At 66.6% G+C, this 418558-nt stretch carries 336 protein-coding genes, 11 tRNA genes, 3 other RNA genes, 3 pseudogenes and 1 other annotated feature; of the genes and pseudogenes, 164 read left to right on the top strand and 189 right to left on the bottom strand.

The window, feature by feature from the left end:
• The first annotated feature begins 374 nt into the window (after positions 1-374).
• The 5 genes from flgA to LL964_RS01745 all read left to right on the top strand — a co-directional run bounded on the left by flgA (position 375) and on the right by LL964_RS01745 (position 3397).
• Positions 375-1019, top strand: a complete 645-nt coding sequence (flgA, locus tag LL964_RS01765; protein WP_104587149.1) for a flagellar basal body P-ring formation chaperone FlgA — start codon at positions 375-377, stop codon at positions 1017-1019.
• 66 nt (positions 1020-1085) lie between these two features.
• Positions 1086-1397 (top strand): flagellar biosynthesis anti-sigma factor FlgM, encoded by a 312-nt coding sequence (gene flgM, locus LL964_RS01760; RefSeq protein WP_039403903.1) that lies wholly within the window; start codon positions 1086-1088, stop codon positions 1395-1397.
• A 15-nt stretch (positions 1398-1412) separates the two neighbouring features.
• Positions 1413-1745 (top strand): flagellar protein FlgN, encoded by a 333-nt coding sequence (locus LL964_RS01755; RefSeq protein ID WP_104587148.1) that lies wholly within the window; start codon positions 1413-1415, stop codon positions 1743-1745.
• A gap of 89 nt (positions 1746-1834) precedes the next feature.
• Positions 1835-1909, top strand: a non-coding RNA gene (locus LL964_RS01750) — sX9 sRNA.
• A 261-nt stretch (positions 1910-2170) separates the two neighbouring features.
• Entirely contained in the window at positions 2171-3397 is a 1227-nt protein-coding gene (locus LL964_RS01745) for an ATP-binding protein (RefSeq protein WP_104587147.1), read from the top strand.
• A gap of 111 nt (positions 3398-3508) precedes the next feature.
• On the opposite strand, the gene LL964_RS01740 is transcribed toward LL964_RS01745, so the two are convergent.
• Together LL964_RS01740 and LL964_RS01735 are read right to left on the bottom strand one after the other, a co-directional pair.
• On the bottom strand, positions 3509-5230 hold the full coding sequence (locus tag LL964_RS01740; protein WP_104587146.1) for an EAL domain-containing protein: 1722 nt from the start codon (positions 5228-5230) through the stop codon (positions 3509-3511).
• A gap of 3 nt (positions 5231-5233) precedes the next feature.
• The gene (locus tag LL964_RS01735) at positions 5234-7366 is read right to left on the bottom strand and encodes a sensor histidine kinase (RefSeq protein WP_167395305.1); all 2133 of its coding nucleotides are present in this window, start codon (positions 7364-7366) and stop codon (positions 5234-5236) included.
• Positions 7367-7485: 119 nt separating this feature from the next.
• On the opposite strand from LL964_RS01735, the gene LL964_RS01730 reads away from it, so the two are divergent.
• Positions 7486-10272, top strand: a complete 2787-nt coding sequence (locus LL964_RS01730) for a bifunctional diguanylate cyclase/phosphodiesterase (protein WP_208621425.1) — start codon at positions 7486-7488, stop codon at positions 10270-10272.
• Between the two features lie 1244 nt (positions 10273-11516).
• On the opposite strand, the gene LL964_RS01725 is transcribed toward LL964_RS01730, so the two are convergent.
• The 5 genes from LL964_RS01725 to LL964_RS01705 form a co-directional block, all read right to left on the bottom strand.
• A complete protein-coding gene (locus LL964_RS01725; RefSeq protein ID WP_104587191.1) occupies positions 11517-11822 on the bottom strand; it encodes a hypothetical protein in 306 nt (101 codons plus the stop codon).
• A gap of 84 nt (positions 11823-11906) precedes the next feature.
• The gene (locus LL964_RS01720) at positions 11907-13097 is read right to left on the bottom strand and encodes a methyl-accepting chemotaxis protein (protein WP_104587144.1); all 1191 of its coding nucleotides are present in this window, start codon (positions 13095-13097) and stop codon (positions 11907-11909) included.
• A gap of 147 nt (positions 13098-13244) precedes the next feature.
• Positions 13245-13859 (bottom strand): high frequency lysogenization protein HflD, encoded by a 615-nt coding sequence (gene hflD / locus LL964_RS01715; protein ID WP_104587143.1) that lies wholly within the window; start codon positions 13857-13859, stop codon positions 13245-13247.
• The gene (gene mnmA, locus LL964_RS01710; RefSeq protein WP_104587142.1) at positions 13859-14992 is read right to left on the bottom strand and encodes a tRNA 2-thiouridine(34) synthase MnmA; all 1134 of its coding nucleotides are present in this window, start codon (positions 14990-14992) and stop codon (positions 13859-13861) included. Before mnmA ends, hflD begins: the two co-directional genes overlap by 1 nt.
• Positions 14989-15447: an NUDIX hydrolase gene (locus LL964_RS01705; RefSeq protein WP_104587141.1), complete on the bottom strand. Its 459-nt coding sequence runs from the start codon at positions 15445-15447 to the stop codon at positions 14989-14991. The genes mnmA and LL964_RS01705 overlap by 4 nt, the downstream gene beginning before the upstream one ends.
• A gap of 253 nt (positions 15448-15700) precedes the next feature.
• Between LL964_RS01705 and clpS the strand changes: the two genes are divergently transcribed.
• Positions 15701-16021 (top strand): ATP-dependent Clp protease adapter ClpS, encoded by a 321-nt coding sequence (gene clpS / locus LL964_RS01700; RefSeq protein WP_029219836.1) that lies wholly within the window; start codon positions 15701-15703, stop codon positions 16019-16021.
• A 141-nt stretch (positions 16022-16162) separates the two neighbouring features.
• Positions 16163-18445, top strand: a complete 2283-nt coding sequence (clpA, locus tag LL964_RS01695) for an ATP-dependent Clp protease ATP-binding subunit ClpA (protein ID WP_104587140.1) — start codon at positions 16163-16165, stop codon at positions 18443-18445.
• Between the two features lie 150 nt (positions 18446-18595).
• Here the strand turns inward: clpA and infA are convergent, their stop codons facing one another.
• From infA to trxB, 4 genes are all read right to left on the bottom strand, one after another.
• A complete protein-coding gene (gene infA / locus LL964_RS01690) occupies positions 18596-18814 on the bottom strand; it encodes a translation initiation factor IF-1 (protein WP_002813418.1) in 219 nt (72 codons plus the stop codon).
• An 80-nt stretch (positions 18815-18894) separates the two neighbouring features.
• Positions 18895-19644 (bottom strand): leucyl/phenylalanyl-tRNA--protein transferase, encoded by a 750-nt coding sequence (gene aat / locus LL964_RS01685; RefSeq protein WP_104587139.1) that lies wholly within the window; start codon positions 19642-19644, stop codon positions 18895-18897.
• An 88-nt stretch (positions 19645-19732) separates the two neighbouring features.
• On the bottom strand, positions 19733-20851 hold the full coding sequence (locus tag LL964_RS01680; protein ID WP_104587138.1) for a GNAT family N-acetyltransferase: 1119 nt from the start codon (positions 20849-20851) through the stop codon (positions 19733-19735).
• Positions 20852-20908: 57 nt separating this feature from the next.
• Complete coding sequence (gene trxB / locus LL964_RS01675) at positions 20909-21877, bottom strand: thioredoxin-disulfide reductase (RefSeq protein WP_104587137.1); 969 nt, start codon at positions 21875-21877, stop codon at positions 20909-20911.
• Between the two features lie 284 nt (positions 21878-22161).
• On the opposite strand from trxB, the gene LL964_RS01670 reads away from it, so the two are divergent.
• From LL964_RS01670 to crcB, 5 genes are all read left to right on the top strand, one after another.
• Positions 22162-24516 carry a DNA translocase FtsK gene (locus LL964_RS01670; protein WP_104587136.1) on the top strand — a complete coding sequence of 785 codons (2355 nt, stop codon included), beginning with the start codon at positions 22162-22164 and terminating at the stop codon, positions 24514-24516.
• 271 nt (positions 24517-24787) lie between these two features.
• Entirely contained in the window at positions 24788-26713 is a 1926-nt protein-coding gene (locus tag LL964_RS01665) for a DUF3857 domain-containing transglutaminase family protein (protein ID WP_104587135.1), read from the top strand.
• 62 nt (positions 26714-26775) lie between these two features.
• Positions 26776-27447 carry an outer membrane lipoprotein periplasmic chaperone LolA gene (gene lolA, locus LL964_RS01660; protein ID WP_167395303.1) on the top strand — a complete coding sequence of 224 codons (672 nt, stop codon included), beginning with the start codon at positions 26776-26778 and terminating at the stop codon, positions 27445-27447.
• Between the two features lie 159 nt (positions 27448-27606).
• Positions 27607-28896 (top strand): replication-associated recombination protein A, encoded by a 1290-nt coding sequence (locus LL964_RS01655; RefSeq protein ID WP_267190318.1) that lies wholly within the window; start codon positions 27607-27609, stop codon positions 28894-28896.
• A 184-nt stretch (positions 28897-29080) separates the two neighbouring features.
• Positions 29081-29482, top strand: coding sequence for a fluoride efflux transporter CrcB (gene crcB / locus LL964_RS01650; protein ID WP_104587133.1), 402 nt, complete (start codon positions 29081-29083; stop codon positions 29480-29482).
• A gap of 337 nt (positions 29483-29819) precedes the next feature.
• Here crcB and LL964_RS01645 read toward each other — a convergent pair whose 3' ends face one another.
• From LL964_RS01645 to LL964_RS01635, 3 genes are all read right to left on the bottom strand, one after another.
• Complete coding sequence (locus LL964_RS01645) at positions 29820-31025, bottom strand: acetyl-CoA C-acyltransferase (protein WP_104587132.1); 1206 nt, start codon at positions 31023-31025, stop codon at positions 29820-29822.
• Between the two features lie 146 nt (positions 31026-31171).
• Positions 31172-33544 (bottom strand): 3-hydroxyacyl-CoA dehydrogenase/enoyl-CoA hydratase family protein, encoded by a 2373-nt coding sequence (locus tag LL964_RS01640; protein WP_104587131.1) that lies wholly within the window; start codon positions 33542-33544, stop codon positions 31172-31174.
• Positions 33545-33569: 25 nt separating this feature from the next.
• The gene (locus LL964_RS01635; protein WP_104587130.1) at positions 33570-34202 is read right to left on the bottom strand and encodes a TetR/AcrR family transcriptional regulator; all 633 of its coding nucleotides are present in this window, start codon (positions 34200-34202) and stop codon (positions 33570-33572) included.
• Positions 34203-34420: 218 nt separating this feature from the next.
• Between LL964_RS01635 and ndk the strand changes: the two genes are divergently transcribed.
• From ndk to LL964_RS01595, 8 genes are all read left to right on the top strand, one after another.
• Positions 34421-34846 carry a nucleoside-diphosphate kinase gene (ndk, locus tag LL964_RS01630; protein ID WP_002812972.1) on the top strand — a complete coding sequence of 142 codons (426 nt, stop codon included), beginning with the start codon at positions 34421-34423 and terminating at the stop codon, positions 34844-34846.
• Positions 34847-34864: 18 nt separating this feature from the next.
• On the top strand, positions 34865-36070 hold the full coding sequence (gene rlmN, locus LL964_RS01625; protein WP_104587129.1) for a dual-specificity RNA methyltransferase RlmN: 1206 nt from the start codon (positions 34865-34867) through the stop codon (positions 36068-36070).
• A 10-nt stretch (positions 36071-36080) separates the two neighbouring features.
• A complete protein-coding gene (gene pilW, locus LL964_RS01620; RefSeq protein ID WP_104587128.1) occupies positions 36081-36869 on the top strand; it encodes a type IV pilus biogenesis/stability protein PilW in 789 nt (262 codons plus the stop codon).
• Positions 36866-37723 (top strand): helix-turn-helix domain-containing protein, encoded by an 858-nt coding sequence (locus tag LL964_RS01615; RefSeq protein ID WP_104587127.1) that lies wholly within the window; start codon positions 36866-36868, stop codon positions 37721-37723. Before pilW ends, LL964_RS01615 begins: the two co-directional genes overlap by 4 nt.
• A gap of 71 nt (positions 37724-37794) precedes the next feature.
• Positions 37795-38433, top strand: a complete 639-nt coding sequence (locus LL964_RS01610; RefSeq protein ID WP_104587126.1) for a YfgM family protein — start codon at positions 37795-37797, stop codon at positions 38431-38433.
• Complete coding sequence (gene bamB / locus LL964_RS01605) at positions 38433-39650, top strand: outer membrane protein assembly factor BamB (RefSeq protein ID WP_167395302.1); 1218 nt, start codon at positions 38433-38435, stop codon at positions 39648-39650. The genes LL964_RS01610 and bamB overlap by 1 nt, the downstream gene beginning before the upstream one ends.
• A 10-nt stretch (positions 39651-39660) precedes the next feature.
• Positions 39661-41058: a ribosome biogenesis GTPase Der gene (gene der / locus LL964_RS01600; protein ID WP_104587124.1), complete on the top strand. Its 1398-nt coding sequence runs from the start codon at positions 39661-39663 to the stop codon at positions 41056-41058.
• Between the two features lie 149 nt (positions 41059-41207).
• Positions 41208-42428 (top strand): molybdopterin molybdotransferase MoeA, encoded by a 1221-nt coding sequence (locus LL964_RS01595; protein ID WP_104587123.1) that lies wholly within the window; start codon positions 41208-41210, stop codon positions 42426-42428.
• A gap of 60 nt (positions 42429-42488) precedes the next feature.
• On the opposite strand, the gene moeB is transcribed toward LL964_RS01595, so the two are convergent.
• A complete protein-coding gene (moeB, locus tag LL964_RS01590) occupies positions 42489-43691 on the bottom strand; it encodes a molybdopterin-synthase adenylyltransferase MoeB (protein ID WP_104587122.1) in 1203 nt (400 codons plus the stop codon).
• 214 nt (positions 43692-43905) lie between these two features.
• On the opposite strand from moeB, the gene LL964_RS01585 reads away from it, so the two are divergent.
• A complete protein-coding gene (locus LL964_RS01585; protein WP_104587121.1) occupies positions 43906-44478 on the top strand; it encodes a DUF4142 domain-containing protein in 573 nt (190 codons plus the stop codon).
• A 307-nt stretch (positions 44479-44785) separates the two neighbouring features.
• Here LL964_RS01585 and LL964_RS01580 read toward each other — a convergent pair whose 3' ends face one another.
• Entirely contained in the window at positions 44786-45538 is a 753-nt protein-coding gene (locus LL964_RS01580; protein WP_228329362.1) for an OBAP family protein, read from the bottom strand.
• Positions 45539-45693: 155 nt separating this feature from the next.
• On the opposite strand from LL964_RS01580, the gene xth reads away from it, so the two are divergent.
• Positions 45694-46701: an exodeoxyribonuclease III gene (xth, locus tag LL964_RS01575; protein WP_104587188.1), complete on the top strand. Its 1008-nt coding sequence runs from the start codon at positions 45694-45696 to the stop codon at positions 46699-46701.
• 164 nt (positions 46702-46865) lie between these two features.
• On the opposite strand, the gene LL964_RS01570 is transcribed toward xth, so the two are convergent.
• Positions 46866-47141, bottom strand: coding sequence for a hypothetical protein (locus tag LL964_RS01570; protein ID WP_104587187.1), 276 nt, complete (start codon positions 47139-47141; stop codon positions 46866-46868).
• Positions 47142-47327: 186 nt separating this feature from the next.
• On the opposite strand from LL964_RS01570, the gene LL964_RS01565 reads away from it, so the two are divergent.
• The 3 genes from LL964_RS01565 to LL964_RS01555 are packed head-to-tail and all read left to right on the top strand — an operon-like array spanning position 47328 to position 49499.
• Entirely contained in the window at positions 47328-48578 is a 1251-nt protein-coding gene (locus LL964_RS01565) for a molybdopterin molybdotransferase MoeA (RefSeq protein WP_104587120.1), read from the top strand.
• Positions 48575-49153, top strand: coding sequence for a molybdenum cofactor guanylyltransferase (locus LL964_RS01560; protein WP_228329361.1), 579 nt, complete (start codon positions 48575-48577; stop codon positions 49151-49153). Before LL964_RS01565 ends, LL964_RS01560 begins: the two co-directional genes overlap by 4 nt.
• A complete protein-coding gene (locus LL964_RS01555) occupies positions 49137-49499 on the top strand; it encodes a hypothetical protein (protein ID WP_104587118.1) in 363 nt (120 codons plus the stop codon). The genes LL964_RS01560 and LL964_RS01555 overlap by 17 nt, the downstream gene beginning before the upstream one ends.
• Before the next feature lie 114 nt (positions 49500-49613).
• Here the strand turns inward: LL964_RS01555 and LL964_RS01550 are convergent, their stop codons facing one another.
• Positions 49614-50618: an NAD(P)-dependent oxidoreductase gene (locus LL964_RS01550; protein ID WP_104587117.1), complete on the bottom strand. Its 1005-nt coding sequence runs from the start codon at positions 50616-50618 to the stop codon at positions 49614-49616.
• Positions 50619-50699: 81 nt separating this feature from the next.
• Here LL964_RS01550 and LL964_RS01545 point away from each other — a divergent pair, with 81 nt between their 5' ends.
• The 10 genes from LL964_RS01545 (at position 50700) to LL964_RS01500 (ending at position 63594) form a co-directional block, all read left to right on the top strand.
• Positions 50700-51272 carry an ANTAR domain-containing response regulator gene (locus tag LL964_RS01545; protein ID WP_104587116.1) on the top strand — a complete coding sequence of 191 codons (573 nt, stop codon included), beginning with the start codon at positions 50700-50702 and terminating at the stop codon, positions 51270-51272.
• Between the two features lie 4 nt (positions 51273-51276).
• On the top strand, positions 51277-52350 hold the full coding sequence (locus LL964_RS01540) for a CmpA/NrtA family ABC transporter substrate-binding protein (protein ID WP_104587115.1): 1074 nt from the start codon (positions 51277-51279) through the stop codon (positions 52348-52350).
• A gap of 551 nt (positions 52351-52901) precedes the next feature.
• Positions 52902-54071 carry a nitrate/nitrite transporter gene (locus LL964_RS01535; protein ID WP_208621431.1) on the top strand — a complete coding sequence of 390 codons (1170 nt, stop codon included), beginning with the start codon at positions 52902-52904 and terminating at the stop codon, positions 54069-54071.
• Positions 54072-54129: 58 nt separating this feature from the next.
• Positions 54130-56547 (top strand): nitrite reductase large subunit NirB, encoded by a 2418-nt coding sequence (gene nirB / locus LL964_RS01530; protein WP_230429240.1) that lies wholly within the window; start codon positions 54130-54132, stop codon positions 56545-56547.
• Positions 56544-56909, top strand: coding sequence for a nitrite reductase small subunit NirD (gene nirD / locus LL964_RS01525; protein WP_167395301.1), 366 nt, complete (start codon positions 56544-56546; stop codon positions 56907-56909). Before nirB ends, nirD begins: the two co-directional genes overlap by 4 nt.
• A complete protein-coding gene (locus LL964_RS01520; RefSeq protein ID WP_167395300.1) occupies positions 56906-59704 on the top strand; it encodes a nitrate reductase in 2799 nt (932 codons plus the stop codon). Before nirD ends, LL964_RS01520 begins: the two co-directional genes overlap by 4 nt.
• Before the next feature lie 65 nt (positions 59705-59769).
• A complete protein-coding gene (gene cobA / locus LL964_RS01515; RefSeq protein WP_208621430.1) occupies positions 59770-60516 on the top strand; it encodes a uroporphyrinogen-III C-methyltransferase in 747 nt (248 codons plus the stop codon).
• Between the two features lie 568 nt (positions 60517-61084).
• A complete protein-coding gene (locus tag LL964_RS01510) occupies positions 61085-61342 on the top strand; it encodes a KGG domain-containing protein (RefSeq protein WP_104587111.1) in 258 nt (85 codons plus the stop codon).
• A 708-nt stretch (positions 61343-62050) separates the two neighbouring features.
• Positions 62051-62560, top strand: coding sequence for a ferritin-like domain-containing protein (locus LL964_RS01505; protein WP_104587109.1), 510 nt, complete (start codon positions 62051-62053; stop codon positions 62558-62560).
• Positions 62561-62667: 107 nt separating this feature from the next.
• A complete protein-coding gene (locus LL964_RS01500; RefSeq protein WP_104587184.1) occupies positions 62668-63594 on the top strand; it encodes a M14 family metallopeptidase in 927 nt (308 codons plus the stop codon).
• 156 nt (positions 63595-63750) lie between these two features.
• Here LL964_RS01500 and LL964_RS01495 read toward each other — a convergent pair whose 3' ends face one another.
• Positions 63751-65562 carry an EAL domain-containing protein gene (locus LL964_RS01495; RefSeq protein WP_104587183.1) on the bottom strand — a complete coding sequence of 604 codons (1812 nt, stop codon included), beginning with the start codon at positions 65560-65562 and terminating at the stop codon, positions 63751-63753.
• Positions 65563-66249: 687 nt separating this feature from the next.
• On the opposite strand from LL964_RS01495, the gene LL964_RS01490 reads away from it, so the two are divergent.
• Entirely contained in the window at positions 66250-76443 is a 10194-nt protein-coding gene (locus LL964_RS01490) for an autotransporter-associated beta strand repeat-containing protein (RefSeq protein ID WP_104587108.1), read from the top strand.
• A gap of 117 nt (positions 76444-76560) precedes the next feature.
• Here the strand turns inward: LL964_RS01490 and LL964_RS01485 are convergent, their stop codons facing one another.
• From LL964_RS01485 to LL964_RS01475, 3 genes are all read right to left on the bottom strand, one after another.
• Entirely contained in the window at positions 76561-79338 is a 2778-nt protein-coding gene (locus LL964_RS01485; protein WP_104587107.1) for a S8 family peptidase, read from the bottom strand.
• A gap of 1036 nt (positions 79339-80374) precedes the next feature.
• Positions 80375-81826: an ArnT family glycosyltransferase gene (locus tag LL964_RS01480; RefSeq protein WP_208621424.1), complete on the bottom strand. Its 1452-nt coding sequence runs from the start codon at positions 81824-81826 to the stop codon at positions 80375-80377.
• An 11-nt stretch (positions 81827-81837) separates the two neighbouring features.
• Positions 81838-82785 carry a glycosyltransferase family 2 protein gene (locus LL964_RS01475; RefSeq protein ID WP_228329360.1) on the bottom strand — a complete coding sequence of 316 codons (948 nt, stop codon included), beginning with the start codon at positions 82783-82785 and terminating at the stop codon, positions 81838-81840.
• 205 nt (positions 82786-82990) lie between these two features.
• Between LL964_RS01475 and LL964_RS01470 the strand changes: the two genes are divergently transcribed.
• The 3 genes from LL964_RS01470 to LL964_RS01460 all read left to right on the top strand — a co-directional run bounded on the left by LL964_RS01470 (position 82991) and on the right by LL964_RS01460 (position 86041).
• Positions 82991-83782 (top strand): response regulator transcription factor, encoded by a 792-nt coding sequence (locus LL964_RS01470; RefSeq protein WP_228329359.1) that lies wholly within the window; start codon positions 82991-82993, stop codon positions 83780-83782.
• A 523-nt stretch (positions 83783-84305) separates the two neighbouring features.
• Complete coding sequence (locus LL964_RS01465) at positions 84306-84719, top strand: hypothetical protein (RefSeq protein WP_104587182.1); 414 nt, start codon at positions 84306-84308, stop codon at positions 84717-84719.
• Positions 84716-86041, top strand: a complete 1326-nt coding sequence (locus tag LL964_RS01460) for a PQQ-dependent sugar dehydrogenase (protein ID WP_104587103.1) — start codon at positions 84716-84718, stop codon at positions 86039-86041. The genes LL964_RS01465 and LL964_RS01460 overlap by 4 nt, the downstream gene beginning before the upstream one ends.
• A gap of 209 nt (positions 86042-86250) precedes the next feature.
• On the opposite strand, the gene LL964_RS01455 is transcribed toward LL964_RS01460, so the two are convergent.
• From LL964_RS01455 to LL964_RS01435, 5 genes are all read right to left on the bottom strand, one after another.
• A complete protein-coding gene (locus LL964_RS01455) occupies positions 86251-87705 on the bottom strand; it encodes an amidase (RefSeq protein ID WP_104587102.1) in 1455 nt (484 codons plus the stop codon).
• 7 nt (positions 87706-87712) lie between these two features.
• Positions 87713-88954, bottom strand: a complete 1242-nt coding sequence (locus tag LL964_RS01450; protein WP_104587181.1) for an MFS transporter — start codon at positions 88952-88954, stop codon at positions 87713-87715.
• A 221-nt stretch (positions 88955-89175) separates the two neighbouring features.
• Positions 89176-90144, bottom strand: coding sequence for a helix-turn-helix domain-containing protein (locus tag LL964_RS01445; protein ID WP_208621423.1), 969 nt, complete (start codon positions 90142-90144; stop codon positions 89176-89178).
• Positions 90145-90391: 247 nt separating this feature from the next.
• Positions 90392-90667, bottom strand: a complete 276-nt coding sequence (locus tag LL964_RS01440; protein ID WP_104587100.1) for a hypothetical protein — start codon at positions 90665-90667, stop codon at positions 90392-90394.
• Positions 90668-90796: 129 nt separating this feature from the next.
• Positions 90797-91222, bottom strand: coding sequence for a YqaA family protein (locus LL964_RS01435; RefSeq protein WP_104587099.1), 426 nt, complete (start codon positions 91220-91222; stop codon positions 90797-90799).
• 405 nt (positions 91223-91627) lie between these two features.
• Between LL964_RS01435 and LL964_RS01430 the strand changes: the two genes are divergently transcribed.
• Positions 91628-92221, top strand: a complete 594-nt coding sequence (locus tag LL964_RS01430; protein WP_208621429.1) for a DUF1349 domain-containing protein — start codon at positions 91628-91630, stop codon at positions 92219-92221.
• Positions 92222-92333: 112 nt separating this feature from the next.
• Here LL964_RS01430 and LL964_RS01425 read toward each other — a convergent pair whose 3' ends face one another.
• The gene (locus tag LL964_RS01425) at positions 92334-93488 is read right to left on the bottom strand and encodes an acetyltransferase domain-containing protein (RefSeq protein ID WP_228329358.1); all 1155 of its coding nucleotides are present in this window, start codon (positions 93486-93488) and stop codon (positions 92334-92336) included.
• A 524-nt stretch (positions 93489-94012) separates the two neighbouring features.
• On the opposite strand from LL964_RS01425, the gene LL964_RS01420 reads away from it, so the two are divergent.
• Complete coding sequence (locus LL964_RS01420; protein WP_208621422.1) at positions 94013-95680, top strand: ABC transporter ATP-binding protein; 1668 nt, start codon at positions 94013-94015, stop codon at positions 95678-95680.
• Between the two features lie 122 nt (positions 95681-95802).
• Here LL964_RS01420 and LL964_RS01415 read toward each other — a convergent pair whose 3' ends face one another.
• The gene (locus LL964_RS01415; RefSeq protein ID WP_104587094.1) at positions 95803-96729 is read right to left on the bottom strand and encodes a hypothetical protein; all 927 of its coding nucleotides are present in this window, start codon (positions 96727-96729) and stop codon (positions 95803-95805) included.
• Positions 96730-96964: 235 nt separating this feature from the next.
• On the opposite strand from LL964_RS01415, the gene LL964_RS01410 reads away from it, so the two are divergent.
• The 3 genes from LL964_RS01410 (at position 96965) to LL964_RS01400 (ending at position 99759) form a co-directional block, all read left to right on the top strand.
• A complete protein-coding gene (locus tag LL964_RS01410) occupies positions 96965-97120 on the top strand; it encodes a hypothetical protein (protein WP_167395273.1) in 156 nt (51 codons plus the stop codon).
• 74 nt (positions 97121-97194) lie between these two features.
• Positions 97195-97896, top strand: a complete 702-nt coding sequence (locus tag LL964_RS01405; protein ID WP_104587180.1) for a lasso peptide biosynthesis B2 protein — start codon at positions 97195-97197, stop codon at positions 97894-97896.
• Positions 97897-97908: 12 nt separating this feature from the next.
• On the top strand, positions 97909-99759 hold the full coding sequence (locus LL964_RS01400; protein WP_104587093.1) for an asparagine synthase-related protein: 1851 nt from the start codon (positions 97909-97911) through the stop codon (positions 99757-99759).
• On the opposite strand, the gene LL964_RS01395 is transcribed toward LL964_RS01400, so the two are convergent.
• The 5 genes from LL964_RS01395 to LL964_RS01375 all read right to left on the bottom strand — a co-directional run bounded on the left by LL964_RS01395 (position 99756) and on the right by LL964_RS01375 (position 106980).
• Positions 99756-100466 carry an ABC transporter ATP-binding protein gene (locus LL964_RS01395; protein ID WP_104587092.1) on the bottom strand — a complete coding sequence of 237 codons (711 nt, stop codon included), beginning with the start codon at positions 100464-100466 and terminating at the stop codon, positions 99756-99758. The genes LL964_RS01400 and LL964_RS01395 overlap by 4 nt on opposite strands.
• A 10-nt stretch (positions 100467-100476) precedes the next feature.
• Entirely contained in the window at positions 100477-101835 is a 1359-nt protein-coding gene (locus LL964_RS01390) for a DUF3526 domain-containing protein (protein ID WP_104587091.1), read from the bottom strand.
• The gene (locus LL964_RS01385; protein ID WP_228329357.1) at positions 101832-103301 is read right to left on the bottom strand and encodes a DUF3526 domain-containing protein; all 1470 of its coding nucleotides are present in this window, start codon (positions 103299-103301) and stop codon (positions 101832-101834) included. Before LL964_RS01385 ends, LL964_RS01390 begins: the two co-directional genes overlap by 4 nt.
• A gap of 19 nt (positions 103302-103320) precedes the next feature.
• A complete protein-coding gene (locus LL964_RS01380; protein WP_228329356.1) occupies positions 103321-105594 on the bottom strand; it encodes a TonB-dependent receptor plug domain-containing protein in 2274 nt (757 codons plus the stop codon).
• A gap of 360 nt (positions 105595-105954) precedes the next feature.
• A complete protein-coding gene (locus tag LL964_RS01375; protein ID WP_146092359.1) occupies positions 105955-106980 on the bottom strand; it encodes an alpha/beta hydrolase in 1026 nt (341 codons plus the stop codon).
• 109 nt (positions 106981-107089) lie between these two features.
• Here LL964_RS01375 and LL964_RS01370 point away from each other — a divergent pair, with 109 nt between their 5' ends.
• Positions 107090-107920 (top strand): AraC family transcriptional regulator, encoded by an 831-nt coding sequence (locus tag LL964_RS01370; protein WP_104587088.1) that lies wholly within the window; start codon positions 107090-107092, stop codon positions 107918-107920.
• Here LL964_RS01370 and LL964_RS01365 read toward each other — a convergent pair.
• From LL964_RS01365 to LL964_RS01350, 4 genes are all read right to left on the bottom strand, one after another.
• Positions 107908-109194, bottom strand: a complete 1287-nt coding sequence (locus LL964_RS01365) for an acyltransferase family protein (RefSeq protein WP_104587087.1) — start codon at positions 109192-109194, stop codon at positions 107908-107910. The two genes, LL964_RS01370 and LL964_RS01365, sit on opposite strands and share 13 nt — an antisense overlap.
• A 226-nt stretch (positions 109195-109420) precedes the next feature.
• Positions 109421-110209: a histidinol-phosphatase gene (gene hisN / locus LL964_RS01360; protein WP_104587086.1), complete on the bottom strand. Its 789-nt coding sequence runs from the start codon at positions 110207-110209 to the stop codon at positions 109421-109423.
• A gap of 10 nt (positions 110210-110219) precedes the next feature.
• Positions 110220-111350, bottom strand: a complete 1131-nt coding sequence (locus LL964_RS01355) for an MFS transporter (RefSeq protein WP_104587178.1) — start codon at positions 111348-111350, stop codon at positions 110220-110222.
• 38 nt (positions 111351-111388) lie between these two features.
• Positions 111389-112165, bottom strand: a complete 777-nt coding sequence (locus LL964_RS01350; protein WP_104587085.1) for a DeoR/GlpR family DNA-binding transcription regulator — start codon at positions 112163-112165, stop codon at positions 111389-111391.
• A 200-nt stretch (positions 112166-112365) separates the two neighbouring features.
• Here LL964_RS01350 and LL964_RS01345 point away from each other — a divergent pair, with 200 nt between their 5' ends.
• Both LL964_RS01345 and LL964_RS01340 read left to right on the top strand, forming a co-directional pair.
• The gene (locus LL964_RS01345) at positions 112366-112926 is read left to right on the top strand and encodes a LacI family DNA-binding transcriptional regulator (protein WP_146092358.1); all 561 of its coding nucleotides are present in this window, start codon (positions 112366-112368) and stop codon (positions 112924-112926) included.
• 47 nt (positions 112927-112973) lie between these two features.
• Positions 112974-114190 (top strand): IS3 family transposase gene (locus LL964_RS01340; protein WP_425478152.1). Its coding sequence is split into 2 segments (ribosomal slippage): positions 112974-113262 and positions 113262-114190, totalling 1218 coding nucleotides; the frame shifts between segments, so codons are not numbered across the junction.
• Positions 113252-113368 (top strand) — a sequence feature (AL1L pseudoknot). (Overlaps the previous gene by 117 nt.)
• A gap of 396 nt (positions 114191-114586) precedes the next feature.
• Here LL964_RS01340 and LL964_RS01335 read toward each other — a convergent pair.
• From LL964_RS01335 to LL964_RS01320, 4 genes are all read right to left on the bottom strand, one after another.
• Complete coding sequence (locus tag LL964_RS01335; protein WP_167395299.1) at positions 114587-115204, bottom strand: SMI1/KNR4 family protein; 618 nt, start codon at positions 115202-115204, stop codon at positions 114587-114589.
• Positions 115205-115318: 114 nt separating this feature from the next.
• Positions 115319-115969 carry a TraX family protein gene (locus tag LL964_RS01330; RefSeq protein ID WP_104587081.1) on the bottom strand — a complete coding sequence of 217 codons (651 nt, stop codon included), beginning with the start codon at positions 115967-115969 and terminating at the stop codon, positions 115319-115321.
• A gap of 112 nt (positions 115970-116081) precedes the next feature.
• A complete protein-coding gene (locus tag LL964_RS01325; protein WP_104587080.1) occupies positions 116082-117911 on the bottom strand; it encodes a transmembrane repetitive protein in 1830 nt (609 codons plus the stop codon).
• A 13-nt stretch (positions 117912-117924) separates the two neighbouring features.
• Positions 117925-118524, bottom strand: a complete 600-nt coding sequence (locus LL964_RS01320) for an NfuA family Fe-S biogenesis protein (protein ID WP_104587079.1) — start codon at positions 118522-118524, stop codon at positions 117925-117927.
• Positions 118525-118612: 88 nt separating this feature from the next.
• Here LL964_RS01320 and LL964_RS01315 point away from each other — a divergent pair, with 88 nt between their 5' ends.
• From LL964_RS01315 to zupT, 3 genes are all read left to right on the top strand, one after another.
• On the top strand, positions 118613-118969 hold the full coding sequence (locus tag LL964_RS01315) for a 4a-hydroxytetrahydrobiopterin dehydratase (protein ID WP_104587078.1): 357 nt from the start codon (positions 118613-118615) through the stop codon (positions 118967-118969).
• Positions 118966-119388 (top strand): energy transducer TonB, encoded by a 423-nt coding sequence (locus tag LL964_RS01310; RefSeq protein WP_104587077.1) that lies wholly within the window; start codon positions 118966-118968, stop codon positions 119386-119388. The genes LL964_RS01315 and LL964_RS01310 overlap by 4 nt, the downstream gene beginning before the upstream one ends.
• Positions 119389-119636: 248 nt before the next feature.
• Complete coding sequence (gene zupT / locus LL964_RS01305; protein ID WP_104587076.1) at positions 119637-120455, top strand: zinc transporter ZupT; 819 nt, start codon at positions 119637-119639, stop codon at positions 120453-120455.
• 111 nt (positions 120456-120566) lie between these two features.
• Here zupT and LL964_RS01300 read toward each other — a convergent pair whose 3' ends face one another.
• The gene (locus tag LL964_RS01300; RefSeq protein ID WP_104587075.1) at positions 120567-121553 is read right to left on the bottom strand and encodes an RluA family pseudouridine synthase; all 987 of its coding nucleotides are present in this window, start codon (positions 121551-121553) and stop codon (positions 120567-120569) included.
• A 413-nt stretch (positions 121554-121966) separates the two neighbouring features.
• Here LL964_RS01300 and LL964_RS01295 point away from each other — a divergent pair, with 413 nt between their 5' ends.
• Positions 121967-125644 (top strand): ribonuclease E/G, encoded by a 3678-nt coding sequence (locus LL964_RS01295; RefSeq protein ID WP_104587074.1) that lies wholly within the window; start codon positions 121967-121969, stop codon positions 125642-125644.
• A 409-nt stretch (positions 125645-126053) separates the two neighbouring features.
• Complete coding sequence (locus tag LL964_RS01290; RefSeq protein WP_167395298.1) at positions 126054-127619, top strand: DUF1963 domain-containing protein; 1566 nt, start codon at positions 126054-126056, stop codon at positions 127617-127619.
• Positions 127620-127729: 110 nt separating this feature from the next.
• Here LL964_RS01290 and LL964_RS01285 read toward each other — a convergent pair whose 3' ends face one another.
• The 3 genes from LL964_RS01285 to LL964_RS01275 all read right to left on the bottom strand — a co-directional run bounded on the left by LL964_RS01285 (position 127730) and on the right by LL964_RS01275 (position 129880).
• On the bottom strand, positions 127730-128377 hold the full coding sequence (locus LL964_RS01285; protein WP_003489223.1) for a response regulator: 648 nt from the start codon (positions 128375-128377) through the stop codon (positions 127730-127732).
• Positions 128378-128586: 209 nt separating this feature from the next.
• The gene (locus LL964_RS01280) at positions 128587-129348 is read right to left on the bottom strand and encodes a sulfurtransferase (RefSeq protein ID WP_104587072.1); all 762 of its coding nucleotides are present in this window, start codon (positions 129346-129348) and stop codon (positions 128587-128589) included.
• 166 nt (positions 129349-129514) lie between these two features.
• Positions 129515-129880 (bottom strand): DUF6164 family protein, encoded by a 366-nt coding sequence (locus LL964_RS01275; protein WP_104587071.1) that lies wholly within the window; start codon positions 129878-129880, stop codon positions 129515-129517.
• Positions 129881-129939: 59 nt separating this feature from the next.
• Between LL964_RS01275 and LL964_RS01270 the strand changes: the two genes are divergently transcribed.
• Together LL964_RS01270 and LL964_RS01265 are read left to right on the top strand one after the other, a co-directional pair.
• Positions 129940-130371: an FKBP-type peptidyl-prolyl cis-trans isomerase gene (locus LL964_RS01270; protein WP_167395297.1), complete on the top strand. Its 432-nt coding sequence runs from the start codon at positions 129940-129942 to the stop codon at positions 130369-130371.
• An 11-nt stretch (positions 130372-130382) separates the two neighbouring features.
• A complete protein-coding gene (locus LL964_RS01265) occupies positions 130383-131645 on the top strand; it encodes a TIGR03862 family flavoprotein (RefSeq protein ID WP_104587070.1) in 1263 nt (420 codons plus the stop codon).
• Here the strand turns inward: LL964_RS01265 and LL964_RS01260 are convergent.
• Complete coding sequence (locus LL964_RS01260) at positions 131629-132921, bottom strand: nucleotide sugar dehydrogenase (protein WP_104587069.1); 1293 nt, start codon at positions 132919-132921, stop codon at positions 131629-131631. The genes LL964_RS01265 and LL964_RS01260 overlap by 17 nt on opposite strands.
• Positions 132922-133062: 141 nt before the next feature.
• On the opposite strand from LL964_RS01260, the gene LL964_RS01255 reads away from it, so the two are divergent.
• A tRNA-Leu gene (locus LL964_RS01255) sits at positions 133063-133146 on the top strand.
• A 568-nt stretch (positions 133147-133714) separates the two neighbouring features.
• On the opposite strand, the gene LL964_RS01250 is transcribed toward LL964_RS01255, so the two are convergent.
• From LL964_RS01250 to kdsB, 8 genes are all read right to left on the bottom strand, one after another.
• Positions 133715-133790, bottom strand: a tRNA-Gly gene (locus LL964_RS01250).
• An 80-nt stretch (positions 133791-133870) separates the two neighbouring features.
• Positions 133871-133944 (bottom strand) — tRNA-Cys (locus LL964_RS01245).
• A 36-nt stretch (positions 133945-133980) separates the two neighbouring features.
• Positions 133981-134056, bottom strand: a tRNA-Gly gene (locus tag LL964_RS01240).
• Positions 134057-134092: 36 nt separating this feature from the next.
• A complete protein-coding gene (gene pgsA / locus LL964_RS01235; RefSeq protein WP_104587068.1) occupies positions 134093-134725 on the bottom strand; it encodes a CDP-diacylglycerol--glycerol-3-phosphate 3-phosphatidyltransferase in 633 nt (210 codons plus the stop codon).
• A complete protein-coding gene (uvrC, locus tag LL964_RS01230) occupies positions 134725-136581 on the bottom strand; it encodes an excinuclease ABC subunit UvrC (RefSeq protein ID WP_104587067.1) in 1857 nt (618 codons plus the stop codon). Before uvrC ends, pgsA begins: the two co-directional genes overlap by 1 nt.
• Positions 136578-137996 (bottom strand): hypothetical protein, encoded by a 1419-nt coding sequence (locus LL964_RS01225; protein WP_167395296.1) that lies wholly within the window; start codon positions 137994-137996, stop codon positions 136578-136580. The genes uvrC and LL964_RS01225 overlap by 4 nt, the downstream gene beginning before the upstream one ends.
• A 23-nt stretch (positions 137997-138019) precedes the next feature.
• Positions 138020-138484 (bottom strand): low molecular weight protein-tyrosine-phosphatase, encoded by a 465-nt coding sequence (locus LL964_RS01220; protein WP_104587065.1) that lies wholly within the window; start codon positions 138482-138484, stop codon positions 138020-138022.
• Complete coding sequence (kdsB, locus tag LL964_RS01215; RefSeq protein ID WP_208621421.1) at positions 138481-139245, bottom strand: 3-deoxy-manno-octulosonate cytidylyltransferase; 765 nt, start codon at positions 139243-139245, stop codon at positions 138481-138483. Before kdsB ends, LL964_RS01220 begins: the two co-directional genes overlap by 4 nt.
• 146 nt (positions 139246-139391) lie before the next feature.
• Here kdsB and LL964_RS01210 point away from each other — a divergent pair, with 146 nt between their 5' ends.
• Positions 139392-141521, top strand: a complete 2130-nt coding sequence (locus LL964_RS01210; RefSeq protein ID WP_104587063.1) for a TonB-dependent siderophore receptor — start codon at positions 139392-139394, stop codon at positions 141519-141521.
• A 121-nt stretch (positions 141522-141642) separates the two neighbouring features.
• Here LL964_RS01210 and lpxK read toward each other — a convergent pair whose 3' ends face one another.
• The 5 genes and pseudogenes from lpxK to LL964_RS01185 form a co-directional block, all read right to left on the bottom strand.
• Entirely contained in the window at positions 141643-142674 is a 1032-nt protein-coding gene (gene lpxK / locus LL964_RS01205; protein WP_104587062.1) for a tetraacyldisaccharide 4'-kinase, read from the bottom strand.
• A complete protein-coding gene (msbA, locus tag LL964_RS01200; protein WP_104587061.1) occupies positions 142671-144440 on the bottom strand; it encodes a lipid A export permease/ATP-binding protein MsbA in 1770 nt (589 codons plus the stop codon). Before msbA ends, lpxK begins: the two co-directional genes overlap by 4 nt.
• Entirely contained in the window at positions 144437-144892 is a 456-nt protein-coding gene (locus LL964_RS01195) for an ExbD/TolR family protein (protein ID WP_104587060.1), read from the bottom strand. The genes msbA and LL964_RS01195 overlap by 4 nt, the downstream gene beginning before the upstream one ends.
• Positions 144893-144895: 3 nt before the next feature.
• Positions 144896-145522 (bottom strand): MotA/TolQ/ExbB proton channel family protein, encoded by a 627-nt coding sequence (locus tag LL964_RS01190; protein ID WP_267190311.1) that lies wholly within the window; start codon positions 145520-145522, stop codon positions 144896-144898.
• Positions 145410-147956 (bottom strand): annotated as a pseudogene (locus LL964_RS01185) (DNA internalization-related competence protein ComEC/Rec2). The gene LL964_RS01190 and the pseudogene LL964_RS01185 overlap by 113 nt, the downstream one beginning before the upstream one ends.
• A 411-nt stretch (positions 147957-148367) precedes the next feature.
• Between LL964_RS01185 and LL964_RS01180 the strand changes: the two are divergent.
• Positions 148368-149432, top strand: a complete 1065-nt coding sequence (locus tag LL964_RS01180) for an SDR family oxidoreductase (protein WP_104587057.1) — start codon at positions 148368-148370, stop codon at positions 149430-149432.
• A 350-nt stretch (positions 149433-149782) separates the two neighbouring features.
• On the opposite strand, the gene lolD is transcribed toward LL964_RS01180, so the two are convergent.
• The 9 genes from lolD to LL964_RS01135 all read right to left on the bottom strand — a co-directional run bounded on the left by lolD (position 149783) and on the right by LL964_RS01135 (position 156399).
• Positions 149783-150493, bottom strand: coding sequence for a lipoprotein-releasing ABC transporter ATP-binding protein LolD (gene lolD, locus LL964_RS01175; RefSeq protein WP_167395295.1), 711 nt, complete (start codon positions 150491-150493; stop codon positions 149783-149785).
• A 37-nt stretch (positions 150494-150530) separates the two neighbouring features.
• Positions 150531-151772 carry a lipoprotein-releasing ABC transporter permease subunit gene (locus LL964_RS01170; RefSeq protein WP_104587056.1) on the bottom strand — a complete coding sequence of 414 codons (1242 nt, stop codon included), beginning with the start codon at positions 151770-151772 and terminating at the stop codon, positions 150531-150533.
• A 23-nt stretch (positions 151773-151795) separates the two neighbouring features.
• A complete protein-coding gene (locus LL964_RS01165; RefSeq protein ID WP_104587055.1) occupies positions 151796-152248 on the bottom strand; it encodes a hypothetical protein in 453 nt (150 codons plus the stop codon).
• Positions 152199-152447: an FAD assembly factor SdhE gene (locus LL964_RS01160; RefSeq protein ID WP_104587054.1), complete on the bottom strand. Its 249-nt coding sequence runs from the start codon at positions 152445-152447 to the stop codon at positions 152199-152201. The genes LL964_RS01165 and LL964_RS01160 overlap by 50 nt, the downstream gene beginning before the upstream one ends.
• A 110-nt stretch (positions 152448-152557) precedes the next feature.
• The gene (locus LL964_RS01155) at positions 152558-153340 is read right to left on the bottom strand and encodes a succinate dehydrogenase iron-sulfur subunit (RefSeq protein WP_104587053.1); all 783 of its coding nucleotides are present in this window, start codon (positions 153338-153340) and stop codon (positions 152558-152560) included.
• 232 nt (positions 153341-153572) lie between these two features.
• The gene (sdhA, locus tag LL964_RS01150) at positions 153573-155363 is read right to left on the bottom strand and encodes a succinate dehydrogenase flavoprotein subunit (protein WP_104587052.1); all 1791 of its coding nucleotides are present in this window, start codon (positions 155361-155363) and stop codon (positions 153573-153575) included.
• A gap of 30 nt (positions 155364-155393) precedes the next feature.
• A complete protein-coding gene (gene sdhD / locus LL964_RS01145; RefSeq protein ID WP_104587051.1) occupies positions 155394-155780 on the bottom strand; it encodes a succinate dehydrogenase, hydrophobic membrane anchor protein in 387 nt (128 codons plus the stop codon).
• Positions 155777-156172: a succinate dehydrogenase, cytochrome b556 subunit gene (gene sdhC, locus LL964_RS01140; RefSeq protein ID WP_104587050.1), complete on the bottom strand. Its 396-nt coding sequence runs from the start codon at positions 156170-156172 to the stop codon at positions 155777-155779. Before sdhC ends, sdhD begins: the two co-directional genes overlap by 4 nt.
• Positions 156173-156228: 56 nt before the next feature.
• Positions 156229-156399 (bottom strand): DUF1674 domain-containing protein, encoded by a 171-nt coding sequence (locus LL964_RS01135; RefSeq protein WP_104587049.1) that lies wholly within the window; start codon positions 156397-156399, stop codon positions 156229-156231.
• Positions 156400-156438: 39 nt separating this feature from the next.
• On the opposite strand from LL964_RS01135, the gene ygfZ reads away from it, so the two are divergent.
• Complete coding sequence (ygfZ, locus tag LL964_RS01130; RefSeq protein WP_104587048.1) at positions 156439-157311, top strand: CAF17-like 4Fe-4S cluster assembly/insertion protein YgfZ; 873 nt, start codon at positions 156439-156441, stop codon at positions 157309-157311.
• On the opposite strand, the gene LL964_RS01125 is transcribed toward ygfZ, so the two are convergent.
• On the bottom strand, positions 157308-158396 hold the full coding sequence (locus LL964_RS01125; RefSeq protein ID WP_104587047.1) for an ABC transporter ATP-binding protein: 1089 nt from the start codon (positions 158394-158396) through the stop codon (positions 157308-157310). The two genes, ygfZ and LL964_RS01125, sit on opposite strands and share 4 nt — an antisense overlap.
• A 419-nt stretch (positions 158397-158815) precedes the next feature.
• Here LL964_RS01125 and zwf point away from each other — a divergent pair, with 419 nt between their 5' ends.
• From zwf to LL964_RS01095, 6 genes are all read left to right on the top strand, one after another.
• Positions 158816-160246 (top strand): glucose-6-phosphate dehydrogenase, encoded by a 1431-nt coding sequence (gene zwf, locus LL964_RS01120; protein WP_104587046.1) that lies wholly within the window; start codon positions 158816-158818, stop codon positions 160244-160246.
• Entirely contained in the window at positions 160243-161250 is a 1008-nt protein-coding gene (glk, locus tag LL964_RS01115) for a glucokinase (RefSeq protein ID WP_104587045.1), read from the top strand. Before zwf ends, glk begins: the two co-directional genes overlap by 4 nt.
• Positions 161247-161966: a 6-phosphogluconolactonase gene (gene pgl / locus LL964_RS01110; protein WP_104587044.1), complete on the top strand. Its 720-nt coding sequence runs from the start codon at positions 161247-161249 to the stop codon at positions 161964-161966. The genes glk and pgl overlap by 4 nt, the downstream gene beginning before the upstream one ends.
• 147 nt (positions 161967-162113) lie before the next feature.
• On the top strand, positions 162114-164030 hold the full coding sequence (gene edd / locus LL964_RS01105; protein WP_104587043.1) for a phosphogluconate dehydratase: 1917 nt from the start codon (positions 162114-162116) through the stop codon (positions 164028-164030).
• Between the two features lie 51 nt (positions 164031-164081).
• Entirely contained in the window at positions 164082-164741 is a 660-nt protein-coding gene (locus LL964_RS01100; RefSeq protein ID WP_104587042.1) for a bifunctional 4-hydroxy-2-oxoglutarate aldolase/2-dehydro-3-deoxy-phosphogluconate aldolase, read from the top strand.
• 28 nt (positions 164742-164769) lie between these two features.
• On the top strand, positions 164770-165087 hold the full coding sequence (locus LL964_RS01095) for a hypothetical protein (RefSeq protein ID WP_167395294.1): 318 nt from the start codon (positions 164770-164772) through the stop codon (positions 165085-165087).
• A gap of 196 nt (positions 165088-165283) precedes the next feature.
• Here the strand turns inward: LL964_RS01095 and LL964_RS01090 are convergent, their stop codons facing one another.
• From LL964_RS01090 to LL964_RS01080, 3 genes are read right to left on the bottom strand one after another with little or no spacing between them, the layout of a single operon-like run.
• Entirely contained in the window at positions 165284-168370 is a 3087-nt protein-coding gene (locus LL964_RS01090) for an efflux RND transporter permease subunit (RefSeq protein WP_104587041.1), read from the bottom strand.
• Positions 168367-171879, bottom strand: coding sequence for an efflux RND transporter permease subunit (locus LL964_RS01085; RefSeq protein ID WP_104587040.1), 3513 nt, complete (start codon positions 171877-171879; stop codon positions 168367-168369). The genes LL964_RS01090 and LL964_RS01085 overlap by 4 nt, the downstream gene beginning before the upstream one ends.
• Positions 171876-173009 (bottom strand): efflux RND transporter periplasmic adaptor subunit, encoded by a 1134-nt coding sequence (locus tag LL964_RS01080; RefSeq protein ID WP_167395293.1) that lies wholly within the window; start codon positions 173007-173009, stop codon positions 171876-171878. The genes LL964_RS01085 and LL964_RS01080 overlap by 4 nt, the downstream gene beginning before the upstream one ends.
• A 204-nt stretch (positions 173010-173213) precedes the next feature.
• On the opposite strand from LL964_RS01080, the gene LL964_RS01075 reads away from it, so the two are divergent.
• The 6 genes from LL964_RS01075 to LL964_RS01050 all read left to right on the top strand — a co-directional run bounded on the left by LL964_RS01075 (position 173214) and on the right by LL964_RS01050 (position 175136).
• On the top strand, positions 173214-173624 hold the full coding sequence (locus LL964_RS01075) for a c-type cytochrome (RefSeq protein ID WP_104587039.1): 411 nt from the start codon (positions 173214-173216) through the stop codon (positions 173622-173624).
• A gap of 8 nt (positions 173625-173632) precedes the next feature.
• Entirely contained in the window at positions 173633-174094 is a 462-nt protein-coding gene (locus LL964_RS01070) for a c-type cytochrome (RefSeq protein WP_167395292.1), read from the top strand.
• 103 nt (positions 174095-174197) lie between these two features.
• Positions 174198-174273: transfer RNA gene (locus tag LL964_RS01065), tRNA-Ala, on the top strand.
• A gap of 47 nt (positions 174274-174320) precedes the next feature.
• A tRNA-Glu gene (locus LL964_RS01060) sits at positions 174321-174396 on the top strand.
• Between the two features lie 541 nt (positions 174397-174937).
• Positions 174938-175013, top strand: a tRNA-Ala gene (locus LL964_RS01055).
• 47 nt (positions 175014-175060) lie between these two features.
• Positions 175061-175136: transfer RNA gene (locus LL964_RS01050), tRNA-Glu, on the top strand.
• A 176-nt stretch (positions 175137-175312) separates the two neighbouring features.
• On the opposite strand, the gene LL964_RS01045 is transcribed toward LL964_RS01050, so the two are convergent.
• On the bottom strand, positions 175313-175489 hold the full coding sequence (locus tag LL964_RS01045; RefSeq protein ID WP_104587037.1) for a hypothetical protein: 177 nt from the start codon (positions 175487-175489) through the stop codon (positions 175313-175315).
• Between the two features lie 298 nt (positions 175490-175787).
• A tRNA-Leu gene (locus LL964_RS01040) sits at positions 175788-175874 on the bottom strand.
• 139 nt (positions 175875-176013) lie between these two features.
• Between LL964_RS01040 and LL964_RS01035 the strand changes: the two genes are divergently transcribed.
• Together LL964_RS01035 and LL964_RS01030 are read left to right on the top strand one after the other, a co-directional pair.
• A complete protein-coding gene (locus tag LL964_RS01035) occupies positions 176014-176394 on the top strand; it encodes a response regulator (RefSeq protein WP_146092357.1) in 381 nt (126 codons plus the stop codon).
• Between the two features lie 62 nt (positions 176395-176456).
• A complete protein-coding gene (locus tag LL964_RS01030) occupies positions 176457-180212 on the top strand; it encodes a PAS domain S-box protein (RefSeq protein WP_208621420.1) in 3756 nt (1251 codons plus the stop codon).
• 281 nt (positions 180213-180493) lie between these two features.
• On the opposite strand, the gene LL964_RS01025 is transcribed toward LL964_RS01030, so the two are convergent.
• Complete coding sequence (locus LL964_RS01025; RefSeq protein WP_104587036.1) at positions 180494-182851, bottom strand: Tex family protein; 2358 nt, start codon at positions 182849-182851, stop codon at positions 180494-180496.
• Between the two features lie 103 nt (positions 182852-182954).
• A complete protein-coding gene (locus LL964_RS01020) occupies positions 182955-183182 on the bottom strand; it encodes a hypothetical protein (RefSeq protein ID WP_104587035.1) in 228 nt (75 codons plus the stop codon).
• Positions 183183-183371: 189 nt separating this feature from the next.
• On the opposite strand from LL964_RS01020, the gene LL964_RS01015 reads away from it, so the two are divergent.
• Entirely contained in the window at positions 183372-184583 is a 1212-nt protein-coding gene (locus tag LL964_RS01015; RefSeq protein ID WP_104587034.1) for an NAD(P)/FAD-dependent oxidoreductase, read from the top strand.
• 186 nt (positions 184584-184769) lie between these two features.
• On the opposite strand, the gene LL964_RS01010 is transcribed toward LL964_RS01015, so the two are convergent.
• The 5 genes from LL964_RS01010 to LL964_RS00990 form a co-directional block, all read right to left on the bottom strand.
• Entirely contained in the window at positions 184770-185255 is a 486-nt protein-coding gene (locus LL964_RS01010; RefSeq protein WP_104587033.1) for a hypothetical protein, read from the bottom strand.
• On the bottom strand, positions 185225-185422 hold the full coding sequence (locus LL964_RS01005) for a PspC domain-containing protein (protein ID WP_104587032.1): 198 nt from the start codon (positions 185420-185422) through the stop codon (positions 185225-185227). The genes LL964_RS01010 and LL964_RS01005 overlap by 31 nt, the downstream gene beginning before the upstream one ends.
• 101 nt (positions 185423-185523) lie before the next feature.
• Entirely contained in the window at positions 185524-186600 is a 1077-nt protein-coding gene (locus LL964_RS01000; protein WP_104587031.1) for a class III poly(R)-hydroxyalkanoic acid synthase subunit PhaC, read from the bottom strand.
• On the bottom strand, positions 186597-187745 hold the full coding sequence (phaE, locus tag LL964_RS00995; RefSeq protein WP_104587030.1) for a class III poly(R)-hydroxyalkanoic acid synthase subunit PhaE: 1149 nt from the start codon (positions 187743-187745) through the stop codon (positions 186597-186599). Before phaE ends, LL964_RS01000 begins: the two co-directional genes overlap by 4 nt.
• 58 nt (positions 187746-187803) lie before the next feature.
• On the bottom strand, positions 187804-188466 hold the full coding sequence (locus tag LL964_RS00990) for a CDP-alcohol phosphatidyltransferase family protein (protein ID WP_208621428.1): 663 nt from the start codon (positions 188464-188466) through the stop codon (positions 187804-187806).
• Positions 188467-188549: 83 nt separating this feature from the next.
• On the opposite strand from LL964_RS00990, the gene LL964_RS00985 reads away from it, so the two are divergent.
• Positions 188550-189308, top strand: coding sequence for a 3-hydroxybutyrate dehydrogenase (locus LL964_RS00985; RefSeq protein ID WP_104587029.1), 759 nt, complete (start codon positions 188550-188552; stop codon positions 189306-189308).
• A 195-nt stretch (positions 189309-189503) separates the two neighbouring features.
• On the opposite strand, the gene LL964_RS00980 is transcribed toward LL964_RS00985, so the two are convergent.
• The 3 genes from LL964_RS00980 to ppsR all read right to left on the bottom strand — a co-directional run bounded on the left by LL964_RS00980 (position 189504) and on the right by ppsR (position 191716).
• Positions 189504-189992 carry an NUDIX hydrolase gene (locus LL964_RS00980; RefSeq protein ID WP_104587028.1) on the bottom strand — a complete coding sequence of 163 codons (489 nt, stop codon included), beginning with the start codon at positions 189990-189992 and terminating at the stop codon, positions 189504-189506.
• A gap of 200 nt (positions 189993-190192) precedes the next feature.
• Positions 190193-190702 (bottom strand): DUF1249 domain-containing protein, encoded by a 510-nt coding sequence (locus LL964_RS00975; RefSeq protein WP_104587027.1) that lies wholly within the window; start codon positions 190700-190702, stop codon positions 190193-190195.
• Positions 190703-190894: 192 nt separating this feature from the next.
• Positions 190895-191716: a posphoenolpyruvate synthetase regulatory kinase/phosphorylase PpsR gene (ppsR, locus tag LL964_RS00970; protein ID WP_104587170.1), complete on the bottom strand. Its 822-nt coding sequence runs from the start codon at positions 191714-191716 to the stop codon at positions 190895-190897.
• A 142-nt stretch (positions 191717-191858) separates the two neighbouring features.
• On the opposite strand from ppsR, the gene ppsA reads away from it, so the two are divergent.
• A complete protein-coding gene (gene ppsA, locus LL964_RS00965) occupies positions 191859-194252 on the top strand; it encodes a phosphoenolpyruvate synthase (protein WP_104587026.1) in 2394 nt (797 codons plus the stop codon).
• Positions 194252-195208 carry a mechanosensitive ion channel family protein gene (locus tag LL964_RS00960; RefSeq protein WP_104587025.1) on the top strand — a complete coding sequence of 319 codons (957 nt, stop codon included), beginning with the start codon at positions 194252-194254 and terminating at the stop codon, positions 195206-195208. The genes ppsA and LL964_RS00960 overlap by 1 nt, the downstream gene beginning before the upstream one ends.
• Positions 195209-195378: 170 nt before the next feature.
• On the opposite strand, the gene orn is transcribed toward LL964_RS00960, so the two are convergent.
• From orn to mntR, 3 genes are all read right to left on the bottom strand, one after another.
• Positions 195379-195963 (bottom strand): oligoribonuclease, encoded by a 585-nt coding sequence (gene orn / locus LL964_RS00955; protein WP_104587024.1) that lies wholly within the window; start codon positions 195961-195963, stop codon positions 195379-195381.
• A gap of 72 nt (positions 195964-196035) precedes the next feature.
• Positions 196036-196491, bottom strand: a complete 456-nt coding sequence (gene tadA, locus LL964_RS00950; protein WP_104587169.1) for a tRNA adenosine(34) deaminase TadA — start codon at positions 196489-196491, stop codon at positions 196036-196038.
• 56 nt (positions 196492-196547) lie between these two features.
• Complete coding sequence (gene mntR, locus LL964_RS00945; protein WP_104587023.1) at positions 196548-197015, bottom strand: manganese-binding transcriptional regulator MntR; 468 nt, start codon at positions 197013-197015, stop codon at positions 196548-196550.
• A gap of 142 nt (positions 197016-197157) precedes the next feature.
• Between mntR and LL964_RS00940 the strand changes: the two genes are divergently transcribed.
• Both LL964_RS00940 and LL964_RS00935 read left to right on the top strand, forming a co-directional pair.
• Positions 197158-198492, top strand: coding sequence for an Nramp family divalent metal transporter (locus tag LL964_RS00940; RefSeq protein ID WP_104587022.1), 1335 nt, complete (start codon positions 197158-197160; stop codon positions 198490-198492).
• A gap of 500 nt (positions 198493-198992) precedes the next feature.
• Entirely contained in the window at positions 198993-199817 is an 825-nt protein-coding gene (locus tag LL964_RS00935) for an alpha/beta fold hydrolase (protein ID WP_104587168.1), read from the top strand.
• A gap of 283 nt (positions 199818-200100) precedes the next feature.
• Here the strand turns inward: LL964_RS00935 and LL964_RS00930 are convergent, their stop codons facing one another.
• The 6 genes from LL964_RS00930 to LL964_RS00905 form a co-directional block, all read right to left on the bottom strand.
• The gene (locus LL964_RS00930; protein ID WP_104587021.1) at positions 200101-200259 is read right to left on the bottom strand and encodes a DUF1427 family protein; all 159 of its coding nucleotides are present in this window, start codon (positions 200257-200259) and stop codon (positions 200101-200103) included.
• A complete protein-coding gene (locus tag LL964_RS00925; protein WP_104587167.1) occupies positions 200256-200486 on the bottom strand; it encodes a DUF1427 family protein in 231 nt (76 codons plus the stop codon). The genes LL964_RS00930 and LL964_RS00925 overlap by 4 nt, the downstream gene beginning before the upstream one ends.
• Positions 200487-200488: 2 nt before the next feature.
• Positions 200489-202123 (bottom strand): MFS transporter, encoded by a 1635-nt coding sequence (locus LL964_RS00920; protein WP_104587020.1) that lies wholly within the window; start codon positions 202121-202123, stop codon positions 200489-200491.
• An 82-nt stretch (positions 202124-202205) separates the two neighbouring features.
• Positions 202206-204047: an amidohydrolase gene (locus tag LL964_RS00915; RefSeq protein WP_208621419.1), complete on the bottom strand. Its 1842-nt coding sequence runs from the start codon at positions 204045-204047 to the stop codon at positions 202206-202208.
• Between the two features lie 211 nt (positions 204048-204258).
• Positions 204259-204915, bottom strand: coding sequence for a hydrolase (locus tag LL964_RS00910; protein WP_104587018.1), 657 nt, complete (start codon positions 204913-204915; stop codon positions 204259-204261).
• A complete protein-coding gene (locus tag LL964_RS00905) occupies positions 204912-205337 on the bottom strand; it encodes a helix-turn-helix transcriptional regulator (protein ID WP_104587166.1) in 426 nt (141 codons plus the stop codon). Before LL964_RS00905 ends, LL964_RS00910 begins: the two co-directional genes overlap by 4 nt.
• Before the next feature lie 461 nt (positions 205338-205798).
• Between LL964_RS00905 and LL964_RS00900 the strand changes: the two genes are divergently transcribed.
• The 4 genes from LL964_RS00900 (at position 205799) to LL964_RS00885 (ending at position 211760) form a co-directional block, all read left to right on the top strand.
• The gene (locus LL964_RS00900) at positions 205799-208903 is read left to right on the top strand and encodes a sensor histidine kinase (RefSeq protein ID WP_104587165.1); all 3105 of its coding nucleotides are present in this window, start codon (positions 205799-205801) and stop codon (positions 208901-208903) included.
• Positions 208896-209537: a response regulator gene (locus LL964_RS00895; protein WP_104587017.1), complete on the top strand. Its 642-nt coding sequence runs from the start codon at positions 208896-208898 to the stop codon at positions 209535-209537. The genes LL964_RS00900 and LL964_RS00895 overlap by 8 nt, the downstream gene beginning before the upstream one ends.
• Before the next feature lie 409 nt (positions 209538-209946).
• Entirely contained in the window at positions 209947-211074 is a 1128-nt protein-coding gene (locus tag LL964_RS00890) for a Cache 3/Cache 2 fusion domain-containing protein (protein WP_104587016.1), read from the top strand.
• Positions 211075-211118: 44 nt separating this feature from the next.
• The gene (locus tag LL964_RS00885) at positions 211119-211760 is read left to right on the top strand and encodes a DUF8082 domain-containing protein (RefSeq protein ID WP_104587015.1); all 642 of its coding nucleotides are present in this window, start codon (positions 211119-211121) and stop codon (positions 211758-211760) included.
• A 214-nt stretch (positions 211761-211974) separates the two neighbouring features.
• Here LL964_RS00885 and LL964_RS00880 read toward each other — a convergent pair whose 3' ends face one another.
• Entirely contained in the window at positions 211975-212334 is a 360-nt protein-coding gene (locus LL964_RS00880) for a Rap1a/Tai family immunity protein (protein WP_167395290.1), read from the bottom strand.
• Positions 212335-212761: 427 nt separating this feature from the next.
• Here LL964_RS00880 and LL964_RS00875 point away from each other — a divergent pair.
• From LL964_RS00875 to LL964_RS00865, 3 genes are all read left to right on the top strand, one after another.
• Positions 212762-212838: non-coding RNA, sX9 sRNA (locus LL964_RS00875), on the top strand.
• Positions 212839-212919: 81 nt separating this feature from the next.
• The gene (locus tag LL964_RS00870; protein ID WP_228318039.1) at positions 212920-213690 is read left to right on the top strand and encodes a TetR/AcrR family transcriptional regulator; all 771 of its coding nucleotides are present in this window, start codon (positions 212920-212922) and stop codon (positions 213688-213690) included.
• A gap of 219 nt (positions 213691-213909) precedes the next feature.
• A complete protein-coding gene (locus LL964_RS00865; protein ID WP_104587013.1) occupies positions 213910-214833 on the top strand; it encodes an NADP-dependent oxidoreductase in 924 nt (307 codons plus the stop codon).
• A 177-nt stretch (positions 214834-215010) separates the two neighbouring features.
• Here LL964_RS00865 and guaA read toward each other — a convergent pair whose 3' ends face one another.
• The 3 genes from guaA to folD form a co-directional block, all read right to left on the bottom strand.
• Entirely contained in the window at positions 215011-216576 is a 1566-nt protein-coding gene (gene guaA / locus LL964_RS00860) for a glutamine-hydrolyzing GMP synthase (RefSeq protein ID WP_104587012.1), read from the bottom strand.
• A gap of 126 nt (positions 216577-216702) precedes the next feature.
• Positions 216703-218160, bottom strand: coding sequence for an IMP dehydrogenase (guaB, locus tag LL964_RS00855; RefSeq protein ID WP_104587011.1), 1458 nt, complete (start codon positions 218158-218160; stop codon positions 216703-216705).
• Between the two features lie 237 nt (positions 218161-218397).
• Positions 218398-219309 carry a bifunctional methylenetetrahydrofolate dehydrogenase/methenyltetrahydrofolate cyclohydrolase FolD gene (gene folD / locus LL964_RS00850; protein WP_104587010.1) on the bottom strand — a complete coding sequence of 304 codons (912 nt, stop codon included), beginning with the start codon at positions 219307-219309 and terminating at the stop codon, positions 218398-218400.
• A gap of 49 nt (positions 219310-219358) precedes the next feature.
• On the opposite strand from folD, the gene LL964_RS00845 reads away from it, so the two are divergent.
• A complete protein-coding gene (locus LL964_RS00845) occupies positions 219359-219691 on the top strand; it encodes a DUF1244 domain-containing protein (RefSeq protein WP_104587009.1) in 333 nt (110 codons plus the stop codon).
• A 104-nt stretch (positions 219692-219795) separates the two neighbouring features.
• Here the strand turns inward: LL964_RS00845 and LL964_RS00840 are convergent, their stop codons facing one another.
• The 9 genes from LL964_RS00840 to cmk all read right to left on the bottom strand — a co-directional run bounded on the left by LL964_RS00840 (position 219796) and on the right by cmk (position 230335).
• Positions 219796-221643 carry a monovalent cation:proton antiporter-2 (CPA2) family protein gene (locus LL964_RS00840; protein ID WP_104587008.1) on the bottom strand — a complete coding sequence of 616 codons (1848 nt, stop codon included), beginning with the start codon at positions 221641-221643 and terminating at the stop codon, positions 219796-219798.
• Between the two features lie 171 nt (positions 221644-221814).
• Complete coding sequence (gene galU, locus LL964_RS00835) at positions 221815-222708, bottom strand: UTP--glucose-1-phosphate uridylyltransferase GalU (RefSeq protein ID WP_104587007.1); 894 nt, start codon at positions 222706-222708, stop codon at positions 221815-221817.
• Entirely contained in the window at positions 222708-224615 is a 1908-nt protein-coding gene (locus LL964_RS00830) for a polysaccharide biosynthesis protein (RefSeq protein WP_167395289.1), read from the bottom strand. Before LL964_RS00830 ends, galU begins: the two co-directional genes overlap by 1 nt.
• A gap of 13 nt (positions 224616-224628) precedes the next feature.
• Positions 224629-225603, bottom strand: coding sequence for an MraY family glycosyltransferase (locus LL964_RS00825; protein WP_104587006.1), 975 nt, complete (start codon positions 225601-225603; stop codon positions 224629-224631).
• A gap of 223 nt (positions 225604-225826) precedes the next feature.
• Positions 225827-227005 (bottom strand): lipopolysaccharide assembly protein LapB, encoded by a 1179-nt coding sequence (lapB, locus tag LL964_RS00820; RefSeq protein ID WP_104587005.1) that lies wholly within the window; start codon positions 227003-227005, stop codon positions 225827-225829.
• A gap of 6 nt (positions 227006-227011) precedes the next feature.
• A complete protein-coding gene (locus LL964_RS00815; protein WP_104587004.1) occupies positions 227012-227317 on the bottom strand; it encodes a lipopolysaccharide assembly protein LapA domain-containing protein in 306 nt (101 codons plus the stop codon).
• 67 nt (positions 227318-227384) lie between these two features.
• The gene (locus tag LL964_RS00810) at positions 227385-227696 is read right to left on the bottom strand and encodes an integration host factor subunit beta (RefSeq protein ID WP_104587003.1); all 312 of its coding nucleotides are present in this window, start codon (positions 227694-227696) and stop codon (positions 227385-227387) included.
• Positions 227697-227783: 87 nt separating this feature from the next.
• Positions 227784-229469: a 30S ribosomal protein S1 gene (rpsA, locus tag LL964_RS00805; RefSeq protein WP_104544102.1), complete on the bottom strand. Its 1686-nt coding sequence runs from the start codon at positions 229467-229469 to the stop codon at positions 227784-227786.
• Between the two features lie 182 nt (positions 229470-229651).
• Positions 229652-230335, bottom strand: a complete 684-nt coding sequence (gene cmk, locus LL964_RS00800; protein ID WP_104587002.1) for a (d)CMP kinase — start codon at positions 230333-230335, stop codon at positions 229652-229654.
• Positions 230336-230509: 174 nt separating this feature from the next.
• On the opposite strand from cmk, the gene ykgO reads away from it, so the two are divergent.
• The 6 genes from ykgO to LL964_RS00770 all read left to right on the top strand — a co-directional run bounded on the left by ykgO (position 230510) and on the right by LL964_RS00770 (position 235151).
• A complete protein-coding gene (gene ykgO / locus LL964_RS00795; RefSeq protein WP_005913193.1) occupies positions 230510-230635 on the top strand; it encodes a type B 50S ribosomal protein L36 in 126 nt (41 codons plus the stop codon).
• Positions 230636-230844: 209 nt separating this feature from the next.
• Entirely contained in the window at positions 230845-231186 is a 342-nt protein-coding gene (locus LL964_RS00790) for a hypothetical protein (RefSeq protein WP_104587001.1), read from the top strand.
• A 213-nt stretch (positions 231187-231399) separates the two neighbouring features.
• Complete coding sequence (locus LL964_RS00785) at positions 231400-232434, top strand: agmatine deiminase family protein (protein WP_167395288.1); 1035 nt, start codon at positions 231400-231402, stop codon at positions 232432-232434.
• A 75-nt stretch (positions 232435-232509) separates the two neighbouring features.
• Positions 232510-233394 (top strand): carbon-nitrogen hydrolase, encoded by an 885-nt coding sequence (locus LL964_RS00780; protein ID WP_104587000.1) that lies wholly within the window; start codon positions 232510-232512, stop codon positions 233392-233394.
• 4 nt (positions 233395-233398) lie between these two features.
• Positions 233399-233926: a GNAT family N-acetyltransferase gene (locus LL964_RS00775; RefSeq protein WP_104586999.1), complete on the top strand. Its 528-nt coding sequence runs from the start codon at positions 233399-233401 to the stop codon at positions 233924-233926.
• Positions 233919-235151 (top strand): TraB/GumN family protein, encoded by a 1233-nt coding sequence (locus LL964_RS00770; RefSeq protein WP_104586998.1) that lies wholly within the window; start codon positions 233919-233921, stop codon positions 235149-235151. Before LL964_RS00775 ends, LL964_RS00770 begins: the two co-directional genes overlap by 8 nt.
• A gap of 109 nt (positions 235152-235260) precedes the next feature.
• Here the strand turns inward: LL964_RS00770 and LL964_RS00765 are convergent, their stop codons facing one another.
• From LL964_RS00765 to LL964_RS00725, 9 genes are all read right to left on the bottom strand, one after another.
• Positions 235261-236055 (bottom strand): endonuclease/exonuclease/phosphatase family protein, encoded by a 795-nt coding sequence (locus tag LL964_RS00765; RefSeq protein WP_228329354.1) that lies wholly within the window; start codon positions 236053-236055, stop codon positions 235261-235263.
• Between the two features lie 164 nt (positions 236056-236219).
• On the bottom strand, positions 236220-239354 hold the full coding sequence (locus LL964_RS00760; protein WP_167395287.1) for a discoidin domain-containing protein: 3135 nt from the start codon (positions 239352-239354) through the stop codon (positions 236220-236222).
• 26 nt (positions 239355-239380) lie between these two features.
• On the bottom strand, positions 239381-240217 hold the full coding sequence (locus LL964_RS00755) for a carbohydrate ABC transporter permease (RefSeq protein WP_104586995.1): 837 nt from the start codon (positions 240215-240217) through the stop codon (positions 239381-239383).
• Positions 240214-241098 carry a carbohydrate ABC transporter permease gene (locus LL964_RS00750; protein WP_104586994.1) on the bottom strand — a complete coding sequence of 295 codons (885 nt, stop codon included), beginning with the start codon at positions 241096-241098 and terminating at the stop codon, positions 240214-240216. Before LL964_RS00750 ends, LL964_RS00755 begins: the two co-directional genes overlap by 4 nt.
• A complete protein-coding gene (locus LL964_RS00745; RefSeq protein ID WP_104586993.1) occupies positions 241095-242423 on the bottom strand; it encodes a sugar ABC transporter substrate-binding protein in 1329 nt (442 codons plus the stop codon). The genes LL964_RS00750 and LL964_RS00745 overlap by 4 nt, the downstream gene beginning before the upstream one ends.
• Before the next feature lie 3 nt (positions 242424-242426).
• Complete coding sequence (locus LL964_RS00740) at positions 242427-244064, bottom strand: glucoamylase family protein (protein WP_104586992.1); 1638 nt, start codon at positions 244062-244064, stop codon at positions 242427-242429.
• A gap of 428 nt (positions 244065-244492) precedes the next feature.
• On the bottom strand, positions 244493-245521 hold the full coding sequence (locus LL964_RS00735; protein ID WP_104586991.1) for a LacI family DNA-binding transcriptional regulator: 1029 nt from the start codon (positions 245519-245521) through the stop codon (positions 244493-244495).
• 384 nt (positions 245522-245905) lie between these two features.
• The gene (locus LL964_RS00730) at positions 245906-246175 is read right to left on the bottom strand and encodes a BolA family protein (RefSeq protein WP_104586990.1); all 270 of its coding nucleotides are present in this window, start codon (positions 246173-246175) and stop codon (positions 245906-245908) included.
• Positions 246172-246471 carry a YciI family protein gene (locus LL964_RS00725; RefSeq protein ID WP_104587161.1) on the bottom strand — a complete coding sequence of 100 codons (300 nt, stop codon included), beginning with the start codon at positions 246469-246471 and terminating at the stop codon, positions 246172-246174. Before LL964_RS00725 ends, LL964_RS00730 begins: the two co-directional genes overlap by 4 nt.
• Positions 246472-246839: 368 nt before the next feature.
• On the opposite strand from LL964_RS00725, the gene LL964_RS00720 reads away from it, so the two are divergent.
• The 3 genes from LL964_RS00720 to LL964_RS00710 are packed head-to-tail and all read left to right on the top strand — an operon-like array spanning position 246840 to position 250486.
• Positions 246840-247745, top strand: a complete 906-nt coding sequence (locus LL964_RS00720; RefSeq protein WP_104586989.1) for a segregation and condensation protein A — start codon at positions 246840-246842, stop codon at positions 247743-247745.
• The gene (scpB, locus tag LL964_RS00715) at positions 247723-248904 is read left to right on the top strand and encodes an SMC-Scp complex subunit ScpB (RefSeq protein WP_228329353.1); all 1182 of its coding nucleotides are present in this window, start codon (positions 247723-247725) and stop codon (positions 248902-248904) included. The genes LL964_RS00720 and scpB overlap by 23 nt, the downstream gene beginning before the upstream one ends.
• Positions 248897-250486 carry a pseudouridine synthase gene (locus LL964_RS00710; protein WP_104586987.1) on the top strand — a complete coding sequence of 530 codons (1590 nt, stop codon included), beginning with the start codon at positions 248897-248899 and terminating at the stop codon, positions 250484-250486. The genes scpB and LL964_RS00710 overlap by 8 nt, the downstream gene beginning before the upstream one ends.
• A gap of 218 nt (positions 250487-250704) precedes the next feature.
• On the opposite strand, the gene LL964_RS00705 is transcribed toward LL964_RS00710, so the two are convergent.
• Positions 250705-251142 (bottom strand): hypothetical protein, encoded by a 438-nt coding sequence (locus LL964_RS00705; RefSeq protein ID WP_104586986.1) that lies wholly within the window; start codon positions 251140-251142, stop codon positions 250705-250707.
• Positions 251143-251305: 163 nt separating this feature from the next.
• Between LL964_RS00705 and LL964_RS00700 the strand changes: the two genes are divergently transcribed.
• Positions 251306-252076, top strand: a complete 771-nt coding sequence (locus LL964_RS00700; RefSeq protein WP_104587160.1) for a glutaminyl-peptide cyclotransferase — start codon at positions 251306-251308, stop codon at positions 252074-252076.
• Positions 252077-252197: 121 nt separating this feature from the next.
• Here LL964_RS00700 and LL964_RS00695 read toward each other — a convergent pair whose 3' ends face one another.
• Positions 252198-252998, bottom strand: a complete 801-nt coding sequence (locus LL964_RS00695; protein WP_104586985.1) for an amidohydrolase — start codon at positions 252996-252998, stop codon at positions 252198-252200.
• A gap of 146 nt (positions 252999-253144) precedes the next feature.
• Complete coding sequence (locus tag LL964_RS00690; RefSeq protein WP_104586984.1) at positions 253145-254293, bottom strand: pyridoxal phosphate-dependent aminotransferase; 1149 nt, start codon at positions 254291-254293, stop codon at positions 253145-253147.
• A gap of 244 nt (positions 254294-254537) precedes the next feature.
• Here LL964_RS00690 and ccmA point away from each other — a divergent pair, with 244 nt between their 5' ends.
• From ccmA to LL964_RS00635, 11 genes are all read left to right on the top strand, one after another.
• A complete protein-coding gene (ccmA, locus tag LL964_RS00685) occupies positions 254538-255182 on the top strand; it encodes a heme ABC exporter ATP-binding protein CcmA (protein ID WP_104586983.1) in 645 nt (214 codons plus the stop codon).
• Positions 255179-255874: a heme exporter protein CcmB gene (ccmB, locus tag LL964_RS00680; RefSeq protein WP_104586982.1), complete on the top strand. Its 696-nt coding sequence runs from the start codon at positions 255179-255181 to the stop codon at positions 255872-255874. The genes ccmA and ccmB overlap by 4 nt, the downstream gene beginning before the upstream one ends.
• A gap of 112 nt (positions 255875-255986) precedes the next feature.
• Entirely contained in the window at positions 255987-256739 is a 753-nt protein-coding gene (locus LL964_RS00675) for a heme ABC transporter permease (RefSeq protein ID WP_104586981.1), read from the top strand.
• Entirely contained in the window at positions 256736-256906 is a 171-nt protein-coding gene (locus LL964_RS00670) for a heme exporter protein CcmD (RefSeq protein ID WP_104540234.1), read from the top strand. Before LL964_RS00675 ends, LL964_RS00670 begins: the two co-directional genes overlap by 4 nt.
• A complete protein-coding gene (gene ccmE, locus LL964_RS00665; RefSeq protein ID WP_104586980.1) occupies positions 256903-257352 on the top strand; it encodes a cytochrome c maturation protein CcmE in 450 nt (149 codons plus the stop codon). The genes LL964_RS00670 and ccmE overlap by 4 nt, the downstream gene beginning before the upstream one ends.
• Positions 257353-257637: 285 nt before the next feature.
• The gene (locus tag LL964_RS00660; RefSeq protein ID WP_104586979.1) at positions 257638-259575 is read left to right on the top strand and encodes a heme lyase CcmF/NrfE family subunit; all 1938 of its coding nucleotides are present in this window, start codon (positions 257638-257640) and stop codon (positions 259573-259575) included.
• Entirely contained in the window at positions 259568-260170 is a 603-nt protein-coding gene (locus LL964_RS00655) for a DsbE family thiol:disulfide interchange protein (RefSeq protein ID WP_104586978.1), read from the top strand. The genes LL964_RS00660 and LL964_RS00655 overlap by 8 nt, the downstream gene beginning before the upstream one ends.
• The gene (locus tag LL964_RS00650) at positions 260167-260601 is read left to right on the top strand and encodes a cytochrome c-type biogenesis protein (RefSeq protein WP_167395286.1); all 435 of its coding nucleotides are present in this window, start codon (positions 260167-260169) and stop codon (positions 260599-260601) included. The genes LL964_RS00655 and LL964_RS00650 overlap by 4 nt, the downstream gene beginning before the upstream one ends.
• A complete protein-coding gene (locus tag LL964_RS00645; protein ID WP_167395285.1) occupies positions 260601-261614 on the top strand; it encodes a tetratricopeptide repeat protein in 1014 nt (337 codons plus the stop codon). The genes LL964_RS00650 and LL964_RS00645 overlap by 1 nt, the downstream gene beginning before the upstream one ends.
• A gap of 132 nt (positions 261615-261746) precedes the next feature.
• On the top strand, positions 261747-262949 hold the full coding sequence (metX, locus tag LL964_RS00640) for a homoserine O-acetyltransferase MetX (protein WP_104586976.1): 1203 nt from the start codon (positions 261747-261749) through the stop codon (positions 262947-262949).
• 173 nt (positions 262950-263122) lie between these two features.
• The gene (locus LL964_RS00635; protein ID WP_228329352.1) at positions 263123-263389 is read left to right on the top strand and encodes a DUF1294 domain-containing protein; all 267 of its coding nucleotides are present in this window, start codon (positions 263123-263125) and stop codon (positions 263387-263389) included.
• A gap of 50 nt (positions 263390-263439) precedes the next feature.
• Here the strand turns inward: LL964_RS00635 and cydC are convergent, their stop codons facing one another.
• A complete protein-coding gene (gene cydC / locus LL964_RS00630; protein WP_104586974.1) occupies positions 263440-265116 on the bottom strand; it encodes a thiol reductant ABC exporter subunit CydC in 1677 nt (558 codons plus the stop codon).
• Positions 265113-266825, bottom strand: coding sequence for a thiol reductant ABC exporter subunit CydD (gene cydD / locus LL964_RS00625; RefSeq protein ID WP_146092355.1), 1713 nt, complete (start codon positions 266823-266825; stop codon positions 265113-265115). The genes cydC and cydD overlap by 4 nt, the downstream gene beginning before the upstream one ends.
• 177 nt (positions 266826-267002) lie before the next feature.
• On the opposite strand from cydD, the gene LL964_RS00620 reads away from it, so the two are divergent.
• The 5 genes from LL964_RS00620 (at position 267003) to LL964_RS00600 (ending at position 271440) form a co-directional block, all read left to right on the top strand.
• Positions 267003-268601 carry a cytochrome ubiquinol oxidase subunit I gene (locus tag LL964_RS00620; RefSeq protein ID WP_104586972.1) on the top strand — a complete coding sequence of 533 codons (1599 nt, stop codon included), beginning with the start codon at positions 267003-267005 and terminating at the stop codon, positions 268599-268601.
• Positions 268602-268617: 16 nt separating this feature from the next.
• Positions 268618-269769, top strand: a complete 1152-nt coding sequence (gene cydB / locus LL964_RS00615; RefSeq protein ID WP_104586971.1) for a cytochrome d ubiquinol oxidase subunit II — start codon at positions 268618-268620, stop codon at positions 269767-269769.
• 73 nt (positions 269770-269842) lie between these two features.
• Positions 269843-269953 (top strand): cytochrome bd-I oxidase subunit CydX, encoded by a 111-nt coding sequence (cydX, locus tag LL964_RS00610; RefSeq protein ID WP_104586970.1) that lies wholly within the window; start codon positions 269843-269845, stop codon positions 269951-269953.
• A gap of 60 nt (positions 269954-270013) precedes the next feature.
• Positions 270014-270090: transfer RNA gene (locus tag LL964_RS00605), tRNA-Pro, on the top strand.
• A gap of 123 nt (positions 270091-270213) precedes the next feature.
• On the top strand, positions 270214-271440 hold the full coding sequence (locus LL964_RS00600) for a CynX/NimT family MFS transporter (RefSeq protein ID WP_167395307.1): 1227 nt from the start codon (positions 270214-270216) through the stop codon (positions 271438-271440).
• On the opposite strand, the gene LL964_RS00595 is transcribed toward LL964_RS00600, so the two are convergent.
• Positions 271421-273337 (bottom strand): CocE/NonD family hydrolase, encoded by a 1917-nt coding sequence (locus LL964_RS00595; protein WP_104586968.1) that lies wholly within the window; start codon positions 273335-273337, stop codon positions 271421-271423. The two genes, LL964_RS00600 and LL964_RS00595, sit on opposite strands and share 20 nt — an antisense overlap.
• Before the next feature lie 319 nt (positions 273338-273656).
• Between LL964_RS00595 and LL964_RS00590 the strand changes: the two are divergent.
• Positions 273657-276055 (top strand): annotated as a pseudogene (locus LL964_RS00590) (glycosyl hydrolase family 95 catalytic domain-containing protein).
• A 216-nt stretch (positions 276056-276271) separates the two neighbouring features.
• Here the strand turns inward: LL964_RS00590 and LL964_RS00585 are convergent.
• The 11 genes from LL964_RS00585 to LL964_RS00535 form a co-directional block, all read right to left on the bottom strand.
• Positions 276272-277516 carry a glutamate-5-semialdehyde dehydrogenase gene (locus LL964_RS00585; RefSeq protein ID WP_104586967.1) on the bottom strand — a complete coding sequence of 415 codons (1245 nt, stop codon included), beginning with the start codon at positions 277514-277516 and terminating at the stop codon, positions 276272-276274.
• 159 nt (positions 277517-277675) lie between these two features.
• Positions 277676-278833 (bottom strand): glutamate 5-kinase, encoded by a 1158-nt coding sequence (proB, locus tag LL964_RS00580; RefSeq protein WP_104586966.1) that lies wholly within the window; start codon positions 278831-278833, stop codon positions 277676-277678.
• Positions 278834-278844: 11 nt separating this feature from the next.
• The gene (locus LL964_RS00575) at positions 278845-279105 is read right to left on the bottom strand and encodes a YciI family protein (RefSeq protein ID WP_104586965.1); all 261 of its coding nucleotides are present in this window, start codon (positions 279103-279105) and stop codon (positions 278845-278847) included.
• Between the two features lie 37 nt (positions 279106-279142).
• Positions 279143-280438, bottom strand: a complete 1296-nt coding sequence (locus tag LL964_RS00570) for an argininosuccinate lyase (protein ID WP_104586964.1) — start codon at positions 280436-280438, stop codon at positions 279143-279145.
• Positions 280439-280547: 109 nt separating this feature from the next.
• On the bottom strand, positions 280548-281501 hold the full coding sequence (gene argC / locus LL964_RS00565) for an N-acetyl-gamma-glutamyl-phosphate reductase (RefSeq protein WP_104586963.1): 954 nt from the start codon (positions 281499-281501) through the stop codon (positions 280548-280550).
• Positions 281498-282109, bottom strand: coding sequence for a GNAT family N-acetyltransferase (locus LL964_RS00560; protein ID WP_104586962.1), 612 nt, complete (start codon positions 282107-282109; stop codon positions 281498-281500). Before LL964_RS00560 ends, argC begins: the two co-directional genes overlap by 4 nt.
• Before the next feature lie 4 nt (positions 282110-282113).
• Positions 282114-283457 (bottom strand): acetylglutamate kinase, encoded by a 1344-nt coding sequence (locus LL964_RS00555; protein WP_104586961.1) that lies wholly within the window; start codon positions 283455-283457, stop codon positions 282114-282116.
• Positions 283458-283506: 49 nt separating this feature from the next.
• Positions 283507-284607 (bottom strand): acetylornithine deacetylase, encoded by a 1101-nt coding sequence (locus LL964_RS00550; protein WP_104586960.1) that lies wholly within the window; start codon positions 284605-284607, stop codon positions 283507-283509.
• Positions 284608-284832: 225 nt separating this feature from the next.
• Positions 284833-286074, bottom strand: a complete 1242-nt coding sequence (locus LL964_RS00545; protein ID WP_104586959.1) for an argininosuccinate synthase — start codon at positions 286072-286074, stop codon at positions 284833-284835.
• Between the two features lie 108 nt (positions 286075-286182).
• Positions 286183-287196, bottom strand: coding sequence for an N-acetylornithine carbamoyltransferase (locus LL964_RS00540; RefSeq protein WP_104586958.1), 1014 nt, complete (start codon positions 287194-287196; stop codon positions 286183-286185).
• A 309-nt stretch (positions 287197-287505) separates the two neighbouring features.
• Positions 287506-288018 (bottom strand): hypothetical protein, encoded by a 513-nt coding sequence (locus tag LL964_RS00535; protein ID WP_104586957.1) that lies wholly within the window; start codon positions 288016-288018, stop codon positions 287506-287508.
• A gap of 155 nt (positions 288019-288173) precedes the next feature.
• Between LL964_RS00535 and cysS the strand changes: the two genes are divergently transcribed.
• The 3 genes from cysS to LL964_RS00520 all read left to right on the top strand — a co-directional run bounded on the left by cysS (position 288174) and on the right by LL964_RS00520 (position 291762).
• The gene (cysS, locus tag LL964_RS00530) at positions 288174-289589 is read left to right on the top strand and encodes a cysteine--tRNA ligase (protein ID WP_167395284.1); all 1416 of its coding nucleotides are present in this window, start codon (positions 288174-288176) and stop codon (positions 289587-289589) included.
• Between the two features lie 488 nt (positions 289590-290077).
• Complete coding sequence (locus tag LL964_RS00525; RefSeq protein WP_104586954.1) at positions 290078-290515, top strand: SufE family protein; 438 nt, start codon at positions 290078-290080, stop codon at positions 290513-290515.
• On the top strand, positions 290512-291762 hold the full coding sequence (locus tag LL964_RS00520) for an MFS transporter (protein ID WP_104586953.1): 1251 nt from the start codon (positions 290512-290514) through the stop codon (positions 291760-291762). Before LL964_RS00525 ends, LL964_RS00520 begins: the two co-directional genes overlap by 4 nt.
• A 239-nt stretch (positions 291763-292001) precedes the next feature.
• Here the strand turns inward: LL964_RS00520 and dksA are convergent, their stop codons facing one another.
• On the bottom strand, positions 292002-293072 hold the full coding sequence (gene dksA / locus LL964_RS20090; RefSeq protein WP_104586952.1) for an RNA polymerase-binding protein DksA: 1071 nt from the start codon (positions 293070-293072) through the stop codon (positions 292002-292004).
• A gap of 84 nt (positions 293073-293156) precedes the next feature.
• Here dksA and yidD point away from each other — a divergent pair, with 84 nt between their 5' ends.
• The 6 genes from yidD to eutC all read left to right on the top strand — a co-directional run bounded on the left by yidD (position 293157) and on the right by eutC (position 299771).
• Entirely contained in the window at positions 293157-293456 is a 300-nt protein-coding gene (gene yidD / locus LL964_RS00510; protein ID WP_167395283.1) for a membrane protein insertion efficiency factor YidD, read from the top strand.
• On the top strand, positions 293453-294802 hold the full coding sequence (locus LL964_RS00505) for a dihydroorotase (protein WP_104586951.1): 1350 nt from the start codon (positions 293453-293455) through the stop codon (positions 294800-294802). The genes yidD and LL964_RS00505 overlap by 4 nt, the downstream gene beginning before the upstream one ends.
• The gene (locus LL964_RS00500) at positions 294802-295641 is read left to right on the top strand and encodes a M23 family metallopeptidase (protein ID WP_167395282.1); all 840 of its coding nucleotides are present in this window, start codon (positions 294802-294804) and stop codon (positions 295639-295641) included. Before LL964_RS00505 ends, LL964_RS00500 begins: the two co-directional genes overlap by 1 nt.
• A 538-nt stretch (positions 295642-296179) precedes the next feature.
• A complete protein-coding gene (gene eat, locus LL964_RS00495; protein ID WP_104586949.1) occupies positions 296180-297544 on the top strand; it encodes an ethanolamine permease in 1365 nt (454 codons plus the stop codon).
• Positions 297541-298953 carry an ethanolamine ammonia-lyase subunit EutB gene (locus LL964_RS00490; RefSeq protein WP_104586948.1) on the top strand — a complete coding sequence of 471 codons (1413 nt, stop codon included), beginning with the start codon at positions 297541-297543 and terminating at the stop codon, positions 298951-298953. Before eat ends, LL964_RS00490 begins: the two co-directional genes overlap by 4 nt.
• Complete coding sequence (eutC, locus tag LL964_RS00485; RefSeq protein WP_104586947.1) at positions 298950-299771, top strand: ethanolamine ammonia-lyase subunit EutC; 822 nt, start codon at positions 298950-298952, stop codon at positions 299769-299771. Before LL964_RS00490 ends, eutC begins: the two co-directional genes overlap by 4 nt.
• Before the next feature lie 137 nt (positions 299772-299908).
• On the opposite strand, the gene LL964_RS00480 is transcribed toward eutC, so the two are convergent.
• The 8 genes from LL964_RS00480 to efp form a co-directional block, all read right to left on the bottom strand.
• Positions 299909-300184 carry a hypothetical protein gene (locus tag LL964_RS00480; protein ID WP_104586946.1) on the bottom strand — a complete coding sequence of 92 codons (276 nt, stop codon included), beginning with the start codon at positions 300182-300184 and terminating at the stop codon, positions 299909-299911.
• A 150-nt stretch (positions 300185-300334) separates the two neighbouring features.
• Positions 300335-300838, bottom strand: coding sequence for a pyridoxamine 5'-phosphate oxidase family protein (locus LL964_RS00475; protein WP_208621426.1), 504 nt, complete (start codon positions 300836-300838; stop codon positions 300335-300337).
• A 274-nt stretch (positions 300839-301112) separates the two neighbouring features.
• The gene (locus LL964_RS00470) at positions 301113-301802 is read right to left on the bottom strand and encodes a squalene/phytoene synthase family protein (RefSeq protein WP_104586944.1); all 690 of its coding nucleotides are present in this window, start codon (positions 301800-301802) and stop codon (positions 301113-301115) included.
• A 28-nt stretch (positions 301803-301830) separates the two neighbouring features.
• Positions 301831-302496, bottom strand: coding sequence for a phosphoglycolate phosphatase (locus LL964_RS00465; protein ID WP_104586943.1), 666 nt, complete (start codon positions 302494-302496; stop codon positions 301831-301833).
• Positions 302497-302608: 112 nt separating this feature from the next.
• Positions 302609-303328, bottom strand: a complete 720-nt coding sequence (gene ubiG, locus LL964_RS00460; protein WP_104587156.1) for a bifunctional 2-polyprenyl-6-hydroxyphenol methylase/3-demethylubiquinol 3-O-methyltransferase UbiG — start codon at positions 303326-303328, stop codon at positions 302609-302611.
• A 29-nt stretch (positions 303329-303357) separates the two neighbouring features.
• A complete protein-coding gene (locus LL964_RS00455; protein ID WP_167395281.1) occupies positions 303358-304695 on the bottom strand; it encodes a TRZ/ATZ family hydrolase in 1338 nt (445 codons plus the stop codon).
• An 18-nt stretch (positions 304696-304713) separates the two neighbouring features.
• Complete coding sequence (locus tag LL964_RS00450) at positions 304714-305547, bottom strand: PA3715 family protein (RefSeq protein ID WP_484606988.1); 834 nt, start codon at positions 305545-305547, stop codon at positions 304714-304716.
• 3 nt (positions 305548-305550) lie between these two features.
• The gene (gene efp / locus LL964_RS00445; protein ID WP_104586941.1) at positions 305551-306117 is read right to left on the bottom strand and encodes an elongation factor P; all 567 of its coding nucleotides are present in this window, start codon (positions 306115-306117) and stop codon (positions 305551-305553) included.
• 100 nt (positions 306118-306217) lie between these two features.
• On the opposite strand from efp, the gene epmB reads away from it, so the two are divergent.
• On the top strand, positions 306218-307246 hold the full coding sequence (gene epmB / locus LL964_RS00440) for an EF-P beta-lysylation protein EpmB (protein WP_104586940.1): 1029 nt from the start codon (positions 306218-306220) through the stop codon (positions 307244-307246).
• A 246-nt stretch (positions 307247-307492) separates the two neighbouring features.
• Here the strand turns inward: epmB and LL964_RS00435 are convergent, their stop codons facing one another.
• From LL964_RS00435 to LL964_RS00425, 3 genes are read right to left on the bottom strand one after another with little or no spacing between them, the layout of a single operon-like run.
• Positions 307493-309610, bottom strand: coding sequence for a putative bifunctional diguanylate cyclase/phosphodiesterase (locus LL964_RS00435; protein ID WP_104586939.1), 2118 nt, complete (start codon positions 309608-309610; stop codon positions 307493-307495).
• Positions 309607-310536: a phosphate/phosphite/phosphonate ABC transporter substrate-binding protein gene (locus tag LL964_RS00430; RefSeq protein ID WP_167395280.1), complete on the bottom strand. Its 930-nt coding sequence runs from the start codon at positions 310534-310536 to the stop codon at positions 309607-309609. The genes LL964_RS00435 and LL964_RS00430 overlap by 4 nt, the downstream gene beginning before the upstream one ends.
• Positions 310537-310587: 51 nt before the next feature.
• Positions 310588-311352 (bottom strand): RNA methyltransferase, encoded by a 765-nt coding sequence (locus LL964_RS00425; protein WP_104586937.1) that lies wholly within the window; start codon positions 311350-311352, stop codon positions 310588-310590.
• 117 nt (positions 311353-311469) lie between these two features.
• Here LL964_RS00425 and LL964_RS00420 point away from each other — a divergent pair, with 117 nt between their 5' ends.
• Positions 311470-312303 (top strand): inositol monophosphatase family protein, encoded by an 834-nt coding sequence (locus tag LL964_RS00420; RefSeq protein ID WP_104586936.1) that lies wholly within the window; start codon positions 311470-311472, stop codon positions 312301-312303.
• 393 nt (positions 312304-312696) lie between these two features.
• On the opposite strand, the gene LL964_RS00415 is transcribed toward LL964_RS00420, so the two are convergent.
• A complete protein-coding gene (locus tag LL964_RS00415; protein ID WP_104586935.1) occupies positions 312697-313308 on the bottom strand; it encodes a superoxide dismutase in 612 nt (203 codons plus the stop codon).
• A 257-nt stretch (positions 313309-313565) separates the two neighbouring features.
• On the opposite strand from LL964_RS00415, the gene LL964_RS00410 reads away from it, so the two are divergent.
• Entirely contained in the window at positions 313566-314006 is a 441-nt protein-coding gene (locus LL964_RS00410) for a guanyl-specific ribonuclease (protein ID WP_104586934.1), read from the top strand.
• A complete protein-coding gene (locus LL964_RS00405; protein ID WP_104586933.1) occupies positions 314003-314428 on the top strand; it encodes a barstar family protein in 426 nt (141 codons plus the stop codon). The genes LL964_RS00410 and LL964_RS00405 overlap by 4 nt, the downstream gene beginning before the upstream one ends.
• Before the next feature lie 86 nt (positions 314429-314514).
• On the opposite strand, the gene LL964_RS00400 is transcribed toward LL964_RS00405, so the two are convergent.
• The gene (locus LL964_RS00400) at positions 314515-316407 is read right to left on the bottom strand and encodes an ATP-binding cassette domain-containing protein (RefSeq protein ID WP_104586932.1); all 1893 of its coding nucleotides are present in this window, start codon (positions 316405-316407) and stop codon (positions 314515-314517) included.
• Positions 316408-316510: 103 nt separating this feature from the next.
• On the opposite strand from LL964_RS00400, the gene dbpA reads away from it, so the two are divergent.
• Positions 316511-317887 (top strand): ATP-dependent RNA helicase DbpA, encoded by a 1377-nt coding sequence (gene dbpA, locus LL964_RS00395; protein ID WP_104586931.1) that lies wholly within the window; start codon positions 316511-316513, stop codon positions 317885-317887.
• A 28-nt stretch (positions 317888-317915) separates the two neighbouring features.
• On the opposite strand, the gene LL964_RS00390 is transcribed toward dbpA, so the two are convergent.
• Positions 317916-318476, bottom strand: a complete 561-nt coding sequence (locus LL964_RS00390; protein WP_104586930.1) for an adenine phosphoribosyltransferase — start codon at positions 318474-318476, stop codon at positions 317916-317918.
• 94 nt (positions 318477-318570) lie between these two features.
• Positions 318571-320127 (bottom strand): protein adenylyltransferase SelO, encoded by a 1557-nt coding sequence (locus tag LL964_RS00385; protein WP_104586929.1) that lies wholly within the window; start codon positions 320125-320127, stop codon positions 318571-318573.
• Positions 320128-320361: 234 nt separating this feature from the next.
• Here LL964_RS00385 and LL964_RS00380 point away from each other — a divergent pair, with 234 nt between their 5' ends.
• On the top strand, positions 320362-321237 hold the full coding sequence (locus LL964_RS00380) for an alpha/beta hydrolase (protein ID WP_104586928.1): 876 nt from the start codon (positions 320362-320364) through the stop codon (positions 321235-321237).
• Between the two features lie 145 nt (positions 321238-321382).
• Here the strand turns inward: LL964_RS00380 and LL964_RS00375 are convergent, their stop codons facing one another.
• Both LL964_RS00375 and LL964_RS00370 read right to left on the bottom strand, forming a co-directional pair.
• Complete coding sequence (locus LL964_RS00375) at positions 321383-322081, bottom strand: glutathione S-transferase (RefSeq protein ID WP_104586927.1); 699 nt, start codon at positions 322079-322081, stop codon at positions 321383-321385.
• Positions 322082-322432: 351 nt separating this feature from the next.
• Positions 322433-322642 carry a cold-shock protein gene (locus LL964_RS00370; protein ID WP_006451993.1) on the bottom strand — a complete coding sequence of 70 codons (210 nt, stop codon included), beginning with the start codon at positions 322640-322642 and terminating at the stop codon, positions 322433-322435.
• 492 nt (positions 322643-323134) lie between these two features.
• Between LL964_RS00370 and LL964_RS00365 the strand changes: the two genes are divergently transcribed.
• The 3 genes from LL964_RS00365 (at position 323135) to LL964_RS00355 (ending at position 327226) form a co-directional block, all read left to right on the top strand.
• Complete coding sequence (locus tag LL964_RS00365; RefSeq protein ID WP_104586926.1) at positions 323135-323683, top strand: YaeQ family protein; 549 nt, start codon at positions 323135-323137, stop codon at positions 323681-323683.
• Complete coding sequence (locus LL964_RS00360; protein ID WP_104586925.1) at positions 323680-324861, top strand: BaiN/RdsA family NAD(P)/FAD-dependent oxidoreductase; 1182 nt, start codon at positions 323680-323682, stop codon at positions 324859-324861. The genes LL964_RS00365 and LL964_RS00360 overlap by 4 nt, the downstream gene beginning before the upstream one ends.
• A gap of 295 nt (positions 324862-325156) precedes the next feature.
• The gene (locus LL964_RS00355; protein ID WP_104586924.1) at positions 325157-327226 is read left to right on the top strand and encodes an EAL domain-containing protein; all 2070 of its coding nucleotides are present in this window, start codon (positions 325157-325159) and stop codon (positions 327224-327226) included.
• A gap of 84 nt (positions 327227-327310) precedes the next feature.
• Here LL964_RS00355 and htpX read toward each other — a convergent pair whose 3' ends face one another.
• A complete protein-coding gene (gene htpX, locus LL964_RS00350; protein WP_104586923.1) occupies positions 327311-328189 on the bottom strand; it encodes a protease HtpX in 879 nt (292 codons plus the stop codon).
• Between the two features lie 99 nt (positions 328190-328288).
• On the opposite strand from htpX, the gene gluQRS reads away from it, so the two are divergent.
• The 3 genes from gluQRS to phaR all read left to right on the top strand — a co-directional run bounded on the left by gluQRS (position 328289) and on the right by phaR (position 330747).
• Positions 328289-329188 carry a tRNA glutamyl-Q(34) synthetase GluQRS gene (gene gluQRS / locus LL964_RS00345; protein WP_104586922.1) on the top strand — a complete coding sequence of 300 codons (900 nt, stop codon included), beginning with the start codon at positions 328289-328291 and terminating at the stop codon, positions 329186-329188.
• Positions 329189-329272: 84 nt separating this feature from the next.
• Positions 329273-330013: a beta-ketoacyl-ACP reductase gene (gene phbB / locus LL964_RS00340; RefSeq protein WP_104586921.1), complete on the top strand. Its 741-nt coding sequence runs from the start codon at positions 329273-329275 to the stop codon at positions 330011-330013.
• Positions 330014-330171: 158 nt separating this feature from the next.
• Complete coding sequence (gene phaR / locus LL964_RS00335) at positions 330172-330747, top strand: polyhydroxyalkanoate synthesis repressor PhaR (protein WP_104586920.1); 576 nt, start codon at positions 330172-330174, stop codon at positions 330745-330747.
• Positions 330748-330790: 43 nt separating this feature from the next.
• Here the strand turns inward: phaR and LL964_RS00330 are convergent, their stop codons facing one another.
• The 6 genes from LL964_RS00330 to LL964_RS00305 form a co-directional block, all read right to left on the bottom strand.
• Positions 330791-331768 (bottom strand): TraB/GumN family protein, encoded by a 978-nt coding sequence (locus tag LL964_RS00330; protein ID WP_104586919.1) that lies wholly within the window; start codon positions 331766-331768, stop codon positions 330791-330793.
• A gap of 18 nt (positions 331769-331786) precedes the next feature.
• The gene (locus LL964_RS00325) at positions 331787-332722 is read right to left on the bottom strand and encodes a DUF1684 domain-containing protein (protein WP_146092354.1); all 936 of its coding nucleotides are present in this window, start codon (positions 332720-332722) and stop codon (positions 331787-331789) included.
• Positions 332722-334590 (bottom strand): DNA mismatch repair endonuclease MutL, encoded by a 1869-nt coding sequence (gene mutL / locus LL964_RS00320; RefSeq protein WP_104586918.1) that lies wholly within the window; start codon positions 334588-334590, stop codon positions 332722-332724. Before mutL ends, LL964_RS00325 begins: the two co-directional genes overlap by 1 nt.
• A 138-nt stretch (positions 334591-334728) precedes the next feature.
• Positions 334729-336417 (bottom strand): N-acetylmuramoyl-L-alanine amidase, encoded by a 1689-nt coding sequence (locus LL964_RS00315; RefSeq protein WP_208621417.1) that lies wholly within the window; start codon positions 336415-336417, stop codon positions 334729-334731.
• Between the two features lie 70 nt (positions 336418-336487).
• Entirely contained in the window at positions 336488-336988 is a 501-nt protein-coding gene (gene tsaE / locus LL964_RS00310) for a tRNA (adenosine(37)-N6)-threonylcarbamoyltransferase complex ATPase subunit type 1 TsaE (RefSeq protein WP_104586916.1), read from the bottom strand.
• A complete protein-coding gene (locus tag LL964_RS00305; RefSeq protein ID WP_104586915.1) occupies positions 336985-338472 on the bottom strand; it encodes an NAD(P)H-hydrate dehydratase in 1488 nt (495 codons plus the stop codon). The genes tsaE and LL964_RS00305 overlap by 4 nt, the downstream gene beginning before the upstream one ends.
• Positions 338473-338496: 24 nt before the next feature.
• Between LL964_RS00305 and queG the strand changes: the two genes are divergently transcribed.
• Both queG and xseA read left to right on the top strand, forming a co-directional pair.
• On the top strand, positions 338497-339564 hold the full coding sequence (queG, locus tag LL964_RS00300) for a tRNA epoxyqueuosine(34) reductase QueG (RefSeq protein WP_104586914.1): 1068 nt from the start codon (positions 338497-338499) through the stop codon (positions 339562-339564).
• A 104-nt stretch (positions 339565-339668) separates the two neighbouring features.
• Complete coding sequence (gene xseA / locus LL964_RS00295; RefSeq protein WP_104586913.1) at positions 339669-341006, top strand: exodeoxyribonuclease VII large subunit; 1338 nt, start codon at positions 339669-339671, stop codon at positions 341004-341006.
• 104 nt (positions 341007-341110) lie between these two features.
• Here the strand turns inward: xseA and LL964_RS00290 are convergent, their stop codons facing one another.
• The gene (locus tag LL964_RS00290; RefSeq protein WP_104586912.1) at positions 341111-342358 is read right to left on the bottom strand and encodes a virulence factor family protein; all 1248 of its coding nucleotides are present in this window, start codon (positions 342356-342358) and stop codon (positions 341111-341113) included.
• Between the two features lie 250 nt (positions 342359-342608).
• Positions 342609-344465 carry a formylglycine-generating enzyme family protein gene (locus tag LL964_RS00285; RefSeq protein WP_146092353.1) on the bottom strand — a complete coding sequence of 619 codons (1857 nt, stop codon included), beginning with the start codon at positions 344463-344465 and terminating at the stop codon, positions 342609-342611.
• Between the two features lie 98 nt (positions 344466-344563).
• Here LL964_RS00285 and rnd point away from each other — a divergent pair, with 98 nt between their 5' ends.
• On the top strand, positions 344564-345658 hold the full coding sequence (gene rnd, locus LL964_RS00280; protein WP_104586911.1) for a ribonuclease D: 1095 nt from the start codon (positions 344564-344566) through the stop codon (positions 345656-345658).
• A 57-nt stretch (positions 345659-345715) separates the two neighbouring features.
• On the opposite strand, the gene ligD is transcribed toward rnd, so the two are convergent.
• Complete coding sequence (gene ligD, locus LL964_RS00275) at positions 345716-348274, bottom strand: DNA ligase D (protein ID WP_104586910.1); 2559 nt, start codon at positions 348272-348274, stop codon at positions 345716-345718.
• A gap of 382 nt (positions 348275-348656) precedes the next feature.
• On the opposite strand from ligD, the gene LL964_RS00270 reads away from it, so the two are divergent.
• From LL964_RS00270 to LL964_RS00255, 4 genes are all read left to right on the top strand, one after another.
• Positions 348657-349058: an H-NS histone family protein gene (locus LL964_RS00270; protein WP_104586909.1), complete on the top strand. Its 402-nt coding sequence runs from the start codon at positions 348657-348659 to the stop codon at positions 349056-349058.
• Positions 349059-349145: 87 nt separating this feature from the next.
• Positions 349146-349221, top strand: a tRNA-Ala gene (locus LL964_RS00265).
• 174 nt (positions 349222-349395) lie between these two features.
• Entirely contained in the window at positions 349396-349572 is a 177-nt protein-coding gene (locus tag LL964_RS00260; RefSeq protein ID WP_167395279.1) for a hypothetical protein, read from the top strand.
• A 194-nt stretch (positions 349573-349766) separates the two neighbouring features.
• Positions 349767-350852 (top strand): GGDEF domain-containing protein, encoded by a 1086-nt coding sequence (locus tag LL964_RS00255; protein WP_104586908.1) that lies wholly within the window; start codon positions 349767-349769, stop codon positions 350850-350852.
• 276 nt (positions 350853-351128) lie between these two features.
• On the opposite strand, the gene LL964_RS00250 is transcribed toward LL964_RS00255, so the two are convergent.
• Both LL964_RS00250 and LL964_RS00245 read right to left on the bottom strand, forming a co-directional pair.
• Complete coding sequence (locus LL964_RS00250; RefSeq protein ID WP_104586907.1) at positions 351129-351638, bottom strand: chemotaxis protein CheW; 510 nt, start codon at positions 351636-351638, stop codon at positions 351129-351131.
• A gap of 10 nt (positions 351639-351648) precedes the next feature.
• Positions 351649-353307 carry a methyl-accepting chemotaxis protein gene (locus LL964_RS00245; protein ID WP_104586906.1) on the bottom strand — a complete coding sequence of 553 codons (1659 nt, stop codon included), beginning with the start codon at positions 353305-353307 and terminating at the stop codon, positions 351649-351651.
• A gap of 296 nt (positions 353308-353603) precedes the next feature.
• Between LL964_RS00245 and LL964_RS00240 the strand changes: the two genes are divergently transcribed.
• Positions 353604-354224 (top strand): DNA-3-methyladenine glycosylase, encoded by a 621-nt coding sequence (locus LL964_RS00240; protein WP_104586905.1) that lies wholly within the window; start codon positions 353604-353606, stop codon positions 354222-354224.
• On the opposite strand, the gene LL964_RS00235 is transcribed toward LL964_RS00240, so the two are convergent.
• The gene (locus tag LL964_RS00235; protein ID WP_104586904.1) at positions 354164-358558 is read right to left on the bottom strand and encodes a DEAD/DEAH box helicase; all 4395 of its coding nucleotides are present in this window, start codon (positions 358556-358558) and stop codon (positions 354164-354166) included. The genes LL964_RS00240 and LL964_RS00235 overlap by 61 nt on opposite strands.
• A gap of 464 nt (positions 358559-359022) precedes the next feature.
• Between LL964_RS00235 and LL964_RS00230 the strand changes: the two genes are divergently transcribed.
• Positions 359023-359388, top strand: a complete 366-nt coding sequence (locus LL964_RS00230; RefSeq protein ID WP_104586903.1) for a DUF3301 domain-containing protein — start codon at positions 359023-359025, stop codon at positions 359386-359388.
• A 169-nt stretch (positions 359389-359557) separates the two neighbouring features.
• On the opposite strand, the gene LL964_RS00225 is transcribed toward LL964_RS00230, so the two are convergent.
• From LL964_RS00225 to LL964_RS00190, 8 genes are all read right to left on the bottom strand, one after another.
• Positions 359558-359890, bottom strand: coding sequence for a hypothetical protein (locus LL964_RS00225; protein WP_104586902.1), 333 nt, complete (start codon positions 359888-359890; stop codon positions 359558-359560).
• 22 nt (positions 359891-359912) lie between these two features.
• Positions 359913-360353, bottom strand: a complete 441-nt coding sequence (locus LL964_RS00220) for a ClpXP protease specificity-enhancing factor (protein ID WP_104586901.1) — start codon at positions 360351-360353, stop codon at positions 359913-359915.
• Positions 360354-360431: 78 nt separating this feature from the next.
• Positions 360432-361067 (bottom strand): glutathione S-transferase N-terminal domain-containing protein, encoded by a 636-nt coding sequence (locus tag LL964_RS00215; RefSeq protein ID WP_104586900.1) that lies wholly within the window; start codon positions 361065-361067, stop codon positions 360432-360434.
• Positions 361068-361720: 653 nt separating this feature from the next.
• Positions 361721-362479, bottom strand: a complete 759-nt coding sequence (locus tag LL964_RS00210) for a cytochrome c1 (RefSeq protein ID WP_167395278.1) — start codon at positions 362477-362479, stop codon at positions 361721-361723.
• Entirely contained in the window at positions 362472-363731 is a 1260-nt protein-coding gene (locus LL964_RS00205; protein WP_104586898.1) for a cytochrome b, read from the bottom strand. The genes LL964_RS00210 and LL964_RS00205 overlap by 8 nt, the downstream gene beginning before the upstream one ends.
• A complete protein-coding gene (petA, locus tag LL964_RS00200) occupies positions 363731-364375 on the bottom strand; it encodes a ubiquinol-cytochrome c reductase iron-sulfur subunit (protein WP_104586897.1) in 645 nt (214 codons plus the stop codon). Before petA ends, LL964_RS00205 begins: the two co-directional genes overlap by 1 nt.
• Before the next feature lie 350 nt (positions 364376-364725).
• Positions 364726-365709: a lytic transglycosylase domain-containing protein gene (locus tag LL964_RS00195; RefSeq protein ID WP_104586896.1), complete on the bottom strand. Its 984-nt coding sequence runs from the start codon at positions 365707-365709 to the stop codon at positions 364726-364728.
• A gap of 48 nt (positions 365710-365757) precedes the next feature.
• Complete coding sequence (locus LL964_RS00190) at positions 365758-366723, bottom strand: helix-turn-helix transcriptional regulator (RefSeq protein ID WP_104586895.1); 966 nt, start codon at positions 366721-366723, stop codon at positions 365758-365760.
• 100 nt (positions 366724-366823) lie between these two features.
• Between LL964_RS00190 and LL964_RS00185 the strand changes: the two genes are divergently transcribed.
• The 9 genes from LL964_RS00185 to LL964_RS00145 all read left to right on the top strand — a co-directional run bounded on the left by LL964_RS00185 (position 366824) and on the right by LL964_RS00145 (position 376048).
• Positions 366824-367465 (top strand): glutathione S-transferase family protein, encoded by a 642-nt coding sequence (locus LL964_RS00185; protein WP_104587153.1) that lies wholly within the window; start codon positions 366824-366826, stop codon positions 367463-367465.
• A 40-nt stretch (positions 367466-367505) separates the two neighbouring features.
• Positions 367506-368960: a tRNA (N6-isopentenyl adenosine(37)-C2)-methylthiotransferase MiaB gene (miaB, locus tag LL964_RS00180; protein WP_104586894.1), complete on the top strand. Its 1455-nt coding sequence runs from the start codon at positions 367506-367508 to the stop codon at positions 368958-368960.
• Positions 368961-369658: 698 nt separating this feature from the next.
• Entirely contained in the window at positions 369659-370645 is a 987-nt protein-coding gene (locus LL964_RS00175; RefSeq protein WP_104586893.1) for a PhoH family protein, read from the top strand.
• Between the two features lie 410 nt (positions 370646-371055).
• Positions 371056-371718, top strand: a complete 663-nt coding sequence (locus LL964_RS00170) for a hypothetical protein (RefSeq protein ID WP_104586892.1) — start codon at positions 371056-371058, stop codon at positions 371716-371718.
• Positions 371719-371773: 55 nt separating this feature from the next.
• A complete protein-coding gene (gene ybeY, locus LL964_RS00165) occupies positions 371774-372259 on the top strand; it encodes an rRNA maturation RNase YbeY (protein WP_104586891.1) in 486 nt (161 codons plus the stop codon).
• Positions 372259-372777, top strand: a complete 519-nt coding sequence (locus tag LL964_RS00160; protein WP_104586890.1) for a hypothetical protein — start codon at positions 372259-372261, stop codon at positions 372775-372777. Before ybeY ends, LL964_RS00160 begins: the two co-directional genes overlap by 1 nt.
• Before the next feature lie 96 nt (positions 372778-372873).
• Positions 372874-373752: a CorC family transporter gene (locus LL964_RS00155; protein WP_104586889.1), complete on the top strand. Its 879-nt coding sequence runs from the start codon at positions 372874-372876 to the stop codon at positions 373750-373752.
• Positions 373749-375032 (top strand): lipoprotein N-acyltransferase Lnb domain-containing protein, encoded by a 1284-nt coding sequence (locus tag LL964_RS00150; RefSeq protein WP_104586888.1) that lies wholly within the window; start codon positions 373749-373751, stop codon positions 375030-375032. Before LL964_RS00155 ends, LL964_RS00150 begins: the two co-directional genes overlap by 4 nt.
• A 14-nt stretch (positions 375033-375046) precedes the next feature.
• A complete protein-coding gene (locus LL964_RS00145) occupies positions 375047-376048 on the top strand; it encodes a magnesium and cobalt transport protein CorA (protein WP_104586887.1) in 1002 nt (333 codons plus the stop codon).
• A gap of 279 nt (positions 376049-376327) precedes the next feature.
• Here LL964_RS00145 and LL964_RS00140 read toward each other — a convergent pair whose 3' ends face one another.
• Positions 376328-377719, bottom strand: coding sequence for an NAD-dependent succinate-semialdehyde dehydrogenase (locus LL964_RS00140; protein ID WP_425478149.1), 1392 nt, complete (start codon positions 377717-377719; stop codon positions 376328-376330).
• Positions 377720-377955: 236 nt separating this feature from the next.
• Here LL964_RS00140 and LL964_RS00135 point away from each other — a divergent pair, with 236 nt between their 5' ends.
• On the top strand, positions 377956-378366 hold the full coding sequence (locus tag LL964_RS00135) for a hypothetical protein (RefSeq protein ID WP_167395277.1): 411 nt from the start codon (positions 377956-377958) through the stop codon (positions 378364-378366).
• A 153-nt stretch (positions 378367-378519) separates the two neighbouring features.
• Here the strand turns inward: LL964_RS00135 and LL964_RS00130 are convergent, their stop codons facing one another.
• The 9 genes from LL964_RS00130 to LL964_RS00090 form a co-directional block, all read right to left on the bottom strand.
• Complete coding sequence (locus LL964_RS00130) at positions 378520-379368, bottom strand: ABC transporter permease subunit (protein WP_104586886.1); 849 nt, start codon at positions 379366-379368, stop codon at positions 378520-378522.
• On the bottom strand, positions 379365-380276 hold the full coding sequence (locus LL964_RS00125; RefSeq protein ID WP_104586885.1) for an ABC transporter permease subunit: 912 nt from the start codon (positions 380274-380276) through the stop codon (positions 379365-379367). Before LL964_RS00125 ends, LL964_RS00130 begins: the two co-directional genes overlap by 4 nt.
• Positions 380268-380343, bottom strand: a non-coding RNA gene (locus LL964_RS00120) — sX9 sRNA. Before LL964_RS00120 ends, LL964_RS00125 begins: the two co-directional genes overlap by 9 nt.
• Before the next feature lie 61 nt (positions 380344-380404).
• Positions 380405-381535, bottom strand: a complete 1131-nt coding sequence (locus tag LL964_RS00115; RefSeq protein WP_104586884.1) for an ABC transporter ATP-binding protein — start codon at positions 381533-381535, stop codon at positions 380405-380407.
• 172 nt (positions 381536-381707) lie between these two features.
• Positions 381708-383198, bottom strand: coding sequence for an efflux transporter outer membrane subunit (locus LL964_RS00110; protein ID WP_167395276.1), 1491 nt, complete (start codon positions 383196-383198; stop codon positions 381708-381710).
• 4 nt (positions 383199-383202) lie between these two features.
• A complete protein-coding gene (locus LL964_RS00105; protein ID WP_104586882.1) occupies positions 383203-384789 on the bottom strand; it encodes an MDR family MFS transporter in 1587 nt (528 codons plus the stop codon).
• A complete protein-coding gene (locus LL964_RS00100) occupies positions 384786-385976 on the bottom strand; it encodes an HlyD family secretion protein (RefSeq protein ID WP_104586881.1) in 1191 nt (396 codons plus the stop codon). The genes LL964_RS00105 and LL964_RS00100 overlap by 4 nt, the downstream gene beginning before the upstream one ends.
• Before the next feature lie 322 nt (positions 385977-386298).
• Complete coding sequence (locus tag LL964_RS00095) at positions 386299-387414, bottom strand: polyamine ABC transporter substrate-binding protein (RefSeq protein WP_104586880.1); 1116 nt, start codon at positions 387412-387414, stop codon at positions 386299-386301.
• Between the two features lie 451 nt (positions 387415-387865).
• Complete coding sequence (locus tag LL964_RS00090; RefSeq protein WP_104586879.1) at positions 387866-389251, bottom strand: glutamine synthetase family protein; 1386 nt, start codon at positions 389249-389251, stop codon at positions 387866-387868.
• 385 nt (positions 389252-389636) lie between these two features.
• On the opposite strand from LL964_RS00090, the gene LL964_RS00085 reads away from it, so the two are divergent.
• The 3 genes from LL964_RS00085 (at position 389637) to LL964_RS00075 (ending at position 393723) form a co-directional block, all read left to right on the top strand.
• A complete protein-coding gene (locus LL964_RS00085) occupies positions 389637-391016 on the top strand; it encodes a glutamine synthetase family protein (protein ID WP_104586878.1) in 1380 nt (459 codons plus the stop codon).
• A complete protein-coding gene (locus LL964_RS00080; protein WP_104586877.1) occupies positions 391016-392326 on the top strand; it encodes an NAD(P)/FAD-dependent oxidoreductase in 1311 nt (436 codons plus the stop codon). The genes LL964_RS00085 and LL964_RS00080 overlap by 1 nt, the downstream gene beginning before the upstream one ends.
• A gap of 98 nt (positions 392327-392424) precedes the next feature.
• A complete protein-coding gene (locus tag LL964_RS00075) occupies positions 392425-393723 on the top strand; it encodes a diguanylate cyclase (protein ID WP_167395275.1) in 1299 nt (432 codons plus the stop codon).
• Between the two features lie 168 nt (positions 393724-393891).
• Here the strand turns inward: LL964_RS00075 and LL964_RS00070 are convergent, their stop codons facing one another.
• The 5 genes from LL964_RS00070 to LL964_RS00050 all read right to left on the bottom strand — a co-directional run bounded on the left by LL964_RS00070 (position 393892) and on the right by LL964_RS00050 (position 400994).
• Complete coding sequence (locus LL964_RS00070; RefSeq protein ID WP_104586876.1) at positions 393892-395172, bottom strand: MFS transporter; 1281 nt, start codon at positions 395170-395172, stop codon at positions 393892-393894.
• Positions 395173-395849: 677 nt separating this feature from the next.
• A complete protein-coding gene (locus tag LL964_RS00065) occupies positions 395850-396128 on the bottom strand; it encodes a hypothetical protein (protein WP_167395274.1) in 279 nt (92 codons plus the stop codon).
• On the bottom strand, positions 396118-398466 hold the full coding sequence (locus LL964_RS00060) for an FdhF/YdeP family oxidoreductase (RefSeq protein ID WP_104586874.1): 2349 nt from the start codon (positions 398464-398466) through the stop codon (positions 396118-396120). Before LL964_RS00060 ends, LL964_RS00065 begins: the two co-directional genes overlap by 11 nt.
• A complete protein-coding gene (fdhD, locus tag LL964_RS00055; protein ID WP_104586873.1) occupies positions 398463-399308 on the bottom strand; it encodes a formate dehydrogenase accessory sulfurtransferase FdhD in 846 nt (281 codons plus the stop codon). Before fdhD ends, LL964_RS00060 begins: the two co-directional genes overlap by 4 nt.
• Positions 399309-399314: 6 nt before the next feature.
• Positions 399315-400994, bottom strand: a complete 1680-nt coding sequence (locus LL964_RS00050) for an OFA family MFS transporter (protein WP_104586872.1) — start codon at positions 400992-400994, stop codon at positions 399315-399317.
• A gap of 367 nt (positions 400995-401361) precedes the next feature.
• Here LL964_RS00050 and aptA point away from each other — a divergent pair, with 367 nt between their 5' ends.
• The 7 genes from aptA (at position 401362) to LL964_RS00015 (ending at position 415347) form a co-directional block, all read left to right on the top strand.
• Complete coding sequence (gene aptA / locus LL964_RS00045; RefSeq protein ID WP_104586871.1) at positions 401362-402714, top strand: omega-aminotransferase AptA; 1353 nt, start codon at positions 401362-401364, stop codon at positions 402712-402714.
• Positions 402715-402957: 243 nt separating this feature from the next.
• Positions 402958-403830 carry a plasmid replication/partition related protein gene (locus LL964_RS00040; RefSeq protein ID WP_104586870.1) on the top strand — a complete coding sequence of 291 codons (873 nt, stop codon included), beginning with the start codon at positions 402958-402960 and terminating at the stop codon, positions 403828-403830.
• 198 nt (positions 403831-404028) lie between these two features.
• Positions 404029-405333 carry a DUF445 domain-containing protein gene (locus LL964_RS00035; RefSeq protein WP_104586869.1) on the top strand — a complete coding sequence of 435 codons (1305 nt, stop codon included), beginning with the start codon at positions 404029-404031 and terminating at the stop codon, positions 405331-405333.
• 145 nt (positions 405334-405478) lie between these two features.
• Positions 405479-409573, top strand: a complete 4095-nt coding sequence (locus tag LL964_RS00030; protein ID WP_104586868.1) for a CHASE domain-containing hybrid sensor histidine kinase/response regulator — start codon at positions 405479-405481, stop codon at positions 409571-409573.
• Between the two features lie 36 nt (positions 409574-409609).
• On the top strand, positions 409610-410602 hold the full coding sequence (locus LL964_RS00025; protein WP_104586867.1) for an HD-GYP domain-containing protein: 993 nt from the start codon (positions 409610-409612) through the stop codon (positions 410600-410602).
• Positions 410603-411331: 729 nt separating this feature from the next.
• Positions 411332-412759, top strand: a complete 1428-nt coding sequence (locus LL964_RS00020) for an MFS transporter (RefSeq protein WP_104586866.1) — start codon at positions 411332-411334, stop codon at positions 412757-412759.
• Positions 412760-413103: 344 nt separating this feature from the next.
• Positions 413104-415347 carry a methyl-accepting chemotaxis protein gene (locus tag LL964_RS00015; protein WP_104586865.1) on the top strand — a complete coding sequence of 748 codons (2244 nt, stop codon included), beginning with the start codon at positions 413104-413106 and terminating at the stop codon, positions 415345-415347.
• Positions 415348-415775: 428 nt separating this feature from the next.
• Here LL964_RS00015 and LL964_RS00010 read toward each other — a convergent pair whose 3' ends face one another.
• Complete coding sequence (locus tag LL964_RS00010; protein ID WP_228329350.1) at positions 415776-416399, bottom strand: hypothetical protein; 624 nt, start codon at positions 416397-416399, stop codon at positions 415776-415778.
• A 40-nt stretch (positions 416400-416439) separates the two neighbouring features.
• Positions 416440-418558: pseudogene (locus LL964_RS00005) on the bottom strand (hypothetical protein); the annotation flags it as partial.

Here is a 418558-nt window from a genome sequence, read left to right as displayed (position 1 = left end):
GCCCCATGCCAGCCTCGGACACCAACCTCCCATCTCCAGGATCCACATCACACTGAACAACGTGGTGGGTTTACACAGCTAGAGGCGTGATGAGCGAGTCGGTGAGACCGATTCGGCTGCTTCCAAGCCTCGGAGACAGTTGATCGTCTCGGTGACAGTTGATCGTATAGATACGGTAGGAAAGGGCCTCGACAGCGGATCAATGAATCACCGGCCAAGCCGCCGTTACGAATCTCGAACTCCGACTCCCCAATCCCGGAATGAATCACCGGCCAAGCCGCTCTTACGAATCCCCAATCCCGACTCCCCAATCCCCCCAAAAAACAGGCACGCCGCTTGCATTGTCTGTCCCGTCTTCCTCCGGATCTGGTCCCATGCGCCTGCTTCTGCTTGTCATCCTGTTGGCTGCCGCTCCGGCCTGGGCCCAGAGCTATCAGTCCGTCGATTCCATCCGTGCTGCGGCGCTGGCCACGGTCGGCCCGGATGCCGAGGCCGAGGCCACGCTCGATCCGGGCCTGCGCATGCCGGCCTGCCCGATCGCGCTGCAGGCGCAGCCCACCGGTACCAATACGGTGGAGGTGGCCTGTCCGCAGCCGGCCGGCTGGCGCCTGTTCGTGCCGCTGAAGGTGCGTCGCAACCAGGACGTACTGGTGCTGCGCCGCGGCATCAGCGCTGGAGAAACCATTTCGCTGGCCGATATCAGCATCGAGAAGCGCGACGCCGCGCGGATCGTCGGTGCAGTGCTGGCCGACCCGGTGGCTGCGGTCGGCAAGAGCGCCCGGCGCATCCTGCCGGCGGGCTCGCTGCTCTCCGCCAACGATCTGGTGACCCAGCGGCTGGTCCGCCGCGGCGACACCGTGCCGCTGGTGGCGCGCAACGGTGGCCTGGAAGTGCGCATGAGCGGTCGCGCCCTGTCCGATGCCGGCGAGAACGAGCGCGTTTCGGTGGAAAATTCCTCCTCGCGACGGGTGGTGCAGGGGATCGTCGAAGCGAGCGGAACCGTTGTGGTCTCCAGGTAGAAATTCTCTATAAAGTTTTTTTTCTGGGTGCCGTTATCCCCTACGACCTGTAGAGGAGTTCCTGACATGACCCAGAAAATCGAAGGCAATCTACCGACCGCTGCCACCCTTCGTACCGCGGCCACCAGCAGCAAGATCGCCTCGGCCGGCGAAGATCGCGCGTCCCCGGTTGCCGCCACACCGCCTACCGACAGCGTCAAGCTGACCGGCGAGGCCACCAACCTGCAGAACCTGCAGCGCGAGCTTTCGCAGTCCTCGGCGATCGACACCGGTCGCGTCCAGGCAGTGAAGGAAGCCTTGCAGAACGGCAGCTACTCCATCAACCCGGATGCCATCGCCAGCCGCATGATGGATCTGAATCAGCAACTGGCGGGTTGATCCCAGCCTGAAAGGATGAACGTGAACGAGTTCCTGCAACGTCTCAGCGATGCGCTGGCCGGCGAACGCCAGGCATTACTCGAGAACGACATCGATGGGTTGATGCGACATACGCAAGACAAGCTGTCGGCACTGCGCGCGCTGGAAGCGGCGATGCCCGAGGGCGAGGAAGACCGCCTGCGCGAGCTGGCCGAAGCCAACCGTGCCAATGGCGCGCTGCTGGCACGCCGCCGCCGGGAAGTGAACTGGGCACTGCGGCACCTGGGGCGCACCGAAAGCGCGCCGTCGTACGATGCCAAGGGCCAATCCAGCGTCGTGCGCGGTGGGCGCTCACTGGCCGTCGCCTGAGCACCGGGGCGCAGTGCGCCCGTGCTTTCTAGCGGCCCAACAGAACGACTGCGCTCATCGCCGGGCGGGCGCCGGTGCGCGGAGTCGGCACGTATCACTCGTACACTCCGGCTGCTCCGCGGCGTCCACGCCCACCTGACGACTGCTCGCTACGTCCGGTAGCCGCTCTTGGCCATCCCAGGCACGCTGCATGAAGGCCTGTCCGCATCCGGCCCGATGGAGCGTCGCGGCTGCACAGATGACGGCCCCTGGGAGCCGGTATGACCCCGTTACGGAGCCGTCACCGTAGAGCCCGGCACGCGCTGGATGTGCCTGGCGAGTAGCGGTGGAACCGCGCTGCAGTGGCAGCCATCTACGACCAAGGGGCGATATGGCGCCTTGCTGGTTCGGCGTATATTGAGCCGTCCTCGCCGCAGCCTCGTCCCGTGACCGCCAAGTTCTTCCTCAATCAAGCATTGCTGCCGTCTTCGACCACGCTACGCGCCTTCGGCGACCAGATGCTGGAGGGCGTGCTGCTGTTTCGCGCCGACGGGCAACTGATCCTGGCCAACGCCATCGCGCGGCAGAGCCTGTGCAAGGAGGATCCCACCGACGACCGCAACCTGGGCGAGCGCATCTCGCAGGTGCTGCCCTCGGATGCGCTCAACCAGGCGCGCAGCAAAGGAAGCTGGACCGGCAGCCTGCCGGTGGCCGACCGTGTTGTCATCGCCCATCTGTACTACAACGAAGAGCAGGGTGTAGGCCACTTCCTGGCGTTGTTCCACAACATCGAAGGCCAGCAGGATTACGAACGCGAGCTGCAACAGCGCCATGCGGAGCTGCGTCAGGCCTATATGCGTCTGAACGGCGCACAGGACAAACTGCTGCAGTCCGAGAAAATGGCCTCCATCGGCCAGTTGGCGGCAGGCGTTGCCCACGAGATCAATAACCCGATCGGTTACGTGCACTCCAACCTCGGCAGCCTGCAGGAATACCTGCGCAGCCTGTTCACCCTGATCGAAGCCTACGAGCGCGCGTTGCAGGCGCCCGATCCGAAGGCGCTGATTCCTGAGATCGACGAGATCCGCAACCGGGCCGACATCGACTTCATCAGCCGCGATCTGCCGCAACTGATGTCCGAGTCGCGCGAAGGCATCGAGCGGGTGACCCGCATCGTGCGCGACCTCAAGGACTTCTCGTACTCGGACCGCTCCGAGTCGTGGAAGATGGTCGACCTGCACGCCGGTCTCGAATCCACCATCAACATCATCTGGAACGAGCTCAAGTACAAGGTCACCCTGGAACGCAACTACGCCGACCTGCCGCTGGTGGAGTGTCTGCCGTCCGAGCTCAACCAGGTGTACATGAACATGCTGCTCAACGCCGGCCAGGCCATCGCCGAGCGCGGCACGATCACCGTCACCACCGGCCGCGACGAGGCCGAGAACGTGTGGATCCAGTTCCAGGACAGTGGCGCCGGCATCGCGCCGGATCTGTTGCAGCGCATCTTCGATCCGTTCTTCACCACCAAGCCGGTGGGCAGCGGTACCGGCCTGGGCCTGTCGATCTCCTACGGCATCATCAACAAGCATCACGGCCGCATCGACGTGGAAAGCGTCCCGGGGCAGGGCGCCAGCTTCCGCATCGTGCTACCGATCCGGCAGCCGAAGTAGCGCTGACGCGCTGGGATTGGGGATTGGGGATTGGGGATTCGTTGAGGAGCTGGGATTCGGCAGTCGGGATTCGTCAAAGCCAAGCTCTTGCGAATCCCGAATCCCGAATCCCTATTCCCGGCCGTTACGCAGCTCGTCATGCGTGCGGAATGCCTGGCGGATGTGCTCGCGCAGTTCGTCGTCGTTCCAGGGCTTGGTCAGGAAGCGGTAGATCGCGCCGCGGTTGATCGCTTCGGTGACAGTGGCCAGATCGGTGTAGCCGGACAGCACCAGACGCACGGTATCGGGGTAGAGCATCTTGACCCGGCCCAGGAACTCGGTACCGCTCATGTCGCTCATGCGCTGGTCGGAGAGGATCACCTGCACATCGTTGGTGGCCAGCAGGTCGAAGGCGTCGCGCACGTTGCCAGCCGCCAGGATCCGGTAGCCGTCGCGACGGAACAAGCGTACCAGCGAGCGCAGCACGTTTTCCTCGTCGTCCAGCAGCAACAGCGTACGGTCGGGGCGGCTCTCGGCGAACGATTCCGGGCGCAGGTAGCGCCGGCGCAACGCCATGCCGGCCGACTCGGCTGACATCGGTTCGCCGAACAGGTAGCCCTGGAAGATGTCGCAGTCGTTGCGGCGCAGAAAGCCCAGCTGTGCCTGCGATTCCACGCCATTGGCAATGACCGTCATACCGAGCTGGTGGCCCATGGCGATGATTGCGCGTGCGATCGCCGCCTCGCGGCTGCCGGCCGGCGCGCTCTTGATGAAGCTGCGGTCGATCTTCAGCCGGTCCACCGGGTAGCGCACCAACGCGCTGAGGCTGGAGTCGCCGGTGCCGAAGTTGTCCAGGCTCAGGCTGATGCCTTCATTGCGCAGGTTGGCCATCGTCTCGTGGACGAAGTTGACGTTGTTGGTCAACGCGCTTTCGTTGATCTCCAGCGTGACGAACTGTGCCGGCACGCCAGCGGTCTGCAGCATCGCCATCACTTCGTTGAAGAAGCCCGGGCGCAGCAGCTGCAGTGTGGACACATTGACCGCGATGCTGAAATCGTCGAAGCCCTGGTCGCGCCACAGCCGCGCCTGGCGCACCGCGTTCTGCAGCACCCATTCGCCGATCTGCACGATCACGCCCAGGCGCTCGGCGGTGCGCATGAAGCGCTCCGGCACCAGCATGCCCAGGGTCGGCGACTGCCAGCGCAGCAGCGCTTCCATGCCGACGATGCGGCCATCGCGCGCGCTCACCAGCGGCTGGTAGCGCAGGCGCAATTCGCCATGCGGAATGGCGTCGACGATCTGTCGCGCGATGATGCTCTCGCTGTGTGCGTTGGTGGCGGAGTTGCGCGTGTACAGCCGCACCGTGTTGCCGCCTTCGCGCGCGGCCTGGTAGCTGGCTTCCTCGGCGTAGTCGAGCAGGGTGGACAGCGAGGTCGAGTGTTCCGGGCACAGGCTGATACCGACCTTGCCGGTCATGAACAAGGTGTACGGCAGCACCGACAGCGGCAGCTCCAGTTGCTGGCGGATCTCTTCGGCGAAATCCTCCGGCAACGGCGTGTCGTCGCGGCGCACCGCCACGATCACCATCTCGTCGCTGCCGTGGCGCCACAGCCGGCCGCGCGTCCCCAGGAATTCCTGCAGCCGGCGCGCGGCCAGGGTCAGCGCCTGATCGCCGACCTCGCCACTCATGTTCTCGTTGATCGAGGCGAAATGGTCGATATCGACGTGGAAGATCATCAATGGCGCGCCGCCGGAAGCGGCCGCGTCCACCAGGTGCAACAGCTCGGGGTTACCCGCGCCCAGCCGGGTCGGCTTGACGATTTCCAGTCCGGGCGGGATCACAGGGTTCCACATGACTCAATGTCCACCATCTTCGTGGACGGACTCGCCGACCGGGTGATAGGGCAGGCGCAACGTCACGCGCGTGCCTGCTCCGGGAGCCGATTCTATCGCGAGCGCCCCACCGACGGTTTGCGCACGCTCACGCATCACGATCAGCCCCAGTCCGCGCGGGCCTTCGGGCTCGAAGCCATCGCCATCGTCGCTGACTTCCAGGGCGAAACTTTCGCTATCGATCGAATGCAGGCGCATGCGCACTTCGCCTGCGCAGGCATGGCGCAGCGCATTGGTCAGGCTTTCCTGCGCGATCCGGAAACAGGCCTGTTCGATCTCGCTGCCGGGGCGCACTTCCAGCGCCTGGATATCCAGCTCCAGCCGCACCTGCGAGGCCCGGAACAGCATCGACGCCTGCCAGCGCAATGCCGCTTCCAGGCCCAGCGCATCCAGTTGCGGCGGGCGCAACAGCATCGACAGGTTGCGCAACTTGGTCACCGTGCTGTCGGCCAGCGACACGACTTCCAGCAGGTCTTCGCGGCGCGCCTCCGGATCGGCTTCGTCCAGCGCCGCATGTGCGGACAGCTTCATCGCAGTGATCGCCTGGCCGATGTCGTCGTGCAGGTCGCGCGAAATGGCGCGGCGCTCGTCCTCCTGCAGCGAAAACAGCCGCTTGGCCATCGCCTGCAGTTCGGCGTTGCTCTCGGCCAGCGCGTCGCGCATGCGTTCGGGTTCGCTCAGATCGCGCACCACCAGCAGCTTGCAGCTCCGTCCGCCATAACGGATATCGCCGGCCGATAGGCCCGCATAGAAGGTGCTGCCGTCGCGCCGCCGCATCGCCCGTGCACTGGACACCGGCTCGTTGCGGTCGCTGCCGGCGCGCAGGTAGTCGCGCACCAGCGGCAGGTCGTTGTCGCTGACCAGGGTCTGCAGCGGTTCGCCCAGAATGGTCTCGCCCTGGAATCCGAACTGGATCGAGCCGGCCGCATTGGCATACATCACGTGTTCGTCGGCCAGGATCAGCACCCCGTCCGGCAACACCCGTACCAGCTCACGAAACTGTTCTTCGCGCTCGCGCAACAGGCGGCGCGACTGTTCGCGCTCGCTCACGTCCTGCAGGGTGCCGTGCACATACCGCGCGCCGCCGGGGGCAGTCACGCTCTCGGCACGCAGGTGCACGGTGCGCGGTTGCGAATCGCCGCCGGTCAACGGCAGCAGCACGTCGATCTGCACCTCGCCGCCGGTGCACATGTCCTCGATCATGCGTTCGATCCGGGTCTGGGTGGCGGTATCGGAGGCGGTCAGCAGCTCTTCCAGCCGATGCTCGCGCCGATGCATCGGCACGCTGCGTCCCAGCAGGCGGTACACCGCCGGCGAATAGCGACCGAGGCCGGTTTCCCGATCCAGCTGCCACGAGCCCAGCCGTGCGATGCCCTGTGCTTCTTCCAGTCGCTCCAGTGCTTCGTCGCGCAGGTGTTGCGCCTGCCGCTCCTCGCTACGGTCCACGGTGACCACCAGCCGGGCAGGGCCGCTGGACAGGTGCAGCTGGTTGCTACGCACTTCCACGTGCCGTGGACCGTTGCGCGTCAGCAGGTCTTCGTTCAAGACGCAGGTGGTGTCGCCCTTGCCGCGGATCTGCGTGATGATCTCTTCCAGCCGGTCGCCATCGGCATTGGGCCAGATGGCCTGCAAGGTCTGCTGCAGGAACTCGTCGCGTTCCCAGCCGAAGAACTCCAGCGCCGCCGGGTTGGCATCGAGGATGCGCATGGTCGCCAGGTCGTAGATGAAGGCCGGGCTGGGCAGCGCCAGGAACTTGGCTTTCAGCAGCGCTTCGGACTGCGCCAGTTGCGCATGTTCGTCCACGATCTTGGTCGCGAAGCGGCGCAGGACCAGATGGATGGCAATGCTCGACAGCAGCAGGAAGCTGGCATCGGACCAGCGTTCCGGGGTAGCGGCCCCGGCCAGGCTGAGCAGCCGGTTGCCCACCAGCAACCAGGCCACTCCGACCAGCAGGTACAGCCCGGTGAGGGTCCACAACCCTTGATTCAGGCGCTCGGCCAGGCGCAGGCAGGACACGGGAGGGGACGAAAACGCGGGCGCGGCGACAGGTTGGTGCATGGGTCCGCGAACGACCTTTGGAGCGGGCGATGGAACCATCTTAGCCGTAACTCGGTCCGGTTCGGTCGTACCGGAAACGGACGCCTCAACTAATCCGCCGAACGGCCGTTATCCATTGCGACCCCGAGCCAGGGGGCGATCCTTCGGAGTGTTCCAGAGTGGACTCAGGCGTCATTGCAAGCATGCTCCAGCACCCGCTGACCTCAGCGGTGGTGCTGTTGGATGCGCATGGCCAGCCCCTGGCGGCCAACCGTGTTGCGCAGTCGCTCGGGCTGCCGGCAACCCTTGCGGCATATGCCGAGGTGCTGGACAGCAGTCGCGCCCAGGTGGCGGCCGGCGGCGGCATGGCCGCCTGCGTCCTGCCCGGAACCGGCGGCGGGCGGCTGGAAGGCTGGCTGCGCGCGGTCTGCGACGAGCATGGCCAGGTGATGGCATTCACCTTGAGCATTCCCGAACCGCTGGGCGCCGATGGCACCAGTCGCTGGGAAATCGGACTGGACAGCGCCGACCATGGGTTGTGGGACTGGGATATCCCGGCCGACGTGGTGTACCGCTCCGAACGCTGGACCCGCATGCTCGGTTACTCCGAGCAACCGCTGCCGAACAATCTCACCGCATTGTCCGGGCTGATCCATCCCGACGATCATGCGCACGTCAGCGCCGCGGTGCAGGCGCATCTGGAGGGCCACACCGATACCTACGTGGCCGAATTCCGCCTGCGTCAGCACGATGGCCAATGGCGCTGGATTCTCGATCGCGGCCGCGTCGTCTCGCGCACCGCCGATGGCCGTCCATTGCGCATGGTCGGCACCCATACCGACGTGCATCATCACAAGCTGCTCGAACAGCAACTACGCGAACAACAGGCCCAGCTCGAAGAAGCCCAGCGCATCGCCAGCATGGGCAGCTGGAGCTGGGATGCGTTGAAGGACCAGCTGTGGGTCTCGCCGGATTTCCTGCAGCAGCTCGGGATCGCCGGGCTGCGCCTGCACGGCATCCGCGACCTGCTGCGTCTGCTTGCCCGCACTTCGCTTGCGCAGCTGCGCAGTGCCTGGCGCAAGATCAAGCACGAAGGCCTGCCGGTGCATTTCGAACTGGAGGTCAACGGCCTGCTGGGCGTCAACCCGCATCATCTGCGGGTGTGGGCGCAGCCGGTGTTCGACGGCGACGGCAGCATGGTACGCGTCCTTGGCCAGTTGCAGAACGTGACCGAGCAACGCCAGACCGATGCCTTGATCCGTTGGCGGACCGAGTTGCTCAACCGCGTCTCCGCGCTGGGCAAGATCGGCGGCTGCGAAATCGAAGTCGATACCCGCCGCATGCAGTGGACCGAGGAGTGCTACCGCATCCACGGTCTGCGCAAGGAGACCATCACCCTGGAACAGGCGCTTGCGCTGTACACCCAGGATTCGCGTGACGCTTTCGAAGCGGCACTGTTGCGCATTTCCGACGGCGGCCTGCCCGAGCAACTGGAGCTGTGCTTCTATCGCAATTCCGGCCAGCGTATCTGGGTGCAGGTATTGATCGAACTGGATCGTCGCGAAGGCCTGCCGCCACGCTTCGTGGCGCTGTTCCGCGACGTGACCCGCGAGCGCGAAGCCAACGAGCGCATCGAGTTGCTGGCGCATTACGACCGCCTGACCGGCCTGCCCAACCGCTTCCTGTTGCGCGAGCAGGCCGAGAACGCCATCCGCGAAGCGCATGAGCGCGGCCAGGTGCTGGCGATGCTGCTGGTGGATCTGGACGGTTTCAAGAGCATCAACGACTCCTTCGGCCACGCCACCGGCGACACCTTGCTCAAGCTGGCCTCCACGCGCCTGCACCAGCATCTGCGCAACAGCGATTTGTTCGGCCGCTTCAGCGACGACGAATTCATCGTGTTGTTGCGCGACCTGTCCGAGCCGGAAGATGCCGGTCACGTGGCGCGCAAGCTGATCAGCGCGCTGGGCGAACCGCTGCGCAAGGATCATGTCACCCTCAAGCTCGGTGCCAGCATCGGCATCGCCCTGCAGGGCGAGGGCCTGTCCGACTTCGACAGCCTGCTGCGCGCCGCCGATGCGGCGATGTACGCGGCCAAGGAATCGGGCCGCAACACCTTCCATTACTACAGCCAGGACGTGCTGATGCGGGCGCAGCGGCGCCTGGAACTGGAGCACGCGCTGCAAGGCGCGCTCGAGCGCGAAGAATTCACCCTGGTCTACCAGCCGCTGGTCAATACCGTTGGCGATACCTCGCCGGCGATCGAAGCGTTGATGCGCTGGAATCGCCCAGGCCACGGGCTGTGCAGCCCGGCCGAGTTCATTCCCATCGCCGAGGAATGCGGCGAGATCGTGCGACTCGGCGAATGGGCCATCGGCGAGGCCTGTCGCCAGGCCGTCGTCTGGGACCGCGCCGGACTCAATTTCAGCCGTATCGCCGTCAACGTCTCGGCGGTGCAATTGCGCGAGCGCGGTTTCGCCGAGCGCGTGCTGGAGATCTGCCGCGACAACGGCTGGCCGCCATCGCGGCTGGAGCTGGAGCTGACCGAATCGGCCCTGATCCGCGACTCCGACTCGCTGCGCCGCTGCTTCGAACTGTTCGAGCAGAATGGCGTCTTGCTGGCAGTGGACGACTTCGGCACCGGCTTTTCGAACCTGCATTATCTCAATCGGTTTCCGGTGCAGCGCCTCAAGATCGACCGCAGTTTCGTGCAGGGCATGCTCGACGATGCCAACACGGCCGAGGTCACCCAGGCCATCGTGCATCTGGGCCACGCCCTGGGCATGCAGGTGGTCGCCGAGGGCGTGGAAACCGTGCAGGAAGATGCCTTGCTGCGCCAGCAGGGCTGCGATGAGATCCAGGGCTATTTCTACTCGCGCCCGCTATCGCCGCGCGATATGGCGCAATGGCTGCGCGAGGCCGAGGCCGGCATGCGGCTGGGCGCACGGTTGGTGATTGCCGGCTGACGGCTGATGCCACCGCTGACAGCCTGTCGGCGGTGGTGGGCCCGATCTGGGCGGCGGCTTGGGCTATCGTCGATATGCACGCCCTTTAATCAATTCGATGGGCAATGGCAACCGTCCGAGGCAGGTGGTGAGGTCGCTATGGATGGGCGTCGTAACGCTTCATTCGTCTGCGAGGGCCGATAGCGGCCAAGCCAAACGTTTGCGCCAGCTCTTGGAGGCGCTGCCAGGACCAACCTGCACCAGGGTCCTGCCGCCCACGGAGCGAGCGAACCGGGCGCTCCTGCGCGAAAAACGCAGGTCGGGTTGTCCGGAAAAATCGCCCGCTGCACGCGATCCGTCGACTGACAGCACGACGTCTTGATCCCGGGAGAAGACAAGAGCGGACACGTATCGATCTCCCACGCCGACGAGTTCCACTGCAGCGACCAGCGAGCTCCTATCAGCTGGCCAGCGTCTTCGTTTGTCGAGTAGGGGCCGAGGATGCACACAGGACCCCATTGTCCGGTCATTGCTTCGCCAGATCGACCTGTGTCGTCAGTCCGGCTTGGATTGCCGAGCGCGCGTGTCGCGCCTGGCAAGCGACCAGCACCATGACGCAGACGAAGGTTGTGTTGTCAGCCTGCGCGTGGAGCGGCGCCTCGTCACCCGTCAAGGATTGGATCGAGCGGCTTGTCGGCTGCCTGCAAGCGCGGATTGCAGGCGTGTCAAACGCGCGTCCCGGTATGTCTCGCCAGATGGCTCAGGCGGGTGCGCCCCAGCTGGGGTGACCGAGCACCAGGGTGGGGTGCTCGTTCGCGGTGGCGCCAACGTAGGTAGATAGATCGATCATTTCCGGTCAGATGCAGCAGAAGCGTTGCTTCGCGAGAGACCGACTCCTATCCGATCGGGCATCATCGGCAGAACCTCAGCATCGCATCTGGTCCAGGCAGTCGCTACGCGCATCCTGGATTCGTGTGAGAGGCCTCGAGTGGTCACCGCCGAAATGGCGTCATATCGTGCGCGACACAGGTGTGCCGTATTGACGCTGCGGACCAGCAGTCCATGAATTGGATGCGATGCGTAGGCCGACCACTCGCTGTGGCCGTTTGCGCGGATGTGGAGGTGGACAGGGCAGGGCGATAACCGACTGCACTCGCTCGTCACGGTCGCGGTGCCGCTCCGCTGGTGGAGGTGGTGGAATCTGAGATCGGGCAGTCCAACAACACGGCGGGGCGCCTGCCGAGGCACGCCCCGCCGCTATCGCGTCAGCGCGCGGATGCGCTGACGGCATCGCCATCCAGGCCCAGGTCCCAGGCCACGGTTGCGAACAACAACGCGTCTTCGCTGCAATCGCGGCGCGGATTGATCAGCGCCTTGACTTCCTCGCGGGCGGCGAGTTCCAGCCGTTCCAGCGCGGCCGGCAGCCGCACCCGCCGCAGCAGCGGCTTGGCGGCGTCGCTTTGCGCGATGCGTTCGGCATGCGCGGCGGCCAAGGCGGCGGACTGCAGCGCGGCGGCGGGGGCTGCATCGATGCGCTGATCAGCACCGGTGGGCGAGGCAAGCAACGTCATAACGGACACCAGGTCGGTACGGAACGACAAATCCCCGGCGCGCCGGGGAATGTCGGGATCAGAAGTCGCGCGGCGGCATCGGTCTCAGAACAGCTCGACCGTGCCGGCACCCATGCCCTGCTGCGCCACCGGCTTGTGCGGCGGGCGTTCCCACTCCACGCGCATGTCGCGCAGGCGGTTGGACACCTTTTGCAGCGCGGCGACCAGGTCGCTGTCGTACACGCCGCCATTGCGGTGCAACAGTTCCTGCAGCGCCACCGCCTCGCGGTTGATCGCGGTCAGGCGATCCAGATGGGTGTGGATGCCGCTCAGCGTCTGCGTGGCGATATCTTCGAACTGCAGCGCGCGGACCGCTTCGGCCACGCTGCCGTCGATGGCGCGGGCGCATTCGGAGATTTCGCGCATGCCATCGCCCAACGAGGCGTTGATCTGGGCGACATTCTCCAGCATGGCGGCCGATTCATGGCGCGCCTCGCGGGAGCGGTCCATGTGGCGCGAGGCCAACTGCGAGACCGTCTCGCGCACCTTGGCGATCGATTCCTTGGAGCTGTGCGCCAGCTTGCGGATCTGCTCGTTGAAGGTGGTGGAGCGCTCGGACAGGTTGCGCACCTCGTCGGCAACCACCGCGAAGCCACGACCGGCTTCGCCGGCACGTGCTGCTTCGATGGCGGCGTTCAAGGCCAGCAGGTTGGTCTGGTCGGCGATCGACTTGACGTCTTCCAGCAGCGCGAAGATGCCATCCAGGTGCTGGGCCATCTCGTCGATATGGTGCACGGTGTTGGAGCTCTGGCCGCTCACCTGTTCCAGGGCCTCCACCAACTGCTCCATGCGGGAGCTGGCGTGCTGGGCGAAGCGGGCAACGTCGACGCCGGCGCTGCCGTCGTCACCAGCACGGTCGACGATGCGGGCCAGGGCCTGGCTCTGCTGGCGCGACTTGCGGTTCATCGCTTCGAAGCTGCCACCCAGACCCGAAACGGCCTGGCGGATCAGTTCGCGGGCACGCTCGACTTCCGAGCGCGAACCGTCGACTTCGTTGCTGACGAAGGTACGCAGTTCGTTGAGCAGTTGGTCCTGCTCGCGCAGGATGCGGGCCTGGTCCGGATTGCGCCGGAACTGGGAATACGTCACCCAGGCAGCGAAACCCAACCAGCTGAGGGTCATGGTCGCCAGGATCGCCCAGCGCACCGAAGCGGGCCAGTCGAATCCGACAGCGAAGGGGAACAGCAAGGTCAGAGCCAGAGGAGCGGCTAGACGGATGAGTGGACGTGAATACATGGGCGTTCTCGGCAGAGTCACGGTTGCTGTATCGGCCGTCCCCCCGGTGTCTTTAGCGACGATCGCCACATCGTCTCGCGCATGCCTCGGTCAGTGGCAGGCGCTGGCGCCTGCTGTGGGCGCTTTTTCCCTGCGTATGGGCGCCACTCAACGCAGCGCCCGATCCACCGCCTCGCTCATTGCACGCTTGGCGAACAGGAAGTCCCACAGGCTGCCGCCCATCTGCCGCCACAACACCGCCGAGCGCACCGCCGCCAGCAACAGCGCGCGGATCTCCGCGACCACCCCGGCCTGGCCCAGGTAATGCGGGTTGCCCTGCACCATGACCTTGGGGCGCAGATGGCTGATCGTCTGCGCATACAGCCCGCCCAGCGAGCTCAACACATCCGGATGCGCGCTGTCGCCCAGGTGTTGTGCCTGACGCGCCGCTGCATCGATTCCGCTGGAGACCGTGGCCACGGTCGCGTTGTCGCGCACGAAGCGGCGCTCCAGTTGCAACACCGCCAGCGCCAGCCGCGGCAACACCTCGTCCTGGCCCTGGTTGCGAAAGTAGTTGTGCAGCAGGCGCAGGCCGGGCGCCAGGGCCGCGGTCGAGCCGTACACCGCCTCCGGCGAGGCCGCATCGACCCGGAACACGCTGTCCATGGCGGTGCGCACCGTGGCCGCCTCCGAATGCCCGGTCTCGGCGATCCGCCGTACCTGCTGCAGGGCCTGGGCAACGCCGGCCAGCGCCAGCACACGGTGATCCATGGAAACACTCATCAAGCCACACCCTCAGGGGAAAAAGATCCTGCCAGTTGCCGTTCCAGCGGCGCATCGGTGGCGGCAATGACCGCGCCACCCAGGCATTGCTCGCCGTCGTACAACACCAGCGACTGCCCGGGCGTCACCGCCCGCTGCGGCCGCTCGAAACGCACCTGCAAGCTGCCATCGTCGCGTACCTCCACCGTGCACGGCTCGTCCGGCTGGCGGTAACGCGTCTGCGCAGTGCAGCCGAAGCTGCGCGCCGGTGGTGCACCGGTCACCCAGTGGGCTTGCTCGGACTGCAGCCAGCGCGACTGCAGCAGCGGGCTGTCGCGGTCCTGGTCCACATACAGCACGTTGCTGGCCACGTCCTTGCCCACCACGTACCACGGCGCCGCCGCGCGGCCGCGCACGCCGCCGATGTTCAGCCCCTCGCGCTGGCCCAGGGTGAAGTAGAACACCCCGGGGTGCTCGGCGATGCGCTGCCCCTGCGGGTCGCGGATTTCGCCGCTACGCGCAGGCAGGTAGCGGCCCAGGAACTCGCGGAAGTCGCGCTCGCCGATGAAGCAGATGCCGGTGGAATCCTTTTTGGCATGGGTCGGCAGGCCGGCATCCTGGGCAATGCGGCGCAGCGCGCTCTTCTCCAGTTCGCCGATCGGAAACAGCGTTGCGGCCAGTTGGGCCTGCCCGAGCTGGTGCAGGAAGTAGCTCTGGTCCTTGCTGCGGTCGGCGCCGCGCAGCAGGCGCCAGCGTCCACCGGCGTAGGTGACCCGGGCGTAGTGACCGGTGGCGATGCGTTCGGCGCCCAGCGCCTGGGCCGCTTCCAGGAAGTGCTTGAACTTGACCTCGCGGTTGCACAGCACATCCGGGTTCGGCGTCCGCCCGGCCGCGTACTCGGCCAGGAAGTGCTCGAACACGCCGCTCCAGTATTCGCCAGAGAAATCACGGAAATGGAAGGGGATGCCCAGCATCCCGCAGACCGCGACCGCGTCGCGGCGGTCGTCTTCGGCGCGGCAGTCGCCGCTGCCGTCGTCGGCCCAGTTCTGCATGAACAAGCCGGCGATCGACTCGCCCTGCTGCGCCAGTTGCCAGGCCGCCACCGATGAATCCACGCCACCGGAGACGCCAACCACGATGCGAGGGGTGCTCATGCGACGTGCCGCACCAAGGCCAGCGGGTGACGCTGCCCGGCCAGGTAATCGGCCACCACGTCCCACACCAGCGGGCTGCGCAGACGCTCGCTGGCGGCGTGCAGTTCTTCCGGCGCCATCCACAGCGCCCGCACCACGCCGGTGTCCAGACTGCGCTCGGGGTGGTGGACGAGCGCATCGGCCGCAAACGCGAAACGCAGGTAGCACTGGCCGGTTGGCGCCAGCCACTGGTAGCTGCCGATGAAGTGGGTCAGCCGCACATCCCAACCGGTCTCTTCCAGGGTCTCGCGCACGGCGGCCTCCTGCAGGCTCTCGTCCGGCTCCAGGTGGCCGGCCGGCTGGTTCAGCAGCAGGCGGCCGCCGATACGTTCTTCGACCTGCAGGAAACGGCCCTCGCGCGCCACCACGGTGGCGACGGTGACATCGGGATGCCAGCGGTGCTGTTGGGCCTTCATCGCCAAGCTCGCTCGTCGGGCAGGTCGCCCCGCGCAGCGCAGGGTATCCGGGCGCTACTGCGGCAGGGGCGGGCGGTACCGCTCCGGAAGCAGCGCGCCGCGCCGGTAAGCGGTCTGGTCGTGGTCGACAGCGCCACCGTCGGCGCGGTCAGGAAATCGGTCATCGAGGGCCAGCGGGAAAATTGGAAGCAAATTGTGCGGGCCGCGGCGCGAATCGTCCAATGCTCGCGGCGTTGAACCGTATAATGCCCGGATGCCTCGCAAGACCTCACACGAACACGATCACGGCCTGACGGTCGAAGCCAGCAAACCTGAAGTGGCGCCACCGCCACGCTATCAGGTGTTGCTGCTGAACGACGACTACACCCCGATGGACTTCGTGGTGACTGTGCTGCAGCAGTTCTTCAACCTCGATCTGGAGCGCGCGACTCAAGTCATGCTGCACGTCCATACCCGCGGACGTGGGGTGTGCGGGGTCTACAGCCGCGAAGTGGCCGAGTCGAAAGTGGCGCAGGTCAACGAATTCTCGCGCATGAACCAGCATCCGCTGCTGTGCACGATGGAGCAGAGCTGACCGCTGGGCGGATCGTTCCAGCAGCGCAACAGTGTGACCGTAATCGCGTGCTAACGCCGTCTGAACATGGCTATCCGATAGGGTTGTGGAAAATCCCGACAAAAGCCGCATATTGTTGGCAACAGCCGTTCGGAGTGACCAATGTTCAGCAAAGACCTAGAGCAAACCATCGGCCAGTGCTACAAGCGGGCACGCGAGGCGCGTCACGAGTTCATGACCGTCGAGCACCTGCTGCTCTCGCTGCTGGACAACCCCTCCGCACAGGCCGTGCTCAAGGCCTGCGGAGCCGATCAGCTGCGTCTGCACAACGATCTCGAACAGGCCATCGAGGCCTCGGTCTCGCGCCTGGCCGAAGACGACGGCCGCGACACCCAGCCGACCCTGGGATTCCAGCGGGTGCTGCAGCGCGCGGTGTACCACGTGCAGTCGTCGGGCAAGAAGGAAGTCACCGGTGCCAATGTGCTGGTGGCGATCTTCGGCGAAAAGGATTCGCACGCCGTGTACTTCCTGAATCAGCAGGACATCACCCGGCTGGATATCGTCAACTACCTGTCCCACGGCATCGCCAAGCTCGGTGAGGACGGCGAGCAGCCGTCCGCGTCCGACGGCGAACCCAAGAGCGAGGGCGGCGAGGGCGAGGGCAAGGGCGATGCCCTGGCCGAGTACGCCACCAATCTCAACGAGCAGGCGCGCAGCGGCAAGATCGATCCGCTGGTGGGGCGTGCCGACGAGATCGAGCGCACCATCCAGGTCCTGTGCCGCCGCCGCAAGAACAACCCGCTGTACGTGGGCGAAGCCGGTGTGGGCAAGACCGCGATCGCCGAAGGCCTGGCCAAGCGCATCGTCGATGCCGACGTGCCGGAGGTATTGGCCGATGCGGTGATCTTCTCGCTCGACCTGGGCGCACTGGTGGCCGGTACCAAGTACCGCGGCGACTTCGAGAAGCGCCTCAAGGGCGTGCTGACCGCGTTGAAGAAGGTGCCCAATGCGGTGCTGTTCATCGACGAAATCCACACCATCATCGGCGCCGGTTCGGCATCGGGCGGCACCATGGATGCCTCCAACCTGATCAAGCCGGCGCTGGCGTCGGGCGAGCTGCGTTGCATCGGCTCCACCACGTTCCAGGAGTACCGCGGCATCTTCGAGAAGGACCGCGCCCTGGCGCGCCGGTTCCAGAAGATCGACATCGTCGAACCGACCGTGGGCGAGACCTTCGAAATCCTGCAGGGTCTCAAGCCCAAGTACGAGGCGCACCACGGCGTCACCTACGCCGACGATGCGTTGCAGGCGGCGGTCGATCTGTCGGTCAAGCACATCGGCGACCGCCTGCTGCCTGACAAGGCCATCGACGTGATCGACGAGGCCGGTGCGCGCCAGCGCCTGTTGCCGGAGGGCAAGCGCAAGGAGTTGATCGACATCGAGGAGATCGAGACCATCGTCGCCAAGATGGCGCGGATTCCTGCCAAGCAGGTCAGCGCGACCGACAAGGACGTGCTGCAGCATCTGGAGCGCAACCTGAAGATGGTGATCTTCGGCCAGAACCCGGCGATCGAGACCCTGGCCGGCTCCATCAAGCTGGCGCGCTCGGGTCTGGCCAATCCGGAAAAGCCGATCGGCAACTTCCTGTTCGCCGGCCCGACCGGCGTCGGCAAGACCGAAGTGACCAAGCAGTTGGCCTTGCAGCTCGGCATCGAGCTGGTGCGCTTCGACATGTCCGAGTACATGGAAGCGCATTCGATCAGCCGCCTGATCGGTGCACCTCCGGGCTACGTCGGCTTCGATCAGGGCGGCCTGCTGACCGAGAAGATCGTAAAGACGCCGCACTGCGTGCTGCTGCTGGACGAGGTTGAAAAGGCGCATCCGGACATCTTCAACATCCTGTTGCAGGTCATGGATCGCGGCATCCTCACCGACACCAACGGACGCGAGGCCAACTTCAAGAACGTGATCCTGGTGATGACCACCAATGCCGGTGCCACCCAGGCGTCGCGTCGGTCGATCGGCTTCACCAAGCAGGATCACTCCACCGATGCGATGGAGTCGATCCGTCGCGGGTTCACCCCGGAGTTCCGCAACCGTCTGGATGCCATCGTGCAGTTCCAGCCGCTGGGCTTCGACCACATCCTGCGCGTGGTGGACAAGTTCATCATCGAGCTGGAAATGCTGCTGCAGGAAAAGCACGTGTCGCTGTCGGCCACGCCAACCGCGCGCGACTGGCTGGCCCAGCATGGTTTCGATCCGCTGATGGGCGCCCGCCCGATGTCGCGGGTGATCCAGGAGAAGATCAAGCGCCCACTCGCCGACGAGCTGCTGTTCGGCAAGTTGGTGGAAGGCGGTCGCGTCAACATCGACGTCAAAGATGGCGAACTGGTGGTGGAGTCGCATCCGGAGCCGGAGCGGCTGCTGCCGGCGACGGTCGACTGATCGCCGCGCTGGATCTTTTACAGCTCGCCTGTCTGAAAAGCCGCTCAAACGAGCGGCTTTTTTGTGTCTGCCTGCACGGGCCGCGCAAGACAAATCGCGGGCACGACAAAAAGCGGCCATAGGCCGCCTTGCGTCTCAGCACCGAACCGCTTACTTCATGCGGTAGGTAATACGGCCCTTGGTGAGGTCGTACGGCGTCATTTCGACCTTGACCCGGTCGCCGGTCAGGATGCGGATGTAGTTCTTGCGCATGCGGCCGGAGATGTGGGCGATGATCTCGTGCCCATTTTCCAGCTTGACCCGGAACGTGGTGTTGGGAAGCGTCTCGCTGACGCTGCCTTCGAACTCAATGGAATCGTCTTTCGACATGTAATCCTGTGCAATCACGGCTGGCCCGGCAGGGCCGTAAGGGACGGCATTTTACGCGCCATCTCCCCGTGGCGCAAATTTTATGTTAAGCGAGCCTCACAAAGCTCACGCGCCGGGAGCTCGCCGTATTGCGCCGCCCAGCTGCCCGCCGGCTCCGGCTGGGCGACCTGATGCTGCACGCGCTGCAGGAAGTCCGCACGTGCCAGACGTTCGGCTCCCAGGCTCAGCAGGTGCGGGTTTTCCACCTGCGCATCGAGCAGCGGCCACCCGCGGGCATGCAGGTGGGCGGCCAACGCGGCCAGCGCCACCTTGGAGCCGCCGCTCACCGCGCTGAACATGCTTTCGCCAAAGAACATCCGGCCGATCGCCACGCCATAGATGCCGCCCACCAGGCGCGCGCCGTCGAATACTTCCATCGAATGCGCATGTCCAAGACGGTGCAGCCGCAGGTAAGCCCGCTGCATGGCGAGGGTGATCCAGGTGCCATCCTGGCCGGCGCGCGGAATCGCCGCGCAGGCGGTGATCACCTGCTCGAACGCAGTGTCGGCGCGGACGGTCCAGGTACTGTTGCGCAGCTGACGCCTGAAGCGCGAGGACAGCCGCACGCCGTCGGTACGGAACACCATGCGCGGGTCCGGGCTCCACCACAGGATCGGCTGGCCATCGGAAAACCACGGGAAGACGCCGTGCGCATAAGCATTGAGCAGTCGGGGTGCCGACAGATCGCCACCGACCGCCAGCAGGCCGTCGGGTTCGCGCAGCGCCTGCTCGGCGGGCGGAAACGGCGCCGCGGGATCGGCGGCGAGCAGGAAGGGGATAGGGCGCGACATGGGATGAGTGTAAAGCCCTGTCCGCAGCTCGCGGCTGCGGGGGCGTCTTTGCCCAGCGCCCGCGATATCTTTGAGCTACCGCGTGAGGTCAATCGCGGAACGGGCTGTGTTCGGCCAGCTCGCGGGCGTGCTGGGCCACCGCCAGGCGCTCGTCCGCGCACCACTGCGCCAAAGGGGCGCGAAAATCCGGATCGGCGATCCAGTGGCGGCTACGCACCAGGCTGGGCAGGAAGCCGCGGGCGATCTTGTGCTGGCCCTGCGCGCCGGGCTCGAAACGGCGCAGCCCCTGTTGCAGACAGTACTCCAGCCCTTGGTAGTAGCAAGTCTCGAAGTGCAGGCCGGGCAGGGCCTGGCCGCCCCAGTAGCGCCCGTACAAGGTCTCCTGACCGCGCAGACACAGCGCGCCGGCGATGGGCCGGCCATCGAGGTCGGCCAGGAACATCACCAACTGGCGCGGCATGGCCGTCGCCAGATGCTGCAGGAACTGCGGCGTCAGCGCCGGCGAGTTGCCGTATTCGTTGAAGGTCTTGAGATAGAAGCCATACATCGCCGCCAGATCGTCCTGGCTGGCTTCGTCGCCGTGAACCACACGCATCCGGATCCCGGCACGCTGCACCTTGGCGCGCTCCTGGCGGATGTTCTTGCGCCGTTTATGGTCCATCGCAGCGAGGAATGCCTCGAAGTCGGTCCAGCCGGCGTCGTTGTGCCAGTGGTACTGCAGGTCGTTGCGTTCCAGCCAGTCGGCATCGAAGGCGTCGTCTTCCTCGGCCCGGTGGAAGTTCACGTGCGCCGAGGACAGGCCGCTACGCTCCACCAGCGCGCGCATCGCCGCCAGCAGGTGGGGGCGCCACCTGGGTTCTCCCAGCAGGCGTGGCCCGGTCACGGGCGAGTAGGGCACCCCACACAGCCACTTGGGGAAGTACTCCTGCCCGTAACGCGCATACGCATGCGCCCAGGCGTGGTCGAAGACGAATTCGCCGTGCGAGTTGTTCTTCAGATAGCCCGGCGCCGCGGCGACCAGGGTGTCGCCCTCCCACAGCGTCAGGTGCAGCGGGCTCCAGCCCCAGTCCGGGCGCAGGCAGCCTTCGCGCTCAAGGCCTTGCAGAAACGCGTCGCTGACGAAGGGGTGCGTGCCATCGTGCAGCGCATCCCAGGCGCCGGCCGGCAGTTCGTCCAGGCGGCGGCACCAGCGGGCGGTGGCGCTCATGCGTTGGGTCCGTGGGACATGCCGACCGCGCAGCGCGGCCGGCGGTCGGCAGCCATCTCAGACGCCCTTGTCGAGGTAGCGCTCGGCATCCAGGGCGGCCATGCAGCCGAAGCCGGCCGAGGTGATCGCCTGGCGGTAATGCTGGTCGGCGACGTCGCCGGCGGCGAACACGCCGGCCACCGAGGTTTCGGTCGCCGCGCCGTTGAGGCCCGAGCGGATCTCCAGGTAGCCGTTGTTCATGGCCAGCTGGCCATCGAACAACTGCGTGTTGGGGTGATGACCGATGGCCACGAAGAAGCCGTGCGCATCGATGTCGCGGGTGCTGCCGTCGAGGGTGGATTTGACTCGCACGCCGGTCACGCCGGCATCGTTGCCCAATACCTCGTCCACCGCGTGGTGCCAGACCGTCTCGATCTTGCCGGCGGCGACCTTGGCGAACAGCTTGTCCTGCATGATCTTCTCCGCGCGCAGGGTGTCGCGGCGGTGCACCAGGTAGACCTTGCGGGCGATGTTGGACAGGTACAGCGCTTCTTCCACGGCCGTGTTGCCGCCGCCGACCACCACCACGTCCTGGTCCTTGTAGAAGAACCCGTCGCAGGTGGCGCAGGCGGACACGCCACGCCCCTTGAAGGCTTCTTCGGTGGGGATGCCCAGGTACTTGGCAGTAGCGCCGGTGGCGATGATGAGTGCGTCGCAGGTGTATTCGGCGCTGTCGCCGATCAGCCGGAACGGCCGCTGCGACAGGTCGGCGGTGTGGATGTGGTCGAAGACGACCTCGGTCTCGAAGCGCTCTGCGTGCGCCTGCATGCGGGTCATCAGGTCCGGGCCCATCAGGCCATGCGGGTCGCCCGGCCAGTTGTCCACTTCGGTGGTGGTCATCAGCTGGCCGCCTTGCTGCAGCCCGGTGATGACCACCGGCTTGAGATTGGCGCGGGCGGCATACACCGCGGCGGTCCAGCCGGCCGGGCCGGAACCCAGGATCAGCAGGCGGGAATGCTTGGCGGAACTGGCAGAAGAGGCGCTCATGTATACTCGCGATCTAGGAATTGATGGGGTTGGCGCAGGTCGATCGCGCCCCCGTGGCGGCATAGAGTGGCGGTCCCCACCCGGTGAATCAAGGCGGCGCGATGGAACTGCTTGAACCGCAGATGGCATGGTTGCCCCACCTTGCGTGTCCGACGCCGCCTTGCGCGGCGTTTTTCGTTGGCGGCGACGTGCCGCGGCAACCGCTGCTCGTCCGACTGCTGTAACCGCAGCCGCAGTCGTTTATTATCAAACACTAACAGCATTTTTCTAAGGTCTGGCTACAGGTGGCAAAGCAGGTTCCCGAACGCAGCAAGCCCGCAGAGGGCAAAGCCTCGCCGCGCAAGACGGCGGCGGCTGACAACCCGCGCCGGCAGAAGCTCTGGCGCGATCTGGCATTGATCGCGGTGGCGCCGCTGCTGCTGTACCTGCTGGCCAGCCTGTTCACCTATTCGGCCACCGATCCGGGCTGGTCGCGTACCGGCAATCTGGTCGCGCCGATCCACAACATGGGCGGCCGCTTCGGCGCCATGGCGGCGGACGTGCTGCTGCAGCTGTTCGGTTACGTGGCGTTCCTGCTGCCGGTGATCCTGGGCGCGGTGGCCTGGATCGCGCTGATCGGCGATCGCGAGGAGCAGAGCCAGAGCGATCTCGGCCCTGCGCTGCGGCTGGTCGGCATGGTGGGCTTCCTGATCTCCTCGACCGGCTTTCTGCACCTTCGCCTGTTTCATGGCGAGGTTGCCGAGGCTGGCGGCATCCTCGGCAAGCTGGTCAGCGGCTCGCTCAGTTCCGGCTTCGGCGCCCTGGGCGCGAACCTGTTCGTGGTGGTGCTGCTGCTGGTGTCGGTCACGCTGGCCACCGGTCTGTCGTGGTTCGCGGTGATGGAGCGCATCGGCAAGTGGGTACTGGCGCTGGGGCCGCTGCTGCAGCGCAAGACCCACCAGGCCAGCGAATGGCAGCAGACCCGGGTGATGCGCGAGGAGCGCGAAGAGGTGCGCAAGGTCGATGCGGTCAAGCAGGCCAAGCGCGAGCCGGTGAAGATCGAGCCGCCACCGGCACCGGTGGTGGAAAAGAGCGAGCGCGCCAAGCGCGACACCCAGATCCCGATGTTCCAGGGCGTCAGCACCGACGGTTCGGACCTGCCGCCGTTGGCGCTGCTGGACGACCCCAAACCGCAGGCCAAGGGCTATTCGGAAGAAACCCTGGAAACGCTGTCGCGGCAGATCGAATTCAAGCTCAAGGATTTCCGCATCGAGGCGCAGGTGGTCGGGGCCTATCCGGGCCCGGTGATCACCCGCTTCGAAATCGAGCCGGCGCCGGGCATCAAGGTCAGCCAGATCAGCTCGCTGGACAAGGACATCGCGCGCGGGCTGTCGGTCAAGTCGGTGCGTGTGGTCGATGTCATCCCGGGCAAGTCGGTGATCGGCCTGGAGATCCCGAATGTCACCCGCGAGATGATCTTCCTGTCTGAGCTGCTGCGTTCCAAGGAATACGACAAGTCGGCCAGCCCGCTGACGCTGGCGCTGGGCAAGGACATCGCCGGCCGCCCGACGGTGGCCGATCTGGCGCGCATGCCGCACCTGCTGGTGGCCGGTACCACTGGCTCGGGCAAGTCGGTAGCCGTCAATGCGATGGTGTTGAGCCTGCTGTTCAAGGCATCGCACAAGGAACTGCGGATGCTGATGATCGACCCGAAGATGCTCGAGCTGAGCGTCTACCAGGGTATTCCGCATTTGCTGGCGCCGGTGGTCACCGACATGAAGGAGGCCGCCAACGGCCTGCGCTGGTGCGTGGCCGAGATGGAGCGCCGCTACAAGCTGATGAGTGCGGTGGGCGTGCGCAACCTGGCCGGCTTCAACAAGAAGGTCAAGGACGCCATCGATGCCGGCCAGCCGCTGATGGACCCGCTGTTCAAGCCCAACCCGGAACTGGGCGAGGCGCCGCGGCCGCTGGAAACGCTGCCGTTCATCGTGATCTTCATCGACGAATTCGCCGACATGATGATGATCGTCGGCAAGAAGGTCGAAGAACTCATCGCGCGGCTGGCACAGAAGGCGCGTGCGGCAGGCATCCACCTGATCCTGGCCACCCAGCGGCCGTCGGTGGACGTGATCACCGGTTTGATCAAGGCCAACATCCCGACCCGCGTGGCGTTCCAGGTCAGCTCCAAGATCGATTCGCGCACCATCCTGGACCAGTCCGGCGCCGAGGCGCTGCTGGGCAACGGCGACATGCTGTACCTGCCGCCGGGCACGGCGCTGCCGGACCGCGTGCACGGCGCCTTCGTCAGCGACGAGGAAGTGCACCGCGTGGTCGAGCACCTCAAGGCCAGCGGGCCGGTGTCCTATGTCGAAGGCGTGCTGGACGAAGTGCAGACCATGGGCGATGGCACCGTGGTCGGCGCCACCGGCCTGCCGGAAAGCAGCGGCGGCGGCGGCGACGAGTCGGACCCGTTGTACGACGAGGCCCTACGCATCGTCACCGAGACCCGGCGCGCGTCGATTTCCGGCGTGCAGCGGCGCTTGAAGATCGGCTACAACCGCGCCGCGCGCCTGATCGAAGCGATGGAGGCGGCCGGCGTGGTCAGCCCGCCCGAGCACAACGGCGACCGCAGCGTACTGGCGCCACCGCCGCCGAAGTAGGCGGCGCGACGCTGGCGATCCGCACGCCCGCGGCGTGCGCGGTTCGCAGCCGGTTCGCGCGGTTGCACGCTCCTGGCCGGCGAGGCGTTCGGCCTTGTCGGCCGAGTGCGGGATATCCGCTGCGACGGGAACGCCCGACGACGCGCGCCGGCATCGGAAGGGGGGCCGGGCGCATCGATGCGCCGTTGTTGGAAGTCCATGCCTGTCATTGCCGGACGCAACGGCTACCCTGTCGGGCAAGCGCCGCTCCGGCTCATCCCGATCGAGACCCATGTTGCATCGACCTTTGTTGTTGCTCGCGCTGTTGTTCTGTGTGCCGCCGCTGGCCAAGGCCCAGCAGCAGGTCGCGCCTGCCGGGGCCGCAGCGCGCCCACAGGCCGACACCAACTACAGTTTCGTGCGCTATCGCGCCGATTACGAGGTGCGCGCCGACGCCAGCAGCGTGGAGACCGACGAATACGAGATCCTGCTCAAGACCAAATCGGCGGTGGAGCAGTTCAGCCAGGTGCGGCTGAGTTATAGCGAGAAAATGGAGACCCTCGAGGTGCTGGCGGCCTACACCGTCACTGCCGAAGGGCTGCGCCAGGACGTGGCGAGCGACAAGATCTACACCCAGGAAAGCTATTCCAGCGCCTCGGCGGCGATGTATGCCGACCGCAAGGTCAAGGTGGTGGTGTTCCCGAACCTGGCACCGGGCGCGCGCATCGTCTACCGCGTGCGACGGGCGCAGAACACCCCGTATTTCCCCGGTTATTTCAGCCTGTGGGAGACCTTCAGCGTGTTCGCGCAGTACGACGATGCAGTGGTCACCCTGGTGGCGCCGAAGTCGTTGCCGATGCATCTGTCGGTGCGCGGGCTGCAGGGCGGCAGCAAACCGGTGGTGCGGGGCGACCAGGCGCGCTGGGAATGGCACTATCGACGCAGCGCGCCGATGAAGAACCAGAACTGGAGCGCGGCGACCTGGGAGTTCAGCCCGACCCTGATGGCCAGCACCTTCGACAGCTGGTCGCAGATGGGCCTGGCCTACCATGTCAAGGGCGGGCGCGCCGCCGCGGTCACGCCGGCGATCCAGGCCCTGGCCGACCAGGTGACCGACGGCCTCGAAGACCCACGCGCACAGGCGGCTGCCCTGTATCACTGGGTGGCGCGCAACATCCGCTATGTGGCGGTGTACCTGGGCAATGGCGGGCTGGAGCCCAACAGTGCCGACAGTATCCTGACCAACCACTACGGTGACTGCAAGGATCACACGGTGATCCTGGAGGCGCTGCTGGCTGCCAAGGGCATTGCCAGCACGCCGGTGCTGATCGGCGCCGAAGGCGGGCCGACCCTGCCGCCGATTCCGGTGCTGGGACGCTTCAACCACGCCATCACCTACATTCCGGCCTTCGATCTCTATCTCGATTCGACCAATCCCTACGCGCGTTTCGGTCAACTGCCGGCCAGCGACCTCGGTGCGCCCGTGGTGCATACCCGCGACGGCAAGCTCACCTACACGCCGCCCAACGACCGCAAGGTCAATCGCTATGTTGCGCGCACCGAATATCGCTTCACTCCGCAGGGCGGCTTGCACGGGCTGACCACCCTGGACAGCGGGCAGACCGGGGAAGTGGGCCTGCGTGCGATGTTCGTGCAGCTCAATGCACAGAACCGCAATCGCATCGAGGAGTCCATCATTGCCCAATCCGGCTTCGTGGGGACCGGCGATCTGCTGATCCAGGGCGACCCGCTGAACCTGGGGGCGCCATTCAATTACCGCTACAGCTTCAAGGCCGACGACGCGGTGGATTTCTCGGTGGTCGGCGGCATGACCCTGCCGGACATGCCCGGCGCCGAGTCCACGCGGGCGATCTATACCACCACCTCTGCCGAAGACAATCTGACGCCGTTCTACTGCAACGACAGCGTGCGTGAGGAAACCTACGTGGTGAGCTTCCCGGACACGGTGCCCATTATCGCGATCCCGCGCAGCAGCCGCTTCCGGAACGCCGCCGGCGAATACGCGGTGGAGTGGACGCGGCAGGGGCAGACGGTCACCGCCGTGCATCGGCTGCAACGCGCGGCCATCCGCGGCCCGCAAGCGCTTTGCCAGCCGCAGGACTACCGCGCATTCCGCGAGCTCTACCAGCAGGTGCGGCGCGGCTTTCGCGGTCAGATCGTCTACGGCGATCTGGGCAAGGTGCAAACGGCGCAATGAAGAGACAGGCGGCCATCCCGATGCATGAACGCCTGCATGCGACAGCGCTCGCCCATTCATCCATGAAGGATCAGAATTGGCGCAGTCCTTTCTGGAAGACCGCGATGCATCGCCAGCTCCGTTACGCCATCCTCGCCACCGCCCTGTTCGCCGGCACCGCAGTCGCCGGCGCACGTCAGGAGCTGGATACCTTCACCCGTGGGCTGAAGGGATTGGACGGCCAGTTCAACCAGCAGGTCAGCGATGCCAATGGCCGGGTCAAGGAGCGCTCCAGTGGGCGGGTGGCGTTGTCGGCGCCACGCCTGTTCCGGTGGGAGTATGCCAAGCCGTACCGGCAGCTGATCGTGGCCGATGGCCGGAAGGTCTGGGTGTTCGATCCCGACCTGGAGCAGGTGACCGTGCGCGCGCAGGGCAGCGAGGAGCAGAACAGCCCGCTGGTCGCGCTGATCGACCCGGCACGCCTGGACAAGCAATACGATGTCAGCGAGGAAGCCGCGCCGCGCGACGGGCTGCAATGGCTGTCGCTGACGCCCAAGGTCGATACCGAGGCCAGCTTCCAGATGGCCTCGCTGGGTTTTGGCAAGGACGGCCTGGCCAGGATGGAAGTGGTGGATGCGGTGGGGCAGCGCACCGCGATCAGCTTCAGCGGCTGGAAGCGCAATCCGGCATTCGCGGCGGATACCTTCCGTTACACGCCGGGCAAGGGTGTGGACGTGGTCGGCGACGCGCAATAAGCCATTGCTTGCAGCAAGCGTGCAGCCAACGGCCTCGTTCGCAGAAGGCCGCTGGCGGACGCGATACAATGGCACGTGGCACGAACCAAGCCCCCCATCGCTCCCGAAACCGATCTGCTCAGCGTAGATGCGGAGCATCTGCGTCCGCTGGCCGAGCGCATGCGTCCACGCACGCTGGACGAGATGGTGGGGCAGAAGCGGCTGCTGACGCCGCAGAGCGCGCTGCGCCGCGCGGTGGAGTCCGGGCGGGTGCATTCGATGATCCTGTGGGGCCCGCCCGGGTGCGGCAAGACCACCCTGGCGCTATTGCTCGCCCAGTATGCCGATGCCGAATTCAAGGCCATCTCTGCGGTGCTGTCCGGGCTGCCCGACGTGCGGCAGGTGCTGGCCGAGGCCGCGCAGCGGTTCGCCGGCGGTCGCCGCACCGTGCTGTTCGTCGACGAGGTGCACCGCTTCAACAAGGCGCAGCAGGATGCCTTCCTGCCGCATATCGAGCGCGGCACCATCCTGTTCGTCGGTGCCACCACTGAAAATCCATCGTTCGAGTTGAATTCCGCGTTGCTGTCGCGTTGCCGCGTGCACGTGCTGGAATCGGTCTCGCCGCAGGACATCGTCGAAGCGCTCCAGCGTGCCTTGCACGACCACGAGCGCGGGCTGGGTCAGGAACCCCTTCGGGTCTCGGACGCCTCGCTGCTGGAAATCGCCAGCGCTGCCGACGGCGACGTGCGGCGTGCACTGACCCTGCTGGAGATCGCCGCCGAACTGGCGACCGGCGAGGGCGGGGAGATCACTCCGCAGACCCTGCTGCAGGTGCTGGCCGATCGCACCCGCCGCTTCGACAAGAGCGGCGAGCAGTTCTACGACCAGATCTCGGCATTGCACAAATCCGTACGCAGTTCCAATCCGGACGCGGCGCTGTACTGGTTGACGCGCATGCTCGACGGCGGCTGCGATCCAGCTTACCTGGCGCGGCGGCTGACCCGCATGGCGATCGAAGACATAGGCTTGGCCGACCCGCGCGCACAAAGCATGGCGCTGGAGGCCTGGGACATCTATGAACGGCTGGGCAGCCCGGAGGGCGAACTGGCGTTCGCGCAACTGGTGCTGTACCTGGCAAGCACCGCCAAATCCAATGCGGGCTACGCTGCCTTCAACCAGGCCAAGGCCGAGGTGCGTGCCACCGGCACGCAGGAGGTGCCAATGCACCTGCGCAACGCGCCGACCAAGCTGATGAAGACGCTGGGCTACGGCCAGGATTACCAGTACGACCACGATGCCGAGGATGGCATCGCGTTGGACCAGACCGGTTTCCCGGACGCGATGGGCGAGCAGGTCTATTACCACCCGGTGCCGCGAGGGCTGGAAATCAAGCTCAAGGAAAAGCTCGATCGCTTGCGCGAGGCGCGAGCACAGGCGCGGGCCGACAAGGCACGCAAACCCATCGCATGATCGGCAGGCCAGCGGATGCCATTACTTCTAGAATCGCGCGCATCTGCATGCCGACGATGCCTGCGACCAGTCGTGTCGGTGCGGCTGGTGCATGCTCCGGTCCCGTGTCTGGATCCAGGATGATGCTGCCGAGGTCGCAACGCGTTTCTTTCAGCATTCCAATGGCCGATAGCGGAGCGCAGGCATGAATGCCCCGGTGTGGTGGCAGCAATTGTTATTGGCGATGGCCGGTGGCGCGTTGGGATCCGGGCTGCGTTTTGCGATCGGCGCCTCGCTGTTGCAGCGCTTCGGAACGGGGTTCCCGTGGGGCACGCTGGCGGTCAACCTGCTCGGGTCCTTCGTCGCAGGGGTCTTGCTGGTCTGGCTGGATGCCCGCGGGCCAGCGAGCTGGCCGCTGCGGGCACTGCTGATCGTGGGCGTGATCGGCGGGTTGACCACATTTTCATCGTTGATGATGGAGTGCCTGGTCTTCGCCCGCAGCGATCGCTCCATGCTGATCGGCATCTATCTGGCCGTGACGTTGGTGGCTGGGCTGGCCCTGGTATTTGCCGGCGCGCGTGCCGGGCACTGGCTGGTTGCGCGGTAGGTCATCGTCCTCCGGCGGTCGCCGGGAGCTGCAATCTGCGTGTAGCGATGTCCTGCCGCGCCGGGACGTGCGCGACGGTTGTTCCGGGATTTCCACGTGCAATCGCAGCAGCACCGATACCGACGTGGTGCTGCCTTGGATGGCAGCGATCAGATGGGTGCATCGCCGACTTGTGGGGGGTGTCCCAGGCCATGCGAGCTCACGTGTGTGTCGCAGCCAGCCAGCGCCGGCCGTTTCCCAGGCCTGTGAATGGCAGAAGGCGTGCTTTCGCACGCCCCCGTCGACGACCTGGATGCATGGCGGGACCGGCACGGCGGCCGATCCTGCATTGGGTGACTCACAGGGCTTCGATGATCCCTGCCGCGCCCATGCCGGTGCCGATGCACATGGTGACCATGCCGTACTTCTGCTGGCGGCGGCGCAGGCCGTGCACCAGGGTGGCGGCACGGATCGCGCCGGTCGCGCCCAGCGGGTGGCCCAGCGCAATCGCGCCGCCCAGTGGATTGACCTTGGACGGATCCAGCTCGCTGTCGCGGATCACCGCCAGCGCCTGGGCGGCAAAGGCTTCGTTGAGTTCGATCCAGTCCAGCTGGTCCTTGCTCAGGCCGGCTTGCTTGAGCGCCTTGGGAATCGCCGCGATCGGACCGATGCCCATCACTTCCGGGCGCACGCCGGCGACCGAGAAGCTGACGAACCGCGCCAGCGGGGTCAGGCCGTAATCCTTGATCGCTTGCTCGGAGGCCAGCAACACTGCACCGGCGCCATCGCTCATCTGCGAGGAATTGCCGGCAGTGACGCTGCCGCCGAACTGGCCGTTGCGGAACACCGGGCGCAGCTTGGCCAGGCCTTCGAGCGAGCTGTCCGGACGTGGACCTTCGTCGGTATCGACCAGGCGCTTGCGCAGCGCGATCGCATTGCCGGCCAGGTCCGGCTGATGCGAGAGGATTTCGTACGGGGTGATCTCGTCGCGGAACTCGCCAGCGGCGATCGCGGCGATCGCCTTCTGGTGCGAGGCCAGCGCGAAGGCATCCTGATCCTCGCGCGACACCTTCCACTCCTCGGCCACCTTCTCGGCGGTGATGCCCATGCCGTAGGCAATGGCGACATGGTCGTCGGCGAATACGCTCGGCGACATCGCAACCTTGTTGCCCATCATCGGCACCATCGACATCGACTCGGTACCGCCGGCCAGCATCAGGTCGGCATTGCCCAGACGGATCTGGTCGGCGGCCATCGCCACCGCCTGGATACCGGACGAACAGAAGCGGTTGATGGTCTGGCCGGCGACCGAGTTCGGCAGGCCGGCCAGCAGCACGCCGATGCGCGCCACGTTCATGCCTTGCTCGCCTTCGGGCATGGCGCAACCGATGATGGCATCGTCGATGCGTGAGGGATCGATGCCCGGCGCCTGCGCGACGACGGCGCGCAGCACATGCGCGAGCATGTCGTCGGGACGGGTATTGCGGAACACGCCCTTGGGCGCCTTGCCGACCGGGGTACGGGTGGCGGCGACGATGTAGGCTTCTTGGATCTGTCGGGTCATGGGATGGGTCTCGAATGGCTGGGAGAGTGCTTGTTCGGGGCCCGGGGCCCGGGGCCCGGGACCCGGGACCCGGAAGGTCAAAAGCGCCCAGTAGCGGCTCTTGCCTTTCCGGGTCCCGGGTCCCGAGTCCCGGGTCCCGGCTTCAATCAATTCCTGAGTGGCTTGCCGGTCTTGAGCATGTGCCCGATGCGCGCCTGGGTCTTTTCCTGCTGGGCCAGCTCGACGAAGTGCTTGCGCTCGAGCTTGAGCAGCCACTCTTCGTCCACCAGTGCGCCGCGATCGACTTCGCCACCGCAGACCACCGTGGCGATACGGCTGGCGATCTCGTAGTCGTACTCGCTGATGAAGCGGCCTTCCAGCATGTTGACCAGCAGCATCTTGAAGGTGGCGATGCCGACGTCGCCGGCCACCTGGATGCGGCGTGCCGGCAGCGGGGCACGGTAGCCGCCCTCGGCCAGTGCGCGCGCCTCGGCCTTGGCGATGTGCAGGCTCTCGTAGCTGTTGAACACCACCTTGTCGGTGGCGCGCAGCAGGCCCAGTTCCTTGGCGTTGACGGCCGAGTTGGAGACCTTGGCCATCGCCACGGTCTCGAAGGTCTTCTTCAGTTCGGCGAACACGTCGCCGCCCGGGCCCGCAGCGACCGAGGCGCGCACCGCGATCTCCTTCAGGCCGCCGCCGGCCGGCAGCAGGCCGACCCCGGCTTCGACCAGGCCGATGTAGCTTTCCAGCGAGGCCACGGTCTTGGCGCTGTGCATCTGGAACTCGCAACCGCCGCCCAGCGCCAGGCCGCGCACGGCAGAGATCACCGGCACCTGCGAATACTTGATGCGCTGGCTGGTGGCCTGGAAGTTGGCCACCAGCGCCTCGAACGCATCGACCTTGCCGGCCTGCAGCAGGCCCAGCGCGCCGGCCAGATCGGCGCCGGCGGAGAAGGGTTCCTTCTGCTGCCAGATCACCAGGCCGGCGAAGTCCTTCTCGGCGCGGCCGACCACTTCCTGCAAGCCGTCGAGCACATGGTCGGAAACGGTGTTCATCTTGGTCTTGAAGCTGACCACCGCGACGTCGTCGCCGTCATGCCACATGCGCACGCCGTCGTTCTCGAACACGGTTTCGCCCAGCGAGAACTTCTCGCCGAGCAGCGGGTCCGGAAAGCGCTGGCGCTTGTACACCGGCAATGCCGAGCGCGGCAGCTTGGCATCACGCGCCGGGCTGTACGACCCTTCTGCGCCATGCACGCCGTCGCGGCCATCGAACACCCAGTTCGGCAGCGGCGCGCTGCTCATGCTCTTGCCGTTGGAGATGTCTTCGGCGATCCACTGCGCCACCTGCTTCCAGCCGGCGGCCTGCCAGGTCTCGAACGGGCCGAGCGACCAGCCGTAGCCCCAGCGAATCGCCAGGTCCACGTCGCGCGCGGTCTCGGCGATATCGGCCAGGTGGTAGGCGCTGTAGTGGAACAGATCGCGGAACGTGGCCCAGAGGAACTGCGCCTGCGGGTGCTGGCTCTCGCGCAGCTTGGCGAACTTCTCGGCCGGATTCTTGATCTTGAGGATCTCGACCACTTCCGGCGCAGCCGCCCGGTCAGCCGGACGGTAGTCCTGCTTCTCCAGATCCAGCACCACGATGTCCTTGCCGACCTTGCGGAAGATGCCGGCGCCGACCTTCTGGCCCAGCGCGCCCTTGGCGATCAATGCGTCCAGCCACTTCGGCGCCTTGAAATACTGATGCCACGGGTCGTCGGGCAGGGTGTCGCCCATGGTCTTGATGACATGCGCCATGGTGTCCAGGCCGACCACGTCGGAGGTACGGTAGGTCGCCGACTTCGGGCGGCCTACCAACGGGCCGGTCAGGCCGTCCACTTCATCGAAGCCGAGCCCGAACTCCTGCGTGTGGTGGATGGTCGACAGGATCGAGAACACGCCGATACGGTTGCCGATGAAGTTCGGAGTGTCCTTCGCATACACCACGCCCTTGCCGAGCGTGGTCACCAGGAACGCTTCCAGCCCTTCCAGCACGGCCTTGTCGGTGCCCTTGGCCGGAATCAGCTCGGCCAGGTGCATGTAGCGCGGTGGGTTGAAGAAGTGCACGCCGCAAAAACGGTGGCGCAACTGCTCGGGCAGCACGTCGGAGAGCTTGTTGATGCCCAGGCCCGAGGTGTTGGAGGCCAGTACCGCATGCTCGGACACGAACGGGGCAATCTTCTTGTAGAGGTCCTGCTTCCAGTCCATCCGCTCGGCGATCGCCTCGATGATCAGGTCGCAGTCGCGCAGCTGTTCCAGACCGCTCTCGTAGTTGGCGGGCGTGATCGCCTCGGCCAGCGCCTTGCTGGCCAGCGGGGCAGGGCTGAGCTTGCCCAGGTTGGCGATGGCCTTGAGCACGATGCCGTCGGCCGGGCCGTCCTTGGCAGGCAGGTCGAACAGGACGGTGTCGACACCGGCATTGGTGAGGTGCGCGGCGATCTGCGCGCCCATGACGCCGGCACCGAGCACGGCGGCGCGACGGACTAGCAACGGATTGGACATAGCGATTGGCCTCTTGGTGGAACGTTTACGGTGTGGAATGAACGCGGAAGCCGGGCTCCGCGAAACGAATGAGTTCGCGCGCCGCACGCGCACGATGGTCGGCCTCGCTGACGCCGGGCGGACGCTTGATCAGGCCGAAGTCGGCCATGGCGTAGGTCAGTGCGCCGGCCAGGAAGTCCAGCCGCCAATACAGCTCTTCCTTGCTCAGGCCCGGCACGCAGGCGGCGATGGCCTTGCCGAACTCGCGCAGCACGTGGCCGTAGTGGTCGGACAGGAACTTGCGCAGGTTGTCGTTCTTCTCGGCGTAGGCGCGGGCGATCACGCGCACGAAGGCGCCCCCGTTCTGGCGGTCCTGGGCCATCGCCAGGGCCGGCTCGACAAATGCCGCCAGCACCGCGGTGAGTTCACCGGGCTGCGATTTCCTGGCCGCTTCCAGCTGCTGCAGCCGCGCGGCGGTCATCTCGTCCATGCGCCGCCGGAACACCTCGTTGACCAGATTCTCCTTGGAGCCGAAGTGGTAGTTCACCGCGGCGATGTTGACGTCGGCCTGGGTGGTGAGCTGGCGCAGCGAGGTGCCGGCAAATCCGTGCTGGGCGAACAGCTCCTCGGCCGCACCGAGAATGCGGTCCTTGGTGGAAAAGTGGGCTGGCTTGGGCATGCGTCCGGAAAGCGCTCAATCAAACGATTGTTTGAGTCTACGGGGTCTATCACAGCCAGGTCATGCGGCGCCGCAGCACGATTCAGGGGGCGGTGTGCAAACGGATCGGCAACCAGATAGAATTGACCATCGCAAAGAAGCCTAAGCCCGCGTTTTGACGCGGGTTTTTTTCATGATAACCTCGGGCCTTCAGTGGCCCGCCCAACGGAGAACTTCCCATGGCGCTGGAGCGCACCCTGTCCATCATCAAGCCCGACGCGGTCGCCAAGAACGTGATCGGCGAAATCTACAGCCGCTTCGAGAAGGCCGGCCTGAAGGTCGTGGCCGCCAAGTACAAGCAGCTGTCGCGCCGTGAGGCCGAGGGCTTCTATGCCGTGCACCGCGAGCGTCCGTTCTTCAACGCGCTGGTCGAGTTCATGATCTCCGGCCCGGTGATGATCCAGGCGCTGGAAGGCGAGAACGCCGTTGCCGCGCACCGCGATCTGCTGGGTGCCACCAATCCGAAGGACGCCGCGCCGGGCACCATCCGTGCCGATTTCGCCGATTCGATCGATGCCAATGCCGCCCACGGCTCGGATTCGGTCGAGAACGCAGCCAACGAAGTCGCGTACTTCTTTGCCGCCACCGAAGTGGTCTCGCGCTGAGGCCGAGAGAGTCGAATCGTGAATGAGGTCGTGATCCCCTCCGTGCTGCAGGATGTTCCTGTTCCCGCAGCGCCGGTGCGCAAGCAGAACCTGCTCGACCTCGATCGCGAGGGACTGGAGCGCTTCTTCGCCGAGACGCTTGGCGAAGCGCGTTACCGTGCCCATCAGGTGATGAAGTGGATCCACCACCGCTACGTCACCGATTTCGACCAGATGACCGACCTCGGCAAGGCGCTGCGTGCCAAGCTGCACCAGCATGCCGAGGTGCTGGTCCCGAACGTCGTGTTCGACAAGCCGTCCGCCGATGGCACCCACAAGTGGCTGCTGGCCATGGGCACCGACGGCAAGAACGCCATCGAGACTGTCTATATCCCCGACAAGGGCCGCGGCACCTTGTGCGTGTCGTCCCAGGTCGGCTGCGGCCTGAACTGTACGTTCTGTTCCACTGCCACCCAGGGCTTCAACCGCAATCTGACCACGGCCGAGATCATCGGGCAGGTGTGGGTGGCGGCGCGGCACCTGGGCAACGTGCCGCACCAGCAGCGCCGTCTCACCAATGTGGTGATGATGGGCATGGGCGAGCCGCTGATGAATTTCGACAACGTCGTGCGCGCGATGAGCGTGATGCGCGACGATCTGGGCTATGGCCTGGCCAGCAAGCGGGTGACGCTGTCGACCTCCGGCCTGGTGCCGATGATCGACCGGCTCTCCACCGAAAGCGATGTCTCGCTCGCGGTGTCCCTGCACGCTGCCAACGACACCTTGCGCGAGAGCCTGGTGCCGTTGAACAAGAAGTACCCGATCGCCGAGTTGATGGAATCGTGCGCGCGCTATCTGCGCGGCAGCAAGAAGCGCGACTCGGTCACTTTCGAATACACCTTGATGAAGGGCATCAACGATCAGCCGGAGCATGCTCGCCAGTTGGCCAGGTTGATGCGGCAGTTCGACAATGCCGTGCAGTCCAAGGACGCCGGCAAGGTGAATCTGATTCCGTTCAATCCGTTCCCCGGTACGCGTTACGAGCGCTCCGGCGAGACCGAGATCCGTGCATTCCAGAAGATCCTGCTCGATGCGCAGGTGCTGACGATGGTGCGCCGTACCCGCGGTGACGACATCGATGCGGCATGCGGGCAGCTCAAGGGGCAGGTCATGGACCGCACCCGTCGTCAGGCGGAGTTCCGCCGCACATTGGAAGGGCAGGCCGATCGAGATGCGGCAGCGTGAACTTGCGGTAATGGCAGCCGTGGCGATCGCGCTGGGCGCGGTCGGCTGCGGTGGGCGCAATGCGAAGGCCGGCTCGGCCAAAAGCATCGAGGAAGCGGCGCCGGTGTATTCGTTTCGCGATGGCAAGGCCACAAAGAACCGGATTGCCGTGCAGGAAAAGTTGGGCCTTGCCAGCAATCGGATGCAGACAGGTGATTACGCCGGCGCTGAAGAGCAGCTTCGGGCAGCGCTGAAGAAAGATCCGCAGTCGGTGGACGCCCTCGGCATGTTGGCCCTGATCCAGGGCGGCAGGGGAGATGTGGCTGGCGCTGGCGCTTCTTATCGAAGGGCTGCGGAATTGGCTCCCCAGCGCGGTGACGTTCTCAATAACTACGGTGCCTGGTTATGCGCCAACGGTTCGCCTGCCGAATCGCTGACCTGGTTCGATCGCGCATTGGCCGACAGGTCCTATGCGTCACCGGCGTCTGCGCTCGGAAATGCCGGCGGTTGCGCGTTGAAGGCAGGCCAGACCGAGCGCGCGATCGGCGATCTGCGCAAGGCCCTGGACATCGATCCGAGCAACCCCTACGCACTCGAGTCGATGGCGCGCCTGGAAGCGGGGCGACGCAATTTTTTCGAAGCACGCGCCTTCGTCGAGCGCAGGCTGGCGGCTGCACCGGCAACGGCATCCGTGTTACAACTCGCCATTCAGATTGAGCAAGGGCTGGGCGACAAGGTTGCTGCCAGCCGTTACCAACAGCGGTTGGTCAAGGAATTTCCTGACGCAGCGACCGCTAACCCCGGGGCCAATGCATTGTGATCAGTGATTCCAATCCGAACCCTTTCGAGCAGGAGAAGGGCTGCGGACAGCATTTGCGCGATGCGCGCGAAGCGGCCGGTCTGAGCCTGGACGATGTCGCGGGCAAGCTGCGCATGCCGGCGCACGTGGTGCGCTCGCTGGAACAGGAAGACTGGCAGCGCCTGGGCGCGCCGGTTTTCGTGCGCGGGCAGTTGCGCAGCTATGCGCGCCTGCTGCACGTGGATCTGGAGCCGTTGTTGCGGCAGGCGACCATCGCGCCGGTCGAACCGGTGAAGCTGGTCAGCCATACCCATACCCCGCGCGCGCGCCGGCTCGTCGAAAGCACCGCGCGCAAGGCGATGTACGTGGTCATCACCGGGGTGTTCGCGGTGCCGGTGTGGTATGCCACGCGCTCGCATCTGGATGGCCAGGCGCCGAGTACGGTGTCGCTGGACAGCATGCCCGAGGCGGCCAGGACCACTTCGAAGCCCGATGCGTCAGCCCGGCCTGCGGCCGCGCCACGTGAGCCGGCGGCGCCTTATATCGCCTCGATGACGCCGGTACCGCGCACCACCCCGGCGGCCGAACAGGCGCCGGCGGCTGCGCAGGCCGGCAGCCTGTCGCTCAGTTTCGAGGGCGATAGCTGGGTGCAGATCCTGGCGCCCGATGGCAGCCCGGTCGAGAAAGCCTTGATCCGTGCCGGCGAGCGACGCAGCTATGCGCCGGGCCAGGTCGGTCGTATCGTGCTGGGTAACGCGTCGGCGGTACAGGTTCAGCAAGGCGGCAGTATCGTCGACGTCAAACCGTTCCAGCGCGCGAACGTGGCACGTTTTGCGGTATCCTCCGACGGCTCCGTGGTGCCTGCTTCCGAGTAGAAGCGGACTGCGGTTTTTCATTTTTCCCTTTTGATGTTCCGCGCCTTCGGGATGACGGAGCGAGAGTACGCATGGCGATCGACGATCTGCTGGACGAACACGAACAAGGCGAACGCGTTCGTTCCTGGTTGAGAAAGAATGGCGCTGGGCTGATGGGCGGTGTGCTGCTCGGTTTGGCACTGATCCTGGGCTGGCAGTGGTGGCAGAAGCGCGCCAATACCGAGTTGGTCGAGGCCAACGCGCGCTACGAGGCGGTGGTGAAGTCGATCCAGGCCAAGGATCTGGACAAGGCCGCCAAGGACATCGTGGCGCTGGACGATGGCAAGGGTGGCATCTACGCCGAGCTCGCAGCGTTGCGGCTGGCCAAGGCCCAGGTGGACGCCGGCAAGAACGCCGAAGCGATCAAGACCCTGCGTGAGGTGCCGGCCGAAGGCGAACTCAAGCAGATCGTGCAGCAGCGTCTGGCGCGCGTACTGATCGAAAGCGGCAAGCCGGAAGATGCGATCAAGCTGCTGGCCGAGAGCCAGGATCATGCGAGTCTGGAAATCCGCGCCGATGCGCTGGTGGTACAGGGCAAGCCCGACCAGGCGCGTGCGCTGTATGCCAAGGCGCTGACTACGGTAGACGTGGCGTCGCCGCAGCGCCGGCTGCTGGAAACCAAGTTGATGGATGTGGGCGGCAAGGTGCCCGATCCGGCGGAGCAGATGTGATGAAGCAGGTCGATATGTACAAGCGCGTGGCGTTGCTTGCCCTGATGGGCGTGTCGTTGGCTGGCTGCAGCACCGTCAAGGGCTGGTTCGCCGGGAAGGATGCGGCGGCCAAGAAGGCGCAGGAACCTGCGGAATTGGTGGATTTCGAGCCATCGGTCAAGGTCGACAAGCTCTGGTCCACCGGCGTGGGCAAGGGCGAGGGGCGCATCGGTGTGCGTCAGCGCCCGGCGGTGGCCGATGGCAAGGTGTATGCGGCGGCGATCAGCGGCGGGGTGCAGGCGCTGGACCTGCAGACCGGCAAGCGTGTGTGGGAATACGCGCCCAAGAAGGAAGAGCGTAACGATCGCAAGTTCAAGCAACGCCTGTCCGGCGGCCCCGGTGTGGGCGAAGGCCTGGTGGTGATCGGCAGCCTGTCCGGCGACGTGATCGCCTTGAACCAGGCCGATGGCACCGAGAAGTGGCGCGCCAAGGTACCGAACGAGGTGATCGCCGCGCCGGCGATCGCGCAGAACCTGGTGCTGGTACGCAGTAACGACGGCCGCGTGACCGCATTCGATGCGGCCACCGGCGAACGCCGCTGGTTCCATGCCGAGGAAGGCCCGACCCTGTCGGTGCGCGGCAATGCGCCGATCGTGACCGGCCCGGGTGTGGTGTTCGTCGGCAACGACAGCGGCACCCTGAGCGCGCTCGCCCTGCAGGATGGTCGACCGCTGTGGGACCAGGCCATCGGCGTGCCGGAAGGCCGTACCGAGCTGGAGCGCATGTCCGATGTGGACGGCGCGCCGGTGCTGGATGGCACCACCCTGTACGCGACCAGCTTCAAGAACGAAACCCTTGCGCTGGAAGGCCCGAGCGGACGCCCGTTGTGGAGCCGCGACCATGGCGGTCCCGGTGGCCCGGGCGTGTCGTCCGGCAACGTGGTGGTGGCCGACAATGCCGGCACCGTCTGGGGCCTGGACAAGGCCAGCGGTGCGGCCATGTGGTCGCAGGCTGCGCTGGCCCGTCGCTCGCTGACCGGCGTGGCCATCCAGGGCGACTATGCCGTGGTCGGCGATTACAAGGGGTACCTGCACTGGCTGAAGCTCAGTGACGGTGCACTGGCCGCGCGCGCTCGCGCTGGACGCGACACGCTGCTGGCGCAGCCGGTGGTCGTGGATGGCATTCTGCTGGTACAAAACACCGACGGCGACCTCACCGCCTTCCGGTTGGCACAATAAGGATCTTGCGATGCTGCCCCTGGTCGCCCTGGTTGGACGGCCCAATGTCGGCAAGTCCACCATCTTCAACGCGCTGACGCGCACCCGTGACGCGCTGGTCCACGACCAGCCCGGCGTCACCCGCGACCGCAACTACGGGGTCTGCCGTCTCGACGCGCAGCAGCCCTTCATCGTCGTCGACACCGGCGGCATCGCTGGCGAAGAAGAAGGCCTGGCCGGCGCCACCGCGCGCCAGGCGCGTGCGGCCGCTGGCGAAGCGGATCTGGTGCTGTTCGTGGTCGATGGCCGCGAAGGCGCCTCTGCGCTCGATGACGAAATCCTGGCGTGGCTGCGCAAGCTTGCCCGCCCGACCGTGCTGGTGATCAACAAGATCGACGGCACCGACGAAGAAACCGTGCGTTCGGAATTCGCGCGCTATGGTTTTTCCGATGTGGTGGCATTGTCTGCCGCGCATCGGCAGGGCATCGACGAACTGCTCGAGGAAGTCGGTGCGCGCCTGCCGGAAGAGGGGTCCGGAGAGCTGCTGGACAACGACCCGGCGCGCGTGCGCATCGCCTTCGTCGGTCGGCCGAACGTGGGCAAATCGACGTTGGTGAATCGCCTGTTGGGCGAGGAGCGCATGATCGCCTCCGAGGTGCCAGGCACCACCCGCGATTCGATCGCGGTGGACCTGGAGCGCGACGATCGCCAGTATCGCCTGATCGATACCGCCGGCCTGCGCCGCCGCGGCAAGGTCGAAGAGGCGGTCGAAAAGTTCAGTGCGTTCAAGACGCTGCAGGCGATCGAGCAATGCCAGGTGGCGGTGCTGATGCTGGATGCGACCGAAGGGGTGACCGATCAGGACGCGACGATCCTGGGCGCGATCCTGGATGCCGGCCGTGCGCTGGTGGTGGCGATCAACAAGTGGGATGGGCAGAGCGATTATCAGCGTGCGCAGGCCGAAGACCTGTTGTCGCGCAAGCTGGGCTTCGTGAACTGGGCCGAGGCGGTGCGGATCTCTGCATTGCATGGCTCGGGCATGCGCGAATTGTTCCAGGCCATCCATCGCGCGCATGCATCGGCCAACCACGAGTTCAGCACCAGCGAAGTGAACCAGGCGCTGGAAATCGCCTACGAGACCAATCCTCCGCCAAGCATTCGCGGCCATGTCTCCAAGCTGCGTTATGTACATCCGGGTGGCGCGAACCCGCCGACCTTCATCGTGCATGGCACGCGCCTGAAGGTGTTGCCGGAGTCGTACAAGCGCTATCTGGAAAACTTCTTCCGCAAGCGTTTCAAGCTGGTCGGCACGCCGGTGCGCTTCATTTTCCGCGAAGGCGCCAACCCCTACGAAGGCAAGAAGAATCCGCTGACCGATCGGCAGATCGCGCGCAAGCGACGCCTGATGCGGCACGTCAAGGGGAAGTAAGGCCGGCAGATCTTGCGCAATGCGCGTGCGCGAGCTACAAACACGCCAGGTGCGTGTGCGTGGATCCTCGCAAGCTCTGGTCCAGGTGCGCGCTGCGCGTTGCAGCGTTGGCCGGCGGTGCAGATCGGCACGCTGGTATCCTTCGCGGCATGACCGACTATCCCAGCCGTATCGCCTATGCGCAGGCGTTGCAGATCCTGCACACCGTGGCCGGCGCCAGCCGTCCGCCTGACGAAAGCATTGCCACTGCACGTGCCGATGGGCGCATCAGTGCCGCTGACCTGATCGCGCCGCTGTCGCTGCCTCCGTTCGCCAATAGCGCGATGGACGGCTTCGCATTGCGGCATGCGGATCTGCTCGAGGCGCAAACGCGTCTGACCCTGGTCGGCGAACAGTTTGCCGGCGAGCGCTGGGATGGCACGCTGGGCCAGGGTCAATGCCTGCGTATCACCACCGGCGCGCCGCTCCCGGCTGGCGCCGATACTGTGGTGCCCAAGGAAGACACGGAACAGCGCGATGGGACGGTGGTGATCCGTTCTGCGCCGAGCGCCGGTGCAGCGGTGCGGCTGGCCGGCAGCGACGTGCGGGCCGGCGATCTGGTGATCCAGGCCGGGCAGGTACTCACCCCGGCACGCATCGGGCTGGCTGCCGCGCTCGGCTTGTCGCGGCTGACGGTCGCGCCGCGGCCCACCATTGCGGTGCTGGCCACCGGCGACGAGCTGGTCGAGCCTGGCATGCCGCTGGGCCCGGGGCAGATCTACAACAGCAACCGCGACATGCTGATGGCGCAATTGCGCGCCTTGGGCTACGCGCCGACGGCGTGGCCGACCTTGCCCGATGATCCCCAGCGCATCCGCAGCATGCTGGAAGATGCGGCGGCGGCCTTCGACGTGGTGATCACCTGCGGCGGTGTGTCCGCAGGGGAGAAGGATTATCTGCCGCGATTGATCGGCGAGCTCGGCCGGATCCACTTCTGGCGCGTGCGCATGCGTCCAGGCATGCCGGCGGTGCTCGGGCAGATCGGTCGCTGTCTGGTGCTGGGATTGCCGGGCAATCCGGTTTCGGTCCTGGCAACGCTGATCGCCTACGGCGTGCCGTTGCTGGATGGGCTGCAGGGCCGGAGCGAGCCGCGGCCGCTGTGGCATGCGGCGTTGGCCAGTCCTTGGGACAAACGCCACGAGCGCCTTGAATTTCTGCGGGGACGGCTGGAGTGCGGCTCCGACGGTCGCCTCAGCGCGCTGCCGCATCGCGGCGATGCCTCGCATCTGTTGCGCGGCGCGGCAGACAGTAATGCACTGATCGTCTTGCCCGAACAGGCGCGTCGCTTTGAAGCCGGTGAGATCGTGCGGGTGATTCCTTACGCGTTGTGAGCATATGCGCTCGAGACGGCGGTGCTTGCATGCGATGCAGCACCGCCGCGATGCGCGGCTTCAATCGACCGCGCCAGCGCAAAATGCCGCATAGTCCGGATAGCCAGCGAAGTGCGCGCTGGGTGCGCAGGCCGGGCAGTGCGGATCCGGCCGCAGGCGGATCTCGCGAAAACGCATCGCCAGCGCGTCGAAACTGAGCAGACGCCCGGCCAGAGTCTCGCCGACGCCGAGCAGCAGCTTGACTGTTTCGGTGGCCTGCAGCAGACCGATGACGCCGGGCAGCACGCCGAGCACGCCGGCCTCGGCGCAACTGGGAGCGAACTCGGGCGGCGGTGGCTCCGGGAACAGGCAGCGATAGCAGGGGGCCTCGCCACGCTTGCGGCCAGCGTCGAAGACGCTCAGCTGACCCTCGAACTGTTGCACCGCCCCGTACACCAGCGGCTTGCCGAGATGGACACAAGCGTCGTTGAGCAGGTAGCGGGCTGCGAAGTTGTCGGCCCCGTCGACCACCACATCCACGTCCCGCAACAACTGTTCCACATTGTCGCTGGTCACGCGGCACTGCACCGCTTCGATTTGCACGCGTGGGTTGAGCGCAGCCAGTCGCTGCGCCGCCGAATCGACCTTGGCCAGGCCGATGCTGGCGTCGGTGTGCAGGATCTGGCGCTGCAGATTGCTGCGGTCCACCACATCGTCGTCGGCGATCCGCAGGTGACCGACCCCCGCGGCTGCCAGGTAGAACGCGGCGGGCGAGCCGAGGCCGCCCGCACCGACCAGCAGGACGCGCGCGCCTGCCAGGCGCTGCTGTCCTTCGGCGCCGACTTGTGGCAAGCGCAGGTGTCGCGAATAACGCTCCAGAAAATCCGCCTCGTCCGTTGGCATCGCGGGGCGCACCAGCGGCAAGCCGTCGCGCCGCCATGCGGTGGTGCCGCCAAGCACCGACCGCACACGTGCATACCCTTGTGCGCGCAGCGATGCCACAAGTCGCGCGGAACGTTTGCCGCTTTGACAGATCAGCAGCACTTCGCGTTCGGGGTCTGGCAGATGCCGTGCGGGCGCAGTTTCCAGATCCGCCTGCGCAACGGCCAGCGCGCCTTCGGCCTGGCCGTCGACGCGTTCGTGCGGATGGCGAATGTCGATCAGCACGGCACCGCGCAGGGCGCGATCACGGGCATCGGCGGGTGCAAGCTCATCGGTCATGCGGCTATTGTCGCGCAAAGCCTCGGGCCGATGGCGATCGGCTGTGTTGCATCGGACAGGCATCTGCGCCTTATGGCCTCTCAGACACGCGTCTCTCACGCAGATGGATCGTGACCTCTTCGCCCATAGCGGTCTCGGCAACGCAGCGATGTGTTCGGCGCGGACACTCGTTGCGCTTCGCAGCAGTACTTCTTCGCCATCTGTCCACATGGACACGACAGCTGAGTCACGCAGCGGTGGCCAGCATCGGCGCACCACATCCGACCGGAGAAGATGCATGAAAGCCACATCCCCTTTGTTGATGACGCTCGCCCTGTCTGCCGCACTGGCGGTGAGCGCGCAGGCGCAGACATCCACGCAACCGGGCAACGCTTCGGCGGGAGCCATGCAGGCTGCGGCGCCCAGCGCGAGCGAGAAGCAGGCCCTGGGCGTGCTGAGCGCGATCAACACCAGCGAGATCAACGCGGCCAACCTGGCGTTGAAGAAGCAGACGACCGGCGCTGTGCGCGAGTACGCCACACGCATGCTCAGGGAGCATACCGAGAACAACCAGAAGATCGCCAAATGGTCGCCGGACCCCTCTGCAGCGGATGCCAAGCTGCAGATGAGCAAGGGCAAGGCCGAATTGACTCAACTGGAGAAGCTCGACGGCGAGCAATTCCAGGCGGCCTACATCAAGGCCATGGTCAAGGATCACAGTGATGCGTTGGATGCGCTGGACAGGAAGCTGATTCCGGCCGCGCGGACAGCGCAGGTTGCCGACCACTTGAAGACCACGCGTGGTCATGTCGCCGATCATCTGGCGGCGGCCAAGGCTTTGCAAACCGGCGGCAACGCGGCGGCCAGGTAAACTGCAGGCGCGACAAGACGGGGGAGGCACCGTCACCGATCGGGTGGCGGTGTTTGCGCAGGTGATGTAGACAATCCCTGCTGTTTCGTTGCGATCGGGCCAGCTGCAGATGCGGCCGATCTTTCGCACGCAAAGGACAGGCTGCTTCGCTGAAGCGACCGGCGGGCTGATCCATGAGGGCCGGATCTGTCTGCAGGAACGCGCAGGACGCAGCGACCTCACATGGTGTTGGTTGGTCGCAGCGCTACGCCGTCACTGCGATGGACCATACCCGCGCGGTCGCCGCGTCGTTACTGCTTGCAGCGCCTCATTGCGCTGCCTCAGCGTCAACGACACCGGGAATGGGTTTGCGATTAGGGAAATGGCGTCGCAAGGCATCGACGCCCTGCTGCGGTTTTGCGAGTTCGGTGAGGTCTGTGCGGTTTGCACGACGTTCTGCAGTGGAAACGGCAGCCGCCTTGTCGCGTCGTTCGATCAGTGGCTGCTGGATCTCGCCGTCGCGATTGAAAGACCATGCCAGCATCGGTTCGCCCAGGGGCAATGTGTCGCCCGGCGCCGTTCCCTTCTGCGAATGCCAGGTGTGCCACGTCTTGCCGTAACTGTTCATCTTGCTGCGCATGAGTTCCTTTTCCGCCAGCAAGGGAAGATTGGGCGCGGACAACTGGCCCGAGAGTATTTCGCCATTGTGCGGGTGCCAGAACCTGCGCTCGTGTTCCGGCAACTGCGCGAACAGCGTTTCGGAAATGATGTATTCGATGCCGGTCAGGTTCGCGTCGTCGGTATTGCCGTCATAGAGCGCGCACTGGGAAAGATCCTGGTTCACCTGATGACAGTAATGGTGGGCTTCCATCTGCTCGTTCGGTGCCTCCTTCATGGGATGAAAGCCGACCAGATAGATATCGAGTTTGCCGACCGGGCCGTTGGATTGCAGCACCTTGGCGCCGGCTTCCAGAACATCGGTCTTGGCGGTTTCTTCAGCGCCGGGAGGCGTGACCGGCGACGGAGTGCGCGAACATGCGGCGCATAGCGCCAGGGGCAGCAGCAAGCTGGACGGGTGCATGGGATCTTCTTCCTGATGACGATCCCTCAGACTATGGATGCATGGAGTCGGCGGCATGTGAGTACGCCGCCGCTGCATGCAGCTTCACTTCGCTTGAGCATGGCGTTCATGCTGCTGCCACGATGCTCGTCATCCACGTCAACTTCCATCCCTTCATGTCCGTCGCATCCCGCAGGATTGCCACCTACAACGTCAACGGCATCGGCAGCCGCCTGCCGCATCTACTGGAATGGTTGCGGCGCGAGCAGCCGGACATCGTGGGTCTGCAGGAGCTCAAGTGCACCCAGGACGCATTTCCGGAACAGGCGATCCGCGAGGCGGGTTACGGGGTGATCTGGCACGGCCAGCGTTCCTGGAACGGGGTGGCGCTGCTGGCGCGCGGCGCCGAGCCGATCGAGATCCGCCGCGGCCTGCCGTGGGACCCAGCCGATGCACAGAGTCGGTATCTGGAGGCTGCCATCCACGGAATCGTGGTGGGCTGCCTGTATCTCCCCAACGGCAATCCGCAGCCAGGGCCGAAGTTCGACTACAAGTTGAAGTGGTTCCAGCGTCTGCTGCGGCATGCCAAGACGTTGGTGGATCTGCCGCACCTGGCGATCTTGATCGGCGATTTCAACGTGGTGCCCACCGACGCGCAGATCTACGACCCGAAAGGCTGGCGCAGGGATGCGCTGCTGCAACCGGAAAGCCGCGCCTGCTACGCGCAGCTACTGGCGCAGGGCTGGGTCGATGCCTTGCAGGCCATTCATGGCGATGCACCGGTGTATACGTTCTGGGATTATTTTCGCCAGCATTTCGCGCGCGATCGTGGCCTGCGCATCGACCATCTGCTGCTCAACCGCGCACTGGCGCCCGGGCTGCGCGATGCGGGAGTGGACAAATGGGTGCGGGCCTTGGAGAAGGCCAGCGATCACGCGCCGACCTGGGTCCAGCTCCAGCTGCCCGCGACCGATGCGCCGCCGGCATCGGCTGGATCGCGCAAGCGTGCAGGCGTCAAACCCGCCGCGCCAAGGCGCGCCTCAGGCGGACCAGCGAAAACGGGTGTTTCGTCCGCGCGCAGCCACCGTGCCACCGCGCCCAAGCAGGGGCAGGAGCCACCATCGGCGGGCAAAACCGCGGCGCCCAGGCCGCCGGCGCGACGAGCGACTCGCAAGAGCGATTGACCGCATGTCGCAGCGCTCGGCCGGCGTGTGGACGGCGCATAGCGAGCGGAGCGGACGTGTAATACCTGAAGATTCGGGGCCTGGCGTGACGACTGCGCAGTCGGCCTGTAGTCGCGCGGTCGGGCACGCGGAGGCGGGACACACGTCCGCGCCATGCGCTGTGCTCAAGCCTGTGCACCTTGCCGCTTGCGCTTGATGCGTTGCAAGACATAGCCGGTGATGCCGGTGGCCAGGATCAATCCATTGCTGACCACGAACACCGCATTGCCCACCAGCGCGCTGTAGAGAATGAACAACAGCGAGGCGGTGATCTGGCCGATGAACAACCAGCGCGAGACGCCGTGGCCCTGATCGCTGCACCACTGTTTGTAGATCTGCCGGATCAGGGTGGCGATAAGCACGGCGCTGGCGAGCCAGCCGACGCTGTCGACAAAATTCATGAACAAAAGCGAAGAGGGCGACATCCGTACTGTGCCGGGCACGCTGTGGGCGGCGCGTTCGAGCAATGTCTAGCGGTACGCATCGCTCCAGTCGTGCGTACGCGCTGCGACCGGTTCGATATCCGCTACGGGGATGGCCGGGTATCCTAGCCGGGTGATCCACCCAACCCGGCCATTGCCCTGCCCATGATCAGCTATGCCGAGGCGCTTGTGTGCCTGCACCAGCAGGTGGTGCCGCTCGCCAGCGAGTGGGTGGACAGCGCCGATGCGCAGGGCCGTGTGCTGGCGCAGACCCTGCTGAGCCCGGATGCGCTACCGCCGTTCGACAACAGTGCGATGGATGGGGTGGCGCTGGCCACTGGCGGACATGGTGCGGCGGCAGGGAGCGAGCATCGCATCGCCGGCAGCCTGGCCGCAGGCGAGGACGCGGTGCATGCGGCCGGGTCGGCGTGGGAGATCATGACGGGAGCCGCTCTGCCGGCAGCCGCCGATGCGGTGGTGCCGATCGAGCAGGTCGAGATCCTGGCGCAGCACGACGCACGCCTTGGCCGTATTCGGCTGCGCGCGGATGCGCGCGCCGGCCAGCACATCCGCCGCCGGGGTGAGGACGTGGCCGTCGACGCTCCAGTGATCGCAGCCGGTACCGTGCTGCGCGGGGCGCATGCCCTGCTGCTGGCAGCGCTGGGCTGCGCGCGCGTGGAGGTGGTGCGGCAGCCACGTGTGGCGCTGATCGCCACCGGTCGCGAGCTGGTCGGCGAGCCCGCGCAGCCGCTGCAGCCTGGGCAGATCCGCGATGGCACCAGTGCCTATCTGGTCGGCCAGCTACGTGCGGCCGGTGCACGAGCGGTATGGCAGGGGCGGGTGGGCGACGAGGTGGCGGCATTCGATGCCGCCCTGGCCCAGGCGCGCGGGTCCGGCGCGGAGCTGATCCTCAGCACCGGCGCGGTCTCGCGTGGCCGCTACGACTTCATCCCCGATGCGCTGGCCCGCCACGGTGCGCAGCTGCTGTTCCATAAGGTGGCGGTGCGGCCAGGCAAGCCGATACTGCTGGCGCGGCTGCCCGATGGCGTGTTGTATGTCGGCCTGCCCGGCAATCCGATGGCGAGCGCTGCCGGGCTGCGGTTTTTCGTCGAGCCGATGTTGCGCGGACTGCTCGGCATGCCACCGGAGCAGGGTCTGCCGGTGGTCCTGCAGACACCGTTGCAGGCACGGCCGATCTGGCGGCAACACCTGCGTGCGCGCCTGCTGTGCGACGGCGCTGGCCAGTTGTCGGTGCAGGTCCTGCCGCAGCAGGAATCGTTCCGCGTGGCGCCGTTGCTGCAGGCCAATGCGTGGGTGGTGCTGGAGCCGCAGCCGGACGCTGCCGCCCCCAGCACGCGGGCCCAGGTATACGGCCTGGGCCATCTGCATCCAGCCGCGCCGGCGTTCGAGCCTTGACGCCGGGCCCGTCCGCGCCTGTCTGGACCGGGGTGGTATTGGCCGGCGGGCAGTCCTCGCGCATGGGGCGCGACAAGGCCATGCTGCCCTGGCATGGGCAACCGCTGCTTGCGCATATGCAGGCGCTGCTGCGCGATGCCGGGGCGCAGCGGGTGCTGATCAGCGGCGACCGCCCCGGCTACTCCGGCATCGCCGACGTGCAGCCAGACCTGGGGCCACTGGGCGGCCTTGCCAGCGTCATCGCGCAGCTGGGTGATGCGACCACGCTGGTGGTGGTGCCGGTGGACATGCCGCTCTTGTCCACGCCGCTGATCGAGCGCTTGCTGGCGCCTGTGCGACAGCGCTGTGTCGTGTTCGACGAGCAGATGCTGCCGATGCGGCTGTGCATCGATGCCGCCGTGCGTGAAGCATTGGCGGCGTTGATGGAAGGAGCGGCCTCGGCACGCTCGTTGCGTGGACTGCAGCGAACACTGCATTGCCATCGCGTGGCTGTCACCGCCAGCGAACGCGCCGCGTTCGTCAATTGCAATACGCCCGAGCAGTGGAGTCAGCTCATTCATGAAAATCCAGATTGAAGGTCAGCATCTGCGGTTCCGCATCGACGAAGCCGAACTGGCCACGCTGCTGGCCGGGCAGAGCGTGGATAACCTCAGCCGGCTGCCCAGCGGGCAGGGCGCACGGCTGGTGCGGCACACGGTGAGCCTGACCGGCGGCCATGCGGCCTGCAACTGTGCCACCGACCATTGGCAACTGTCGGTGCCGCGCGACGCGCTGGAAGCGCATGCGCGACGCCTGCCCAGCCGCGACGGCCTGCGCTTCAGTTTCGATGCGGGCGCCGGACATGCCGAACACATGGCGCTGCAGGTGACCTTCGATATCGATGTGCGCGACAGTGCACGCAAGCGCCTGGCGAAGGAGTGACCAGGCGGTACGCATCGCCTTGGCACGCCCGGCGGTCCGAAGTGTCGGACGGTACGCAGGCGCCGCTGCGCTCGGCGCTCATTGCCTGAGCTCAGGCTCCCGTGGTCGATGTCCTTATGGCGCCGGCCGCTTGCGGCGTTCCTGATGGATGCCCGGCACGCGTTCGCAGGCCAGTCCGTGGGCCCGCAGTGCGGCTGTGATCGAGGCTGCGCTGGTATCGTCGTAGCCGGTGCCGCTGCGCAGCGCGACCACGTGCAGCCCTTCGCCTGCCAGCTCCAGCAGCAGTGCCTGTTGTAGCGCCGAATCCTGCGGCAGGGCACGGCGGGAAGCGTCGCGGCGCGCGAGTTCGAGCACGGCATCGGGAATGTCGGCAGCGACCAGTAGCACGTCGGCCAGATTCATCGCACGCAGCGCTTTTAGCGTGAGCAAGCCCGGATCGCCCGGGCCGGTGCCGACCAGCTGCACGCTGCCGCGCGCCGGCACCGCGCCGGCATCGTCCAGCGCGGCGTCGAACGCGGCTTCCGCAGCGGCATCCTCGCCGGCCTGCAGCAGCAGTGGCACCCGCCCATCGATCACGCCGTCGAACCAGCGCCGGCGGCGGTTCATGTCCGGGAGCTGGCTGCGGATGCGCTCGCGATGGCGGGCGAACAGGCCGGCGAGGCGACCCACCGAGGCGTCCAGCTCGCGCTCCAGCCGCTCGCGCAGGCGACGTGCCAGCATCGGGGCTGCTCCCGCCGACGAAATGGCGATCACCAGCGGGTCGCGGTCCACGATCGCCGGCACCTGGTAGGTCGACAGTTCGGCATCGTCCACCACGTTGACCAGACGCTGACGCGCGCCCGCAGCAGCGGCGACGCGCTGGTTCAAATCGGTGTCGTCGGTGGCCGCGACCACCAGCCACACCGTGTCGATCCAGGCTGGGTCGAAGGCACCGCTCAGCCGCGCGAAGCGCCCGGCCTGCATCAACTCCTCCAGCTCGGGCGAGAGGGCATGCGCATGCAGACGAATCTGCGCACTGGCCTTGAGCAAGGCCAGCACCTTGCGCGTGGCGACCTCGCCGCCGCCGATCACCAGCACGGCGCGTCCCTGCAGGTTTGCGAACAACGGGAACAACGGCATGGCCCACTCCGAAAGATGACTCGCGCCGACTGCATGTTGCATGGCAACATCGGCTCACGTCCACACGCCTCGCCACCGCCAATGCGTGTTCTGCTGGTCAACGATACCGAAAAGCCGATCGGCGAACTGCGCCAGGCGCTGACGCGCGCCGGTTACACGGTGCTCGACGATGTGGCGTCGGTCGGTGCGTTGCTGCACGCGGTGCAGAGCCAGCAGCCGGATGTGGTGGTGATCGACGTGGATTCGCCTTCGCGCGACACCCTGGAACAGTTGTCGATGCTGCACACGCATGCGCCGCGCCCGGTGGTGATGTTTTCCGGCGACGGCGACGATGCGCTGATCCATGCGGCCGTCGGTGCAGGCGTCACTGCCTATGTGGTGGACGGCCTGTCGCCGACGCGGCTGGCGCCGATCGTGCAGGTGGCGCTGGCCCGCTTCGCGCAGGAGAGCAGTATGCGCAAGCGCCTGGACGAGGTGCAGCAGGCCCTGCAGGACCGCAAGCAGATCGACCGCGCCAAGGGGCTGCTGATGGAAAAACGCGGCCTCAGCGAGGCCGATGCGTATGCCGCGCTGCGCCAGCAGGCGATGAAGCAGGGCGTCAAACTGGCCGAGGTGGCGCGACGCATCGTGGCCATGGCCGAATTGCTGGGATGAACCGATGAGCCAAGCCGAACTTTCCACGTTGCGCGTGGCCTACATGCCGCTGATCGATTGCGCGCCCCTGGTGGCCGCGCAGCGGCTGGGGCTGGACCGCGCACATGGCCTGCAGCTGGATCTGCGGCGGCAGGCCTCGTGGGCCGGCGTGCGCGATCGGCTGCTCGCCGGCGAGGTGGATGCAGCGCACGCGCTGGCCAGCCTGGTGTACGCGATCGAGCTGGGCATCGCCGGGCCGCAATGCCCGATGGCCTTGCTGATGACGCTCAACCACAATGGCCAGGCGATCACCGTGGCCCCGGCACTGGCGCAGGCATTGGCCGACGGGCAGGCATTGCCGAAGGCGTTGGCCGGACTGGGCCGGCGCGCGGTGTTCGCGCAGACCTTCCCCACCGGCACGCACGCGTTATGGCTGTATTACTGGCTGGCCGCGCGCGGGGTGGACCCGATGCGCGATGTCGACGTCCTCACGATTCCGCCACCGCAAATGCCCACGGCCCTGGGCAGCGGGCTGGTGGATGGCTACTGCTCGGGCGAGCCGTGGGCGGCGGTGGCGCAGGCGCAGGGTGTCGGAGTGCGGCTGATTCGCAGCGGCGAGTTGTGGCCGGGGCATCCGGAAAAGGTACTGGCCTGCCGGCGCGAGTTCGCGGCCCTGCAACCGGAAGCGGCGCAGCGGCTGACCGCGTGCGTGCTGGAGGCCTGCCGCTGGCTGGAGGCGGCACAGGACCACCGCGCGCAGTGCGCGCAGTGGCTGTCCGAGCCGCAGCATATCGGGGTCTCGGCCACCCATCTGCTCACTTGCCTGGACGCGGTTACCGATGCCTGCAACGGCGACGCGACGGCGCTGGCTTTCCATCGCGATGGAACGGTGAACATGCCGTGGCTGTCCGATGGAGAGTGGTTCCTGAGCCAGTTCCAGCGGTGGGGATGGCATGACGTCCAGGACGAGGACATGGCGCGGCTGCGGGAGATCCATCGCACGGACAGCTACCGCAGTGCCGCAGCGTGGCTGGGGATAGCGGTGCCGGATGGCGATCGCCGTCGCAATCGGCTTTTCGATCTACGCTTGGGCGATTGACGGGCTTTGATCCGTTGCTGTGGCGTAGCGTGTCCGATCCGCTATGTCCGCGTTTCGGATCCTTGCGCCGCGTGGTGTCCTCGCCGCGTGCGGGACGCTGTGGCGGCATGGATGCCGCCACGCAGCCTGCAGGGATGGATTCACGGCGTGTCCCGCATGCGGTGAGGGCACCGCGCGCGCCAGGCTTGCCGGCTTGCGCACGGTATTGGTGCATCGCTGCACGAAAGCCGGGAGCGGTCGGGTGTGGCAACGGACGCCGGCCGGCCACAGGCAAGACATGCCTGTAATGAAAACACCATTTTTCAACGACTTGCGCGTGCGTGACGGCCAGGTGAGCGAGTTGGCACGTTGATTGCGTAGCAGTTGGCTGCGGGCGCAACGGCGTGCCCGCAACAACATGCAAGACGGTGCTGCAGATCAACGGCGATCTGTGTGCATCCAGGACAACGGCGTCCTTCCGGCTTTACCGGAGGGGCGCCTTTTTTTTGGCTATCGCATCCGAAGAGGTCTCCATGCAGCGTTCGTTCTGGCGATCCGGGCATACGCCCACCTTGTTCGCATCCTTCCTGTATTTCGACCTGAGCTTCATGGTGTGGTACCTGCTGGGTCCGTTGCAGGTACCGATCGCGCAGTCGCTTGGCCTGGATACGCAGCAGCGTGCCCTGATGGTGGCGGTGCCGATCCTGTGCGGCGCCGTGCTGCGTCTGGTACTGGGCATGTTCGCCGATCGCATCGGCGCCAAGCGCGCCGGCATGGTCGCGCAGCTCGCGGTGATCGCTGCGCTGTTCGGCGCCTGGCAACTGGGCGTGCACAGCATGGGACAGGTGCTGCTGCTGGGCGTGCTGCTCGGTATTGCGGGCGCCTCGTTTGCGGTGGCCTTGCCGCTGGCATCGCGCTGGTATCCGCCCGAGCATCAGGGCACCGCGATGGGCATTGCCGGTGCAGGCAATTCCGGCACGGTGCTGGCGGCGTTGTTCGCACCGATGCTGGCGGCCGCCTTCGGTTATCAGGACGTGTTCGGGCTGGCATGCATCCCGTTGGTGCTGACGCTGATCGTGTTCGCGACCATCGCCAAAGAGGCGCCCACGCCGGTCGCACGCAAGCAATGGTCCGATTACGGACGGGTGTTGGTGGGCAACCGCGATGCGTGGCGCTTCATGTTCTTCTATGCCATCACCTTCGGCGGCTTCTCCGGCTTCGCCAGCGCCTTGCCGGGCTACTTCCACGATCAGTTCGGCTTCGACGCGCGTACCGCCGGCTGGGCGACGGCGGCCTGCGTGCTGGCCGGCTCGGTCATGCGCCCGCTGGGCGGCGTGATCGCCGACCGTGTCGGCGGCACGCGTGCCCTGCTGACGGTGTACCTGCTGGTGGCCTCGCTGGTGGGCATCGCCGGCTTCGGCGCGGGCGGTGCCACGATCACGCTGGCGCTGTTCGTCCTGACCCTGCTGTGCCTGGGCGCCGGCAACGGCGCGGTGTTCCAGCTCGTGCCGCAACGCTTCGGGCAGGACATCGGCGTGATGACCGGCCTGATCGGCATGGCCGGCGGCATCGGCGGTTTCGCGCTGGCGGCCGGGCTGGGCGTGCTCAAGCAGCACACCGGCAGCTATGCGTTGGGCATGTGGCTGTTCTCCGCATTCGCGCTTGGCGGCTGGGGCCTGCTGGCCGGCGTCAAGACCCAGTGGCGCAGCGAATGGTCCACCGCCGGCGCGGCGCGCGTCTGACATGTCGACAGGAATCCAGGCAATGAAGCAACCCAGACTCGTCGTCATCGGCAATGGCATGGCCGGCATCCGCACCGTGGAAGAGCTGCTCAAGCTGATGCCGGGCATGTACCACATCACCGTGTTCGGCGCCGAGCCACACCCCAACTACAACCGCATCCTGTTGTCGCCGGTGCTGGCCGGCGAGCAGGAGTTCGACGACATCGTGTTGAACCCGCTGCAGTGGTACCGCGACAACGGCATCCATCTGCATTTGAACACCGAAGTCACCCGCATCGATCGTGTGCGCCGCCGGGTGATCGCCGCCGACGGGACCGAGGCCGAATACGACCGGCTGCTGATCGCCACCGGCTCGGTGCCGTTCGTGTTGCCGATTCCGGGCAACGATCTGAAGGGCGTGATCGGATACCGCGATATCCAGGACACCCGCACCATGATCGACACTGCGCGCAGCAAGCGGCATGCGGTGGTGATCGGCGGCGGGCTGCTGGGCCTGGAAGCGGCCAACGGCCTGAAAGTGCGTGGCATGGACGTGACCGTGGTGCACCTGGCCGGCTGGCTGCTGGAACGCCAGCTCGATCCGGTGGCCGGCAACCTGTTGCAGCAGGCGCTGCGCGCGCGTGGGCTGGAATTCCGTCTGAACACCGCCACCAGCGCTCTGCTCGGCAATGCGCAGGGCGAGGTGGTCGGGGTGAAGTTCGCCGATGGCAGCGAGATCCCGGCCGACCTGGTGGTCATGGCAGCCGGTATCCGCCCCAATACGCGGCTGGCCGAAGAGGCCGGCATCCATTGCTCGCGCGGCATCGTGGTCAACGACAGCCTGCAGAGCTTCGACCCGCGCGTGTACGCAGTGGGCGAGTGCGCAAACCATCGTGGTATCGCCTACGGCCTGGTGGCGCCGTTGTTCGAGCAGGCCAAGGTCTGCGCGAACCATCTGGCGCAGTTCGGCATCGGCATCTATCGCGGCTCGGTGGCCTCGACCAAGCTCAAGGTCACCGGCATCGATCTGTTCTCGGCTGGCGATTTCATGGGCGGCGACGGCTGCGAGGAGATCGTGCTGTCCGATCCCGCCGGCGGCGTCTACAAGAAGCTGGTGATCCGCGACGACGTGCTGGTGGGGGCCTGCCTGTATGGCGACACCGGCGATGGCGGCTGGTACTTCAAGCTGCTCAAGGACGGCACACCGATCCAGGCGCAGCGCGATCAGCTGATCTTCGGCGAAAGCGCGTTGGGCGATGCCGGCACCGGTGGCCAGGATCGCGCCAGCGTGATGGCCGACAGCGACGAAGTCTGCGGCTGCAACGGCGTGTGCAAGGGCACGATTGTCAGGGCGATCAGCGAGCAGGGTCTGTTCACCGTCGACGAGGTGAAGAAGCACACCAAGGCTGCCAGTTCCTGCGGTTCGTGCACCGGGCTGGTCGAGCAGATCCTGATGAACTGCCTGGGCTCCAACTTCCAGGAAACCCCCAAGACCAAGGCGGTGTGCGCCTGTACCGACCTGAGCCATGGCGAGGTGCGTCGCGCCATCCGCGAGCACAAGCTGCTGACCCATGCGCAGGCCTACGCCTTCATGGAATGGCGCACGCCCAACGGCTGCGCCACCTGCCGACCGGCGATCAATTACTACATGCTCTCGACCTGGCCACATGAAGCCATCGACGACCCGCAGTCGCGTTTCATCAACGAACGCGCGCACGCCAACATCCAGAAAGACGGCACCTTCTCGGTGATTCCGCAGATGAAGGGCGGGGTCACCAATGCCGGCGAGCTGCGCCGCATCGCCGACGTGGCCGACAAGTACGCGGTGCCGATGGTCAAGGTCACCGGAGGGCAGCGCATCGATCTGCTCGGGGTCAAGAAGGAGGATCTGGTGGACGTGTGGCGCGACCTGGGCATGCCCTCCGGCCACGCCTACGGCAAGTCCATCCGCACGGTGAAGACCTGCGTGGGCAGCGAGTTCTGCCGCTTCGGCACGCAGAACAGCACGCAGATGGGCATCGACCTGGAGACCATGCTGGCCAATATGTGGAGCCCGCACAAGGTGAAGCTGGCGGTGTCCGGTTGCCCGCGCAACTGCGCCGAGTCCGGCATCAAGGACGTGGGCATCATCGCAGTGGATTCGGGCTGGGAGCTGCACGTCGGCGGCAACGGCGGCATCAAGACCGAGGTGGCGCGTTTCCTTGTGAAGGTGAGCACGCCCGAGGAAGTGCGCGAATACACCGGTGCGTTCCTGCAGCTGTACCGCGAGCAGGCCTATTACCTGGATCGCACCGTGCACTACATCGCGCGGGTGGGGCTGGATTACATCCGTGCCCAGGTGGTCGACGATGCGGCCAACCGGCGTGCGCTGTACGAGCGCCTGCTGTATTCGCTGGAGGGTCTGGTCGATCCGTGGAAGGCGCGCATTGCCGGAGAGCGTCGGCAGGAATATCAACCGCTGCGGATCGCAGCGCCTGCCGCAACGGTGGAGGGATGAGCATGCACGACAATGCGTGGGTACATGTGTGCGCGCTGCAGGAATTGCCGACGCTGGGCGCACGCGTGCTGGAAGTCGATGGCCTGCCGCCGATCGCCATCTTCCGCACTGCCAGCGATCAGGTGTTCGCATTGCGCGACCGTTGCCCGCACAAGGGCGGGCCGCTGTCGCAAGGTATCGTGGCCGGCGACACGGTGACCTGCCCGCTGCATGGCTGGGCGATCGGCCTGCAGAGCGGGCAGGCCTGCGCGCCGGACGTGGGGTGCGCTCCGCGCTATCCGGTGAAAGTGGAGAGCGGTGCGGTGTGGATCGTGTTGCAGCCGGTGCAGGCGCCGGAGGCCGTCGCCGAGCCCGCGGCATGAGCGAGGGCCTGTCGTCTCCATCCCCGCAGACCGTTGCGCAAGCGTCCGTGGCGTCGCCGATGCACCGCATCACGCGTTCGACCTGCTGCTACTGCGGGGTCGGCTGCGGTGTGCTGATCCACAGCGAGCACGACGACGCGGGCGAGCGCATCGTCGGCATCGAAGGCGATCCGCAGCATCCGGCCAACTGTGGGCGCCTGTGCAGCAAGGGGCTGGCGCTGCCGCAGACGACCACCAGCACGCAGGGGCGGGTACTCGCACCGGAACTGCGCCGACACCGACAGGCGCCCCGTGCGCCGGTGAGCTGGGAGCAGGCGTTCGCTCATGTGACCAACAAACTGGCGGCCATCGTCCAGGAGCATGGGCCCGATGCGGTGGCGTTCTACCTCTCCGGCCAGTTGCTGACCGAGGACTACTACGTCTTCAACAAACTGGCCAAGGGGCTGCTCGGCACCAACAACATCGACACCAACTCGCGGCTGTGCATGTCCAGCGCGGTCACCGGCTACAAGCTGGCGCTGGGCGCCGATGGCCCGCCCACCTGCTACGAAGATCTGGAGCTGGCGCAGACGGTGCTGTTCGCCGGCAGCAACATGGCGTATGCGCATCCGGTGTTGTTCCGACGCCTGGAAGCGGCACGCGCGCGCAACCCCGAGCTCCGCTGGATCGTGATCGATCCGCGTCGCACCGATACCGCAGCCATGGCCGACCTGCACCTGGCGATCGAACCCGGGACCGACGTCGCCCTGTTCAACGGCATGCTGCATCACCTGATCTGGGAGGGTCTGGTGGATGCGCGTTTCGTTGCGGCGCATACCGAGGACTTCGACGACCTCAAGCGAATGCTGCGCGAATACACCCCGCGCATGAGCGCCGAGATCTGCGGTATCTCGCATGAGGACCTGGTGCAGGCGGCCGAGTGGTTCGGACGCAGCCCGGCGGCATTGTCGTTGTATTGCATGGGCCTGAATCAGTCTGCGCACGGCACCGACAAGAATCTGGCCCTGATCAATCTGCATCTGGCCACCGGGCAGATCGGCAAACCCGGTGCGGGGCCGTTCTCGTTGACCGGCCAACCCAACGCGATGGGTGGGCGCGAAGTGGGCGGCATGGCGACGATGCTGGCCGCGCACCGCGAGATCGGCAACGCCGGGCATCGTGCGGAAGTGGAGGCGCTATGGGGCGTACCGGCGGGGCGCATCAGCGACACCCCGGGCACGCCGGCCGTGCAGTTGTTCGAACGTCTGCGCGCCGGCACGCTGAAAGCGGTGTGGATCGTGTGCACCAATCCCGTGCATTCGATGCCGGATATCGCCGGCGTGCGCGCGGCCCTGGAGCAGGCCGAACTGGTGATCGTGCAGGACGCGTTTGCCGGCACCGACACCGTGCCGTATGCCGATGTGCTGCTGCCCGCCGCCAGCTGGGGCGAAAAGGACGGCACCGTGACCAACTCCGAGCGCCGCATCACTCGCGTGCGCAAGGCAGTGGAGCCGCCAGGCCAGGCGCGTGCGGATTGGTGGATCGCCCGCGAGGTGGCGCGTGGGTTGGAAGCCAGATTGCAACCGGGCACAGCGGGCGGGCTATTCGCTTTCGAGACCACCGCGCAGGTCTTCGACGAGCACCGCGCGTTGACGGTGGGCCGGGATCTGGATATCGGCGGCCTGGATTACGCCGTGCTGGACCACGGCCCGCAGCACTGGCCGTTTCCGGCAGGCAGCACGCAGGGGCAGGCGCGGCGCTATGCCGATGGCGTGTTCGCCACCGCCAACGGACGCGCGCGCTTCCACGCCACCGCGTATCGCAAGGTGGCCGAGGCGACCTCGGCGCGCTTTCCGATGCGGCTGCTGACCGGTCGTCTGCGCGATCAGTGGCATGGCATGTCGCGCAGCGGGCGAGTGGCGGCCGCGTTCGCGCACAGCCCGGAACCGAGCTTGCGCATGCATCCGGACGATGCGGCGCGGCGCGGGCTGGTGGCCGGCGACCTGGTGCAGGTCGCCAGCAAGCGCGGCGCCCTGGTGCTGCCGCTGGAGCTGTCCGACGAACTGCGCTCGGGTACGGTGTTTGCGGCGATGCACTGGAGCGGGCAGACGCTCTCCAGTGGCGGCATCAATGAGGTGAGCACGCCGGCAGTGGACGCGCGCTCGCAGCAACCCGAGCTCAAGCACGCGGCCGTGCGGGTGGAGAAGGCGGCGTTCGGCTGGCACCTGCTGGCCGCCCGGCGCGGCGACGCGCTGGCCCTGCAACAGGCGCTGCAACCGCTGTTGCGCGCATGCGGCTATGCCAGCCTGCGCCTGCATGCCGAGCCATTGCCAGACGCCGCCGGGCAGTGGGCGGTGTTGCACGCGGCCTGCGAACGTGCGCCCGATGCAGCGTGGATCGATCGCCTGGTCGCCGCGCTGCAGCTGCCGGCCGGCGCCGATGTGCTGGAGTATCGCGATCTGCGCCGCGGGCTGATGCGCCGTGTCGGTTGGCGAACGCAGGATGGGCAGAGCCATATCGACGGCCTGTTGCTCACTGCCGCCCAGCCCAGCGATGCCAATCACGCGCTGCTGACCACCGCACTGACCGGCAATCCGTGGCGTGGTGCGCGGCTGGCGGTATTCGCGCAGGCACCCAGCGTGCCCAGCGACCCCATCGTCTGCACCTGCATGAATGTCGCGGCTTCGGCGATCCATGCGGCCATCGACGACGGCGCCGATGTGGCGCAGCTCAAGCACCGTCTGGGCTGCGGCACCGTGTGTGGCTCCTGCGTTCCGCAACTCACCCGGCTATGCCGCCAACCTCGGCTGGCCTGATGCCCCATCTTCCTCCACACACTGCGAGATCCTTCATGTCCGTCACACCTTCCTGCGCGCGTGATGTGGTGTTGTTGTCCGCCGGCCCTGGCGATCTGGAACTGCTCACCATCAAGGCGGTCAAGGCGCTGGCGTCGGCGCAGGTCCTCCTGCTCGACGATCTGGCCAACCCCGAGATCGTGGAGCTGGCACCGCAGGCGCGCGTGATCCGCGTGGGCAAGCGCGGCGGCTGCCGCTCCACGCCGCAGGAGTTCATCTGCCGCCTGATGCGGCGTTACGCCCTGCAGGGGCTGCGTGTGGTGCGGGTCAAGGGCGGCGACGCGCTGTTGTTCGGTCGCGCCGGCGAAGAGATCGATTTCCTGCGCCGAGCCGGCGTTGGTGTGCAGGTGATCAACGGCGTCAGTGCGGCATTCGCCGCTGCCGCTGCGCTGGAAGTCTCGTTGACCCATCGCAGCCACTGCCATGGCATCACCTTCGTCACTGCGCATACGCACGACCATGGCGAGCCTAATTGGGGGGCGTTGGCCGCCAGTGGCACCACGCTGGGCATCTATATGGGGCTGCGCCGTGCAGAGGCGTTGGCAGCGGCCTTGCTGGCGCACCTGCCGGCCAGCACGCCGGCCGCCATCGTGCAGGCGGCCACACGTGCGGAACAGCAACGCCGGCTCACCACGCTGGGCGAGCTGGGCGCCACCGCAGCGACGCTGCCCGCGGGCCTGCCCACCTTGCTGCTGGTGGGCGGCGCGCTGGGCGAAGCGTCGATGGCGTGCGACGATCGCGGCGTTGCGCTGCTGCAGCACGCGATCGGCTGATCCGTCGCGCAAGATCACATCATCTGCGGGCCGGCAATCGCCGATGGCCTTGCCCGCAGAGCTCTGCCGGCGTCACGCACAGGTGGCCACGAACCAGGCGCGGGCAGGGCAGCTGCCTTGGCGTCGCTGCAGGCCGGCACACGTGAGCATGTCGCTCCGCTCCCGCATGGGAGCGCAGTGCGGTGCGCCCCACAGCAGTCCACACAGTGCACGACGGATGCCAATCCTTGTGTCGGCGCTGCACAGAGGGGCAATCCGCTCCACGCGCACGCATCCATCTGCATCCGCATGCACGCCGGACCCAGCGCCGATCCGGCGAGCAATGCAGCCGGTGGAGGGCAACGCGTGCCGTCCGGCTGCCGTCAGCGCCACGGCGTGGTAGCGCTAACCGTCCACGCCGCAATCCAGCTGCGCGTGTGTCAGGTGTGCAAGATTTGCGCAGCGAGCGCAGCGGTTTCTTCCTGCATCGGAGCGGTGTGCACCGCCCAGCCTGGTTTTGCGGGTTGGCACGATAGTTGCGGTAAGCCTCTTACCCAATGACGTACCCGATGTATCGAGAGGAGGCACAGTGGAAGACGGACAAAACAGTACCCGTAGCCGGCGCGGTTTTGCAGCATTGGATCCGGAGAAGCGCCGCATCCTGGCCAGCAGCGGTGGCAAGGCAGCGCATGCCAGCGGCAATGCGCACGAATTCACCAGCGACGAAGCACGCGAGGCAGGCCGCAAAGGCGGGCAGGCGGTCAGTCGCGATCGCGATCACATGTCGCGTATCGGGAGCAAGGGTGGCCGCTCCAAGCAGGCCAAGCCGCAGGAAGAATCCGCCTGATGAAGAACCGGCACGCTGCGGCGTGCCGGTTCTCTCAAGGGTCGCAGGATCGGCGGTCGGGCTCCAGCAGAGCGTCTGCGAGCGAAAATCATGTCGGTAAGCAATCGATTGCAAAATGAAGTATCAGGTAATCAAATATTCGCGCATGGGCGCCGTGAGCGGGCTGTAACTGGTTGATGTCTCGGTGCAAATAGGCGCGAGTGAAAAATTTGCAAGCCTGCCGGAGGAACGACATCGATTGCAGTAAAAATTTGCACTCGGCGCTGGCGAGCCTATCCCGCATCGGCAAATCCTGCATCCGCCTCGGCGATGCCGCTGAAACAGCTGGCAGGACCGCTGCGCTGGCGCCAAAGCGGGCGCGGCAGATGCCCTGAACCGTTAGGGACCGTATGTGCGCTCCGGTCCCCAGCGCACCCTCTTCGCACCTCACGCTTGCCCGCTGCGCCCGTCCGCAGGTTGGAAAGATGTGTCGTATCGGCGGGCAGCATGAACAGCTGATGGCACCAACGCGCGCGCCGGTGTGGCGATGAGGCTGGCGTGGTTCGCGTGCAGTGCAAGGCAAGCGCGCCACCGTGCCCCGGGAGAGGTCTGTATGGGCTGGCGATCTCGAGAGCAGGGCGCGACATGCCGTTCACTGGATGCAGCCGCGTCTTTCATGCGGGGGGCTCCAGGCTGAAATTCCGTCATCACTCTCACTGGAGCGCCCACATGGCAGAGCCGAACGAAAATCTGATGGACTGGTTGCGCGATGCGCATGCAATGGAGCAGCAGGCCGAGCAGATGCTCAAGGCCCAGGCCGCGCGTATCGAGCATTATCCGCAGCTCAAGGCGCGCATCGAGCAGCATCTGGAGGAAACGCTGGGACAGCAACGCCTGGTCGAGTCGTGCATCGAGCGCCTGGGAGGGTCGCCGTCCGTGGTCAAGGATGCCATGGGCAAGATGGCCGCATTCGGGCAGGCGATGGGCGGCATGGCTGCGTCCGACGAGATCATCAAGGGCGCGATGGCCGGATATGTGTTCGAGAATCTCGAGATCGCCACCTATACCGCGTTGCTGGGCGCGGCCAGGACTGTCGGCGATGTCCAGACCCAGCAGGTCTGCGAGCAGATCCTGCCGCAGGAGCAAGCGATGGCCGACTGGTTGCTGGCCCATCTGCCCGAGCTTACCGAAGAGTTCCTGGTGCGCGATGCCACCCCGGGCGTGACAGCAAAGAAGTAAGGCGCCTCGATTGTCCTGGCAGTTGCATGGCCCCGCATTGCGGGGCCTTTTTGCGCCAGCGCCTCTTGCCCTTACCCTTGCGCTTCCATCAGCAACGCGGTTCGGCCATGACAATCCAACAGACCTATCCGATCGGCACCCCCGGGCGCCCCTGGGAAGAGGCCGAGCGCAGCGCCTGGCGCGCGCGCCAGCTGCCCAGGCGTAGCTATGCGATCGATGTCGAACAGCCCATTGCCGCATTGGCCGCGCGCTATGACTGTGAGCAATACGGCACGATCGTCTCGGCGACCGACCGCTACCGGCTGCTGGCGCTACGCAGTGCCATGTGGAATGCCGCGCTGCCATGCGCACTGGTCACCGGTGGCGTGCATGGGTACGAAACCAGTGGTGTGCAGGGGGCGCTGCAATTCCTCCAACAGCGTGGCGCGGACTATGCCGGCAGGATCAATCTGCTGGTGGCACCTTGCGTCAATCCCTGGGGATACGAGCGCGTCCAGCGCTGGAATGCCGAGGCGGTGGATCCGAACCGCGCGTTCGGCCCGCATAGCCCGGCGGCGGAGTCGGCGGCGCTGATGCAACTGGTCGCTGCAACGCCGGGGCGAATGCTGGTGCACATCGACCTGCATGAAACCACCGACAGCGACGAAAGCGAGTTCCGCCCAGCGCTGGCCGCGCGCGACGGCGTGGCATTCGTGCCGGGCAGCATTCCCGACGGGTTCTATCTGGTGGGCGACAGCGAGGATCCGCAACCGGAGTTCCAGCAGGCGGTGATCGCGGCGGTGGCAAAGATCACGCACATCGCGCCACCCGATGCGCAGGGCCAGATCATCGGCGCGCCGGTGGCAGCTCACGGCGTCATCCATTACCCGGTCCGACGGTTGGGCCTGTGCGCTGGCGTCACCGACGCCCGCTACCGCACCACCACCGAGGTTTATCCGGATAGCCCCAAGGCCACGCCCGCGCAGTGCAATGCAGCGCAGGTGGCCGCGATCTGCGCTGCGCTGGATCACGCATTGGCGCAGCCGGGCGGTTGAGCGTCGTCTCGGCGACGGGTGTCCATGAATTTGTCCAGGGCGGGGCGCACTCACGTCCGGTCGGTCACCGCAGGCAGATCCGCAGTGACCGTGGAGGAGGTGCGTCGACTGCATCGACCGCATCGACGGCAGCGGGGCTTCATTGCGGCAGTGACATCAGGGCAGGCGCCCCTGCGCAGTGGCCTGGCGCACATAGTCGGCCACCAGGTGCGCCTCCATCGGTCTGGACAGCAGATAGCCCTGCGCTTCGTCGCAGCCCCAGCCACGGAGCAGGGCGATCTCGTCGGCATGCTCAACGCCCTCGGCCACGGTGCGATAGCCCAACGCGCTCGCCAACCGCACGACCGCCTCTGCGCGCGTCTGCATGCCGGATTTGTTGGCAATCCCGGTCACCAGCGAGCGATCCAGCTTGAGGACGTTGACCGGCAATTCGGTGAGGTAGCCGAAGTTGCTGTAGCCGGTCCCGAAGTCGTCGATGGCCACGCTGACGCCGGCCTCGCGCAGTGCACGCAGGCGCGGAACCGCTTCGACGTTGCTGCGCAGCCAGCGGCCCTCGGTGATTTCCAGTTCGATCCGCGCGGTGGGGATCTCCAGCTCCCTGCAGCGGTTGATCACGTCCGCAGCCAGATTGATGTTGCCGAAGTCGCGCGAGGACAGGTTGATCGAAATCGAGAATTCCAGCCCCTGTGCGCGCCACTGCGCCAATTGCTGCAGCGCCTTCTCGATCACCCAGGTGGTGACCGTGCACATCAGCGCGGTCTTCTCGAACAGGGGGATGAACTCGTCCGGGCCGATCGGCCCAAGGCTGGCGTGCTGCCACCGCAGCAAGGCTTCGAAGCCGGTGACCGACAGGTCCGCCAGGTGGATGCGTGGCTGAAACACCAGGCGAAACTCACCCGCCCTCAACGCGCTTTCGGCGTCCAGCGCCAGTCGATAGGAGCGTTGGATGGCATCGTCGTGCGATGCGCTGTACCAGCACACGATGGCGTGGTTGTTGATGGCATCGCCGAGCGCGACCAATCCCTTGCGCATGACGTCGTTGGTATCGGGCCGCTGCGGAGCGAAACGCACCACGCCGGCGTGGAAGGTCAGCGACATCGGTACCCCGGCGGCGTCCACTGGCTTGTGCAGCATGTCGCGCAGATCCAGCAGCAGGTCTTCCATCTCGTCGGGCGCGGAATTGAGCAGGAAGAATGCGAACCGCATCGGCGCCACGTGATACACCGTCGCCTTGCCGCGCAGCGCACGGGTCAGCACGTAGCTGGCATGCCGGATCAATTCTTCCAGCGGCTGCATGCCGAGCGCCTGACGCGCTTCGTTGGCGGCCTGGGTATCGTAGACCTCGATGAAGGCCGCGATGGTGGGTACGTGATGGCTGCCCATGGCCAGCGCATCCAGATCCGACTGCAACTGACGCGCGTTGAACAGGCCGCTATGCGGCTCGCGGCGGCCCGCCCCGAACTGCAGTTCCAGCTGTGCGGCAGCCACGTTGGCGAACATACGCAACTGTTGGTGCTCCTGGCTGGCCAGACGGCGCTCGCGCGTGTCGATCACGCACAGGGTGCCGCAGATTCCGGTTTGTGGCGCGCCGACCGGCACGCAGGCGATAAAGCGCGCCGGCAGCCCGGGAAAGGCCGCGTCACCCAGCTGGATCGATGCCAGTACCTCGTGTTCGATCAACTCGGAAATGCCAGCGGCCGAGGTCGACGCTGGCGGACAGACGGCGATGGCTCGCTCGACATGGTCCGGGTCGATGCCGCGGGCAGCGAGCACGCGCATCCGGCCGCCTTCGGTGATGGTGAGTGCGGCGGCGGGGGCGACCAGCGCATGACACAGCAAGCGGGCGATCTGCTCCAGCGGTTCCATGCCGCCCAAGTCGATCGGGACTCCCGACCAGTCGGACTGGCGTTCCTGCATGTTGTCTCCCGAGGCCGGCGTCATGTCGTCAGATTCCGTGTCGATGATCACGCACTGCACGCGTACTAGAAACATATCCGGGTCGTCGACAGGTGACGAAGCGGCGTTCGGAGCACGCAGACAGGATAATCGCTGGACGAAATTTTTGCGTGCGAACAAGCGGACTCTACGAACCAGAGTATATCGCCCACTGGATATACCAATCGGCTATCGCCGGCGCGTCACCGATGTGGCGAAATCGAATTGGTCTTACCCAATAAGCGAGCGCATCCGGACCGACAATGGGTGCCGCCTGATCGTGCAGGCCAGGCCTGGCAGGAGAGTGGTTCGCCTGGCTGTCAGGATAATCAGTGGCATGAGGCGGCACGGCGACAATGAGCGAAGCGGCATTCCTCTTCAGGCCGCCAATTGTCCAAAAAGAACTGTTATTTCAAGCATCCTCTACGATTGACGAATACCGGACGCTGCAATTCGTCGCATCGGCGGGCGCGAGCGGACGAATAGACAGATCGGCCCGGAATGGCGTGCATCTTTATAGTTAGTGATATTAATCACAGTTTCATTCATATCGATTCGATTATTAATTCTTCACCGTTTAACTGCGATTGGTATTAAAGCTCTTCCGTTGCCAAGGCGACAGAAGCGGGTTTTTGTCGCCGATAAACTCCATCTCACTCCATTGCCAACACGGGCGAGCGCAACCGTGGATTGCGCGTTCCCGTCACAGGGGGAATCAGAATGAATCGTGCATTTGCGCTGGTCTGGAACGCTGCCATCGGCAATTGGGTAGTGACGCATGAATTGGTGCGGCGGCGCCGCAAATCCGGCGCCACCCGCAGGGCATTGCCGCAACTGATGATCCTGGCAGCCGGGGCGGCGGCTCCCGCACTGGCCTGGGGGGCCTGTACGCCGGCGCTACCGGCAGCAGGGGCGACCGTGACCTGCACCGGGCTCGCGGGCGTCAGCAACAGCTTCGCCAGCAACGCGAATAATCTCACTGTCAATGTGGCGTCCGGCACGCAGATGACAGCCGGGCTGCTGGGCGGTACCAGCATCGCGCTCACCGGGACCAACGCCACCCTCAACAACAGCGGCACCATCGATCCATCGATCCTTGGCCTGCTGTCGGTGCTGGGCACCGGCGTCACCATGGGCAATGCCGGTTCCACCACGGTCACCGCGAACAATCTGGCCAGCGGCTCCATCTACGGCACCGGTGGCCTGCTCGGCGCCAATCTGCTCAATCTCGACGGCATGGCACTGGGCATGACCTCGGCCAGCAACGGCACCGTGCAGATCAACAATGCCGGCCTGATCAGCAGCAGGCCGCTGTTGAATCTGTCGGTGCTGGGCGCAGACACGCCGGTGATCGCGGTCAGCGGCGGCGGCACGGTCAATGCGGTCAATACCGGCACCATCGAAGGTCGGGTTGCGTTCCAGAGTTCGGCCGCGGGCAATACCTTCATCAATAGCGGCACCATCACCGGTAGCGTGTCGATGGGGGTGGGCAGCACCAATACCTTCACTGCAGTCACCGGTAGCAGCGTCAACAGCGGCGGCGGGCTCGCGCTGGAGTTGCTCGGCCCCGGTGGATTGCTGAGCTTTGCGCGCACCGGAGTCGTGGATGGCGGTGCGGGCGGAAGCAATACGCTGCTGCTGCAGAACTCCGCTAGCGGCACCGGCAGCGGGAGTGCGGGCACCGGCACGCTGAGTACCGATCAGTACATCAACTTCGGCACGTTACGCGTCAACAGCGGCACCTGGTCGCTTGCCGGCGCCAGCAATTTCGGCAGCAGTGCGCTCAATGGCGGCGTCTTGCGCACCGCGACCCCCGCGCAGCTGGGATCTGCGATCTCCGCCAATGGTGGGGCGCTGGAGGCCACTGCCGCCGGTCTGACCCTGGCCCCGAGCGGCGGCATCACGCTGGGGGCAGGCGGATTGACGGTGCAGGGCACCAATGGCCTGACCATCGGCAGCACCATCACCGGTGCAGGCGGTTTGGTCAAGAGTGGAACCGGGGGGCTGACCCTGACCGGCACCAATGGCTTCAGTGGCGGGGTCACGCTGGGTGGCGGTACCGTGACAGCAGACAACAGCGCCGCGCTGGGCACGGGCACGGTGACCGCTGCCGGCGGCAGCTTGCTGGCCAGTGCCGCAGTGAACCTGCCGAATGCCTTCGTGCTCAACAGCGCACTCAGTGTCGGGGGATCCAATGCGGTACGGCTCGGCGGCGCGATCAGCGGGAGCGGGGCGCTGACCAAGGTCGGCACCGGCATGCTCACCCTGGGGGGCGCCAATACCTATCTCGGTGGCACCGTGCTCGGCGCCGGCACCACCATGCTCGAGAGCAGCGCCGCGCTCGGTACGGGGACGGTGACCGCTGCCGGCGGCGCGCTGGATAACGCCGCTCCGCTGTCGCTGGGCAATGCGTTCGCATTGACCAATCCCCTCGGTGTCGGTGCGAGCGGCAACGCACTCAGCCTGACCGGAACGCTTTCCGGTGCCGGCGGCCTCACCAAGACCGGCACCGGTGTGCTGACATTGACCGGCAACAACACCTACCTGGGTGGCACGACGCTGGCGGCAGGGACCCTGGAGCTGGGCAGCAATGTCGCGTTGGGCAGCGGCGCGCTCAACGTCACCGGCGCAGCCAACCTCAGCAGCAGTGCGCCACTGGTACTGGGCAACGCCATCACGTTGTCGGCGCCGCTGAACTGGACCGGCACGCAGGCCATGACCCTGGCGGGCACCATCGATGGCAACGGCGCGCTGCTCAAGAGCGGGGCAGGCGATCTCACCCTGAGCAATAGCAACGCCTACACCGGCGGGACGACGTTGACCGCCGGACGCCTGGTGGTCGGTTCCAGCTCTGCGTTGGGTACCGGCACCCTGACCGCCAGCGGCGGTATCCTCGATGCGAATGCGGCAACCAGCGTGGGCAATACGCTGGCGCTCACCGGTACGCTGGGCGTGGGCAGCAATGGCACCGCGCTGACTCTGGCCGGCACCATCGCCGGGACAGGCGGTTTGAACAAGCTCGGCACCGGCACGCTTGCATTGACCGGCTTGAACACCTACGCCGGCGGCACCACGCTCACTGCCGGCACCTTGCAGGTCGCCACCGGTGCCGCGCTCGGTAGCGGCGGATTGACCGTCACCGGCAATGCCAATCTGCAGGCGTCTGCACCTACCACCTTGAGCAATGCGATCGCAGTGAACAGCGGCGCATTGACGCTCGATGGCGCGCAGGCACTGACGCTGAGCGGGGCGATCGGCGGCGCAGGCAGCCTGGTCAAGTCCGGCAGCGGCGATCTCACGCTCAGCGGCAACAACCTGTTCGGCGGAGGCACCACCCTGAGTGCCGGCAAGCTCAACATCGCCAGCGATACCGCGCTCGGCACCGGCGCGCTCAGCGCCGCTGCCGGCACCACGCTGGACACGCTTGCGGTGAGCACGCTCGCCAATGCGATCGCGTTGACCGGCCTGGTCAACATCGGTGGCAGCGCCGCATTGGCCCTCACCGGCGACATCGCCGGTGCCGGCGGCCTGGACAAGCTCGGTGCCGCCAGCCTGACCCTGAGCGGCAACAACAGTTATGCAGGCGGCACGCGGCTGAGCGCGGGCAGTCTGGTACTGGGAAGCGATACCGCGTTGGGAAGCGGCACCCTGACCGCTGCCGGCGGGCTGCTCGACACCACCGCCACGCGTACCCTCGCCAACGATGTCGTGCTGGCCGCGGACCTGCAACTGGGCGGCAGCCAGGACCTCGCACTGACCGGTCTGATCGGCGGAAGCGCCGGCCTGGTCAAGAACGGCGGCGCGGCCTTGACGCTGACCGGCGCCAATACCTTCGCCGGCGGCGTGGATCTCAATGCCGGTGCCTTGCTGGTCGGCAGCGGCACGGCCTTGGGCAGCGGCGTGTTGACCGCCGCCGATGGCACGCAGCTGCAGGCCACCGCCGCCACCACGCTGGGCAACGATGTCGTGCTGAATGGTGCGCTATCGCTGACCGGCAGCAACGCACTCGATCTCACCGGCAGCGTCGGCGGAACCGGCAGCCTGATCAAACAAGGGGCCGGTGCGTTGACCCTGTCCGGCAACAATCTCTACAGCGGCGGCACGTCGTTGAATGCGGGCGCCTTGATCGTCGGCAGCAATACGGCGCTCGGCACCGGGGCGCTCATCGCTGCCGGCGGCACCCAACTCAGCGCCGCGATCGCCGCGAGCTTGCAGAACGCAGTGACGCTCGGCGGGGCGTTGTCCATCGATGGCCAGGATCTGGCGCTCAACGGCGTCATCGACGGCGCCGGAAGCCTGATCAAGAACGGAGCGCAGACGCTCACCCTCAACGGCAGCAACACCTGGTCCGGTGGCCTGCAGCTGCAGGCCGGCACCGTAGTGGTCGGCAGCGACACCGCCCTGGGCACCGGCACGCTGACTGCTGCGGGAGGCACGGCGCTGGATGCCACCACTGCAGTGACCTTGGACAACGCACTCACGCTGACCGGAGCATTGACGCTGCCCGGCACGCAGGACCTCGCACTGGGCGGCGTCATCAGCGGCGCCGGCAGTCTCGACAAGCAAGGGGCTGCCACGCTGACCCTGGGCAATGCCAATACCTTCGACGGCGGCGTGACTCTGGATGGCGGACGCCTGGTGCTCGGCAATGCGACGGCAATGGGAACGGGCGCACTCGCGGTCGATGGCGCAGCCGAGCTGGAGACCACGGCCGCGCTTGGCGTCGCCAATACGCTGCAGTTGAACAGCCAGCTCACCCTGGTCGGCAGCAACGATCTGGCGTTGAACGGCGCGATCGGTGGCAGCGGTAGCCTGGTCAAGACCGGCACCGCCACGCTGTCACTCAACGCAGGCAACAGTTACAGCGGCGGCACCACACTCGCTGCCGGCACGATCGCGGTCGGGGCCGATGCTGCGCTCGGCACCGGTACGCTGTCGGTGACCGGTGACTCGACCCTGAGCAATGCGATCGCCGTGGCGTTGGGCAATGGCATCGACCTGGGAGCCGCGCTCACCGTGGACAACGCGGCGGACATGCTGGCAAGCGGCAGCATCGGCGGCGTGGGCGCGCTGACCAAGACCGGCCTGGGTACCTTGACGCTGACCGGGAGCAACACCTACACCGGCCCGCTGGCGATCCAGGGCGGAACCCTGGTCGCCAGTACCGCGGCGGCGCTGGGCGCTCCCGGTACCGTGGATGTCGCGGCGGGCGCCACCTTGGACCTGAGCAGCGGAGGGCTGATCGGTGCGCTCACGGGCGCCGGCAGCGTCGACACCGCTGCCGGGGCGGCCCTGCAACTGGGCGGCGGCGATTTCGCCGGTGCACTGGGAGGCGGCGGCGCGCTCGACAAGATCGGCACCGGCACGCTGCGCCTGCTCGGCACCAGCGCGATCGGCGGCGGCACGCAGGTAAGCGGCGGCACCCTGGATGTCGTCGGCAGCCTGGGCACCAGCGCAGTGAACGTTGCGCTGGGCGGCACCCTCACCGGTAGCGGTAGCAACGGGAGCATCGCCAGCGGCGTCACCATCGGCGATGGGGGGCGGCTGGCGTTGACCAGCGGCAGCTCGCTCAGTGTCGCCGGGCTGACCCTGGCACCGGGCGCATCGCTGGACGTGGCGCTCGCTGCGCCCAGCGCCACCCGGCTGCTCGCGGTCAATGGCGACCTGACCCTGGACGGGACGCTCAACATCACCGATATCGGCGGCTTCGGAACCGGCGTCTATCGGCTGATGGACTACACCGGCGCGCTGACCGACAACGGCGTGCTGTTCGGCATCATTCCCGGCAGCATCGACATCAGCCAGCTGGCGCTGCAGACCGCGATCGGCCAGCAGATCAATCTGGTGGTCACCGCACCGGGCAGCATCGTGCAGTTCTGGGACGGCGTGCAGACCACCGCCAACGGCAGTGTCGACGGTGGCGCTGGCACATGGGGTGCGGCGACCAACTGGACCAGCCAGGATGGTTCGACCAACAGCACCTGGCAAGGCGATTTCGCGGTGTTCTCCGGCACCGCCGGCAGCGTGGGCGTGCAGGGCACGCAGAATGTCGGCGGCCTGCAGTTCGTCAGCGATGGCTATCAGCTCACCGATGCCGGCGGCGGTGCGCTGGCGGTGAGCGCACCGCTCACGGCGGTGCGTGTGGATCCCGGCGCCAACGCCGCGATCGATGTCGCCATCACCGGAACCGGCGGCCTGCAGAAGCTCGACACCGGCACCCTGCGGCTCGGCGCGGCCAACACCTATGCCGGCGGCACTGCGCTCAGCGCCGGCAGCCTGATCCTCGGCGATGCGCAGGCGTTGGGCAGCGGCGCGCTGACCGCCGCTACCGGCACCGCGCTCGACAGCACGCAGGCGTTGGCGGTCGGCAATGCCGTGGTGCTCGATGGCGCATTGAGCGTGCTCGGCAGCAACGACCTGGGCCTGTCCGGATCCATCGGCGGGACGGGTAGTCTGATCAAGAACGGCGCCGCCACGCTCACCCTGGATGGCAACAACAGCTATGCCGGCGGCAGCGTGTTGAACGCCGGCACCCTGGCGCTGGGCAGCAATACGGCCCTGGGCACCGGCAGCCTGTCGGTGCTGGGCGATGCCAGCTTGAGCAACGCGATCGCGTTGGCGCTGGGCAACAGCATCGATCTCGGTGCGGCGCTGAACATCGCCAGCGCTGCGGATCTGACCCTGACCGGCACGCTCAGTGGCGCCGGTGCGCTGACCAAGACCGGGGCCGGCGGCCTGACCCTGGCCGGTGCCAATACCTTCAGTGGTCCGGTGTCGGTGCAGGCCGGCGTGCTCGCCACGTCGGCCACCGGCACACTGGGCAGCGCCAGCACGGTGGAGGTGGCCGCCGGTGCCGGGCTGTCGCTGGGCAGCGATACGAGTCTGAGCGCAGTGACCGGGCCAGGCACTGTCGCGATCGGCGCCGGCACTACGCTGCAGCTCGGTGGCGACAACAGCGATCGCAGCTTCGCCGGCAGCTTCAGCGACGCGGGCGATCTGGAAAAGCTGGGCAGCGGCACCTTGCAATTGACCGGCACCAGCACGCTGGGCGGCAGCACCCGGATCATCGGTGGCACGCTGGACGTGGATGGCACGCTGGCCAGTGCTGGCGGCCTGAGCGTTGGAGCGGGCGGCACCCTGAGCGGTGGCGGGGTGGTCGATGCCGCTGTCGCCGTCAACGATGGCGGACGCCTGGTGGTGAGCAGCGGCGCGTTGCTGACCACCGGCAGCCTGAGCATGGCGCCCAATGCCACACTCGACGCCTTCCTGGGCATTCCCGGCCAGACCGGGGTGCTGGCGGTCAACGGCGATCTGACCCTGGACGGCACGCTCAACATCACCGATATCGGCGGGTTCGGTAGCGGCGTCTACCGCCTGATCGACTACAGCGGCGCCCTGACCGACAACGGCCTGGGATTCGGCACGCTTCCCGGCAGCGTGGACCCGTCCCAGCTGAGCCTGCAGACCGCGCTGGCCCAGCAGGTCAACGTGGTGGTGCTCTCGCCCGGCAGTAACGTGCAGTTCTGGGATGGTGCGCAGACCGTTGCCAATGGCGGCATCGATGGCGGCAGCGGGACATGGACGGCGGGGGGAACCAACTGGACATCGATCGACGGTGCGACCAACAGCGATTGGCAGAGTGGGTTCGCGGTCTTCGGCGGCACTGCCGGCACTGTCGATGTGCAGGGCACCCAGAGCATCGTCGGCATGCAGTTCCTCACCGATGGCTACGTCCTGAACGGTGCCGGCGCGCTGAGCGCCGATGCCGCCAACACCATCATCCGCGTCGACCCCGGCGTCACCGGCACCCTCGATGTCGCCATCACCGGCACCGGCGGCCTGCAGAAGCTCGATACCGGGACGCTGATACTCGGTGCCGCCAATACCTATGCCGGCGGCACGGCGCTGGGGGGCGGCAGCCTGATCCTCGGCGATGCGCAGGCGCTCGGCAGCGGCACGCTGACCGCCGCCGCCGGCACCGCGCTCGACAGCACGCAGGCGTTGGCGGTCGGCAACGCCGTGGTGCTCGACGGTGCAATGACCGCGCTGGGCAGCAACGACCTGAGCCTGTCCGGCCCCATCAGCGGGACGGGCAGTCTGATCAAGAACGGCGCCGCCACGCTCGCGCTTGGCGGTACCAACAGCTACACCGGAGGGACCGTGCTTGGCGATGGCACGCTGCTGGTCGGCAGCGACAGCGCGCTGGGGACTGGCGCCTTGTCGGTGACCGGCGATGCGGTCCTCAGCAATGCGATCGCCACGGTCCTCGGTAACGCGGTTACGCTGGGCGCCACGCTCAGCGTGGCGACGCCCGCAGCGATGACGCTGACTGGCGACATCGGCGGCAGCGGTGCGCTGCTCAAGACCGACACCGGCACCCTGACGCTGACAGGTACCAACAACTACACCGGCGGCACTACGGTCGATGCCGGCACCCTGGTGGGCGATAGCGCGAGCCTGCAAGGCGCCATCGTCGATAACGCCACGCTGGTGTTCGATCAGGCGAGTGCTGGCGTGTTCACCGGTTCGATCACCGGCACCGGCAGCCTCGTGAAGGACGGCGCAGGCGCCTTGCTGCTCGATGGCGCCAATGGCTATACCGGCGGTACCAGCATCGTGGCCGGCAGCCTGATCGGCGATACCAGCAGTCTGCAGGGTGGCATCGTCAACAACGCCGCGCTGGTGTTCGACCAGGCGAGCGGCGGTGTGTACGCGGGCACGATCAGCGGCACCGGCACACTGGAAAAGAGCGGGGCCGGCGCACTGCAACTGACCGGCGCCAACAGCTATACCGGCGGTACCCTGGTCAGCGCCGGCAGCCTGATCGGCGACACCAGCAGCCTGCAAGGCGACGTGGTGGACAATGCCACGCTGGTCTTCGACCAGGCCGGGGATGGCACCTTCGCTGGCACCATCAGCGGCGTCGGCAACGTCGTGAAGCAGGGCGGCGGCGTGCTGACATTGGTCGGCGCCAACAGCTACAGCGGCGGCACTACGCTCGCCGCCGGCACCTTGCAAGGCAGCACCACAAGCCTGCAGGGCAATATCCTCAACAATGCCGTGCTGGTATTCGACCAGGCCGGAGATGGAACATTCGCCGGCAACATCGCCGGCAGCGGTGCACTGCTCAAGACCGGCACCGGTGCGGTCACGCTGGCTGGCGTCAACACGTATCTTGGCGGCACCACCATCGCCGCCGGCAACCTGATCGGCAACACCGGCAGCCTGCAGGGCGACATCACCAACAACGCCACGCTGACCTTTCTGCAGACCACCAACGGCACCTATTCCGGCCAGCTGTTCGGCGTCGGAAGTCTCGTCAAGGATGGGCTGGGCACCTTGTTGCTCACCGCCAACAGCAGCGGCTTCAGCGGGCCGACCGAGGTCAATGCGGGCACCTTGAGCATCGGCAATGCGGCCAATCCGGGCGCCGCGCTCGGCGGGCCGGTCACGGTGGGGCCGGGCGGCACGCTCACCGGCGGCGGCACCATCGGCAGCCTGAATCTCTCCGGTGGCAGCCTGCTGATCGGCGGCAGCAACGGCACGCTCAACGTCGGTGGCGATGCCACCATCGGCAACGGCTCCACCCTGCAGGTGACGCCGGGAGCGGGCGGAGAGGTGACACCGTTGACGGTCGGTGGCGCAGCGGTCGTCGCGCCCGGCAGTACCCTGCAGGTGGTACGCGGTGCCGAATGGCCGCTGTTCACCGAGGTTCCGGTGATCAATGCCGCCGGTGGGGCGAGTGGGCAATTCAGCAACGTCGTATCCGACTACGCCTTCCTCGAACCGAACCTCGAAACCCGCGCCACCGGTCTGTCGATCTGGTTGGGGCGCAATACCGTGGCGATGATCGATACGGTGACCACGCCCAACCAGCAGGCCGCGGCATCGGCCGTGGAGGGCCTGCCCACCACCAGCCCGGTGTATCAATCGGTGGTCCGCCTGCCCGACGATCCGGCGGCGATCGTCACCGCCTTCGCCTCGCTGTCGGGCGAAAGCCACGCCAGCACCGCCACCGCACTGCTGGACAGCCGCTTTCTCGCCGGCGGTGTCGGCAACCATTTGCGCGGCGACAGCCAGGATGCCCGGATCGGCGACACCACGGTGTGGATCGCCGGGCGCAGCCTGCCCAACCGTGTCGATGGCGATGCCGCTACGCAGTCGGTGCGCCGCCAGGACAATGGCCTCATGGCCGGCGCCGAACGTCGCATCGGCGAACGCAGCACGATCGGTGTGGCGCTGGGCAATCAGGACATCGAGAGCTGGTCGCGGGAGTGGGGCGATCGCGCCGAGATCGATGGCACGCATGTCGGCGTCTATGGGCAGTTCGCCTGGTCGGCGTTCTCGCTGCAGGCCACCGTGGACTACGCCGACTACGAGGTGGAAAGCGCGCGTCGCGTCCTGCTGCCTGGCGTGCTCGAAGAACGGCTTGTCGGCGACTACGATGCCACCGCGGTGACTGCATCGCTGGAGGCATCCTGGCAGTGGCGCAGCGGCGATGCGGTCTACAGCCCGTTCCTGGCTGCCGACTACACCCGGCTGAAGACCGATGGCTTCAGCGAACGTGGCGGAATCGCCGGACTCTCGGTCCGGGGCGCCACCGACGAATTCGTCACCGGCACCCTGGGCGTGCGCGGGCGCTGGGCGTTGAGCCAACCGGCATCCCTGTACGCGTCGCTGGGCTGGCGGCACGCCTTCGGGGATCGTGCCGTGCAGCGATCGGCGGGCTTCATCGGCACGCAGGCGCAGTTCGCGGTGCAGAGCGTCACCCTGGCCGAAAATGCGGCAGTCGGCGAGCTGGGGCTCAGCCTGATCACTTCGCCCAACAGCCGCATGTCGCTGTCCGTGCAGGGGCTCAACGGCGATGGCCAGACCGCCTATGGCGGGCAGCTGACCTGGGGCTGGAGCTTCTGAGCGCCGGCTACGCCCTGCAACGCGCAAGCCCCGGCATGCCGGGGCTTGCGCTTGCTCGATTCGCCGCGCGTCAGTGAGGTCGCGGCTCAATTGCTGCGGTCCGCCGCCGCGGTGCGGTCAGAACTGCCAGCGCAGGCCGAGGTTGGCGTTGATGCTGTCCGCGTCCGAACGGGCGCGTTCGGCACCGACGTTGCCATACACCGAAAACGCCGCATTGATCTGGTAGCGCACCCCGACCGAGGCGCGCAGCGCCTGCTTGGCGACAGGCTCGCCGGCCACGTTGAAGCGGGCCTCCGGCAATCCGGTGAACCAGGCGGTGAAGTCGGTGGACGGGTTACCCAACAGCGAGCGGTACGCCAGCAGGCCATCGAAATCCCACTGGCCGCGGGTCAGCTGGCCGCGTACGCCCGCTTCGACGTATCCGGCGCGCAGGGTATCGCGGCCGGCGCTCAGTCCCAGGCCGGTGCGCGAGGTTTCCCCGAACGCGTCCTGGGTCTGGCTGACCACCCCGGCGGCGAGAAACGGCGACAGGCCTGCCTGCGGCATCAGACCGACTTCGGCGCGCAGCGACCAGTGGGTGTCGTGGCGGCGATTCTGCAGCCGTTCGCCGATGCTGCCCGCCTGCACATTGCGTTCGGTCTCCACATCGCTCATGCCGTACGAGCCGATGCCCGAAACGTAGGCCTGGCCGAGCGGTTGGTAGACATACGCGCTCATCGCATAGCGGTCCGCACGCAGGCGGCTGGCGGAGGCATCGATCTGCGCACGATCCTGGCCCGCGGTCACCGCCGCACCGACGATGGTGCCGGCGCCGCCCACCGGCAGATCCGCGCCAACGGTGGTGGCCTGCTGGGTGTAGTCGGCGGCGGCAAATCCGCTGCGGGTCAGGTCGCCATCCAGGTAGCTCCCCTGCATCCAGGTGGTCAGCGAGGTGGTGTCGGCGAGATAGGGCAGGCGATCGGCAGCGACCCGCGCGTCGTTGAGCGCGGACTGGAAGCCCAGCGTGCGTTCGATGCCATGCACCTGGCCGGCCAGGGTCGGCAGCGATGCGGCCACCTGTGCGTCGGAAGCGCCGATCAACGCACCGGTGGCGGTGATCAGCCCACCCAGGTTGTCGGTGTCGCCGGCGGCCACGCGGGTATCCAGTGCCTTGACCAGCGCATCGGCTTGCTTGGCGCCATTGACCACCGCCTGCGGCGCACCTGCCGCCTGCGCGCTGGCGGCGGAGGCATTGCGGGTCAGCGTGGCGGTCACCGAGGTGGGCGCGTAGCTGAGCGCAGCGGTCCAGAAGAAATTGTTGGCGTACTGCACGCGATCGAACGTGCCCAGCAGGGTTCCGGCGGTGACGATCCGTTCGCTGCCGCCGACGCTGTAGCCTGCCGCTTCGGGCAGCAACAGCAGGTTGCCCTTCAGACTGGCCTGGCCGGTCACGGTCAGCCCCTTGCCCAGTTCGATGGCCGTGGTACCGGTGGAATTGACCAGGCTATAGCCGCCGTTGATCACGCCGCCGCGCGATTCGAACGTGGCGGAGTTGAGCACGATCACGTCCGAGCGCAGGCTGCCGCTCAGCGACAGCACACCGTCGCTGACGCTGGTGCCGCCGCTGTAGGTGTTGCTGCCGCTCAGGGTGAGCCGGCCGGCACCGTTCTTGGTGAGCCCGCCGGGACCGGAGATGGCATTGCTGAAGGTGCTGTCGTAGCCGGCACCGACATTGGCCGCCCAGTTGCTGGCGAACTGCGCCGGCCCCTTGATCGCCTTGGCCGCATTGACCAGGCCCCAGCCGTACAACACATCCACGCCGGGGGCGCCCAGATCGGTAGCGGTGGTCAGCAAGGTCTGCTGCAGGTTGGAGGCGCTCATCCAGGGGTAGACGCCCAGCACCTGCGCCGCAACGCCGCTGACGGCCGCAGTGGAGAACGAAGTGCCGGCGACCTGGCCTTGCAGTTCGGTGCCGGCCAGCGCCGGCGCGGTGAAGCTGCCCGGCGCCACCAGGCACCACTGCGCGGCCGCGCCGCAATGATTGGAATAGCTGGTCAGACCCGCCGGGTTGCCTGCGCTGTCGACGTTGATTGCGCCCACTGCCAGCCAGTTGTTGCGCACGCTGGTCTCCTGGACCGGCGTGGCCGCCGGGTAGGCCGCCTCGTCCGCGCCGGCGTTGCCGGTGGCGGCCACGATCAGTGCGTCGGCCTGGACCAGCGGCGTCAGCGCGAAACGCCAGGCCAGGGCCGCATTCGCGCTGCCGGCGGCGTCGGCATACGATGCCCCGATCGACAGGTTGGCGATACGCGTGCCGGCAGCGGCCAGGTCCACCGCGGCGCGGCGCGTCTGCTGGGTACCGCAGGAATTTTCGGCGCAGATGCGCGCATACAACAGGTCGGCATCCGGCGCGATGCCGCCGGCGAAGCCCTCCTGGTCCGAACCTACCACCAGCGCAGAGATCACCGTCCCGTGGCCACGCAACGCGTTGGAGGAAGACTCTGGCGTTCCGGGGCTGGCGGTGTAGTCGGTGAAGCCATCGACCTTGCCGCTGAGCGGGGCGTAGCTTGCGTAGAGATTGTCGTCGAGGACCGCCACCTTGACACCCTGGCCCTTGGCGCCGGCCTGCTGCGCCAGATCGGCATTGATCGGAACCAGCAGATTGCTGCCCACGCCCTGATAGCGGGCGGGCGCCGGAGCCGGAGTCGGCGTGGTCCTGGGCAGAGGATCGGAGGTGGTCCCCGGCGTGGTGGGCGTCGTCGGGGGCGGCGTGGTGGGAGTGCTGGGAGCCGTCGGCGCCGGCCCGATCACGGTGCTCTGCGGCGGATCGTTACGCACATTGCCGCCACCACCGCCGCCACCGCAGGCGGTCAGGACGAGGCAGGAAGCGATGGTGGTTGCAAGAAGCGAGCGATTCATGGGCAGGTGATTCCGTTGATCAGGCGCACAGCGCTGGTTCGCGCAATGGGTCCCGGCATCGGCGGCGCGCCGTCCGGGCATTGGATGTCGTTGGTACGTGCGTCGACAGCGGCAGATCCGTCCCCTCGGACTGCCTCGGCTTGGCAACGTTATTGAACGCCGCCAGGTGTCGATCGCTTGCGGAATGTTTAACGGCACTGTCGCTCGACTCTGAAATATGAATGGACAGTTGTTATTCAGAGAGTTTCATGCACCGATAGGGCGTTTCGATTTAATCGATCATCAATCTCAATAAACGTTATTCAGCGATATCGCGTGTGAGTGAAAGAACAGCCGAACTCAAGCGGTATGCATCACTTTTTCGAACGGGCGGCTATCCTAAATGCGACGAAGCCCACATCACATAGGGGATTGCGTAGGCGATGTCGGTGCATTTCCGACAGCAGTCCGTGAAGTCCAGTTAGCTCTTCTGACAAGCTCTACCGGCCATCCGCTGCCGTTCGCCGGACGTTCGAAGTAGAGGGCGGAGATGATGTAGATAACAGTGGCGTACCGAAGGGGCACTGATTGACGGCAGCGTGCCTGGCTGTGCCGAATTCCTCGCTTGAGGCATGCTAATTGATATAAACGGGCATGGCCCTCTCATGAAATATATCGGGCCACGTTTTTAATATATTCGATGAGTATCGAATGCAGATCTTGATTTATATGCAAACGAAAACATGCTGGAATTCGTCGGAAATAGTCCAGTGGTGATTCTTGCCCGATGCTGCAGCCCGATCCGCCCACGTCGACGGCAAGGCTCGCGGGCGGGAGCGTAGTGGTCTCGTGCCGAGGCACCGTCACCCATCCGACGGCGCTGCGGCCCCGCCGCGAGCCCGGTGAAGGGAGGTCACGTCGCTTCAGAAGCGCATGGCAGCGGCGCCCGATGACTGCTTATGTGCGGCCTATCCGACGCAGCTGGGGGCGGGCACGGCAGTGATCACCGGCTCGCGATCCGCTGACCAGCCTGCCTGCGCCAGGCAGCGCCTTGGCCTCAGGACGGCGGCGGTATCGTCCACCCGCTGGCGCCGGCGCTCTTGCGCAGCAGCAGGTAATCGTCGCGGTGGGGCCCGTCGACCAGCCCCAGCCGAGCGCGTAGCTGCGCGGGTAGGTGCACGAAGGCCGACCGCCGCATCACCACATAGCACACTGGGGTGCGGTCGAGATGGCGCTGCAATGCCTCCACATCATGCAGCTCGATCGCCGCGCCACCGGAATAGAACTGCGCCGAAGCTGGGCGTTGGCGGAAATAGACCAGCCCCACCTGGGTGCGCAGGTCGGCCTGGTAGGCAGCCATGACCCCCTTCTGCGACTTGGTGTCTGCCTGGGGGGCCAGCGCGAGCACCGCGAACAGCACCAGGGTCGGCGCGACCATCGCCAGCGCTTCGGGAACGCCAGCGCATGGTCGCCGCAGGCGTTGGCGCCATATCTCGGCGGTGAGCAGGCCGAAGCCGACCACCCCCGGCAGGACATAGGTGGGGAGGATGTTGCCAGCCAGGGTGAAGAACGCAGCAGGGGCCAGCATCCAGCACAGCAGATACAGCGTCCAGCCATCGCCAGCGTTGAAGGGCGTGAGCGGCAGGGTCGCCTTGCGCCGCAGGAGTTGCCACAGCAGCCACGGCGACCAGGGCAGGGTGGCGGCGAGGGCGTACAGCCAGATGGTTCCGCGCGCGAACGCATGTGCCGATCCGTACCGATCCCCCGTCCATCCGCTGACGGTGGACCGGTAAACATGCTCGCCCAGCAGGAAGTAATGCAAGAATCCCGGCGTCTGGCGCTCCGCCGCCCAGTACCAGGGCAGCACCAGCGCAGCGGTCAGCAGCAGGCCGCCCCGCCACGGCAGGCGCTCGCGCAGTTGCCGGACGCGGCCGGTGAGCAGGGCCCAGCCGAGGATCGGCGCGAGCGTCAGTACGGTGGCCACCGGGCCCTTGGCCAGCAGGCCGATCGCCAGGCCGAGAAAGAACAGGTAGCCCCAGCGGCCGGATCCTCCGGTGAGCGTCAGCCAGCAGGCAACCATCGCAAGCGTGGTTCCCGCCACCATGGCCGGATCGGTCATGACCCCGCCGGCACTCACCAACATCAGCACGCAGCTCGCAACCACCAGGCTTGCGCGCAGCCCATGGTCCGCGCCGTGCCGCCTCGCCGCGACCAGATAGGCCAGCCAGCAGATCAGCACCCCCATCAGCAACGACGGCAGACGCGCCGCGAACTCGGTGACGCCGAGCAGCCGGTAGGAGATCGCCGTCAACCAGACCGACAGCGGCGGCTTACCCCAGAACGGCACGCCGTAATCGATCTGCGGAACGATCCACTGACCGGTTTCGAGCATTTTTCTGGCCATCTCGCCGTAGCGTGCTTCGGTGGTATCGGTCAATGGATACATACCCAGCGTCAGCAGGCGGATCAGCAACGTGGCCGCCAATGCTGCATACAGGCGTTGGCGCATGCCCGGCCACCTCATGGTGCCGCCCTTCCATCCGCTGCACGCCCACTGGCCTGGGTCGGGTGGAACTCGCTGACCAGATACAGCGGCCGATGCTTGGTTTCGATGAACATCCGGCCGAGGTACTCACCGAGAACGCCAAGGCACAACAGCTGCGCGCCGCCCAGCAGCATCAACGCCACCATCAGGCTCGGATAGCCATGCACGGTATCGCCGAGCAGCAGTGTCTTGATGACGACCACGCCTGCGTAAACGAATGCCAACAGCGCGCACAGCACACCGGCATAGCTGGCCACTTTCAACGGCGCGATGGTGAAGGACGTAATGCCTTCGGGCGCGAAGTTCCACAGCCGCCAATAATTCCACTTGCTGTGTCCGGCATGGCGGGGCGCGCGCCGGTAAGTGATCTGCAGCTTCGGATACCCGATCCACGCATACAGCCCTTTCGTGAAACGGTTGCACTCGCCGAGCTGGCGCATGCTGTCGATTGCACGGCGACTGAGCAACCGAAAATCGCCGACGTCGGGACTGATCGGCACCGTGCTCAGCCGCCCGATCACGCGATAGAACAGGTGCGCCGTGCCGCGTTTGAGTGCGGTCTCGCCGTCGCGCACGCTGCGCTTCATCTCCACCTGATCGTAGCCTTGTCGCCACGCCGCCACCATCTGCCCGATCAGCTCCGGCGGATCCTGCAGATCGGCATCGATGATCACCACGGCATCGCCACGGACATGATCCAGGCCAGCCGCCATCGCGATCTCCTTGCCGAAATTGCGGCTCAGCGTCAGCACGCCGACCCGAGGATCCTCGCGACCGAGCTGCCTCAGAATGCTGGCGCTGCCATCGCCGCTGCCATCGTCGACATACAACAGCTCCACTTCCAGCCCGAGCGACTGCACGGCATGGCGCAATCGTTGGTGAAAAACGAGCAGACCGTCCTGCTCGTCATGGACCGGAATCAAGACTGATAACAGGGCCGCTGACCGCGGTGGCGGCAGACCATCGCCAGGAATGTCTCCGGGTTGCGCTGAAAGCCCGGGAATGCACTGCGAATCGAACGGCCGTGCGGAAGTTTGCGAGGAAAATTGAGAAAGCCGCGAAGCGGGATCCGGCATCGGTGAGCGCATTGATAGTACATAGGGAGCCGAAAAAACGGCGACCTCGACAGTGTCCGAAACAGCCGGTAAGCAGTTCTCGGCCAGCTCTCAGGCTGGTGTTAAGCCATGCCTCCCATACACGGATTCCTGTTGCACGCTTCTGCCTATGTCCTGCATGAAGGTTCTCATTGTTGAAGATCAACCCGACATCGCCGCCAATATCTGGGATTTCCTGGAATACCGTGGCTACCAGGTGGACCATGCCGCAGACGGCCTGGCCGCACTGGCGCATGCCACGCGCCATCGTTTCGATGTCATCGTGCTCGACCTGGGCCTGCCCCGGCTCAATGGCCTGGATCTATGCCGGCGCATGCGCCAGGCCGGATGCGCCACACCGGTGCTGATGCTCACCGCACGCGACACCTTGGACGAAAAACTTCGCGGATTTGCCGAAGGTGCCGACGACTACATGGTCAAACCTTTCGACCTGGAGGAGCTCGAAGCCCGCGTCCGGGTGCTGCATCGGGCCAGGCAGGTAGGCACGCAACGCGAACTCATCGCAGGACCGTTGCGCTTCGACTGCGATGCGATGCTGGCAAGCCGCGAAGGCAAACGCGTGGCGCTGACGCGCGCCCAGGCACGCATTCTGGAGACCTTGATGCGGCGCTCGCCAGGCGTCGTGCATCAGCAGCACCTCATCGAATGCGTCTGGCCGCATCGGGGGGGCGATGCCGCGGCGCTGCATACCCATGTCTACGAGTTACGCAATCTTGTCGACAAGCCGTTCCGGGAGCGGCTGATCCAGAACGTGCATGGCGTCGGATACCGTTTGCTGGCGAAGGCTGATGACACCTGTGCGTGACCTACGCAGTGGCCGCGAAACTCGGCGACACCGGGCGGCCCCGTTGCTGCGGCGACAGGCTGATCGGTCTATCGGCGGGCCTGCCGTCCCGGCTGGGAGCGGTCAGCAAGACCGTGCGGGCAGGTCCCGGGCTGGTGCGGACGGCGTGTAGGACCGCGATGTATGGGTGTTACATGGCGACTGCGGGTATCGGCCGCGCCCGTTTGGCAGCCGCGAACGGGTTCTGTCAGCCGTTCTGGAACTGCGCATCACCGGGGGCGGATGGATATGGGTGGGCATGTCGTCTTTCGAAGGCGAGCGAGGCGATCCACCAAGCGTGTTCATGACCGGTCTGCTCGGTGTGGCAAACCTGCAGATCGCGTTCCTGGATGAAATGTCGACATGCCGCCAAGCAATGTCGCCGCTCGATCTGCCTTCCGGTTGCCGGCGCTGGCTTCGCGTGATCCAGAGCCATCCGCACTCCCGTCACGTGCAAGCTGCCAGCATCGGCCGCGTGTTTCGCCATCGATGTACCGAGTTCGCCATGACTGCATCCGTTCCGACCCGCGTCTGGGTCATTCATCCATTGCATGCCGCCGTACTCGGCGGCATGTGGCCATTGTTCCTCGGCGCACTGGCAAGCGATTACGCTTACTGGAGCAGCTATCAGATCCAGTGGAGCAACTTCGCCTCCTGGCTGCTGGTCGGCGCAATGGTGCTGACCACGCTCGCACTGGTGTGTGCGCTGGTCGGGCTGGCGCGCGGCAGCCGCAATGTGATCTACCTGATCGCGCTGGTCGCCACCTGGGTGGCAGGTTTCTTCGACGCCCTGCATCACGCACGCGACGCCTGGGCGATCATGCCTGCGGCCCTGACCCTGTCGGCGATTGCAACGCTGTTCGCGCTGGTTGCCACCTGGGCCGGGCTGTCCGGCCTGCGTGTCGGGGGTGCACGATGAATCGCTATCTGCAGATGATCAGCCTGTCGACGCTGGCCGTGGCGCTTGCCGCGTGCACCAGGGCGCCGGACCTCGATCAGCTCGGTGCCACGCCGGAGCTGCCCGCACCCGAACGCGGCGTGCTGCCGGACATGACCATCGCCGAGCCAACGGCGTGGGGCGAGCGCACGCCGAGCGTGCCGGCGGGTTACCGCATCACCGCCATTGCCCGCGATCTGGGCATCCCACGCCAGACCCTGGTATTGCCCAACGGCGACATCCTGGTCGCCGAAGGCCGCGGCGGATCGGCGCCCAAGCTCAAGCCCAAGGACATCATCGCCGGTCCCATCAAGGCCAAGGGCACCACCCAGGTCAAGAGCGGCAATCGCCTGACATTGCTGCGTGATGCCGACGGCGACGGCACCTACGAACTGAAAACCGTGTTCGCCGACAAGCTCAACGCGCCTTATGGGCTCGCCTTGGTCGGCAACGCGCTCTACGTGGCCAACCAGGATGCGCTGGTGCGCTTTGCCTATCGCGAAGGCCAGACCAAGGCCGATGGTGCGCCGAGCAAGGTCACCGATCTGCCGTCGGCCATCAATCACCACTGGACCAAGGCACTCACCGCCAGTGCCGATGGCCGTTACCTGTACGTCGGCATCGGCTCCAACAGCAACATCACCGAACGTGGCATGGTTGCCGAAGTGGACCGCGCACAGGTCTGGCAGGTGGATGCGGCCACTGGCGCGCACAAGGCTTACGCCACCGGACTGCGCAATCCCACTGCTTTGACCATCCAGCCGGGAACCGGGGCGCTATGGGCCGTGGTCAACGAACGCGACGAGATCGGCCCGAACCTGGTGCCCGATTACCTGACCTCGGTACGCGAAGGCGGGTTCTACGGGTGGCCATACAGCTACTGGGGCAAGCATGTGGACACGCGAGTGATGCCGCAGGATCCGGCCAAGGTTGCCTCGGCGATCACGCCGGACTATGCGCTGGGCTCGCACGTGGCGGCGTTGGGCGTTGCGTTCTCGTCGGCGGCAATGGGCGCAACCTTCGCCGACGGGGTGTTCGTCGGCGAACACGGCAGCTGGAACCGCAATCCGCAGGTCGGTTACAAGGTGGTGTTCGTGCCGTTCCGCGACGGCCGGCCGGCTGGCGCGCCGGTGGACTTCGTCTCCGGCTTCCTGGGAGAAGATGGCAAGACCCGCGGCCGCCCGGTGGGAGTGACCGTGGATCCGCGCGGCGCGCTGATCGTGGCCGACGACCTGGCCAACATCATCTGGCGGGTGACACCGGAGGCGGCAGCTGCCGCGACCGCAGCGCAGTCCGCTCGCTGAAGCACGCGCCCCCATAGGGAAACAAGGCCCAGCGGGGGCGCTGCATGCAATGCGGCCCTCTCGCTCCCACCGCTGGATGCGCTGCTTCACGCACTGTCTGGGGGGGCGACGTTCACTGCGGTGCGGCCGCCTGCATTTGCTCGTTCGTCCCGGGGACGACGGCACCACGCCGGCATCCGCGGCACAGGCGGTTACCGAGCGCTTGGTGCTCAACGGCGTGCGGCATTGGCGTTGAGCGCGGGAACGCGCGCGGCCCAGGGGTGCGCGCGCTCCAGCTGCGCGGCCAGGGCCAGCAGCGTGGTTTCCTCGCCGAAGCGCGCAGCGAAGTGCGCGCCGATCGGCAGCCCGGCAGGGCTCCAGTACAGCGGTACCGACATCGCCGGCTGACCACTCGCGTTGAACAACGCGGTGAACGGGCAATAGCTGTGGAAGTCCTCGATCAGCTGCGCGAAGGTGATGGTCTCATCGAACGCATCCAGCGATCCCAGTCGCGGCGGTTCGCGGGTGAGGGCGGGGGTGAGGATCAGGTCGTAATGCACCAGCATGGATGCCAGCCGGCGGCCCAGCGCATGGATCGCGGCGACTGCCGCGGCATAGCGCGCACCGCTGGCCTGGCCCTTTTCGCGCAGGATCACACGGGTGCGCGGCTCCAGTTCGGCGTCGGCGATCGGCGCACCGCGTAGCTGCCCCAGCATGTCCAGGTAGCTGCGCGTACTCGGTCCGATGATGTCGAACAGCTGATCCAGCAGAGCCGGCAGATCTACCGGCAGCCGTGCCGGCTCGACGTGATGGCCAAGACGGCTGCACAGCTCGGCCGAATGGCGTACGGCTGCCAATGCGTGTGGCCCGGTCGGCCAGGGAGCCAGGTGTTCGACCAAGGCAATGCGCAGCGGACCGGGATCGCGTTCGACCGCCGCCAGGAACGGCGCCTGTTGCGTCGGCGCGGCGTAGGGCGCGCCGAGATCGGCCCCCGCCGTGGCATCCAGCAGCGCGGCGCTGTCGCGCACCGAGCGGGTGATCGCATGATCGATGCTCATGCCCGCCCAACCTTCACCGATCAGCGGCCCGCACGGCATCCGGCCACGGCTGGGTTTGAGCCCGAACACGCCGCAACACGAGGCCGGCACCCGCAGCGAGCCGCCGCCATCGTTGCCGTGTGCGAACGGCACCGCCCGCGCGGCCACCAGCGCTGCCGCACCGCCGCTGGAGCCGCCGGCGCTGCGCGTGATGTCCCACGGGTTGGCGGTTGCGCCGAAGCGCGTGGACTCGGTGGTGTAGGAGGTTCCGAACTCCGGCGAGGTGGTGGTGCCGAGGAACACGCAGCCGGCGCGGCGCAGTCGCGCCACCACTTCGCAATCCAGGTCGGCGCGGGCTTCGCCCTGCGCCAGCGAGCCGTTAGCCATGCGCGCTCCGCGCAGCGGCGAGAACAGATCCTTGATCAAGGTCGGCACCCCCGCCAGCGCGCCCTGGGTCGCTGCCGGCAGGCGGGCGGCGGCGCGCGCCTGCTCGTAGAGCGTCTCGGCGACCGCGTTCAGTGCGCCCACGCGTTCAAGGCGCGCGATCGCGGCGTCGGCCAGTTCCAGCGGCCGGATTTCCCCGCGTCTGACCAACGCTGCCAACGCCACGCCGTCGTGGCTGTCCAACAGTGCATCGATGTCGTGCATCACGCCGTTACCTCGCTTGCGAATCGGTGGAAAATACAGACGCCCGGTGGCGCAGCGACGCCACCGTCCACAGCACGGCGATCGCAAACGCGGCAGCGGCAGCAAGCCGGATCGCGCCGTGCAGACCGTCGCCTGCCGGCACCAGCGCGGCGATCAGCAGCGGGCTGGCGAATTGACCCAGATACAGGCTGGAGGTGAATCCACCCATGCCGCGGCCACGCACCCGTCGCGGCAGTGCGTTCATGACCGGCGTCATCGCATTGGGAACCAGCAAGCCTGCGCCAAGGCCATGCACGCCGACCGCCACCAGCACCTGCGCATAGGTCTGCGCGCCGGCCAACAGCCACAGCCCCAGTGCGAGCAGCGCCAGCAGCGCGGCATTGGTTGCAGGAATTCCGAGCAGGCGACGCAGCAGCGGCCACAGCAGCGAGCCGCCCAGTGTGGTCAGCAACCCGAGTCCGGCAGACAGGCCGATCAGCGTGCTCGAACTCACTCCCAAACCGACCAGCAGCGCTGGCGTCTGCACCGGCACGATGAAGCTGAGCAGCATGCCGAAGAACACCAGCAGGTAGCCGACCACCAGGGTCGAAGCGTCGACCGTTGCGTCCGCGTCCATTGCTGCCGGCGGCGCATGGCGCGCTGCCGGTTCCCACAGCACCCGCAGCATCGCCGGCACCAGCAGTAGCGGAAGCAGGTAGAGGTAGAACGGCGTGCGCCATCCGTACTCGCCCAGCACCCCGCCGACGACGAAGAACAGCGAGCCGATCAGCGCGATGCAGATCACCTGCAGATTGATGTAGCGAAGCCTGCGCTCGCCGTGCCAGTAATCGGCGATCAGGGTGGTGCAGCAGGTCATCACCGCCGCTTCGGCACAGCCGAACAACAGCCGTGCCCCGACGATGCTGCTCAGCTCAGACAGCAACGCCGGCAAGACGCCGAGCAGTGCATAGGCCAGCGTGGCCAGCACCAGCAGCCCCTTGCGTCCAAGGCGATCGGCCAACCCGCCGGCAACCGGTGCGAACACCGCGATCGCCAGCGCCGGCCCGGTGATCACCAACGGCACCAGCAGGTTGGCCTGTGGATCGACAGGACCGAACTCGGCGCCCAGCTTGGGCAGCACGGGCGCGATCATCGCCGCGCCCACCACGGTCAGGCTGCTGCCGAGCAGCAGTACCGCCCCCTGTGTACGGCCAGCCTGACGTAGCGGGTTTCCGACGCGGTCGGTGGAATTCGCACTGGAGGTCGTCATGATTGGCCGCCCGCAGGGCGCTTGCCGTGCGCGCGGCAAACGGCGCTGCGAGGCAGCGCAGGCGCACGCAGCGAAGGTGCGGAACCACAACCGTGCTGGGACATTGGTGATTTCTCGCGTCGGAACGACCGCTCCAACCTATGCGAAACCCGTCCCGCGCCGTTATCCAGAATCGGCAATTTCCCGCGCCGCGCGTGGTCGCCGGTGCGGGAGGCGGGGCGTCACCGCAGCGGCAGTCCCAGCGCTTGCCGCCGCGTCTGCGAGGGGCTCTGGCCGAACAGTTGCCGGTACTCGCCCGCGAACCGGCTCGGATGCCAGAAGCCCCAGGCTGCCGCAATGTCCTGCACCGTGCGGCCCGGCCCCTCGCTGGCCAGCGCCCGGCGCACCTGGTTCAGGCGCAGGGCACGCAGGTAGGCCACCGGAGTGATGCCGATGCTGTTCTGGAAGCAGTACTGCAGCTTGCGACGGCTGGCCCCGACGTGCCTGCAAAGCTCCAATATCGTCGGCGCGTGTTCGGCATGCGCCAACGCATACTCGCGTGCGCGGTCGACCAGCCGCTTGCTGGCGCTGGGGTGCAACGGCGCGCCTGCAGCGGGATCGAGCAAGTCCAGCACCACCTGCAGCAGACGGTCGCGCATGCTGCGCCGAACCACCGCATGCGTGTTCATCGCTGCAGACAGCGCCTGCGTATCGAACAGGTCCTGGCTGACCGCCAGCAATGGCTGCAGGGTAGCTGGACACCGCCGATGCAGGGTGAGGGTGCGCAGCCCCCGGCGGTCGCGCTGTTCTTCCAGCAAGTCGTCCACCAGCGTCCGTTCGATCGCAAGCACCAACACCTCCACCTGGGCGGGCGTGTGCAGTTCGGGCAATCCATGGTCTGGCGTCACCAGCAGGCAGGGATCCTGGTGACAGTGGCCTTCGCAATACATCCGCATGTCGCTGCCACGCAGCGGCAGGCTGACCACCAAGGCACCGGGCCAGGCCTCGCCGCGCTTGCGCATGGCCCGATTGGCGCGGTCGCGGATCACCTGCAGCCCTTCGAACTGCAGCGTATCCAGATGGCCGGCGAAGCATCCGTCGCTGGTCTGATCGTAGCGGAGCTGCCAGCCCGGCAGGGCGAGGGCGTGCGCCTCCACCGAGGGGGTGCTGATGCGCTGGATCATGGCAACAGAAACGGAACTGGCTGACATGGCAGGTCCCGGATGAACGAAGATCGCCAGGCGCTGTCGGCACCAAGCGACCGGGCAGCGACCTCGACAGTCGCTACTGTTGCACGAAGAGGCCGCGTCTGCGCACCGCAGTGCAGCAAGGCAGGATGCCGCTGCCGCACGCGCAAAGGGATCTACAGGTGATCTTTCCAATACTGGAAAGCCCCGCAATGCGGGGCTTGGGTGAGCGATCCGCTCACAGGGACAACACCACGTCTCACCGGCCGGATCAGGGTAGATCGCACTTGATCTTGGCGTCCACGTAATAGGGCTTGGGCACATCCGGATTGGTGCTGGTCTTTTCGAACACCACCTCGAACGACGCCATGTCCACCTTGCCCTGACGGCTTTGGCAGGCCTCCTGCAGCTTTTTCTTGACCGCGGCGATGCCGGCATCGCGGTTGGCGCCATCGGCGCTGTTGGTCAGATTGGCCACCTCTGCGAATGCCGACGGGCTCAGTCCGAGCAGGCATCCGACAAGCACCGCGCTGTGCAACTTCTTCATACGATCTCCTTCGCAATATCCTTGAATGCAGTGACGTCCAGCGCGCAGCGCGCAGGCTGCACGCGCCGCCAGCATAGGCATGCCACGTTAAGACGTCGTGCGGGCAGGGGCTCGCCCACGCAGCCCGGCTCACTGCGTCAGGCGCAGCGTTGCCCAGGCAAGCACGGCGTAGCGGCCGGTCTTGGCGACCGCCACCAGTGGCACGAACACCCGCAAGGGCTCGCGAATCACGCCGGCAGCCAACGTCAGCGGATCGCCGACGATCGGCATCCAGCTGAGCAGCAACGACCACCTGCCGTACTTGCCGTACCACCGCTGGGCGCGTTGCAAGGCACGCGGCGAGGCGGGAAACCAACGCCGCTGCTGGAAGCGCAGCGCCTGACGACCGATCCACCAGTTGATCAACGACCCCAGTACGTTGCCCAGGCTTGCGACCAGCACCAGCCCGACGACCGAACCTCCGCTCGCGACCAGGGCGACCAGCGCCGCTTCGGACTGCGCAGGCAGCAGGGTGGCGGCGATCAGCGAGAGCGCGAACAGCCAGAAGTAGTTCAAGCAGCCGCCTTGCGTCCTGACGGGCGAGACGTCTGCGACCGATCGGCTGGCCTCACGGCAAGGCCAGCTGCGTCACCGCGCTGCCTACGTGTCTGCTGCCGTTGCGCACCTGCGACCGATGGATGCTCTTTGCTTCGCCGAGGGCATCGTTCGATGGGATCTCTCCGATCCGGAGCCTGCCGTTCATCTGTCTTCGCGCGCGTCTTGATCGGGTTCGATGATAATGGAGACGTGACGCATCCATCGGCACCGATGGACAGACCGGCGCAGCGCTTCGGATAAGGGCGACAGCGCCACCAGGCCAGGTCTCGACGAGGAGCACGCATGATAGCTGCTGCAGGACAACCGCCCGACGCCGAGCGTGGGCCGACCACTGGCGGTGACGAACGGGGTACGGGCTGCGGCATGCAGCCCGGTAGCGCCTGGCAAGACGGCCGCTGGCACAACGAGCCGAGGATCCATCGCATCCTGGATGGCGATGTGCTCGAGGTCGTCACCGACGAAGGCAGCGATTTCTGGCGCGAAACCCACTATGGCTTCACGCGCGACAGCGGGCATTTTCTTGGCATGACGGCCACGGCCGGCTTCACCTGCCAGTTGCGCATCCGCGGCAGCTTCGATCGGCTCTACGACCAGGCCGGCCTGATGATTCGCATCGATGAGCGCCGCTGGATCAAGGCGGGAATCGAATTCAGCGATGGGCGCGCGATGCTCGGCAGCGTCCTTACCGACGGCAGGTCCGACTGGGCGAGTGGCCCATACGAGGCCGATCCGTCGGACTTCTGGTTGCGCGCCACGCTCGAACATGGCGTGCTGCGGCTGCAGGCGTCCAACGACGGCAAGCACTGGCCGCTGGTACGACTGTGCCCGTTTCCGACTGCCACACGTTATCTGGTCGGCCCGATGACCTGCACCCCGGAACGGCAGGGATTGACGGTCCGTTTCTCCGACTGGACGCTGGGCCCGGTGCTGGGCAAGGAGCTTCACGACCTGTCGTGAGTGCACCACGTCGCCTTTGCGCACATGCTGCGCAAAGGCGTGCGGATCATCGACGCATCTGCATGCTCCGGCGCGCGCAGCAAGGCGCCACGCGCATTGCCTTGTCCGACGCTCAGAAGTAGCGCAGCCAGGCCAGGTCGCGTCTGCGCGCCTTCAGACGCGCGAAGGCGCGGGTAGGCAGATACAGCACCAGGACCAGCATCGCTGCGGTCAGCCACAACATGCCGACACTGTCCATGCCGTAGTAGCGACCGTGATTGGTGCCGAACGCGGCCACCGCAGCCAGGTACATGAGCTTCAACACATACAGGTGCAGCACGTAGAAGAACATCGGCGCGGCGCCGAAGTCGATGACGGGCGTCAGCATGCGCGCGACGCCTGGTGCCTCGTAGGCGCGCAGCAACAGCAGGCCGATGCCCACGGTGAACAGCACGAACAGCAACGAAGGCGGGTATTTGGTGAGGTTGAAGAAGCTCATCACTGCGGTGAGCGCGTCGGCATCGTGCTGCCAGGGTGCATCGCCGTAGACATTGATCACGCGCAACGCCACGAATGCCGCGAGCATGCTCCAACCGGCGCGGACCAGCCGCCGGCGGCGTTGCGCGGGTGTGGTGTCGCGGCCGAACCAGGGGCCAAGCACATAGCCCAGCGCGATGATGCCGATCCAGGGCAATACCGGATACGAGCTTCGCACCGGAATGCCGCCCAGCTCGAACCAGCTGCGGTCGTGCAGGATCGCCCACAACACGTGGAATGCGGTGCCGTCGGTGGCGGTGATGCCGTCGAGCAGATTGTGGCCGGCGATGATGACCACCGCGACCGCCGCCAGGGCCGCGCGCGGTAGCCACAACAGCAGCGACAAGGCCAGCATGCTCACCCCGATCGCCCAGATCACCTGCAGATAGAACACGGTGGGCGGCACCTGGAAATTCCACCCGATATTGACCACGGTCATTTCCAGCACGATCAGGAACAAGCCGCGCTTGAACAGGAACAGGCTGGTGGCCTTGCGCGGATCGGACTGGCGGCTGCCATACAGCCATGCCGACAGGCCGGTGAGCAGCACGAACACAGGGGCGCAGAGATGCGCCAGCACCCGCGACACGAACAACCCGGGTTCGACCTGATCCAGATCGACCGGATCGGCCAGTTGGCGATGCAGGTAGAACGTGTCGCGCACATGGTCCAGCAGCATGATCAGGATCACCGTTCCGCGCAGGGCGTCGATGGAGGTCAGACGTGTGGCAGTGACGGAATTGGAAGACATCGATACCCCTTGCGGCGATGTCATAACATAACAGAGTGACCTAAGCGGCGGCCAGCAGCACTGCGGCGTGCAGGCCGGCACGCGTGCTGGACGCACCTGCGGTGCGCGTGTCGCAGGTCGCGGGCGAGGTCGCCGAATTCCTGGGCGGCGACTGATACCCGGCAGGGTGCGGCGCCGTCTGCACTGGATCCGTGGGCACATCCTGGTATCGTTATAAAATAACATTGACAGGGTTCGCGAGATGCGTCATCACGAGTGCGTTTTGCACCGCCGTTCCGCGCAGGCCGCGCCGGTCGGCGGTGTCAAGCCGCGAGCACGGCAGCACAGCCATTGGTTCGATCGAGCCGGCGCGCGCGCCGGGCAGGGCTCTGCATCACGCGATGGCGGTGCCCGCACGGGGCGACTGGCCTATCTCCGGGGCTGCGAACGCTGCAGTAGCGCCCGCCCTGCGAAGCCGCAGGGCGGACGTGCGGCCTTGAATCCGCGCGGCGCACTGCAGCGCTTCTTCGTCGATGGCCGCATGCATGCAATCCCCCGTCGCTGAGATCGTGCTCGCCTACCTCCGGTCCGAGCGATGGGCGCTGGCGCGCGTCGTCGCTGTGGTGCTGGTGGCCAGCGTCGCGACCGTGGCTGCGCCCTACCTGTTCTCGCGCCTGATCGATCGCCTGCCGCAAGCCGGAGCGCCGGCCCTGGCCTGGGCCTTCGTGGCCTATGCAGGATTGCTCGGACTGGGGTCGGCATTGCAGCAGACGGTGCAGTACCTGTCCTTCATGCGTTCGGAGAATCTCGGTTTCATCGCAAGCACGCGCTATTTCGCAGCGATCCTCAGAAAGACCAGCGCGTTCTTCGTCGAGCACAATCCGGCCGAGATCCAGGCGGCCGGCGAAAAAGGGCGTAGCGGGCTGAAGATCCTGGTGCAGCTGGCACTGGTCGCCTTCATCCCCGGCGTCGTGCAGATCCTGCTGAGCCTGCTCACGCTGGGCGCGCTGATCGATCTCCAGCTGGTCGTCGTGGTGGCGACATATGGCGCGGCGGCCATCGGTCTGTCGACACTGGCCACCCGACGCGCGCGTGTCCATCTGGAGGCGGCCACCGCCGCCGGGCAGGCGAACGCCCGCTTCGTCGGCAACGCGATGAACGCCATGGAGACGCTACGCCAGTTCGGCAGTCACGCATGGATGACCCAGCGCTTCGAGCAGCGGGCGCAGGTGGTCCGCGACAGCTGGCGTGCCTATGTACTGCAGCGTCTGGGCTATATCGCCATGCTCGGCGCCGGCCTGGCGATCCAGTTCTCCATCACCTTCGTGCTGCTGCTCCCACGCTACCAGGCCGGCGCGATCAGCATCGGGGACCTGGTGCTGTTCAACCTGTTGCTGCTGCAGCTCAATACGCCGTTCGAAGCACTCGCGCGCGCCATCGACGATGTCGCGCGAGCGCGCGCGATGCTGGTCCCGCTGGTGGCGCTCTGGAACGCGCCGGAGGAGTCGCGTGTGCATCATGCGTCGCGATTGGTGCCAGGCGCCGGGCGGATCGTATTCGATCGTGTCAGCCACCATTACGACAACGGCCGCGGCGTTGCCGACGTGAGCTTCTGCGCGGAGCGGGGCGGCATCACCTTTGTGACCGGCGAAACCGGTGCGGGAAAATCCACCCTGTTCAAACTGGCGTTGAAGAGCCTCGAGCCGGAGAGCGGCCGTATCCTTGTCGACGGGACCGATATCGCGGGCATCGATCGTGCCGACTGGCACGCGCTGGTGGCGCACGTTCCGCAGGATGTGGTCCTGCTCAACGAAACCCTGGCAGACAACATCCTGCTCGGCCGCGCGCGCGACGACGCACGCCTGCGCGCGGCAGCGGCCAAGGCGGCCATCCTGCCGCTCCTCGACGCGCTGCCGCAGGGTCTGGAGACCGTGGTCGGCGAGCGTGGCCTGAAACTGTCCGGTGGCGAACGCCAGCGCATTGCGATCGCGCGGGCGTTGTATGGAGATCCGGCGATTCTGCTGCTGGACGAGGCCAGCTCCGCGCTGGACGAGACGACCCAGCGCGAGGTGATGGCGCACGTCCGGATGCTGGCACACGAGGTGACCGTGCTTGCCATCACCCACCGGCAGACCGGCATCGCCGCGACCGACCGGGTGATCACACTGCCGGGCCATCGGAGTACGTCATGTGTGCCGCTCGGTGTGGTCTGAGCGACGGCCGGCATCGGCATTGTGCAAACAGCGCGGCTGCGCCGTGTTACTGCCATGACGACACGCGCGTTGCCTGGATCGGCCCGGTAGTACAGGCGCATGCCGGCGGCGGCCGCCGCAAGCTAGACCGCAGGAACAGTGGTCCTCTTCAGATCCAGCTTGGCGCGCAGCACATAGTTCTTCCTGATCGTCTGAACCACCTGCGTCAGGCGTGGATCGTGATAGTCCTTGAACAGTGGCGGCCTGGCTGCACGCAGATAGAAATCCCGGTCCTGCTTCACCGCAGCCGGCAGCAGGATCTCGGACGTATCGCGGTCGCTGGCGTCGGTCACCAGACAGGGGATGTAGCGGAAGCCGAGCGAGCGCAACAGATAGGCACGATGAGAGCCGTTGGTCAGGATCAGCCGCTTGCCGACTCGCGTGGCGCTGATCACGTTGTCGCTGAAGCCCAGGTAGATCACGATGGCGTGGCTGGCCGCGCCGAACGGCGCGTAATCGGTCACGGCGGATGGATCGAGCACCGCGACATCGAGAAAGCGCAGATCGTTGGAGCTGGAGGCGAATGCGTAGTCGCCGTCCGCCTGCGCGTAGTGCACCGGCGGCTGCGCCTGCGCACCCTGGCAGGCAGCGAGCGTCATGACGTCGCTTTCGCTGGGTGTGGTGCCGAGGCGCTCCTCGAGTGTCTGGAGATGGCGCAGGTTGATGGAGTCCTGGAAGATGATCAGGCGATCCACTTCCACCATGCACCAGGCGCGCGGCACCGCGCTGGTGATTCGATGCATCGAAGGCTGTCGCAACGCCGCCGCACCCAACGCAGACAAGTCTTCCGGCAACTCCTGCATGCCGACCTCATCGGCGAGCCCGGCTTCGTCGTCGGCGAGCATCGACGCCACGGCTCTTGCCTCACGCCAACGCGCCAGCAGCACGGACTCGTCCACGTGGCCGGGAGGGCAGCGCTCGCGAACGAAGCGAATCAGTTTCGATAATGGAAACAGCCCACGCAGTAGCAGCGTGTGGTCGAACGCATCGTCGCTGTCTTGAACACCCATTGCTTCTCCTGTGCGTCGTCGGATCGATGGACGTGACGTTTCGCGGGCGACATGCGCGTTCCGTGATCAGAATCACGCAGATACTCCAGCGACTGGAAGTAAAAACGCCACATTCGCAATTGTTACCTTGTAACATTCGCTTGCCGCACACGCAATTCGCGATGACGCTTGTGGCGGCTGCCCGAACGCGTCCAACGACGTTGGACGCGCTACTGACTGACCAAAGGAGATGTGCATGAACGAGTTGATCGAGCTTGGGCTGGTAGAAGATTCCATCCAGCAGGATCAGGATGGCGGCGGTCTCATCGAACTTGGCACCGTGGTGTCCGAAACCAGGGCGCATAGTCACGGCACCTTGTGGGATGGCATCTTCCCGACGACCTCGCCGTAACCGCGCTGATCGATGCCAATGGCGGTGCATGCCCTGCATGCACCGCTTCTCCCGCAACCGGAACCGCCATGGGCATGATGGAGCCGTCACCGCCGTATCTGCTGTCCAGACATGCGCACCTGTGCGTCGCCGGCGGCGTGGTTGTGCTGCTGGATGTTGCCACCGGGACCTATCTGTCGATCGGCAGGCAGCAGGCGGCGACGCTGGGCCGCCACGTCCTGGGCTGGCCGATGCAGGCCGACGATCCGGCCATTCCCCCGATCCTGCAAACCTTGCTCGATCGCGGTCTGATCACCCGCGATCCGCTGCAGGGCAAGCCTGCCATCACGCCCGCCCTGGCATTGCCCGGCCGCTGGATGCGCGAGGGCGAGCCGCGTGGGTGTCCACGCATCACCCAGCGCGACCTGCGCAGATTCGCGGTCGCGGTCGCCGTTGCCGCCATCGGCAAGAAGTGCGCACCACTCAGTGTCATCGTGGCAAGGGCCCGGCGTCGAGCCGCACGCAGACCAGCGCAGCCGCCTGCAGTGCACCAGCTGGCCTCGCTGGTTCGCATCTTCGATTGGTTACGCCCGCTCGCCTTCAAGAAGACCGACGAATGCTTTCTGTACTGCTTCGCCTTGAGCGAGTTCCTGGCCAGCTACGGGTTTTTCCCCTCGTGGGTATTCGCCGTGCGCACCGCACCATTCGCTGCGCATTGCTGGCTGCAGCATGACGACTACGTGCTGACCGACATTCCATTCAACGTGCGCCGGATGGTTCCCATCCTGGTGCTGTGACGCGGGCTGCCCATGTATCGCTATCTCGCCGTGTTCTGGAACGCGCAGTCGCCTGCATCGGTGGAGGACGCCGTGCAGATCACCGCCCGCATCGCTTCGGTGTTGCCGGACGCCACCTGCGCCCTGCGCGAGGACGACGCGGCGATCTATTGCCAGACCGACGATCCCGGCTTCTTCGAATGCACGCGCGCGGATCGGCTGGTGATCATGGGCAAGATCTTCACCAAAACCTTTGCGGCAGGGGAGGTCCCGGCCAAGGCCAGCTTCGACGCGGCAGCTGCGCAGACGGCGGGTCACAGCCAGGGCGCACATCTGGTGCGGCACTACTGGGGCCGCTACGTCGCCTTTTGCCACGATGCATCCTCGCGCAGCTGGTGCGTGGTCCGTGACCCGACAGCAGAGCTTCCCTGCTTCATCACGGTGGTCGGGTCGGTCACCCTGGTGTTCTCCAGCATGCAGGATTGCCTGGCGCTGCAGCTCAGGAACTTCTCGCTCGATTGGTCCTACCTGGCCGGTTCGCTGCTGTTTCCGTTTCGCGAGATGCGCCAGACCGGCTTCGAAGATGTAGCCTCGCTCGAAGGTGGCGAAGGCATCACGATCCGCGATGGCCGGCCTGGGACACGGCACTGTCACTGGGATGTGGTCAGGCAGGCCGTGGAGGATCCGATCACCGACTTGAACGAAGCGGTACGACTGGCGCGATCGACCCTGCTGGGGTGCATCGGTGCCCTGGCCGGTGAGCATGCGCAGATACAGCTGCAGCTCTCCGGCGGCCTGGATTCATCGATCATTCTCGCCGGCCTGCTGCAGGCTCCCTCCGGCCCGCAGGTGCAGTGTGTCCATCACTACGATTCGGGCATCGGCGCCGACGAGAGGGACTTCGCGTGGATGGCGGTCGCCGGCGCCAGCGCAGCGTCCGGGCGCAGTTGCGAGTTCATCCAGTACCAGCGGGCACCGCACTGCGCGCTGGAGGAGATCATGGCCTTTCCGGTCACGGCGCGGCCGGCGCATTGCTCGGGCCATCTGCTGCACCGGCGCACCCGTCGGGCCGGTGATCCTCAGCAGGAGCCGGTGCAGTTCACCGGAGTCGGCGGCGATGCGGTCTTCATGCGCTTCAAGGGCAATGCAGCGGCCATCGACTACGCCTGGCGGCGTGGAATCGATCGCCAGTTCCTGCGCGTGGCATTCGAGACGGCCCAGTCGGGCGATTCGCTCTACGGCGTGATCAAGGATGCGCTGCTGCATGGCGTCCTGAAGCAACCGGTGCGCATCAACGAGAACTGGGGCAACCCGTGCGAATGGGTGAAGGTGGATGCCGGCGCGCATGTCACTCCGCAGCCGGCGTGGATGCGCCACGCCATCGCCCAGGGGCTGCGCGTGTCGCCGCACAAGATGGCGCACATCGGCAGGATGGTGTTCCCGGTCAGCGTGCTGGACCCGTTCGAGGGCGCAGGGCAATGCCATCGGGTGTCGCCGATCAGCGCGCAGCCGGTGGTGGAACTGTTCGCCCGTCTTCCGATCCACTTGCTCATGGCCGATGCCGAGGATCGGACGGTTGCGCGCCGCGCATTCGAGGGCCTGCTCCCGCACGCGGTGCTGTCGCGCAAGGTGAAGTGCTATCTGGACGATCACTCCGTGGCCGTCACCCGGCACCACCGGGACTTCATCAGCGGCCTGCTGGTCGGCGGGCGGCTGGCCGAGCGCGGATTGATCGACAGCGCGCTGGCCCGCGCCGGGATCGGCCGCGTCAGCCCGGACCATTCGTTGCAGGCGTTGGGAATCTTCGGGCCTCAGCTCAACATCGAGGCCTGGTTGCGGCGCTGGTCGGCGAGCGCGCTCGGCACCGGCGCCATCGCCGCCTAACGGTGTCGGCTCATCTCCTCCAGATAGAGGTCTTCCAGGTCGTTGGCGGTGATGCTGGCGGCCTTCAAGGTCCGCCGTAGCCGGCCGGCCTGCATCAGGCCGATGGTGGTGGCGACTTCGCGCGCACGGAACAGGTCATGGGTCGCCATCAGGATCGCTGTGCCGCGATCGCGCTGGCGCAGCAACAGGTCGTGGAATTCGGCAGAGGCCTCCGGATCCAGGCCCGAGGTCGGTTCGTCCAGCAGCAGGGCCTTGGCCTGTTTCACGATGGCCAGTGCGATGCCCACTTTCTGACGCATTCCCTTCGAGTAGTGGCCAACGCGGCGATCGAACGCGTCGGCCTGCAATCCTGCCGCCTGCAGCGCCTCGCGCAGGCGCGCGGGCGAACGCGCTTCCACGTTCGCCAATCGCGCGAAGTAGTCGAGATTCTCGTAGCCGGTCAGCTCTTCGTACAGGGCGACCGTCTCGGGGATGTAGAGCAGCCGGCGCCGTACCGCATGGGGGTGGTGCTGCGCGTCGAGCCCGTCCACTTCCGCCGAGCCCGAGGTTGGCGCCATGAAGCCGAGGAACAGTTTGATCGTGGTCGATTTACCTGCGCCGTTGGCGCCCAGCAGGCAATAGATTTCTCCTGGCGCCACCGTGAAACTCACATCGTCCAATGCCCGATGCATGCCGTGGTGCTTGGTCAACGTCTTTGCGCAAAGCATGCACAGATCCTCATGGTGTTGTCGCTTGGTTCCGCATGGCGCGGGCGGCGACCAGCAGCAGCCCGGTGGCAGCGAGCAGTGCGGCCAGATCGGCCAGCACGCCGGTGCCGAACACGCTGTCGGTTTCCCGGAACACGAAGCGCGGAAGGCCGTCGTATTCGGCCAGCGTCTGGATGGCATCGCGCTCCAGATACGTCTGGTGCAGCCGTCGGCGCTGTTGCCGGAACAGGGCGACCTGATCCTGGAAGGCGAGGGCACGGTCGGCGTCCGTGCCGGCCAGGCGGTCCAGCGCATCCTGCGCAGCGACCGATGGCAGCAGGAAGCGCACACGGTCCATCACGCGGCGGCGTGCATCCCGCGCCTGCCGGTGCTCGGCGAGCAGGGGCGCCAGCTGCCGATCGGCGGCGACCAGCTCGGCGTAGCTCTGGCGCAACTGATCGGGAATGGCAGGCGCAGGCGAGCGCACCGGTGCCGGAATGACCGCCCGCTGCAGCCGTTGCCGCTCGGCGATCTGTGTCATGTGCGCCTTCACGTCGGTGGAAAAGCGCAGCTCCGAAGGTGCAGGCGAGAGCAGGTCGATGCCGGCCAGCGTGAGCGACGGCGCCATGACCACCAGCGACAGCCAGATCGCGCCGGCGGCAACCGCCGCGTCGGTGGAGCGTCGCGCGCGCAGGCCGATGACCAGCGCCACCGCCAGCCAGAAGCCGCCGTAACTCAGGACGATCAAGCTCAGACAAAGCAGTCCGGCGGGGTCGCGCGCGCCGGCCCACGCCGCGACCGCTACCAGGATCGCCGTCGCCGGCAGCAGCACGACCACCCCGCGCGCCAGTGCCTTGACCACGATCAACCCGCCCACGGCGATCGGCTGCGCCATCACCATCGCCGCGATACCGCGCTCGCGCTCGCGCGACCACAGGTCGTAGCTGGCCGCGAGCAGGATCAACGGCAGCAGGAAGACCACCACGAAGGCCAGGTCGAAGCGCCCGGCTGCGCGCGCGGTCGGGCTGCCGATATCCGCCCAGAGGCGCTTGAACAGTGCGGTCGCATCGCCCAGCGCCACCACGTCGGCGGTGAACGGATACGCGTCGGCCTGGCCGATCGATACCGCCGTCATCGGCGCCGGGGGCAATACAGGCTGCACGCGCGGCAGGACCGAGGGCGCCTTGCCGACGAAGCTGCGCGCACGCGCCTGCATCTGCTGCTCTTCGGCGGCGAGCAGGCCGATGGCGCCCGTGCGCTGGCCGACCCACTGGCTGCCGTTCCAAGCGGCATAGGTCGCAAGCGCGGCAAGCAGAAGCAACAGGCCCACCACTGCGCGATCGCGCAGCAGGCGGCGCATTTCATAGCCTGCGACCGCGATGCTGCTCATGCCCGCAGTTCCAGACGTGATGCGCAGAGGCGTGTCAGCACAATGCCAAGCAGCGCCCAGCCCAGCAGAATCGCCAGATTGGGAGCCTGCGCAGCGGCGGTGGCGACCCGCGTCGGCGCTTGCGGCGCGTAGGAGATCGAGCGGGTGAGCGTGGCGATATCGGCAAGGTGATACTGCTCGCCCGGCGGCGGCTTATGCGTTTTGACCTCGTGGTTCAGCGCCTGGATCAGCCGGTAGCGGTAATCCTCCACGCCACGCAGATAGGCCAGATGGGCGGCGTAATCGGTGCCGGCAAAGGCGCGCGACCAGGGTTGCAATGCCAGGGTCGGCGAGATGGCGGCGAAGGCGCGCTGCACGCGCTCCTGCTGTCGATAGGCCGCATGCAGGCGTTCGAAATGCCGCGCATAGGTCTGGGTGGAATTGTCCTCGCCGAACTCCAGGGCGACGCCGCGGAAGTTCAGCGGCAGGTCCGCGACGTCGTCGACCCGATAGCGGGCCAGCAGTTCGGCCTTGAGCGACGCCAGCCGCTCATCGGCCGGATCATGGCCGTCGACGCCGCTTTCCGCCTCTTCGGTGACCGCTGCGCGGAACGCCGGGGCGGAGGGCGTGGGCACCAGGCTTTCGGCCACTGCCGGCGCCACGCGGGGGGCGAGCAGGGTCGCCACCACCCACATCCCCAGCAGCAGCACCAGCGAGGTGCGCGCCGAGCGACACAGCCCGGAAACGCCAATGGTCAACGTGCAGAAGGTCAGCAGGTAGAGTAGGTAAGCGCCTGCGATGGCCAGCAGGGCCACCAGCTCCGCCGCGCCTGCGCCCTGCACGAACAACGCCGGAACACTGGCGCCGAACAGCGCGAGCGCGAACATGCCGGCCACTGCCGCCAGTGCGAGCACGCGTCCGCCGACCAGGGCGGTGGGCGCGCCACCGGCGGCAAGCTCCTGACGCAGTCGCTCGCGTGCGAGCTCGCCGGACATGCTCGAGAAGCCGGCAAGGATGAGCAGCAACGGCGCGACCACCTGCAGCGCCCAGGCAGCCGAGAAGCCTCCGAAGCTGCTGAGCGCGGTGCCTTCCTCGATCGGCCGGTGGCGGGCCGGGTTCTGCGCATGTCCTTCGATGAACACCGAGGTGCCGACCACCTCCGACACGCCCGGATCGAAGCTCGCCAGCGGTTGCACCGGCGCAGGGATGGCGCGGCCGACGTGCGCGGCCGCATGCGGATCGATCCGGCCCTGGCCGTCCCACAGGCGCGCCTCCTGCTCGGCGACCGCCTGCCGTTCCTGCGCCTGGGCGGACAGGCGCACGGCGCTGGTACCGAGCGAGGTCGCCGCGAGCAACAGCAGCGCCAGCGCCAGCCACACCACCCGCCGCTCGCGCCATAGCAGGATGAGCTGGGTGGCGGCGACGGCGCGCAGCTGGGAGCGCGCGGGCTGGTCCATTATGTCGCGCGCAAGACGGGCAGCGGCCACGGCAGCGTCCTCGGTGAGTTCACCACTGATGGGTCAGGGTCATGGACACCAAACGCCCCAGTGCGGTGGCGTTGGTGGGATCGAACCCGCTGTTGATGCCGTTGACGACGAACGGCGGATCGCGATCTAAGAGGTTCTGCACATTGAAGGCCAGGCGCGTGCCGTCCTGCGATGGCGACGCATGCGCGAAGCGGTACCCGATGTTCAGATCCAGCGTGGTCCAGGAGGCGACATGCGGGTCGGATCGGTTCGCCGGATCGCGATAGTGGTCGGCATAGTTGACGAACAGGCCGCCCGACAGCTGACGTCGGGTCGCCACCAGCCCGCTGCGGAGCTTCAGATCGATCGGCAGATACACCGCATTGAACGCATCGACCTGGGGTGCGGAGCGGCTGATGCGGCGTGTGGAGTCGATGATGTACTGCCCGGCAAGGCTGAGCGCGAACTGGGTCTGCCCGACATCGAAGGCATAGGACGCATCCAGATCGACACCGCGCTGCGAGGTGGCCGCGTTGTTGCGGAAGCGGTTGTCGAGGATGACCTCGGTACTGCTTTCGTCGGTTCCGGGCGCGAGCGCGAACGGGCCGACCCGCGAGACGAATACACCCAGCCCGGCGACGCCGATCTGGCGGGCGCTGCGGATCTGCTCGGGCGTCGGCGCAAACGTCAGGATGTCCGCGTAAGCGGCAGTCGGGCCCAGGAACAGCGAAGGAAAACTGCCTGCGAATCCGCTATCGATACGGTCTTCGTACCTGATGCGGTAGTAGCTGGCATCGATCTTCAGCCCCGGCACCGCTGCCGGCGCGAACGCGATGCCGCCGGTCCAGGTCCGGGCGCGCTCGGGGCCCAGATCGGGATTGCCGTTGGCCAGCATCATCAGCACGGTCCGTCCGCCGGGTGCGTTCGGATTGGGAATGCGCGCCACCACGGCGGTGTTGTTCGGCTGCATGTCCTGGTACACCGGCGCCCGATACGAGCGTCCGTAGGTGCCGCGCAGGGTCAGCCCGTCGGTGGCCTGCCACAGCAGGCCGAACTTGGGGTTGAGGGTGGAGCCGAAGTCGCTGTAGTCGTCGTAGCGTGCGGCCGCCGTCAGCGACAACAGGCGCAGGCCTGGCAGTTCCTTCAGCAGCGGCACGTTCAGTTCGCCGAACACCGAGCCGATGTCGCGGTGCACATCGAACGGCCTCTCCAGCCCGCGGTAGTCGAAGAAATCGTAGCCGTCGCGCCGGAGGCTGCCGCCCAGCGCGATCCGCGCGGCGCCTGCGGGCAGGGTGGCCAGCTCGCCATCTGCGATCAGCTCCAGGTAGCGCGTTTCCGAGCGCATATCGGTGGGGCGCGCCGTGATCGCCGACGTCGCCGAGATCGTGGTGCGCTCGTAGCGCACCGTGTTCCTGCCGTAGCCGCCGTTCAAGCGTGCCTGCCATTGCCGCGGCAGGTCCAGGGTGAGCCCGGCGAACAGATCGAACTGCCGCGTCTGCGGGAACAGGCGGGTTTCGTCTGCGGTGCCGGAAATGGTGGTGTCCATGTCGCGCCTGGCGAAGGAGCCGGTCACGGTGAGCGTCAGCGCCTGGCTCAGTTGCTGGGCGCCATCGACGTACACACTGTGTCGCCTGGAGCCCGGGTACAGATCGTAGGGGGCGACGGTGACATTCTTCGAAAAATCCCTGTCGCTCGCCGCCAGGTTGTCCTGCTTGAGGAATTCGTAGCTGGCCAGCAGGTGGCCCCCGTCCCAGGCCCAACCGCCGGCTTGCGATGCCTGGTACTCGTTCATGCCGCCGGCGGTGGTCGTGCCTGCACGAATGGCGGTCTCGTATCCGGTGAAATCGCGCCGCAGGATGATGTTCACCACGCCACCGACCGCGTCCGCGCCATAGATGGCGGAGGCGCCGTCGGTCAGGATCTCCACGCGCTCCACCGCACTCAGCGGGATCAGCGAGATATCGACGTACTGATAGCGGTTGGACGAGGCCACGCGGTGACCGTTGACCAGCGTCAGCGTGGTGCCGGTGCCCAGGCCGCGCAGGTTGATCGACGTGCCCTGCCCGAAGTTGCTTCCGGTGTCGCGGTCCAGCCCGAGATTGGCGACATTGGCCCCATTGGCGCCACCACCGAAGTTCTGCGGAAGTTTTTCGAAGAATTGCTGCAAGGTCGACACGCCGGTGCGCTCGATGGCCTGCTTCTCGAAGACGATGACCGGCGAGGCGCCGCCCGCTGCCGTCTCGCGGATGTGGCTGCCGGTGACGAGTACCGGCGCGAGCAGCGGTGCGGCGCTTTCGGCCCGAGGATCTTGCACGTCTGCGCTGCTGGCAGCTGGCGTCTGCTGCGCCAGCGCCGGCCAGCTGCCGGCCAGGACCGCGATGCTGCTCGCAGCCAGTAGTGCGGGTGGTCTGAGGATGGAAAGTGTGTTCTTCATCGGCCAGCGGTGTGTTGGGCACGCCATGTCGCGGCGCCGCAGGATGCGACGCCGAATGTGTTACTAAGTAACCCCTTGTTGTTATCGTATAACAAATTTGCGACAAGTCACAATCCGCGCATCCGAACGCAACGGACGGCGAAAGGGCGGCACAGGCCCGGTGCCGAGCTGCCCCCGCAACGCCGGCAGCGACCGCCGGGACAACCGGCGGTCGCTGAGGGGTTCGCAGCGGACGCGCGCTTAGCGCAGATGCTCGCGCAGTCCATCGCCGGCCTGGCCGATGGCATCGCGCACCGCCGGCACGTCGCGCAGCGCGTTGAGCAGGCCGTAATCGTGGATCAATCCGTTGTAGCGGGTCACCGTCACCTCCACGCCGGCTTGATCCAGCTTGCGGCCGAAGGCTTCGCCCTCGTCGCGCAGCACATCCAGTTCGGCGGTCTGGATCTGAGTCGGCGGCAGACCTGCCAGTTGGGCGGGAGTGGCGCGCAGCGGCGAGGCGGTGATCTCGGCGCGCTCCTTGGGGTCGGTGGTGTAGTTGTCCCAGAACCAGGTCATCATGTTGCGGCTGAGGAAATAGCCATTCTGGTAACGCTGGTAGGAACCGTTGTCGAAACTGGCGTCCGTCACCGGCCACAGCATCAGGTTGTAGCGCAGTGCAGGGGTGCCGGCCGCTTTGGCCTGCAGGGCCACTGCCGCGACCATATTGCCGCCGACGCTGTTGCCGGCCAGCGCCAGGCGTTTGCCGTCCACACCGATCTCCCCGCCATACTCGGCAACCCAGCGGGTTGCTGCATAGGCCTGGCGGATGGCAACCGGATAGCGCGCTTCCGGCGACGGCGTGTAGTCCACATAGACGGCCGCGGCGCCGGATGCGTTGACCAGATCGCGGATCAGTCGTTCGTGAGTGGGGAAGTCGCCCAACACCCAGCCACCGCCATGGAAGTACATGAAGGCCGGCAACACCTTGCCGGTGGTATGGGACGGCCGCACGATCACCAGATTCAATGGTTTGCCATCGGCCTGGATGGTCTTGCGACTGACCTCGGCCGCGGGCAGGGGCGCGTTGGCCTGGGCATCGACCAGCACCTGCCGTGCCTGTGCGGGACTCAATTGCTCGATCGGCTTGCCGCCACCGCTGTTGACGGCCTTGAGGAAGTCGGCAACCGGGCGCAGGGGGGCCGGCTGCTCGCTCGGCACGGCGGCCACTGCGGTACCGATCGATGCGGCCAGGATGGTCGCGGCGGCAAGGGCGAGGGGGGTGTGCATGGGAAGCTCCTGAGGAATGCCGGCCGGCGCCGGCGACAGGAGCCACTTTGCGCGCGAGAGCGATACGATAGGCAGCAAATAGTCCGTAAAACTTATCTTAGAGTCCAGAATGGTCGACCGCCTTGCCGCCTTGCTCAATCACTTCTCGGTCAGCGCCGAGGTTTTCCATGCCGGCGCGCTGTGCGGTATCAACCAGCTCGACGGTGGCGAACGGGGGCAACTGCATCTGATCCGCGAGGGCGCGGTGGCGGTCCATAACGGCGATGGCAGCCGCCTGCAGATCGACTGCCCCAGTCTGCTGCTGTACCCGCGGGCGCTGCCGCATCGGTTCGACACCGATCCGCAGCGTGGCGCGGATTTCGCCTGCGCGCACCTGAGCTTCGGCGGCGGCGCGTCCAACCCGTTGGTGCGTGCGCTACCGGCATGCATCTGCCTGCCGCTGGACGCGCTGCGCCAGGGTGCTGCGCTGGTGCATGCATTGTTCGAGGAAGCGTTCGCCCAGCACTGTGGACGCCAGGCGGTGCTCAACCGGCTGTTCGAAGTCGTGCTGGTGCATGTGATACGCGAACTGATGGAACAGGGCCACGCCGATAGCGGCATGCTGGCAGGCATGGCCGATGCGCGCCTGCGGCTGGCCCTGGTCGGCATCCACGACGCGCCCGCGTATCCGTGGTCGCTGGACACGCTGGCCGCCAAGGCCGGCATGTCGCGCAGCGCCTTCGCCCGCGGCTTTCACGACACGGTGGGCTGCACCCCGGGCCAGTACCTGCAGGAATGGCGCATCGCTCTGGTGCAACGCGGCCTGCGCCAGGGCAGGCCGCTGAAGCAGCTCGCCCACGACGTGGGCTACGCCAGCGAGGCCGCACTGTCGCGAGCATTCAAGGCGCAGGTGGGGCAGTCACCGCGCGCGTGGCGGGGTGCCGTCGATCATGACGCATGACAAGGCAGGTCGACGCGTGCAGCAGCGCGCACTCCGGTCGACGCGTGCCTGTCCCGAGCATCCGCTCCGGTTCCTGCGAGACAAGTGCGGGCGTTGCCCTGCACGCGGGCATGTTGCCGGCGCGCGCGCCCATGTACACGCGAATGGCCGCTAACGCTTTCGGGCCAGCCAGCGTTTGCGGAGCCTCGCGCGGACCGGCTCGTCGAAGCATCGCAGGATGACCAAGCGAAAACCACCATCACCACGAAGGTCGCAACGCCTGCCGCCATGGCCGCAGGCGGAGATGGTTTCTGGCTGACGGTGTAGTTGAGAAACACGAAGGCCGTGGGAAAGTGGGTGATGTAGAGCGGATACGAGATCCGACCGAACCAGTGCGCCATCCGCGCACGCCAACCTGCCGGTTCGGAATGAATGCCCAGCACCAGGATGAGCGGGAACATCACCGACACGCAGAACAGATCGTAGAGGGCATTGAGCTTGATGCCGCCCGCCTCGCCGAGGGACGGAAAGCAGAACAGGCCGGTCATGACGATGGACAACGGAACCAGACCCAGGCGCATGCGCGCAAGCCTGTGCTGCACCCGATAGATGAGCAGGCCCACGGTAAATGGATATGCGAGTCGCAGCGGCGCCCCCCACAGATTGTCCCAGCCATAGCCGATGTCCAGGGAGCCGGCGGTCAGCGCTCCGCCAGCCAGGGCCACCCATGCGACCGACGCCACGATGCACAGGGCACGCACGGACAGGAAACGAAGCACCAAGGCGTAGGCGATGTTGGCGATGTATTCCTGAAGCAGCGACCACGACGGGCTATTGATCGGATGGGTGTCATGCCAGCGGTTGTCGAGGATCGGAGCAGGCAGCACCAGCAGGCACATGGCGAATGCAGCCAATACCAGGGCCAGCGGGCTGGATTGGCTGGTACCGGCGAACGGGTCGAACAGATAGCTCGACACGCCAAGCACGGCTCCCGCCACCACCAGGGGATGCAGGCGGATCAGGCGAGCCACGAAGAACTGGCGGGTGCTCATGGTGGCCCACCGATCGTCGTAGGCGTAACCGATCACGAAGCCGGAGAGTGCGAAGAAGAAATCCACCGCAAGATACGCATGCGGAAGGATCAGCTTGTCATGCGCGAACGCAACGCCGATCCCCTGGATATGAAACAGCACGACCAGCAGTGCGGCGGTCCCGCGAAGGCCATCGAGAACATCGAAATGGGTCTTGCCGCCGTCCGTACGTTGCAGCGGTGATGGCGTGTGCGGTCGGTTCATGTGCGCTCGATGCGATCCGTCGGAGTCCGGTCTTGCCGGAGCCGGGCTAACCTAGGGAGGTTTATCGATAAACTCAAGAACGCGACAGCGGCGTATCGTCTACGTAGCAGGCGTGGTCGCACTCGGGAACGCCATGCATGTGGCAGGCCGGACGGGCGATCGATGTGCAGCGACGAGCGCATGCGTGCCAGCCGGCCGCATGCGCTCGTCGAGAGTTTCGGCCCGCTTAGCGCAGCGTCTTCAGCGCCATGTCGTGCAGGGCAGGGCTGCCGGATATCAGTACCGGGCCTCCTACTTCGGGCCGGCCGCCATCCACACGCGTGACCACTCCGCCGGCCCTTTCGATGATGGGAATGAGCGCCACGATGTCATAGGCCTGCAACGACGGCTCCAGCGCGATGTCGATATGACCTGCAGCCACCATGACCATGGCGTAGCACTCCCCGCCATATCGCGTCATGCGGACCTGGTCCTTCAGGCGGTCGAATCCCGCAGCCAGCGCGCCGTGGTAGCCCTGCGGGCTGGTCGTATGCAGAATCGCTTCGTTCAGCGCAACCTGCCGCGTGTGCAGACGCTCGACCGCTGATCCGCGCCGGTGCCAGGCGGCATCGGCGTCGGCCCAGAACCGCTCGCCGGTGAACGGCTGGCTCATCATGCCGCGCACCGCCACGCCTCCATGTGTCAGGCCGATGAGCGATCCCCAGACCGGGATGCCGCAGAGATAGGGCTTGGTGCCGTCGATCGGATCCAGCACCCAGCAGTAGTCGCTCTCGCCTTCGGCGCCATACTCTTCGCCGAGGATGGCATGGTCGGGAAAGCGCTCCCTGATCAGGGCTCGCATCGCCGCTTCGGCGCTGCGATCGGCATCGGTGACCGGGTCGAACCGGTCGCCCTCCTTGTATTTGGTGTCTACGCCGATCGGCCTGCGGAACCGCGGCAGCGTCTGCGCATCCGCAAGGTCTGCAAGGCGATGCAGGAAGTCGCTCTCCGGGTCTTCGATTCGATGGGTCTGCATGATCGCCTCCTCAGACCTTGAGCCAGCGGGTGGACGCGGCGACGCCGATCAGCAGAACAGCCACTCCCATGAATGCGCCGATCAAGCCGATGCCATGGGCCGCGAAGCCGATCAGTGCGGGACCGGCCAGGACGCCGGCATAGCCCAGCGTGGTGACCGCGGTGATCGCAATGCTCTCCGGCATGCGCTGCTGATTGCCGGCCAGGGAGAACAACGCCGGCACGATGTTCGCGCAGCCCAATCCGAGCAGGACATAGCCAGCCAGCGAGACCTGCCACGGTGTTACCCAGGTCAGGACCACGAAGCCCACGCTCGCCAGCAAGGCGCCCACCACGATGGAGCGAATGCGTCCCAGCGATTCGACCACCGAATCGCCGAACAGCCTGGTCACCGTCATGGTCAGCGCGAAGGTGACATAGCCCAGGCCCGCCATGGCCGGCTTGACCTCGCGGACATCGGCCAGGAACACCGCGCTCCAGTCCAGCATCGCACCTTCTGCCAGGAACACGACAAACGCCAGGATGCCCAGGAACAGCACGATCCCCTTGGGCCAGGCGAGCAGTGGGCCGTCCTGATGCAGGGCCTCGCCACGCCAATGCCTGAGCGAGAGCACCGCGATCGCCGCCATCGCGACGATGCCCGCCAGCGACGCCGCCATCGGGCCGATCTGCGCAGACAGCAACGCGGTCATGGCGGCGGCGCCGATGAATCCGCCAATGCTGAAGAAGGCATGGAAACCGGACATCATCGCCCGATTGGCCTCGCGCTCCACCACCACGGCCTGCATGTTCATGGTGCAGTCCATCGCGCCCACGCCGGCGCCGAAGACGAACAGTGCGCCACCGAGCAGCCAGGGATTGGCGGTCAAGGCCAGCAGTGGGAGGCTGACGCAAATGATCGCGGTCGTCGCGATCATCACGCTCCGGCAGCCGAAGCGTGCGGCCAGTGCGCCGGAGACGGGCATGGCAATGAGCGAGCCTGCTCCCAGGCACAGCAGGATCAGGCCGAGGACACCGTCCTCGACACCGGTTCGGGTCTTGGCGAATGGAACCAGGACCGCCCAGATGGCGGTGGCGAATCCTGGAATGAAGAATGCGGCGCGTGTGGCGTGCTGCTGCGCGCGGGCGCTGGAGGTAGGCATCGTGGACATAGGGGTAACCGTTGATGAAGTTGAAAGTGTCAGCGCGGCAAGCGGTGGACGGCGACGCCTGCGCTGGCAAAGGCGTGGAGATGCGTGTCGGAGACGCCTGCGGTGACCACCAGATCGTCGATTTCGGCCAGCGCCGCCACATGGTGATTGGCTTCGGTACCGACCTTCTCGGCCGAGGCGGCCACGATGACGCGTGAGCTGTTGGCCACCACCAGCCGCTTCAGGGCTGCCTCTTCGACATCGGTGGCCCAGACGCCGGTGGTTGAATCCAGCGCGCAAGCGCCGGGGACACAGACGTCCATGCGCAGGCGTTGCAACTGCGACAACGCCTCCGCGCCGAGGATCCCGCCCGCTTCGGGAGCGAAGAGGCCGCCGATCAGCTGCACGCGGACCCCGCGGCGCTGGCCGGCGGCAATGGCGATCTGCGGAGAATTGGTGATGACGACGAGGTTCTGTTGTTCGGGCAGGCACTGGGCGGCAAGCAGGTTCGTCGTGCCTGCATCGAGAAACACGCTCTGCCCCGGTTGCAGCAGTGCGCAGATGCCGGAGGCCAGGTCCGCCTTGCCGGCAACGCTCTGCTGCGCACGATCGTTGAAGCTGGCCACCTCGACTGCCGCTTTCACGGCGCCGCCGTAGACGCGCTTGCACAGACCGCGGCTGGCCAGTTCGCGCAGGTCGCGGCGGATGGAGTCCTCGGAAACGCCGAAGCGCGCCGCCAGATCGCTGGAGGAGACCCGGCCCTGCTCGCGAAGCAATGCCAGGACGGTCTGGACGCGTTCTGCGGGAAAACGGTTGTCGTCGGTCATGAGGCACCACTAAGCGAGATCGTGCAGTATCATGCATAATCGTGCACAATAGTGCATGAGCGTGCACTCAACCGCAGTCGGACGCTGGCCACGCATCGGCGTGGGCCAGCGTGTCCAATGGAGGGAGGCACATCACCCACCGAGATCTCGCCGTGCCCATCCGACGTTCTGGCGCTCGTCCGCCGATCACGCTACGAACCGTGGCCGAGCGGGCCGGCGTCTCCCCCATGACAGTCTCCAACGTGATCAATGGCCGCGGAAAGGTGAGCGCCCAGACGCACGCGCGGGTCAAGGAAGCCATCAGGCTGACCGGTTATGTGCCGAACATCGCGGCGCGCCGCCTGGCAGGCGCGGCAGGCACCCGGCTCGGACTTGTCTACTCGGACATCCGATCCCCGTTCCTGAGCGAGGTGTTGCTCACCACGCTCGCCAGCGCTACCGCGATCGGGGCGCAGTTGGTGGTCAGGGAAGGGCAACTGCCGAACCGGGATCACGCCGAGCAGCTGGTCATGGAGCTCATCGACGCGGGGGCCGAAGGCTTGCTCCTGGTGCCTCCCTACGCAGAACTGCTCGCCGAATCGGACTATTTCCAACGTCTCGGCGTTCCGGCCGTGGCGATCGCCGGTGCCACGCCACTGGCGGGCATGCAGACCATCCGGATCGACAACCAACTGGCCGCCGACCAGTTGACCAGCCACCTGATCCAGCGCGGCCATCGACAGATCGCCTTCATCGCCGGGCCGATGGACCATGGTGACTGAACCGCCCCGGGATTCCTTGAGGCTCCAACTCTTGAGAGGATGGAGTGATGACCAAGCCAGTGAAGTATTCCCCGGAAGTCCGGGAGCGCGCGGTGCGGATGGTGCTGGAACACCAGGACACGCACAGTTCGCAGTGGGCGGCGATCGAGTCGATTGCCGGGAAGATCGGGTGTACAGCCCAGACGCTGCGCAACTGGGTACGTCGTGCCGAGCGTGACCAGGGGCTGCGTCCGGGCTTGACGACGGACGAGCGAGTGCGGATGAAGGCGCTGGAGCGGGAGGTGCGCGAGCTGCGGCAGGCCAATGAGATCCTGCGCAAGGCATCGGCGTATTTCGCCCAGGCGGAGCTCGACCGCCGCTTCAAGCCATGACCGGGTTCGTCGCAGAGCATCGCGATGCCCACGGAGTGGAGCCGATCTGCCGGGTTCTGGAGATCGCTCCGTCGACGTACTACAGCCACGCTGCCCGGGAGGCGCATCCGCAGGCGCGTGCGGACCGCTGGTGGCGGGATCAGGCACTGGAGGCGCAGGTTCGCCGGGTGTGGGACGAGAACCGCCAGGTCTACGGCGTGCGCAAGGTCTGGAAGCAGTTGCTGCGTGAAGGCTGGCAGGTGGCGCGATGCACGGTGGAGCGGTTGATGCGCCGGCTGGGCCTGCGGGGCGTCATCCGCGGCAAGGTGGTGAAGACCACGCACAGCGACAAGGCGCAGCCGTGCCCGCTGGACCGGGTGAATCGGCAGTTCCAGGCAGAGCGACCGAATGCACTGTGGGTGAGCGACTTCACCTACGTCTCGACCTGGCAGGGCATGGTGTACGTGGCGTTTGTGATCGATGTGTACGCGCGGCGGATCGTGGGCTGGAAGGCCTCTACATCGATGACGACGGACTTTGTGCTCGATGCCTTGGAGCAGGCCCTGCACGCCCGACAGAGGGATGGGGAGCTGATCCACCACTCCGATAGGGGATCGCAGTACGTGAGCATCCGCTACAGCGAACGACTGGCCGAGGCTGGGGTCGAGCCGTCGGTGGGCAGCGTGGGCGACAGCTACGACAATGCGCTGGCCGAGACGATCAACGGACTGTACAAGGCCGAGGTAATCCACCGCAGATCGTGGCGCAATCGCGAGCAGGTGGAACTGGCCACCCTGGACTGGGTGCACTGGTACAACCATGAGCGACTGCTGGGACCGATCGGGCACATCCCGCCAGCGGAAGCCGAAGCGGCTTACTATCGGCAACAAACCGGTCAGGTCGAGGCGGCCTGACTCAAACCAAGCGACCTCCAAAAAAGTCGGGGCGGTTCAAAGCCCGTGACAGGCAGCGGCAAGCAAGGATGCCAACCCAGAGTGCGAGACGGGGAAAACCAAGCACTCATTCCACGCCACGTATCAATAACCGCAGAGAGTTCTGTCGTCGAATTTGGGGCAGCTTGCCGGTAGCTCTCTGAAAAAGAGGCAATTTGTTGGAGGTCTATCGAGATTGGGGCATTTGTCGGTGCCAGTTGGGGCATATGCTGGCTGCCAGTGGGGCGATTCAGTGTCGGCAATCACGAGGTAAGCCAGAGCCATAGCCAGCGCGCCCGCGATTTCAGCGCCTGCCGGGCACGATTTCGCATAATGTATATTATGTCAGAATCGGCACGGGGTCATGCCTTACCCCGGTCAACCCATCACCCGTTCCACATAGGCCCAAGTCGACGAGCTGTACCAGTTCACGATGTCGATCTCGCGGGTTGCCTGCAACCACTGCACGCCGTCATCCAGTGCATCGGCTGACAGCGTGTACTTGCCGGCCGCCAGGTCGTCCTCGAACTGACGGACAAACACGCGCATCGACGGTGCCAGTAACAATGCGACAGCATGCTCGCTGTCGAGGAAAACAATCTGCCCGCGGGTGCCGTCTGCAGTTGGGATCAGGTCGATACACAAATGGCATCGGGCGAAATCGGTGCCGATGACCACGCGCTGCTTTCCGAGCGTCATCACCGGCTGGATTCCCGCATCTGCAAATCGTGCTGCTACGGGTTCGTCGGCCTGGTCGCTTTCCACGGTGTCGAGCACTTCATCCACGCTCATGAAGGACAATGCGCACGCGAAGTTGGCCGTTGCATCCGGGTCGAGTCCGGCGCTTTCGCGATACAGCTCAGTCAGATCGGGGGGTAACGATTGGCCAAGTGCCGATTCAAGGGCGGCGAGTTGCGCGTCGCTGGCCGGTGGCAGTAGCGCGTTGGCGATATCGGGCGCAATGTGATGCAGCCGTGCGCGAACTCCTTCCAGCACTGTGTCGCTCCTTCGTTCTTTCCGGTTGACGAGTGTAGCGCGCCGTCGGCAGCGGCTTCCTTCGGCCAGTCGTGTCAGGTTCGAGGCGTCTCAGCCCGTCGTCTTGTTTCCCGCTCAAAACACCGCGTAAGCCAGCAGGACCAGCACCAGCAGATGTCCGACGTAGTACAGATAGAACGCCCTGCGCGAACGTGGGATCGGCATGCGCAAGGCTGCGCATGCCAGTAACGGCAGCGCCAGCAAGGCCCAACTGTTTTCGTTGACGAAGTACAGCGAGGCCACCGGCAAGACGAGCAGCAGCAGCGCCGATACGGGGCGAGACAGCCGCCATTGCCATGGATTGCGCCAGAACACCCACCCGCCCAGTACGATGGCCAGACCGCTCCACTGGTACTCCACGGCCGCCGGCGCCAGCAACGCGCATGCCGCAAGACAGATCCAGCGGCGCCGCTCGATGGCCAGAATGCATACCGCTGCCAGCGCAAACGCCAGCAGTACGTTGAGCGGGAACACGCGCTGGAACGCGATTGCCGCGACGGGTGCGGCGATGACGCCCCATACAAACAGCCGCTTGATCGACTTCTCCACATCCGCGTTGGGCTGGGCCAGGTTGTACGCCAGCACCAGTGCGAACAACGGAAACGCCACCCGCCCCAGTTCTGCGACTACTGGGACGTAGCCGATCGCCAGAACCTTCCGCACGTGGTCGCCGGTCATGAAGACGGCGGCCAGCCACTTCAGGAATTCACGGCCGCCGCTGGTCACTAACGCACCCCGCTCTGCCTGGACAATGCGCGCCGGCATCCGCATGCCGGCGGGTGCGCCGCGCGCCCCACTCCACCACGGCATGGCCGCGGGTCATCACCGTGCCGCGCGATCATTCGCCTGCACTGCGCACCGCGCCATTGTTCTCCTGCAGCTCGCGTTTGAACGGCACGTCCGGCGGAGGCCTGGCGGTGGCCGGCTGCTCGTTGAGATTGGGGTCGCTGAGGCCGCAGCCGCCGCCGAATTGCAGCAGCGACACCACGCAGCTGATCTTGGTGGTCGTGCCGGGGATCGGGATCTCGATCTTCTTCAGGCCGCGGCGTACCCACTCCTGCAACAGTGACTGATTCGGCATCCAGTACTTGTCCAGCGAGGTCGGCGTGTAGCCATACGGCGGGCGCTTGAGCCAGGTGCCTCCCTGGGCGATCTGATCACGCGTCCAGGTGTCGGTTTCGCTGCCCGGCGGCCCGCGATCACCCGCGCCGCTGCCAGTGTCGCCGGTGCCGGCGACCCGCACGCTGCCATCGCTGTTGAACACGCCCGCGCGTTGGCTGTCGGCGCCGCCAGGATCGCCGCGCCGGTTACGGTCGGCCTTGCTCCAGTCGTCGGCATTGGCCGCGACATCCCAGCCACCGCTGCGGTCGGCCGGTTGCGGACCGGCCTTGCTACCGGCAACAGCAGAGGGCGATGCCGATGTAGCCGCGTTGCCGGCTGGGGCGGGTGTGGGCGGTGTGGTCTGCGGCTGTTGCGTTGCCGTGGCGGCTGGCGACGGCTGCACGGCCGGCGCGTTCGCAGCCGTCGGCGACGGTTCCGGCCTGGGTGGCGCCGTGGGTGTTGGCGATGCCGGTGGCGTGGTCGGCGTCGGTGTCGATTCCGGCACGTTGGGAAGTTCGGCGGCGCGCACGGCAAGCTCGGGCATCCGCACGCTCGGGACGATCTGGCGCTGCCGGATGACCGGTGCGGCGAGCTGCGGCCGGTCCGGCACCACGATCTCGCGTTCGCGCACGGCCGGCGCGTTGGCGGATCGCACCGCGACCGCAGGCGCGGGGCGCTGCAGTTCGCGCAGCGCCGGCCGCTCGGTCACGGTCTGGATGTCGCGTTCCCGCACCTGGACCTGCGATGCGGTCGGCGCCACCGGACGCGGCGCTACGCTGATGCTCGGCGGCGGTGGCACCACGAAATCGGTGGTGGCGATCGGGGTCTCGGTCACTTGCAGCGGCGATTCGATCGTCACCGACGGCACCTGCACCACCACCTGCGGCACCTGCGGCACCTGTGGCGACTGAGGTTCGCGGGCAGCAGCGACCGCCGGCTCAGCTGCAGTCTCCTGCGGCTGCATCGTGTCAGCGGCCTCGACGGACTCGGCTGCTTCCGGCGGTACCGACGGCGGCACTGCGGTTTGCGCCGGATTTCCGCTGACTTCGGCCACAGGGGCCGCAGGCGCCGCGGTTGCATCGCCAGCAGCCGACTGTGCAGTTGCAGAGGGATTTCCCTGCCCTCCCCCCTGCTCGGCTGCACCATCGCCGATGAAGGTCATGCGCACCCGCGCCTGTTCGCCCTGCTCTGCATCCTTGGGCGCCCAGCGCACAGCCACCACCCAGATCAGCAAGGCGATGAAGCCCAGATGGATCAACAGGCTGCCGACCATCGCGAGCCAGTGCTGCCGGCGCTGGTCAGCCGGTCGTGGCTCCCAGTGTTGCCACCACAGACTGCGGAACGCCTGGAAAGGCGTGAACGCCAGCATGCTGCCAACGCCCGACGTGGCCGATCCACGCGCCAACAGCACGTCCATCACGTGGTCGTCGTTGAACGGCGCGGCAGCGCTGTCGCGGCTGCGCATCCAGGTCGCCCAGCCGTAGGGCAAGCCGGTACGCGGATCCAGAATGAGCCTACCCGGCATGCGCGCGCGCAGCGCCTGCAGCAGATCGGCAGCCGTCGTCACCGGTGGTGCGGGATCAGGCCGCGCTGTCGCGCGGAATGTAAGGAGCGTCGCCGGTCGCGTGATCGGTCGCATCGCGTACCGCAGTCACCCCCGGTACGCGCCCCATCAAGGTCTTCTCGATGCCCTGCTTGAGCGTGACATCGGCCATGCCGCAGCCGTGGCAACCGCCACCAAAGCGCAGCAGCACCACGCCATCGGCGGAGACTTCCTGCACGGCCACACGGCCACCATGCGAGGCGAGCTGCGGGTTGACCTCGTTCTCGACCACCCAACGTACGCGCTCCACCATCGATGCCGATTCGGCAGGTGCTTCGCCCTTGATCTTGGGCGCCTTGATGGTCAGCTGCTGGTTGCCGGTGGACTGGGTGACGTAGTCGATCTCGGCGCCGTCCACCCACGGCACGCTTGCGGCCACCACATACAAGGTGAAGCCGTCGCAGTCGATCGCCCATTCGTCGCCAATGAGATCGGCGGGCTCTGCGAACTCCAGCCTGGCATCGGCGCGCGGGGTCCCCGGGTCCACCGCGCTCAGGCGAACGCCCATGCCGGGCACGCCCTCGCGTTCGATGAGCTTGCGGAAATAGGTCTGGGCTTTGTCGGATATCTGGATCATGCGGGTTATTCTAGCGCTCAATGCGCCCTCGCTCATGGAACACCGTGATCCTGGCGGGGCGCCGTCCGCCCACCCCTGCGAGACCGCCATGACCGATCTGATCCCCCTGGAGCAGGCCCACTGCCTCCCCCGCAAGGGCATCGACCATAAACTGGGCGAAGCGCGCCTGGCCGAACTGCTGCCGCAGGTGCCCGGCTGGGAGCTGGCCGAGGCCGGCATGGCGCTCACGCGCACGTTCCGCTTCGCTGATTATTACCGCACCCTGGCCTTCGTGAATGCGCTGGCCTGGATTGCCCACCGCGAAGACCACCATCCGGATCTGGGTGTGCATTACGACCGGGTCGTGGTGCGCTATTCCACCCACGACGTGGGCGGACTTAGCGAGAACGACTTCATCTGTGCCGCCAAGGCGGCGCAACTCTACGATCAGGGAGTCACTGCATGAGTATGTCTCGCGCCGCCCTCGCCGGCCTGGCCCTGGCGGCCGGCCTGACCGGCTGCGGCAAGTCCTCGCAACAGCCGGCAGCGCCCACGGTGCCCGCCACCGAGCTGGCCGCGCTGAAGACCCCGCCACCGGAATACGCTCCCGAGCTGGCCTGCGCCGGCGTCGGCGGTACCAGCGTGCTGCGCGTGGTGATCGGGACCGAGGGCAAGCCCACCGACGTATCGGTGACCCAGAGCAGCGGCCAGCCGGTGTTGGACGAAGCCGCCCAGAAGCGCGTGCGCGAATGGCAGTTCAAGCCGGCCACCCGCAATGGTCAGGCGGTGCCGCAGACCATCCAGGTCCCGGTGGCGTTCAAACCGCCGGTGCCACGTCCGGACGAGTGTTTCGCCATCGAAGAGCGGGCGCGCCGCGGCGGTTGAGCGCGGTCGCACGCATCGGCATGTCCGACTGACATGCACACACGCACGCCGTTGCCTGGCGTGCATCTGTTCCCGTGCCACGGGGTCCGAAGCTTGTGGCGCGCTTGCACCGGCCAGCTGCCTTCCGAAGCCGTCGGCCCGCGACCACGCGTTCGTCATTGCCGCATTGCCATTCTGCAGCGCCGCCTCGCCTGCGCCTGACGCTGGCCTTGCAGGAGAGCGCTCCATCTTCGAGGTCATCGCGTCGCATGCTTGAGGTGTCGTCACATAATGTCTGGATCGCGCTGGCGGTCACCCTGGCCGCGGGTCTGGCCACCGGCCTGGGCAGCCTCATGGTGGTGTTCGCCAGGAAGCCCAACCCGCGCCTGCTGGCGTTCGGGCTGGCCTTTGCTGGCGGCGCGATGGTGTACGTGTCGTTGTCGGAAATCCTCAACAAGTCGATCGCCGCGTTTTCCAACGCTTATAACGACACCCTGGGTTTCACCTTCGGCACCCTGACCTTCCTGGCCGGCATGCTGCTGATCATGATGATCGACCGCCTGGTGCCCAATCCGCACCAGAGCCTGTCCACCGACGATCCGCAATTCCGCGACGACAACCGCGCCTACATTCGGCGCGTTGGGCTGATGACCGCCATCGCGATCACCGCGCACAATTTTCCGGAAGGGCTGGCGACCTTCTTCGCGACACTGGAAAGCCCCGCCGTGGGCATGCCACTGGCGTTCGCCATCGCCATCCACAACATTCCCGAAGGCATCGCCATCGCGGTACCGGTGTACTTCGCCACGCGCAACAAGCTCTATGCCTTCGGCGCCAGTCTGCTGAGCGGGCTGGCCGAACCGATCGGTGCCGGCATCGGCTACCTGGCGTTGGCAGATGTCCTGTCGGACGCGGTGTTCGGCACCGTGTTCGGGTTGATCTCCGGGGTGATGGTGTTCCTGGCGCTGGACGAGTTGTTGCCGGCAGCCAAGCGCTACGCAAAAGGCCACGAGACCGTCTACGGCCTGGTATCGGGCATGGGGACACTGGCCATCAGCCTGGTGTTGTTCCGTTTCGCGGCGCCCTGAGGCGCTCGTTCGGGGGCGAAACGGATGGCCGGCACGGCCGGACGAGCAGGTTGGCACGGCGTCGCTCCGTGCCGTGCGTTGGGCAGCGTAGCGCCCCCCTTCGAAGCTGCCTCAGCGCCCCAGGCGATCCAGGGCGTCCGCCAGTTCGGGGGCCAACGGGGCGCTCAGCACATAGGGCGTCTTGCCGGCGTCGAGCGCGAATTCCAGCGATGCGGCATGCAGGAACAGCCGCTTCAGGCCGAGTTGTTCGCGCAGGCGTTTGTTGACCTCGGTTTCGCCATATTTGTCGTCGCCGGCGACCGGGTGACCCAGGTGCTGGGCGTGTACGCGGATCTGGTGGGTGCGTCCGGTTTCGATGCGCACTTCGCAATACGAGTGCCCGCCACGCCGCTCCAGCAACCTGAAGTGGCTCAACGACGGTTTGCCGATCGCGTTCACCTGTACATGCCGTTCGCCGCCCTGGCGCAGGCCGATATGCAATGGCGCATCGACCGTCATCACCCCGTCCGGCATGCGTCCGACCAGCAAGGTCAGGTAGCGCTTGGTGATGCCGCGTCCGTCGACACGGTCGTCCTCGCGCATCAGCGCCTGCAGTTCGGTCAATGCCGAGCGCTTCTTGGCCACGATCAGCAGGCCGGACGTGTCGCGGTCGAGCCGGTGCACCAGCTCCAGGCTCTGGTTCGGGCGGAGCGCGCGCAGGGTTTCGATCGCGCCGAAACTGATCCCGCTGCCGCCATGGCTGGCCACACCGGAGGGCTTGTTCAGCGCCAGCAGGCGGGCGTCCTCGAACACGATCGCCGCTTCCAGCCGGGCCAGGAATGCGGGCGGCGGCGCGGCCTTGTCGCCCTCCTCGCCCATGCGCACGGGTGGAATCCGCACTTCCTCGCCGCCCTCGAGCTTGCGCTCGGCCTTGGCCCGCCCGCCGTTCACGCGCACCTGGCCGCTGCGCACCAGCTTGTAGATCAGGCTGCGCGGCGCGCCCTTGAGCTGGCCGAGCAGGAAATTGTCCAGCCGCTGTCCGGCACGGTCCTCCGGAACTTTGAGAATGCGCACGCCCACACGGTCGGCGGGTGGCTTGGGGGGCTGGGGGTCGGTCATCCGGCTATTTATTCTGTTACACTCGGCGGGCGAGATAAGGGTTTGATTTCGTTGGAAGTTGATTGGCCAGAAGCCTGACTTCCGATGATCCCGGCACAGTGCGCGACCACCGCCCCCGGGGCGGCCATGTTAGCGGCTCACCGGCCTGCCCGGCCATCGCCAGCGGCCCTGGGGCCGTTGCGTTGAACATGTCCCGTGCGCGGCCCCGGCATTGTCCGGACGCAGCTGCCGGCCCTGAAACACCTAAAAACTTTAAAGACAAGCGCTCCCGCGGCCTGCCGTGGTGTTGCAGCGCTGGAAACCCTAGCCAGGCCTGTCCGCGCGTTGCGCGAAAGGTCGGCGACCTGTTCCAGAGGCGAAACGTCACGGCGTTCCGCGCGGTAGAGCGCGCGAGGAACGCAACAATGAAGCGAATGCTGATCAACGCAACGCAGGCCGAAGAGCTGCGCGTGGCGATTGTGGACGGCCAGACCCTGTACGACATCGACATCGAACAGCCGTCCAAGGAACAGAAGAAGTCCAACATCTACAAGGGCCGCATCACCCGGCTCGAGCCCTCGCTGGAAGCGGCGTTCGTGGACTATGGCGCCGAGCGCCATGGCTTCCTGCCGCTGAAGGAGATCTCCCGCGATTACTTCCAGGCCGGCGTCGACCACAACAAGTCGACCATCCGCGAGCTGCTGCGCGAAGGCCAGGAAATCGTGGTGCAGGTCGACAAGGAAGAGCGCGGCAACAAGGGCGCCGCCCTGACCACGTTCATTTCCTTGGCCGGTCGCTACATGGTGCTGATGCCCAATTCGCCGAGCGCCGGTGGCGTCTCGCGCCGGATCGAAGGCGAAGACCGCGCCGCGCTGAAGGAAGCGCTGGACAAGCTCGATATTCCCGACGACATGGGCGTGATCATCCGCACCGCCGGTGTGGGCCGTGACGCCGAAGAACTGCAGTGGGATCTGGATTACCTGCTGCAGACCTGGAAGGCGATCGCCGAAGCGGCGCTGAGCAAGCCGGCTGCGTTCCTGATCTACCAGGAGTCGCGGCTGATCATCCGCGCCCTGCGCGACTACCTGCGTGCCGACGTCGGCGAGATCCTGGTCGATACGCCGGAGCTGTTTGCAGACGCCCAGGAATTCATGAAGCAGGTGATGCCGCAGAGCCTGCGCAAGCTCAAGCACTACACCGACGACATCCCGCTGTTCAACCGCTTCCAGATCGAATCGCAGATCGAAGGCGCCTACGAGCGCAACGTGCGCCTGCCGTCGGGCGGCTCGATCGTGGTCGACCAGACCGAAGCCCTGACCGCCATCGACGTGAACTCCTCGCGCGCCACCAAGGGCAGCGACATCGAGGAAACCGCGTTCCAGACCAACCTGGAAGCGGCCGAGGAAGTCGCGCGCCAGCTGCGCCTGCGCGACCTGGGCGGCCTGGTGGTGATCGACTTCATCGACATGTCCTCGTCCAAGCACCAGCGCGAGGTCGAGAACAAGCTGCAGAACGCGCTCAGGTACGACCGTGCACGCGTGCAGCTGGGCCGCATCTCGCGCTTCGGCCTGATGGAAATGAGCCGCCAGCGCCTGCGGCCGAGCCTGGGCGAATCCAGCCAGATCGTGTGCCCGCGCTGCGACGGCCATGGCCGCATGCGCAGCGTCGAATCGCTGTCGCTGTCGATCATCCGCGTTGCCGAAGAGCATGCGATGAAGGAGAACACCGGGCAGGTGCTGGTGCAGGCCCCGGTGGAGATTGCCAATTACCTGCTCAACGAAAAGCGCGGCGCGCTGCGCGAGATCGAGCAGCGTCATGAGTCGCCGATCATCATCGTGGCCGACGAGCAGTTGCACACTCCGCACTACGAAGTCACGCGCCTGCGCGAGAACGAACTGGGCGAAGACAGCGGCAGGCCGAGCTACCAGCGCGGCACCCCGCGCAAGCTGCCGGTGCATGCCCTGACCAAGGCGCAATTGAACATCCCCGCCGCCCCGGCGGTGACCTCGATCAAGCCTAGCCAGCCCGCGCCAGTGCGCGAGGAAGCACCCGCCCCGGTTGCACCGGTTGCAGCGCCGGCACCGGTGGTGGCCGTGCCGGTTCCGGCCCCGGTCACCGGCGTGGTCGGTTGGCTGAAGCGCATCTTCGGCGGCGTCGAGCCGGTCGCTCCTGCGCCCGAGTCGACCCCACGCCCGCGCCAGAACGATGCCGGCCGCACGCACCGCAATGAGCGCGGTGAGCGTGGCGGTCAGCGCCGCGACGGCCGTGATGCCCGTAACGGCGGCCAGAACCGCGGCAATGGCGGCAACGGCAACGGCAATGGCGCCAATAAGGAGCGTCGCGACGAGCGCCGCCAGCCGGCCAGCGGCCAGGGCGCGCAGAGCGGCGCCCAGGCACAGCAGCCGGTGCAGGCGCCCAAGCCGCCGCGCAACGACGCGCAGGCGCCGAAGCAGCAGCCACAGCAGCAGCCCAAGCCCAAGTCGCAGAACCCGGCTCCGCGCCCACCGCGTGCGCCTGCCCAGCAGGAGGGTGCGTCGTCCGAACGTTCGCCGCGTCCGGCACGCCAGGACGAAGGCACGGCGACTGCGCAGACCGCCACCTCGACTGCCGCACCGGCAACGACATCGGGCGTGGCGGCTGCCATCACCGAGGCCGCTGCACCGATCAACCCGCAGGGCAATGCCAATGCGGCGCCCCCGGCGCATCCGGTCGAGGTGGTGGCGAGCGAGTCCACCACCGACCGCGGCACCGACGCGAACGCGGCTGCCCCAGCCCAGGACGCCGCCGGAGACGATGCGGCCAACGGCGAAGGCGGAAGCCGTCGTCGTCGCGGCCGCCGCGGTGGACGTCGCCGTCGTCGCGGCGCCGGTGCCAATGGTGAAGGCGGCAGCGGCGTCGATGGTCTGGAAGCAGAGGACCTGGACGGCGATACCGACAACGAGCTCGATGGCGACAGCGAAGCGGACGATGCCGGCACCCAGGCCCATGCCTCGGCCGCGCCGCGCGCCGGCCAGCCGGAGTTCGACTTCGATGACGATGCACCGACACCTGCCGTGCGCAAGCCCGAGCCTGCCGCTCAGGCAGCGGCCAAGCCGCGCCCGGTGCCCAAGGAACGTGCAGAGCCGCAAGCCGGCAGCAATCCGGCTTCGACCACCGCGCCGGTATCCGATGCCGCGCCGGCCCCGCAGCCGCCAGCGGTGGCACCGGTTGCCGCAGCTGAGGTCGAGCGCGAGCGTCCTGCTGCTGCGGCCGGTGCCACGGATGCAACGGATGCAACGGATGCAACGGCCAAGCCTGCGCCTGCTGCAACGCCGCCGGCGGCTGTCAAGGCAGACCTTGCAACGCAGGCCGTGGAACAGCGCCCGGCTCCAGTCGCCCCGCAGGCCTCTGCTGCGCCCGCACCGGTTGCCGCACCGGCACCTGTGACTGCGCCTGCCAACCCGGTATCCGCTGCGGCACCTGCAGTGACCTCCGGCACCGCAGCAGCGGCACCAGTGGCGACCGCTTCAGCAACGTCGGCGCCGACTGCCGCAACGCCGGCACCAGCCGACGCTGTTGCAAGCACCCGGCAGCAATCCTCGGCGAGTGCCGCTGCGCCTGCAGCCGACTACGCCACCGCATCCGGGGCCGTCACGCAGGAGCGCACCGCTTCGGCGAGCGAGGCAACGCCTGCGGCGCAATCGACGCCGACGCACGCTGTCGCCACGACGCCTGCTGCCGATCTGGCACCTGCGGCAGCGACGCCCGCCGCGCAGGCTGCAGTGGTCACGGTGAATGCGCCGCACGCCCAGCCGTCTGCTCCACAGGCACCGTCGGCCGAGGTGGCCCTCACCTCCACCTCGACGGTCGCACAGGCCGGCTCCCCGGCAGACGCCGCCCCGGCGCGCAAGCCCTACGCACCGGTGCAGACCACCCTGCTCGATGCGTTGAGCCCGAGCGATGCTGCAACACCTGCCTCCTCCGCCAGCGATACCCCGGCAGTGCAGGCGTCGGCGGCTGACAAGCCCAAGCCGACGGTGGTGGTGTCCGAAGCGGTGAAGCCTGGTGCCCCAGCGCCGGACGCCGACAAGACGCAGGATGACGACAGCAACAAGCCGCGTGGCGATCACTGATCCTCACGCAATCGATCCGGCTGGCCTGTGACGTCGCAGGCCAGGTCAGCATCAGACACAGCGGCCTTCGGGCCGCTGTGTTTTTATGTGACCCATGCGGACGAGTGCACTGCGACCACGCTGGCTGAGCTCCCGCCAGGCACCTGGTCGCCACAGTTCTCATCAGAACGCTGGACCCGGGCGCATCGTGCGGGCGGTCGAGAGAATCCCTTCCGTCCGAACACCTGCTGTAACCACCAGAACTTGCCGACGCGCGCCGGCCAACGTCGCAACAGGGGCATTGCAGCTGGCGTGCGTGATCACGCGCAGTGCCAAGGCGACACATCGACGTTTGGCGGACACCGCTATCATTCGGCGCAGCATGCGCCCGGCCTTCGACACGCGGGCGCGTTCCAACCGGAGAACAGCGATGATGCAACGCGTTGAGACAGCCGAGTTTTCCATCGAAGCCGATCCGATCTTCGACGGCACACGCGTGTCGGGTGGCTCGATCAGCCTGCGCCATGCGCAGCAGGGCACGTTCTCACCGCAGATCAGCGTGTGGACGGCCGCTGCTGAGCGCAAGGCATCGCTGCGGGCCTGGCTGACCAGATTGACGCGCGACGACGACCCGGTCATCGAACGCAAGCCGGTCACCTTCGCCGGAATGAAAGGCGAGATGATCAAACTCAAGGGGCGCCTCGAGGATTGGGAAACGCAGGAAGGACGCGATTGGTATCGCCTGCGGGTCGTGCTGGTCGCGCCCGATGGCAGCACCTGGTATCACGCTACCGCGATGACGAGCGAGGCCGATCTTGCAGCAATCGAAGCAGACTTCATGCGTGTGCTCGGCTCCCTCCAGGTGAAGCTGCAGGGCGATGCGGCCAACCAGGAGCGAACCGCCAGCGATGCCGAGCAGGCGGCGGTGCTGTCTGAGATCAGAGATGCGATGGACCGAGCCGCTGAGGCGCAATCGACCCGCGAACAGGCATTGGCGCGCACCATCGATGCCACGTCCCCCCACACATCCGTCGCCGATGTTCAGACACGCTTCGACGCAGCCATCGCCATGCATGGCCTGGATGGCAAGCGTGAGATCCTGCGCCAGATCGTCGTGCCCTCGGTGTCCCTCACCGAACGCGACGTTGCGGAGACGGACGTGGTCGGCATCAGCCGAATCGGCGGTGGGCCTGATCTTGCCCAGGGACAGGACTGGCCCCGCGATGCCAGCGGCCTTTATTTGAACTTTCTGGCACAGATCGAGTTGTCCGACGTGCCGGAGCGCGCAGAAGTCCTTCCGGAGGCGGGACTGCTGGCATTTTTTACCGGATCGGATTACTCCGATTGGCGTGTCGTGTTCACCCCGCCCGGAACCGCACTGGTGGCCCATGCGCTACCCGACGATGCGATCGACATCACCGAAGCGGCGACGTGCATGGTGGTCTGGGATGGTGAGCGACAGCGCTTCGTTGCCAACGGCGCCAGTGTCGAGCGGATGTCGGTCGAAACCGACGAACACGGACGCCTGCAATTCCAGCGCGACGGCCAGACCGTGATGGTATTCGCCTCCGAGTATGAGATCAGTCGATCGGCACGAGCCTTGCGGCTGGAACGATCGCTCAGTGACCCCCTGCATCTTGCCGGCAGCGGCAATCCGGACATCGACGCGGCCGTGGGCAGCGATGAGCTATTCGATTTCGCGCTGACGCTGGCGGAAAGCTTCAAGATCGGCGATGGTCCACAGCATCAGATGTTCGGGGTATGCGGCATCCGCGACTGGCACAGCATCCAGACGCTGGCCGCCGACCATGCGGCCAGGCAAGGCTGGACGGACATCGCGGCACCCGACGGCTGGTTTGTCCTGCTCAAGCTGGCCTCTGGCGGCGGTGCGGACTTCAACTTTTCCGACCATGGCGATTACCTCTTCCTGGCTCACCGTCAGGACGCCGCGAGAGGGGACTTTTCGCGTGTCTATGCCTTGGTGGAATCCAGTTGATGCCACTGATGGCCGGCGAGCGCACTGAGGCTGCAGACAATGGCCATCTCGTCGCGTGTTTCACTGCTGTCGCGGCGGGCTGCCTGCAGGCAGCGACGCAAGGCGTCGACTTACAGGACCCTGGAGGGGTCGGTCAGGCCATACTGATTGGCAAGCCGCGCCAGCGCGATATTGTCCTGGATGCCGACCTTCTCGAACAGCCGCGCCTTGTGCGTATTGATGGTCTTGGCGCTGAGGTTCAACCGCTTGGCGATGTCTTCCTGGCGCAGGCCCTGGGTCAATAGCAAGGCAACCTCGAGCTCGCGTGGCGACAATGCGTCGAATGGCGAGCCGCCACCCTCCAGATTGGACAGCGCCAGATTCTGCGCGATCGTATTGCCCAGGTAGCGCCGCCCCAATGCCACCTCACGCACGGCACGCAGCAGTTCGTGCGCGTCGCCGCCCTTGCCCACATAGCCTGAGGCACCTGCTTCGAGCAGACGCTTGGGCAGCGGGCCATCTTCCAGTACCGACACGATGATGACGCGCGTGCCGTAGTCGCCCTTGACGATGCGCTCGGTGATTTCCAGACCGCTCACGCCGGGCAGATGCAGATCGCACAACACGATATCGGGCTTGAGCTGGCGGATCTGCGGCAATGCCGCTTCGCCGCTTTCCGCCTCGCCTACCACATCGACGTCCACTTCCTTGGACAGGATCATCTTCATGCCGGTGCGCACGAGTGCATGATCGTCGATCAGAAAAACTCTGATGGTCATCCTTGTTGTCCTCGCTGTGCGGCTGGCTGATGCAGCCTAGCTCCGTGAATAATTCAGGGCAAGCTTGATGCGACGTATTACGCAAGAGTTAGAGCGGTAGACGCGCGTTCTGCGGGCGGCAACACGTGTTTGCCTGCATCGTGGCCGTGTGTTCGCAGGATGCACGCGCACGTATTGCAGGCCATATCGGGCAACGCAGTCGCGCCTGGTCAGATTTTCACTGGTTCGGTGGTCCGCGCACCGTCCACCAACGGGCGTAACTCGGGATCGAGCGCGACACGCTCGTCGAACACGAAGCAACGGCCGTCGTAGCCCTCGCCACCGACTTCTTCGAAGTAGCCCAGAATCCCGCCCTCCAGCTGCAGCACATTGTCCATGCCATCGGCCTGCATCCAGACGGCCGCCTTTTCACAGCGGATGCCGCCAGTGCAGAAGCTCACTACCGTGGCGTCGGTCAGTGCCGCGCGGTGCGACTCCAGTGCGGCAGGCAGGTCGGTGAACTTGTCGATCGGCAAGGTCAAGGCGCCACGAAACGTGCCATAGGCCACTTCCTGCGCATTGCGCGTGTCCAGCAGCACCAGCGGGCGCCCCTGGTCGTCCTGCCCATTGCGCAACCACTGCCGCAGCACCGCAGGCGTGACCGCGGGCGCACGGCCCTGCAGCGGCGAGGCACTGTCGCGGCGGAAGCTGATGATCTCAGGTTTCACCTTGACCTTGAGCCGTAAAAACGGCTGCTGCGCGCTCTGGCTGTACTTGATGCGCATCTGTGCAAAGCGCGGGTCGGCCTGCAGCCACCCATAGAACGCCTGGACCTGGTCGGCGTGGCCAGCCAGAAACAGGTTGATACCCTCCTCCGCCACCAGCACCGACCCTTTCAACTCCTGCTGCCGTGCCTGCGCCAGCACGCTGTCGGCCAGTTGCTGCGGGCCGTGAATGGGGACGAATTGGTAGGCCGCGGTATTGGTAATCATGCGGCCATTTTAAAGCGCCTGCCCCCGGGTAGCGAGCGCTTGCCAGGTTCGTCGCTCCAGGCAGACCTGATCGTGACCAAGGTAGAACGTTGCTGCAGGCCATTGCGCACCCAAGTGCGCTACTCAGTGATCGACTCCCGCGCTGACGGACGCTGCCCGGCAGCAGTCAGCCGCGCAGCAACAGGAACGGCAGCAGCACCAGGGATGCGACGGTCAGCATGCCCAGCAATGTGGCGATCACGAATACCGGCCGCCTGCGCAGCAACGCCCCGAAGGTCTCCGCGGTGCCGGCGGCGATGGCTTCCTGGCGCTGTGCACGCGCGATCGCGCCGCGCTGGGCCTGGTAGGCCTCGAGTACGACCTTGGCCCGTGCATAATCGGCGTCGTTGCTGAGCCAGATGCCACCTGCGGAAATGCCCCAATTGCTGGGGCGCGTTTCGTAGACCTGGACAAGGTGTTCGCGCAGCAGCGCCCGCACCTCGTCGGCCTCGTCGTCGGGAACGTTGCGCAGGTTGAGCAGCAGCTTGGCCATGGGAGGATGATAACGGGAGCCAGATGCGATAATGCGCGTCTTCCTTCACGGACACTCTCATGCGCCTAGTGCTCACGCTCTGTGCCGCCCTGCTGCTCGCTGGCTGTGCGCCCGCCCTGCCGCCTTCCGGCGGAACCATCGCCCGTTTCGATCAGATCGACCGCACCGTGGGCACCGGCGCGGAAGCCACGCCTGGTGCGCTGGTGACGGTGCACTACACCGGCTGGCTCTACGACGAAAAAGCCGCCGACAGGCACGGCAAGAAATTCGACAGTTCGCTCGATCGCGCCGAGCCGTTCCAGTTCGTGCTTGGTGGCCGCCAGGTCATCCGCGGCTGGGACGAGGGGGTCGCCGGGATGCGGGTGGGCGGCAAGCGCACCTTGATGGTTCCGCCGGAGTACGGTTACGGCAACAACGGCGCGGGCGGCGTGATACCGCCTGGCGCATCGCTGGTGTTCGATGTGGAACTGCTCGGCGTGCAGCCGCGCTGAGTGATCGAGCGATGACGGATGCGAGCAGACCGCGGCTTGCGGTGATTGGCGGCGGCCCGGCAGGCCTGATGGCTGCAGAAACCGCGTGCGCCGCAGGGATAGCGGTGGATCTCTACGAAGCCAAGGGCTCGGTGGGACGTAAATTCCTGATCGCCGGCAAGGGCGGGCTGAATCTCACCCACTCCGACCCGATGCCGCTGTTTGCACAGCGCTATCGGGAGCGCGCGCCCGCAGCAGCGGCCTGGTTGCAGGATTTCGACGCCGACGCGCTGCGTGCATGGGCGCGCGAGCTGGGTGTGGACACCTATGTTGGCAGTTCCGGGCGGGTGTTCCCCTTGGATCGCAAGGCCGCGCCGCTGTTGCGCGGCTGGGTCCGCCGACTCAAGGAACAAGGTGTCGCCTTTCATGTGCAGCACCGCTGGCTTGGATGGAGCGATGACGGCGCATTGCGATTTGCCACGCCTGCGGGCGATACCGAACGCCAGGCCGATGCCACGGTGCTGGCGCTTGGCGGCGGCAGTTGGCCGCAGCTCGGCTCCGACGGTGCCTGGCAGACGATGTTGCAGCAGCACGGCATCGCCGTTCGCCCGCTGGTACCGGCCAATTGCGGATTCGATATCGACTGGAGTGCGCATTTCTCGCAACGGCATGCAGGCGCGCCGCTCAAACCGGTGGTCGCGCATTGGCGTGACAGCACCGGCACGCAGCACGCACTGCAAGGCGAATGCGTGATCACCGCGACCGGCATCGAGGGCAGCCTGATCTACGCCATCGCCGCGGAACTGCGCGCGCAGATCGATGCGCACGGCATGGCCGAGCTTGTACTGGACCTGGTACCCGGGCGTTCGCTGGAACGCATCGGCAGCGAGCTGGCGATGCCGCGCAAGGGGCGCAGTTTCAGCGAACACCTGCGGCGCCAGGTCGGGATCGAGGGCGTCAAGGCCGCGCTCATCTACGAACTGCTCGGCAAGCAGGCCGGGGACGATCCGGCCCTGGTCGCCCGCACGCTCAAGCAGTTGCCGCTACGTCTCTTGCGGCCGCGCCCGCTTGCCGAAGCGATCAGCTCAGCCGGTGGCGTGGCCCTGGAAGCGCTGGACGCGCGGTTGATGGCGCTGGCACGGCCTGGGGTGTTCTGCGCCGGCGAAATGCTCGATTGGGAAGCACCGACCGGCGGCTACCTGCTGACCGCCTGCTTTGCCAGCGGCCGCCGCGCCGCACTCGGCGCGGCCGATTGGCTGGCGCTACGGCACGCCGGCGCTACAGCCGGTCGCTGACGGCCGCACGCGGCCACACCGACTTGACGTCGTAGACCACCGCATCCGGCTTGCCCAGTGCTGCGATACGCGTGGCGTCATAGTCACGATACTGCGCGTGCGCCACCGCCAGCACGACCGCATCATAGGCTCCCTCGTCGGGGCCCTCGCACAACTGCACTCCGGCATGCTGCAGCGCCTCCGCAGGATCGGCCCACGGGTCGCAGGTATCGACTCGCATACCGGCTGCCTGCAACAGCTGCACCAGCTCCAGTGCCCGACTGTTGCGCAGGTCCGGGCAGTTCTCCTTGAAGGTGGCGCCCAGCACCAGCACCCTCGCCTGCGCGAGTGCGACGCCGCGGGTGGCAAGCATGCCGCAGACGCGCTCGGCCACGTGCCGGCCAACGCGGTTGTTGACCTGGCGTGCGGTGTGGATCAGGTCCGGGTGGTAGCCCATGCTCTCGGACTTGTGCAGCAGATAATACGGGTCCACCCCGATGCAGTGCCCACCGACCAGGCCAGGGCGAAACGGCAGGAAATTCCACTTGGTGCCTGCCGCTTCCAACACGTCGAGCGTATCGATCCCCAGCTTGTCGAAGATCAGCGCCAGCTCGTTGACCAACGCGATGTTCACGTCGCGCTGGATGTTTTCCACCACTTTGGCCGCTTCGGCCACCCGCATCGACGGCGCACGCCAGGTGCCGGCGGTGATGATGGCCGCATACAGCGCATCGACCGCATCGGCCGCCTGCGGCGTGGAACCGGAAGTGATCTTGCGGATGTCGCGCAAGCGACGCTGGCGATCGCCAGGGTTGACCCGTTCCGGGCTGTAGCCGCAGAAGAAGTCGTGGTTGAAATGCAATCCGGACGCCGCTTCGAGCAGCGGCACGCACACTTCCTCGGTGGTGCCCGGGTACACCGTCGATTCGTAGATCACCAGATCGCCAGGCTTGAGCGCGGCGGCGATCAGGCTGGTGGCGCTGCGCAAGGGCTCCAGATCCGGCTGCTCGAAGCTGTCGATGGGTGTCGGCACGGTGACCACGAAGATCCCGCACTCTGCCAGGTCCGCAGCGTTCGAGCTGTAGCGCAACCGCGTTGCGGCCGCCAGCTCGGCATCGTCCAGTTCCAGTGTGGCGTCATGGCCATCGCGTAGTTGTGCAACACGCTGGGCATCGATATCGAAGCCCAGCGTGTCACGTTGTTCGCCAAAGGCCACCGCGAGCGGCAGGCCGACATACCCGAGCCCGATCACGGCGATTCGGGCCTGCTGCGCTTGAAAAAGGGGATTGCCGGACATGCAGTTCCTTGGACTCGTGCGCGTTCGGTTGCCGCGCAGGGATGCGGCGGCAGCATAGCGCACGCGGCTAGGTGCCGGCGACGGGACACATCTGCGGACGACCATTCACAATCGACGCGCAATCAGGCACGCTATCGCCATGCCCGGGTGGCGAAATTGGTAGACGCAAGGGACTTAAAATCCCTCAGCCGCAAGGCTATGCGGGTTCGACCCCCGCCCCGGGCACACCTCATCGAAGCGCAGGTCTGCTGCTGAAGCAGATGACTGGAGCTATCGTCGCCTGATTGCAGACCGAGGTGCGTCTCGCGACCGTTAGACGCGATTTGATGTCTTTATCTTGCGCACAGCGTTCTGGCTGCTGGCGCCGCGCTCATGCAGACCAAGGCAGTCGTACGCACCGTGCGGGTTGTGTCATCTACCCCCGGCCCCACTTTGCGGCCATCGACGCTACGCCGATAAGCGCGGGCACCAACCCAACGGCATTTGCGGCCGATCGATGCAGAAGCCGGCAGCCCGCATTTCCCAAGTGCTGGCTGCGCTGAAGCCGGGATCGCAGGCCGATGTACTTGGAGGGATGACCTATGTGCTTATGCACGCAGCATGATGGAGCGCAGCGTCGACGCGACGCGTCCGCATGCAAGCCTGCGACTCCATCTAGGCAAATGCCGACCGAGCCACGGCTCAAAAATGCTTGCCGAAGCGCATCCAACCAATACCGGTAGCGGTACGCATCCCAGGCACGAAAGTACAAATAAAAAACCCTGGATATCGGCTGATATCCAGGGTTCGAATTTGGAGCGGGAAACGAGACTCGAACTCGCGACCTCAACCTTGGCAAGGTTGCGCTCTACCAACTGAGCTATTCCCGCGTGGAGCGAAATTGTACAGCTTGTCACTTCGTCGCGCTAGCCCCGTCATCGCTGACGATGAGAACACTGCGGGGGCGATGTGGAGGCCTGGGCCGGAATTGAACCGGCGTACGCGGATTTGCAGTCCGCTGCATAACCACTCTACCACCAGGCCGAAACATCCAAACCAGGCATCCTGCCTGCTGAAACTTGGAGCGGGAAACGAGACTCGAACTCGCGACCTCAACCTTGGCAAGGTTGCGCTCTACCAACTGAGCTATTCCCGCTTGGGAGGCGAAATTCTACAGCGAACAGCATAGCTGTCAACTGTTGCTTTCGATTTTCTTCGCCTTGTTGCTGATCGCCGCCTTCTCGTCGGCGCGCAGGCTTGGCCATGCCGCCTGCAGGTACTGGAATCCGGACCACAGCGTCAGCAGCGCGGCGATGGCCAGCGTCCAGTAGCCGGCACGGAAGATCAGGCTGCCCAGCCAGATTTCGTGTGTCGGCATCTGCCCGGGTGTGACCGAGTACAACAGACAAAGCAACGCCACCATCTGCGCGGTGGTCTTGATCTTGCCGATCAGCGCCACGCGCACCTTGGCGCGCTGCCCGATCTCGGCCATCCATTCGCGCAGTGCGGAGACGGCGATCTCGCGTCCCACGATGACCGCTGCCCAGAACGCCATCCACGGCGTCGGGTGGCCTTGCACGATCAGAAACAACGCCACCGTCACCATCAGCTTGTCGGCGACCGGATCCAGGAAGGCGCCAAACGCCGAATACTGGTGATAGCGTCGCGCGACCCAGCCGTCCAGCCAGTCGGTGATGGCCGCAAGCGCGAACACGCCAGCGGATGCAAAATTGGTCCAGGTATACGGCAGGTAGAACACCACGACCAACACCGGGATCATCACGATCCTCAGCAATGTCAGCCACGTGGGGATGGTCAACTTCATTACGGGCTCGACTCGCCTGGCACATCGGGAAGCGCCAGCCCGTGCAGGTTAGCGTAGATTCGCGCGGCGAGTGCAGCATTGACGCCATCCACCCGTGCGATCTCGGCTTCGCCGGCGGCCTTGAGACCGACCAGACCGCCGAAATGCTTGAGCAGGCTGGCCCGACGCCGCGGCCCGATCCCGGGGATATCCTCGAGCTTGCTGGTCATGCGCGCCTTCTGCCTGCGCCCACGGTGGCCGGTGATCGCGAAGCGATGCGCCTCGTCGCGCACCTGCTGGATGAATTGCAGTGCTGGCGATGCGGCGCCCGGCCGCAGTTCGCGGCCATCGGCCATGATCAGCGCCTCGTGCCCTGCCCTGCGCTCTTCGCCTTTGGCAACGCCGACCAGCAACACGTTCTCCACCCCCAGATCGGCCAGCGCAGCCTGCGCCTGCGCCAGCTGACCGGCACCACCGTCGATCAACAGCACGTCCGGCAGCACGCCGTTCTCCTCCACGGCGCGGCGGAAGCGCCGCTCGATCGCCTGGCGCATCGCAGCGTAATCGTCGCCGGGCGTGATGCCGGAGATATTGAAGCGCCGGTACTGACCGCGCACTGGCCCGCTGGCATCGAACACCACGCACGAGGCCACGGTGGCCTCGCCCATGGTATGGCTGATGTCGAAGCACTCCACGCGCTTGACCGGTTCGGCCAGCCCGAGCATCTCGCGCAGCGCTTCGCTGCGCGCATGCTGCGCACTCTGACTGGTGAGTTCGGTCACCAGGGTCAGCTGCGCGTTGCGGGTCGCCAGCAGCAGATAGCCGGCGCGCTCACCGCGCACGTTCCATTTCAGCGCCACCCTGTGCTCGGCTGCGGCGCTGAGCGCGGCCTCGATCAGCTCCGCGTCGGGAATCTCGCGATCGAGCAGGATCTCGCGTGGCGGCGAATGTTCGGCGTAGTACTGCGACACGAAGGCGGCGAGGATCTCGTCGGCACTGTCTTCGCCATTGGTCTTGGGAAAGAACGAGCGCGTGCCCAGATTGCGACCGTCGCGAAAACTCAGCAGCAGCACGCAGGCCTGGCTGGATTGGGTGGCGCAGGCCAGCACGTCCAGATCCGCGGCGCGGCCATCCACATACTGACGGTTCTGCATGCTGCGCAACGACGACAACAGATCGCGCAGGCGCGCAGCCCGCTCGAACTCCAGTGCTTCGCTGGCCTGCTGCATCGAATGCATGATCTCTTCGCCGAGCTGGTCGCTCTTGCCCTCGAGAAACATGGTGGCGCGACGCACCGATTCGGCATAGTCCGGTGCGGCGACCAGGCCGACGCAGGGGCCGCTGCATCGGCCGATCTGGTACTGCAGGCAGGGTCGGGAGCGATTGCGAAACACGCTGTCCTCGCAGCTGCGCAACTTGAACAGCTTGTGCATCAGGCTCAACGTCTCACGTACCCCGGTCACACCTGTATACGGGCCGAAGTAGCGCCCCGGCACCGCGCGGGGACCACGATGCAACGCGATCCGCGGCCAGTCTTCGCGCGTCAGCAACACGTACGGGTAACTCTTGTCGTCGCGAAGGGACACGTTGTAGCGTGGCGACAGCGACTTGATCAGCTGGTTTTCCAGCAGCAATGCCTCGGCTTCGCTGCGGGTCACGGTGACGTCCATGCGCGCGACCTGCGACAACATGGAGGTCAGTCGCGCGTTCTTCGGCGTCCCGTTGAAATAGCTACCTACCCGCTTACGCAAGGCACCGGCCTTGCCCACGTACAGCAGCGTGTCGTCTGCCGCGTACATGCGGTAGACGCCCGGCGCGGTACTCAGCTGTGCGGCAAACGCCTTTCCATCGAAATCGGCTTTGGGCCTTGCGCTCATTCGTCTATCGCAACATCACTCAGCGCGCCGCTCGCCAGGTCGTAACGCAGGACAGCATGCGCATCGGTTTCGGAAATCCACACCGCGCCAGCCGTGACCGCCAATCCGGCCGGACCATGCAGGCGGCGCGGCAACTGGACCGTGGTCAACTCGCCGCCCCCCAAGCGCAGGCAACGCAAGCGCCCGTTGCCGGTATCGGCGATCCACAGCAGCGGCGAATCGGCTGCCAGTGCGATGGCCTGCGGGAATTGCAACTGCGCCGTGCCGCGCGGCCCGTCCTGCTCGCCGAACTGCCACAGGCCCTGCCCGCCGACCAGGGTCTGTACCAGATCGCCCCGTAGCTGCATGGTGCGGATCGACGAGCCCAGGCCATCGCAAACGTAGGCGACCTGCTGCACCGCCGCCAATCCTGCCGGCTGCGCGAAAGCAGCCAGATGGCCGCTACCATCGCGCATTTCAAGTGCGCCGGTGCCGGCACGCGCACGCAATGCGGCGCGCCCCAGGTCATAGCTCCAGATGCGGTTATCGCCGGCCATGGCGATCAACACCTGGTTGTCGGCGATGGCCAGCCCTTGCGGATAGTTCAGCGGGGAGGCGCCAGCGAACGCGACCGGTCCTTCCGACGGCTCGCCCGGACGACCGGTGCCGCACAGGGTATCCACCTGGCCGCTGCGCAGGTTGATGCGGCGTAACGCATGGTTGCCGGTATCGGCGACGTACAGCTGGTCGCGCTCCAGCGCCAGGCCTTGCGGACGCCGGAATGCGGCTTCGCCGATGCCGCCATCGATCAGATCGGCATTGCCATGGCCGAACTGCCGCAGCACCCGCCCGCCGTGGGTGCATTCGAGCACACGGTGGTGGCCGGTGTCTGCCACGTACAGGCGATCCTCGGTGGCCGCCAGCCCGGTCGGGAAACGCAGCGGCAGACGCGGTTCGGGTTCGCGCTCGGGCACACCCTGCAGGTCGGCATCGGAGGGTTGTTGCTGGCCTTCGCACAAGGTGGCCAGCGCCCGGTCCAGGTCGCTGGTGACGCCTACCAGGCGCTGGCGTTCGCGGCCATGCGCATCCAGCAGCACCAGGGTGGGCCAGGAATCGATACCGAAACGGCGCCAGGTCTCCCAGTCGCGGTCGAGCAGGATCGGCGCGCTGACGCCATGTCCGCGCAACTGTTTGAGCGAGCGCTGCGGCAGGCGTTCGCTATCGAAACGCGGCACCTGCACCACGATCACCTGCAGCCGCCCGGGGCTGCGGGCCTGCCACTGCGCCAGTTCGGCCAGGCGCTCGGCACACCACACCGAGCTGGCATTGACGAACGCCAGCACCAGGGCACGCCCGCGATGCTCCTGCAAGGTGGAGGGCCTGGCGTTGAGCCAGGTGGGAAATTCCGGCAGTTCCTGGGTGAGCTGGGCAGTCATGAAGGGATTATGCCCAAGCGCGATCAGCCACGGGTGAGTGTGGCCACGGTCTGGCGCGCGGCGGTATCGACCAGTTGCCAGACATCCTCGAAATCCGCGGCACCGCCGGTGTACGGGTCGGGGATGTGTTCACCCGCCTCCACGCCTGCCCACGGTAGCCAGAGCGCGACCTTGTCGCGCAGCGTGGCAGGTGCCAGCCGCTGCAGATCGCGCAGGTTGCTTGCGTCTGCGCACAGCAGCCAGTCGTAATGGTCGAAGTCTTCGCGCAGCACCTGACGGACACGCAAACCGGAGATATCGACGCAGTGCCCGCGTGCGCAGCGAATGGCGCGCGGGTCCGGTGGTTCGCCGGCATGCCAATCGCCGGTGCCGGCCGAATCGACTTCGACACGACGCGTCAACCGCGCCTCCTCCAGTCGGGCGCGCAAGGCGCCCTCGCCCATCGGCGAGCGGCAGATATTGCCCAGACAGACGATCAGCAGCTTCATGCCGACGCCGTGCGTGCCTGGGCGCGCGCCAGATCGTCGGCAGTGTCGATGCCCGGCGGAAACTGCTCCGGCGTCAGTGCCACGGCGATGCGATGCCCCGCTTCCATCGCACGCAATTGTTCCAGCGATTCGATGCGCTCCAGCACGCCTGGCGACATGGCGGCAAACTGCTGCAGGAAGCCGGCGCGATATGCGTAGATGCCGATATGCCGCAGCCACTGGCCTTCCTCCGGCAGCTGGTCGCGCTGGCTGGCGAAGCTGTCGCGATGCCAGGGAATCGGCGCCCGGCTGAAATACAGGGCATCGCCGCCTGCCGTGCGAACCAGCTTCACCACATTGGGATCGAACAGGTCGTGCGCGCTTTCCACGGCGGCGGCCAGTGTGGCCATGTCGGCGCCGGAACGCAGCAACAGCTCGGCCACGGCGCGAATGCCTGCGGCCGGCGCGAACGGCTCGTCGCCCTGCAGGTTCACGACACAGGTGTCGGCAGCCCAGCCGGCAATGCGCGCGCATTCGGCGAGGCGATCGGTCCCGGAGACATGCGCGGCGCCGGTCATTGCCACGCGGACGTCGGCCAGCCCCTGAATGGCGTCGGCGACCCGGGAGTCGTCGGTGGCCACCCAGACCTGGCTGGCACCGGCAGCCAGGGCACGTTCGGCCACATGCCGGATCATCGGCTTGCCGTCGATCATGCACAGGGGTTTACCCGGCAAACGGGTGGAAGCGTAACGCGCTGGCACGGCGACCACGAAGGGGGGCATGTCGGCCGATGGTTGGAGCGATGCCGGATCCACGGATGCGCCTGTTTGCATTTTGTCCGCCTTTTTGAGAATAATTCTTATTCGTAGCTGCCAGTGTCGTCGCTCGACCGCCGACAGCCCCGCTATCTCCCCATTCTAACGACCCCATGAACGCCGAACTCTTGCTCCCGCAGCGCGTTGCGCTGCGCCCCCTGGCCGTCGCGCTGCTGCTCTGCCTTTCTCTCGTCAGCACTGCGCACGCCGACGACGGTGCCGACGCCAGCAACGCCCGCACCCTCGATGCGGTCACCGTGCAGGCCGAACGCGCAGACGGCTACACGGTACGTCGTAGCGATACCGCGACCCGGCTCGCGTTGACGCCACTGGAAACCCCACAATCGGTCAGCAGCGTGTCGCGCCAGCAGATGGACGACTTCGCCCTGAACAACGCCAACGACGTGCTCGCGCTGGCCGCGGGCGTCAATGTCGAACGGGTCGAGACCGATCGCACCTACTACACCGCACGCGGCTTCGACATCCTCAACTTCCAGGTCGATGGTCTGGGGCTGCCATTCACCACCGGCCTGGGCGAAGGGGACGTGGATACGGCGCTGTACCAGCGCATCGACGTGCTGCGTGGTGCCAATGGCCTGCTGTCGTCCACCGGCAACCCGTCGGCGACGGTCAATTTCGTACGCAAGCGCCCGACCGATGCGCTGACCGGTGCGGTGGTTCTCAGCGGCGGGTCGTGGTCGACTTACCGGGTGGACGCCGACGTGTCCGGGCCGCTCACCGATTCCGGCAACGTGCGTGGCCGCGTGGTCGGCGCCTGGCAGGAGGGCGACAGCTACCTGGACCGCTATTCGCTCGACAAGAAGGTGTTCTACGGCGTTCTCGAAGCGGATCTGACCGCCAGCACGCTGCTGACGCTCGGTGCCAGCTACCAGGACAACACGCCGCGCGGCGGGATGTGGGGAGCGCTGCCGCTCTATTACACCGACGGCAGCCCGGCGCGCTACGACCGCTCGACCAGTACCTCGGCCGACTGGAGCGGCTGGACCAGCACCGATACGCGGGCGTTCCTGGAAGTGCAACAGGCGCTCGGCGGCGACTGGACGCTGAAGGGCTCGCTGAACTATCGCCGCTTCGATACCGAAGGCGACCTGTTCTACGTCTATGGCCAGCCCGACCGCCAGACCGGGCTCGGTCTGCTCGCCTATCCGTCCTTCTACAGCAGCCAGGATCGGCAGAAGTTCGCCGACGTCTACGTGTCCGGCACCTTCGCGCTGGGCGGCAGGCGCCACGACCTGGTGGCCGGCGTGAACTGGGCCAAGGTCGACACCGCACAGCTGTCGCTGTACGGCCGCGGCATCGGCACTGCGCTGCCACAGCTGGAAGACTGGACCGGCGCCTATCCCAAGCCACCGTTCGATGCGGGCACCGATGGCGCCAATTTCGACATGACGCGGCGCACCGCCTACGCCACCGCACGCTGGAGCCTGGGCGAGCAACTCACGCTGATCACCGGCATCAACCAGACGCAGGTGGAAAGCAACGGCGCCAGCTACGGTGTGCAGCACCGCTACGACACCGACAAGACCCTGCCCTTCGTCGGCGCGGTGTATGCGTTCGCTCCCGATTACGCGATGTATGCCAGCTATGCGGAGATCTTCAATCCGCAAACCCAGCTGGATCGCAACCTCCAGATACTGGCCCCGATCACCGGCAGCAATGCCGAGCTCGGCATCAAGGGCCAATGGCTGGACGGCCGGATCAATGCGGCCTTCGCCCTGTTCCGCGCCAAGCAGGACAACACTGCAGAGGGCGACGGCAGCGTGGGTACCTTGCTGGTCTATCGGGGCATCGATGCCACCTCGACCGGCTACGAGGCCGAAGTGGCCGGGCAATTGAGCGCGGCATGGCAGCTGAGCGGCAGCTACACCCAGCTCGGCCTGAAGGACGACAGTGGCCAGAACGTGCGCACCTATGTGCCGCGGCGCATCGCCAAGCTCGCCACCACCTACCGCGTGCCGGGCATCGATCGACTCAAGGTGGGGGTGAATGTGCGCTGGCAGGATGCCATCGCGCGCGTGCAGGACAGCGGCCCCGGCGTAATCCGTCAGCCGAGCTACGCGCTGGTCGGCGCAATGGCCGGCTACGACGTCACGCCACAGTTCAGCGCCACGCTCAACGTCAACAACCTCACCGACCGCCGCTACATCAACAGCCTGTACTGGGATCAGGGCTACGCCGGCGCAGGCCGCAACTGGTGGCTGTCGCTGAACTATCGGTTCTGATCGGCGCGCCACTGCGCTCGGCGAGCCGCAAAGGGACGCTGAGCGCGCCTGGCCATGCAGGGCATTGCTTGCCGAATGCGCCGGTGCCGGCGCCCTGCCCCAGTGGGGCCCGACGCGCCGGCTAATCGGCGTGCCGGCTGGCCAGCGTATCCAGACGATCCAGCAGACTCACCCAGAACGCGGCTGGCAGCCCGGCCTTGAGCGGCACGCTGTACAGCCACTCGTCGGCGAATGGACGGCATTTCACCGCATCCTTCTCGGTCATCAACACAGGCAGGCGGCTACCGAAGCTGAAATCCTTGGCCGTGTACACATGATGATCGGGGAAGGCATGCGGTACCACGCCGATGCCCCGGGCGCGCAGCATGGCGAAGAAGCGTTCCGGATGTGCAATGCCGGCGACCGCATGCACGCGTTGACCGGCCAGGACACTCAGCGGTCGCGCGCGCTTGCCGTCCATCGGCTGCACGCTGTCGATGCTCAGGTGCATCTGCCATTCGCCGAAACCGGCAGCGTCGGCCGGCGGGACTGCATCGCTGGCCTGGCCGAGATTGACGACCCGGAAGTCGCACTCATGCGCCCGCGTGGCCGGTTCGCGCAGCGGGCCGGCAGGCAGCAGGCGGCCGTTGCCGTAGCGGCGCTGGCCATCGACCACTTCGATCTCGACATCGCGTGCCAGCCGATAGTGCTGCAGCCCGTCGTCACAGACGACGATGTCGCACCCCGCCTCGACCAGCGCCTTGGCGGCCGCAACGCGGTCACTGTCCACGCGTACGCGTGCCCCTGTCTTCCATGCGATCAGCACCGGCTCGTCGCCACCGAGTGCGACCGGCGTGTCGGCATCGACCCAACGCGCAGTGCCGGCGTCGTCGCGGCCGTAGCCCCGACTGGCCACACCTGGCGTCCAGCCTGCTTCCTGCAGCTTGGACACCAGCGCAATGGTGAGCGGCGTCTTGCCGGTACCACCGGCGGTGACGTTGCCGACCACGATCACCGGAACCGGCACGCCATGGCGCTTGCGCCAGCCGCGCCGGTACAACCCGCGCCGCAACGCGATCGCAGCGCCGTAGACCGGCGCCAGCAGGCGCGCCGGCAACGGGATCGGCGTGCTGTCGTACCAATACCCCGGTGTGCGGGTGCCGCGCTTGCTCATGCCTGCCGTTCGCGAAACTGCATGCCGTGCAGGTGCGAATACAGTCCGCCCTGCGCCAGCAATTCGGTGTGTGTGCCACGCTCGACGATGCGGCCCTGGTCCATCACCAGCACCTGATCGGCATGCTCGATGGTGGACAGACGATGCGCGATCACCAAGGTGGTGCGGTCGGGCATCAGTTTGTGCAGGGCGTCCTGCACCAGACGCTCGGATTCGTTGTCCAACGCGGCGGTCGCCTCGTCCAGGATGAGGATCGGCGCATCCTTCAGCATGGCGCGCGCGATCGCCAGACGCTGCCGCTGGCCACCGGACAATCGCCCGCCCTTGGTTCCCACGTGCGACTGCAGGCCCTCCGGCAACTGCTCGACGAATTCCATTGCGTTGGCACCGTGGATGGCGCGCTCCAGTCGACCGGCCTCGACGCTGCGCATCTCGCCGTAGGCGACATTGTCGGCGATGCTGCCGTCGAACAGCATCACCTGCTGCCCGACCAGGGCGATCTGGCGGCGCAGATCGGCCAGCGAATACGCCTGCAGCGGTTGGCCGTCGAGCAGGATTTGCCCGGATTCGGCTTCGTAGAAACGGGGAATCAACTTGATCAGGCTGGATTTTCCGCTACCGGAACGCCCGACGATCGCAGTCACCGTGCCGGGCTGGGCGACGAAGCTGACATCGGCCAGTGCTGGATTCACCTGCTCCGGATAGCGCGCGGTCACGCCGCGGAACTCGATCAGGCCCTTGGCGCGCGTCAATGGCAGTGTGCCCTGATCCGGCTCGTTCGGGCTGTCCAGCACCGAGAACAGGCGTTCGGCCGAGGCCAGGCCGCGCTGCACCATGTTCTGCACGTTGGTGAGCTGCTTGAGGCCGGGAATGATCGTCAGCATCGAGGTCATCAGCACCACGAAGTCGCCCGCGGTCAGGCGCCCAGCCGCTGCCTGCGTTCCGGCCACGAACAACAATGCCGACAAGCCGATCGCGCCGATCATCTGCACCGTTGCAGTTGATAGCCCGCGGGTGGATTCGACCTTCATTGCCAGGCGCAGATTGCGATCGGCCAGTGCGCCGTAGCGCTCCATTTCGGTCTGCTGCGCGCCGTAGATCTTGACTTCCTGGTGGCTGGACAAGGTCTGGTCGGCGGCCTGCAACAGCTGCGCACCGCTTTCCTGGATGCTGTGGCTGATACGTCGATAACGCCGCGCCACCTTGTCCATCACCCAGGCCAGTACCGGCGCCAGCACCACGATGGTCAAGGTCACCTGCCAGCTGTGCCAGAGCATCAGCGCCAGGGCGCCGATCACCTGCAAGGATTGCTGGATCATCACCTTGACCGCATCCACCGCCGCCTGCGCCACCTGGTCCGAGTCCGAACCCAGGCGCACCAGCATCGAGGGTACCGGCTCGGCGTCGAAGCGCGATCCGGGCAGGCGCAGATACTTGGCCATCACCTTGATGCGCAGATCGCGCGCGATGCTGCGCGCCGACTTGCCCATCGCCATGTCGGTGATGTAGCCGGCGGCGCCGCGGACCACGAACAACAGGATGATCTGTACCGGCAACCAGTTGCTGACCGCAGAGTTCTTGTAGATGAAGGTCTCGTCGGTGATCGGCTTCATCAACGCCAGGAAGCCGGTGGTACCGGCCGCCTCGATCAAGGCGGCAATCAACGCGACCACCAGCAACAGCCGGTAGGGCTTGGCGAAGGCCAGCAGGCGACGGTACGTGCGCCAGGACGAGACTGGCGCCGGGCGGTCGTTGGGATTGGTCACTGGCGGGTTCCGTTCCTGCTGGTCGTACCGGTAGCGCCGGGCTGCGGCGCAGTGGCGATGGCAATGCGCCGGAAGCCAAGCTGGCCCAATGCATCCTGCGCAGTCACCACGGCCTGGTAAGGCGTGCGCGCATCGGCCCGCATCAACACGGTCTGTTCGCGATCGTCGCCGGCGATCTGGGCGATGGTCTGCTTCAGCGAGTCCACATCCGCGCGCAGCACCTCTTGATCGTTGATGAAGTAATGCCCGTCTGCATTGACCAGCACACTCAGCGAGCGCGGCGGCGCGCTGGTGTTCTGATCGCTGGCGGTCGGCAACTGCAGTTGCAACGTGGAGCGTGCGTCGAAGGTCGTGGTCACCACGAAGAAGATGATGAGCACGAGAATGACGTCGATCAATGGCACCAGGTCGATATGCGGCTCGTCCTGGCTTCGGTCACTGCCGATACGCATCCGTCAGCCCTTCGCCGCGGCAGGTCTGGCGCCAGCCGCGCTCGGCACCGCGGCCGGTGCCACGCGGCCATCCATCGTATCCAGCAACAGCGTGGCTTCCTGTTCCATTTCGATGACGTAGCCGGCGATGCGCCCTTTGAAGAAACGGTGCGCCATCAGTGCCGGCACCGCGATGATCATGCCGGTGGCGGTGCACACCAGTGCCTTGCCGATGCCGCCGGCCAGCTGATTCACGTCGCCCACGCCATGGTCGAGGATGCCCAGGAACATCTGGATCATGCCGACCACGGTACCCAGCAGGCCGAGCAGCGGACCGGCCGAGGCGATCGTGCCTAACGCATTCAGGTACCGCTCCATGCGATGGACCACATGGCGGCCGGTGTCTTCGATCCGTTCGCGAACCAGATCGCGCGGACGGCCGCGCACATCCAGCGCCGCCGCCAGCAGCGCGCCCAACGGCGAATTGCGGCGCAGCGACTCGATATGGGGGGGGTCGAGCTTGCCGCGCGCCGCCCAGTTACGCACTTCTTCCCCCAGGCCTGGAGGCGTTACTTCGTTGCGGCGCAAGGTCCACAGACGTTCCAGCACGATCGCCAACGCGATCACGCCCAACAACAGCAACGGCACCATCGGCCAACCGCCCGCCTTGACCAGCTCCAACACGATTCGATTCCTCCGGCGACGTGGCCGCCTATTCGCTGGCCGCTAGGATAACAGCCGACCGCCGCCGTTCTGCAGCGTCCCACAGCCGCGGCTGCCAACGCCGTCGTTCGCGCACCTGCAGGCCGTCGGCGCCCAGCCACACCCGCAGCGCGCCGGAGTCGGCAGTATTGAGCACTTCGGCACCACTTTCCCGCCAGCGCCGTACCACCTGCGCGCGCGGGTGCCCGAAGCGGTTGCCATACCCCGCAGACACCAGCGCAAGCCGCGCACCGGTGGCGGCGATGAAGGCCGGATGCGAACCGTCGGCGCTGCCATGGTGCGGCACCACCACCAGATCCGCCCGTACTCCTGCGCCTGCGTCGCGCAGCAGGCGATGTTCGACAAGCTCGTCAATGTCGCCCGGCAGCAACGCGCTGCCGTGCCGGGTTGCGACCCGCAGCACGCAGCTGGACTGGTTGCGCAAATAGGGGAAGCGAGGGCTGGGATGCAGCAAGGAAAAGTGCACACCGTCCCATTCCCACTGCTGGCCGGCCTGGCAGCGGGTGGCCACATCCACTGGCGCTCCGGCGGGCGCCGCGGTCGTGGCGACTGGCATTCCGGCGCGCACCGCGGCGTACCCGCCGGCATGATCGGCATCGGCGTGACTGAGGATCAGCGCGTCCAGCCCACGTACGCCGAGTGCGTGCAATGCCGGCAGGACCACGCGCTCGCCGGCATCGAAGCCGTCGCGTACCGCCGGGCCGGTATCCAATAGCAGCGCGTGCCGCTGCGTGCGCACCAGCACAGCCAGGCCCTGGCCGACATCGAACACGTGCAGGTCAGCCTCCCCTGCGGCGGGTAATTCGCGATCCGGCCACAGCAAGGGGAGCCACAGCATGATCGCCAGCATCTTGCCCGGCGTGCCGCGCGGCAGCAGTAGCCAGAATGCCCCCAGCAAGGCCGCGAGCAACGCGATCGCGGTAGATTCGGGCACCCACCAAAGCGCCGCCGGGGTCCGCCCCAGCCAGACAAAGCCGGGCCAGGTCAGCTCGAAGCACCAGCCCGCCAGCCGCCATGCCCAGGTGCCGGCACCCAGGTAAAGCGCTTCGAGCGCGGTTCCCAGCAGGCATAAGGGCACCACGACACAGGTCCACCATGGAATGGCGACCAGATTGGCCAGCGGACCGATCAACGACGCTTGGCCGAACAGACTGACGGTCAGCGGCAACAGACCGACCGTGGCGACTGCCTGCGCAGAAACAAATCCCCGCACGACGGCACGGTCGTCCGGGGGCAGACACCATACCAGCCAGGCGACACCGGCAAAGCTCAGCCAGAAGCCTGCCACCATTACGCTCAATGGGTCCCAACCCAGCACCGCCATCAGGGCCAGCGCGAGGATCTGGGCCGTCGTGGCGCGTCTTCGCAACACCCGCGCCGCCGCGACCACCGCAATCATCAGCACCGTTCGCACCGTGGGCAGGGCCAGACCTGCCAACACCGCATAGGCCATTGCGCCGATCGCCGCGGCGATCGCGGCAGCATGCAGGCGCGGCATGGTGGTCCCCAGACCCGGCTGCCAGCGCCACAGCGCCGTCACCAGCAGCGCGAAGAAGGCGGCCACCAATCCGACATGGAAACCCGAGATTGCGATCAGATGACTGAGCCCGGTGGCACGCAGCGTTGCCCATGCCGCATCATCCAGCCCACGCGTATCGCCCAGCGCCAGCGCCCGCAAGTACGGGGCCGACGGCCCTGGCACCTGCGCAGCGATGCGCAACGACATCCGGTCACGCCAGGCATCCACGCCGCGCGGCGCAGCGAGTTGACGCGCGGCGACCGGGTCGCGCACGGCGCCGGTTGCCGCCAGGCGTTGCGCCAGCGCCTGGCGTTCGGCATCGAAGCCGCCCGGGTTGCGCAAGCCGCGTGGTGCACGCAGCTTGAGCGGCAACTGCCAGCTCGATCCGGCCCGCAGCGCGGCGCGTGGCCCGATCCGCTCGGCGCCGAATGGGTCGTACCACGCCAGTTGCAACAGCTTTCCGCGCAATGCAGGCGGCTGCTTCCGATCGTCGTCGACGTGCAGCTGAAAACGGGTGCGCCGCGGCTCGACGATCGGCAATCCGACGACCGAACCGCTGACGCTGACAGTACGCCCTTCATCGGCAGGCTGCAGTTGCGCCTGCAACACAGCGACGGCATGCCAGCCGGTGAATCCAAAGCCCAACACGGCCGTCGCCGCCGCTAGCCCCCACCTGCTCCACCCTGGACGTTTCCACAGAATGGCTCCCACGGCGAACCCGGCGATCAGCATGCAGGCCACGTAGATCCCACGCGACGCGGCCGCTGGAGACCACGCGCACGCCACGACGCCGAGCAGGAATGCCGCCGCGACGGGCACGGCGGTGATGCGCGGCAGCGCCATGACCGCTGGGGTTGCTTGCCTATCGCCTGTCGCCACCGTGATCGCCCTCGCTTCGCCAGACCACGTTAGGCTGGACGAGCGAACTGCAACAGCCCAGACGATCGCTTGCGCCTGTAGGAAGATGCCCGTCTCGGCCGTGGCGGTTTGCCGCACGCGCGCGGCACAGGCGCATCGCTGGACACGCTGTCGCCGCAGCGCCAACGGCGGTCGGGGATGCGGTCTGTGCGGGCAACCGCTGCGCAGCGACGGCTGGCGTCGCCACGCCCGGAGCGCAGGTCGCGTGTCGCCAACGCATTGCCACCCTGCGCCGTGGCGCGAGAAAGCATCCAGCCAAGGACTGACTCACGCTTTGTTCGCCTCGATTTCATGGCGTTGCGGCTATGGTCGCCACTGTTTCGAGGAGTCCCCCCAATGCGGAAAGGTATTGCACTGATCGTCGGCGTAACCGGCATCTCCGGTTACAACCTCGCCAACGTGCTGGTGGCCGATGGCTGGACCGTCTACGGCCTCGCGCGGCGCCCCTTACCGCAGGATGGCGTCATCCCCGTGGCTGCCGATCTGCTCGATACAGAAGCCACCCACACTGCGCTGCGCGACCTGCCGATCACCCATGTGTTCTTCTGCACCTGGACACGTCGCGATACCGAGCGCGAGAACGTCGAAGCCAACGGTGCGATGATGCGCCATCTATGTGATGCCTTGAGCCATGCGCCACTGCAACACATGGCTCTGGTCACCGGCACCAAGCACTACCTGGGCGCGTTCGAGAACTACGGTAGCGGCAAGGCCGAAACGCCGTTCCGCGAGAGCGAGCCGCGCCAGCCGGGCGAAAACTTCTACTACACGCTCGAGGACCTGCTGTTCGCGCACGCCGAGCGGCATGGCTTCGGCTGGAGCGTGCATCGCTCGCACACCATGATCGGCATTGCCAACGGCAGCAATGCGATGAACATGGGCGTGACCCTGGCTGTCTATGCATCTCTGTGCAAGCACACCGGTCAGCCGTTCGTGTTTCCCGGCTCACAGGCGCAATGGAACAGTCTTACCGATCTCACCGATGCGGGGCTGCTCGGCCGCCAACTGGCCTGGGCAGGCCTGAATCCCGCAGCGCGTAATCAGGCCTTCAATACGGTCAACGGCGACGTGTTCCGCTGGCGTTGGATGTGGGGCGAAATCGCGCAGTTCTTCGATCTCGAGGCGGCGCCCTGCCCTGAGACACCGCAGCCGCTGGAAGCACGCCTGACCGACACCGCACCTGCGCTGTGGGCCGAATTGGCTGCCAAACATGCGCTGGTGGAGACCGACGTCGATCGCCTGGCTTCGTGGTGGCATACCGACGCAGATCTGGGTCGCGAGATCGAGTGCGTCAACGACATGACCAAGAGCCGCGAACTGGGCTTTACAGGCTTCTACGACAGTCGCGCTTCGTTTCTGGAGTTGTTCACCCGTTTGCGTGCGTTGCGCATCATCCCCTGAGTGCACGGCGGCTCGGCGCAGCAGGTCATCGCAGGCCTGTGCCGATGCCGTCATGCAAGTGCCTGCCCGCTGACATCGCAGATCCGGACGGAAGCTGTGATTACGCGAATCGTGTTGCCGCAGACCGGCGACAGGCTTGGCGACGCTGGGAAGTCAATGAACGTTGGCCGCCGCGCTTGCTCGCCCCACGAGCACGGCCGCAAGTGGCCGAGGACGTGCGGTGCAATGGTCGTATCCACGACACCGGCGTCCACCGGAGTGGCGCCGTGTCGGGTAGAAGACAGCGATTCGCGCTGCGAACGAAACTCTTCATCGAAACGGCACCGGACGAGCCGATGCTGTCGCAGCAGCTACACCGCCGAAGGCGCCAGCTCGCGCAACCTGCCCTGGTGCAACTCCAGCACCCGATCCAGCCGACGCGCCAGGCTGCGGTCGTGGGTCACCAATACCAGACTGGTGCGCTGGGCGCGGTTGAGTTCCAGCATCAGCTCGAACACCGTGCCTGCGGTCTTGTCGTCGAGATTGCCGGTGGGCTCGTCTCCGAGGACACAACCCGGACGATTCACCAAGGCGCGCGCCACCGCGCAGCGCTGGCGCTCGCCGCCGGACAGCTCGCCAGGCTTGTGCTCGATGCGGTGCCCAAGCCCTACCGATTCCAGCAGCTGCAGCGCCTGCCCGCGCGCCACCGCCACGTCCTTGCCCGCCAGCAGCACCGGCATCATCACGTTCTCCAACGCGGTGAACTCGGGCAACAGATGGTGGAACTGGTAGACGAATCCCAGCGCCTGGTTACGCAATTTGCCGCGCTGGCCGTCCGACAGCGCGGACATGCGCTCGCCGGCCACGTACACCTCGCCGGAGGTCGGAACATCCAGCCCGCCCAGCAGGTGCAGCAAGGTGCTCTTGCCCGCTCCCGAGGCGCCGACGATCGCCACGGTCTCGCCAGTCGCCACCGCCAGATCCAGGCCGTCGAACACCGGCGTGCGCATCTTTCCCTCGGCGTAGGTCTTGCCCAACGCCTCGGCGCGAATCACCAGGTCGGCTTGGTTCGACTGTTGCATTCCCGATTCCCGATTCCCGATTCCCGCTTCCCGGATCTCATTCATAACGCAACGCCTCCGCCGGCTGGGTGCGTGAGGCGCGCCACGCCGGGTACAGGGTCGCCAGGAAACTCATGACCAACGCGACCACGGTGATGATCACCACGTCCTGCGTCTGCATGTCGGTCGGCAGGCCAGTGATGTAGTACACATCCTCGGGCAGCAGCTTCACGTTGAAGACCGTTTCGATCACGCCGAGGATGCGCTCGAGATTGAGCGTCAGCACGATGCCGCCGATCACGCCCATGATGGTGCCCATGAAGCCGATCAACGAGCCCTGCACCATGAACACCTGCATCACGCCGCCGGGCGAAAGGCCGAGCGTGCGCAGGATCGCGATATCGGCCTGCTTGTCGGTCACCAGCATCACCTGCGAGGACACCAGATTGAACGCGCCCATCGCCACGATCAGCGACAGCAGGATGCCCATCACGGTCTTTTCCATCTTCAACGAGTGATAGAGATTGGCGTTTTCCTGGGTCCAGTCGCTGACGCGGTACGGGCCGTGCAGATTGAGCGCCAGGTCGCGTGCAACGTTCCAGGCCTGATCCATGTCGTGCAGGCGCAGCCGCACGCCGGTCACGCCGTCCATGCGCAGCACCCGGGCCAAATCCTGCATGTTCACCACTGCCAGGCCGCGGTCGATCTCGTTGTAGCCGGCCTCGAAGATGCCGCTGACGGTGAAGCGCTTGAGCCGCGGCATTGCCCCCAACGGCGTGGCCTGGGTATCGCTGAGCAGCACCACGATGCCGTCGCCGACATCCACGCCCAGCCATAGCGCCAGCTCCTTGCCGATCACGATGTTGTAGGAGCCCGGAGTCAGGCTGTCGACCGACCCCTGTTGCATCTTCTTGGCCAGCACCGACACCTTGGCTTCCTCGGACGGAATCACGCCGCGCACGATGGCAGGCTGCTTGCGCGGTCCCTGCAGCAGCGATTCGGTCTCGATATAGGGTGCCGCGCCGGCGACACGCGGGTCGGCCATGGCGACCTCGACCGCGTGCTGCCAGTCGCGCATCGGCGCACCTTCGGCGCTGACGGTGGCGTGCGCGGCCATCTGCAGCAAGCGGTCGCGGATCTCCTTCTGGAAACCGCTCATCACCGCCAGCGTGGTGATCAGTACGGTCACGCCCAGGGCGATCCCCAGGATCGATGCCATCGAGATGAACGAGATGAAGCCATTGCGCCGCTTGGCACGCAGATAGCGCAGGCCGATGGCAACCGGGATAGGTTTGAACATGCGGTTCAACCGGAAAAGGGACGCTATGGTGCCACTTGCGGCGCCCGGGACGAAATCGCGTGCGCCTGTGCGGCCAGACGCAGTTCACGTCGCTGCGTTGACGAAAGCGTATCCGGCCAGAAATGCAGGCGAATGCGGCGGTTGCCACGGCCTTGCCAGGACACGACGGCGATCGGCCCGCGCCAGCGCACCTGCAGATCCTCCATACGCTCGCCGTCGACACTGGCCGCGGCGTCGGCCCATGGCACCACCACTTGACGGACCGGCGAACGCAACAACTGCGTGAGCGACCGAAACGCCAGCAGCACCGCGACGCCTGACAACACCAGTCTTCCCCAGATCGGCGCACCGCAGCCCCACACCGCGCACTGGGCCAGCAGCGCCATCAGCAGCAGCGCGCAGGCAAGCCCGCGCGAGGGACGCCATTCAAGCCGGCATGGCGCGAATATCGGCGATGAGTGCGGCGTTGTCGGCATTCGGGCAGGCCTCGTATCCCATGAACCACCGCCACAACTTATCGTCTTCGCAATCCAGCAACTGTAGGAAAACCGCGCGCTCTGCCGCCGGCGCTTGCGCCCAGCGCCTGTCCAGATACCTGCCGAACAATTGATCCAGCTCGCGCATGCCGCGCCGGCAACGCCAGCGCAATTTCTTCAGCAGCGTGTCTTCGTCCATCTCTTTCTCCACCCGCCCTGCGGCGGACCAAAACGACAGCGGCACCGAGCCTGGAGGCCGGTGCCGCTGCAAACTCCATCCCGCCAGGGCGGGACCGCACCGCCTTGCGATCAGGCGCGACGCGCCATCATCAGCTTCTTGATCTCGGCAATCGCCAGCGCCGGGTTCAGCCCCTTCGGGCAGGTCCGAGCGCAGTTCATGATGGTGTGGCAGCGGTAGAGCTTGAACGGGTCTTCCAGATCGTCCAGGCGTGCGCCGGTGTCCTCGTCGCGCGAATCGATGATCCAGCGATAGGCCTGCAACAGGATCGCCGGGCCCAGGTAGCGCTCGCCGTTCCACCAATAGCTCGGGCAGCTGGTCGAGCAGCAGGCGCACAGGATGCACTCGTACAGGCCGTCGAGCTTCTTGCGGTCTTCCGGCGACTGCAGGCGCTCGCGATCCGGCGGCGGTGGGGTCTGGGTGCGGATCCACGGCTTGATCGACGCGTATTGCGCGTAGAAATGCGTCAGGTCCGGCACCAGGTCCTTGATCACATCCATGTGCGGCAACGGATAGATCGGCACCTCGGCCTTGCCGCAGGCCGCGATCGCCTTGGTGCACGCCAGCGTATTGGTGCCGTCGATGTTCATCGCGCACGAGCCGCAGATGCCTTCGCGGCAGGAGCGGCGGAAGGTCAGGGTCGGGTCGATCTCGTTCTTGATCTTGATCAACGCGTCCAGGACCATCGGGCCGCATTTGTCCAGGTCGATCTCGTAGCTGTCGGTGCGCGGATTGGCATCCACGTCCGGGTCCCAGCGATACACCTTGAAGGTGCGCGTGTTCTTGGCGCCTTGTGCAGGGTAATGCTTGCCCTTGCCGATCTTGGAATTCTTGGGGAGGGTGAACTCTGCCATAGCTGCTCTCGTTGGCTCAGGCGACGCGCGGCGCGAGCGAAAACCGCACCGTGCGCATGGAATTGAAGACGATGGAGGCCACCGCCGAGACAGTGGCACGGCGTCCGGCCACTGGCCGGCGCCGCACCTGCGTCAGGCTGACGCCACACCCCGGATCCGCACGACCGACTTGCGCAGAGCGCCTGATCGGAGGGTATGGGAAAGGAGCAGGCTCAGCCATCGGCATCGACGATCAGTACACGCGCGGCTTCGGCGGGACCACATCCACGTCCTTGCTCAACGTGTACATATGGACCGGGCGATAGTCGAAATCGCAGGTGCCCTTGTCGTCCACGGTGACCAGCGTGTGCTTCTGCCAGTTGACGTCGTCGCGGTCGGGGAAGTCCTCGTGCGCATGCGCGCCGCGACTTTCCTTGCGCTGCTCGGCCGAATTGATCGTCGCCACCGCATTGAGCAGCAGATTGTTCAATTCGTAGGTCTCGATCAGATCCGAGTTCCACACCAGCGAGCGATCCGACACCTTGACGTCTTCGAAGGTGGCGAAGATCTGCGCCATCTTGTCCACGCCTTCCTTCAGCGTCTTGCTGGTGCGGAACACCGCTGCGTCCGACTGCATGGTGCGCTGCATGTTGTCGCGGATCACCGCCGTCGGCGTGGAGCCATTGGCGTGGCGCAGCTTGTCCAGCAGGCCCAGCGCCTTATCGCAGGCATCGGAGGGCAGCGGCTTGTGCGGCTGGTTGGTCTTGATGGTCTCGGCACAGCGGTTGGCCACCGCACGCCCGAACACCACCAGGTCCAGCAGCGAATTGGAGCCCAGGCGGTTGGCGCCGTGCACCGATACGCAGGCCGCTTCGCCGATGGCGTACAGGCCGGGCACCACCGCATCCGGATTGTCGCCCTGCTTGCGCACCACTTCGCCATGGTAATTGGTCGGGATGCCGCCCATGTTGTAGTGCACCGTCGGCAATACCGGAATCGGCTGCTTGGCCACGTCCACGCCGGCGAAGATGTGCGCGCTCTCGGCGATGCCGGGCAGCTTGTCGTTGATCACTTCCGGGCCCAGGTGGGTCAGGTCGAGCAGGATGTGATCCTTGTGCTCGCCGACGCCGCGACCTTCGCGGATCTCGATGGTCATCGAACGCGACACCACGTCGCGCGAGGCCAGATCCTTGTAGTGCGGTGCATAGCGCTCCATGAAGCGCTCGCCGTTGCTGTTGCGCAGGATGCCGCCTTCGCCGCGCACGCCTTCGGTGATCAGGCAGCCCGCACCGTAGATACCGGTGGGATGGAACTGCACGAATTCCATGTCCTGCATCGGCAGGCCGGCACGCATCACCAGGCCGCCGCCGTCGCCGGTACAGGTATGGGCGGAGGTGGCGCTGAAATAGGCGCGTCCGTAGCCGCCGGTCGCCAGCACCACGCCGTGGGCGCGGAACAGGTGCAGCGAGCCTTCGGCCATGTCCAGCGCGAGCACGCCGCGGCAAACACCCTCTTCGTCGAAGATCAGGTCGAGCGCGAAGTACTCGATCATGAAACGCGCGTTGTGCGCCAGCGACTGCTGATAGAGCGTGTGCAGCATGGCGTGGCCGGTACGGTCGGCCGCCGCGCAGGTGCGCTGCGCGGACGGGCCCTCGCCGTACTTGGTGGTCATGCCGCCGAACGGGCGCTGATAGATCTTGCCTTCTTCGGTGCGCGAAAACGGCACGCCGTAGTGTTCGAGCTCGATGATGGCCGGAATCGCTTCGCGGCACATGTACTCGATGGCGTCCTGGTCGCCCAGCCAATCCGAGCCCTTGATGGTGTCGTAGAAGTGATAGCGCCAGTCATCCTCGCCCATGTTGCCGAGCGCGGCGGAAATACCGCCCTGTGCGGCCACGGTGTGCGAACGGGTCGGAAAGACCTTGGTCAGGCAGACCGTCTGCAGGCCTTTCTGGGCCAGGCCGAAGGTCGCGCGCAGGCCGGCACCGCCGGCACCAACCACGACCATGTCGTACTTGTGTTCTGTGATCTTGTAAGCGGACATCGAATTATGGATTCCTGTTGGATCGCTAGCTCAGGCAATGCCCAGCGCGATACGCGCCACGGCAAACACGCTGACAATGGCGCCTAGCACGGCGACGAAGCGCACGAGTGTCTGCGCCGCAAGAGCGAGCAGCGAGTTGTGCACGTAATCTTCCAGCACCACCTGCATGCCGAGCTGCGCATGCCAGAACGAGGCGATCAGGAAGCCAACCAGCAGGATCGCATTCCAGGGCTTGGCGACCGCGGCGCTGGCGGCAGCGTGATCGGCACCGATCAGACTCAGCACGAAGATCAGGAACCAGATCGACAGCGGCACCAGCGCGGTTGCGGTCAGGCGCTGGATCACGAAGTGTTCGGTACCGGTCTTGGCGGCACCCAGCCCACGCACGTTCTTCAACGGGGTACGGTAGCGGTTCATACGGCACCTCCAGCCAACAGCACATAGGCCCAGATGGCCGCAGTCAGCACCAGGCTCAGAATGACCGACAGCCACCCCAGGGTGACGAAGGCGCGCACCGCGAAGGCCTGGCCGAAGTCCTGCAGAATATGGCGCAAGCCACCGAACAGGTGGAATGCGAAGCACCAGGTCCAGCCGAACAGAAGTACCTGGCCATACCAGGCGCCGGCATGCTCGCGGAAGCAGTTCCAGTGATCGGGGCCAAGCATCAGGGTGAGCAGGGCGGCGGCAATCGCCAGAGCACCGATGGACAGCACAATACCGGTGGCCCGATTCAGGATCGAGGTCACCATCTGTATCTGCCAGCGATACACCTGGAGATGCGGGGAGAGAGGACGTTCGCGGATCGCCATTCGCTGGGCTCGTTATCTCGGCTGGGCGGCACTAGGCCGCTGTGGCTAAAAGCTGCTCAAAAATCGATGCAGCGTCCATTTTTTTCCCAGTCGCCGTAGCGCGTTGGCTCAGGGCCGTCGCGCCCACCAATCTCCTTGGGCAGGGGCCGCTTCTCGGGAATCTGCTCCTGAGAAGAAGGCTGCGTCTCGGAATCCTGCGCTGGGGTGGGGGTTGGATGGCCTATCATAGTGGTCTCACAACGTTGCGATTTTAGTCCTCCCCTTCCATGGCTGACAACCTGAATCTTATTCCGCAGGGTTTTGGCTCGCTACACGAAATGCAATACGTCCGATTGATCGGACCGGATGCAGCGGCGTTTGCGCATGCCCAATTCTCCAACGACGTGCAGGCGCTGGCGGTCGGGCACTGGCAATGGACGACGTGGTTGACGGCGAAGGGGCGCGTGATCGCCATCTTCGCACTCCTGCGCGAGAGCGACACGCAGTTGCTGATGCTGCTGCCCGACGGCAACGCGGCCGAGATCGCCGCACAGCTGGGGCGGTTCGTGTTTCGACGCAAGCTCACCGTCGCGGTTGCCAGGCCGTTGGCCTACGGCGGTTTCGAAGCACCGCGCCATGCCAGCGGCGCACGCGCCACCATCGAAGCGCGGCACATCGAGCTGGATTTGGGCAGTACCGCCCTGCCCCGCACCTTGTTGTTGCTGGACGACCAGGCATTGAACGCATCTATCGTGAGGCCGGCCATCGATGCTGAATGGCGCCATACCGATCTGCGCCTTGGACTGGTGAGGCTACCGGAGTCACAGCGCGAGCAATGGACGCCGCAACAGCTGGCGCTCGATCGCCTGCAGGCTTACAGCGTCAAGAAAGGCTGCTATCCCGGCCAGGAGATCGTGGCGCGCACGCACTTCCTCGGCAAGGCCAAGCGCACCCTGCAGTTGCTTCAGACCGACGGCAACGCCGAGGCCGGCGATGCCGTCGCACTGGATGGCGCCGCCCTCGGTACGGTGGTCAGTGTTGCCGCCGAGCTTGCGCTGGCCGTGCTGCCGCTGGATGCGGTGCCGGCGGCCGACGCCACCCTGCTGGCGGGCGCGCATGCTGCGCACCCGCTCGACATCATGCGGGGGCTGGAGCGCTAGGCCGGCTGCAACCGCTGACCGCTGGCGGGATCGAAGAAATGCAAGGCATCGCTGCGCAGTGCCAGGCGCAGCGGCTGGCCCACTGCCGGCAGCGGCTGCGGTGCGACCCGGATCACCAGCGGCTGCCCGCCACGGTCGAGATTGAGGAAGATTTCGTTGCCGACCGGCTCGATGACCTCGATACGCGCGTCGAATCCGGCCACCGGATCGCTGGAGGGCTGTAGATGTTCTGGCCGCACACCGACGATCACCTCACGCCCGACCCACTGGCGATCGATCCGCGCGGCACCCAGCGGCACTCGCCAGCCATCGGCCAGCTCCAGGTGCACGCCCTCGTGTTCCTCCAGCCTGCCTTGCAGGACGTTCATCGCCGGGCTGCCGAGGAAGCCGGCCACGAACAGATTGGCCGGGCGCTCGTACAGCGCCATCGGGCTGTCGATCTGCTGGATCACGCCGTCCTTGAGCACCACGATGCGCTGCCCCAGCGTCATCGCTTCGACCTGATCGTGGGTGACGTAGATCATGGTGGTGCCGAGCTTGCGGTGCAGTTGGGCGATCTCGGTGCGCACGCTGTGGCGCAGTTTTGCGTCGAGGTTGGAGAGCGGCTCGTCGAGCAGGAACACCGACGACTCACGCACCATCGCCCGGCCCAGCGCCACGCGCTGGCGCTGCCCGCCAGACATCGCCTTGGGCAGCTTGTCCAGCATCGGCGTCAATCCCAGCAACTCGGCGGCGTTGCTGACCCGCTCGGCGATGACCTGCTTGGGGTGACCACGCAGCTTGAGTCCGAAGGCCAGATTCTCGGCCACGGTCATGTGCGGGTACAGCGCATAACTCTGGAACACCATGGCGATATCGCGATCCTTGGGCGCGACATCGTTGACCACGCGTTCGCCGATCTTCAGCGTACCGGCGCTGATGTCCTCGAGGCCGGCGATCATGCGCAGCAGGGTCGACTTGCCGCAGCCGGACGGACCGACCAGGACCATCAACTCGCCATCGGCGACCTCGAAGCTCGCCCCCTGCACGGCCACCTGACCATTGTCGTAGACCTTGCGGACACCTTCCAACTGCACTTTCGCCATCGTTCGGCCTCAACACTCATGTATGCGCCCTGCCCTCGGCCCTCCCGATGGCAATGACGACCGACCCGCCCGCAAGGAACTCTCCCTGCAAACGAATGCATTGGTTTATTCTGACATGTAATCGTTTTCACATGGCAACATCGGGATCGGAGCCATCATGCCGCAACCGCGCCATGCCACGGTGAGCGACCGCGTCGATTGCCGCACAGTGCCGACATTCCGCCACGCCCGTGCAGGTATGTCGCAGATGCGCTAACCGCTGGCCGCCAGTTGCTGCAACAATCGGAGGTTGTGCGTCAGCCTCCATCCCGCTGTGCGCACCCATGTGTCGCCCAGGAACAGACTACCGACCGCCGGCTGCCCGGCGCCCCTCCGCCAAGCCGTTGATAACGATGTCCCCAGAATCTGAAACTCGGTCCATGCACAACACCCTGATCCTGTTCGGCGCCACCGGCGATCTTGCCCAGCGCTATCTGTTTCCCTCCTTGTTGCGTCTGTTCGTCGATGGGCTGTTGCCCGACGACTTCCGTGTGCGTGCGCTGGCGCTGTCGCCGCACGACACGGAGGCCTTCCGCGAGGTCCTGCGCCCGCGCCTGACCGATGCACTGCCGATCGCCACGCCCGAACAGATCCAGGCCCTGCTGCAGCGGATCGACTACCGCTCGGTAGACCTGCGCAACGCCGAGTCGGTGGCAGATGCGGTGCGTGAACTGGCCAGCCGCCGGATCGTGAGCTATCTGGCCATTCCTCCGGGCCTGTACATCAGCACCTGCCAGGGCCTGGCGCTGGGCGGGGCGCTGGCGGCACCGCATCGGCTGATGCTGGAGAAACCGATCGGCCACGATTCGGACAGTGCCCGCGAGATCCTGCAGTCGATCGGCGCGCTGATCGACGAAGACCGCGTGTTCCGCCTGGATCATTACCTGGGCAAGGCCGCGGTGCAGAACCTGGTGGCGTTGCGCTTCGGAAACACGCTGCTGGAGGCGGTATGGAACCGCACCTACATCGAGTCGGTGCAGATCCTGGTGGCCGAAAGCGAAGGCGTGGACGGGCGCGATGCCTACTACGCCCGCTCCGGCGCGCTGCGCGACATGGTGCAGAGCCATATCCTGCAGCTGCTGTGCCTGGTGGCGATGGAGCCGCCGGCCTCGCTGGAAGCCGACCGCATCCGCGACGAGAAGGTCAAGGTGCTGCGCGCGCTGCGCCCGATGACCGCCGAGCATGCCGCCCACGACAGCGTGCGCGGCCGGTATACCGCCGGCAGCATCAATGGCCAGCCGGCCCAGGCCTACCAGCCGCCGGAAGGCAGCGACGTGGAGACCTTCGTTGCGGTCACCGCGCATATCGACAACTGGCGCTGGGCAGGCGTGCCGTTCCACCTGTGCACCGGCAAGCGCCTGGCCGAGCGTTCCACCCGCATCGTGGTCACGCTCAAGCCGGTGACCCACTGGTTGTTCGAGCGCCCGGATCGCCAGACCGCAGTGCCCAACCGTCTCACCTTCCAGTTGCAGCCGCAGGAGAACATCGAGCTGGGCCTGATGAGCAGCCTGGCCGGCCCGGAATGGGGCGCGATCGAACTGCAGCCGCTGGAGCTGGAATTGTCGGTGCCGACCGGGCTGCACCGCCGCATCGCTTATGAACGCCTGTTCGTGGATGCCTTCAACGGCAACCCGGCGCTGTTCGTGCGCGACGACGAGGTCAAGGCCGCCTGGGCGTGGATCGACAGCGTCAGCGATGCCTGGAAGAGCGCGGCGCTGCCGCTGCAGCCCTATCCCGCCGGCAGCTGGGGGCCGGAATCCGCCACCCCGTTCCTGCCTCCAGCCACCGACGCACAGGGAAACAACGCATGACCGCTCTCTCCAAGCCGGTGCTGGTCGCCGATATCGGCGGAACCAATGCGCGCTTCGCGCTGGCCGATGTCAATGCCTCGGTGCCGCTGCTGGACGATACTTCGCGCGAGTTCGCGGTCGTGGAATTCGCCTCGCTCGGCGAAGCGGCACGTCACTACCTGGACCAGATCGGCGTGCAGGCCACCCAGGGCGTGTTCGCGGTCGCCGGCCGGGTGGACGGCGACGAGGCACGCATCACCAATCATCCCTGGGTGATCTCGCGCACGCGTACCGCCAGCATGCTCGGCTTCAGCACCTTGCACCTGATCAACGACTTCGCGGCGCAGGCCATGGCGATCAGCCTGCTGCGCCCGCAGGACGTGGTTCAAGTGGGCGGTGCCAGTTGGCGGCCGGCGCCCATCGACCAGCCGCGCAACTATGGCGTGATCGGGCCGGGCACCGGCCTGGGCGTGGGTGGCCTGATCATCCGCAACGGGCGCTGTTTTCCGCTGGAAACCGAAGGCGGCCATGTCAGCTTTCCGCCGGGCACGCCGGAGGAGATTCGCATCCTGGAAATCCTGTCCGAACAGTTCGGTCGGGTGTCCAACGAACGACTGATCTGCGGCCCGGGCCTGGTCAACATCCACCGTGCGCTCAGCGAAATCGGCGGCGTCGATCCCGGCCCGCTGCAGCCCAAGGACATCACCGCGCGTGCAGCCGCCGGCGATCCACGCGCGGCGCGCACCATCGACCTGTTCTGCGCCATTTTCGGCGCGATCGCCGGCGACATGGTGCTGATGCAGGGCGCATGGGACGGAGTCTTCCTCACCGGCGGCCTGGTCCCCAAGGTGCTGGATTCGCTGCAGCATTCCGGCTTCCGTCAACGCTTCGAGCACAAGGGGCGGTTCTCCGCGATCATGTCGCGCGTGCCGTCGCTGGCGGTGATGCATCCACATGCCGGCCTGCTCGGCGCGGCGGCCTACGCGGTGGACGCGCAGCGCCAGCACTCTGGAGCGCAGCGATGAGCCTGTCGAACGACCCACGCATCACGCTGGTGCGTTACGAAGATCCGGCCGAGTGGACCGAGGCGGTGGCCAGTACGATGGCCGATCTGCTGGAGCAGGAGATCTCCCGCCGCGGCCAGGCGCGCATGCTGCTGTCCGGCGGCACCACGCCTGCACCGGTTTACGAATCCCTGGCGCACCGCCCACTGGACTGGTCGCGGGTGGAAGTCGGCCTGGTCGACGAACGCTGGCTGTCGCCGCAGGACAAGGACAGCAACGCGTGGCTGGTCAATCACAGCTTCCTGACCCACGCGCCTGCGGCGACCTTCATTCCGCTGGTGCGTCCTGGCAAGCAACTGCCCGAGTGCGTGCACACGGCCAACCTGCAGGCCACGCACGCCGAGCCCGCCTGTCTGGCCGTCCTTGGCATGGGCGGCGATGGGCACACCGCCTCGTTGTTTCCCGGGGCCACCGATCTGCCCAAGGCCCTGGCCAGCCCGCAGCCGTATGCCGCACTGGACGCCACCGGTTGCCCGGGCGCCAACCAGTGGCCGTTACGCATCACCTTGACCCCTTCCGGGCTGGCGCCGATCCCCAACCGCCTGTTGCTGCTGCGCGGCAAGCAGAAGCTCGAGATGCTGCAGGCGGCGCTGGCCGGCGAAGCGATCGACGAGTACCCGATTCGCGTGGCCTTGCAGCAGCCCGGGCCACGGCTGCGTGTGCACTGGTGTGCTTGAATGCGAGTCCCTCGCAAAAGCCCGCTCATCCTTGTGCAGGGATTTCAAGCGTGCGAGCCCCTCGCAAAAGCCCGCACATCCATGCGCGGATGTTTGAACTACGAAACAGTGTGATTTCTTCCCCCCGTTTCTCATAGCCGGTAGCCAATGAGCCTGCATCCGAACATCCAAGCTGTCACCGACCGTATCCGCAAGCGCAGCGCGCCCTCGCGCGCGGCCTATCTGGCCGGCATTGACGCCGCCCTGCGCGAGGGTCCGTTCCGTAGCCGGTTGAGCTGCGGAAATCTCGCACACGGCTTTGCGGCCTCCGAGCCCACCGACAAATCGCGCCTGCGCGGCGCGGCCACGCCCAACCTGGGCATCATCACCGCCTACAACGACATGCTGTCGGCACACCAGCCGTTCGAGCACTACCCGCAGCTGATCCGCGACACCGCGCGTGCGCTTGGCGCCACGGCGCAGGTGGCCGGTGGCGTGCCGGCGATGTGCGACGGCGTGACCCAGGGCCGCGCCGGCATGGAGCTGTCGCTGTTCTCGCGCGACAACATCGCCCAGGCCGCGGCGATCGGCCTCAGCCACGACATGTTCGACAGCGTGGTGTACCTGGGCGTGTGCGACAAGATCGTGCCCGGCCTGCTGATCGGCGCGCTGGCATTCGGGCACCTGCCTGCGATCTTCATGCCGGCCGGCCCGATGACGCCCGGCATCCCGAACAAGCAGAAGGCCGAAGTCCGCGAGCGCTACGCCGCAGGCGAAGCCACCCGTGCCGAGCTGCTGGAAGCCGAATCGGCGTCCTACCACTCGCCCGGTACCTGCACCTTCTACGGCACCGCCAATTCCAACCAGGTGTTGCTCGAAGCGATGGGCGTGCAGTTGCCCGGTGCCTCGTTCGTCAACCCGGAGCAGCCGCTGCGCGATGCGCTGACCCGCGAGGGCACCGCGCGTGCGCTGGCGATCTCGGCACTGGGCCAGGATTTCCGCCCGTTCGGCCGGCTGATCGACGAGCGCGCCATCGTCAACGCAGTGGTCGCGTTGATGGCCACCGGTGGTTCGACCAATCACACCATCCACTGGATCGCGGTGGCGCGCGCGGCCGGCATCGTGCTGACCTGGGACGATATGGACCTGATCTCGCAGACCGTACCGCTGCTGACCCGCGTCTATCCGAATGGCGAGGCCGACGTGAACCGCTTCCAGGCCGCCGGTGGCACGGCCTTCGTGTTCCGCGAACTGATGGACGCCGGCTACATGCACGACGACCTGCCGACCGTGGCCGAAGGCGGCATGCGCGCCTATGTCGACGAGCCGCGCCTGCAGGACGGCAAGGTAGTTTATGTGCCGGGCACCGCGACCACCGCCGACGACAGCGTCGCGCGCCCGGTCAGCGATGCGTTCGAATCCCAGGGCGGCCTGCGCCTGTTGCGCGGCAATCTGGGCCGTTCGCTGATCAAGCTGTCGGCAGTCAAGCCGCAGCATCGCAGGATCGAAGCGCCGGCGGTGGTGATCGACACCCCCCAGGTGCTCAACAAGCTGCATGCGGCCGGCGTGCTGCCGCACGATTTCGTGGTGGTGCTGCGCTACCAGGGCCCGCGGGCCAATGGCATGCCGGAGCTGCATTCGATGGCGCCGCTGCTGGGCCTGCTGCAGAACCAGGGCCGTCGCGTGGCACTGGTCACCGACGGCCGCCTGTCCGGCGCCTCGGGCAAGTTTCCGGCTGCGATCCATCTCACGCCCGAAGCTGCGCGCGGTGGCCCGATCGGCCGTGTGCGCGAAGGCGACATCGTGCGACTGGACGGCGAAGCGGGCACGCTGGAAGTCCTGGTCTCGGCGGAAGAATGGGCCTCGCGCGAGGTCGCGCCGAACACCGCCGTGGCCGGTAACGACCTGGGCCGCAACCTGTTCGGCATCAACCGCCAGGTCGTCGGTCCGGCCGACCAGGGTGCGATCTCCATTTCCTGCGGCCCGACCCATCCGGACGGCGCACTGTGGAGCTACGACGCCGAATACGAACTGGGCGCCGACGCCGCTGCCGCTGCTGCACCACACGAGTCCAAGGACGCCTGACCCCTTCCCTCTGCGCGGCCGCTTCGGCGGCCGCCGTCTAATGGAGCTGCAATGACGATTGCCCAGACCCAGAACACCGCCGAACAGCTGCTGCGCGACGCCGGCATCCTGCCGGTGGTCACCGTCGACACGCTGGACCAGGCACGTCGCGTCGCCGACGCGCTACTGGAAGGCGGCCTTCCCGCCATCGAGCTGACCTTGCGCACGCCGGTGGCGATCGATGCGCTGGCCATGCTCAAGCGTGAATTGCCCAACATCGTGATCGGTGCGGGCACGGTGCTGAGCGAATTGCAGCTGCGCCAGTCGGTGGATGCAGGTGCGGACTTCCTGGTCACTCCCGGCACGCCCGCCCCGCTGGCGCGCCTGCTGGCCGATGCGCCGATTCCGGCCGTGCCCGGCGCCGCCACGCCGACCGAGCTGCTCACCCTGATGGGGCTGGGTTTCCGCGTATGCAAGCTGTTCCCGGCCACTGCCGTGGGCGGCCTGCAGATGCTCAAGGGCCTGGCCGGCCCGCTGTCCGAACTCAAGCTCTGCCCCACCGGTGGCATCAGCGAAGCCAATGCCGCCGAGTTCCTGTCGCAGCCGAATGTGGTCTGCATCGGCGGTTCGTGGATGGTGCCCAAGGATTGGCTGGCCCAGGGTCAGTGGGACAAGGTCAAGGAAAGCTCGGCCAAGGCGGCGGCGATCGTGCGGCAGGTGCGGGCGGGCTGATGTGCTGGGCGCTTTGGTCGGCGACCTGATGACCTATGTGGTTGGATGTGCTCGTCAGAAAGGACGTGTTGATTCTTTCAACAAGGTTTGGACACCAAGTGCTGATGCGTGGGAGTTGCCGCTCCAACTCTCGATTGCAAAGCTGACAAAGATCCTTCAAAGCGTCGCTGGCTACGCGACTGTTGTTAGAAGCGATGGCGATGACAAACCGAAGCGGCAGCGTGGCCGGGGATTGGCGGAGAGCGGCACAGGGATGTGCCGCGACGGCGCGTCAGACAGGATGTCTGCCGCGCCGAAGAGCCGATGCCCGGCCGCGCTGCCGCCGCTCGCCGAAGCCATTGGCTGACAGGCAGGTGCTTCGGTCCTTGTACCAGCCGCAGACACCGTACCCTCACCCCAACCCCGCTCCGCGCCCCGGGCCGCGCTAACGGCGGGTGCTCCAAGGCACGCGCGCCAGTGGCGCGGACGCTGTGCCTTCTCGCCCCCAGGGGAGAAGGGCTTGAGATGTGCGTGACGTTGTCGAGTCCCGCTAGGTGCGTTGCTCAGGACTCCAACGCAGCGCTCGACGGCACCGCCTTCGGCAGCCCCCGCGCGCGCCGCACCAGCGCAGCAGCACCGCTGCTCATGTCGTCGAGGATCGCGTAGATCGTCGGCAGGAACAGCAGGCTCACCACGGTCGAAAAGGCCAGGCCGCCGGCAATGGCACGCGCCATCGGAAAGTACGGCGGGCCGTCGCTGAACATCGTAGTGCTCGTTAACGAGATCGGCACCATCGCCAGGATGGCGGTACCCATCGTCATCATGATCGGCCGCAACCGCTCGCGCGAACCTTCCACCAGTGCCTGCGTACGGCCCATGCCGCGCCGCCGCAGGTTGTTGATGTGCTCGATCATCACGATGCCGTTGTTCACCACCACGCCCATCAGCACCAGAATGCCGATGAAGGACATGATGCCGAACGACGTGCCGGTGATCCAGAACAGCCAGAACACCCCGAAGATCGAAAACAACACCCCGCTCATGATGGCTGCCGGGAACAGCAGCGATTCGAACACTGCCGCCATCACCACGTAGATCATCACCAGTGCGATCACCAGGTTGAACACCATCTGGCCCATCGCCTCGCCGTCGTTCTGATAGTCGCCGCCGTCGAAGGTATAGCTGTAACCGGCCGGGAAACTCATCGCCTTGAGCGGCTTCTCCATCGCCGCGCGCGCCTCCGGCACCGTGACCTTGTCGGCCAGATTGGCCTTGATGGTCAGCGTGGTCTGGCGGTTGGTGCGCCCGATCTGGGTGGCGGCAGGCCGGATCTGCACGTTCACCAGCGACAGCAACGGCACGCTACGGCCATCCTTGGTGCGCACGGTGAAGCTCGCCAGGTCTTCTGGCTTGCTCTGTTCGGCGCCGGCGAAGCGCACCCATACCGGCACTTCGTTGTCGCCCCGCCGGAACTCGCGCAGCGGCGTGCCGCGCAGCGCCAGGCCGACGAAGCTGGCCACCTGTTCCGCACTGAAGCCGAACGCCGCAGCGCGCTCGCGATCGACGCGAATCGCCAACTCGCTGGTGCGGTCTCCGTTGTCCACATGCACATCGCGCAGCTCCTTGCGCTGCGCCAACAGGGGAACGACATCCTCGGCCAGTGCCTTGAGCGCCTCGGTCGAATCGCCGACCAGCTGCACCTGCACGCCCTGGTTGCCGTTACCGCCATCGCCCTGATTGCCGATACTGTAGTCGGCGCGCGCAGAGCGCGGCAGCTCCTTGCGAATCTTCTCCAGCAGCGGCGGCAGATCCTTCACCCTGCTGGCGTCGAAGGTCACCACCGTATTGCTGCCTTCCACCTCACTGAACCACGAATAGATCTGGGTGATGTGATACTTGGCGCGATTGGCTTCGAGGTAATTTTCCACACGGCCGATCTCTTCGCCCAGCTGCTCGCGCGTGTACGAGCCTTTCCACTGGTACTGGATGAAGGCCTCGTTGCCTCCATCGCCGCCGAACATGTCGACCTTGGTCAGCTTCATCGGTACCAGGCTGATGGCGCTGACCAGGATGATGCCGGTCACGCTCCAGCCACGGTGCGCCAGCGTCCACGCCAGGATGCGTGCATAGCGCCGCTGCAGCCTGGCGATGACGCCGCGCTCGGACGTCACCATCGGCGGCGTCTTCATGCGCGCCGACAACATCGGGATCAGGCTGATCGCCACCAGCCACGAGGCCAACAGCGACACAGAGATGGTGATCGCGATCTGCGCCATGAAGATGGAGATGTTGTTGGTTTCGCCGAACAGGTTCGGCACGAACACGATGCAGTGGCACAAGGTGCCGGCGCTGAGCGCGATCGCCACGCTGCGCGTACCCAGCAGTGCCGCCAGCTGCGGCTGCCCGGGCATGCGTTCGCGTTCCTGGTAGATGCTCTCCACCACCACCACGGCGTTGTCCACCAGCATGCCCACCGCCAGCAGCAGCCCCATCATGGTCAGGATATTGAGCGTGACCCCGACGAAGTACATGAAGCCCAGCGTGATCGCAAAGCAGATCGGGATCGCCAGCGTCACCATCAAGGTCGACGGCCAGTGTCGCAGGAAGAAGAACAACACCGTGATCGACAGCAACAGGCCCACCGCGCCTGCCTCGGCCAGTTCGGCCAGCGACGAGGTCACTGCCTTGCCCTGGTTGTCGATCACCTTGATCTGCACATCGCGCATGGCCGGTTCGGCGCGGATGTCTTCGACCTCCCTGAGCGCCAACCGCGAGACTTCCACCAGGTTGGCGCTGCGTTCCTTGTAGATGTCCAGACCGATCGCCGGGCGCCCGTCCAGCCGGCGTCCGTAGTTCATGCGCGTGGGCTTCAGGCGTACCTCGGCGATATCGCTCAGGCGCAGGCCCTTGGCGTTGAGGACGAGCTCGCGCAGTTCCTGCAGGTCGCGCAGCTCGCCGATCGGCTGCACGCGGATGCGCTGGCCGTTGTCGTCGATCTGGCCGGCCGAGACGGAGAAGTTGAGCTTGCCCAGGCGCTCGCTCAGCTCGTTGAGGCTGAGATCGTGCGCGGTAAGCCGGTCCGGCGCGATCGCGATCTCTACCTCGTTGGGCGGCGCACCGGAAATCTCCACCTTGGCCACGCCCGGGATGCGCTCGATGCGCCGCTTGAACTCGCGGTCGAGCATGTCGTACGCGCCGGTCAGATCGGTCTGGCTGGCCAGGCGCACCTTGAGTACCGGTTCGTCGCTGCTGGACCACTTGAAGATATGGAAGCGCTGCAGATCGTCGGGCAGATCGTCGCGAATGGCATCCAGACGCTCGCGCGCGTCCGACGCGGCAATGGCGATATCGCGATCCCAGTCGCTGAATTCGATGAAGATATTGGCGCCATCAGCGGTGGCGGTCGAGCGCATGCGCTTGATGCCGGTCATCGTGGCCAGCGCCTCCTCGGCCGGCCGCACCAGGTTGCGCTCCACCTCGTCCGGGGTGGAGCCTGTATACGGCAGCTGCACGAACAGGAACGGCGCCGAGATGTCCGGCAGTGCTTCCAGCGGCAGCCGGAACGCGGCGATCAAGCCCACCACCACCAGCGAGACGAAGCACATGATGGTGGTGACCGGACGGCGGATGCTGAAGGCGGCAACGCTCATAGCGCCTCCAGGCCATCGGTGTGGCCCTCCGCCTGCGCGCGCGCTTGCCGACGCGCCATGCGCCGGCCGCGCTCCAGGTAATACGCGTCCGCGCGACGATCCAGCAGATCGTAGACCACCGGAATCACCAGCAAGGTCAACAGGGTGGATACCAGCAGCCCGCCGATCACGGTGATCGCCATCGGCGCACGCACCTCCGCACCCTCGCCCATCGCCACCGCCAGCGGCAGGAAGCCGAACAGGGTGCACAGCGTGGTCATGATGATCGGCCGCAGACGCGAGCGCGCGCCTTCGATCAGGGCCTCGCGCTTGGCCACGCCCTCTTCGCGCAACTGGTTGACCTTGTCGATCAGGATGATCGCGTTCTTGGTCACCAGCCCCACCAGCAGGATCAGGCCGATGAACACCACTACCGAGATCGGCTTGCCGGTCATCAACAGCGCCAGCACCGCCCCCACCATGGCCAGCGGGATGGTGAACAGGATGACGAACGGATGCAGCAGCGACTCGAACTGCGATGCCATCACCAGATAGACCAGGAAGATCGCCAGCCCGAACGCGAACAACAGCGACTTCACCGATTGCGCCAGTTCCTCGCCCTGCCCGCCGATATGCATGCCCACGCCAGCGGCCAACGGATCGTTGCGCACCATCGATTCGACTTCGCGCACCGCACCGCCCAGGTCGATGTCCTTCAGGCTGGCCGACACGATCGCCACCCGCGTCTGATCGGCGCGATGGATCTCGCTGGGGCCGGTGGTCGCCACCACCTCGGCCACGGCCGCCAGGCGCACCGGCCGGCTGCTGCCAGGATTGACGATCAACTGCCGGATCGCATCCACACTGGCGCGGTCGCTGTGCTGTGCGCGCACCAGCACATCGATCTTGCGATCGCGGAAGCTGTAGCGCGTGGCGACATCGCCGCGCACCTTCTTGACGATGACGTCGGCGATCTGGCGCGTCGTCAGCCCCAACGCACCGGCACGCTCCTGATCGAAACGGATCTGGATCTCCGGAAAGCCCTCCTCCACCGTGGACTTCACATCCGCATAGTGGCCATTGGCGCGCAGCATCGCCGCCAGCTTCTGCCCGGCCTGCTCCAGCTCGCCCAGATCCTGCCCGCGCAGTTCCACTTCCAGCGGCGTCGAAAAACTGAACAACGCCGGCCGCGCGAAATCCACCTGCGTACCGGGATGTCCGACCATGCTGCTGCGCAGCCGTTGCGTGGCTGCCGCTTCCACTTCTGCGCTGCCACCGCCGGCCATCACCACGGTGAGCTTGCCGATGTTCTCGCCGCTCTCGGTGGGATTGGCGTCCAGCCGCGTTCCGCTCCCGCTCACGCCATAGAGCGAAGCGATGCCCGGGTCCTTGTCGTGCGCCAGCTGCAACTCGCGCACCAACGCATCGGTCTGCGCGAGCGGCGTGCCGGAAGGCAGCTTCACCGTCATTTCGAAACGATCCTGCGCCAGCTGCGGAATCAGGTCCGCGCCCAGCATCGGCACCAGCAACACCGTGCCGGCGAAGGCCGACGCTGCCAGCCCCAGCACCAGCCACGGCCGGCGCAAGGCGGCCGGCAACATCGCAAGATAGCCACGCTCGGCACGTCCATACGGCGCCATTGCGAGGTCGCTGGCCTTGCGCATCACCGGTCCCACCACCCTGCTCAGCCCGCGCCACAGCTTCACGGTCGTCCAGGCCGCAGCGAAGAACGCATAGCGCACACTCGCCCCGGCACCACGCTGACCGGCCGCCACCGGCTTGAGCCAGCGCTGCTCGGGCTGCCATTGCGGATGGCTGGGCTCGTCCGGGAACGCCATCGGTGGCGCGCCCTTGAGCGAACTCAGCATCGGGATCAGCGTCATCGACACGACCAGCGAGATGGCGATGGCGATCGCCACCGTAAGCGCCTGGTCGCGGAACAACTGCCCGGCGATGCCTTCGACGAACACCAGCGGCAGGAACACCGCGATGGTGGTCAGCGTGGACGCCATCACCGCCATGCTCACCTCGCGGGTGCCGGCAATGGCCGCATCCAGCACGCTCAAACCACGCTCGCGCGCCTTGGCGATGCTTTCCAGCACCACGATCGAATCGTCCACCACCAGACCGGTGGCCAAGGCCAGGCCGCCCAGCGACATCACGTTGAGGCTCAGCCCCAGCTGCCCCATGAAAAAGAACGTGGTGATGATCGACACCGGCAGCGACAGGCTGATCACGAACGTGCTCCAGCCATCGCGCAGGAACAGGAAGATGATCAGGATCGCCAGCACACCGCCGATCACCGCATCCTTCTTGACGTCGCTGATCGCATGCTCGATGAAGTGCGACTGATCTTCGATGGTGGTGATCTCCACGTCGCCCGGCACCGTCGCCTTGAGCTGCTCCAGGCGCTTGCGCAGCGCCGCGGCCGTGGACACGGTGTTGGCATCGCCTTCCTTGTAGATCGCAAGCTCCACCGCTTCCTTGCCACCCAGGCGGATGATCGCCTCGCGTTCCTTGTAGCCCTGGCGCACCTGCGCCACATCCTTCAGCCGCACCGGCATGCCGCCGGCGATACTGCTGCTGGACGACGACGAGGTGCTCTGCACCTCCGCTGCCGCCGCCAGCGCCGCCTGCGAGCCGGTGGACGCCGCAATGGCATACATCTGCTGCATGGCCGCTTCGGCGGCGCTGCCGCTGCTGCTCTGGGTGGTCACCAGCATGTTGCGGATCTCGTCCAGATCCACGAACTGGTTGACCGTACGCACCAGGTAGCGCTGCGAGCCTTCCTCCAGCCGCCCGCCGGAAATATTGACGTTCTCTTCCTTGAGCCGGGTGATCACGTTGTCGATGGGCAGATTCAACTGCGCGAGCTTCTGCTGGTCGATATCGACCTGGATCTCGTCCTCCAGCCCGCCGCCCACCTTGACCGCCGCCACGCCGGCCACCGGCTCGAGTTTCTTCTTCAGATCCTCGTCGGCATAGCGGCGCAGCCCGGTCAGCTGACGGATCGTATCGGCATCGGAGGCCGGCACCTGTTTGGGCGACAGTGCCAGCCGCATGATCGGCTCGGTGGACGGATTGAAGCGCAGCAACACCGGCGGCTTGGTTTCCAGCGGCAGCGACAAGGCTTCCATCTTGTCGCGCACCTCCAGGCTGGCCTGGTCCATGTTGGTGCCCCAGGCGAATTCCAGCACCACGTCGCTCTGTCCGGTGCGCGAGATCGACTTGAGCTTGCGCAGGTTCTTGACCACGCCAACGGCTTCTTCCACCGGCTCGGTCACCAGCGTCTCGATTTCCGCCGGCGCGGCTCCGGTGTATTCGGTGCGCACGGTCAGCGTGGGGTAGCTCAGATCGGGGAGCAGGTTGACCTTGAGGCTGCGCAGTGCGATCAGGCCGAACAGCAGCATGGTCACGGTGATCATCGCGATGGTCACCCGCCGCCGTGTGGCGAAGGCGACCAGTCCGCCGCCGGGCGATGGCGCATGCGGGTCGTGCACGGGATCGTGCGGGTTGCCGTGTTCGCTCATGCCTGCGACCCGTCACGTGCAACGGCCGGTGCGGCAGCGGCCACCGGCTTGCGATCGGGCTGGCCGATCACCTGCACGGCGGTGCCGTCGCGCAGCGCGACCTTGCCGGCGGTCACCACCTGGTCGCCCTCTTTCAACCCTTGCCGCACTTCCAGCCATGGCCCTTCGGCGTAGCCCAGCTTCACCGGCACGCGGCTGGCCTTGCCACTGCGCACCACGAAGACCGCCGGCTCGCCATCGTCGAGCAAGGCCAGGCGTGGAATCACCAAGGCGTCCTTGCGCTGGTCGTAGTCGATGCGGATGCGCCCGAACATGCCCGGCTGCAGCGACTCCCCCCCCTTGCCGAAGGCGCACACCACCCGGAACGTGCCGCTGCCCGAGTCCACCACCGGCGCGATACGGTCCACCTTGCCCACGAACTGCTGGCCCGGCAGCGCATCGGCCAGCAAGGTCACCGGCTGGCCGGATTTGAGCGTGGCCAGTTCGCGCTCGGGCACATTGAGCGTGGCTTCCAGCTGCGAGTTGTCGACGATGCGGAAGATCGGCGTGTTGATCTGGACGAAGTTACCGGTCTTGATCGAGCGCGACGCGATCACTCCGGAGATTGGAGCCTGCACCGTGGCGTAGGACAGCTCCAGCGATGCCAACCGATGCTGCGCACGGCTGTTTTCGACATCGAACTTGAGCTGGTCCACATCGGCCGCGCTGACCAGTTGCTGCCCCACCAACTGGGTGGCACGGCGATAGCTGTTCTCAAGCTTGCGCAATTGCGCTTCGCTTTGCGCCACGGCCAGATGCGCGCGGTCCGGATCCAGCCGTACCAGCGCCTGGCCGGCCGACACTTTCTGCCCCTCTTCCACCAGCACTGCCAACGCCACCCCGGAGGTCTTGGCCACCACCTGCGCTTCAGCGCGCGGCTCCAGCGCCGCAGTGCCGGTATAGCTGGCAGCCACCGCCCGGCGTGCCGCCTTGGCGGTTTCCACCGGCACGGCATCCACGGCCTTCTTTTCATCCGAGGCCTTGGCCTGGCCCTCGCCAGCCTTGCAACCGCCCAGCAGCAGGCTGGTGGTGATCAACAACGCCGCGGCGCAGGGTCCGCTGCGGCGGGGCAAGAGGGTCATTGGCGACATCGTCGTGTCCTAGTGGATGCGTGAACAGGTGTTGTAGGCAAGTAGACCACCTGTTCACGCATGTCGCCAATGCGCCAAAGGTCATGGTCCATTCAAGTTCGCGTATTCACCCCGTTTGCGCCGCGCCAAATCGCAGGCATACTCGGTCAGGTTCCGACACGCCCCCACGTGCGGACGCTCAATCAGTCTTCCGGATACGAAACCATGCGCCCGCAGCCGCTCGCCGCTTGTCTCGCTCTGGTCGTCTTCCTGTCGTTTGGGGGCGCATCAGCCACACCGTCCGTCACGCCTGCGACACCGGCCCCGGCGACGCCTGCCCCTGCGGCCGCGCCTGCCACCGCCGCGGCGGCGCCTGCCGCGGCGACTGGCAATCCCTCCAACGGCCGCCTGTTGGCTTATACCTGCCAGGGCTGCCACGGCGTCACCGGCTACAAGAACGCCTACCCCAGTTATCGCGTGCCCAAGATTGGCGGACAGTCCAGCCAGTATCTGACCCAGGCCTTGACCGAATACCGCCAGGGCAAGCGCAAGCATCCGACCATGCAGGCGCAGGCGCAGAGTTTCTCCGAGCAGGACATCGCCGACATCTCCGCCTTCCTGTCCACCCTCAAATAAGCGCCCACATGCCGAACGCCCTGTACGCTCCGCGTCTAGCCATCGTCCTGGTCGCTGCCCTGATGATGGCGGCCTGCTCCCAGTCTCAAGTCGAATCCACCGATCACTCGGCCGGCGATGCCGGCCACGCCAGCGGCGAACATGGCTCCAGCTCTTCTGCCGGCCTGCCGACCGGCCGCGCCGACGCCGGCGACAAGCTCGCCCACGCCAAGGGCAAGGCCACCGGCCAGAGCTGCGTGGATTGCCATGGTGCCGATGGCAACGCACCGATCGATCCCAGCTATCCCAAACTCGGCGGCCAATACGGCGACTATCTTGCGCATGCCTTGCAGGCCTACCGCAGCGGCGATCGTCAACATCCGTTGATGACTGCACAGGCCACCGCGTTGAGCGATCAGGACATCGCCGATCTTGCCGCCTACTTCGGCGCTCGCCCGACGCAGCTGCGTGATCTGCACGGGGTCAAATAGCCGGGCGACCGGTGGCGATGGCGCAGACGCGCCGTCTCAATCGGAATGAAAAAGCGCTTGCGCGAACATTAACAGGCCGCTATCATTTCGTTCTCAGTTTCGTGGGGCCATAGCTCAGCTGGGAGAGCGCCTGCATGGCATGCAGGAGGTCGGCGGTTCGATCCCGCCTGGCTCCACCACTTCAGACATTAGGCCGTCTGGATTGGACAACGAGGTTTTGATACGCGTCCCCATCGTCTAGAGGCCTAGGACACCACCCTTTCACGGTGGACACCGGGGTTCGAATCCCCGTGGGGACGCCAATCATCCAAAGCCCCGGCAATGCCGGGGCTTTTTTTATGCTTGATCGTTCGGCCCCGCCCTGCAACCCGTTGGTGATCGGGATCAGCGCACGCCGCGCATCGATGCTCGCCCATCCGTGTGGCGATCGACACCGCCCGGTACTCGCTTGCACCGGGACACGTGATGCCAGCGCGCGACGCGTGCGATCACGACATCTCACGCCATTGCAGTCCGATTGCGACAACGACAACGATGGTGGCAACGAACACGAGGTGACGGTGCAGACCGCATCGCGACGCCAACCTCCGCGAGCCGGATCGTCGCGGTCCCGCGGGGCACGCAAGCAGACCCGCGATCACGCCAATGGATGCGCAATCCCTACCGGCCAGCGCACATGGGCGCCACAGATCGCACCAACCCGCAACGACGCCGTCTCCGGATGCGGAGTCGCTGCGCATCACCTCCGTCGCGGCCACCGGCACGGACGTCAGGAAAATTTTTAGCAACTCCCTCTTCCCAAACGCCGAGACCATCGCTATGATTGCCGGCTCGCAGTAACGCGGGGCCATAGCTCAGCTGGGAGAGCGCCTGCATGGCATGCAGGAGGTCGGCGGTTCGATCCCGCCTGGCTCCACCACTTCAGACATTAGGCCGTCTGGATTGGACAACGAGGTTTTGATACGCGTCCCCATCGTCTAGAGGCCTAGGACACCACCCTTTCACGGTGGACACCGGGGTTCGAATCCCCGTGGGGACGCCAATCATCCAAAGCCCCGGCAATGCCGGGGCTTTTTTTATCCATGGGTTGCGGACGCTCTGCCGCTGCACTCTACCTGCAACGCGCGACCTGCCCGCCTACGAACCCAGGGTGCGGCACCGAGCGCTGGCAGGCGACTGCGAACGATGATGTGTCCGTCCGCGCAAGCCATCGAGCCATCACGCCCGACCTTCATCCAATGCCTTGCGACCTTCGTGCGTTAGATCGATGTCGCCATCCTCGGCCTGCGCGGCGTAGCCTGCACGCACCGCCCAGTTGGCTTCTTCGTCCGATACCGGTTTGGTGTCGTGGATGTCGCGGAGAATGCGCAGTTGTTGTGAAGCATCGACGTTCATGGCGGCTACCGGCTCGAAGGGGAGATCTTCAAGGTACGCACCGGCCGTGATGGCGACGTGCCTGCAGCGTCATCCGGCCCGCAAGCGATGGCGATGCGATTGAGTCACGGCAGACCGTCACTGCCGTTGCGCGACCAGCGCCGCTTACCGACCAGGGTGCGGGCAGCCGGGCACATCTCGCACTCGAGTACAGCGCGCAGGCGTCTTCATTTCCCGCTACTGCAGACGCTGCGCGGATTGCGGAAAGGCCGTCCAGATTGCGGAAATGATTACGGCAGCCGAAGCTGCCGTAAGTCATTGGTGCCGAAGGTGGGACTCGAACCCACACGCTTTTAAGGGCGGCGGATTTTGAGTCCGCTGCGTCTACCGATTCCGCCACTTCGGCGTGGCCGCGCAGTATAGCGACTCACGAATGAAACGAACAGTGTCAACACGCGCCTGACGAATTCAGCTGCAAGCGACGTCGGCAGCGCTGCGACCTACCTGCCCCGATATACTGGCCGACTTCGGTGAAGGAGTCAGCAATGTCGGTGTTGCATGGAGTTCGGGTACTCGTGGTCGAAAACGACGACATGAATGCCATGCTGCTCGATCTGCAGCTCGTCCATGCAGGCGCGGTCGTTCTCGGACCGGTCGGCCAGGTTGAAGCTGCCATGCAGCTCATCCAGACCGACACGCCCGACATCGCGGTGCTGGATTACCGCTTGGGCAATGGCGAAACCAGCCAGCCGGTCGCGCGCCTGCTGGCCGAGCGGGGCATTCCCTTCGTGCTGGCCACAGGAGTGGCCAGCGACAGCATTCCCAGCGGTTTCGAACGCGGCGTCATCCTCACCAAACCCTATCTCTCCGAAGAGTTGGTCGGTGCCTTGTCGCGGGCGCGGCAATCGGGCGACACCGACGATTGAGCACGCCAGTGTCGGGTTGCCACTAGAATCCGTGCATCGAAGAATCACGGGCGGGCCGACGGATGGAAATGGCCGTGACGCCGTTTGCAGGGCTATTGCCCCAGGCGAGCGAAACAGCAGGCTTGTTGACGGCGGCTGGCAACGGCGTCGATGCATCGCTGCACGAGACGGCCGCATTGCGCACCACGGTGTCGCTTTGCCTGCATGCGCGACATCCGATGCTGCTGGTGTGGGGCGACGACGCGCGCTGCATCTATAACGATGCCTGTATCGCGCTGCTGGGCCCGCGGCACCCTGCCGCATTCGGGCAGCCACTCACACAACTGTCCGACATTGCCGCCGATGGTCGGCACGGCAGCCCAAGCGCCCCGCTGGACCTGTCGCGCTGGTCGCGCAGCCCGGTGATGGAGGGCGACAAACAGGTGGGTGCGCTCTATGTGGCTTGCGCGACGGCCGACGGCAGCCACCCGCAGGTGGACATCAACGCAGGCGCCACCTCGCAGGCGCTGGAGCAATCGCCTGCATTCATGGCGGTGCTGCGCGGACCAGACTACGTCATCGAAAGTGTCAACCAGCGCTTCCACGATCTGGTCGGCGAGCGAGTACTGCTGGGCCGCCCCTTGCTGGAGGCAATGCCGGAGATCCTCGGGCAGGGTTACCTGGATCTGCTCGACGAGGTGCGGCGTAGCGGGCAACCCTTCATCGGCGAGGCGATGAAAGCCTATCTGCAGCGCACGCCCGGCAACGGGCTCGAAGAGACGCTGGTGGATTTCCTCTACCAGCCGATGCGCGACAGCGATGGCCGGATCGATGCGATCCTCGTCCATGGCTTCGACGTCACTGCGCAGCGGCGGGTCGAAAGTCGCGACAGTTTCCTGCTGACGCTCGAAGATGCGCTGCAGCACGTCTCCGACCCGCGCCACATCATCGACACCAGCGTGCGCCTGCTGGGTGAGCATCTGCAGGCCAACCGTTGCGCGTTCGGACTGGCCGCCGCCGACGGCAGCACCATGCATGTGATCAGCGACCACGTCCAGGACATGCCGAGCCTGCAGGGCGACTTTCCGCTGGAGGCGGCGCGCGGCCTGCGCGATGCCCTGCTGGAAAACCGCCCCTGGTCCACCACCGACGCGATGGCGCCGGGGGCACCGGCTTATGTGGTTGAACAGTATCGGCGCTCTGGCCTGCGTGCGTCGTTGGCAATTCCGCTGCACAAGCACGGGCGACTGGTGGCGGCGATCGGCGTCCACCAGCGCGCTCCACGGCGCTGGCTATCCACCGAGATCGAATTGGTAAGACTGGTCGCGGCGCGGTGCTGGGAGTCGATGCAACGCGCCAGGGCGCAGCAGCAACTGGCCGCCAACGAGGCGCGCCTGCGCCGCCTGGCGGACACACTGCCACAGATCATCTTCATCGCCGGCCCGGATGGGCAGCCCCAATACTTCAATCAGCGCTGGTACGACTACACGGGGCAGGATCCGACCACCAGCGAAGCCGACGCATGGCAACAGGCGCATACCGTCGACGGGCTGCGACTGTCGGTGCAGACATGGCAGCAGGCACTGGTATGCGAGCGCGCCTATGAAGTCGAATGCGAGCTGCGCGGCCAGGACGGTCGGGCGCGCTGGCATCTGGCACGTGCATTGCCGGTCCGCGGCGATGACGGCGCCATCAGCGAATGGATCGGCACCTACACCGATATCCACGACCGTCGCGCCTTCGAGCAGCAATTGCGCGAAAGCGAGATCCGCTTCCGCGCGCTCTGCGAGACCGTGCCGGCGATGATCTGGATGGCCGACGCGCAGGGCGATTGCGTGTACTGGAACCCGCGCTGGTACCACTTCACCGGTCAGGGCGAGGATCAGGCGCTGGATCAGGGCTGGTGGGACGTGATGCACCCCGATGACGCGACGCGGGTGCGGCAGGCATTCGCCCAGGCGCTGGAGCGACGCGGCGAATTCGTCGCCGAATACCGGGTACGCCGGCATGACGGGCAGTATCGGTGGTGCATCGACACCGCCTCGCCCCACTTCGCCAGCGATGGGCGGTTCCTGGGGCACATCGGTTCGCTCACCGACATCTCCGAACGCAAACATATCGAAGATGCCACCGCCTCCGATCGCGCGATCCTGAGCCTGATCACCACCGGCGCACCGCTGAAGGTGGTGCTGGATGCCATCGCGTTGAGCGTGGAGGCACGTGGAGAGATTCCGCTGTACTGCTCGGTGATGGTGCGCGACGAGGTTCGGCATACCCTGAGTTTCGGATCGGCCGCGCATTTTCCGCTCGATCATCCTGGCCCGTTCGAGGCCGTACCGATCGCGGCGGACGGGCCGCCCTGTGCGCGTTCGGCGCACCTGGGCCGGCAAGTCATCTGCGCCGATATCCAGAGCGAGCCCGGTTTCAACCGTCATCGCGCGATCTCCGCGACGCTGGGCATCGCCGCATGCTGTGTGACCCCGATCCTGTCCAGCAACGGCCAGGTGCTGGGAACCCTCAACATCTATTACGACCGCCCTCACCTGGCCTCGCTGCGGGAGCAGACCATGGCCCGCTCGGCATCGCACCTGGCCGGCATCGTGATCGAGCGCGCCCGCGTGGATGCCAGGCTCAAACAGTCACTACGGGCGGAGACTGCCGCCCGCAATCAGGCCGAGCATGCCAATCGGGTCAAGGACGAGTTTCTGGCCACCCTCAGCCACGAGCTGCGCACGCCGCTCAACGCCATCCTGGGATGGTCGCGGCTGATGCGCTCCCAGCAAATGGAACCGGGCAACCTGAGCAAGGGGCTGGCCATCATCGAACGCAGTGCGCGTGGGCAGACCCAGATCATCGACGATCTGCTGGACATGAGCGCCATCCTTTCGGGCAAGCTCCGCCTGCACGCCGAACATTTCGACATCGCCGGGCTGGCGCGCAGCGCGGTGGAACTGATGCAGCCGGCAGCGCTGGCGCGCGAGATCGCGCTGGAGCTCGATGCACCGGCCGGTTGCGAACTGTGGTTCTTCGGCGATGCCGGACGCCTGCAACAGGTGCTGACCAACCTGCTCAGCAATGCACTCAAGTTCACCGCTGCGGGCGGATCGGTGCGGGTGACGCTCGATGCCGAAGACGGCCGCGTGCGGCTATGCGTGCACGATACCGGTATCGGCATCGCGCCCGACTTTCTGCCGCATGTGTTCGACCGCTTTCGACAGGCCGATGCCGGCACGACGCGCCGCGCTGGCGGGCTGGGACTGGGCTTGTCGATCTCGCGGCAATTGGTGGACCTGCATGGCGGCAGCCTGGGTGCGTTCAGTGCAGGCGAAGGTCAGGGCGCAACGTTCACCGTCGTATTGCCGTTCCAGCACGGCGTCACCGCGCTGCGCCCGCCTCCGGCTCCGCCGGGCCCGCCATCGACGGACTGCCACGACCGTCTGAAGGGCGTGCGCGTCCTGCTGGTGGACGACGACCAGGATTCGCGCGAGGCAGTGCTGCACTTCCTGCAGCAGGCCGGCGCCCAGGTGCAGGCGGCAGGTTCGGTCGACCTCGCCGAACGCCATCTGGCCGAAGCCTCGTTCGACGTCCTGGTCAGCGACATCGCCATGCCGCATCGCGATGGCTACGATCTGATCCGCGCCTTGCGCAGCGATCGCGCGCGGCCGCACCGGCATCTGCCGGCGATCGCGCTCACCGCCTACGTGCGCGACGAGGATCGCGACCGTGCCGTGGTCGCCGGTTTCGATGCGCATATGGGCAAGCCGGTCGAACCGCCCGGCCTGGTCGATCTGATCGAACGCTTGCTGGCTCCGGTACGCGCGCTTCCCGAACGATCCTAAATCGGCGCACACCCAGCCAGGCCAGGCCAGGCGCCCAGTGCCACGCGCCGCCCGGTGCGTACGGCCTGCCTGCATTGCATGCAATCGCCCGCGATTGCTGAAGCAGGCCGACAGGCGATGACCTGCAGCCTTACCGGCCGCAGCGGCGCTGCGACCGGTGGCTCACGGCGCTTGCGGCGGTGCGCTGCCGCCTCCGCGGCCAGCGCGCGGATGTTCGCGCACGCGCTGGGCATTACCGCGATACGCAAACCGCCCCGGCGATGCCGCCGGAGCGGATCGCCTCAACTCCGCTTGGCGCGGGCGAACGCGGCAGCCAATGCATTGTCCGCCGGCGGAGCGCTGGTGCGCGGCTTGTTGCTGCCGGCGGCAGCACGAGTACCACCGTCGCGACGTCCCTGCCCCGGCCCACCGCTGCCGCGCGCATCGCGCGGTTGGGTGGCGGCATCGGCCGGCGGCGTGTCGGACAGGCGACGGGTCAAGGCGATGCGCTTGCGCGCGACATCCACTTCCAGCACCTTGACCTTGACGATATCGCCGGCCTTGACCACATCGCGCGGATCCTTGACGAAGGTGTCCGACAGCGCGGAGATATGCACCAACCCATCCTGATGCACGCCGATGTCGACGAACGCGCCGAATGCGGCGACGTTGCTGACCACGCCTTCCAGGATCATGCCCGGCTTGAGGTGCTTGATGTCTTCGATCCCCTCCGCGAACTGCGCGGCCTTGAACTCGGGGCGCGGATCGCGGCCGGGCTTCTCCAGCTCCTTGAGGATGTCGCGCACGGTCGGCACACCGAACTGTTCGTCGGTGAACAGCTCCGGCTTGAGTCCGCGCAGGAAGCCGCCATCGCCCAGCAAGGCCTTGATCGGTTTGCCGGTGTTGGCCACGATGCGCTCGACCACCGGATACGCCTCCGGATGCACCGCAGACACGTCCAGCGGCTCCTCGCCATCGGCGATACGCAGGAAGCCTGCGCATTGTTCGAAGGTCTTGTCGCCCAGGCGTGGCACCTTGAGCAGGTCCTTGCGGCGCTTGAACGGGCCATTGTCGTCGCGGTGGCGCACGATGTTTTCGGCCACGGTGCTGGACAGGCCGGAGACGCGCGACAACAGCGCCGCCGAGGCGGTGTTGACGTACACGCCCACCGCGTTGACGCAATCTTCCACGCGCGCGTCCAGCGCCTTGGCCAGGCGGTACTGATCCACGTCGTGCTGGTACTGACCCACACCGATCGCCTTGGGCTCGATCTTGACCAGTTCGGCCAGCGGGTCCTGCAATCGCCGCGCGATCGATACCGCGCCGCGCAACGACACATCCAGGTTGGGGAATTCCTTGGCGGCGAATTCGGACGCCGAGTACACCGACGCGCCCGCCTCGCTGACCACGATCTTCTGCAGCTTGGCGCCGTCGCAGAGCGCGATCGCTTCGCCGGCCAACTTGTCGGTCTCGCGGCTGGCGGTGCCGTTGCCGATCGCGATCAGCTCCACGTTGTGCTGCATGCACAGCTTCCTGATCGTCTGCAGCGATTGATCCCACTGCCGCTTGGGCTCGTGCGGGTAGATCGTCTCGGTGGCCACCAGCTTGCCGGTGGCATCGACCACGGCGATCTTGCAGCCGGTGCGGATGCCCGGATCCAGCCCCAACACCACGCGCGGGCCGGCCGGGGCGGCCAGCATCAGATCCTTGAGGTTGTCGCCGAACACGGCGATCGCTTCGGCCTCGGCCTTTTCGCGCGCCTGATTGAACAGGTCCAGCAGCAGGTGCATGTGCAGCTTGGCGCGCCAGGTCAGCCGGCAGGCGTCCAGCAACCAGCGATCGGCCGGGCGGCCAGCGTTGGAAATGCCGGCGTTGCGGGCCACGCGGCCTTCGGCGTACTGATGCCCGGCTTCTGCGTCGGTGCCCGGGTCCAGGTCCAGGTGCAGAAACTCCTCGCGCCGCGCGCGGAACAACGCCAGCAGGCGGTGCGAGGGGATTTTCGCCAGCGACTCGGCATGATCGAAGTAATCCCGGTATTTCGCACCGGCCTCCTCCTTGCCCTCGGCAACGCGCGCGCGGATGACGCCGTTGTCGCTCAACCAGCTGCGCAGCTCGCCGACCAGGGCGGCGTCCTCGCCCCAGCGCTCCATCAGGATGGCGCGGGCACCTTCCAGCGCGGCCTTGACGTCGGCCACGCCCTTGTCGGCGTCGACGAACGCGGCAGCGGCCGCCTCGGGGGTCTGGCTCGGATCGGCCAGCAGTCCATCGGCCAGCGGCTCCAATCCGGCTTCACGCGCAATCTGCGCGCGCGTGCGCCGCTTGGGCTTGTAAGGCAGATACAGGTCTTCCAGGCGCGACTTGGTGTCGGCGGCGGCGATCTCGTTGCGTAGAACGTCGCTGAGCTTGCCCTGTTCGTCGATGCTGGCCAGGATGGCCGCGCGACGGTCTTCCAGCTCGCGCAGGTAGGTCAGGCGCGTTTCCAGGTTGCGCAACTGGGTATCGTCCAGGCCGCCAGTGACTTCCTTGCGGTAGCGGGCGATGAACGGGACGCTGGCGCCCTCATCGAGCAAGGCGATGGCAGCGCGCGCCTGCGCGGGCTGGGCACCGATCTCATCGGCGATGGTGCGGGCAATCTGCTGAGCGAGCTGGCTATCGTGCATGACGGCGCGGAGTGAACCGCTTCACTGAAAAAACGCATTTTCGCAGCGCAGGCCCGCCGCGGAAACCCGTTGACAGCGCCGCGGCAAACCGGTGCGGTCGCGCTCAGCTGGCGCGATGGGCGTAATGGGTGGCCGCGCGTTCGACCAGGATGCTTTCGTGCAGCGATTCGAGCGCCATCACTCGCACCCGGCCAAGGTTCTTCAGCGGCACCATGCGTTCCACATAGACCTCGGGGCCAGCATCGGTCATCGCACGCGACTTGCTGAAACCGTAAGGCACCACGCCCTTATCGCCATCTTTGCTGCCACCGACGTACAGGACAATCGACATACCACACCTTCTTTGTTGCAGTTGCTACGTTTGGGACGCGAGCATACCCAGCGCGCTGTGAGGAGCTTTCCACGCACGTTAACGCCGCCTGTTTGCGGTTTGGTGACGGAACGCGGGCCGGTATCGCATCACGACCGCTTCACCCCGCTTGGCCGTCCAATCGCGGTCCACCCGCATTCATGACGTCGCATGGACCTCAAAAGTGGCTATCCGTTCTGGTCGATCCGCAATGGACTGATGCGTGCGTACCCGCGCCTGGAGTGTGACGCCAGCAGCGAGGTCGTGATCGTCGGGGGCGGCGTCACCGCTGCGCTGATCGCGCATGAACTGGTACGCCATGGACACGAGGTGCTGGTGATCGAGCAGCGCGAGATCGGTTGGGGCAGCACCTCGGCCAGTACCGCACTGCTGCAATACGAAATCGACACGCCGATGATCGAGCTGGCCAGGCAGCACGGTCTGCCGGCGGCCGCGCTGGCCTATGGCGCATGCGCGCAGGCCATCGTGGACCTGCAGGACCTGTGCGACGGCCTCGGCGGCTGCGATTTCACCCGCCAGGACAGCCTCTATTACGCCAGCCGGGCACGCGACGTGAACGACCTGCGCAACGAGTTCGACGCCCGTCTGGCGCAACGGCTTCCGGTGGAATGGATCGAGCGCGCTTCGTTGTGGCATGACTATGGCGTGCGCTCGGACGGGGCGATCCTCAGTCACCTGGCTGCCAGCGTCGATCCCTATCGACTGTGCTATCGGCTGTTCGCCGAGTGCGAGCAATACGGCGCACGCATCTTCGACCGCAGCACCATCGCTTCCATCGTGCCGCAGGGACAACACGTGGAGGTGCGCACCGCCGATGACGTTGGCGTGCGCGCCCGGCACGTGATCATGGCGGCCGGCTACGGCAACCAGCGCTGGCTGTCGCAGCGGGTGGCGCGCAATCGCAGCAGCTACGCCTTCGTCACCGACCCGCTGCACGACAGCGAGATGGGCGCACTCAAGCACACCATGATGTGGGAGACCGCACGGCCCTATCTCTATATGCGCAGCACCCCGGATGGCCGCGTGGTCGCTGGCGGCGAGGACGACAGCGTGGACATCCCGGCGCGTCGCGACGCGCGCGTGCAGGGCAAGCTGAAAACCCTGCTGCGGAAGATCGACAAGACCATGCCGGACGTCAGCCTGCGCCCGGTCTTCTCGTGGGCCGGCACTTTTGCGGAGACCGCCGACGGGTTGCCGTTTTTCGGCCCGCACACCGAACTGGGCCCACGCGTGGCGTTCGCCATGGCCTACGGTGGAAACGGCATCACCTACAGCGCCATTGGCGCCGGCCTACTGCGTGCACAGCTGGAAGGCGCACCGCACCCCCTGACGGAGCTGTTCGGCTTCGCACGATTGCGCTGATCGCGGTGGACTTGCGCGCATCTCGGCAAACGATGCGCGGTGCCGGTGGCTGGAGCGACTTCGGCACCCGGTCTACCCGGCGCGCTTCCAGTTATGCGCGCAGCGCGCTGCTCGCGCCATACGCATCGACTATCGGCAGAACGCCGGCCGTGACGCTGTCGCACGGCCTTGTGGCTCCGCAATCCCTCAGCCGAGGCGCGGACTCCATGGCCACCAGCCATACCCGTGCAACGCGTAGAGGTCGGCTGCACGCTCCAACGGGTTGCGCACATGGATCCCGCCACAGAGCAGATACACCGGCAGGAACAGTGGCCCGAGCAGCATGTACTGGTAGACATGCGCACGTTCGTGGTCGCCCAGCCGTACCGGCGGATGCTCGCAGCGGCCGGCCGCATGTGCGTAGGTGCTGCACGGCAGATCCAGCGACGCGCCCTTGAGCAGGATCACGTTCCCCAGCGTCATCGCCCCGCCCGGCCCCCAGGGCCAGGCATCGAACACCAGGGCGAGTTCCCGATGAGACCAGCGCGGGCGAGCACCGAAGCAGACTCCGATGGCCCCGACCAGCAGGCCGAGTGCGGTGTTGGGCAGCGTCCACGCCGCGCCCAACGCCAGCAAGGCGACCGGTCCGTGCGGCGACCGCCTCAATCGGTCTGATTGGGAATCAGCAGCCACAGGATCAGGTAGACCAGGATGCCCGGGAACGCCGCCGAGGCGATCGACACCACCACGAACAGCACGCGCAGCAGTGTGGAGCTCCAACCCATGCGACGCGCGATGCCACCGATGACGCCGGCGATCATGCGGTCGTTGAGGGAACGGGTTAATCCGGTAGCGGCCATGACTGGACTCCTTGAAACGTGGCGAACAGTCTAGAAAACCAGACGACAGCGTGCCGTGATGGCGTAGCCGCGCGTCCCGCGCCACCCGCCGCGCACCCGGTTCAATCGCTACCGTCGCGTTCCTGCAGCCAGCGGTGGATCGCGACCGGTACTTCGCGCTGCGCGCGGCCGGACACATAGATGCCGATATGCCCGCCGCGAAAACTCAGCTCGCTGTAGTCATTGCTCCCCACCAACCCACGCAGGGCACGCGAGGCATCCGGCGGCACCAGGTGGTCGTGTTCGGCGTAGATGTTGAGCACCGGCATGTCGACCGCCTGCAGATCCACCGCCTGCCCGCCGATGACCACCTGCCCGGTGACCAGCCCATTACGCTGGTAGAAAGCGGTCACGAACTCGCGAAACGCCTCGCCCGCCAGATCCGGCGAATCGAAGATCCATTTCTCCATGCGCAGGAAATCTTCCAGCGCCTGTTTGTCGTCGAGGATATCGAGCAGGCCGACGTACTTCTGCAGATTGAGCCGGAACGGCTTGAGCATCAGGTAACTGGCGTTCATCAGATCCGCAGGCACGTTTCCCATGGTGTCGACGAACAGGTCCACGTCGACCATGCGCGCCCAGTTGGACAGCATGTTGTCGGGCGTGTGGAAGTCCACCGGAGTCACCATAGTGATCAGGTTGCGCACCTTGTGCGGCTGCAATGCCGCGTAGCACAGCGAGAACGTGCCGCCCTGGCAGATGCCAAGGACGTCGAGCGCATCCACCTCGGCATGCGCCCTGAGGTGGTCCACCGCACCGTCGATGTAACGCAGCAGATAATCTTCCAGCGTGAGATAGCGCTCGGAGCGGTCGGGGTAGCCCCAGTCCAGCACATACACGTCCTGACCATGGCTCAGCAGCCCCTTGACCAGGGAACGATCGGCCTGCAGGTCGACCATGTAGGGCCGGTTGACCAGCGCATACACGATCAGCAACGGCGTCCTGGAAACCGGCGCCTGTTCGCCGACGAAGCGATACAGCACCACCTTGCCGTCGCGCCAGATCTCCTCGCGTTCGGTGACGCCATAGTCGACGTCCTCCACGCCGGGGAGCAGCTTCAGCCCATCGCGCAGCTTGCGCTGCAGCGCCAGCGTCTCCTGCATCAGGTCTTCGGCACTGAATCCAAGCGGGCCTTTCATGGCTTGGCTCCACGCGGTCTGTTCGCGGCGGGTTTGCCTGACGTTGCGCGCGGCGCCTTGCCGGCCGCCGGCGTGGACGTCGGCGCTGCCGCAGCGGAGCCGACCGGCTTGCCTGCGGCGCTGCGCCTGCGTGTGGCGGCCGCGGCGGGCGCCGTTTTATCGCCAGACGGCGATGGCGCGGCCGGCGCTGCAGCGGCGGGTGCGTCCGGCGCCCCCGGCCTGCCCGGCGCAGGGGTGGCGCTGCGCACCATTCGCCTCACCAGCCGCTCCAGTCCGGCGATGCGTCGGTGAGCCGCATCCATCTCCGAGCGCGTCGGCATGCCGAACCGCTCGCTGAGCTGTTCCACCTCTTCCTGCAGCGCCGCGCGCAAGCGCATATGCGCGTTCGCAAAATCGCCGTACACCTGGCGGAACTGCTCCGACAGCGCGATGTCGGCATAGGACTCCTCGGCCGCCTCGATCCACAGGTCGAACAGGGCGCGCGCGCTGGTGAGCTGGCTGCCGCTGCTCTCATGCTCGCTCAACTTGCCGGTGAAACGCCCGAACGCCTGTTCGATGGCTGCCTTGAGCTGATCGGCGTAGGCCTGCGACTGGGCCTGGAACTCCTGCTGCGCGCGCGCCAGTTTCTGCAGGCGCGCGTGATGATTGCGGTTCAGTCCGAAGGCGGGCATCTCCAGCCATGGCGCGTTCTCCTGTCGCCACCTGCCCAGCGTCTGCGCCGCCTCCTGCAACCAGGGATCGAAGCCGCCAGGGCTGCCGCCACGCAACGAGCCCAGCGTCCATTGCATCAGTTGCTCGCCCTGCCCCTGCACGGCACGTCGCCAGGCGTCGGAGACCTCGTCGGCGGAGGTGTCGCGCCCGGCAAACTGCGCGGCGACCTGCTGCATGGTGCCGAACCAGTCGCCGGCCTGGCTGCGGAAGCGGTCGATGGCCTCCTGCGCCTGAGGTGCGGCCTGGGCAGGCAAGAGTTGCGACCACCAGTCCACCGCCTTGCGCCAGTCCTGCGGGGCCTCGCCGGCTGACGCGGGCGGCGGCTGTCGGGCGGCGGGACCGGCCTGAGCGTGACCCATGGCATCCGCCCAAGCCGCCCAGTACTGGCGCGCCTTGTCCTGAAAATTGCCATTGTCCGAACCGCTGCTTGCCATCGTCTCCTCGCTGGTGTGCCTGTCCGGCCATCCTACCGCGTGCGCCGGGCCTTGCCGGTCAGGGCTTGGGGATGCGCAGTGTCTTGCTGATCATCAACGAGCCGGAAAGCGCGAACAGCAGCACCAGTGGATGGAATTGCCACGGACCCAGCTGCCACTGCCCCCACCACAGGGCATCGCCAATATGGCCGATGCTGGCGGCCACCGCCAGCAGGATCACCAGCACCAGGCTGGTCGGAATCGGCGTGCCCTCGAAGTAAGGCACCTTGTCGGCATCGCCGGCGATCTCTTCGGCAGTGACGTTATAGCGCGCCAGCCGGCTCACGCCGCAGCAGACGAAATAGCTCAGCACCAGCCAGTCCCAGCCGCCACGCATGCCGCAGGCATAACCGAGCGCGGCCGGCGCCACGCCGAAGGAGATCACGTCGGCCAGCGAGTCCAGTTCCCGGCCCAGTGTGGAGGACGCCTTGCGCCAGCGCGCCACGTGGCCGTCCAGCGCATCGAAGACGAAGGCCAGCGGGATCAATGCCATCCCCAGCAGCAGATCGCCGCGGTGGCCTTCCTGCAGAAAGCGCATCGCCGCGAAGATCGCCCCGGTACCGCAAAAGGCGTTGGCCAGGGTGAACCAGTCTGCGAGTTGGAAATCGCGCAGCATCGAAAAATGGCGTTTCATGCGGGACCCGAGGAAAGCGAGGCGCAAAGGGTAACGCGCGCGCGCCATGCAGGCGACCGTGGCGGCGCACTCGGCTAGGCTGGCGATCCGCGCGGCCGCTCCTGGCAGCGCCCCGCCCTGCGAGGACCCCAATGCGCAATATCCTGATCACCGGCGCCGGCAGTGGCATCGGCGCCGGCATCGCCGCCCATCTGGCCGACGCAGGCCATCACCTGCTGGTCAGCGACCAGGATCTGGCCGCCGCCGAACGAACCGCCCGGCAACTGCGCAGCACCGGTGGTTCGGCCGAGGCGCTCGTGCTGGACGTGAGCGACGAGCACAGCATCGCGCAGGCGCTGGCTGCCGCATCGTGTGCGCCGCAGGTGCTGGTGAACAATGCCGGCCTGCAACAGGTGGCCGCGCTGGAAGCGTTCCCGATGCAGCGCTGGGCGCTGCTGGTGGACGTGATGCTGACCGGCGCCGCGCGCCTGAGCCGCGCGCTGCTGCCCGGCATGCGCGCCGCCGGCTACGGACGCATCGTCAATATCGGCAGCATCCACTCGCTGGTCGCCAGCCCCTACAAGAGCGCCTACGTCGCCGCCAAGCATGGCCTGGTCGGCCTGGCCAAGGTCGTTGCGCTGGAGACGGCCGATTGCGACATCACGGTCAATACACTGTGCCCGAGCTATGTCCGCACGCCGCTGGTGGAGCGTCAGATCGCCGACCAGGCGCGCACGCGCGGCATCGCCGAAGACGACGTGGTCCGCGATGTGATGCTCAAGCCGATGCCCAAGGGCGCCTTCATCGAGTACGACGAACTGGCCGGTACGGTGGCCTTCCTGATGTCGCATGCCGCGCGCAACATCACCGGGCAAGCCATCGCCATCGATGGCGGCTGGACCGCCCAATGACGGCACTGGTGAAATTTTCGCCACCCGCTTCGCAAGCGTTGCGGCGCAAGGGGCAGCTGCAGTTGTCCACAGACTTGCGCAGCGTCCATCCACAGGCGATGTGGAAAACCCTGTGCTGCAGCGGCTGGCAAGGTCGTTGACCTGCCGCGCGGCGTCGGCCGCAGCTGCATCGCTGCTCCGGCCGATGCCACTGCGTCAGATCCGCGAATAACTCCACGACTGCATGCGCCCGTCGCGATACGGCATGACCCCGTGGAACGGGCGCGGATCGCCGTCGAACACCAGCGGCAGGAAGTTGCGGTCGCCTTCCCACATCGGCACCCGATCCATCTGCGCAAGGGAAATCCATTCCAGCGTGCCTTCGTGGTTGGATGCCTGCGGCGTGCCCTCGAAGCTGCGGATCAGGAACACGAAGCCCAGCCAATCCTCGCCGTGCTTGCCGAAGCCGGGCCAGCTGATGGTGCCGCGCAATTGCATGTCGCCGCATTCCACGCCGGCCTCCTCGCGGATTTCGCGGCGCATGCAGGCCAGCACGTCTTCGTCCGGCTCGACCTTGCCGCCGAGCCCGTTGTACTTGCCCAGCTGCTGATCCCCCGGGCGGGCATTGCGGTGGATCATCAGCACCTGCGTGCCGTCCGGCGACAACAGGTAACCCAGCGTGGCGACGATCGGGGTATAGGGCATGGCAGAGATCGGACGCAAAGCGCGGCAGTATGACCGATGCGGCGCCTCAACGAGCGGCACAGGACGGCTGCACCACGCTTGGGACGATGCGATGCGCGATCCAGCAAACGCGGGTGGGCCCATCAGGGCAAGCCTGAGCATTGCAGGAGTGAATCACCGGTCGTGCTCGCCTGGACAGTCGGCGAGCCGCCGGGCGAGGCTCAGCCGACTGCGGCCTGCGCGCCCGGACGCGGCGGGGCGACGTGTTCGCTGTCCAGCCGCAGCGTGGCCACGCCATGCCCGCGCTCGGCCAGATATTCCAGCCATTTGCCCAGGAAGGTGTTCATGCGCATCCGGTGGCTGATCAGCTCTGCCGGAGGCGGGAACATGCCCATGACGTCCTGCCAGCGACGTCCGACATAGCAATGTGTGGTCTCGGCCTGACGCGCATCGCGGTACAGGCGCACATAGGCCGACGGGTCGGGCTCGCCGGTCACCGGATCGCACAGGTCGTAGGTCAGGCGCAGCTCGACGGTGTAGCGGTGACACTCGATCACATCCAGGCGCAGGTCCAGTCCATCCCCGATCGAGGACAGATAAGACCCCGGCGCCAGGTCGGCCGGCGCGAACAGCCGGGTCAGGTGCTGGAAATTCTCTGCATACAGGCCCATCAGCCAACCGAACCGGCTCAGGCGGGGAATGATGTCCAGTTTGCTCAATGCTTGGGCCATGCACCGATCCTACACGCTGCGCTGCCGCACCGGCAGCATTGACGAGGCCCGGACGACGGGCCTAACTTGGCAGAGCACTGCCCCGCCCGCTTGCTTGCCAGCAGGCCGTCCAACCAATCGCGACAGCCTCCGGATGGCGAACGCGCCGCTCGTTTGCCCGATCCCGAATCCCGCCCCGCCAATGCCGGCTCCTCAAAACATCTCGCGTTGCAGCCCCAGGGTCGACAGCACCTTGCTGGAGATCTCCTCGATCGAGGTGTTGGTGGTGCTGAGCGACGGAATGCGCTCCATCTGAAACATGCGCTCTGCCATCGACACCTCGCGCCGGCAGGTCTCCGCCGCGCTGTAACGCGAATTGGCGCGACGTTCCTGACGGATCTGCTGCAGGCGTTCCGGATCGATGGTCAGGCCGAACAGCTTGCTGCGGTAGTTGCGCAGCCGCGGCGGTAGCCGTTCGTCTTCCAGATCCTCTTCGGTCAACGGGTAGTTGGCGGCACGGATGCCGTAATGCAAGGCCAGATAGATGCAGGTCGGGGTCTTGCCCGCACGCGACACCGCGACCAGGATCACGTCGGCCTCGTCGTAGTTGAGCGCAATGCCATCGTCGTGGCTCAGCGCGAAGTTCATCGCGTTGATGCGGCGATGGTAGGTCTCGAAGTCCACCATGCCGTGTGCCCGCCCGACCCGCGAGTGACGTGGCGCATTGAGCTCGCGCTCGAGCGGCTCGATGAAGGGCGCGAACACATCCAGCATCAGCGCGCCACTTTCGGCCAGGATCATGCTCAATTGTGGATCGACGCACGAATTGACCACCACCGGGCGCACCTGGTACCGCTCGCCTGCGGCGCGCACCCGCATGGCGGCATCGCGCGCTTTTTCTGCATCATCGATGAACGACATGCGGTCGGTGACGAAGTTGAATCCGCTGAACTGGGTGAGCAGGCTATGCCCAATGGTTTCAGCGGTGATACCGGTTCCATCGGAGACGTAGAACACCGGCCGGATTGTTGACATCAAGACCACCTCTTTGAACTGGTGTCCAAAACTTACGGGTTCATGCTTGTGCAGATTCCGCTGTGCACTGCATCATAGCGGCTTCTTCCTACGGACGCGGCCATCCAGCCCGCTCGGGCGATGGCCATACGGAGCATCGCGCTTGAACGAGAATATCCTGTGGTTGCATGAGCTACGCCTGGCCGATCTGGCCCGCGTAGGCGGTAAGAACTCCTCGCTCGGCGAGATGATCGGCAACCTGGCCGGGCTGGGCGTCTCGGTTCCCGGTGGATATGCGACCACTGCCGAGGCATTCAAGGACTTCATCGCGCACAACGACCTGTCCAAGCGCATCTTCGACAAGCTCGAAACGCTGGATGTCGAAGACGTCAATGCGCTCACCGCAGCCGGCAAGGAGATTCGCGGCTGGGTCATCGATGCGCCGCTGCAGCCGGAACTGGATCGCGACATCCGCGCCGCCTACGACACGCTGTGCGCCGAGAACGGCGGCGGTGAGGTCGCGGTGGCGGTGCGTTCCTCGGCCACTGCCGAAGACCTGCCGGACGCCTCGTTCGCTGGCCAGCAGGAAACCTTCCTCAACGTGACCGGCGCCGACGATGTCGTGCACAAGGTCAAGGAAGTCTTCGCCAGCCTCTACAACGACCGCGCGATCGCCTACCGCGTGCACCACGGTTTCAAGCACGAGGACGTGTTCCTGTCGGCTGGCGTGCAGCTGATGGTGCGTTCGGGTGTGGGGTCGTCAGGCGTGCTGTTCACGCTGGACACCGAGTCCGGTTTCCGCGACGTAGTGTTCGTCACCTCCAGCTTCGGCCTGGGCGAAATGGTGGTGCAAGGCGCGGTCAACCCGGACGAATTCTACGTCTACAAGCCCACGCTGACCGCCGGCAAGCCGGCCATCCTGCGCCGCGCGCTCGGCAGCAAGGCGATCCGCATGGTGTATTCGGACGTTCCGGGCGAGCGCGTGCGCATCGAAGACACGCCGGCAGAGCTGCGCAGCACCTTCTCGATCAGCGACGAAGACGTGCAGGAACTGTCCAAACAGGCCCTGGTGATCGAGAAGCATTACGGCCGCCCGATGGATATCGAGTGGGCCAAGGACGGTGTCAGCGGCAAGCTGTTCATCGTGCAGGCACGTCCGGAAACGGTGAAGTCGCGTAGCCATGCCACCCAGATCGAGCGTTTCGCGCTGGATGCGAAGGACGCCAAGGTGCTGGTCGAAGGCCGCGCAGTCGGCGCCAAGATCGGCAGCGGCGTCGCGCGCGTGGTGCGCTCGCTGGAGGACATGAATCGCGTGCAGCCGGGCGATGTGCTGATCGCCGACATGACCGACCCCGACTGGGAGCCGGTGATGAAGCGCGCCTCGGCCATCGTCACCAACCGCGGCGGCCGCACCTGCCACGCGGCGATCATCGCGCGCGAACTGGGCGTACCGGCCGTGGTCGGCTCGGGCAATGCCACCGATGCGATCAGCGATGGCCAGCAGGTCACGGTGAGCTGCGCCGAGGGCGACACCGGCTTCATCTACGATGGCTTGCTGCCGTTCGAGCGCACCACCACCGACCTGGGCAACATGCCGCCTGCCCCGCTCAAGATCATGATGAACGTGGCCAACCCGGAACGCGCGTTCGACTTCGGCCAGCTGCCCAACGCCGGCATCGGCCTGGCGCGCCTGGAGATGATCATCGCCGCGCATATCGGCATCCACCCGAACGCCCTGCTGGAGTACGACAAGCAGGATGCGGAGGTGCGCAAGAAGATCGATGCCAAGATCGCCGGCTATGGCGACCCGGTGAGCTTCTACGTCAACCGCCTGGCCGAGGGCATCGCCACGCTGACGGCATCGGTGGCGCCGAACACGGTGATCGTGCGGCTGTCGGACTTCAAGTCCAACGAGTACGCCAATTTGATCGGCGGCTCGCGTTACGAGCCGCACGAAGAAAACCCGATGATCGGCTTCCGCGGCGCCAGCCGTTACGTCGATCCGTCCTTCGCCAAGGCGTTCGCGCTGGAGTGCAAGGCGGTGTTGAAGGTGCGTAACGAGATGGGCCTGGACAACCTCTGGGTGATGATCCCGTTCGTGCGTACGCTGGAAGAAGGCCGCAAGGTGATCGAGGTGCTGGAGCAGAACGGGCTCAAGCAGGGCGACGGTGCCGATGGAAAGCCGGGCCTGAAGATCATCATGATGTGCGAGCTGCCGTCCAACGCGCTGCTGGCCGATGAATTCCTGGAGATCTTCGACGGCTTCTCGATCGGCTCCAACGACCTGACCCAGCTCACCCTGGGCCTGGACCGCGATTCGTCGATCGTGGCGCACCTGTTCGACGAGCGAAATCTCGCGGTGAAGAAGCTACTGTCGATGGCGATCAAGTCGGCGCGTGCCAAAGGCAAGTACGTCGGTATTTGCGGCCAGGGGCCGTCGGATCACCCGGAACTGGCCGAGTGGCTGATGCAGGAAGGCATCGAGTCGGTGTCGCTGAATCCTGACACCGTGGTCGATACCTGGCTGCGGCTGGCCAAGCTCAAGAGCGAGAGCTGATGGGACTGTTGGGTGCAATGACGGCGGTCGCTGCGGGAGCAGCGGCTGCCAAGCCGGCGGCGAAGTCGCCGGCCTTCGACTGGTCGAGCGTGAACTGGGCGCAGTACGCCCTCAACTGCGGGCTGGCGCTGCTGATCGTGGTGATCGGCATGTGGCTGGCCAAGCAGCTGAGCCAGTGGCTGCATCGCGCGCTCACGCGCGCACGGATCGAAACCACGCTGACCAACTTCCTGCGCAACGTGGCGTATGCGTTGCTGCTGGTGCTGGTCTTCGTCAGCGCCTTGAGCCAGATCGGCGTGCCCCCCACCTCGTTGATCGCGGTCCTGGGTGCGGCCGGCCTCGCGGTCGGTCTGGCATTGAAGGACTCGCTGTCCAACATCGCTGCCGGCGTCATGCTGATCGTGCTGCGGCCGATGCGCGATGGCGACCATGTGGTGATCGCCGGGCAGGAAGGCATCGTCGACGAGATCCGGATCTTCCAGACCCGGCTACGCGCCTTCGACGAACGCATGATCACCCTGCCCAACAGCACGATCACCACCGCCCCCATCATCAACTACAGCACCCTGCCCAACCGCCGCCTGGACGTGACGGTCGGTGTGGGCTACGACGACGATCTGAAGAAGGCGCAACAGCTGTTGCTGCAGATCGCCAAGGACAATCCGAACATCCTGGAGTCGCCGGCGCCATTCGTGCAGGTCACCAACCTGGGCGAAAGCACGGTCGACCTGATGTTGTTCGCCTATGCCACCAACGGCAATTTCGGTGCGGCCAAGAGCACCACGCTGGAGCAGATCCGCACGCAACTGCTGGAGAACGGGCTGCATATCCCGTATCCGCAGCGCGATCTGCACGTGTATCACCACGATGCCGACGGCAAGCCGCTCTCCGATCTGCTGCTCAAGGGCATCACCGACGACGGCGATCTCACCAAGGGGCCGCCACTGGCGCGGTGAGCGCGACCAGTCGATCGAGACAAGAAAGCCGCATCGAAAGATGCGGCTTTTTCTATCGGCTCAGATCCGATCCGGCAGCGACTGCGCTCGTTCGGCCCGAACGTTGGCGCTCACGCCTGTTGAGGCTGGAGCGCGGCCACCCCCAACGCAAGCGGGAGTGCGCCTGGCGCTCAGCCCTCCACCCCGGCGGCGGCGTCGCCGCCCAGCGCGCCCATGAACTGCCGGTAGTGCCGCAGTTCGTCGATGGAATCGCGCACGTCGCTCAGGGCGGTGTGGGCCGAGCTCTTGGCGAATCCATTGGCCACCGTCGGCGCCCAGCGCCGCGCCAGTTCCTTGATGGTGGACACGTCCAGGTTGCGGTAATGGAAGTAGCGCTCCAGCCGCGACATCTGGCGGTGCAGGAAGCGGCGATCCTGGCAGATCGAGTTGCCGCACATCGGCGAAGCGCCGGCGCGGATCCATTCGCTCAGGAAGGCCACCGTCTGCGCTTCGGCCTGCGCATGGGTGACCTGGCTGTCGAGCACGCGCTGCCACAGACCCGAGCGACGGTGCTGATTGCGGTTCCACTCGTCCATCGCTTCCAGCGTCGCCAGCGGGTGGGCGATGGCCAGTTCGGGCCCTTCGGCAAGCACGTTCAACTGCGCATCGGTCACGATGGTGGCGATCTCGATGATGGAATCCTGGTCGGTATCCAGGCCCGTCATTTCCAGATCGATCCAGATCAGTCGGTCGTTGCCTGCAAGGGTGTCTGCCATGTCGCCGTCCTGTGGAAGGCCGTCGCCGGCCGAGTGCTGGAAAGGGCGCGCATCATACCGCGCCCATGTGGCTCAAGGCAGCAGCGGCGGCTTGCCGCGCTTGGCCCGAAAGTAATTGGTCAGCCGCAGGCTCGCCTCGGCTGCCAGCACGCCGCCGACCACCTGCACGCGGTGGTTGTGGCGCGGGTCGGCCAACAGGTCGAACACGCTGCCGCAGGCGCCGGTCTTGGGATCGCTGGCCGCGAACACCACCCGCGCGATGCGCGCATGGATCATGGCCATGGCGCACATCGCGCATGGCTCCAGGGTGACATACAGCGTGCAGCCGAGCAGCCGGTGATTGGCCAGGCGGCGCCCTGCCTCGCGCATCGCCACGATCTCGGCGTGCGCGCTTGGGTCGTGGCTGGCGATGTTGAGATTCCAGCCTTCGCCCAGCAGCTGGCCCTGCGCGTCGATCAGCACCGCGCCGACCGGAATCTCGTCATAGTCGCGCTCGGCACGCTCGGCCAGCTGCAAGGCATGCCGCATCCACTGCTGATCCGCCGGCAGCGGCGCGTGATCGACGGGGCCATCGGGCGATACGCTCACGCCCCGCTGCCGCCCTGCCGATCCAGGAAAGCGGCGAAGGCCGCCACGGTGGCTTCGCTGACATGGTGCTCGATGCCCTCGGCGTCGCGGCGCGCGGTGGCCTCATCGATACCCAGGGCCAGCAGGAAGCGCTCGACGATCTGGTGTCGCTGGCGGCTGGACGCGGCCAACGCCTCACCCGCCGGGGTCAGGAACACGCCGCGGTACGGGCGCTGCACCACCCATCCATCGCGCACCAGTCGCTTGAGCATCTTGGCCACGGTGGGCTGGGCCACGCCCAGACGCGCGGCGATGTCGACCTGACGTGCCTCGCCACCGTCCACCAACAGATCGGAGATCAGCTCCACGTAGTCCTCGACCAGCTCTGCCCGGCGCGCCTCGCGCACTTGGCGGAAGCTCTCCACATGCACCTGCGCATCGATCAGGGACGGCGCGGCCGCCTCCAGCTTCTCGCTCTTGCCCACCCTCGTCCTCGTGATTGCGCCCGGCATCGGTGCCCCAGGCACTAGTGTGAAGCACGCGACCGATCATTACGATTGGGTTTGCCAATGCTCAATAGCATAGCAATTGCTATATCATTCGGCCGACTGCGCCCTGCCACTCCGTATGCACGCCGACAAGCTCGCTCCCGCCCGCTCGCCCGCCCACGCCGATGGGGGCCTCGGCGACCACCACTCCAGTGTCGCCGTACCCCGCAGGGGGCACTGGTGGTACCGGCTGCTGGCCTTTCTCGGCCCCGGCTATATGGTGTCGGTGGGCTACATGGATCCGGGCAACTGGGCCACCGATCTGGCCGGCGGTTCGCAGTTCGGCTACCTGCTGCTGTCGGTGATCCTGCTCTCCAACATCATGGCGATCGTGCTGCAGAGCCTGTCGGCGCGGCTGGGCATCGCGACCGGGCTGGATCTGGCGCAGGCATGCCGTGCGCGTTATCGGCGCCCGGCGAACCTCTCGCTATGGGTCCTGTGCGAGCTGGCGATCATCGCCTGCGACCTGGCCGAGGTGATCGGCACCGCGATCGCGTTGAAACTGCTGTTCGGTATCCCGCTGACCCTGGGCGCGATCATCACCGCGGTGGACGTGGTGCTGGTGCTGCTGCTGATGAACCGCGGCTTCCGCGCGCTGGAGGCCTTCGTCATGGCCTTGCTGCTGATCATCTTCGTCTGTTTCGGCATCCAGATCGCGCTGGCAGCGCCACCGGTCGCGGCCGTGCTGGGCGGCTTCGTTCCGCGCGCCCAGGTGGTGACCGACCCACAGGCGCTGTATCTGGCCATCGGCATCATCGGTGCGACGGTGATGCCGCATAACCTGTATCTGCATTCGTCGATCGTGCAGACGCGCGCCTACCCGCGCAATGATGCGGGACGCCGCTCTGCACTGCGCTGGGCGGTCACCGACAGCACGGTGGCATTGATGTTCGCGCTGTTCATCAACGCCTCCATCCTGATCCTGGCGGCAGCGGTGTTCCATGCGCAGGGCCGCACCGATGTGCAGGAAATCGAGCAGGCGCACGCCCTGCTCGCGCCGATGCTGGGTGTGGGCCTGGCCTCGACCCTGTTTGCGGTCGCCCTGCTCGCTTCGGGCATCAACTCCACCGTAACCGCCACCCTGGCTGGGCAGATCGTGATGGAAGGATTCCTGCAGCTGCAGCTGCCGGCATGGCAGCGCCGCCTGCTGACCCGCGGCATCGCCATCGTGCCGGTGGTGATGGTGACCTGGATGTACGGCGAGGCCGGCACCGCGCGGCTGTTGGTCCTGAGCCAGGTGGTGCTGTCGATGCAGTTGCCGTTCGCGGTGATACCGCTGGTGCGGTTCGTCTCCGACCGCCAACTGATGGGCGCGTTGGTGGCGCCGGCATGGCTGGTGCGCATGGCGTGGGTGATTGCAACGGTGATCGTGGCCTTGAACGTCAAGCTGCTGTGGGACACCGCACTGCACTGATCCCGGCAAGCGCGTCACGCTGCCATCGCTCGTCCCCGGCAAACAGCCGATCAATAGCGTGCAGCGGTCATCATGGCGAATACCAGCAATGGCCCGGTGCGGGATGCGCAGCGATTCCTCGCATACTTCCGGTTGCGTCGATCGACCTGATCTGCAACGGCGCAGCCGCGTCGCACAGAGCGCACGCAGGTGCAATCTGCACCGCCGCCGGAAGCGGTCTACTTCCCGCATGCACCGGCATGTCCCCGACCTGCGTCACCCACGTGGCGCATGCGCCAATGGCCTGCATCGCGTCATGCGACTGCCGCTGCATGCCCTCTCCCTCAGGAGTTCCTATGGATACGTCCCAGGCGCATCCGGTCGACGCCGGCCGCCGCAACTTTCTCGTCTCCAGCACGGCCGCCGTGGCAGCGTTGTCGCTGCCCGCATTGGCGACTGCCGCCGCTCTCCCGCCAGTTCCTGTCGCCTCGTCCCACTCGTCCACCCACGGAGTCAACCCGATGTCGAATTTCGTCAAACGCCCCGACGGCGCCAACATCTTTTACAAGGACTGGGGCAAAGGCCAGCCAGTCGTATTCGCGCATGGTTGGCCGCTCAGCGGCGATGCCTGGGATCCGCAGATGCTGTTCATGGGCCAGCACGGCTACCGCGTGATCGCGCACGATCGTCGTAGCCACGGCCGCTCCAGCCAGACCTGGGACGGCAACAACATGGACACCTATGCCGACGACCTGGCGGCAGTGATCGAGGCGCTGGACCTGAAGGACGCGATCCTGGTCGGCCATTCCACCGGCGGCGGCGAAGTGGCGCACTACGTGGGTCGTCACGGTAGCAAGCGCGTGGCCAAGGTGGTGCTGGTCGGCGCAGTGCCGCCGCAGATGGTCAAGAGCCCGACCAATCCCGGCGGTTTGCCGATGAGCGTGTTCGACGGCATCCGCGAGGGCGTGGCCAAGGACCGTTCGCAGTTCTACCAGGACCTGACCACACCGTTCTTCGGCGCCAACCGCGATGGCCACAAGGTCACCCAGGGCATGTGCGATGCGTTCTGGCTGCAGGGCATGCTGGGCGGCCACAAAGGCCAGTACGATTGCATCCGCGAATTCTCCGAAGTCGACTACACCCCCGACCTGAAGAAGATCGATGTGCCGGCGCTGGTGGTGCATGGCGACGACGATCAGATCGTGCCGATCGATGCGTCGGCCAAGCTGTCGTCCAAGATCATCAAGCATGCCGAGCTGAAGATCTATGCCGGCGCGCCGCACGGGCTGACCGTCACGCATGCCGATCAGTTCAACAAGGATCTGCTGGCGTTCGCAAAGGCCTGATTGCCGCAACAGGGCAACCACGCAGGCCGGCTCGCGAGAGTCGGCCTTTGCTTTAGGTTTGGCCGATGGCGACGCAGGCCGGGCCGCGCGTTCGAACCGTGCGCAATCGGCGCTACGTGTGCGCCGGGCCACGCAGATGCTTTCGCCGCAAAGAGACCGCGATAAGCGACGCAAGGTCGGCAGGACGCGCGGTGCGATCGGCCAGGCTGCGCGGCCCGAAGCGCGTCATTGGCCACCTGGGAGCCCGATCGCACAAGGACTGGGCGTCAGCGATGGCGACGACCTAGCGCAACACCCAATCCGCAAGGATGAAACCGCCGCTCATCGCGACCACCAGCAACGCGCCAGTCAGGCGTGGCGGTGCGGGCAATGGGAGGTCCAGCATGCGGCAGCCGACGCCGATCAGTAACGCCAGCAATACACCGACCACGGCCATGCTCACGCCTCGCCCTGTCCGGGCGGACGGCCGCTTGGCCCACCGCAATGCCGCAGGTTGCGTGCGGCGCGCCTGGCCATGAAGCGGTCCGCCAGCACATAGCCACAGGTCATTGCCAATACCAGTAGCGCGCCCACGAATGCCGTCGGCGCAGGCGATGGAATTCCTGCGATCCGGCATCCGGAACCAATGGCCATCCCCAGCGCCAGGCCGATGACAAGTTTCCAGTTCACCGTCATCTCAGCGGTTCCGAATGCGCGTGCGGCGGCACGCCGATCCCACCACCGCCGACAAAATGACGGACCAACGGGGCGCGCTCGCCCTGATGCAGTGCACGGATCTGCTCCTGCAGCTGGCGATCGTCGCCGCTGACGCGCTCGTGCTGGCGCAGGTGCTCCAGCCACGAGGCAACGATGAAGTATTCCAGTTGCACGCCCGGAGTGGCCGCGTCTTCGGCGATACCCCAGACCACTGCTCCGTCGCGCCGCCGCGCATTGCCCAGTTGCGTCATCAGGTGCACGAAGACCGCGCGTGCCTCGGCAGCGATGTGGTATTCCACCGTCACCAGGACCGGTCCACGATCGTGATCGACCGCTTCCACCTGCGCCGGTGCCGGCCAATGACCACCCGGCGTCAGATCCTGCTGCTCGGTACCGGCGATGCGGGCACGCTTGACCAGCAGCGCCGCAATCACCGCGCCTGCGGCAGCGATCTGCAGGGCAACCGCGATCGAGGTGCGTTGCGCCAGTGCTCCCCAGATCAGCGAGCCGGCTGCCATGCCGGCCGAGAACACCACGATGTACAGCGACAACGCGCGCGCACGCACCCAGGCGGGCACGGCAGTCTGCGCGGCGATCTGCAATGACGACAGCACCGCGATCCAGGCCAGCCCATTGACCACCATCACCGCGCACAGCACCGCGATCTGGCGCGACAGTGCCAGCCCAAGCAGCGAGACCGCGCAGACCAGCGTGGCGACGAACACCAGCACATCGCGGTCATAGCGCGCCCGCAGGCGCGGCAGCAACAAGGCGCCGCCAATGGCGCCGATACCAATGCAGCCCAGCAAGATGCCGTAGCTGCCGGCGCCCAGTTGCATGTCGCGGCGAACGACCAACGGCAGCAAGGCGGTCAACGCACTGGCAAACAGGAAGAAGCCGGCGGCCTTGATCAACACTGCCTGCAGCCGGCCAGCGTGCGCGGCATAACGCAGACCGGCGCGCAGGCCGGTGCCAAAGCTTTCCGGCGGCAGTGTCGAGGCATGCGCGTCGCGACGCCAGCGCCACAACACCAGCCACATCAAGCCGAACGTCGCACCGTTGAGCAGAAAGGCCCAGGGAGGACCGAACTGCGCCACGATCAGGCCGCCGATCGCCGGGCCGATCGAACGCGCAATGTTCATGCCGATCGAATTGAGCGCCACCGCTGATGCCAGCATCGGGCGTGGCACCAGTTCCGAGACGATCGCTGCCTGCGCCGGCATCGCCATCGCCGCGCCCACACCCATCGCAAACGTCAAGCCCACCAACACCCAAGGTGTCAGCAACTGCAGTTGCGCCAACAAGGCCAGTACGCCGGCCACCAGCAACATCCAGCCCTGGGTCAGCAGCAGGTAGCGGCGACGGTCGACGCTATCGGCCAGCGTCCCTGCGACCAGCGCGAACAGCACCACTGGCAAGGTGGTAGCCGCCTGCACCGCCGCCACCATCAGCGGCGAGCCGGTTTGCCCGGCCATCACCCAGGAGGCGGCGACATCGTTGATCCAGGTACCGATATTGCTGCCCAGGATCGCCAGCCACAACGCACGGAAGATCGGCTCGCGCAGCGGAGTCCAGGCGCCGCCATCGGTTGGCGTGCTAGTAGAAATCATCGCGGCAAGGCTCCAATGGACACCGCACAGACGATCCCGGCAACAGACCGGGCATGCACGCGGCGGCAAGCAATGGCCCGCATCAGAAGGCGAAACACGAGCAGCCCAGCGCTCCCCAGAATCCACGCAGATCGCCGCTGGGCGCGGCATGGTGCGCGGCATGTCGATGCGGCCCATGCGCAGAACAGCCGCTGCCGTGTCGATGCGCGGTACCGGCCAGCGTGCCTACGCTGTGGCTGGCCTGATACCCCCCGAACCGGTTGACCGGCGACCAGTCCGGCATGGCCGGCGGCAGACTCGGCGCCAGCGCGGCGAAGTCGCCAGCGCCGTGCACCACCCGTCCCCCCATGACGGTCAGCACACTGGTGATATCGGCAATGGCGGCATCGTCGACCCGAAAGTAATCGTCCGACAACACGATGAAATCGGCCAGTTGGCCCGCCGCCAGAGTGCCCTTGTGCGACTCGTCGCCGGAGAACCAGGCACTGCCCTGCGTCCACAACCGCAAGGCCTGCTCGCGATCGAGCAGGTTTTCTTCGCCATACAGGGCCATCCCGCCCACGGTACGCCCGGTGACCAGCCACGACAGCGCCACCCACGGGTTGTAGCTGGCCACGCGGGTGGCATCGGTGCCGGCGCCCACCGCAACTCCTGCGGCCAGCATGCGGCGTATCGGCGGCGTCTGCCGGGCCGCCTGCACGCCGTAGCGCTGCACGAAGGCCTCGCCCTGGTAGGCCATGCGGTGCTGCACGGCGATACCGCCATTCAAGGCGCGGATGCGATCGATATTGCGTGGCGTGATGGTCTCGGCATGATCGATGAACCAGTGCAGGCCATCGAACGGTATGTCGGCATTGACCTTCTCGTAGACATCAAGAATGCGCCCGATGCTCTCGTCGTAGGTGGCATGGATACGGAACGGCCAACGCTTTTCCGCCAGCAGCCGTACCACCTGTTCCAGCTCGGGTTCCAGCTCCGGCGGCAGCTCCGGGCGCGGCGCGCTGAACTGCTCGAAATCGGCAGCAGAGAACACCAGCATTTCGCCGGCGCCGTTGTGGCGCAGCAGATCGTCGCCCTTGCGCACGGGCAGCAGCTCGGTCCAGCCGCGGAAGTCGGCCACCTCCTTGCCCTTGTTCTGGGTGAACAGGTTGTAGGCGATACACACGCTCAGCTGATCGGCCGCATGCAGCTGCTCGATGACCTGGTAATCCTCCGGATAGTTCTGGAAGCCACCACCGGCATCGATCACCGACGTGATGCCCAGCCGGTTGAGTTCGCGCATGAAATGGCGGGTGGAATTGGCCTGGTATTCCAGCGGCAGGCGCGGTCCCTTGGCCAGGCTTGCATACAGGATCAGCGCGTTGGGCTTGGCCAGCAACAGGCCGGTGGGATTGCCCAGCTTGTCGCGCTCGATGTGGCCGCCAGGCGGATCGCGTGTGATCCTGTCATAACCGCAGGCGCGCAAGGCGGCGCGATTGAGCAACGCGCGGTCGTACAGATGCAGCAGGAATACCGGTGTCTCCGGCGCAATCGCATTGATGTCGTCCAGCGTCGGCAGACGCTTTTCAACGAACTGATGCGCGGTGAAGCCACCGACCACGCGCACCCACTGCGGGGCCGGTGTGCGGTCGACCTGGGCTTTCAGCATGGCCATTGCATCGGCCAACGAACGCACGCCATCCCAGCGCAGTTCCAAGTTGTAGTTGAGCCCGCCGCGGATCAGATGGGTATGACTGTCGTTGAGCCCGGGCAGCAGGCGCCGCCCCTGCGTATCGATGACCTGGGCGCCATCGGCCATTGCCATGATCTGCGCGTCGTCACCCACTGCCACGATGCGGCCATTGGCCACCGCAAGCGCTGTGGCGCCGGGCAAGCGTGGATCGAGCGTCGTGATGCGTGCATTGCGAACGACAAGATCAACCATCGGCACTGTCCTCTCGGCAGACGACGTCGCGGGCAACGCGCCCAACGCAAGACCCGCCGCTGCCCCCTGCATCCATCGGCGGCGTCCGGGATCGTGATCGCTTGCGCTGCCGGTCATGTCGCACCGCGCCTGCGCAGGAATCCGCCGTCGGCAAGACGCAGCATCGGCAGCGCCGCCGCAGGGCCATGCATGCCGCGTGCTGTGGATGCGCTCAATGCCCGCCTTCCTGCGCGCCGAACATGCTCTTGGCGTACTGGATGCCGATGCCATAGCCGCCGGCGTGCGCGCGTGCGATGCCGGTAGTGAGCTCGTAGGTGTCGCCGCGCGCCCAATCGCGCTGCAGCTCCAGCAGATATTGCACACTGGTGATCGGCACCGCACCGGCCTGCTGCATGCGGGCCACCGCGCGTTCGTGCGCTTCGTCGCTGACATCGCCGCAGGCATCGGTGACGACATAGACCTCGAAGCCCTGCTCGATCGCCGACAGCGTCGGCCCGACGATGCAAACGCTGGTCCACAGCCCGGCGATGACCAGGCGTTGCTTGCCGATCCTGTTGACGCGATCGATCACCGCCTGGTCCTCCCAGGCATTCATGCTGGTGCGGTCCAGCACCGGCTCACCCGGGAAGATCTCCGGCAATTCGGGAAACAACGGTCCGGAGAAGGACTTCTCCGCCACTGTCGTCAGGATCACCGGGACCTCGAAACCCTTGGCGCCCTTGGCGATCAAGGCGACGTTGTTGCGCAGCGCCGAGATGTCGATGGTGTGCGTGGCGAACGCCATCTGCGACTGATGATCGATCAGGATCAGGGCGTGATCGCCGGGAGACAACAGGGTTTTGCCGGGAACGGCGGTGGCGATGCTCATGTCGGGTGCTCCAGGGAAGGGGAAAAGCCAGGCGCAGTGCACCGCGGTGCCGACGCCTGGAATGCGCTTGAGCCGTTATCGATGGCCACTCGCGCAGCGAAGCGTGCCGGCGTGCAGCCGGTGGCGTTGCGGAAGCTGCGCACGAAGTGGCTCTGGTCGAAGAAGCACAGGTCGGTGGCGATCTGGCTGATGGTGTGGCGGCCCTCGCGAAGCATTGCCTGCGCGCGCTCGAGCCGACACTGGCGCAGATACTCCATGGGGCTGGCGCCGGTCGCCTCACGGAACACGCGTGCGAAATGGAAGCGGCTCATGCACGCAGCGCCAGCCAGTTGCGTCACGCAGATGGGCTCGCACAGATGCGTGTCGATGTAGTGCAGCGCCCTGGCCACGGCGCGTGCCCGCGTGGCATGCGGCAACGACATGCAGCCAACCTCTGCGTCGGGACGCACAGCGAGAAACGGACCTGCCATACGGCGTCTCTGGTAAGGAATGCGGCCATGGTGCGGCGGCCAAGCCGATCGCCCCACCCCTGATGGTGAGGCCGATCGCTCACTCTTTCGGGGGGCGGGCGTGTGCCAATCGCGATGGCAACGCCGGCCCGAGCGCTGCTGGCAACATCGGCGTTCGGTGCGATGCGGCGCCTGGCACCGATGCATTCCGCAACACGGCAGACAGGCGAACGCCACCGCCATTGAGCACCTCCACGATGCCGCTCCGCTTCCACCGCCGACAGTGCACCCGCCTGGTAGCGCACGCACGCTGCGCGACAGCCAGCCGCCGCGCGATGCAATCGCCCGCCACCTGCGTAACCGATCGGGCGGTCCACGTCGCTCCCCCGAAAGAGGTGTTGGTGCTTCCCTCGATCTCGCCCGACAATGCCGCGATGCCGCATGAGCCTGTCATTCCATCGCCAGCATCGTCTCGCCTGCGTGTTGCGATATGGGCAATGCTGTGCGCCTGCCTACTGGCGTGCGCGCCCGCACAGGCGGCCGGCGTCGCCTCCGGTCGCGCGGGACTGCTGCAATTCCATCACACCGCCTGGAGCACCGAGCGCGGCGCGCCGGCCGATATCTGGGACATCCAGCAAGCCGATACCGGCCCCCTGTGGTTGGCGACCGGTTTCGGTCTGTTCCAGTTCGACGGCGAACATTTCACCCGGCAGGCGCCGCCGGTCGGCCAGACCTACGCCTCGCACAACATGACCGCGCTGTCGTTGCAGCCGGACGGCACGGCCTGGATCGGCTACTTCAACGCCGGCATCGACCGCCTGGCCGACGGCCACCTCACCCATTTCGCCGCCGGCAAGGACGTGCCGGCCGGCATGGTGTTCCGGATCGAGCGCGATGGCAGCGGACGGCTGTGGGCAGCCAGCGACGGCGGCCTGTGCTGGTTCGACGGCAAGCGCTGGCATCGTGCCGGCCCGGAATGGGGCTACTTGCGCGATCGCGCGCAGTGGCTGCTGCGCGATCGCCGCGGCGTGCTGTGGGTCAGCGACGGGGTGCAGATTCTGTCGCTGTGGCCGGGTGCGGCACGGTTTGCCCCCAGCGGCCAGAGCGTTGGCCACTACGCCACCCTGGCCGAAAGCCCGGACGGTGCGGTGTGGGTCGCCGACCCGTCGCGTGGCGTGTTCGCACTGACCGATACACGCGGTGCGCTGCTGCCGGCGAACGCGCGCGCACGGCCCGCATTTCCCGGGCTGTTCGCACGGCGCATCCGCTTCATGCGCGATGGCGCGTTGTGGGGTAGCGATTACGCCGCGCACGGGCTGTTCCGCATCGCCACACCTGCGGCGCCCGGCGCCAGACCGGAACGCTTCAGCGCTGCGCAGGGGCTGACCTCGGCCACTGCCGGGCCCTTGCTGGAAGATCGCGAAGGCAATCTGTGGGCGGGCACCAACCTGGGACTCAACCGCTTCCGGCACCGCGCATTGCTTCCTCTGGCGCCGTTGCTGCCAGGCCAGGCCATGGCGGTGGCCACCTTCGAAGCATTGCCAGGCACTTCGTCGCGCCCGCTGCTGGCCAGCCTGCGCGATGGGCGCCTGCTGGCGCTGAGCCGCGAGCGCCTCGCGCGACTGCAGCGCGCCGCGTCGCCAGACACGCGGACCACCGCGCTGGCCATCCCGCCCGATCTCGATGCCTGGGTGCTCGGGGAACAGTCGCTGCTGCACGTCCAGGATGGCCGTCCGCACAGGGTGACGCTGCCGCATGACGTGCCGACCGGAGCCATCCGCGCATTCGCAGTCGATGACCGCCGCCGTCCATGGGTATGCCCCGACGCCAGTGGCCCAGCCGTCTTCGATGGCCAACGCTGGCTGCCGCTCGCCGATGCGCAGGACACCGCCTGTTCGGTACTGACCATCGCACCCGACGGCAGCCTGTGGGTGGGCACCGTCAACGGTGAGGTGCGGATGCTGCAGGGCCGGCGACCGAAGCGGTATGGGGCCAGGCAGGGTCTGGCGGTCGGCCCGATCACTGCGATCTGGCACAGCGCCGCACTCACGCTGGTCGCCGGCGAAACCGGCCTGGCCGCGCTCGGCGCCGATGGTCGCTTCCGTCGGGTGGCCGACCAGGCCGATCCGCTCCTGCAAGGCATCACCGGCATCGTGCAGGATCGCCGCGGCACGCTGTGGTTGAACGGCAACCGCGGCGTGGTGCAACTGCCGCAACGCGCCCTGCAGGACAGCGTCCGCACCGGCGTGGTCAGCCCCGCGCTGCGCGTGTACGACACCCTGGACGGCTTGCCCGGCGTCGCCCAACAGGCTTCGCCGGTACCCACCGCCCACGCCGCTGCCGATGGCCTGTTGTGGTTCACCACCAATCAAGGCCTGGCCTGGCTGGACCCCGAGCAGACCCACCGCAACCCCACCGCACCGGATGTCTTCATTACCGATGTGGTGGCCAACGATCGGCCCTACCCGCGCACGCAAGGCCTGCACCTGCCGCAATGGACCGACCGCCTGCGCATCGGGTACGACGCGGTCAGCCTGACCCGGCCCGAACGGGTGCGCTTTCGCTACCGCCTCGAAGGTGTCGACGCGCAATGGCAGGACGCCGGCAATCGCAACGAGGCGTTCTATACCAATCTTGCGCCGGGACGGTATCGCTTCCGTATCGTCGCCGCCAACGACGATGGCGTCTGGAACGAACGTGGCGACACGCTGGACTTCGTCATCGATGCCGCGTTCGTGCAGACCTGGCAGTTCAGGCTCTGTGGCGTCCTGGCCGCGCTGCTCGCGCTTGCGGTCGCCTGGCGCCTGCGCACCCGGCATGTGGCCGGCCGGCTGCGCGCGCGCCTGGAAGAGCGCTATCGCGAACGCGAGCGCATCGCCCGCGAACTGCACGACACCCTGCTGCAGGGTACCCAGGGGCTGATCCTGCGCCTGCATGTCGCCAGCCGGTCGCTGCCCTGCGACGACCCGCGCCGGCGCGAGCTGGAACATGCGGTGGATCTGGCCGAGACCGCGCTGGTCGAAGGCCGCGAACGGGTCAACGGCCTGCGCGACAGCCACGGCCTGCGCGAAGGGCTTGCTGCAGCGTTGCAACGCGCCCGCAGCGCGAGCGTGTCAGCGCGCGCGGCCGAGCTGCAGGTGTCGGTGCAAGGACGGGTGATGGCGCTGCGTCCGCTGGTGGCCGACGAATTGTTCCAACTGGGCCGCGAAGCCCTGGCCAATGCCGACCGGCATGCGAACGCCAGCCGCATCGCGCTGGAACTGCGTTACGGTTCACGTGACTTCGTCATGCGCATCCGCGACGATGGCCGCGGCCTGGATCCGGATGTCTTGCATGGTCACGCCCGCACCGGGCACTGGGGGCTGACCGGCATGCAGGAACGCGCGCAGCGGATCGGCGCCAAGATGCAGTTGTGGTCGCGTCCTGGCAGCGGCACCGAAATCCAGATCGCACTGCCCGCGCGTACCGCCTATGCCAGCCCGCCACGCTGGTGGTGGCCATTTCGACACGTATCACCCACGGAGCGCCGCGATGGCTGAACTGGTCCGACCGACCCACGTCCTGGTGGTGGACGATCACCCGCTGCTGCGCGACGGCCTGAGCGCCATGCTGGCCGCCGAATGCGACATGCGCGTCGTGGGCGAAGCCGAAGATGGCGAGCAGGCAGTTGCCTGCTATGCCAGCCTGCGCCCCGACGTGGTGCTGATGGATCTGCAGATGCCGCGCGTGGACGGCGTGGAAGCCATCCAGCGTATCCGCCGCGTCGACCCGCTGGCCAAGGTCATCGTGCTGACCACCTATACCGGCGACGTGCGTGCGGTGCGCGCATTGCAGGCAGGCGCCTGCGGCTACCTGCTCAAGAGCGCGCTGCGGCGCGAGCTGATCGACACCATTCGCGACGTGCGCCGCGGTCAGCGCCGCCAGGTGCCCGCCTCGGTGGCCGAGAACATCGCCGCGCATGTACTCGACGATGCGCTCTCCGCCCGCGAGACCGAAGTACTGAGCCTGGTCGCCACCGGCTGTTCCAACAAGCAGATCGGCAATGCCCTGGCGATCTCCGAAGAGACGGTCAAGGCGCATATGAAGAACATCCTGGGCAAGCTGGGCGTGCGCGACCGTACGCATGCCGTCACGGTGGCCCTGCGCCGCGGCATCCTGTCGCTGGACACCTGAGCGGGGACGGACCGCGACTTGCGAGTCGAACCCGAGACGCCGGACTGCCGGCGCCAGGAACCACGCACACAGCGCACGCGCTCGCTTCGGCGCCCGCGCGCAACGAGCGGAGTGCGGCATCCGGCCATCCCGCAGCCGCCAACGCCGATCCGGGCGCGCATCGACGGTGAGCTTCATCCCGCACTATGGCCGACGGGGTGCCACACCGTCCACGGTTCTTGAACGCCAGGCACACGCCGCGATCGAGCCGTACTGTCAAAGGCATCGGCTTAGGCTATCGTATGCACCGCGTGCGGCATGGGGGCCGCTTCAGCACCGTCACTGATGGCCGATAAGGGCTAGACCAAACCGCCGTACCTCGCTTCGGCGTCAGTCGCTTCATCTTTTAAACGCGTTCAGGGGAATTGCGATGCTTCGTCACTCTTTGCGGGTGCGCCTGCTGCTGCCGGTGCTGGCCTTGGTGCTGGTCGTGGTGGTGGCACTGACGGTCATTCTGGCCATTACCGAAGCGAACCGGGTCAGGTTCGAGGCCGGCGACTCCATCGAGCGCCAGTCGGTGTCCTTGCAGACCCTGTTCGCCGTCACCCGCTCGATGATGCTGGACCGTGTGAATTCCTCGATGCGCCAGTTGCGCAAGGAAGCCAACGCGCACGGCGCGCCGAGCCTGGGCAACGAGATCCGCGTCGCAGACCGCAACGCCAACGATCTGTTGCTGGGTCAGCGCCCGCAGGCCAACGACTTCAGCATGCTCGACGACGTGACCGCCATCCACGAAGGCACCGCCACGCTGTTCTCGCGCACCGGCGACGATTTCGTGCGCATTTCCACCAACGTCAAGAAGGACGACGGCAGCCGCGCCATCGGCACCGTGCTCGATCCCACTGGCCAGGCAGCCGCCAAGCTGCGTAACGGCGAAAGCTTCTACGGCGTGGTCGACATCCTCGGCAACCCGTATGTCACCGGCTACGAGCCGATCTTCGCCGGCAGCGACAAGCGCGTGATCGGCGCATGGTACGTTGGCTACAAGGCCGACACCCAGGCCCTGGAGAACGTGGTCAGCAGCCGTCGCGTGCTCGATTCCGGCTTCATCGCCGTCTTCGACAGCAAGAACAAGCTGCGCTTCCAGTCGACCACCGGCGCGACCACCGACACCGCCACCATCGAGCGCATCGTCAAGGAAACGCCGGACGACTGGGTCGTGACCAAGCAGGAAGTGCCCGATTGGGGCTTCACCCTGGTGTCGGCGTACCCCAAGAGCGATGTCAACGGCGTCATCGTGCGTCAGTCCCTGTGGATCGCCGGTATCGGCCTGCTGGTCTGCGCCTTGCTGCTCGGCCTGCAGTGGGCGCTGATCTGGAGCCGCGTGTTGCGCCCCATCCAGCACCTGACCACCGTGGCCGAAGAACTCAGCCTGGGCAAATGGAACCACACCATCGCCGAGGTCAATCTCAAGGACGAAATCGGCACCCTGGCACGTGCCATTTCGCGCCTGTCCAATAGTGTCCGCCTGGCCATGGAGCGGCTGAGCAAGCGCTGAGCCACTGCAGATGCCTCCGTACCAGACGACGCCAGGAAGACGCCATGTCCAATGAATTCCGCCCGCTGATCGAGATCCTGCGCGAGCTCAGAGCGCTGGCATTGAAAAAGGCGTCCGGCTTTCTGTTCGTCGTCACCGAGGAAAACCATTCCTGCATCGTCCGCATCAACGCCGGGCAGATCGAGGAAGTGGTATTTCGCATGCTGCGCAACGACGAGGCGGTGCAACGGCTCACCATGGTCGGCGCAGCGAAGGCCCGTTTCCAGGCCGATCCGGGCGCCGGCATGGGCAAGCCCTCGCTATTGAGCGAGGACTCGCGTCAGTGGCTGATGGGCGGGTTCGAACAGGACCTCGGTGGCGCACCGTCGCCGGCACGCGCGCCGGCTGCGCCCACGCCCGCATCTGTTCCAGCGCCTGCAGCCGCACCGGCACCGGCGGCATCGCCTGCCCCTGCAGCGTCCGCCAGCAGCGGCGCCGGCGCGCCAGACGAGCGCGTCCGCGGCGTGCTGGAAAAAGTCGCATTGAATTATCTCGGCCCCATCGCCGGCATGCTGTGCGACGAAGCCTGGGAAGCGTCCAGCGACATCGAGCAGGTACTCAGCCAGCTCGCCGCCAATCTGGCGACACCGCAGGAAGCGCAGAAGTTCATGGCCGACGCCCGCGTGGCACTGGCCAAGCTCCGCTGAAGCGCATTCACCGCGGGTCGTGCATCAGGCCGCGCATCGCGCGGCTTTTTGTTGCCGCGGCGGTCGCACCCGGCAAGCGCTGCAACACGAGATGCAGGCGACAGCCGAACATCGCATCGCGCTGCTCATCTGCAAGGACATCCCGCGCATGAGCAGGGCAGGATCTGGCGCCTTGCTTCCTGCAGCGCACGTCCACGTATGCAGGCACCTCCAATCAAGGCCTGGAAGCGCAGGGAAATGCCTGTGCCAAGGCATCGACCACAAGCGTCGCTGCACTTTGTTGCAGCTGCGTGGCGGGCAACCCCCGGTGATAGGTGTAGACCCGATCGACCAGCTCGTGCGGAAGCACCTTCCCTGCCCCGCACCAGCGCACCCCGCTGGTGGCATCGGCCACCCCTTCGATATAGGCCCGCGCGCGCGCACTCGACAACTGACGCCGCGCAGGGCCATCGTGCGCCGGATCGCCCAGTTTGCCCTCCATCGCCTGCACCAGCTCGGCTCCACTGAGGATCCAGGTGCGCCTGGCATCGGACGGACTCGCCCATGCTGCCGGCATCGCTGCGCACAGCAGCATCGCAGCCAACGTTCGAAAACTACTGCAAACGACAGCACAGCTCATGCATGGTTCCTCAGGAAGATCGGTAAGCTGCCAATGGCTGCGGTGTCCATGGCTAGCGTCTTGCACAACTCTGCACAGTTGGAGTTCACCACACGCGCAATGGCGCCTTCATCGCCCCGTGGCGGGTCCGCCGCTGAGTGCCTCGTGACAAGCGCCTCCGGGTAGCACAGCAGTTGTCCAAGCATACATCCGGACATGCTGCCGCCAAACCGCATTACCAATCACCACGCCAACCGCAACGGCGGCGACGGACGTGCGCAGCCGTCCTCGTCCGATCCCCCCGCTCCATCATCAACAGGCCACGCAAACCCACACGGATTAGAGCGTCCAACAAAACTACTGCGCAGCCGCCAGACGGGCGCGGCCGGTGCTCGGAATCGGCACATACCACTCGTACACTCCGGTTCCTCCGCGCCGTCCATACCCGCCTGACGACTGCTTGCGACGTTCTGTTTAGCCGCTCCAAGGCGTGCGTTGAACGTCGGCACCCGTGCCGATCAATCGCATCCCAGCCTAGCCGGTCAGCACGCCGAGCCATGCTTGCCGGCTTCCTTCGATCTCGACACTGGAAATCCCTTGCAAACTCCAAATGGTACGGTACAGTACCTCACCGAAACGACTGGTGGATGTAGCATGGCAATCACGCATCTCGATCCACCTGCACACCGCACCCCGAAGGGCGCCCAACGTGTCCACGACTTGATCGTCGTAGCCTCCGAGCGCTTTTTGGAGGTGGGCTTCGACGCGGTCTCGGTGGACGACATCATTGCGGCGGTCGGCGGTTCGCGCCGTAATGTCTACGCCCACTTCGGGGGCAAGGAAGGCTTGTTCAAGGCGGCGATGCTGTACGTGGCTGCGGAGATGGCCAAGCCGCTCGATGCCCTGGTGATAGAAGGCCGGACTCCCGCAGATGTGCTGCCTGTACTCGGACATACGCTGGTGAACACTGCCCTGTCGCCGCGCACGCTGGCCGTGCATCGCGTGCTGACCAACGAAGGCAAGCGCTTCCCGGACATCGCGCAGGCGATGTTGAGTTCCAGCTATCTCAAGATCCAGGCCAAGGTAGCCGCCTGGATCGCTACCCAGCAAGGCGATGCGCCCGGCCAGTTCACTACGGGCCTGTCTGCCCATGTGCTGGCCGAGCAGTTCATGAGCATGACCGCCAGCCACGTGAAGCTGTTGGCGATCGTCGGGCTGATCGCGCCGCCGCTGCACGATTCGGAAATCGACGTCATCGTCGGCAATGCTGTTCGCACGTTGCTGCAGGGTGCGGCGATAGGCGCGCCGCCTGCCGAAGATCGCAGCGGATAACCGCTATCACAGCAACTCAACCGACCGGCAATGCCATCACCGGCTTCCAGACGACCCATCGCACCGCTTGGATCGCTCGCTCCGGCGTTGCCGACCATGTCCGTCGACTGACCCGACCTGGCGGGTAGCCGACAGAAGCACTGCTGCAACACCCGCACTCAGTACCCGTCGCGACTGCCGCATCGCGCAGCGCCCTGTTCGATCCCCCCGGAGCACACCATGAAAGCTGTCCGCATCCAGCAGTTCAATGATCGCCCTACCCTCGCAGACATCCCCGTGCCCGATGTCGCGCCCGACCAGGTGCTGGTGCGCGTGCGCGCAGCGGCCCTCAATCCGTTGGACGCACTGGTGGTCTCTGGCGTGGCCCAGCATTTCTTCGACATCGCCCTGCCTATCACCCTGGGCACCGATCTGGTCGGCACCATCGAGCGCGTCGGTTCGATGGTGACCCAGTGGCGTACCGGCGACCGCGTGCTGGTATGGACCGATGCCGGGCGCAGCGGCGCGATGGGTGAATTTGCCGCAGTCCCGGCCAGCGTCTGCGTTGCCTTGCCGCCCAGCCTGTCGGCGGCCGAAGGCGCGGCCATACCCACCGCCGGCATCACCGCGTGGCATGCCTTGTTTTCGGCAGCGCAGCTCACCGCTGGAGAAACTGTGTTGATCCATGCAGCAGCGGGCGGCGTGGGCAGCTTCGCGGTGCAATTCGCGCACAAAGCAGGCGCACGCGTCATCGCCACCGCCTCCGGCGATGGTGTGGAACTGGCACGCAGCCTGGGCGCCGACGAGGTCATCGACTACACCGCACAGGACTTCAGCAGCTGCGTGTCGAATGTGGACGTGGTGTTGGACCTGATCGGCGGCCAGACCCAGACCCGCTCGTACGCGGTGCTGCGCAAGGGCGGTCGTCTGGTATCCACCACCATGCCGCCAGACCAGGCCAATGCCGAGGCCGCCGGTGTCACGGCCAGCATCTTTTACGCCAAACCCTATGCCGACCGTCTCGGCCAGTTGGTCTCGGACATCGTTGCCCAAGGCGTGCGCGTGGTGATCGACAGTAACGTCGCCATCGACGCCTTCGACCAGGCCTGGGCCCGCCTGACATCCGGCAAGGCACGTGGCAAGATCGTCATCTCCGTCAGCTGACAGCCTTTGGAGCGGCGAACAGAACGTCGCGCCGTCTACATCCACCTGACGACCGCTCACTCCGTTCTGCTAGCCGCCCTAAGCAGTAGTGCCAGCCCGAAATCCGAAAGCCCGCGCTAAGTGGGCTCTCGGCTTAGGTCTGGTCAGCCGCGATCAATCAATGTTGCACGCACGGGCTTACTCCCACTCGATCGTCGCAGGCGGCTTGCCGGAGATGTCGTAGACCACGCGCGAGACGCCGCGCAGTTCGTTGATGATGCGGTTGGATACCGTGCCGAGGAAGTCGTACGGCAGGTGCGCCCAGTGCGCGGTCATGAAGTCGATGGTTTCCACCGCGCGCAGCGCGATCACCCATTCGTAGGCGCGTGCGTCGCCCACCACACCCACCGATTTCACCGGCAGGAACACCGCGAACGCCTGGCTGGTCTTGTCGTACAGGTCGGCCTTGCGCAGTTCGTCGATGAAGATCGCATCGGCCTTGGCCAGCAGCTCGGCGTACTCGCGCTTCACCTCGCCGAGGATGCGCACGCCCAGCCCCGGACCCGGGAATGGATGGCGGTAGACCATGCTGCGCGGCAGGCCGAGTTCGACGCCGAGGCGGCGCACTTCGTCCTTGAACAATTCGCGCAGCGGCTCCACCAGGCCCAGCTTCATGTGCTCGGGCAAACCACCGACGTTGTGGTGGCTCTTGATCACATGCGCCTTGCCGGTCTTGCTGCCGGCCGATTCGATCACGTCCGGGTAGATGGTGCCCTGCGCCAGCCACTTTGCGTTGGCCAGCCTGCCGGATTCTTCGTCGAAGATCTCCACGAACAGGTTGCCGATGATCTTGCGCTTGGCTTCCGGGTCGCTGACGCCTTCCAGTGCCTTGAAATAGCGGTCGGCGGCATCGACACGGATGACCTTGACCCCCATGTGCTCGGCGAACATCGCCATCACCTGGTCGCCTTCCTGCCAGCGCAGCAGGCCGGTATCGACGAACACGCAGGTCAGTTTGTCGCCGATCGCCTTGTGCAACAGCGCCGCGACCACCGACGAATCGACGCCGCCGGACAGGCCCAGGATCACCTCGTCTTCGCCCACCTGCTCGCGCACGCGCGCGATCTGGTCGTCGATGATGTTGGCCGCGGTCCACAGCGTCTGGCAGCCGCAGACATCGACCACGAAGCGGCGCAGCAAGGTCTGGCCCTGCAGCGTATGCGTCACCTCAGGGTGGAACTGCACGCCGTACCAGCGCTTGTCCTCGTTGGACATCGCCGCCACCGGGATGCGATCGGTCACCGCGGTGATGGTGAAGCCCGGCGGTACCTGCGACACATGGTCGCCGTGGCTCATCCACACGTTCAGGCGCGCGGCGCCGGCATGATCGGTCAGGCCGGAGAACAGCGCATCGGCGGCCACCACGTCCACTTCGGCATGGCCGAATTCGCGTTGATCGGCCGCTTCGGTCGCGCCACCCAGCTGTGCGGCCAGGGTCTGCATGCCGTAGCAGATACCGAACACCGGCAGACCGCTGTCGAACACTTGCTGCGGCGCGACCGGCGCGCCAGGCAACGTGGTCGACTCCGGGCCGCCTGAGAGGATGATGCCCTTGGCACCGAAGCCGGCGATCTCGGACGGGTCATGGTCCCAGGCCCAGATCTCGCAATACACGCCCAGCTCGCGAATGCGCCGCGCGATCAGCTGCGTGTACTGCGCGCCGAAATCGAGGATGAGGATCTTGTCGCTATGGATGCTGGTCATTGAGAGCCGGGATTGGGGAGTTGGGATTGGAGATTCGCAAGAGCACACGCCACAGCCGCTGCCGGATGGGGACGCGGTAGGCTCTTACGACTCCCGAATGCCGAATCCCCAATCCCGCGCGCCGGATCACCCAGCGCGATAGTTCGGCGGCTCTTTGGTGATCTGCACGTCGTGCACGTGGCTCTCGCGCTGGCCGGCGCCAGTGATCTTGACGAACTTCGGCTTGGTGCGCATTTCTTCGATGGTGGCGCAACCCACATAGCCCATGGTCGCACGCAGGCCGCCAATGAGCTGGTGAATGATGCCGCCGACCGGGCCGCGATACGGCACGCGCCCCTCGATGCCTTCGGGAACCAGCTTGTCCGCATCGGAGGCATCCTGGAAATAGCGGTCCTTGGACCCCTTTTCCATCGCGCCCAGACTGCCCATACCGCGGTAGCTCTTGTAGCTGCGCCCCTGGAACAGCTCCACTTCACCCGGTGCTTCCTCGGTACCGGCCAGCAGGCCGCCGACCATCACCGTCGACGCACCAGCCACCAGCGCCTTGCCGATATCGCCCGAGTAGCGGATGCCGCCATCGGCGATCAGCGGAATGCGGTCCTGCAGCGCTTCGGCCACCATGTCCACCGCCGTGATCTGCGGCACGCCCACCCCGGCCACCACGCGCGTGGTGCAGATCGAGCCCGGGCCCACGCCTACCTTAACCGCATCGGCACCGGCATCCATCAGGGCCAGCGCGGCATCGCCGGTGACGATGTTGCCGCCGATCACCTGCAGTTGCGGATAGGTCTTCTTGACCCAGGCCACGCGATCGATCACGCCCTGCGAATGCCCATGCGCGGTGTCGACGATGACCACGTCCACGCCGGCGGCGGCCAGCAGCTCGATGCGTTGTTCGGTATCGCCACCCACTCCCACCGCCGCGCCCACCAGCAACCGCGTGGCGGTGTCCTTGGCAGCATTGGGGTTGTCGGTCTTCTTCTGGATGTCCTTGACCGTGATCAGCCCGCGCAGCTCGAAGCCGTCGTTGACCACCAGGACCTTCTCGATCCGGTGACGGTGCAGCAGCTCCAGCACTTCCTCGTCGCTGGCGCCCTCACGCACGGTGACCAGGCGCTCCTTCTTGGTCATGATGTGGCGGACAGGGTCGTCCAGCCTCTTTTCGAACCGCATGTCGCGGCTGGTCACGATGCCGACCAATTCGCTGCCATCCACTACCGGCACACCGGAGATGTTGCGCGCACGTGTCAGCGCCAGCACCTGGCCGATGGTGGTGTCCGGGCCGACCGTGAACGGCTCGGTGATCACGCCGGATTCGAACTTCTTGACCTTGGCCACTTCGGCCGCCTGCTGCGCAGGGGTCAGGTTCTTGTGGATGATGCCGATGCCGCCCAGCTGGGCCATGGCCACCGCCAGGCGGTGTTCGGTCACCGTGTCCATCGCTGCCGACAGAATGGGCAGTTTCAGACGCAGATCGCGGGTCAGCCGGGTTTCCAGGCTGACATCCTTGGGCAGGACGATCGAGTGGGCGGGAACGAGGGAGACGTCGTCGTAGGTGAGAGCTTCAGCCTGGATGCGGAGCATCGGCGGACCCGAGTGTGGGGAAGCGCGACATTTTAACGCATTGGGGCGGGGATTGGGGAGTTGAGATTCGGGATTGGCAAAGGCGCCGCGCTGCCCAACCGACTAATTGTCTGCCTGTCAGACTTCCGATTTCGATGGTTAGCCAACCACGCTGCGCCCCGGACAGGCCATGCATGCGCTTTTGCCGTTGCCTTTAACGAATCTCAAATCCCGACTGCCGAATCCCGTGCACTGCCTTTAACCAATCCCCAATCCCGAATCCCCAATCCCGGCCGCATCAGCGGCCTCGATGGTGTTCTGCATCAGCGTGGCCACGGTCATCGGCCCCACCCCGCCCGGCACCGGCGTGATCCACGCTGCGCGCTGCACGGCGGCATCGAAACCGACATCGCCGACCAGGCGGCCGTCTTCGAGCCGGTTGATGCCGACGTCGATCACCACCGCGCCCGGCTTGACCCACTCGCCGGGAATCAGGCCGGGCCGGCCCACCGCCACCACCAGGATATCGGCGTTGCGCACGCTGGCTTCCAGCACATCGGCGGGAGTGAATTTGTGGCAACTGGTGACCGTACACCCGGCGATCAACAGTTCCAGGCCCATCGGACGGCCCACATGGTTGCTCACGCCGACGATGGTGGCATTGCGTCCACGCACCGGCTGATCGGTGTGGCCCAGCAAGGTCACGATGCCGCGCGGCGTGCACGGGCGCAGGCCGAACTCGCGCAATGCCAGGTGGCCCACGTTCTGCGGATGGAAGCCATCCACATCCTTGCGCGGATCGATGCGCTGGATCAGCCGGTTGGCATCGGGAATGCCCGGTAGCGGGAGCTGGATCAGGATGCCGTGGATCTTGGGATCGGCATTGAGTTCGTCGATCAAGGCGGCCAGCTCTGCTTCGCTGGTGCCCTGCGGCAGATCGTAATCGAAGGCTTCGATACCGACCTTCTCGGCGGCGCGTCGCTTGTTGCGCACATAGACCGACGAAGCCGGGTCGCCTCCCACCAGCACCACCGCCAACCCCGGCCGGCTCTTGCCCGCCGCGATGCGCGCATCCACCCGCAGCTTCAATCCGTCGAGCAGATCCTCGGCAATGCGACGGCCATCGAGAAGGCGGGCCGGAGCGGCGGCAACTGGCGCGAAAGCGGTCATGGGGCGTCAGGTGTAGAGTCGAGGGCCGTCCATTGTCCCCGATTCCGTCATGACCGACACCACTCTCCTCAGCCCGTCGAGCAGCGACCCGGCCACCACCGCCATCGAAGCGGCCGCGTTCCGCCGCCTGCTGCAGCATCTCAACCAGGAGCGCAGCGATGTACAGAACATCGACCTGATGATACTGGCCGGGTTCTGCCGCAACTGCCTCGGCGACTGGTATCGCGAAGCCGCCCAGGCGCAGGGGCAGCCAATGAGCAAGGATCAGGCGCGCGAGGCGGTCTATGGCATGCCGTTCGCCGAGTGGAAGCAGCGCCATCAGAAAGAAGCGACCCCCGAGCAACTGGAAGCCTTTGCGGCGGCCCAGCGCAGGCACGGCTGAGCGCCTCTGCGTCGTTGGCACACCTGACGTGCCGGCCGCGCCCTGGCATGGCCACTCATCGGCCGAAGCGAGCCGGTGTGCCGAGCCAGCCCTTTCGGCTCGGCTCAGTCGTGCAGCGCGGGCTCTTCGCCAGCCGGCACCGGCGCATCGCGGTTGAGCGAGCGGCTCTCCCGCCGCGGTGGGGTGAACGGCGTGGGCTTGGGAACCGTCGGTGTGACGTTGCCGTACATCAACCCGGTTCCGGCGCGCACGTTGCCGGCGGCGACTTCCAGCTCCAGCCGTTCGGCATCGCGGCGGCGGATCTCGCGCGCGATCATGCCGGCCTCATCCTCGTCCACACCCAGCTCGACCAGCGCCATCTGGCCGAACACGACCGCCGACTCGAAGGTTTCGCGGATCTGGTAGTCCACGCCGGCGGCGATCAACTGCAGCGAATGCCTGCGATCGAACGAGCGCACCAACAGGCGTGCGTGCGGAAACTCGCGCGTGGCCAGTTCGACGATGCGGTTGGCCGCTTCGCGATCGTCCACGCATACCGCGATCGCCCGTGCGCTGTGCGCACCGGAAGCGTGCAGCACATCCAGCCGGGCACCGTCGCCGTAATAGATCTTGAAACCGAACTTCGCCGCGCTCTGGATCATCTCGATGTCGTTGTCGATGATGGTCACGTCCACGTCGCGCGCCAGCAACGACTGGCTGGCCACCTGGCCGAAGCGGCCAAACCCGATGATCAGCACGCTACCGGTCTGCCCGTTGGCCGCTTCCACGCCTTCCAGCGACACCGCCGCGGCAGGCGTGAATCGGCGTTGCAGCAGGACGAACAGCGGCGTCAACGCCATCGACAACACCACGATCGCGGTGAGGCTGGCATTGACCTGCGCATCGATCACGCCCGACGCCGAGGCAGCGGCGAACAGCACGAAGGCGAACTCGCCGCCCTGCGCCATCAACACGCCACGGTCCAGCGCCTGGCGATGATCGCTGCGCATCAAGCGTGCCACCACATAGATGCAGACCGCCTTGCCGACCATCAGCGCCAGCACGCCGGCCAGGATCAGGCGCCAGTCGGCGGCGACCACGCGCAGGTCCAGGCTCATGCCGACGCCCAGGAAGAACAGGCCCAGCAGAATGCCGCGGAACGGTTCGATATCCGCCTCGATCTGGTGCCGGAAGGTGGATTCGGACAACAGCACGCCGGCCAGAAAGGCGCCCATCGCCATCGACAGCCCACCCACCTGCATCAGCAGGGCAGCTCCCAGCACCACCAGCAGGGCTGCGGCGGTCATCACCTCGCGCGCCTTGGACGCGGCCAGCACCCGAAACAGCGGATTGAGCAGCCAGCGGCCCGCCACCAGCAGGCCGACGATGCAGGCCAGACCGATCCCGATATCGTGCCAGCGTTGTGAGGCGGCCTGGGGATCGCCGCTGGAGCCCATCCAGGCGACGATGGCCAGCAGCGGGACGATCAGCAGATCCTCGAACAGCAGGATCGCGACGATCTTCTGACCCGACGGCAGTGCCACATCGCCGCGTTCGGCAAGCAGCTGCATCACCACGGCCGTGGAGGTCAGTACAAAACCAGACGCGGCCACAAACGCCACCGGCGGCGCAAACCCCAACGAAATGCCGATGCCGGTCAGCACCAATGCGCATGCGCAGATCTGCACGGTGCCAAGCCCGAAGATTTCCTTGCGCAGGCTCCACAGGTGCGAGGGCCGCATCTCCAGCCCGATCACGAACAGGAACATCACCACGCCCAGCTCGGCCACATGCAGGATCGCCTGTGGGTCGTCGAACAACCCCAGCCCGAAGGGACCGATCGCCAGACCAGCCGCCAAGTAACCCAGGACCGAGCCCAGGCCAAGCCGGCGGAACAGCGGGATGGCGACCACCGCTGCGCCCAGCAGGGCCACCACGTTGATCAGGTCACTGGAGTGGGCAGGCTGGCTCATGCCCGGGATTCTAACGGCAACCTTCCGACGCCGCCCTGCATCTGCTTGCTCTTTGTCCGTCGCCGCGCATGCCCCACATCGTCCGCCACGTCTGCCCGCCCTGCCCGACGGCGCCAAAACGACGAACGACGCCGGATGGCGTCGTTCGCTGTACAATCGTGGGCGTGGCGATCAGCCGCGCGCGTCGGCAGCGGCCAGTGCCGTGCGCAGGATCTCCTTCGCCGGACCGCCGTGCTTCTCGTGCTCCAGCGCGAAGTGCACGGTGGCCTCGATCAGGCCGATATGCGCGCCGCAATCGAAGCGCCGCCCCTCGAAGCGGAATGCATCGACCTGCTCCTGCTTCAGCAATTCGGCGATCGCATCGGTCAGCTGGATCTCGCCACCGGCGCCGGCGCCGGTGGACTCCAGCAGATCAAAGATCTTCGGGTTGAGCACGTAGCGCCCGACCACCGCCAGATTGCTCGGCGCCACTTCCGGCTTGGGCTTTTCGACGATGGCATTGATCCGACCCTTGCGCCCGTCGAAGGCGTCGGTGGAGACGATGCCATAGCTGGCCGTCTTGTCGTGCGGCACGTCCTCTACTGCGATCACGCTGCCGCCGGAGGCCTCTGCCACGTTGGCCATCTGGGTCAGCGCGGCGTCGCCGCGATTCCACATCAGGTCGTCGGGCAGCAGCACCGCGAACGGCTCGTCGCCGACCACCGCCTTGGCGCACAACACCGCATGCCCCAGGCCCAGCGCTTCGGCCTGCGTCACGAAAATGGCGCGGACACCTTCCGGGAGCGCGTGGCGAACCAATTCCAGCTGCTCCAGCTTGCCGGCGCGCTCGAGCTTCTGCTCCAGCTCGTAGGCCTTGTCGAAGTAGTCGGCGATGGAATGCTTGTAGCGGTTGGTGACGAAGATCAGCGTATCGCAACCGGCCTGGATGGCCTCGTCGACAGCGTACTGGATCAATGGTTTGTCGATGATCGGCAGCATTTCCTTCGGCACCGTCTTGGTGGCCGGAAGAAAGCGGGTCCCAAGACCTGCGACGGGGAATACGGCCTTGCGAATACGCTGGCTCATCAAAGTCTTCTGACCTCACGTGCGGGGAATGGAACGACCGTATCAGATCGCGCGTCGACTTTCCGTCGAGCAGCCGCGAAATCCGGCATCAGACTGCCCAGCACAGTCTCCATGGCCTTGATGTCATAACGGTTAACCGCCTCGCGCAGCCGCGTCACCAGCTGCAGCACCTGCTCATGCGAGAACTCGCGCACGCCCGCTTCCAGGATCTTGGGGTGCGCGGTAGGGCGATAGTCCTCGTCGGAATAGAACAGGGTCTCGTGCAGCTTCTCGCCCGGACGCAACCCGGTATAGAGGATGGCGATGTCCTTGCCTGGTTGCTTCCCGGCGAGACGGATCATCTGCTCGGCCAGCAGGCGGATGGCCACCGGTTCGCCCATGTCCAGCGTGTAGATCGCCCCATGCGACGCCGATGCAGCGGCCTGGATCACCAGCTGGCAGGCTTCCGGAATGGTCATGAAGTACCGGGTCACATCCGGATGCGTCACCGTCACCGGGCCGCCCTGCCGGATCTGCTCGCGAAACAGCGGCACCACACTGCCAGCGGAGTCGAGCACGTTGCCGAAGCGGACCGTGATGAAGCGCGTCGGCGCGTCGCGTGCGTCAAGACTCTGGCAGATCATCTCCGCGTAGCGCTTGCTGGCGCCCAGCACGTTGACGGGCTCGACTGCCTTGTCGGTGGAAATGAAGACGAAGGTCTCGATCCGTGCACGCTGGCAGGCGCGCGCCACGTTCTCGGTCGCCAGCACGTTGTTGCGCACCGCCTCGCGCAACTGCTCTTCCAGCAACGGCACCTGCTTGTAAGCGGCGGCATGGAATACCGCGTCCGGGGTCGCGGTATGCAGCGCGTGCGCGACCACCGCCGGGTCGCCGCAATCGCCCAGCACACGGACCACCTCGACATCCGGGAACAGGCGGCGCAGATCCGAATCGATGGTCAGCAACGCCAGTTCGTCAATTTCCAGCAGCACGATGCGACGCGCGCCGTGGCGGGCACATTGCCGGCACACTTCCGAACCGATGGAGCCGCCGGCACCGGTGACCATGACGGTCTTGTTGGTCAGCCAGCCGCGGATCAGCCGCCAGTCCGGGGTCACCGGCTTGCGATTGAGCAGATCCTCGATGGCCACCTCTTTCAGTTCGCCAGGCAGCGAACGCCCTTCCAGCACGTTGATCAGCTTGGGCACCATCCGGAACGGCAGGCCGGTGCTTTCGCAGATCGCCACCACCCGCTGCATGCCGGCAGCGTCCAGCGACGGAATCGCGATCACCAGCAACTTGGCCGCCGTTTCCTTGGCGATCGACGCGGCCTGCTCCAGGTTGCCCAGCACGTTGAGGCCCTGGATTTTGGCGCCGTGCAGATTGGCCGCATCGTCCAGGAAGCCGACCGGCACGAAGGCACCGGTACGACGCAGGTCGCGCACCAGACCTTCGGCGGCACGGCCGGCACCCAGGATCAGCACCCGCTGCGCGACCTCGCCGGAGTGCGCGATCTGGTAGTCCTTCCACGCGCGGTACAGCAGTCGTGGCGTCCCCAACAGCGCCGACAGCGCGAACGGATACACCACCAGAACAGAGAGCGGCACGCCGTCCAGGCGGTCATAGGACAAGGCCAGCACGATCGCCACCAGGCCCAGGAAGCTGGATTTGAAAATGTTCCAGAGGTCGGGAACCGAGGCGAACCGCCACAGGCCGCGGTACAGCCCCATCTTCCAGAACACCAGCCCCTGCGCGACCAGCACGACGGCGGTGCGCCAGTCCCACAGCGGGAGATCGGGCGCGTCGCGCAGCATGGAATACCGGCCAGCGTGCAGCAATTGCCAGCACAGCCAGACCATGAGCAGGTCATGCACCACCACAGCGACCTGCGGCAATGCTTTGGTCAGACGGTCACGCCAAGAAATCATAAAAATCCATGACTCAATAATCGCGCAGGCCATTGCGCAGAAGGTGCCAGATCGCTGTGGCCGCCAGGCCCCAGCTCAGGGCCGCAAGCCATTGCAGCCACAACGGGTCATGACGAAGTACCACGTACAAGCTGAGCGCCGCCAGGCTGAAGGCGAAATAAGCGGCGGTTACCGGAACATGGTTTGCGAAACGACGCGCAAGACGTTGGTAAACGTGCTGCGCATGCGGTTCCCACCAGCGTTGCCGGGCGAGCATGCGAGACAATAGCGTGAAGCCGGCGTCTACAAGAAATGCAGACAAGGGCAGCCAGCCGATCCACCAGCCGGCCTGCCCTTCCACCACGCCGAGCGCGAGCAGCGCGGCCAGGATGTAGCCCAGCGCACCACTGCCGCCGTCGCCCAGAAAGATGCGCGCACGCGGAAAGTTGAAGGGCAGAAAGCCCAGGCAGGACGCCGCCACCGCCAGACCTGCCCACGACCAGGGCGCCGGGACAGCGGCGGCGAATGCCAATGCCGCCAATGCGGCCTGGCTGGCCGCCAGCCCATTGATGCCGTCCATGAAATTCCAGACGTTGATCAACACCACCGACGCCAGCGCACCAAGGACGCCATCCCAGGCGTTACCGCTGTAGCGCGCGATCAACAGCCCCAGCGAGGCGGAGGCGGCCATATGGATGAGCAGACGCAGCCTGGCCGATAGTGGGCGGTGATCGTCCCACCAACCGACACCGGCGACCAGCACCAGCCCGGCGGCGAACCAGATCACGATCGGGCGCGCGGCCGGCCAGAGCGCGCACGCCGCCCCGCATCCCGCAAGAACGGCTGCCACGATCGCCATGCCGCCGCCGCGCGGTGTGGCGACGGCATGGCTGCGGCGCTCACCGGGCTGATCGAGCAGGCGACGACGCAGTGCATAGCCACGCAGGAGCCAAGTGCCCAGCGCCGCGGCGATCAGGTGCGACGCACACCACAGCCAGAGTTCCGACATCAGCGCGCCCGGTGACCGATCGGGCGCGAAGCGCTGCCGCGATGCGCATCCAGCAACGACAACGGCACCCGGATGCCTCGCCATGCGCGTGCCGAAGGCCAGAATACGGTAGCGTACGGATCGCCAGCCAGATGCCCTGACACATGTCGCCGCCGCATGCGATGCGCCCGCAACCGCAGCCCGGTGCCCGGGCATGCGCGCCCTTGAGGAAAGATCGACACCGTTACACCACCGCGTAATTCAACAGCGGCTTGACCGTGCCCCACTCCTTGCAGCTCGGGCATTGCCAGTGGTGGGTCTTGGCGCCGAAGCCGCAGCGGGTGCACCGATAGCTGGGATTGCGCACCAGCAACTGATCGGTGATGTGCTTGAGATCGTTCAAGGTGCCGACCGGGTCGCTGCCCTCGGCCAGGGTCAGGTCGATCAGTGCGGACTCTCCGCGCACCGACGGCCGATCCTTGAGCTGACGGCTCAGATAGGCCAATGCCGGCGCGACGCCGTCCTGCGCTTCCATCAGCTGGGTCAGCGCCAGCACCGGCGCGATCCCGCGATAGTGTTCGGTCATTTCCGACAGGAAGTTGCGCGCACCGGCGATGTCGCCAACCCGGCGATAGGCCGCCATCAGGGCGGGGATGATCTCCGGCAGATACTCCGGGTCGTGCCGCGCGGCGCGCTCGAAAGCACGCACGGCAGCCTCGTCGTGTCCACGCTCGGCTTCGATGCGCCCTTCCAGAATGCCGGCACGCACCGATGTGCCATCGGCCTGGTAGGCACGCCGGATCGCGAGCAAGGCGTCGTCGGGCTTGCCGAGGCCGCGGTAACGGTCGGCCAGTTCGCATTCGAACTGCGAGATCAGCTTGCCCATCGGCTCGCCGGTGACTTCCTCGTAGCGGGTGGCGTTGTCGATCGCCTTTTCCCAGTCGCGCTCGGCCTGGTAGATGCCGATCAGATGCCGCAGCGCCTGCGGCGCGCGCTGGTCCAGCTGGGCGAGTTCGGTGAACACGGTTTCGGCGCGATCGAGCAGGCCGGACTTCATGTAGTCCTCGCCCAGCGCCAGCAAGGCCTGCACCCGCTGCTGATCGGTCAGGTCGGCACGCTGCACCAGGCCCTGGTGCAGGCGAATGGCGCGATCCACCTCGCCGCGGCGCCGGAACAGGTGCCCGAGCGCAACCTGCGTCTCGAAAGTCTCCTTATCCAGCTCGGCGATATGCAGAAACAGCTCGATGGCCTTGTCCGGCTGCTCGTTGAGCAGATAGTTCAGACCACGGAAATAGGTGCTGGAGAGGCGGCTGACCTGGGTATCGCCGTGGCGCTGGCCACCGCGACGGCCGACGACCCAGCCGCTCAAGGCCGCCAGCGGCAAAAACAGGAAGAACCAGAACCACTCGGTCAGGAAGTCCATACGTGCTTACAGTCCATCGAGAGGGCGCGGCTCGACGGCGGCGGGCGCAACTGGCCCGGCATCGGCACGACTGACCGCAACCGCCTTGTTGGCCTGGCGCAGTCTGGAATAAAGGGGAATGACCACACTGACCAGCACCATGCCGGCGCCGATCAACACGCCGACCAGCAACGCGACGATGATCGCGACTCCGGAGGTCGTATGCACACTGGAGAACAGGAAGTCGAGCGTAACGTCCTGAGAATTGACCGCCCCGACGATCAGGCCGACCAGCAGGAACGCCAACATCACCAGCAAGCGAAACACCTTCATCGCGAGACTCCGTCGGGAAGGGGATTAGCTTAACCGAGACAGGATAAACGTAGCGGTAGAGCGTACCTCAGTCCGCCGCATCGGCCAGATCGACCGGAACCACCGAGCTGACCCGCTCGCGCAATTCCTTGCCCGGCTTGAAATGCGGGACATGCTTGCCCGGCAACGCCACCGATTCGCCGGTCTTGGGATTACGACCCAACCTTGGCGGGCGGTAGTGCAGCGAGAAGCTGCCGAACCCGCGGATTTCGATCCGATCGCCCTCGGAGAGCGCCTGCCCCATCATTTCCAGCAGTGACTTGACTGCCAGGTCCACGTCGTCCGACTTCAGATGCGCTTGGCGTCGTGCCAGGATTTCAATCAATTCGGACTTGGTCATGGGAAGAGTTGCTTTTTCGACTGACACATCGGAATCGGCCCGGGCAAGCCCGGGCCGATCCATCACGCTCGCTAGAGCGCTACGCGCTTACTCGGACTTGTTGTTGTTCAACTGCGCGCGCAGCAACGCACCCAGCTGAGTCATGCCGCCCGACGCAGCGGAGGACTGGTATTCCTCCAGCGTTTCGCGCATTTCGGCATCGTCCTTGGCCTTGATCGACAGCTGCAGGGTGCGGCCCTTGCGGTCCATGCCCACGAACTTGGCTTCGATCTTGTCGCCGACCTTCAGGTGCTGGGTCGCATCGTCGACGCGCTCGTTGGCGATGTCGCGTGCAGCCACATAGCCTTCGATGCCATCGGCCAGATCGATCGTGGCGCCCTTGGCATCCACTTCACGCACCGTGCCTTCGACCTTCGAACCCTTCGGGTTGGACGCCATGTACTGACCGAACGGGTCCTGCTCCAGCTGCTTGACGCCCAGGCTGATGCGCTCGCGCTCCGGGTCCACTGCCAGCACCACGGCTTCCAGGGTGTCGCCCTTCTTGTAGTTGCGCACGACGTCTTCGCCGGTGGTGTTCCAGCTGATGTCGGACAGGTGGACCAGGCCGTCGATGCCGCCGTCCAGACCGATGAAGATGCCGAAGTCGGTGATCGACTTGATCTGACCGGACACCTTGTCGTTCTTCTTGTGGGTGGCAGCGAAGGTTTCCCACGGATTGGCGGCAACCTGCTTCATGCCCAGCGAGATGCGGCGACGCTCTTCATCGACGTCCAGCACCATCACTTCGACTTCGTCACCGACCTGCACGACCTTGGACGGATTGACGTTCTTGTTGGTCCAGTCCATTTCCGACACGTGCACCAGGCCTTCGACGCCCGGCTCGATCTCGACGAACGCGCCGTAATCGGTGACGTTGGAGACCTTGCCGAACACGCGGCTGTTGGCCGGGTAACGACGGGCGATGTTGTCCCACGGATCTTCGCCCAGCTGCTTCAGGCCGAGGCTGACGCGGTTACGCTCGCGGTCGAACTTCAGCACGCGCACGTCGAGCTCGTCGCCGACGTTGACCACTTCGGACGGATGGCGCACGCGCTTCCAGGCCATGTCGGTGATGTGCAGCAGGCCGTCGATGCCACCCAGGTCCACGAACGCGCCGTAGTCGGTCAGGTTCTTGACGACGCCCTTCAGGATCGCGCCTTCCTGCAGCTTGTCCATCAGCTGCTCGCGCTCTTCCGAGTGCTCGCTCTCGACCACTGCACGGCGGGACACGACCACATTGTTGCGCTTGCGGTCCAGCTTGATCAGCTTGAACTCGAGTTCCTTGCCTTCCAGGTAGGCCGGGTCGCGCACCGGGCGCACATCCACCAGCGAACCGGGCAGGAACGCGCGGACATCCTTGATGTCCACGGTGAAACCACCCTTGACCTTGCCGCTGATGCGGCCGGTGATGGTTTCGTTCTTCTCCAACGCTTCTTCCAGCTCGTCCCACACCATCGCGCGCTTGGCCTTTTCGCGCGACAACACGGTCTCGCCGAAGCCGTTTTCGATGGAGTCCAGCGCGACCTTGACCTGGTCGCCCACGCCCACATCGATCTCGCCAGCGTCGTTACGGAACTGCTCGATCGGCACGATGCCTTCGGACTTCAGGCCAGCATTGATCACCACCACGTCGCCGCGCACTTCCACGACGGTACCGGTGACGATGGAGCCCGGCTTCAGCTTCGCCAGATTGGCTTGACTGGCTTCGAACAGTTCTGCAAAAGATTCTGTCATTTGAATTTACTCAGTTGAACACACGGGCGCCGATCGTCGGATTGCGACAGAGACGGACCGCCCAGCCTGTTGGTCGACCCCAACCACGGGTCGGATTGGAAGGAATAGAACCGCCACGCAGGATGCGTAACGGAGCTTTGGAACGCCTTACGGTTGGCGGGACAGGCCCGCTTGCGGAACGCTTACGACGACGTGCGGTCGGATAACACGCCGAGCACACGCTGGACGACATCCTCGATCCCGATTCCGCTGGTATCGATCAGCACGGCGTCTTCGGCCGGCCGCAATGGCGCCACCACCCGCTGCGCATCCCTGGCATCCCGGGCCATGATCTCGCGCAGCAGGTCGTCAAAGATAACCGAAACACCCTTTTCCATCAACTGCTTATGGCGACGGCCCGCACGTTCTTCGGCACTGGCGGTCAGAAACACCTTGAAGGCGGCGTCGGGGAAGATCACCGTGCCCATATCGCGGCCGTCGGCGACCAGCCCGGGAGCACGCCTGAATGCGCGCTGGCGCTCCTTCAGTGCGCTGCGAACCTCGGGAATGGCGGCAATGGCCGAGGCCAGCGCCCCGGTGGTTTCCAGGCGCAATTCACTGGTGGCATCCACCCCGTTGACCAACACCCGCAGCCCCGCCTCGCCGGCATCGTCGAACTCCACCCGGGTATCGAAGGTGCAGCGCACCAGAGCCGCCGGGTCGGACACGTCCAGGTCGGCCCAGCTCGCCGCCACGCCGACGGCGCGGTAGAGTGCGCCCGAATCGAGATAGTGCCAGCCCAGCCGGGCGGCGACGATTCGGCTGACCGTGCCCTTGCCGGCGCCGGAGGGGCCATCGATGGTGAGGACGGGCGACAGGTCGGTCATTCAGGTTTCCGGAAGGGCATCAGGCGGTAGTGTAACGCCGCCCGCTGCGATTGCGTTGCAACCACTTGAAAGCACGACGAAAAGCCGGTTAGAATCGCCGGCTTCATTGCGAGTGCACCCTCGAACCGTGGGCACTCTTCCCATCGAATCCAACCGCTTACACCGAGGTGTGCCATGAAAGTCCTGTCCTCCCTGAAGTCTGCGAAGACCCGTCACCGCGACTGCAAGGTGGTCCGCCGCCGCGGCAAGGTCTTCGTGATCTGCAAGTCGAACCCGCGTTTCAAGGCGCGTCAGCGCTGAGCCTTTGCGGCGCGTGCCAGACCCGAGAAAGCCGCCTCCGGGCGGTTTTTTCTTGGTCGTTGCCTTGCTGCAGGCCATCGCGCCCGCGTCCGCTGCGAGCGCCACACCTGCCTGGATGACAGGCACGCCCGGGTGCTGCGCGACCGGCGCGGGCCATGGTTTTTTGCTGTAATCGCCACTCGAATCTTGTCCACTGGGGAGTAGATGACATGCGCAACCGTTTGTTTGTGATGCCGCCGATCGTGCTGACAATCGCGTTGATGGGGATCAGCGCCGTCGCTTCGGCCGAAACGCTGCTGATCGACCGCGTCCAGCAAAAACCTGCCGCTGCCCTGCCCTTGCGCGGCGACAGCATGAGCCAGGTCGAAAGCCGTTACGGCGCGCCGCAGGAAAAGCTGGATCCGCGCGGCGGCCAGAAGCGTCAGTGGCCGACGATCCATCGCTGGGTGTACCCGGCGTTCACCGTGTACTTCGAGAAGAGCAAGGTGATCGACGTGGTGGCCAATCAGGCCGACGCCAACGAGATCGGGCCGAAGCCGCCGATCAAGTGATCGCGCGCCTGCGCCGCCACGTGCAGCGCAGGCCGGACCGCCACGCAAGCCGCGAGCGCCGTGCCCGTCAGCAACCGGACACGTCCTGCTGCGAATCTGCACCAAGGCCTGACGCGCGAGCGTGTGTCAGGATCGCAAGAGCCTGCACCGGGTGCAGGGTATCGACACACCTCCGGGCCGCGGTCCGGACACCAAGATGAGTATCTGCCAGGCATGACCGACCGTCTCCGCTTTCCCGCCGAATGGGAACCTCAATCCGCTGTATTGCTCGCGTGGCCGCACGCCGGGACCGATTGGGCCGAACGCCTGGCCGATGTGGAAGAGACCTACATCGCGCTGGTCACGGCGATCGCCCGCTTCGAGCCGGTGATCATCTGCGTGGCAGACGACGACTTGCAGATCTACGCCGAGGCGCGGCTGCGTTCGGCACGGCTGGACATGACGCGCGTACGCTTCGTGGTGGCGGCCTACAACGACACCTGGCTGCGCGATTCCGGCCCGATCACCCTGCGTCAGGATGGTGGCTTCCGGCTGATGGATTTCCGCTTCACCGGTTGGGGCGGCAAGTTCGAGGCCAGCCTGGACGATCAGCTGGTGAGTTCACTGGATGCGGCGCAGGTCTTCGTGCCCGCGCCGGTGCAGACGGTGGATTTCGCCCTGGAAGGCGGCGCGATCGAGACCGACGGCGCCGGCACCTTGCTGACCACCTGGAAATGCCTGCACGAGCGCCATCCGCAACGCAGCCGCGAATCGCTGAGCAGCGACCTGGCCGCGTGGCTGGCACAGGACCGCGTGCTGTGGCTGGACCATGGCTACCTGGAGGGCGACGACACCGACGCGCACATCGATACGCTGGCACGCTTCGCCGGTCCGGATGCCATCGTCTACCAGGGCTGCGATGCGCCTGGCGATTCGCACTACGCCGAGCTGCAGGCGATGGGCAACGAACTGGCGGCCTTGCGCAAGGCCGACGGGCAACCGTACCGGCTGTTCGTGCTGCCATGGGCGCAGCCGATTCTCGACCAGGGCCGGCGCCTGGCGGCGTCGTACGCCAACTTCCTGATCGTCAACGGCGCAGTGCTGATGCCGGCGTATGGCGATGCCGCCGACGCCGCTGCGCAGGCCGTGCTGGCCGAAGCGTTCCCGCAGCACGAAATCGTGCCGGTGCCGTGCCGCGCGCTGATCTGGCAGAACGGCAGCCTGCACTGCCTGACCATGCAGTTGCCCGCCGGCCTGCTGGCCGCCTGAGTTACCGTCCCGGCCGGCAGGCCGGCATTACGCCAGGGCGCGCTACCTTAGTGCGCCACCCAGTTGGACGTTTCCATGACCCGTCATTCCCTTTCCGTCGCGCTGATCCAGGAGCGCAACCACGGCGATGCCGAGGCCAATCTGGCCGTGATCGAGGCACGCGTGGCCGAAGCCGCCGCGCAAGGCGCCAAGCTGGTGCTGCTGCAGGAACTGCACAACGGTGCGTACTTCTGTCAGCACGAGTCGGTGGAGGAATTCAATCTGGCCGAGCCCATTCCGGGCCCGAGCACCGAGCGTCTGAGCGCGCTGGCCAAACAGCACGGCGTGGTGCTGGTGGCCTCGCTGTTCGAGCGCCGCGCCGCCGGCCTCTACCACAACACCGCCGTGGTGTTCGAAAAGGACGGCCGGCTGCTCGGCAAGTACCGCAAGATGCACATCCCCGACGACCCGGGGTTCTACGAGAAGTTCTATTTCACCCCTGGCGACCTGGGCTTTACGCCGATCGACACCTCGGTCGGCCGCCTGGGCGTGCTTGTCTGCTGGGATCAGTGGTACCCGGAAGCGGCGCGCCTGATGGCGCTGGCCGGCGCCGAGCTGCTGCTCTACCCCACCGCGATCGGCTGGGACCCGGACGACCAGCAGCCCGAACAGGAACGTCAGCGCGATGCGTGGATCCTGAGCCATCGCGGGCACGCGGTCGCCAACGGGGTGCCGGTGCTGTCGTGCAACCGCGTCGGCCACGAGCCTTCGCCGCTGGGCGCATCCGGCATCCAGTTCTGGGGCAACAGCCACGTGCTGGGACCGCAGGGCGAATTCATCGCCGAAGCCGGCCAGGAGCCGACGGTGCTGATCTGCGATGTGGATCTGCAGCGCAGCGAACAGGTACGTCGCATCTGGCCGTTCCTGCGCGATCGCCGCATCGATGCGTACGGCGATCTGCTCAAGCGCTACATCGACTGATCGCATGCCCGTCGCGCTGCGTGCGGTCCGCGATGCGGATATTCCGGCGATCACCGCGATCTATGCGGAGCAGATCGCCGGGTGCAATACCTATGAGTACGCGATACCGTCGAGCGAACAGATGCATGCGCGTATGCGCGCGATCGTGGACGCCGGCTACCCGTATCTGGTTGCCGAAGCCGACGGCGTGGTTGCTGGGTATGCGTATGCGAGCGCGTTCCGAACACGTGCTGGCTATCGCTGGACGGTGGAGAACTCGATATATCTCGCCGCCGGCATGCAAGGCCGCGGGATCGGCAAGGCCCTGCTGGGCGAGCTGATCGCCCTATGCGAGCAACGCGGCTACCGGCAGATGATCGCGGTGATCGGCGATGCCGAAAACCGTGCCTCGCTGCGCCTGCATGAACGTTTTGGATTCCGCACGGTCGGAGTCTTTACCGGTATCGGTCGCAAGCATGGTCGCTGGCTGGATGGCGTGCAGATGCAGCGCCAGCTCGGCTCCGGCGACACCACCCCTCCTTCTGATGAATGACCCCATGACCGAGCAGCTCCCCCACAGTCTGGACGATGCGCTTTCCGGCCAGCCTCATCGCATCGTCGAGCGCGATGGCGTGCGCTATACCTTGCTGGGCACCGCGCATGTATCGCTGGCCAGCGTGGCTGCGGTGCAGCGGGCGATCGGCAGCGGCCGCTACGACGCCGTCGCGGTGGAACTGGATGCGCAGCGCCTGCAGGCGTTGAGCGACCCGGACGCGCTAGCGCGTCTGGATCTGGTGCAGGTGATCCGCAAGGGGCGCGTGGCCTTGTTCGCGGCGAATCTGGCCCTGGCCGCGTATCAGCGGCGCCTGGCCAAGCAACTCGGCATCGAGCCGGGCGCGGAGTTGAAGGAGGCGGTCAGCCTGGCACGCGCGCAGGGCCTGCCGGTGCACCTGATCGATCGCGAGGTCGGCCTTACCTTCAAGCGTGCCTCCGGCCGGCTGGGTTTCTTCGGCAAGATGAAACTGGCCGGCGGCCTGCTTGGCGGGCTGTTCGCGGCCGACGAAGTCGGCGAAGAGGAGATCGAAAAGCTCAAGCAGGGCGACATGCTGGAAGCGAGCTTCGGTGATTTCGCCAGCGAAAGCCCGGAGTTGTACGAAACGGTGATCGCCGAGCGCGATCGCTACATGGCCACGCGCCTGCGCGAGGAAGCCGATCCTGGCCAGCGCGAAGTGCTGGCCGTGGTCGGTGCCGGACATCTGGCAGGGCTTGCGCGACATCTGGAACAGGACACCGAGGCACCGGGCCCGCTACGCGAGTCGCTGGAACACGTGCAGCAGCGCAAGCGTATCCCGTGGATCACGCTCGGCATCCTGGCGGTCATCATCGCCGGCATCGCGGTCGGCTTCTGGCGCGGCGGCCTGAGCATGGGCGCAGACCTGTTGCTGCAATGGGCGATGTATACCGGCGGCATGGCTGCGTTGGGCTGCCTGCTGGCTGGCAGCCACCCGCTGAGCATCCTCACCGCTGCATTGGTCGCTCCATTCAAGCCGTTCCGTCTGAGCGTGCCGACCGGCGCCTTCGCGGCGCTGGTCGAAGTGCATATGCGCAAGCCGGCGTACGGCGACTTCCTGACCCTGCGCGACGACGCGCAGACCCTGCGCGGCTGGTACCGCAATCGCGTGTCGCGCGTGGTGCTGACCTTCCTGCTGACCAATGTCGGCAGCATGACCGGCGTATGGCTGGCAGGCGTACAGATCTTCAATCGCCTGCATGGGTGATCGCTGGATGCGAAGCCCTCTTCTGTAGGAGCGCGCCCAGACGCGACGGGCGTCACCGGTACAGCCCGCCGCGCCCGGGGGCACTCCTACGGCTTGCGGCCAGATGCGGTCAGGGGGCAACGGACTGATCGGCGGCCAGCTGCAGGCGCACCCAGACGCCGTAGTGATCCGACGCCCAACGGCCTTCGGCGTAAGGCGTGTCGAATAAAATGCGCGCTTCGCGCGCGAGCAGGCGGTTCTGCTGGAAGAACACGTGGTCGATGCGCGCGGGTTTGGCGAAGACGTGCGTGTTCAAGGTGCTGACGCTGGCATCACCGTTACGGTGGACGCTGCCGTAGCTGTCCCCATAACTCTTGCGCAGCGCTTCCAGATCCAGCGCATCGGCGGCAGTGTTGAAATCGCCGGCGATCACCACTGGGGCCTGCGCGCTGGTGGTGGCAACGAATTCCAGCAGATCGGCAACCTGACGCGTCCGCGTGGCGGTGCCGTGTGCGTCTGCGCGTTCGTTGAGATGGGTGACATAGACGTTGACCGGCTGGCCCTCGACGTCGACCTGCAAGTGCGCGGCAACGCGATAGTCGTCCAGCGGCTGCAACTGCCGCTGGTGGCGGGCCAGCACCTTGCGCCGGCTGAGCAGCGCATTGCCGTAACGCTTGGCCGCGCCAACCGGATCGACCGAGGCGAAGATGAGCTCGTAATCCAGCTTGCGCGCCAGCCAGCCGGCCTGGTTTTCCACGCTGCCGTGCCGCTCGATGACTTCCTGCAGGGCGATCACGTCTGGCGCCAGCCGTTTGAGCTGCTTGGCGATATGCGCGCGACGGCCCGGCCAGTCGTCGCGGTCGTGATGCAGGTTCAGCGTGACCAGGGTCATCTGGCGCACGGGCCCTGCCTGAGTAGATCGCATGCTGATCGGAGGCCGGCCGCCGTCCCGCGCCCGCTCGGTCTCGACCTGCTGCGCCGCCAGAGCAGCCTGTGCCCCCATCGCGCACGCCAGCAACAAGAAACGCGCGGCAAGCTGCTTGCTGCCGGCACGCCACTGCCCTGCCCTTGCTGGACAAGGCCTCTGCACTACGGCGACGCCTTCTCGGCCCGCCGTACCGCGCTGGGCACGTCGATCTGCACGGCTGCCGGCAGTTGCTGGATGCGTAACTCGCCGTTCTGCCACTCCACCGTTTCGCCGTTGACGCTGGCCTTGCCGGGCTCGCCCTGGTATGGCCAGGCGAAGACCACACCGCCGGGCGGCATCAGCAGGCCGGGCTGCAACTGCAGCGTCAGCTGCTTCTCTGTGCGCTGCAGACTGTAATTGAGACGCCCATACGGGGTGCGCAATTCGGCAATCGCAATCCCCTTGCCTTCGAACCAGCGCGTCGGCGTGCCGGCGGCGATCACGATGCTCTGATCCGCTTCGCGCGTGTAGGCGAACATGTCCAGTACCGAGCGCACGAAGTCCGATGCCACCCAGGCATGCGGCAGATCGCCGACGAAGAACGGCGTGCGCGGCGTGCGCGACACCACTTCCGCCCACTGGTTCCAGGGCTGGGGCGCACGGTCCTTGAAGAAGAACGTGGTGGCGTCCCAGGCGCGCTCGCGCCAGCCGAGCCGTACGAACGCGGCGACGTTGCGCCACTCGTAGGGGGTGTAGTCCTTCCATTCGCGCTTGCCGTCGCGGCGGTCGGAGAACTCTTTCCAGTAGCGTTCGAAGGTGTTGTTCAACAGCTCCTGCGGCAGCCGCTGCTGTTCGCCGCCCGGTGTCAGCGCGATGGTGGTGGAGGTGGCATCGAAATCGCCGAGCTCGGCCGAGCCGGGCAGGAAATCCAGGGCGTGCTGGCGCACTGCCGCGCCCAGCGAGGCGATCAGGTCGCCGCTGAACTCATCGCGCGCAGCGCCGAAGCGGGCGAGGTCCTCCGGCTTGTCGAGCGCACCGGCCAGCATCGCGGCGTCCTTGTAACCGCGCAGTGCCCAGAAGTTGTCCCAATACGAATGCACTGGCTTGGCCGAATAGCCTTCGTGGCTGATCGAGACCGGCATCATTCCGTAGAAGGCCGGATTACGCATGAAATTCTCTTCGGTACGTTCGCTGGCGCGCAGTTTTTCCATGTAGTCGAACGCGCCGGTGACGTGCGGCCACATTTTTTCCAGGAATGGCCTGTCGCCGGTGTAGCGGTAGTACTCGGCGATGTTGTAGATCAGCTCGCCATGGCTGTCGTTCTCCGGCACCGGATCGCTGCCGCGATCGTCCACACAGCACGGCACCATGCCGTCGGCGAATTGGTAGGGAGCGAACCAGTCGACGTAGTCGCGCACCACGTCCTCGCGGCCGAGCCGCAGCAGCCCTTCGGAAATCATCGCGCCATCGCGGATCCAGCTACGCGAATACGAGCGCGTGCCCGGCTGCAGACGCGGCCCGATACGCGAGATCAGCATATGCGCCAAGGCGGTGCGCAAGGTGTCGACCACCGGCTTGCCTTCGACCGGCACGCTGATGCGTACCCGATCGAGCTTGTTGCGCCATTGCTGTGCCACCTGTCGCTGCGCGGTCTCGGCATCGAAACCGGCCGGCAGTTGCGCCGCACCGGTCTGTGGAATCACCAACGCCACTTCGCGCCGTTGGCCGGGCTCCAGCTTCCAGCGATACAGCAGCACGCCCGAGGCCAGGCCGGTCTCGTCCTTGACCTGGCTGGTGCTGGGCGGTGTTGCGGCGGTGAGATGGCCAACATCCATGCCGCTGTCGAAGGCGCTGGCGAAGCCGGCGTCCGGGCGCTGCGCTGCGAACACGCGCGGCCTGCCGTTGACGCTGACCTGGCCGCCGTCCACGGACAGTTGCTCGATGCGGCTGATGCCGCCCAGGGTGTTGAGGAACTGCGATGGCGGGTTGACCTGAAACGGCCGCACCGCCAGCGCCAGGGTGAATTCGCGCGCGTCCTTTCCGGTGTTGTGCAACTGGTAGCGTGCGACCAGCTGCGCCTGCTCCGGCGTGCCTTGCACGAACGCAGTGACGCGCAGGTTCATCAGGTCGTGGTGCCAATCCACGCTGGGGATGGGCAGGTAGTCGTCCTGCAGGCTTTGCTCGCTGCTGACATCGGACCAGTGCAGGACCTTGCCGCCGGTGACCACGAACGGCTCGATGCTGAAACCGCCCTTGCCCACTTCCACCGCGCCGTCTTCGCCGATCAGGCCCTGCTCGGTGCCGCCATCCAGGCCCAGGATGGTCCAGTACGGCTGCTCGCCGGAGAAACCACGCGGATAACTGCCACGCGGCGTCTGCGCAGCCACCGACTTGATGAAGTCGTTGGGCGTGGCCGCGAACGCCAGCGGCTGCACCTGCACTTCCTTGATGCCGTAACGCCAGTTCGGACCGTCCTTGAGGTCGAAGCGGAGATAACGCGCCTCGGTATCGGGCAAGGCCAACCAGTCGGTGCCGCCGGCACCGGCGGTCACCGTGCGCAGGTCGCGCCAGCTACGTCCGTCGCTGGAGGAGCGCACCTGGTATTGCGAAGCCTGCAAGCCTGGTACCCACTGCACCACGGCACCGCCGAATTCGCGCACCTTGCCCAGGTCCAGGGTGACGGTCTGTTGCTTGACCGCGCCGCTGAGCCAGAAGGTGTCCGGCTTGCCGTCCGCCAGGCGCTGTTCCAGTGCCGGCGCGGTGTCGGTGATGGCCTCGGCCTTCAGCGGCGAGGTGTCTTCCGCCGGTAGCGGCGTCAGGGTCAGACGATCGAAGCACACCGTGCCCTTGCCGCCGACCTTGTTATAGATGGTGAATTCCACGTCCGCGCTGCTGCGCAGTTGCTTGTCCGCGCCCGGGCCCCAGGCCTTTTCGATATTGCGCTTGCGGTAGTTGAACGTGGCCCAGTTCTTCGGGAAGTTGAAGCCCGGCCGGTTGACCCACCACACGTTGTCGCCGCTGGCGTCGATCAGCTTGAACTGCAGGTCGTTGGAGGGCGATTCGCCGCGCAGCGCGAACGACATCCGGTAGTTGTCCGGATAGGTGATCGGCAATGAGCGACGGATGCCGACATAGCCGGACACGCCATTGAAGTTGTAATCCAGGCAGAGCGCGTGTCCGCCAGAAGTGGTGGCTACCGGGCGCAGCGAACCGCTCACCTGGTTGGACACTACCAGTCGCCAGGCGCTGATGTCGTTGAAGCCGTCGAGCACGCGCTCCTGCGCCTGCGCCGCGCCCGAGGCGGCAAGGGCGGTCATCGCAAACAGTCGCAGGAACACTGGCTTCACCCCTTCACACTCCCCAGCAGAAGACCTTGGATGTAGTAACGCTGCAGCGCCAGGAACAATAGCAGTACCGGAATCACCGTCACCACCGCACCGGCCATCATCAGTTCCACGTCCATGATGTGCTCGCGCGACAGTGCTGCCAGCGCCACCGGCAAGGTGTACTGCTCCTGGTCGGTGAGCACGATCAGCGGCCACATGAAGTCGTTCCACGAGCCCATGAAGGTGAAGATGGTCAGGGTGACCAGCACCGGCTTGAGCATCGGCAGCACGATCTGGAAGAAGATCCGCAGTTCGCTGGCGCCGTCGATGCGCGCGGCTTCGATCAGTTCGTCGGGGATGCTGCGCGCGTACTGGCGCACGAGGAAGATGCCGAACACGGTGGCCAGCGCCGGCACCACCACCCCGCCGATGCTGTTGACCAGATGCAGCTGCTTCATCAGCAGGAACAACGGCAGCATCGCCACCTGCGCCGGGATCACCAGCGCCGCCATCAGGATCTTGAACAGGCGTTCGCGGCCGACGAAGTGCAGCTTGGCGAAGGCATAACCGGCCATGGTGTTGATCAGCAAGGAGCCGAGTGTGATCAGCCCCGACACCAACAGGCTGTTGGCGAAGTTGCGCGCCATGCCGGTGCGCGCGAACAGCTCGTGATAGTTGGCGGTGGTGAACGACGATGGCAGCAGCGGCGGCGGGAAGCGGCTGGCTTCGCCGGTCGGCATGAACGACACCGACAGCATCCACAGCAGCGGCGCCAGGCTGATCACCGCCAGCAGCACCAGCCCGCCGTTGATCAGCACGGCATTCCAAGGCGACTCGCCGACATCACGACTCATATCAAATCCTTCTTGCGGCCGAAGCGCAGCATCACCGTGGTCACCGTCAGGATGATCAGGAACAACAGGAACGCCACGGCCGAGGCGCGGCCGAGGTTCCACCACTTGAAGCCTTCCTCGAACATGAAATACAGCACGCTCACGGTGCTCTGCAGCGGGTCGCCGCGGGTCATCACATAGGGTTCGGCGAACAGCTGGAAGTAGCCGGAAATGGTGATCACGCCGACCACCATCAGCACCGGGCCCAGCATCGGCAAGGTGATGTGCAGGAACTGCTTCCAGCGCGAGGCGCCGTCGATGCGCGCGGCTTCGTACAGGTCCTGCGGAATGGCCTGCAACCCGGCCAGGAAGATCACCATGTTGTAGCCGAAGTTCTTCCACACCGCGAACAGCATGATGGTGGGCATGGCCCAGCGCGGATCGCCCAGCCAGTCGATCGGGGCGATGCCCAGATGGGCCAGACCGAAGTTCACCAGGCCGTACTTGATGTGGAACAGATAGCGCCAGATCACCGCCACCGCCACCAGCGTGGTCACCACCGGGGCGAACAGCGCGGTGCGGAACAAGGCCTTGAAGCGCGAAGCCTTGGCGTTGAGCAGCAGCGCCGCGCCCAGCGACACGCCGATGGACATCGGCACGCCCAGCAACACGAAGTACGTGGTATTCCACAACGACTTCCAGAACAGCGGCGTCTGCAGCAGCTCGATGTAGTTGCCCGGACCGACGAAACGCAGATGGCTGCTGTCGGCCAGCGCGTACAGGTCGAAGTCGGTGACACTGAGCACCAGCGCGGCCAGTACCGGCACGCCAAAGAACATGCCCAGTACCAGGATCGATGGCGCGGCGAACACCCAGCCGGCGATGGAGGTGCGGCGCATCATCGGGTGGCTCCGGTGGCGGCGGTGGGCGGCATCGCCTCGGCGGCAGGCCCGACATGCCCGCCTTCCTGCTCGAAGATCCAGCGGCGTTTGGCCAGGATGTCGTCCACGCGTTTGTCCAGTTCCTGCACGGCGGCCTCGTGCGATTGACCGCCGCGCACCACTTGCTCGGTCACCAGGCGCATCTCCTGCACGATGCGCTCCCATTCCAGCACCTTGGGCGTGGCCTTGACCCGCTCCAGCTGGTCGCCGAAGGCGCGGGCCAGTTCGTCGTTGGCCAGCGACGGCAGCTGCCAGGTACTGCGCCGCGGCGGCAGGTCGCCGATGATGGCGTGGAAACGCGCCTGTACCTGCGGCTGCGACAGGTATTCGATCAGCTTCCAGCTGGCGTCCTTGTGCTGCGAGGACTTGAAGATGACCAGGCTGGAGCCGCCGGCAATGCCCGCGCCGGGGCCGTTCGGACCGGGCAACGGCGCGGTACCCCACTTGCCTTGCATGCCGGGTGGCTGGCGCAGCTTGAACTCGCGCACATTCCAGGGGCCTGACAGATAGAACGCGTAGTACCCGTTGAAGAATTCGTACCAGACGTTGGACACCTGGGTTTCGGAGACCTTCGGCGCCCAGCCGTTCTGGTACATGCCGTCGTAGAACGCCAATGCCTTGCGGAAGCCGGCGCTGCGGAAATTGCCGTAGTTGTCGTGGTCGCGCAGCAGGCGGTCGTCCTGCTGCAACGCGAAGGAGAGCTGCTGCTCGAACTCGTTGAGCGGCATCAGGATCGCATAGCGGTCCGGCCCGACATTGCGCTTGATGGCCGCCATCGCCTGCTCCATGCCGGCCCAGGTCGTGGGCATCGCGTCGTAGCCGGCTTCGCGCAGCAGGTCCTTGCGATAGAACAACAGCCGCGTGTCCACATACCACGGCACCCCATACAGGGTGCCATCGATCACGTTGGTGTCCCACACGCCGGGAAAATAGTCCGCCGGGTCGACGATGCTGGAGCGCGCCACGTACGGCTGCATCGGTTCGAGCGTGTCCAGCAGGGCGAACTCGGGCACCCAGGTGTTGCCCAGTTGGCACACGTCGGGCAGGCCATCGGCGGCGAAGGCGGTCAGCAGTTTCTCGTGCGCCGCGGTCATCGGGATGTTCTGCACGTCGACGCGGATATCCGGATGCTGCTTTTCGAAATCGGCCACCAGTTCGGCGACCACTTCGGCCTCCTTGCCCATGGCCCAGAACCGCACGGTCGTCTGCGCCGGATCGGTGCGGCTGCATCCCGCCACGCCTGCGCACAGGACGGCGACCATCATCAGCAGGGTCAGGAGGCGCACGGATTACTCGGGTTTGGGGCGTTGCGAGGAATTCTGCCGCTGCGAAGGGTCTTGCTGGGCCTGGGCGGCGGCGGCGCGCGATTCGGCCATGCCCAGCGACCGCGCAGCGGCCCTCTGCTCGTCCTTCTGCGGGAGCGGCTGCGGTTCACCCTCGGGGGTGAGCCAGCCACCGGTGAATCCGGCCCGCTCCAGCCCGCTACGGACGTAGGCGTTCTTCTTCATCACGTTCCAGACGAATTCGTTCTGATAGTTGGCGATCATCGCCAGAATCGGCCCCTGGTCGATGCCGATGTAGTCGCCCGCCACCCAGCCCCGGTTCGGAATCATACGCCCGGTCTTGAGCGGGATGTCGTAGTTGAAGCTGGGATTGAACGAATCCAGGAAACCATAGCTGGAGTACAGGAAATCGCCGTAGCGCTTGTGCATCTCCTCGGTGGCAGGAATCACCACTTCCGGTGCGAACACGATCGAGGAGATCGCCGCGGTCGGCGCGATGGTGCCATCGTCGAAGTTCTCGCGCAGGCCGGCGCCGCGCGAGGAATAGTGGCGGAACTGCCGCTGCTCGCCACGGTATTCCTGGCTGGTGTTCTGCGGGCCATCGCCGGCGGTCAGGCCCCAGACGTTCTCGCCGTAGTCCTTCCACTTCATCGGATTGTCGATGGCATAGTCGCGCTGGGCCAGCGTGGCGCGCCGGCTGTTGAGGAAGTAGTCGATGCCGCGTTCGCGCATGTACTGGTCCTGGATATCGCGGAAGTCGATCCAGACATGGCTGTACTGGTGGCCGAACATCGGGCCGAAAGACAGGTATTCCTGGCCCTGGTATACGCCCCAGTCGTTGTTGTAGGTGCGGGTCCAACTGGTCCAGGCGTCCGGGTCCACCCCGTGGGTGGGCGAACCGAGCGCCAGGATGTACAGCATCATCGCCTCGTTGTAGCCCATCCAGTCGTGGTTGATGAAGCCGCTCTCGGGGAACCAGCCCATCGAGATCAGCGGCGCACGCTGTTGCAGCCAGCGCCAGTCCACCCGCTTGTACAGCGTGTCGGCGAGCTGGCGGATCTCCTTCTCGCGCGGATCCTCGCCATCGTAATACGACTGCGCGAACAGCACGCCCATCATCAGCAGCGCAGTGTCCACGCTCGACAGCTCGACCCAGCTGTCGTAACGCGCGCCCTGCTGCATGTCCAGAAAGTGGTAATAGAAACCCTTGTAGCCGGCCTTGCCGGTCCTCTGCGGCCCCATGGGCGCATCGCGGAAGAACTTGAGGGTGATCAGGGTGCGGTCCACCGCCTGGTTGCGGCTGATCCAGCCATTCTCGATGCCGATCGGATAGGCCGTCAGCGCGAAGCCGACCGAGGCGATGCTGGCGAACGGGCGCGACGGAAACCGGTCAGGCGACAGACCATTGACCTCGTTGGTGGTGTCCCAGAAGAACTGAAAGGTACGCCGTTCGATATCGGAAAACAGCGGGGGCAGCGGCGGCTTGACCGGCTTGGGCGGCAATTGCGCCTCGATCAGGATCACTTTGACCGGCGCCTTCTTCTCCGCCACCTTGGGCTCCTCGGCCTGTTTGCAGGACGCCAGCACCAGCACGCCCAGCAAGAATGGAATCGTCAACCAACGCGACGCAGTGCCCCTGTCCATCCGTCCCCCACTTATGTAATCGATTACATTTCGCACACAAACCTACCCTATCCAGACGCCGAGTTCGACCGCCCCGGCGTATGCCCGGGCAGCTGGTGACTTCACCAGTTCAGGCCGAGGGCCCGAGGGAAGGTCCGCATCGGCGATGCCAGCGCTCCGCTCGGAGTGCCCTAAGCCGTGTTCAAGCCCCGCAATAGTCCGGTATCGCCGTTGAAGGCGGCGTAATTGCCGCGGGCGATCCCGCCGAGGATATCCTCCCCCACCTTGAATGTGGCACGGCGCCGGTATCGTTCGGGGGCGGCGGCAATGCCGAAGTCCTTGTCGCCGAACGTCCCGTCCGGGGTGGCGCATGGTGTCTCCTGAGAGCTGTCGTGGTGGCGTTGCGGCGTTGCAGGAACGAGCGCCGGGTGGAAAGGACGTCCGGACGGTCATGCACCGGGCGCGCCGGCGCCGCAGGACGCGCGTATTGCCAGTTCGGGCGCAAGCAGCCGGCGGCCGCCATCGTCATAGTCATGGTCAGGTGCTTCCACCAGCCGCAGCAATCGCGCCATGGCCTGCTCGCCCAGTCGCGCAATGCTGACCCGCATGGTGGTCAGTGCCGGATGGACGAAACGGGCCAGCGGAATGTCGTCGAAGCCGGCCAGTGCGACATCGGCGGGAACGCGGATACCGGCCTGAGCGAAGGCGTACAGGCAGCCGAGCGCCGCCATGTCGTTGGCGGCGAACACCGCATCGGGCAGCGTACCTTCGGCCAGCATCGCCAAACCGGCGCGGTGGCCGGAGGCTTCGTCGAAGTCGCCCGGATACTCGACGCCCTGCGCCTGGCTGCCGGCTGCGGCCATGGCATCGCGGAAGCCGCGCAGGCGCTCGCGCGCGTCGAAGTTCAGGGCCGGCCCCCCGATGAAGGCGATGCGCCGGTGGCCGATACGTAATAGATGCTCGGTCATGGCCACGGCGCCGGCATGGTCGTCGATGCTCAGCACCGGATACCCGCCACCGGGCAGATGGGCATTGATCAGCACCGTCGGCAGGGCCTGCGGCAGGTTGTCGGTCAAAAAACCCGGTTGCTCGGCGTAGGGAGAGAGCACCAGCAGCCCGTCCACCCTGCCGCGCATGGCCCGCAACGCCCTGCCCTGGGCCTCCGGATCGCCGTGATAACTGGACACCAGCAGATGCCGGCCGGCAGCGCGCGCGGCGCCGTCGATGCCGCGGATCAACTCGGAGAAGAATTCGCCGTAGAGATCGGGAAGCACCACCCCCATGGTCTGGGTACACCGGCTGCTCAGGCTGCGGGCGGCGGCATGCGGGCTGTAGCGCAGGCGTCGTGCCACCTGCACGACCTGCTCACGCACCGGGCCGGCCACGTTGTCATGCCCATTGAGCGCGCGCGACACGGTCGCTACGGACACCTGCGCTTCCCTGGCAACGTCTTTGATGGTGACCGCGCCCTTGACCATCGTGCCGCCCTCTGCGACCGGATTGCTGAAACTGGCGCGGACTGTAAGCGTTTTCATGACCGGGCGTAAACCCCTCTCCTTACGCCGGTGAAAACGCTTACGGATCAAGCGTCTCCCGGTGACGGGGCCGTGAATTGATGTGCTGCGGCGCAACAAATACGTACCCACGTGTCCACAAGCGAAAGGAGACGGTGACCACAATCTGATAGTCCGGTGATGCGCAATCGCAGCGCAGGCGATGGGCTTTAGAAACGGAGAGGCCAAGTCCCCGACTGCCGATACACGACTTGCGTAGCAACGCGGCAGGCGGCGGCAGGCGCTATCGGTCCTGTCCTTGTGCCCTGCCGCAATCGGACCACTGCGATCTGGTCGCGTGGTCGGCGCTTACCCCGCCTCGCCCGGCGCGATCGCCTTGATCGACAAGGCATGGATATCGCTCTGCATCATCTCCCCGACCGCCGCATAGACGGCCCGGTGCCGGGCCAACGGCGGCTTGCCGACGAACGCAGCACTGACCACCCGCACATTGAAATGCCCACGTCCATCGCGGGCGCCGGCGTGGCCGGCATGCCGCTGGCTGTCGTCCACCACGTCCAGTTCGGTGGGCGCCAGCGCCGACTGCAGCGCCGCGCGGATCCGTTCGACCCGGCTCATGGCAGCACCCGCCGGAACGGCCGGACCTCGGTGCGTCCATAGACACCCGCTTCCACATACGGATCGGCGTCGGCCCACGCACGTGCCTGCTCCAGGGCGTCGAATTCGGCGATCACCACGCTGCCACTGAAGCCGGCCGGACCTGGATCCTCGGCATCGATGGCCGGGCATGGCCCCGCCACCAGCAGCCGCCCGGCTGCTGCCAGCGCCTGCAGGCGCACCAGATGGGCCGGTCGCGCCTGTTGCCGCGCGGCCAGTGCATCGGCCCGGTCATACCCCTCGATTACGTACCACACACGCCACCTCGCCAAGGACTTGAAGATCACCACGCCAATTCTAGCCGGCGCGGCGCTGGACACCGCCCCCGCGCACGCATTACCCTTGACTGCACTGCCACACGCAGCCGGACGCAGCGGCCCGTCGGCCCAGGCTCAACGCTCTTCCCGACGACCGATTCGCTGCCCAACGCCGGCCCGCGTAGACGACCTCCTCGCTGTTCCGTCGCCGCATGCCATACGGCGCCTGCTTGCATGTGGATTGGCGTATGTAGATGTGTGGGATCGTGCCGGCGCAGGCACGACATTGATCGCAATAACTCAAGGCAAAGCCCTGCAGGCGCGGCTTAAGACCGCGACCGGCGACCGCAAGACCCGATGTCGACCTGATGAATTCCGAACTCGCGCACGCCGCGACTCCGCCAGCCACGAGCGCGCCGCCACAGCAGCAGGAAATGCCGCTGGCGGTGGTGCATGGGCAACCGGTGCTGCAGATCCCGCAGGATCTGTACATCCCGCCGGATGCGCTGGAAGTCATCCTGGACGCGTTCGAAGGCCCGCTGGACCTGCTGCTGTACCTGATCCGCCGGCAGAACCTGGACATCCTGGACATCCCCGTCGCCGAGATCACCCGGCAGTACGTGGACTACATCAATGTCATGCAGGAACTGCGCTTCGAGCTGGCCGCCGAGTATCTGGTGATGGCCGCGATCCTGGCCGAGATCAAATCGCGCATGCTGTTGCCGCGCCCGCCCAGCCAGGAGGGCGAAGAGGAAGACCCGCGCGCCGAACTGGTGCGCCGGCTGCAGGAATACGAACGCTTCAAGCAGGCCGCCGAGGATCTGGACACCTTGCCGCGCATGGGCCGCGACAGCGCGCCGGTGCAGGCGCATCTGCCCGAGCGCGCGGCGGTCAAGCTGCCGCCGCCGGTGGAGCTGAAAGAGATGCTGATGGCGCTGTACGACGTGCTCAAACGCGCCGAGCTGTTCACCGGGCATGCGATCAAGCGCGAGGCGCTGAGTGTGCGCCAGCGCATGGGCGATGTGCTCGGCCGCCTGGACGACGGCAAGTTCTACCGTTTCGAATCGCTGTTCACTGCCGAAGAAGGCAAGCTCGGCGTGCTGGTCACCTTCCTGGCGCTGCTCGAATTGGCCAAGGAGCAGTTGCTGGACATCGTGCAGGAAGCGCCGCTGGCGCCGATCTACGTGAAGTCGCTGGCGTTGGGCAATACCAATGCGCCGCTGCAATTCTCCAGCGAATTCGACGACAGCGATGCCGCCAACGAACCCACCTGAAGCCGATCACCGAATGGATCAAGCGCTGATCACCCGCATCGTCGAAGCCGCCCTGCTGGCGAGCAGCCAGCCGCTGACGCTGGCGCAGCTGCAGGGGCTGTTTCCCGAGGAAGAGCCGGCGCCGCCCGGCAGCGTCGAACGTGCGCTGGAGCTGTTGCGCGAAGGCTGCGCAGAACGTGGCGTGGAACTGGTCGAAGTGGCCTCCGGCTTCCGCTTCCAGGTCAAGGCCGATGTGCATGGCTGGGTGGCTCGGTTGTGGACCGAGCGCCGTACCAAGTACACCCGGGCCACGCTGGAGACCCTGGCGCTGATCGCCTATCGCCAGCCGATCACCCGCGGCGAGATCGAACAGGTCCGCGGCGTGGCCGTCAGCAGCAACATCATCCAGGCCCTGGAGGAACGCGAGTGGATCCGCGTGGTGGGCCACCGCGACGTTCCCGGCAAGCCTGCCCTGTTCGGCACCACCAGGGGCTTTCTGGATTACTTCGGGCTCAAGCGCCTGGACGAGCTGCCGCCCCTGTCCGAATTGAAGGACATTGCCGAGCTGGACCCGCAACTGCCGCTGGACCGTGACGGCCAGCTGGACGGCGTAGTCCCGGCAGCGGCAGCGATGAGCGCCGACCAGGATGGGACCGATGCCGCCAACGCCGATGCGGCCGATGACGCCGCCGGCGGCGAAACGGCTGCAGATGCCGATGCGGGCGACGCCCCGGCAGCGGCCGACGCCGGCGCCATTTCGGCCGAGTCCACCGCCAACACCGTTGCCCTGGCCGATGAAGAGAACGCCGGCCCCGCCGATAACAACGGCAGCGAGGCAGCCGACGACGTTGAGGGCGGTGCAACCGAGCGCAGCGGCGCAGCGGACCACGCATCCGACACCGACCAGCACGATGCCGGCACCGGCGACGAGCGCGCTGCCGACGATCGCCCCACCGCCCCACCGCAACACCCCGAGCCTGACTCGGCGCAGGACCCGAACACGCAAGATCCCGATGCCGCCCGCGAGGGCGACCCCGACACCGCGCCGGGCACGCGCGCGGATGCAGTGAACGAAGACGAAGACAACGCCGTCGCGACGACGACCGTGGCTGTTGACGAAGCCGATTCCGACCCAGAGGCCGACCCGCAACGCGGCGGCCGGAGCCAGACACATGAGTGACACCCCCCGCAAGCTGTCGTTGAACAAGCTCTCCCTCAAGCGCGACAGCGCGCCCGAAGCGCCCAAGCTGGAAGAGCGCCTGCACAAGGTGCTGGCTCAGGCCGGCCTGGGTTCGCGCCGCGCGCTGGAGCAGCGCATCGCCGATGGCCTGATCAAGGTCAATGGCGCCGTCGCGCAGACCGGCATGTCGGTGCGCAGCGGCGACAAGATCGAACTGGACGGGCGCAGCTTCGTGGCCAGCGCGCTGACCGAACCGGCGCGCGTGCTGATCTACAACAAGCCCGAAGGCGAAGTGACCACCCGCGAGGATCCCGAAGGCCGCCCGACCGTGTTCGAGTCGTTGCCGGCACTGAAGGGTTCGCGCTGGATCGCGATCGGCCGCCTGGACATCAACACCACCGGCCTGCTGCTGCTCACCACCGACGGCGAGCTGGCCAACGCGATGATGCACCCCTCCTACGAGGTCGAACGCGAATACGTGGTGCGCGTACGCGCCCCGGAGGGCGAGGAAACCGTCTCCGACGCCATCATCGAGCGCCTGTCGCGCGGCGTGCTGCTGGAAGACGGCGGCGCCAAGTTCGACGAGATCGAACGCATCGGCGGCACCGATTCGCACGACTGGTTCCGCGTGGTGGTCAAGGAAGGCCGCAACCGCGAAGTGCGCCGCCTGTGGGAATCGCAGGGCTGCCAGGTCAGCCGCCTCAAGCGCAGCCGCTACGGCAAGATCGCGTTGCCGCGCGAGTTGCGGCGTGGGCAGTCGGTGGAAGTGGCGCAGGACAAGGTCGAGGCCTTGCGTGCCGAGCTCAAGCTGGAAGAAGGCGCCCCCTCGGCGCTGACCCTGCAGCCGGTGATCGGCCAGCGCCGTGCGGCCAAGTCCACCGTGCACGTGGCGCGCGATGGCGGCCGCAGCAATGCCTACGTCAATGGGCAGACCTCCGGTGCCGACGAAGGCCGCGAGCTACGCCGCTTCGACAACTTCCGCGAAGAGCGCAGTGGCCGCGGTCGCGGCAAGTCCGGCGGATTCAAGGGCGGGCTGACCGTCAGTGGCGAGGCGGCGGCCAAGCAGTCGCAGCAGCGTCCGTTCAAGCAACGCGGCCCGGCCAAGGGCGACCGCTCGCTGCCGGAGGGCAACCCGGCCGCGTTCCGCAGTTGGTATGTGCCCGATGGCGTGAGCACCGGCCCCAGCGGCCACCGCAATGCCGGTCCTGGCGGCAACAGCAGCGGCCAGGCCCGTCCTTATGCCAAGAAGGGTCCGGGCGGTGCACGTCCGGGTGCCGGCGGCCAGGGCCGCGGCGGCGCCGGTGGTCAAGGCCAGTCGCAGGGCCAGGGGCAGCGCAAGCATCCCTATGGCCACCCAGGCAACGCGCCGATCTTCCCGTCCGATCACGCCACCCCGGGCTTCAGTCCGTACGGCGCGGCGCGGCCTGCCGGTCGCCCCGGCGGCGGTCGTCCGGGTCCTGGCGGCAACCGTGGCCCGGCATCGGCCAACCGCGGTCCCGGCGGCGCACCGCGCGGCCCGGGCGGCCGGCCTCCGGGCGGTGGCAACCGTCGCCCGCCCGGTGGCGGCAATCGCGGTCGCTAAGTCCTGGCGGCGGAGACCTGCAATAAAAAACGGCCCTGCAAAGGGCCGTTTTCATATGCGCCTGCCGGCGGCGTGACCGCAGGTTGAGTGCCACCAGCCAGGCCTGCAGCAAGGTTGCCTGCACATTCGGCTCGACGATCGTGGCATCGGGCAATCGGCAGGTGCCGCGTCATCGCAACACGCGCGATCGGAGGCGCGCGCGCTCCTGATGAAACGGCTTACTTGCGGCGCTCGATCACGAAGTTGCCGACATTGACGCCCAGGTCCACGCCTTCGCCGGTGCCGGCCAGCGCAAGCGAGATATCGCCCTTGGTGACCACCTGTGCGGTACTCGACTTCACCACGCCCGCGTGCGCTTCGGCAGCGGCGTAGGTGCCGAACAGATCGTCGAGGCTGTACGCACCGGAGAAGGTGCCGCGGCCGCCGGTGATCTTCGACTTGCCGACGGTCAGCCCGCCCCCCTTGCTGGAGATCCTGACCGGAATCACCGCGCCGTTGTCGCACTTGATGGTGCCGGTGCCGCTGGCGGTCTTGTAGAACACCGACCAGCCGGAGAGGTTGAACGAAAGCTGGCAATCGATATTGCCGGCGGCCTGCGCCTGTGGAGCCAGCGTTGCCGCGCCAAGCAGCGCGAGAAGAGACAGTGACTTGAGCATGGATGCGTTGCCGGTGGTGGAAGTGGCGCGAGACTAGCAGCGCCGATGTAGCAGTCGCGACAACGCCCGGGCATGGGCGCCAATGCCGTTCAGCGCAGCATTAGCTGCCGCCACGACGCAGCGGCCGCTGCAAACCGCGCCCATGGCGTGGGATCATGGCGGCATGTCACGCCCTGCCCTCCTGCTGTTCGCCGCCCTCCTGGCGCTGCCGCCGTCTGCACGGTGCGCCGATGCGATTCCCACCCAACGCTATACCGTGGTGCGCAGCTATCCGCACGACACCACCGCCTTCACCGAGGGCCTGTTCTTTCGCGACGGCCATCTTTACGAAAGCACCGGGGAGCTGGGCCAGTCCCGGGTGCGCAAGGTCGAGCTGGAGACCGGCCGGGTGCTGCAGCAGGTGGAAACGCCGCTGCCCTACTACGGCGAAGGCATCGTGGCCTGGGAAGACCGGCTGATCCAGCTGACCTGGCGCAACCAGCGCGGCTTCATCTACGACCTGGCCACCTTGCAACCACGCGCGCAGTTCAGCTACCCCGGCGAAGGCTGGGCACTGACCAGCGATGCGCACACCATCTACATGAGCGACGGCAGCGCGCGCATCCGCAAGCTGGATCCGCAGAGCCTGAAGCAGACCGGCAGCATCACCGTCACCGCACGCGGCCGGCCACTGGACAATCTCAACGAGCTGGAATGGGTCAAGGGCCAGCTGCTGGCCAATGTCTGGCTGACCACTCGCATCGCACGCATCGACCCGGCCAGCGGCAAGGTCATCGCCTGGATCGACCTCAAGGCACTGGCGCCGGCCCCCGACACACTGACCGACCCCAGCAACGATGTCCTCAACGGCATCGCCTACGACGCCGAACACGATCGCCTGTTCGTCACCGGCAAGCGCTGGCCGAAGATCTATGAGATCGAGGTGGGTGAGTAGCCGGGATTGGGGATTGGGGATTGGTAACAGCGGGCACGCTGGCACCTGAGCCGCAGTGGCTTTTACGAATCCCGAATCTCTAATCCCTAATCCCGAATCTCTAATCCCTAATCCCTAATCCCTAATCCCTAATCCCGAACTTATCCGCATCCAGCATTGCGGGGAAGCGGGCGCGGTGTTCGGCCAGCGCGGTTGCGCTGATGGTGGTAGTGACCACCTGCTCGCGCTCGCGGATTTCCACCTGCGGTTGGCCGAGGAAATCGATCACCGCGCTGTCACCGGCGTAGTGCAACTGATTGCCGTCCACGCCGATGCGGTTGACGGCGGCGACGAAGCACAGGTTTTCGATCGCGCGGGCGCGCAGCAGCGTCTTCCAGGCGTAGGCACGTGCCGACGGCCAGTTGGCCACGAACAGCTGCAGGTCGAAATCCAGCTGACCCGGGCGCTCAACATCGAAGCGGTTGCGGCAGAACACCGGGAAGCGCAGGTCGTAGCAGACCTGTGGATTGATCCGCCACCCCTTCCATTCCACGCAAAGACGCTCGCGTCCGGCCGCGTAGCGAAGGTGTTCGTTGCCGAAGCGGAACAGGTGCCGCTTGTCGTAGGACTGCAACGCGCCATCGGGGGTGGCCCACAGCAAGCGATTGAACACCCCCTCGTCGGTGCGCAATTGCACGCTGCCGGTCACCGCTGCGCCCAGACGCGCCGCCTGCGTGCGCACCCAGTCCACCGTCGGCCCGTCCATGCCTTCGGCCTTGTCGATGGCGTCGTTGGAAAACCCGCTGGTGAAGGTCTCCGGCAGGATCACCAGATCGGTCTGCCCGGCCAACGGCTCCAGCAACGCGCCGTAGTAATCGCGATTGCCGGCCGGATCGTGCCAGCGGGTATCGCCTTGGATCAGGGAGATGCGAAGGTCGGTCATTGAAGGCTCGGGATTCGGGATTCGGGAGTGGGGATTCGAACGGCGGGTCTCGGGTAGCTTCCTGTCATCAGGCATTCTGCGAACTCGTCAACAAACGGCCAACCGCCGTTACGAATCCCGAATCCCCACTCCCGAATCCCAGCTCGTCAGAGCTGCTGCAAACGCTCGATCGCCGCATCCAGCGTTGCATCGTTCTTGGCAAAGCACAGCCGCACCAGGCGCTGACCAGCCGGGGCATTCTCGTAGAACGGCGACAACGGAATCGCGGCCACGCCCTTCTCGATCGTCAGCCACTTCACGAATTCGGTATCGGGCAGATCGCTGATCGCCGAGTAATCCACCAGTTGGAAATAGCCGCCGGGCACCGGCAGCGGCGTCAGGCGGGTGGTCAGCACCTGCTCGCGAAAACGGTCGCGCTTGGCCTGGTAGAACGCGCCCAGTTGCTCGTCGTGCTCGGGCTCGTCGCGGATCATCGCAGCGAAGGCGTGCTGGGCCGGACCGAAGCTGGTGAAGGTGTTGTACTGGTGCACCTTGCGGAATTCGGCGGTGAGCGCCGGCGGCGCGATGGCGTAGCCGATCTTCCAGCCGGTGCAGTGGTAGGTCTTGCCGAAACTGGAGATCACGAAGGCGCGTTCGCGCAGTTCCGGCCAGCGCAGTACCGACTCGTGACGGCGGCCGTCGAACACGATGTGCTCGTAGACCTCGTCGGACAGCAGGAAGATGTCGGTGCCGCGCAGCAGGTCGGTCAGCGCCTGCAGGTCGTCGGCCGAAAGCATCGCGCCGGACGGGTTATGCGGCGAGTTGATCATCAGCAGGCGCGTCTTCGGCGTGATCGCCGCGCGCAAGGCCTGCCAATCCACCGCGAACGTCTGCGGATCCAGCGCCACGTGCACCGCGCGCGCGCCGGCCAGGTCGATCGCCGGCTCGTAGCAGTCGTAGGCCGGGTCCAGCACGATGACCTCTTCGCCCGCGCGCACCACGGCGTGGATGGCGTTGAAGATCGCCTCGGTGGCGCCGCTGGTGACGGTGATCTCGCTGTCGGCATCGACCTGGGCGCCATAGCAACGCTGCGCCTTGCCGGCGATGGCCTGGCGCAGTGCCGCCACGCCGGTCATCGGCGGATACTGGTTGTGGCCGGCCGCCATGGCCTTGGTCAATTCGTCGACCAGCCGCTGCGGCACCGCGAAGTCGGGAAAGCCCTGGCCCAGGTTGACCGCGCCGTGCTCGGCCGCCAGCTGCGACATGACGGTGAAGATGGTGGTGCCCACCTTGGGCAGCTTGGTCGTGAGGGGCATCGCGCCGGTCCGGTCAGCAATCGGGGGACCGCGAGTGTACGCAAAGCGGCCCGGCCGGTGCGCCAGGCGCCGTGCAAAACAGCGTTCCCGGAGACATCGACGCCGTGCGCAGGCGCCCCGGCCAGCGGCCATCGTCGCTACAATGCGCGCCCTGCCCCTTCGCGTGGCGTGCCGGTCGCGCGCGCGATGGCATGCCCCCGTTCGCCCACCCCATGCCGTCCTGCGACGGGAGTCCGCTGCGCCGATGATCGAACCGCTGCACACTGCGCCCCCGCTGCTCGCGGCGCACGCGCTGGCCTTCAGCCGCAACGAGGAGCCGGTGTTCGGCCCGCTGGATTTCCACGTGGATGCCGGCGAAGCCCTGCTGGTGCAAGGCGACAACGGCGCCGGCAAGACCACGCTGCTGCGGGTACTGGCCGGGCTGTTGCAGGTGGAGCGTGGGCAGATCCAGATCGACGGCAAGACCGCGCGGCGCAGCGACCGCAGCCGCTTCATGGCCTACCTAGGCCACCTGCCCGGCCTGAAGGCCGACCTCAGCACGCTGGAAAACCTGCACTTCCTGTGCGGGCTGCATGGCCGCCGCGCCAAGCAGATGCCCGGCAATGCGCTGGCGATCGTGGGCCTGGCCGGTTATGAGGATGCCCTGGTGCGGCAGCTATCGGCCGGGCAGCGCAAGCGGCTGGGCCTGGCGCGGCTGTGGCTCTCGCCGGCGCCGCTATGGCTGCTGGACGAGCCCTACGCGAACCTGGACCTGGACGGCATCACCCTGGTCAACCGGATGATCTCCGCACACCTGCGCGGCGGCGGCGCGGCGCTGGTCACCACCCACGGCGCCTACGCCGCGCCACCGGTGCGCACCCGCATGCTCACCCTGGAGGCCGCGGCATGAGCACGCCGTCGTCACAGCCGTCCCTGTTGCAGGCCGCCCGCGCACTGCTGCGACGCGATCTGCAATTGCTGTGGCGCCGCCGCAGCGACGCGCTGCAGCCGGCACTGTTCGCGCTGCTGATCGTGGTGCTGTTCGCGCTTGGACTGGGCGGGCGCCCCGATCTGCTGGCCCAGGCCGCGCCGGCGGTGCTTTGGCTGTCGGTGCTGCTGGCCGGCCTGTTGTCGCTGGATGCCCTGTTCCGCAGCGACGTGGAAGACGGTTCGATGGAGCAATGGCTGCTGGCGTCGGTGCCGCTGGCCTGGTTGATCGCCGTACGCGTGCTGCTGCACTGGGCCACCAGCGCGCTGCCGTTGATCGCGGTGACACCGTTGCTGGGCGAATTGCTGCACCTGCCGCATGACCAATTGCCGGTGCTGCTGGCATCGTTGGCGCTGGGTACACCGCTTCTGAGCCTGCTCGGTGCCGTGGTCGCAGCGCTGACCGTCACCATGAAACGCTCTGGTATTCTCGTGGCGTTGCTGGCGTTGCCGTTGTACGTGCCGGTGCTGGTGTTCGGCGCCGGCAGCGTGGCGGCCAGCGGGCAAGGACAGGATGCGGTGGGCGCGTTGTTGCTGTTGGGCGCAGGCTTGGTGATCGGCATCGTGCTGGCACCGCTGGCGGCGGCGGCGGCGATCCGGATCTCGCTCAGCTGAGCAAGGTTGCAGATGCGCCATTGATGGGACACCGTAAGTCGCAAAGCGGTGTCGTACCGAAAGCTGTCTCCATGCAAAGAGCCATCGCCATGCCAAGAGCCATCGCCATCGCATGAACTTCGTCGTTCGCTGGTTCCACCAGCTCGCCTCGCCCCCGATCTTCGACCGTTTTACCGCGCGCTGGGCGCCGTGGTGCTACGCGCTGGCCGCACTGCTGCTGGGCGCGGGGATCTGGCAGGCCTTGTTCGCGGTGCCGGCCGATTATCAGCAAGGCGACAGCTTCCGCATCTTGTATATCCACGTGCCCAGCGCGTGGATGAGCCTGTTCGTCTTCGGCCTGATGGCGGTGTACGCAGCCATCGCGCTGATCTGGCGCATCAAGGTCTGCGAGATCCTGGCCATGGCCTGCGCGCCGATCGGCGCGGCGTTCACCGTGATCACCCTGCTCACGGGCAGCATCTGGGGCAAGCCGATGTGGGGCGCCTGGTGGGACTGGGACCCGCGCCTGACCACCGAATTGATCCTGCTGTTCCTGTATCTGGGCGTGATCGGCCTGTACCACGCCATCGACGACCGTCGCCAGGCGGCGCGCGCGGCCGGCTTGCTGGCGATCGTGGGCGTGGTGCTGTTGCCGGTGATCCGTTATTCGGTGGTGTGGTGGAATTCGCTGCACCAGGGCCAGAGCATCCGCCTGTTCGGCCCCTCCACCATCGATGCCAGCATGCTGCTGCCGCTGTGGCTGATGGTGATCGGCACCAAGTTCTGGTTCGCCGGGTCCCTGCTTACCCGTGCGCGTGCGGACAACCTGCGCCGCGAGGCCGGCAAGGCCTGGATCGTGCGCGAGCCGCAGGACACTGCCGCATGAGCTATCTGCCGTATGTCATCGCCGCCTACGCCGTATTCGTGCTGGTGTTGCTGTGGGACCTGATCGCCGGCCGTTGGCAGGTGCGTCGCGCATTGAAGACCGCCCAGGCGCGACGCCTGCGCGAGCGCAAGCGCACCCTGCCCAGCGATGCGGAGCTGAGCCGATGAATCCGCAACGGCGCCGCCGCCTGTGGCTGGTGATTGCATTGGTGCTGGCCGGCGGGCTGGCGACCACGCTGGTGGCGATGGCCCTGCAGCGCAACGTGGCCTACCTGTACACGCCGTCGGAAGTGCTGCGCGGCGATGCGGGCGAGCATGCGCGCTTCCGGCTTGGTGGCATGGTGGAGAAGGGTTCGTTCCAGCGCGCCTCGGGCTCGCTGGAAGCGCGGTTCCGCGTCACCGACGGCGACGCGCAGTTGCCGGTGCGCTACGACCGCATCCTGCCCGACCTGTTCCGCGAGGGCCAGGCGGTGGTGGCCACCGGCCGCATGCAGCAAGGCGTGTTCGTGGCCGAAGACGTGCTGGCCAAGCACGACGAGACCTATATGCCCAAGGAAGTGGCCGACAAGATGGGCAGCGCGCATCGCAAGCATCGGGTGGAGGGGATGCAGTGAGGGGGAGAGATGTCGGGACCCGGGACCCGGGACCCGGGACCCGGGAAAAGCCACAGGCCGTCGGCGGAGGCTCGATCGCATCCGTCGGCTGTATGGGCAATATTCCGGGCACCGCTGTTGCGGGTCCCGGGTCCCGGGTGCCGGGTCCCGAGACTCACCCAAAGCTCCACGACGCCTTCAGCCGACGCTCGATCGTATGCACCCTCTACACCCGCCGCCCCCCGGGCGCCGCTGTTGCGGGCCCCGGGTCCCGGGTCCCGGGTCCCGGCTCCACCCGCGCCCCCCATGCTTCCTGAGCTCGGCACCTTCCTGCTGGTGCTGGCCCTGCTGGTCGCACTGGTGCAGGCCACCTTGCCGCTGGCCGGTGCGCAGCGCGGGCATGCCAGCTGGATGGCGGTGGCGCGGCCGGCGGCGTTGGTGCAATTGGGTCTGATCGCCGCAGCTTTCGCGTTGCTGACGCATGCGTTCCTGGTGCAGGACTTTTCGGTGCGCTATGTGGCCGAGAACTCCAATAGCCTGTTGCCGGTGATCTACCGCTACTCGGCCGTGTGGGGGGCGCACGAAGGCTCGCTGTTGCTGTGGACGCTGGTGCTGGCGCTGTGGACCGGTGCGGTGGCACTGTGGTCGCGGCAGTTGCCGGCGCAGGTGGTGGCGCGCGTGCTCGGGGTGATGGCACTGATCAGCGTGGGCTTTCTGGCCTTCCTGCTGTTCACCTCCAATCCCTTCGCGCGCCTGCTGCCGGTACCGCCGGAAGGTGCGGACCTCAATCCCCTGCTGCAGGACCCGGGCCTGATCATCCACCCGCCGATGCTGTATTGCGGCTATGTCGGTTTCGCGGTGCCGTTCGCCTTCGCCATCGCCGCGCTGCTGGAAGGGCGGATGGACGCGCGCTGGCTGCGCTGGACCCGGCCCTGGACCAATGTGGCCTGGGCGATGCTCACCGTGGGCATTGCGCTGGGCAGTTGGTGGGCGTACTACGAACTGGGATGGGGCGGCTGGTGGTTCTGGGACCCGGTGGAAAACGCCAGCTTCATGCCATGGCTGGTCGGCACCGCCCTGCTGCATTCGCAGGCAGTCACCGAAAAGCGCGGCAGCTTCGCCAGCTGGACGCTGCTGCTGGCGATCGCCGCCTTCGCGTTGTCACTGCTGGGCACCTTCCTGGTCCGCTCGGGCGTGCTGACCAGCGTGCATTCGTTCGCCGCCGACCCGTCGCGCGGCCTGTTCATCCTGGTGTTCCTGCTGGCGGTGGTGGGCGGCTCGCTGCTGCTGTACGCGCTCCGCGCGCCGCGCCTGGCGCCCGGCGGCGACCCGCGCCGCGCGTTCGCCGGCAGCTCGCGCGAAACGCTGCTGCTGCTCAACAACCTCTTGCTGACCTGCGCCTGCGCGATGGTATTGCTGGGCACGCTGTACCCGCTGCTGGCCGACGCGTTGGGCTTGGGCAAGCTGTCGGTGGGCCCGCCGTACTTCGGCACCTTGTTCGTGGTGTTGATGGCGCCGCTGGTGGCATTGCTGCCGTTCGGTCCGCTCACCCGCTGGCAGCGCGAACAGGCCTCGCGGCCGCTGGCGCTGCTGGCGCCGTGGGCCGGCCTGGCGCTGGCTGCAGGCGTGCTGGCCTGGTGCATGGCGCCACAGGGGCAATGGAAGGCGGCCATCGGCGTGGCCGGTGCAGCCTGGGTGCTGCTTGGCACGCTGCGCTTTTTGTGGACGCGCCGCGCGGCCAAGGGCCGGCGATTCACCGCCGAGATGCTGGGCATGGCGCTGGCGCATCTGGGGGTGGCGGTATTTCTGGCCGGCGCGCTGCTGGTCGAGTCGCTGAGCCTGCAACGCGAAGTCGCCCTGGCCCCTGGCCAGCAGGTGCAGATCGGGCGCTATGCCCTGCACTTCGACAACCTGGAAGCACTGCGCGGGCCGAACTACCTGTCCGACCGCGCCAACCTGCAGGTGTTCAAGGACGATCTGCCGGTTGGCATGCTGCATGCCGAAAAACGCCGCTACGCCAGCGGCGGGCAGACCCTGACCGAGGCGGCGATCCGTCCCGGTCCGTTCGGCGACCTGTACGTCGCCCTTGGCGAACCGCTGGGCAACCAGGCCTGGGCGGTGCGCGTCCACCTCAAACCGTTCGTGCGCTGGATCTGGCTGGGGGCGCTGCTGATGGCGCTGGGCGGCCTGGTCACCGCGGCCGACCGGCGTTTTCGTCGTTCTGCGGAGATCCAAGATGGTTGAGTCACGTTCGCCCCGCCTGCCCACCGCGGTCCTCGTGGGTGCCATCGTGCTGCTGCTCGCGCTGGCGGCACTGCTGGTCTATGCGGTGGTGCGCTCCGGACAGGGCGATCGCGATGCCCTGCCCTCGGCGCTGATCGGCAAGCCGGCGCCGGAGTTCGCGCTGCCCTTGCTGCACGACCCCAGCATCGTGGTGCATGCCCGCGAGCTGCGTGGTGCGCCGTACATCATCAATGTCTGGGGCAGCTGGTGCCCGGCCTGCCGCGAGGAACATCCGGTGCTGAGCAAGTTCGCGCTGACCAAGCGCGTGCGGGTGATCGGCTACAACTGGAAGGACGAGCGCAGCGATGCCTTGCGCTGGCTGGAACAACTGGGCAACCCGTATCTGCTGGTGGTGGCCGACACCGACGGCCGCACCGCCATCGACTTCGGCATTGCGGCGGCGCCGGAAACCTTCCTGGTCGACGGGCGCGGCGTGGTGCGCTGGAAGTACAGCGGCATGCTCACCCAGGCCATCATCGATACCCAGCTGATTCCGGCGCTGAGCGCGATCGAACGTTCGCCCGCTGCCGCACCGGACCTGCACGCCAAACCATGAGCCGCGCCTGGCTGCTGACGTTGCTGCTGTTGCCCTGGCTGGCGCTGTCCCAGCCGGTCGGCGACCATGCGCCATTGCAGTACCGCTCCGCCGCCGAAGAAGCCCGCTTCCACGCCCTGACCGCCGAGCTACGCTGCGTGCAATGCCAGAACCAGTCGCTGGCCGATTCCAATGCGCAGATCGCGCAGGATCTGCGCCGCGAGGTGCTGGCCCTGATGCAACAGGGGCGCAGCGATGCGCAGATCCGCCAGTTCCTGGTCGCGCGCTATGGGCAATTCGTGCTGTACCGGCCGCAGGTGGAATCGCGGACCTGGTTGCTGTGGTTTGGCCCGTTGCTGGTCCTGCTGCTGGGCGGCACGGCGGTCGTGATGCTGGTACGCCGCCGCAGCGCCGCCGCACCCACGCTGCCGCCCGACGAGCAGGAGTGGTGATGGTCGGTTTCGTGATTGCGGTGGTGGTCGTTGCACTGCTGGCCTTTGGCGTGGCGTTGTGGCCGCTGTGGCGGCAGACGCGCGGGCTGGCGGCCAGCATGGCGGCGCTGCTGCTGGCAGCCAGTGTAGCGCTGTACTGGTTGGTGGGCACACCGGGCGCGATCGAGCTGGCCGCCAACCGCCCGGACACGCCACGCACGCTGGACGAGGCCATCGTGCAGCTGCGCGCCGCCCTGGCGCGCAATCCCGACCAGGCCGAAGGCTGGGTGCTGCTGGGACGTTCGCTGTCCAGCCAGCAGAACTTTGCCGAGGCACGCGATGCCTTTGCGCGTGCGGTGGCGCTGCGGCCGGACGAACCCGACGTGCTGGTGGCTGCTGCGCAGGCGCGCATGCTCGCCGACGATAGCGGGCGCCCGGATCCGCAGGCGATGCGCCTGCTCGAACATGCGCTCACCGTACAGCCGGACCACCAGCGCGCACGCTGGTTCCTGGGCGTGGTGCAGCGTCAGGCCGGTGAACCGGCCAAGGCCAGCGCCACTTGGGAGCCATTGCTGCAGGTGGTCGACGCCAGCACCCGCCCCGGCCTGCTCGAACAGATCAACGCTGCGCGAAAGGAGGTCGGATTGGCGCCTATCCAGACGCCGGCTGCGCCTGCCGCCGATGCAGCCAACAGCAAACGTATCCAGGTGCGCGTGACGCTGGATGCCGAATTCGCCAAACGCGCCGCACTGCCCGGCGACACCAGCGTGTTCGTGATCGCCCGCGCCGCCGACACGCCGATGCCGGTGGCGGTGGGAAAACACGCCCTCAGCGAACTGCCGCTGACCATCACCCTGGACGACGGCGACAGCCCGATGCCGACGCGTGCACTGTCGTCGCTGGACAGCGTGCAGGTGATGGCGCGGCTGTCGCGCAGCGGCAACGCGATGCGCCAGAGCGACGATGTGGAAAGCATGCCGGTGACCGTGCAATTGCCCGCCAACGGCGTGGTGGAGCTGGTGATCGGCCGCTGATCGCATCTCATGTTGGACGCTCGGCCCAGCCCGCACCCAGTGACCACCCAGCACCACCCCGGACGCATGGGCAATCAGCGCTTCTCCCATTTCCTCCTCTCGATTCCCGATTCCGGCCGTTAGAATTGGGCCATGACCGAATTCATTCCTGCCGGCACGCTGTTCCACGCCCTGCCCTCGCCGTTTGCGATGAAGCGCGGTGGCGCCCTGCATCAGGCGCGTATCGCCTATGAGACCTGGGGCACGCTGGAAGCCGATCGCAGCAATGCGCTGCTGATCGTCACCGGGCTGTCGCCCAATGCGCATGCGGCCGCCACCCAGGCCAACCCGGAACCGGGCTGGTGGGAAGCGATGCTGGGGCCGGGCAAGCCGATCGATACCACGCGCTGGTTCGTGATCTGCGTCAATTCGTTGGGCAGCTGCAAGGGCTCGACCGGTCCGGCCTCGATCGATCCGGCCACCGGCGAGCGCTATCGGCTGCGCTTTCCGGACCTGTCGATCGAAGACGTGGCCGATGCTGCGGCCGACGTGGTCCGTGCCCTGGGCATCGAGCAACTGGCCTGCCTGATCGGCAATTCGATGGGCGGCATGACCGCGCTGGCGCTGCTGCTGCGCCATCCCGGCATCGCGCGCAGCCACATCAACATCTCCGGCAGCGCACAGGCCCTGCCATTTTCCATCGCCATCCGCTCGTTGCAGCGCGAAGCCATCCGGCTGGATCCCAACTGGAACGGCGGCCACTACGACGATGCCAGCTACCCGGAATCGGGCATGCGCATGGCGCGCAAGCTTGGTGTGATCACCTATCGCTCGGCGCTGGAATGGGATGGCCGCTTCGGCCGCGTGCGGCTGGATTCCGAACAGGCCGACGACGACCCGTTCGGTCTGGAATTCCAGGTGGAAAGCTATCTGGAGGGCCACGCGCGTCGCTTCGTGCGCTTCTTCGATCCCAACTGCTATCTGTATCTGAGCCGTTCGATGGACTGGTTCGATCTGGCCGACTACGCCGAGCCGGCTCCGAGCGCACGGACGCCGTTGGCTGCGGCCCGCAACGCCAGCGCGCCTGTTGGTAACGCATCGGCAAGCCAGGGCGCCAGCGATGGCCAGGTGCTGGCCGGCCTGTCGCGCATCCGCATCGCGCGCGCGCTGTCGATCGGCGCCAATACCGACATCCTGTTCCCGGTGCAGCAACAGGAACAGATCGCCAACGGCCTGCGCGCCGGTGGCGCCGACGCCCGCTTCATCGGCCTGGATTCGCCACAGGGCCACGACGCCTTCCTGGTGGACTTCGCGCGGTTCGGCCCGGCGGTGCGCGACTTCCTGGACGCCTGCTGATTGCCAGATCCGCATCCCGATCGAGATCGCGTTCCTCGCAGTCCGCAAGCGGCAAGCCGACTGGACCCGAATCCCGATCGAGGCCGACCACCAACCGCCTGCTGCCGCGCCGGCTGCTGGCTGGTCTGTTTGCCATCGGGGTGATGGCCTTACTGCTGACAGGTCGCCTGCCGATGGCGATTGCGCTCTGGTACGCGGCCACCAGCATCGCGGCACTGATCGCCTATCGGCTGGACAAGACCGCCGCCACGCATGGCCGCCGCCGCACGCCGGAAGCGACCCTGCACGCCATCGCCCTGCTCGGCGGCTGGCCCGGCGCCTTGCTGGCGCAATCGCTGTTCCGGCACAAGACCGTCAAGACCTCGTTCCAGATCGCGTTCTGGATCAGCGCGATCGCCAACGCCGCGGCACTGGCCTGCGCGGTCTTCCTAGCGCCATGATCGGCATCCACGGCGGCGTGCTCGCGCAACCCGCCACCGGAAAGCCGCCATCAGCCCATCGGCTCCAGCACTCCACCCTGCATGCGGTAATGCCGGTGCACCACACCGGCAGGCACGCTGTCGTGGGTGATCATCACCAGGCTGCGCTCGCCGAGCGCTGCGGCCAGATCGAGTAACAGCGCGTGGGCGGTATCCACATCCAGCCCGTCGGTGGGTTCGTCCAATAGCAGGATGGGGGCATCGCGCAGCAGTGCGCGCGCCAGCGCCAGCCGGCGTGCCTGCCCGGCGGATAGCGTGGCGCCGTTCTCGCCCACCCAAGTGTCCAGCCCGTTCTGCGCGCCCGCCCAGTCGCGCAGACGCACCTGGGCGAGCACAGCCCATAGCGCGGCGTCGCTGGCGGTGGCGTCGCCGATCAGCAGGTTCTCGCGCACGCTGCCGGCAAACACCGGGGCGTTCTGCGGCAACCAGGCGATGCGCCGATGCCATTGCGCCTGCGTGCACTGTCGCAGATCGATGCCGGCGTAGCTGACCTGCCCCGCCTGCGGGTCCCACAAGCGCAGCAGCAGCGCCGACAAGGTGCTCTTGCCGCTGCCGCTGTCGCCGCTGATGGCGATGCGTTCGCCGGGTGCCAGGGTCAGGTCGAGCCCATGCAGCACCGGGCGCACGCCACCAGGCCAGCTGAAGCACACCTGCTGCAACTGCAGCGTGCCCGTGGGCGGCACTTCGACGGGCTGCAGCGGATCGCTGACCGACGGCGCCTGATCGACGATGGCCTGCAGCCGCCCGGCGGCCACACGCGCGCTCTGCAACGCCTGCAGCGCAAGCCCCGCGCCAGCCCATACTTCCAGCAAGGCCATGGTCAGGAACACCAGCGCGGCGGCCAGTTCGGCGCTGATCGCTGCCTGCTCGGCGGCGCGCAATGCCAGCCACAGCATGCCGGCCAGCCCGATGCCGCCGCAGACCGCATGCAGCAGGTTGCCGGCGATCAAGCGCCGACGCTGCATGCGGTCGCCGTCCACCAGCGCCGCAGCGGCCGCATCGACCTGTTGCAGCCATGCTGCCTGGGCCTCGACCGCGGCCAGATCCGCCGCGCCTTCCAGGCCTTCGAACGCCTGCGTACGCAACTGCATGCGCTGCTGCGCGCGCAGCCGCTCGCGCTGCGCACCGCCACGCGCCACCTGCCACGGCACCAGCCCGCCGATCGTCGCACCCAACGCCAGCAGCAACAGCGCCGCAGGAGGATGGATCAGGGCAGCGGCCACCACGCCGGCCACCCAGATGCCCAGCAGTGCCGCCAGCGGCGCCAGGGCACGCACGCTCACGCCATCGACCTCGCCGATGTCGGACATCAACCGCGCCAGCAGATCGCCGGTCCGCGTGGCCGACAGGCGCCCCGGTGCCAGCGGCAAGGCGCGGCGGAAGAACCACACGCGCAGATCGCGGGCGATGCGCAAGGTGGCATCGTGGCCGATCAGTTTCTCGCCGTAGCGCGACGCGATGCGCGCGAACGTCAGCGCGCGGATACCGGCCGAGGGTGAAAAGAAATTGAAGCCGGCGCCCATGCCGACCACGCCGGCCAGGGCCGCGGCGGTCAGGAATCCACCGGACAGCGCGAGCAGACCGACGCCGGCCAGCAGGGTGACCAGCACCAGCAGCGCCGACAACGACAGGCGCCAGGCGTGCCGGGCGAACACATCGCGCAGCCGATCGTGGCGTGCATCGTTCATGGCAGCTCCGCTCGCACCGTCGCACCCTGCAGATCGATCACGGTGTCGGCCCACGCCATCACCGCGGTGCTATGCGTGGCCAGCACCAGCGCGCGGCCGCGCGCGAACGCGCCCAGCGTGCGCAGCAGTTCCGCTTCGGTAGCGGGATCGAGAAAGGCGGTGGGTTCGTCCAGCAGCAAGACCTCCGGTTCGCGCAACAGCAGCCGCGCCAGCGCGACGCGACGCGCTTCGCCACCGGAGAGTCCGAATCCACGTTCGCCGATCAGCGTGTCCAGTCCGTCCGGCAACTGCGCGGCGAAGCGCATCACCTGCGCGGCCTCGGCCACGGCATGCAGCCGCGCATCGCTGGCCTGAGGATCGGCCAGCCGCAGGTTGTCGGCGATGCTGCCGTGGAACAGGTACGGCCGTTGCGCGGCATAGCCCACGCGCGTGCCGGGGCGCAGGATGACGCTGCCCGCCTCCGGACTCAGCCAGCCGGCCAGGCCTTCCAGCAGTGTGCTCTTGCCGCTGCCGCTGGCGCCGATCAGCGCCACCCGTTGCCCGGGTTCCAGCACCAGGGAAAACCGCTCGACCACCAGCTGCGGCGCGCCGGGAGGACGCAACGCCAGTTCGCGCGCCTGCAGCAAGGGCATCTGCGCCTGCGCCGCCTCGGCCGCAGCAGGCAGCGGCAGTGCGACGGCGATGGCGGCGTTGTCCGCAAACCCTTCCAGCAAGCGCTCGGACTCGGCCACCGCGGCCAGCGCATTGGCACGGTCGTGGTAATGCGCTGCCAGCCGCCGCAAGGGCGCGAAGAATTCCGGCGCCAGCAGCAGGCAGAACATGCCGGCACCCAGCGTGGGGAGGCCGTGCAGATCGAGCATGCCCAGATAGCTCAGGCCGAAGTACAAGGCCACGATCGCCACGCTCACCGAGGCGAAGAACTCCAGCACCGTGGACGACAGGAACGCGATACGCAGCACCTTCAGCGAGCGCTCGCGCACGCCCTCGGCCGCGGCGGCAATACCGCTCAATTCGTCCTGGCCACGGCCATACACGCGCAGCAGGCCCAGGCCCTTGAGCCGGTCGGCGAAATGCCCGCCCATGCGTGCCAGCGCGCGCAGCTGCTCGCGCCCGGCCGCCTCGGCGCCCCAACCCACCAGCATCATGAAGAACGGAATCAGCGGCGCGGTCAGCAGCAAGACCAGGCCCACCACCCAATCGACCGAGAACACCGCGATCAGGATCAGCGGCGGCACCAGCAGCAGTTCGGTCCGTGCCAGCTGGTAGCCGACGAAGTAGCCCTCCAGCGCATCGGTATGCGCCAGGCTCAGTTCGCCCAACTCGCCACTGCGTTGCCGGCGCAGCCACACCGGCCCGTGCTGCACCAGGCGCCGGGCGATGCGCGCGCGTAGTGCGCGCTTGGCTACATCGGCCACCTCGCCGGTCAGCGACTGCGCCCAGGCCGTGAGCAGCGCACGGCCGAGCAAGGCCAGCAGCAGGCCGGCGCCCACCTCGCGCAGTTGCACCAGCGGCAGGCGCTGTACCAACACCGCCTGCAGCAACCAGGCGATGGCCGCTGCCTGCGCCAGCAGCAGTAAGCCCGACACTGCCACCGCCACGCCGGCCAGCCGGCGTGCACGCCTGGCCGGTGCGGCGAGCGCGTCCAGCCATTGGCCGCGCTGGCGACGTTGGGCGGGCGTTTCGCTGGCTGCTGCGCTGGGCTGACTCACATCGCGTTCCGAAGACTGCTCGTTGGCGGCGATTGTAGGCCGCCTGCTTCCCTTACCGGGACGGACAGTGTGCCGCAGGGTTTGCGGGCCGCATTGATCTGGATCAACGCGCATGGCGCGGCAAGCGCAGATGATGCGCCCACTTCATTGATCGCCAACCAACCAGGCCATCCCGCCATGATCGACTCGACAGTTGTCGAACTGTCGCGGCTGCAGTTCGCAGTCACCGCGATGTACCACTTCATCTTCCCGCCGCTGACCATGGGGCTGTCGTTCCTGCTCGGCATCATGGAGAGCGTCTATGTCATGACCGGCAAGCCGATCTGGCGGCGCATGACCATGTTCTGGGGCGTGCTGTTCGGCATCAACTTCGCCATGGGTGTGGGCACCGGCATCGTGATGGAGTTCGAGTTCGGCATGAACTGGTCGTACTACAGCCACTACGTGGGCGACATCTTCGGTGCGCCGCTGGCGATCGAAGGGCTGATGGCGTTCTTCCTGGAAGCGACCTTCCTGGGCCTGTTCTTCCTGGGCTGGAACCGGCTGGGCAAGGTGCAGCACCTGATCGTCACCTGGCTGGTGGCGCTGGGCAGCAATTTCTCGGCGCTGTGGATCCTGATCGCCAACGGCTGGATGCAACACCCCACCGGTGCGGTGTTCAACCCGGACACCATGCGCATGGAGGTGGTGGATTTTGTCGCGGTGCTGTTCAACCCGGTGGCGCAGGCCAAGTTCGTACATACCGTCAGCGCAGGCTATGTGCTGGGCGCGGTGTTCGTGATGTCGATCAGCGCGTTCTACCTGCTGCGCGGCAGACACCTGGACATGGCGCGCCGTTCCTTCGCGGTGGCGGCAGCGTTCGGCCTGCTGTCGTCATTGTCGGTGGTGGTGCTGGGCGACGAAAGCGGCTATGCGGCCAACGAGCACCAGAAGATGAAGCTGGCGGCGATCGAGGCGATGTGGGAGACCGAAGCCGCACCGGCCGACTTCACCGCCTTCGGCATTCCCAACCAGCAGACCCATCGCAACGATTATGCGCTCAAGATTCCGTACCTGATGGGGTTGATCGCCACCCGTTCGCTGGATACGCCGATCCCCGGCATCATGGAACTGGTGGAGCGTGCCGAGCATCGTATCCGCGGCGGGCAGATCGCCTACGGCGCATTGCAGCGCATCCGCGCCGACAGCAACGATGCCGAGGCGCGCAAGGTCTTCGACGCACATTGGCAGGACCTGGGCCACGGCCTGCTGCTCAAGCGCTATCGCGACGACATCGGCAACGCCACGCCCGAGCAGATCGCGCAGGCGGCGATGGACACCGTACCGCGCGTGCTGCCGCTGTTCTGGACCTTCCGCATCATGGCCGCCATCGGGATCTACCTGATCGTCTTCTTCGCCGTCGCATTCTGGTTTGCGTGCAAGCACAGCTTCCAGGAAGAACGCTGGTTCCTGACGCTGGCGGTATGGACCTTGCCGCTGCCCTGGATCGCGATCGAATGCGGCTGGTTCGTGGCCGAGTACGGTCGCCAGCCATGGGCGGTGGAAGGCGTGCTGCCCACTTTCTACGCGGCCTCGGGGCTGGATCTGTACGAGATCGTGCTGACCCTGGTCGGCTTCACCGCGCTGTACACCACGTTGTTGGTGATCGCGATCAAGTTGTCGTTGAAGACCATCCGCAAGGGTCCGGATGCATTGTTCCCAGCTGGCCCAACACACAACGCACCCGTACGCAACGCAACCCTCGGCACCGGTGCCGTCGCCGGCAGCGCGCCGTAACCGAAGGAGAGACCTCATGGATTTCGTTTTGCTCGACTACGCCAGCTTGCGCGTGATCTGGTGGCTGCTGCTGGGCGTGCTGTTGTCCGGCTACGCGGTGATGGGCGGCTTCGATCTGGGCGTCAGTACCCTGCTGCCGCTGGTCGCCCACAACGATGCCGAACGCCGGCTGGTCATCAACACCATCGGCCCGGTCTGGGAAGGCAACCAGGTGTGGCTGATCCTGGGCGGCGGCGCGATCTTCGCCGCATTCCCGCCCTTGTATGCGGTGAGTTTTTCCGGGTTCTACCTGGCGATGTTCGTGATCCTGTTCGCGTTGATCCTGCGCCCGGTAGGCTTCAAGTTCCGCGGCAAGCTGGCCGATCGACGGTGGCGCGACACCTGGGACCGGGCCTTGTTCGCTGGCGGCTTGGTGCCAGCACTGATCATGGGGGTGGCGGTGGGCAACGTGCTGCTCGGAGTGCCGTTCCATTTCGACGACAGCATGCGCACGCATTACACCGGCAATCTGCTCGGCCTGCTGACACCTTTCGCGCTGCTGGCCGGTCTGCTCAGCGTGGCGATGCTGCTCGCACACGGCGCAGCGATGCTGGTGCTCAAGACCGACGGCCCGGTGGCCGAGCGTGCTGCGCGTGTTGGCAGCATCGCGGCGCTGTGTGCAGTGGCGCTGTTCGCATCTGCAGGTGCGTGGGTGGCGCTTGGACTGCCCGGTTATGCAGTGACATCGGTGCTGGCAACCGATGCGCAGACCAATCCGCTGGCCAAGACCGCCGCGCTCACCGCGGCCGGTGGCTGGCTGCACAACTACAGCAGCATGCCGGCCACGCTGCTGGCACCGACGGTCGGCCTGCTCGGTCTGGCAATGAGCGCGTTGCTGTTGCGTGCGCGACGCGGCGGACTTGCCTTCATCGCCTCCGGCAGCGCCATCGTCGGCATCGTCTTCACCGTGGGCTTTGCGCTGTTCCCGTTCCTGCTGCCCTCCTCCACCGTGCCCAGCGCGAGCCTGACGTTGTGGGATGCCTCCAGCAGCCGGCTCACGCTGTGGATCATGCTGCTGGCCACGACGCTGTTCATGCCGATCGTTCTGGCCTACACCGCATGGGTGTACCGCGTGCTGCGCGGCAAGCTCAGTGCCGACGAACTGTCCACCAATCCCAACGCGTACTGAGTTGCACGGCGGCGGCGATGCGCGCGCGCCGCCACTGCCCATCCCGCTTTCATCGCTCCCAAGGAGCACACCGATGTGGTATTTCGCCTGGATTCTCGGCACCGGCCTGGCGGCACTGGCCGCCGTGCTCAACGGCATGTGGTTCGAGGCACGCGAGCCGGAGCGCGGCCGACCGCCGCAGTGAAAAAAGTTGCATCGGATGCTTGCCGATTCCGCATTCCCTATGTAACATACGCGGCTCCTTCGGGGTGTAGCTCAGTCTGGTAGAGCGCTACGTTCGGGACGTAGAGGTCGCAGGTTCGAATCCTGTCTCCCCGACCAGTTTCAAAACACAAACCGGCCTCGTGCCGGTTTTGTGTTTTCAGGCGCCGCTGCACGGATGTGCACGGTGCGGACGGTCTTTGCATGTCTGTTGTCACTGCCACCGCCTCCCCGTCCGACCAGTTGCGTGGTCGCGGACTGGTGCTGGCCGCCATCCTGCTTTCGGCGTTCAACCTGCGCACTGCGGTCACCTCGCTGACGCCGCTGCTGGAACGCATCGCCAACGAGTACGCCTTCGGTGCGCCGACCATGGGAGCGCTCGGCATGTTGCCCACTGCCGCGTTCGCATTGACAGGCGTCGCGACGCCTGCGGTGTTGCGCCGCGCCGGCCTGCTACGCACTGCCCTGCTGTCGATGGGGTTGGCCACGCTCGGGCTGGTGCTGCGGCCACTGTTGCCAGGCACTGCCGGGCTGCTGGTCGGCTCGCTGGTGGCGCTGGCTGGGATGGGCATGGGTAACGTGGTTCTACCGCCGCTGGTGAAGCGCTATTTCGGCGACCGCGTGGGCCGGGTCAGCACGTTGTACATCACCGTGCTGCAGATCGGCACCCTGCTTCCGGCCTTGCTGGCAGTGCCGGTGGCCGATGCGCTGGGCTGGCGCAGCTCCATGGTGGTCTGGGTGTTGCCGGCCCTGCTGGCGTTGGCGGCCTGGGCACTGGTACAGCTGGGACACGGGCGATTGCGCGCCACCGGACCGGCCCCCGTCACCCCGACCCCGGAAGCCGAAGGCCGCGTTGCCCGCACTGCCCTGGGCTGGAGCATGGCGGTGACCTTCGGCATGACCTCGCTGGTGACCTATTCGATGTTCACCTGGCTGCCCACGCTGCTGCGCGAAGCCGGCGCTTCGCCCGCATTCGGCGGCACCATGGTGGCGCTGTTCTCCGCACTGGGCATGGTCGGTGCGCTGGTCATGCCGGCACTGGCGGTGCGCATGCGCAACCCGTTCCCGATCGTGCTCGTCTGCGCCGCCTGCCATCTGCTCGCATTCGCCGGGCTGTGGTGGGCACCGCTGGCAGCACCGGTGCTGTGGGTGACCCTGCTCGGGCTGGGACCGAGCACCTTCCCGCTGGCGCTGGTGCTGGTGAACCAGCGCAGCCGCACCGCCGCAGGCTCGGCCGCCCTGTCCGGGTTCTCGCAGGGCATGGGCTATGCGATGAGCTGCCTGGGACCGTTCCTGTTCGGCTGGCTGCATGCGCACCGCGGCGGCTGGACCTACCCGTTCGTGTTCCTGGTGATCTGCATCCTGATCCAGCTGGCGGCCGCCTGGGTGGCCTGCCGCCCGCAAGTGCTGGAAGACAGCTGGGCGCCGCCAGTACGCGGCGCCCGCGCGATCAACGCACCGGCAGAGTGATGTAGCTGGGCTGCTCGGGCGTCACGTAAACGCGCTGGGTGGCCTTTTGATAGTCGCCCGGCTTGGCGAAGAAGATGTTCGGCACGTAGGTCTGCGGGTTGCGGTCGTACAGCGGAAACAGGCTGGACTGCACCTGCACCATCACCCGATGACCGGGCTGGAAGGTGTGGTTGGCGGTGGGCAGGCCGAACTCGAATGCCAGCGGCTGATTGGACGCGAGCGGCTTGGGCGTGCTGAAACTCTCGCGGTAGCGTCCGCGAAAGATCGCCAGCGACACCGGCAGTTCATAGCCGCCCATCTTGGGGCTGGACGCCATCTCATCCGGGTAGACATCGATCAGCTTGACCACCCAGTCGCTGTCGCTGCCGCTGGTGGAGGCCTGCAGATGCACCTGCGGCGCGCCGGCGATCTGCAGCGGCGCGGTCAGCGGCTCGGTGACGAAAGTCAGCACATCCGGTCGCCCGTCCACGAAACGCTGGTCGTGCACCAGCCAGGTGGTCCACATGCTGCGGTCGCCGAAATCCACCGGGCGCGGCACGAACGGCACCGGCTTGGCCGGATCCGACACGTATTCTTCGAAACCCGGCTGCCCGGCGACCGGTGCCTGAAACGACAACTTGCCGCCAGCCTGCAGATACAACGGTTTGCTCGCCGAGGTGCAGCCCTTGTCGCAGCTGCGGGGCCAGGCCTGCAGGCGGTCCCAGCGGTTCGCGCCGGTGTCGTAGATGAACACGGGCGGCGTGGTGGCCTTGGGCGCGCCATCGACCAGGTATTGGTCGAAGAACGGGCGCAGTACATCGTGACGGAATTGCCGCGCGGTGTCGCCATCGAAGTTCAATGCGCCCAGCGAGGTGCCGTCGTAGTTCACCTGGCTATGCCGCCACGGGCCCATCACCAGATAGTTGAGGGTGTTGCTCTTGTCGCGCGGCTCCATCGCCGCATAGCTGTGGATCGCGCCCCACATGTCTTCCTGATCCCACAGCCCCTGCAGCCACATCGTGGGTACCTTGAGCGGCGTGCGCGCCATCACCTTGTCCAGCGCCTGCTCCTGCCAGAACGCATCGTAGGCGGCGTGTTCGGTGAGCTTGTGCCACCACGGCAATTGCTCCAGGCCGGCGGCCTTGGCGAAGTCGCCGGCCGAGCCGGCCTGCAGGAAATTGCTGTAGTCGTCATGCCCCTGGCGCGGGATGCCGGCCCCCTTGCCACGCTTGCTGAGCTGTCCGGTGAAGTAGTCGAAATTGACCTGGCGAAACGCGCCGTAGTTGAACCAGTCGTCGCCCATCCAGCCATCGATCATCGGGCTTTCCGGTGCGGCCACCTTCAACGCCGGATGCGGATCGGTCAGCGCCATCACCACGGTGAATCCTTCGTAGGACGAGCCGATCATGCCGACCTTGCCGTTGGATTCCTTGACGTTCTTCACCAGCCAATCGATGGTGTCCCAGGCATCGGTGGCGTGGTCCACGTCGCTGGAGTTGAGCGGGCCGCGCAGCGGCCGGGTCATCACGTAGTCGCCCTCGGAGCCGTACTTGCCGCGCACGTCCTGAAACACGCGGATGTAGCCGCCTTCCACGAAGACGTCGTCGCCGGGCGGCAGCAGATCCTTCATATGCGGCGAGGCCAGGCGCTCGCTACGGCCACTGGCGTCGTAGGGCGTACGCGTCAGCACCATCGGTGCGTTGCGCGCGCCCTTGGGCAGCACGATCACCGTGTGCAGCTTGACCCCATCGCGCATCGGGATCATCACCTCGCGCTTGATGTAGTCGTTGGCGGCGTCGCTTGCCACGAACGGTTTGCCGGTGATGTCCGGCGTCATCGCCGAGGTCTGGGCGAAGGTGCTGCCGCTAGCGATGGCTGCGACAGCGGTGGCGAGCAGGCAGGTGGCAAGGCGGCGCATGGAATCTCCGGCAGCAACAGTGGGCGGGATGGTCAACCGTGGCAGCGTAGGCACAGACAACCTGCGTGCGGGAGTGTCGAAGGTACCGGGTAGGCCACGCGCGGCGAGCATGCGATGCGGATTGACTGCCCACCGACGCTCGAGCTGTCCTGAAAAGACCGCGCCGTGCTTTGCGTAGCTTGCCTGCAAGTCTTCGATCGACGCGCACACGCCAGCCGCAAGCCAGGCAAACGTCAATTCGTGGGGCCGACAATCGCGTGCTTCCGCGGGGGCGGCAGATGCTTTACAAGGTTCGTTCCTGATTGCAGCGACTGTTCGTATGCGCGACACCTCACACGGCTGCGCCAACCTGCACCGCCGACGCCTGCTCGCCCACGTCGGCGCGGCCGCACTGTTGCCCTTGCTCGGCCGTGCCGGTGGCGTGTACGCCACCACGCCACCGTTGCGCCCTAGCCGTTCGCCGCTGCTGCCCCCTGAGCATGCACTGCGCCTGCCCTATGCCGCGCCTGCCGCCGATGCCCAACTGTTGCGCGATGGACTGCCGATCGGCAATGGCCGGCTCGGTGCGCTCTGCGGCGGAATGCCGGCCTGCGAGACGCTGTTCGTTTCCGAAGGCAGCCTCTGGTCGGGCGGCAGCAACGCAGTGCTGCAGGACGATGGCCAGTTTGCGTATACCAAAGAAGAGTTCGGCAGCTTCACGCTGCTGGCCAAACTCTTCGTGGAACTTGAAGGGCATGCGCAGGCGCAGGTCTCCGATTACCAGCGCGAACTGGACATGAGCAACGGCTGCGTGCGGGTGCGCTATCGCATCGGCGACACCCGTTATACCCGGACGCTGTTCGCAAGCCACCCGGACGCGGCCATCGTGTTGCGCCTGGACTGCGAAGGCACCGGAAGACACCGTGGCCGCATCCGCCTGGTCGATACGCATGCCGGCGCCGTTCGTGCCGATGGCCACGCCGGGTTGCGCTTGGACGGCAAGCTCGATAACGGCCTGCGCTATGCCGCAGCGCTACGCGTGCACGGCGACGATGGCAGGCTCGATACAGGCGACGGCAGCCTGCAGTTTCAGGACTGCAGTGGCCTGACCATCGTCGTGTGCGGCGCCACCGACTACGCCGCCGACGGCGCACGCGGTTGGCGCGATGCCACGCGCGACCCGCTCACGCTGGCGCGCCACCGCGCACAGGCCGCCGCATCAGTGCCCGCCGCGCTGTTGCTGGACACCCATGTCGCCGATCACCGTGCGCTGTTCGACACATTGCAGGTGGAGCTTGGCCATTCCAGCGATGCGCAACGTGGTCTTGATACCTGGCAGCGGATCCAGGCACGCGCCGCCGCGCCTACGCTCCCAGACCCGGAACTGGAGGTGGCCTATCTGCAGTTCGGCCGCTATCTGACCATCGCGGCCTCGCGTGATGGATTGCCGACCAACCTGCAGGGCTTGTGGCTGGAAAACAACGACCCGCCATGGATGAGCGATTACCACAGCGACGTCAATCTGCAGATGAACTACTGGCTGGCAGATCCTGCCGGGCTGGGCCCCTGTGTCGATGCACTGACACGCTATTGCCTGGCGCAACTGCCATCCTGGACACGCATCACCCAGACCCACTTCAACGACCTGCGCAATCGTTTCCGCAATACCTCCGGCAAGATCGCCGGCTGGACCGTGGCCATTTCCACCAATCCGTTCGGCGGCAACGGCTGGTACTGGCACCCGGCCGGCAACGCGTGGTTATGCGACAGCCTGTGGCAGCACTACGAATTCACCCAGGACCGGAACGATCTCACGCGCATCTATCCGCTGCTCAAGGGCGCCTGCGAATTCTGGCAGGCGCGCTTGATCGCAATGGAAGTCACCGATGCCGACGGCCGCACCCGCCAGTGCCTGGTCGACGACCATGACTGGTCGCCCGAGCATGGCCCGGAAAATGCGCGTGGCATCACCTATGCGCAGGAACTGGTGTGGACCCTGTTCGGGCAATACCGCCAGGCCAGCGCCCTGCTCGGCCGCGACGCCGAGTACGCCGCCACCATCGCCACCCTGCAGCAGCGTCTGTATCTGCCGGAGATCAGCCCGCTCAGCGGCCAGTTGCAGGAATGGATGTCACCCACCGATTTGGGTGAAGCGCAGCACCGGCACCTGTCGCCGCTGATGGGCTTGTTCCCCGGCCATCGCCTGCATCCGGATCTGGCGCCGCCCGCGCAGGTGGAGGCGGCGCGCAAACTGTTGGAAGCGCGTGGCATGCACAGCTTCGGCTATGGCGGGCGCTGTGCTGGGCAAGACTCGGCGATGCAGAGCGCGCTTATGCGCTGGTGCTCACCAATCTGAAGCCCTCGATCGGTCACAGCAACGGCACCGCACCCAATCTGTTCGATATCTACGATCTCAGCCAGCACGGCGACCCCACCCTGGGCGGGGTGTTCCAGATCGATGCCAACTTCGGCACCCCGGCGGCAATGCTGGAGATGCTGCTGTACTCGCGCCCTGGCCAGATCACGCTGCTGCCCGCCCTGCCCAAGGCCTGGGCCGCACAAGGCCGCGTCGCAGGCCTGCGCGCACGCGGCGGCTTCGTGGTGGACATGGCATGGCGCGACGGCGTGCCGACGCAGATCAGCGTGCGCAGCGTTGGTGGCACCCGCACCCGCATTGCCTGGAGCGGGCAAGCCCACGACATCACGCTAGCGCGGGGAGAAGTGCGGCGCGTGTTGTGAGCCCCGATGCGGTGTGACGGCAGCGCCTGGGGCGTGGCGCGGCCCCAGTGCGGTATGGCGTCGCACGCAAAACGCGCTGCAGGGCGATAAGGCGCGCCTTGCAAGATTTCCGCACTGCGGCAGTACCGGTATCGGCATGCATTACCTGCTCACGCCGATCCTTCACGATGCAGGCAGACACCGCCGCTGGCTGCTCGCTGGGGTGTTCCAGCCTTGCTAATGCCGCACCTGACCTTCGCCGCGCACCACGAAGCGCTCCACGGTCAGCGCCTCCAGGCCCATCGGCCCGTAGGAATGCAGACGCGTGGTGGAGATGCCGATTTCGGCACCCAGGCCGAGTTCGCCACCGTCGGAGAACCGCGATGAGGCGTTGACCATCACCACCGCTGCGCGTAGCGCCTGCACGAAGCGCTCGGCATTGGCGGCGTCCTGCGTCGCGATCACTTCGGTGTGGTCCGAGCCGTGCACCCGGATATGCGCGATCGCGGCCTCCAGATCCGGCACCACCCGAATGGCCAGGATCAGGTCGAGAAATTCCGCGGCGTAGTCGTCGGCACTGGCAGGCGCGGCCTCCGGCACCAGTGCGCAGGTAGCCGCATCGCCGCGCAGCTCCACCTTGCGTTCGCGCAAGGCCTGCGCGGCCAGTGGCAGAAAGCGCCCGGCGATGTCTGCATGTACCAGCAGGGTCTCCAGCGCATTGCAGGCCGATGGGCGGCTCGCCTTGCCGTCGACCAGCAGGCGCACTGCCAGCTCCAGATCCGCCGACGCATCCACAAACAGATGGCACACGCCCTTGTAGTGCTTGATCACCGGCACGCGCGCATGCTCGGCCACGAAGCGGATCAGGCCTTCGCCACCACGCGGGATCGCCAGGTCGACGATGTCGGTCAGCTGCAGCAGCTCCAGCATGGTTTCGCGGCGCAGGTCCTGCACCAGCGTCAATGCCGCTTCAGGCACATCGGCCGCGCGCAAGGCACGCTGCAAGGCCTGCGCGATCGCGGTGTTGGAATGGATCGCTTCGGAGCCGCCGCGCAGGATCACGCCGTTACCGGCCTTGATGCACAGCGCCGCCGCATCGGCGGTCACGTTGGGGCGCGCCTCGTAGATCATCGCGATCACGCCCAGCGGCACGCGCACCTTCTGCACGCGGATACCGTTGGGGCGGATGTCGTCGCGGGTGACCTGGCCGACCGGATCGGGCAGCTGCGCCACCTCGCGCAGCGCGGCGGCGATGCCTGCAAGGCGCCGGTCGTCCAGTGCCAGCCGATCCAGCATGGCCGTGCCGGTGCCCTTCGCGCGCGCAGCGTCGAGATCGCGCACGTTGGCAGCCAGGATCAGCGCGGCATCGGCTTCCAGCGCGGCCGCCATCGCCTCGAGCAGATCCTGCTTGGCCTGCGCGGACAGTTGCGAAAGCACCTGCGCGGCATCGCGGCACTGCAGGGCTAGGGATTTGATGGTCATTGGGGGGCCGGGATTGGGGAGTCGGGATTGGGGATTGGCAAAAGCGGAAGACACCGCTCCATCACCATAACGGAATCATTGGCGGGGACACGGAGCAATGTTCGAAAAACGCGGCGCGCATGCGTTTGCGAATCCCAAATCCCGACTCCCCAATCCCGGCTACAAAAGCACCAAATCATCGCGGTGCACCACGTTCTCGCCGTAGCTGTATCCCAACACGCCGTCGATCTCGCGCGAGTGGCGGCCTGCGATGCGGCGGATATCCAGGGCCGAGTACTGGCTGACCCCGCGCGCCAGACAGCGTGCTCCGCGGGCATCGCGCAGGTGGATCTCCACCATGTCGCCACGGCGGAAATCGCCCTCGGCACCGGCGACGCCACCCGGCAGCAGCGAGGCGCCCTTGTCGCTGAGCGCGGTGGCCGCTCCGGCGTCGATCAGGATCGCGCCCGGCTCCACCGGGGCGTGACGCAGCCAGTACTTGCGTGCGGCGATACGCGTACGCGCGGCGTGGATGCGGGTGCCGCGCAACCGGCCCTGTGCCAGGCCACGCACCACCTCGCCGCTGCGGCCGTTGAACAGATAGGTTTCGATACCGGCCGCACCGGCCTTGGCGGCGGCTTCCAGCTTGGTGCGCATGCCGCCGGTGCCCACGTTGCTGCCGCTGCCGCCGGCCATCGCCATGACCTCGGGAGTGAGCTCGGTCACCTCGTCGAGCGGACGGGCCAGTGGATTGCTGCGCGGATCTGCGCTGTACAGCCCGTCGATGTCGGTGGCGATGAACAAGGCATCGGCATCCACCAACGCCGCCACGATCGCGGCCAGGTTGTCGTTGTCGCCCAGCTTGAGCTCGTCCACCGACACGGTGTCGTTCTCGTTGATCACCGGCAACGCGCCCAGCCGCAGCAGCTCGCCCAGGGTGGCGCGCGCATTGAGATAGCGGCGGCGGTTGCGCAGGTCGTCATGAGTGAGCAACACCTGTGCCACCGGCCGTTCGAAGAACCGCTGCCAAAGCGCGATCAACTGCGCCTGGCCCAGCGCCGCCAGTGCCTGCCGCGCCGCGATCGGTGCACCGACATCGGGTGCTTTCGGCAAGATGGCACGGCCAGCAGCCACAGCGCCCGACGACACGATCACCAACTCGCGCCCGGCCGCCAGATTGGCCGAGACGAACTGCGCCAGCCCCAGCGCAAAGCGCGGCGACAGGCCCCCGCCATCGGCGGCGAGCAGGCTGCTGCCCACCTTGAGTACAGCGCGTCGCCACGGCGGCAGCGCCTGTTCGACGAACGGGGAGACGGCATCGGCAGCCGGCAGGGTCATGGTCGCGGCCTTTAGCGGATGATCCATTCGTGCACGGTGAGCTCGGAGGCTTGCAGGGTCGCCAATGGATCGGTGGCAACGATGGCCTGCGCCTGCGCCAGGGTGTCCACGTTGCACAGCACATACGCACCGCCGCTGCCGTCGGTGAACCCGCCGGTGAGATACAGCCTGCCCTGCGCGCGCAGTGCATCGAGGAAGTCGCGATGCGGTTGGATGGCGGCATCGTCGAAGCTGGGCAGGCGCATGGCCAGGACCAGATAGAGCGCGGTCATTGCCCGGCGTCCTCAGCGTCAGCAGCGATCCACGCGCTCATCGGAGCGCCTGCCAGCGGGCACGCAATGCATCCAGCTGCAGGTCCGCCGCCGCACCGGGCGACACGCGCGCTGCCAGGCTGCCTTCCGGCGTGCGCCCCTGCCCTGCCGTATCGGAGGCTTCCGCCGCGGCCTTGTAGGCCTCGCGAAACGGCACGCCGGCCACCGCCGCTTCCACCGCCACATCGGTGGCATACATGCCCGAATCGATCGCTGCGCGCAGCTTGTCCGGGCGCCATTCCAGATTCGCCAACAAGGCGGGCAGCAGTTCCAGCGCTGCCAGGCCGCGGCCGAAGCCGTGCACGATGGCGCCCTTGCTGCTCTGCAGATCGCGGTGGTAGCCGGACGGCAGCGACAGCAGTTGTTCGATCTCCGTGCGCGCTGCCGCCACGCTGGCATGGGTGGCGCGCATCAATTCGATGACATCGGGGTTGCGCTTGTTCGGCATGATCGAACTGCCGGTGGTGTATTGCGCCGGCAACGCCACGAAGGCGAATTCGCCGCTGGTGAACAGCGACAGGTCCCAGGCGATGCGGCGCAGATCCAATGTGGCGCTGCCCAGCGCTTCGAGCGCGGCCAGTTCGTACTTGCCGCGCGAAAGCTGCGCATAGATCGGAGAGACCTGCAGGCGTGCAAAGCCCAGTTCGGCGGTGGTATGCGCGCGGTCCAGCGGCAGATTCACGCCATAGCCGGCCGCGGTACCGAGCGGATTGCTGTCCACCAGTGCCAGGGTGGCGGTCGCACGCACGGCGTTGTCGATGAAGGCTTCCGCCCAGCCGGCCCACCACATGCCCGCCGAGGACACCACCGCCCGTTGGATATGCGTGTAGCCGGGCACCGGCAATGCGGCCTCGGCCTGGGCGCGGTCCAGCGCCACCTTGGCGATCTCGCCGCTCAGCTCGGCCACGCGCTGCAACTTGTCCTTCAACCACAACCGCGTGGCCACCAGGATCTGGTCGTTGCGGCTGCGACCGGTATGGATCTTGCGGCCGGCATCGCCCAGCCGCTCGGTCAGGCGCGCCTCGATGGCCGAATGGCAATCTTCGTACTGCTCGTCCAGCACGAATGCACCGCTGCGGAAGTCGTCGGCCAACAGCGCCAGCTCGCGCTCCAGGCCGGCCAGCTCGTCGGCATCGAGGATGCCGATGTGTTGCAGTCCCTGTGCATGCGCCGTGCTGGCGGCAATGTCATGCAGGAAGAATTCGCGGTCCAGGATCACGTCGTCGCCAGCCAGAAAGGCCTGGATCTTGGCGTCCACCGCCACACCGGGTTTTTGCCACAACAGATTGGTCATTGGGGGTCCTTTTTGCGGGACCCGGGACCCGGGACCGGGAACCCGGAAAGGCAGGAGCATTCGCCCTTGCTTCTCCGGGTCCCGGATCCCGGATCCCGGGTCCCGGGTATCACAACGGAATTGCCATCAATTCGTCCCAGCCAAACGCCAGGTTGAGGTTCTGCATCGCCTGCGTCGCCGCGCCCTTGAGCAGGTTGTCCAGCGTCGCCACCACTACCACCCGCTTGTTGCCGGGCGCCAGGGTGATGCCGCCGATCTGCACGCCGTGCCGGCCGGCGATGCGGCTGACCCACGGCGCTTCGTCCACCAGCTCGATCAGCGGCTCATCGGCATAGCGCTGCGCATAGCGTGTCTGCAGCTGCTCGCGCGTCAGCGGCTGCTGCAGCCAGGCATTGACGGTCATGGTGATGCCACGAAAATGCGGCGCCACGTGCGGCATGAATTCGACCGGTACGCCGAGCTGCGTGGACACCTCGCGCTCGTGCATATGGTCGGTCAATGCGTAGGGCATCAGGTTGTCGGCGAGCAGCGCGGGATTGTTCTTGTCCGACGGCGTGGTGCCGGCGCCGGAGTAGCCCGACACACCAAAGCACTGCGGCGGGCCGGCCAACTGATCCAGCAGCGGCGCAATCACCAGTTGCATCGCGGTGGCGTAGCAGCCAGGGTTGCTGATGCGCTTGTGTCCCGCGTAACGGCCGCGGGTGAGCTCGGGCAAGCCGTAATACCAGGCAGGATCGAAGCGGTAGTCGGCGGACAGGTCGATCACCAGTGTCTGCGGCCTGGCGGCATCGATCGCGGTCACGAACGGCGCGGCCTTGCCATTTGGTAACGCCAGAACCACGACATCGGCGGCCTTGGCCGCCACCGCCTCGGCATCCAGGTTCTCGTAGCGCAATTCGCCGCGATAGGCGGCGTTGTGATCGGCCACCGCCTGCCCGGCCAGTTCGCGCGAGGACACGAAGATCAATTGCAGATGCGGGTGCGCCGCTACCAGCTTGATCAGTTCCGAACCGGTATGCCCGCGGGCACCGACAATGCCGATGGTCGTTGTTTGAGCAGTCATGCGTTTGCTTCCAGGCGGAACTGCAGGTGGCGTTTGACCCCGGCCCATTCCGTATCGATGATGGAGAACACCACGGTGTCGCGCGGCGTGCCGTCGGCGTGGCGGGTGTGATTGCGCAGCACGCCGTCCTGCTTGGCACCGAGCCGCGCGATTGCCGCGCGCGAGGTGTGATTGAACCAACTGGTCTCGAATACCACGCTCAAACACGCCAGTGTGTCGAAGGCGTGTTGCAGCAGCATCAGCTTGGTCTCGGTGTTGACGCCGCTGCGCTGCACGCGCGGTGCGTACCAGGTGTAGCCGATCGACAACCGCGGTACCGCCGCATCCAGTGCGTAATAGCGCGTGCAGCCGACGATGTCGCCGGCCACATCGCGCACCACCAGCGGCAATGCCGTGCCTTCGGCGTGCGCTTCCAACGCGGCGGCGATATAGGTATCCACCTGCGCCGGGGTCGGCACGCCGGTGTACCACAGCCGCGAGAGCGCGCCATCGCCCAGCGCAGCGCGTATGCCATCGGCATGTGCAGCCTGCAGAGGCTCCAGCGTCGCATGCCTGCCGCGCAGGGTCGGCAGTTGACTCCAGGACGGTGGCAGCGCGGCCTGTGTCACCGGCTCAGCCCAGCAAGGTCGGCTGGCGCGTCGCGCAATGCGCCACGCAGTGCTGGATCTGCGCGAAACTCTCCAGCCCGTACCAGAACGTCTTCCACTTCTCCTGCTTGATGCAGCCGTCGGATTCGGCGTAGTAGAAGATGTTGACCTGATTGTTGTGCCGCGAGCGCCAGAACAACTGCGGGGTCTCTTCGCGCATCACGTTCCACACTGCCCGCCCGAGGCCTTCGCCCTGCGCATCGTCGAGCACGGCGAACTTGTCCAGATAGGTCAGGCGGCCTTCGCCGAGCTGGCCTTCGTCGGTGAGGATGACCGCGGCACGGTAATTTTCGCTGACATAGGCGCGCAACAGCGTGGTGTTGGAAAAATAGTCGGGCACCAGGGTGCGGCCGAAGCTGGATTCGATCAGCGATCTGAGCCGCGGCAGATCCAGTTCGTCCCAGGACGTGGCGCGCAGCACGCGCTCGCCACGCCGTACCAGGGTGCCGGAGCCCTTGTGGGTGAACAGTTCCTTGGCCAGATCCGCCGGCCGGGTGATCGACACCGACGATTCCAGCGGCAGCCGGTCGAGCAAGTCCTTGATCTGCTCGATCTTCACCCGCATGCCGCCATTGATCCACGGCTGCTGCATCAAATGGTCGTACTCGGTGGACAGGTTGATCGAATCGATCAGCTTGCCATCGGCATCCAGCAGGCCGCCGGTGCCGGTGAGGAAGATGATCTTGTACGGCTGAAGCTCCTGCACCAGCTCGTTGGCGGCAAAGTCCGCGTTGACGTTGAGGATCTGCCCGCTGGGCGTTTCGCCCAGGCTGGTGATCACCGGGATCGAGCCTGCCTGCAGGCTGGCTTCGATCGGCGCCAGGTTGACCGCCTTGACCTCACCGACCAGGCCGTAGGTCTCGCGGTCCAGATACTGCGCCTCGAACACGCCGCCGGTGATCGAGGTGGCGCGCGCGCCGTTCTGCTGCAACGCTTCGACCAGCTTGAGGTTGGAGGCCTGGAATACCTTGCGTACGATCGCCAGCGCTTCCGGCGAAGTCACCCGCAAGCCGTTGACGGTGTGCTTCTCGATGCCGGCCGCCGATAACTCGGCGTCCAGCTGCGGGCCGGCACCGTGCAGCACGATCGGGGTCAGCCCCACTTCCTGCAGAAACGACAGCGACGAGGTCAGCGCCTCCAGATCGTCGCGCAACACCGCGCCGCCCACCTTGACCACCGCAAAGCGTTTGGCGTCGAGTTGCGAAAACCGCTTGAGGTACTGGCTGATTTCCTTCGCGCTGGCCATGCTCGAAAGCAGGCGCACGATGGTCTGGCGGGTCTGTTTGTGGGGCTGTGCTGGGAGGGACATTGCGGTGATCGTGGGGAGGAATGGCCGCGCCTGGACGCGGGAGACAGGCTCAGTGCGAGCCGTTGATGATGCGATGCACCGATTCGGCGTAACGCTGCAACTGCTCCAGCGTCACGAATTCGTCGGCGGTATGCGCTTGGGCGATATCGCCCGGCCCATAGACCAGCGCGGTGTAGCCGCCGGCCGAAAACAGCGAGGCCTCGGTCCAGAAATCCACGGCATTGCCGATCGGCAGGTTCAGCGCGTCGGCCACATCGCGTGCAGCCAGGCGGCGCTCTTCGGCACGCGCAATGTCGCCCGACGGCAGGCTCGGCCCACGAAAGGTTTCCTCGAAATGCGCTGCGGCAGGATCGGCGAAGCCGGCGAAGCTCGCCAGCAGGCCATCCACATCCATCGACGGCAGCGGCCGGAAACCGAAGCGCAGCTCGGCCTCCGGCGCGATCATGTTGGCCTTGATGCCGCCATCGACACGCCCGATGTTGAAGCGCAGCCCGGTCAGCCCACCGAAGCGTGCATGTGCCAGCGCCTCGACATGGTCCAGCGCCTTGCCGCCCCAGCGCATCGCCTGATGCAGCGCGCTTGCTGAAGGGTCCTGCTTGCCCGACGCATGCCCGGCGCGACCGGCAAAGCGCATCAGCACCGAACTGATGCCGCGATGGGCGAGCACCGCTTCGCTCATGGTCGGCTCGGCGACCAGCACCGCTTCATACGGCAATCCACGCGCCAGAAACGCCGCGATACAGCGCGGATCGTTGGCTTCTTCGTCGGAGGAAAACAGGAACGCCGCGTCGCCGTCGCCGGCATTGGCCGCCGCCACCAGCGCCGCCGCTGCGCCCTTGATGTCGCAGACACCCAGGCCGATCACGCGGTCTTCGGTGCGCCGCATCACGTGTGGGTCGGCGCTCCAGTGCGGCGAATCCGGCACCGTATCCAGATGCACGTTGAACAGGTAGCTGGGCTTGCCGCGCACCGCGTAGAGGCTCACCGCCCCGGCACCGTGGTCGATCACCTCGACCTGGAAACCCGGCAGCTGCGCGCGCAGGTAGTCGAAGATGCCGCCTTCGGCAGCGATCGCACGCGGCGGATTGCGGGTGTCGAAGGACACCAGCGCCTGTAGATGCGTCAGTGTGTTGTCGAGCAGTGTGGTCATTGATCGCGTCTTATTGCGTCGGCAGCGTGTGGGTGGACTTCTTGATTGCGTCAGACAGCGTGTGGTTTGTCGTTCCAACGCGGATCTAGCCCTTCCCCTGCCTGCGGGGGAAGGTGCCCGACAGGGCGGATGGGGGCATGCGGCAGGTCGCCCTCATCCGGCGCTATGCGCCACCTTCTCCCGCGTGCGGGAGAAGGAAGATGCGGGCTGCCTGCGCAGGTCACCTCAGCGATTCACCTGCGCGTACAGCGTGGAGCTCATGCCGAACAGCTTGATGAAGCCTTCGGCCTCTTCCACGCCCCAGTCGGCCGACTGCGCATAGGTCGCACCCTTGGTATTGAGCAGGTGCGGCGAACGCACGGCCACCGCGTCGACGCGGCCGCCCCGGGTTTCCAGCACCACTTCGCCATTGACCTTGGACTGCGAGGACTTCAGGAACGCCTCGATGTCGGTCTTGAGCGGGTCGTGATAGAAGCCCTCGTACACCAGCTCCACCCACTTGCGCGCCACGTCCGGCTTGAAGCGGTTCTGCTGTTTGGTCAGCACGGCATCTTCCAGTGCGCGGTGCGCGGTGAGCAGCGAGATCAGGCCCGGCGCTTCGAACACGATGCGCCCCTTCAGGCCGATCACCGTGTCGCCGGTGTAAACGCCGCGGCCCACGCCATACTGCGCGAACAAGCCGTTGAGCTTGGCCAGGATCTTCGCGCCCGGCAGCGGCTCGCCGTCCAGCGCCACCGCCTCGCCTTCGACGAATTTCAACGTCACCGTCAGCGCCTCGGTCGGCCATGCGTCGCGCGGCGCGCACCAGCCACGCGCACCTTCGCCTGGCGCTTCCCAACGGTCGATCTCGCCGCCGGACATGGTCAGACCCAGCAGGTTCTCGTTGATGGTGTAGGCCTGCTGCTTGGCGCGCACGCCGAAGCCACGCTCTTCCAGATACTTCTGCTCGTAGGCGCGGGTCTGGGTGTGTTCCTTCTGGATTTCGCGGATCGGCGCGACGATCTGGTAGTCGCCCAGCGCCTTCACTGCCAGATCGAACCGCACCTGGTCGTTACCCATGCCGGTGCACCCGTGCGCGATGCTGCGGGTGCCCAGTTCCTCGGCGCGCTTGAGCGCGGCATCGACGATCAGGTAACGGTCCGACACCAGCAGCGGATACTGGCCCTGGTAACCCTCGCCCGCCCACACGAACGGCTTGACGAAGCCTTCCCAGATCGCCGGGCCACCGTCCACGGTGACGTGGCTGGCCGCGCCCAGCTCGGCGGCCCGCTTCTCGATGAAGTCACGCTCTTCGGCATCCACACCGCCGGTGTCGGCGAACACCGTGTGCACCGCATAGCCACGCTCCTGCAGATACGGAATGCAGAAGCTGGTGTCCAGACCACCGGAGAACGCCAGCACGATGTCGGTGGAGCCGGGACCGGGGACCCGGGACCCGGGACCCGGGGAAGCATTGGATTGCGACATTGGAAAAACTCCTGTGTAAATTGATTGGAATAGAAAAATAGAGTGCGAACGCAGCAGCAGTGCTGTTACGGGTCCCCGGTCCCCGGTCCCGGGTCCCGGGTCCCGCCCCTACCCTTGCCCCACCAGCGCCGCCATGATCGCCTTCTGCACATGCAGGCGATTCTCGGCCTCGTCGATGGCGATGCAGTTGGGCGAATCCATCACCGCATCGGTGGCCTTGACGTTGCGGCGCAGCGGCAGGCAGTGCGAGAACACACCGTTGTTGGTCAGCGCCATCTTGGCCTCGTCGACGATGAAGTGCTTGTACTGGTCGCGGATCGGCTTTTCCGGCTCCCAGTTGCCGAAGAACGGCAGCGCCCCCCAACTCTTGGCGTAGACCACGTCGGCGCCGGCATAGGCGCTGTCGATGTCGTGGCTGACCTGCAGCGAACCGCCGCTCTCGGCCACGTTCTGCGCAGCCCAGTCCATATAGCGTTGATCCAGGATGTAGTCCGGCGTCGGGCACAGCAGGGTCACGTCCATGCCCATGCGGGTGGCGATGGTCAGCGCGGAGTTGGCCACCGCGGTGTTGAGCGGCTTGGGGTGATAGGTCCAGGTCAGCACGTATTTCTTGCCGCGCAGGTCCGGCGTGCCGAAGTGCTCCTGCAGCGCCAACGCGTGGGCCAGCTCCTGGCACGGATGGGTGATCGTCTCCATGTTGATCACCGGCACCGGCGAATACTTGGCGAAGCTCCTGAGTACCTGGTCCTCGCGGTCCTTGGACCAGTCCACGAACTTCGGAAACGCGCGCACGCCGATCAGGTCGACGTACCGCCCGAGCACGCGCGCCACCTCAGCGATGTGCTCCTCGGTGTCGCCATCCATCACCGTGCCCAGATTGAACTCGATCGGCCAGGCATCCTTGCCCGGCTGCAGCACCACCGCATGCCCACCCAACTGGAAAGCGCCCAGCTCGAAGCTGGTGCGCGTGCGCATGGACGGGTTGAAGAACACCAACGCGATCGACTTGCCCTTCAGCTCGCTTCCCAGCTTGTTGCGTTTGAACAGCGCGGCCTGGGTCAACAGCGCGTCCAGCTCGGCGCGGCTCCAGTCCTGGGTGTTCAAGAAGTGCTTCAGTGACATCGATCGATCCTTTGCTGCGTGCTTCTGCTGGGTGGTCCGCCAGGGAGCGGCGGGTGCGCGACATGCGCGTTTCTTGCGGTTGAAACTTTTGTGACGCCAAAACGAAAAAACCCAGCCTGGAGGCTGGGTTTTCGAAAACAGGCAGCAAAACGCCCCGGTTACCCAGCGAAAATGTGGGATTCCGGTCGGCGGGCACGCGACGTCATGCCGGAGGCCATCCGGGCGGCGCTGGTGTCGTGCTGAAAGGCGTTCGCTTGCATAGGGCGCGAATCCTCGCACGCATGCGGGCACGGCGCAACTGCCGCGCACCTAGCGCGGCGGGGCGACGATGGCGTCTGGGATGTACGGCGTCACCGAGACCCGGATCCGCAGCCGGTTACCCGGGTCTTCCGGCAGTCGCGAGCGGTACTTGGTGCCCTTGTAGACATAATCCACGTCGAAGGCGATCGGCCGGCGGAATTCGCGCGGCACCTCCACCACCTTGCAATTGCGACGGGTACTGGTCGGCGGCACTGCGGCCGGCGCGGCCAGCTCCGGGCGACGCGAGAACATCTCCTTGACCGAATCCACCATGCGGTTGATACGGCCTTCGGCCTCGGTCGGAGCGGCGACGACCGGTGCGGCTTGCTCGGCCTCGCACTGTTCTTCGATGCGGGTGGCGCGCAAGGTCTGGTAGACCGGCTCCACATTCAACACCTGGGCGTAATCCAGCTTGACGTTTTCGATCACGACGACCCGATTCTTGACCTCGGGATCTGCCGCATGCGCCGGCATCAGCTGCCAGGCCACTACGCACAGCATGGAGAACGGGGAAAATCGCATTCAGTACCAAGAGGGCGAAGCCAGGCAATACGTTAGTGTATGGACCTTGCCGGTCCCCGGGCTGAACGCAACCCATCCGGTGACCGCGCGCAGCGCGCGGTTCGCCGATCGCCGCGACCGGCTAGAATCACGGGGTTACCCATTCCAAGATGCCGATGAGCCTGCGCCTGCACAACAACCTGACGCGGCGGATCGAGCCGTTCGCACCGCTCGACCCCGCCAGCCCCACCCTGTACGTGTGCGGCCCCACCGTCTACAACTACGCGCATATCGGCAACGCCCGCGGCCCGGTAGTGTTCGACGTGCTGGCCGCACTGCTGCGCCGCCGCTACGGCGCGCTGCGCTACGCGCGCAACATCACCGACGTCGACGACAAGATCAACGCTGCCGCCCAGGCGCAGGGCGTGCCGATCTCGACCATCACCGACCGTTTCGCCGCGATCTACCGCCAGGACATGGCCGCGCTGGGCGTGCTGCCGCCGGACATCGAACCGGAAGCCACTGCGCACATCCCGCAGATCGTGGCGATGATCGAGCGGCTGATCGCGGGCGGCCATGCCTATGCCGCCGAAGGCCACGTGCTGTTCGCAGTCGCCAGCTTCCAGGACTACGGCAAGCTGTCGCGGCGGGATCCGGACGAGATGCTGGCCGGCGCCCGCGTGGACGTGGCCCCCTACAAGCGCGACCCCGGCGACTTCGTGCTGTGGAAACCGTCCAGCGACGACCTGCCCGGCTGGGACTCGCCCTGGGGCCGTGGCCGCCCGGGCTGGCACATCGAATGCTCGGCGATGGCCGCCGCGCACCTGGGACCGACCATCGACATCCACGCCGGCGGCGTGGACCTGCAGTTCCCGCATCACGAAAACGAGATCGCGCAGAGCGAATGCGCGCATGGCGGCGCCACCTTCGCGCGGTTCTGGCTGCACAACGGCATGCTCAACTTCAGCGGCGCGAAGATGAGCAAGTCGCTGGGCAACATCGAAACCGTGCACGAGCTGGTCGCCAGGCATCCGCCCGAAGCGCTGCGCTGCGCGCTGTTGAGCGCGCATTATCGGCAACCGCTGGATTGGTCGGACGCGTTGATCGAAGACCAGGTAAAACGGCTCGATGGCTTGTACGGAACGTTGCGCAGCCTGCAGGCGATCGAGGCGGAGCCAACCATCCCCGCGCAGATCGAAGACGCGCTCAATGACGATCTCAACACTCCACTGGCGCTCGCGGTGCTGGCAAGGCTTGCCAAGGATGCGAACCGGGCGCTGCTGGAACTTGCCCCTGCAGGCGGCCCGAGCGACGGGCTGAGCGCGGAGAAGCTCGCGGCATTGCAACGCGCCAAGGCAGAGCTGCTCGGGGCCGGAGTGGCGCTGGGGTTGTTGAAGCAGGACCCGGCCGCCTGGTTCTCGCGCGGCACCGACGCCGGCGACGATGCCCGCATCACCGCGCTGGTAGAGGAGCGCAGCACTGCAAAGAAGGCCAGGGACTTCGCCCGCGCCGATGCCATCCGCACGCAGCTGGCCGACGAAGGCATCGTGCTGGAAGACACCCCGCAAGGCGTGCGCTGGAAGCGCGCTTGACCGATCCTTCTCCCCCCGGGAGAAGGTGGCGCGCAGCGCCGGATGAGGGTACGGGCGAAGCCACGTGCACCATCGACGAGGCTTCGCCCGCACCCTCACCCCAACCTCTCTCCCGGAGGGAGAGGGGCAATGCCCGAGTTCAACACTCTACTCATCCCCTGAAACCGCACTTGCACACCTCCACGTCAAATGCGCATGACCTACCCTTCTCCCACCGGGAGAAGGTGGCGCGTAGCGCCGGATGAGGGTGCGAGCGAAGCCGTGTGCACCTTTGCTTTTGAGAGATGGACGAAGCCATTCGCATCGCATTCCTGCGAGGCTTCGCTCATACCCTCTCCCCAACCCCCGCTCCGCGCCCCGGCCCGCGCTGGCGGCGCGGGCGCTCCAAGGCACGCGCGCCAATGGCGCGCAAACCGCGCCTTCTCGCCCCGGAGGGAGAGGCTTTGACCGAACGCCCCTGGATTTCTGCGAACGATTCTGGAGTTTTGATGACCACCTCCCCCTTCCCGCTCGAACCCACCGCCAACGAGGCGCAGGCCGCCATTGCCGAGGAATTTTCCTTCTTTGGCGACTGGTCCGAGCGCTACCAGTACCTGATCGACCTGGGCCGCAAGCTGCCCGCCTTCCCGGAGCAGTGGAAAACCGAAGAACACCGACTGCATGGCTGCCAGTCGATGGTATGGATCGTGCCCGAGGGCAATGCCGAACGGCTGGACTTCCACGCGGTCAGCGATTCGGCAATCGTTTCCGGGCTGATCTATCTCGCGTTGCGGGTGTATTCCGGGCGTAGCGCGCAGGAAATCCTGGCGACCGAGCCGGACTACATCGCCGGCATCGGCCTGGCCAAGCACCTGTCGCCAACCCGCAGCAACGGCGTGGCTGCGATGCTGGCCTTCATCCGCGACACCGCGCGCGCGCAGCAGTGAGCGCGCCGACGCCGTCCCCGGCCGATTCGCTGCGCACCCTGTTCGCTCACCCTGGCTTCGGCCTGGTCCTGCTGTACCGCGTCTCGGCCATGCTGTCCTACCAGATCGTGGCGGTCACGGTCGGCTGGCACATCTACGAGATCACCCGCAATCCGCTCTCGCTGGGGCTGATCGGCCTGGCGGAAATCCTGCCCTTCTTCTGCATCGCGCCGTTTGCCGGCTATCTGGTCGACCACCTGCCACGGCGACGGCTCGGCATGCTTGCGGTCCTGGGGTTGGTCGTCACCGCGTTGCTGTTGCTGGCGATCGCCCAGGCATGGCTGCCGGTACGGGACGTCTGGCCGATCTACGCGGCCATTGCGTTGACCGGGGCGGCGCGCGCGTTCCTGTCGCCGGTCTACAACGCGCTGTTTGCGCGGGCGCTGCCGCGCGAGGCCTTTGCGCGCGGCGCCAGTATCGGCAGCGTCACCTTGCAGGCCGGCATGGTGATCGGCCCGGCGCTGGGCGGGCTGCTGGTCGGCTGGGGCGGCAAGGGTCTGGCCTACGGCGTGGCCGCGGGCGTGGCGATGCTCGCGATCCTGGCGCTGGCGCTGCTGCGCGTGGACGAGCCGGTCAGCGATGGCGCGCGTGCGCCGATCCTGCGCAGCATCGCCGAAGGCGCGCAGTTCGTGTTGTCCAACCAGATCATGCTGGGTGCGATGGCGCTGGACATGTTCTCGGTGTTGCTGGGTGGCGCGGTCTCCATGCTGCCGGCCTTCATCCACGAGATCCTGCACCATGGGCCGGAGGGCCTGGGCATCCTGCGCGGCGCGCCGGCACTGGGGTCGATCGTGGTCGGGGTGTGGTTGGCGCGGCATCCCTTGCAGCGCAATGCCGGGCGGGTGCTGTTGCTGTCGGTCGCCGGCTTCGGGTTGTGCACCATCGCCTTCGGACTATCGCGCCATTTCTGGCTGTCGGCGGCGATCCTGCTGGCGTACGGCATGTGCGACGGCGTGTCGGTCGTGGTGCGGCAGACCATCCTGCAGCTGGCAACCCCGGACGCGATGCGTGGGCGGGTGTCCTCGATCAACGGCATCTTCATCGGCTCGTCGAACGAGTTGGGAGCGTTCTACGATGGCGTGATGGCACGCCTGGTGGGCCTGGTGCCGGCCGTGGTGATCGGCGGTTGCGTCACCCTGGGCGTGGTGGCCACCACCGCCTGGAAGGCGCCGCGCCTACGCAACCTGGATCTGCGCGAACTGCAGTGATCCGCCCAGCGGTAGACCGGCATGCGCGACCTCGGCAGTGACCACGGCCGATCGCCGCATCCCGCCCGCCCTCCAACCCTGCCCGATTGCGGCGGCCGACTCAGCCGCGCCACGCCTGGCCGCGACACGCATGGCGATTGCCGGCCGGACACCCCATATGAAAAACCCCGCAGACTGGACGGGCGTCCAATCTCCGGGGTTCGGTTCGCTTTGCCGGCTGCGGCCGGCGCGCGCGTGGATCAGTCGCCCTGCTGCTTCTGCAGGTGCTCCCAACGCTCCTGAGCGTCGATGGTGCGCTCGGCGGTCAGACGCGCTTCCAGGCGGTCCAGGCCGATTTCTTCGCCGGTGTCGACACAGTACCCGTAATCGCCGTCTTCCAGGCGCTTGAGGGTGCTGTCGATCTTGGAGATCAGCTTGCGGGCGCGGTCGCGGGCACGCAACTCGAGCGAGTTCTCGGTTTCGCGCGTGGCTCGTTCGGCCTCATCGCCGATATCGCGCACTTCTTCGCGCAGGTTCTCGATGGTCTGCTTGGATTCCTCCACCATCTCGTTACGCCAATGCTGCAGGCGCTGACGGAAGTACTCCTGCTGCAACTTGCTCATGTACTCCTCGTCCGCGGACGGCTTGTAGCCCTGCGGGAGGATCGGGCGACCGGTCGCGTCGTCGGTCTTGTAGTCGACCACCTTGTACTTGGTCTTGGGCGCCGGGCTGGACGGCTTGGAGGTCACGGCCACGGCGACCTTGCCGACCGGACGGGTCGCAGCGGGCTTGGCGGGGGCTTCGGTCTTGCTCGGAGTTTTTGCGGAGGATTTCGAAACGGGCACGGGATTCTTGGCTGACGGGGTCGCAGGCTTGACCGGCTTCGCAGTGGCGGCCTTGGGGGCCGGTGCGGGCGCGGGCTGTTCAGCCTTGACCGGGACTGACTTGGCCGGAGCCGGCTTGGAGGCCGGCTTCGGTACGGGCTTGGAGGCCACCGGCTTGGCGGCCGGTTTGGCGGCAGCCGGAGCTGCCTTGTTCGCCGCCGGCTTGGCAGCGATCTTCTTGGCGGCCGGACTCACCGGCTTGGCCGCTACGGGTTTGGCCGCTGCGGGCTTGGCAGATGGCACCGGTTTGGCGGCGACCTTCTTCGCCGGTGCCTTTGCAGGCGCCTTCTTGGCAGGAACCTTCTTGGCAACCGGCTGCTTGCTGACCGCGGCCACCTTCTTGGCGGCCGGCTTCGCAGCGGCGGGTGCCGCTGCCTTTTTCGCAACGGGTTTGGCGGACTTCTTGGCGGCCTGGACGGCCTTTTTTGCAGGTTTTTTAGCAGCCACGAAACGCTCTTCCTTGGTTCCCCCGGGGCCCGGGAAAGCGGACCTTTATAACGTACGCTGCGGACCCCCGGCAACCACCTATTAATGCAACTGGCATATGATTGGCAAGTGATCTCCCGCCTGCTCATTGCGCTGTTGCGCTGCTACAAGCTGTTCATCAGCCCCCTGCTCGGGCCGCGCTGCCGCTTTGCGCCCAGTTGCTCGGAGTACGCAATGATTGCCATCGGTCGCTTCGGCCCGCTACGCGGTTGCTGGCTGGCCGCACGCAGGCTGGGCCGCTGCCACCCGTTCCACCCGGGCGGCTTCGACCCGGTGCCCGACGCGCCCTCCACTGCCGCCCCGCCTCCCTCTTCTTCCTGCCGCTGCAAAGGACCCCATCCATGAGCCGAACCGTCATCGTCAATGCCCGCCTGGTCAACGAGGGCAAGGAGTTCGACGCCGACCTGCTGATCGAGGCCGGACGCATCGCCAAGATCGACAGCAAGATCGTCCCTGCCCCTGGCGATACCGTTGTGGATGCCGCCGGACGCTGGGTGCTGCCAGGCATGATCGACGACCAGGTGCATTTCCGCGAACCTGGCCTGACCCACAAGGGCGACATCGCCACCGAATCCGGTGCAGCGGTGGCCGGCGGCCTGACCAGCTTCATGGACATGCCCAACACCAATCCACCGACGCTGGACGCCGCCGCGCTGCAGGCCAAGTACGACGCCGCTGCCGGGCGCGCCTGGGCCAACTACGGCTTCTACATGGGCGCCAGCAACGACAACCTGGCCCACATCCAGGCGCTGGACCCCAAGACTGCCCCAGGCATCAAGGTGTTCATGGGCGCCTCCACCGGCAACATGCTGGTCGACAACCCCGAGACGCTGGACGCGATCTTCCGCGACGCGCCCACTCCGATCATCACCCATTGCGAAGACACCCCGACCATCGACGCGACGATGGAGCGGTACCGGCAACAATATGGCGAGGCGCTGAGCGCGGAGATGCACCCTGACATCCGCTCGCGCGAAGCCTGCCTGAAATCCTCGCAGCTGGCGGTGTCGCTGGCACGCAGGCACAACACCCGCCTGCACGTGCTGCACATCTCCACCGCCGACGAATTATCGCTGTTCGAAGCCGGTCCGCTGGTCGATGCGGACGGCAAGCTCCGCAAGCGCATCACCGCCGAAACCTGCATCCACTTCCTGCGTTTCGATCGCAGCGATTACGCGCGCCTGGGCAACCTGATCAAGTGCAACCCGGCGATCAAGGATGCCCAGGACCGCCTGGCCCTGATCGAGGCGCTGGCCGAAGACGTCATCGATGTCCTGGCCACCGACCACGCCCCGCACACCTGGGAAGAGAAGCAAAAGCCCTACGCCCAGGCGCCGTCGGGCCTGCCGCTGGTGCAGTACGCGCTGGTGGCGGCACTGGAGCTGGTGCACGAAGGCAAGCTGCCGATCACCCGCATCGTGCAGAAGTTCGCGCATGCGCCGGCGCAACTGTTCGATGTGGAACAACGCGGCTTCCTGCGCGAGGGCTACTTCGCCGACCTGGTGATGATCGACAACACCCCGTTCACGGTGAAGCGCGAACAGGTGCTGTCCAAGTGCGGCTGGTCTCCGTTCGAAGGCACCACGTTCCGTTCGCGCATTGCCGCGACCTGGGTCAATGGCCAGCAGGTATGGGATGGCGAGCAGTTGGTGGGCAGCGCTGCCGGCCAGCGCCTGACCTTCGACCGCTGATGCGCGCAGCCCTGATCAGCGCATGGCTGGCGATCGTGCCGGCCATCTTCGGCGCGGCTCCCGCACACACCCAGACTGCCGACACTGCTGGCGTGGTGTTTCCTGCCAGCGCGTCGCAGGGCGCGATGGTGATCGGCAAGGTGCCGGCCGGCAGCAAGGTGCACTATGCCGGCCGCAACCTGCGGGTGAGCGGCTATGGCAGCGTGGTGTTCGGCATCGGCCGCGACGCGACCGGCCCGTTGCAGGTGCAGATCACCCTGCCCGATGGCACGCAGCGCACGGCCAGCGTGATGGTGACGCCACGCGACTGGCCCACCGAGCGCATCGACGGCGTGCCGCCCAAGACCGTCAACCCGCCGCCGGCCATTGCCGAGCGCATCAAGCGTGAGCAGGCGCAGGTGACCGCTGCGCGCGACCGCGACGATGCGCGCCCGGATTTCGCGCAGCCCTTCATCTGGCCGGTGCAGGGCCGCATCAGCGGCCGCTTCGGTAATGCACGCGTGTACAACGGGCAACCGGGCGCCGGCCATTCCGGCATGGACATCGCCGTGCCAACCGGCACCCCCGTCAAGGCGCCCGCCGCCGGCGTGGTCACCTTCGCAGCGTCGGACCTGTACCTGACCGGTGGCACGCTATTGCTGGACCATGGCTTCGGCATCAGCTCGAATTTCCTGCATCTATCGCGTATCGACGTCAGGGTGGGCGACCGGGTAGAGCAGGGTCAGGTCATCGCTGCGGTGGGTGCGACCGGGCGTGCGACCGGACCGCATCTGCATTGGGGGATGAATTGGTTCGATACACGAATAGACCCGTTGCTGGTACTCGAACGCGGTAAATAGGTCGCCAGCACCACTCGTGATCTCACCCGTTCCGGCGCGCGGCGGCGCGGTAACACCTCTGCAGCATGGGGCATGCCGCGGCGCGGTTCGACGTACGTATCGATCCGTTGCTGGTACTCGAACGCGGTAGATAGTCGCCGGCTTCACGCTCTCCGGCGCGCGCCCTTCCCCCGCGTGCGGGGGAAGGTGCCCGAAGGGCGGATGGGGGCGCCCCTCCGACGGTTGACCCATGCGCTCTTGCGAGACTACAGCCTCAGCGGCGGCGCAAGACCTGGAGCAGCCCTGCAACAGAGCCCCGTGAAGCGGACCCGCGCATGACGGATGGCGGATGAGCCCAGCGATACGCAGTTCGGTCGCCGCATCGTGTTGCAGCCACGCCAACGCACACCTACCCGTCGCGCCTGTGTTCGCCGCCCGGCTTTGCGGTATAACCGGGATGCCATCGATCATCGCTGGACAGCAGCGATCGCGCAGCCACGATGACGCGTGCACCGCACAGGTAGCGCAACTGCCTGGTCGCCTCCCCCGACCGCTGGAGATGAGCAACATGCGCAACGAGCAACTCAAGCCGACCCTCGGCACCTGGCAGTTGTGGGGAATCGCGGTCGGCCTGGTGATCTCCGGCGAATACTTCGGCTGGAGCTATGGCTGGGGCACCGCCGGAACGCTGGGCTTTCTGGTCACCACCTTGCTGGTGGCGGTGATGTACACCTGCTTCATCTTCAGTTTTACCGAACTGACCACCGCCATCCCAAATGCGGGCGGGCCGTTCGCCTACAGTCTGCGCGCCTTCGGCACCTATGGCGGCATGCTGGCCGGCCTGGCCACACTGATCGAATTCGTGTTCGCGCCACCGGCGATCGCGATGGCGATCGGCGCTTATTTGAATGTGCAATATCCCTCGCTGGACCCGCGGTTGGCCGCGATTGGGGCGTATCTGCTGTTCATGAGCTTGAACATCGTCGGCGTGGCGATTGCCGCCACCTTCGAGCTGATCGTGACCCTGCTGGCGGTGATCGAACTGCTGGTGTTCATGGGCGTGGTGGCGCCGGGATTCAGCGTGGCACGCTTCGTCGCCCATGGCTGGGCCGGCAGCGATACGTTCGGCCCGGCGGCGATCTCCGGCATCTTTGCGGCGATCCCGTTCGCGATCTGGTTCTTCCTGGCCATCGAAGGCGCGGCGATGGCCGCCGAAGAAGCCAAGGACCCCAGGCGCACGATTCCGCGCGCCTACATCGCCGGCATTCTCACTCTGATAGTGCTGGCGCTGGGGGTGATGGTGTTCGCCGGCGGCGTGGGCGACTGGCGCCAGCTTGCCAACATCAACGATCCGCTACCGCAGGCGATGAAGGCCGTGGTCGGCACCAGTTCCACCTGGCTGCACATGCTGGTGTGGATCGGCCTGTTCGGGCTGGTGGCCAGTTTCCACGGCATCATCCTGGGCTACTCGCGGCAGTTCTTCGCGCTGGCCCGCGCCGGCTTCCTGCCGCGCGGGTTGGCCACGCTGTCGCGCTTCCGCACACCGCACCGGGCGATTCTGGCCGGTGGCGTCATCGGCATTGCGGCGATCTGCAGCGACAGCGTGGTCAAGATCCAGGGCATGTCGCTGACGGCGGCCATGATCACCATGTCGGTGTTCGGCGCCATCGTGATGTATGGAATGAGCATGCTCAGCCTGTTCAAACTGCGCCGCAGCGAACCAGGACTGGAGCGCAGCTTTCGCGCGCCCGGTTATCCGGTGGTGCCGGCGATCGCCTTGTCGCTGGCGCTGGTGTGTCTAATCGCCATGGTGTGGTTCAACCCGGTCGTGGCGCTGATCTTCGTCGGCCTGCTGCTGCTCGGTGCGGCGTGTTGCATGCTCAGTCTGCGCAGCCAGATCAACAGTGCGGTCGCGGGCCAATGAGCGGTTTCGCGTTCACCGCGGGCGGCGAGCAGTTCCGGTTTGCCGACCTCAAGACCTTGCTGGCCAAGGCCACGCCGGCGCGTTCGGGCGACCAGCTGGCCGGGCTGGCAGCCGAGTCCGGGCTGCAGCGCGTCGCCGCGCAGATGGCGCTGGCCGATCTGCCGCTACGGCATTTCCTCGACGAAGCGGTGGTGCCTTACGAGTCGGACGAAGTCACCCGGCTGATCATCGACCAGCACGATACGGCGGCGTTCGCTGCTGTCGCGCACCTCACCGTGGGCGGCTTCCGCGACTGGTTGTTGAGCGCGCAGGCCGATGAAGCCGCACTCACGGCGCTGGCGCCCGGACTGACGCCGGAGATGGTCGCCGCGGTGTCGAAACTGATGCGGGTGCAGGACCTGATCCTGGTGGCGCAGAAGACCCGCGTGGTCACCCGCTTCCGCAATACGCTGGGCCTGCGCGGGCGGCTGTCCACCCGCCTGCAACCCAACCACCCGACCGACGACGCCACTGGCATCGCCGCCAGCGTGCTCGATGGCCTGTTGTATGGCAATGGCGATGCGGTGATCGGCATCAATCCGGCCAGCGACAGTCTGGCCGCCACCAGCGCCTTGCTGCGCATGCTCGATGCGGTGATTACCGGCTACCGGATTCCCACCCAGTCCTGCGTGCTGGCGCATATCACCACCACCATCGAGGCGATCGGCCGCGGCGTGCCGGTGGACCTGGTGTTCCAGTCCATCGCCGGCACCGAAGCGGCCAATGCCAGTTTCGGCGTCAATCTGGCGCTGCTGCGCGAGGGGCACGAGGCAGGCCTGTCGCTGCGCCGCGGCAGCGTGGGCGACAACGTGATGTATTTCGAAACCGGCCAGGGCAGCGCGCTATCGGCCAACGCGCACCATGGCGTGGATCAACAGACCTGCGAAGCGCGCGCGTACGCGGTGGCACGCCAGTTCAAGCCGCTGCTGGTCAACACCGTGGTCGGTTTCATCGGCCCGGAGTATCTCTACGACGGCAAGCAGATCATCCGCGCCGGACTGGAGGACCACTTCTGCGGCAAGCTGCTTGGCGTGCCGATGGGCTGCGACATCTGCTACACCAACCATGCCGAAGCCGACCAGGACGACATGGACACCTTGCTCACCCTGCTGGGCACTGCGGGCATTAATTTCATCATGGGCATCCCGGGCTCGGACGATGTAATGCTCAATTACCAGACCACCTCGTTCCACGACGCGCTCTATGCACGCCAGGCACTCGGGCTGCGTGCCGCGCCCGAGTTCGAGCAGTGGCTGGAGCAACAAGGCATCCTGCGTCTGCGGGATGATGGCCGTTTCGTCCTGGGCAACGAGGTGCCTCCGGCGTTTCGCCGCGCGTTGTCGCAATTGCCTGCAGGAAAGATGCGGTGAGCACTCCAGCGGCACCGCCACGCGATGCCTGGTCGCAGTTGCGGCCGCTGACACCAGCACGTATCGCTCTCGGCCGCGTGGGCACCAGCCTGCCGACCGTAGCGCATCTCGATTTCCAACTGGCACATGCCCAAGCGCGCGACGCAGTACATCTGGCGTTCGATCCGGCACCGTTGCAGGCCGCGTTGAAACGGCGCGGGCGCAACAGCCTGCTGTTGCGCAGCGCAGCGCCAGATCGGCACACCTACCTGCGACGGCCAGACCTGGGTCGTCGCCTGTCCGATGAGGCTGCCACCCAATTGCGCGGCGCGGCCGCCGTGCAAGGCAGCGGATACGACGTGGCAGTGGTGGTGGCCGATGGGCTGTCTGCCCTGGCGGTGCATCGGCATGCAGCGCCGATGCTGGAACAGATCGAGGCCCTGAGCGCGCACCAGAACCGGTCGCTGGCGCCGGTCGTGCTGATCGAACAGGGGCGCGTGGCGATCGGCGACGAAGTCGGCGAACTACTCGATGCGCGCATGGTGATCGTTCTGATCGGAGAGCGCCCGGGCTTGAGTTCGCCCGATAGCCTCGGGCTGTATCTGACGTATGCACCGCGCGTCGGTCTCACAGATGCTGCGCGCAACTGCATTTCCAACATCCGCAGCGAAGGGCTCGGTTACGCGCAAGCCGCCCGCACGCTGGGCTATCTCCTGCGCGAAGCGTTCGCTCGCCGGTTGTCCGGAGTACAGCTCAAGGATCAGGCCGACCAGGCGTTGCTGGCATCGGACGAGGCAACCGGTGCTACACCGCGCAATTTTTTGCTGCATGACGCCTGAGCTGATTCAGCAGCGCTCGCTTGCCAGAGCCCGGCATGGTCGGTTCCCCGACCAGCGATGCAGTACACCATGAGGGACTTCCTGGCCGGCTCGTGCTGCGCTGCCAGGCCGCGCTACCGTCACACCAAGCGGATGCGTCACTGCGGGTCGCTGGCTGCATCCGGGTCGGTCGGGAACTCATTGTCGTGGCGGTGGCGCAAGGCCGCGCAGACGTCCTCCGGCAGTGTGTCGACATCCAGCATTACCTTGCCCGAATGCACATCGCGCACCACCGATGCAGGCAGTACGAAATCGCCGCCATTCTCGATGTAGACGATGAGTTCGGCGCCATCGTTGCGAATGTCGCGCACCGCGCCCACCCCCACCTCGCCGTCGCGCAGGAACACCATCTGACCGATCTCGATCCGTTGCATGTCGCTACTCCCGAATGCTCTATCGATACCCACAACCGCGCCGATGCCGTAATGATGACGGTGGTGCAGTTGCCTGACGGAGAATGCAGCGCGCCGCTGCGCACGCGCCACCGACCACGCAGGCACGCTCCCGCGCCTGCGTGGTGCGCCTCAACGCAGTGGTACGTCAGCCACCTTGTCCTGGTAGTCCTTTTTCGGGTCGATGCCGAGCAGCACCTTGATGCCGGCCAGCAGGCTGGACCCGTTGAGCCAGATTTGCGCGTGGTCCGCATCCAGCCGCAGCAGCGCCAGTTTCGGATCGTCCTTGCCACCCTCGTACCATGCAGCCACATGGGGGTTCCACAGGCGATCGACCACCGCGCGATCGGTGTCTTCGCGCAGGGAGCCACTGATGCTGGCAAACAGGTCATGCCCCTTGCTGCTGAAAGCGCCGATGACCCGCCGCCCCTGCCCCAGCATTGCGATCAATGCATTGTCCTTGGAAGTGAAAAACCAGATCGGCCCACCGCTGTCGCCTTCGATCTGCGCGGTCATCGGACGCGCGTGACCATCTTCCACTCCGTCCAGGCCCAGCATCACCGTGCGATCGGATTTCAGGGCTTTCCAGAATTTGTCCTGCAGCTCTTTGGGATCGGTCATTTGCATTCCTGACATGCGCGTCTTACGCGGGCAATGAGTGTGGAAGGCCCAGTGCCCACGGCATGTGATGAAACGCGTGCGGCGCTGCAGACCGGGACGCGTGCACTTCGCCCTGTTCGGCCTGGGTGCCAGTGCAACGATGCGTTCATTGCCTACCACACGGTGCTGCCGGATTCGCCGATCTGAGCGACGGCGTCCGACCATGCGAGCGATGCGCTTGCCGCGGCCGATCGGTGGCAGCAAGCGCATCCGCATGTACGCGACCGAGGTGTCGCCGACCCGCTCTCGCTCAGTCAGCGCCGCTTGCCGCACGCCAGCTATGCCACAACTGCTGGACCGGTGGCGCATAGGCCGGCTTGCCGGCGAGCTCGCGCTGCAGGCGCACGCGTGCCAGCCGCGACCACACCCGATGCGGGCGAGCCAACGCCGGCTTGCGTGGCCAGGCCCGCAACAGCTGGGTACGCCAGGCGAGCGTGGTCACGCCTCCAGGTGCGGCACCATCGCCACCGGCACGCTGGCGTGCATCCAGCCACTGTACCGCCACGGCGGTGGCATCACCGGCTTGCGCACGCGCGAACAGCACCGCCTCGGCACCGATCACCGCATCGGCAAAGCCTCGCAGCTGTTCCAGCGCCTGTTGCAACGATGCGGGCTGCACGCGTGCGGCCTGCATCGCCGGCAAGCTATCGGCCAACACTGCCCATGGCGCGCGCACCGGCTCCAGCACGCGTCCCAACGGATGCCGCGAACGCTGCCCGGACCAGTCGCGCAGCTCCTGCTGCCACCACGCCAGCTTGGCATCGGCCGGCAACGGATCGCCGGCGATGTTCATGATGTCTTCCCATTCCTGCAACAAGGCGAACCAGGCTGCCGCCAGGCGACGCTGCGGTTCGGGAATGAAGGGTTCGGCAACCGACCATTCCGGCCAGCGGGTTCGCCACTTGTCGAGAAAACTGTCGAGGGCGCTGGATTGGCTCATGGCGGATCCGGACAAAAACGAAGAAGTATCAGATCTGCGGCCACGTTGCCGCATCCCACAGCTGCTGCGGCGTTTCCACCAGCGCGTCGGCCTGCCAGCGCGCCGGCACATCGTCGTGCAGGCGGTAGCCCCACAACACCGCAACCGCGGGCATGGCGGCCGCACGTGCGGCAACGATGTCGCGCTCGTCGTCGCCGACGTAGACGCAGTGCGCCGGCGCAACGCCGAGTTGCTGCACCGCGGTCAGTAGCGGCAGCGGATGCGGCTTGCGCTCGGCAAGCGTATCGCCGCCGATCAGCACCGCGCAGCGCTGCGTCCAGCCGAGCTGCGGCAGGATCAGCCGCGCCAGGTATTCGGGCTTGTTGGTGACGATGCCCCAGACGCAACCGGCATTCTCCAGCCGCGCGAGCAACTGCTCGACACCATCGAACAGCTGCGACTGCGTGCCGATCAGGGCTTCGTAACGATGCAGGAATTCCGGCACCAGTGCACCGCGTGCATCGACATCAAGGTCGGCAAATGCGACGCCGAGCATTGCGCGCGCACCTTTCGAAACCACCGGTCGCAGCGAAGCCAACGCAATCGGCGCACGCCCACGCGCGTCCAGCATCGCGTTGACCGTCGCCAGCATATCCGGCGCGCTGTCCAGCAAGGTGCCATCCAGATCGAACAATACCGCCCGCGGAAACCTCACAGCACCACCGCCACCGCTCGGTGACCCACAACCGGGCCGGCATCGGGATCCATCAAAACCCCGGAAGACCGCCGTTGCGATTCCCGATTTCCGATTCCCCACTCCCCGTCCGTCACGGCCTCACCGCGTACGCCAGATAATTGACCTCGGTACGCGAGGACAGGCGCGCGCGATTGCGCCACGGCTCGTACAGCATGCCGCTGACATCTTCCAGCTGCAGCTCGGCCGCGCGCAACCACGCCGCCAGCTCGGAGGGCTTGATGAAGTCCTTGTAGTGATGCGTGCCCTTGGGCAGTAAGCGCGCGATGTATTCGGCGCCCACCACCGCCAGCGCGAACGCGGCCGGAGTGCGATTGAGGGTGGACAGGAACAGCTTGCCGCCCGGCTTGAGCAGGCGGGCACAGGCGCCGATGATCGCGGTCGGATCCGGTACGTGCTCCAGCATCTCCATGCAGGTCACCGCATCGAAACTGCCGGGCTGTTCGGCCGCCAGGCCTTCGACCGACTGCACGCGGTAATCCACCTGCACGCCCGATTCCAGGCTGTGCAGGCGTGCCACCTTGACCAGCTCCGGGGCCAGATCGATCGCGGTCACCTGCGCGCCCAGGCGCGCCATCGACTCGCTGAGCAGACCGCCGCCACAACCGACATCCAGCACGCGCGCGCCGGCCAGCTCCTGGCGGGCGGACACATAGTCCAGGCGTACCGGATTGAGCGCATGCAGCGGCTTCTGCGGACCGTCGGCGTCCCACCAGCGGTTGGCCAGCGCGGCGAACTTGTCCAGTTCGGTCTGACGGAAGTTGCCGGAGGTGGTGGAAGTATCGGGATTCATGTGGAACTCCGTGAGTCGATGACGCGCGCTCAGGCGCGGACGGTGCGGATGCGGTCGCGCCATTGGCGCGCGTTGGCGACCAGGGCTGCGGTGTCCATGTCGACGAGCTCGCGCTGCACCAGCTTGGGCTTGCCGGCGATCCACACATCGGTGACCTGATGGCGACCGGCGGCGTAGATCAGCTGCGACAGCACGTGGTGCAACGGCTGGGTTTCCAGCGCCGACAGATCCACGCAGACCAGATCGGCCTGCTTGCCGACCTCGATCGAACCGATGCGGTCGCCGAAGCCCAGGGCACGCGCCCCGCCGAGGGTGGCCGCACGCAAGGTGGTGGCCGCGTCCAGTGCGGTCGCATCGTTGGCCACCGCCTTGGCCAGGATGGCGGCGGTGCGGTTCTCGCTGAACATGTCCAGGTCGTTGTTGCTGGCGCAGCCATCGGTGCCGATCGCCAGGTTCACGCCTGCACGCTGCAAGGCACAGGCCGGACAGAACCCGGAGGCCAGCTTGAGATTGGATTCGGGGCAGTGCACCACGCTCACGCCGCGCTCGGCGCACAGATGGATCTCCGCGTCGGTGAGCTGGGTCATGTGCACGGCGATCAGGCGATCGTTGACCAGGCCCAGACGATCCAGCCGCGCCAGCGGGCGCTGCCCATACTGTTTGATCGAATCGGCCACTTCCTGTGCGGTTTCGTGCGTATGCAGGTGCACCGGCAGGTCCAACTGGTCGGCCAGCATCCGCACACGTTCGAAGTTGGCATCGTTGACCGTATAGGGTGCATGCGGAGCGAATGCAGTGCCGATCAGGGGGTCGTCGCGCCACTGGTCGTGCAGCTCGCCGGCACGGGCGAAGTATTCGTCGTCCGACGACGCCCAGGCGGTGGGGAAGTCGATGATCACCGCGCCCACCAGTGCCCGGAAGCCGTGCTGCTTGTACACGGCGGCCTGCACGTCGGCGAAGAAGTAGTTCTCGTTGACGCAGGTGGTGCCGCCGCGCAGCATCTCGGCGATGGCCAGAGCGGTGCCGTCGGCCACGAATTCCGGCCCGATCACCGCCGCTTCCACCGGCCAGATGTGCTGCTGCAGCCACACCATCAAGGGCAGGTCGTCGGCCACACCGCGCAGCAGCGTCATCGGGTTATGCGTATGCGCATTGACCAGGCCCGGCATCAATGCCGCGTCCGGACGCGAGACGGTCTGCGTCGGCGCGAAGCGCGCGCGCGCTTGCGCGATCGGCAGCACCGCCACGATGGCGCCGTTGTGCACCGCCACCGCATGGTCCTCGAGGACCACCGCGTGCGGTTCGATCGGCACCACGTAACCGGCTTCGATCAACAGGTCGCAGGTTTCTGCAGGAGCATTGGTCATGAGCGAATCCATAGAAGGTTAGTTGCCGAACGGCCAGCCGTTGGCGGCGTCGGTCGCGGCGACATAGCGCTTGCCGTCATAGCGCAGCAGCTGGCGCGCGCGCCGGGCGCGTTCGGTGACAGTGTCGCCACCTGGCGCCACGTCGGACGTGACGATAGTGGCGGTCAACACGATGTCCGCATAGCCGGCATGCACCTGCCCGGCCATGGCCAGATGCATCGACGCGCGCTCGCTGATCACCCGCCCCCGCCCCCAGCTGCAGGGCTCACCCTGCACGCGCTGCCAGAGCGTGAGATCGCGTTGCAGCACCGGACGCAGCGTGCGGCCCTCGCGCACCAGCAGAGTCAGCGCATCGTTGCTGCGGAAATCCGGGCAGCTGGGTCCTCGTGCGACGCTGCGCACGACCACGCCGATCGCACGTGTGCCCGGCGCCAGATCGTAACGGGCGGTATCCAGGCGCAGGCTGTCGGCGTCCAGCTCGAGCGCGGCGTCCTCGCCCAGCTCCTGCGCGTAACCGGCCAGCACCCTGCCGCTGTCGGCCTCCAGCATGGCCACCCGCAATTGCAGGGAGCGCTCGCCCGGTTCGCCGGCACCGGTGACGAAGGCGATGGCAGCCAGGCGCTTGGTGGTATCGGAGGGCCATGTCTTGCAGGTCTGCGCCGCCACGGTCTGCACGGCGCCCGCGAACACGTCGGCCGCCGCAACCGCTGCGATACTGCCTGCATCGCAGGATGCGCCGGCCGGTCGTGCGGCGGCCGAACCGGCCGGCAGTGCGCCGCCCAGCAGGCCGCCCAGCATCAACGGAACACCGGCACCGCGTCGCGCTCGCTGCAGCCAGTGTCCCGGTCGCATGTCTTACTTGACGCGCGCGGAGTATTCGCCCGAGCGGGTATCGACCTTGATGATTTCGTCCTGGTTGACGAACAACGGCACGCGCACGACCGCACCGGTCTCCAGCGTAGCCGGCTTGCCGCCGCCGCCGGAAGTATCGCCACGCACGCCCGGGTCGGTCTCGGTGATTTTCAGTTCGACGAAGTTCGGCGGCTGGACCCAGATCGGCGCGCCGTTCCACAGCGTCACGATGCAGTCTTCCTCGCCCTTGAGCCACTTGTCCGCGCCGCCCATGCCGGCCTTGTCGGCCTGCACCTGCTCGAAGGATTCCGGATCCATGAAGTGCCAGTACTCGCCATCGCTGTACAGATAACGCATGTCGGTATCGACCACGTCGGCCAGCTCCACGTCGTCGGTGGCCTTCATGGTCATTTCCACCACGCGGCCGGACTTGATGAAGCGGTACTTCATGCGGGTGAAGGCCTGGCCCTTGCCCGGCTTGACGTATTCGGTCTCGGTGATGACCGCCGGCTCGTTGTTGACCAGGATCTTCATGCCGTTCTTGACGTCGTTCATGCCAACAGTGGCCATGGTGCAGCTCCTCGATAAGACCACGATCCGCCACAGGAGGGCGGGTCGGATTAGAATGGGGCGCCCGCCGCAACCGGCGGGCATTGTTTTGTGACCGCATATGATAACCGCAGCCCCCCTCGCCTTACAGCCGTCACCGCCCGCCGCACTGCCGCCGTCGCGCTGGCAGCAGCAGTGGCGCGATGCCGTACGCGATCCGCGTGCCCTGCTCGAGATGCTCGGGCTGGATGCGCAGGCCGCCGGCATCAGCGAGCAGGCCGCAATGCAGTTCCCCCTGCGGGTGCCGCATGCATTTGTGGCGCGGATGCGCCATGGCGAGCTCGACGATCCGCTGCTGCGCCAGGTGCTGCCGCTGGATGCCGAAATGCAGCCGGTACCGGGCTATGGCCTGGATGCGGTGGGCGATGCGGCCGCCAGGACCGCCTCCGGCGTGATCCAGAAGTACCGTGGCCGCGCCTTGCTGATCGCCACCGGCAGCTGCGCGGTGCATTGCCGCTATTGCTTCCGCCGCCATTTTCCGTATGCGGAAGAAACCGCCGCCCGCGACGGCTGGCGCCAGGCCGTGGCGGCGATCGCCGCCGATCCGAGCATCGACGAGGTGCTGCTGTCCGGCGGCGACCCGCTGTCGCTGGCCACCCCCAAGCTGGTCGAGCTCACCGATGCCCTGGGCCGCATTCCGCACCTGAAGCGGTTGCGCATCCACACCCGCCTGCCGGTGGTGCTGCCGGCGCGCGTGGACGCACCGCTGCTGGCCTGGCTGCGCAGCCTGCCATGGCCGGTGGCGTTGGTGATCCACGCCAACCACGCCAACGAATTCGACGCCGACGTGGATGCAGCGCTGCAGGCGCTGCGCGATGCCGGCGCGCAGTTGCTCAACCAGGCCGTGCTGTTGCGCGGCGTCAACGACAGCGTGGACGCACTGGCCGCGCTGAGCGAACGCAGCTTCGCTGCCGGGGTGTTGCCGTATTACCTGCACCAGCTCGATCGCGTGGCCGGGGTGGCGCATTTCGAAGTGGACGATGCCCGCGCCCTTGCGCTGCACGCGGAACTGGCCACGCGCCTGTCCGGCTACCTGGTACCGCGGCTGGTACGCGAGATCCCCGGCGACACCGGCAAGCGTCCGCTGTAGCCAGCGAACCCGACGCGGCGCGTCACAGGAGCACAGCCGGGCGCGACAGGCTTCACCGGTAACGCCCCATCGCGCCCCCCGGGGCGCCTCTACGGATGCTGCGCGCGGACTCAGCAGCCTGGCAGTCCCGGCGAACACCCGTTGCGCTCGCCCGCCGGCCTGCCAGACCTCCAGGTATGCGCGCGCCTGGGCGTGACGAAGCTTTCCCGGGAAGACCCATCTCGCTCTGGGGCGCTCCTGCGCTGCTTATCCCGCTGCGATCAGCTTGATCAGGTCGGCCGGGGTGAGCGGGCGGCTGAACCAGTAGCCCTGCCCCAGGTCGCAGCCGCGCTCGCGCAACAGGTTGAACTGCGCTTCCTGTTCGATCCCCTCTGCCACCACCGTGATTCCCAGCGAATGGGCCATATTGATGATGGCGGTGGTCAACGCCAGATCGTCGGGATCGCGCTGCAGGTCGGCGACGAAGCTCTTGTCGATCTTGACCCCGTCCACCGGCACCTGGCGCAGGTGGCTCAGGCCGGAGAATCCGGTGCCGAAGTCGTCCAGCCACACCTTCACGCCGGTGCGATGGAGCTGATCGAGCAGGCTGGCGGCCATCATCTCGTCGCCGATCACCGCCGTCTCGGTCAGTTCCAGGTGCAGCCGCGCCGCCGGCAGTCCGGATTCGGCCAGGCACTCGGCCACGCTGTCGATCAATGCCCCGCTGCGCAGCTGGCGCGGCGACACATTGACCGAGATGAACAGCCCCTCGCCCACGCTCGGCCATTGCGCCGCTTCCAGGCAGGCCGCACGCAGCACCTTCGGCCCGATCACTTCGATCAGCCCGCTCTGCTCGGCGATATCGATGAAGGTGGACGGCGCGATGGTCCCCAGCGCCGGATGCTGCCAGCGCAGCAGTACCTCCACGCCCACCAGCACGCGGTCGCTGGTGCGGTAGATCGGCTGATACACCAGCCGCAGCTCGTCGCGCTCCCAGGCCCCACGCAGTTCGTGCTCCATGTGCACGCGCCGCTCCGCCGCGTGATCGGCGGCACGGCTGTAGAAACGGTGGCAATTCTTGCCGGCGACCTTGGCCTGGTACATGGCGATATCGCCATTTTTCAGCAGTGCGGTGGCATCGTTGGCGTCGTCGGGGAACAGGGTGATGCCGATCGATGTCCCCAGGAACACTTCGCGGCCCTGCACATTCAGCGGACGACTCAGCTCGTGTACCAGCCGGTCGGCCAGTTGCGCAGCCAGCAGGCCGACATCGCCGCTCTGCAGCAGGATCACGAACTCGTCGCCACCGAAGCGCGCCAGGATCGCGTCCTCGCCGCCGAGCGCGGAAACCGCGCGACCGATGCGGCTGGCGAATTGCAGCAAGGCCTCGTCGCCGGCCTCATGGCCGAGGGTGTCGTTGACGCGCTTGAAATCGTCGATATCGGCGAACAGCAAGGCCAGCTTGCTGCCGGTGCCGCGCGCGGTGTCGAGCCGGTATTCCAGTCCCTCGCGAAATCCCAGCCGGTTGGTCAGCCCGGTCAACGCATCGGTGTACGCCATGTGGCGCACCTCGCGGTCGTGGCGGGCGATGCTCTCGCTCATGCGCCCGAACGCAGAGATCAGCTCGCCGATCTCGTCGTTGCGCGGGTGAGGCGGCAACTGCACGGCATAGTCGCCGCGCTCGATCTGCCGCGCAGCAGAGGCCAGCACGCGTATCGGTGCCACCAGCGTGCGCTGCACGTAGATGGCCAACAGCACGCCGAGCGCGATCAGCGCAGCCAGCAGCACCAGCAGCCAGCCCAGATCGCGCTTGCCGATCGCGTTGAGATTCTCGACCAGCGTCAGGTTGGCACTGGACTCGATCTTGCGCACCCGCTCGCGCGACATGCCTACCCGCACGCCGCCGATACGCTGGTCGCCGATCCTGATCGGCACCGTCACATCCAGCACCTCCGGCGAAGACTGCAGCAGCATCGCCCTGGCCGCGATGGCCTTGGCTGCCAGCGGATCGTCCATGCGCTGGCCGTAGCCGTGCAGGTTGGGCGTACCGTCGTGCACCAGACGGCCACGCCTGTCGAACACCAGCACATAGCTCACCACCTGCTGCCGGGAGGCATTGCGCACCAGCGCCCCCACCGCGGCCAGATCGGAGTAGTACAGCGGATTGGCCAGGCCCGAGGCCAGCTCGGTGGCCAGCGTCTCGCCGCGGGTACGCAGGCTACGATCGAACAGCTCATGCAGGATCTGCGCGCTCAATCCGCGGACCTCGCGCTGCATCGCGCTCTGGCGCTGCAGCAGCGAGGCCAGGATCGCAGCGACCAGCAGCAAGGTCAGCGCCATCACCAACAGGAAGCGAGCCTGCAGCCCGAAGCGCACCTGAGTCATTCCACCTGATCCCTCACGCGCCGCACGCCGGCACTCAGTTCGTCCAGACGTTTACGGCTGGCGCCATCCAGCGGATGGAACGCGGTGGTGCCGAAGAAACGCTTCAATGCAGGGCCGGCCTTCGGGTCGGAGGCGGCCTGCAGCAGCACCGCACGCAACCGGCGCTCCACCGCTGGATCCAGCCCGGTCCGCACCATCTCCACTGCGCGCGGTACCGGCGCGGTACGGTGCACGATGCGGAAATCGCGTTTGAACACCGGCGGCAGATGGCGTTCGTCGTTCCAATCCAGATCGCTGAGGACGCCCATATCGACCAGGCGCTCGTGCACCAGCGCCGCGACGTTCAATTTCGACCCCACCATCAGGTATCCCACCGAACCGGGCGCCTGGGCATCGTCCGGCGAGAGCAGCAGGTCACAGGCCATGCCGTGGTGGATCAGCTCCAGCATCGGCAGCAGGTAACCGCTGGTGGAACTGGCGCTCTGCAACGCCAGGCTATGCCCGCGCAGTTGCGCCAGCGATTGGATCGGGCTGTCGCGGCGCACGAAGAACACCGAATGGAACTCGCGCACACCACCACGCTCGGTCATCAGTAGCGGATGCGCGCTGCCGCGTTGCTCCAGCAGCATCGCCGCGCCGGCGGTCTCGCTGACCCAGTCGACCCGGCCACGGCGCAGGTAGCTGGCCATCTGCCGTGCATCGGGCGCCATCAGGATCTCGCCACGGCGAACGCCCACTTCACGCATGCGCGGTACCACGTAATCGAGCAGCGGCTTGAGCTGATGGTACTGGGTGGCCGGATCGTCGCTGATCCGCCCCAGCACCAGGACCGAGGACGGCGCTGCCGCAGCCGTCGCGGCCAAGCCCGCCCCGGCGATCAGCCAGCAGGCAATCAGACACCATCGTAGACCGCGCAAAACGGACACTCCCCTAGAGCTGCAGACAGCCTAGCCGAATCTCGCAAGATGTGACAGACGTCAGCTTCCGGCGCGCTTGGCCAGCATCGCCATGCGTTGCGCATCGGACAGGATGCCGCGAATCAGGCGCACTTCCTGCTCGGTCATCTCCGCGCGCAGCAGCAGCCGCCGCAGCTTGCGCATCGCCGAGTCCGGGGCACGCCCCTTGTGGAAATCGATCTCCTCCAGCGTCTCGCCGAGCTGACCGAACATGCCCTCCAGCTGCGCGTGGCTGGCCGGGCCGTCGCGCAAACCGGTGCCCGCTGCCGGAGCTGGTTCGGCCTCCCCTGCCGCCAGCTGCGCCAGCCGCACCTCGTAGGCCAGCACCTGTACCGCCGCGGCCAGATTGAGCGAACTGAACTGCGGGTCGGAGGGGATGTGCACCGCCGCGTGGCAGAGCTGCAACTCGTCGTTGGTCAGGCCGGTACGTTCGCGGCCGAACACGAACGCCACCTCGGCCGGCTCGCCGGCCTTGGCCAGCGCACGCTGCGCACCCTGGTCCGGCAGCAGTTCCTCCAAGGCCACCCGGCGCGCACGCGCCGTGCAGCCGATCACCAGCGTGCAATCGGCGACCGCCTCGGCCAGCGTGTCGAACACTGGCGCATCGCCCAGCACATCCTCGGCGCCAGCCGAGCGCCGGTAGGCGTCGTCGTCGAGTGCGCGCTCCGGGGCCACCAGCACCAGACGCGAGACGCCCATGGTCTTCATCGCACGCGCGGCGGCGCCGATGTTGCCTGGATGCTGGGTGCCGACAAGGACGAAACGGATGCGCTGAGTGACGGACATGAACGGAGATCGGGGAGCGATACGGCCGTAGATGGTAAACTGCGCGGCCGGATTTCGCGCCGGACCGCTCTTTTACCTTCGTCATTGCCCACTTCTGCCTTCACGGGAGCTTTCACCATGCAGAAACCCGCCGTCACCGTCATGGTCAAAGCCGCCCGCCTCGCCGGCAATGTGCTGTTGCGCGGCATCAACAAACTCGATGCACTCAACGTAGTGCAGAAAGGGCGGATGGATTACGCCAGCGAAGTCGATGCCGATGCCGAGAAGGTCATCGTCAAGGAACTCAAGCGCGGCTACCCGGAGTACGCGGTGTTCGGCGAAGAAGGCGGCGTGCAGGGTGGCAAGAGCGGCCGTTATACCTGGGTCATCGATCCGCTCGACGGCACCAGCAACTATCTGCGTGGCTTCCCGCACTATTGCGTTTCGATCGCGCTGGTGGAAAACGGCGAGCCCACCGACGCGGTGATCTTCGACCCGCTGCGCAACGAACTGTTCACCGCCAGCCGCGGTGCCGGTGCGGTACTCAACGACCGCCGCATCCGCATCGCCGAACGCAAGGATCTGGAAGGTGCGATGATCCACACCGGCTTCCCGCCGCGCGAACGCGCGCGCGCCAGCGCCCAGCTCAAGTGCGTGGACGCGCTGCTGGTGCAGGCCGAGGACGTGCGCCGCACCGGCTCGGCGGCACTGGACCTGGCCTACGTGGCCTGCGGCCGCGCCGATGCCTACTTCGAAGCCGGCGTCAAAGCATGGGATATCGCTGCCGGCGTGCTGCTGGTACGCGAAGCCGGCGGCCGGGTGTGTGATTACAAGGGCGCCACCTCGCCGCGCATGGACAACCTGGGGCCCGAAACCCAGCAGATCGTGGCTGGTAACATCAAGATCAGCGACGCGTTGCAAAAGGTCATCGTCAACACCGGCTACGCGCGCGAATTCGACGCCAAATTCTGATTCCTACGACCGACGGCAAGGTCCGCGGCGCGTGTCGCTGCGACAGGAACAGGCATACAAAAGGCCGGAATCGCTCCGGCCTTTTGCGTTGGCTAGACCTGCGGCGACGTACCTGCAACAGCATGCTTGCGCGACCAGGCACCATCGGCCAAGCCTCCCGCCTGCAGGTGCGCGACTCCGAATCATGGATATCCATCATGCCAGGACTGGCGCAGCGCCCTGCCCTGGCATCGACTGAGTCTGCGGCAACACTCCACAGTAGCGTGCTGGCCCACGATGGAGTATCACCAGGAATCTGCTGCACAGGGCGCGCCTGGACAGAAACCTGACCACCATCAAGCAGAAGGCCGGGATCTCTCCCGGCCTTCCGGCATTACCGCGTCACCGCACGATTCACGCGATGGCAGCGTGATAGCGGCGCTCGACTTCGTCCCAGTTGACCGCGTTGTAGAACGCGCCGATGTATTCCGGGCGACGGTTCTGATACTTCAGGTAATACGCGTGTTCCCACACGTCCAGGCCCAGGATCGGGGTGTTGCCCTCGAACAGCGGGCTGTCCTGGTTGGCGGTGCTTTCCACCACCAGCTTCTTGTCCGGGGTCACGCTCAACCACGCCCAACCCGAGCCAAAGCGGCTGACGGCGGCCTTGGTGAAGGCTTCCTTGAACTTCTCGAACCCACCGAGATCCTTGTCGATCGCCTTGGCGACCTCGCCCTTGGGCTCGCCGCCACCGTTGGGCGACAGCACGGTCCAGAACAGCGAATGGTTGGCGTGGCCGCCACCGTTGTTGCGCACCGGGCCCTGCAGGTTTTCCGGCAGGCTCTTCAGCTTGGACACCAACTCATCGATCGGCAGATCCGCGTACTCGGTCCCTTCCAGCGCGGCATTGACGTTGTTGATGTAGGTCTGGTGATGCTTGGTGTGATGGATTTCCATCGTCTGCGCATCGATGTTGGGTTCCAGCGCGTCGTAAGCGTAGGGCAGCTGCGGAAGGGTGTAAGCCATGCGTGTCTCCTGGACTTGCCGCCCGGCGAAGACCGGGCGTTGCGGGGTAGATGGTAAGGACGGCAGCAACGCTTACCAAGGGTGTCGGAAGGGAAACTTCGTCCCACCGCATGCGGCCGTCTTCTGCCACGCACCTTGCACCATGCCCCGGTTACCTGCGTGTGAACCACACCGACCTGGCCGAGCATTCAAAAACGACACAGTCGCGCATCGGCATACTCATGCTGCTGCCACCTCTTCGTCCACGGATCGCCTGCATGCGCAAGCCCGCTTTACTGATCGTCGCCATCGCCGTGCTCGTCGCCGGCCTGTGGGGCATGCGTGCGTTGCAGACGCCCAAGCCGCAGTTCGCCCCGCAACTCAGCGCTCCCGCCGCCGCTCCCGTTCCCTCGCGCCAGGTCCCCACGCTGCCCGACTTCCTGCCGATCGAGGCGATGGCCACCATCGTCCTGATCCAGCGCGGCGGGCCGTTCCCTTACCCGCAGGATGGCAGCGTGTTCGGCAATCGCGAACATCGCCTGCCCGAACGCCCGCGCGGCTATTACCGCGAGTACACCGTGGACACGCCCGGCAGCGCCGACCGCGGTGCACGCCGCATCGTCACCGGCGGCGCCCCGCCACAGACGTGGTACTACAGCGACGATCATTACCAGAGCTTCAAGCCCTTCCAGGGCCCGAGACCGGAGCAGGCGCCATGAGCGCGGGCGATTTCGCGCTGGATCTGTCCGACCCGCAGCAATCGGGCGTGTACCAGGCCGAGACCGGCGATCTGGATACCATGGCGGCATTGTCACGCGATGCCGGCCTGCGCATCCTGCGCGTGGATCTGGCCGGTTGCAGCGACAAGCGCATGCTGCTGATGCGCCTGGCCACCCAACTGGACTTTCCTGCGGGATTCGGCCGCAACTGGGACGCGCTCAGCGACGGTCTGCGCGACCTGTCCTGGCTGCCCGCGCCGCGCGGGTATGCGCTGTTGATCGATGGGGCCGATGCGCTGGCACAGTCCGCACCGGGCGACCGCGACAGCTTGCTCGACATCCTGGACGAAGCCGCCACCACCTGGGCGACGCGCGGGCAGACATTTGCGGCCTTCGTGGCGCCAGCCAGCGCCTGCGCGTAAGCGATCCGGCGCGCGCGATGCACGCCACTCAGGCGTCATTGGCATGCGGGCCGGTGCATCTGCACACCGGCTTGCCAATCAATCCATCAGCTATCCAGCTCGCCCCAGCGCGCGTAGGCCGCATCCAGCTGTGCTTGCGCGTCGCTCAATGCGGCGGTATGTGCGGCCATGGCCCCTGTATCGCGCTGGTAGAAGCCTGGGTCGTTCATCGCCTCGGTCAGCGCCGCCACCTGCTGTTCCAAGCTCTCGATCAACGCCGGCAACTGCTCGAGCTCACGCGCATCCTTGTAACTGAGTTTGCGCTTGGCCGCAGTGTCGACCGGCGCCGCAGCGGCCACGGGCGTGGTGGCCGCGGCAGTGGCCGAAGCCTTGGCCACCGCCATCGCGCTGGTCGCCGGGCTGCGCCGCTGGCGCAGGGAATCGCTGTAGCCACCGACGTAATCGCCAATCAGGCCATCGCCCTCCATCACCAGCGTGGAGGTCACCACGTTGTCGAGGAAGTCGCGGTCGTGGCTGACCAGCAGCAAGGTACCGCTGTATTCACCCAGCAGTTCTTCCAGCAGCTCCAGCGTTTCCACGTCCAGATCGTTGGTCGGTTCGTCCATCACCAGCAGGTTGGACGGCTGCGCGAACAGGCGCGCCAGCAGCAGGCGATTGCGCTCGCCGCCGGACAGCCGCGTGATCGGCGCGCGTGCGCGCTCGGGCGTGAACAGGAAATCCTGCAGATAGGCATGCACATGCTTGCGCTTGCCGTTGATCTCCAGAAAATCGCGACCTTCGGCCACGTTCTCGATCGCGCTCCAGTCCTCGCGCAGGGTCGAGCGGTACTGATCGAAGTAGGCGATCTGCAGATTGGTGCCGATGCGGATCTCGCCCTGTTGCGGCTGCAGATCGCCCAGCAGCAGCTTGAGCAGGGTGGTCTTGCCACTGCCGTTGGGGCCGATCAGGCCGATGCGGTCGCCGCGCTGGATGATGGTGGAAAAGTCCTTGACCATCGTGCGCGCGCCAAATGCGAAACCAACCGCCTTGGCTTCGATCACCTTCTTGCCGGAGGACTCGCCCTGCGAGACTTCCATGCGCACATTGCCGGTGAGCTCGCGCCGCTGCACGCGCTCGTTGCGCATCGCCTCCAGGCGCCGCACGCGGCCTTCGTCGCGGGTGCGCCGCGCCTTGATGCCCTGCCGGATCCACACCTCTTCCTGTGCCAGCAGCTTGTCGAAGCGCGCATTCTCCTGCGCCTGCGCGTTGAGCCGCTCCTCGCGGCGGCGCTCGTAATTGGCCCAGTCGCCGGGCCAGCTGGTGACCTGACCGCGATCGATCTCGACGATGCGCGTGGCCAGCGCACGCAGAAAGCGGCGGTCGTGGGTGACGAACAGCACGCTGCCGCTCCAACCCTTCAGGAAGGTTTCCAGCCAGTCGATGGCCTCGATGTCCAGATGGTTGGTGGGCTCGTCCAACAGCAACACGTCCGGCGAAGACACCAGCGAACGCGCCAGCAGCACGCGCCGCTTCATGCCCCCGGACAGCCGCGCGAACTCCGCGTCGCCGTCGAGCTCCAGCTTGGTCAGCGTCTCGCTGACACGCTGATCCAGCGCCCAGCCGTCGGCCGCATCGATCTTGGCCTGCACCTTGCCGAACGCCTCGGCGTCGAACACCTCGGCATGGCTGAGCTGATGGAACTCCGCCAGCCAGTGACCGAGCTCGCCCAGGCCATCGGCCACCACATCGAACACGCTGCCGCCGGTGCCCTGCGGCACCTCCTGCTCCAGCCGCGCGATGCGTACACCCTGCTGCACGCGCACCTCGCCGTCGTCGGGCCTGAGCTCGCCGGCGATCAGTTTCATCAAGGTCGATTTGCCGGCGCCGTTACGGCCGATCAGAGCGATACGCTCGCCCGGCTCGATCGTGAGATCGGTTTTTTCCAGCAACAACGGGCCGCCGACGCTGTAGTCGACGCTTTGCAGTGTGATTAAAGGCATCTGCCGATTGTACGGGATTGGGGATTGGGGATTCGGGATTGGTCAGAGCGAGCGCCGTTGTAGTTGCGAATCCCGAATCCCGAATCCCGGGCTAAACTACGCCATGAACGAATTCTCCGCGCTGCCGCTGTCGCCGGCACTGGCCCCCGGCATCGACGCCCTGGGTTACACCGTCCTCACGCCCATCCAGGCGCAGAGCCTGCCGCCCATCCTGCAGGGGCTGGACGTCATCGCCCAGGCGCCGACCGGCAGCGGCAAGACCGCGGCCTTCGGATTGGGGCTGCTGCAGAAACTGGATCCTGCGCTGACCCGCGCGCAGGCGCTGGTGCTGTGCCCGACGCGCGAACTGGCCGATCAGGTCGGCAAGCAATTGCGCAAGCTCGCGACCGGCATCCCCAACATGAAACTGGTGGTGCTCACCGGCGGCATGCCACTGGGCCCGCAGCTGGCCTCGCTGGAAGCGCATGACCCCCAGGTCGTCGTGGGCACGCCGGGCCGCATCCAGGAGCTGGCCCGCAAGCGCGCCCTGCATCTGGGCGGCGTGCGCACCCTGGTGCTGGACGAGGCCGACCGCATGCTCGACATGGGCTTCGAAGAACCCATCCGCGAGATCGCCAGCCGCTGCGACAAGCACCGCCAGAGCCTGTTGTTCTCGGCCACCTTTCCCGATGCGATTCGCGTATTGGCGCGCGAACTGCTGAAGGAACCGGTGGAGATCACCGTGGAAGGCGCCGACAGCGCACCGGAGATCGACCAGCAGTTCTTCGAGGTGGACCCCGGCTATCGCCAGAAGGCCGTGGCCGGCCTGCTGCTGCGCTTCAACCCCGAATCCAGCGTGGTGTTCTGCAATACCCGCAAGGAAGTGGACGAGGTGGCCGGCTCGCTGCAGGAATTCGGCTTTTCCGCGCTGGCCCTGCACGGCGACATGGAGCAGCGCGACCGCGACGAAGTGCTGGTGCGCTTCGTCAACCGCAGCTGCAACGTGCTGGTCGCCAGCGACGTGGCCGCGCGCGGACTGGACGTGGAAGACCTGTCGGCGGTAGTCAATTACGAGCTGCCGACCGATACCGAGACCTACCGCCACCGCATCGGCCGCACCGCGCGCGCCGGCAAGCATGGACTGGCGCTGAGCCTGGTCGCCCCACGCGAAACCGCGCGTGCGCAGGCGCTGGAAGCCGAACAAGGCCAGCCGCTGAAATGGTCGCGCGCCCCTTTGGCCACTGCACGCCCGGCGCAGTTGCCGCAGGCGTCGATGACCACCTTGCGCATCGACGGCGGAAAGACCGACAAACTGCGTGCCGGCGACATCCTGGGCGCGCTCACCGGCGAAGCCGGGCTGTCGGGCGCAGCGATCGGCAAGATCGCCATCTACCCTACCCGCTCCTACGTCGCCATCGCGCGCGCCCAGGTCGCTAAGGCGCTGGCGCACTTGCACGCAGGCAAGATCAAGGGCCGGCGGTTTCGGGTCAGCAAGCTCTGAACGGCGCCGTGGCCGGCAGGCTGCTGGCTCAGTAGCACAACGTCGCCAGCAACGGCACGTCGTTGGCCCACTTCTCGCGGCCTTGCAGCACCTTCAGTTCCACCAGTACCGCCGCGCCCACGACCTCCAGCTCCAGCTGCGCAGCCAGGCCCAGCGCGGCACGCAGCGTGCCGCCGGTGGCCAGCACGTCGTCGACGATCAACACGCGCGCGCCGCGCGGCAGTGCGTCCTCGTGCATCTCGATGCGGTCGGTGCCGTATTCCAGCGCGTATTCCTGGATCAAGGTCCGTCCAGGCAACTTGCCTGGCTTGCGTACCGGCACGAAGCCGGTGCGCAGTTCACGCGCCAGGGCCGCGCCAAGAATGAAACCGCGCGCCTCGATGCCCAGTACCCCGTCCAGCGGCGTGGTACGCCAGGGCTGCGCCATCTCGTCCAGCGCCGAAGCGAAATCCGGCCCGTCCGACAACAGCGGGGTGATGTCCTTGAAGACGATGCCCGGCTTGGGAAAGTCGACGATGTCTCGGATCCGGCCGGCCCAATGGTTGGGTCCGGAGGGCTGGGTGCCGGCGCAGCGGCTGCAGTCGGTCATGGCGGTCGTGGCATCGTGGCCGTGTGGGGATGGCCTATTCTAGGCTGCGCACGGCCTCGGCGCCGACTTCGCGGCGTCGCGGCATCTGAGCGCGTCAGGAACTGCAGGACAGCATCGAACACCCGGCGCGATCGCGTGCCCAGTCCGGGCGGCGCACAGCGAACGCCTCACGGCCGGGTTGCGCGTCATAAGGCCGGCGCATGACCTCCAGCAACTCCTGCACGCCGGACGGGTCGCCCTGCTCGGCTCGCTCGATGGCCTGCTGTGCCAGGTAGTTCCGCAGCACATAACGCGGGTTGGCCTGGCGCATGCGCTCCCGGCGCTCTTCCGGCGACAGCGTGTCCTGGCGCAGGCGCGCGGCATAACGCTGCAGCCATTGCTGCAATTGCGGCGCATCGGCCAGGCGCTTGTCTTCGTCGTAGAACGCATCGCGCAGCTGCGCGGGGTCGGGATGCTCGGGCGACAGGTCGATCAAGCCGCGGAAGGTCAACGTCATATCCATCTCGGATTCGCGCATCAGCGCGCGTAGCGCGTCGATCAGCGCAAGGTCCTCGTCCCGACATTCGGCCAGCCCCAACTTGGCGGCGGTATCGCGGCGGTCGCAGTCCAGATAGGTATCGCGAAACCGGTCCAGCCCCTGCTGCAACGGCGTCGCATCGGCGAACAACGGCGCCAGCGCCTGCGCAAGCCGCCCCAGATTCCAGTAAGCCACTTGCGGTTGCGTCCCGAAGCGATAACGGCGCCCCTGCGCATCGGTGGTGTTGGGCGTCCAGTCCGGGTCGTAGTCGTCGACCCAGCCATAAGGGCCGTAGTCGATGGTCAGACCCAGGATCGACATGTTGTCGGTATTCATCACCCCATGCACAAAGCCGACGCGCATCCAGTGCGCCACCATGACGGCGGTGCGCTCGCACACCTGCGCAAACCACTGCGCGTACAACGGCTCCGCTCTGCCGGACAGCTCGGGATAGTCGCGCGCGATGGTGAATTCCACCCACTGCCGCAGCAAGGCGATATCGCCACGCGCACTGGGCAGCTCGAAATTGCCGAAACGCACGAACGACGGCGCCACCCGGCAGACCACCGCGCCCGGCTCGTGCTGCGGCCGCCCGTCGTAGAACATGTCGCGCACCACCGTTTCGCCGCTGACCACGAGGCTGAGCGCGCGCGTGGTCGGTACGCCCAGGTGATGCATCGCTTCGCTGCAGAGGAATTCGCGGATCGACGAGCGCAGCACGGCACGACCATCGGCGCCGCGCGAATACGGGGTCGGGCCGGCGCCCTTGAGCTGCAATTCGTAGCGTCCGCCATCCACGCCGATCGCCTCGCCCAGCGAAATCGCCCGGCCATCGCCCAGCTGCCCGGCCCAGTGTCCGAATTGGTGTCCCCCGTAATTGCTCGCCCACGGCTGCATGCCCGGCATCAGCGCATTGCCGCCGAACACCTCGGCAAACTGCGCGCTGCCGATCTGTGCCGCATCCAGCCCGAGGGCCCGGGCCATGTCGGTGGAGTGCGCGATCAGGCGCGGGGCGGCGACCGGCGTCGGCAGCACCGACGACCAGGCAGCGGCCACCTCGCGCCGGCGTGGCCCCTCCTCCGGGTCGCCGGGCAGTTCCCGGCGCAGGCGATTGTCGAAATGCAGTTGCGTCATGTGGACAAGCCTAGGCCAACGCGGGTGAATGAGACATTGGAAGGCGACCGGCACGCGCAGCGCACCATGACGGGCTCGTCCTGCACATGCCGGCGACAAGCGATCGCTGCTAATGGACGACCTCGCTCGGTCGCTGCGGACCTGGACATGCCTTGGTCTCCTCACGCCCGTTCCCGCACGATCCGCCGACTGTCGCCAACCGCTCGCCCTCCCGCTTTGCAGACCACATCGCCCATGTCCTCCCGCGCCCTTCGTTGGATCCGTCCCGCCATCGTGCTGCTTGGCTCGCTGAGCCTGACCGCCTGCAGCAGCCTGTTCTTCGGCGGCATCAACGCCGCCTCCAGCCGCGCAGGCATCATCGAACACCCCAACCAGGTCTTCGATGCCGCCCATGGCCTGGCGCTGGATGTCTATCAGCCGCAGGGTGCCGTCGATGCGCCGGTGGTGGTGTTCTTCTACGGCGGCACCTGGAAGCGCGGCTCGCGCGCCAACTATCGGTGGGTGGGACGCGCCCTGGCGCGCCAGGGGGTGGTGACGCTGGTCGCCGACTACCGCAAGTATCCCCAGGTCGACCTGCACGGCTTCATGGCCGATGCCGCCGGCGCGACGGCCTGGGGTTATCGGCATGCTCGGGCCTACGGCGGCGATCCAACGCGGGTGGCGGTGATGGGCCACTCGGCCGGCGCGCACCTGGCCGCCCTGCTGGGGACCGACGCGCGCTGGCTGCATGCCCAGAACCTCGCCCCCCGGCAACTGTGCGGCGTGGTGGGATTGGCAGGACCTTACGACTTCCTGCCGATGACCGATCCCGAGTTGGTCGAGATCTTCGGCGACGCCCCAGCGGCTCAACGGCAATCCCAGCCGGTGGCGCATGTCGGCGGCGACGAACCGCCGATGCTATTGCTGCATGGCGATGCCGACCGCGTGGTGGAGCTGGAAAACAGCAGCTCGCTGCAGAAGACGCTACGGCAGAAAGGCGGCAGCGCCGAGCTGAAGATCTATCCCGGCATGGGCCACATGGGCATCGTGCTGGCGTTGCGCAAGCCGCCGCAGCGCTCCGCAGTGCTGCGCGACACGCTGGACTTCCTGCGCACCTGCAAGGCACCTTGAGCGCCGATACCCGCGACTGCTCTTACGGTGCCGCCTTGTGCACCGTCGCCACCGGCTGCTGCACAGGCCCGCAGCAGCAGCCGGCAGCAGTGCTGGCGCACACGTACGCGGCCCACGACCGGATACCGGCGCTTGCGCTGCCCCGTCACTCGGCGGATTTGCCGCCCATCAGCTCGTAGGGGCCACCTTTCTTCAATGCCGCCTGGTAGGCCGGGCGCGCCTCGATCCGCTTCAGGAAGGCGCGCAGCTTCGGGTAGCGTTCCAGTCCACCACCACGTGCGGCGGCCGCCTGCACCGGGAAGCTCATCTGGATGTCGGCGGCGGTGAAGCGATCGCCGGCGAACCATTGCTGCGTCTGCAACGACTGTTCCATCCAGTCCAGGTGCAGCTTGACCTGCGGACCGACGAAGCCGGACATCGCCTTGTCCACGATCGCGCGCGCGATCGGCTTGGCAAAGAACGGCATCGGCGCGCTGCGGATGCGGCCGAACACCAGCGTCATCAGCAGCGGCGGCATGGCCGAGCCTTCGGCGTAGTGCATCCAGTAGCGGAACTTCTGGCGCTCGGGCGAGTCGATCGGCCGCGCCGCCGGCGACAGCGCGCATTCGGTGTCGTAGCGCTCGCTCAGATAGTCCAGGATCGCCCCCGATTCGGCGATGGTCAGCTCGCCGTCCACGATCACCGGCGACTTGCCCAGCGGGTGGATGGCGCGCAGCGCCGCGGGCGCGAGCATGGTCTTGGGATCGCGCTCATGGCGGACGATCTGGTACGGCAAGGCCAGCTCTTCGAGCAGCCACAGCACGCGCTGCGAACGGGAGTTATTGAGATGGTGGACAGTGATCATCGCTGGGGGCCGTGCGCGGAAAGCGCCATCCTAACCAACACGGCGTCGCCGCCGCGCACACGATGGCGCGTCCAGCGCATTGCCAGGGAAATGCGATGCTCCATGCAGGCCACGAACGCTGCCAGCAGCGGCCGGTATCGGATGCGGGTGGTGCGCAAGCAGCCGAGGCCCACGCCACGATGTCGAGAGGGTGCAACCGCCGGGCAGAACGCGGTGTCCACCGCGATCGAGCCTGGCGATCAGGCATCCGGGCCGCCCGTCGTCGCGGGGAATCGACGGCAGCACCGGCAATAAAAAACGCCGGGCGCTTGCGCGACCGGCGTTCTTGGCAACCTTGCGGTTGCAGACGGATTAGACCGCCTGCACCTGGTCAGCCTGCATGCCCTTCTGGCCCTGCACGGCGACGAAGGTGACCTTCTGGCCTTCCTGCAGCGACTTGAAGCCGGTGCCCTGGATGGCGCGGAAGTGCACGAACAGGTCCGGGCCGCTTTCCGGGGTGATGAAGCCGAAGCCCTTGGCATCGTTGAACCACTTCACGGTACCGCTCTGACGATCTGACATTTACAAACTCCTGAACTATAGATGGATAAATCGCAGCGTCCGAAAAGCCGGAGCTGAGACTGAGTTGCAGGCGTTGGTAAAGCGGAACGATGAAGCGAGATCTGTAACGATCCGGCTGCACCAGGCCACGATTCACGGTGACCCTTGCAAACACAGTGCGTGCACAGTACTCGTGTTTTCGGCAAAAAGCGACACCCCGAAACAATTCTTTTGCAGTCGGGCCGGATCCGACACCGTGTCGGGCGCCTCCCCTCGCCGGGAAGATGACTGAATAGGCATTTACTGCCAACGGGCGCACGGATTCGAGGCGATCGGCGGGTCGATCGCAACGGCGCCTGGACACCGCCCTGCTCCTTCCTGCGGTGGACCTCAGACCAGCCTTCGTCGCACTGCAGCATCGCCGACCTGAGGTGCCGGTGCGGAACCAACACCCTCGCATACGCCCACTGGAACAGGTGCGTATCATGGGCGCCCTTTGTAATCGGCATCCTGATGGCCCTCACCGCCACCGTCCGCAGAGCGGAACTCCAGATCAGCGACATGGATCGTGGCTACTACGCCAACCATTCGTTGACCCTGGCCCAGCACCCTTCCGAGACCGACGAACGCCTGATGGTGCGGCTACTGGCCTTCGCACTGTTCGCCGACGACCGCCTGGAGTTCGGTCGCGGCCTCAGCAACGACGACGAGCCCGATCTGTGGCGACGCGACTACACCGGCGACCCGGACCTGTGGATCGATCTTGGCCAACCGGACGAGAGCCGGGTCCGCAAGGCCTGCAATCGTGCGCGCGAGGTGGTGGTGATCGGCTACGGCGGCCAGGCCACCGAAACCTGGTGGAAGAAGCACGCCAGCGCCATGGGGCGGCACCGCAACCTGCGCGTGATCGAACTGGATCCCCAGGCGACCGAGGCGCTGGGCGCCTTGATCCAGCGCGGCATGCGCTTTGACGTGATCATCCAGGACGGCGAAGTGCAGATGCTGGCCGACCACGGCAGCGTCACCCTGACACCGACGGTGCGGCAAGCACCTGCCGAATGAACATGCGCTGCGACGTTCTGGTCATCGGTGCCGGTGCTGCCGGCCTGATGGCCGCCTTCACCGCCGGCCGTCGCGGCCGCCAGGTCCTGGTGGTCGACCATGCCAACAAGGTCGGCAAGAAGATCCTGATGTCCGGCGGCGGGCGCTGCAACTTCACCAATACCGGGACTGCGCCAGGCAACTTCGTTTCGGCCAATCCCCACTTCTGCAAGTCGGCCCTGGCGCGCTACAGCCCGGCCGATTTCGTGGACATGGTCGAACGCCATGGCATCGCATATCACGAGAAGGAACTGGGCCAGCTGTTCTGCGACGTCTCTTCCAAGCAGATCGTGCGCCTGCTGCTGGACGAGTGCGAGGCGGCCGGGGTGCAGATCCGCACCCACTGCGAGCTGCAGTCGGTCCAGCGCGACAGCGATGGATTCAGCGTGCAGACCAGCGCCGGGCGTATCCAGACGCAATCGCTGATCGTCGCCACCGGCGGGCTGTCCATTCCCAGCATGGGCGCCAGCGGCTTCGGCTACGCGCTCGCCCAGCAGTTCGGCCACGCCGTACTGCCCACGCGGGCCGGGCTGGTACCGCTCACCCTCAGCGGCAAGCACCAGCAACGCCTGCAGGACCTGTCCGGGCTCGCGCTGCCGGTGGAGGCGCGCTGCAACGGGGTCAGCTTCCGCAACTTCATGCTGCTGACCCATCGCGGCGTGAGTGGCCCGGCGATCCTGCAGATTTCCTCGTACTGGCAACCGGGCGACGATTTGCGCCTGGATCTGTTGCCTGGCCACGATGCGGCGGCCTGGCTGCGCGAGCAGAAGCAACTGCGCGGCGCCACCGAGCTGCGCAACGTGCTCGCCGATGCCCTGCCACGCAGGTTTGCGCAACGCCTGTGCGAGGTGTGGCTGCCGGACAAGCCGGTGCGTCAGCTGGATCCGCCGCAACTGCAGGCCGCCGCCGATCTGCTTGGCGGGTTTGCGCTGGTCGCCAGCGGCACCGAAGGCTACCGGACCGCCGAAGTGACCCTGGGCGGCGTCGATACGCATCAGGTCTCGAGCGCCACGCTGGAATCGCGGCTGGTCGCCGGGCTGTACTTCGTCGGCGAGGTGCTGGATGTCACCGGCTGGTTGGGTGGCTACAACTTTCAATGGGCATGGGCATCCGGCCATGCTGCCGGAAGCGTGGCGTAGCTGCAGCCGGTCACGGCAGGAGCGACGGCCAAGGATGCAAGGCAAGCCGGGGCACCGCTGCAGTTGGGCGCATCGCATGCCCACTGCCGCGCTCGACAGGCGTGTCACGCGGCCTTTCGCGGCGCCTACATGGGGCGCCTTGTTTCGATGTGACACTGAGCCGGTGGCAGGCACTTCGGCCGACGTGACACACGCCAATCCTTGCGCCACGTCTCACACTGCATGCGGCACCATCCACACACATGGACGCACCAGACTCCGTTCGTGTATTAAAGCCGGTCTCCAGGAGCCTCGCATGCAAAAAGGCAAAGATCTCACCCTCCGCCTGATGATCGTCGACGACAGCGTCGAGGGCGCCGAGGCGATCGTGACAGCGCTCCGCAATGGCGGCATCGCGGTGCGGCCTTCGCGTCCGCAGACGCCGGAAGAGCTCGCCAGCATGTTGTCCGGCCAGATCGACCTGGCACTGCACGGCCAGGCGCAGCAGATCCCGATGAGCGCCCTGCATCAGCAGATCGCCGGCAGCGGCAAGGACATCCCGATCATCCTGCTGGCCGAACAGATCGAAGAGAACGCCTTGGTCGAGGCCGCCGCGCACGGCATCCGCGCCATCGTGCTGCGCCACCGCCCCGAGCATCTGCTGGCGCTGGTGCGCTCGGAGTGGGCCGACCTGCAGGCGCGCCGCGGGCTACGCCGCATCGAGGCGCAGATGCGCGAAACCGAGCGCCGCTGCGACGCCTTGATTGCCTCCTCGCGCGACCCGATCGCCTACGTCCACGAAGGCATGCACATCCGCGCCAACGAGGCGTATCTGGAGATGTTCGGCTTCGAATCGTTCGAGGACGTCGAAGGCGTGTCGCTGCTGGACATGATCGCCGCGCAGTACGTGGACGACTTCAAACAATTGCTCAAGGCGATGGCCAAGGGCGAGCCGCCGCCGGCGCAATACAAGGTGGATGCACGCCGGCTGGAAGGCGACACCTTCCCGGCCACGATGGAATTCGCCACCGCCACCTACGAGGGCGAGCCCTGCATCCAGGTGGTCTTCCGGCGTCGCGAGGAATTCGATCCGGAACTGGCGCGCGAGGTGGAAGACCTGCGCCAGCGCGACCAGGTCACCGGCCTGCTCAACCGCCCCACCTTCATGGTGGCGCTGGAACAGGCGGTGGCCCAGGCCGGCCGCAGCGAGGGCCAGTCCGGCTTCCTGCTGATCGAACCGGATCATTACGCGCGCATCCTGCCCGAAATCGGCCTGGACTCGGCCGATGCCCTGATCGCGGCCATGGCCGCGCACGTGGCCGGCGTGGTGGACGAGAGCGTGGTGGCCGCGCGCTTCGGCGAACACAGCTTCGCGCTGTTGCTGAGCGGCAACTACGCGCGCACCCATGCCCTGGCCGAAACCGTGCGCAACGCGTTCGCGCAGCACGTCTTCAGCATCGGCGCACGTTCGGCCACGGTCACGGTGAGCATCGGCGGGGTACAGATCGGCGAGAAGATCGCCAGCATCGGCCAGGTGCTCAATCGGGGCACCGAAGCGGTGCGTACCACTGCCGAACTCGGCGGCAATGCGGCCAGCATCTACGACCCGGCCGCCTCGGACCGGGCCGAGGAGGAGCGTATCGCGCGCTGGGTCGAACAGCTGCGCGAAGCGCTGGTCGGCGATGGCTTCCTGTTGCATTACCAGCCGGTGCTCAACCTGCAGGGCGAACCGCTGGAGCTGTACCAAGCCTTCCTGCGACTGGAACGCAATGGCGAAATGATGTCGCCGAACGCGTTCATGGCGATCGCCGAAGAGCACGACCTGGTCACCGAGATCGACCGCTGGGTCGTGGCGCGGGCGATCCGCCAACTCGGCGAGCGGCAGCGTGCGGGCCACAAGACCCACCTGCTGGTGCGTATCGGGCCGAACTCGTTCTCCGACCCGCAGATGATCGACACCATTCGCGAACAGCTGGCGGTCTACGGCGTTCCGGGCGAACGGCTGTGGCTGCAGACCCCGGAGTCGAAAGTCTTCACCCACCTGCGCAACGCCCAGCAGTTCCTCGCGGCGGTCTCGGCGATGGGCTGCAAGGTCGGGCTGGAGCAGTTCGGTTCGGGACTGGACTCGTTCCAGCTGCTGGCGCATTTCCAGCCGGCCTTCCTGAAACTGGACCGCGGCATCACCGGCGAGATCGCCTCCGCCCGCGAAAGCCAGGAGAAGATCCGCGAGATCACCTCGCGCGCCCAGCCGGCCGGCATCCTCACCGTGGCCGAGTTCGTGGCCGATGCGCAATCGATGAGCAGCTTCTTCAGTGCCGGGGTGGACTATGTGCAGGGCGATTTCGTCGCTCCCACCGGCCCGGCGATGAACTACGAGTTCGGCTGAGCGTACCCGACCGGGAAGTGGCGCCACAAAAAACCCGCCGAGGCGGGTTTCTTGTTCTCGATCTGCCTGCGGCCGGCCCGACGCTTACATCGCGGTGCCGTTTGCCGCACGCAGCGCGGCGATGCGCTCTGTCAACGGCGGATGGCTCAGGAACAGCCGACGCAGCCCATCGCCCACGCCGCCTGAAATGCCGAAGGCCTGCACCTGCGAGGGCAAGGTGCTCTGGCCGTGGTTGAGCGACAGGCGCTCCAGCGCGGCGATCATCTTGCTGCGGCCGGCCAGCTGCGCGCCGCCGGCATCGGCACGGAATTCGCGGCGACGCGAAAACCACATCGCGATCATGGTCGCGAACAGCCCGAACACCATTTCCAGCACGAACACGATGGCGTAGTACGCAAAGCCACGCCCGCCCTCGCGATTGCCGGCCAGGGCGCTGTCGATGATGCCGCCCACCACCCGCGCCAGCACGATCACGAAGGTGTTGAGCACGCCCTGCAGCAGCGCCATGGTCACCATGTCGCCATTGGCCACGTGCGCGATCTCGTGCCCCAGCACGGCCTCGGCCTCATCCTGGCTCATGTTCTGCAGCAGGCCGGTAGACACCGCCACCAGCGCGTTGTTGCGGTTGGCGCCGGTGGCGAACGCGTTGATCTCCGGGCCTTCGTAGACCGCCACCTCCGGCATGCCGATACCGGCAGCCTCGGCCTGCCGACGCACGGTCTGCAGCAACCAGCGCTCGGTGGGCGTGCGCGGCTCGGTGATCACCTGCGCACCGGTGCTGCGCTTGGCCAGGAACTTGGACATCAGCAACGAAATGAACGAGCCACCGAAGCCGAAGATGGCGGCCATGACCAGCAGCCCGCCCATCTGGGCGGAATTGACGCCCAGTACCGACATGACGATACCGGCGAGTATCAACACCGCCAGGTTGGTCAGCAGGAACAGGAAGATGCGGTTGAACATGGCGCGCGGGCTCCACTGATGCTAAGGATGAACTGCTGGCGATCTGCGGACATCGCGGCTTGAAATCAAGCGCGCACCTGACCGACGATTCAGCTGCCCATGCCCCCGTCCCCCTATCTCGGCCGCTTCGCGCCCTCCCCGACCGGCCCCCTGCACTTCGGCTCCCTCATGGCCGCCTTCGGTAGCTGGCTGCTTGCCCGCCACGCCGGTGGCCGGTGGTGCGTACGTATCGAAGATATCGACCCACCGCGCGCGCAAGCCGGTGCATCCGAGCGCCAGCTGCGCACCCTGGCCGCCTTCGGCCTGATATCGGACCTGCCGGTGATCCGGCAGTCGGAGCGCGACGCGCACTATGCCGCCGCGCTCGCAAGGCTGCTCGATGCGGGATTGGCGTTCGAATGCAGTTGCAGCCGCGCCGATCTGGTCGGCATGGGCGGTATTCACCACGCCTGCGTCGCGGCGCTGGGCGAACGCCGCGCGGTGCGCCTGCGGGTACCGCCGCAGCCGCCGGTCGCCTTCGAGGACGCATTGCAGGGGCGCGTGGTGCAGGATGTCCATGCGGAGGTGGGCGATGTGGTGCTGCGCCGCGCCGATGGCTACTGGGCCTACCAGCTGGCGGTGGTCGTGGACGATGCGGCCCAGGCGATCACAGATGTGGTCCGCGGCGCGGACCTGCTGGACTCCACCCCGCGCCAGGTACTGCTGCAACGCGCGCTGGGCCTGCCGCAGCCGCGCTACCTGCACCTGCCGCTGATCCTGGATGGCGACGGCCGCAAGCTGTCCAAGTCGCACGCCGCGCCAGCGCTGGACGATGACGACCCGCTGCCCGCCTTGCGCGCGGCCTGGCAAGCATTGGGTCAGCTGCCCGCCGCACTGCCGCGGCATGCGGGCGTGGATGCCCTGCTGCAGCATGCAGTGCAGCATTTCCTGCCGGAACGGCTGCCTGCAACGCCTACGCTGGACCTGCGCATGCGCACATCGCTGCCGCTGCGTGACTAGAATTGCGCCCCAGCACCGACAGCGGGGCGAGTTGTCTGCGCCCTGCCCTGATCGCCCTCCGTCTCACCCGTTATTGGAGTCGTCATGACATCTCGCGTCGCATTGGTCACCGGCGGCACCGGCGGCATCGGCACCGCCATCTGCAAGCGGCTGGCCGACCAGGGCCATCGGGTCGCCAGCAATTTCCGCGATCAGCACAAGGCGCAGGACTGGCAACAGCGCATGCAGGCGCAGGGCTACGAGGTCGCGTTGTTCCGCGGCGATGTGGCCTCTTCCGAGCATGCGCGCAGCTTGGTCGAGGAGGTCGAAGCCACGCTGGGGCCGATCGAAATCCTGGTCAACAATGCCGGCATCACCCGCGATACCACCTTCCACCGCATGACCGCCGAACAATGGCACGACGTCATCAACACCAATCTCAATTCGGTGTTCAACGTGACCCGGCCGGTGATCGAGGGCATGCGCAAGCGCAGCTGGGGGCGGGTGATCCAGATCAGCTCCATCAACGGGCTCAAGGGCCAGTACGGGCAGGCGAACTACGCCGCGGCCAAGGCGGGCATGCACGGCTTCACCATCTCGCTCGCGCGCGAGAACGCCGCCTTCGGAGTCACCGTCAACACGGTCTCGCCCGGATATGTGGCCACCGACATGGTCATGGCCGTCCCGGACGAGGTACGCGCCAAGATCGTGGCCGACATCCCGACCGGCCGCCTGGGGCGTCCGGAAGAGATCGCCTATGCCGTCGCGTTCCTGGTTGCGGACGAGGCCGCCTGGATCACCGGATCGAATCTGGACATCAACGGCGGCCATCACATGGGCTGGTGACTTTGCTGCGACTTTGCGCTGCAGCATGGATTTGCTCAGAAATCCATGCTGCGCAACATTTTTTATGTGTCCGCTTAAGCAAATAAGGCGTTTTGACTGTTGCAACCGCTGCTGCGGTGCGCCATCCTGCGCGCACTATCGTTGTGAGTGAACGTTCCATGGCCGGACTTCGCATCATCAAGAAGTATCCCAATCGCCGTCTCTACGACACCGAGATTTCCAGTTACATCACGATTGAAGACGTACGCCAGCTGATCATCGACGGCGAAGAGTTCGAGGTCCGTGACGCCAAGAGCGGCGAAGACCTCAGCCGCGCCGTTCTGCTGCAGATCATCGCCGACCAGGAGCAGGACGGCGAGCCAATGCTCTCCACCCAGCTGTTGAGCCAGATCATCCGGTTCTACGGCGACTCGCTGCAAGGCTTCATGGGCAACTACCTGGAGCGCAGCATGCAGGTCTTCCTGGACCAGCAGCAGCAATTCCGCCAGCAGATGGGCAACCTGCTCGGGCAGACGCCATGGGCGATGATGAACCAGCTGACCGAGCGCAACCTGGAGCTGTGGCAGGAATTCCAGCGCAATTTCGGCGCCGGCTTCGGCCGTCCGGGCGGTCCCGGCACCCCGCCTTCCTCGCCGGGTTCCGGCAGCATGGGCAGCGGCCCGATGGGCACCGGCACGCACGGGTCCTCCGGCAGCCACGGCGGCACCGTCGGCAAGGCCCGCAACCGCGGCTGAGCGAGCGGTGGGCGTAGCGTCCAGCGGCGCTACGCGCGGACCGTCAATCGTCGGCCTGCCTCGCGCAGGCCGAACAGATCCGCTGCACCTGGTAGCCGCGTGCGCGCAGGCGCTCCACCACGCCGTCGTTGCCCAGCAGATGCAGCGCACCGACCACCACCAGCGTGGTTCCGTTGCCTTTGCCCAGTTGTTTTTCCAGGCGCGGCACCCAGCGCGCATTGCGCTCGACGTTGATGTCCTGATACAGCGCCGGATACTGCCTGCGCATGTCCTGGGCCATCTGCGTGGTCAGCGTGTGCACATCGCCGTTGCGCCATGCCGCGTGCAAACGGCGCAGTTGGTCGCTGCTATCGGCCTCGTCCAGCGCCTCTTCCAGCAATTGCTGCTGCTCGACGGGCGTCATGCCGTCGAGCAGGCCGAGTTGTTCCTCGGCGCGTTCCAACCCGCCGGCCGGCTTGCCAGCGGATTGCGCCTGTTGCATCAGGTAACGGTCCAGGCCTGCGTCCGCGTCCATGCCTTGACGTGCCATCTCGGCCAGGCTGATCGACAGCGCCACGAACCACGGCTTGAGAGGCTGCAGCGCGTCGATGGACATGCCGTGCCGGCGCGCGTAGCTGCCCAGCGCCTGCCAGGTCGCTGCATCCAGCGCCTGCTGCAGCGTGCGCCCGTCGGTGCGCCGCGCCACCTGCAGCATGCGCGCGGCCAGCTGCGGCGATTGCGCATCCGCAGGCGGCAGCTCGAACAGCAGCCGGTCGGCCTTGGCGAACGCCTGCATCACATCCGGCGACAACGGATAGTCGCTGGGCTTGAGCACATGGAACGAACCCAGCAGGTACACCGTGCCGCCCCTGCCATCGACCTTCCATAGCAGCGGCACCGGCGGGCCGGCAGGCGCATCGGCTGCGGGGCGTGCCCAGCCCGGGGCCACCGCCCCGATCCACAGCGACAGCACCAGCAGCGCCCGGCCGCACCAACTGGCGAGCCGCGCAGGCACGCGCGCCGTCACCGCAACCGCTGTCATCACGTTCCCCTGGCCACGTCAGTGCGGCACCTTGTAGGCCTTCTCGCCCGCCGACACCGCCAGATCGATGCGATTCTCCGGTGGCGGCAACGGGCAGGTCGCGAACGGGGTGAACGCACACGGCGGGTTGTAGGCACGATTGAAGTCGACCACCACATGTCCGGAGGCGTCGGGAACGTCCAGATCCAGGAAGCGCCCGGCAGGATAGCTACCGTGCCCACTGGTGCGATCGGCAAACACGACGAAGCCGGGGCGGCCAGGCTCGCCGATGGCCTCCAGGCGATAGGTCTTGCCATCGCGCTCGAATTCGATCGCACCGGCATTGGCCTGGGTGCTGGTGATGCCGACGATGTCCACGATCGGGATGGTCTTGCCGACATCGTTGGGCACATAGCGCGCGGTGATGCGCCAGGACGGGTCCAGCGGCCAGTACTCCAGCCCGGCGAAATTCGTGCGCGATGGCGCATCGGCATGCCTGACCCGCAGCGCGTAGCGATCGCCGCGCTGGATCAGGCTGAGCACACCCTTGCCGTCATCGAAACGGATCGTGGTCGGCTGCGGATCGCGATCGGACTGAAAGCGAATCCTGCCGCTCAACGGTTTGCCATCGACGGTGAGTGCGGCGCCGCGCTCGGGCACGAACCACACCGTCCTGCCCTCGGTGGCCACCATGCCCATCTTCGGCGGCCCGACCGCGAGCCTGATGCCGCTGTCGGCACTGCTGCCGATGTAATGCGCCTTCAGCGTCAGCCAGTGCAGGCCGACCAGGCTGGTCCAGCCATCGGGCGCGCGCAGCTCCCGTAGCCGCTCCTCGCGCCATGCAGCGTTGTCGGCAAGGAATGTCTTGTCCAGTTCGGCGGGTGCAGCCGGCGACGGCGTTTCGCGTCCGCAGCCGATCAAGGCGGCTGCCACCAGCAGCCCCGGCAGCCACCGCGTTCTCCAGTGCATCCCCATCAGCGCCCCCTGAGAAACCAGCGATCGATGTCGCCCAGCGTAAACCGAGCCCAGGTGGGTCGGCCATGGTTGCACTGGCCCGAGCGTTCGGTGGCTTCCATGTCGCGCAGCAGCGCGTTCATTTCCGGCACGCTCAGACGGCGGTTCGCGCGCACCGCGCCGTGGCAGGCCATGGTCGACAACAGCTCGTCGCGCGCACTGGCGATGCGACGGCTCTGTCCATGCTCGCGCAGGTCGCCCAGCACATCGCGTAGCAAGGCCTCAGGCTCGGCATTGGCCAGCAGGGCAGGAATGCTGCGTACGTGCAGCGACTGCGGGCCGGCACGGGTGACATCGAAGCCCAGGCTGGCCAGGGTGGCCGCTTCGCGCTCGGCGGTATCGGCCTCGCGCTCGCCCACCGCCAGCGTCATCGGCACCAGCAACGGCTGCGCATGCAGACCGATGCTGTCGTGGGCGTTCTTCAGGCGTTCGTAGCCGATGCGTTCGTGCGCGGCGTGCATGTCCACCACGATCAGGCCTTCGGCGTTCTCGGCCAGGATGTAGATGCCATGCAGCTGCGCCACGGCATAGCCCAATGGCGGCACGCCGCTGTCGGCGGCGGTGGGCGGCAGGCCACTGCCGGAGGCCACCGGCACATCGCTGGAGGATTGCGCAGCGCTGCCGGGCGGTGCGTACAGCGCGCTGTAGGCCGCACGCGCCTCGTCCACGCGCAGGCCCAGCGGCGTCTGCGCCGGCCGCCAGCTGGCGTAGCCGGCCGAGTCACCACCAGCACCTGTACCGTAACTGGCACCACCACTGCCGACACTGCCCAGCGCACCCGGTGCAGCCAGCGCGCCCCCCGCCACATCGCTGCCGATGCTGTTGGGCGTGGCACCGGCGCGTGTCTGCGCCAGCGCGTCCTGCAAGGTGCGGTAGACGAAATCGTGGATCAGCCGCGCCTCTCGGAAACGGACTTCATGCTTGGCCGGATGCACGTTGACATCCACTCGCGCCGGATCCAGTTCCAGGAACAGCACATAGGCCGGCTGGCGGCCATGGAACAGCACATCGCCATAGGCCATCTTGACCGCATGTGCCACGCTGCGATCGCGTACCGAGCGGCCGTTGACATAGAGGTATTGCTGGTCGGTGCTGGCACGCGAGTAATGCGGCTGTGCCACCCAGCCGTGCAGGCGCAGGCCGGCACCGCTGTGGTCGACCCGCAGCGCCTGTCGCGCGAAATCCTCGCCCAGGGTTTCGCCCAGCCGCGCATCCGAGTACAGATCGCCCGGCTTGTAGCGGCGCGACGGCTTGCCGTTGTGCGAGACGCGCAATTCCACGTCAGGCCGCGCCAGCGCCAACGAGCGCAGCCACTCTTCGATATGCCCAAGCTCGGTGCGTTCGGCGCGCAGGAACTTGCGCCGTGCCGGCACGTTGAAGAACAGCTCGCGCACTTCCACGGTGGTGCCGGGCGCGTGTGCATGGGGTGTGACCTCGCCCAGGCGCCCGCCGTCGATCTGCAGCGCAGATCCATGCTCGGCATCGTGGCGACGCGAGATCAGGCTGAAGCGGCTGACCGAGGCGATCGACGGCAGCGCTTCGCCACGGAATCCGAGCGTGGCGACGGTTTCCAGGTCGTCCAGCGAGGCGATCTTGCTGGTGGCATGCCGCGATACTGCCAGCGGCAGTTCCTCCGGCGTGATGCCGCCGCCGTTGTCGCGGATGCGGATCAGGCGTACGCCGCCCTCTTCCAGATCGATGTCCACGCGGGTGGCACCGGCGTCGAGCGCGTTCTCGACCAGCTCCTTGACCACCGAGGCAGGCCGCTCGACCACTTCGCCAGCGGCAATCTGGTTGATCAGGATCTCGGGCAGCTGACGGATCGCCATCAGCGCACGCCCGGGCGCCAGGGGCGCGGCATGCACAACATCGGGGGTGACACGGACAAGACGGACCTCGGCACAGCGACCGGTCGGCGCACAGGCGCCGATCTCACGGGAATCGGTGTCGAATGATAGCCGAGCGCGTCAGCGGCTGCCGCCGGCCACGGTGCCGGCGGCGGCATCGGCCTCGGCCTGCGCACGCGCGGCGAACAGGGTGCCCGGCGGCGGCTGGCGGGTGAAGAAGGTATCGATGCCATCCAGCACGGCGGAGGCGATCTTGCGCTGGTAGGCCGGGTCGATCAGGCGACGCTCTTCGTCCGGATTGGAGATGAAGGCCGTCTCCACCAGCATGGCCGGCATGTCCGAGGTGCGCAGCACCGCGAAATTCGCGCGTTCCAGCTGCGGCTTGTGATTGTTGCCGATGCGCTTGAGCCCCCCCAGCACATGGCCGGCGGCGTCTTCGGAGGCCTTCATATGGCCGCTCTGGGCAAGGTCCAGCAACACGTTGGCCAGAGTGGATTCGGTCTGCTGCAGGCGCACGCCGCCGACCAGATCGGCGGCGTTTTCCTTGTCGGCCAGCCAGCGCGCGCGTTGCGAGGACGCGCCCTTGGTCGACAGCACATACACCGACGAGCCGGTGGCACTGCGATTTTCGGCAGCGTCTGCGTGTATGGAGATGAAGATGTCGGCCTTGGCGGCACGGGCCTTCTGCGCACGCATCGGCAAGGGAATGAAGACGTCGGTATCGCGGGTGAGGTAGGCCTTCATGCCCTGCGTGGCGTTGATCTGCCGGGCCAGCTCGCGCCCGATCGCCAATGTGACGTCCTTCTCGCGCTTGCCGGTCGGGCCCATGGCGCCCGGATCCTGACCGCCATGGCCAGGATCGATGGCCACGATCAGCGGCCGCATGCCCGCTGCCATCTTGACCCGCGCCGCTTCGCTGGGCAGCACCGGGCGCGGCGGTGGTTCGTCATCTGTCGCCGTCGCGGCCACGCTTGGCGCGGCTGCGCCAGCAACGGCAGCGCCCAGCGGTGCGCTGCCGCCGTTGAGAATGGCTGCCGCCGTCGCGCCACCGGCGCCGCTCACCTGACCAGCCGGACCGACCGCACGCACGGCGCCGGATGCGGACGTCGCCGCAGGACTACCGGTGGAGCCCGCCGCAGCCGTGCCCGGACGCGGCGTCGGCACACCGGTGGCCACCGTGGTGGGAACTGCGGCCGGGGTGACGGTGGGCATGGCAGATGCAGGAACCGGCACCGGAGCAGCGGTGGGCGCGGGTGTCGGAGCCGGGGACGGCGCGGACGAGGCACGCTGGGCGGAGGCGGCCAGAGCCGCAGTGGCGCGCGCGGCTTCGGCCTGCGCATTGAGTGGGCGGGGCGGTGGCACGACGCCGACCGCAGCCGTCGAGGCGGCCCCCGCCACGGCGACCGGCATTGGATCGCCCGGCCATTCGATCACCAGCGTCGAGGCGCTGCCCAGGGTCTGCATCTGCGGCTTCAGCGCGGTGACCGGGCTTGCCAGTTCGAACACCACCCGGAACGTGCCCGGCACCGGCTGCCCGGTGCGGACCGAGGTCACCAGGCCGGCGGCGGCCGGCAGTTTGAGCCCGCGTGTCGCAGCCGAATCGGGAAAGTCCACCACCAGGCGATGGGGATTGGCCAACGACAAGGTCTTGAAACCGCCACTGCCGGCGAGCTGGATTTCGGCGCGGGTGCCGGTGGCACCGGTGGTCACGCCGACGCCCTTGATTTCGCCGGCCCAGGCAGCAAAAACCGCCAGGCTAAGGCTGGCGGTCAGGGCTGCAAGACAGAGTTGGCGGGTCCCCGGTGTCATGGCGCTGGATTCAATCATCCATGCATGTGAATTGCAAGGTGATTTCCCTTAATAATCCGTAACCTGGCGTTCATTCCTCCTGTTCGCCAGCAAAAAGAGGCCGCAACTCGCCCTGCTGGGTCAGTGACTGCAGCCATGCATGGCCGATCCGGCTGCGACCGGTCAGGCAGGCACGTCGTCCATCCCCATCGACTGCCAGCTCGACGTCCAGATCCACCGGCGGCAGGGCACCCGCACCCCGCTCGGGCCATTCGATCAACCACAGGCTGGCGCTGCCCTCGTCCAGGCCGAGGAAATCCAGTTCGCCAGCGTTGCCGATGCGGTACAGATCCAGATGCCAGGCTTCATCGCCGGTAGCGAGTGGATAGCGCTCGATCAGGGTATAGGTCGGGCTACGAATCGGACCGGTGACACCGAGTGCCCGCAACAAGGCGCGCGCCAGGGTGGATTTGCCGGCGCCAAGGTCGCCGTGCAGCTGGACCACCGCGCTGGCTGGCCGCACCGCAGCCAGCGCGCGGCCCAGGGTCTCGGTGGCATCGGCATCCACCAGTTGGGCGTCGAGCTGGGTCATGAAAGGTTTCCGGAGTTGGCAAGGCGGCGCAGGTGCGGCAGCAGGTCGGTTGGCAGCAGCCCGCGCTCGCCATCGCGCGCGGCCGCATCGCCGGCGCAGCCATGCAGCAAGGCGCCCAGGCTGGCGGCATCGAAGGGCGACCAGCCCTGCCCCAGCAGGGCCGCGATCACACCGGTCAACAGATCGCCCATGCCACCGACCGCCATGCCGGGGTTACCGGCACCGATGATGCGCGGCGCCGCGTGCGGCGCTGCGACCACGCTGCCGGCGCCCTTGAGCACCACCACCGCGTCGTAGCGCTGCGCCAGCGCGGCCGCGGCCGCCTGGCGGTCGTTCTGCACCTGCGCGGTGGACAGGCCGAGCAGGCGCCCGGCCTCGCCTGGATGCGGGGTGAGCACGCGCGGACCGCGCTTGGGCAGCGCATCGCTGGCCAGCAGGTTCAAGGCATCGGCATCGATGACCACCGGCGTCCCGGTCGCCAGGACCGCCTGCCACAACGCCTGCGCCCAGGCGTCCTGGCCCAGCCCCGGCCCGAGCGCGACCACATCGGCGGCATCGGCCAGTGCAGCGATATCCTCGCCGGCCTCTACTGCGCGCACCATCGCTTCGGGGCAGCGTGCCAGCAGCGGCGCGACATGCTCGGCGCGCGTGGCCACCTGCACCAGCCCGGCACCGCTGCGCAGCGCCGCCTCGGCGGTCAGCAGGATGGCGCCGCCGCTGCCGAGATTGCCGCCCACGCACAGCACGCGCCCAGACTCGCCTTTGTGGGTATTGCGCCGTCGCGGGCGCAGCTGCGCCGCAAGGGCCCCGCGTTCCCAGCCATGCGCGACAGGCGCCAGCCCATCGAATGCAGCAGGCGGCACGTCCAGCGCTGCGAGGCCGCACTCGCCGGCATATTCCAGCGCGTCGCCGGTGTGCAGGCCAACGTGTGCCACGATGAATTGCAAGGTGGCATCCGCGCGGACGGCGGCCCCGAACGCCACGCCGCGATCGGCATCGATACCGCTGGGCACATCCAGCGCCAGTACCGGGCTGCCTGCGGCATCGATGGCCTCGATCATCGCGGCGGTCGGCGCATCCGGCGCGCGGTTCAGCCCGATACCGAACAGCGCATCGACGATGACATCGGCCTGCGCCAGCGCACACGGAAACAAGTCGATACTCCCGCCCACCGCCAGATACTCGGTGCAGGCGCGCTGCGCCAGCTCCGATGCCGGGCCCTGCCCGGGCAGATGCACCACCCGCACCTGGCGCCCGGCGCGCTGCGCCAACCGCGCCAGCACATAGCCATCGCCACCATTGTTGCCGGTGCCGCACACCACCACGATGCGGCGCGCCTGCGGCCAGCGTTCCTGCAACCACTGCCAGGCGGCCTGGCCGGCGCGTTGCATCAGCAGGTAGCCATCGCCGCCAAGCAGCGCGGTGGCCTGCGCATCGAGCGTGCGCGCGGCAGCGGTGTCGTACAGGGCGAGCGGTGCGTGCATGCCGGGAATTCTATACTTGTCGCCATGTCAGCCGTCCTCGCCCGCCCCGACCCTGCCGATGCCGCCGCGCGCATCCGCGTGCTCGCACGCGAAGCCGGCTTCCAACGCTGCGGCATCGCCGGCATCGAGCTGGGCGAAGACGAGGCGCATCTGCGCAGTTGGCTGGCAGAAGGCCTGTACGGCACCATGCACTGGATGGCCCAGCACGGCGACAAGCGTGCGCGCCCGCAGGAGCTGGTACCGGGCACCTTGCGGGTGCTGTCGGTCGGCATGGACTACGGCCGCAAGGACGACACCGAGGCATGGAACACCTTGCACGACGGCAAGCGTGCCTATGTGGCGCGTTACGCGCTGGGGCGCGATTATCACAAGCTGATGCGCAACCGGCTGCAGAAGCTGGCAGAGCGCATCCAGGGCGAGATCGGCGCGTTCGGCTATCGCGTCTTCGTCGACTCCGCACCGGTCCTGGAACGTGCGCTGGCGCGCAACGCCGGGCTGGGCTGGATCGGCAAACACACCTGTCTGATCGACCGCAATGGCGGCTCGTGGTTCTTCCTGGGCGAGATCTACCTGGATCTGCCGCTGCCGATCGATACCCCGGCTACCGCGCATTGCGGCAGCTGTACGCGCTGCATCGACATCTGCCCGACCCAGGCCATCATCGCCCCGTACCGGCTGGATGCGCGCCGCTGCATCGCTTACCTCACCATCGAACACGAAGGCGCGATCCCCGAACAGATGCGCAAGCCGATCGGCAACCGCATCTTCGGCTGCGACGACTGCCAGCTGGTCTGCCCCTGGAACAAATTCGCCAAGCGCAGCGACGAGGCCGACTTCCGCGCGCGCAACGACCTGGATGTGGCGACGCTGCCGCAGCTGTTCGCCTGGGACCAGGCCGAATTCCTGCAACGCACCGAAGGCAGCCCGATCCGCCGCAGCGGACACGAACGCTGGCTGCGCAATATCGCCGTCAGCCTGGGCAACGCACCCGGCACGCCGGAGGTGGTGTCTGCATTGGAAGCGCGCCGCCACCACGACTCGGCGCTGGTGCGCGAACACGTGGGCTGGGCGCTGGCGCAGCACGGTCTCTGAACCGGTGGTCGCCGGCCAATCGCAGCGCGCTCCATCGCCGCGTGCGGTCCTGCGTCGCGGCAGCCGATCACCCAGGATCTTCGCCGCTGCGGGATAATGCGGCGATGGCCGAACGCACCCAACAGATCCTCACTCCCAGCCAGCTCAACACGCTGGCGCGCGACCTGCTCGAAGGCAGCTTCCCGCTGGTCTGGGTGGAAGCCGAACTGAGCAGCGTCACCCGTCCGGCGTCGGGGCATCTGTACTTCACGCTCAAGGATGCGCGCGCGCAGATCCGCTGCGCGATGTTCAAGCCCAAGAGCACCTGGCTGAAGTTCCAGCCGCGCGAAGGCCTGCGCGTGCTCGCGCGCGGACGGCTCACCCTGTATGAAGCACGCGGCGACTATCAGCTGGTGCTCGACCACATGGAAGAGGCCGGCGAGGGGGCACTGCGCCGTGCCTTCGACGCGCTGCGTGCGCGCCTGGCCGCCGAAGGCCTGTTCGATGCCGAGCGCAAGCGCGCCCTGCCCGCGCATGTGCGCCGGCTGGCGGTGATCACCTCGCCCAGCGGTGCGGCGGTACGCGATGTCCTCAGCGTGCTGGCACGGCGGTTTCCGTTGCTGGAAGTGGACCTGCTCCCGTCGCTGGTACAGGGCGAGAGCGCCGCGGCGCAGATCACTGCGCTCCTTCAACGCGCCGATGCCTCAGCGCGCTACGACGTCATCCTGATCACCCGCGGTGGCGGCTCGCTGGAAGATCTGTGGGCCTTCAACGACGAACGCCTGGCGCGCGCGATCGCCGCCGCGCAGACGCCGGTGGTATCGGCGGTCGGCCATGAGACCGACTTCAGTCTGAGCGATTTCGTCGCCGACGTACGCGCGCCCACCCCGTCGGTGGCGGCCGAGTTGCTGGTGCCCGATCAGCGCGAGCTGGCAGCGCGCGTCCAACGCGCGCGCGCGCGCCTTGCGCAGCTGCAGCAGCACGCCCTGGGCAACGCGATGCAGCGGGCCGACCGGCTGGCCCTTCGGCTGCGTGCACAGAGCCCGCAGGCGCGACTGCACCTGCTGCAGCGCCGCCAGGAAGAGGCCGCACGTCGGTTGCACGGGCGCATGACCCATGTGCTGGAACGCCTGCAGGCGCGCCTGCAACGCGGGCAGACGCGCCTGCAGGCACACACGCCACAACGCAACCTGGCCAACCTGCAGCAGCGCCTGCGTGCCCTGCATCCGCAGGCCGCCATGCAACGACGCCTGCAGCACGATCAACTCCGGTTGCGCAGCGTGGCGCGTTCGCTGGAGGCGGTGAGCCCGCTGGCCACCGTGGCACGCGGCTATGCCATCGTCACCCGCCCCGCCGACGGACAGGTGATCCGCAGCGCCACCGACGTAACGCCGGGGGAACGTCTGCGTGCACAGCTGGCCGACGGCAGCATCGAGGTACGTGTGGAAACCGGCGAGCGCTAGCGGCATTCACGCGTATCGCCGAGCCCAAGGCCGTCGGGCAGCTGCGTTGCCCGGTTGCCGCTGCTTCCGACCCGCTCTGCGCGCCCCTTCCGTTCGCTTCGGGCTCAGCCCCGCGCTGGCAGCTGTGCGGCCCGCTGCCAGCCCTGCATCAGCAGGTGGGTCAGCACCACCGGATCGTGATCGAAGTGGTGCCCGCCCGGCCGTGCCACCACCTCCACACCGCGTGCGCGCAGCTCGGGGCACAAGCTGTCCTTCTCTTCGGTGCCGTAGATGCACTGCACACGCCGCAGGTCCAATGCCTGCAGTGCGGGCGCCACATCGCGCTCGGCGTCGTTGTGCCAGCCCAGCCAGCCACCGACGCGCACCTTGAAATCGGCCTGGTGACCAAGACCGAGCAGGCTGACGAACTGCACCGCGGCGCGTTGCTGCGGCGATAGATCGGGGTAGGCGAACGGCAGCACGTCGGCCCCGAACGAATAGCCCACCAGCGCCACATGCCGGATATGCCAGCGCTGCCGGTAGGCGGCGATGACCCGGTCCAGATCCACGCCGATCTGCTGTGGCGTGCGGCTGGCCCAGAAGTAGCGCAGGCTGTTCCAGCCCACCACCGACACGCCCTGCTGCTGCAGCTGCGCGGCAATGCCCTTGTCCAGTTCGCGCCAGCCGCCATCGCCGGACAGCATCACCACCAGGCGATCGCTGCCGGGCGCATGCAGTTCCACCAGCGGCAGATCGGCCAGGCCTTGTGCCTGCGCGGTCTGGAAATGGCCGCGCGTGGCGGCGGCGATCTGCATCGGGCTGGCGTCATCGACCAGATCGTCCAGGAACCCCTGGTTGGCATCGGGCACATCCCGCGCGCAGTTCAGCCCCGGATCCCTGCTGCCGGCATCGGCCACCACTGCGCCGCCGAGCACATCGGGCGCCGCCGATGCCAGCGCCTGCCGCGCCAGCACCGCACCATCGCCCTGCCCCACCAGCACCGGCGGCAGGAAGGCATCCACGTGCTCGGCACGCAGCAGTTTCTTGCCCAGCCGTTCAGCGTCGTCGGCCAATGCGCTGCAGTCCGTCTGGCGCGCGCGCAGCTGTGCGCGATAACGCGCGGTATCCACCACGGCCACCAGTGCGCCGTCGTCGCTCAGCATGTCGGCTAGCCGTTGGCCCTGCTGCGGGTTGGTGCTATCCGGTAGCACCACCACCATCGCCTTGGGCGTGCCCTCGGGCCGGATCACCTCCACCGAACGGTAATGGCCAGCGGTATTGCCGTCCTGCAGGTGCCGCGCCACGGCGTAGCCGCTGCCACCGATCAGCAGGATCGCCATGGCCCAACGAAACATCTTGATCCCCGTGCTCATTGCCACAGTCCTTCAGGAGCGCTGCGGCTTGGACCGGCCATATCCCAGCCAGTTCCGCCGCCTGCACGCCGTGTTCACTGCGGTTAAGCCAGAGCCCGGCACTGGTGACCGCCTGGCGATACGCCCGCTCCCGCCGCAACACGCTGCCTACTCCACGGGGTATTGCTCGCACACCACGCACGGAGCATGCCGCTCACGATGCAGGCCCGAGCCCGCCGATGCCGCTGGCGCCGGCTTGGAGCGGGCGCGCTCAGATCCCGCGCGCGAGCCGGAAACCGATGCGGGCGCTGGTGGTATCAGAGTCCTGCGATTGCCGCCACGCCGCACGTGTCTGCTGCGGCGAGTTGGCCCAACTGCCGCCGCGGATCATGCGCTGCCGGCACCCCGGATTGAACCACGCGGCGCCATCGGCCGGTGCGCGGCGATAGCTGGCATGCCAGCAGTCGGCCACCCACTCGCTCAGGTTGCCGCCCATGTCGTGCAGTCCCCAGGCATTGGCGCGAAAGCTGCCCACCGGTGCCGGCCCCCAGAAGCCGTCGCCATAGCCGACGAAGCCGTTGTTCCAGTGCCGGCCGCTGCGCGAGATGTCGTTGCCGCCGGTGAAGTTTCCCGCATCCGCCGGTGGCGAGCCCGCATTGCCCCAGGGATAGCGCCCGGTGGTACCGGCACGTACCGCGTATTCGAACTCGGCCTCGCTGGGCACGTGATAGTGCCGGCCGGTCTGCTCCGACAGCCAGGCGGCATAGGCTTCGGCGTCGCGAATGCTGACGTGCATCACCGGGCTGTTGGGCGCGGCCCGGGCGCCGTTGTAGTCCGACTGCCAGTCCACGCCGCTGCGGCGGATGAAATTGCCACTGCGCTCGTCGTACACCACCGAATGCCCGCGCCGGGTGGCGCGTGGACGGGCGCCGGTGGCCTCGACGAACTGGCGGAATTCGGCCACCGTCACCTCGGTGATCGATAACGCGAACCCCCGTGCAAAGCGCACGTAGTGAGCAGGACGTTCGTTGTCGGAGGCGCCCGGCTCGGCGTCGCCGGCGCCCATCTGAAAGGCGCCATGCGGTACCACGATCATCTGCGGCCCGCGGCCGCCGAGCTTGAGCCCATCGGTGAACACCTGCCCGGGCCGGAAGCTGCCGTAATGGGTGGCCAGCTCCAGCCGGCGGCGCAGATCGCCCGCCATCGGGTCGCCCGGATCGGCGATGCGCAGCACCTCGGCCAGTTTTTCGCCGGCCGCCTTGAGCCCTCGGGGCGAGGTCAACTCGTGCAGACCGGCATCGTGCAAGCCGGCGATCTGCGCACGCCGCACGCGCTCGATACGCGCACGCGCGTCGGCGACGGCAGGAGCACGGTCGCGGACCTGTGCGGCCATCTGCAGCCAGTAACGCGCGCCGATGAAGTCGCTTGCGTCAGCCGCGCGTTCGGCCCGCTCCAGCAAGGCGCTCTCCACCGCCGCCAGACCCTGGCGGGTGCGTGGATCGTCCGGATCCAGGTGTTGGGCATCGCGGAAGTTCGCCAGCGCGCCATTGCCGTCTTCGCCCAGGCGTCCGGCGCGCAGATCGTCTTCGCCGGCGCGGTTGAAACCCAGGACCCGTTCGGCGGTTTCCACTTCGCGCTGCAGACTGCGCACGTTCGGATCCTGCGGCGCCAATGTCATCGCCACCGCGGCCAGTTCGCGCGCCTGCTCCAGCGCGTCGTGCTGGCGATCGCTCTGCGCGAGCAGCGCGTGGCCGCGTTCGAGCAGCCGCGCGCGCGCGCGCGCCAGACCGCGCCGGCTCACCGCATCCTCGCCGCCGGCACGCTGCTCGATGGCCAGATACAACGGAATCGCAGCGTCGGCGTCGCGGTACAGGCGATCGTCCTGCAGCGCCTGCGCAGCGCGTTTGCGCGCCTGCGCCAGCGGCTCGTCGCCAAGATCCACCGCCGGTGGCTGCCATTGCGCGATGGTTTCGGCGGATTCTTCGCCGCCAATGGAGACATTGGGTTGGCTCGGCGTCGCGGCGGCAGTCGGTTGCGGTGTCGCGGCCGGCGCCGGTGCGCGCGAACAGCCGCACAGGCCCAGCGCGACCAGTGCCCACACCGCGATCCACTTGCCACACTTGCCCACCACCTGCTCCCTTCCAGTGCTCTGCCGCACGACAGGCGATCGCGACGTTAGGCTATTCTGCGCGTTCTGCGCAAACCCTTGCGGTCGACGGAAATCACGTGCCCCACTGGATCACCCACCCCTCCGAGTTGAGCGAGCGCCTGCAGTCGGCGCGCCCATCGCGTATCGGCCTGGATACCGAGTTCATTCGCGAACGCACCTATTGGCCGCAACTGGCGCTGGTGCAGATGGCCATCGGCGAGGAGATCCTGCTGATCGACCCGTTGATTCCAGGCATGACCGCAGCGCTCGCGCCATGGCTGACCGCGCCGGACATCGTCAAGGTCATGCACAGCGCCAGCGAGGATCTGGTCACCTTCAAATGTGCCTGCGGCGCATTGCCGCGTCCGCTGTTCGATACCCAGATCGCCGCAGCGCTGGCCGGTGTGGGCGGCGGCATGGGCTACCAGAAGCTGGTGCAGGAAATCACCGGCACCCTGCTGGCCAAGGGCGAGACGCGCTCGGACTGGATGCGCCGGCCGCTGTCGCCCGCGCAGCTGGAATACGCCGCCGACGATGTACGTTACCTGTTCGCCCTGCACGATGCGCTCAACGATCGCCTGGCGGCACAGGGCCGGCTGGACTGGCTGGCCGAAGACGCCGAGCGCCTGCTCGCCACGGTCGAACACGACGACGGTGAACGCTGGCCGCACGTGAGCCTGCGCACCGCACAGTTTCTGGAGCCGGCCGCGCAGCGGCGCCTGCTGCGCCTGTTGCGGTGGCGCGACCTGCAGGCGCGCCAGAGCGATCGCCCACGCAGCTGGATCCTGGACAACGAGCTGGCCAGCCAGCTGGCACGCTTTCCGCCCGCGGACCTGGACGCGCTGCTGCAGCAGTTCGACAAGTTCCCCAAGGCACCGCGCAAGCTCGCCAACGCGGTGTGGGAAGCGCTGGTGACGCCACTGCCCGACGAGGCGCATGCACCGCTGGCCCAGGCCGCCACCGACGGCAACAAGGCCTTACTCAAGCGGCTGCAGGAAGCGGTGGCCCAGCGCAGCGGCGAACTCGGCGTGCCCGATGGCCTGCTGGCCTCGCGCCGCCATCTGGAAAGCCTGATCGACCAGCGCAGTTGGCCCCCCGCCCTCGGACAGTGGCGCCGCGACCTGCTGGAGGCACAGCTGCTGCCGTTGCTGGACGCCAGCCCGGCGCGCTGATCGGCCCGCACGCCTGCGTGGGGCGGCATGGCGATGACGCTGTCCGCTGCGGCCGCGCTACTCCCGCACCGCCCAGCGCGCCAGATTCTGCCGGATCCGATCGATCTCGGCCCACGGGTCCTTGCGCCTGCGCCGCAGCCGCTCCGGCACATCGCGCAGGGTGAAGGCATCGGCGCGCTGCAGCCTGGACAACTCCGACCAGGCCAGCGGCAGGGCGACCGGGGCACCCGGACGGCCGCGCAACGAATACGACGCCACCGCCGTGGCGCCGCGCCCGTTGCGTAGATAGTCCACGAAGATCCGTTGGTTGCGAAAGCGCTTGGTCGCGGTGGCGATGAAGCGGTGCGGCTCCGACTGCGCCAGGGCGTCGGCAAAGCCCTTGGCGAAGCGCTTGGTCAGCGCCCAGTCGCAACCAGGGTTGAGCGGCACTACCACATGCAGCCCCTTGCCGCCGGACACGCGCAGGAACGACTCCAGTTCCAGCTGCGCGAGCAGCCGGCGAATGTCGGCGGCCGCGCGCCTGACCTCTGCGAACGCCACATCCGGTCCCGGGTCCAGGTCGAAGACCACCCGGTCGGCGATCCCGGCATGTGCGGCCCGCGCGCCCCAGGGGTGGAACTCCAGCGCATTGAACTGCACCAGCTCCAGCAGGCCCGGCGCATCCTCGACCACCAGATAGTCGCCATTGCCGCCGGAATCCTCCTTCAGTCTGACCGCGCTCACCCGCTCCAGCCCTGCAGTGTGGTGCTTCTGGAAGAAGCACGGTTTTTCTGCGCCGTTCGGGCAGCGGATGATCGACAGCGGCCGCCCGGCGATCTGCGGCAGCAGATGCTCCATCACCGCCTGGTAGTAGTCCCAGACATCGCCCTTGGTGGCACGGATGTCCGGGTAGATGAGCTTGGCGGGGCTGGAGAGCGCCGGCGCCGCAGCAGGTGTTGCGCGCGCCGCCGGTGCCCGCGTGCCGACTCTGGCGGACCTGGCGTGCGCCGGCTTGGCCGTGCCCGCACCGAGGCGCCTCGCTGCATCCGGATCGCTCAGGTCCGCGACCCGCTTGTCCGGCCGCAGCGCCTTGAACGACGCCTGGCGCAACAGCTGCTGGCCGCCGGTGCCGCGGTGGAACACTTCCACCACGAAACGCGGCGCGAACCAGGTGGCGCTGCGCAGATCGGTCTCCTGCGTCGGAACATGCGCCGTCGGTGTGCGGCCGCCGCCGTCCAGTTCCCGCATCACCACGCGCATCAGCTCGTCGGAGAAACCAGACCCCACCCGCCCGACGTACAACCAGCCATGCACCGGGTCGGGCGTGGCCAGCAACAGCGCGCCGAAGCCCGCCCGGCTGCCCTTGGGCGCGGTATAGCCCACCACGGCATACTCCTGGCTGGCCAGTTGCTTGGTCTTGCGCCAGTCATCGCTGCGCCCGGCGCGATACGGACGATCCGCGCGCTTGGAGACGATGCCTTCGAACTGCTGTTCGGCCGCGACGCGAAATGCCTGCAGTCCATCGCCTTCCACATGCGAGCTATAGGCCAGATGCGTATTCGGCACGGCGGCAAGCACGCGCTGCAGCAACTGTTTGCGCGCGCGCAGTGGCGCCTGGCCGATATCCACGCCATCCAGATGCAGCAGGTCGAACACCGCCAGCGCCAACGGCAATTGCCGTTCGCCGGACAGGGTGGCCTGCAGCAGGTTGAAGTCCTGCCGGGTCCCGCGGCCGGCGATCAACTCGCCATCCAGCTGCGCGCAGCGCACCCCCAGCGCCTGGATCGCAGCGCAGACCTCCGGCGCCCGGTCGGTCCATTCCAGCGCATTGCGCGACCACAACCTGACCTGCCCTTCGGTCACCGTGGCGAGGATGCGGTAGCCGTCCCATTTGATCTCGTGCAGCCATTGCGCACCGCTCGGCGGCGTCTGGCTCAGTTGCGCAAGCTGCGGTGGGTGCGGCATGTCCGGCACTGCGCCGCGGCGCGCGCCGTCCAGCGCCAGCGCCTGCGCCGCCCAGTTCCTGCGCTTGCCGGCGCCGGGCGACGGTACCGTGGTCAGCTTCTTGCGCCTGGCCTTGCCCGCACCGGCACGCTGCGTATCGGCCGCCGGCGCGGCGGCGACGTCGGCCAGCAGGTCGTCGGCCTCCAGCGTGCCGGCATAGGCATCGTCGTCCTTGAACAGCAGCCACTGCGGCTGGCGTGCCGGCTTGCCGGAACGCACCAGGTGCCAGCCGCCCTTGAGTTTGCTGCCGAACAGTTCGAAACGCAGATGCCCCTTGACCAGCTGCGCCTCGGCATCGCCATCGGTGGCCCAGACGCCGTGGTCGAACCGCGCCACGTGGCCGCCGCCGTATTCGCCCTTGGGAATCTCGCCTTCGAAGTCGGCGTAGTCCACCGGGTGATCCTCCACCTCCACGGCCATGCGCTTGACCTTGGGGTCGTAGCTCGGCCCCTTCGGCACTGCCCAGCTTTTGAGGGCATCGCCGATCTGCAGGCGGAAGTCGTAGTGCCGACGGCTGGCATGGTGCAGTTGCACCACGAAGATCGCACGCTGGCCGGCCGGCGCTGCCTCGCCCGGCTCCGGCTCGCGCGTCCTGTCGAAGCAGCGCTTGCGGCGGTATGCGCTCAGGCTCACCCGCCTACCCCGGGCTCGGCGTACATCGTGCAGGTCGGCTCCGGGCCGAGCTGCCGCTGCGGATGGACCGCGTGCACGTTCATGCGCCAGCTCCGACGACGGAAGACAACCGCAGCCATGCGGCCGTTGGCGTGGTCGCGCAAGCCATGCCGGCATGCTGCATCGTGTCCTCCTGGCGTCCTGGATGGTCGGGCTCGCTGCCCAGGCGTACACGCCGGGCAGGCACACGACCAAGGTGCGAAAGTCGCCGAACAGAAGCCGTGAAGAACTGCAGACGTCACCGCCGTGCCGGCCAGCGGCCGCGGCCGCCCGCAGGACTGCGTGTCATAATGGCGTGCGCCCTAGGGCGGCGTCTCCCCTCTTATTCCGAGGCCATACCTCTGTGAGCAATACCTCTTCAAAACTGGATTCCATCGCGCAAGCCAAGGCCAAACTGCTGGACGAGCTGCAGAAGCTGGAGGAGCAGGAGAAAACCGAGCGTGCGAGCGAAGCCTCTTCGGCCCATGCCACCATCGTGTCGCTGCTCGAGCAGTTCGCCGACCACTTCAATACCAAGCAACGCAACGACATCGCCGCGTACCTGGGAACCGCTCCCGCACGCAAGGAAGTGGTCAAGAGCGGCCGCAGCGAAGTGAAGCCGAAGTACCAGCTGCCGCATACCGGCGAAACCTGGTCGGGCCGTGGCCGTACCCCCAAGGCCTTCGCTGCCTGGGAAGGCTCGGTGTCGTACAAGGAGTGGAAGGCCAAGCACCCGGACCTCAAGTTCCCGCTGGTCGGCGAGTGATGCCGGCACGATCGCGCTCCGCGGCGCGATCGGTCGCAGTCCCTCGCTTGGCGAAGCCGCCGGCATGTGGGTAGAATCGCAGTACGTGGGGCGGTAGCTCAGCTGGGAGAGCGTCGCGTTCGCATCGCGAAGGTCGAGGGTTCGATCCCCTTCCGCTCCACCACCGCATCAAGCCAAGGGCCTCGAACGCTTGCGTTCGGGGCCTTTTGCTGTGGCAGCTTGATGTGGAACGCGACGTCCGCCGCAGGCAGTGCGGCGTTTGATGCGGCGCCGCCATGGCACGGAGATCACGCCAGGCGCGCTACCGTGGCAGCCACCGTCACGCAGGACCCAAGCCATGAGCAAGCATCCACGCCAGCCAGACGATGTTGCCGACGATGCCAACGGCGTCGCCGAAAGCCGCGAATCGCGCAAGCAGGATGATGCTGCCAAACAGCGCCCCGGGCAGGAAGACCTGAAGGTACACGACGAACAGAGCCGGCGCCCCACCCGGCAGCACGACCAGGACAAGTAATCGGCAAGACCTGAAGGACGATCTTGCAGGCTCGGCCGCTTCGCCGGCGCCGCCGCTATGGCAAGATCCGGTCGTGCCTCGGCCGCTGGGGTGGCCGGCATCCGCTCCCCGACGATGGCGTGTGCGCTGAGCTCATCGCCCCCGCGCCGCCACGCCGCCTGTGGCGCTAAGCCGCTTCGTTTCGAAGGCCTTGCATGCAGACTCCCGATGCACCTGCGTTGACCCTGATCCAGACGACGCCATTGGTCAGCGAGCTCGCGCCTTACCGGGGTGCGCCGATGCCCGCCAACGAGGACGAACGTGTGGCGGCCCTGCACGCGACTGCGCTGCTGGATACTGCGCCGGAGCCGCGCTACGACGCGCTGACCGCCAGCGCTGCAGCGGCATGCGGCACACCGATGGCCTTGATTTCGCTGGTCGACACGCAGCGGCAGTGGTTCAAGTCCAGGCGTGGCATGCAGCCCAGCGAGACGCCGCGTACCTTGTCCTTCTGCGCACATGCCATCCTTGCACCGGATCAGCTGATGGAGGTCGCCGACACGCAGTTGGACGCGCGCTTCGTCGACAATGCCCTGGTCACCGGCGAGCCGCGGATCCGCTTCTATGCCGGTGCGCCGCTGCTGAATTCCGACGGCATCGCGCTGGGCACGCTGTGCGTGCTGGATCATGCGCCGCGACGGCTGTCCGATGCCGAGCGCGCTGCGCTGCGCACGCTGGCCCGGCAAGTGGTGCACACCATCGAACTGCAAAAGGCGGCCAGCCTGGTGGCGCTGGATGCCCTGCGCGACGACTCCACCGGGCTATGGAATCGCGCCGGTCTGGAGCAGGCCGTGCAAGCGCTGCTGCACGATGCCGATGCGCCACCTACGCAGGCGCTGGGCTTGGTGCTGATCGACCTGGACGGATTCAAGCGGCAGAAGCTGCAGGCCGGCGCGGCCGCCGCACAGGCCACCATGATGCAGGCTGCCCGACTGCTGGAAGCCCGCCTGCCGCCGAGGGCCATCGTGGCGCAGCTGAGCGGCGATCGTTACTGCGTGGTGCTGCCGGCCACCCCGGCCAAGGATGTCCTGGGCGCCGTCGAAGATCTTCGTCAAACGATCCAGGACGCCCACTGGCCCACCGGCGCCCTGACCATCAGCGCAGGCGTGGTCGCCGCAACGCTGGGCGATGCCGGGGAAACCAACACGTTACTGGCACGTGCACGGCACGCCTTGCAGAAGGCGATCGCGGCTGGGCGCAACCGCGTGCATTGCTTCAGCGGATGGCAGTTGCACGACTGATGCAGGCATCCGCCGGGCGGGTTGCAACGCAAAACGCGCAGCCACCGCCGTAGAAGCGCACCCGGGCGCGAACGCTTTATCGGTGACGCCCGTCGCGCCCGGGTGTGCTTCTACCGATCGTCGCGATCGGCCTGGGTGTGGTGACGGCGCCCCGATGCATCACATCCGGTTCGCTTGCACTGCACAGGCCCGCAACGCGCAAGGGCGGTAGTTCGGATGCGAAGCCATTTTCTTTGGACGCGGATGCGATGTCTGGCCGCGTCGCGGAGGCGGCGCTCAGGCCGCCAGTACGTCCGTATTGCCGGCGATTTCGTCCACCTGCAACACCTGCTCCATGTCCAGCAGCACCACGAAGCGTTCGCCGACCTTGCCCATGCCCCGCAGCAGATCGCGGCGGATATGCGTGCCGAACGCCGGGGCCGCCTCGATATCGTGATCGGCCAGCTCGATGACCGCGTTGACCGCGTCCACCAGCACACCGATCACCTGCGTGCCCTGCGCCTGCTCGGTGGACAGGATCACGATGCAGCTGCGCTTGTTGATGGCGCTGTCGGCGCGACCCAGCCGTGCCTGCAGGTCCACCACCGGCACCACGGCGCCGCGCAGGTTGATCACCCCGCGTACGCAGGCCGGCATCGACGGAACCGGCGTGGGCGTGCGGTACTGGATAATTTCGCGGATGCCGAGAATGCTGGTGGCGAAGGTTTCGCCATCCAGCTGGAAGGTCAGGTACTGGGCGGCCACGTCGGCGTCGCCGGGCATCGCATCGGACGTCTGTGCAGTCATCGGTGATCCCTCAGAAGCGAGCGAACTGGCCTTCGTCCGGGCCTTCGGACATCGCATACGCCGGCGCGGCATTGCTGCGCCAGCCGCGTGTGCCGGCGGCGCGCACCGGTCGTGCGGCAACCTGCTGGCCGCGCTTGGGCGGCGTGGTCGCCGGCCCTTGCCCGCCCAGCCGGAAGAACGCCATGCTCTGCTGCAACTGCTCGGCCTGCGCGCTCATTTCCTCGGCGGTGGCCGCCAGTTCTTCGGACGCGCTGGCGTTTTGCTGGGTGGTCTGACTCAACTGCACCACCGCCGAATTGATCTGACTGACACCGGACGATTGTTCTTCCGACGCAGCGGAAATCTCCTGCACCAGATCCGAGGTGCGCTTGATGCTGGGCACGATGGTGTCGAGCAGTCGCCCGGCGCGATCGGCCAGTTCCACGCTGGAGCTGGCCACTTCGCCGATCTCCTGCGCAGCCACCTGGCTGCGCTCGGCGAGCTTGCGCACTTCGGCGGCGACCACGGCAAATCCCTTGCCATGCTCGCCGGCCCGCGCCGCCTCGATCGCGGCATTGAGCGCGAGCAGATTGGTCTGGTAGGCGATGTCGTCGATGATGCCGATCTTCTGCGCGATCTGCTTCATCGCCTGGGTGGTGGCCACCACCGCTTCGCCGCCTTCGATGGTTTCCTTGGCGGCCTGGGTGGCCATGCCGTCGGTGATGCGCGCGTTCTCGGTGTTCTGGCTGATCGAGGCGGTCATCTGTTCCAGCGAAGCGCTGGTTTCTTCCACCCCGGCGGCCTGCTCGCTGGCCGCCTGCGACAAGGACTGCGCGGTGGCGCTGACTTCTTCGGAGGCGCTGGCCAGGGTCTCGGCGCTGGTGTTCACCTCGCCCACCACCTGCGACAGCTTCTGCACCATGGTGCGCATGGCTTCGAGCAGCTGCGCGGTTTCGTCGCGGCCGCGCACCTCGATCTGCATGGTCAGATCGCCTTCAGACAGCCCGTTGGCGACCGAAACGGCACGACGGATCGGGCCGGTGACGCTACGGCTGATCACCAGCCCCAGGATCGCGCCGAGCAGCACGCCGCTGCAGATGATGGCGATCAACAGCTTGGAGCTGCGCGCATGGATGGCGCCGGTTTCGGCGTTGGCCGAGGCCGCACTGCGCTCGCGCAGGCCGCTCAGATCGGTCATCAAGGCATCCACTTCGTCCGAACTGGCGCGCACCGCTCGCGAGAGCGCGGCGAGTTCGGGGTTGGCTTCGCGCAGCGCTTCGCGGTTGGCCGCTTCGATGAAGCGACCGCGCTCGTCCAGATAGGTCTGCCAGGCACGGTCGAACTGCGCCAGCTTGGCCTTGCCCTCTTCGGTCTGGAAACTGCCGCGCGCGCGCGTCATGTAGTCCACCACCTTGGCGGTGTACTTGTCGATGTTCTGCACGTGCGACTGGCGCTCTTCCGCACTGCTGGCCAACAGCAGGTTGGCGCGCGCGCGCCCGGCGTAGATCAGGTTGATGTTGGCTTCCTTGACATGGGAAAGGCCCAGCAATTCGCGCTCGTATAGCGAAGTCGACAGTTCGCTGATGCGACCGGAGTTGGAATAACCTACCCATCCGATGCATGCGCCGATCGCCGAAACGATCAGAAACGCCACGATCAGCCTGGTTCCGATTTTGAAGTTGCCTAACATTGGGAGTTCTCGTGAGAAGGGTGCGCGGGCGGCAGGCATTGCCTTGAGGATCGACGGGCTGCACGTACCGATCGCGACGGTTCGGCTGATCTAATCAATCGTTGATAGCTATCGGCGAGGGCAAAACGCGCTTGAGACGCCGCCCACCGTTATGTGCCCATTCATCCATTTGGATCTGCGCTTTTGTGACAGAGCAGACGCTCCGAGACACCAGCTTTCGGAAAATCCCTACCCGATCGAAGGCGTGTCCGGATCAGCCCGCAGGACTGTCACGGCAATTCCCTTACGCTGGCGGCATGCCGATCGCCCTGCTCCCTCGCACGTTCTATGCCTGCGACGCCCGCGAGGTGGCGCCGCGCCTGCTCAACAAGGTGCTGGTCAGCGCCGATGGCCGCCGTGGCCGCATCACCGAGGTGGAAGCCTATTGCGGCAGCGAGGATCCGGCCGCGCATTCGTTCCGTGGCATGACGCCACGCACCCGGGTGATGTTCGGCGCCCATGGGCATCTGTACGTGTATTTCATCTACGGCATGCATTGGGCGATCAACGCCGTCTGCGGCGGCGCGCCCGGGCATGCGGTGCTGATCCGCGCGCTGGAGCCGCTGGCAGGCCTCCAGACCATGCAGGCCGCGCGCGGCGCGGCGCCGACCGCGCTATTGACCACCGGTCCCGGCCGCCTGGCACAGGCGTTCGGAGTGACCGCGGCCGACAACGGGCTGGATCTGACCGATGCCGCAGCGCGGCTGCGGATCGAAGACGACGGCATGCCGCCGCCGAGCGCGCCGCTGGCGACGCCCCGCATCGGCATCCGCAAGGCGATAGAAGCGCCGTGGCGTTGGGTGGTACCGGGCAGCCGCTACCTGTCGCGGCCGTTTCCACGGCTCAGCGTCATGCCCGCGGCTGTGCCTGGCGACTGAGCCAGCCATTGTTCCAAGGCACTGGGTTCGGCTGCAGCGGGCCCCCGCTGCAGCAAGCGCGCTGCCTGTTCGCCCTGCAAGGCGGTCAGTTCCTGCAGCGGCTGGCAACGCTCTCCCACCCATGCCGCCATCGGCAGGCCATCCAGATAGGCCACCCGGTTTCCGGGCACCCGCGCGATGCGCTCGCCGGGCAGCAGGCTGCCCAGCAGGTTGGCCGGGTCACTCGCACTCACGCACACCCACTGCTGCTGCGGCGCCTGCGCGCGCACCCGACGCAAGGCCGCGATCGCCTCCGGCAGCGCGAACTGCTCGCCGGACAGACCGGAGATGAAGCGGCCGCCGCGGATCTCGCCGCGCGCTTCCAGGCGTTGATACACGCGCAACAGCTCGCGCCAGGGCGGCAGCCATGCGGCTTCGCGCTCCAGTAGCCGCCAGCACACCACGCCGTACCGTCGCAGCACGCTGCGCGCCACGTGCTCCAGCGTCTCCTGGTGACGCTCGCCGGCTTCCGCCGGCGGCAGCTCGGGCAAGGCGCGCACCGGTGCCCAGCGTCCCGCATCGCGAATGCCCAGGGCGGTGGCGCGGCGCCGATGACGCGACAACGCCGACGGTCGCTTGGACGCCGGCACCAGCAGCGCGCGCAGGCCCGCATAACTGTCGCAGTGCACGCGGCCGCGCATGACCAGTTCGCTCAGGGCGTCTTCCAGTTCGGTGCCCATCAGCCGGGCGGTATCTGCGATCTCGTCGAAAAATAGCGCGCCGTGTTGCTGCAACACCTCCATCACGCGTTGCGCGCGCGAGCCCAGCGGGTCTTCGTCGGCGCTGCGTGCCAGAGCGCTCCAGCGCTGCGCATCGCGTCGCGGCAGCAGCACGATCGGGGTAGACCGCAGCGCGGCACCGCTGCGCCCGCCACCGGGGCGCAGCCGCGCCCATACGATGCGACCGGCGGTGCATAGCTCGTCCAGCCATGCCGGTTGGTAGTCGCGTACGCGCGCCGGCAGCAATTCGCTTTCCCACACTGCCGCAGGCGCTTCAAACGCCTCCAGCTGACCGACCACGCCGGCCAGCGCATCGGGCCCGGTAACCCGGCCGGCGTTGTCCAGATGCTGCCACTCGAACAGGAAGCGCGCATAGTCGCGTTGCGACACCGGCTCGATCTCGCGCCGCAACCGCCCCAGGGTATAGCGATGGATGCGCGCCAGCAGGTGGCGCTCGCACCACTCTTCCTGCGGCGCCTGAGCCGTGAAACGCCCGGCCATGACATAGCCCTCGCACTGCAGGGCCGCCAGCGCAGGCACGATCTCGCTCTCGGACAGGCGCAGGGCGCGCGCCAGGTCCGACACCTGCGCCGGCCCAACCGCCGCCATGCGGCCGCGCAACACTTCGCGCACCGCCCGGTCGCGCTGCCAGTCGGTCACCTGGCAATCCGTTGGTGCCTGCAGCGGCGGCTGCGCCGATGCATCCGGATACAACGGCATGCACCACGCAATACGCTCCGCACTGACCCACAGTGCGGGCGCCGCACCGATCGTCAGGCAGCTCGCGCGGCCATCGGCGGCAAGTGCAGCCAACCAGCCCTGCCACGACGGATCGGTGGCTTCTTCGATCGGCAACACTCCAAGACCGACCAGCGCTTCGTGCATTTCTTCGACATCGCGCGGTTGCGGCCAGGCCTCTTCGCGGACCGCGTCGATCGCCTGTGGATCCAGTCGGCCGAGATCGTCGCTGCTCTGCGGCGTGTAGCGACGGCCCTGCACGGCCTGGGTGCGTCGCTCTTCCAGCGGCGCATCGTCCAGGAACGCATACGGGCGTGCATTCAAGGCCTCGGCCGCCAACGGCGAGGGCGCGGCCAGATCGCGTGCCAGCAGCGTGATCGCGCCGGACTCCAGACCGCGCAACACCTGCAGCCACCCCTCGCTGTCCATGGCCTGATGCAGGCAGTCCTCCAGCGTCTGCGCCACCAGCGGGTGGTCCGGCACCTCGCGTTCGCCGACCAGGTTCTCCGCACACGCCACCTGGTCCGGAAACACGGTGGCCAGCAGGTCTTCCGACTTCATGCGCTGCAGCTGCGGGGCCACCTTGTTGCCGCCGGTGAAGCGCGGCAGCGCCATCGCATTGGTCGCGTTCCAGCGCCAGCGCACTCCAAACAAGGGCGCATCCAGCAGCGCCTGGATCAGTACATGCTCGGCCGAGGACGAATGCAGGTAGCGGGCCACGTCCTCCAGCGCGAAACTGTGGCTGGTGGACAGCGACAACACGATCGCATCTTCGGTGGCGGCCGCCTGCAGCTCGAAATTGAAGGTGCGGCAGAAGCGCTTGCGCAGCGCCAGCCCCCAGGCGCGGTTGATGCGGCTGCCGTAGGGCGAATGGATCACCAGCTGGGTACCGCCGCTGGCATCGAAGAACCGTTCCATCACCAGACACTGGCGTGTGGGCATGGCGCCCAGCGCCGCGCAGGCCTGCGCCAGATAATCCACCAATTGCCGGGCCACTTCCGGCGCCGCACCCAGTTCGCCGCACAGCCAATCGCGTGCTGCCTGATGTGGGCCGTGATCGAGCCGGACCGCGATCTCACCGCGCAGGCGCGACACCGCCACCGACAGCTCATCGCTGCGGCCTGGCGCCTCGCCCAGCCAGAACGGAATGTTCGGCGGCGCGCCCTTGGCGTCTTCCACGCGCACGCGCCCGGCTTCCACCCGCAGGATGCGGTAGCTGGCATTGCCGAGCTGGAACACATCGCCGGTGAGGCTCTCTACCGCAAAGTCCTCGTTCACGGTGCCGATCTTGTCGGCCTGCGGCTCCAGCACCACGCTGTAGTCACCGGTTTCCGGGATGGTGCCGCCAGAGGTCAGAGCGGTCATGCGCGCACCGCGCCGCGCATGCAGCCGGCGATGCACGGCGTCGCGATGCAGATAACCCGCGCGTGGGCCAAGCCGGGTGCTGAAGCCCTCGCACAGCATGCGCACCACGCTGTCGAAGCTGGCGCGGCTCAGCTGCGCGAACGGCCATGCCCGCCGTACGAGCGCAAACAGCGCATCTTCGTCCCAGTCCTGGCAGGCGGCTTCGGCCACGATCTGCTGGGCCAGCACATCCAGCGGCGCTAATGGCACACGCAAGGCATCCAGTTCGCCGCGCCGCACGCTGTCCAGCAACGCGGCGCATTCCACCAGCTCGTCGCGGGTCTGCGGAAACAGACGCGCCTTGGGCGTACCGCCGACCTTGTGGCCGGAACGACCGGCGCGTTGCAGGAAGGTGGCGATGGAACGCGGCGAGCCGAGTTGGCAAACCAGATCGACATCGCCGATATCCAGCCCCAGTTCCAGCGAGGCGGTGGCCACCAGCACGGTCAGTTCACCGGCCTTGAGCCGTTGTTCGGCCAGCAGGCGGGTCTCGCGCGACAGGCTGCCGTGGTGCGCGGCCACCCACTGCTTGCCGAGCAGATCGCCCAGATGCCGCGCGGCGCGTTCGGCCATACGCCGGGTGTTGACGAACACCAGCGTGGTGCGATGCTGCTGCGCCAGCGCGGCCACGTCGGCGTAGACCTGCAGCCATTGATCGTTGGACATCACCACGCTCAGCGGCGTGGGCGGCAATGCCAGGGCCAGGTCGCGCGCACGCGCATAGCCGATGTCCACGATCTCGCACGGCGGCGCCGCACCGTCCTCGCCCACCCCGACCAGGAACTGCGCCACCGTCTCGATCGGCTTCTGCGTGGCCGACAGGCCCACGCGCACGATCGGACGCTCGGCCAGGCGCTGCAGCCGCTCCAGGGTCAGGCTGAGGTGGCTGCCGCGCTTGTCGGCCGCCACCGCGTGGATTTCATCGACGATGACGGTGCGCACATGCCGCAGCGCATCGCGCCCGGATGCCGACCCCAGCAACACGTACAGGGATTCGGGCGTGGTCACCAGGATATGCGGCGGCACCCGCCGCGCCTGGGCGCGCTCGCGCTGCGGCGTATCGCCAGTGCGCACCGCCGTGCGCACCGCCACATCCGGCAGCCCTTCGGCGGCCAAGGCCGCGCGGATCCCTTGCAGCGGCGCCTCCAGATTGAGGTGGATGTCATTGGACAAGGCCTTCAGCGGCGAGACGTAGACCACGCGGGTTTCGTCGGGCAACGCACCGCCGTGCGCCAGGCCGTCGCGGATCAGACCATCGATGGCGGCGAAGAACGCGGTGAGCGTCTTGCCCGAACCGGTGGGCGCGGCCACCAGCGTGTGCCGCCCGCCCTGGATCGCCGGCCACGCCGCAATCTGCGCCGGAGTGGGCGCGGCGAAGGTCTGCGCGAACCAGCCGGCGACCACGGGGTGAAACTGCTGCAGGACAGGATGCATGGACGGTACCGGTCGCGGATGGCCAGCCTGACGGCGTGGGACGGATGTCGACGCGAAGACGTGCCTGGGAAATGGCGCCGCCAGGGCATCGATGCAAGTCGGCGTTTGCGGCGGGAGTGAATGGATTCACGCGCGCTCGGCGGGGGCTCCATGGCGGCGCGCAGCCTTGCCTCGTTCGCCAGATCCTGTCGAACAGCAAGTTGGCAGCATAACGACGCGTCCTGCGCCACCACGGGCCTGTCGATCGTTCCCCAGGCGCCGTGGCGAGCACTACGGCATCCGGCGTTGCATCGCCGTTGCAGGCTGGTGCCATTTGACGACCATCGCCCCGACCATCGATGGCAGGCGAGCGTCCTCGCCGGCAGCGCAAAGCAGCATTCGCAAGGTGGCGCAGGCCATCGACGCCGAACAGCAGCCGCCACCACGCCGAGCGCATCGAGGCGTTCGCGATTGTCGTGCCAGCGATGGCGTGGCACATTGGCAGCATGCCTAGCCTCATCGTCTTCATGATCGTCGGCGCCGCGGTGGTCGCGTTGTGGAACGCGTCGCGCGCCGCCGCCGAGCGCGCCGAGATACTCGGCCGCAACGCCTGCCGCGCAGCCGATGTGCAGTGGCTGGACCAGAGCGTGCATGCCACCGGCATGCGCATCTGCCGGATGCCCAACGGCTGGCTGGGGTTCGAGCGTACGTTCCGCTTCGACTATTCCTATGACGGCGCGGACCGCCATAGCGGCAAGCTGGTATTGCGCGGCGACCAGCTGGTTGCCTTCACCGGCCCACAGGTGGCCACCGTGCGGGCGCTGCATCCGGACCAGCCGCGGCTGGAATGATGGGGCATGCCGGGCAACGCGGCTTGCGTCCACTTCTTGAGTCCAGAAGTCTGGGCGTAGCAGCAGCAAGCGGACGCCCGACCGTAGCCCGCCGTTGAACGGCGCGTGGCTGCACGCGGGCGGCGGCGATAGACACCGAACGCTTGGCAGCTTCCCACATCGAGCCAGCTCACCGCTCCAGCGCGGAATCCCCGGGCACCGGCTCATAGCCATCGCCCCTGCCGCTCAGCCAGCGTATCTCCCGTTTGCCTTCCCGGCGCAGATACGCCTGCGCGAGTCCGCATAGCCGATGCGCAAGATCGGCAGGCTGCAACAGCCGCGACTTACCGGCCACCTCGATGCTGAGAAAATGCACTTCGGCCGGCGTGTCGGTATAGCTGCGCGCAACCAGGCACGTCGCAGCATCGCTGAAGCGGTAGATGTCGTATTCGTACTCGTAGTCGTACATGCCGGACGCGTCCGGCTCGCCGCGATCGACATGACGAACGCGCTCCACCTGCATCGGAGCGCCGCCGGGCATGCGCCTACTTGACCACGCGCAGATGCGGACGCTTGCCGCCACTGGGCGGCTCGTCCGGAGACGGCGTACTCGGCGGCGGCGCGCCGGGATCCGGTGGCTCGCTGCTGGTGCCAGGGATATCGTCCGGCAACGCCATGCCCTGCCCGGTCTCGCGTGCGTACACCGCCAGGACGGCCGCCATCGGCACCATCACCGGATGGCTCACACCGCCGAAGCGCGCGGTGAAACTCACGCCTTCATTGTCGACCTGCAGCCCGACCACGGCACGTTCGGCAATGTTCAACACTACCCGACCGTCCTTGACGGCGCTTGCGGGCACCTGCACGCCGGGCAGTCCTGCATCCACCAGAACGTGCGGCGTCATGCCGTTGTCGTTGATCCATTCGACCAAGGCCCGCAGCAGGTACGGGCGATGGCTGGTCATGCGGGGGAAATCTTCGCTCATGACGTCATGTTACCCGGACACGACCTGCAACGGCGGCAATGCATGCGCACGCCGGTCTGTTGGCATACAGTCGTCGCATCAGCCCGGCAGGTCGCGTAGTTTCTTTTCCTGCTCGGTGAGGCTGCGGATGAAACCTGGATTGCGGAAGATCCGGTTGCCGTAGTCCTCGATCGCCTTGCCGTCCTTGGGCAGGCTGATCTCCAACGCCTCCAGTCGCCAGATGATCGGCGCCATCGCGCAGTCGGCCAGACTCATTTCCGGATTGAGGAAGAACTTGCTGGCCTTGAACAACGGGACCGATGCGGTCAGCAGCTCGCGCAGACGCTTGCGGCCCGCTTCTGCCTGGGTCTTGTTGCCGAGCTGGATCGCCTGCACCTGCGGCACCCAGTCGTGTTCGATGCGCAGCATCGCCAGACGCAGACGCGCGCGTGACAGCGGATCGACCGGCATCAGCGGCGGGTGCGGATAGCGCTCGTCCAGGTATTCGCTGACCACCGATGCGGCGTACAGCACCAGATCGCGTTCGACCAAGGTGGGCACCGAGTGGTACGGATTCAGGTCGATCAGATCTTCGGGAGGATTTTGCGGGTCGACCGGCACCAGGTCGTAGGTCACCCCTTTTGCCGCCAGGACCAGACGGACCCGGTGGCACAACACGTCATCGTTGGACGAAAACAAGGTCAAGGTATTGCGCATACGCACACTCGTCGCCATTCAAGGCTCTCCGACGACCGGAATCCGCCGGCCGCATCGGCGCGGCCGGCCCAACGCCGACCATCACCACGGTCCATCGAGTGTGCAATCACGTCACGCAAAAGCCAAGAGTGCTAGGGCCGATTCATGCCGGGGCAGCGTATCGACATGAGGAGCCCGCCAGGCATCGCTGGGATCCGGGCGGAGGCCGGCAGCGCATGCCTGCCAGGAGGCGAACGAGATGGCAGCAGCATGATGCGAAGCCCGTTGACCCGATACCGATGTCGCAACGATGCTGACAAAACGGCGAAGCGGGATCTGCCGGGCGTCAGGCCTGGACGTCAGCGCGCGCCCCTGCGCAGATACGGTGTGCATGGCAGGGCACGGCGCATCGATGCGGATGCGATTGCCACGCATGGCTTTCGCCGCGATAACCGCCGGCCAATGCCGCCGGTCGCATTCGATGCGTCATGCAGGCACGCACCGGCACACGCGATCGCCGCGGTGTGACCGCATCGCGTAACAATGATGGGTCGGCAACGCCGGCCTCGTGCGCTGCCTTGCCCTACCCCCTACCCCGCAGGGGAAAGGAGGAGCGCGATATCTGCCTGATGCACCTGACGTCCGTCACCCGTCGGCTGCTGCGCACATCCCAGGCTGGACGCCTGCACCCATCAATGCACGTCCTTCCAGTACTCCTTCTTCAGCAGATAGGCGATGAAGGTGAGAAACGCCAGGAACAGCACCACCCAGACGCCCATGCTCTGCCGCTTCAGCGCAGCCGGTTCGCCTGCATACTCGAGGAAATTGGCGATGTCGCGCACGGTCTGATCGAACTCCACCGGCGTCTGCCGCCCGGGCTGCCCCAGCTTCAGCGCCTGCACCGGCTTTTCGCCGGTGGCCTTGTCGACCGGACCGAACTGCGCCTGCTGCAGGCCCTGCATCTCCCACAGCGGGTTGGGCATCGAGGCATTGGGGAAAAGTTGATTGTTCCAGCCCAGTGGACGGGTCTGGTCCAGATAGAACGACTTGAGGTAGGTGTAGACCCAATCGGTGCCGCGTACGCGCGCGATCAAGGTCAGGTCCGGCGGTGCCTTGCCGAACCACTTGGTGGCCGCATCGTGCGGCATGGTGCCTTCGATGTGCTCGCCGATCTTGGCGCCGGTGAAGTTGAGATTGGTCATGACCTCCGCTTCGCTCAACCCCAGATCGCTGGCCATGCGCGAGTACCGCAGATACTTCAGCGAGTGGCAGCCCGAGCAGTAGTTCATGAACAACTGTGCGCCGCGCTGCAACGACGCGCGGTCGCCCAGGTCGTTGCCTGCCTGCTGCACTTTTCCGCCTTCGGCCGCGATTGCTCCTGTGGCCAGGGTGAGGCCGCACAGCAGCGCGACCGCGCGCGACTTCCATGACGTCACGTTGGGATTAGTCATGCGTGGTCACCCGCTCCGGTACCGGCTTGGTCTTGTCCAGCCGTGTCCACACCGGCATGGTGATGAAGAAAGCGAAGTACAGGAAGGTCAGCGCCCGCCCGACGTAGGTCTCGTGCGCATCGGTCCCGGGACCGGAGCCGATCACGCCCAGCCACACGAAGCAGACCACCAGCACGCCCAGCGCCACCTTGGAGATCCAGCCGCGATACCGGATGGAGCGCACCTTGGCGCGATCCAGCCACGGCACCAGGAACAGGATGGCGATGGCCGAGAACATCACCAGCACGCCGCCGAGCTTGTCCGGCACCACGCGCAACATCGCGTAATACGGCGTGTAGTACCACACGGGTTTGATGTGCTCCGGCGTCACCAGGCGATTGGCCTCGGTGAAGTTGTCGTGCTCCAGGAACAGGCCACCGAAGGCCGGCGCGAAGAAGATGATGAAGGCCGCGATCACCAGCAGGAACCCGACCCCGACCAGATCCTTGACCGTGTAGTACGGATGGAACGGAATGCCGTCGGCCGGCTTGTGCGCATCCCAGCGATTGCCCTTGGGACCCTTCTTGATCTCCACGCCGTCGGGATTGTTGGAGCCCACTTCATGCAGCGCGCCGATGTGCAGCACGATCAGCAGCAACAGCACCAGCGGCAAGGCGATCACGTGCAGGGCGAAGAAGCGGTTCAGCGTGGCATCGCCGGGCAGGTAGTCGCCCATGATCCATTCGGTCAGCCCGTTGCCGATCACCGGAATGGCGCCGAACAGCGAGATGATGACCTTCGCGCCCCAGAACGACATCTGCCCCCATGGCAGCACGTAGCCCATGAAGGCTTCGGCCATCAGCACCAGGTAGATCAGCATGCCCAGGATCCACACCAGCTCGCGCGGCTTCTGGTAACTGCCGTACATCAGGCCGCGGAACATGTGCAGGTACACCACGATGAAGAACAGCGAGGCGCCGGTACTGTGCATGTAGCGGATCAGCCAGCCCCACTCCACGTCGCGCATGATGTATTCGATCGAGGCGAATGCATCGGCGGCGCTGGTCTTGTAGTGCATCGTCAGGAAGATGCCGGTGACGATCTGGTTGACCAGCACCACGATGGCCAGCGAACCGAAGTAGTACCAGATGTTGAAGTTCTTCGGCGCGTAGTACTCGCTGATGTGCTTGCGGTAGGTGGGCATCAGCCCGGGGGCGCGTTCGTTGACCCAATCGAACACGCCGTTGGCGGTACGGACCAGGATATTGCTCATCACGCAGCCCCCGTACTGTTGGCCGACTTGCCGGCAGCGTCCGGATCGACGCCGATCACCAGGGTGTTGTCGTCGACGTAGTGGTGTGGGGGCACCAGCAGATTGATCGGTGCCGGCACGCCGTCGAAGACCCGGCCGGACATGTCGAAGCGCGACTTGTGGCAAGGGCAGAAATAGCCGCCTTTCCACTGCGGGTCGTAGGGCTCGGGGCGGATCTCGGCCACCATCTCGGGCGAGCACCCCAGGTGCGTGCACAGCCCCACCAGGACCGAGATATCGGACTTGATGGAGCGGTACTCGGGGTTCTTCAGCACGTAGTCCGGCTGCTGGTCCTTGTTCTCGGACTTGGGATCCTTGAGCCGGTCGTCCAATGAGGGCAAGGCATCGAGCATCGCCTTGGAACGTTTGACGATCCAGATGGGCTGACCGCGCCATTCCAGAACCAGCCGCTGCCCTTCCTGCAAGGCGCTGATGTCGGCGGTCACCGGTGCGCCGGCCAGCTTGGCGCGTGCACTGGGATTCCACGACTTCACGAACGGAACTGCAACAAATCCTGCTCCGACCGCACCGACCACGGCGGTTGTCGCGGTCAAAAACCGACGACGCCCGGTATCGGCAGGTGCGTTAACCCCATCGTTGGCCATCCGGCTCTCCGATCTTGATTAGGTAGCGTGAGGCTGCCAACGGCTGGCGGGGGGTCCAGCCGCGATGAATCGACCGCAGTGTAGCGGAACGCTTAATGCACAGACAATGCAATGTACGCAGTCGGACCTGTGCGATGCAATGGCCGGTGTGCACGGCGCTGTGCAGGCCATGCATGACCGGGCGTGTGCACGTGCGTGTGGCTGTGACGCAGTGCGCGCCGACGAGCACCGCGACTGTTGCCTGCGCATCTGCAGATACCCGCAGCGATGACTCGGCCCGGCATCGCCACTGACGATCGCCGCAGCGCGCGGACGGCCTGCGGCGGCGGTGCCGACAGCCCGCACGCCACTCAGTTGGCGGTGGCGACCTGCCCGCGATAGCGGCCGGCCAGCACGCCGACGCGTTGCACGTACCGCTGTGTCTCGCTATACGGCGGCACGCCGCCATAGCGATCCACGGCACCCTCGCCGGCGTTGTAGCCTGCCGCGGCCAGGGTGAGGTCGCCATTGAAGCGCTTCAGCAACCACGACAGGTATTGCACGCCTCCACGGATGTTTTGCGATGCGTCATAGGCATCGCTGACCCCGAAGCGTCGCGCGGTTCCCGGCATCAACTGCATCAGGCCCTGCGCGCCGGCACGGCTGAGCGCCAGCGGGTTGTAGGCGGACTCGGCATGAATGATGGCGCGCACGATGGCTTCTTCGACGCCGAACTCGCGCGCCGCCGAAGCGATCTCCTGTTGATAGGCGGCGGTGTTGAGCCGGATCGCGCCGAAGTTGACGCCCGGCTTTGCAGCGCAGGCGTAGCAGGTCTCGATGAAACTGTAGTGGATGGTGCGCAGGCCTTCGATGCTGGCGACCTGGCGTGGACGGGCGCTGGTGTAGTGGCGCACGCCATCCTTCATATACGAGTAGACCTGCCCGCTGACCACCCGGCGCGGGTTGCCCCCGGTAGCCGGTGCCCGACTCGGCGCGATGGCAGTGGCGCTTTCGGCCGGAGGCACTGCGCGCGGCCCCGCCACAGCGGCCTCGGCCGCGCGCCGCGGCGGCTGGCTGATGATGGTGGCGGGTGCGCCGCTGTCGATCGTGGCGGCAGCACCGGACGCCGCATGCGACAGCGCAGGCGCCGGGGCAACGGTCGCGGGCGCTGCTCGCCGGGCCGAACGATCGGGGGTATAGCTGCTGATGACGCTGCAGGTCGCCCCGCTCTGGCGCTTGCTGAGGTAACTGGTGATGCCGTCGCCGCTGACGCATTTGTACAGGGTGCCCGCGCTGGCCGGCGCAGCCGACAACGTCACCAGCAACAGCCCCAGCGATCTTGACATCCCCTTCATGCGGCGGAGTGTCCCAGCTTGCCACGGGCTTGCCAAGAGGTGCCGCCCCTACCCCGACAGCCGGTCCAGTCGCGTCCGCAAGTCGTCCAGGGCATCGAGCAGCGGATTGCGCATGTCGGCGGGCGCGAGGGTCTCGAACGGCAATTCGAGCAGCAGCAGGTTGGCCGCCAGCGCGGACATGCTCGGGGCGCCCAGTCCGAGCCAGCAATGCCCCGCCCCATCGGCTTCCAGCGCGCCCAGCCAGGGCGGGATCTGCGCCGCCAGCGTGTCCAGCGCCCCGTGCAGGCGCACGCGGGCACGGCATGGGTACGGTGCTTGACCGATGGCCTGGCGCAGCAGCTGCAGCGGCTCTTCCGGCAGTGCGCGGGCAGCGAACCGCGCGCCAGTGGCCACCGCCCGATCCACGCGATCGGCACGCAGCGTCCGCCAGTCCTGGCGTTCGCAATCCCAGGCCAGCAGGTACCAACGCCGGCCATAGTTGACCAGCAACGCCGGCTCGACGCAGCGGACGATGGCCGCGCCGGAATGGCGCCGATAGTCCAGCCGCAGCGTGGCACGGTCGCTGCAAGCGCCCGCCAGTTGCGCCAGCACCGCCGCGTCCACCAGGCCGTCCGGCTCGACCAGCGGCAGGCTCGCCGTGGCCGCATGTGCGGCGCTGGCGCGCTGGCCGCTACGCCGCGGCAAGAGCGGATCGAGCTTGGTCAGCACGCGGGTGGCGGCCGCATCCATGCCGCGGATGGCGGGGGCAGCCGCGCGCAAGGCGATCGCCACGGTCAGCGCCTCTTCTTCCTCGAACAGCAACGGCACGGCTGCGGCGCCCTGCCCCAACCGGTAGCCGCCACCGGTTCCCGGTGCCGCATGGATCTGGTAGCCGAGGTCGCGCAGCCGGTCGATGTCCCGCCGCAGGCTGCGCGGATGCACCTCGAGGCGCTCGGCCAGCGCCGGGCCCGACCAACTGCGGCCACCTTGCAGCAATGACAGCAGACGCAGCAGGCGGGCAGCAGTGGAAGCCATGGCGCGACGGTATTGCGGACAGAATCTGTCCGCAAGCCCTCCGTAGCATCCGGGCTGCAGCCATCCCGATCACCCACCCGACGCAACCATGGAGACCGCAATGTCCGACGACCGCCACATCACCCTGTTCCACAATTCCCGTTCGCGCTCGCGTGGCGTGCTGGTGCTGCTGGAAGAACTGGGCGCCAGTTACAGCCTGCAGATCATCGATCTGGAGAAGGAACAGCAGCGCTCGCCGGAATTCCTGGCGATCAACCCGATGGGCAAGGTGCCGGCCATCGCCCACGGCACCAGCGTGGTCACCGAGCAGGGGGCCATTTATCAGTATCTGGCCGAGCTGTACCCGGAAGCCGGCCTGTCGCCGGCGCCGGGCGACCCAGACCGTGGTGCCTACCTGCGCTGGCTGGCGTTCTACGGCTCGGCATTCGAGCCGGCGATCCTGGATGTCGCACTCAAGCGCCAGGCTCCGCCGCGCGCGATTTCGCCCTATGCCGACTGCGATACCGTGCTGGCGGTGCTGCATGCGCAACTGGCGAAGGGCGATTACCTGCTGGGCGCACGCTGCAGCGCCGCCGACGTGCTGTGGGGCAGCGCCCTGGCGTGGATGACGGAGTTCGGCGTGATCGACCCACCGGCCCCGACCCGCGCCTACATCGCACGGATGGCGACCCGCCCGGCGGTGGCCCGCGCCGAAGCCATCGACCGCCAGAACGTCGCGGACGCCGCCAGCCCGAACGGGTAAACTGCGCGGCTTCGTTCACCACCCGCCTGGAATAAGCGCCATGCCCGGGACATCCGTTTCCGACCTGTCCACGGCCGCCGCCGTGGACGCCCCCGCCCTCGTGCCGCTGCCGGTCGCCCGCCCGGCAGCGCCTGCCGTGGTGCGCGGCAAGCTGTACATCAAGACCCACGGCTGCCAGATGAACGAGTACGACTCGGCGAAGATGGCCGACGTGCTCGCCGCCTCCGAAGGACTGGAGCTGACCGACAACCCCGAAGACGCCGACGTGGTGCTGGTCAATACCTGCTCCATCCGCGAAAAGGCGCAGGAGAAGGTGTTCAGCCAACTGGGCCGCTGGAAGGCGCTGAAGGCCGGCGGCAAGCCGGTGATCATCGGCGTGGGCGGCTGTGTGGCCTCGCAGGAAGGCGAGGCCATCGTCAAGCGCGCTCCCTACGTGGACCTGGTGTTCGGCCCGCAGACCCTGCACCGGCTGCCGGAGCTGATCCGTGCCCGCCGCGAGTCGGGCAAGTCGCAGGTGGACATCAGCTTTCCGGAGATCGAGAAGTTCGACCGCCTGCCCGAACCGCGCGCGGAGGGGCCGTCGGCCTTCGTCTCGATCATGGAAGGCTGCTCCAAGTACTGCTCGTTCTGCGTGGTGCCCTATACCCGTGGCGAGGAAGTCAGCCGGCCGTTCGAGGACGTGCTGGTGGAAGTGGCGCAGCTGGCCGCGCAAGGCGTGCGCGAGATCAACCTGCTCGGCCAGAACGTCAATGCCTACCGCGGCGCCTATGGCGCCGATGCAGGCGAGGCGGCGCAGTATGCAGACCTGGGCCTGCTGATCCGCACCATCGCGCAGATCGAAGGCATCGGCCGCATCCGCTTCACCACCTCGCACCCGCTGGAGTTTTCCGATTCGCTGGTGGACGCCTACCGCGACGTGCCTCAGCTGGCCAACTACCTGCACCTGCCGGTGCAGGCCGGCAGCGACCGCATCCTGTCGGCGATGAAGCGCGGCTACACCGCGCTGGAATTCAAATCCAAGATCCGCAAGCTGCGTGCGGTGCGCCCGGATATCTCGATCAGTTCGGACTTCATCGTCGGCTTTCCCGGCGAAACCGAAGCGGACTTCGAAAAGACCATGAAGCTGATCGAGGACGTGGGCTTCGACCAGAGCTTTTCGTTCGTGTATTCGCGCCGTCCGGGCACGCCGGCTTCCGACCTGCAGGACGACACGCCCGAGGCGGTCAAGCAGGCACGCCTGGCGCGCCTGCAGGCGCACATCAACGCGCACGCGGCAGGCATCTCGCAGTCGATGGTCGGCAGCGTGCAGCGGGTGCTGGTGGAGGGCCCGTCGCGGCGCGATCCGAACGAGCTGACCGGCAAGAGCGAGAACATGCGCCCGGTGAACTTCCCCGGCAATCCGCGCCTGATCGGTCAGTTCGTCGATGTGCTGATCACCGAGGCGATGAGCAATTCGTTGCGCGGGCGCATCCATCTGGACGACGCCGCCGGGTGAGACATGCGCGGCGCCGCAGCGCGCGCGCCGCGCCACTCGGGCTGATTCTCCATCAGGGAAAAACGGCCGAACCGGGAACAGGCGCGCATAGGCCTGCCCTCGATCCACGCGTTGCATGCCGGCCATGCCGGCGGCACCGGCCAGGTGCGCAATCGGACACCTTGCACAGACTGCACTGCCCGACACATCGTCCGCGCCTGCAACGGCACCGGCACCGGCACCGGCACTTATCCGTGAACATTGCAGCACCACGCGGGTCTCCCTGCGCGAGACTCGTGCCGCCTGCGCGGTAGCGGCTGCGCAAGCACGCACAGAGACGTGTCCGGCAACAACGCGTGCATCTCGAAAACGCGTTGATCAAATTTTCACCAAGCCGATGCGAGGCCTTGCTGCATCAGGCGCCATCGCAGTTGTCCACAGGCTTTGCCGAATTCGATCCACATCGGCTGTGGACAAGCGCACACGGTCTGGCGATTTTTTCGCCACATACCCCGCAAGCCTTACGTCAGTAGGGCTGGCGCACTCTATCCACAGGTTAGTGATGCGCAACTCCACAGCCGGTGTGGAAAACCTGGCGGGGTGTCCTCCCGCACGTTTCCGCCATGCTGCGGCGGACATGTTGTTGGTGGGATCACGCCCTGCGCGCTACCCTCCTCTGCCGTCACATCAACGCCGCATGCGCGCTGTCCGATCCGACCATGAACGCACCTGCCTATCGCGACTTCACCCTGCTCCCCGAAGACACCGAGCGCCTGGCCAATCTGGCCGGACCGTTCGATGCGCATCTGCGCCAGATCGAGCTCAAGCTGGGCGTGGAGATCGCCAACCGCGGCAACATCTTTCGCGTGACCGGCCCGGAAGCTGCGGTCGCCGCGGCTCAACAGGTGTTGATCGCGCTATACGACGAGGCCGCGTCGGTCACCTTCGACAACCACGCGATCCACTTGCGCTTGAACGATGCCAATGTCGAGCGGGTCGCCGAGCGCGCCTATCAGCCCCAGGACGTGGCGATCAAGGTCAAACGCGGAACCGTGCGTGGCCGCGGCGCCAACCAGGCCAGGTACCTGCATGCCATCGCCACCCACGACATCAATTTCGGCGTGGGCCCGGCCGGTACTGGCAAGACCTTTCTGGCGGTGGCCAGTGCGGTGGAAGCCCTGAACGAATCGCGCGTGCAGCGGCTGATACTGGTGCGCCCGGCGGTGGAAGCCGGTGAGAAGCTCGGCTTCCTGCCCGGCGATCTCAGCCAGAAGGTGGACCCCTACCTGCGCCCGCTTTACGACGCACTCTACGAGATGCTCGGCGTGGAAAAGGTGGTCAAGCTGCTGGAGAAGAACGTCATCGAGATCGCACCGCTGGCGTATATGCGCGGCCGTACGCTCAACGACGCTTACGTGATCCTCGACGAAGCGCAGAACACCACCATCGAACAGATGAAGATGTTCCTGACCCGGCTGGGCTTCGGCTCCACCGCGGTGGTGACCGGCGACCTGACCCAGATCGATCTGCCCAAACACGTCAAGTCGGGTTTGCGTGATGCGATCGACGTGCTGCGCGATGTCGAAGGCGCCAGCTTCACCTTCTTCGAAGCGCGCGATGTGGTACGCCATCCGCTGGTGCAGCGCATCGTCACCGCCTATGAGAAGCGCGATCTCGCCGAAAAGCCGGCCGAACCTGCGGGGTGAAACGGGCTGCGGGACGTGACAGGGGTCCCCGGCACGGCTCGGTGAAACGCCAGGCAGGCCGGAAGACCTCCAGGTTGCGGTCGCGCGTGATCTTCGCGCAGCCCTTCGCGCCGGCCGGCCTGCTGCGGTGCTGAGCCAGACGCACAACCCGCAGCGCCACGGCGCTACACTCGCAACCTTGTTCTGCACAGGAGGTGCTCATGGCCGGTTGTCGCGTGTTGTTCTTCGCCTGCATGCTGGGTGTTGCCCCGGTTGCGTTGTCGGCCGCGCCAGACGAGCCCCCAGCATCCTCGCGCGCTTACATCGAGACCAGTTACCTGGCCGCGCCGAGGAACGTTGGTCCATTTACGCTCGCCCGCAGCTCCTACAACCCGGCAGCCAAGGTCTCGGGGGCCGGATTCCATTACGCGATGGCTGGGCATCCGGAATTGAATATCGATGTGTTCGTTTATCCGGCCGGGCAACGCGCTCAAGCCGAGGCCATCGAGCACGGCATGGTCGCCTTTCGCAAGGACCTCGACGCGGCGCGCACACAAGGCACCTATTCGCGGCTGGACGAGCTGGACCAGGCCAGGTTTGTATTGACCAGCGACGATGCCCCGAAAAACGTTCCGGCCAATGCAGTGGATGCCAAGGTGATCGCGGCCATTGCGGACGCCGAACGCATCGTTGGGGAAAAGCTGCGGCTCAGCATGGACCTGTCCTCGTCCGCCATGCCGCTACTGTCCAACGGCTACCTGGTCTACAAGCAGCTGTACTACATCAAGGTGCGGGTATCGGCAGCGCAGCAAGCAATCGCGCAGACCACGTTCGAGGCACTCGCCGACCAGGCTGCGCGCGCGCTCGTACCGGCCATCCAGGTCAGCAATATTGGCGGGTGCGCGGATCTCACCGTCCACCTCGATGCCAAGGCCACGCCCGATCAAAGCGCCGTAGAGATGGCGCGCCAAATCAAAACTCATCTTGGCTTCAATTGCCACGGCTCGACCGAGCAGGCAGGCATCGAAGCGCTGGTCAAGACAGCCGAGGTGATCGAAATCGCCTATGACCCCAGCGAGTGGAAGTCGCAGTGAGGCAACACACGCGCGATACTGTCGGTCCTGTCCGAACTGAATTGCTGGTGTTGCCATGACCAAAGGTCCGGTCCGCCTCGACGTCGCCGTCAGTTATGCGCTGCCGCGCGCCGGCCTGCCGTCGTCGGTGAGCTTTCGCAAGTGGGTGGCGGCGGCCCTGAAGGGACGCATCCGCGAGGCCGACCTGGCGGTACGTGTGGTCGACGAGAAGGAGGGCCGTTCGCTCAATCACCATTACCGCGGCAAGGACTACGCCACCAACGTGCTGAGCTTTCCGGCCGAGCTGCCGGAAGGCCTGCCCAAGGGGGTCAAGATGCCGTTGTTGGGCGATCTGGTGATCTGCGCACCGGTGGTAGCGCGCGAGGCGGCCGATCAGGGCAAGTCGCTGGCCGCGCACTACGCGCACCTGACCGTGCATGGCACCTTGCACCTGCTCGGCTGGGATCACGAGGACGACAAGGAGGCCGATGCAATGGAACAGCTGGAGCGCGAGATCCTGGCCGACCTGGGCATCGAAGACCCGTATGCGGAGGAGCGATGATGCGCGCCCTGCTCGCCGCCGCCTGCCTGCTGCTGAGTCCGGCAACCGCGCTGGCGCAGACCACGCCGGTACGCCCCGACCTGCCGGCGCTGATCGAATGCCGCCAGCGCATCGGCGATTTCAACGCGCTGGCGCCCGTGCTGACCGACCCGCTCAAAGCGGTGGCGCTGGGGTGGACGCCGCTGGATCAGTCCAACCTGTTCATGACCGAATACACGCTCAATACGCCGATCAGCGTGTTCGGCCATACTACCAACCACATCGCGTTTTCCGGCGCCAGCATCATGGCGATCCTGGACCTGCCCGATCCGCGCCCGCTGGCCAAGCAGCTGGCGCTGGAACTGGGCGTGGATAACGCCGACAAGGTCATGTACGGCCGCGAGCTGGTCAGCGACGACACCACCAACCCCAAGACCGGCGAGGCGATGATCGAATCGATCGTGCTCAGCGTGACCAACGTCAAATCCCACCCCGGCAAGACCGTGGTCGGCTGCGGCTATAGCCTGGACCTGCCCTGAGAGCCGGGGCAGGCGCCGCCTCCACAGCGTGCGCGCTTGGCTTCCTGCTAGACTGGCGGCCAATGCCTGGTTCTCCGGGTGCCGTTCCCCGTCACGATGTCCGAAGACGACAGTAGTTACAGCTCAGATCCCCCAGAAAAACGCCGCAGCTGGCTCGAACGCCTGAGCGCGGCCTTCTCCGGCGAACCGCACACCCGCGACGAACTGGTCGCATTGCTGCGAACCGCCGAACAGGACGGCCTCATCGCCGCCGACACCCTGCGCATGATGGAAGGCGCGATCGCCGTCGCCGAACTCACGGTGGGCGATGTGATGATCTCGCGCTCGCAGATGGTGTCGCTGCCGGTGGAGGCGCGCTTCATCGACCTGATGAAGCAGGTGGTCGAATCCGGCCATTCGCGCTTCCCGGTACATGGCGAGAACAAGGACGAGGTGCTCGGCATCCTGCTGGCCAAGGACCTGCTGCGCGGCGTGGTCGCCGACAACGGGCCCGGTAACATCCGCGAGCTGCTGCGCCCGGCGGTGCTGATTCCCGAGTCCAAGAAGCTCAATGTCCTGCTCAAGGAGTTCCGCCTCTCGCGCAACCACATGGCGATCGTGGTGGACGAATACGGTGGCGTCGCCGGCCTGGTCACCATCGAAGACGTGCTGGAGCAGATCGTCGGCCAGATCGACGACGAGCACGACGACGCCGAGGAAGAGAATTCGCTGATCGCGATCCAGGCCGACGGCCGCTACGTGGTCGATGCGCTGACCCCGATCGAGGACTTCAACGAGCGCTTCGGCGCCGAATTCCCCGACGACGAGTACGACACCGTCGGTGGCCTGGTCACCGATGCGATCGGGCATCTGCCGGAAACCGGCGAGGAACTGACGCTGGGACGGTTCGCGTTCCGCGTGGCCAAGGCCGACGCGCGCCGCGTGCACGCCTTCCACGTCACCATCCTGCCGCCAGACCCGCAGGACGACGCTTGAACCAGCCCACCCGCAGTACCTGCACGGCGCCGCAGCGCGCTGGCGCCTGGCGATGGGCCGCTTGCTGCGCGCTGCTCCTGCTGACCCTGCTGGTGACCCCGCTTGCCCCGGCCCAGGCTGCCCAAGGCCAGACTGCGCAAGGCGTTGCTCCCGCCCCCGCAGCGACACCACGCGTCGGCGTGCTGACCATGCAGCCGGGTGAAGTGTTCTTCGAGCGCTTCGGACACGACGCCATCGTGGTGATGGACCCGGTCAGCGGACAGGCCACTTCGTACAACTTCGGCTTCTTCGACCCCAGTGAGCCGGACTTCGTGCCGCGCTTCGCGCGTGGCGAGATGATGTATTACCTGGTGGCGCTGCCGCTGCAAGAAGACCTGTCGCAATATCGCAACGCCGGCCGCGGGGTCAGCATCCAGTGGCTGGATCTGCCGCCCGAGCAGGCACGCACGCTCGCCGACGCCCTGGCGGTGCGCAGCCGACCCGAAAACGCGCGCTACCACTACGACTACTTCGAAGCCAACTGCGCCACGATGGTGCGCGATGCGCTCGATCGCGCCATGGGCGGCACGCTGCAATCGCAACTGGCCGGCCGCTCGCGCGGCAATACCTACCGCAGCGAAGCGGTACGCCTGGCCTCCCCCGCGCCGTGGATGTGGCTGGGCTTCGATCTCGGGCTTGGCCCCTACGCCGACCGCCCGCTATCGCGCTGGGAAGAGGCCTTCGTGCCGATGCGGCTGGCCGACAGCCTGACCCAGGTGCACAACAGCGCCGGCCGGCCGCTGGTGCAATCCACCCAGGTCCTGCTGCCGCACCGGATCGCGCCCGAGCCTGCCGAACAGCAGCGGCACTGGTGGCCCTGGCTGCTGGCCGGCACGCTGGTCGCCGCCGGCGTGCTGGCATTGCGCCGCCGGCAGCGGCTGCTGGCCGGGCTGGCACTGCCGTTCTGGCTGTTGTGCGCCGTCGGTGGCGGCCTGCTGGTGTATCTGTGGGGCTTTACCGCACATCAATCCGCGTGGGCCAACCGCAACCTGTTGCTGGTCAACCCGCTGTGCGTGCTGCTGTGGTTCGGTGGCATCCGGCTGCAGCTGGGCCACCGGCCGGGACGCTGGTTCAATGTGCTGTCCTGGCTGGTGGCAGCCGGGGCGCTGCTGGCATTGGTGATCCACTGGCTGTCGTTCCAGGCCCAGGACAACCTGCAGTGGGTGATGCTGCTGTTGCCGATCCACGCCGCGCTCGCGATGGCCCTGCGGCCGCACGCATTGCCGTTGCGCGGGCGCTGATCCAGGATGCGCCCATGAACAGCCACGGCCGCCATCCGGACAACCCGTCCTGCGTCATCACCTGCGCCTACTACGACGGCGAGGGCAAGCGCCACGACATCAGCCTGGAACAGATCAGCGATGTATTGCAGCTTGCCGACGGCTTCGTCTGGGTGGGGCTGTACGAGCCGCAGGAATCGGTGCTGCACAAGCTGCGCGACGAATTCGGGCTGCACGATCTGGCGATCGAGGATGCGTTGAAGGCGCACCAGCGGCCCAAGGCCGAGAGCTATGGCAACTCGCTGTTCGTGGTGGTCAATACCGCGCAGCTGGTCAACGAACGCATCCGCTATGGCGAAACGCATGCGTTCCTGGGCAAGCGGTTCCTGCTGACCGTGCGCCACGGCGCATCGCTGTCGTACGCGCCGGTACGTCATCGCGTGGAACGCGAGCCGGCCATGTTGCACATGGGCGCATCGTTCTGCCTGTACGGCGTGCTGGATTTCGTGGTCGACAACTATCTGCCGATCATGGACGAGTTCCGCGACACGCTGGAGCGCCTGGAAAAGGACATCTTCGCCGACGACTACAAGCGCGAGACGGTGGTACGCCTGTACGAGCTCAAGCGCGAACTCAACAAGATGCGACTGGTGGTGGCGCCGCTGCAGGACGTGCTCTCGCACCTCAAGCGCAACCCTGGCTCGCTGATCCACGCGGAGGTGGGCATCTACCTGCGCGACGTGCTCGATCATGCAGTGCGCATCAACGACGCCATCGACACCCTGCGCGAAATGCTGGGCACCGCACTCAGCGTCAATCTGTCGATGGTGACACTGGCGCAAGGCGAGACGGTGAAACGTCTGGGCGCCTGGGCTGCATTACTGGCCGCGCCGACCCTGATCACCAGTTGGTACGGCATGAACTTCACCCACATGCCCGAACTCGACAAGCCCTACGCCTACCCGTTGCTGGTTGGTGGCATCGTCGCCTCCTGCCTGGTGCTGTATCGCCTGTTCAAGCGGGCGCGGTGGCTTTAGGGCCGCTTTGCGGCCCGGGATTTGGGAGTCGGCATTCGGGATTGGTTGAGCGGGTTTGCTGATCGCGGATCCAGCTTGAGCGACGGTTGTGTTTCGATCGCTGTTGCATTGATCGTTTCGCTCAGACTATTCAATGTCTGCTGGTTTCTTTTTGCCCAGGCGTAAGCCAAGCAGCGCCTCATGCGCCCCTCATCCGCCCTTCGGGCACCTTCTCCCGGCGGGAGAAGGAAGCACGCTGGCGTTTGCGAATCCCTAATCCCTAATCACCAATCCCGGCCCTCAAGCCACATAGATCGTCTTGATGTTCATGAACTCATGAATGCCGTGGTCGGCCAGTTCGCGGCCGAAGCCCGAACGCTTGATGCCGCCGAACGGTAGGCGTACGTCGCTCTTGACCACGGAGTTGACGAAGGCGGCGCCGCATTGCAGTTGCTGGGCCACGCGCTCGCCGCGCCCGGCATCCGCGGTCCAGACGCTGCCCCCCAGGCCGAAGCTGGTGTCGTTGGCCACGCGCACCGCTTCTGCTTCGTCGGCAACGCGGATGATCGACGCCACCGGGCCGAAGAATTCCTCCTCGTACGCCGGCATGCCCGGCGCGACGTGGTCGAGGATCGTGGCCGGATACCCTGCATGCGAGCCGGCCACCGGTTCGCCGCCCAGCAATACCTTGGCGCCCTTCTCCACACTGGCCTGTACCTGCTTGTGCAATTCGTCGCGTAGGTCGGCCCGCGCCATCGGTGCCAGGGTGGTGCTTTCCTGCTGTGGATCGCCAACCACGCGCTGAGATGCCGCGGCGACGAAGCGTTCGATGAAGCGGTCGGCGATGGCGTCCACCACGATGAAACGCTTGGCCGCGATGCAAGTCTGCCCGCTGTTGTCGAAGCGCGAGCTCACCGCCGAGTCCACCGTGTGCTCCAGCTGCGCATCGTCGAGCACGATGAAGGCATCGCTGCCACCCAGTTCCATCACGCACTTCTTCAGTTGATCGCCGGCATTGGCGGCGAGCGAGCGTCCCGCGCGCTCGCTGCCAGTCAAGGTCACCGCGGCGATGCGCTCGTCGCGCAGGACATCCGCGGCCTGATCGTTATCGATATGCAGGACATCGAACACGCCTGGCGGAATACCGGCCGCATCCAGCACGTCCTTCATTGCATCGGCGCAGCGCGGGACATTGCTGGCGTGCTTGAGCAGGGCGACGTTGCCGGCCATCAAACCGGGGGCCAGGAACCGGAACGCCTGCCACAACGGAAAATTCCACGGCATCACCGCGAACACGCAGCCCAGTGGCTCGTAGCGTACGTAACTCGACTGTGCTTCGGTGGGAATCTGGCGCGGCGCCAGGTAGTCGGCCGCATGTTCGGCATAGTACGAGCAGGCCTGCGCGCACTTGTCCACCTCGGCCAGGGCTTCGGCACGCAGTTTGCCCATCTCCGCAGTCATGATGCGCTGCAGGTCTTCGCGCCGCCGGGTCAGCTCTTCGCCTACACGGCGCAGCAGCGCGCCGCGCTCGGCCAGCGGCAAGGCCGCCCAGGCGGGGAATGCCTGCGCCGACGCGGCCAGGCGCGCTTCGATGCCCGCAGCGTCCAGGGTGTGCTGGGTGTGCTCGACCTGGCCGGTGGCCGGGTTCACGGTGTCGTAGGACATGGCGGTCTCCAATAGCAAGGCCGCCATGCTAGTCGCCGGAAAGTTGCAGCCGCGTCACAACCGCCTGAAATCGGTGCAACGCTGTGTTTGTCGGCGCCGCAGCGCGCGGCCGCACCTCCAGCGTGCAACGCGAGCCTCATGGGCATCCGGATGCCACTTCCAGGACGACGTCACCGAGCGAGGCCAGACCTATCCATGTTCCGACCATGCAAAGTGTTCTAGCATCGCGCTATCGGCAGATCCATTCATGGACGTCCACCACGATGCGCCGGAATCTCGTTGCCCTGGTTGTCCTTGGCACCAGCACCTACCTGCCTGGATGCGCCTTCGTTCAGGACCTCTTGCGGGGCCCGCGGCCCGGCCCGGCCGGGTTTGTGACGGTCAGCTGTACCAGCCTGCAGCCGGATCCCGGACACCCCTGCGAGGAAGAGGCACAGCGTGCCTGCGCGGACACCGCGATCCGCCAACTCATCACTGCGCGTTCGTCGCCGAACATGGTCGCGCTCTTTCCCGAAAAGCGAAAGTCCAAGGACGACGACAAGAACAATCGTAAGGACCGCGCCGACGAGCAACCCGGATTCGAGCAGCACGGCTACGCCATCAGGGCCGAGTATCAGTGCTACCTGGCCAAACCGCAGCCCTGGGACAACGGCTATACGCCGCCTGCCAAGTAGGCGCCGCCGATCGAGCTGTTGCGCTCATCGGCCGACAGGCGCTGTCGGCATTCGGAACCGACCTGCCGCCTTCGTGCATGCCGGTGGCTCAGGCACTGCGTCCATCTGGTGGCCGACTGCCGGAGTGCATTCGGTGCCCCAAGGCTGGCGCGCTCAGCCAATGGCTTGTCGCGCCAGTTGCGCATCGCGCAGGTGGCGTTTTTCGCTGCGCGCCAGCAGCCACCAGCCGATCACCGCTGCGATCGAGACCGCCAGCACCATGACTGTGGCCAGCGCATTGATCTTGGGGCTGATGCCCAGCCGCACCGAGGCGAACACCTTGATCGGCAGTGTGGTGGAACTGGGCCCGGCCAGGAAGCTGGCGATCACCACGTCGTCCAGCGACAGCGTGAATGCCAGCAGCCAGCCCGAGGCCAGGGCCGGTACGATGATCGGCAAGGTGATCAGGAAGAACACCTTCAGCGGGGTGGCGCCCAGATCCATCGCCGCCTCTTCGAGCGAGCGATCCAGTTCCCGCAGCCGCGAAGAGATCACCACCGTCACGAACGACACGGTGAAGGTGACATGCGCCACCCAGATCGCCACCGCACCGCGCGGGGCGATGCCGAGCACGCCACCCATCGCGACCAGCAGCAACAGGGTCGACAGGCCGATGATCACCTCCGGCATCACCAGCGGCGCGGTGATCAGCGCGCCGAACAGCGTTTTTCCCGGGAACCGACGCAGACGCACCATCGCCATCGCCGCCAGCGTACCCAGCACCGTCGCCGCGCATGCGGTCCAGAACGCCACTTCCAGGCTGACCCAGGCCGCGTCCAGCAACTGCCGGTCGCGCAGTAGCTCGCCGTACCAGCGGGTGGAAAAGCCGCCCCACACCGTGGCCAGACGCGAGCCGTTGAACGAGTAGACCATCAGCAACAGGATCGGCAGATACAAGAATCCGAACCCCAGGGCGAGGATGCCGCCCCCCAGTACGCGCCCGCTGCGCGAGGCGCGCATCATGTCAGCCGCCCTTCCAGCTCGCGCTGCTGGTAGCGGTGGAAGATCACGATCGGCACCAGCAATACCGACAGCATGACGGTAGCCACCGCCGCCGCCACCGGCCAGTCGCGGTTGTTGAAGAACTCGCCCCACAACACACGACCGATCATCAAGGTATCCGGGCCGCCAAGCATTTCCGGAATGACGAACTCGCCTACCGCCGGAATCATCACCAGCATGCAGCCGGCCACGATGCCGTTGCGCGACAGCGGCAAGGTGATGCGCACGAACGCCTGCCACGGCCGCGCGCCCAGGTCGTAGGCCGCCTCCAGCAGGCGGCGATCGTGCTTGACCAGGTTGGCGTACAGCGGCAGCACCATGAAGGGCAGATAGCAGTACACGATGCCGATATAGGCCGCGACCGGCGTGTACAGCAACTGCAGGGGCTGTTCGATCACGCCGGTTGCCAGCAACGCCCGGTTGAGCAAGCCATTACCATCGAGAATGCCGATCCAGGCGTAGACGCGGATCAGGAACGATGTCCACGACGGCAGCACCACCAGCATCATCGCCACGTTGCGCGTGGCCGGCGGCAGGCGCGCGATCACATACGCCATCGGGTAGCCGATCAGCAACGCCAGCGCGGTGGAGATGGCCGCGATCCTGATCGAACTCAGGTAGGCGGCCACGTACTGGCTGTCGCGCAGCAACGCCAGGTAGTTGCCCAGGTGCAGCTTGACGCTGAGCGCACCGTCGGCCGCGTACGCGAACAACGGCGTGTACGGCGGCATCGCGGTGACGCGCTCGGCGAAGGAGATCTTCAGCACGATCAGGAACGGGACCGCGAAGAACACCAGCAGCCACAGATACGGTGCGGCGATCACGCCCCAGCGCGCACCCGGCAACCCGCGGCGGAGAGTGGTTAGCAAAACGTAGCGAGCAGTCGCCAGGGGGGTGCGGACGGCGCGGAGGAACCGCAGTGTACGGTTGGTACATGAGGATTCCGAGCACCGGCTGCGCCCTTCTGGCGGCTGCGCAGTAGTTTTGCTGGCCGCTCTCATGCGGTGAGCACCACGCCGTCGTCTTCGCCCCACTCCACCCAGACCGCATCGCCCCAGCGCAGCGCCTCGCTGGCCCAGCGCTGGCGATTGGCGACATGGACCATCAGCTTGATGCCGCTGGGCAGACGCACGTGGTACACCGAATGGCTGCCGACATAGGCGATGTCCTCGATCGCGCCCTGCGCCTTGTTGCAGGGCTGCAGCGGCTCCTCCTTGGCGATGGCGAGCTTTTCGGGACGCAGCGCGAATGCCACCGCCTGACCTTCGAAACCGGTGATGCCATGGCCGATGCGGATGGGGGCGGCGAATGCGGGCGTCTGCAGGACGACGTGATCCGGCGCATGGTTGGCGATCACCGCATCGATCAGGTTGACCGACCCGATGAACTCGGCCGCAAAGCGGTTGGCCGGCTGTTCGTAGATTTCGTCCGGCGTGCCGACCTGCCGGATCCAGCCCTGGTCCATCAACGCGATGCGCGTGGCCATGGTCATCGCCTCTTCCTGGTCGTGGGTGACCATCACGCAGGTGACGCCGGAGCTTTCGATGATAGTGACCAGCTCCAGCTGCATCTGCGCACGCAGCTTCTTGTCCAGCGCGCCCATCGGCTCGTCCAGCAACAGCAGCTTGGGTCGCTTGGCCAGCGAGCGCGCCAGTGCCACCCGCTGCTGCTGGCCGCCGGACAGCTGATGCGGCTTGCGCCGTGCCAATGCCCCCAGTTGCACCAGCTCCAGCATTTCGCCGACGCGCGCAGCGATGGCAGCCTTCGGCAACGCTTCCTGTTTCAGACCGAATGCGATGTTCTGCTCCACGCTCATATGCGGAAACAGCGCGTACGACTGGAACATCATGTTGATCGGCCGCTCGTAGGGCGGCAGCGCGTCGATGCGCTGACCATCGAGTGCGATGCGCCCGCTGGTGGGACGCTCGAAACCGGCCAGGCAGCGCAACAAGGTGGATTTGCCGCTGCCCGACCCGCCCAGCAGCGCGAAAATCTCGCCCTTGCGGATCTGCAGGCTGACATCGTCCACCGCGACGACGCCGTCGAACTCCTTGCGCACCGTATCGATGAACAGGTAGCTGGCATCCACAGGGCTGGAAGGTGACGACATGGCCTCGGGCAGTGACATGGGTGCTCTTCGATTGCGGCAGAGGCAGGCGCCCTGCACGGAGTCTGCGCGCCATCATGACAGAGCCGGGGTCGGCTGCAGTGTCCGCTGTCCGAGTACGGCGCGCGAGCAGCGTATCGCCTACCGCTATCGACGGCCAGACGCAACCGCGCGACGAGCGGCGGCCAGCGCTTCAGCGCCGCTGCTGCGACGCCTCGCTCCAGCCCAATCCCAGACTCTTCTGCAGGGCCACATAGTTCACCAGCAGCTGCACCTGCGCCTGGGCGGCGGCATCCTGTGCCGACAACTGCTGACGCTGCACGTCCAGCAGATCGATCGACGAGGTGGCACCGGCATCGCGACGCTGCTGCATCAACCCGGCCGAGCGCGTGGCCGAGGCCTCGGCCTGACGCGCCACCACCAGCTGCTTGCGTGCCGAGCCGAACCGCGACAGCGCAGCATTGGCATCCTGCAAGGCGCCCAGCACGGCCGCCTCGTAGGCGGCCTCGCGCCCGGCATTGCCTGCGCGCGCCTGTTCCACCTGTGCACGCGTCTTGCCGAAATCGAAGATCGACCAGCGCAGCATCGGTACCGCCAGGATGGTCCGCGCGTCGGAATTGAAATCGCTCGGCGAACCGGCCACCCAGCTCAGGCCGCCCAACAGGGTCACCTGCGGGAAGTAGCCATTCAGTGCCTCACCGATCTGGGCACTGGAGGCGGCCAGCTCGCGCTCGGCCTTGCGCATGTCCGGGCGACGGCGGATCAGCGCGCCGGCATCGTCCACACGCACCTGGGTCGGCAGCATCGGCAGCGGCTGCGGTGCGCTCAGCTGTGCATCCAGCGCGCCGGGCTCGCGACCGACCATCAAGGCCAGTTGATCCAGCGCTTCCTGCGCCTGCATCTCCAGCGGCAGGCGCTGTGCCTGCTGCTGCTGCACCTGGGTGGCGATCTGCTCGACCTGCAGATCCGACGCCGCGCCCTGGGTCCGGCGTTGCTGCATCAACTGCAGCGATTGGCGGATCTTGTCCAGGTTGGCATCGGCGATCGCCAGCCGCGCCTGCAACCCGCGGTAGTTGAGGTACACCTGCCCCACTTCGGCGGCCAGCTGCACCTGCGCGTCGGCCAATTCGGCTTCGGACGCCTGCGCCTGGGCCAATGCGCCTTCGGCGGCGCGGCGGCGGCGGCCGAACAAATCCAGCTCCCAACTGGCATCGAAGCCGGCGCTGTAGATCTGGGTCTTTTCCAGATCCAGCGCCTGACTGTCTTGCGCGGGCGGTTGCCCCTGCTGACCGTTCTGCAGGCCACCCAGCGTGTCCACGATGGACTGCGGCGGTTCGGCATATGCATACACCGCGCTGGCATTGAGCTTGGGAAGGTGTTCGGCGCGACGCTGACGGGCCAGGGCACGATTGGCACGCAGCCGTGCCTGCGCGGCGCGCAGGTTGGGGCTGTCGGCCAGCGCCTGGGTCACCAGTTGGGTCAGGGTCGGATCGTGCAGCTCTTCCCACCAGTGGTTCAACGGTGCGGCAGCCACCACCTCGGCGCCGCCGGCGCGGTGCAGGGCCGGCGCCTGCATGGCCGCGTCGGCGACGGCCGGTGCCTTGGTGTAATTGGGGCCGAGCATGCAGCCGCCTAGGACGACGGCGCTCAACGCCGCGGCCAGCGGCATGCGGAGCAGGCGCATGGAATCAATGCATCGCAAGGTGCGTCCCCTTCGGTAACGGCTTGAGCAAAAAGGCCAGCGGGATCGTGCACACCACGATCATGCCGAAGATCCAGAACAGATCGCTATACGTCATCACCAGCGCCTGCTGTTGCACCACGCGCGCAAACTGCGCGACCGAGCGGATCGCCGCCTCGCCGCCCGCGCTGCCCTGCATCTGCGCGCTCAGGCCGGCCAGCGCTTCCTGTGCACGCGGGGCGTTGGCGGTGATCGAGCTGCCGATGGTCTCGGTGTGGAAGGTCATGCGGCGCTCCTGGAAGGTGGAGATCAGCGCCAGGCCCACCGAACCACCCAGGTTGCGGCCGGCGTTGAACAGGCCCGATGCGTCGCCGGCCAGTTCCGGCGGCACCGAGGAGATCGCGGCCTGGTTGAGCGACATCATCGCCAGCGCCAGCCCGCAGCCCTGCAGCAGCTGTCCTGCGACGAAATGCATGCCCACCGTGTCGGCGGTCAGCTCCAGATTGACGAAGCAGGCAGCAGCGAAGCACAGCAACCCGGCGATCACCAGGATGCGTACATCCACCACGTCCAGCAGCTTGGGCATCATCGGCATCAGCAGCACGGTCGGCAGCCCGGACAGCAGCAGCACGTAGCCGGCCTGCTCGGTGTTGTAGCCGGAGATCACCGCCAGGAACTGCGGAATCATGTACATCACGCCGAACAGGATCATGCCAACCGCCATGATCATGATGAACACCGCGCCGAAGCTGCGATGCAATAGCAGCGACAGGTGGATCACCGGCGCGCGCTTGCGGAACTGGCCGACCACCAGCGCGATGAAGCCGCTCAGCGCGATCAGGCTCAGCGTGTTGATCTCGCTGGATTCGAACCAGCGCTCGCGCTGGCCTTCCTCGAGCACCACGGTGAGCCCGCCCAAGCCGGCGGTGAGCCCGTAGATGCCCAGCCAATCGGCGTCGAGCAGGCCGGCCCAATCGCCTTTCTCGTGTTCCAGCCCCAGCAGCAACAGTGCCACCAGGCCCGCGCAGATCGGCACGTTGATGAAGAACGCGTAGTGCCAGCTGACGTTCTCGGTCAGCCAGCCGCCCAGCAACGGCCCGATCACCGGGCCCATGATCACGGTCATGCCGAACAAGGCGGTGCCCATGGTCTGCTGGCTGGGTGGCAGGCGGGTAGCCACGATGGTGAGCGCGGTGGGAATCAGCGCGCCACCGGCCAGGCCCTGCCCCACCCGCCCGATGATCATCATGGTCAGCGTGGTCGACAACCCGCAGACCACCGAAAAGGCGGTGAACATCACCGCGCAGATCAACAGGAAGTTGCGCAGGCCCAGCGTGCGCACGAACCAGCCGGTCAACGGGATCATGATGATCTCGGCAACCAGGTAGGCGGTGGAGATCCAGGTGCCTTCGGTGCCGCTGGCGCCGACCTCGCCCTGGATGGTGGGCAGGGCCGCATTGACGATGGAGATGTCCAGCGTGGCCATGAACGAGCCGATGGTGCCGGCCAGCACCGCCAGCCATGCGCTCATATCGGCCTTTCCGCGGCCCACCCTGCCGCCGGCGCCATCGCCGGTGGCGGCCGCTGCGTTCATCGCGCGCGCTCCTGCTCCTGCACGCGCTCGGACTCCTCTTCGGCGCGCTGCTTGGTGTCCTTGGCCGAGCGGGTGTCGACGGTCACCTCCACCGACATGCCCGGCACAAGTACCTTGCGTGCCTCCTCGCCGGCCAGCACGCGGATGCGTACCGGCACGCGCTGCACAACCTTGGTGAAGTTGCCGGTGGCATTCTCCGGCGGCAGCAGCGCGAACTGCGAGCCGGTGCCTGGAGACAGGCTTTCCACCTGACCGTGCAGCTTCACACCCGACAGCGCGTCGACCTCGATCTCGGCCGGTTGGCCCGGGCGCATCAGACCGACCTGGGTTTCCTTGAAGTTGGCGACCAGGTACAGCGAGTGCTGCGGCACGATGGTCATGGTGCGGGTACCGGCGGCGAGGAACTGACCTTCCTGTACGGTCTTGTCGCCGACGCGGCCGCGGATCCGGCTGGTCAGGCGGGTGTCCTCCACCGCGACACGGGCCTGGTCGGCATCGGCCGTGGCCTGCTTCAGGCCGGCCTGCGCCTGCTCCAGCTGCGCAGTGCTGGCCTGGATCTGACTCTGCGCGCCGGCGGCCTGCGCCTGCGCGGCATCGTACTGGGCGCGGGCGCGCGCCAGTTCGTGTTGCAGGCTTTCCTGGTGTTCGTGGGTGTCGGCGCCGGAGGCGGCCAACGGCGCGAAGCGCTTCACTTCGGCCTGGGCGAATTTCAGGCTGGCGGCGGCCGCGCTGACCTGGGTGCGTGCCTGCACCAGCGCTGATTCCTGCGCGGCGACATTGGCGGTGGCGGCGGCGATATCGGCCTGGCGCGCGGCGATCGCTGCTTCGGCCTGTTGCAGGGTGGCCTGGTAGGTGCGGTCGTCGATCTGCAGCAGCGGCTGGCCGGCCTCCACGATCTGGTTGTCGCCCACCAGCACCTTGGTCACATAGCCGCTGACGCGCGGCGCCACCGCCACCGAGTCGGCCTGCAGGTAGGCGTTGTTGGTGTCCTGCATGTAGCGGCCCTTGATCAGGTAATAGGCCAGCCAGATCGCCAGCAGCGCCAGCACCACCACGCCCACCAGGATCAGCGTCCATCTGACCTTGGGATTCTTCAACGGCGAAGGCTTGGGCGGTGCTGCATCCTCGGTTTGCGCGCCGGTCGCGGGCGCATGGCCGTCATTGGACTGCTGATCGTGGTTGCTCAAGGGAAGCGTCCTGTGTGTCGTGGGCGTAGCGCGCGAGGGATGCCGCGACTGCGAATCCCGGAAGGCGGCGCAACCATACAATTATTTGAACTGCCCGGTACAGATTGTGTGACGACCCCGGTCAGCAACCGCTTGGGTTCGCAGGATGCGGCACTGCGAGCGGCCGGGACGAATGCCTACCCGGCATTGGCAACGCCCCACATGCGCCGCGGCGGGGAATGTGCTGAGGCCGCACGCACGTCACCACGCGGCCATTCGACGCGACCCGCCCGACCGGCGACCAGCGTGCCGCTTCGCCAATGCACAAAGCGCTTCGCTCAGCTCAACGACCGGTCTTGATCTCCGTCCATAGCCGCGTATACAAGCGGTCTACCTCGGGCGGATTGATCGCATAGGTGAACATCTTTGCGGTGACCTCCGGCGGCGGGTAGATGGTGGGGTCATTGCGGATCGCCGCATCCACCAGCGGCGTGGCGGTGCGCACCGGGTTGGCGTAGTGGATGAAGTTGGTGTTGGCCGCGGCCACGTCGGGCGTGAGCAGATAATTGATGAAGGCGTAGGCGTTTTCCGGATGCCTGGCATCCTTGGGAATGGCCAGCATGTCGAACCACTGCGGGGCGCCTTCCTTCGGGATGGCGTAGGCCACCTTGATGGTGTTGCCGGCTTCCACTGCGCGATCGCGCGCCTGGATGATGTCGCCTGACCAGCCCACCGCCAGACAGGTATTGCCGTTGGCCAACGCGCTCACGTACTGGCTGGAGTGGAAGTTCTGTACATACGGGCGGATGGTCTTGATCAGGGCGGCGGCCTTCTCGATCTCTGCCGGCGCGGTGCTGTGCGGATCCAGTCCGAGGTAGTTCAGCGCGATCGGAAGCATGTCCGAGGGCGTGTCCAGGATGGTCACACCGCAGTCCTTGAGTCTGGACAGATTCTCCGGCTTGAATACCAGATCCCAGCTGTTGGCCACGTCGGTGGTGCCGAAGATCGCCTTGAGCTTGTCGACGTTGTAGCCGATACCGGTGGTGCCGATCATGTAGGGCACGCCGTAGGCATTGCCCGGGTCCTGCGCGGCGATGCGGCGCATCACGTCCGGATCGAGATTGGCCAGGTTGGGAATCTTGCGCTTGTCCAGCGGCAGGAACACACCGGCCTGGATCTGCCGGCCGAAGAAGTTGAGCGTGGGCACCACCACATCGTAGTCGCTGCCGCCGGCCAGCAACTTGGCTTCCACCATTTCGTCGCTGTCGAACACATCGTAGGTGACCTTGATGCCGGTGCTCTTCTCGAAGGCCGGAATGGTGTCTTCGGCGATGTAGTCGGAATAGTTGTAGACGTTGAGGACCTTGGCCTGCGCATCCGCGTCGCCTTGCGCGTCACGACGGCCACAGCCGGACAACAGGGTGATGGACAGCAACAGGGCGAGCAATCGCAGCGTCATACGGATCTCCAGAGCGGCGGGGCGGTGCGGCCGGCATGCGGCCCATCGTCAGCCTACGCATGGCGCACGGGTTTGCCCAGCATGGTTCGTGCAGCGGGCAAGCGCGCCGTGTGTGCCGGGGGCGGAGGCGTGCATGCGGCTGGCGCAACGATCGCACCGTCGCGCCATCACCGCCATCGACTGCGCGCGCGTTGCGTAACGGCCCGGCGCTGCGCCAGAGACGGGGCACGCTGCGTCCGCGCGGTGTCCACGCTGCCTTCGTCCTGCAGCAGGCGCAGGTTCTCCAATGCCACTGCCGCACACACCGGGTGCCGTGCCACTTGCGTCGCCCTCATCCGCCCTTCGGGCACCTTCTCCCGCCGGGAGAAGGAAACATCTCGCCACCTCCGCGGCCTGCACACCTTCCCGGCGGAAGAAGGGCAACGCCCGGCACGGGTCTCGGCCACAGCGCTCACACATTCAACAGCAAGAACTCCCGCTCCCACGAACTGATCACCCGGAAATACGTTTCGTACTCCTTTCGCTTCACCGAGATGTAAGCCCGCACGAACCGTGCGCCCAATAATTCCTGCAACGCCTCGCAGCCTTCCAGGCCATCCAGTGCTTCTCCCAACGATCTCGGCAAGTCGTAGCCCTGCTCTTTTCCGTTGCTGTCGATCGGTGGCGTCGGCTCCAGCTTCTCGCGGATGCCCAGCAGCCCGCAGGCCAATGTCGCCGCCATCGCCAGATACGGATTGGCGTCGGAGCCGGCGAAGCGGCTTTCCACCCGCATGTTCTGCGGCGCATCGATCGGCACCCGCAGCCCGCAGGTGCGGTTGTCGAAACCCCACAGCACATTGCTTGGCGATACTTCGCCGAACATCAGCCGCCGGTACGAATTGACGTTGGGCGCCAGCAGCCCCATCGCCAGCGGAATGTATTTCTGCAACCCGCCCAGATAATGCGCAAAGGTGTCGCTGAACCCGCCGTCGCGTTTGCCGCTGAACACGTTCTTACCGGTGCCGGCATGCAGCAGGCTCTGATGGATGTGCATCGCGCTGCCCGGCTCGGTTTCCATCGGCTTGGCCAGGAACGTCGCGTACACGCCATGCCGCAGCGCGGCCTCGCGCATGGTGCGTTTGAACAGGAACACCTGATCCGCACGCGACAGGGCGTCGGCATGGGTGAAATTGACTTCCAGTTGTGCCGCACCGGATTCGTGGATCAGGGTATCCACGTCCAGCTGCATGGCGTCGCAGTAGTCGTACATCAGGTCCAGGATGGGATCGAACTCGTTGACCGCGTCGATGGAATACGACTGCCGCGCGGTTTCCGGCCGACCTGAGCGCCCGGCGGGCGGCAGCAGCGGGAAATCCGGGTCGGTATTCTTCTGCACCAGGAAGAATTCCAGCTCCGGTGCCACCACCGGCTGCAACGCGACCTGCGCATACGCGTCCAGCACACGCCGCAGCACATTGCGCGGCGCCAGTTCGTGCGGCTCGCCGCCCTTGGTATAGCAGTCGTGGATGACCTGCGCGGTGGGGTCCGCGGCCCACGGCACCATGCGCACGGTGGAGGCATCCGGGCGCAGCTGCATGTCCGAGTCCGACGGCGAGGTCAGCGCGTAGTAATCGTCCGGGAAGTCGCCGGTGACGGTGGTGGCGAAGACGCCTTCCGGCAGCCGGGTGCCGTAGTCGTGCGAGAACTTGTCGGCCGGAATGATCTTGCCGCGGGCGTTGCCGGTGATGTCCGGCACCAGGCATTCGACTTCGGTGATATGGCGTTCCTTGAGCCAGCGCCGCAAGGCGCTTTCCGGCTGCTTGGGCGTGGCGATGCGCGAACGTGTGCGAAGCGACATACGACCTCACTGGCCGCGCTGGGCGGCATGATGGCGACAGGCCTGATCGACGTCCCCTGAGCGTATCAGGCACGTCGAACAGAGGCACCGGTCGTCAGCGGCAGCGCGGCGCCCGCCTGGTACGCCACTGACTGCCTCGCCCCGACCTCCCGGTGCATGACACGCGCCAAGATGGCACGGTAGAACGCTGACTGTGTGACACGCCATATCGAATGCCCTCGCATGGCCGGCAGATCCGGGCCAGCGAAGACCAGGATCGGGCCGTCCGGTGTGGCAGATGCGTGCCAGTGTCCTCGCCTGCGACCATTGCCCGCAACACGATGCATCCCCCGCCCTGCTCACACCCGCTTTGCTAGGCTGGGCAGCGACTTCGCAGGTGGTGCCCATGGCTTCCGAGAACTCCGTCGCATCCCTGCCCGCTGCCGATGCCGCGACCCTGGCGCGCATTCCCGGATGCGTATCGGTGGATCTGGTGTTGCCCGATACCAACGGTGTGCTGCGCGGCAAGCGCATCACCGCCGACGCGCTGGGCAAGGTGTATCGCGATGGCGTGTGCCTGCCGATGTCGCTGATCGCCACCGACATCACCGGTACGACCGTGGAAGAAACCGGGCTGGGGTATGCAATCGGCGATGCCGACCGCATCTGCCGGCCGATCGCCGGTTCGCTGCGGCCGGTGCCGTGGGCCCCGCAGCCGATGGCGCAGCTGCTGCTGGCGATGCACACCCCGGAGGGCCAGCTGTTCGAGGTGGCGCCGCGCGCGGTGCTGCAACGGGTGTTGGCCGGCTTCGCCGCGCTCGGCTTGACCCCGGTGATTGCGGTGGAGCTGGAGTTCTACCTGTTCGATGCGCTGCCCGATGGGCAGGGCCGCCCGCAGACGCCGCGCGACCCGGTCACCGGCATCCGCAGCGCCAGCACCCAGGTGTATGCGCTGCAGGACCTGGACGATCAGCGTGGCTTCACCGATGCGGTCACCGCCGCCTGCCGGCTGCAGGGCATTCCGGCCGACACCGCGGTGGCCGAGTACGCGCCTGGCCAGTTCGAGATCAACCTGCAGCATCGCGCCGATGCGCTGCTTGCCTGCGACGAGGCGATCCTGCTCAAGCGCACCATCAAGGCCATTGCGCAGCAGCAAGGCACGCTCGCCAGCTTCATGGCCAAGCCCGTTTCCGGCCAGGCCGGCAGCGGCCTGCATCTGCATGTAAGCCTGCTGGATGGCGAAGGCAACAACGTGCTGGCCGGCCCCGCGCAGGCGCCCGCCGCTCCGCTGCGGCATGCCCTTGCCGGACTGCAGCGGCACGCGGATGCCTGCCTGCTGCTGTTCGCCCCGCATGCCAACAGCTACCGCCGCTTCGTCAGCAATGCCTTCGTGCCACTGGATGCCAGCTGGGGCTTCAACAACCGCACCGTGGCGCTGCGCATCCCGCATAGCGATGCGCGCAACACCCGTATCGAGCACCGCATCGCCGGCGCCGATGCCAATCCCTACCTGGTGGCCGCCGCGGTGCTGGCAGCCATGCTGGATGGGCTGCAACACCCCGGCGAGCCCACTGCCCCGGTGACCGGCAATGCCTACGCGCAATCGGTATTCCGGCCGCGCACCTGGCAGGGCGCGGTGGATGCCTTCCTGGCCAACGCGTTCATCGGCTCCCGGTTCGGCACGCAGTTCCAGCATGTGTTCGGCCAGCAGAAGCAACGCGAGTTGCTCGACTACCAGGCGCTGGTGCCGGACCTGGATTACGCCCGGTACCTGCGCACCGTGTGATGGACAGCCCGGCCGCAGCGTCCAGCGACACGCCAGGTAGCGGCTATCCAGACAGCTGGTACGCACGCAGCACGCCGGCCCTGCCCACACAGCCGCGCCTGCAGGGCGATCGGCACGCCGACGTGTGCATCCTCGGGGCCGGCTACACCGGCCTGAGCGCCGCCCTGGCCCTGGCCGAAGCCGGCTACCGGGTCGTCGTGCTGGAGGCAAGGCGCATCGGCTGGGGCGCGTCCGGGCGCAATGGCGGCCAAGCCATCGTCGGCTATGGCTGCGAGCAGGAGACATTGGAAACGCTGGTCGGCGATGCCGATGCGAGGCTGCTGTTCGACTTCTCGCGCGAGGGCATGCAGTGGCTGCGCCAGCGCATCCAGCGCTACGCCATCGCCTGCGATTGGCGCGACGGGCACGCCCATGTGCCGTTGAAGCCGCGCCAGATGCGCGCCCTGCAGCACGGCATCGTGCGCATGGCCGAGCGCTACGACTACCCGCTGGAATGGTGGGACCGCGCGCGTCTGCGGCAAGTGCTGGACAGCCCGCTGTACCTGGGCGCGATGTTCGATCCCGCCAGCGGCCACCTGCATCCGCTGGCCTACGCGCTCGGCCTGGCGCGCGCCGCGCTGGCCGCCGGCGTGCGCATCTTCGAAGATTCTGCGGTGACCCGGCTCAAGCACGGCGCCCAGGTCGTCATGCAGACCGTCCACGGCGACGTCACCGCAGACTTCGGAGTGATCGCGGGCAATGCCCTGCTGCATGGCGTCGCCCCGCAGCTGGAGCGGCGGATCATGCCGGTGGGCACCTATGTCGGCGCGACGCCGCCGCTGGGCGCGGCGCGTGCACGGGCACTGATCGGCAACGACATGGCGGTGGCCGATACCAACTGGGCGCTGGACTATTACCGCCTCAGCGCGGACCACCGGCTACTGTTCGGCGGGCGCGCCAGCTACTCTGCGCGCCCGCCGCTGCGGCTGCATGCGCTGATGACCCGGCGCATGCACACGGTGTTCCCGCAGCTGCGCGAGGTGTCGCTGGACACCGTCTGGGGCGGCTACGTGGACATCACCCGCAACCGCGCCCCGCACTGGGGCCGGCTCGCACCGAACCTGTATTTCGCACAAGGCTTCTCCGGCCACGGCGTCGCCGCGACCGGCCTGGCCGGCCAGGTGATCGCCGAAGCCATCGCCGGCCAGAGCCGGCGGCTGGACGTGTTCGCGCGCATCCCGCACCGGCCCTTCCCCGGCGGACAACGGCTGCGCACCCCGTTGCTGGTGGCGGCCATGAGCTGGTACCGGCTGCGCGACGCACTGTGGTGACGACCGCCGCCGGCACCGTGCAGGCTGCGACAAGGCGCTCAAGTTTTTGCGGGCCGAGCCGTTAGCTGGTCTGACGGTTCGATCCACACGGCCAACCGATGTCCCCAGGCACCCTAAATCGCAACAGTGAAAGCGCAGTCCTGCCGCAGCGCGTGCTGCTTGTGGAGAACTCGCGTACGTTCACCAGCATGCTGCGCGAAGCCATCGAGCAACGCGTGGAACTGCCGGTCACGGTCGTTTCGACCCTGGCCGAAGCGGCGCGTGTCCTGGACGAGGAAGACGGCTGGTTCCTGGTCCTGACCGGCCTGGTGCTGGTGGACGGCGATCGCGACAAGGTGGTGGAGTTCTTCCTGTCGCGCAACCTGCCCACCGTGGTGGTCAGCGGCGTCTACGACGAGGATCTGCGCCAGCGCGTACTGCAGCAGCAGATCATCGACTACGTGCTCAAGAACGCACCGGGCAGCATCGAGTACCTGGCCTGGCTGGTGCAGCGCCTGGAACGCAATCGCCGCATCGGCGCACTGGTGGTGGACGATTCGTTGTCCGCACGCACCTATGCCGCCGCGCTGCTGTCGATGTACGGCTACCGGGTGGTGCTGGCGGCCGACGGTGCGGCCGGCCTGGAGGCGATCGAGCGCGATCCGGGCATCCGCCTGACCATCGTCGACCAGGAAATGCCCGGCATGGAAGGGGTGGAATTCACCCGCCGGCTGCGTGCGATCCGCTCGCGCGACAAGGTGGCGGTGATCGGCATCTCCGGCAACAGCGATTCGTCGCTGATCCCGCGCTTCCTGAAGAACGGCGCCAACGACTTCCTGCGCAAGCCGTTCTCGCGCGAGGAATTCTTCTGCCGCGTTTCGCAGAACGTGGACCAGCTGGAATTGATCGGCACGCTGCAGGACCTGGCCACGCGCGACTTCCTCACCGGCCTGCCGAACCGGCGCTACTTCCTGGAACAGAGCCAGCGGGTGATCCCCAAGCTGCTGTCGCAGGAACAGACCGTCACCGCGGCGATGCTGGATATCGATCACTTCAAGCACATCAATGACACCTGGGGCCACGAAGCCGGCGACCAGGCCCTGCGTGCGGTGGCCGCTTCGGTCTCCGGGCATGCGCGTCCGCAGGACCTGGTGGCACGCTTCGGCGGCGAGGAATTCTGCCTGCTGGTGCCGGGGCTGGATGCGGCCAACGCCGCCAGCTATTTCGAAACCCTGCGCGAACGCATCAGCGCGCTACGCGTGCGCATCGGCGATGAAACGCTGAGCATGACGGTGAGCATCGGCGTCTGCATCGCGACCGAAGGCGACCAGTCGCTGCATCACCTGTTGAACGAAGCCGACAAATATCTCTACCTGGCCAAGGCCGGCGGCCGCAACCAGGTCCGTCTGGCGAGCTGATCGCCGCCGCAACGGCACTGCGCTTTCAAGCGCACCTCGGATCGGCTCCGGCTGGGCACAGCGATCGCCTTGCAGGAGCGCTCCCGGGCGCGATGAAGCTCTTCCGACAAGCCCGCCGCGCCCGTGTGCGTTCCTGCGAATCCATAGACGCGTCCACGCAAGACCCTCTCAACGACGCGAGCTGCGCGCCACCATCAGCGCGAACAGGCTCAGCACCGCCGCACCGCCAAGGTAATACCCCACCGCCTGCACTCCGTAGCGCGCTGCCAGCTGGGTGGCGACATACGGCGCCGGCGCCGCGCCCAGGATGCTGGCCAGATTGAACGACAGCGAAGCACCGGTGTAACGCACCTCGGTGGGATACAACTGCGCCAGCAGCGTTCCGCACGGCCCGTAGGTCAGGCCCATGAAGAAGAATCCCAGCGACAGAAAGGCCAGCACCTGCAGCGGGTGATCGGCCTGGAACAGCGGTGCAAACGCCAACCCGAATGCGACGATGGCGATGCTGGCCAGCATCATCGCCAGTGGCGCGCCGTGCCGGTCACCGAACTTCGCCGACAACGGGATGCCCAGCGCGAAGAACACGATGCCAGCCATCTGCAGCAGCAGGAACTGCTCCTTGTCGTAGCCCAGGCTCTTGGTGCCGTAGCCCAGCGCGAACACAGTCATCAGATAGAACAGCACGAAAGTGGCGAACGCGCCCAGGGTGCCGACGATCAGGGCGGGCCAATGCTGCGAGATCACCGTGCCCAACGGCAGGCGCACGCGCGTGTCGCGATCCAGGGTCTTCTGGAAATCCGGTGTCTCGGTGATGCTCAGGCGGACCCACAGGCCGACGATCACCAACAGGGCGCTGGCCAGAAACGGAACCCGCCAGCCCCAGGCCATGAAATCGGCATCGTCCAACAACGCCCCCATGCCCAGAAAGGTGCCGGTGGACAACAAGAAACCCAGCGGCGCACCGAGCTGCGGAAACATGCCGTACCACACGCGCTTGCCGGGCGGTGCGTTCTCGGTGGCCAGCAACACCGCTCCGCCCCACTCGCCGCCCAGGCCCAGGCCCTGGCCGAAGCGGCATACCGCCAGCAACGCCGGCGCCAGTACCCCGATCTGCGCATAGCCCGGCAGCAGGCCGATCGCCACCGTGGACAGGCCCATCGTCAACAGCGCCGCCACCAGGGTGGCCTTGCGGCCGATGCGGTCACCGAAATGCCCGAACACCGCCGAGCCCACCGGACGCGCGATGAAGGCCACCGCGAAGGTGGCCAGCGACTGCAGCATCGCCGCGCTGCCGTCGCCCGCCGGAAAGAACAGCGTCGGGAACACCAGCACCGCGGCAGTGGCGTAGATATAGAAATCGAAGAACTCGATGGTGGTGCCGATCAGGCTGGCAAACAGCACGCGCGCAGGCGAATTAGAGGGTGTGACAAGCGGCGCGGCGGCAGTCATCGGGGGCGGCATCCGGGAACGAGACGGCCGATTCTGGCAGATCGCGACTGCGCTTTGCGCGAGCGGACCGGCTGGTAAAAAGTTACAGGCGGGACCGACGGTGCTATGGGCAGGCCTTCCTTGCCCGCCCAAGGCGGCCGGCGAGGTATCGCTAGCTGTTCCTCAAAGTGCTTCGGTTGCAGAGCGCCTGCTTTATGGCATCGCTGCGACTGTGTCCCGCTAAAGCGCTGTCGTTTGCTGAAGGGTCCTTGCCCGCCCACCGTCGCGGGACACGCCGCAAGTACATCCCTGTAGCTCTTACGCGGCATCCATGCCGCGTAAGGTCCCGCGACGGCGAGCGGGCAAGGACCAGTCGAAATGGTCGGTGTGCCAGTGCAAGCGATAGGCGACCTCCGCTTGCTGCTCCGCGCTGCGCCGCCTGCGTATCACGAGCAGCTCGCATAAAAACGCCGACCAACGTTCTGGTGCGGTGACCTCGCCGATTGCGGGACCGTTGGCGGCATGGAGGCCGCCATCGAGCCCCCCAGGGATGGGTTTACGGCGTGTCCCGCAAGCGGTGAGGGCACCGCGTGCGCACAACGACGCCTTTGGCTCGACCCGTGCCCCTCGTCGTTCCTGGATGCGGTACCAACCGAATCCAAACCACCGCCAGCTCTTCATCAAAGCGGGAAGATCGCTCAACCGCCCTGCGGCGCTTGCGCCGTTGCACCCTGCACGTGTTCAACCAGACCAGCAGCAGTGATCACCGCGAATTGCCGCTCGCCACGCTCTTCCACGCGCACCCAGTCCGGCCCCGGCCGGCCGTCCAGGCTTGCCGTGCCCAGCCACGCGAGCGTGCGCAGCAACACGCTCATGCGCACGCCCAGCTGCTTGCACAGCTTCGGCAACGACACCCCCTCGGGCGCGTCGACCAACACCTGCAACAGCTGTGCGGTGAGCTGTGGGTCAGCGGACAAGCACCGCTCCGATGTCGCGCGGCGCCGCATCGGCGGTTTCGGCACGGTGCGGCAGCACGATCACCGGAATCGACTTGGAGGTCGGCGTACGCGCTTCGTCGGCGAAGCTGGACAGCGGCACCAGCGCATTGGTTTCCGGGTAGTACGCCGCCAGACAGCCGCGCGGAATGTTGTAGTCCACCAACAGGAAGCGCCGCGCCTCGCGGCGTACGCCGTCCTCGCACAGGCTTTCCAGGTCCACCCAGTCGCCGGCCTTCATGTTCAAGGCCGCGATGTCGGCGCCGTTGATGAACAGCACCCGGCGCTCGCCGAACACGCCGCGATAGCGGTCGTCCAGGCCGTAGATGGTGGTGTTGTACTGATCATGCGAGCGGGTGGTGGCCAACGTGAACACCATCCGGTCGTCACGGCTGCGGCGCGCCCGATGGATGGGGTTGTCGGTGGGCACCGCATGCGGCTTGAACACCGCGCGTTGCTCGGGCGTCACCCACTTGCGGTCGCGTGCGGTGTTGGACAGGCGGAAGCCGCCCGGCACGCGTACCCGCTGGTTGAAGTCGGCGAAGTCCGGAAACACCTGCGCAATGAGGTCGCGAATGCGATCGTAGTCCCCCACCAGCCAGCGCCAGCGGATCGCACTGCGCGCGCCCAGCGTGGCTTCGGCCATGCGCGCCACGATCGCCGGCTCGGACAGCAGGTCCGGCGAGGCCGGCGGATTGATGCCGGCCGACAGGTGCACCATGCTCATCGAATCCTCCACCGTCACACCCTGCGAGCCGGCGTCCTGGATATCGATTTCGGTGCGCCCCAGGCAGGGCAGGATCAGCGCATCGCGTCCATGCACCAGGTGGCTGCGATTGAGCTTGGTGGTGACGTGGACGGTGAGCTCGCAGTTGCGCAGTGCGCGGTGGGTGGCATCGGTATCGGGCGTGGCGGCGGCGAAGTTGCCGCCCATCGCGAAGAACACCTTGCCGCGGCCGTCCAGCATCGCCTCGATGGCCCCGACGGTATCGAAGCCGTCTGCGCGCGGCGGGGCGAAACCGAACACCGACTGCAGCTTGTCCAGAAACGCCGCCGGCGGCTTTTCGTAGATCATCATGGTGCGATCGCCCTGCACGTTGCTGTGCCCGCGCACCGGGCACACGCCCGCACCCGGGCGGCCCAGGTGGCCACGCAGCAGCAACAGGTTGGTGATCATGTGGATGGTGGCCACCGAATGCTTATGCTGGGTGATGCCCATGCCCCAGCAGGCGATCACGCGCTCGGCCTTCAGATAGATCTCGCCGGCCTTGCGCAGCGCCGCCTCGTCCAGGCCGGATTCCTCGACGATGGTGTCCCAGGATTCCGCTGCCACGTCCGCAGCGAAAGCGTCGAAATTGGCGGTGTGCTCGGCGATGAAATCCAGGTCCAGCAGGCGTGCTGCGCCCTCGTGCTGGGCCTGCGCATCGCGCTCCAGCACGTGCTTGATGATGCCCTTGATCGCGGCCAGATCGCCGCCGATCTTGAGCTGGAAATAATCCGAGGCGATGCGGGTGGAGCCGTTGTGCAGCATCTCCAGCTTGTCCTGCGGGTCGGCAAACTTTTCCAGCCCGCGCTCGCGCAACGGATTGAACGCCGCAATCGCCGCACCGCGCTTGGAGGCCTGGCGCAGCTCGCCCAGCATGCGCGGGTGGTTGGTGCCCGGGTTCTGGCCGAAGATGAAGATGGCATCGGCCAGCTCGAAATCGTGCAGCGACACGGTGCCCTTGCCCACCCCGATCTGCGAACGCAGCGCAGTGCCGGAGGGCTCGTGGCACATGTTGGAGCAGTCGGGGAAGTTGTTGGTGCCGAACTCGCGTACGAACAATTGATACAGGAACGCCGCTTCGTTGCTGGTGCGCCCGGAGGTGTAGAAGATCGCCTCGTCCGGGCTCGCCAGGCCGTTGAGATGGCTGGCGATCTGCGCGAACGCATCGTCCCAGCTCACCGGCACGTAGTGGTCGGTGGCCGCGTCGTAGCGCATCGGCTGGGTCAGGCGTCCCTGCCCTTCCAGCCAGTAATCGCTGTATTGCGACAACAGGCTGACGCTGTGCGAGGCGAACAGTTCCGGCCCGGCGCGGCGCGCGGTGGATTCGGCCGCCACGGCCTTGGCGCCGTTCTCGCAGAACTCGAAGGTGGAGGTGTGATCGCGGTCGGGCCAGGCACAACCAGGGCAGTCGAAACCGTCGGGCTGGTTGGCGTGCAGCAGGGTCTTGGCGCCCTGCACCGCGATGTCCTGTTCCATCAGGTGCTTGGCCACCGAGCGCAAGGCGCCCCAGCCGCCAGCGGGATTGTCGTATTGCTTGATGGTCTTCTTGCTCATGCGGGCTCTCCCACCGCAACGCCCAGGTTCAGGCGTTGCGGATGGCTGTAAACGACACAATCGTGATCGCGGGCAAACCCGATCAGGGTCAGGCCCGCACTGTCGGCCAGGCTGATCGCCAGCGCGGTGGGCGCGGAAATCGCTGCGAGCAGCGGTATCCGGGCCTGCGCGGCTTTCATGGCCATCTCAAAGCTGGCGCGGCTGGTGACCACCGCGAATCCGTGCGATGCATCGATGCCTGCGCGCGCCAATGCACCGATCAACTTGTCCAGGGCGTTATGCCGGCCCACGTCTTCGCGCACCAGTTGCACCTCGCCCTGTGCATCCGCCCACGCGGCGGCATGCACCGCGCCGGTCTGTGCGGCGATGGGCTGCCGTGCGTGCAGCGCGTCCAGTGCATGCGCCAGGGCGTCCAGGTCGATCTGCAGCGACGACTGCAGCACTGGCGGCACACGCAGCACCGCCTCGATCGATTCATTGCCGCACACCCCGCAACCGCTGCGGCCATCCAGGTTGCGCCGCCGCCGGTCCAGCGCAGCTGCCCGCTCGGGCGGGATCTCGATCTGCAACGAGGCGCCTTCCAGAAACGTCTCCACCGCGATCACACGCAGGTCCTGCGGGTGATCGACGATGCCTTCGCTCAGCGAGAACCCGAGTGCGAAGTCCTCCAGGTCCTCCGGCGTGGCCATCATCACCGCGAACGGCACGCTGTTGTAGACGAAGGCGACCGGCATTTCGGCCGCCACCATGTCCTGCACCGTGGCGCTGCGGCCGCCGCGATGGCGACGGACCGTGCGCACCACACTGCCGGGGCGCACGGAGCGGGAAGACGGAGTGGTCATCTCACCTCAATGGAACAGCACGAAGGCTTTCTGCAGCGTCACCCAGATGCCGAACAGCATCGGGATACCGACCGCCAACCAGGCGAACGCCACCAGCGCGGGGTTGCCGCCATGACCGATGCGCGCCATCTGCTCCGGCGGCAGCACTGCATGCCCGCTGCGGTCGACCTTTTCGTGCGCCAGCTGCTTTTCGCGCGCCAGTTCGTCGGGCGTCATGAAGTGACGCGCGGCCACCGGGCGCACCAGCAGGTTGCAGATCAGGCCGAGTACGAGCATCCCGGCCAGGATGTACATGGTGGTGTTGTAGACCTGTGACGGCGGGCTGCCGTGCGCCAGCTGGTACTCGCGCATATAGCCCACCACCACCGGGCCGAGGATGCCCGCGGTGGCCCAGGCGGTCAGCAGGCGGCCGTGGATGGCACCCACCATCTGGGTGCCGAACAGGTCGGCCAGATACGCGGGAATGGTGGCGAAGCCGCCGCCGTACATCGACAGGATGATGCAGAAGATGCCCACGAACAGCGCGATGCCGCCCACCCCACCGGCAGACGGCGCCGCCGCGTACAGGCAGATGCCGAGCAGGAAGAACACCGTGTAGGTGTTCTTGCGGCCGAGCTTGTCGGACATGCTGGCCCAGAAGAAGCGGCCGCCGATGTTGAACAGGCTCAGCAGGCCGGTGAACCCGGCCGCGATGGCGGCGATGCTGGCCAGCTGGGTCGGATCCAGGCTGCCGAAGCCGGCATCCACGCCGATCAGCCGGCCGCCGAACACTTCCTGCAGCATCGGCGAGGACATGCCGATCACGCCGATGCCCGCCGACACGTTCAGGCACAGCACGCCCCACAGCAGCCAGAACTGCGGGATGCCCCAGACCTTCTTCACGTGCACGTGGTTGGAGGTGATCATCGTATTGGTGCTGGCCACCGGGGCGGTCCAGCCGGCCGGGGTCCAGCCGCTCGGCGGCACGCGGTAGCCGAAGGCACCGGCCATCATGAAGACGAAATACAGCGCGGCCATGACCAGGAAGGTTTCCATCACGCCCACCGAGGTGGGGGTGGCGAAATGGCGCATCAGCGCATCGGCCAGCGGGCTGCCGATCATCGCGCCGCCGCCGAAGCCCATGATCGCCATGCCGGTCGCCATGCCGCGGCGGTCCGGGAACCACTTGATCAGGGTCGAGACCGGCGAGATGTAGCCCAGGCCCAGACCGATACCGCCGATCACGCCCGACCCCAGCCACAGCATCCAGATCTGGTGGAAGTGGATGCCCACCGCCGAAATCACCAGGCCGCCGCACCAGCACAGCGCCGAGACCACGCCCGCCTTGCGCGGGCCGGCGCGCTCCAGCCAGCCGCCCCAGATCGCCGCCGAACAGCCCAGCAACACGAAGAACAGCGTGTACATCCACTGCAGTTCGCTGATCTTCCAGTCGCAGGTGGTGGCCACCATGCGGGCGAACAGCCCCATGTCGGCCGGGCACGCGATCGACTCGGTAATGCCCAGCGCCTTGGACAACGGCAACCAGAACACGCTGAAGCCATACGCCATGCCGATGCACAGATGGATCGCCAACGCCGCCGGCGGTACCAACCAACGATTGAACCCTGGACGCGCAACGATGCGCTCCTTGGACAGCAGACCGGCATCGGTGCCGCTGGCTGTCGCCACGGTGGACCCTTGCGTCATTCCCATTTCCCCAAGATAGAAGTGCGATGAATACGATTGACGGCTGCGCTGGATTGGCAAGACGCGACGGCCGGCGACGGCAATCAGACCCGACAGGCATCGGTCTGGCGCATCATCGGCGATCCCCGCATCTTTGCAATGCTCCGTCTCGCCCCGCAGCGTTCCATCGCGCCGCCACGCCCGCGCCACGCAAGCCTTCCTTGAGATTAGCGGCCGGCACTGCGACTAATTGACTAGTCCTTATCGACTAGGCCGGGCGGGTGCACCTGCCTTCTGACGCGGTGCGGCGCCACACCCGTGCGCGACCCGGGGTGACGCAGACAGCGCCAGCTGCGTAGAGTCGGTCATCCCCGTCCCGGAGCCCGCGATGCACGACCGTCCTTCGCACGCCCCCGCCCATGCGCTGCACAGACCGGAGCAGCTGGACGCATTCTGGATGCCGTTCACCGCCAACCGGCAGTTCAAGGCGCGCCCTCGCCTGCTGACCTCGGCGCATGGCATGTACTACCGCGACGTCGAAGGACGCCAGATCCTGGACGGTACCGCCGGGCTGTGGTGCTGCAATGCCGGGCATGGCCGCGAGCGCATCGTGGCGGCGATCCGCGAGCAGGCCGGCACGCTGGATTTCGCGCCCACCTTCCAGATGGGCTCACCGCTGCCGTTCGTGCTGGCCCAGCGCCTGGCGGCGATCGCCCCGCCGGGGCTGGGGCACGTGTTCTTCACCAATTCCGGTTCGGAGGCGGTGGATAGCGCAATGAAGATCGTGTTGGCCTATCACCGGCTGCGCGGCGAGGGCCAGCGCACCCGCTTCATCGGCCGCGAGAAGGCCTACCACGGAGTGGGCTTCGGCGGCCTGTCGATCGGCGGGCTGCCCAACAACCGCAAATGGTTCGGCCCGCTGCTGCCCGGCAGCGACCATCTGCGCCACACCCTGGACCTGTCGCGCAATGCCTACGCGCGTGGGCTGCCGGCACATGGCGCGGAACTGGCCGACGATCTGGAACGGCTGATCGCACTGCACGACGCCTCCACCATTGCCGCGGTGTTCGTCGAACCGGTGTCCGGTTCGGCCGGGGTGATCCTGCCGCCGGAAGGTTATCTGCAGCGGCTGCGCGCGATCTGCGACCGCCATGGCATCGTGCTGGTGTTCGACGAAGTGATCACCGGCTTCGGTCGGGTCGGCGAGGCGTTCGCGGCGCAGCGCTTCGGCGTCACCCCGGACCTCATCACCGCCGCCAAGGGACTGACCAGCGGCACCGTGCCGATGGGCGCGGTGCTGGTGAGCGACGCCATCCACGACGCCTTCATGCACGGGCCGGAGGCGGCGATCGAGCTGTTCCATGGCTATACCTATTCCGGCCACCCGCTGGCCTGCGCGGCGGCACTGGCCACGCTGGACACCTATGCCGAAGAAGGCCTGTTCCAGCGCGCGATCACGCTGGGCCCGCAGTGGGAACAGGCGCTGCACGGCCTGCGCGGGCTGCCGCATGTGATCGACATCCGCAACATCGGCCTGATCGGCGCGATCGAGCTGGCGCCACGCGCCGATGCGCCCGGCGCGCGCGGCTACGCCGCGTTCGAGCGCTGCTTCCACGAGGGCGGCCTGCTGGTGCGGGTCACCGGCGATGTCATCGCGCTGTCGCCGCCGCTGATCGTCACGCCCGAACAGATCGGGCAGATGGTCCAGATCCTGGCCACGATCCTGCGCACGCTGGACTGAGCCCGCCATCCGCTGACGGCGCCGCGCCTGCGCAAGCACCGGCTGCGATCGGGCGATCGTGCCGATCGGCCGCGTGCGATCGCCCTGCCCGGCCCGCCCGAAGCCTGCGCGCGAGGCTGCGCCAACCAATGGCAGGCCACGCACCAGGCCTATGCGTGTCATGCGTACGGATGCCGCGTCAAGCGCGCAAAGCCTGAGCAGGCTCACTACAATGCCGGCCCCGTACTCCCCCGCAGTTGCCGCATGCACATCGTTGTCAAAGAAGAACTCAAGGCCTATATCGACCCGCTGACCCCCGACGAGCACGAGGCGCTGGAGCGCAGCCTGCTGGCCGAAGGCTGCCGCGACGCACTGGTGCTATGGGGCGATGTGCTGGTGGACGGCCACAACCGCTACGGCATCTGCCAGAAGCACGGACTGCCGTTCCAGACCGTGCAGAACCCGCGCTTCCAGTCGATGCAGGACGTGCACCTGTGGATGATCGAGCAGCACCTTGGTCGCCGCAGCGTGTCCGACTTCCAGCGCGGCGTGCTGGCGCTGCGCAAGCGCGAGATCCTGGCCGCACGTCAACGTCCCCAGCGGGAGGCCGATGCCGCCGCCGCAGCGCCTGGCCTGGCCGCCACCGCTGCGACCGACGGCAGCGACGAACCCGCCGTGCGCGACAGCGGCACGGTGCAGGCGATCGAGGACACCGACAGCCCGCCGTGGGAAGAGACCTCCACCCCGGTCAGCCGTGCCGAGCTGGCCCGCGAGGCGCGGCTGAGCAGCAACCAGGTGGTGATGATCGAACGCATCCACAAGCAGGCCGCGCCCGAGGTGGTACAGGCAGTGAAGGCCGGCGAGATCTCGATCAGCGCTGCCGCCGCGGTAGCCACCCTGTCCGAGGACGAGCAGCGCGCTGCGGCGCAGGCCGGCAAGGCCGAACTCAAGCAGGCGGCCAAGCGCGTGCGCGACGCCAAGCGCAAGCCCAAGTCCGACGACGCCGAAGGTGGCGAAGCCGAGCGCCGCGACCTCAAGGCCTTGCAGCGCCGCGTCAATGAGCTGGAAAACGAGAATGCCGCCTTGCAGTCCAAGGTCGCCGCGCTGCAATCGCAGCTGGAGCGCCTGCGCGGCTGAGGCTGCCGGCGAAGCGGCATCGTACTCACTGGCGCTCCCACCGTCCTTCCGCCGACGCCATACCGGTAGGAGCGCGCCCTGGCGCGACCGGCATTGCCGATAGCGCCACCGCGTATGAGAACGCCGCGACTGCGGCCGCGGTACAGCGGTCCACTGCCGTGGACATGCCCTGCTCCAGCGACTGGGTACACTTCGGGGATGGACCCAAGCCTCAGCACGCCCCGCCCCGTCGATCCCCGCCGCGCACAGTTGCAGCGCATGAAGCTGCTCGCTGCAGCGCTGTTGCTGGCCATGTTCGCAGGCTTCGTGATCAGCCACCTGATGGGCGAACAAGGCATCTGGGCCTGGGTATCGGCGTTCTGCGAAGCGGCCACGGTCGGCGCGCTGGCCGACTGGTTCGCGGTGGTGGCCCTGTTTCGCCACCCGATGGGCTTGCCGATTCCGCACACCGCCATCCTGCCACGCGGCAAGGAGCGCCTGGCCGACGGGCTGGCGGTGTTCGTGCGCGACCAGTTCCTCGCCCCGGATGCGCTGATGGAAAAACTGCGCGTGTTCGATCCCGCCAGCCGCCTCGGCGAGTGGCTGGCCAAGCCCGAGCAGGCGCGCATGCTCGCGCAGATGGCACGCGGCTGGATGTTGCAGGCGATGGAACTGCTGGATGAGACCGCCGTGCGGCGCGCGATCCAGCGCTTCGTGGTGGACCGGCTGCGCAAGTGGAACGCGGCCGCCACCGTCGGCGACGTGATGGCCCTGCTCACCACCGACGGACGCCACCAGAAACTGCTGGACGAGGTGCTGCTGCGCCTGGGCGACTGGCTGGGCCAGGAACGGGTCAAGACGCGCGCATCGGCGCTGATCGTGCGCTACGCGCGTCGTGAGTGGCCCAAGCTGGTGGGCACGGTCAATTGGGTCAAGCCGATCGAAGAAATCGGCGACTCCCTGGCCGACCGCATGGCGCGCGCGGCGATCGAAGAACTGCAGGACATCCTCACCACGCCCGAGCATCCGATCAGGCGCGACTATGAAACCTGGTTGCAGGGTTACATCGGGCGCTTGCGCGACGAACCGGAGATGGCCGCCCGGGTCGAAGCGCTCAAGCAGCGGATGATCGAGCATCCGGCCCTGCAGGACTACGTGCAAGGACTGTGGGGCGAGATCCGCGACGCGCTGCGCAATGACCTGGCACACGAAGAGTCGTCGGTGGCTGCGCACATCGAGCGCTCGATGCAATCGCTCGGCCAGGCACTGGCGCAGGACCCGTCGCTGCGCGAAGCGCTCAACCAGCACATGCTGCAGGCCGCCGACAAACTCACCTCACGGTTGCGTACGTCCGTGACCGACCATATCGCTTCGACGATGAAAAGTTGGGACGAACGTCACCTCGTCGAACAATTGGAATTGGGTGTTGGACGCGATCTGCAATACATTCGCTTCAACGGAACGTTGGTCGGTGGATTGATCGGCCTCATCCTTCACGCGTTGTCGATCTGGCTCTCGTTCTGATGCGCTGACACCAGATCGATCGGCCACCGACAGGCGCGCAGGCAGGGGCTAAGCACGCAATCGCATCGACACCTCGCGGCATACACGGTCGGCGCCGGCGCCGGCCACATACCGAGCACGCAACAGGCAAGGCGAAGGAACGAACATGCCGAATGGCCGCTGGAATCTGCGCAGGAAATACGGGCGCCGGGCGTTTCTGTGTGCCGCGTTGATTCTCGCAGCCGGCCTGCTCGCCGCCGTTCTTGCCGGCGTCTGGTTGCAACGGCACAACGAACTGGAGCGCGAACAGCGCTTCCAGTACGTGGTGCGCACGCTGGCACGCAACATCGGCGAACGCATGTACACCTTCGAACACGGCCTGCGCGGTGCGCGCGGCGCGGTGATCGGCGCAGGCAGCGACGTGATCAGTCGGGAACGCTTCACCCTGTACAGCCGTTCGCGCGACTATGCGCGCGAGTTTCCCGGCGTCCTGGGCTATGGCTACATCCATCGGGTCGCGCCCGCCGACGAAGAACGGTTTCTGCAGACCGCACGCGCCGATGGCGCACCGGATATCCATCGCCGCGCCTTGGCGCCGTGGGACGGCGAACGCTACCTGGTGCTGTATTTCGAGCCGGAATCCTCGGGCAACCGTCCCATCGGCCTGGACATCGCCTCCGAACCGCGGCGCCGCGCCGCCGCCCTGCAGGCTGCACGCAGTGGCGAGCCCATCATGACCTCGCCAGTGTCGTTGTCCGGCTACCGCATTCCCAACGAGAGCGGTTTCCTGGTGCTGCTGGCGGTGTATCGCGAGGGCATGCCGTTGCAGACCCCGCAACAACGCATGGCAGCGACCAGCGGCTGGGTGTATGCACCTTTCAGCGTCGAACAGATGGTGCAGAGCGCGCTGGGCGAACGTAACGACGTGGCGCTGGACCTGTCCGATCGCGACGAGCCCACCCATACGTTCTACCGCAGCGGCATCGCCGCCCACGACAGCGCGCGGCGCCGCCCGGTCGTGCAGTCGCTGCCCATCTATGGCCGCACCTGGATCATCACCGCCCATCCCACCGACAGCTTCGTCGCCTCGCTCAACCAGACCTCTCCCTGGCTGATCGGCGGCCTGGTGATGGGCACGGCGGCACTGCTGGCGGCGTTGTTGAGCCTGTATTTCAGCAACGGCCTGCGTCGCGAGGAAGTGTTGCGCAAGCAGATGGAACTGGCCGCTCTGGTGAGTCATTCCAGCGAAGCGATCGTGGCCGAGACCCCGGATGGGCGCATCACCCACTGGAACCCGGCTGCCGAAGCGATGTTCGGTTACCCGGCATCGGAAGCAGTCGGCCAGAACCTGAACTCGCTGCTGTCGCCGCAACCCTATGCGATGCCGGAGATCGACCATTCCGAGCAGGCGCCCGCAGCCAACGCCTCTGCAGCGCTGAGCATGCGTCACCGCGATGGCCACCAGGTCCATGTGCTGGCCAGCAAGGCGCCGATCATCGAAGCCGACGAAACGCTCAGCGGCCATTCGCATTTCTTCCGCGACATCTCCGAACGGGTCCGCTCGCATCAGCGCATCGTCGACCTCAATGCCTCGCTCGAGCACCAGGTGGCCGAGCGCACCAGCGAGCTGGTGAAGTTCTCGGTGCTGCAGCGCGCGATCCTGGCACATGCCGGCTACGCCATCATCGCCACCGACTCGGCCGGGTTCGTGACGCTGTTCAATCCCGCCGCCGAGAAACTGCTGGGTTACAACGCCGACGATGTCATCGGTCGGCGCAAGGCCAGCCAGTTCGTCGAGCACGACCAACTGCAGGAACGCGCACAGCGGCTGTCCGAACAGACCGGCGTCCCGGTGGCGCCTGCACTGGAGGCGGTGGCGGCGTTGACCAGCCTGGGCCGCAGCGACACCAGCGAATGGACCTACGTCAGCCATGATGGTCGCCGCCTGCCGGTGTTGCTGACGCTGAGCACGCTGCGCGACGACAACGACCAGGTGATTGGCTATCTGGGCGTGGCGGTCGATCTCACCGAGCAGAAGCTGCACGAAAAACAACTGCGGCTGGCGATGGACGCGGCCAAGAGCGCCAACCAGTCCAAGTCCGACTTCCTGGCCAACATGAGCCACGAGATCCGGACCCCGATGAACGCCATCCTGGGCATGCTCTACCTGCTCCAGCGCAGCGAGCTGGGCGGCGCGGCCCAGGACATGGTGGCCAAAATCGACCGCTCCGCGCGCAACCTGCTGGAGATCATCAACGACATCCTGGACTTCTCCAAGATCGAGGCCGGGCGTATCGATCTGGAACGCGCGCCATTCGATCTCAACCAACTGTTCGACAATATCGCCGACCTGATGCGCTCCTCGCTCAGCGCCAAGCCGGTGGAGATGATCGTCGAGCCGTTGCCGCGCGACAGTCGTTGGCTGCTGGGCGATGCGCTGCGCATCAACCAGGTGCTGGTCAACCTGGTCGGCAACGCGATCAAGTTCACCGAACAGGGCGAGGTGGTTCTGTCGGTACGGCGCTTTCCCAGCGGCGATCCGAACAGGGTCAAGCTGCTGTTCTCGGTGCGCGATTCCGGCATCGGCATTTCCAAGGAAAAGCAGAGCCTGATCTTCTCGCCGTTCCTGCAAGCTGATACCTCGACCAGCCGGCGCTACGGCGGCAGCGGCCTGGGCCTGACCATCAGCCGCCGGCTCATCGAGCTGATGGGCGGCGAGCTGGAGGTGGAAAGCGTGCCCGGCCGCGGCAGCGAGTTCTACTTCGTGGTGACGCTGGAGAAGGCCGAGCCGCCAGCCACACAGACCGAGCTCCCTGCACTGCCGCCCGAAGCGATGCCGCGGGTATTGATTGCCGACGACCACGACGCGGCGCTGAACAACCTGGTGCGTATCGCCACCGATCTTGGCTGGCAGGTGGATGCGGTGACCAGCGGGCAGGCCGCACTGGCCGCGATCGAACAGGCCGGGAAGCCCTACGACATCTTCCTGCTCGACTGGCGCATGCCCGATATCGACGGCGTGGCGATCGCCCGCCAGATCCGCGCACGCGCGGCCCCCGGGCCGCATCCGGTGATCGTGATGGTCACCGCCTACGAACGCCGCCTGCTGGAGCAGCATCCCGAGCAGCAGGACCTGGATGCGGTGATGACCAAGCCGGTGACCAGCGCCGCCCTACACCGCCTGGTGGAACAGCTGGCCGACGCGCGCCTGGGCGCACGCCCGGCAGCGCCGACCTTCGTGTCGCGGCGGCTGGAAGGAGCGAACCTGCTGCTGGTGGACGACAGCGAAATCAATTGCGAGGTGGCGCAACGCATCCTCGAAGGCGAAGGCGCGATGGTGACCGTCGCCCACGACGGCGAGCAGGCGGTGAACGTGCTGCAGCGCGCGCCGGAGTTGTTTCAACTTGTGTTGATGGACGTGCAGATGCCGGTGGTGGATGGTTACGAAGCCACCCGCAGGCTGCGCCAGATCCCTGCCCTGGCCAGCCTGCCGGTGATCGCCCTGACTGCCGGCGCGTTTCGCCCCCAGCAGGAAAAAGCCCTGGAAGCCGGCATGAACGGTTTCATCGCCAAACCGTTCAACGTGGAGGAACTGGTCACCGCGATCCGTCACTTCATGCACCCGAACATGCGCCGCATACCCTCGCTGCCGCACGAGGCCGATGGCGGCGAAGGCCCGGAATGGCAGCACAGCGATCCGGAACTGCTGGACGCCGCGCGCGCGCGCAGCCTGTGGCGCGAACGCGAGCCCTATGTGCGCTACCTGCTCAAGCTGCTGCGCGAAAACCCCGACCCGGCCGCCACCGCTGCCGAGCATCTGCAGCGCAACGATCTGCCGGCCATCGGCGCGATGGCGCACAAGTTGCGCGGTGCAGCCGGGTCGCTGGCGCTGCCGGCGCTGGCCGGCGCGGCAGGCGAGCTGGAGAGCTGTGTCGAGGACGGCCACGACCTCACTGCCGCGATGGTGACGCTCAAGGACATCATGCAGCGCACCGCCGATGCGATCCATGCCTTCGTGCAGCACGACGCGGTGGAGGCGATCGGCGATGCCGCCGGAGGCGCGATCGACGCCGACAGCGTGCAGATCCTGGAAGCGGCCTTCGCCAGCGACGACGCCGACAAGATCGACCACGCGCTCTTGATCTGCGCACCGCGCCTGCCGGATGGCTTGCGCCAGGAATTGCAGCGCGCGGTGGAGGATTTCGACTTCCGTGGCGCCGAAACCATGCTGCGCCAGTGGCAGACCACCCACCCATCATGAAGGCCACCTTCCCAAGCCATCGGTAAGGACTCACGCATGCCGTCCCGCCCCCTGCTTTGCGTCGACGACGAATCCAGCAACCTGGCCACCCTGCGCCAGCTGCTGCGTGACGAGTTTGCGCTGGTGTTCGCCAAGTCCGGCGGTGAAGCGCTGGAGGCGGTCGGCCGCCATGCGCCGGCACTGATCCTGCTGGATGTCGAATTGCCCGACATGGACGGCTACGCGGTGGCGCGCGCGCTCAAGCGGGATCCTGCAAGCAGTGCGATCCCCATCCTGTTCGTGACCTCGCGTAGCGGCATGCGCGACGAGCAGGCCGGCCTGGACGCGGGCGCGGCCGATTACGTCAGCAAACCCTACTCGCCGGCCCTGCTCAAGGCACGTATCGGCACCCAGTTGAAGCTGGCCGAAAGCCTGCGCCTGGCCGAGCAGTACCAGGCTGCGATCCATCTGCTGGGTACCGCCGGCCAGGGCCATGACATGGATACGGGCGCACATATCTGGCGCATGGCGCTGTATGCGCGCGTCCTGGCCGAGGCGGCGGGCTGGTCACCGCAACGGGCGCAGCTGCTGCAGGACGCCGCGCCGCTGCATGACGCCGGCAAGATCGCCGTGCCTGCCAACATCCTGCACAAACCCGACGCGCTGGACGAATACGAACGTTCGGTGGTGCGGCAGCATCCGCAAGCCGGCCACGACCTGCTGCGTCACGGGCGCGGGCCGGTGTTCCAGCTGGCGGCCGAAATCGCGCTGCATCATCACGAATGCTGGGACGGCAGCGGGTATCCGCAGGGTCTGGCCGGCGACGCCATTCCCGAATCGGCCCGCATCGTCGCGGTGGCCGACGTCTTCGACGCCCTGTGCGGGCGGCGCGCCTACAAGGCGCCGTGGCTGGTGGACGATGCGGTACGCAAGCTCGACAGTATGTCCGGCAAGCAGCTGGAACCGCGCCTGGTGCAGCATTTTCATGCGGCGCTGCCGCAGCTCATCCAGATCAAGGACGCCTGGGACAGCCGTGCGGCGCCCGGTTGATGCGCGCGGACCAGCGCATGGCGACAGCTGGTAGACCGGCCACCAGGCGCGGACGCTGGCGGCTGTGTTCCTCCTCACGCCCGTTTCGAGCCCGCCTCGCGTCGCGTCCAGGCTTGTGTAGCAAGGCACAGCCGCCAGCGGCGGGCAGGCCGCGCCTCTCGCTTCGGCGGAAAACGGCCAGGCCGTGCAGCCCTGGACCATCACCCTTCTCCCGCCGTGAAGCCACAGGTTCCAGCAGAGCGTGGGCCGCGCCTCTCACTTTGCGGGAATCGGCTCCACCATGCAGCGTGGACCATCACCCTTCTCCCGCCGGGAGAAGGTGCCCCGAAGGGGCGGATGAGGGGACGTGCCGCACCTGGCATCGCCCGATCACTCGAACACCCAGCGCACTGCAACGGAGCCGCCACCGCCGGCATGCCCTCATCCACGTAGCGAAGGAAGGACGGCGCGTAACCGGCCAATGATGCAACGCGAAGATATCGCACGGGTGGCAAGAGGGTTTGTGCAGACCGTTCCCCACAGCGTTCTCCTCGTCGGCAGGCCGACCAAGGCTTAAGACGTCGCAAGCCGTCATCTGCGACACGCTGTGCACGCAGCGTTGCCATCTTGCGCTTGAACCGCCCGGCGCGCGGGCGGACAATACCAATGTTGCGCCGCACAACACCGTGCGACGCGGGTCGATCCGGCTGCCGCTGCGGCGCCGTCGATGGCCCGGCAACCGAGAATCCGATGTCATCCAGCGTGCCCGAGGCCGACACCGCGCCGCCGTCCTATCCCGATTACCGCATCATTTCGTTGATCCTGGCCTGCGCCATCTTCATGGAGCAGATGGACGCCACCGTACTGGCGACTGCGCTGCCTGCCCTGGCGCACGAGTTCGGCGTCGCCGCGCCGGCCATGAGCATCGCCATGACCAGCTATCTGCTGGCATTGGCGGTGCTGATCCCGGCCAGCGGCGCGATCGCCGACCGCTTCGGCCTGCGCCGCGTCTTCGGCGCGTCGATCTGGGTGTTCGTCGGCGGATCGATCCTGTGTTCGCTGGCCGACAGCCTGCCCGCGCTGGTCGCCGCGCGCGTGCTGCAAGGCGCCGGTGGCGCGATGATGGCGCCCTTGGGCCGGCTGATCCTGCTGCGCACCGTCGAACGCCGCCACCTCGTGTCGGCGATGGCCTGGACGCTGGTGCCTGCCTTCATCGGCCCCATGCTCGGCCCGCCGCTGGGCGGCTTTTTCGTGTCGTATCTGGACTGGCGCTGGATCTTCTACATCAACGTCCCGATCGGCGTGGCCGGCTTCTTCCTGATGCGTCGCTTCATCCCAGAGATTCCCGCCGAATCGGCGCCGCCGCGCTTCGACCTGCGCGGCTTCGTGCTGTGCGGCGTCGCCCTGGGCTGCCTGTTGTTCGGGTTGGAGATGGTCAGCCAGGAACAGGGCGCCGGCAAGGCTGCCGGATTGTTGGCCATCGGCGCCGGCGCGGCCCTTGGCTATCTCTGGCATGCGCGCCATCACCCTGCTCCGCTGCTGGATCTGACCCTGCTGCGGATCGAGTCGTTCCGGCTATCGGTGATCGGCGGCGCGCTGATGCGCATCACCCAGGGCGCGCATCCGTTTCTATTGCCGCTGCTGTTCCAGATCGGCTTTGGCATGAGCGCCGCGCACAGCGGCCGCCTGATCCTGGCCACCGCGCTGGGCGCGCTGCTCATGCGCAGCATCACCCCACGACTGCTGCGCCGCTTCGGCTACCGCAACAGCCTGATCGGCAACGGTGTGCTGGCCAGCCTGGGCTACATGGTGTGCGCGCTGTTCCGCCCCGATTGGCCGCAGCCGCTGATGTTCGGCCTGCTGCTGTGCTGCGGCGCCTTCATGTCGTTCCAGTTCGCCGCCTACAACACCATCGCCTACGAAAACGTGCCGGCAGCGCGCATGAGCCGCGCCAGCAGTCTGTACACCACCCTGCAACAATTGATGCTCTCGGTGGGCGTCTGCGCCGGGGCGATGATCCTCAAGCTGGCGATGCTGGCCGGCGACCATGTCCAGCCGCAACAACGCGATTTCTCGCTGGCCTTCTGCGTGGTCAGCCTGATCTCGCTCAGCGCCACCTGGTGGCATCTGCGCTTCGACACGCATGCCGGACAGGAAATGAGCGGGCATCGCGCTTGACCGGGCGGTTTGGGCAGACACTGTCGAAGCGGCGTCAGGCCTGTGGTCGCCATTGCGCCGATCGCCTCCAACCAACACCGGCAAGCCGCTGGCGGTACCGCGGGCGCTGCCGGCACGCCCGTTGCCGCCACGCCACGCCGATCGGCAAGCGGCCGAGCGCGACATGCGGTCAGCGGCCCCGCAAGCCACGCAGCGCAACCGGTTGCCTGCGCCGCCCTGCGGTGAATCCGGAATAAGCAATTCAGCATACGAGCGCTCAAGACTGGGCAAGGAAGGCCGCTAGCTGGGCAAGACGCGCAAGCGCCGCCACAGCAAGCCCATTCACATCTGCACCGGACGATCTCATGAACGCTTTCCTGCAACGCCTCAACGTAGGCCGCCGCCTGGGGATGGCCTTCGGTCTCCTCATTCTCCTGTCGGGGCTGCTTGTCGCCGCCGGCCTGATCGCCATGTCCACCGCCCGCTTCGAGCTAGACACCATCGTCAACAGCAACATGGAGCGGATCCAGCTGTCGTCCGAGATGCTCGATGCCAACACCAACGTGGCGATCGGTCTGCGCGACATCGTGATGGTGTCTGGCGAAGACGCCAACCGCAAAGCGCTCGCGATGGTGCAGGCCAATCGTCAGCGCTACAAGCAGGCCCACGACGCGTTGGCCGCCATGCCCAGCAGTGCGGTCGAGAAGGAAGCGCTCGATCTGGTGCAAAAAAAGCGCGAAGTATCGGTCAAGTACAATAATCAGATCCTCGCTTACGGCGAGCGCGACCAGAATGCGCAGGCGCAGGCCCTGCTTCAGGGCGCAGCCGCGGTCGCGATGGATGCCCAGCAGGCGGCTATCCGCGCCAACGCGACGCTGGAACGCCGGTTGAGCAAGAGCGCCTACACGGCCGCATTGGCATCGATGCACCGGGGCAAGATCATCCTGACCACTGGCGGCATCGCAGCGCTCCTGATCAGCGCGCTGCTTGCCTGGCTCATCACCCGCAGCCTCACCGCTCCGCTCGGCCAGGCCACCCGTACCGCCGAATCCATTGCCGCAGGCAATCTGAACAACGACGTGCATAGCGTGGCCACCGACGAAACCGGGCGGCTGCTGCAAGCCATGGACAAGATGCAGCTTCAACTTCGTAACCTGATCCTGGCGCAAACCGACATGGCCAGGCACCACGACGCGGGCCAGATCAGCTACCGGATCGATGCGTCCGTATTTCCCGGCGACTACGGTCGCATGGCCAACGACACCAACCTGCTGGTGGCTTCGCACCTCGCCGTGCAGACCGACCTGGCGCGCATCATGGGCCGGTACGCGATCGGCGACCTCAGCGACGACATGAGCCAGCTGCCCGGCGAAAAGGCCGTATTCACCGACACCATGGTGCAGGTGAAGGCCAACCTGTCGGCGATGAACCACGAGATCAAGCACCTGGCGCAAGCTGCAGCCGATGGCGATTTCAGCGCGCGTGGCGATATCGAGCGCTTCCAGCACGACTTCCGCGCCATGGTGGCGAGTCTCAACACGCTGATGGCCACCGCCGACGGCAACCTGCAGTCGCTGTCCGGCCTGTTGCAGGCGATCGCAGCCGGCGACCTGACCGCCCGCATGAGCGGCGACTTCCGCGGCGTGTTTGCGCAGATGCGCGACGACGCCAACGCCACCGCCACCCAGCTGGCGCAGATCGTCGCCGGCATCAAGCAGTCCGCCGTGTCGATCAAGGGTGCCGCCAGCGAGATCGCCGCCGGCAACCAGGACCTGTCGCAACGCACAGAACAGCAGGCCGCCAACCTGGAGGAAACCGCCGCCTCGATGGAAGAGCTCACCTCCACCGTCAAGCAGAATGCCGAAGGCGCGCGCCAGGCCAATCAACTGGCCATCGGTGCTGCAAGCGTCGCCGCACAGGGCGGCGAGGTGGTCAACCAAGTGGTCAACACCATGGCCGGCATCGAAGCGTCTTCCAAGAAAATCGCCGACATCATCAGCGTCATCGACGGCATCGCGTTCCAGACCAATATCCTTGCGCTGAACGCTGCCGTGGAAGCGGCACGCGCCGGCGAACAGGGCCGCGGTTTTGCAGTCGTCGCCAGCGAAGTGCGCACCTTGGCGCAACGTTCCTCCGGCGCTGCCAAGGAGATCAAGGGCTTGATCGACGACTCGGTGCACCGCGTCGGCGAAGGCTCGGCCTTGGTGCACCGTGCCGGCAAGACCATGGACGATGTCGTCGCCAGCGTCCAGCGGGTCACCGATATCATGGGCGAGATTTCCGCTGCCTCGCAGGAACAGTCGGCCGGCATCGAGCAGGTCAACCAGACCATCACCCAGATGGACGAGACCACCCAGCAGAACGCCGCGTTGGTGGAAGAAGCCACTGCAGCGGCGCGCGCACTCGAGGAGCAGGCGATCGGTCTCACCGAGGCAGTGGCGGTGTTCAAGATCGCCGAAAGCCCGACGACGGCATTGCCAGCGGCGGCTGGCGCCACGCACCTGCCGTCGGCGGTGAAACAGCGGCCAGCGCCCGTGCAACGCAAGATCGGGCCCAAGCCGCGTGCGCTGCTGGCCGCCGCGCACGAGGGGAGCTGGCAGGAATTCTGAGCCAATGGCCGGCCCCTGGGCCTGGCCTGGCTCGATGCGCGCCAAACAGATCGCCGCCGGAATGGAGGCGACGGCTGGCCAGGCGCCCCTGACAACCCGGCATGCCATCGGCAGCCAACGGAATTGCCGCCCTCGGGCGGCAATTCGGTCCTGCTGTCATCTCGTCAAAGGCTACACTCCATCGGCAGCCAAGCCCTGGCCCTGACTGCAGACCGAGGACGTCCGCCTGCAACAAGACGATCACATCCAGCCGCAGTGGCGCGAAGCTGCGCCCATCTCCCGCGTGGCGGGCCTGATCTGCGTCGGCACACTTCAAACCATTGCGTGGCGAGAGGCCCAATACCCGAAATGGCCAGGGATCGAGCCTGGATCCAACATCGCACGACGTGTCGATCGCTCCATTTCCTCGATCGTGCATTACCGCAGTGTCATCGACGCTCAGCGACCACGCGATACTGACCTTTATCGCCATAGCGTGGCCCTTTCCTGTCGATCTCGGCGCATAGCCTGTCCTTGCCACAGGCAACCAGATTGGCACGCACGACACGATCCAGAAAGGTGATTTCCGCCCTGAGTTGGGCGGCTTCCGCGATAGCCGCTTTTGTACTGTAGAGCGCGTAGCCGGCGACGACCACGCTGAGGACACCTGCCACCAGCAGGGCAATCGATGCGATCCACATGCGCCGCGTTATCGCTGTTTCCAGGGAATGCCGTGCGTGGGCGTAACGCTGGGTGGCCTGCTGGACCGTCTGCTCCGCAGTTGCCATCTTCTTGTTGAATCGCTCGGCCGCCGGTTCCAGCGTTTGTGTCAGCGCCTGCTTGCTCAGTTGCGTCAGCCTGGGTAGCGCGCTTTCCACCACACGATCGATGCGCTGATCGGCACGATTGACCGCACTCTGCAGAAGCTGCAGCTGCTCCCGGATCAGATCTTCCAATGCTTTCTCCCGCCGCTGCAGCGTCCCGATCATCACCGCCATGGCCTGGGTCGATTCCTTCAGCGTGCGTTCGGAACCGTTGGCATCGGGCTGTGCGGAGGTGTTGTGCATGTCCATAGTGCTCTCTCGATAACTCAGTTTGCTGCATGCGTTCCAGCTATCCACCGCCACCACCGCCGCCGCCACCTCCGTCGCCACCTCCACCGCCGTCGCCCTCTGGTCCTTGCATTGCCGGGCCCCTGGCGAACTGCGGTAGCGTCATCACCATCACCGGGCCACGGCTGGTCTGCACCTCTGTCGAGACGTCCATGTTCAACGCCTGGCGCGTGTTCGCCTGCTCTTCGGCCTCCTGCAGGGCCTGCGCATCCAGGAATTCATGGCCCCGTTTGGCAAGGGCCTGGCTGTAGGGGCTGTTGGCGACCCGCTCCAAGGCCTGCTCGATCGCCAGCTCGTTCTTGCAGTCGATGGCGTACAGCAACTCGTCCACATCCGGATCGCCGGTGATGTTCTTGCGCTGGGGCGGCGGCCGATCTTCCTGCTCGCCAGCGGCAAGAGATTGTCGCGCCGTGTCTGCCGGCGGGGCGCGTGGGGGTCTTAGGCCAGAGGGACCATCGGGATCGTACCCTTCACGCAATTCCAGCTCGGTAAACGGCCGCTCACCCCGGTCCACGCGTGCCTGCCGCGCTTCGGCGACGCGGTTTTCCATTTCGAGCTCCTGTTCGAGTTGGATACGCAGCTCACGCATGGAGCGCTCGATCGCCTCCCAGGAGTCCGGATCGGCGGGCACGGTGGCAGGACGGTGGTGCTCATCTGCCAGGGGTGCGGAAAGCGGCTCGCGCACATCGGGCACGCACTCGGGTGCGTCGGCGGAGCGGCCTGCGGTCGGCATGTCCAGCGATGGCCCGGTCGCTTGCGCGAGATGTGCGGACACTGGCAACGTCGCAGGGGGATCTGGTGCTTCCGGTGCTTGAGCCGCTGGAGTCAGCGCCTGTGGATCGTCGCGTTGTTCTGCCGCCACCGGGATGACGAGCGACGGCGCGGAAGGTGCGTTCGCCGCCTGCGCCAGGTACGCGTTCGCCGGCTGCTCGGGCTGCTGCGCAGGTGCCTCTTGGTGCGCATCCAAGGCTTGCGCCGTCATCGGCCGTTGGCCGCCGTGCAGGTCCGCGACCTGCTGCTGGCCTGCCGGTGCGGCCTGCGCGATCGCCGCGCTCAACGCTGCCTGCTGCTGGACTTCCTGCGGGCGCTGTTCTTGCGCTTGCTGGCTTTGCGGCCGCTGCTGCGCCACGTCGGATGCCTGTGCCTGCGTCGGCGCTGACAGCTGCTCCTGGGGCCGTTGGGCGACGTCATCGGGGCTAGACCGCTGCTCGGGTTGGCGCGGCGATGTGTCTTGCGCATGGAGCGACGACGGCTCGCGCGAGAGGACTTCCTGTGCCGGCTCCTGCTCGCGTTGTGGAGCCGCTTGGGCGTGGAGCGGCTGTTGCTCGTGATGTTGCACCGTTTGCGCCTGCAGGCGTTCCTGCTCGCTCTGCTGGGCGTCCTGGGTCTGGCGTGTTTCCTGCTCGCGCTGCTGCGTCTCCTTAGCCTGCTGCTGCGCTTGTTCGCGCTGCTCGGTCTCGTGCGCCTGCCGCTGTGTTTGCTCGCGTTGCTGACTCGCCTGTGCCCGTTGCTGGGCCTGCACGTGTTGTTGGGCGTCCTGCTCCTGCTGCTCCAGCCGCTGGACTTGCTGGTGCCGCAGTTCCAGCGCGACGTGTGCCTGCAGCGCCTGAGCGGCCTGCGCCCGAACGTCGTGCGATTCCTGCGCCTGCATCGCGTGGGCGTGAGCCCGTGCCAGTTGCTGGTCCTGCGCCTGCAGCTCTTCCTGCTGCCGTTCTTCACGCTCCTGCGCGGCGCTGGCCGCCCGACCCTGTGCATGCACGTCGAGCGCATGCTGGTTGGAGGGAGCGGAAGATGACGTGTCCGCATCTGCGGATACGTCTGATGTGCGAGGCGCAGAGGCCGACTGCTGTAGCGGCAAGGCTGGCTTCTGCTGCGCCTGCACCTCCTGCAGTGCCCGGCGGATGTCCTCGGTGCTGGTGACCGCCACGATGCGCTCCACGCCATCGGCGCCACGTTGCAGATGCGCAATCGGGCTATCGGCGCCGAACTGGCCGCCCGGGCCGCGCTGCAACTGCATCGCGCCATCGCCCACGAGTCCCTCCACCTCGCGCGTGCGTTGAGTCGCCAGCTCGATCGCTTCGCGCCATTGCGGCTGCAACTCGGTGCCAATGATGCGATAG

The organism is Xanthomonas melonis (genome assembly GCF_020783655.1).
In the GTDB taxonomy this organism is placed as follows: Bacteria; Pseudomonadota; Gammaproteobacteria; order Xanthomonadales; family Xanthomonadaceae; genus Xanthomonas; species Xanthomonas melonis.
This window is presented reverse-complemented; position numbering and strand designations above follow the sequence as displayed.

Coding starts and splice junctions, on each gene's coding strand:
- flgA (WP_104587149.1), top strand. CDS start 375: ATGCGCCTGCTTCTGCTTGTCATCCTGTTGGCTGCCGCTCCGGCCTGG.
- flgM (WP_039403903.1), top strand. CDS start 1,086: ATGACCCAGAAAATCGAAGGCAATCTACCGACCGCTGCCACCCTTCGT.
- LL964_RS01755 (WP_104587148.1), top strand. CDS start 1,413: ATGAACGTGAACGAGTTCCTGCAACGTCTCAGCGATGCGCTGGCCGGC.
- LL964_RS01740 (WP_104587146.1), bottom strand. CDS start 5,230: ATGTGGAACCCTGTGATCCCGCCCGGACTGGAAATCGTCAAGCCGACC.
- LL964_RS01735 (WP_167395305.1), bottom strand. CDS start 7,366: ATGGTTCCATCGCCCGCTCCAAAGGTCGTTCGCGGACCCATGCACCAA.
- LL964_RS01725 (WP_104587191.1), bottom strand. CDS start 11,822: ATGACGTTGCTTGCCTCGCCCACCGGTGCTGATCAGCGCATCGATGCA.
- LL964_RS01720 (WP_104587144.1), bottom strand. CDS start 13,097: ATGTATTCACGTCCACTCATCCGTCTAGCCGCTCCTCTGGCTCTGACC.
- hflD (WP_104587143.1), bottom strand. CDS start 13,859: ATGAGTGTTTCCATGGATCACCGTGTGCTGGCGCTGGCCGGCGTTGCC.
- mnmA (WP_104587142.1), bottom strand. CDS start 14,992: ATGAGCACCCCTCGCATCGTGGTTGGCGTCTCCGGTGGCGTGGATTCA.
- LL964_RS01705 (WP_104587141.1), bottom strand. CDS start 15,447: ATGAAGGCCCAACAGCACCGCTGGCATCCCGATGTCACCGTCGCCACC.
- clpS (WP_029219836.1), top strand. CDS start 15,701: ATGCCTCGCAAGACCTCACACGAACACGATCACGGCCTGACGGTCGAA.
- clpA (WP_104587140.1), top strand. CDS start 16,163: ATGTTCAGCAAAGACCTAGAGCAAACCATCGGCCAGTGCTACAAGCGG.
- infA (WP_002813418.1), bottom strand. CDS start 18,814: ATGTCGAAAGACGATTCCATTGAGTTCGAAGGCAGCGTCAGCGAGACG.
- aat (WP_104587139.1), bottom strand. CDS start 19,644: ATGTCGCGCCCTATCCCCTTCCTGCTCGCCGCCGATCCCGCGGCGCCG.
- LL964_RS01680 (WP_104587138.1), bottom strand. CDS start 20,851: ATGAGCGCCACCGCCCGCTGGTGCCGCCGCCTGGACGAACTGCCGGCC.
- trxB (WP_104587137.1), bottom strand. CDS start 21,877: ATGAGCGCCTCTTCTGCCAGTTCCGCCAAGCATTCCCGCCTGCTGATC.
- LL964_RS01665 (WP_104587135.1), top strand. CDS start 24,788: ATGTTGCATCGACCTTTGTTGTTGCTCGCGCTGTTGTTCTGTGTGCCG.
- lolA (WP_167395303.1), top strand. CDS start 26,776: ATGAAGGATCAGAATTGGCGCAGTCCTTTCTGGAAGACCGCGATGCAT.
- LL964_RS01655 (WP_267190318.1), top strand. CDS start 27,607: ATGCGTCCACGCACGCTGGACGAGATGGTGGGGCAGAAGCGGCTGCTG.
- crcB (WP_104587133.1), top strand. CDS start 29,081: ATGAATGCCCCGGTGTGGTGGCAGCAATTGTTATTGGCGATGGCCGGT.
- LL964_RS01645 (WP_104587132.1), bottom strand. CDS start 31,025: ATGACCCGACAGATCCAAGAAGCCTACATCGTCGCCGCCACCCGTACC.
- LL964_RS01640 (WP_104587131.1), bottom strand. CDS start 33,544: ATGTCCAATCCGTTGCTAGTCCGTCGCGCCGCCGTGCTCGGTGCCGGC.
- LL964_RS01635 (WP_104587130.1), bottom strand. CDS start 34,202: ATGCCCAAGCCAGCCCACTTTTCCACCAAGGACCGCATTCTCGGTGCG.
- ndk (WP_002812972.1), top strand. CDS start 34,421: ATGGCGCTGGAGCGCACCCTGTCCATCATCAAGCCCGACGCGGTCGCC.
- pilW (WP_104587128.1), top strand. CDS start 36,081: ATGGCAGCCGTGGCGATCGCGCTGGGCGCGGTCGGCTGCGGTGGGCGC.
- LL964_RS01610 (WP_104587126.1), top strand. CDS start 37,795: ATGGCGATCGACGATCTGCTGGACGAACACGAACAAGGCGAACGCGTT.
- bamB (WP_167395302.1), top strand. CDS start 38,433: ATGAAGCAGGTCGATATGTACAAGCGCGTGGCGTTGCTTGCCCTGATG.
- der (WP_104587124.1), top strand. CDS start 39,661: ATGCTGCCCCTGGTCGCCCTGGTTGGACGGCCCAATGTCGGCAAGTCC.
- LL964_RS01595 (WP_104587123.1), top strand. CDS start 41,208: ATGACCGACTATCCCAGCCGTATCGCCTATGCGCAGGCGTTGCAGATC.
- moeB (WP_104587122.1), bottom strand. CDS start 43,691: ATGCCTGTCCGATGCAACACAGCCGATCGCCATCGGCCCGAGGCTTTG.
- LL964_RS01585 (WP_104587121.1), top strand. CDS start 43,906: ATGAAAGCCACATCCCCTTTGTTGATGACGCTCGCCCTGTCTGCCGCA.
- LL964_RS01580 (WP_228329362.1), bottom strand. CDS start 45,538: ATGCACCCGTCCAGCTTGCTGCTGCCCCTGGCGCTATGCGCCGCATGT.
- xth (WP_104587188.1), top strand. CDS start 45,694: ATGTCCGTCGCATCCCGCAGGATTGCCACCTACAACGTCAACGGCATC.
- LL964_RS01570 (WP_104587187.1), bottom strand. CDS start 47,141: ATGAATTTTGTCGACAGCGTCGGCTGGCTCGCCAGCGCCGTGCTTATC.
- LL964_RS01565 (WP_104587120.1), top strand. CDS start 47,328: ATGATCAGCTATGCCGAGGCGCTTGTGTGCCTGCACCAGCAGGTGGTG.
- LL964_RS01555 (WP_104587118.1), top strand. CDS start 49,137: ATGAAAATCCAGATTGAAGGTCAGCATCTGCGGTTCCGCATCGACGAA.
- LL964_RS01550 (WP_104587117.1), bottom strand. CDS start 50,618: ATGCCGTTGTTCCCGTTGTTCGCAAACCTGCAGGGACGCGCCGTGCTG.
- LL964_RS01545 (WP_104587116.1), top strand. CDS start 50,700: ATGCGTGTTCTGCTGGTCAACGATACCGAAAAGCCGATCGGCGAACTG.
- LL964_RS01540 (WP_104587115.1), top strand. CDS start 51,277: ATGAGCCAAGCCGAACTTTCCACGTTGCGCGTGGCCTACATGCCGCTG.
- nirB (WP_230429240.1), top strand. CDS start 54,130: ATGGCCGGCATCCGCACCGTGGAAGAGCTGCTCAAGCTGATGCCGGGC.
- nirD (WP_167395301.1), top strand. CDS start 56,544: ATGAGCATGCACGACAATGCGTGGGTACATGTGTGCGCGCTGCAGGAA.
- LL964_RS01520 (WP_167395300.1), top strand. CDS start 56,906: ATGAGCGAGGGCCTGTCGTCTCCATCCCCGCAGACCGTTGCGCAAGCG.
- LL964_RS01505 (WP_104587109.1), top strand. CDS start 62,051: ATGGCAGAGCCGAACGAAAATCTGATGGACTGGTTGCGCGATGCGCAT.
- LL964_RS01500 (WP_104587184.1), top strand. CDS start 62,668: ATGACAATCCAACAGACCTATCCGATCGGCACCCCCGGGCGCCCCTGG.
- LL964_RS01490 (WP_104587108.1), top strand. CDS start 66,250: ATGAATCGTGCATTTGCGCTGGTCTGGAACGCTGCCATCGGCAATTGG.
- LL964_RS01485 (WP_104587107.1), bottom strand. CDS start 79,338: ATGAATCGCTCGCTTCTTGCAACCACCATCGCTTCCTGCCTCGTCCTG.
- LL964_RS01480 (WP_208621424.1), bottom strand. CDS start 81,826: ATGCGCCAACGCCTGTATGCAGCATTGGCGGCCACGTTGCTGATCCGC.
- LL964_RS01465 (WP_104587182.1), top strand. CDS start 84,306: ATGACTGCATCCGTTCCGACCCGCGTCTGGGTCATTCATCCATTGCAT.
- LL964_RS01460 (WP_104587103.1), top strand. CDS start 84,716: ATGAATCGCTATCTGCAGATGATCAGCCTGTCGACGCTGGCCGTGGCG.
- LL964_RS01455 (WP_104587102.1), bottom strand. CDS start 87,705: ATGCACGACATCGATGCACTGTTGGACAGCCACGACGGCGTGGCGTTG.
- LL964_RS01450 (WP_104587181.1), bottom strand. CDS start 88,954: ATGACGACCTCCAGTGCGAATTCCACCGACCGCGTCGGAAACCCGCTA.
- LL964_RS01445 (WP_208621423.1), bottom strand. CDS start 90,144: ATGTCAGCCAGTTCCGTTTCTGTTGCCATGATCCAGCGCATCAGCACC.
- LL964_RS01440 (WP_104587100.1), bottom strand. CDS start 90,667: ATGAAGAAGTTGCACAGCGCGGTGCTTGTCGGATGCCTGCTCGGACTG.
- LL964_RS01430 (WP_208621429.1), top strand. CDS start 91,628: ATGCAGCCCGGTAGCGCCTGGCAAGACGGCCGCTGGCACAACGAGCCG.
- LL964_RS01425 (WP_228329358.1), bottom strand. CDS start 93,488: ATGTCTTCCAATTCCGTCACTGCCACACGTCTGACCTCCATCGACGCC.
- LL964_RS01420 (WP_208621422.1), top strand. CDS start 94,013: ATGCAATCCCCCGTCGCTGAGATCGTGCTCGCCTACCTCCGGTCCGAG.
- LL964_RS01415 (WP_104587094.1), bottom strand. CDS start 96,729: ATGGGTGTTCAAGACAGCGACGATGCGTTCGACCACACGCTGCTACTG.
- LL964_RS01410 (WP_167395273.1), top strand. CDS start 96,965: ATGAACGAGTTGATCGAGCTTGGGCTGGTAGAAGATTCCATCCAGCAG.
- LL964_RS01405 (WP_104587180.1), top strand. CDS start 97,195: ATGATGGAGCCGTCACCGCCGTATCTGCTGTCCAGACATGCGCACCTG.
- LL964_RS01400 (WP_104587093.1), top strand. CDS start 97,909: ATGTATCGCTATCTCGCCGTGTTCTGGAACGCGCAGTCGCCTGCATCG.
- LL964_RS01395 (WP_104587092.1), bottom strand. CDS start 100,466: ATGCTTTGCGCAAAGACGTTGACCAAGCACCACGGCATGCATCGGGCA.
- LL964_RS01390 (WP_104587091.1), bottom strand. CDS start 101,835: ATGAGCAGCATCGCGGTCGCAGGCTATGAAATGCGCCGCCTGCTGCGC.
- LL964_RS01375 (WP_146092359.1), bottom strand. CDS start 106,980: ATGCACACCCCCCTCGCCCTTGCCGCCGCGACCATCCTGGCCGCATCG.
- LL964_RS01370 (WP_104587088.1), top strand. CDS start 107,090: ATGGTCGACCGCCTTGCCGCCTTGCTCAATCACTTCTCGGTCAGCGCC.
- LL964_RS01365 (WP_104587087.1), bottom strand. CDS start 109,194: ATGAACCGACCGCACACGCCATCACCGCTGCAACGTACGGACGGCGGC.
- hisN (WP_104587086.1), bottom strand. CDS start 110,209: ATGCAGACCCATCGAATCGAAGACCCGGAGAGCGACTTCCTGCATCGC.
- LL964_RS01355 (WP_104587178.1), bottom strand. CDS start 111,350: ATGCCTACCTCCAGCGCCCGCGCGCAGCAGCACGCCACACGCGCCGCA.
- LL964_RS01350 (WP_104587085.1), bottom strand. CDS start 112,165: ATGACCGACGACAACCGTTTTCCCGCAGAACGCGTCCAGACCGTCCTG.
- LL964_RS01320 (WP_104587079.1), bottom strand. CDS start 118,524: ATGATCCAGATATCCGACAAAGCCCAGACCTATTTCCGCAAGCTCATC.
- LL964_RS01315 (WP_104587078.1), top strand. CDS start 118,613: ATGACCGATCTGATCCCCCTGGAGCAGGCCCACTGCCTCCCCCGCAAG.
- LL964_RS01310 (WP_104587077.1), top strand. CDS start 118,966: ATGAGTATGTCTCGCGCCGCCCTCGCCGGCCTGGCCCTGGCGGCCGGC.
- zupT (WP_104587076.1), top strand. CDS start 119,637: ATGCTTGAGGTGTCGTCACATAATGTCTGGATCGCGCTGGCGGTCACC.
- LL964_RS01300 (WP_104587075.1), bottom strand. CDS start 121,553: ATGACCGACCCCCAGCCCCCCAAGCCACCCGCCGACCGTGTGGGCGTG.
- LL964_RS01295 (WP_104587074.1), top strand. CDS start 121,967: ATGCTGATCAACGCAACGCAGGCCGAAGAGCTGCGCGTGGCGATTGTG.
- LL964_RS01290 (WP_167395298.1), top strand. CDS start 126,054: ATGATGCAACGCGTTGAGACAGCCGAGTTTTCCATCGAAGCCGATCCG.
- LL964_RS01285 (WP_003489223.1), bottom strand. CDS start 128,377: ATGACCATCAGAGTTTTTCTGATCGACGATCATGCACTCGTGCGCACC.
- LL964_RS01280 (WP_104587072.1), bottom strand. CDS start 129,348: ATGATTACCAATACCGCGGCCTACCAATTCGTCCCCATTCACGGCCCG.
- LL964_RS01275 (WP_104587071.1), bottom strand. CDS start 129,880: ATGGCCAAGCTGCTGCTCAACCTGCGCAACGTTCCCGACGACGAGGCC.
- LL964_RS01270 (WP_167395297.1), top strand. CDS start 129,940: ATGCGCCTAGTGCTCACGCTCTGTGCCGCCCTGCTGCTCGCTGGCTGT.
- LL964_RS01265 (WP_104587070.1), top strand. CDS start 130,383: ATGACGGATGCGAGCAGACCGCGGCTTGCGGTGATTGGCGGCGGCCCG.
- LL964_RS01260 (WP_104587069.1), bottom strand. CDS start 132,921: ATGTCCGGCAATCCCCTTTTTCAAGCGCAGCAGGCCCGAATCGCCGTG.
- pgsA (WP_104587068.1), bottom strand. CDS start 134,725: ATGAAGTTGACCATCCCCACGTGGCTGACATTGCTGAGGATCGTGATG.
- uvrC (WP_104587067.1), bottom strand. CDS start 136,581: ATGAGCGCAAGGCCCAAAGCCGATTTCGATGGAAAGGCGTTTGCCGCA.
- LL964_RS01225 (WP_167395296.1), bottom strand. CDS start 137,996: ATGACTGCCCAGCTCACCCAGGAACTGCCGGAATTTCCCACCTGGCTC.
- LL964_RS01220 (WP_104587065.1), bottom strand. CDS start 138,484: ATGAAGCTGCTGATCGTCTGTCTGGGCAATATCTGCCGCTCGCCGATG.
- kdsB (WP_208621421.1), bottom strand. CDS start 139,245: ATGCCCCCCTTCGTGGTCGCCGTGCCAGCGCGTTACGCTTCCACCCGT.
- LL964_RS01210 (WP_104587063.1), top strand. CDS start 139,392: ATGAACGCCGAACTCTTGCTCCCGCAGCGCGTTGCGCTGCGCCCCCTG.
- lpxK (WP_104587062.1), bottom strand. CDS start 142,674: ATGAGCAAGCGCGGCACCCGCACACCGGGGTATTGGTACGACAGCACG.
- LL964_RS01195 (WP_104587060.1), bottom strand. CDS start 144,892: ATGCGTATCGGCAGTGACCGAAGCCAGGACGAGCCGCATATCGACCTG.
- LL964_RS01190 (WP_267190311.1), bottom strand. CDS start 145,522: ATGGTGCCGTTGCTGTTGTTGGGCGTGATCGCGTTGGCGATCGTGCTG.
- LL964_RS01180 (WP_104587057.1), top strand. CDS start 148,368: ATGCGGAAAGGTATTGCACTGATCGTCGGCGTAACCGGCATCTCCGGT.
- lolD (WP_167395295.1), bottom strand. CDS start 150,493: ATGCAACAGTCGAACCAAGCCGACCTGGTGATTCGCGCCGAGGCGTTG.
- LL964_RS01170 (WP_104587056.1), bottom strand. CDS start 151,772: ATGTTCAAACCTATCCCGGTTGCCATCGGCCTGCGCTATCTGCGTGCC.
- LL964_RS01165 (WP_104587055.1), bottom strand. CDS start 152,248: ATGCCGACAACGCCGCACTCATCGCCGATATTCGCGCCATGCCGGCTT.
- LL964_RS01160 (WP_104587054.1), bottom strand. CDS start 152,447: ATGGACGAAGACACGCTGCTGAAGAAATTGCGCTGGCGTTGCCGGCGC.
- LL964_RS01155 (WP_104587053.1), bottom strand. CDS start 153,340: ATGGCAGAGTTCACCCTCCCCAAGAATTCCAAGATCGGCAAGGGCAAG.
- sdhA (WP_104587052.1), bottom strand. CDS start 155,363: ATGTCCGCTTACAAGATCACAGAACACAAGTACGACATGGTCGTGGTT.
- sdhD (WP_104587051.1), bottom strand. CDS start 155,780: ATGAACCGCTACCGTACCCCGTTGAAGAACGTGCGTGGGCTGGGTGCC.
- sdhC (WP_104587050.1), bottom strand. CDS start 156,172: ATGGCGATCCGCGAACGTCCTCTCTCCCCGCATCTCCAGGTGTATCGC.
- LL964_RS01135 (WP_104587049.1), bottom strand. CDS start 156,399: ATGATAGGCCATCCAACCCCCACCCCAGCGCAGGATTCCGAGACGCAG.
- ygfZ (WP_104587048.1), top strand. CDS start 156,439: ATGGCTGACAACCTGAATCTTATTCCGCAGGGTTTTGGCTCGCTACAC.
- LL964_RS01125 (WP_104587047.1), bottom strand. CDS start 158,396: ATGGCGAAAGTGCAGTTGGAAGGTGTCCGCAAGGTCTACGACAATGGT.
- zwf (WP_104587046.1), top strand. CDS start 158,816: ATGCACAACACCCTGATCCTGTTCGGCGCCACCGGCGATCTTGCCCAG.
- glk (WP_104587045.1), top strand. CDS start 160,243: ATGACCGCTCTCTCCAAGCCGGTGCTGGTCGCCGATATCGGCGGAACC.
- pgl (WP_104587044.1), top strand. CDS start 161,247: ATGAGCCTGTCGAACGACCCACGCATCACGCTGGTGCGTTACGAAGAT.
- edd (WP_104587043.1), top strand. CDS start 162,114: ATGAGCCTGCATCCGAACATCCAAGCTGTCACCGACCGTATCCGCAAG.
- LL964_RS01100 (WP_104587042.1), top strand. CDS start 164,082: ATGACGATTGCCCAGACCCAGAACACCGCCGAACAGCTGCTGCGCGAC.
- LL964_RS01095 (WP_167395294.1), top strand. CDS start 164,770: ATGACCTATGTGGTTGGATGTGCTCGTCAGAAAGGACGTGTTGATTCT.
- LL964_RS01090 (WP_104587041.1), bottom strand. CDS start 168,370: ATGAGCGTTGCCGCCTTCAGCATCCGCCGTCCGGTCACCACCATCATG.
- LL964_RS01085 (WP_104587040.1), bottom strand. CDS start 171,879: ATGAGCGAACACGGCAACCCGCACGATCCCGTGCACGACCCGCATGCG.
- LL964_RS01080 (WP_167395293.1), bottom strand. CDS start 173,009: ATGTCGCCAATGACCCTCTTGCCCCGCCGCAGCGGACCCTGCGCCGCG.
- LL964_RS01075 (WP_104587039.1), top strand. CDS start 173,214: ATGCGCCCGCAGCCGCTCGCCGCTTGTCTCGCTCTGGTCGTCTTCCTG.
- LL964_RS01070 (WP_167395292.1), top strand. CDS start 173,633: ATGCCGAACGCCCTGTACGCTCCGCGTCTAGCCATCGTCCTGGTCGCT.
- LL964_RS01045 (WP_104587037.1), bottom strand. CDS start 175,489: ATGAACGTCGATGCTTCACAACAACTGCGCATTCTCCGCGACATCCAC.
- LL964_RS01035 (WP_146092357.1), top strand. CDS start 176,014: ATGTCGGTGTTGCATGGAGTTCGGGTACTCGTGGTCGAAAACGACGAC.
- LL964_RS01030 (WP_208621420.1), top strand. CDS start 176,457: ATGGAAATGGCCGTGACGCCGTTTGCAGGGCTATTGCCCCAGGCGAGC.
- LL964_RS01025 (WP_104587036.1), bottom strand. CDS start 182,851: ATGCACGATAGCCAGCTCGCTCAGCAGATTGCCCGCACCATCGCCGAT.
- LL964_RS01020 (WP_104587035.1), bottom strand. CDS start 183,182: ATGTCGATTGTCCTGTACGTCGGTGGCAGCAAAGATGGCGATAAGGGC.
- LL964_RS01015 (WP_104587034.1), top strand. CDS start 183,372: ATGGACCTCAAAAGTGGCTATCCGTTCTGGTCGATCCGCAATGGACTG.
- LL964_RS01005 (WP_104587032.1), bottom strand. CDS start 185,422: ATGGCCGCTACCGGATTAACCCGTTCCCTCAACGACCGCATGATCGCC.
- LL964_RS01000 (WP_104587031.1), bottom strand. CDS start 186,600: ATGAAAGGCCCGCTTGGATTCAGTGCCGAAGACCTGATGCAGGAGACG.
- phaE (WP_104587030.1), bottom strand. CDS start 187,745: ATGGCAAGCAGCGGTTCGGACAATGGCAATTTTCAGGACAAGGCGCGC.
- LL964_RS00990 (WP_208621428.1), bottom strand. CDS start 188,466: ATGGCGCGCGCGCGTTACCCTTTGCGCCTCGCTTTCCTCGGGTCCCGC.
- LL964_RS00985 (WP_104587029.1), top strand. CDS start 188,550: ATGCGCAATATCCTGATCACCGGCGCCGGCAGTGGCATCGGCGCCGGC.
- LL964_RS00980 (WP_104587028.1), bottom strand. CDS start 189,992: ATGCCCTATACCCCGATCGTCGCCACGCTGGGTTACCTGTTGTCGCCG.
- LL964_RS00975 (WP_104587027.1), bottom strand. CDS start 190,702: ATGGCCCAAGCATTGAGCAAACTGGACATCATTCCCCGCCTGAGCCGG.
- ppsR (WP_104587170.1), bottom strand. CDS start 191,716: ATGTCAACAATCCGGCCGGTGTTCTACGTCTCCGATGGAACCGGTATC.
- LL964_RS00960 (WP_104587025.1), top strand. CDS start 194,252: ATGGGACTGTTGGGTGCAATGACGGCGGTCGCTGCGGGAGCAGCGGCT.
- orn (WP_104587024.1), bottom strand. CDS start 195,963: ATGGCAGACACCCTTGCAGGCAACGACCGACTGATCTGGATCGATCTG.
- tadA (WP_104587169.1), bottom strand. CDS start 196,491: ATGCGGCATGCCTTGCAGCTGGCCGAGCGTGCCGAGCGCGACTATGAC.
- LL964_RS00940 (WP_104587022.1), top strand. CDS start 197,158: ATGCACGCCGACAAGCTCGCTCCCGCCCGCTCGCCCGCCCACGCCGAT.
- LL964_RS00935 (WP_104587168.1), top strand. CDS start 198,993: ATGTCGAATTTCGTCAAACGCCCCGACGGCGCCAACATCTTTTACAAG.
- LL964_RS00920 (WP_104587020.1), bottom strand. CDS start 202,123: ATGATTTCTACTAGCACGCCAACCGATGGCGGCGCCTGGACTCCGCTG.
- LL964_RS00915 (WP_208621419.1), bottom strand. CDS start 204,047: ATGGTTGATCTTGTCGTTCGCAATGCACGCATCACGACGCTCGATCCA.
- LL964_RS00910 (WP_104587018.1), bottom strand. CDS start 204,915: ATGAGCATCGCCACCGCCGTTCCCGGCAAAACCCTGTTGTCTCCCGGC.
- LL964_RS00905 (WP_104587166.1), bottom strand. CDS start 205,337: ATGTCGTTGCCGCATGCCACGCGGGCACGCGCCGTGGCCAGGGCGCTG.
- LL964_RS00900 (WP_104587165.1), top strand. CDS start 205,799: ATGCCGCATGAGCCTGTCATTCCATCGCCAGCATCGTCTCGCCTGCGT.
- LL964_RS00895 (WP_104587017.1), top strand. CDS start 208,896: ATGGCTGAACTGGTCCGACCGACCCACGTCCTGGTGGTGGACGATCAC.
- LL964_RS00890 (WP_104587016.1), top strand. CDS start 209,947: ATGCTTCGTCACTCTTTGCGGGTGCGCCTGCTGCTGCCGGTGCTGGCC.
- LL964_RS00885 (WP_104587015.1), top strand. CDS start 211,119: ATGTCCAATGAATTCCGCCCGCTGATCGAGATCCTGCGCGAGCTCAGA.
- LL964_RS00880 (WP_167395290.1), bottom strand. CDS start 212,334: ATGCTGCTGTGCGCAGCGATGCCGGCAGCATGGGCGAGTCCGTCCGAT.
- LL964_RS00865 (WP_104587013.1), top strand. CDS start 213,910: ATGAAAGCTGTCCGCATCCAGCAGTTCAATGATCGCCCTACCCTCGCA.
- guaA (WP_104587012.1), bottom strand. CDS start 216,576: ATGACCAGCATCCATAGCGACAAGATCCTCATCCTCGATTTCGGCGCG.
- guaB (WP_104587011.1), bottom strand. CDS start 218,160: ATGCTCCGCATCCAGGCTGAAGCTCTCACCTACGACGACGTCTCCCTC.
- folD (WP_104587010.1), bottom strand. CDS start 219,309: ATGACCGCTTTCGCGCCAGTTGCCGCCGCTCCGGCCCGCCTTCTCGAT.
- LL964_RS00845 (WP_104587009.1), top strand. CDS start 219,359: ATGACCGACACCACTCTCCTCAGCCCGTCGAGCAGCGACCCGGCCACC.
- LL964_RS00840 (WP_104587008.1), bottom strand. CDS start 221,643: ATGAGCCAGCCTGCCCACTCCAGTGACCTGATCAACGTGGTGGCCCTG.
- galU (WP_104587007.1), bottom strand. CDS start 222,708: ATGAGCCAGCGTATTCGCAAGGCCGTATTCCCCGTCGCAGGTCTTGGG.
- LL964_RS00830 (WP_167395289.1), bottom strand. CDS start 224,615: ATGATTTCTTGGCGTGACCGTCTGACCAAAGCATTGCCGCAGGTCGCT.
- LL964_RS00825 (WP_104587006.1), bottom strand. CDS start 225,603: ATGTCGGAACTCTGGCTGTGGTGTGCGTCGCACCTGATCGCCGCGGCG.
- lapB (WP_104587005.1), bottom strand. CDS start 227,005: ATGGACTTCCTGACCGAGTGGTTCTGGTTCTTCCTGTTTTTGCCGCTG.
- LL964_RS00815 (WP_104587004.1), bottom strand. CDS start 227,317: ATGAAGGTGTTTCGCTTGCTGGTGATGTTGGCGTTCCTGCTGGTCGGC.
- LL964_RS00810 (WP_104587003.1), bottom strand. CDS start 227,696: ATGACCAAGTCCGAATTGATTGAAATCCTGGCACGACGCCAAGCGCAT.
- rpsA (WP_104544102.1), bottom strand. CDS start 229,469: ATGACAGAATCTTTTGCAGAACTGTTCGAAGCCAGTCAAGCCAATCTG.
- cmk (WP_104587002.1), bottom strand. CDS start 230,335: ATGACCGACCTGTCGCCCGTCCTCACCATCGATGGCCCCTCCGGCGCC.
- ykgO (WP_005913193.1), top strand. CDS start 230,510: ATGAAAGTCCTGTCCTCCCTGAAGTCTGCGAAGACCCGTCACCGCGAC.
- LL964_RS00790 (WP_104587001.1), top strand. CDS start 230,845: ATGCGCAACCGTTTGTTTGTGATGCCGCCGATCGTGCTGACAATCGCG.
- LL964_RS00785 (WP_167395288.1), top strand. CDS start 231,400: ATGACCGACCGTCTCCGCTTTCCCGCCGAATGGGAACCTCAATCCGCT.
- LL964_RS00780 (WP_104587000.1), top strand. CDS start 232,510: ATGACCCGTCATTCCCTTTCCGTCGCGCTGATCCAGGAGCGCAACCAC.
- LL964_RS00775 (WP_104586999.1), top strand. CDS start 233,399: ATGCCCGTCGCGCTGCGTGCGGTCCGCGATGCGGATATTCCGGCGATC.
- LL964_RS00770 (WP_104586998.1), top strand. CDS start 233,919: ATGAATGACCCCATGACCGAGCAGCTCCCCCACAGTCTGGACGATGCG.
- LL964_RS00765 (WP_228329354.1), bottom strand. CDS start 236,055: ATGCGATCTACTCAGGCAGGGCCCGTGCGCCAGATGACCCTGGTCACG.
- LL964_RS00760 (WP_167395287.1), bottom strand. CDS start 239,354: ATGACCGCCCTTGCCGCCTCGGGCGCGGCGCAGGCGCAGGAGCGCGTG.
- LL964_RS00755 (WP_104586995.1), bottom strand. CDS start 240,217: ATGAGTCGTGATGTCGGCGAGTCGCCTTGGAATGCCGTGCTGATCAAC.
- LL964_RS00750 (WP_104586994.1), bottom strand. CDS start 241,098: ATGATGCGCCGCACCTCCATCGCCGGCTGGGTGTTCGCCGCGCCATCG.
- LL964_RS00740 (WP_104586992.1), bottom strand. CDS start 244,064: ATGGACAGGGGCACTGCGTCGCGTTGGTTGACGATTCCATTCTTGCTG.
- LL964_RS00735 (WP_104586991.1), bottom strand. CDS start 245,521: ATGGTCAAGGGCGCGGTCACCATCAAAGACGTTGCCAGGGAAGCGCAG.
- LL964_RS00730 (WP_104586990.1), bottom strand. CDS start 246,175: ATGAGCCGGGTCGAACGGATCCGCGCGGCGCTGCAGTCGGCGCTGGCG.
- LL964_RS00720 (WP_104586989.1), top strand. CDS start 246,840: ATGAATTCCGAACTCGCGCACGCCGCGACTCCGCCAGCCACGAGCGCG.
- scpB (WP_228329353.1), top strand. CDS start 247,723: ATGCCGCCAACGAACCCACCTGAAGCCGATCACCGAATGGATCAAGCG.
- LL964_RS00710 (WP_104586987.1), top strand. CDS start 248,897: ATGAGTGACACCCCCCGCAAGCTGTCGTTGAACAAGCTCTCCCTCAAG.
- LL964_RS00705 (WP_104586986.1), bottom strand. CDS start 251,142: ATGCTCAAGTCACTGTCTCTTCTCGCGCTGCTTGGCGCGGCAACGCTG.
- LL964_RS00700 (WP_104587160.1), top strand. CDS start 251,306: ATGTCACGCCCTGCCCTCCTGCTGTTCGCCGCCCTCCTGGCGCTGCCG.
- LL964_RS00695 (WP_104586985.1), bottom strand. CDS start 252,998: ATGACCGACCTTCGCATCTCCCTGATCCAAGGCGATACCCGCTGGCAC.
- LL964_RS00690 (WP_104586984.1), bottom strand. CDS start 254,293: ATGCCCCTCACGACCAAGCTGCCCAAGGTGGGCACCACCATCTTCACC.
- ccmA (WP_104586983.1), top strand. CDS start 254,538: ATGATCGAACCGCTGCACACTGCGCCCCCGCTGCTCGCGGCGCACGCG.
- ccmB (WP_104586982.1), top strand. CDS start 255,179: ATGAGCACGCCGTCGTCACAGCCGTCCCTGTTGCAGGCCGCCCGCGCA.
- LL964_RS00675 (WP_104586981.1), top strand. CDS start 255,987: ATGAACTTCGTCGTTCGCTGGTTCCACCAGCTCGCCTCGCCCCCGATC.
- LL964_RS00670 (WP_104540234.1), top strand. CDS start 256,736: ATGAGCTATCTGCCGTATGTCATCGCCGCCTACGCCGTATTCGTGCTG.
- ccmE (WP_104586980.1), top strand. CDS start 256,903: ATGAATCCGCAACGGCGCCGCCGCCTGTGGCTGGTGATTGCATTGGTG.
- LL964_RS00660 (WP_104586979.1), top strand. CDS start 257,638: ATGCTTCCTGAGCTCGGCACCTTCCTGCTGGTGCTGGCCCTGCTGGTC.
- LL964_RS00655 (WP_104586978.1), top strand. CDS start 259,568: ATGGTTGAGTCACGTTCGCCCCGCCTGCCCACCGCGGTCCTCGTGGGT.
- LL964_RS00650 (WP_167395286.1), top strand. CDS start 260,167: ATGAGCCGCGCCTGGCTGCTGACGTTGCTGCTGTTGCCCTGGCTGGCG.
- LL964_RS00645 (WP_167395285.1), top strand. CDS start 260,601: ATGGTCGGTTTCGTGATTGCGGTGGTGGTCGTTGCACTGCTGGCCTTT.
- metX (WP_104586976.1), top strand. CDS start 261,747: ATGACCGAATTCATTCCTGCCGGCACGCTGTTCCACGCCCTGCCCTCG.
- LL964_RS00635 (WP_228329352.1), top strand. CDS start 263,123: ATGGCGATTGCGCTCTGGTACGCGGCCACCAGCATCGCGGCACTGATC.
- cydC (WP_104586974.1), bottom strand. CDS start 265,116: ATGAACGATGCACGCCACGATCGGCTGCGCGATGTGTTCGCCCGGCAC.
- LL964_RS00620 (WP_104586972.1), top strand. CDS start 267,003: ATGATCGACTCGACAGTTGTCGAACTGTCGCGGCTGCAGTTCGCAGTC.
- cydB (WP_104586971.1), top strand. CDS start 268,618: ATGGATTTCGTTTTGCTCGACTACGCCAGCTTGCGCGTGATCTGGTGG.
- cydX (WP_104586970.1), top strand. CDS start 269,843: ATGTGGTATTTCGCCTGGATTCTCGGCACCGGCCTGGCGGCACTGGCC.
- LL964_RS00595 (WP_104586968.1), bottom strand. CDS start 273,337: ATGCGCCGCCTTGCCACCTGCCTGCTCGCCACCGCTGTCGCAGCCATC.
- LL964_RS00585 (WP_104586967.1), bottom strand. CDS start 277,516: ATGACCATCAAATCCCTAGCCCTGCAGTGCCGCGATGCCGCGCAGGTG.
- proB (WP_104586966.1), bottom strand. CDS start 278,833: ATGACCCTGCCGGCTGCCGATGCCGTCTCCCCGTTCGTCGAACAGGCG.
- LL964_RS00575 (WP_104586965.1), bottom strand. CDS start 279,105: ATGACCGCGCTCTATCTGGTCCTGGCCATGCGCCTGCCCAGCTTCGAC.
- LL964_RS00570 (WP_104586964.1), bottom strand. CDS start 280,438: ATGACCAATCTGTTGTGGCAAAAACCCGGTGTGGCGGTGGACGCCAAG.
- argC (WP_104586963.1), bottom strand. CDS start 281,501: ATGACTGCTCAAACAACGACCATCGGCATTGTCGGTGCCCGCGGGCAT.
- LL964_RS00555 (WP_104586961.1), bottom strand. CDS start 283,457: ATGTCCCTCCCAGCACAGCCCCACAAACAGACCCGCCAGACCATCGTG.
- LL964_RS00550 (WP_104586960.1), bottom strand. CDS start 284,607: ATGACCACACTGCTCGACAACACACTGACGCATCTACAGGCGCTGGTG.
- LL964_RS00545 (WP_104586959.1), bottom strand. CDS start 286,074: ATGTCGCAATCCAATGCTTCCCCGGGTCCCGGGTCCCGGGTCCCCGGT.
- LL964_RS00540 (WP_104586958.1), bottom strand. CDS start 287,196: ATGTCACTGAAGCACTTCTTGAACACCCAGGACTGGAGCCGCGCCGAG.
- LL964_RS00535 (WP_104586957.1), bottom strand. CDS start 288,018: ATGCGATTTTCCCCGTTCTCCATGCTGTGCGTAGTGGCCTGGCAGCTG.
- cysS (WP_167395284.1), top strand. CDS start 288,174: ATGAGCCTGCGCCTGCACAACAACCTGACGCGGCGGATCGAGCCGTTC.
- LL964_RS00525 (WP_104586954.1), top strand. CDS start 290,078: ATGACCACCTCCCCCTTCCCGCTCGAACCCACCGCCAACGAGGCGCAG.
- yidD (WP_167395283.1), top strand. CDS start 293,157: ATGCAACTGGCATATGATTGGCAAGTGATCTCCCGCCTGCTCATTGCG.
- LL964_RS00505 (WP_104586951.1), top strand. CDS start 293,453: ATGAGCCGAACCGTCATCGTCAATGCCCGCCTGGTCAACGAGGGCAAG.
- LL964_RS00500 (WP_167395282.1), top strand. CDS start 294,802: ATGCGCGCAGCCCTGATCAGCGCATGGCTGGCGATCGTGCCGGCCATC.
- eat (WP_104586949.1), top strand. CDS start 296,180: ATGAGCAACATGCGCAACGAGCAACTCAAGCCGACCCTCGGCACCTGG.
- LL964_RS00490 (WP_104586948.1), top strand. CDS start 297,541: ATGAGCGGTTTCGCGTTCACCGCGGGCGGCGAGCAGTTCCGGTTTGCC.
- LL964_RS00480 (WP_104586946.1), bottom strand. CDS start 300,184: ATGCAACGGATCGAGATCGGTCAGATGGTGTTCCTGCGCGACGGCGAG.
- LL964_RS00475 (WP_208621426.1), bottom strand. CDS start 300,838: ATGTCAGGAATGCAAATGACCGATCCCAAAGAGCTGCAGGACAAATTC.
- LL964_RS00470 (WP_104586944.1), bottom strand. CDS start 301,802: ATGAGCCAATCCAGCGCCCTCGACAGTTTTCTCGACAAGTGGCGAACC.
- ubiG (WP_104587156.1), bottom strand. CDS start 303,328: ATGAATCCCGATACTTCCACCACCTCCGGCAACTTCCGTCAGACCGAA.
- LL964_RS00455 (WP_167395281.1), bottom strand. CDS start 304,695: ATGACCAATGCTCCTGCAGAAACCTGCGACCTGTTGATCGAAGCCGGT.
- LL964_RS00450 (WP_484606988.1), bottom strand. CDS start 305,547: ATGCGACCGGGACACTGGCTGCAGCGAGCGCGACGCGGTGCCGGTGTT.
- efp (WP_104586941.1), bottom strand. CDS start 306,117: ATGGCCACTGTTGGCATGAACGACGTCAAGAACGGCATGAAGATCCTG.
- epmB (WP_104586940.1), top strand. CDS start 306,218: ATGATAACCGCAGCCCCCCTCGCCTTACAGCCGTCACCGCCCGCCGCA.
- LL964_RS00435 (WP_104586939.1), bottom strand. CDS start 309,610: ATGACTCAGGTGCGCTTCGGGCTGCAGGCTCGCTTCCTGTTGGTGATG.
- LL964_RS00425 (WP_104586937.1), bottom strand. CDS start 311,352: ATGTCCGTCACTCAGCGCATCCGTTTCGTCCTTGTCGGCACCCAGCAT.
- LL964_RS00420 (WP_104586936.1), top strand. CDS start 311,470: ATGCAGAAACCCGCCGTCACCGTCATGGTCAAAGCCGCCCGCCTCGCC.
- LL964_RS00415 (WP_104586935.1), bottom strand. CDS start 313,308: ATGGCTTACACCCTTCCGCAGCTGCCCTACGCTTACGACGCGCTGGAA.
- LL964_RS00410 (WP_104586934.1), top strand. CDS start 313,566: ATGCGCAAGCCCGCTTTACTGATCGTCGCCATCGCCGTGCTCGTCGCC.
- LL964_RS00405 (WP_104586933.1), top strand. CDS start 314,003: ATGAGCGCGGGCGATTTCGCGCTGGATCTGTCCGACCCGCAGCAATCG.
- LL964_RS00400 (WP_104586932.1), bottom strand. CDS start 316,407: ATGCCTTTAATCACACTGCAAAGCGTCGACTACAGCGTCGGCGGCCCG.
- dbpA (WP_104586931.1), top strand. CDS start 316,511: ATGAACGAATTCTCCGCGCTGCCGCTGTCGCCGGCACTGGCCCCCGGC.
- LL964_RS00390 (WP_104586930.1), bottom strand. CDS start 318,476: ATGACCGACTGCAGCCGCTGCGCCGGCACCCAGCCCTCCGGACCCAAC.
- LL964_RS00385 (WP_104586929.1), bottom strand. CDS start 320,127: ATGACGCAACTGCATTTCGACAATCGCCTGCGCCGGGAACTGCCCGGC.
- LL964_RS00380 (WP_104586928.1), top strand. CDS start 320,362: ATGTCCTCCCGCGCCCTTCGTTGGATCCGTCCCGCCATCGTGCTGCTT.
- LL964_RS00375 (WP_104586927.1), bottom strand. CDS start 322,081: ATGATCACTGTCCACCATCTCAATAACTCCCGTTCGCAGCGCGTGCTG.
- LL964_RS00370 (WP_006451993.1), bottom strand. CDS start 322,642: ATGTCAGATCGTCAGAGCGGTACCGTGAAGTGGTTCAACGATGCCAAG.
- LL964_RS00365 (WP_104586926.1), top strand. CDS start 323,135: ATGGCCCTCACCGCCACCGTCCGCAGAGCGGAACTCCAGATCAGCGAC.
- LL964_RS00360 (WP_104586925.1), top strand. CDS start 323,680: ATGAACATGCGCTGCGACGTTCTGGTCATCGGTGCCGGTGCTGCCGGC.
- LL964_RS00355 (WP_104586924.1), top strand. CDS start 325,157: ATGCAAAAAGGCAAAGATCTCACCCTCCGCCTGATGATCGTCGACGAC.
- htpX (WP_104586923.1), bottom strand. CDS start 328,189: ATGTTCAACCGCATCTTCCTGTTCCTGCTGACCAACCTGGCGGTGTTG.
- gluQRS (WP_104586922.1), top strand. CDS start 328,289: ATGCCCCCGTCCCCCTATCTCGGCCGCTTCGCGCCCTCCCCGACCGGC.
- phbB (WP_104586921.1), top strand. CDS start 329,273: ATGACATCTCGCGTCGCATTGGTCACCGGCGGCACCGGCGGCATCGGC.
- phaR (WP_104586920.1), top strand. CDS start 330,172: ATGGCCGGACTTCGCATCATCAAGAAGTATCCCAATCGCCGTCTCTAC.
- LL964_RS00330 (WP_104586919.1), bottom strand. CDS start 331,768: ATGACAGCGGTTGCGGTGACGGCGCGCGTGCCTGCGCGGCTCGCCAGT.
- LL964_RS00325 (WP_146092354.1), bottom strand. CDS start 332,722: ATGGGGATGCACTGGAGAACGCGGTGGCTGCCGGGGCTGCTGGTGGCA.
- mutL (WP_104586918.1), bottom strand. CDS start 334,590: ATGGCGATCCGTCAGCTGCCCGAGATCCTGATCAACCAGATTGCCGCT.
- LL964_RS00315 (WP_208621417.1), bottom strand. CDS start 336,417: ATGACACCGGGGACCCGCCAACTCTGTCTTGCAGCCCTGACCGCCAGC.
- tsaE (WP_104586916.1), bottom strand. CDS start 336,988: ATGACCCAGCTCGACGCCCAACTGGTGGATGCCGATGCCACCGAGACC.
- LL964_RS00305 (WP_104586915.1), bottom strand. CDS start 338,472: ATGCACGCACCGCTCGCCCTGTACGACACCGCTGCCGCGCGCACGCTC.
- queG (WP_104586914.1), top strand. CDS start 338,497: ATGTCAGCCGTCCTCGCCCGCCCCGACCCTGCCGATGCCGCCGCGCGC.
- xseA (WP_104586913.1), top strand. CDS start 339,669: ATGGCCGAACGCACCCAACAGATCCTCACTCCCAGCCAGCTCAACACG.
- LL964_RS00290 (WP_104586912.1), bottom strand. CDS start 342,358: ATGAGCACGGGGATCAAGATGTTTCGTTGGGCCATGGCGATCCTGCTG.
- LL964_RS00260 (WP_167395279.1), top strand. CDS start 349,396: ATGAGCAAGCATCCACGCCAGCCAGACGATGTTGCCGACGATGCCAAC.
- LL964_RS00255 (WP_104586908.1), top strand. CDS start 349,767: ATGCAGACTCCCGATGCACCTGCGTTGACCCTGATCCAGACGACGCCA.
- LL964_RS00250 (WP_104586907.1), bottom strand. CDS start 351,638: ATGACTGCACAGACGTCCGATGCGATGCCCGGCGACGCCGACGTGGCC.
- LL964_RS00245 (WP_104586906.1), bottom strand. CDS start 353,307: ATGTTAGGCAACTTCAAAATCGGAACCAGGCTGATCGTGGCGTTTCTG.
- LL964_RS00240 (WP_104586905.1), top strand. CDS start 353,604: ATGCCGATCGCCCTGCTCCCTCGCACGTTCTATGCCTGCGACGCCCGC.
- LL964_RS00235 (WP_104586904.1), bottom strand. CDS start 358,558: ATGCATCCTGTCCTGCAGCAGTTTCACCCCGTGGTCGCCGGCTGGTTC.
- LL964_RS00230 (WP_104586903.1), top strand. CDS start 359,023: ATGGCGTGGCACATTGGCAGCATGCCTAGCCTCATCGTCTTCATGATC.
- LL964_RS00225 (WP_104586902.1), bottom strand. CDS start 359,890: ATGCAGGTGGAGCGCGTTCGTCATGTCGATCGCGGCGAGCCGGACGCG.
- LL964_RS00220 (WP_104586901.1), bottom strand. CDS start 360,353: ATGAGCGAAGATTTCCCCCGCATGACCAGCCATCGCCCGTACCTGCTG.
- LL964_RS00215 (WP_104586900.1), bottom strand. CDS start 361,067: ATGGCGACGAGTGTGCGTATGCGCAATACCTTGACCTTGTTTTCGTCC.
- LL964_RS00210 (WP_167395278.1), bottom strand. CDS start 362,479: ATGACTAATCCCAACGTGACGTCATGGAAGTCGCGCGCGGTCGCGCTG.
- LL964_RS00205 (WP_104586898.1), bottom strand. CDS start 363,731: ATGAGCAATATCCTGGTCCGTACCGCCAACGGCGTGTTCGATTGGGTC.
- petA (WP_104586897.1), bottom strand. CDS start 364,375: ATGGCCAACGATGGGGTTAACGCACCTGCCGATACCGGGCGTCGTCGG.
- LL964_RS00195 (WP_104586896.1), bottom strand. CDS start 365,709: ATGAAGGGGATGTCAAGATCGCTGGGGCTGTTGCTGGTGACGTTGTCG.
- LL964_RS00190 (WP_104586895.1), bottom strand. CDS start 366,723: ATGGCTTCCACTGCTGCCCGCCTGCTGCGTCTGCTGTCATTGCTGCAA.
- LL964_RS00185 (WP_104587153.1), top strand. CDS start 366,824: ATGTCCGACGACCGCCACATCACCCTGTTCCACAATTCCCGTTCGCGC.
- miaB (WP_104586894.1), top strand. CDS start 367,506: ATGCCCGGGACATCCGTTTCCGACCTGTCCACGGCCGCCGCCGTGGAC.
- LL964_RS00175 (WP_104586893.1), top strand. CDS start 369,659: ATGAACGCACCTGCCTATCGCGACTTCACCCTGCTCCCCGAAGACACC.
- LL964_RS00170 (WP_104586892.1), top strand. CDS start 371,056: ATGGCTGGGCATCCGGAATTGAATATCGATGTGTTCGTTTATCCGGCC.
- ybeY (WP_104586891.1), top strand. CDS start 371,774: ATGACCAAAGGTCCGGTCCGCCTCGACGTCGCCGTCAGTTATGCGCTG.
- LL964_RS00160 (WP_104586890.1), top strand. CDS start 372,259: ATGCGCGCCCTGCTCGCCGCCGCCTGCCTGCTGCTGAGTCCGGCAACC.
- LL964_RS00155 (WP_104586889.1), top strand. CDS start 372,874: ATGTCCGAAGACGACAGTAGTTACAGCTCAGATCCCCCAGAAAAACGC.
- LL964_RS00145 (WP_104586887.1), top strand. CDS start 375,047: ATGAACAGCCACGGCCGCCATCCGGACAACCCGTCCTGCGTCATCACC.
- LL964_RS00140 (WP_425478149.1), bottom strand. CDS start 377,719: ATGGCGGCCTTGCTATTGGAGACCGCCATGTCCTACGACACCGTGAAC.
- LL964_RS00135 (WP_167395277.1), top strand. CDS start 377,956: ATGCGCCGGAATCTCGTTGCCCTGGTTGTCCTTGGCACCAGCACCTAC.
- LL964_RS00130 (WP_104586886.1), bottom strand. CDS start 379,368: ATGATGCGCGCCTCGCGCAGCGGGCGCGTACTGGGGGGCGGCATCCTC.
- LL964_RS00115 (WP_104586884.1), bottom strand. CDS start 381,535: ATGTCACTGCCCGAGGCCATGTCGTCACCTTCCAGCCCTGTGGATGCC.
- LL964_RS00110 (WP_167395276.1), bottom strand. CDS start 383,198: ATGCGCCTGCTCCGCATGCCGCTGGCCGCGGCGTTGAGCGCCGTCGTC.
- LL964_RS00105 (WP_104586882.1), bottom strand. CDS start 384,789: ATGAACGCAGCGGCCGCCACCGGCGATGGCGCCGGCGGCAGGGTGGGC.
- LL964_RS00095 (WP_104586880.1), bottom strand. CDS start 387,414: ATGACGCTGCGATTGCTCGCCCTGTTGCTGTCCATCACCCTGTTGTCC.
- LL964_RS00090 (WP_104586879.1), bottom strand. CDS start 389,251: ATGTCGCTTCGCACACGTTCGCGCATCGCCACGCCCAAGCAGCCGGAA.
- LL964_RS00085 (WP_104586878.1), top strand. CDS start 389,637: ATGGCTTCCGAGAACTCCGTCGCATCCCTGCCCGCTGCCGATGCCGCG.
- LL964_RS00080 (WP_104586877.1), top strand. CDS start 391,016: ATGGACAGCCCGGCCGCAGCGTCCAGCGACACGCCAGGTAGCGGCTAT.
- LL964_RS00075 (WP_167395275.1), top strand. CDS start 392,425: ATGTCCCCAGGCACCCTAAATCGCAACAGTGAAAGCGCAGTCCTGCCG.
- LL964_RS00070 (WP_104586876.1), bottom strand. CDS start 395,172: ATGACTGCCGCCGCGCCGCTTGTCACACCCTCTAATTCGCCTGCGCGC.
- LL964_RS00060 (WP_104586874.1), bottom strand. CDS start 398,466: ATGAGCAAGAAGACCATCAAGCAATACGACAATCCCGCTGGCGGCTGG.
- fdhD (WP_104586873.1), bottom strand. CDS start 399,308: ATGACCACTCCGTCTTCCCGCTCCGTGCGCCCCGGCAGTGTGGTGCGC.
- LL964_RS00050 (WP_104586872.1), bottom strand. CDS start 400,994: ATGACGCAAGGGTCCACCGTGGCGACAGCCAGCGGCACCGATGCCGGT.
- aptA (WP_104586871.1), top strand. CDS start 401,362: ATGCACGACCGTCCTTCGCACGCCCCCGCCCATGCGCTGCACAGACCG.
- LL964_RS00040 (WP_104586870.1), top strand. CDS start 402,958: ATGCACATCGTTGTCAAAGAAGAACTCAAGGCCTATATCGACCCGCTG.
- LL964_RS00035 (WP_104586869.1), top strand. CDS start 404,029: ATGGACCCAAGCCTCAGCACGCCCCGCCCCGTCGATCCCCGCCGCGCA.
- LL964_RS00030 (WP_104586868.1), top strand. CDS start 405,479: ATGCCGAATGGCCGCTGGAATCTGCGCAGGAAATACGGGCGCCGGGCG.
- LL964_RS00025 (WP_104586867.1), top strand. CDS start 409,610: ATGCCGTCCCGCCCCCTGCTTTGCGTCGACGACGAATCCAGCAACCTG.
- LL964_RS00020 (WP_104586866.1), top strand. CDS start 411,332: ATGTCATCCAGCGTGCCCGAGGCCGACACCGCGCCGCCGTCCTATCCC.
- LL964_RS00015 (WP_104586865.1), top strand. CDS start 413,104: ATGAACGCTTTCCTGCAACGCCTCAACGTAGGCCGCCGCCTGGGGATG.
- LL964_RS00010 (WP_228329350.1), bottom strand. CDS start 416,399: ATGGACATGCACAACACCTCCGCACAGCCCGATGCCAACGGTTCCGAA.